General features: G+C 50.9%; 446 protein-coding genes and 6 pseudogenes (1 of these 452 running past the window's edge). 70 read left to right on the forward strand and 382 right to left on the reverse strand.

The genetic code is table 11. The features are described from left to right. The 15 genes from P40081_RS20570 to sleB form a co-directional block, all read right to left on the reverse strand. Positions 1–610, reverse strand: partial view of a TIGR00282 family metallophosphoesterase gene (locus P40081_RS20570; protein ID WP_039294761.1) — the 5' portion only. It extends 185 nt beyond the left edge of the window; the window shows 610 of its 795 coding nt (coding positions 1–610); the start codon lies at positions 608–610; the stop codon falls past the left edge of the window. Between the two features lie 261 nt (positions 611–871). Further along, the gene (gene rny / locus P40081_RS20575) at positions 872–2,413 is read right to left on the reverse strand and encodes a ribonuclease Y (protein WP_039294762.1); all 1,542 of its coding nucleotides are present in this window, start codon (positions 2,411–2,413) and stop codon (positions 872–874) included. Positions 2,414–2,721: 308 nt separating this feature from the next. Next, on the reverse strand, positions 2,722–3,456 hold the full coding sequence (locus tag P40081_RS20580; protein ID WP_042138074.1) for a regulatory protein RecX: 735 nt from the start codon (positions 3,454–3,456) through the stop codon (positions 2,722–2,724). Positions 3,457–3,590: 134 nt separating this feature from the next. Further along, positions 3,591–4,655, reverse strand: coding sequence for a recombinase RecA (recA, locus tag P40081_RS20585; protein WP_042138075.1), 1,065 nt, complete (start codon positions 4,653–4,655; stop codon positions 3,591–3,593). A gap of 285 nt (positions 4,656–4,940) precedes the next feature. Continuing rightward, complete coding sequence (locus P40081_RS20590; protein WP_042138077.1) at positions 4,941–6,230, reverse strand: competence/damage-inducible protein A; 1,290 nt, start codon at positions 6,228–6,230, stop codon at positions 4,941–4,943. 59 nt (positions 6,231–6,289) lie between these two features. Then, positions 6,290–6,877: a CDP-diacylglycerol--glycerol-3-phosphate 3-phosphatidyltransferase gene (gene pgsA / locus P40081_RS20595; protein ID WP_039294770.1), complete on the reverse strand. Its 588-nt coding sequence runs from the start codon at positions 6,875–6,877 to the stop codon at positions 6,290–6,292. Between the two features lie 150 nt (positions 6,878–7,027). Then, on the reverse strand, positions 7,028–7,519 hold the full coding sequence (locus P40081_RS20600; RefSeq protein WP_042138080.1) for a YajQ family cyclic di-GMP-binding protein: 492 nt from the start codon (positions 7,517–7,519) through the stop codon (positions 7,028–7,030). 235 nt (positions 7,520–7,754) lie between these two features. Further along, complete coding sequence (locus P40081_RS39060; protein ID WP_167347618.1) at positions 7,755–7,916, reverse strand: hypothetical protein; 162 nt, start codon at positions 7,914–7,916, stop codon at positions 7,755–7,757. An 83-nt stretch (positions 7,917–7,999) separates the two neighbouring features. Further along, positions 8,000–8,959, reverse strand: a complete 960-nt coding sequence (locus P40081_RS20605; protein ID WP_042138082.1) for a RodZ domain-containing protein — start codon at positions 8,957–8,959, stop codon at positions 8,000–8,002. Positions 8,960–8,988: 29 nt separating this feature from the next. Then, entirely contained in the window at positions 8,989–9,756 is a 768-nt protein-coding gene (locus P40081_RS20610) for a DUF3388 domain-containing protein (protein ID WP_042138084.1), read from the reverse strand. 147 nt (positions 9,757–9,903) lie between these two features. Then, the gene (locus tag P40081_RS20615; protein ID WP_036692667.1) at positions 9,904–10,164 is read right to left on the reverse strand and encodes a DUF3243 domain-containing protein; all 261 of its coding nucleotides are present in this window, start codon (positions 10,162–10,164) and stop codon (positions 9,904–9,906) included. Positions 10,165–10,279: 115 nt separating this feature from the next. Continuing rightward, entirely contained in the window at positions 10,280–11,047 is a 768-nt protein-coding gene (ymfI, locus tag P40081_RS20620) for an elongation factor P 5-aminopentanone reductase (protein WP_042138087.1), read from the reverse strand. After that, entirely contained in the window at positions 11,047–12,327 is a 1,281-nt protein-coding gene (gene yfmH / locus P40081_RS20625) for an EF-P 5-aminopentanol modification-associated protein YfmH (protein ID WP_042138089.1), read from the reverse strand. The genes ymfI and yfmH overlap by 1 nt, the downstream gene beginning before the upstream one ends. A gap of 2 nt (positions 12,328–12,329) precedes the next feature. Then, a complete protein-coding gene (yfmF, locus tag P40081_RS20630) occupies positions 12,330–13,610 on the reverse strand; it encodes an EF-P 5-aminopentanol modification-associated protein YfmF (RefSeq protein ID WP_042138090.1) in 1,281 nt (426 codons plus the stop codon). A gap of 184 nt (positions 13,611–13,794) precedes the next feature. Beyond that, positions 13,795–14,661 carry a spore cortex-lytic enzyme gene (gene sleB / locus P40081_RS20635; RefSeq protein WP_042138092.1) on the reverse strand — a complete coding sequence of 289 codons (867 nt, stop codon included), beginning with the start codon at positions 14,659–14,661 and terminating at the stop codon, positions 13,795–13,797. Between the two features lie 173 nt (positions 14,662–14,834). Here sleB and P40081_RS20640 point away from each other — a divergent pair, with 173 nt between their 5' ends. Next, positions 14,835–16,811 (forward strand): AraC family transcriptional regulator, encoded by a 1,977-nt coding sequence (locus P40081_RS20640; RefSeq protein ID WP_042138094.1) that lies wholly within the window; start codon positions 14,835–14,837, stop codon positions 16,809–16,811. Positions 16,812–16,885: 74 nt separating this feature from the next. Here the strand turns inward: P40081_RS20640 and P40081_RS20645 are convergent, their stop codons facing one another. The 80 genes from P40081_RS20645 to P40081_RS21040 form a co-directional block, all read right to left on the reverse strand. Beyond that, positions 16,886–19,564: an FtsK/SpoIIIE family DNA translocase gene (locus P40081_RS20645; protein WP_042138096.1), complete on the reverse strand. Its 2,679-nt coding sequence runs from the start codon at positions 19,562–19,564 to the stop codon at positions 16,886–16,888. A 94-nt stretch (positions 19,565–19,658) separates the two neighbouring features. Continuing rightward, positions 19,659–19,874 carry a YlzJ-like family protein gene (locus tag P40081_RS20650; protein ID WP_042138098.1) on the reverse strand — a complete coding sequence of 72 codons (216 nt, stop codon included), beginning with the start codon at positions 19,872–19,874 and terminating at the stop codon, positions 19,659–19,661. Beyond that, on the reverse strand, positions 19,871–20,605 hold the full coding sequence (locus P40081_RS20655; RefSeq protein ID WP_231575430.1) for a ClpP family protease: 735 nt from the start codon (positions 20,603–20,605) through the stop codon (positions 19,871–19,873). Before P40081_RS20655 ends, P40081_RS20650 begins: the two co-directional genes overlap by 4 nt. A 178-nt stretch (positions 20,606–20,783) precedes the next feature. After that, positions 20,784–21,803: an anti sigma factor C-terminal domain-containing protein gene (locus P40081_RS20660; protein WP_052421919.1), complete on the reverse strand. Its 1,020-nt coding sequence runs from the start codon at positions 21,801–21,803 to the stop codon at positions 20,784–20,786. After that, positions 21,800–22,297: an RNA polymerase sigma factor gene (locus P40081_RS20665; protein ID WP_231575157.1), complete on the reverse strand. Its 498-nt coding sequence runs from the start codon at positions 22,295–22,297 to the stop codon at positions 21,800–21,802. The genes P40081_RS20660 and P40081_RS20665 overlap by 4 nt, the downstream gene beginning before the upstream one ends. A gap of 165 nt (positions 22,298–22,462) precedes the next feature. Further along, positions 22,463–24,142, reverse strand: coding sequence for a ribonuclease J (locus tag P40081_RS20670; RefSeq protein ID WP_039294807.1), 1,680 nt, complete (start codon positions 24,140–24,142; stop codon positions 22,463–22,465). A gap of 576 nt (positions 24,143–24,718) precedes the next feature. Continuing rightward, positions 24,719–25,594, reverse strand: a complete 876-nt coding sequence (gene dapA, locus P40081_RS20675; protein WP_042138102.1) for a 4-hydroxy-tetrahydrodipicolinate synthase — start codon at positions 25,592–25,594, stop codon at positions 24,719–24,721. A gap of 16 nt (positions 25,595–25,610) precedes the next feature. Next, positions 25,611–26,831, reverse strand: a complete 1,221-nt coding sequence (gene dapG / locus P40081_RS20680; protein WP_039294812.1) for an aspartate kinase — start codon at positions 26,829–26,831, stop codon at positions 25,611–25,613. Between the two features lie 135 nt (positions 26,832–26,966). Continuing rightward, positions 26,967–27,866 (reverse strand): dipicolinate synthase subunit DpsA, encoded by a 900-nt coding sequence (dpsA, locus tag P40081_RS20685; protein ID WP_042138104.1) that lies wholly within the window; start codon positions 27,864–27,866, stop codon positions 26,967–26,969. Positions 27,867–28,000: 134 nt separating this feature from the next. Continuing rightward, positions 28,001–28,597: a dipicolinate synthase subunit B gene (locus P40081_RS20690; protein WP_039294817.1), complete on the reverse strand. Its 597-nt coding sequence runs from the start codon at positions 28,595–28,597 to the stop codon at positions 28,001–28,003. Beyond that, positions 28,598–29,494 (reverse strand): dipicolinate synthase subunit DpsA, encoded by an 897-nt coding sequence (dpsA, locus tag P40081_RS20695; protein WP_042138106.1) that lies wholly within the window; start codon positions 29,492–29,494, stop codon positions 28,598–28,600. Between the two features lie 426 nt (positions 29,495–29,920). Continuing rightward, positions 29,921–30,367: a dUTP diphosphatase gene (gene dut, locus P40081_RS20700; RefSeq protein ID WP_179093590.1), complete on the reverse strand. Its 447-nt coding sequence runs from the start codon at positions 30,365–30,367 to the stop codon at positions 29,921–29,923. Continuing rightward, positions 30,345–31,610 (reverse strand): M16 family metallopeptidase, encoded by a 1,266-nt coding sequence (locus P40081_RS20705; protein WP_042138111.1) that lies wholly within the window; start codon positions 31,608–31,610, stop codon positions 30,345–30,347. Before P40081_RS20705 ends, dut begins: the two co-directional genes overlap by 23 nt. Positions 31,611–31,689: 79 nt before the next feature. Then, complete coding sequence (locus P40081_RS20710) at positions 31,690–32,676, reverse strand: polysaccharide deacetylase family protein (protein ID WP_042138112.1); 987 nt, start codon at positions 32,674–32,676, stop codon at positions 31,690–31,692. A 257-nt stretch (positions 32,677–32,933) separates the two neighbouring features. Further along, positions 32,934–35,036, reverse strand: coding sequence for a polyribonucleotide nucleotidyltransferase (gene pnp, locus P40081_RS20715; RefSeq protein ID WP_039294832.1), 2,103 nt, complete (start codon positions 35,034–35,036; stop codon positions 32,934–32,936). Positions 35,037–35,258: 222 nt separating this feature from the next. After that, the gene (rpsO, locus tag P40081_RS20720; RefSeq protein ID WP_019910460.1) at positions 35,259–35,528 is read right to left on the reverse strand and encodes a 30S ribosomal protein S15; all 270 of its coding nucleotides are present in this window, start codon (positions 35,526–35,528) and stop codon (positions 35,259–35,261) included. Between the two features lie 150 nt (positions 35,529–35,678). Beyond that, complete coding sequence (locus P40081_RS20725) at positions 35,679–36,626, reverse strand: bifunctional riboflavin kinase/FAD synthetase (protein WP_042138114.1); 948 nt, start codon at positions 36,624–36,626, stop codon at positions 35,679–35,681. Positions 36,627–36,663: 37 nt separating this feature from the next. Beyond that, positions 36,664–37,578, reverse strand: a complete 915-nt coding sequence (gene truB, locus P40081_RS20730; protein WP_042138116.1) for a tRNA pseudouridine(55) synthase TruB — start codon at positions 37,576–37,578, stop codon at positions 36,664–36,666. Beyond that, positions 37,575–38,555, reverse strand: a complete 981-nt coding sequence (locus P40081_RS20735; protein WP_039294842.1) for a DHH family phosphoesterase — start codon at positions 38,553–38,555, stop codon at positions 37,575–37,577. The genes truB and P40081_RS20735 overlap by 4 nt, the downstream gene beginning before the upstream one ends. A gap of 27 nt (positions 38,556–38,582) precedes the next feature. Beyond that, positions 38,583–38,930, reverse strand: a complete 348-nt coding sequence (gene rbfA, locus P40081_RS20740) for a 30S ribosome-binding factor RbfA (protein WP_039294844.1) — start codon at positions 38,928–38,930, stop codon at positions 38,583–38,585. Positions 38,931–38,948: 18 nt separating this feature from the next. After that, positions 38,949–41,654: a translation initiation factor IF-2 gene (gene infB / locus P40081_RS20745; RefSeq protein ID WP_042138118.1), complete on the reverse strand. Its 2,706-nt coding sequence runs from the start codon at positions 41,652–41,654 to the stop codon at positions 38,949–38,951. Next, positions 41,647–41,970 (reverse strand): YlxQ family RNA-binding protein, encoded by a 324-nt coding sequence (locus P40081_RS39065; protein ID WP_039295273.1) that lies wholly within the window; start codon positions 41,968–41,970, stop codon positions 41,647–41,649. Before P40081_RS39065 ends, infB begins: the two co-directional genes overlap by 8 nt. After that, complete coding sequence (gene rnpM, locus P40081_RS20755) at positions 41,963–42,271, reverse strand: RNase P modulator RnpM (protein WP_036692616.1); 309 nt, start codon at positions 42,269–42,271, stop codon at positions 41,963–41,965. The genes P40081_RS39065 and rnpM overlap by 8 nt, the downstream gene beginning before the upstream one ends. 30 nt (positions 42,272–42,301) lie before the next feature. Then, entirely contained in the window at positions 42,302–43,399 is a 1,098-nt protein-coding gene (gene nusA, locus P40081_RS20760) for a transcription termination factor NusA (RefSeq protein ID WP_039295270.1), read from the reverse strand. A 26-nt stretch (positions 43,400–43,425) separates the two neighbouring features. Next, positions 43,426–43,893 (reverse strand): ribosome maturation factor RimP, encoded by a 468-nt coding sequence (gene rimP, locus P40081_RS20765; RefSeq protein ID WP_039295269.1) that lies wholly within the window; start codon positions 43,891–43,893, stop codon positions 43,426–43,428. A 180-nt stretch (positions 43,894–44,073) separates the two neighbouring features. Further along, entirely contained in the window at positions 44,074–48,399 is a 4,326-nt protein-coding gene (locus tag P40081_RS20770) for a PolC-type DNA polymerase III (protein WP_042138119.1), read from the reverse strand. A 160-nt stretch (positions 48,400–48,559) separates the two neighbouring features. Further along, entirely contained in the window at positions 48,560–50,008 is a 1,449-nt protein-coding gene (gene proS / locus P40081_RS20775; RefSeq protein ID WP_042138120.1) for a proline--tRNA ligase, read from the reverse strand. Positions 50,009–50,107: 99 nt separating this feature from the next. Continuing rightward, a complete protein-coding gene (gene rseP / locus P40081_RS20780; protein ID WP_042138122.1) occupies positions 50,108–51,382 on the reverse strand; it encodes an RIP metalloprotease RseP in 1,275 nt (424 codons plus the stop codon). A gap of 150 nt (positions 51,383–51,532) precedes the next feature. Further along, a complete protein-coding gene (locus P40081_RS20785) occupies positions 51,533–52,672 on the reverse strand; it encodes a 1-deoxy-D-xylulose-5-phosphate reductoisomerase (RefSeq protein ID WP_042138124.1) in 1,140 nt (379 codons plus the stop codon). Positions 52,673–52,694: 22 nt separating this feature from the next. Continuing rightward, entirely contained in the window at positions 52,695–53,498 is an 804-nt protein-coding gene (locus P40081_RS20790) for a phosphatidate cytidylyltransferase (RefSeq protein WP_042138125.1), read from the reverse strand. Positions 53,499–53,519: 21 nt separating this feature from the next. Beyond that, positions 53,520–54,287 carry an undecaprenyl pyrophosphate synthase gene (locus tag P40081_RS20795; protein ID WP_039295253.1) on the reverse strand — a complete coding sequence of 256 codons (768 nt, stop codon included), beginning with the start codon at positions 54,285–54,287 and terminating at the stop codon, positions 53,520–53,522. Between the two features lie 78 nt (positions 54,288–54,365). After that, a complete protein-coding gene (gene frr / locus P40081_RS20800; RefSeq protein WP_039295250.1) occupies positions 54,366–54,920 on the reverse strand; it encodes a ribosome recycling factor in 555 nt (184 codons plus the stop codon). Next, positions 54,920–55,648 carry a UMP kinase gene (pyrH, locus tag P40081_RS20805; RefSeq protein ID WP_039295247.1) on the reverse strand — a complete coding sequence of 243 codons (729 nt, stop codon included), beginning with the start codon at positions 55,646–55,648 and terminating at the stop codon, positions 54,920–54,922. Before pyrH ends, frr begins: the two co-directional genes overlap by 1 nt. 107 nt (positions 55,649–55,755) lie before the next feature. Continuing rightward, positions 55,756–56,406: a translation elongation factor Ts gene (gene tsf / locus P40081_RS20810; protein WP_039295244.1), complete on the reverse strand. Its 651-nt coding sequence runs from the start codon at positions 56,404–56,406 to the stop codon at positions 55,756–55,758. Positions 56,407–56,543: 137 nt separating this feature from the next. Then, positions 56,544–57,245 carry a 30S ribosomal protein S2 gene (gene rpsB / locus P40081_RS20815; protein WP_036692565.1) on the reverse strand — a complete coding sequence of 234 codons (702 nt, stop codon included), beginning with the start codon at positions 57,243–57,245 and terminating at the stop codon, positions 56,544–56,546. A gap of 197 nt (positions 57,246–57,442) precedes the next feature. Next, positions 57,443–58,078 (reverse strand): hypothetical protein, encoded by a 636-nt coding sequence (locus tag P40081_RS20820; RefSeq protein WP_042138128.1) that lies wholly within the window; start codon positions 58,076–58,078, stop codon positions 57,443–57,445. Continuing rightward, on the reverse strand, positions 58,075–58,653 hold the full coding sequence (locus P40081_RS20825) for a hypothetical protein (protein WP_042138129.1): 579 nt from the start codon (positions 58,651–58,653) through the stop codon (positions 58,075–58,077). The genes P40081_RS20820 and P40081_RS20825 overlap by 4 nt, the downstream gene beginning before the upstream one ends. A gap of 62 nt (positions 58,654–58,715) precedes the next feature. Then, positions 58,716–59,024, reverse strand: coding sequence for a hypothetical protein (locus tag P40081_RS20830; protein ID WP_042138131.1), 309 nt, complete (start codon positions 59,022–59,024; stop codon positions 58,716–58,718). 66 nt (positions 59,025–59,090) lie between these two features. Then, positions 59,091–60,494, reverse strand: coding sequence for a flagellar assembly protein A (locus P40081_RS20835; protein ID WP_042138132.1), 1,404 nt, complete (start codon positions 60,492–60,494; stop codon positions 59,091–59,093). A gap of 30 nt (positions 60,495–60,524) precedes the next feature. Next, positions 60,525–61,313 carry a FliA/WhiG family RNA polymerase sigma factor gene (locus tag P40081_RS20840; RefSeq protein WP_042138136.1) on the reverse strand — a complete coding sequence of 263 codons (789 nt, stop codon included), beginning with the start codon at positions 61,311–61,313 and terminating at the stop codon, positions 60,525–60,527. Positions 61,314–61,390: 77 nt separating this feature from the next. After that, positions 61,391–61,807: a hypothetical protein gene (locus P40081_RS20845; RefSeq protein ID WP_042138137.1), complete on the reverse strand. Its 417-nt coding sequence runs from the start codon at positions 61,805–61,807 to the stop codon at positions 61,391–61,393. 2 nt (positions 61,808–61,809) lie between these two features. After that, positions 61,810–62,307 carry a chemotaxis protein CheD gene (locus P40081_RS20850; protein ID WP_042138138.1) on the reverse strand — a complete coding sequence of 166 codons (498 nt, stop codon included), beginning with the start codon at positions 62,305–62,307 and terminating at the stop codon, positions 61,810–61,812. Further along, on the reverse strand, positions 62,300–62,893 hold the full coding sequence (locus tag P40081_RS20855) for a chemotaxis protein CheC (protein ID WP_216626453.1): 594 nt from the start codon (positions 62,891–62,893) through the stop codon (positions 62,300–62,302). The genes P40081_RS20850 and P40081_RS20855 overlap by 8 nt, the downstream gene beginning before the upstream one ends. 36 nt (positions 62,894–62,929) lie before the next feature. Next, positions 62,930–63,391 carry a chemotaxis protein CheW gene (locus P40081_RS20860; RefSeq protein ID WP_039295214.1) on the reverse strand — a complete coding sequence of 154 codons (462 nt, stop codon included), beginning with the start codon at positions 63,389–63,391 and terminating at the stop codon, positions 62,930–62,932. A 27-nt stretch (positions 63,392–63,418) separates the two neighbouring features. Beyond that, on the reverse strand, positions 63,419–65,503 hold the full coding sequence (locus P40081_RS20865; RefSeq protein ID WP_042138141.1) for a chemotaxis protein CheA: 2,085 nt from the start codon (positions 65,501–65,503) through the stop codon (positions 63,419–63,421). 34 nt (positions 65,504–65,537) lie between these two features. Continuing rightward, positions 65,538–66,953 carry a protein-glutamate methylesterase/protein-glutamine glutaminase gene (locus tag P40081_RS20870; RefSeq protein WP_042138143.1) on the reverse strand — a complete coding sequence of 472 codons (1,416 nt, stop codon included), beginning with the start codon at positions 66,951–66,953 and terminating at the stop codon, positions 65,538–65,540. A 35-nt stretch (positions 66,954–66,988) separates the two neighbouring features. After that, the gene (locus tag P40081_RS20875; protein ID WP_042138144.1) at positions 66,989–67,870 is read right to left on the reverse strand and encodes a MinD/ParA family protein; all 882 of its coding nucleotides are present in this window, start codon (positions 67,868–67,870) and stop codon (positions 66,989–66,991) included. After that, on the reverse strand, positions 67,867–69,279 hold the full coding sequence (flhF, locus tag P40081_RS20880) for a flagellar biosynthesis GTPase FlhF (protein WP_042138146.1): 1,413 nt from the start codon (positions 69,277–69,279) through the stop codon (positions 67,867–67,869). Before flhF ends, P40081_RS20875 begins: the two co-directional genes overlap by 4 nt. After that, entirely contained in the window at positions 69,276–71,258 is a 1,983-nt protein-coding gene (gene flhA, locus P40081_RS20885) for a flagellar biosynthesis protein FlhA (protein ID WP_371916295.1), read from the reverse strand. Before flhA ends, flhF begins: the two co-directional genes overlap by 4 nt. Before the next feature lie 71 nt (positions 71,259–71,329). After that, positions 71,330–72,424: a flagellar biosynthesis protein FlhB gene (flhB, locus tag P40081_RS20890; RefSeq protein ID WP_039295197.1), complete on the reverse strand. Its 1,095-nt coding sequence runs from the start codon at positions 72,422–72,424 to the stop codon at positions 71,330–71,332. A 22-nt stretch (positions 72,425–72,446) separates the two neighbouring features. Continuing rightward, the gene (fliR, locus tag P40081_RS20895) at positions 72,447–73,238 is read right to left on the reverse strand and encodes a flagellar biosynthetic protein FliR (RefSeq protein WP_039295194.1); all 792 of its coding nucleotides are present in this window, start codon (positions 73,236–73,238) and stop codon (positions 72,447–72,449) included. A gap of 4 nt (positions 73,239–73,242) precedes the next feature. Continuing rightward, positions 73,243–73,512, reverse strand: coding sequence for a flagellar biosynthesis protein FliQ (gene fliQ, locus P40081_RS20900; RefSeq protein WP_036692523.1), 270 nt, complete (start codon positions 73,510–73,512; stop codon positions 73,243–73,245). Between the two features lie 22 nt (positions 73,513–73,534). Beyond that, positions 73,535–74,299 carry a flagellar type III secretion system pore protein FliP gene (fliP, locus tag P40081_RS20905; protein ID WP_039295192.1) on the reverse strand — a complete coding sequence of 255 codons (765 nt, stop codon included), beginning with the start codon at positions 74,297–74,299 and terminating at the stop codon, positions 73,535–73,537. Beyond that, on the reverse strand, positions 74,296–74,826 hold the full coding sequence (locus P40081_RS20910; protein ID WP_039295189.1) for a flagellar biosynthetic protein FliO: 531 nt from the start codon (positions 74,824–74,826) through the stop codon (positions 74,296–74,298). The genes fliP and P40081_RS20910 overlap by 4 nt, the downstream gene beginning before the upstream one ends. A gap of 9 nt (positions 74,827–74,835) precedes the next feature. Continuing rightward, positions 74,836–75,201, reverse strand: coding sequence for a response regulator (locus tag P40081_RS20915; RefSeq protein WP_019910416.1), 366 nt, complete (start codon positions 75,199–75,201; stop codon positions 74,836–74,838). 26 nt (positions 75,202–75,227) lie between these two features. Beyond that, positions 75,228–76,538 carry a flagellar motor switch phosphatase FliY gene (gene fliY / locus P40081_RS20920; protein WP_042138148.1) on the reverse strand — a complete coding sequence of 437 codons (1,311 nt, stop codon included), beginning with the start codon at positions 76,536–76,538 and terminating at the stop codon, positions 75,228–75,230. Then, positions 76,528–77,526, reverse strand: a complete 999-nt coding sequence (fliM, locus tag P40081_RS20925; RefSeq protein ID WP_042138150.1) for a flagellar motor switch protein FliM — start codon at positions 77,524–77,526, stop codon at positions 76,528–76,530. Before fliM ends, fliY begins: the two co-directional genes overlap by 11 nt. A 40-nt stretch (positions 77,527–77,566) precedes the next feature. Continuing rightward, complete coding sequence (locus tag P40081_RS20930) at positions 77,567–78,034, reverse strand: flagellar basal body-associated FliL family protein (protein WP_039295180.1); 468 nt, start codon at positions 78,032–78,034, stop codon at positions 77,567–77,569. Further along, a complete protein-coding gene (locus tag P40081_RS20935; RefSeq protein WP_039295177.1) occupies positions 78,031–78,255 on the reverse strand; it encodes a flagellar FlbD family protein in 225 nt (74 codons plus the stop codon). Before P40081_RS20935 ends, P40081_RS20930 begins: the two co-directional genes overlap by 4 nt. Positions 78,256–78,377: 122 nt before the next feature. Next, positions 78,378–79,196 carry a flagellar basal body rod protein FlgG gene (gene flgG / locus P40081_RS20940; protein WP_039295174.1) on the reverse strand — a complete coding sequence of 273 codons (819 nt, stop codon included), beginning with the start codon at positions 79,194–79,196 and terminating at the stop codon, positions 78,378–78,380. A 124-nt stretch (positions 79,197–79,320) separates the two neighbouring features. Continuing rightward, a complete protein-coding gene (locus tag P40081_RS20945; RefSeq protein WP_042138152.1) occupies positions 79,321–79,704 on the reverse strand; it encodes a TIGR02530 family flagellar biosynthesis protein in 384 nt (127 codons plus the stop codon). Beyond that, entirely contained in the window at positions 79,701–80,186 is a 486-nt protein-coding gene (flgD, locus tag P40081_RS20950; RefSeq protein WP_042138154.1) for a flagellar hook assembly protein FlgD, read from the reverse strand. Before flgD ends, P40081_RS20945 begins: the two co-directional genes overlap by 4 nt. 26 nt (positions 80,187–80,212) lie before the next feature. Continuing rightward, a complete protein-coding gene (locus tag P40081_RS20955; RefSeq protein WP_052421920.1) occupies positions 80,213–81,673 on the reverse strand; it encodes a flagellar hook-length control protein FliK in 1,461 nt (486 codons plus the stop codon). A 22-nt stretch (positions 81,674–81,695) separates the two neighbouring features. Next, on the reverse strand, positions 81,696–82,652 hold the full coding sequence (locus P40081_RS20960; protein ID WP_231575158.1) for a magnesium transporter MgtE N-terminal domain-containing protein: 957 nt from the start codon (positions 82,650–82,652) through the stop codon (positions 81,696–81,698). 18 nt (positions 82,653–82,670) lie between these two features. Next, entirely contained in the window at positions 82,671–83,114 is a 444-nt protein-coding gene (fliJ, locus tag P40081_RS20965; RefSeq protein ID WP_042138156.1) for a flagellar export protein FliJ, read from the reverse strand. A 6-nt stretch (positions 83,115–83,120) separates the two neighbouring features. Continuing rightward, on the reverse strand, positions 83,121–84,434 hold the full coding sequence (gene fliI / locus P40081_RS20970) for a flagellar protein export ATPase FliI (protein WP_042141293.1): 1,314 nt from the start codon (positions 84,432–84,434) through the stop codon (positions 83,121–83,123). Then, the gene (locus P40081_RS20975) at positions 84,427–85,275 is read right to left on the reverse strand and encodes a FliH/SctL family protein (protein ID WP_042138157.1); all 849 of its coding nucleotides are present in this window, start codon (positions 85,273–85,275) and stop codon (positions 84,427–84,429) included. The genes fliI and P40081_RS20975 overlap by 8 nt, the downstream gene beginning before the upstream one ends. Further along, on the reverse strand, positions 85,268–86,284 hold the full coding sequence (gene fliG / locus P40081_RS20980) for a flagellar motor switch protein FliG (RefSeq protein ID WP_042138160.1): 1,017 nt from the start codon (positions 86,282–86,284) through the stop codon (positions 85,268–85,270). Before fliG ends, P40081_RS20975 begins: the two co-directional genes overlap by 8 nt. A 4-nt stretch (positions 86,285–86,288) precedes the next feature. Further along, positions 86,289–87,878 (reverse strand): flagellar basal-body MS-ring/collar protein FliF, encoded by a 1,590-nt coding sequence (gene fliF / locus P40081_RS20985; protein WP_042138161.1) that lies wholly within the window; start codon positions 87,876–87,878, stop codon positions 86,289–86,291. Positions 87,879–87,912: 34 nt separating this feature from the next. After that, complete coding sequence (gene fliE, locus P40081_RS20990) at positions 87,913–88,221, reverse strand: flagellar hook-basal body complex protein FliE (protein ID WP_039295158.1); 309 nt, start codon at positions 88,219–88,221, stop codon at positions 87,913–87,915. Between the two features lie 24 nt (positions 88,222–88,245). Next, complete coding sequence (gene flgC, locus P40081_RS20995; protein ID WP_042138162.1) at positions 88,246–88,692, reverse strand: flagellar basal body rod protein FlgC; 447 nt, start codon at positions 88,690–88,692, stop codon at positions 88,246–88,248. A gap of 6 nt (positions 88,693–88,698) precedes the next feature. Then, positions 88,699–89,106, reverse strand: coding sequence for a flagellar basal body rod protein FlgB (gene flgB / locus P40081_RS21000; RefSeq protein WP_042138163.1), 408 nt, complete (start codon positions 89,104–89,106; stop codon positions 88,699–88,701). Positions 89,107–89,481: 375 nt separating this feature from the next. Next, positions 89,482–90,882, reverse strand: a complete 1,401-nt coding sequence (gene hslU / locus P40081_RS21005) for an ATP-dependent protease ATPase subunit HslU (RefSeq protein WP_042138164.1) — start codon at positions 90,880–90,882, stop codon at positions 89,482–89,484. Positions 90,883–90,915: 33 nt separating this feature from the next. Continuing rightward, a complete protein-coding gene (hslV, locus tag P40081_RS21010) occupies positions 90,916–91,458 on the reverse strand; it encodes an ATP-dependent protease subunit HslV (protein ID WP_039295147.1) in 543 nt (180 codons plus the stop codon). 145 nt (positions 91,459–91,603) lie between these two features. Next, positions 91,604–92,983, reverse strand: a complete 1,380-nt coding sequence (gene trmFO / locus P40081_RS21015) for an FADH(2)-oxidizing methylenetetrahydrofolate--tRNA-(uracil(54)-C(5))-methyltransferase TrmFO (RefSeq protein WP_042138167.1) — start codon at positions 92,981–92,983, stop codon at positions 91,604–91,606. 23 nt (positions 92,984–93,006) lie between these two features. Continuing rightward, entirely contained in the window at positions 93,007–95,103 is a 2,097-nt protein-coding gene (gene topA, locus P40081_RS21020) for a type I DNA topoisomerase (protein WP_039295145.1), read from the reverse strand. Positions 95,104–95,202: 99 nt separating this feature from the next. Then, positions 95,203–96,321: a DNA-processing protein DprA gene (gene dprA, locus P40081_RS21025; RefSeq protein WP_197074253.1), complete on the reverse strand. Its 1,119-nt coding sequence runs from the start codon at positions 96,319–96,321 to the stop codon at positions 95,203–95,205. Positions 96,322–96,504: 183 nt separating this feature from the next. After that, positions 96,505–97,434: a succinate--CoA ligase subunit alpha gene (sucD, locus tag P40081_RS21030; protein ID WP_042138171.1), complete on the reverse strand. Its 930-nt coding sequence runs from the start codon at positions 97,432–97,434 to the stop codon at positions 96,505–96,507. Positions 97,435–97,469: 35 nt separating this feature from the next. Continuing rightward, the gene (gene sucC, locus P40081_RS21035; protein ID WP_039295138.1) at positions 97,470–98,627 is read right to left on the reverse strand and encodes an ADP-forming succinate--CoA ligase subunit beta; all 1,158 of its coding nucleotides are present in this window, start codon (positions 98,625–98,627) and stop codon (positions 97,470–97,472) included. Between the two features lie 358 nt (positions 98,628–98,985). After that, complete coding sequence (locus P40081_RS21040) at positions 98,986–99,453, reverse strand: MarR family winged helix-turn-helix transcriptional regulator (protein WP_042138172.1); 468 nt, start codon at positions 99,451–99,453, stop codon at positions 98,986–98,988. Positions 99,454–99,601: 148 nt separating this feature from the next. Between P40081_RS21040 and P40081_RS21045 the strand changes: the two genes are divergently transcribed. Continuing rightward, positions 99,602–100,030 carry an organic hydroperoxide resistance protein gene (locus tag P40081_RS21045; protein WP_042138174.1) on the forward strand — a complete coding sequence of 143 codons (429 nt, stop codon included), beginning with the start codon at positions 99,602–99,604 and terminating at the stop codon, positions 100,028–100,030. A 403-nt stretch (positions 100,031–100,433) separates the two neighbouring features. On the opposite strand, the gene P40081_RS21050 is transcribed toward P40081_RS21045, so the two are convergent. The 11 genes from P40081_RS21050 to P40081_RS21100 all read right to left on the reverse strand — a co-directional run bounded on the left by P40081_RS21050 (position 100,434) and on the right by P40081_RS21100 (position 110,281). Next, a complete protein-coding gene (locus P40081_RS21050; RefSeq protein WP_042138176.1) occupies positions 100,434–102,164 on the reverse strand; it encodes a YifB family Mg chelatase-like AAA ATPase in 1,731 nt (576 codons plus the stop codon). A gap of 213 nt (positions 102,165–102,377) precedes the next feature. Further along, positions 102,378–102,887, reverse strand: coding sequence for a metallophosphoesterase (locus P40081_RS21055; protein ID WP_042138178.1), 510 nt, complete (start codon positions 102,885–102,887; stop codon positions 102,378–102,380). Positions 102,888–102,922: 35 nt separating this feature from the next. Then, positions 102,923–103,336, reverse strand: a complete 414-nt coding sequence (locus P40081_RS39070) for a hypothetical protein (RefSeq protein ID WP_052421921.1) — start codon at positions 103,334–103,336, stop codon at positions 102,923–102,925. A 133-nt stretch (positions 103,337–103,469) separates the two neighbouring features. Further along, complete coding sequence (locus tag P40081_RS21065; protein WP_042138181.1) at positions 103,470–103,856, reverse strand: YraN family protein; 387 nt, start codon at positions 103,854–103,856, stop codon at positions 103,470–103,472. Further along, entirely contained in the window at positions 103,853–104,155 is a 303-nt protein-coding gene (locus tag P40081_RS21070) for an EscU/YscU/HrcU family type III secretion system export apparatus switch protein (RefSeq protein ID WP_042138182.1), read from the reverse strand. The genes P40081_RS21065 and P40081_RS21070 overlap by 4 nt, the downstream gene beginning before the upstream one ends. Beyond that, complete coding sequence (locus tag P40081_RS21075; RefSeq protein WP_042138183.1) at positions 104,152–106,359, reverse strand: hypothetical protein; 2,208 nt, start codon at positions 106,357–106,359, stop codon at positions 104,152–104,154. The genes P40081_RS21070 and P40081_RS21075 overlap by 4 nt, the downstream gene beginning before the upstream one ends. A gap of 68 nt (positions 106,360–106,427) precedes the next feature. Beyond that, on the reverse strand, positions 106,428–107,039 hold the full coding sequence (locus P40081_RS21080) for a ribonuclease HII (protein ID WP_231575431.1): 612 nt from the start codon (positions 107,037–107,039) through the stop codon (positions 106,428–106,430). A gap of 636 nt (positions 107,040–107,675) precedes the next feature. Continuing rightward, complete coding sequence (gene ylqF, locus P40081_RS21085; protein ID WP_039309356.1) at positions 107,676–108,536, reverse strand: ribosome biogenesis GTPase YlqF; 861 nt, start codon at positions 108,534–108,536, stop codon at positions 107,676–107,678. 29 nt (positions 108,537–108,565) lie between these two features. Next, positions 108,566–109,186, reverse strand: a complete 621-nt coding sequence (lepB, locus tag P40081_RS21090; protein ID WP_039309359.1) for a signal peptidase I — start codon at positions 109,184–109,186, stop codon at positions 108,566–108,568. Positions 109,187–109,391: 205 nt separating this feature from the next. After that, positions 109,392–109,736, reverse strand: coding sequence for a 50S ribosomal protein L19 (rplS, locus tag P40081_RS21095; RefSeq protein WP_039309361.1), 345 nt, complete (start codon positions 109,734–109,736; stop codon positions 109,392–109,394). A 242-nt stretch (positions 109,737–109,978) separates the two neighbouring features. Beyond that, a complete protein-coding gene (locus P40081_RS21100) occupies positions 109,979–110,281 on the reverse strand; it encodes a hypothetical protein (RefSeq protein WP_144026165.1) in 303 nt (100 codons plus the stop codon). A gap of 273 nt (positions 110,282–110,554) precedes the next feature. On the opposite strand from P40081_RS21100, the gene P40081_RS21105 reads away from it, so the two are divergent. Then, positions 110,555–111,505, forward strand: a complete 951-nt coding sequence (locus P40081_RS21105; protein WP_042138187.1) for a hypothetical protein — start codon at positions 110,555–110,557, stop codon at positions 111,503–111,505. A 52-nt stretch (positions 111,506–111,557) separates the two neighbouring features. On the opposite strand, the gene P40081_RS21110 is transcribed toward P40081_RS21105, so the two are convergent. Continuing rightward, positions 111,558–111,815, reverse strand: a complete 258-nt coding sequence (locus tag P40081_RS21110) for an LSm family protein (RefSeq protein ID WP_042138189.1) — start codon at positions 111,813–111,815, stop codon at positions 111,558–111,560. Between the two features lie 229 nt (positions 111,816–112,044). On the opposite strand from P40081_RS21110, the gene P40081_RS21115 reads away from it, so the two are divergent. After that, positions 112,045–112,239 (forward strand): hypothetical protein, encoded by a 195-nt coding sequence (locus P40081_RS21115; RefSeq protein WP_039309369.1) that lies wholly within the window; start codon positions 112,045–112,047, stop codon positions 112,237–112,239. Between the two features lie 921 nt (positions 112,240–113,160). Here P40081_RS21115 and trmD read toward each other — a convergent pair. The 8 genes and pseudogenes from trmD to P40081_RS21155 all read right to left on the reverse strand — a co-directional run bounded on the left by trmD (position 113,161) and on the right by P40081_RS21155 (position 119,674). Beyond that, positions 113,161–113,951 (reverse strand): annotated as a pseudogene (gene trmD, locus P40081_RS21120) (tRNA (guanosine(37)-N1)-methyltransferase TrmD). Then, positions 113,948–114,472: a ribosome maturation factor RimM gene (gene rimM / locus P40081_RS21125; protein ID WP_039309371.1), complete on the reverse strand. Its 525-nt coding sequence runs from the start codon at positions 114,470–114,472 to the stop codon at positions 113,948–113,950. Before rimM ends, trmD begins: the two are co-directional and overlap by 4 nt. A gap of 93 nt (positions 114,473–114,565) precedes the next feature. Further along, on the reverse strand, positions 114,566–114,796 hold the full coding sequence (locus tag P40081_RS21130; RefSeq protein ID WP_019910364.1) for a KH domain-containing protein: 231 nt from the start codon (positions 114,794–114,796) through the stop codon (positions 114,566–114,568). A gap of 22 nt (positions 114,797–114,818) precedes the next feature. Next, the gene (rpsP, locus tag P40081_RS21135; protein WP_019910363.1) at positions 114,819–115,091 is read right to left on the reverse strand and encodes a 30S ribosomal protein S16; all 273 of its coding nucleotides are present in this window, start codon (positions 115,089–115,091) and stop codon (positions 114,819–114,821) included. A gap of 409 nt (positions 115,092–115,500) precedes the next feature. Then, entirely contained in the window at positions 115,501–116,889 is a 1,389-nt protein-coding gene (gene ffh / locus P40081_RS21140) for a signal recognition particle protein (protein WP_042138192.1), read from the reverse strand. A gap of 21 nt (positions 116,890–116,910) precedes the next feature. Continuing rightward, positions 116,911–117,267, reverse strand: coding sequence for a putative DNA-binding protein (locus P40081_RS21145; protein WP_039309377.1), 357 nt, complete (start codon positions 117,265–117,267; stop codon positions 116,911–116,913). 148 nt (positions 117,268–117,415) lie between these two features. Next, the gene (gene trhA, locus P40081_RS21150) at positions 117,416–118,063 is read right to left on the reverse strand and encodes a PAQR family membrane homeostasis protein TrhA (RefSeq protein ID WP_039309379.1); all 648 of its coding nucleotides are present in this window, start codon (positions 118,061–118,063) and stop codon (positions 117,416–117,418) included. Between the two features lie 93 nt (positions 118,064–118,156). After that, positions 118,157–119,674: a carboxypeptidase M32 gene (locus P40081_RS21155; RefSeq protein ID WP_042138195.1), complete on the reverse strand. Its 1,518-nt coding sequence runs from the start codon at positions 119,672–119,674 to the stop codon at positions 118,157–118,159. A gap of 276 nt (positions 119,675–119,950) precedes the next feature. Here P40081_RS21155 and P40081_RS21160 point away from each other — a divergent pair, with 276 nt between their 5' ends. The 6 genes from P40081_RS21160 to P40081_RS21190 all read left to right on the forward strand — a co-directional run bounded on the left by P40081_RS21160 (position 119,951) and on the right by P40081_RS21190 (position 123,373). Next, positions 119,951–120,529: a beta-class carbonic anhydrase gene (locus tag P40081_RS21160; protein WP_039309384.1), complete on the forward strand. Its 579-nt coding sequence runs from the start codon at positions 119,951–119,953 to the stop codon at positions 120,527–120,529. A gap of 257 nt (positions 120,530–120,786) precedes the next feature. Continuing rightward, positions 120,787–121,212: a membrane protein gene (locus P40081_RS21165; RefSeq protein ID WP_039309423.1), complete on the forward strand. Its 426-nt coding sequence runs from the start codon at positions 120,787–120,789 to the stop codon at positions 121,210–121,212. After that, positions 121,212–121,499 carry a YxcD family protein gene (locus P40081_RS21170; RefSeq protein WP_042138197.1) on the forward strand — a complete coding sequence of 96 codons (288 nt, stop codon included), beginning with the start codon at positions 121,212–121,214 and terminating at the stop codon, positions 121,497–121,499. The genes P40081_RS21165 and P40081_RS21170 overlap by 1 nt, the downstream gene beginning before the upstream one ends. Before the next feature lie 502 nt (positions 121,500–122,001). Further along, positions 122,002–122,220 carry a hypothetical protein gene (locus P40081_RS21180; RefSeq protein WP_042138200.1) on the forward strand — a complete coding sequence of 73 codons (219 nt, stop codon included), beginning with the start codon at positions 122,002–122,004 and terminating at the stop codon, positions 122,218–122,220. Between the two features lie 219 nt (positions 122,221–122,439). Next, positions 122,440–123,081 carry a hypothetical protein gene (locus P40081_RS21185; RefSeq protein WP_042138201.1) on the forward strand — a complete coding sequence of 214 codons (642 nt, stop codon included), beginning with the start codon at positions 122,440–122,442 and terminating at the stop codon, positions 123,079–123,081. Further along, positions 123,071–123,373 carry a hypothetical protein gene (locus P40081_RS21190; protein ID WP_042138202.1) on the forward strand — a complete coding sequence of 101 codons (303 nt, stop codon included), beginning with the start codon at positions 123,071–123,073 and terminating at the stop codon, positions 123,371–123,373. Before P40081_RS21185 ends, P40081_RS21190 begins: the two co-directional genes overlap by 11 nt. A 278-nt stretch (positions 123,374–123,651) precedes the next feature. Here the strand turns inward: P40081_RS21190 and P40081_RS21195 are convergent, their stop codons facing one another. Further along, complete coding sequence (locus tag P40081_RS21195; RefSeq protein ID WP_042138203.1) at positions 123,652–124,005, reverse strand: hypothetical protein; 354 nt, start codon at positions 124,003–124,005, stop codon at positions 123,652–123,654. A 200-nt stretch (positions 124,006–124,205) separates the two neighbouring features. After that, entirely contained in the window at positions 124,206–125,045 is an 840-nt protein-coding gene (locus P40081_RS21200) for a DegV family protein (protein ID WP_042138205.1), read from the reverse strand. A 240-nt stretch (positions 125,046–125,285) separates the two neighbouring features. On the opposite strand from P40081_RS21200, the gene P40081_RS21205 reads away from it, so the two are divergent. Continuing rightward, on the forward strand, positions 125,286–125,516 hold the full coding sequence (locus tag P40081_RS21205; RefSeq protein WP_042138207.1) for a hypothetical protein: 231 nt from the start codon (positions 125,286–125,288) through the stop codon (positions 125,514–125,516). A gap of 121 nt (positions 125,517–125,637) precedes the next feature. Here P40081_RS21205 and P40081_RS21210 read toward each other — a convergent pair whose 3' ends face one another. Both P40081_RS21210 and P40081_RS21215 read right to left on the reverse strand, forming a co-directional pair. Further along, positions 125,638–126,621: an aldo/keto reductase gene (locus tag P40081_RS21210; RefSeq protein ID WP_042138209.1), complete on the reverse strand. Its 984-nt coding sequence runs from the start codon at positions 126,619–126,621 to the stop codon at positions 125,638–125,640. An 86-nt stretch (positions 126,622–126,707) separates the two neighbouring features. After that, the gene (locus P40081_RS21215; RefSeq protein ID WP_042138211.1) at positions 126,708–127,568 is read right to left on the reverse strand and encodes an aminoglycoside phosphotransferase family protein; all 861 of its coding nucleotides are present in this window, start codon (positions 127,566–127,568) and stop codon (positions 126,708–126,710) included. A gap of 153 nt (positions 127,569–127,721) precedes the next feature. On the opposite strand from P40081_RS21215, the gene P40081_RS21220 reads away from it, so the two are divergent. Then, the gene (locus P40081_RS21220) at positions 127,722–128,531 is read left to right on the forward strand and encodes an alpha/beta fold hydrolase (RefSeq protein WP_042138213.1); all 810 of its coding nucleotides are present in this window, start codon (positions 127,722–127,724) and stop codon (positions 128,529–128,531) included. Between the two features lie 120 nt (positions 128,532–128,651). Here P40081_RS21220 and P40081_RS21225 read toward each other — a convergent pair whose 3' ends face one another. Further along, a complete protein-coding gene (locus P40081_RS21225; protein WP_042138215.1) occupies positions 128,652–129,338 on the reverse strand; it encodes a metal-dependent hydrolase in 687 nt (228 codons plus the stop codon). 206 nt (positions 129,339–129,544) lie between these two features. On the opposite strand from P40081_RS21225, the gene P40081_RS21230 reads away from it, so the two are divergent. Continuing rightward, positions 129,545–130,333 carry a PaaX family transcriptional regulator C-terminal domain-containing protein gene (locus P40081_RS21230; RefSeq protein WP_042138217.1) on the forward strand — a complete coding sequence of 263 codons (789 nt, stop codon included), beginning with the start codon at positions 129,545–129,547 and terminating at the stop codon, positions 130,331–130,333. Between the two features lie 67 nt (positions 130,334–130,400). Here P40081_RS21230 and P40081_RS21235 read toward each other — a convergent pair whose 3' ends face one another. The 25 genes and pseudogenes from P40081_RS21235 to P40081_RS21340 form a co-directional block, all read right to left on the reverse strand. Beyond that, positions 130,401–132,506: a thioredoxin domain-containing protein gene (locus P40081_RS21235; RefSeq protein ID WP_042138219.1), complete on the reverse strand. Its 2,106-nt coding sequence runs from the start codon at positions 132,504–132,506 to the stop codon at positions 130,401–130,403. 200 nt (positions 132,507–132,706) lie between these two features. Then, a complete protein-coding gene (locus tag P40081_RS21240; protein ID WP_042138221.1) occupies positions 132,707–133,120 on the reverse strand; it encodes a hypothetical protein in 414 nt (137 codons plus the stop codon). Positions 133,121–133,178: 58 nt separating this feature from the next. After that, positions 133,179–133,586 (reverse strand): hypothetical protein, encoded by a 408-nt coding sequence (locus tag P40081_RS21245; RefSeq protein ID WP_042138223.1) that lies wholly within the window; start codon positions 133,584–133,586, stop codon positions 133,179–133,181. Between the two features lie 583 nt (positions 133,587–134,169). Next, positions 134,170–134,349 (reverse strand): annotated as a pseudogene (locus P40081_RS37675) (DUF255 domain-containing protein); the annotation flags it as partial. Between the two features lie 1,001 nt (positions 134,350–135,350). Then, positions 135,351–135,552 (reverse strand): annotated as a pseudogene (locus tag P40081_RS39805) (DUF255 domain-containing protein); the annotation flags it as partial. 530 nt (positions 135,553–136,082) lie between these two features. Next, on the reverse strand, positions 136,083–138,041 hold the full coding sequence (locus P40081_RS21250; protein ID WP_081970047.1) for a carbohydrate-binding protein: 1,959 nt from the start codon (positions 138,039–138,041) through the stop codon (positions 136,083–136,085). 36 nt (positions 138,042–138,077) lie between these two features. Then, the gene (locus P40081_RS21255) at positions 138,078–139,088 is read right to left on the reverse strand and encodes a glycoside hydrolase family 130 protein (RefSeq protein WP_042138224.1); all 1,011 of its coding nucleotides are present in this window, start codon (positions 139,086–139,088) and stop codon (positions 138,078–138,080) included. A 56-nt stretch (positions 139,089–139,144) separates the two neighbouring features. After that, positions 139,145–139,981 carry a carbohydrate ABC transporter permease gene (locus tag P40081_RS21260; RefSeq protein ID WP_052421923.1) on the reverse strand — a complete coding sequence of 279 codons (837 nt, stop codon included), beginning with the start codon at positions 139,979–139,981 and terminating at the stop codon, positions 139,145–139,147. Between the two features lie 13 nt (positions 139,982–139,994). Continuing rightward, positions 139,995–140,897 carry a carbohydrate ABC transporter permease gene (locus P40081_RS21265; RefSeq protein WP_042138227.1) on the reverse strand — a complete coding sequence of 301 codons (903 nt, stop codon included), beginning with the start codon at positions 140,895–140,897 and terminating at the stop codon, positions 139,995–139,997. A 105-nt stretch (positions 140,898–141,002) separates the two neighbouring features. Next, complete coding sequence (locus tag P40081_RS21270; protein ID WP_042138230.1) at positions 141,003–142,391, reverse strand: ABC transporter substrate-binding protein; 1,389 nt, start codon at positions 142,389–142,391, stop codon at positions 141,003–141,005. A gap of 201 nt (positions 142,392–142,592) precedes the next feature. Further along, positions 142,593–144,227 carry a response regulator gene (locus tag P40081_RS21275; protein ID WP_231575160.1) on the reverse strand — a complete coding sequence of 545 codons (1,635 nt, stop codon included), beginning with the start codon at positions 144,225–144,227 and terminating at the stop codon, positions 142,593–142,595. Further along, on the reverse strand, positions 144,228–146,036 hold the full coding sequence (locus P40081_RS21280; protein ID WP_042138233.1) for a cache domain-containing sensor histidine kinase: 1,809 nt from the start codon (positions 146,034–146,036) through the stop codon (positions 144,228–144,230). Positions 146,037–146,435: 399 nt separating this feature from the next. Then, positions 146,436–147,497, reverse strand: coding sequence for a DUF1648 domain-containing protein (locus P40081_RS21285; protein WP_042138234.1), 1,062 nt, complete (start codon positions 147,495–147,497; stop codon positions 146,436–146,438). A 26-nt stretch (positions 147,498–147,523) separates the two neighbouring features. Continuing rightward, positions 147,524–148,213: a hypothetical protein gene (locus P40081_RS21290; RefSeq protein WP_144026021.1), complete on the reverse strand. Its 690-nt coding sequence runs from the start codon at positions 148,211–148,213 to the stop codon at positions 147,524–147,526. Between the two features lie 29 nt (positions 148,214–148,242). After that, complete coding sequence (locus P40081_RS21295; RefSeq protein WP_042138238.1) at positions 148,243–148,503, reverse strand: helix-turn-helix domain-containing protein; 261 nt, start codon at positions 148,501–148,503, stop codon at positions 148,243–148,245. A 737-nt stretch (positions 148,504–149,240) separates the two neighbouring features. Beyond that, positions 149,241–149,978: a metallophosphoesterase family protein gene (locus P40081_RS21305; RefSeq protein ID WP_042138241.1), complete on the reverse strand. Its 738-nt coding sequence runs from the start codon at positions 149,976–149,978 to the stop codon at positions 149,241–149,243. Positions 149,979–150,395: 417 nt separating this feature from the next. Then, the gene (locus P40081_RS39080; RefSeq protein WP_042138243.1) at positions 150,396–150,686 is read right to left on the reverse strand and encodes a hypothetical protein; all 291 of its coding nucleotides are present in this window, start codon (positions 150,684–150,686) and stop codon (positions 150,396–150,398) included. After that, the gene (locus P40081_RS40095; RefSeq protein WP_442950216.1) at positions 150,611–150,934 is read right to left on the reverse strand and encodes a serine hydrolase domain-containing protein; all 324 of its coding nucleotides are present in this window, start codon (positions 150,932–150,934) and stop codon (positions 150,611–150,613) included. The genes P40081_RS39080 and P40081_RS40095 overlap by 76 nt, the downstream gene beginning before the upstream one ends. A gap of 85 nt (positions 150,935–151,019) precedes the next feature. Continuing rightward, a complete protein-coding gene (locus tag P40081_RS39810; protein ID WP_042138245.1) occupies positions 151,020–151,364 on the reverse strand; it encodes a serine hydrolase domain-containing protein in 345 nt (114 codons plus the stop codon). A gap of 972 nt (positions 151,365–152,336) precedes the next feature. Beyond that, the gene (locus tag P40081_RS38610) at positions 152,337–152,828 is read right to left on the reverse strand and encodes a hypothetical protein (RefSeq protein ID WP_144026022.1); all 492 of its coding nucleotides are present in this window, start codon (positions 152,826–152,828) and stop codon (positions 152,337–152,339) included. Between the two features lie 799 nt (positions 152,829–153,627). Next, positions 153,628–153,843 (reverse strand): annotated as a pseudogene (locus P40081_RS39425) (IS5/IS1182 family transposase); the annotation flags it as partial. Beyond that, a complete protein-coding gene (locus tag P40081_RS21325; RefSeq protein WP_081970050.1) occupies positions 153,825–154,184 on the reverse strand; it encodes an NUDIX domain-containing protein in 360 nt (119 codons plus the stop codon). The gene P40081_RS21325 and the pseudogene P40081_RS39425, both read right to left, overlap by 19 nt. A 68-nt stretch (positions 154,185–154,252) precedes the next feature. Further along, the gene (locus tag P40081_RS21330) at positions 154,253–154,780 is read right to left on the reverse strand and encodes a hypothetical protein (protein WP_042138253.1); all 528 of its coding nucleotides are present in this window, start codon (positions 154,778–154,780) and stop codon (positions 154,253–154,255) included. A 279-nt stretch (positions 154,781–155,059) separates the two neighbouring features. After that, the gene (locus P40081_RS21335) at positions 155,060–156,109 is read right to left on the reverse strand and encodes a MerR family transcriptional regulator (protein WP_231575161.1); all 1,050 of its coding nucleotides are present in this window, start codon (positions 156,107–156,109) and stop codon (positions 155,060–155,062) included. 631 nt (positions 156,110–156,740) lie between these two features. Then, positions 156,741–157,031, reverse strand: a complete 291-nt coding sequence (locus P40081_RS21340) for a DUF6809 family protein (protein ID WP_231575162.1) — start codon at positions 157,029–157,031, stop codon at positions 156,741–156,743. Between the two features lie 113 nt (positions 157,032–157,144). Here P40081_RS21340 and P40081_RS21345 point away from each other — a divergent pair, with 113 nt between their 5' ends. The 3 genes from P40081_RS21345 (at position 157,145) to P40081_RS40100 (ending at position 158,197) form a co-directional block, all read left to right on the forward strand. Then, the gene (locus P40081_RS21345) at positions 157,145–157,363 is read left to right on the forward strand and encodes a helix-turn-helix domain-containing protein (protein WP_042138254.1); all 219 of its coding nucleotides are present in this window, start codon (positions 157,145–157,147) and stop codon (positions 157,361–157,363) included. A 73-nt stretch (positions 157,364–157,436) separates the two neighbouring features. After that, entirely contained in the window at positions 157,437–157,949 is a 513-nt protein-coding gene (locus P40081_RS21350; RefSeq protein ID WP_042138256.1) for an AMP-binding protein, read from the forward strand. Positions 157,950–157,951: 2 nt separating this feature from the next. Then, complete coding sequence (locus P40081_RS40100) at positions 157,952–158,197, forward strand: hypothetical protein (RefSeq protein ID WP_042138257.1); 246 nt, start codon at positions 157,952–157,954, stop codon at positions 158,195–158,197. A 56-nt stretch (positions 158,198–158,253) separates the two neighbouring features. On the opposite strand, the gene P40081_RS21360 is transcribed toward P40081_RS40100, so the two are convergent. The 7 genes from P40081_RS21360 to P40081_RS21390 all read right to left on the reverse strand — a co-directional run bounded on the left by P40081_RS21360 (position 158,254) and on the right by P40081_RS21390 (position 168,121). Then, positions 158,254–160,827, reverse strand: coding sequence for a glycosyl hydrolase (locus P40081_RS21360; protein ID WP_042138258.1), 2,574 nt, complete (start codon positions 160,825–160,827; stop codon positions 158,254–158,256). A gap of 198 nt (positions 160,828–161,025) precedes the next feature. Continuing rightward, positions 161,026–161,877 carry a MurR/RpiR family transcriptional regulator gene (locus P40081_RS21365; RefSeq protein WP_156118660.1) on the reverse strand — a complete coding sequence of 284 codons (852 nt, stop codon included), beginning with the start codon at positions 161,875–161,877 and terminating at the stop codon, positions 161,026–161,028. Between the two features lie 61 nt (positions 161,878–161,938). Beyond that, positions 161,939–162,991 (reverse strand): DUF871 domain-containing protein, encoded by a 1,053-nt coding sequence (locus tag P40081_RS21370; RefSeq protein WP_042138259.1) that lies wholly within the window; start codon positions 162,989–162,991, stop codon positions 161,939–161,941. A 28-nt stretch (positions 162,992–163,019) separates the two neighbouring features. Further along, complete coding sequence (locus P40081_RS21375; RefSeq protein WP_042138260.1) at positions 163,020–164,438, reverse strand: PTS transporter subunit EIIC; 1,419 nt, start codon at positions 164,436–164,438, stop codon at positions 163,020–163,022. Positions 164,439–164,464: 26 nt separating this feature from the next. Beyond that, complete coding sequence (gene murQ / locus P40081_RS21380) at positions 164,465–165,352, reverse strand: N-acetylmuramic acid 6-phosphate etherase (RefSeq protein ID WP_042138263.1); 888 nt, start codon at positions 165,350–165,352, stop codon at positions 164,465–164,467. A gap of 374 nt (positions 165,353–165,726) precedes the next feature. Beyond that, on the reverse strand, positions 165,727–166,884 hold the full coding sequence (locus P40081_RS21385; protein WP_042138268.1) for a copper amine oxidase N-terminal domain-containing protein: 1,158 nt from the start codon (positions 166,882–166,884) through the stop codon (positions 165,727–165,729). 127 nt (positions 166,885–167,011) lie between these two features. Next, complete coding sequence (locus tag P40081_RS21390) at positions 167,012–168,121, reverse strand: Gfo/Idh/MocA family protein (protein ID WP_052421924.1); 1,110 nt, start codon at positions 168,119–168,121, stop codon at positions 167,012–167,014. Positions 168,122–168,249: 128 nt separating this feature from the next. Here P40081_RS21390 and P40081_RS21395 point away from each other — a divergent pair, with 128 nt between their 5' ends. Further along, a complete protein-coding gene (locus P40081_RS21395) occupies positions 168,250–168,636 on the forward strand; it encodes a winged helix-turn-helix transcriptional regulator (RefSeq protein ID WP_042138270.1) in 387 nt (128 codons plus the stop codon). An 87-nt stretch (positions 168,637–168,723) separates the two neighbouring features. Here P40081_RS21395 and P40081_RS21400 read toward each other — a convergent pair whose 3' ends face one another. The 4 genes from P40081_RS21400 to P40081_RS21415 all read right to left on the reverse strand — a co-directional run bounded on the left by P40081_RS21400 (position 168,724) and on the right by P40081_RS21415 (position 171,696). After that, complete coding sequence (locus tag P40081_RS21400; RefSeq protein ID WP_042138272.1) at positions 168,724–169,083, reverse strand: hypothetical protein; 360 nt, start codon at positions 169,081–169,083, stop codon at positions 168,724–168,726. A gap of 229 nt (positions 169,084–169,312) precedes the next feature. Then, entirely contained in the window at positions 169,313–170,230 is a 918-nt protein-coding gene (locus P40081_RS21405) for a hypothetical protein (RefSeq protein WP_042138275.1), read from the reverse strand. 41 nt (positions 170,231–170,271) lie between these two features. After that, positions 170,272–171,285: a phosphotransferase enzyme family protein gene (locus tag P40081_RS21410; protein ID WP_042138276.1), complete on the reverse strand. Its 1,014-nt coding sequence runs from the start codon at positions 171,283–171,285 to the stop codon at positions 170,272–170,274. A gap of 24 nt (positions 171,286–171,309) precedes the next feature. Beyond that, complete coding sequence (locus P40081_RS21415; protein ID WP_042138278.1) at positions 171,310–171,696, reverse strand: hypothetical protein; 387 nt, start codon at positions 171,694–171,696, stop codon at positions 171,310–171,312. Positions 171,697–171,860: 164 nt separating this feature from the next. Here P40081_RS21415 and P40081_RS21420 point away from each other — a divergent pair, with 164 nt between their 5' ends. Further along, positions 171,861–172,352 carry a GNAT family N-acetyltransferase gene (locus P40081_RS21420; RefSeq protein WP_076243220.1) on the forward strand — a complete coding sequence of 164 codons (492 nt, stop codon included), beginning with the start codon at positions 171,861–171,863 and terminating at the stop codon, positions 172,350–172,352. Between the two features lie 64 nt (positions 172,353–172,416). Here the strand turns inward: P40081_RS21420 and P40081_RS36530 are convergent, their stop codons facing one another. From P40081_RS36530 to P40081_RS21465, 8 genes are all read right to left on the reverse strand, one after another. Next, positions 172,417–172,785, reverse strand: a complete 369-nt coding sequence (locus tag P40081_RS36530; RefSeq protein ID WP_052421926.1) for a MerR family transcriptional regulator — start codon at positions 172,783–172,785, stop codon at positions 172,417–172,419. Between the two features lie 422 nt (positions 172,786–173,207). Further along, positions 173,208–174,041, reverse strand: a complete 834-nt coding sequence (locus P40081_RS21435; protein ID WP_231575163.1) for a hypothetical protein — start codon at positions 174,039–174,041, stop codon at positions 173,208–173,210. Positions 174,042–174,304: 263 nt separating this feature from the next. Continuing rightward, positions 174,305–174,928: an HAD family hydrolase gene (locus P40081_RS21440; RefSeq protein WP_042138283.1), complete on the reverse strand. Its 624-nt coding sequence runs from the start codon at positions 174,926–174,928 to the stop codon at positions 174,305–174,307. Positions 174,929–174,938: 10 nt separating this feature from the next. Next, positions 174,939–175,562: a class I SAM-dependent methyltransferase gene (locus P40081_RS21445; RefSeq protein WP_042138284.1), complete on the reverse strand. Its 624-nt coding sequence runs from the start codon at positions 175,560–175,562 to the stop codon at positions 174,939–174,941. Positions 175,563–175,583: 21 nt separating this feature from the next. Continuing rightward, on the reverse strand, positions 175,584–176,216 hold the full coding sequence (locus tag P40081_RS21450; protein WP_042138286.1) for a pyridoxamine 5'-phosphate oxidase family protein: 633 nt from the start codon (positions 176,214–176,216) through the stop codon (positions 175,584–175,586). Between the two features lie 66 nt (positions 176,217–176,282). Then, a complete protein-coding gene (locus P40081_RS21455; RefSeq protein WP_042138287.1) occupies positions 176,283–176,675 on the reverse strand; it encodes a VOC family protein in 393 nt (130 codons plus the stop codon). A gap of 46 nt (positions 176,676–176,721) precedes the next feature. Continuing rightward, positions 176,722–177,186, reverse strand: a complete 465-nt coding sequence (locus P40081_RS21460) for a GNAT family N-acetyltransferase (protein WP_042138290.1) — start codon at positions 177,184–177,186, stop codon at positions 176,722–176,724. Further along, positions 177,177–177,644 carry a hypothetical protein gene (locus tag P40081_RS21465; protein ID WP_042138291.1) on the reverse strand — a complete coding sequence of 156 codons (468 nt, stop codon included), beginning with the start codon at positions 177,642–177,644 and terminating at the stop codon, positions 177,177–177,179. Before P40081_RS21465 ends, P40081_RS21460 begins: the two co-directional genes overlap by 10 nt. Positions 177,645–177,846: 202 nt before the next feature. Here P40081_RS21465 and P40081_RS21470 point away from each other — a divergent pair. Continuing rightward, a pseudogene (locus tag P40081_RS21470) lies at positions 177,847–178,217 on the forward strand (iron chaperone). 80 nt (positions 178,218–178,297) lie between these two features. Here P40081_RS21470 and P40081_RS21475 read toward each other — a convergent pair. The 14 genes from P40081_RS21475 to P40081_RS21540 all read right to left on the reverse strand — a co-directional run bounded on the left by P40081_RS21475 (position 178,298) and on the right by P40081_RS21540 (position 190,493). After that, entirely contained in the window at positions 178,298–178,795 is a 498-nt protein-coding gene (locus P40081_RS21475) for a YcxB family protein (protein WP_042138293.1), read from the reverse strand. 98 nt (positions 178,796–178,893) lie between these two features. Next, positions 178,894–180,015, reverse strand: coding sequence for a PTS transporter subunit EIIC (locus P40081_RS21480; RefSeq protein WP_042138295.1), 1,122 nt, complete (start codon positions 180,013–180,015; stop codon positions 178,894–178,896). Between the two features lie 115 nt (positions 180,016–180,130). After that, the gene (locus P40081_RS21485; protein WP_042138297.1) at positions 180,131–181,687 is read right to left on the reverse strand and encodes an ABC-F family ATP-binding cassette domain-containing protein; all 1,557 of its coding nucleotides are present in this window, start codon (positions 181,685–181,687) and stop codon (positions 180,131–180,133) included. Positions 181,688–181,848: 161 nt separating this feature from the next. Continuing rightward, complete coding sequence (locus tag P40081_RS21490) at positions 181,849–182,760, reverse strand: aminoglycoside phosphotransferase family protein (RefSeq protein WP_042138299.1); 912 nt, start codon at positions 182,758–182,760, stop codon at positions 181,849–181,851. Positions 182,761–182,930: 170 nt separating this feature from the next. Beyond that, positions 182,931–183,173 (reverse strand): hypothetical protein, encoded by a 243-nt coding sequence (locus P40081_RS39430; protein WP_042138301.1) that lies wholly within the window; start codon positions 183,171–183,173, stop codon positions 182,931–182,933. Positions 183,174–183,316: 143 nt separating this feature from the next. After that, entirely contained in the window at positions 183,317–184,105 is a 789-nt protein-coding gene (locus tag P40081_RS21500; protein ID WP_042138303.1) for an energy-coupling factor transporter transmembrane component T family protein, read from the reverse strand. Further along, positions 184,095–184,955: an ATP-binding cassette domain-containing protein gene (locus tag P40081_RS21505; RefSeq protein ID WP_042138305.1), complete on the reverse strand. Its 861-nt coding sequence runs from the start codon at positions 184,953–184,955 to the stop codon at positions 184,095–184,097. The genes P40081_RS21500 and P40081_RS21505 overlap by 11 nt, the downstream gene beginning before the upstream one ends. Continuing rightward, complete coding sequence (locus tag P40081_RS21510; protein ID WP_042138307.1) at positions 184,940–185,740, reverse strand: ATP-binding cassette domain-containing protein; 801 nt, start codon at positions 185,738–185,740, stop codon at positions 184,940–184,942. Before P40081_RS21510 ends, P40081_RS21505 begins: the two co-directional genes overlap by 16 nt. Beyond that, positions 185,727–186,563 (reverse strand): SDR family NAD(P)-dependent oxidoreductase, encoded by an 837-nt coding sequence (locus P40081_RS21515; protein ID WP_052421927.1) that lies wholly within the window; start codon positions 186,561–186,563, stop codon positions 185,727–185,729. The genes P40081_RS21510 and P40081_RS21515 overlap by 14 nt, the downstream gene beginning before the upstream one ends. Continuing rightward, the gene (locus P40081_RS21520; RefSeq protein ID WP_042138309.1) at positions 186,560–186,913 is read right to left on the reverse strand and encodes a MaoC/PaaZ C-terminal domain-containing protein; all 354 of its coding nucleotides are present in this window, start codon (positions 186,911–186,913) and stop codon (positions 186,560–186,562) included. Before P40081_RS21520 ends, P40081_RS21515 begins: the two co-directional genes overlap by 4 nt. A gap of 1 nt (position 186,914) precedes the next feature. Next, on the reverse strand, positions 186,915–187,289 hold the full coding sequence (locus P40081_RS21525; protein ID WP_042138311.1) for an FAS1-like dehydratase domain-containing protein: 375 nt from the start codon (positions 187,287–187,289) through the stop codon (positions 186,915–186,917). Then, entirely contained in the window at positions 187,286–188,437 is a 1,152-nt protein-coding gene (locus tag P40081_RS21530) for a thiolase family protein (protein ID WP_197074400.1), read from the reverse strand. Before P40081_RS21530 ends, P40081_RS21525 begins: the two co-directional genes overlap by 4 nt. Before the next feature lie 5 nt (positions 188,438–188,442). Beyond that, a complete protein-coding gene (locus P40081_RS21535; RefSeq protein ID WP_042138314.1) occupies positions 188,443–189,933 on the reverse strand; it encodes a class I adenylate-forming enzyme family protein in 1,491 nt (496 codons plus the stop codon). Positions 189,934–189,941: 8 nt separating this feature from the next. Then, a complete protein-coding gene (locus P40081_RS21540) occupies positions 189,942–190,493 on the reverse strand; it encodes a biotin transporter BioY (protein WP_042138316.1) in 552 nt (183 codons plus the stop codon). Positions 190,494–190,714: 221 nt separating this feature from the next. On the opposite strand from P40081_RS21540, the gene P40081_RS21545 reads away from it, so the two are divergent. Then, entirely contained in the window at positions 190,715–191,692 is a 978-nt protein-coding gene (locus P40081_RS21545) for a biotin--[acetyl-CoA-carboxylase] ligase (protein ID WP_042138319.1), read from the forward strand. A 56-nt stretch (positions 191,693–191,748) separates the two neighbouring features. On the opposite strand, the gene P40081_RS21550 is transcribed toward P40081_RS21545, so the two are convergent. Further along, on the reverse strand, positions 191,749–192,273 hold the full coding sequence (locus P40081_RS21550) for a GNAT family N-acetyltransferase (protein ID WP_042138320.1): 525 nt from the start codon (positions 192,271–192,273) through the stop codon (positions 191,749–191,751). 132 nt (positions 192,274–192,405) lie between these two features. Next, positions 192,406–193,290, reverse strand: coding sequence for a LysR family transcriptional regulator (locus P40081_RS21555; protein ID WP_042138322.1), 885 nt, complete (start codon positions 193,288–193,290; stop codon positions 192,406–192,408). Positions 193,291–193,440: 150 nt separating this feature from the next. Here P40081_RS21555 and P40081_RS21560 point away from each other — a divergent pair, with 150 nt between their 5' ends. Continuing rightward, the gene (locus P40081_RS21560; RefSeq protein ID WP_042138323.1) at positions 193,441–194,028 is read left to right on the forward strand and encodes a LysE family translocator; all 588 of its coding nucleotides are present in this window, start codon (positions 193,441–193,443) and stop codon (positions 194,026–194,028) included. Here the strand turns inward: P40081_RS21560 and P40081_RS21565 are convergent. The 9 genes from P40081_RS21565 to P40081_RS21605 all read right to left on the reverse strand — a co-directional run bounded on the left by P40081_RS21565 (position 194,025) and on the right by P40081_RS21605 (position 201,388). Next, positions 194,025–194,561, reverse strand: a complete 537-nt coding sequence (locus P40081_RS21565; RefSeq protein WP_156118662.1) for a hypothetical protein — start codon at positions 194,559–194,561, stop codon at positions 194,025–194,027. The two genes, P40081_RS21560 and P40081_RS21565, sit on opposite strands and share 4 nt — an antisense overlap. Positions 194,562–194,590: 29 nt before the next feature. Then, positions 194,591–195,088 (reverse strand): hypothetical protein, encoded by a 498-nt coding sequence (locus P40081_RS21570; RefSeq protein ID WP_042138327.1) that lies wholly within the window; start codon positions 195,086–195,088, stop codon positions 194,591–194,593. Positions 195,089–195,597: 509 nt separating this feature from the next. Then, on the reverse strand, positions 195,598–196,410 hold the full coding sequence (locus P40081_RS21575; protein WP_042138329.1) for an ABC transporter permease: 813 nt from the start codon (positions 196,408–196,410) through the stop codon (positions 195,598–195,600). After that, on the reverse strand, positions 196,407–197,438 hold the full coding sequence (locus P40081_RS21580) for a daunorubicin resistance protein DrrA family ABC transporter ATP-binding protein (protein WP_042138331.1): 1,032 nt from the start codon (positions 197,436–197,438) through the stop codon (positions 196,407–196,409). Before P40081_RS21580 ends, P40081_RS21575 begins: the two co-directional genes overlap by 4 nt. Before the next feature lie 181 nt (positions 197,439–197,619). Next, positions 197,620–198,144 carry a hypothetical protein gene (locus P40081_RS21585; RefSeq protein WP_231575164.1) on the reverse strand — a complete coding sequence of 175 codons (525 nt, stop codon included), beginning with the start codon at positions 198,142–198,144 and terminating at the stop codon, positions 197,620–197,622. Between the two features lie 22 nt (positions 198,145–198,166). Then, positions 198,167–198,694, reverse strand: a complete 528-nt coding sequence (locus P40081_RS21590) for a hypothetical protein (protein ID WP_042138335.1) — start codon at positions 198,692–198,694, stop codon at positions 198,167–198,169. Between the two features lie 42 nt (positions 198,695–198,736). Then, positions 198,737–199,609: a hypothetical protein gene (locus tag P40081_RS21595; RefSeq protein ID WP_042138337.1), complete on the reverse strand. Its 873-nt coding sequence runs from the start codon at positions 199,607–199,609 to the stop codon at positions 198,737–198,739. Between the two features lie 167 nt (positions 199,610–199,776). Further along, the gene (locus P40081_RS21600) at positions 199,777–200,397 is read right to left on the reverse strand and encodes an immunity protein Imm33 domain-containing protein (RefSeq protein WP_052421928.1); all 621 of its coding nucleotides are present in this window, start codon (positions 200,395–200,397) and stop codon (positions 199,777–199,779) included. 109 nt (positions 200,398–200,506) lie between these two features. Then, positions 200,507–201,388, reverse strand: a complete 882-nt coding sequence (locus P40081_RS21605; protein ID WP_042138339.1) for an AraC family transcriptional regulator — start codon at positions 201,386–201,388, stop codon at positions 200,507–200,509. Positions 201,389–201,605: 217 nt separating this feature from the next. Here P40081_RS21605 and P40081_RS21610 point away from each other — a divergent pair, with 217 nt between their 5' ends. Further along, positions 201,606–202,139, forward strand: a complete 534-nt coding sequence (locus tag P40081_RS21610) for a CDP-alcohol phosphatidyltransferase family protein (protein WP_042138340.1) — start codon at positions 201,606–201,608, stop codon at positions 202,137–202,139. A gap of 91 nt (positions 202,140–202,230) precedes the next feature. Here P40081_RS21610 and P40081_RS21615 read toward each other — a convergent pair whose 3' ends face one another. The 7 genes from P40081_RS21615 to P40081_RS21645 all read right to left on the reverse strand — a co-directional run bounded on the left by P40081_RS21615 (position 202,231) and on the right by P40081_RS21645 (position 207,178). Then, positions 202,231–202,755 (reverse strand): DNA topology modulation protein, encoded by a 525-nt coding sequence (locus P40081_RS21615; protein ID WP_042138342.1) that lies wholly within the window; start codon positions 202,753–202,755, stop codon positions 202,231–202,233. A 38-nt stretch (positions 202,756–202,793) separates the two neighbouring features. Continuing rightward, complete coding sequence (locus P40081_RS21620; protein ID WP_042138343.1) at positions 202,794–203,537, reverse strand: N-acetylmuramoyl-L-alanine amidase family protein; 744 nt, start codon at positions 203,535–203,537, stop codon at positions 202,794–202,796. A gap of 178 nt (positions 203,538–203,715) precedes the next feature. After that, positions 203,716–204,069, reverse strand: a complete 354-nt coding sequence (locus P40081_RS21625; protein ID WP_042138345.1) for a DMT family transporter — start codon at positions 204,067–204,069, stop codon at positions 203,716–203,718. A 3-nt stretch (positions 204,070–204,072) separates the two neighbouring features. After that, a complete protein-coding gene (locus P40081_RS21630; protein WP_042138348.1) occupies positions 204,073–204,396 on the reverse strand; it encodes a DMT family transporter in 324 nt (107 codons plus the stop codon). Positions 204,397–204,408: 12 nt separating this feature from the next. Beyond that, on the reverse strand, positions 204,409–204,942 hold the full coding sequence (locus P40081_RS21635; protein ID WP_042138350.1) for a TetR/AcrR family transcriptional regulator: 534 nt from the start codon (positions 204,940–204,942) through the stop codon (positions 204,409–204,411). 854 nt (positions 204,943–205,796) lie between these two features. After that, complete coding sequence (locus P40081_RS21640) at positions 205,797–206,927, reverse strand: SGNH/GDSL hydrolase family protein (protein WP_042138352.1); 1,131 nt, start codon at positions 206,925–206,927, stop codon at positions 205,797–205,799. Then, the gene (locus P40081_RS21645; protein WP_039293813.1) at positions 206,924–207,178 is read right to left on the reverse strand and encodes a hypothetical protein; all 255 of its coding nucleotides are present in this window, start codon (positions 207,176–207,178) and stop codon (positions 206,924–206,926) included. The genes P40081_RS21640 and P40081_RS21645 overlap by 4 nt, the downstream gene beginning before the upstream one ends. A gap of 181 nt (positions 207,179–207,359) precedes the next feature. On the opposite strand from P40081_RS21645, the gene P40081_RS21650 reads away from it, so the two are divergent. Beyond that, positions 207,360–209,231, forward strand: coding sequence for an LTA synthase family protein (locus P40081_RS21650; protein ID WP_042138355.1), 1,872 nt, complete (start codon positions 207,360–207,362; stop codon positions 209,229–209,231). A gap of 75 nt (positions 209,232–209,306) precedes the next feature. Here P40081_RS21650 and P40081_RS36535 read toward each other — a convergent pair whose 3' ends face one another. After that, on the reverse strand, positions 209,307–210,182 hold the full coding sequence (locus tag P40081_RS36535) for an alpha/beta fold hydrolase (RefSeq protein ID WP_052421929.1): 876 nt from the start codon (positions 210,180–210,182) through the stop codon (positions 209,307–209,309). 119 nt (positions 210,183–210,301) lie between these two features. Further along, positions 210,302–210,676, reverse strand: coding sequence for a MerR family transcriptional regulator (locus P40081_RS21660; RefSeq protein WP_042138356.1), 375 nt, complete (start codon positions 210,674–210,676; stop codon positions 210,302–210,304). A 172-nt stretch (positions 210,677–210,848) separates the two neighbouring features. On the opposite strand from P40081_RS21660, the gene P40081_RS21665 reads away from it, so the two are divergent. Further along, complete coding sequence (locus P40081_RS21665) at positions 210,849–211,790, forward strand: SDR family oxidoreductase (protein ID WP_042138357.1); 942 nt, start codon at positions 210,849–210,851, stop codon at positions 211,788–211,790. A 65-nt stretch (positions 211,791–211,855) separates the two neighbouring features. After that, complete coding sequence (locus P40081_RS21670) at positions 211,856–212,653, forward strand: lipase family protein (protein WP_042138359.1); 798 nt, start codon at positions 211,856–211,858, stop codon at positions 212,651–212,653. 29 nt (positions 212,654–212,682) lie between these two features. Here P40081_RS21670 and P40081_RS21675 read toward each other — a convergent pair whose 3' ends face one another. The 16 genes from P40081_RS21675 to P40081_RS21750 all read right to left on the reverse strand — a co-directional run bounded on the left by P40081_RS21675 (position 212,683) and on the right by P40081_RS21750 (position 232,983). Beyond that, positions 212,683–213,954 carry an ABC transporter substrate-binding protein gene (locus P40081_RS21675; protein WP_042138363.1) on the reverse strand — a complete coding sequence of 424 codons (1,272 nt, stop codon included), beginning with the start codon at positions 213,952–213,954 and terminating at the stop codon, positions 212,683–212,685. 78 nt (positions 213,955–214,032) lie between these two features. Continuing rightward, entirely contained in the window at positions 214,033–215,634 is a 1,602-nt protein-coding gene (locus tag P40081_RS21680) for a response regulator (protein WP_042138365.1), read from the reverse strand. 1 nt (position 215,635) lies between these two features. Next, positions 215,636–217,435 carry a cache domain-containing sensor histidine kinase gene (locus tag P40081_RS36540; RefSeq protein WP_197074254.1) on the reverse strand — a complete coding sequence of 600 codons (1,800 nt, stop codon included), beginning with the start codon at positions 217,433–217,435 and terminating at the stop codon, positions 215,636–215,638. Between the two features lie 92 nt (positions 217,436–217,527). Further along, a complete protein-coding gene (locus P40081_RS21690) occupies positions 217,528–218,340 on the reverse strand; it encodes a carbohydrate ABC transporter permease (RefSeq protein WP_042138366.1) in 813 nt (270 codons plus the stop codon). A 13-nt stretch (positions 218,341–218,353) separates the two neighbouring features. Then, positions 218,354–219,277, reverse strand: a complete 924-nt coding sequence (locus P40081_RS21695; protein WP_052421931.1) for a carbohydrate ABC transporter permease — start codon at positions 219,275–219,277, stop codon at positions 218,354–218,356. 98 nt (positions 219,278–219,375) lie between these two features. Next, positions 219,376–220,689: an ABC transporter substrate-binding protein gene (locus tag P40081_RS21700; RefSeq protein ID WP_042138368.1), complete on the reverse strand. Its 1,314-nt coding sequence runs from the start codon at positions 220,687–220,689 to the stop codon at positions 219,376–219,378. Between the two features lie 624 nt (positions 220,690–221,313). Then, on the reverse strand, positions 221,314–222,957 hold the full coding sequence (locus tag P40081_RS21705) for a 3-keto-alpha-glucoside-1,2-lyase-like domain-containing protein (protein WP_042138370.1): 1,644 nt from the start codon (positions 222,955–222,957) through the stop codon (positions 221,314–221,316). A gap of 138 nt (positions 222,958–223,095) precedes the next feature. After that, complete coding sequence (locus tag P40081_RS21710) at positions 223,096–224,865, reverse strand: glycoside hydrolase family 2 protein (protein ID WP_042138373.1); 1,770 nt, start codon at positions 224,863–224,865, stop codon at positions 223,096–223,098. Positions 224,866–225,077: 212 nt separating this feature from the next. Then, positions 225,078–225,995, reverse strand: a complete 918-nt coding sequence (locus P40081_RS21715) for an ArsR/SmtB family transcription factor (RefSeq protein ID WP_331281674.1) — start codon at positions 225,993–225,995, stop codon at positions 225,078–225,080. Between the two features lie 261 nt (positions 225,996–226,256). Continuing rightward, positions 226,257–226,997 (reverse strand): MOSC domain-containing protein, encoded by a 741-nt coding sequence (locus P40081_RS21720; protein ID WP_156118663.1) that lies wholly within the window; start codon positions 226,995–226,997, stop codon positions 226,257–226,259. Positions 226,998–227,017: 20 nt separating this feature from the next. Continuing rightward, positions 227,018–227,653 carry a hypothetical protein gene (locus tag P40081_RS21725; RefSeq protein ID WP_042138375.1) on the reverse strand — a complete coding sequence of 212 codons (636 nt, stop codon included), beginning with the start codon at positions 227,651–227,653 and terminating at the stop codon, positions 227,018–227,020. Positions 227,654–227,786: 133 nt separating this feature from the next. Continuing rightward, positions 227,787–229,724 (reverse strand): FtsX-like permease family protein, encoded by a 1,938-nt coding sequence (locus P40081_RS21730; RefSeq protein WP_042138377.1) that lies wholly within the window; start codon positions 229,722–229,724, stop codon positions 227,787–227,789. Continuing rightward, the gene (locus P40081_RS21735) at positions 229,721–230,476 is read right to left on the reverse strand and encodes an ABC transporter ATP-binding protein (RefSeq protein ID WP_042138379.1); all 756 of its coding nucleotides are present in this window, start codon (positions 230,474–230,476) and stop codon (positions 229,721–229,723) included. The genes P40081_RS21730 and P40081_RS21735 overlap by 4 nt, the downstream gene beginning before the upstream one ends. Before the next feature lie 98 nt (positions 230,477–230,574). Beyond that, the gene (locus tag P40081_RS21740; protein WP_042138381.1) at positions 230,575–231,579 is read right to left on the reverse strand and encodes a sensor histidine kinase; all 1,005 of its coding nucleotides are present in this window, start codon (positions 231,577–231,579) and stop codon (positions 230,575–230,577) included. Next, a complete protein-coding gene (locus P40081_RS21745) occupies positions 231,576–232,265 on the reverse strand; it encodes a response regulator transcription factor (protein WP_042138382.1) in 690 nt (229 codons plus the stop codon). Before P40081_RS21745 ends, P40081_RS21740 begins: the two co-directional genes overlap by 4 nt. Before the next feature lie 28 nt (positions 232,266–232,293). After that, positions 232,294–232,983: a hypothetical protein gene (locus P40081_RS21750; protein ID WP_156118664.1), complete on the reverse strand. Its 690-nt coding sequence runs from the start codon at positions 232,981–232,983 to the stop codon at positions 232,294–232,296. A 156-nt stretch (positions 232,984–233,139) separates the two neighbouring features. Between P40081_RS21750 and P40081_RS21755 the strand changes: the two genes are divergently transcribed. Beyond that, the gene (locus tag P40081_RS21755; protein WP_042138384.1) at positions 233,140–233,571 is read left to right on the forward strand and encodes a flavodoxin domain-containing protein; all 432 of its coding nucleotides are present in this window, start codon (positions 233,140–233,142) and stop codon (positions 233,569–233,571) included. 17 nt (positions 233,572–233,588) lie between these two features. Here P40081_RS21755 and P40081_RS21760 read toward each other — a convergent pair whose 3' ends face one another. After that, positions 233,589–234,548 (reverse strand): LacI family DNA-binding transcriptional regulator, encoded by a 960-nt coding sequence (locus tag P40081_RS21760; protein WP_042138386.1) that lies wholly within the window; start codon positions 234,546–234,548, stop codon positions 233,589–233,591. A gap of 185 nt (positions 234,549–234,733) precedes the next feature. On the opposite strand from P40081_RS21760, the gene P40081_RS21765 reads away from it, so the two are divergent. Continuing rightward, positions 234,734–235,252, forward strand: a complete 519-nt coding sequence (locus P40081_RS21765; protein ID WP_042138388.1) for a hypothetical protein — start codon at positions 234,734–234,736, stop codon at positions 235,250–235,252. Positions 235,253–235,292: 40 nt separating this feature from the next. On the opposite strand, the gene P40081_RS21770 is transcribed toward P40081_RS21765, so the two are convergent. Both P40081_RS21770 and P40081_RS21775 read right to left on the reverse strand, forming a co-directional pair. Beyond that, a complete protein-coding gene (locus tag P40081_RS21770) occupies positions 235,293–235,739 on the reverse strand; it encodes a DUF1801 domain-containing protein (protein ID WP_042138390.1) in 447 nt (148 codons plus the stop codon). Positions 235,740–235,915: 176 nt separating this feature from the next. After that, positions 235,916–236,656, reverse strand: a complete 741-nt coding sequence (locus tag P40081_RS21775) for an SDR family oxidoreductase (protein WP_042138392.1) — start codon at positions 236,654–236,656, stop codon at positions 235,916–235,918. A 160-nt stretch (positions 236,657–236,816) separates the two neighbouring features. Between P40081_RS21775 and P40081_RS21780 the strand changes: the two genes are divergently transcribed. Beyond that, the gene (locus P40081_RS21780; protein ID WP_042138394.1) at positions 236,817–237,401 is read left to right on the forward strand and encodes a TetR/AcrR family transcriptional regulator; all 585 of its coding nucleotides are present in this window, start codon (positions 236,817–236,819) and stop codon (positions 237,399–237,401) included. Between the two features lie 185 nt (positions 237,402–237,586). On the opposite strand, the gene P40081_RS21785 is transcribed toward P40081_RS21780, so the two are convergent. Then, a complete protein-coding gene (locus P40081_RS21785) occupies positions 237,587–237,934 on the reverse strand; it encodes an HIT family protein (RefSeq protein WP_231575165.1) in 348 nt (115 codons plus the stop codon). Between the two features lie 307 nt (positions 237,935–238,241). Between P40081_RS21785 and P40081_RS36545 the strand changes: the two genes are divergently transcribed. Beyond that, a complete protein-coding gene (locus P40081_RS36545) occupies positions 238,242–239,120 on the forward strand; it encodes a stalk domain-containing protein (protein WP_052421933.1) in 879 nt (292 codons plus the stop codon). Positions 239,121–239,253: 133 nt separating this feature from the next. Here the strand turns inward: P40081_RS36545 and P40081_RS21795 are convergent, their stop codons facing one another. Next, positions 239,254–239,814, reverse strand: coding sequence for a hypothetical protein (locus tag P40081_RS21795; RefSeq protein ID WP_042138395.1), 561 nt, complete (start codon positions 239,812–239,814; stop codon positions 239,254–239,256). A 161-nt stretch (positions 239,815–239,975) separates the two neighbouring features. Between P40081_RS21795 and P40081_RS21800 the strand changes: the two genes are divergently transcribed. Together P40081_RS21800 and P40081_RS21805 are read left to right on the forward strand one after the other, a co-directional pair. Beyond that, positions 239,976–240,557, forward strand: coding sequence for a LysE family translocator (locus tag P40081_RS21800; RefSeq protein WP_042138397.1), 582 nt, complete (start codon positions 239,976–239,978; stop codon positions 240,555–240,557). 15 nt (positions 240,558–240,572) lie between these two features. Continuing rightward, on the forward strand, positions 240,573–241,346 hold the full coding sequence (locus P40081_RS21805; protein WP_042141316.1) for an AraC family transcriptional regulator: 774 nt from the start codon (positions 240,573–240,575) through the stop codon (positions 241,344–241,346). 68 nt (positions 241,347–241,414) lie between these two features. Here P40081_RS21805 and P40081_RS21810 read toward each other — a convergent pair whose 3' ends face one another. Then, on the reverse strand, positions 241,415–241,864 hold the full coding sequence (locus P40081_RS21810; RefSeq protein WP_042138398.1) for an SRPBCC family protein: 450 nt from the start codon (positions 241,862–241,864) through the stop codon (positions 241,415–241,417). 15 nt (positions 241,865–241,879) lie between these two features. Beyond that, positions 241,880–243,145, reverse strand: coding sequence for a DUF5050 domain-containing protein (locus P40081_RS21815; RefSeq protein ID WP_042138400.1), 1,266 nt, complete (start codon positions 243,143–243,145; stop codon positions 241,880–241,882). Between the two features lie 229 nt (positions 243,146–243,374). Here P40081_RS21815 and P40081_RS21820 point away from each other — a divergent pair, with 229 nt between their 5' ends. The 3 genes from P40081_RS21820 to P40081_RS21830 are packed head-to-tail and all read left to right on the forward strand — an operon-like array spanning position 243,375 to position 248,228. Then, a complete protein-coding gene (locus tag P40081_RS21820; protein WP_197074255.1) occupies positions 243,375–244,502 on the forward strand; it encodes an ArsR/SmtB family transcription factor in 1,128 nt (375 codons plus the stop codon). A 17-nt stretch (positions 244,503–244,519) separates the two neighbouring features. After that, positions 244,520–246,367: an ABC transporter ATP-binding protein gene (locus tag P40081_RS21825; protein ID WP_042138403.1), complete on the forward strand. Its 1,848-nt coding sequence runs from the start codon at positions 244,520–244,522 to the stop codon at positions 246,365–246,367. Beyond that, the gene (locus P40081_RS21830; protein ID WP_042138406.1) at positions 246,357–248,228 is read left to right on the forward strand and encodes an ABC transporter ATP-binding protein; all 1,872 of its coding nucleotides are present in this window, start codon (positions 246,357–246,359) and stop codon (positions 248,226–248,228) included. Before P40081_RS21825 ends, P40081_RS21830 begins: the two co-directional genes overlap by 11 nt. A gap of 317 nt (positions 248,229–248,545) precedes the next feature. Here P40081_RS21830 and P40081_RS21835 read toward each other — a convergent pair whose 3' ends face one another. The 3 genes from P40081_RS21835 to P40081_RS21845 all read right to left on the reverse strand — a co-directional run bounded on the left by P40081_RS21835 (position 248,546) and on the right by P40081_RS21845 (position 250,701). Further along, positions 248,546–249,232: a hypothetical protein gene (locus P40081_RS21835; protein ID WP_231575166.1), complete on the reverse strand. Its 687-nt coding sequence runs from the start codon at positions 249,230–249,232 to the stop codon at positions 248,546–248,548. A gap of 169 nt (positions 249,233–249,401) precedes the next feature. Continuing rightward, positions 249,402–249,962 carry a polymer-forming cytoskeletal protein gene (locus P40081_RS21840; protein WP_042138408.1) on the reverse strand — a complete coding sequence of 187 codons (561 nt, stop codon included), beginning with the start codon at positions 249,960–249,962 and terminating at the stop codon, positions 249,402–249,404. Between the two features lie 148 nt (positions 249,963–250,110). After that, positions 250,111–250,701, reverse strand: coding sequence for a GNAT family N-acetyltransferase (locus P40081_RS21845; RefSeq protein WP_042138409.1), 591 nt, complete (start codon positions 250,699–250,701; stop codon positions 250,111–250,113). Positions 250,702–250,865: 164 nt separating this feature from the next. On the opposite strand from P40081_RS21845, the gene P40081_RS21850 reads away from it, so the two are divergent. The 3 genes from P40081_RS21850 (at position 250,866) to P40081_RS21860 (ending at position 253,487) form a co-directional block, all read left to right on the forward strand. After that, positions 250,866–251,360, forward strand: coding sequence for an RNA polymerase sigma factor (locus P40081_RS21850; RefSeq protein ID WP_042138410.1), 495 nt, complete (start codon positions 250,866–250,868; stop codon positions 251,358–251,360). Then, positions 251,361–252,353 (forward strand): anti sigma factor C-terminal domain-containing protein, encoded by a 993-nt coding sequence (locus tag P40081_RS21855; RefSeq protein WP_042138411.1) that lies wholly within the window; start codon positions 251,361–251,363, stop codon positions 252,351–252,353. A gap of 153 nt (positions 252,354–252,506) precedes the next feature. Beyond that, positions 252,507–253,487, forward strand: coding sequence for a serine hydrolase domain-containing protein (locus tag P40081_RS21860; protein ID WP_331281675.1), 981 nt, complete (start codon positions 252,507–252,509; stop codon positions 253,485–253,487). Positions 253,488–254,394: 907 nt separating this feature from the next. On the opposite strand, the gene P40081_RS21865 is transcribed toward P40081_RS21860, so the two are convergent. Continuing rightward, on the reverse strand, positions 254,395–255,153 hold the full coding sequence (locus tag P40081_RS21865; protein ID WP_042138415.1) for a CPBP family intramembrane glutamic endopeptidase: 759 nt from the start codon (positions 255,151–255,153) through the stop codon (positions 254,395–254,397). 162 nt (positions 255,154–255,315) lie between these two features. Further along, on the reverse strand, positions 255,316–255,804 hold the full coding sequence (locus P40081_RS21870; protein WP_042138417.1) for an AAA family ATPase: 489 nt from the start codon (positions 255,802–255,804) through the stop codon (positions 255,316–255,318). Positions 255,805–255,987: 183 nt separating this feature from the next. Here P40081_RS21870 and P40081_RS21875 point away from each other — a divergent pair, with 183 nt between their 5' ends. Continuing rightward, complete coding sequence (locus P40081_RS21875; RefSeq protein WP_042138419.1) at positions 255,988–256,356, forward strand: hypothetical protein; 369 nt, start codon at positions 255,988–255,990, stop codon at positions 256,354–256,356. 84 nt (positions 256,357–256,440) lie between these two features. Here the strand turns inward: P40081_RS21875 and P40081_RS39085 are convergent, their stop codons facing one another. From P40081_RS39085 to P40081_RS21890, 4 genes are all read right to left on the reverse strand, one after another. After that, positions 256,441–256,614 (reverse strand): hypothetical protein, encoded by a 174-nt coding sequence (locus P40081_RS39085; protein ID WP_171716245.1) that lies wholly within the window; start codon positions 256,612–256,614, stop codon positions 256,441–256,443. A 79-nt stretch (positions 256,615–256,693) separates the two neighbouring features. Then, a complete protein-coding gene (locus P40081_RS21880; protein WP_231575167.1) occupies positions 256,694–258,688 on the reverse strand; it encodes a chemotaxis protein CheA in 1,995 nt (664 codons plus the stop codon). Between the two features lie 15 nt (positions 258,689–258,703). Next, positions 258,704–259,129, reverse strand: coding sequence for a chemotaxis protein CheW (locus tag P40081_RS21885; protein ID WP_042138421.1), 426 nt, complete (start codon positions 259,127–259,129; stop codon positions 258,704–258,706). Positions 259,130–259,152: 23 nt separating this feature from the next. Next, a complete protein-coding gene (locus P40081_RS21890) occupies positions 259,153–260,742 on the reverse strand; it encodes a methyl-accepting chemotaxis protein (protein WP_042138423.1) in 1,590 nt (529 codons plus the stop codon). A gap of 318 nt (positions 260,743–261,060) precedes the next feature. Between P40081_RS21890 and P40081_RS21895 the strand changes: the two genes are divergently transcribed. Next, complete coding sequence (locus P40081_RS21895) at positions 261,061–262,398, forward strand: MFS transporter (protein WP_042138425.1); 1,338 nt, start codon at positions 261,061–261,063, stop codon at positions 262,396–262,398. A 44-nt stretch (positions 262,399–262,442) separates the two neighbouring features. Beyond that, positions 262,443–263,198, forward strand: coding sequence for a PIG-L deacetylase family protein (locus P40081_RS21900; protein ID WP_042138426.1), 756 nt, complete (start codon positions 262,443–262,445; stop codon positions 263,196–263,198). A 100-nt stretch (positions 263,199–263,298) separates the two neighbouring features. On the opposite strand, the gene P40081_RS21905 is transcribed toward P40081_RS21900, so the two are convergent. The 4 genes from P40081_RS21905 to P40081_RS21920 form a co-directional block, all read right to left on the reverse strand. Continuing rightward, entirely contained in the window at positions 263,299–264,111 is an 813-nt protein-coding gene (locus P40081_RS21905) for an alpha/beta hydrolase (protein WP_042138428.1), read from the reverse strand. Then, a complete protein-coding gene (locus P40081_RS21910; RefSeq protein ID WP_042138430.1) occupies positions 264,108–265,160 on the reverse strand; it encodes an ABC transporter substrate-binding protein in 1,053 nt (350 codons plus the stop codon). Before P40081_RS21910 ends, P40081_RS21905 begins: the two co-directional genes overlap by 4 nt. Before the next feature lie 42 nt (positions 265,161–265,202). Next, positions 265,203–266,408 (reverse strand): helix-turn-helix domain-containing protein, encoded by a 1,206-nt coding sequence (locus tag P40081_RS21915; protein WP_042138432.1) that lies wholly within the window; start codon positions 266,406–266,408, stop codon positions 265,203–265,205. Between the two features lie 346 nt (positions 266,409–266,754). Further along, positions 266,755–267,963, reverse strand: a complete 1,209-nt coding sequence (locus P40081_RS21920; protein ID WP_042138433.1) for an IS110 family RNA-guided transposase — start codon at positions 267,961–267,963, stop codon at positions 266,755–266,757. A gap of 346 nt (positions 267,964–268,309) precedes the next feature. Here P40081_RS21920 and P40081_RS21925 point away from each other — a divergent pair, with 346 nt between their 5' ends. Together P40081_RS21925 and P40081_RS21930 are read left to right on the forward strand one after the other, a co-directional pair. After that, the gene (locus P40081_RS21925) at positions 268,310–268,714 is read left to right on the forward strand and encodes a YhfM domain-containing protein (RefSeq protein WP_042138435.1); all 405 of its coding nucleotides are present in this window, start codon (positions 268,310–268,312) and stop codon (positions 268,712–268,714) included. Positions 268,715–268,944: 230 nt separating this feature from the next. Then, on the forward strand, positions 268,945–269,370 hold the full coding sequence (locus tag P40081_RS21930; RefSeq protein WP_042138437.1) for a GNAT family N-acetyltransferase: 426 nt from the start codon (positions 268,945–268,947) through the stop codon (positions 269,368–269,370). Positions 269,371–269,563: 193 nt separating this feature from the next. Here the strand turns inward: P40081_RS21930 and P40081_RS21935 are convergent, their stop codons facing one another. Together P40081_RS21935 and P40081_RS21940 are read right to left on the reverse strand one after the other, a co-directional pair. After that, positions 269,564–270,406, reverse strand: coding sequence for a GNAT family N-acetyltransferase (locus P40081_RS21935; RefSeq protein ID WP_042138439.1), 843 nt, complete (start codon positions 270,404–270,406; stop codon positions 269,564–269,566). 17 nt (positions 270,407–270,423) lie between these two features. Further along, positions 270,424–271,347, reverse strand: coding sequence for an MBL fold metallo-hydrolase (locus tag P40081_RS21940; protein ID WP_052421934.1), 924 nt, complete (start codon positions 271,345–271,347; stop codon positions 270,424–270,426). A gap of 182 nt (positions 271,348–271,529) precedes the next feature. Here P40081_RS21940 and P40081_RS21945 point away from each other — a divergent pair, with 182 nt between their 5' ends. After that, complete coding sequence (locus P40081_RS21945; protein ID WP_042138440.1) at positions 271,530–272,567, forward strand: asparaginase; 1,038 nt, start codon at positions 271,530–271,532, stop codon at positions 272,565–272,567. Between the two features lie 307 nt (positions 272,568–272,874). Here the strand turns inward: P40081_RS21945 and P40081_RS21950 are convergent, their stop codons facing one another. Both P40081_RS21950 and P40081_RS21955 read right to left on the reverse strand, forming a co-directional pair. After that, on the reverse strand, positions 272,875–274,281 hold the full coding sequence (locus P40081_RS21950; RefSeq protein ID WP_231575168.1) for a sensor histidine kinase: 1,407 nt from the start codon (positions 274,279–274,281) through the stop codon (positions 272,875–272,877). Next, a complete protein-coding gene (locus P40081_RS21955) occupies positions 274,278–274,982 on the reverse strand; it encodes a response regulator transcription factor (RefSeq protein WP_042138442.1) in 705 nt (234 codons plus the stop codon). Before P40081_RS21955 ends, P40081_RS21950 begins: the two co-directional genes overlap by 4 nt. 157 nt (positions 274,983–275,139) lie before the next feature. Between P40081_RS21955 and P40081_RS21960 the strand changes: the two genes are divergently transcribed. Continuing rightward, positions 275,140–275,844 (forward strand): hypothetical protein, encoded by a 705-nt coding sequence (locus P40081_RS21960; protein ID WP_042138444.1) that lies wholly within the window; start codon positions 275,140–275,142, stop codon positions 275,842–275,844. A 92-nt stretch (positions 275,845–275,936) separates the two neighbouring features. Here P40081_RS21960 and P40081_RS21965 read toward each other — a convergent pair whose 3' ends face one another. Continuing rightward, on the reverse strand, positions 275,937–277,049 hold the full coding sequence (locus P40081_RS21965; RefSeq protein WP_042138445.1) for an NADH:flavin oxidoreductase: 1,113 nt from the start codon (positions 277,047–277,049) through the stop codon (positions 275,937–275,939). A gap of 218 nt (positions 277,050–277,267) precedes the next feature. On the opposite strand from P40081_RS21965, the gene P40081_RS21970 reads away from it, so the two are divergent. Continuing rightward, on the forward strand, positions 277,268–277,864 hold the full coding sequence (locus tag P40081_RS21970; RefSeq protein ID WP_042138447.1) for a TetR/AcrR family transcriptional regulator: 597 nt from the start codon (positions 277,268–277,270) through the stop codon (positions 277,862–277,864). 146 nt (positions 277,865–278,010) lie between these two features. Further along, the gene (locus tag P40081_RS38620; protein ID WP_156118666.1) at positions 278,011–278,550 is read left to right on the forward strand and encodes a hypothetical protein; all 540 of its coding nucleotides are present in this window, start codon (positions 278,011–278,013) and stop codon (positions 278,548–278,550) included. A gap of 53 nt (positions 278,551–278,603) precedes the next feature. On the opposite strand, the gene P40081_RS21975 is transcribed toward P40081_RS38620, so the two are convergent. The 7 genes from P40081_RS21975 to P40081_RS22005 all read right to left on the reverse strand — a co-directional run bounded on the left by P40081_RS21975 (position 278,604) and on the right by P40081_RS22005 (position 290,197). Further along, positions 278,604–280,235: an amino acid permease gene (locus tag P40081_RS21975; protein WP_081970059.1), complete on the reverse strand. Its 1,632-nt coding sequence runs from the start codon at positions 280,233–280,235 to the stop codon at positions 278,604–278,606. 52 nt (positions 280,236–280,287) lie between these two features. Then, a complete protein-coding gene (locus P40081_RS21980; protein ID WP_052421935.1) occupies positions 280,288–280,503 on the reverse strand; it encodes a cupin domain-containing protein in 216 nt (71 codons plus the stop codon). A 682-nt stretch (positions 280,504–281,185) separates the two neighbouring features. Beyond that, positions 281,186–286,609 (reverse strand): diguanylate cyclase, encoded by a 5,424-nt coding sequence (locus tag P40081_RS21985; protein ID WP_042138449.1) that lies wholly within the window; start codon positions 286,607–286,609, stop codon positions 281,186–281,188. 13 nt (positions 286,610–286,622) lie between these two features. Beyond that, complete coding sequence (locus P40081_RS21990; RefSeq protein WP_042138451.1) at positions 286,623–287,789, reverse strand: Asp23/Gls24 family envelope stress response protein; 1,167 nt, start codon at positions 287,787–287,789, stop codon at positions 286,623–286,625. A gap of 163 nt (positions 287,790–287,952) precedes the next feature. Continuing rightward, the gene (locus tag P40081_RS36550; RefSeq protein WP_052421936.1) at positions 287,953–288,420 is read right to left on the reverse strand and encodes a GNAT family N-acetyltransferase; all 468 of its coding nucleotides are present in this window, start codon (positions 288,418–288,420) and stop codon (positions 287,953–287,955) included. Between the two features lie 150 nt (positions 288,421–288,570). After that, positions 288,571–289,050 carry a heme-degrading domain-containing protein gene (locus tag P40081_RS22000; RefSeq protein WP_042138453.1) on the reverse strand — a complete coding sequence of 160 codons (480 nt, stop codon included), beginning with the start codon at positions 289,048–289,050 and terminating at the stop codon, positions 288,571–288,573. A gap of 61 nt (positions 289,051–289,111) precedes the next feature. Continuing rightward, positions 289,112–290,197: a winged helix DNA-binding domain-containing protein gene (locus P40081_RS22005; protein ID WP_231575169.1), complete on the reverse strand. Its 1,086-nt coding sequence runs from the start codon at positions 290,195–290,197 to the stop codon at positions 289,112–289,114. A 505-nt stretch (positions 290,198–290,702) separates the two neighbouring features. Between P40081_RS22005 and P40081_RS22010 the strand changes: the two genes are divergently transcribed. Next, on the forward strand, positions 290,703–291,506 hold the full coding sequence (locus P40081_RS22010; RefSeq protein WP_331281676.1) for a TIM barrel protein: 804 nt from the start codon (positions 290,703–290,705) through the stop codon (positions 291,504–291,506). Between the two features lie 99 nt (positions 291,507–291,605). Here the strand turns inward: P40081_RS22010 and P40081_RS22015 are convergent, their stop codons facing one another. After that, positions 291,606–292,412 carry a hypothetical protein gene (locus tag P40081_RS22015; RefSeq protein WP_042138457.1) on the reverse strand — a complete coding sequence of 269 codons (807 nt, stop codon included), beginning with the start codon at positions 292,410–292,412 and terminating at the stop codon, positions 291,606–291,608. A 140-nt stretch (positions 292,413–292,552) separates the two neighbouring features. On the opposite strand from P40081_RS22015, the gene P40081_RS22020 reads away from it, so the two are divergent. Together P40081_RS22020 and P40081_RS22025 are read left to right on the forward strand one after the other, a co-directional pair. Continuing rightward, the gene (locus tag P40081_RS22020; protein ID WP_042138458.1) at positions 292,553–292,978 is read left to right on the forward strand and encodes a VOC family protein; all 426 of its coding nucleotides are present in this window, start codon (positions 292,553–292,555) and stop codon (positions 292,976–292,978) included. Positions 292,979–293,191: 213 nt separating this feature from the next. After that, the gene (locus P40081_RS22025) at positions 293,192–293,596 is read left to right on the forward strand and encodes a CBS domain-containing protein (RefSeq protein WP_039293958.1); all 405 of its coding nucleotides are present in this window, start codon (positions 293,192–293,194) and stop codon (positions 293,594–293,596) included. A gap of 100 nt (positions 293,597–293,696) precedes the next feature. Here the strand turns inward: P40081_RS22025 and P40081_RS22030 are convergent, their stop codons facing one another. The 5 genes from P40081_RS22030 to map form a co-directional block, all read right to left on the reverse strand. Continuing rightward, complete coding sequence (locus P40081_RS22030; RefSeq protein ID WP_197074256.1) at positions 293,697–293,975, reverse strand: STAS domain-containing protein; 279 nt, start codon at positions 293,973–293,975, stop codon at positions 293,697–293,699. 1 nt (position 293,976) lies between these two features. Next, positions 293,977–295,986 (reverse strand): methyl-accepting chemotaxis protein, encoded by a 2,010-nt coding sequence (locus P40081_RS22035; protein ID WP_042138460.1) that lies wholly within the window; start codon positions 295,984–295,986, stop codon positions 293,977–293,979. A 21-nt stretch (positions 295,987–296,007) separates the two neighbouring features. Beyond that, positions 296,008–296,400: an ATP-binding protein gene (locus P40081_RS22040; RefSeq protein ID WP_042138462.1), complete on the reverse strand. Its 393-nt coding sequence runs from the start codon at positions 296,398–296,400 to the stop codon at positions 296,008–296,010. Between the two features lie 82 nt (positions 296,401–296,482). Then, a complete protein-coding gene (locus tag P40081_RS22045; protein ID WP_197074257.1) occupies positions 296,483–297,913 on the reverse strand; it encodes a SpoIIE family protein phosphatase in 1,431 nt (476 codons plus the stop codon). 179 nt (positions 297,914–298,092) lie between these two features. Further along, the gene (gene map / locus P40081_RS22050; RefSeq protein WP_042138464.1) at positions 298,093–298,839 is read right to left on the reverse strand and encodes a type I methionyl aminopeptidase; all 747 of its coding nucleotides are present in this window, start codon (positions 298,837–298,839) and stop codon (positions 298,093–298,095) included. Between the two features lie 191 nt (positions 298,840–299,030). On the opposite strand from map, the gene P40081_RS22055 reads away from it, so the two are divergent. Beyond that, positions 299,031–300,095, forward strand: a complete 1,065-nt coding sequence (locus P40081_RS22055; RefSeq protein WP_042138465.1) for a CgeB family protein — start codon at positions 299,031–299,033, stop codon at positions 300,093–300,095. Between the two features lie 59 nt (positions 300,096–300,154). Beyond that, positions 300,155–301,234: a glycosyltransferase WbsX family protein gene (locus P40081_RS22060; protein ID WP_042138467.1), complete on the forward strand. Its 1,080-nt coding sequence runs from the start codon at positions 300,155–300,157 to the stop codon at positions 301,232–301,234. Positions 301,235–301,249: 15 nt separating this feature from the next. Here P40081_RS22060 and P40081_RS22065 read toward each other — a convergent pair whose 3' ends face one another. The 4 genes from P40081_RS22065 to lspA all read right to left on the reverse strand — a co-directional run bounded on the left by P40081_RS22065 (position 301,250) and on the right by lspA (position 306,178). After that, positions 301,250–301,567, reverse strand: coding sequence for a hypothetical protein (locus tag P40081_RS22065; protein ID WP_231575170.1), 318 nt, complete (start codon positions 301,565–301,567; stop codon positions 301,250–301,252). Between the two features lie 224 nt (positions 301,568–301,791). Then, the gene (gene cysI, locus P40081_RS22070; RefSeq protein ID WP_042138471.1) at positions 301,792–303,507 is read right to left on the reverse strand and encodes an assimilatory sulfite reductase (NADPH) hemoprotein subunit; all 1,716 of its coding nucleotides are present in this window, start codon (positions 303,505–303,507) and stop codon (positions 301,792–301,794) included. An 84-nt stretch (positions 303,508–303,591) separates the two neighbouring features. Next, positions 303,592–305,463: an assimilatory sulfite reductase (NADPH) flavoprotein subunit gene (locus tag P40081_RS22075; protein WP_042141327.1), complete on the reverse strand. Its 1,872-nt coding sequence runs from the start codon at positions 305,461–305,463 to the stop codon at positions 303,592–303,594. 238 nt (positions 305,464–305,701) lie between these two features. Next, positions 305,702–306,178, reverse strand: a complete 477-nt coding sequence (gene lspA / locus P40081_RS22080; protein ID WP_042138472.1) for a signal peptidase II — start codon at positions 306,176–306,178, stop codon at positions 305,702–305,704. A 199-nt stretch (positions 306,179–306,377) separates the two neighbouring features. Here lspA and P40081_RS22085 point away from each other — a divergent pair, with 199 nt between their 5' ends. After that, on the forward strand, positions 306,378–307,082 hold the full coding sequence (locus P40081_RS22085; protein ID WP_042138473.1) for a DUF421 domain-containing protein: 705 nt from the start codon (positions 306,378–306,380) through the stop codon (positions 307,080–307,082). A 126-nt stretch (positions 307,083–307,208) separates the two neighbouring features. Here P40081_RS22085 and P40081_RS22090 read toward each other — a convergent pair whose 3' ends face one another. From P40081_RS22090 to P40081_RS22105, 4 genes are all read right to left on the reverse strand, one after another. Then, a complete protein-coding gene (locus tag P40081_RS22090) occupies positions 307,209–308,183 on the reverse strand; it encodes an aldo/keto reductase (protein ID WP_042138474.1) in 975 nt (324 codons plus the stop codon). Between the two features lie 222 nt (positions 308,184–308,405). Beyond that, positions 308,406–311,669, reverse strand: a complete 3,264-nt coding sequence (locus tag P40081_RS36555) for an ATP-binding protein (RefSeq protein WP_052421938.1) — start codon at positions 311,667–311,669, stop codon at positions 308,406–308,408. Next, the gene (locus P40081_RS22100) at positions 311,656–312,027 is read right to left on the reverse strand and encodes a response regulator (protein WP_042138476.1); all 372 of its coding nucleotides are present in this window, start codon (positions 312,025–312,027) and stop codon (positions 311,656–311,658) included. Before P40081_RS22100 ends, P40081_RS36555 begins: the two co-directional genes overlap by 14 nt. Positions 312,028–312,075: 48 nt before the next feature. Further along, positions 312,076–313,710 (reverse strand): GGDEF domain-containing response regulator, encoded by a 1,635-nt coding sequence (locus tag P40081_RS22105; protein ID WP_042138478.1) that lies wholly within the window; start codon positions 313,708–313,710, stop codon positions 312,076–312,078. A gap of 246 nt (positions 313,711–313,956) precedes the next feature. Between P40081_RS22105 and P40081_RS22110 the strand changes: the two genes are divergently transcribed. Next, the gene (locus P40081_RS22110; RefSeq protein WP_039293974.1) at positions 313,957–314,226 is read left to right on the forward strand and encodes an ACT domain-containing protein; all 270 of its coding nucleotides are present in this window, start codon (positions 313,957–313,959) and stop codon (positions 314,224–314,226) included. Between the two features lie 33 nt (positions 314,227–314,259). Next, complete coding sequence (locus tag P40081_RS22115) at positions 314,260–315,615, forward strand: PFL family protein (protein WP_269323278.1); 1,356 nt, start codon at positions 314,260–314,262, stop codon at positions 315,613–315,615. A gap of 119 nt (positions 315,616–315,734) precedes the next feature. On the opposite strand, the gene P40081_RS22120 is transcribed toward P40081_RS22115, so the two are convergent. From P40081_RS22120 to P40081_RS22130, 3 genes are all read right to left on the reverse strand, one after another. Continuing rightward, positions 315,735–316,697, reverse strand: coding sequence for a sigma-70 family RNA polymerase sigma factor (locus tag P40081_RS22120; RefSeq protein WP_418793920.1), 963 nt, complete (start codon positions 316,695–316,697; stop codon positions 315,735–315,737). 42 nt (positions 316,698–316,739) lie between these two features. Beyond that, positions 316,740–317,186 carry a carboxymuconolactone decarboxylase family protein gene (locus tag P40081_RS22125; RefSeq protein WP_042138482.1) on the reverse strand — a complete coding sequence of 149 codons (447 nt, stop codon included), beginning with the start codon at positions 317,184–317,186 and terminating at the stop codon, positions 316,740–316,742. A 316-nt stretch (positions 317,187–317,502) separates the two neighbouring features. Further along, complete coding sequence (locus P40081_RS22130) at positions 317,503–318,957, reverse strand: MFS transporter (protein WP_042138483.1); 1,455 nt, start codon at positions 318,955–318,957, stop codon at positions 317,503–317,505. Between the two features lie 174 nt (positions 318,958–319,131). Here P40081_RS22130 and P40081_RS22135 point away from each other — a divergent pair, with 174 nt between their 5' ends. Then, complete coding sequence (locus tag P40081_RS22135; RefSeq protein WP_042138485.1) at positions 319,132–319,575, forward strand: MarR family winged helix-turn-helix transcriptional regulator; 444 nt, start codon at positions 319,132–319,134, stop codon at positions 319,573–319,575. 148 nt (positions 319,576–319,723) lie between these two features. Here the strand turns inward: P40081_RS22135 and P40081_RS22140 are convergent, their stop codons facing one another. Next, positions 319,724–320,368, reverse strand: coding sequence for a DUF1796 family putative cysteine peptidase (locus P40081_RS22140; RefSeq protein ID WP_042138487.1), 645 nt, complete (start codon positions 320,366–320,368; stop codon positions 319,724–319,726). 155 nt (positions 320,369–320,523) lie between these two features. Here P40081_RS22140 and P40081_RS22145 point away from each other — a divergent pair, with 155 nt between their 5' ends. Both P40081_RS22145 and P40081_RS22150 read left to right on the forward strand, forming a co-directional pair. After that, positions 320,524–321,045, forward strand: a complete 522-nt coding sequence (locus P40081_RS22145; protein WP_042138489.1) for a YbaK/EbsC family protein — start codon at positions 320,524–320,526, stop codon at positions 321,043–321,045. 2 nt (positions 321,046–321,047) lie between these two features. After that, on the forward strand, positions 321,048–322,280 hold the full coding sequence (locus P40081_RS22150; protein WP_042138491.1) for an MFS transporter: 1,233 nt from the start codon (positions 321,048–321,050) through the stop codon (positions 322,278–322,280). A 754-nt stretch (positions 322,281–323,034) separates the two neighbouring features. Here P40081_RS22150 and P40081_RS22155 read toward each other — a convergent pair. The 8 genes from P40081_RS22155 to P40081_RS22185 all read right to left on the reverse strand — a co-directional run bounded on the left by P40081_RS22155 (position 323,035) and on the right by P40081_RS22185 (position 332,665). Beyond that, entirely contained in the window at positions 323,035–324,729 is a 1,695-nt protein-coding gene (locus P40081_RS22155; RefSeq protein WP_156118667.1) for a type 2 periplasmic-binding domain-containing protein, read from the reverse strand. 8 nt (positions 324,730–324,737) lie between these two features. Beyond that, entirely contained in the window at positions 324,738–326,150 is a 1,413-nt protein-coding gene (locus P40081_RS22160) for a response regulator transcription factor (RefSeq protein WP_042138493.1), read from the reverse strand. Further along, positions 326,143–327,888 carry a sensor histidine kinase gene (locus P40081_RS22165; RefSeq protein ID WP_042138495.1) on the reverse strand — a complete coding sequence of 582 codons (1,746 nt, stop codon included), beginning with the start codon at positions 327,886–327,888 and terminating at the stop codon, positions 326,143–326,145. Before P40081_RS22165 ends, P40081_RS22160 begins: the two co-directional genes overlap by 8 nt. Before the next feature lie 129 nt (positions 327,889–328,017). Further along, a complete protein-coding gene (locus P40081_RS22170) occupies positions 328,018–329,865 on the reverse strand; it encodes a type 2 periplasmic-binding domain-containing protein (protein ID WP_042138497.1) in 1,848 nt (615 codons plus the stop codon). 30 nt (positions 329,866–329,895) lie between these two features. Continuing rightward, complete coding sequence (locus P40081_RS22175) at positions 329,896–330,789, reverse strand: carbohydrate ABC transporter permease (RefSeq protein WP_042138499.1); 894 nt, start codon at positions 330,787–330,789, stop codon at positions 329,896–329,898. Positions 330,790–330,804: 15 nt separating this feature from the next. Then, positions 330,805–331,764, reverse strand: a complete 960-nt coding sequence (locus tag P40081_RS22180; RefSeq protein WP_042138501.1) for an ABC transporter permease — start codon at positions 331,762–331,764, stop codon at positions 330,805–330,807. 587 nt (positions 331,765–332,351) lie between these two features. Then, a complete protein-coding gene (locus tag P40081_RS39815; protein ID WP_269323104.1) occupies positions 332,352–332,474 on the reverse strand; it encodes a hypothetical protein in 123 nt (40 codons plus the stop codon). Next, positions 332,474–332,665 (reverse strand): SMP-30/gluconolactonase/LRE family protein, encoded by a 192-nt coding sequence (locus P40081_RS22185; protein ID WP_197074258.1) that lies wholly within the window; start codon positions 332,663–332,665, stop codon positions 332,474–332,476. The genes P40081_RS39815 and P40081_RS22185 overlap by 1 nt, the downstream gene beginning before the upstream one ends. 121 nt (positions 332,666–332,786) lie before the next feature. On the opposite strand from P40081_RS22185, the gene P40081_RS22190 reads away from it, so the two are divergent. After that, a complete protein-coding gene (locus tag P40081_RS22190) occupies positions 332,787–333,422 on the forward strand; it encodes a GyrI-like domain-containing protein (RefSeq protein WP_331281677.1) in 636 nt (211 codons plus the stop codon). Here the strand turns inward: P40081_RS22190 and P40081_RS22195 are convergent. The 12 genes from P40081_RS22195 to P40081_RS22255 form a co-directional block, all read right to left on the reverse strand. Beyond that, complete coding sequence (locus tag P40081_RS22195; RefSeq protein ID WP_042138507.1) at positions 333,419–334,099, reverse strand: hypothetical protein; 681 nt, start codon at positions 334,097–334,099, stop codon at positions 333,419–333,421. The genes P40081_RS22190 and P40081_RS22195 overlap by 4 nt on opposite strands. Beyond that, complete coding sequence (locus tag P40081_RS36560; RefSeq protein WP_052421940.1) at positions 334,089–334,775, reverse strand: hypothetical protein; 687 nt, start codon at positions 334,773–334,775, stop codon at positions 334,089–334,091. The genes P40081_RS22195 and P40081_RS36560 overlap by 11 nt, the downstream gene beginning before the upstream one ends. 14 nt (positions 334,776–334,789) lie before the next feature. After that, positions 334,790–335,419: a YhbD family protein gene (locus P40081_RS22205; RefSeq protein WP_042138509.1), complete on the reverse strand. Its 630-nt coding sequence runs from the start codon at positions 335,417–335,419 to the stop codon at positions 334,790–334,792. An 871-nt stretch (positions 335,420–336,290) separates the two neighbouring features. Continuing rightward, a complete protein-coding gene (locus tag P40081_RS22215) occupies positions 336,291–338,129 on the reverse strand; it encodes a fibronectin type III domain-containing protein (RefSeq protein ID WP_081970063.1) in 1,839 nt (612 codons plus the stop codon). Between the two features lie 306 nt (positions 338,130–338,435). Continuing rightward, entirely contained in the window at positions 338,436–339,767 is a 1,332-nt protein-coding gene (locus P40081_RS22220; protein ID WP_042138513.1) for a vWA domain-containing protein, read from the reverse strand. A gap of 196 nt (positions 339,768–339,963) precedes the next feature. Then, positions 339,964–340,578, reverse strand: coding sequence for a 50S ribosomal protein L25 (locus P40081_RS22225; protein ID WP_042138514.1), 615 nt, complete (start codon positions 340,576–340,578; stop codon positions 339,964–339,966). Between the two features lie 293 nt (positions 340,579–340,871). After that, positions 340,872–341,837 (reverse strand): ABC transporter ATP-binding protein, encoded by a 966-nt coding sequence (locus P40081_RS22230; RefSeq protein ID WP_042138515.1) that lies wholly within the window; start codon positions 341,835–341,837, stop codon positions 340,872–340,874. Next, a complete protein-coding gene (locus tag P40081_RS22235; protein WP_042138517.1) occupies positions 341,830–342,813 on the reverse strand; it encodes an ABC transporter ATP-binding protein in 984 nt (327 codons plus the stop codon). The genes P40081_RS22230 and P40081_RS22235 overlap by 8 nt, the downstream gene beginning before the upstream one ends. 12 nt (positions 342,814–342,825) lie before the next feature. Further along, positions 342,826–343,749 carry an oligopeptide ABC transporter permease gene (opp4C, locus tag P40081_RS22240; RefSeq protein WP_042138518.1) on the reverse strand — a complete coding sequence of 308 codons (924 nt, stop codon included), beginning with the start codon at positions 343,747–343,749 and terminating at the stop codon, positions 342,826–342,828. Positions 343,750–343,764: 15 nt separating this feature from the next. Beyond that, a complete protein-coding gene (locus P40081_RS22245; protein WP_042138520.1) occupies positions 343,765–344,718 on the reverse strand; it encodes an ABC transporter permease in 954 nt (317 codons plus the stop codon). A gap of 58 nt (positions 344,719–344,776) precedes the next feature. After that, positions 344,777–346,546, reverse strand: coding sequence for an ABC transporter substrate-binding protein (locus P40081_RS22250; protein ID WP_042138521.1), 1,770 nt, complete (start codon positions 346,544–346,546; stop codon positions 344,777–344,779). A 240-nt stretch (positions 346,547–346,786) separates the two neighbouring features. After that, a complete protein-coding gene (locus P40081_RS22255) occupies positions 346,787–347,689 on the reverse strand; it encodes an ArsR/SmtB family transcription factor (RefSeq protein WP_042138523.1) in 903 nt (300 codons plus the stop codon). 211 nt (positions 347,690–347,900) lie between these two features. On the opposite strand from P40081_RS22255, the gene P40081_RS22260 reads away from it, so the two are divergent. The 3 genes from P40081_RS22260 (at position 347,901) to P40081_RS22270 (ending at position 350,331) form a co-directional block, all read left to right on the forward strand. Then, entirely contained in the window at positions 347,901–348,176 is a 276-nt protein-coding gene (locus P40081_RS22260; RefSeq protein ID WP_042138525.1) for a GNAT family N-acetyltransferase, read from the forward strand. A 12-nt stretch (positions 348,177–348,188) separates the two neighbouring features. Next, a complete protein-coding gene (locus P40081_RS22265) occupies positions 348,189–349,040 on the forward strand; it encodes a GNAT family N-acetyltransferase (RefSeq protein ID WP_042138527.1) in 852 nt (283 codons plus the stop codon). Between the two features lie 220 nt (positions 349,041–349,260). Continuing rightward, positions 349,261–350,331, forward strand: a complete 1,071-nt coding sequence (locus P40081_RS22270) for an SDR family oxidoreductase (RefSeq protein ID WP_042138528.1) — start codon at positions 349,261–349,263, stop codon at positions 350,329–350,331. Positions 350,332–350,375: 44 nt separating this feature from the next. Here P40081_RS22270 and P40081_RS22275 read toward each other — a convergent pair whose 3' ends face one another. The 6 genes from P40081_RS22275 to P40081_RS22300 form a co-directional block, all read right to left on the reverse strand. Continuing rightward, the gene (locus P40081_RS22275; RefSeq protein WP_042138530.1) at positions 350,376–350,744 is read right to left on the reverse strand and encodes a winged helix-turn-helix transcriptional regulator; all 369 of its coding nucleotides are present in this window, start codon (positions 350,742–350,744) and stop codon (positions 350,376–350,378) included. 77 nt (positions 350,745–350,821) lie between these two features. Beyond that, positions 350,822–351,568, reverse strand: a complete 747-nt coding sequence (locus P40081_RS22280) for a hypothetical protein (RefSeq protein ID WP_156118668.1) — start codon at positions 351,566–351,568, stop codon at positions 350,822–350,824. Positions 351,569–351,603: 35 nt separating this feature from the next. Then, complete coding sequence (locus P40081_RS22285) at positions 351,604–352,056, reverse strand: flavodoxin (protein WP_039309205.1); 453 nt, start codon at positions 352,054–352,056, stop codon at positions 351,604–351,606. A 362-nt stretch (positions 352,057–352,418) separates the two neighbouring features. Continuing rightward, the gene (locus tag P40081_RS22290; protein ID WP_042138533.1) at positions 352,419–352,784 is read right to left on the reverse strand and encodes a VOC family protein; all 366 of its coding nucleotides are present in this window, start codon (positions 352,782–352,784) and stop codon (positions 352,419–352,421) included. 109 nt (positions 352,785–352,893) lie between these two features. Beyond that, positions 352,894–353,766, reverse strand: a complete 873-nt coding sequence (locus tag P40081_RS22295; RefSeq protein WP_042138535.1) for an AraC family transcriptional regulator — start codon at positions 353,764–353,766, stop codon at positions 352,894–352,896. Positions 353,767–353,820: 54 nt separating this feature from the next. Further along, positions 353,821–354,330, reverse strand: coding sequence for a hypothetical protein (locus tag P40081_RS22300; protein WP_042138536.1), 510 nt, complete (start codon positions 354,328–354,330; stop codon positions 353,821–353,823). Positions 354,331–354,491: 161 nt separating this feature from the next. Between P40081_RS22300 and P40081_RS22305 the strand changes: the two genes are divergently transcribed. Then, positions 354,492–355,355: a class I SAM-dependent methyltransferase gene (locus tag P40081_RS22305; protein WP_042138537.1), complete on the forward strand. Its 864-nt coding sequence runs from the start codon at positions 354,492–354,494 to the stop codon at positions 355,353–355,355. 3 nt (positions 355,356–355,358) lie between these two features. Then, positions 355,359–356,105 carry an RluA family pseudouridine synthase gene (locus P40081_RS22310; RefSeq protein ID WP_042138540.1) on the forward strand — a complete coding sequence of 249 codons (747 nt, stop codon included), beginning with the start codon at positions 355,359–355,361 and terminating at the stop codon, positions 356,103–356,105. 55 nt (positions 356,106–356,160) lie between these two features. Here the strand turns inward: P40081_RS22310 and P40081_RS22315 are convergent, their stop codons facing one another. The 17 genes from P40081_RS22315 to P40081_RS22400 form a co-directional block, all read right to left on the reverse strand. Then, a complete protein-coding gene (locus P40081_RS22315) occupies positions 356,161–356,598 on the reverse strand; it encodes a MarR family winged helix-turn-helix transcriptional regulator (RefSeq protein WP_039309191.1) in 438 nt (145 codons plus the stop codon). Positions 356,599–357,145: 547 nt separating this feature from the next. Continuing rightward, positions 357,146–359,587 (reverse strand): DNA gyrase subunit A, encoded by a 2,442-nt coding sequence (gene gyrA, locus P40081_RS22320; RefSeq protein ID WP_042138543.1) that lies wholly within the window; start codon positions 359,585–359,587, stop codon positions 357,146–357,148. A gap of 610 nt (positions 359,588–360,197) precedes the next feature. Beyond that, on the reverse strand, positions 360,198–362,180 hold the full coding sequence (parE, locus tag P40081_RS22325; RefSeq protein ID WP_042138544.1) for a DNA topoisomerase IV subunit B: 1,983 nt from the start codon (positions 362,178–362,180) through the stop codon (positions 360,198–360,200). A 72-nt stretch (positions 362,181–362,252) separates the two neighbouring features. Then, positions 362,253–363,242, reverse strand: a complete 990-nt coding sequence (locus tag P40081_RS22330) for an ABC transporter permease (RefSeq protein WP_039307732.1) — start codon at positions 363,240–363,242, stop codon at positions 362,253–362,255. Further along, positions 363,235–364,215, reverse strand: coding sequence for an ABC transporter ATP-binding protein (locus tag P40081_RS22335; protein WP_231575171.1), 981 nt, complete (start codon positions 364,213–364,215; stop codon positions 363,235–363,237). Before P40081_RS22335 ends, P40081_RS22330 begins: the two co-directional genes overlap by 8 nt. A 71-nt stretch (positions 364,216–364,286) precedes the next feature. After that, a complete protein-coding gene (locus P40081_RS22340; RefSeq protein ID WP_042138546.1) occupies positions 364,287–365,216 on the reverse strand; it encodes a GDSL-type esterase/lipase family protein in 930 nt (309 codons plus the stop codon). A gap of 537 nt (positions 365,217–365,753) precedes the next feature. Beyond that, positions 365,754–366,554: a CAP domain-containing protein gene (locus tag P40081_RS22345; RefSeq protein ID WP_042138548.1), complete on the reverse strand. Its 801-nt coding sequence runs from the start codon at positions 366,552–366,554 to the stop codon at positions 365,754–365,756. A gap of 341 nt (positions 366,555–366,895) precedes the next feature. Continuing rightward, on the reverse strand, positions 366,896–368,860 hold the full coding sequence (locus tag P40081_RS22350) for a WG repeat-containing protein (RefSeq protein ID WP_042138550.1): 1,965 nt from the start codon (positions 368,858–368,860) through the stop codon (positions 366,896–366,898). A gap of 1,350 nt (positions 368,861–370,210) precedes the next feature. Beyond that, a complete protein-coding gene (mglC, locus tag P40081_RS22360; protein WP_039307739.1) occupies positions 370,211–371,218 on the reverse strand; it encodes a galactose/methyl galactoside ABC transporter permease MglC in 1,008 nt (335 codons plus the stop codon). Positions 371,219–371,270: 52 nt separating this feature from the next. Continuing rightward, complete coding sequence (locus tag P40081_RS22365) at positions 371,271–372,782, reverse strand: sugar ABC transporter ATP-binding protein (RefSeq protein ID WP_042138554.1); 1,512 nt, start codon at positions 372,780–372,782, stop codon at positions 371,271–371,273. A 151-nt stretch (positions 372,783–372,933) separates the two neighbouring features. Next, positions 372,934–374,016: a galactose ABC transporter substrate-binding protein gene (locus P40081_RS22370; protein WP_099052481.1), complete on the reverse strand. Its 1,083-nt coding sequence runs from the start codon at positions 374,014–374,016 to the stop codon at positions 372,934–372,936. Between the two features lie 146 nt (positions 374,017–374,162). After that, on the reverse strand, positions 374,163–375,185 hold the full coding sequence (locus P40081_RS22375; RefSeq protein ID WP_042138556.1) for a substrate-binding domain-containing protein: 1,023 nt from the start codon (positions 375,183–375,185) through the stop codon (positions 374,163–374,165). Then, on the reverse strand, positions 375,182–377,008 hold the full coding sequence (locus P40081_RS22380) for a sensor histidine kinase (RefSeq protein ID WP_081970065.1): 1,827 nt from the start codon (positions 377,006–377,008) through the stop codon (positions 375,182–375,184). The genes P40081_RS22375 and P40081_RS22380 overlap by 4 nt, the downstream gene beginning before the upstream one ends. A 3-nt stretch (positions 377,009–377,011) precedes the next feature. Next, complete coding sequence (locus tag P40081_RS22385; RefSeq protein ID WP_042138557.1) at positions 377,012–378,661, reverse strand: response regulator; 1,650 nt, start codon at positions 378,659–378,661, stop codon at positions 377,012–377,014. A 539-nt stretch (positions 378,662–379,200) separates the two neighbouring features. Next, positions 379,201–379,665 (reverse strand): GNAT family N-acetyltransferase, encoded by a 465-nt coding sequence (locus P40081_RS22390; protein ID WP_042138559.1) that lies wholly within the window; start codon positions 379,663–379,665, stop codon positions 379,201–379,203. Then, positions 379,655–380,845: a formate-dependent phosphoribosylglycinamide formyltransferase gene (gene purT, locus P40081_RS22395; protein WP_042138561.1), complete on the reverse strand. Its 1,191-nt coding sequence runs from the start codon at positions 380,843–380,845 to the stop codon at positions 379,655–379,657. The genes P40081_RS22390 and purT overlap by 11 nt, the downstream gene beginning before the upstream one ends. Positions 380,846–380,993: 148 nt before the next feature. Then, positions 380,994–384,647: a dynamin family protein gene (locus P40081_RS22400; protein ID WP_042141339.1), complete on the reverse strand. Its 3,654-nt coding sequence runs from the start codon at positions 384,645–384,647 to the stop codon at positions 380,994–380,996. A gap of 369 nt (positions 384,648–385,016) precedes the next feature. Here P40081_RS22400 and P40081_RS22405 point away from each other — a divergent pair, with 369 nt between their 5' ends. Together P40081_RS22405 and P40081_RS36565 are read left to right on the forward strand one after the other, a co-directional pair. After that, complete coding sequence (locus P40081_RS22405; RefSeq protein WP_042138563.1) at positions 385,017–385,370, forward strand: PadR family transcriptional regulator; 354 nt, start codon at positions 385,017–385,019, stop codon at positions 385,368–385,370. Then, on the forward strand, positions 385,357–385,914 hold the full coding sequence (locus P40081_RS36565; protein WP_052421942.1) for a DUF2812 domain-containing protein: 558 nt from the start codon (positions 385,357–385,359) through the stop codon (positions 385,912–385,914). The genes P40081_RS22405 and P40081_RS36565 overlap by 14 nt, the downstream gene beginning before the upstream one ends. Positions 385,915–386,060: 146 nt before the next feature. Here the strand turns inward: P40081_RS36565 and P40081_RS22415 are convergent, their stop codons facing one another. The 9 genes from P40081_RS22415 to P40081_RS22455 form a co-directional block, all read right to left on the reverse strand. Further along, the gene (locus P40081_RS22415) at positions 386,061–386,327 is read right to left on the reverse strand and encodes a hypothetical protein (RefSeq protein WP_039308864.1); all 267 of its coding nucleotides are present in this window, start codon (positions 386,325–386,327) and stop codon (positions 386,061–386,063) included. A gap of 2 nt (positions 386,328–386,329) precedes the next feature. Next, positions 386,330–387,040: an endonuclease III gene (nth, locus tag P40081_RS22420; RefSeq protein WP_042138565.1), complete on the reverse strand. Its 711-nt coding sequence runs from the start codon at positions 387,038–387,040 to the stop codon at positions 386,330–386,332. Between the two features lie 215 nt (positions 387,041–387,255). Beyond that, complete coding sequence (locus P40081_RS22425; RefSeq protein WP_052421943.1) at positions 387,256–390,066, reverse strand: S-layer homology domain-containing protein; 2,811 nt, start codon at positions 390,064–390,066, stop codon at positions 387,256–387,258. A 22-nt stretch (positions 390,067–390,088) separates the two neighbouring features. Next, positions 390,089–390,745, reverse strand: a complete 657-nt coding sequence (locus P40081_RS22430; protein ID WP_042138566.1) for a GerMN domain-containing protein — start codon at positions 390,743–390,745, stop codon at positions 390,089–390,091. A gap of 108 nt (positions 390,746–390,853) precedes the next feature. Next, entirely contained in the window at positions 390,854–392,296 is a 1,443-nt protein-coding gene (locus P40081_RS22435; protein WP_042138568.1) for an N-acetylmuramoyl-L-alanine amidase family protein, read from the reverse strand. 163 nt (positions 392,297–392,459) lie between these two features. After that, positions 392,460–394,034, reverse strand: coding sequence for an N-acetylmuramoyl-L-alanine amidase family protein (locus P40081_RS22440; RefSeq protein ID WP_042138569.1), 1,575 nt, complete (start codon positions 394,032–394,034; stop codon positions 392,460–392,462). Between the two features lie 217 nt (positions 394,035–394,251). Then, the gene (gene leuD, locus P40081_RS22445; protein WP_039308853.1) at positions 394,252–394,854 is read right to left on the reverse strand and encodes a 3-isopropylmalate dehydratase small subunit; all 603 of its coding nucleotides are present in this window, start codon (positions 394,852–394,854) and stop codon (positions 394,252–394,254) included. 30 nt (positions 394,855–394,884) lie between these two features. Further along, the gene (gene leuC, locus P40081_RS22450) at positions 394,885–396,309 is read right to left on the reverse strand and encodes a 3-isopropylmalate dehydratase large subunit (RefSeq protein WP_042138572.1); all 1,425 of its coding nucleotides are present in this window, start codon (positions 396,307–396,309) and stop codon (positions 394,885–394,887) included. Positions 396,310–396,506: 197 nt separating this feature from the next. Then, a complete protein-coding gene (locus P40081_RS22455; protein ID WP_042138573.1) occupies positions 396,507–396,899 on the reverse strand; it encodes a hypothetical protein in 393 nt (130 codons plus the stop codon). Positions 396,900–397,145: 246 nt separating this feature from the next. On the opposite strand from P40081_RS22455, the gene P40081_RS22460 reads away from it, so the two are divergent. Next, on the forward strand, positions 397,146–398,057 hold the full coding sequence (locus P40081_RS22460) for a LysR family transcriptional regulator (protein ID WP_039308847.1): 912 nt from the start codon (positions 397,146–397,148) through the stop codon (positions 398,055–398,057). A gap of 83 nt (positions 398,058–398,140) precedes the next feature. On the opposite strand, the gene P40081_RS22465 is transcribed toward P40081_RS22460, so the two are convergent. Then, positions 398,141–398,338, reverse strand: a complete 198-nt coding sequence (locus P40081_RS22465; RefSeq protein ID WP_042138574.1) for a hypothetical protein — start codon at positions 398,336–398,338, stop codon at positions 398,141–398,143. Between the two features lie 440 nt (positions 398,339–398,778). On the opposite strand from P40081_RS22465, the gene proB reads away from it, so the two are divergent. The 3 genes from proB to proC are packed head-to-tail and all read left to right on the forward strand — an operon-like array spanning position 398,779 to position 402,078. Continuing rightward, positions 398,779–399,882 (forward strand): glutamate 5-kinase, encoded by a 1,104-nt coding sequence (gene proB, locus P40081_RS22470; RefSeq protein ID WP_042138575.1) that lies wholly within the window; start codon positions 398,779–398,781, stop codon positions 399,880–399,882. A 28-nt stretch (positions 399,883–399,910) separates the two neighbouring features. Continuing rightward, a complete protein-coding gene (locus P40081_RS22475) occupies positions 399,911–401,158 on the forward strand; it encodes a glutamate-5-semialdehyde dehydrogenase (protein WP_042138576.1) in 1,248 nt (415 codons plus the stop codon). A 53-nt stretch (positions 401,159–401,211) separates the two neighbouring features. After that, complete coding sequence (gene proC, locus P40081_RS22480; protein ID WP_042138578.1) at positions 401,212–402,078, forward strand: pyrroline-5-carboxylate reductase; 867 nt, start codon at positions 401,212–401,214, stop codon at positions 402,076–402,078. 102 nt (positions 402,079–402,180) lie between these two features. Here the strand turns inward: proC and P40081_RS22485 are convergent, their stop codons facing one another. From P40081_RS22485 to P40081_RS22600, 24 genes are all read right to left on the reverse strand, one after another. Next, a complete protein-coding gene (locus P40081_RS22485; protein WP_042138580.1) occupies positions 402,181–402,981 on the reverse strand; it encodes an AAC(3) family N-acetyltransferase in 801 nt (266 codons plus the stop codon). A gap of 143 nt (positions 402,982–403,124) precedes the next feature. Beyond that, positions 403,125–403,892 (reverse strand): DnaD domain-containing protein, encoded by a 768-nt coding sequence (locus tag P40081_RS22490; RefSeq protein ID WP_042138582.1) that lies wholly within the window; start codon positions 403,890–403,892, stop codon positions 403,125–403,127. A 23-nt stretch (positions 403,893–403,915) separates the two neighbouring features. Further along, positions 403,916–405,211 carry an asparagine--tRNA ligase gene (asnS, locus tag P40081_RS22495; RefSeq protein WP_042138584.1) on the reverse strand — a complete coding sequence of 432 codons (1,296 nt, stop codon included), beginning with the start codon at positions 405,209–405,211 and terminating at the stop codon, positions 403,916–403,918. Positions 405,212–405,232: 21 nt separating this feature from the next. Then, entirely contained in the window at positions 405,233–406,441 is a 1,209-nt protein-coding gene (locus P40081_RS22500; RefSeq protein ID WP_042138586.1) for an acetate/propionate family kinase, read from the reverse strand. Beyond that, positions 406,438–407,310: a 3-hydroxyacyl-CoA dehydrogenase family protein gene (locus P40081_RS22505; RefSeq protein WP_042138587.1), complete on the reverse strand. Its 873-nt coding sequence runs from the start codon at positions 407,308–407,310 to the stop codon at positions 406,438–406,440. The genes P40081_RS22500 and P40081_RS22505 overlap by 4 nt, the downstream gene beginning before the upstream one ends. Before the next feature lie 132 nt (positions 407,311–407,442). Further along, a complete protein-coding gene (locus P40081_RS22510) occupies positions 407,443–408,945 on the reverse strand; it encodes an AAA family ATPase (RefSeq protein WP_042138589.1) in 1,503 nt (500 codons plus the stop codon). Continuing rightward, positions 408,938–409,480, reverse strand: coding sequence for a hypothetical protein (locus P40081_RS22515; RefSeq protein ID WP_042138590.1), 543 nt, complete (start codon positions 409,478–409,480; stop codon positions 408,938–408,940). Before P40081_RS22515 ends, P40081_RS22510 begins: the two co-directional genes overlap by 8 nt. Before the next feature lie 525 nt (positions 409,481–410,005). Next, positions 410,006–410,773: an aminoglycoside adenylyltransferase domain-containing protein gene (locus tag P40081_RS22520; RefSeq protein WP_042138591.1), complete on the reverse strand. Its 768-nt coding sequence runs from the start codon at positions 410,771–410,773 to the stop codon at positions 410,006–410,008. A gap of 311 nt (positions 410,774–411,084) precedes the next feature. Beyond that, positions 411,085–411,606: a cell wall elongation regulator TseB-like domain-containing protein gene (locus P40081_RS22525; RefSeq protein ID WP_231575172.1), complete on the reverse strand. Its 522-nt coding sequence runs from the start codon at positions 411,604–411,606 to the stop codon at positions 411,085–411,087. Between the two features lie 27 nt (positions 411,607–411,633). After that, positions 411,634–412,935: an amidohydrolase gene (locus P40081_RS22530; protein ID WP_042138594.1), complete on the reverse strand. Its 1,302-nt coding sequence runs from the start codon at positions 412,933–412,935 to the stop codon at positions 411,634–411,636. After that, entirely contained in the window at positions 412,922–413,575 is a 654-nt protein-coding gene (locus P40081_RS22535) for a redox-sensing transcriptional repressor Rex (protein ID WP_039308806.1), read from the reverse strand. Before P40081_RS22535 ends, P40081_RS22530 begins: the two co-directional genes overlap by 14 nt. A gap of 219 nt (positions 413,576–413,794) precedes the next feature. Then, on the reverse strand, positions 413,795–416,653 hold the full coding sequence (gene dinG, locus P40081_RS22540; RefSeq protein WP_042138596.1) for an ATP-dependent DNA helicase DinG: 2,859 nt from the start codon (positions 416,651–416,653) through the stop codon (positions 413,795–413,797). A 116-nt stretch (positions 416,654–416,769) separates the two neighbouring features. After that, positions 416,770–417,411 (reverse strand): tetratricopeptide repeat protein, encoded by a 642-nt coding sequence (locus P40081_RS22545; RefSeq protein WP_042138598.1) that lies wholly within the window; start codon positions 417,409–417,411, stop codon positions 416,770–416,772. A gap of 114 nt (positions 417,412–417,525) precedes the next feature. Further along, complete coding sequence (panD, locus tag P40081_RS22550; protein WP_042138599.1) at positions 417,526–417,909, reverse strand: aspartate 1-decarboxylase; 384 nt, start codon at positions 417,907–417,909, stop codon at positions 417,526–417,528. Further along, a complete protein-coding gene (panC, locus tag P40081_RS22555; RefSeq protein WP_042138600.1) occupies positions 417,902–418,792 on the reverse strand; it encodes a pantoate--beta-alanine ligase in 891 nt (296 codons plus the stop codon). The genes panD and panC overlap by 8 nt, the downstream gene beginning before the upstream one ends. A 1-nt stretch (position 418,793) precedes the next feature. Beyond that, on the reverse strand, positions 418,794–419,660 hold the full coding sequence (gene panB, locus P40081_RS22560) for a 3-methyl-2-oxobutanoate hydroxymethyltransferase (RefSeq protein ID WP_039308791.1): 867 nt from the start codon (positions 419,658–419,660) through the stop codon (positions 418,794–418,796). Between the two features lie 319 nt (positions 419,661–419,979). Then, positions 419,980–420,780, reverse strand: a complete 801-nt coding sequence (locus P40081_RS22565) for a biotin--[acetyl-CoA-carboxylase] ligase (protein WP_052421944.1) — start codon at positions 420,778–420,780, stop codon at positions 419,980–419,982. Next, positions 420,770–422,113, reverse strand: coding sequence for a CCA tRNA nucleotidyltransferase (locus P40081_RS22570; RefSeq protein WP_052421945.1), 1,344 nt, complete (start codon positions 422,111–422,113; stop codon positions 420,770–420,772). The genes P40081_RS22565 and P40081_RS22570 overlap by 11 nt, the downstream gene beginning before the upstream one ends. Positions 422,114–422,123: 10 nt before the next feature. Next, a complete protein-coding gene (gene bshA, locus P40081_RS22575) occupies positions 422,124–423,281 on the reverse strand; it encodes an N-acetyl-alpha-D-glucosaminyl L-malate synthase BshA (RefSeq protein ID WP_042138601.1) in 1,158 nt (385 codons plus the stop codon). Between the two features lie 92 nt (positions 423,282–423,373). Then, positions 423,374–424,078: a bacillithiol biosynthesis deacetylase BshB1 gene (gene bshB1 / locus P40081_RS22580; protein WP_042138603.1), complete on the reverse strand. Its 705-nt coding sequence runs from the start codon at positions 424,076–424,078 to the stop codon at positions 423,374–423,376. Next, positions 424,078–424,500, reverse strand: coding sequence for a methylglyoxal synthase (gene mgsA, locus P40081_RS22585; RefSeq protein ID WP_039309895.1), 423 nt, complete (start codon positions 424,498–424,500; stop codon positions 424,078–424,080). Before mgsA ends, bshB1 begins: the two co-directional genes overlap by 1 nt. A gap of 15 nt (positions 424,501–424,515) precedes the next feature. Further along, positions 424,516–425,319, reverse strand: a complete 804-nt coding sequence (gene dapB / locus P40081_RS22590) for a 4-hydroxy-tetrahydrodipicolinate reductase (RefSeq protein ID WP_042138605.1) — start codon at positions 425,317–425,319, stop codon at positions 424,516–424,518. A gap of 33 nt (positions 425,320–425,352) precedes the next feature. After that, on the reverse strand, positions 425,353–425,874 hold the full coding sequence (locus P40081_RS22595; protein WP_042138606.1) for a tetratricopeptide repeat protein: 522 nt from the start codon (positions 425,872–425,874) through the stop codon (positions 425,353–425,355). 59 nt (positions 425,875–425,933) lie between these two features. Beyond that, positions 425,934–426,263, reverse strand: coding sequence for a nucleotide pyrophosphohydrolase (locus P40081_RS22600; protein WP_039309889.1), 330 nt, complete (start codon positions 426,261–426,263; stop codon positions 425,934–425,936). A gap of 167 nt (positions 426,264–426,430) precedes the next feature. Between P40081_RS22600 and P40081_RS22605 the strand changes: the two genes are divergently transcribed. After that, positions 426,431–427,303 carry a YitT family protein gene (locus P40081_RS22605; protein WP_042138607.1) on the forward strand — a complete coding sequence of 291 codons (873 nt, stop codon included), beginning with the start codon at positions 426,431–426,433 and terminating at the stop codon, positions 427,301–427,303. A 398-nt stretch (positions 427,304–427,701) separates the two neighbouring features. Here P40081_RS22605 and P40081_RS22610 read toward each other — a convergent pair whose 3' ends face one another. From P40081_RS22610 to P40081_RS22800, 41 genes and pseudogenes are all read right to left on the reverse strand, one after another. Then, a complete protein-coding gene (locus tag P40081_RS22610) occupies positions 427,702–428,607 on the reverse strand; it encodes a sporulation protein YpjB (protein WP_052421946.1) in 906 nt (301 codons plus the stop codon). Positions 428,608–428,662: 55 nt separating this feature from the next. Then, the gene (locus tag P40081_RS22615; protein WP_042138608.1) at positions 428,663–429,310 is read right to left on the reverse strand and encodes a DUF1405 domain-containing protein; all 648 of its coding nucleotides are present in this window, start codon (positions 429,308–429,310) and stop codon (positions 428,663–428,665) included. 189 nt (positions 429,311–429,499) lie between these two features. Then, positions 429,500–430,375: a menaquinol-cytochrome c reductase cytochrome b/c subunit gene (locus tag P40081_RS22620; RefSeq protein WP_042138609.1), complete on the reverse strand. Its 876-nt coding sequence runs from the start codon at positions 430,373–430,375 to the stop codon at positions 429,500–429,502. A 98-nt stretch (positions 430,376–430,473) separates the two neighbouring features. Beyond that, entirely contained in the window at positions 430,474–431,145 is a 672-nt protein-coding gene (qcrB, locus tag P40081_RS22625) for a menaquinol-cytochrome c reductase cytochrome b subunit (protein WP_020427667.1), read from the reverse strand. 5 nt (positions 431,146–431,150) lie between these two features. Further along, complete coding sequence (locus P40081_RS22630) at positions 431,151–431,705, reverse strand: Rieske (2Fe-2S) protein (RefSeq protein ID WP_042138610.1); 555 nt, start codon at positions 431,703–431,705, stop codon at positions 431,151–431,153. A 221-nt stretch (positions 431,706–431,926) separates the two neighbouring features. Next, complete coding sequence (locus tag P40081_RS22635; RefSeq protein ID WP_042138611.1) at positions 431,927–432,352, reverse strand: DUF2487 family protein; 426 nt, start codon at positions 432,350–432,352, stop codon at positions 431,927–431,929. Between the two features lie 80 nt (positions 432,353–432,432). After that, a complete protein-coding gene (locus P40081_RS22640; protein WP_039309877.1) occupies positions 432,433–432,612 on the reverse strand; it encodes an IDEAL domain-containing protein in 180 nt (59 codons plus the stop codon). Positions 432,613–432,630: 18 nt separating this feature from the next. Further along, positions 432,631–433,137 (reverse strand): gamma carbonic anhydrase family protein, encoded by a 507-nt coding sequence (locus P40081_RS22645; protein ID WP_042138612.1) that lies wholly within the window; start codon positions 433,135–433,137, stop codon positions 432,631–432,633. Positions 433,138–433,148: 11 nt separating this feature from the next. After that, on the reverse strand, positions 433,149–434,237 hold the full coding sequence (locus P40081_RS22650; RefSeq protein WP_042138613.1) for a hypothetical protein: 1,089 nt from the start codon (positions 434,235–434,237) through the stop codon (positions 433,149–433,151). A 90-nt stretch (positions 434,238–434,327) separates the two neighbouring features. Beyond that, the gene (locus P40081_RS22655) at positions 434,328–434,915 is read right to left on the reverse strand and encodes a histidine phosphatase family protein (RefSeq protein WP_042138614.1); all 588 of its coding nucleotides are present in this window, start codon (positions 434,913–434,915) and stop codon (positions 434,328–434,330) included. Between the two features lie 157 nt (positions 434,916–435,072). Then, positions 435,073–435,516 (reverse strand): hypothetical protein, encoded by a 444-nt coding sequence (locus P40081_RS22660; RefSeq protein WP_052421947.1) that lies wholly within the window; start codon positions 435,514–435,516, stop codon positions 435,073–435,075. A 51-nt stretch (positions 435,517–435,567) separates the two neighbouring features. Continuing rightward, positions 435,568–435,663, reverse strand: a pseudogene (locus tag P40081_RS40105) (anti-sigma factor family protein); the annotation flags it as partial. A 5-nt stretch (positions 435,664–435,668) separates the two neighbouring features. Continuing rightward, entirely contained in the window at positions 435,669–436,256 is a 588-nt protein-coding gene (locus P40081_RS22665) for an RNA polymerase sigma factor (protein WP_039309865.1), read from the reverse strand. 636 nt (positions 436,257–436,892) lie between these two features. Next, entirely contained in the window at positions 436,893–437,987 is a 1,095-nt protein-coding gene (locus P40081_RS22670; protein WP_039301851.1) for a prephenate dehydrogenase, read from the reverse strand. A 57-nt stretch (positions 437,988–438,044) separates the two neighbouring features. After that, positions 438,045–439,142 (reverse strand): histidinol-phosphate transaminase, encoded by a 1,098-nt coding sequence (gene hisC / locus P40081_RS22675; RefSeq protein ID WP_042138616.1) that lies wholly within the window; start codon positions 439,140–439,142, stop codon positions 438,045–438,047. A 56-nt stretch (positions 439,143–439,198) separates the two neighbouring features. Next, positions 439,199–440,020, reverse strand: a complete 822-nt coding sequence (gene trpA, locus P40081_RS22680; protein WP_039301845.1) for a tryptophan synthase subunit alpha — start codon at positions 440,018–440,020, stop codon at positions 439,199–439,201. Then, entirely contained in the window at positions 440,020–441,216 is a 1,197-nt protein-coding gene (gene trpB / locus P40081_RS22685; RefSeq protein WP_039301842.1) for a tryptophan synthase subunit beta, read from the reverse strand. The genes trpA and trpB overlap by 1 nt, the downstream gene beginning before the upstream one ends. Next, on the reverse strand, positions 441,213–441,893 hold the full coding sequence (locus tag P40081_RS22690; protein ID WP_042138617.1) for a phosphoribosylanthranilate isomerase: 681 nt from the start codon (positions 441,891–441,893) through the stop codon (positions 441,213–441,215). The genes trpB and P40081_RS22690 overlap by 4 nt, the downstream gene beginning before the upstream one ends. After that, positions 441,886–442,716: an indole-3-glycerol phosphate synthase TrpC gene (gene trpC / locus P40081_RS22695; protein ID WP_042138618.1), complete on the reverse strand. Its 831-nt coding sequence runs from the start codon at positions 442,714–442,716 to the stop codon at positions 441,886–441,888. The genes P40081_RS22690 and trpC overlap by 8 nt, the downstream gene beginning before the upstream one ends. Beyond that, positions 442,706–443,746 carry an anthranilate phosphoribosyltransferase gene (trpD, locus tag P40081_RS22700; protein ID WP_042138619.1) on the reverse strand — a complete coding sequence of 347 codons (1,041 nt, stop codon included), beginning with the start codon at positions 443,744–443,746 and terminating at the stop codon, positions 442,706–442,708. The genes trpC and trpD overlap by 11 nt, the downstream gene beginning before the upstream one ends. Positions 443,747–443,879: 133 nt before the next feature. Then, positions 443,880–445,436: an anthranilate synthase component I gene (trpE, locus tag P40081_RS22705; RefSeq protein ID WP_042138620.1), complete on the reverse strand. Its 1,557-nt coding sequence runs from the start codon at positions 445,434–445,436 to the stop codon at positions 443,880–443,882. A 351-nt stretch (positions 445,437–445,787) separates the two neighbouring features. After that, positions 445,788–446,159: a chorismate mutase gene (gene aroH, locus P40081_RS22710; protein WP_042138621.1), complete on the reverse strand. Its 372-nt coding sequence runs from the start codon at positions 446,157–446,159 to the stop codon at positions 445,788–445,790. After that, positions 446,153–447,256 carry a 3-dehydroquinate synthase gene (aroB, locus tag P40081_RS22715; RefSeq protein WP_042138622.1) on the reverse strand — a complete coding sequence of 368 codons (1,104 nt, stop codon included), beginning with the start codon at positions 447,254–447,256 and terminating at the stop codon, positions 446,153–446,155. The genes aroH and aroB overlap by 7 nt, the downstream gene beginning before the upstream one ends. A gap of 1 nt (position 447,257) precedes the next feature. Next, on the reverse strand, positions 447,258–448,427 hold the full coding sequence (gene aroC, locus P40081_RS22720; RefSeq protein ID WP_039301829.1) for a chorismate synthase: 1,170 nt from the start codon (positions 448,425–448,427) through the stop codon (positions 447,258–447,260). Positions 448,428–448,613: 186 nt separating this feature from the next. Then, complete coding sequence (locus P40081_RS39090) at positions 448,614–448,790, reverse strand: hypothetical protein (protein ID WP_171716680.1); 177 nt, start codon at positions 448,788–448,790, stop codon at positions 448,614–448,616. Positions 448,791–448,898: 108 nt separating this feature from the next. Beyond that, positions 448,899–449,702, reverse strand: coding sequence for a CheR family methyltransferase (locus P40081_RS22725; protein ID WP_039301821.1), 804 nt, complete (start codon positions 449,700–449,702; stop codon positions 448,899–448,901). A 27-nt stretch (positions 449,703–449,729) separates the two neighbouring features. Continuing rightward, positions 449,730–450,173, reverse strand: a complete 444-nt coding sequence (gene ndk, locus P40081_RS22730) for a nucleoside-diphosphate kinase (protein ID WP_039301819.1) — start codon at positions 450,171–450,173, stop codon at positions 449,730–449,732. A 137-nt stretch (positions 450,174–450,310) separates the two neighbouring features. After that, the gene (locus tag P40081_RS22735) at positions 450,311–451,279 is read right to left on the reverse strand and encodes a polyprenyl synthetase family protein (protein WP_039301818.1); all 969 of its coding nucleotides are present in this window, start codon (positions 451,277–451,279) and stop codon (positions 450,311–450,313) included. Beyond that, entirely contained in the window at positions 451,276–452,136 is an 861-nt protein-coding gene (locus tag P40081_RS22740; protein WP_042138623.1) for a menaquinone biosynthetic enzyme MqnA/MqnD family protein, read from the reverse strand. The genes P40081_RS22735 and P40081_RS22740 overlap by 4 nt, the downstream gene beginning before the upstream one ends. 3 nt (positions 452,137–452,139) lie before the next feature. Then, positions 452,140–452,742, reverse strand: coding sequence for a UbiX family flavin prenyltransferase (locus P40081_RS22745; RefSeq protein ID WP_042138624.1), 603 nt, complete (start codon positions 452,740–452,742; stop codon positions 452,140–452,142). After that, the gene (locus tag P40081_RS22750) at positions 452,739–453,614 is read right to left on the reverse strand and encodes a UbiA-like polyprenyltransferase (protein ID WP_039301813.1); all 876 of its coding nucleotides are present in this window, start codon (positions 453,612–453,614) and stop codon (positions 452,739–452,741) included. The genes P40081_RS22745 and P40081_RS22750 overlap by 4 nt, the downstream gene beginning before the upstream one ends. After that, the gene (locus P40081_RS22755) at positions 453,607–454,335 is read right to left on the reverse strand and encodes a demethylmenaquinone methyltransferase (RefSeq protein WP_039301884.1); all 729 of its coding nucleotides are present in this window, start codon (positions 454,333–454,335) and stop codon (positions 453,607–453,609) included. The genes P40081_RS22750 and P40081_RS22755 overlap by 8 nt, the downstream gene beginning before the upstream one ends. Before the next feature lie 27 nt (positions 454,336–454,362). Further along, positions 454,363–455,232, reverse strand: coding sequence for a heptaprenyl diphosphate synthase component 1 (locus P40081_RS22760; protein ID WP_042138625.1), 870 nt, complete (start codon positions 455,230–455,232; stop codon positions 454,363–454,365). A 113-nt stretch (positions 455,233–455,345) separates the two neighbouring features. Continuing rightward, positions 455,346–455,885 carry a hypothetical protein gene (locus P40081_RS22765; protein WP_042138626.1) on the reverse strand — a complete coding sequence of 180 codons (540 nt, stop codon included), beginning with the start codon at positions 455,883–455,885 and terminating at the stop codon, positions 455,346–455,348. 107 nt (positions 455,886–455,992) lie between these two features. Continuing rightward, a complete protein-coding gene (gene mtrB / locus P40081_RS22770) occupies positions 455,993–456,241 on the reverse strand; it encodes a trp RNA-binding attenuation protein MtrB (protein ID WP_042138627.1) in 249 nt (82 codons plus the stop codon). A gap of 110 nt (positions 456,242–456,351) precedes the next feature. After that, positions 456,352–456,624: an HU family DNA-binding protein gene (locus tag P40081_RS22775; RefSeq protein WP_019909963.1), complete on the reverse strand. Its 273-nt coding sequence runs from the start codon at positions 456,622–456,624 to the stop codon at positions 456,352–456,354. A 365-nt stretch (positions 456,625–456,989) separates the two neighbouring features. Next, a complete protein-coding gene (spoIVA, locus tag P40081_RS22780) occupies positions 456,990–458,468 on the reverse strand; it encodes a stage IV sporulation protein A (protein ID WP_039301803.1) in 1,479 nt (492 codons plus the stop codon). Positions 458,469–459,223: 755 nt separating this feature from the next. Then, positions 459,224–459,976, reverse strand: coding sequence for a YphF family lipoprotein (locus P40081_RS22785; protein ID WP_042138628.1), 753 nt, complete (start codon positions 459,974–459,976; stop codon positions 459,224–459,226). Between the two features lie 51 nt (positions 459,977–460,027). Further along, a complete protein-coding gene (locus tag P40081_RS22790) occupies positions 460,028–460,396 on the reverse strand; it encodes a 2Fe-2S iron-sulfur cluster-binding protein (RefSeq protein ID WP_042138629.1) in 369 nt (122 codons plus the stop codon). Positions 460,397–460,421: 25 nt separating this feature from the next. Beyond that, positions 460,422–461,039 carry a hypothetical protein gene (locus P40081_RS22795; protein ID WP_042138630.1) on the reverse strand — a complete coding sequence of 206 codons (618 nt, stop codon included), beginning with the start codon at positions 461,037–461,039 and terminating at the stop codon, positions 460,422–460,424. An 80-nt stretch (positions 461,040–461,119) separates the two neighbouring features. Further along, the gene (locus tag P40081_RS22800) at positions 461,120–461,299 is read right to left on the reverse strand and encodes a DUF2768 family protein (RefSeq protein ID WP_039301791.1); all 180 of its coding nucleotides are present in this window, start codon (positions 461,297–461,299) and stop codon (positions 461,120–461,122) included. Between the last annotated feature and the right edge of the window lie 74 nt (positions 461,300–461,373).

A 461,373-nucleotide genomic window follows, 5' to 3' on the forward strand; every position in this document is an offset into this window, starting at 1 on the left:
CTTCTCTTGAACCAACCATGCCCGCATCTGTCAAATAAGCCGTGCCTCCAGGCAGGATCACATCGTCATTGCTCTGTACATGAGTGTGCGTGCCTACAACGATCGAGGCGAGGCCATCCATGAAATAGCCCATTGCTATTTTTTCGGAGGTGGCTTCAGCATGGAAATCAACCAGAATACATTTATGCTCTCTGCGCAGCTCTTCCACAATCTCCTCGCCAATGCGGAAAGGATCATCAATCGCCGGAAGGAAGGTGCGGCCCTGCAGGTTCACAATTGCCAGCTGTTTGCCGTTGCCTTTAACCACAGTGTACCCTCTGCCCGGAGTCCCCGGAGGAAAATTAGCCGGACGGATGATCCGCGGCTCGTCATCAATGAACTCAAAGATATCCTTGTTGTCCCAGGTGTGATTGCCCATCGTAATCCCGTGCACACCCCAGTTGAAAAATTCATTGGCTATAGCCGCTGTGATCCCTCTTCCGGCTGCTGCATTCTCACCATTGGCAATAATAATATGCGGCTGATATTTACTTTTCAGAGATGGCAGCATTTCACGCAGTGCCTTTCTGCCCGTATTGCCAACGATGTCACCGATAAATAAAACTTTAATGATTTTCTCCTCCTAAAAGTTTTGTAAGCATCAGCTTCTTGGAATTTTACTTCGTACAAAACTCGCATCGAAAGCATACTCTTAAGTTTTGTAAGCATCAGCTTTTGGAATACTCCTCGTACAAAACTTATTTATAAGTTTAATTTCACCGATTCTGCATGGTTCCAAACTCAGGGCTTACCCGTCTGACTATGGTTCAGCTCATGCGGCCGCTAGCGGTATGCAAGAAAAAAGGCCCCGCAGGGGGGCCGATTTCCTTGCTTATTTAGCGTATTCTACAGCACGTGTCTCACGAATAACGGTAACCTTGATATGACCCGGATAATCCAGCTCACTCTCAATCATCTTCGTAATGTCACGGGCCAGACGGAAAGCTTCCGCATCATCAATCTTCTCAGGCTGTACCATTACGCGGACCTCGCGGCCTGCTTGTATAGCATAGGATTTCTCAACGCCTTCGAAGGACTCGGAGATCTCCTCCAGCTTCTCCAGACGTTTGATGTACGTTTCCAGGGTTTCGCGGCGTGCGCCGGGACGTGCAGCTGACAATGCATCAGCAGCTCCGACCAGCATAGCAATCACCGAGGTAGCTTCGACATCTCCATGATGGGATGCGATACTGTTGATAACCACCGGATGTTCTTTGTACTTCTTCGCCAGTTCGACGCCGATTTCAACATGCGAGCCTTCTACTTCATGATCAAGCGCTTTGCCGATATCATGCAGCAGTCCGGCACGTTTTGCAAGCACGATGTCTTCCCCAAGCTCACCGGCCATAAGTCCAGTCAAATAAGCAACCTCCATGGAGTGCTTAAGTACGTTTTGACCGTAGCTCGTACGGAATTTCAGACGGCCCAGAATTTTGATCAGATCCGGATGCAGACCATGAACGCCAACCTCGAAGGTAGCTTGTTCACCGTATTCACGAATCCGCTCATCCACTTCTTTACGGGATTTCTCCACCATTTCTTCAATCCGTGCCGGATGGATACGTCCATCAGCCACCAGTTTCTCAAGTGCTGTACGGGCCACCTCACGGCGGATCGGATCAAATCCTGACAGTATAACCGCTTCCGGCGTATCATCAATAATAAGATCAATCCCCGTAAGAGTTTCCAGGGCGCGGATGTTACGGCCTTCGCGGCCAATAATCCGGCCTTTCATCTCTTCATTCGGCAATGTAACAACAGAAACCGTGGTTTCTGCCACATGATCAGCTGCACAGCGTTGAATAGCCAGTGTAATAATCTCGCGGGCTTTCTTGTCCGCTTCTTCCTTGGCCTGCTGTTCTATTTCCTTAATCATCTGAGCAGTTTCATGGCGAACTTCCTGTTCTACATTGCTGAGAATGATACTTCTGGCATCATCGATGCTCAGATTGGAGATACGTTCCAGCTCAGTAACCTGATTCTTGTAAATAACATCAATCTGCTGTTGGGTTTCATCAATTCGTTTCTCTTTGTTAGCTACTTGTTCTTCTTTTCGTTCAAGCGATTCCATTTTTTTATCCAGCGATTCTTCCTTTTGCAGCAAACGTCTCTCTTGCCGTTGGATTTCATTCCGACGTTCACGAGTTTCTTTCTCAGCTTCGGTACGGATTCTATGAACTTCGTCCTTAGCCTCGAGTACCGTTTCCTTCTTCAGCGCCTCCGCCTCTTTCTTCGCGTTCTCCACGATGACTACGGCTTCTTTCTCTGCGCTTGAAATCTTAGCTTCTGCAAGGGATTTACGAATAAAATAACCGAATCCAAAGAATGCTGCAGCTACAACGAGAACGATAATGACCCAGATCACTGTTTCCATCTGTTCACCTCCTCGTTGATATCCTCCAAGGCTTACCCTTGGGTATTTGTGCAGTTGTTAAACTATCCGTTCATCACCATACAAAAAACCGGTAATACACCGATTGCCATACTGCACATGCTGCACATGCACACTGCCCGCCTTATCCGGCGATTACATTTCATATGAGTTGTACGCGAACCGGATCATAAGAGTCTGCTTTTTGGGAAGGAAAAAGGATTCTTAGTTTATGCCGATTCATGTTATATTTTATTATTTATAAAAAGACATTGTCAAGAGAGTCGATAAACGCATTAAAGTCAAGAGAATCAATCCAGATCGAAAATCTCCACTTCTTCCCCCGCAGAATCCTCTTCCGCACGTAGAATCTGGATCACCTGGCGTACCATTTCACCGGAGAATCCTCTGCGCATCAGAAAGGCTCCCGTCTTGCGCCGCTTCTCATTTATATCTCCCCGGAGCAAATTCCATTTCTTCCGCCCGGTCTGCAGTGCGCTCTCCATTTCCTGCTCAGGGGTGATCTGATCCAGTGCTTCAGAGATCAGCGATTTATCAATCCCCTTCTCGCGAAGCTCCTGGCGGATCCACATTTTGCCCTTACGCTGGTTCGTTATGCGCTGTTCCGCCCACTGCTTGGCATACAGGGGGTCATCCAGAAGCCGCTCCTCCTGCAGCCGCAGCAGAACTTCGGCAATAACAGTCTCCCCTATTTCCTTCTCCCGTAAACGGCGGGCCATTTCCTGTGCCGTTCTGGGCTTGCGTTCCAGGTATTTCAGACCTTCTACATAGGCCCGCTGGCGTTCATCGGCAGCAACAATTTCCTCCAGATCCGCCTTCACAAACGAGCTTCCGGAAATCATCCGGTATTTAATCATGACATCTTCATGAACAGTCACGTTATAGGCACCGAAATGAATCAAATAACGGTAGTTCGACTTCTTCAGACGCTCTACACGCGTAATTACCAGTTCCTCATCTTCGGGAAAATCGGCCAGAATCTGTACATCCTGTTCATCCGGCTCAGAATCCAATTGTATCACCATACTGTCACTCACCTCGTTAACATAGACATAATGCCTGTTTAATTTACGAAAAAGCGCCCTGCTCATTCATCACAGGGCGCCTTATATCTTATCTTCATTATTAAAATTAAATTGCTAAGGACCTGGAGCTTACATTATTCAATCTCAAGCAGCAATTTCTCTTCTTCCTCTTGCTCTGCAACCACATCAGCTTCTGTTGGTGCAGCTACCAGAGTAGATAAGTTACTTGCTTCGCGGATCTTATTCTCAATCAACAGAGCAATATCCTGATGTTCTTTCAGGAACTGCTTAGAGTTCTCACGGCCTTGGCCAAGACGCTCGCCCTCATAAGAATACCAGGCGCCGCTCTTGTTGACGATATCCATCTCAGTACCGATATCCACAAGGCTTCCCTCTCTGGAAATCCCTTCGCCGTACATGATATCCACATCCGCTTGCTTAAACGGAGGCGCTACCTTGTTCTTCACGACTTTGATCTTGGTGCGGTTACCCACAACATCGTTCCCCATCTTAATGCTCTCTACCCGGCGTACATCGAGACGAACGGAGGAGTAGAATTTCAGAGCGCGTCCACCCGGAGTGGTCTCAGGGTTACCGAACATAACTCCGATCTTCTCACGAAGCTGGTTAATGAAGATGGCAATCGTGTTGGATTTGTTAATGGCACCCGAAAGCTTACGCAATGCCTGGGACATCAGACGGGCCTGCAAACCTACGTGGGAATCTCCCATGTCGCCTTCAATTTCGGCCTTCGGTACCAATGCTGCAACGGAGTCCACAACGATGATGTCTACAGCTCCACTGCGAACGAGAGCTTCAGCAATTTCCAGTGCCTGTTCGCCCGTATCCGGCTGGGATAGCAGCAATTCATCAATGTTAACGCCAAGCGCATTCGCATACTTAGGGTCAAGAGCATGCTCCGCATCGATGAAAGCAGCTTGTCCGCCAAGCTTCTGTACTTCTGCGATAGCATGAAGTGCAACGGTCGTCTTACCGGATGATTCCGGTCCGTATACTTCAATAATGCGTCCTTTGGGAAGTCCGCCAATACCTAGTGCAATATCAAGTGCCAAAGATCCGCTAGGTACAACTTCCACTTTCATGTGAGTGGATTCTCCCAGTTTCATGATCGAACCTTTACCGAATTGTTTTTCTATTTGACGAAGCGCCATATCAAGCGCTGCACGACGATCTGACAATCAGACCACTTCCTTCACTGTTTATAGTATTATAATAACGTGTTTTGGAGGTCTTGCCAAGCTTTTTTTCGAACATACATTCGTTTTTTTTGTCTCCCGGGTTAATACTCCCTTTTATTGTAAGCCTCCTTCCGGATGATAGACACACAGGGCTTAATCCTCAAAAGGTCTCACGCGGTGGATCATAGAGGTCACGCCAGCGGGGAATATAAACAAAGAACCGCAGCAGAGAATTTCTATGCCACGGTTCTTCCGTATGAACAAATTATATACCGGCCCGGTTGATTATTGCAAGGCCGATCCTTCAAGCGGGGTAGCCACCTTGCGTTCCTCCAGCCGGCGCCAGAGGCGGTACAGCAAAGCCTTGACTGTACGCAGGCGGATATTCTCGCGGGTTCCCTTGAGATTCAGCTCGTATACCTCCGTCTTCCGGCCGCGTTCGGCCAGTCCGACGAATACCAGCCCCACAGGCTTCCGTTCAGAATATCCCGGCCCGGCTACACCCGTAACAGACAAGCCAAAGTCACTATCCCCGATCATCCGCACCTGCTCTGCCAGCACTTCGGCTACCTCACGGCTGACCGCACCGGGTGCGTCAGGCCCCTCCAGCATAGCTGCAGGCACATTCAGCAGCTTCTTCTTCAAATCGTTCGAATAACAGACGATTCCACCGGCGAACATGGATGCACTGCCCGGGATGTTCGTAATGCTCTCCATCAGCAGTCCGCCCGTGCAGCTCTCAGCAGCACTAAGCGTCAGGCCTGCATCCGCCATCCAGTCGACAATCAGCTGTTCAAGCGGCACATCAATATTGGCATACAGATTCTCCGGCAGAATATCGGCAATCTTCTTCTCCAGCACATCAAGCTTAACCATAGCCTCACGCTCAGACGGAGCTTTGGTGGAAATACGCACTGTCACTTCGCCTTCCTTGGCGTAAGGAGCAATCGTAGGATCGCTCTGGCCGCGGATCAGGTCAATCAGCTTGTCCTCCAGCAGTGATTCGCCAATGCCTGCAAACTTAAGCATCTTGGAGTAAATCGGCATTTCGCTGGTCAGTGCATGCTGCTGCAGCCAAGGCTTGGCTTTATCTGTGAACATCGGCTTCATCTCCCGGGGAGGACCCGGCAGTACGATGTAATACTTGTTATCTTCTGCAAAAGCAATACCTACCGCAAGTCCGATTTCATTAGACAACGGTGTCGTTCCTTCAATCACCAGCGCCTGCTTGCGGTTATTCTCGGTCATGACAATCTTGCGGTCATCGAAGAAGCGCTGCACATGATCCATAGCAAGCTGGTCGATATGAAGGGTACGGCCAAGCGCCGCAGCAAGTGCATCTTTGGTCAGATCATCCTCCGTCGGTCCGATTCCGCCGGTGAACAATATAATATCCGCACGGTTCCGTGCAATCTCAATTGCTTCCAGAAGACGGTTCTTGTTGTCCCCGACTACGGTCTGAAAATATACATCAATCCCTAACGCAGCCAGCTCTATTGAAAGAAACTGGGCATTGCTGTTTACTATCTGTCCAAGCAAAAGTTCTGTTCCAACGGCAATAATTTCCGCTTTCATAGCTGGCGTTCTCCTCCTGATTGTAGAAATGATGCAAAAATCAAGCAGCTTAGCAAACTTCAGGCATTATGAAGCTGCAGCAAGTCCTTGTTCTTCACGAAATAATCAATACCCGAATAGATGGTGATAATCGCTGCAGCCCAAATCGCAATATCATCCACCGGGATGCTGACGAACTGGAACGGGAAATTGTTAAGCAGAAGCAGCGAAATCGCGACAATCTGAGTGACTGTCTTTATCTTGCCCCATTTGCTCGCGGCCACTACCTTACCTTCAAGCAATGCCACCTGGCGCAGGCCGGTCACGGCAAATTCACGGCTGATGATGACAATGGCAATCCAGGAATCACATCTTCCCAGCTCAACCAGCGAGATCAATACTGCAGAGACCAGCAGCTTGTCTGCAAGCGGGTCCAGCAGTTTGCCGAGATTGGTGACCATGTTATACTTTCTGGCTATGTACCCGTCTATTCCATCTGTACTGGCGGCAAGCAGGAAAATAACAGCTGCAATCAAATGATTAATTGAAAGCTGAAATGAGCCCCAATGTATCGGTTCCGGATAGAAGCTGAAATCCACCAGCAGAAAAAACATCATAATCGGGATAAGACAAATACGTGCTAGCGTGATGCGGTTGGGCAAATTCACTGAAGTTCCTCCCCTGATCCATACGAATCCGATATTCCACAATTTTCTTCAAAACTGCTTTAGCAAGTATATTATAGCCATAAATAAGTGTCAAAAAAACATAAAATACCCCGCAAAGTAAGGTGCGTATACACTGCGGGGTACGTAAGCTTACTTTAAATTGTTAAACTGCAGATCGAGCGGCAAATCAGCTTTGCGCAGGAGCTGGATAATTTGCTGGAGGTCATCGCGGCTTTTACCGGTAACACGGATCTGATCCCCTTGAATGGTGCTCTTCACCTTTAGTTTGGAGTCACGGATCAAGATATTAATCTTCTTCGCGTTCTCCTGATCAATTCCCTGCTTCAGGCCCAGACGCTGGCGTACAGTGCCCAGTGAGGCGGGTTCTACTTTGCCAAAATCCATATTTTTCAGTGTAATTCCTCGCTTAACCATTTTCGACTGCAGGATATCAATAACCGCATTTAGCTTGTATTCATCCTCTGAAGCGATGATCAGCGCATCTTTTTCCAGCTTTAGACTGCTTTTGCTGTTCTTGAAATCGAAGCGGTTATCAATTTCCTTCTCCGTCTGATGGACCGCATTGGTCAATTCCTGCATATCCATTTTGGATACAATGTCGAATGAACTTTCCGAACTCATGATTCCACGTCCTTTGCTTACATTTAGTCTGTTCCTATTATATGAGAAAGGGACTCCTAAGTCTAATACTGGAAAGAAAAGCACCACAGGCATTACAAAACAACCCCACAAAGTGGGGCCCTGGCTTCCAGAGATAGAACGTAAAAGAGATAGAGCGTATAACTATGTATTAAGGATTACATTATAAAAAACACGTCTCCCGAAGCAAACTCCGGGAGACGCTCACATCCAGGTATTATCTGCTGCGTGCAGGAGCCCGGAACATATCCAGAATCCCGAGCACAATATGTGCCAGTCCGAAGCCCAGAATACCATAGCCCCAGGCACTCGGTGTCAGATAATAACCGAGGAGACTGACAATAATGCCAAGTCCTGTTACGATCCAGCTGACGGTCATGAGAGAATACACCTCACTTTGGAGTAAGAACTGTAAATCATTCCTAGGTTCTCCAATCCGCCGAAACCTATACATTGGATTTGCTATTCGGTTGTGGCACTCTCACCGTCAGAAGCAGCATTAGCTGCATCATCAGTGCCGGAGGCAGAAGTTCCGTCATCCAGCTCCAGGAGCAGCCGGGACGATGTTTTGCCATCGGTAATAACTTGTCCGTTTACTGAAATTGTGGTAGCCGGGGAGTAGCCGGATTTGATGTACATTCCTGCACTTCCGAGCGTAAAGCTCATATTATCGCCAGCCTTAGTGTTCCCGAAGCTTAGCTTCTCCCCCTTGGAGTTCTCGCCCTGGTAGACTTCAAGCCAGCTGACTCCCGTCGCGGCAATCTCTACCTGAACCGAGCTTCCCGCAGGTGCCGTAACCTTATAGATTGTCGTTTTGCCCGACTTGCGGTCCTCTGTAACCGTTATGGACTGCGTGGACGGAGTCGGGGAAGGCACCGGAGTAGCAGTTGGTGCAACAGTCGCAGTTGCTCCAGTATCCGTAGTAGCTGTAGCTGCTGCACCGCCGCCGGCCGCTGTGGCTGAAGGCTGAACCTTCGCCGGATCTTGCGTAGCGGCAGTCAAACTCCCCGAATCCGTTTTGTCCGCCTCTTCTTTATTCATCGTTGAAGATGCATACAGATAGATGACCACAAGGATTAAGACAGGAAAGGTCCACATCAGCAAGGTAGGCAGCCACTTGGCATTCCGTTCGGTTTCAGGCTTGCGGCTCCGCTTCTGGATCACTGTCTCCATGGTGGTATCGACCGGAGCCGCAGGCACATTGCCGTGCTCCTCCATCAGTTCATCCGGGTTTACCCCGACCGCTTCAGCATAGGTTTTGATAAAGGCCCGGACATAGAAACTTCCCGGAAGCACTTTATAATCACCTGCTTCGATGGCTTCCAAATATTTTTTGCGGATCTTTGTTACTTCCTGGACATCATCAAGACTCATCCCTTTTTGCAGACGCGCCTCCTTCAAATGCCGGCCCAGTTCCGACATACCATCACCTCCTAAAAATATTGTATATATTAAAGATCATCACTGTAGCTTGTCGTAAACGACTCGTACAATATCTCTTCGTTCGGCGTATTGCGCAGCTCGATAATGATATCGAAATCATCAAAGGTGTATTCGGATTCCCGCACAAAAATATCCGGATGCTCAATCACCTTGGTGCTCGGCATGCTCATGACATTCTGCAGCAGGTTGTAATGCTTCTCATTTGAACGGATGGTACTTACGATTCCGTCAATGATAAATACATTGTTCGGGTTCAGCTCATCATCCGCCAATTGGCTCCGTACCGTCTGTCGCAGCAGCGTAGACGAGACAAAAGTCCAGCGCTTCATGGCGCATACACTGCCGGCAATAATAGATTCTGTCTTGCCTACACGCGGCATGCCTCGTAGACCTATAACCTGATTCCCTTCCCGCTTAAACAATTCACCGAGGAAATCCACCAACAGTCCGAGCTCATCGCGGGTGAAGCGGAAGGTCTTGCGGTCATCCGAATCGCGGTCAATATATCGTCCATGACGGACGGCAAGCTTATCCACAAGGCGCGGAGAACGCAGTGCCGTTACCGTTATATTATCAACTTTTTTGAGCATTTCGCCCATCAGCATGATCTTCTCATCGTCACTTGTTTCCAGCAGCATCCCGCGGGTTTTGCCTTCAACACCGTTAATCGTCAGGATATTGACTTCCAGCATTCCCAGCATTGAAGCGATATCTCCAAGGAGACCGGGTCTGTTCTTATGTATCTTGTACTCCATATACCATTGTTTATATTCCACTTTTGCGCACCTCATAGATTCCTTTTCCCTGCATGTCACTTTCGCTACACGGGTCATGTTAATGATATATAAAAAAATTTTGAAAGGCAAGGACACTGTTGTAATAATTGCAGAAAAGCTCCCGCAAGGGGAGCTTCTTCCGCATGCTTATGCGTTTTTCTTTGCCAGTTTGACCATGAGTCCAGCAATGGTATGCTTCTCATCATCCGTTCCGACATCCCAGAGCTCTTTGATGGCCCGGTTGGAATAGTTGCCCGGATCGACCTTCTTATCGAGGAATTCCCCGATTTCAAAAGCCAGCTTGGTGATGGTCTCGTCGCTCATCCCCATTTTTTCGGCCTGAATGACCCGGTCTCCCAGAAAGCTTTTCCAAGTATCAAAGTTCTTCACTACGGAATCTGTTGACATCTTAAATCCTCCTCAAGTTGTAATGATATTGAGATTTAAAAGCAACAGTTATAATATGTCTCAAGCCGGAAGTTCTTATGCTGGAGCATTTCTCCAGAACTCATGCTGCCTGGCCTTAAGTAATCCAGCCGCCGTTCGGACTGATGATCTGGCCGGTAATATAGCCCGATTCAGGCAGCGCCAGAAAATAAACCAGCGATGAGATATCTTCAGGAGAAGCAAGCCTCCCCGCAGGGATCTCATCCTCCAGCATCTTCACCTCATCCGCCTGCAGATTGGCCAGCATGGCTGTTTGGACCGCTCCCGGTGCAACGGCATTGACTGTAACCTTGGAAGGTGCCAGCTCCTTCGCCAGTGCCTTGGTGAAAGCATTCACTCCGCCCTTGCTGGCCGAATACGCCACTTCACAGGAAGCGCCCGAAATCCCCCATACGGAAGAAACATTAATAATCCGCCCGTAACGCTGGGAGACCATATAAGGCATGAAAATCTGGCTGCACATAAAGGTGCCCTTCAGATTCACCGCCATAATATCGTCCCACTCTTCCTCCGTTACATCGGCCAGCATGCCATAATGCGCCTTCCCGGCATTGTTGACCAGGATATCCGGCATCATGCCGCTGGCCTCAAGCCGCTCGGCCATACGCACAAGCTGGCTGCGGTCCTTCATATCCGCAGCCACAGTCATCACCTTTGCCCCCAGCGCCATACACCGCCGGGCAACATCATTCGCCGCTTCATGCGAATTCATATAATGAATCACAATGTTCATGCCTACCGAAGCAAATCGCTCGGCGATGGCTCCGCCGATTCCCCCGCTGCCTCCGGTAATGAGCACTGTCATTTCGCCAATCGCTTTGCTGCCCTCTCCCGGTAATGCCATTAAGGACTCACCACAAGCGACACAGCCAGCTGCTCCCAGTCCACATGATTACGCAGCCGGTCATTCACTTCCTCCAGCGTGATCGATTCATAGAGGGGAAGCACTTCGAACAGATCTCCGCCGCGGAACTGGTAACGGGTGAACTCATGGGCAATGCTCTCCGGCGAATTCAGCATACGCAGATAGCCGCCGATTTTCTTTTTGCGGGCACGCTCGAAATCCTTCTCTGCGAAGCCCGTCTCCTGGATATGACCAACCTCTTCTTTGATCCGGTCAAGCAGCAGGCCCGGATCTTTGGTATCACCGCCGATTGCCGAGAACGCATATTGCGGGGAGCTGTTAAATTCATGGCCGAAGCTGTCCGAGATCAGTTCCTCATCATAGAGCTTCTGATACAGCGCCGTACTGCTGCCGAGCAGCAGATCCAACATCAGTCTGGTGGTCAGATCACGGCGAACTGCAGCCTCACCCGTGAGGCCATCCACCTTTTCCTTGAACCCGAACATCATTTTGGGAATGGAGACCGCGAGCCGGCTCTCCACATGCTTCGATGCCACCTCATGCGGCTCGTGCTCGAAGATACGGGTGATTTCACCCTGCTTCTCATAATTTTTACCCTTTTGATTGTTGCGGATCAGTTCAAATACCTTCTCAGGATCGACACCGCCGACAATGAACAGCAGCATATTGCTGGGATGGTAGAAGGAGTTGTAACAGGTATACAGCGTTTCTTTGGTGATGGTTGCGATTGACTCGATGGTTCCGGCAATGTCAATATGAACCGGATGTTTGGCATACATCGCTTCGATCAGCCCGAAATACACACGCCAGTCCGGGTTATCCGCATACATGTTAATCTCCTGGCCGATGATCCCTTTTTCCTTCTCCACATTCTCATCCGTGAAATAAGGACGCTGCACAAAATCAACGAGCGTACTGAGATTCTGCTCAATGTTCTCCGTCGCCGAGAAAAGGTATACCGTCTGGTCAAAGCTGGTGAATGCATTCGCAGATGCGCCGTTGGAAGCAAAGGTGGCAAAGATATCGCCTTCGGGCTCTTCGAACATTTTGTGCTCCAGGAAGTGGGCGATACCGTCAGGCACGGTGGTTTCTTCCCCGCCCGCTACCTTAAAGTGATTGTCTACAGAACCGTATTTGGTCGCAAAGGTAGCGTAGGTTTTGAGAAAAGACGGCTTCGGCAGCACATACACCTGCAGACCGTTATCCATAACCTCATGATAGAGTGTTTCTTGAAGTCTTTCGTAATGGAGCTTTTCCACCGCTATTCCTCCTTCCCTGTCAGGAAATAAATCGTATCAAGCTGGAAGGTGTCAGCCGCAGCCTTCACTTCTTCCGCCCCGATGTGGTCAACCTGGTCCATCAGTTCCTGTGCAGAACGGTCTTTGCCGGATATCTGGCGGTTGAAATCAAACGAGATCATCTCAAATGCGGAATCCTGAATTTCGGACAAAAGGTTGCGGATCATCGCTTTGGTCTGGCTCAGCTCCAGATCACTGATATTGCCGGCCTTCAGCTCATCAAGCTGCTTGCGGATGATATCAACGGCCTTGCCGTAATTCTGGGTCTCAATTCCCGATTGAATCGTCCCGATGCCCTTATGCCCGTCGTAGCGGGAGGAAGCATAATAGGCCAGGCTCTCTTTCTCGCGCACGTTGACGAACAGCTTTGAATGCGGATATCCGCCGAGGATGCCGTTGTACATGAGCGCAGAAGCGTATCTGTCATCCTTGTACGTGATTGAGGTACGCAGACCCATATTCAGCTTGCCTTGATTGACATCCAGCTTCTCCTCCACCGTCCGCACTTCCGTAACCGTTACCGGGGTGAAGTCTGAGGTGTACGGCGCAGATTCGGAATGATGCGCGCGGCTGAAATTGGCAATGACCAGCTTCTCCACTTCTTCCGGTGTAGTATCACCTACCACGTACAGATCAAGGGTCGCTCCATTCAGCCAGGAATTATAGGACTGGTACAGCGATTCAGGGGTAATGGCATCCAGATCGGCTCTTTGTCCGAGCGGATGCAGACGGTAGGGTTCAAGGCGGCACATTTCCTCAATGCAGCGTTCTGCCGCGTAACGGATTTTATCGTTCACAATCGCTTCCAGCTTCTTGCGGACGGTCTCGCGTTCAGTCGCCACATAGGACGCGCGGAAGCTTCCGTCCTCCAGCAAAGGCCGGGTCAATACTTCTCCCAGAAAAGCAAAAGATTCTCCAAGCAGGCTCTCCTTGCTCTGTACGAAGGAGTCATTGATCGTGTCCATCCGGAACTGCACGATCTGATAATCGCCGCGTTTGTAGATGTCGAAGCCGAAACCTGCACCATAAAGCTCCTCCAGACGTTCGCGGAACTGGGTGGTTTCAGGGTAGGAGGCTGTGCCCCGGCGGAGCACAAAAGGAACCAGCGCTGTAGGGGTGACGGTACTTTCGTCAAGCGGAACGCCGGCATAAAGTGAGATGGCGAACGTCTTGAACGCCTTGGTCGGCAGAACGTGTATGCGCATGCCTGCGGCGTTGCCATGTTGAAATCCATTATTTGTCAAGTCCAAAACTCCTTTGCGGCGTGGGTAGATGCTATACAACAAGTTTATGAAGTATTATCCATTCTAAACCATTCCAAAGTAAGGAAGCAACCGGAAGACAGCGTACCGGTTGCTCTCAGAAAGGATTTATACGGACGCTGTCATGCTGCCATTAATGCCTTGCTGTGCAAAAACATTCCTTCAGTTACATACAGAAAATATGCTCACCGATCGTCTTCACCTGCGGTCGGCTCCAGATCCATTTGGAAGTAGCTGTCTTGGGATTAAAATAATAGAGGCAGCCGCCGGAAGGGTCCCAGCCGTTAAGCGCCTGCTGCACTGCCTTGCGTGCCTGTTCATTAGGCTCCAGATAAATTTGTCCGTCAGCTACAGCCGTAAAGGCTCCGGGTTGAAAAATCACACCCGAAGGCGTGTTGGGAAAGCTCGGCGATTTAACCCGGTTTAGAATAACCGCCGCCACCGCTACCTGTCCTTCAAACGGCTCCCCGCGTGATTCACCGTAAACGGCATTAGCCATGATTTTCAGGTCATTTTCGGACAGCCCCATCGTATTGCCGGAAGACAGCTCAGCTGTATTCGTTTTGGCTGTATCATTCTTTTTTGCCGCCGTTCCGGATGATGTATCCTTATTGGCGGTCGATGTCTTGGGGGCTGTAGGTTTCCAGGCTGTTGTTGCATTGTACAGTTTGAGCTTTGTTTTGGCACCAACAACTCCGTCGGATTTCAAGCCGAATTTCCACTGGAACCAGGTGACGGCATTTTTGGTTTTGGCTCCGAACTGGCTGTCAATGGGACCGGCATAATAGCCAAGATGCTTAAGTCTCCCCTGCAGCTCATACACATCCTGTCCGGAAGATCCAAGCTTCAGCGGCGTTGTGCCAAAAGCGGGTAATGCTTCTTCCCCTTCGTCAGGAATTTCAGTTATAACCGGCTCTGCTGCATACGATTGGGCGTACGTCACGCCGCGTTCTTCAAAGAATACGCCGGCAAATGGTGCGGCGGCCAAGGCAAGGGTTAGTGCGGCAAAGATCCACTGCTTATGTTTTGTCATGGGGGTTCGCTCTACCTTTCTCTTGTAAGTTCTGCATGAATGGCTAAAGTTATTATGACGACTCACAAGACATCCTATGCATTACCGTAAGACTGGCAAGAGCAAATCCATTGCAACTGAGAACGATTATCAACTATACTTGGGTTATGAACCAACAGGAGTTGAGAAGAATCATGAATCTGAAGGACCATATCATACTGTGGAACCACGCTTTAATAGAAGTTATTGATATCCGCAAGGCCTCTTTCACTTCGGGAGAACCTCCGCTGCTGTACCGCCTTCCAGCCAGTACATATATGTATGTCGTACGCGGCAGTGCAACTGTGCTTATAGATGAGATTTCATTTGAAATCAGCGGCTCCAGTGTCATTCATGGCGGCAAAGGCATGATGATCAAAGTGCTCAAGACACAGGAAATCCTGGATTATTACTTAATTTTATACAGATCCACACTTACGCTCCCCGGACGGCGGAATCTTACAGCACTTATGGAGCGCAGCCGGCCTTTTAGCAAAATTTACAATTTCACTCCAGGCAATCCGCTTCCGCTGTACGAGATCCTGATCCAGATGTATGGCGAATGGCAGCAAGGCGGCGTACTCGAGCATCTGCATGCCAAAGCCTTGTTCTATCAATGGGTCCATGAGCTGCTCCGTCAGCTCCATGCGCAGGATATTCAGCCCCTCAAAGCGGATTCGCTGGACCAGGCAGTACGCTACATGCACGACAGTTACAGCAAACCATTCACGCTGGATGCACTCGCCGGCACACTCGGGATGAGCCCGAGAACCTTGTCGAGGCTTTTCCGGATGAGGCTTCAGACCAGCCCTGCCCAGTATATGATACAGATCCGTATGGACAAAGCCCGGGAGCTGCTACTGAATACAGAGTCCACGCTGCATGATATTGCGCTTGCCGTCGGCTACCCGGATGCATATCATTTCGGCAAAATGTTCAAAAAGCATTTCGGCACCTCGCCGGTAAGGTACAAAAATTCCCTGCTAACCGTGTCAAACTGGCCGGAAATACCATCCGCTGTGTCCGCTTATGACATTGCCTGGGAAGACACTCTCCGATATATTGATGATGATAATCATTATCAATATAACCCAAAAGGAGCGTCACCCATGTTCAGAACGGCTAAACCATCCCTAATGCTCACCTTGTTGTTATGCTTCACCATAGTGTTAAGCGCGTGTTCCGCAGGAGGTGCCAACAACACTACAGCGGGCAATGCCAGCAACTCAGGAGCCGCTTCGCCTGCTGCGACTGCAGCCGCTACAACATCCCCTGATAACACTGCAGCCGAGGCCCAGACCCGGACCATCTCCACCGTCAAAGGAGACGTAGAGGTTCCAGCCGATCCCCAGCGTGTGGTAGTACTGTATCTGCTGGGCGATGTCCTCGCACTTGGTATCAAACCCATAGGTGTATCTGATGTATCCGAAGGCGCAGCCTTTGAGAATGAATTGAAGGATGTACAGAAACTGGGCACCTGGTTTGAGGCTAGTCCTGAGGCTGTACTCTCGCTGGATCCCGATCTGATCATTGTTCCTTCTGAGGAGACCTATGCAGCACTGCATGACATCGCACCGACAGTGCTGGTCCCTTATGAGAAGATGACGACCGATGAGCGGGTAAGGTTCATTGGACATATTTTCGGCAAGGAAGAACAGGCTACCGGCCTTTTGAACAGCTTCAATGCCAAAGTGGAGGACAGTAAGCAGAAGCTGCAGGAAGCGGGAATTCTCGGTTCAACGGTCTCCATCATGGAAGGCGGCGCAGACCGCAGCATGGTAGTGGTCATGAGCAAACAATATGGCCGGGGTTCACAGGTCATTTATGAATATCTCGGAATGAAGGCGCCTGAGATTCTCCAGCAAAAAATTGATTCCAAGAGCGATATGGGCGGTGATTCCGTATCCTTTGAAGTTCTGGCCGATTACAGTGGAGATTATATCTTCCGTTCTTCCTACGATGGGATGGCTGATCTGACTGCCGATCCGCTCTGGAACAGCATTCCGGCAGTCAAAGAAGGCCGCCTGATGGAGATTGACTTCGGATTATCCTATTACAGCGATATCTATTCGCTGAACGCACAGCTTGATTTCATTGTGGACAAACTGCTTGCAGCACCCCGGGTGAAATAATTTTAGATTGACCACAAATTGCCTAACTTAAAAAAGATGACCCGTATCTCCTTCTACGGGTCATCTTTTTTGGGTTATGAACTGATTCTGTTATGCTGATACTGTTCAAGGGACATCAGCACCTCACGGGGCTTGCTGCCCTCGTAAGGCCCGATCACGCTTCTTGCCTCCATGGCATCAATTAACCGTGCAGCACGGGTGTAACCGACCCGCATGCGCCGCTGAAGCAGAGACACCGAGGCTTGCTTGGCTTCCAGCACAATCTGGACGGCTTGTTCATATAATTCATCCTGCGGATCCTGATCCTCCGATAGGGTATCATCCACTTCAGGAACAAGGGATTCATCATAATTCGCTTCACCCTGGCTGCTTACATACTGTACAATGGTTTCGACCTCCTGATCGCTCATGAAGGCCCCCTGGACACGAATCGGCTTGGAAGCTCCCATTGGCAGGAACAGCATATCCCCCCGTCCCAGCAGCTTCTCTGCACCCGGCATATCCAGAATGGTCCGTGAATCCACATTCGAAGATACTCCAAATGCAATCCGCGAAGGAATATTCGCCTTAATCAGTCCGGTAATGACGTCCACGGAAGGACGCTGTGTGGCGATGATCAGATGAATTCCCGCCGCCCGCGCCATCTGGGCAAGCCGGCAGATCGCATCTTCGACATCATTCGCCGCCACCATCATCAGATCGGCAAGCTCGTCCACAATTACTACAATGTAGGGCAATACCGCTGCCGGATTATCTTTCATTAATGTATTATAGCCTTCCATATTACGCGTGCCTGACTTGGAGAACAGCTCATACCGCTTCTCCATCTCCACCACTATCTTCTTCAAGGCAAGACTTGCCCGCTTGGGATCGGTAACCACCGGCGCAAGCAGATGCGGAATGCCGTTATATACATTCAGCTCAACCATCTTAGGGTCAACCATGAGGAACTTTACTTCATTAGGCTTCGCCTTATACAGGATACTGGTAATAATGCCGTTAATGCAGACGGATTTACCGGAACCGGTAGCCCCCGCTACCAGCAGATGGGGCATCTTGGCCAGATTGCCTATAATCGTCTGACCGGAGATATCCCGTCCGAACGCAATCGACAACCGTGACTCTGCCTCCTGAAAAATCTGCGTCTCCATTACTTCACGCATGGTTACAATTGAGACCTCGGAGTTCGGCACTTCAATACCGATGGCTGACTTGCCCGGAATCGGCGCTTCCATCCGGATATCCTTGGCTGCCAGCGCCAGCGCGATATCATCGGTAAGATTGACAATCCGGCTGACCTTCACGCCGATATCCGGTTGAATCTCATACCGGGTAACAGCCGGTCCCCGGACAACCTCAAGCACCTTCGCCCGGACACCGAAGCTCTCAAGTGTAGCTTCCAGCTTACGGGCCGTCTGCATGTAGTCATTCTGGTCTCCGGCCTTGGCTCCGTTATTAGGCTTGGCCAGCAGCCGGAAGGATGGAAGCTTGTACGGCTTGGGCGGAGGAGGTGGCGGAACTGCCGGAACCACTTCACCATTCTCTGCCGTTCCCAGCAGCCCTTCCAGCTCTACAGGAAGTCCGTCCTCTGCAGCTTCATCCGCAAGTGCAGGATGTCCGGCAGCAGCAGGGAGAGCCTCATCGCCCGCTCCTGTAACACCGCCGCCGCGTGCAGCCGGCGAGAACTCGCTCCACTCCTCCCGGTCCTCCGCATTCAGACCTTCCGAGCGGATGTGCTCGAAGAAGTCGCGGATGATCGGGGTAACCGGCTCCAGATCTTCTTCGGGGAATTCATCCTCGCCGAAATCTTCCGGCGGCATTCCCCTGCCGGCCGCAAGCCCGGATATTATCGGACCGTTCCGCGGTTCTGTCAGGATTACATCCGGCAGTTCCCCGTCATCATATTCTTCCGTCCCGGGCTGCTGCTGATTACGGGCGGAGCCGCTGAACCAGCCGGCCACTCTTCCCAGCAGGTTCGGCTGTGCACGTCTAGGCAGCTGATTATTGTTCTCTTCTTCATCGTCTTCGTAGTAGTCATCATCATCTGCCGGCTGCGGTGCAGCAGGTGTGCTGTTTCTTGCAGCTCTGGGCACTACCGGAACCGCTGCAGGGCGGTTGGCTGATCTGAGCTTTATTCCTTCCACCAGCTTAACCGCTCTTACCCGGAGCAGCGTAAACAGCTCCACATACGACAGATTGGTAATCAGCATGAAGCTGATCGCCAGCAGAACAATCATAAGCAGCTTGGCGCCCAGATTGCCGAACAGCCACAGTAGAGCTGCATACTCCAGCGCTCCGATGTACCCTCCGCTGATGTCCTTGCCGAGCATGTACACGCTGCTCTCACCAGCGCCCGGAGACAGTGAACCCGAGAGGTCATTATGTATTTGGGCCAGCACATTGCCCGGATGCAGCATTCCGATCGGTCCCAGCTTCTGCTGCATAGCCGAAATCGTACTCATCAGGCACATGGACAGCAGCAGCAACAGCCCGCCGGTATACCGGCTGTTCCAGGTGGACGGCCATTTACGGTGAATCATGACCATCAGTCCATAGAAAATGCCGGCCAGCGGCAGCACAAAATAGAATCTGCCGAGTAAGTATCCCGCCATACTTGAAAGAGAGCGCCCTACAGCCGCTTCACCTGACAAAGCAATGACGGAGATCGTAATAAGCAGAATTCCATAGATTTCATATTTTAAAACGCTGCCCAGCAGCGCTTTTTTCTTTTTCTTTTTTCTTTTTTTAGCCACGCCAGCCACCCCCACAACATTATACCATATAATGGCGTGGCGTACCTATGTTCTCTTTTGTCAGAAAATGCATCTATAGGCAGTATGTTCGCATTTATTTGTCTAATTGAATGACCGATCCGGGGGACAGGGCTGCCTCCAGATACCTGTGCAGCGGACACTGAAGCAGCCTGACAATCCGCGCCTGACCGCCTTCAAGCGGTTCGACCTGCATCAGCATCCCTTGATAGCTGACCTCCTGCACCGGCAGCGCATAATTAAGTGCACCCTCAAACACCTGCTCCATCGGCAGAATCGTATAAAAGGTCATTGAGTCAGTCCTCCCGGCGCCAGATGATCAGGCGAAAGCGAAACGTTTCCCGCAATCATTTGGTTCAGATGGGCCAGAGCAGCTCCTATACCGCCCACCTCATCCATAAGACCATATTTCACGGCATCCTGTCCGCCGACAGCGGTACCGATGTCACGGTTCAGCTCTCCGGTTTTGAACATCAGGTCTTTAAATTGCGACTCTGTAATACGGGAATGCGAAGTTACAAATTTAACCATCCGCTCCTGCATCCGCTCCATATATTCGAAGGTTTGCGGCACTCCAATCACGAGACCGTTCATCCTGATCGGATGAATCGTCATCGTTGCACTCTCGGCAATAATGGAATAGCTGGAGGATACCGCGATCGGGACGCCAATGCTATGGCCGCCGCCGATTACCACTGTCACAGTTGGCTTGGACAAGGAGGCAATCATCTCGGCAATGGCCAGCCCGGCCTCCACATCCCCTCCGACGGTGTTCAAGATAATCAGCAGCCCTTTAATATTCTTATTCTGCTCGGCGGCAACCAGCTGGGGAATGATGTGTTCATATTTCGTAGTTTTATTATGCGGCGGCAATACGAAATGTCCTTCGATCTGGCCGATAATCGTCATGCAGAAAATATCCGGCTCCCCTGTAGGAACCGCCGTTTGCCCCAGCTCCTTCAGCACCCCCACCGGTCCGGGCAGCACAGGTTCACTGACCCCGGGTTTGATCTCTCCAGGCATAATCTCTTCGTTCTTGCCGCTGTTCATGCTTGCTTCTGTGAAGTCCATTGTGCGCAGCTCTCCCTTTCTGCTTACAGCACCCATCCGCTGCAGCCATACTATCTCCTGGTAGTATGACATTCCGGGGGACTCCCTTATGCAAATCCGGTTATAAAATATCAGTCTGTGTTTGTTCAAGTTAATAGGGATCTGCTACGGCACCAAGCACTGCCCCCCGGATATAGGGTTGTCCATTCAAGCTCTTCAGACCTGCGGCAGAGCCGGTGACAACAACTCCCAGAATCCGGACATCTGCCGCGTCAGGCTCAGCCTTATCCTTTTTGAGGTACCGGCTGATCCGGCTGTATTCGCTATAATAATTGTCTTTATACTCCAGCCCGGATTGAAGCCATCCCAGAAAATCCACCGGCGATACCTCACCGCCATTATCATTGGGTCCGGTGCCGAACCCATAAATGCCTGAGGAAGATGATACAGGCTGCGGACTTATCATTACGCCATCCCAACCCTCGTGGGATTTCAGATAGAACCCGGAACTTTCGTCATACGTATCCACCCAATACCATACAGGTCTGGCCTCTTTAGGAAGCATTCTTTTCACCTCCTCGAAGGAATAGGGTTGATCAAAAGACAGCGCCATCTCAGCCAATTCATCCGGTCCCATCGCGGTAAGCAGGTTAAGGTCATTGAGGATTGAACTGTCGTATTCCACGCCCGGAATGTAATAGGCCATCTCCTTTTGCCCATTGTGCGGGTTATACTGCCGTCTGAACGCCTGGCTGTCCGGATTTCCCGGGGGCGCTGACTCCTGCAGATTGGTTGTTCCCCCATAAGCTCCGGTAGCAAACGGAAACCACCACTCGTTATAATTGAACCATTTCTCATTCCACGGAACAGGTACGCCTTCAATGATCTTATAAGTATTCATTTCCAGCACTCCAGATAGGAATCCGCGGTTGTCTCTATAGCTGGACGTATATTCATTGGGACTGCTAATCATCAGATATTTCCATTCACTCATCTTTGTCTCAGCGGAGCGGTGGGCCACCAGCTGTGCCGCACCGAAAAATATCGCGGTCAATGTAATAAGGGTAACGAGCAGTGAAATAACAATACTGCGGATTATGCTTTTACGTTTAGCTTTTTTTAGTGTCAGGGCCAGATTCTGATCCTCTTGTCCTTCCCATGGGGCTGTCATTCAGCCTCACCTCCGTAAATGTGTTGAAACTGCTGCCTGGCACGGTACAGAGAAGCCTTCACTGTACCTTCTGTGACTCCCAAGAGCGCAGCAATTTGTTTATAGGAGAACTCCATTTCATACTTCAGCAGAATCAGCTGGCGGTTCGCCGGGTTCATCCTGCCGAGGATCTTCTCAATAAGTATTTTTTGCTCCTGCTGCAGCAGCATGGACTCCGGGAGTTCGCTCTCCGGCGCTTCATAATCCTCCATTTCATCAGAATACCGGAACCGTGTCTGCCTCCGGCATAAATCATAGTAGCTGTTAATCGCTACCTTATAGAGCCAGGCACTGTACTTATGGCCGTCAATCCCGTCAATATACAGCAAGGCTTTGTAGACTGTATCCTGTACGATATCTTCCGCATCTGCACTTCCGGCACCCAGCCGGATTAAATATCTGCGTATTTCTGCCATTTTGGATTGGAGCAGCTGCTCTTTGTTTCCAGCCCCCACTTTCACACCCCCTTGGCAGTATAACGATTGAGCTCCTTAAATGTTGTGCCCGCCAGCAAAAAAATCTTATAGCTGCACAAAAATCCCCTCCTCCCCAGGAAACCGTCCAATATTTCCGGGGAGAAGGGGCTATTGCCCTGCATATATTCTAAATGAAGCTTTGAATTATACTTCCATGATGATCGGCAGGATCATCGGTCTGCGGCGTGTCTGCTCGTAGAGGAAACGGCCAAGCGAGTCTTTGACACTGGTCTTCAGAGAAGCCCACTCATTGACCTTCTCACTCATCAGACGCTGCAGCGTACCGGATACAATCCGGTTAGCTTCGTCCAGAAGACCTTCAGACTCCCGCACGTAGACAAATCCGCGGGAAATGATATCCGGTCCGGAGACAATAGCTCCATTCTGCTTGCTGAGTGTTACCACTACAACCAGAATTCCGTCCTGGGACAAGAGCTTACGGTCACGCAGTACGATATTGCCGACATCGCCGACACCAAGTCCGTCAATGAGCACGTTGCCTGCAGTAACCTTGCCGGCTCTGCGTGCTGCTCCTCCGGAAATTTCAATCACTTCGCCAAGCTCTGTGATGAAGATGTTGCTTGGTTCTACACCGACGGACTCTGCAAGAATTGCATGCCTGCGCTGCATACGGAACTCACCGTGAATCGGAATGAAGAATTTCGGCTTCATCAGGTTGAGCATCAGCTTCAGCTCTTCCTGGCTGCCGTGACCGGATACGTGAACACCGGAGTTGGAGCCGCTGTAAATTACATTGGCGCCAAGACGGAAGAGTTCATCAATGGTACGGCCTACATACTTCTCATTACCCGGTACTGGTGTAGCTGCAATAATAACAGTATCGCCCGGCATAATGTCTACCTTGCGGTGACTGGAGCGCGCCATACGGGTCAGCGCGGACATTGGTTCGCCCTGGCTGCCTGTGCAAAGCACAACTACACGGTTGCCGGCCATTCTGTTCATTTCTTCCGGTTCAATCAGCATACCGTCAGGAATGTACAGGTAACCGAGCTCGGAAGCAATGGAAACAACGTTTACCATACTGCGCCCGATGACAGTAATCTTGCGGCCTGTCGATTCTGCAGCATTCACCACCTGCTGGATACGGTGCACGTTGGAAGCAAAGGTTGCTACAACTACACGCTGTTCAGCTTTACGGAAAATATCTTCCAGAACAATACCGACATTCTTCTCCGAAGGTGTAAAGCCCGGCTTCTCGGCATTGGTACTGTCAGACAGCAGTGCAAGCACACCCTTCGATCCGATTTCGGCCATCCGGTGCAGGTTCGCAAATTGACCGTTAACTGGCGTGTGGTCGAATTTGAAGTCACCTGTGTGGACAACATTGCCTTCCGGCGTCTCGATGCATACACCGACGGAATCAGGAATACTATGGTTGGTTCTGAAGAATGTTACCTTAAGCGAGGTGCCAAGCTCAATTTCCGAATCTTCGTTGATCAGAATCCGTTTGGTTTCACCCAGCAGGTTCGCTTCCTTGAGCTTGTTATCCACAAGGCCAAGTGTAAGTCTTGTTCCATAGACTGGAACATTCAGGTTCTTGAGCACATAAGACAATCCGCCAATGTGATCTTCATGTCCGTGGGTAAGCACAATCCCTCTTACTTTGTCACGGTTCTCAGTCAGGTACGAGATGTCAGGTATTACAATATCAATACCGAGCATATCTTCTTCCGGGAATTTCAGACCGGCATCCACCACTACAATGTCGTTGCCGTACTGAATAACGTACATGTTTTTTCCGATCTCGCCGACTCCGCCTAATGCGAATATCGACAATTTATCGTTGTTGTTTTTTTTCGACAAATGAATCTAACCCTCCTATGATGTTGGACGTCATACTTTTATTTGTAAACAATGAGCTTCAATTATTTCAGCGGCGCTGTAGACTTTCTTCAATTTGCTGTTAACTTCCCTTATTCGACAAAGAAATTCCGATAAGTCTATATAATTGCGCAAGGCGAAACTCCCGAACCGGGCAGTAACATCGTCTTGAAGCGGGCAAACGCCGTCAAAATTTCATCACCGCGCCCCTCGCGCGAAAATCCGGCATGTTTAGCACAGACTTATCCAAGGACCTATCCTGTCTCACAATGTAAAATTACATTGACGGAAGATTACCGCATATTTTATTTTAACCGCACCGAATCACTTAAGGACATTATACATGATTTTTTTGGCAAAAGACAAGTCATCCTGATCCTAGTCCTATTCTTTCCTTAACAAACAGCCATTATTTGAGGAAAAGACAAGCAAAAAAGCGGTTTATGGCTTGCGTTTTTTTACATAGTCTTTATACGGATCTGACAAAATAAAAAACCGCCCGCTCTTTAGAGCGGACGGTTAGCGATATAAATCTGCTTAAGAATACTGGGTTGATACCTACTTAAGCAAAGCTGCAATAAAGGCCGCTTCCTCATCTGTCGGAGAAACCAGCGGCAGCCGGACTGAACCTACGTCGATCCCGCGCAGACCCAGCGCATATTTCACCGCCGAAGGATTCGGCAGCGGCTGCGGGCATTCGAACAACCCCTTGAACACAGGAAACAGCGTCCGGTGGAGCTCACCGGCACGGCGGACATTCCCGGAAGTGAAGGCTTCGATCATCTCCAGCATCTGCGCCCCGACAATGTGGCTGGCTACGCTGATAATACCGTGGCCGCCCACAGCAAGCGTGGCCAGACCCGCAGAATCATCCCCTGAGTAGACATGGAAATCATCCGGGCAGGCCGAGGCAATCAGGGTGATCTGATCCACCGAGACGCATTCCTTCGTAGCGACAATGTTCGGAATCTCGGCCAGACGCAGTGTGGTTGCGACACTTAGGCTCACCGTAGTGCGGCTTGGTACATTGTATAAGATGCAAGGCAGCGAAGTCTCGGCGGCAATGGACGAGAAATGCCGGTAGAGCCCTTCCTGATTAGGTTTGTTGTAATAAGGGACGACCAGAAGCACACCGTCCACGCCGATTTTCTCGGCTTCCTTCGTGAGCTCGATGGAATGTCTGGTACTGTTGCTGCCGGTTCCGGCGATGATTTTGCAGCGTCCGCCTGCCTGCTTTTTGACAAAAGAAAACAGCTTCAGCTTCTCATCATCGGTTAAGGTAGGCGATTCACCCGTTGTTCCGCAGACTACCAGCGCAGCGGACTTCTGTTCTTCTATCAGGTAATCGACAAGCCTTGAAGTTGCTTCCCAGTTGATTTCTCCGTCCCCGTCAAACGGGGTTACCATTGCGGTTATTAGTCTTCCGAAATCCACTTTGAATTCCTCCTTGTCAGCGGTGCAATTCAAACTTGGCATGCAGGGCGCGAACCGACTGCACCATATCTTCCTTCTTCACCAGAACCCAAATCGTTGTATTGGAGTCTGCGGATTGCAGAATCTGAATATTTTGCGAGCTGAGCGCTTCAACAATACGGGCCATGATTCCCGGCACCCCATTGATGCCTCCGCCGATAACGGATACCTTCGCACAGCCGGACAAGCTCCTAGGACGCAGCCCCAGCTCCTGCAGCACAGAGATTGCCTTCTCCGATTTGTCATCAAACACAGTGTACAGAGCCTCGGATGGAGTCACATTAATGAAGTCTACGCTGATCCCGTTATCCGCCATGCTTTTGAAAATCTGCAGCTGTACGCCTGTTCCGTTGCCGTCCGGACATTCCACGGAGATCTGTGTAATGTTGCTGACATACGCAACGCCCGTGACAAAACGGTCAACGACTCCGTGCGAAACATCGCTGAAGCCTTCAGGATGGGTAACAAGCGTCCCTTCTGCTTCGGAGAACGTTGACCGTACACGTACTGGAATCTGAGCCTGCATAGCGATTTCTACAGCCCGGGGATGAATTACCTTGGCTCCCTGATAGGCCATATTACAGATTTCCGTATAACTGACATAAGTAAGCTGCTTGGCATCTTCGACAATCCGCGGATCAGCGGTCAGAATGCCGTCGACATCGGTATATATATCGACCATGTCCGCACGCAGTGCGGCTCCGAGCGCTGTAGCCGAAGTATCGCTTCCTCCGCGGCCAAGGGTTGTGAAGTCACCAGCCTCAGTTTGGCCCTGGAACCCTGTTACTATTACTACTTTATGCTCACGCAGTTCGCGTAGAATGCGTTCTGTCCGCACATCCAGAATTCTTGCATTACCATAGCTGCTGTCTGTTACAAATCCCGCCTGCGCCCCCGTAAGCACGGTAGAACGGATCCCTTCCTGCTCCAGCAGTCCGCAGAGGTTGGCCGCCGAGATAATCTCCCCGCAGCACATCAGCAGATCACGTTCGCGGTCGGGCAGCGAGTTCCCGCTTTGAGCCGCCAGATCCAGCAGTGTATCTGTAGCATAAGGCTCACCTTTGCGGCCCATTGCCGAGACTACAACCACCAGGCTGAACCCGCTGGCCAGCTCCCGTTTGACATGACGGATTACATGTTCTCTGGCCACCGGTGTAGAGAGCGAGGTTCCGCCGAATTTTTGCACCAAAATACCCATTTATAATTCCTCCATTACTTCTCTAAGCAAGCGCTGATAAATACGCAGAATAGCTGTTACCTTCATAGAGAACGGCTCTTGCTGCGCTGGGTGCATACCTTGAAATACTGAATACAAGTGTTAATCTCTAACGGTTCATTCATTGCCTAGCGTATGCAGAACCTCGTCCGAAATCGACTGCAGCAATGCGCCAGCCATAATCTTCCCTGCACTTGCCGGTGCGACAATTCCTGGAAGGCCCGGAGCCAGGATTGCCTTAATCCCGCGCTTCTCCGCGTACCGGAAATCACAGCCGCCCGGAGCCGAAGCCAGATCAATAATTACACACTGCCTGGGCACACGCGAAAGAACCTCTGCCGTAAGAATCATGCCGGGAACGGTATTGAAGATAAGGTCAATATCATCCACATGAAGCTGCAGTGTCCCGGTCATAAAAGGCTTCCAGCCCATTTCTTCAGCACGGGCGTAATGCTCCGGCTTCCTGACCCCCACGGATACTCTGGCTCCAAGGCCTTGCAGGGTTCTAGCCATCGTGAAACCGGTTCTGCCCATGCCCAGCACCAATGAATTGGAGCCATGTATGGTGAAATCGGTATTCTGAATAGCTATTACCAGCGCGCCTTCCGCTGTAGGGATAGAATTGTATATCGCCACATCATCCCTGTCCAGCAGCTCCACTAGCTTCAGTGAATGCCTGGAACACAAGGCGCGCAAATAACTTTTGGCCATACCAGTATATACTATACAATCTGCCCGCAGCGCCGCGATATGTTCATCCAGCAGCTGCAGCGGACCGGAGGAATACAGCGCGTTAAGCTTTCCTTCCTCATCGCATCCTGCCACGGGCAGCACCAGTACATCGGCTGTGCCGAGCAGTTCTGCCGACATCGGTTCCAGACTCACCCCCGGAACCGGAGTCTCCCACTGGTCGAACCCCGCGGCACTTACCGCCGCATTCATCTCTACGCATCTGCGGATCACTTCGAGCTGTCTTGCGTCCCCGCCCAGGAATACGATCCTGATGCTAGTAAGCATAAGGAAGATGCCCCTTTCCTCAACCCTGATCAATGCTCCAGCCTTAACCTGCTGAATAAAGTGTTGAACCGCCCTCAAGATGAGGACGGCAGATATGTTACGTATGTGCTTGGCTGCTGTGAAGAGCCGTAATGCTATGCTGAATGAAACCGTTCGATAATCATAGGCTGCAGCTGGCTGCCTTGCAGGGCTGCATAACAAGCCTCAGGAATAAGGTCCATCCGGGCGACAAGCGAGTTAGGCTTTGCAACCGGATTATCCTGGCCGAATGGCACAAAATAAATATTCTTAGTTACCAGCAGCTTAGCTATATTCGCCGCATTCAGGCCCAGCCCATCGTTGGTGGAGATCGCCAGCACCAGCGGACGCCCGTTGCGCATCTGCGATTTGGCAGCCATCAGCACCGGACTGTCCGTCATGGCATTCGCCAGTTTGCTTGTTGTGTTCCCTGTGCAGGGAGCAATCGTAAGTACATCCAGCAGCTTCGAAGGACCCAGCGGTTCCGCTTCAACAATTGTAGAAATGATATCATTCCCCGTTATATCTTTCAACTGTTTTAACCAATTTTCCGATGTGCCAAAGCGCGTATCCGTGTTCAGCACAGATGCCGATACAATCGGCACCACGTTGGCGCCGCCATCCATGAACCGCTGAATCTGCGGCATTACCTCGGCAAAGGTGCAGTGAGAGCCGGTAATTGCATAACCAACTGTTTTTCCATGCCAATCCATTTATTCGTCCCCCCTGATTGAAGTCTCGCCTGATAACGACTGTACCAGTGCATTAGCCATAATGATTCCGGCGCTCTTGGGGGCCACAATACCGGGAAGTCCCGGTGCCAGCATCGCCTTGATCCCGCGCTTCTCGGCATAGCGGAAATCGCACCCGCCCGGTGCGGAAGCCAGATCGATGATCACGCAGTGCCGCTGAAGACGCGATAGAACCTGTGCGTTAATAATCATGCTCGGAATGGTATTGAAGATCAGATCCGCTTCCGGTACGTGAAGCAGCAGATCTCCGGTCATAAACGGCTTCCAGCCCATTTCCTCTGCCCTTGCGTAATGCTCCTGTTTCCTTACACCTACTTTTACACTTGCACCCATGCCTTGCAGTGCCCTGGCCATGGTGAATCCCGTCCTGCCCATTCCGAGCACCATGGAGGTAGAACCATGGATGGTGAAATCGGTATTCTGTATGGCCATAACCAGTGCACCCTCAGCTGTGGGGATTGAATTGTAAATAGCCACATCGTCCCGGTTCAGCAGCTCCACCAGCTTGAGTGAATGTCTGGCACACAGGCCGCGCAAATAGCTTTTGGCCATGCCGGTATACACGATAGCCCGGGACGGCAGCGCAGCAATATGCTCTTCCAGCAGCTGCAGGCGTTCTGAAGCGAATACCGCATTAATATAACCCTCATCATCGCAGCCGACAGCCGGCAGCACCAGCACATCTGCGCTGCTGAGTAATTCTGCCGACATTTGTTCCAGGTTAACCCCCGGGCTTGGGGCATCCCACTTGTCGAACCCGGCAGCGCTTACCGACCCATCCATTTCCACACATTTCCGAATCACTTCAATTTGTCTCGCGTCCCCGCCCAGGAACACGATCCTGATGCCAGTAAGCATAGGGATGACGCTCCTTTCCACATACACATTCGACTATAGAGCATCTTATGCCGTGTGGTGCGGATGGGTGAAGAGCGGAGATGAATTCCAGCCAGCGCCGAAATAAATCACTGGGTTTCTGCAATATTCAATCTGTAATCAACTAAAAATTTAAAATCCACCCTCCCCGACCCCAGCCGCGATCCGGCTAATGCAATTCCCCCTGATATCGAAGCCTATACAACGGTTCAGGATATTATCGATCACCGGGATAACCCGCGGGAGAAGCAGTATGAGATAGCTGTGCAAGACAGACTAACGGCTCAGCCAAATAGAAGCTAAATCATCTATGCATATGACAAAATATAAAAAAAGCTTGCGGTTACGCACCAGGAAAGTGCAGTTCCGCAAGCTTTTTAAATTAATCATAAATATTGATCCCGCTAATTATTTACCCGTATGTCCAAAGCCGCCGGCGCCGCGCTCCGTTTCAGAGAGCTCACTGACTTCCACCAGCGTTACAGATGGCACAGCCTGGAATACCATTTGGGCAATCCGCTCATTGCGGGCAATCGCAAACGGCTCCTGACCCAGGTTGATCAGCAGCACCTTAATCTCACCACGGTAATCCGCATCGATGGTACCCGGGGTATTCAGGCAGGTGATGCCGTGCTTCAGGGCCAGGCCGCTGCGCGGACGGATCTGCGCCTCCAGCCCGTCCGGCATGGCCAGGGAGATTCCAGTGGGGATTAATGCACGCTCGCCCGGAGCAAGCACCACAGCCTCTGCTACAGCGGCATACAGGTCATACCCTGAGGCCTGTTCGGACATTTTGCAGGGCAGCTGCACATCCTCATTCCCGGGAAGCTTGTTAATTTGAACGTAATAAGACAAGATCATCTCTCCTAACATTGGCTATCGCTTTATCTGTTGAGCCTACCATAGCCAGAGACAACGGCTGTGCGAACATAAAGTCCAGCAGCGCATTGATATCCTCCATGGTCACGGCCCCTATTTTGGCAATCATCTCATCGAGGGTATCCTGCCGTCCAAGCATCAGCTCGTTTTTGCCCATCCGGTTCATCCGGCTGCTGGTGCTTTCCAGACTCAGAATCAGACTGCCTTTCAGCTGCTCCTTGCCTTTGCGGAGTTCATCCTCACTCAGGCCGTTCACAGCAAGATCGTGCAGCATTTCTTTGATCAGCTCGGTAACCTCTTTGGTCTGCTTCGGCGCTGTGCCGGCATATACGGTGAACAAGCCGCTGTCGGCCTGGGCACTATGATACGAAAATACTGAGTACGCCAGACCGCGCTTCTCACGGATTTCCTGGAACAGCCGCGAGCTCATGCCGCCGCCGAAGGCATTGTTCAGCAGAGCCATGGGATACTGCAGAGGGCCGCCGCTCTTCACACCGGGCAAGGAGATGCAGATGTGATTCTGCTCTGTTTTCTTCTTGTGGAAGACCAGCTCCCCCTGATAATCCGGTTCAGTCAGCGAAGGCGATTCACCGTGGTTCGCGAATGAGCCAAAATGCTGCTCCAGCAACTCAATCAGCCCGTCATTAATATTTCCGGCTACGCTGATTACTGTATTCTCGATCGTATACTGCTCTTTCATGTATGCACGCAGGTCATCCGGCGTCATTTCCAGCAGACGTTCCTTGAGTCCGAGTATCGTGTAAGCCAGCGGGTGTTCGCCGTATGCAGCGGCACACATCAGCTCATGGACCAGATCATCCGGCGTGTCCTCGCACATGGAGATTTCCTCCAGAATGACATTCTTCTCCTTGGCCAGCTCTTCGGCATCCATCCGTGAACGGAAAAACATATCCGCAAGCACATCCACAGCAATCGGCAGATGCTCATCCAGCACTTTGGCATAATAGCATGTATATTCCTTCGAGGTAAACGCGTTAACGTTGCCGCCAATCGCATCAAACTGTTCGGCGATCTCCTTCGCGCTGTACCGGTCAGTTCCCTTGAAGAGCATATGCTCGATAAAATGGGAAATCCCGTTGTTCAGCGGGTTCTCATTGCGTGAGCCTGTCTTGACCCAGATTCCGAAGGATACGGATCTTCCGGTAGGGATTTTCTCGGTAACCACCCGAAGTCCGTTCGATAATAATATTTTGTCCAATGTAAAATCCTCCTGGCACAGCCCCTGTATCTGTCTGTATTTATTATTCGCGCCTCTTATCCTATCAGAAATAATCCGTTCACTCAACTTCCCGAGGTGTAATACGCTCTGTTGAGAGTGTCTGACTGACGGTTCCCAGCTGCAGACCCTTGGCTCTAATCCCCCGGATCATTCCCCTCAGCGCCTGGGAAGAGGAGTCTGTAGGGTGCATCAGTACCAGGGTTCCGGGCTCCGCTTTGCTGCTGATCTTGGCAATAACCGAATCCGGAGAAGGATGTCGCCAATCGACCGTATCAAGCGTCCATAAGACCGTTTTTAGTCCCAGCGAAGCTGCAATCTCCACCGTCTGCTGATTAAAATCACCTGAAGGCGGAGCAAACCATTTGTTGGTTACCCCCAGGCTATCCTTCAGCAGCTTCTGTGTCTTCTCAATCTCGGCCGTTGCCCGCGCGCGGCTGAGTGTACTCATGTTGGGATGGGTGTAGGCATGGTTCTCCACTTCATGTCCGCGCTTCAGCATTTCGGCTGCAAGCTCCTTGTTATGACTAAGCCAGCTTCCATCCAGAAAAAAGGTTACCTTGACCTTCTCCGCATCCAGAATATCCAGCATCGGCACAATATACTCGTTCCCCCACGCTACATTAATCATCAGCGACACCATCGGTTTGGCCGGATTGCCCCGGTAGATCGGCTGCGCTCCCAGATCACTCAGCGATACCTTCGGCTCTGTCTGGCGGTACACCAGTTTAAGGCTGTCCGCCGGCCCCCGCAAAAGCGCGTTCCGGTAGGTTGCCTCCACATCCACCTCAAGTCCGTTGTACCCCGGTATGGCTTTCCACACCCGGTCAACGACAGCATCAACAGGCTGCGCATTCAGCTCCGCTGCCTTTCCGGCAATCTGCGCGCGCAATTCATCGTTCGTTTCCTTTGGCGCATAGCTCAGCACAGCCTTATCGGCCTGCGGCTTAAGCCCGGCAATCATCTCTTTGACCGGTCCATTCGTGCTGCCGATCCCGATTACTACTGCAATGCAGGCCAGCACAAGCGCTGCTTTGTCCGTCTTCATTGACGTCTTTCCTCCCCGGCAGAAACGGTCTGATCCGTCCCGGCACAAGGGTAAAAGTGCAAGGACGCTTTGTCCCAGCCTATGTATGAAAAGCGCCGAATATGCATAAACGCATAGAGGCAGCCCACTGCCATATACAATCCGCACCTGAGTACTGCCGGTTAATTGCTAGAAAAAAAGAGCCAGAACGGTAATGCTTCTGTCTCTTCTTCATACATTTAATTAGATTACCGGAAAACCGCAGGCGATGCTATTTCTTACGCCTTCGCTCCACTTTCCGAAGTCAGCACAGCTTTGCGCGACAGATTGACGCGGCCCTGCTGGTCGATTTCGGTTACCTTAACGGTAATGGTATCGCCGATGGCAACAACATCTTCCACTTTAGCCACACGTTCTGTGGACAGCTGGGAAATATGCACGAGGCCGTCTTTACCAGGAATCAGTTCAACGAATGCGCCGAACTTCTCGATACGTCTAACAGTACCGACATAAATTTCGCCGACCTGTACTTCACGCACAATGCCTTCGATAATGCCGCGGGCCTTCTGGATCATCTCTTCGTTGGAGGAGCCGATGAAGACACGGCCATCCTGCTCGATGTCGATCTTTACGCCGGTTTCTTCAATGATTTTGTTAATGATCTTACCGCCAGCACCGATAACATCGCGGATTTTGTCCGGATTGATGTTGATGATAATGATTTTTGGAGCATATTTGGACAGGCTTGTTCTAGGCGCAGAGATTGCTTCATTCATTTTACCCAAGATGAACATACGTCCTTCTTTGGCCTGCTGAAGCGCATCCTGCAGAATTTTACGGTCGATGCCGTCGATTTTGATATCCATCTGAATCGCCGTTACGCCTTCCGCTGTTCCCGCTACCTTAAAGTCCATATCGCCGAGGTGATCTTCCATACCCTGAATATCTGTCAGGATGGAGACATGCTCTCCGTCTTTGATCAGACCCATTGCAACACCGGCTACCGGCGCCTTGATTGGCACCCCTGCATCCATCATCGCCAGGATACTGGCACAGATACTCGCCTGGGAAGTCGAACCATTGGATTCGATGGCTTCCGATACGAGACGGATGGTGTACGGGAATTCAGTTTCACTTGGGATCACTTTGGACAATGCGCGTTCACCCAGTGCGCCGTGGCCGATTTCGCGGCGTCCCGGTGCTCTCAGCGGACGGGCTTCCCCTACGCTGAACGGAGGGAAGTTGTAATGATGCATAAAACGTTTGGTTTCAGCCGGATCGATTCCGTCAAGAATCTGTACATCCCCCAGCGCGCCCAGTGTACAAACGCTAAGGATCTGTGTTTGTCCGCGTGTGAACAGACCGGAACCGTGTGTACGCGGCAGCAGCGCTGTATCGCATTCAATCGGACGAATCTCATCCAGCTTACGGCCATCCGGACGTACCTTATCATGGGTGATCAGACGTCTTACTTCGTCCTTCACGATATCATGCAGCACTTCCTTAACATCTTTAAGAAGTTCTGGTGTCTCTATGTATTTCTCTGCGAAATACTCCACCGTTTCATTATTAACCAGATCGATAGCATCCTGACGGGCATGCTTCTCGGCAATCTTCACGGCGTCAACCAGACGGCTCTCCGCATAGGCACGAACCTGCGCGTTTACATCAGCGTTAACCGCATGCAGCTTCACAGCCATCTTTTCTTTGCCGGCAACGGCTACGAGCTGTTCAATCACAGCTACGATCTTGCGGACTTCATCATGTCCGAACATGATCGCTTCTAGCATTACATCTTCAGTAACTTCATTGGCTTCAGCTTCAACCATCATGATAGCGTCCTTAGTACCGGCTACAACGACATAGATATCGCTGATTGCCTGCTGGGCTACATCAGGGTTGATGATGAATTCACCATTAATACGTCCTACAGCTACGCCCCCGATTGGACCGTTGAAAGGCACATCGGAAATACTCAGAGCAGCAGAAGTACCGATCATAGCTGCAATATCAGGCGCACAGTCCTGATCCACGCTCATAACCAGGTTCAATACTTGAACGTCATTGCGGAATCCTTCCGGGAACAATGGACGAATCGGACGGTCGGTCAGACGGCTCGACAGGATCGCCTTTTCACTTGGACGTCCTTCACGCTTGATGAATCCGCCCGGGATTTTACCCACCGCGTACAATCTTTCTTCATAGTTCACCGTAAGCGGGAAGAAATCCAGATCTTTAGGCTCACTGGATGCTGTAACCGTACACAATACTGAAGTATCTCCGTACCGTACCATAACGGCTGCGTTCGCTTGTTTGGCCAGACGGCCTGTTTCCAGCACAAGGCGTCTTCCGCCCAGCTGCATTTCCACACGTTGTTCCATAAAACCCCTCCTTGAATGATAGTAATTTGTTCTGTATGTTCTACAAGCAAAAACGGCTTGTCCTCCACGAGGTGATCTAGCCGTTTTTGCGAATAATATCCACTTATCTACTGTAAAAGTTTACCCTAAATTTTCAAAAAGCAACCCGGCTGTCCCGCTGTCGCTCGTAAGAAGGACACACGGTATACAACCAGGCTGCTTTAGGGCTCTACTTATGGAAAATTAACGACGCAATCCCAGTTTTTCGATCAGGGCGCTGTAACGTCTGATGTCTTTGTTCTTCAAATACGCCAGCAGTTTACGACGTTGTCCAACCATCTTCAGCAGTCCGCGACGGGAATGATGATCCTTCTTGTGCGTACGCAAGTGGTCAGTCAAATTAACGATGTTCTCCGTAAGGATAGCAACTTGCACCTCAGGGGATCCAGTATCGGATTCGTGAGTTTTGTGCTCGTCGATCAATTGGTGTTTACGTTCTTGAGTCAATGCCATCCTGTTCACCTCCTTCATTATAATCGCCAGTAGCCTCGTCACCGTCGGTGAGAACAAGCAACCAAGCTAAGGTTATGCTGCTGTCATTCCAGCAACGTTAATCAGTATAGCACCTTCATAGACAAAAGTAAACGGCATGTCCGGGAAAGATTAGGAATGATATCCCAGAAGCCCTTTGGCTGTCTCGGCATCTGCGCCGATCTGGGCGATCAAGGCCTGGATGGACTCAAACTTGCGTTCAGAACGGATAAAGGAGACCAGCTCTACCTTAAGCTCCTGCCCGTAAATATCTCCCGCAAAATCAAACAGATGCACTTCGAAGCTTGGAGCAATCATCCCGTCATGAAACGTAGGCTTCACGCCGACATTCATCACACCGTACAATACATCTTCCTTGTAAAATACCTTGACGGCATACACGCCTTTGGCCGGAATGACATAGCGGTCTTCGAGCTGCAGGTTCGCCGTTGGAAACCCGATGGTCCGGCCCCGCTTCTCTCCATGACCTACAATTCCGCGCAGGTGATAACAACGTCCAAACCAGGCATTGGCTTTATCCAGTTCCCCGGTCAGCAGGCACTTGCGGATGCCGGAGCTGCTGACCTTCTCCCCTTCGAGAAGAAACGGGGAGACCGTTTCTACATTCATAACACCCTGCCCCAGCTCCCGAAGCGTATCCGCATCACCTTCGCCCTTGTAGCCGAACCGGAAGTCGAAACCGACAACGGCGGTTACAATCTGCAGCGGCAGCAGCATTACAGAGACAAAGTCCACCGGGCTAACCCGGGAGAGTTCTTCATTAAATGCAATAATATATAAAATATCAACGCCCATCCCGGCAAGCAGCTCCTGCTTGTCCCTGGAAGGTGTCAAATATCCTTCATAGTCACCTTTACCCATAACATCCTTAGGATGGGGGTAAAAGGTCATGACAGCTGCAGGTACACCTGCCTGGCGGGCAAGAGCTACAGCAGATGTTATGACGCTGGCATGTCCGCGGTGCAGTCCGTCGAACTGCCCCAGGGCAACTACTTGAGGCTGCGCCCACTCTGCTGCCGTCTCCGGCAACATAGGATAGCTTAAGGTTACGGTTCTCACGCTGTTTCTCACCTACATTCACAAATAAATTAAAAGTTTAAGCCTGTGCAAACACTTTAACAGGAGCAATCGCACCGGTAGCTTCTAAAGCATAGATGCCCAGAAACTCCCCTTGCAGATCATAGAGCCGGAAATCTCCGCTGCCCTTCACTTCAGGTGCCACAAAGCGGGGCGACAGACGCTGCCCTTGCAGGGCGGCTTTCTTCTTCTCCTCGGCTACCATATGTTTGGGCAAATGCGAAATCGCCTCATCGGCGGCAATTAAATGCTCTTCCAGCGTACCTGCTTCCTTATGTTCAGCAATTTGCTCCAGGGTCAGGCAATGACTGGCAGATATCCCTGCCGACATGGTCCGCTCCAGCTTCACCATCACACCCGGCACTCCTAGCGCACGCCCGATATCCACGCATAGGGTACGGATGTACGTTCCTTTGGAGCATAATACCCGGAACGTGATATCGGGATAATTGCCGCTCCAGACCATATCCTGCATTTCAATCTCATAAATTTCCACTTCACGGCTCTTACGTTCCACCGTCTTGCCTTCTCTGGCTAACTCGTACAGACGCTTGCCATCCACCTTCACTGCGGAATACATCGGGGGAACCTGTGAAATCACACCTTTGAAGGAATTCAGGACAGCCAGCACTTCAGCTTCCGTAACCTGAACCTCTTCAACTGATTCCGTAATCGTCCCTGTTAAATCCTCTGTATCACTGGCAAGTCCCAGCCGCAGCGTAGCAACATACTCCTTGGGAAGCTCCTGGATGTACTCAACCACCCGCGTGGCCCGTCCCAGGCACAGCGGCAGCACTCCGGTCACCTGGGGATCAAGTGTACCGGTATGTCCTATCCGCTTCATGCCGAGAATCCGCCGCGCCTTGGCCACAACATCATGTGAAGTGAACCCTGCCGGCTTATATACGGCCAGAACACCTGTAAGTTCACTCATAGATGACGTTTAACCTCCTCAAGCACCTGCGCTACCGCCTCTTCAAGACTTCCGTTAATGCGGGCTCCCGCAGCACGCGTGTGCCCGCCGCCGCCGAAGACCTGCGCCAGCGCCGCGACATCGACCTTACCTGCTGAACGCAGGCTGGCCTTCACCGCATGCTCATCGATTACCTTGAACAGAATGCCTACTTCAACACCGCGGATATTACGCGGATAATTGACAATCCCTTCAAGATCCTCGTTGGCCGCATTACAATCCAGCATATCCTGCGGTGTGACGTACACCCAGGCAATATCCCCTTCAGGACTGAGCTGCAGTGTACTAAGTGCCCGGTTGAGCACCTTCACCTGCGGGAGAGTCATCTCTTCAAGCAGGGTCTCAGCCAGTTCAGGTCCATTCACGCCTAATGCCAGCAGTTCGGATACAGCTGCCATCACTTTAGGAGAAGTGTTGTTATAACGGAAACCGCCGGTATCTGTTAAGAGTCCGGTATAAATGGCCGTGGCAATATCGATATCCCATTCCACCTCAAACGTCTTCAGCAGGTCGAACAGAATCTCTGCTGTCGCAGCCGCATCCGGCTTGATGAGCGTTACGGCACCGTACCCATTATTGGTGGGATGATGATCTATATTTACGATAAGTGCATCACTGGTGAAATGACGCTGGGTAAGTCCTACACGCTGAAAATCCGCACAGTCGACACAAATGACATTGCTGTACTGGCGCGGCAGTTCGCCCGCAGCAGACAGATTGACAATTTGATCGGCATGCCATAAATATTCCATACGCTGCGGAATCTGGCCCTCGTTCAGCATACAATATTTTTTGCCCAGACATGAGAGAAGCCAGCCCACCGCGAGGGTGGAGCTGACTGCATCTCCGTCCGGCTGAACATGCGACACTACAAGATAATCGTCGTGTTCCAGCAGAAACTTACGGGTCTGCTGGAGACTTTGTTCATAGCTCTGCATTCGCCGTCTCCTTTATGTTCCGTAGCTCTATTCGGTTTTGCCGATTTCTCCGAGCAGCTTCTCAATATGACTTCCGTAAGCAACGGATTCGTCAATCTTGAAGATCAGCTCTGGAGTATGGCGCAGGCGGATTGCTTTGCCAAGCTCCGAGCGGAGAAAGCCGTTAGCTTTCTCAATCGCCTTGAGCGAGTCTGACTTCTGCTCCTCGTCCCCGAATACGCTCAGGTATACCTTGGCCTGTGACAAATCATTTGTCACATCTACGCCAGTTACAGTTACGAACCCGACGCGCGGGTCCTTTAGTCCGCTTTGGATGAGCTGGCTCAGTTCTTTCTTAATCTGTTCGCCAACCCGTCCGGCTCTGATTTTAGACATCTATATTCACCTCTTCGCTTAGCGCTCTACCGTTTCCATAATGAACGCTTCGATAATGTCGCCTTCAACGACATCATTATAGCGTTCCAAAGTTATGCCGCATTCATAACCCTGCGCCACTTCTTTAGCATCATCTTTGAAACGTTTCAAGGTGTCGATCTTGCCTGTGAAGACAACGATACCGCTGCGGATCAGGCGCATTTCAGCGTTGCGGGCAATTTTGCCGGAAGTAACCATACAACCTGCAATGGTACCCACTTTGCTGATTTTGAACACATTGCGCACTTCAGCATGGCCGATAACATTCTCTTTGTAGATGGGATCAAGCATCCCCTTCATGGCACTTTCAATTTCTTCGATTACATTGTAGATGATGTTATGCAGACGCACATCCACTTTCTCCTGCTCCGCTGCAGCTTTCGTCTGGGTATCCGGACGAACATTGAAGCCGATGACAATAGCGTTGGATGCTGCTGCCAAGGTAATGTCGGATTCCGTAATCGCTCCGGCACCGCTGTGAAGGATCTTCACGCGAACACCTTCAACTTCGATCTTGGCCAGGGAGCCTTTCAGCGCCTCTACCGAACCTTGTACGTCACCCTTGATAATCACGTTGAGATCTTTGATCTCTCCGTCCTTGATGTGCTTGAACAGATCATCCAATGTTACACGGGTGTTCGTGTTCAGCTCAGACTGGCGCTGCGTAGTCGAACGTCTGTCCGCAATCGCACGGGCCTTGCGCTCATCTTCAAAGGCCATAAACGGATCGCCCGCCTGCGGCACTTCAGTCAAACCGGTAATTTCCACTGGTGTGGAAGGTCCCGCTTCTTTGATTTTGCGTCCCTTGTCATTGACCATGGCACGTACGCGTCCGAAGCAGTTACCTGCTACAAAGGCGTCGCCGACTTTCAGCGTACCGTTCTGTACGAGAATACGGGCAACCGGTCCACGGTTTTTGTCAAGCTCAGCTTCTATAACAGTACCGCGTGCCCGTTTGTCCGGGTTCGCTTTGTACTCATTTACTTCAGCAACGAGCAGAATCATTTCCAGCAGCTCTTCCAGGTTGATGCGCTGTTTGGCCGACAGGTTGACGAAGATCGTATCGCCGCCCCACTCTTCCGGAACCAGCTCATAGCTTGTAAGCTCCTGCTTCACCTTATCAGGGTCCGCACCTGGCTTGTCGATCTTGTTAACTGCAACAATGATCGGAAGTCCGGCCGCCTTGGCATGGTTGATTGCTTCTACCGTCTGCGGCATAACACCGTCATCGGCAGCTACAACGATAATCGTCATATCCGTAACCTGGGCACCACGGGCACGCATAGCGGTGAACGCTTCATGGCCCGGTGTATCAAGGAACGTGATTTTCTTGTGGTTGATTTCGACTTGGTAAGCACCGATGTGCTGCGTAATTCCGCCTGCTTCTCCGCCAGTTACGTTCGTGGAACGGATGGCATCGAGCAAGGTTGTTTTACCATGGTCAACGTGACCCATGATCGTTACAACCGGAGGACGGGACTGCAGATCATCGTCGGAATCGTTCTCTTCCACGGTTTCGAAGCTGTCTTCATCTACCGGGATCTTCACTTCTACTTCTACACCGAACTCGCCGGCCAGAAGAAGGATCGTGTCGATGTCAAGCTCCTGATTGATCGTGGCCATAACGCCCATCGAGATCAGCTTCTTAATCACTTCCGAAGCATCCTTGTGAAGCAGCTTCGCGGTCTCACCAACCGTCATGCTGCCGCGGACAATAATCTTCTTCGGTGTGTTGTCAATCTTCTCACGGTGTACCATCGGCTGGTTTCTGCCGCGGTTGTTCTTGCCGCCACGGCCGCGGAAGTTGCCGCCTTTGCCGTCATCAAAACGTTTCTGGCCGCTGTTATTGTTCGGTCTGCCGCCAGTAGCATTCTTCTTCGGACCTCTGTCGCCGCCGCGGGAGAAATCTCCGCCTGCGTTGCCTTGACCCTGCGGGCGGTCGCCCGTGCGTGGTGCAGTACCTTGACCTTGTGGACGGTCACCTGTACGGGGTGCGCCGCCTTGACCTTGCGGACGGCTGCCAGTGGTGGAGCTGCCCTGCGGACGGCTGCCGCCGGTGGAGCTGCCCTGCGGACGGCTGCCAGTGGTGGAACTGCCCTGCGGACGGCTGCCGCCGGTGGAGCTGCCTTGTGGACGGCTACCGCCAGTCGAGCTGCCTTGCGGACGGCTGCCGCCGGTGGAGCTGCCTTGCGGGCGGCTGCCAGTGGTGGAGCTGCCTTGCGGGCGGCTGCCAGTGGAACTGCCTTGCGGGCGGCTACCAGTGGAACTGCCTTGCGGGCGTGAATTCTGAGCTGTACCTGTTGTTTGTGTTCTGCGGGAATCTTGTCCGCTTTGGGGCCTTGGGGACGTCGTCGATTGGTTGTTGTTTTGGTTACTGTTCATACCTACCTGCTTTTCCGGTTGATTTTTGTTGGCATTCTGAGCACTTTGGGGTTCGGCTGTTACCGCGCCGGTGGTTACCGGACGGCTGCTGGTGCCGGTGTCCCGCTTGGCTGCAGCGTTTGACTTGATGTCCTTGAAGAACTGTTCAACTTTGTTCACGGAGCCATTCTCCATGACACTCATATGATTATTCACAGGGACATTCAAACGCTTCAGAATTGTAATGATTTCTTTACTGCTCATGTTCAGAGACTTCGCGTATTCATACACGCGCAGTTTATCCTTATTGTCTTCTTTAGTCAATAACTCCACCTCCGACAGTATCTCCAAGCGTTCTGGAGATCATTTCCGCGAATCCTTTATCCGTAACGGCCAGCACTACGCGCTGGTCTTTACCAATACTTGCACCGAGTTCATCCCGGTGAAATGCGATTACTAGTGGAATATCGTAGGTCCCGCACTTATCGCGGAACTTCTTTTGGGTATTATCTGAAGCGTCACCTGCCAGGACGACCAGCCTCGCCTCTGAAGACCGCACTGCCTTAAGCACAGCCTCGTCGCCGGTGACAATCTTGCCTGCTCTCATCGCAAGCCCTAAATAAGAAAGAGTCTTACTCATTGTCCTCACTATCCTTCGCTGCCAAAAATTGCTCCTCCACGGATGCAAAATCCCGGGCAAGCTGGGCGTAGATTTCAGGACTCACTTGACATTTCAATGCTCGGTCAAGTGCTTTGGTCTTTTGTGCCAGCTTAAAGTATTCCAGTTTACCGCAGATATAAGCACCACGGCCCGACTTCTTGCCCGTCAGGTCAATGAGCACTTCACCCTCAGGCGTTCTCACCACGCGAATCAGCTCTTTTTTGGGCATCATCTCTTGGCTGGCAACGCATTTGCGCAGCGGCACCTTTCTTTGCTTCATAGTAGCGCCTCCCGTCAGTCAGCAGATTCATTAATCGATGGAGACGGAATCCTGATGCATTTCATCATTAGAAGTTCTGGGTCTGCCGTATTCCTGCTCTGCCTGAGTCTCACTCTTGATATCAATTTTCCAGCCGGTCAGCTTAGCAGCAAGACGGGCATTCTGCCCTTTGATGCCGATCGCCAGCGACAATTGATAATCAGGAACGATGACACGCGCCATTTTCTCAGCTTCAAAGACCTGAACTTCAAGCACTTTGGACGGGCTGAGCGCATTGGCCACATACTCCTGCACAAGCTCAGAATACCGTACGATATCAATCTTCTCGCCGCGAAGTTCGGTTACGATGGTCTGAACACGTGTACCTCTAGGGCCTACGCAGGAACCAACGGGATCGACTTCAGGGTTACGCGAGAACACGGCGATTTTGGAACGGAAGCCGGCTTCGCGGGCAACGGAACGAATCTCCACCACTCCGTCAAAAATCTCCGGCACTTCCAGCTCGAACAGACGCTTCAGCAGACCCGGATGACTGCGGGACAGCATGATCTGCGGTCCTTTGGTCGTATTCTCCACCTTGGTGATATAAGCCTTGATACGCTCGCTCTGCTTGAATTTCTCGCCCGGCATAAGCTCGCCCAGCGGCAGAACCGCCTCGATTTTACCAAGATCCACATAAATGTTGCGCATATCCTGACGCTGGACAAGGCCGGTAACAATATCATCTTCCTTGTCAATAAAAGCGTTATAGATAAGTCCGCGTTCCGCTTCGCGGATACGCTGTGTAACAACCTGCTTGGCAGTCTGGGCAGCTATGCGCCCGAAATCACGCGGTGTAACTTCGAGTTCGGCAATATCCTCCAGCTGGAAATGCGGGTTGATCTCCCGGGCTCCCGGCAGAGAAATCTCTGTCCGTGAGTCCAGAACCTCCTCCACAATCAGCTTGCGGGCAAAAACCTTGATTACACCTGTGTTGCGGTTCATATCCACACGCACATTCTGCGCCGCATTGAAATTGCGTTTATAGCTGGAGATCAGCGCAGCTTCGATGGCTTCAAACAGCACATCCTTGCTGATGCCTTTCTCCCTTTCCAGTTCATTCATAGCTTCGATAAACTCCATACTCATGAAATTCCGGTCCCCCTTTCAAGACGTTAAAAAATAATGGCCAATCTCGCACTGGCGACCTTGGCGTACGGTACTACATGTTCTTTTTTGCCCGCGGAGATGAGCAGTTCCTCGTTCTCGAACGAGAGCAAACGACCTTCGAATTCTTTGAGTCCTTGAATCGGCTCATACACCGTTACATATACATCCTTGCCAACCGCTTTGGCAACATCCGCAGCTTTCTTGAGCGGACGTTCAGCTCCGGGCGAGGAAACCTCAAGGAAATAAGCTTCGGGAAACGGATCATTCTCATCCAGCTTCTGGCTGATATATTCGCTGATGGTGCCGCAGTCATCGATATCGATGCCGCCTTCTTTATCTACGAATACGCGCAGGAACCAATTGGAGCCTTCTTTCACGTATTCAACGTCCACCAGTTCGAAACCATTGTCCTCGAGATAGGACCCAAGCAGTTGCTCTACCGTCTGTTTAATTTTGGATTTGGGTGTGCTCAAAAGAAGATTACCTCCACGAACTTGTCTTTTGCTATATACCAAAGATAAAGAGTGGGTTTCCCCACTCTTTACACAACGGACTTATCTCATTATTACCAAAAAAATTATACCATAGTGAGTCTGCACTGACAAGTACCAGCCCTTGACTCCCTTATTTCAAAGCATGATTTGCAGCGAAATTTAGAATAATGACAGCTGGTTGCTCTCCGGCAATCCGCGGAAGCAGCCCATTCCGTTAAGCAGCTCAATCACCGTTTTACTGGCTTTGGATTTCTGCTGGAAGTCCTCAATGGAGAGGAATTCGCCGGCATCCTTGGCTGCCGCAATATTGATCGCGGCATTGTCACCAATACCCGCAAGCGAAGAGAACGGCGGAATCAGGCTGGTGCCGTCAACGGTGAATTTGGTGGCATCGGAACGGTACAGATCGATATTTTTGAAGGTGAAGCCGCGGGCAGTCATCTCCAGTGCCATTTCCAGTACCGGAAGCATCGCTTTTTCCTTCGGCAGCGCCTGGAAGCCTTTTTGCTCGATCTCTACAATCTGGCGACCAATGGCCTCATATCCCTTGCAGCAGAGTTCAATATCGAAATCAGCGGCACGGACAGAGAAGTAAGTCGCATAATATTCAATCGGATAATACAGCTTGAAGAAGGCGGTCCGCACTGCAGAGATGACATACGCTGCCGCATGCGCCTTCGGGAACATGTATTGGATTTTGAGACAGGAATCAATGTACCACTGCGGCACCTTGCATTTCTTCATCTCTTCGATCCACTCGGGCGGAAGCCCCTTCCCTTTACGCACACTTTCCGTAATTTTGAAGGCCAGGCTGGCATCCATATCGGCCTTATAAATCAGGTAGAGCATGATATCATCACGGCAGCCGATAACCGTCTTGATGTTGCAGGTATTGTTCTTGATGAGCTCCTGGGCATTCCCCAGCCACACACCGGTCCCGTGGGACAAGCCTGAAATCTGCAGCAAGTCGGCAAAGCTGGAAGGCTTGGCTTCCACGAGCATCTGGCGGACGAATTTCGTCCCCATTTCCGGTACTCCGTAGGTAGCTACAGGGGTCCGGATCTGATCCGGTCTTACCCCGAGCGCATCTGTGGAGTTGAACATGCTCATCACCTTCGGATCATTCATCGGAATGGTGGTCGGGTCCACGCCGGTCAGATCCTGCAGCATGCGCATCATGGTCGGATCATCATGGCCCAGAATATCAAGCTTCAACAGGTTGGCATCGAAGGCATGATAGTCAAAATGGGTTGTTTTCCACTCAGCCGTAACATCATCCGCCGGGAACTGCACAGGGGTAATATCTTCAATCTCCATATAATCCGGCAAAACAACGATACCGCCGGGATGCTGCCCCGTACTGCGCTTCACACCCGTGCAGCCTGCCGCCAGACGGCCTATCTCGGCTCCGCGCCAGCGTTTCTGGTGATGCTCTTCATATTTCTTTGTGAACCCGAAGGCGGTCTTCTCAGCTACGGTACCGATGGTGCCTGCCCGGAATACATTGTCAGGTCCAAACATTGTTTTGGTAAAATTGTGGGCATTCGGCTGATACTCCCCGGAGAAGTTAAGGTCGATATCGGGAACCTTATCCCCCTTGAAGCCCAGGAACGTCTCAAACGGGATATCCTGGCCTTCACCCTTCAGATTCCCGCCGCAGTCCGGACAGGCCTTGTCCGGCAGGTCGAAACCGCTCGGCACGCTGCCGTCAAGGAACCATTCACTATGCCTGCACTCCGAATTCGTGCAGATATAGTGGGCCGGCAGCGGATTAACCTCAGAAATACCAAGGAACGTTGCAACAACGGACGACCCTACCGATCCACGCGAGCCGACGAGATATCCATCCTGGTTCGACTTTTTAACGAGCCGTTCCGAGATCAGATAGTTGGCAGAGAAACCGTATTTAATAATCGGGGCGAGTTCCTTCTCCAGACGGGCTACTACAACCTCCGGCAAATCCTCGCCGTAAATTGATTTGGCTGTCTCATAGCAGGTATTGCGGATCTCATCATCCGCTCCTTCAATAATCGGGGTGAACAGCTCGCTCGGGAACAGATCATATTCCTCGAAACGTTCGGCCAGCTCCACGGTATTGGTGACCACGACCTCCATCGCTTTTTCCGGGCCCAGGAACTCAAATTCCGTAAGCATTTCCTCGGTGGTCCTGAAATGGGCATCTGGTTTACGCTGGTCCTTCAGCGGACTGAAGCCGGTAATCCCGTGAATTGTAATATCACGGAACAGCTTGTCACGCGGCTCCAGGTAATGCACGTTGCCGGTGGCAATGACCGGCTTGTTCATCTGGTCGCCGATTTCACATATCTTGCGCACAACACCGCGTAAATCCTCGGCGCTGGCCACGAAGCCTTTATCCACCAGATGCATGTACATGGTCAGCGGCTGAATCTCCAGAACGTCATAGAACTGGGCGACCTCAATGGCCTCCTCCACCGTCTTGTTCAGCACCGCTTCAAAGAACTCACCGCGCTCACAGCCGGAGATGACAATCAGCCCGTCCCGGTGTTCCTCAAGCTTCGATTTGGGGATACAGGGTACCCGTTTATAATACTCCGTGTGCGACATGGAGATCAGCTTGTAGAGATTCTTTTTGCCGGTCGGATTCAATGCATAAATGCCGCAGTGAAACGGCCGTACATTCGAGAGGTCATTGCCTACATAATCATTCAGCCGGTCAAGCCGGGTTAACCCTTTCATCTTTTCCGCATCCGCGAGTAATCCATTAAGGATACCGCCCAGGGCAATCGTATCGTCCACCGCCCGGTGATGGCTCTCCAGCAGCACTTTGTACTTGTCAGCGAGTGTATTGAGCCGGTGGTTCTTCATCGTCGGGAAGAGCAAACGCGCAAGCTCCAGCGTATCCAGCGAAGGATTCGGCAGCTGCGGCTGTCCCAGCTTCTTCAGGGAAGCCTGAATGAACCCCATATCAAACCGTGCATTGTGGGCTACCAGAATGCTGTCGCCTATAAACTCAACGAACTCTTTGAGTACAGGTTCCAGATCAGGAGCGTCTTTGACCATTTCATCGGTAATGTTGGTCAGCTGCTGGATATGGTAAGGAATCTTTTCATGCGGATTAACGAAGGTTGTATAACGGTCCAGCTCTTTGCCTTCGCACATTTTAATTGCTGCAAGCTCTGTAATATTGTTGCGCGTGATCGACAGACCGGTGGTTTCGATGTCAAATACGACATAGGTTGCTGTTTTGAGCTCCAGGGGCTGTGCATTCTCCACGATGTTTACAGCATCATTTACGACGTTGGCTTCCACACCATAGAGCATTTTGAGCTTATGCTTATGTGCAGCATGGTTCGCATCCGGGAAGCTCTGGACATTACCGTGATCCGTAACAGCCAGTGCCGGGTGTCCCCATTTCGCAGCGGTTTTGACATAATCGGTGATGGTTGCCACTGCATCCATCGTACTCATTGTGGTATGCAGATGGAATTCCACCCGCTTCTGCTTGGCATTGTCCTTACGCGCCGGCGGTGCAGAGACTTCCGACAAATCCGACGGGATCATCACCAGTTCCGGAATTTGCATGAAGCGGTCGTATTCAACTTTGCCGCGTGCCCGCACCCACTTACCGTTGGCCAGCTGCCCCATCACTTTAAGGTCTTCCTTGGTCTTCGCAAACATCTTCATCTGCAGTGAGTCGGTGAAGTCGGTGATGCAGAAGGTATAGAGCGTGTTGCCGTTACGCAGCTCTTTGGTGTCGAGTCCAAAAATCGTACCTTGAATCGTGATCTTCTTCTCTTCATCCTGGATGTCCAGAATCGATACGGCCTGCTCTTTGATCTCATATCCGATCTGAAGCTTAATTACCTCATTCGGATCACCGGGTTCCTCAGGCTCGTCCGGTTCGCTGGCCATCATCATCATCTCTACCAGTTCACGCTGTTCCTGCTGGAGTTTCTGCTGGAATTCCTCGTAGGCATCCGCTTTGCTCTCGTTCTCGGCAATCTGCAGCTTCACCTTAAGGGAAAGTCCGAAATATTTATCATAATATTTAATAATGGCTGCTTCGATGCCTTTTTTACGGGCCAGTTCAAGAGACATGGAATCGCTCAGGCTAAGCAAAAGCGTGCCGTCCTGCAGGTCCTGACTGGAGCGCGTCAGCCATCCGTTAACGGATGGAATCTCACGCTGGACCCACTCGAGGAACATTCCCCAGTACTCCTGTACAATATCCGCTCTGTTGATTGTGTCATCATATAGGAACAAGAAGCTGACTTTGGCAATATGCTGCAGCTTCTCACGCATTCTAAGGACAAAGGTCCGGTAGGTCTGGGCCGGAACCAGGCTGTCTTTCGCAATTACAATATGCCAGTCACGGTTACCGCGGCTGATTTCCACACGCTCGATCTGCCCGTCCAAAAAGTAGGGATCAATAATGGCCGGTGGAATTTCCCCCTGCTTCATTAACAGCTCGAACCTTTTTCTTCTCTCCACGTTTAGCTCCATGGTTTCCCCACCTAACTCGGCAATAATTAGCTATACCCATAACATAATTCTAATATAGTAAGAAAAGCTTCCGGTTCAAAAAGCATTGGGTAATTGCGGCCCGCCGACTCCTCTCGCCAGAAGCTAATATAAAGGATCAAATAAAAATTGAAGTTGCCGCTTAATACGCTTTGGCGAATACAACTGTATGCAGGGCCGGCTCACCGCAGCAAATACAAGTCTCTTTCGTTTCGGACGGATTGAACGGAATATTACGGCTGCCTGCGCCTGTTTCTTCCTTCACCTTGGATTCACATTCCTCCGAGCCGCACCAGCCTGCAAGTGCAAAGCCGCGCTTCTCTTCCATGGATTCCTTCATTTGCTCTAAGGTATCTACAGAATAGAAATGATCCTCACGGAACTTCAGAGCCCGCTCGAACATTTCCTGGTGAACCTGCTTCAGCATAGCCTTCACTTCTTCAACCAGATTCTCCTGCTGGATAATCTTCTTCTCTCCGCTGATCCGGGATACGATTACGCAGACTCCGTTCTCCATATCACGCGGTCCAAGCTCCAGACGTACCGGTACACCGCGCATTTCGTATTCATTGAACTTCCAGCCCGGTGTAACATCAGCGCGGTCATCTACACGTACGCGGATTCCGGCACTCTTCAGCTCTTTGAACAGCTCATCTGTGCGCCCGATCACTGCTTCACGGGTCTTAGGCGGCCCGATCGGAATCATAATGACCTGAGTAGGCGCTACCTTCGGCGGCAAAGCCAGTCCGCGGTCATCCCCATGCACCATGATCAGTGATCCGATTAGACGTGTTGTAGAGCCCCATGAGGTTGTATGTGCATATTCCAGTACATTATCACGGCTTAAGTATTGGATATCAAAGGCAACTGCGAACTTGGTACCCAGATAATGCGAGGTAGCCGCCTGCACAGCCCGTCCATCTTTCATCATTGCTTCAATGGAATACGTATCTACCGCACCAGCGAACCGCTCGGATGGTGTCTTCTGTCCGGTAACCACCGGAATCGCCAGAAAAGTCTCTACGAAATCACGGTAGTTATCCAGCATCTTCATCGTTTCTTCACGCGCTTCCGTCTCATTCTCATGCGCGGTATGGCCTTCCTGCCAGAGGAATTCCGTAGTACGGATGAACGGCAGTGTACGTTTTTCCCAGCGGACTACATTAGCCCATTGGTTAATCAGCACCGGAAGGTCACGGTAGGACTGAATCCATTTGGAATACATGTGGCCGAACATGGTCTCGGAAGTAGGACGGATTGCCAGACGTTCTTCCAGCACATCGCCACCAGCTTCAGTCACCCAAGGCAGCTCCGGATTGAAGCCCTCAACATGTTCTTTCTCCTTCTGGAAAAAGCTCTCCGGAATAAACAGCGGGAAGTAGGCATTGCGGTGTCCGGTTTCCTTGAGGCGGCGGTTCATCTCCTCCTGGATATGTTCCCAGATCTCGTAGCCGTCCGGTTTGAACACAATACAGCCGCGGACCGGAGAATAATCCATCAGGTCCGCTTTTTTGATCACATCAATATACCAGCGTGAGAAATCTTCGCCCTGCGGCGTGATTTCCGTAACGAACTGCTTGTCTTTTGCCATGTAAAGAGATCCTCCTAAATTCGCCCCGCAAAGCGCCGGTTAACAAGTGAAGCTGTCAAGAGCTTTGCGGGGACCCCAAAAGAATGTAATGTGAACAAATCAGCCGCTTATGAGGCGTAATATATCATTATAAGTCACAGCAATCATCACCAGGAACAGCAGCGCAAAGCCTACGAAATGGACCATGCCTTCGCGGTTCGGGTCCACCGGCTTACCGCGCAGCGCCTCCACGCCGAGAAACACGAGCCGGCTTCCGTCAAGTGCAGGAATCGGCAGCAGGTTGAAGATCCCGAGATACAGGCTGAGAATAGCCGCCCAATAAGTCAAATACTGAATCCCCTGCTGGGCAATCTGTCCGGTCAGCTGGAAGGTTCCCACGGGTCCGGAGATATCATCCATATTGAACTTGTTGATCAGCTGCTTGAAGCCGATGAAGATCAGCTTCGTGGTATCCACCATGGCAGTTCCTGACTTGGTGATAGTCTCACCAACCCCGGCCTTGCGAGTAGGAAGTTCCGGAGTGATCCCGACTTTGCCGCCTTCCTCCCCTTCCATACTGCGGGGAATCATAGCTACATTAAGCGTTTCATCGCCGCGCTGCAGTGTCCACTTCATCTCTTTGCCCTTGGACGCAGAGGTGAGCGAGATCATTTTCTGGTAATCTCCACCGATAGTTTCGCCGTTAACGGCTACGACAATGTCGCCTTTCTGCAGACCGGCTTCCTGGGCCGGCATTCCTTCACTTACATCACCGATCTTCACATAGGTCGGATTCTCCACCTGGATACCGGCCATTTGCAGATGAAGTGCGAACAGCACAAAAGCCAGAATGAAGTTCATCACCGGACCGGCCAAGATCGCCACCGCGCGCTGGCCCACGCTTTTACTGCCGAACTGGCGGTCTTTGGGCGCGATCTGCGTCTGCTGGCTTCCCTTAATCATCATCGCCTGCGGATGTACGTCGTATGTGGTTACTTCACCATCCACATCGAGACGGATTTTCAGCTCATTCTCAAGATCCGTGAATTGTGCTTCACCGCGGATTACATTTCTGCGTGTATCCAGTGAATCCAGGTAAATATTCTTCACCTTATTATCCTGGCCCAGTCTGACCGCAATGGTCTGTCCGGGACCGATCTCAATCATTTCCGGATCCTCTCCGGCCATCCGGGCATATCCCCCAAACGGCAGCAGGCGAAGCGTGAACTGGGTTTCATTGCGTTTATAAGAAAACAGTTTCGGACCGAAACCGATAGCAAATTCCCTCACAAGAATTCCGGCGCGTTTGGCAAAATAATAATGTCCCCATTCATGGACGGTCACCAGAACAAAGAACATAAATACCGTCAAAAAAACGACTCTTACCATCTCCATTGCGAAACATTCCCCCCTTTAGGTGTAAGACCGAAGTATGTCCTCTTAATTTATCATTATTCCAAGGTAAGGCACAAGAGAATCAACAGTCCACCCCTATTTTTCAGGGCATAACAAATATTTCCGGAATACAAAATGCGCCTTGTCCTCTTACAGCACAGCCGCAAGTTCCCGGGTCACCGTATCACAGTGCTGAATCTGCTCCAGATTCGGATGAGCCGCATTCTCATGGCGCTGAAGGACTTCATCAATAATCTCGTCAATCCGCAGGAACGGAATCTCGCCGCGCAGGAAACGGGCAACGGCAATCTCATTCGCTGCATTGAAGGCGGTTGTAGCCGTACCTCCCATGGTGCCGCAGTCGATAGCCAGCTTCAGGGCGGGGAAGCGCTCATAGTCCATCTCACGGAAAGTGAGACTGGCTACTTTGGCCAGCGACAGCCGCTCAGCAGGCGACTGCCAGCGGTCCGGATAGGTGAGTGCATATTGAATCGGAACCCGCATATCCGGCGTTCCCAGCTGCGCTATGATACTGCTGTCACGGAATTCCACATAGGAGTGAATAATGCTCTCCGGATGCAGCAGCACATTAATCTGTTCATACGGGAGGGCAAACAGATGATGCGCTTCGATTACTTCCAGCCCTTTGTTAACCATGGTTGCCGAATCAATCGTAATCTTGGCCCCCATGCTCCAGTTCGGGTGGCGCAGCGCATCCTCTACAGTAACATTCTTAAGCTGTGCTCGCGTATAATCACGGAAAGATCCTCCGGATGCTGTGATGGTAATCGAGGCAACATCTTCGCGGTTCTCGCCGTTTAAGCATTGAAAAATGGCTGAATGCTCGCTGTCAACCGGCAGCAGCTTGACGCCTTTGCGGCCCGCCAGCTCCGTAACCAGGTGTCCGGCGGTAACCAGCGTTTCCTTGTTGGCCAGTCCAATATGTCTGCCGGCTTCAATAGCCGCCATTGTAGACTGCAGACCCACACTGCCCACGAGGGCAGTCACAACCGTCTCAGCGTCACCGCCGGCGGCAATCTCCACCAGACCTTCACGTCCGCTGTAGAGCTCTACGCCGGCAGGCAGACTGGATCTGATCTCCGCTGCAAGCTCCGGTGTAGATACAGAAACGCGGCGCGGATGGAAGCGGCGGACCTGCTCCAGCAGCAGCCGGGTATTCGTTCCCGCTGCCAGCCCGTCCACTACAAAGGCTTCCGGATGCATGGCTACGACATCGAGTGTCTGGGTGCCGACTGAACCCGTAGAGCCGAGAATACTGATTCTTTTCACAGTTGAAACCTTCTTCCTGTCGTTAATAGTAAGGCATCAGCATTACGATATGTACGAAAGGAAATACGATAATCCAGCTGTCACAGCGGTCCAGGATGCCTCCATGACCAGGCAGCAACGAGCCTGAATCCTTAATACCGTACACCCGTTTATAAGCAGACTGTACAAGATCTCCGAGCTGACCCAGAACGGCGCAGGAAACCCCGATAAGCAGTGCGCGTCCGATTGTCAGCAGATCAGGAACCAATAGGGCAAAAACAATTGAAATCACGGCAGAGATTAATACTCCGCCAAGGGCACCTTCGATAGTTTTGTTAGGACTAATCGCCGGCCAGAGCTTATTGCGTCCGAAGCTTCGGCCGACAAAATACGCTCCGGCATCACTTCCCCAGATGCAGCACAGCAGCAGAAACGTCCAGAGAAGCCCATGTCCATCTCCCGCACCGCGGGCGATAGCCATATAAGAGAAGCCCATCCCTATGTATACAATGCCGGTGAACATCAAAGCGGTGATCTTAATATCCAGCTTGTTCTTGCTGAAGACCGTAACCAGCAGGAATAACAGCATAAGCAGCCAGATTCCCTGCTCCCACGATAATAACTCGGAAGTCCCCAGCAGGTTCCAGGGGATCATGAAGCATACTACGGACGCATAACCAAGTACAGCAGTCCCTCCGAAGGTTGCTGTACCTGTCATTTTTACAAATTCATAATAGCCGATGAGGGCCATGGCAGTCAGCAACAGCTGATACGGCCAGCCTCCCAAAAGGCACAAGCCCAAAAACAAGGCTCCGGCAACAATTCCGGTAATCAATCGCTGCTTCAAAGATTCCCATCTCCCATCAGGCTACTTCAATCCACCATAACGGCGTGTGCGGCGTTGATATTCTGCCACAGCCTGCATCAGATGCGTCTTGTCAAACTCCGGCCAGTACACATCTGTAAACCATAATTCACTGTAGGCAATCTGCCAGAGCATAAAGTTACTGAGGCGCATTTCGCCGCTCGTACGGATCAGCAGATCAGGGTCAGGCAGTCCGCCGGATAAGAGTCTGCTGTCAATCAGTGCTGAAGTAATCTCATCAGGTGTCAGAATACCTGCCTGGATATCCTTGCCCAAGCCGCGCATACAGTCTTCAATCTCTTTACGGCCACCGTAGTTCAGTGCAAAATTAAGTATAAGTCCGGTATTCCCTTCGGTCCGGGCAACCGCTTCTTCCATCGCCCTGCGGGTATGGGAAGGCAAAGCCTCGGTATCCCCCATTACACGTACCTGTACATTCTTCTCAATCAGTTCATCCAGTTCAATGGCCAGAAATTCCACAGGCAAGCGCATCAGGAAATCAACCTCATCCTTCGGCCGCTTCCAGTTCTCCGTGGAGAAAGCGTACATGGTCAAGAACTCTACTCCCAGGTCATTCGCCGCGATTGTCGCACGTTTGACCGCCTTCATCCCGTTCTGATGACCCACAATACGGGGCAAGCCGCGCCGTTTCGCCCAGCGTCCGTTGCCATCCATAATTACAGCTACATGCCGGGGAATATTATCCGGTGAAATCTCGACTGGCTCCTGCCTGTCTTTACGGCTCAGCCATTCTTGAATCCGTTTGATCATTTCCGTTTCCTCCAAGCTCTTATCAGAAAGAGACAAACCCCACCATAGACGGAGGGGCCTGAAGTCTCTTGAATTTCATTATACTTCCATAATCTCTTTTTCTTTGGACAAGAGCACTTTATCGACTTCAGCTATGAACTTATCCGTTGATTTCTGGATATCTTCCTGATGTCCATGTGATTCGTCTTCCGAAATGCCGTTCTTCTCCATCTTCTTGATGTCATCGTTCGCATCGCGGCGGATGTTACGGATAGCTACCTTCGCTTCTTCTCCGAACTTCTTGGTGAACTTTACAAGCTCGCCGCGGCGTTCTTCAGTAAGCGGTGGAATGGACAAACGGATGATTGTACCGTCATTGGCTGGCGTAATCCCGATATCAGACTTCATAATCGCCCGCTCGATGTCAGACATCGATGTTTTGTCCCACGGCTGGATCAGCAGTGTCCGGGAATCCGGTGTGCTGATGTTAGCCAGCTGATTAAGAGGAGTCGGAGCACCGTAGTACTCCACTTGAATGCGATCCAGCAGTGACGTCGAAGCACGTCCTGCCCGCAGTGTAGCCAAATCGCGTTTTAGCGACAAAATCGCTTTTTCCATACGCTCTTCGGCATTTTTCTTCACCGATTGTGGCATTAATTTACACTCCCTTTAACAATCGTCCCGATCTTTTCGCCGAGAACGACACGTTTAATATTGCCTTGCTCTGTAATAGCAAACACAATGAGCGGTATATTATTATCCATGCAGAGAGAGGAAGCGGTGGAATCCATAACACCCAGGTTCTTGTTCAGAATATCCATGTAAGTAAGCTGCTCGTATTTCACGGCAGTGCTGTCCTTGAACGGATCCGCGGAATAGACACCATCCACCTTGTTCTTCGCCATCAGAATCACTTCGGCTTCAATCTCGGCCGCTCTGAGCGCTGCCGTTGTATCCGTCGAGAAGAACGGATTCCCTGTTCCTGCGGCAAAAATAACTACACGGCCCTTTTCCAGATGCCGGATTGCCCGGCGGCGGATATAAGGCTCAGCAATTTGCTGCATGGCAATGGAGGTCTGAACCCGTGTAGGGACATCAATCTGCTCCAGGGCATCCTGCAGTGCCAGCGAGTTCATGACGGTTGCCAGCATTCCCATATAATCCGCTGTCGCCCGGTCAATGCCGCTTGCACTTCCCGCGATTCCGCGCCAGATGTTACCTCCGCCGCACACAATGGCAACCTGAACTCCAAGCTCAACGACTTCCTTGACCTGCTCCGCGATGGAGATGATCGTTTCGGCATCGATGCCATAGCCATTCTGTCCGGCAAGTGATTCACCGCTAACCTTAAGGACTACTCTCTTAAATACCGGCTGTTCCAATTGTATACCCTCACTTTCTTACAAAAGACGGAACACTACGTGATATGTGTTCCGCTCTTTTGATGCTTGCCTTTATTCAGTTCTTATTACAAAATGCTTCTCAGCTATTATTGGTTCACTTGTGCCATTACTTCTTCAACAAAGTTATCGACTTTCTTCTCAAGACCTTCACCCAGCTCGTAACGAACGAAACGGCGGATGGAGATGTTTTCGCCAATAGTGCTGATTTTTTCGTTCAGCAATTGGGAAATAGTCTTGTCCGGGTCTTTAACGAAAGGCTGTTCAAGCAGGCAATATTCTTCATAGAACTTGCTGATGCGGCCTTCAACCATTTTTTCAACGATTTTTTCAGGCTTGCCTTCGTTCAGCGCCTGGTTCTTAAGAATTTCTTTTTCTTTCTCAACATCTGCAGCCGGCACTTCTTCACGGCGAACATACAGCGGGTTCGCTGCTGCGATTTGCATTGCGATATCGCGGGCGAAATCTTTGAAGGAATCTGTTTTACCAACGAAGTCAGTTTCGCAGTTGATTTCTACCAGAACGCCGATACGGCCGCCAGCGTGGATGTAAGATTCTACTGTACCTTCAGTAGCGATACGACCAGCTTTGTTAGCTGCTGCGGACAAACCTTTTTCACGAAGCAATTCAGCCGCTTTTGTGATATCGTTGTTTGCTTCTTCAAGGGCCTTTTTACAATCGAGCATTCCTGCTCCTGTTCTTTCACGAAGTTCCTTTACTGCCTTTGCATCTACTGCCATTGTTATTCCCTCCAGATAATTGTCGTTGTCATACGCGGGCTCAAGGCCCATTATCCTAAAAAAAGGGCAGTGAGAGGTTATCCACCTGCCAACCACCCTTTTCATTTAAGTTCTTGTTTATGTCCCCCGGATACTACTTAAGCAGTAGTTGTGTCTTCGCCCTGATGAGCTTCAACAACAGCGTCAGCCATTTTACCAGTCAAGAGCTTCACGGCGCGGATAGCGTCGTCATTGCCTGGAATTACGTAGTCGATTTCGTCCGGATCGCAGTTAGTATCAACGATAGCTACGATAGGAATACCCAATTTGCGAGCTTCTGCTACAGCAATACGCTCTTTACGCGGGTCAATGATGAACAGCGCGCTTGGAAGACCTTTCATGTTCTTGATACCGCCCAGGAATTTCTCAAGACGATCTTTCTCTTTGCGGAGAAGGATAACTTCTTTCTTAGGCAATACTGCGAAGGTACCGTCTTCTTCCCAAGCTTCCAATTTCTTCAGGCGGTCAATACGCTTCTGAATAGTCTGGAAGTTAGTCAGGGTACCACCGAGCCAACGTTGGTTAATGAAGAACATACCCGAACGTTCAGCTTCTTCTTTTACGGAATCCTGTGCTTGTTTCTTTGTTCCTACGAATAGGATTGTGCCGTTGTCGCCAGCGACGCTCTTTACAAAGTTGTAAGCTTCCTCTACCTTTTTGACTGTTTTCTGCAAGTCAATAATGTAAATTCCGTTTCTTTCAGTGAAGATATAACGATCCATCTTTGGATTCCAACGACGAGTCTGATGACCGAAGTGTACCCCAGCTTCGAGAAGCTGCTTCATGGAAATTACTGCCATCTTCACACACCTCCTAATTTTGGTTTATTGTGTGTCTCCTCCGCCGCGTGTCATCTTTCTACAAGACTTTCTTCAGAAGAAAGCACCTCTTGTCGAAATCAACCGGCGTGTGTTTTAACACCGTCAATTACTATACCATATTAAAACATTCTATGCAACGATTACTGTGAATTTATAAATTTCTTATCGTAAAACACTTATTTCTTCACAGTAATCAGCTTATCAATAATAGAGTCCACGCTCTCTCCCTTAGCAAAACTGTAGCTGCCGTATTGGATAATCTTGTTCACTTTACGGCTGTTCGCCTTCTTAAGAAACTCCGCTTTATCTTGAATAACTCCGGCACCGGCCAGCACATCCGCAGTTTGGGCGAGTGTAATTCCTGTAGGAATCCGCACAGAAATATCGCCGTTCACTGCAACCGCAGGCGCTTCCGGACTGGCTGGAGCTACAATGCCCGTGTCTGCAGCACTGCTCTCCGGCTGTACTGGCGCTGACGGCTTGCCGGGAGTCACAGCTGCACTCGGCTCCACTGCGGCTTTAGGTGTGGCCGCAGGAGCCGGAGAAGCAGTTGCCGCCTCCTCTGCTGGGACCTGGGAAGACTCGGGCGTTCCCGCAGAATTGCCTTCCTGTGCTTCCTCTTCCCCGCTGGCCGCCCCTTCATCTGGGGACTGCACATGATCCACCACGGTCAAATTCAGTCGCTCCGCTTCCTTGATCAGCTGTTCTTTGGTGAGCGGAGCAGCCTTCCCGGCAATCATCAGCTGCAGCAGCAGTGCGCCGGCAATCAGACCGATGCCTAACCCGAGCATGAAGAACCGGTTCTTGATCATACCGATTCCTCCTGATGGGCCAACTGCAGAATCAGCTGGACCTCGCCCCGCTGGAGACCTGCAGTCTTGGCGATAGAATCTATCGATTTTCCTTGTTCATGCAGTTCGAACAATCGCGGATATCTCAGCTTTATGGAGCTGACCGGCTTTTGCCTGGCAGGCTGAATTTCAGCTTCAGCAGTTGGGGCTGCAGAAGCATTCTCCGCAGACTGGGCAGCCGAAGGCTCCCTTGAGAAGGTTGCGGCAAGCTGAAGCAGGCCTTTCTCTTCAGCGGTCAGCCGGGCATCCAGAAGCAGCAGGCTCTTACTAAGCTCAGCCACCTGCTCACGCAGTGTGCCAATCTCTTCCTGCAGGGCTGTTTTGTTACTCTGCGACTGCGCTTTGATGCTGCCGACCAGCTGAAGCAGTTCTGTATTCTCATGTTCGATATCTGCCATATATAACTCCAGCGCGGCCTCCGTCTCCTTGAGGCTCTTCTTCTCATCCGAGTCTTCCTTGCTGGCCTTTGCCGGCAGTCTCAGGGCATAAACGATAGCGACAGCGCCTACCAGCACGATATATACCCATGGGTCCAAGTGTCTAATCTCCTTTTACATTCAATTCATAGAAGCTTACTCATTCAATAGTTTAACTGGACTCAAAGACTGAAATCTATCCGGTGTCCCTTATAAGGATGCTCGGCATCGTGGACGGTCTCCGGCTTCCTTGACTGACGCGGATCAGCGTGGCTGTCCGGCTGCTTCTCCTTACCCCCGTCCCGCAGTGCTGATTCCGAAGATTCGTCCACCTCACTGCTGCGCATGGCGATTTCCTGGCTATGCTTGACGTTCTGGCCTGCCAATTGCTGCTGGTCAAGCGCCGGACGCTGCTGCTGGCTGTTCTGAACTTTAGCTGCATCATGTGTCCGGGGCAGGGCGATTTGTAGTTCCACCGGTTTCAGACTCATCAGATCTCATCTCCCATAGTCCATATAGAATCAAGGAATAGCAGGCCGCTCCCGCTGCCTGCCTGCTTAAATGTACGGTATTATCGATATATCCCCTTCACTGTAAACAAAGGATACCCGTTCTGTAGGATCTTTAACGAATCTGGTATACCTGCCAATAACAATCTTTGATCCTCCATAGATTGTTTTGATCACATCCACCCGTGCCCTGCCTGTATCCTCAAGCATCCGCTCAATCTCGAGTACGCGTTCCTTAATTCTCTTTTCATCACGCATATGGGATTGCTTGGTCGCATTGAGCTTCACGCGGAGCGCCACCTTATCCGGGGAAAGCTGACCGTTGTTCGCCAACTGATTGAGAAGGTATAATGCCTTATTGGTCTTGTCTTCATTCTCAAGAAGGTGACGCAATTCCTGGCGCAGCTCATTAATCTCATTTCTCAGCTCGGGAACAACGCCCACCTCAACCGCTGTAGCCGTCGACATTGTATTGCCGATGGTTCGTGCGACAACTTTATCGCCTGCCTGTACTATCCCGCCTACAATCAAACCTTTGGCACCGTTACAGAGCACATCACGGCCTGCGCGAATGTTGGAATGCATAATGCTTTGCGAGACAATTACATCTTCTCCGGCCACCACATTGCCATCCTGGATAAATGAGACTTTGACATTTTTCCCGGCGCTTACGAGGCCTTTGTTATAGCCGATAATTCCGCCGGTAATTTCGATGGAGCCGCCGGATATCAGCTCGGCACCTTCCACCCCGCCAACCACTCGGATATCTCCGGCGGATTTGACGGTGAAGCCGGTAAGCACATTGCCGCGAATGACAACCGTCCCGACAAAATCAATATTCCCTGTACTGTAATCCACATCACCATTGACCTCATATACAGGAAATACATTGATCTTGCCCTTGTCTGTCAGCGTAACCAATCCATCTATCGCCGAATACATAGAGGTCTCTTCCTGATCCACCAGTACATTCTTGCCAACCTTGAAATGGGCTTGCTTCCCTGCTCTATACGGAAGCTCCTCCCCGGTCACTGTCTTTCCGCTTACACCATTCTCTGCCGGTATGATTCTGGCTATAAGCTGGCCCTTCCTCACATTGTGAAGCCGGACCAGATCCTTATAGTCAACCTTGCCATCTTCTTTCTCCAGCGGCTTACGGTCTTCCTCCAGATCCACGGTCAGTACCATCCGTCCATCCTTGCCGTTGACAGCAGGCTGGCCGATTGCGATCGGCACCCTGTTCCAGAAATATTCTTCCGGGTTGCTGCAGATCCGCTGAACAATATCCCGCTGGATGCCAAATCGAATGTTGTGACTGACCAGGAAGCTTTCAAGATCTTCTATTGTACAGGAGAAATTCTCATCCTTCTTGATGAACTGGAGGTAAGCAATCCCTTTATCATCCGAAAACGTAATACTCAGGTATTGGCCCAAAACATATTGACCGATCAAATTCTGCTCCCCCTTGTCACCGGCGCCCGGTTAATCATTTTGCATAAGAAGATCACGGTTCTTCTCAAGTGTTCCTCTTAGCCGCAAAATAGCCTTCGAATGAAGCTGTGAGATCCGCGAAGGAGAGAGTGACATCACTTCAGCGATCTCGCTCAAAGATAAATCCTCATAATATAAAAGGGACACGACGGTCCGTTCTTTCACTGTTAATTTCTCGATGCCTTTAGTCAGCGTATCACGCAGATAGAACTCATTTACTTTACGGTCCGGATTCTTAGCCTTATCATCCACCAGAATAGACATACGTGTCTCTGATTCTTCTTCACGAATAGGATCTTCTAATGAGCAGAGCGACATGACTGCAACATCCTGCAGCATAGTCTGAAACTCCGTTTCAGTAATGTTCAGATACTGGCTCATTTCATCGTCACTAACGGATCTCAAATACTTCTGTTCCAGCTGCTGGTAGGCATCCTCGATTTTTTTCGCTTTTTCTCGCACGGATCTGGGAACCCAGTCACTTTGCCGCAGAGAGTCAAGGATCGCTCCTCTTACCCGCCAGGAAGCATAGGTCTGAAATTGCAGTCCCCGCTTGTAGTCGAATTTCTCGATGGCATCAATCAGTCCCATCACACCATTGCTGGCCAAGTCATCTTTGGATACATTTTTGGGCAGTCCCACTGCCAGACGGCTGGATACGTAATCTACAATATGGAGATAACTCTCAATCAGCTTTTTTTTGGCCTCAGGATCACCTTGCTCTTTCCATTGTTCCCATAGTCCATCTGTTTCTGACTGAGCAGCTTTATGCTCGTTCAACGGCTTTCACCCTTCCCAAAGTTTAGTCAGCGGGTACCATGCGGCGCAAGATTACGGACTTTCGCCGCAGCACTCGCTTATTCTTCTTTCAGGTGACGAACGGCCTTGGCCAATTCTTCAGGATCTTTCATAGAGACCAGTTTTGGAGGCTGCAGAGGTGTGAAACCACTCAAGTCCACACTTCCCGCTTCCGGCTTCGGTGTCAGCAGGTCCTTCAATTCCTGATCCTCTTCCGGCGTCTGAATATCAAGCTTGGCACCAAGTGCCTCACCGTTATCTTCAAATCCGGCTTCAAGGTCTGAAGATTCAGAGGATTTCCCAATAATAACACCCAATACCCATCTTAGAAGGAAAGCAAGCACAAACCAGATAATAAATCCATATATTCCCCGGATCAGGCTGGTTCCAACTAAATTATGTCCGTAGTTTGTAAGAAACGTAAATAGAAATCCAATCAACCCGAGACCTGTGCTTAATAATATTTTCTTGCTCATGGCTATATTTCCTTCGGGCCTTTTTGAACGCTGCGGATAAAGAGCACCCCGGTATTGCAGGCGATTTCTATCGTACGTCCATAATTGCCACCCGTGTCCTCCGCGATCAGCGGAATGTTCAATGCGTCCAATGCTAGTTTGCAGGATTCCACATTACGAGGCCCGATCCTCATGGTGTCACTCCCCCCGGCAAATGCGAACATCTGCGAGCCTCCGGCCATCTTGGCCACAATCCGGCTCCGGACCGCCCCTAGCGCCAGCAGGCGGGATAAAAGCTCAGGCACAGCGGTATCGGCAAACTTGGCAATATTCAGCTGTCCTTCCCGGGCAATATCTGACGAGGGCAGCATGACATGTGCCATGCCTGCAAGTCTTTTGCCGGGATCAAACAGTGTCAGGCCAACACAGGAACCAAGACCGGTCGTACGGATAAGACTGTCCTGGCTGCCTATGTTAAGATCCGCCATGCCTACTTTAATAATGCTCTGTTCTTCAATCATTATCAAACGGTACTCCTAATGCCTTGAATATTTTGGGGAATGATTCGGGATCGGGAATAAGGAAAAATTGCCCTTCAATCTCATTTTGGCCTTCCAGGAACGTCGTATCGATCAGCAGCGCATCATCACCCATCTGACCGAACTGCAGCAGCCCGTATCCAAGAATTGCCCCGGCCATATCCATAGCAAGCGCCGGTACTGTCGGATACATGGAGAGTGAGGTAAAGTCAGCCAGTGATGAAAGGTAGGAGCCGGCAAGGATATTGCCGATTTCGCTCAGTGCGGATAACTCCATTTCACTGAGCTCTTCACCGCCTGAAATCTCAATTCCGGCAATCCGGCTGAGCAGGTTGGTCGCAGCTTCCGGAGAAAGAATGAAGAACAGGTTGCCCGGAGCTTCACCTTCTACACGGAGGAATACAGCATACACCAATTCTTCAGCTCCGCCGACCTTATCGGTAATCTCCTCAAAACTGAGAAGCTGCACCTTGGGTACAGCCATATCAATCGGCTTATTAAGCAGCTGAGACAACGCGGTGGCGGCGTTACCGGCTCCAATATTCCCGACTTCTTTCAGCACATCCATTTTGAAATCCTTGAAGTTTTTGAATAGCTCCACTGGCTAGCCCTCCAGGCTTTCCAGTTGCACGATTTCGCCCTTGTTCAGCACTTCGGACAAGTTAAGCATAATCAGCAGACGGTCTTCTCCAATTTTGGCCACCCCGTCCAGATACTTCGCTTTGATTCCGCCTACGACATCCGGTGGTGTATCAATAATGTCACGGTTCAAATCAATAACATCATTCGCAGAATCGACGATGAAGCCTACTTCCATCTCATTCACATTCACAATAATGATCCGGGTCTGGTCTGTATGCTCTGCTTCCTCAATACTGAAACGGCCGCGCAGATCAATAACGGGGATGACTACACCGCGCAGATTGATTACACCTTTGATAAAAGAATAGGTCTTGGGCACGCGGGTAATGGGCATCATACGCTCAATGGTCTGGACCTTCTCCACTTCAATGCCGTATTCTTCAGTGCCAAGCTTAAATACTATGACTTTGATATCTTCAGCCATGGAATGAACCTCCCTGTTCTATCCTGATTATTTAATAAAAGCATTCGGATCGATAATAAGTGCAACTTGTCCATCACCAAGAATAGTGGCTCCGGAAATGCCTTGAACATCCGGCAGATACTTGCCCAGATTCTTGATGACAATCTCATTCTGCCCGATAAAGTCTTGAACCGCCAAGGCAACAAGACGCTCTCCCTTGCGTACAACCACAATCTCTGTTTCCTCTTCGGTGCTTTCATCATAGTCCGGAATAGAGAAGATCTTGCTCAGTGAAACGAGCGGAATATGGCTGCCCCGGAATTCCAGCATTCTGTTACCGTGAATGGTACGGATCTGAGACTGTTTGACAATCCCTGTCTCTACTATGGAAGAGAGCGGAATTGCATATTTCTCTGAACCCAGACGAACCAGCATGGCTGCGATAATCGACAGGGTCAGCGGGAGCTGAACGGAGAAGTTCGTCCCTTTACCCGGTGTAGAGTAAATGGTGACGTTGCCGCCCAGGGAGGAGATCTTTGCTTTGACTACATCCAGACCGACGCCGCGGCCCGATACGTCAGAGATTACCTCTGCCGTACTGAAGCCCGGTGCAAACAGAAGCTGATACGCTTCATCATCAGACATCGCATTGGCCTGCTCCTGGGTAATGGCGCCTTTCTTAACTGCAGACCCCAGAATCTTCTTCGGATAGATGCCTCTGCCGTCCTCTTCAATCTCGATGAAGACATGGTTGCCGCTATGGAAAGCCCGGAGGTGGACGGTCCCTGTCTCCGGCTTGCCGGCAGCGACACGGTCTGCTATGGACTCAACACCGTGGTCTACTGCATTACGCAGCAAATGCACAAGCGGATCACCAATCTCATCAATTACGGTACGGTCCAGCTCTGTTTCAGCACCGGTAACGATCAGATCAACTTTCTTGTCAAGCGATTTGGCGAGATCGCGCACCATCCGCGGGAACCGGTTAAATACGGTATCCACCGGCACCATGCGCAGCTTCATCACTATGTTCTGCAGATCCCCGCTGACCCGGCCCATATGTTCAACCGTTTCGGTAAGATCCCCGTTCTGCACTTCGGAAGCCAGCTGTTCCAGCCGAACGCGGTCAATGAGCAGCTCACTGAACAGATTCATGAGTACATCCAGACGCTCGATGTCCACACGGATCGTGCGGGAAGGAGAAGGCGCTCCACCTGCTCTGGCCGGTGCTGCCTTACTCTCTTCCTTGCCATGTGCGGAAGCAGCCGGTGAAACATTAGAGGCAGCAGGAGCAACCTCCGGCGCCGGAGCAGAGGCAGGCGCTTCTGCGGTAGCTGCAACACTTTCCTGCCCCATCTGGCGCAGGGATTCCTGATCAAGTGCTACGGCTGTAACCGTATCGATCTCCGACAAATTCAGGATCATCTTCTGAATTTCACTGGCATCCTTTTGGGTTATGTAGTAGAGGGAGAATCCGTAATCGAATTTCTCCTGCTCTATGTCCTGAACCGAAGGGAAGGACTTAACAACTTCTCCTGAACGCTCCAGAAGGTCGAAGACCATATATGCACGCACTGCCTTGAGCTGACAGTCCTTGCGGATGGCAACATCAACATACAGCACCTGATGGCCTTCCTGCAGAGACTGCTCCAGCACAGAGTACTGGAATTCATCCAGAAACACCTGGGCATCCGTGGCATTGCCGGCAGCAGCCGCAGTGACTTCAGCAGCAGCTCCGCCGGCAGCGGGAACCTCTCCCCGGACGATAGCCTGGAGAGAGGATACAATTGCCGATACATCAGCCTTCCCCTCTCCTCCGCCTGTGATGTCCTCCACCATGGATTCCAGAGCATCAATACTCTTGAACAGGGTGTCAAAAATGAAATCCTGCATCCGCAGTTTATTGTTACGCACCAGATCAAGCACATTCTCCATTTGGTGCGTAAGCGAAGCCAAATCCTCAAAACCCATCGTAGCCGCCATACCTTTCAAGGTATGGGCAGAGCGGAAAATCACCTGGACAATACTCAGATCTTCAGGATTTGCTTCCAGCCCCATCATGCTTTCGTTCAATGACTGCAGATGATCATTTGACTCATCAATAAACATGGATAAATATTGGTTCATGTCCACTAACGAGCACCTCCCCTTCGAGTTCGCTTTTCCTTTATTTAACGGCTTGCACCAGCCTTGGAGCAATTTCTTGCAAAGGCAGGATATGTTTCACGCACTGTAGCTCCACTGCAGACCGCGGCATTCCGTAAACGACACAGGTCTCTTCACTCTCGGCAAAGGTTGACGTCACACCCGAGTCATAGAGTGCCTTCATCATACGGGCCCCGTCGCTGCCCATCCCGGTCATAATGACCGCATGACGTTCAAGCGAGGTAAGCCGCAGTACCGATTCGAACAGCGTATCTACAGAAGGCCGATGTCCGTTGCGCGCTTCTTCCTTGGTAAGCTCAATCACATATTGGCCGCCGGCTGCCGGAGCAACCTTCAGATGATAACCGCCGGGAGCAATATACGCAGCTCCCTGCCGCAGAATCATGCCATGCTCCGCTTCAGCAACCTCCAGTGCGCTGAAGGTATTCAGCCGCTGGGCCAGCGATTTGGTGAAATTAGGCGGCATATGCTGAACAATGACAATCGGTGCCGGAAAATCACCGGGAATGTTCTCCAGGAACGCCTTCAGCGCCCGGGGACCGCCGGTAGAGCATCCTACAGCAACCAGCTTGCGCAGACCCCTGTTTCCGTTCACAGGGCCTGCATGCGCTACAGGAGGATCAATGAAGCCTCCTGCGGCCGTCTCAGCGGCAGCAGCCCGCAGATCAGGCAATACTGCTCCCGCATCCCCTCGGGTCCGGCTTCTGAAGCGTTCGGAGGCAGGTGGTGGCACTGCCGGAGCCGGCTTGCCCAGCCGCTTCGTAACTTCACTGCCAGGGCCTTTCACTGGCGGATTCTTGTCTGCCGCCAGCTCCAGAGGTGCTTTCCCTTTTGGCTTCAGTGTACTCTGGACCGGCTTGCGCAGGGATTCCGTTTCTTTCTTCAGCGGCTCTGCCTTCCGTTTCACTGGTTCTATGACCGTTCGCGGAGCAGGAGGCGGCGCTGGCAGAACCGTCTGATCAACAGGCGGCAGTTCAGGAGCCTTGTGAGCAGAAGCGCGTGCTTCACGCTGTTCGCGCGCCAGCATGGCTTCCTTCATCTGCTCACGGAGTGACTCCCCGACTGCGATAATATCCTGGGAGTTTGAAATGGACGGCTTTCGGATGAAATCGAAAGCCCCCCATTCCAGCGCCAGAATTGTTTCCTTCATCCCCTCTTCATTAATGCCTGACAGCATAATGACTGGAAGCGGCCGCTGGGCCATAATTATTTTCAGCGCCTCCAAACCATTCATTTCCGGCATTTCCACATCCATGGTTACCAGATCCGGCCGGAGCTCATTCACTTTCTCGATAGCTTCACGGCCGTTGGACGCCGTTGCTGTTACCTGAAAGTCAGGATCATTTTCAATTAAATCGGAAATGATTTTACGCATAAAAGCGGAATCATCAACGACCAAAACCTTGTATGGCCTCATAGCATTTCCACCTCTGTCCCTCAAATTCAGAACAATTATTTGTTTCGTTTCAACCACTTGCTGATAAATCCCTTGATGCCCTGTACTTTAGCGGTTTCTACTGAATCAACAGCCAGATAGCTCAGCGCAAGCCGGTGCACATCTTTAGCTGCTATACTGTTCGGAAAAGCCACTGAGAATGGAATTTGTTTCTTCACTGCCTGAACTACATGGGGATCACTGCTTATATAGCCCAAAAACGGGAGTTCGAGCTGCAGAAACCGGCTGGCGGCCATGCGGATTTTATCACTGGTCACTCTTGCTTCCCGTTCATCCCCCGCCTGATTGACAATCAGCCGGAATGAAACCTCAGGATGCGAATTATGAACAACTTTCATCAGCGCGTATGCATCCGTAATGGCGGTTGGCTCAGGCGTCGTGACAACCAGGCAGTCATCTGCAGAAGTGATAAACTTCATCGTTTCCTTCGACAATCCAGCCCCTGTGTCAAAGAGTATAAAGTCCATCGTGTCGGCAATTTGCGCAATCTGAGCGGTAAAGTAGTCCAGATCAGCTTCTGAGAGTGAGAACAGCTCATCCATACCGGAACCGCCTGCGATAAAAGGTAAAGAATCCGGACCCAACTGAATGATCTGTCCGATATCGGCTTCCCGCTTAAGCAGATGGTACAGATTGTATTTCGCTGACACGCCCATTAGCACGTCAATGTTAGCCATGCCGATATCGGCATCGAACAATAGAACTCTCCGCCCCAGGGATTTCAGTGCAAGTGCAAAGTTAAGGGTGAAATTCGACTTTCCGACTCCCCCCTTTCCGCTGCATACGGTAATGATCCGGGCAGAGACTCCGCTGCCGGTGAGCTGCCTGGAATCCTGGCTGGATACTAACCGTCTTAAAGCTTGCGCCTGATCCATCACTCGCCCCCTGTTCCCAGCAGCATTCCGGTAATCTGCTCTCTGGTAGCCATCAGAAGATCATCAGGAACATTCTGGCCATTCGTAATATAAGAGAGCTTTAGCGGAAAATCATTCAGAACATTGAAGAGCGGGCCAAAGCTGCCTGTTTCATCCAGCTTCGTGAAAATAACCTTATCCAGCGGGTATCTGCCAAAGTGCTCAGCGATCTTTTTCATGTCGCGGCTTTTGGAGGTCAGGCTGAGCACCAGGAAGGTTTCGCTTTTGAGCTCCTTGGCAAGCAGACTCTGCAGTTCGGCCACCAGCATTTCATTGCGGTAGTTCCGGCCTGCAGTATCCATAAGTACCAGATCACAGCCCTCCAGGCGGAACATGGCTCTTTGCAGATCCCCGGGCGACTGGACAACCTCCAGCGGCATATTCAGAATGGATGCGTATGTTCTAAGCTGCTCGACTGCTGAAATCCGGTAGGTGTCCGAGGTAATCAGGCCCACTTTGCGGCCCTGCTTAAACAACTGCTCCGCCGCCAGTTTGGCAATGGTCGTTGTCTTGCCTACACCTGTAGGTCCGGCAATGTATACGATCTTTGTATCCGGAGCAATTCCTTTGCCGATGCGTCCGGCCAGGAATTCACCGATCTGCTCTTCCAGCGCCTCGCCAAAGCGATCAGCACTCCAGCCGCTGCCTTCTCCCCGGTAGCGCTCCAGAACATTTCCAATCCATTCATCCACAAGTACAGCATCTGTTTCCTGATCAATCAGACGGCCTTTGAGCACTTCCAGCGCATCCGGCAATTCAGCTGCCCCGGAGGAATAACGCGCGATACGTTCCATCCAGTGCTTCATATCCCTGATTTCACGAAGGACATCGCTCTCTTGTGCAGGAACACCGCCAGGGGCAGGCTCTTCAGCGGCAAGTGAATCATAGATTGCCGAGAGAGCTCTGCGGCTCTCCTCCGGAGTTGAAACCGGCTGAGGCACGTTGGCGGGTTCGACTGCCGTAATGTCCGGCTCATATGTCTTCGACAGTGCCGGGAGCACAGCAACCCCTCCGCCGCCCTGATCACCATGATCAGAAAGTGCAGCGGCAATCTCGGCAAATGATCGGGCTGATGTTGTTTCTTTCACCGGCCCAGCCTGAGGAGCAGATGCTGAAGCCGCCTTTTGGTAAGCTTGCGGAACAGCGCTTCGTGGTATATTCATCGGTTGAGCAGGTGCTTTCTCCGGCACGCCCGGCTTCTGCGTATTCTCAACGGCTGCCACGACTTCGATTTTCTTTTTGGTGAACATGCCCATAAATCCGCCGACTTTAACCTCTTTGGTGCTTAAAATGACGGCGTCGCTTCCAAGTTCGCTGCGGATGGAATGCATGGCGTCAGGCATCGTATCGACCACATAACGCTTCACTCTCATAAATTCACCACCCCAACGCTTTGAATTTCAATATTTGGCTCGAGCTCGCTGTAAGACAATACCGGGATATCCTGCATCGTCCGTTCAATCACCTGCCGCAAGTACATTCTAATGGTAGGAGATGTTAAGACGATCGGCTGCTGTCCGGATTGCAGGAGACGGTTGATCTGCTCCGTAAGCCGCTGATAGACGGTTTGAGTGGAAACAGGATCAAGTGCCAAATAGCTGCCTTGCTCTGTCTGCTGAACACTTTCGGTAATCTTCTTTTCAAGTGTGGGACCTACCGTAATTACACGCAATGTTTCACCCGATTGTGAGAATTGCTGTGTAATCTGCCTGGACAGGGACTGCCGGACATATTCCGTCAGAATATCAGGATCCTTGGTGTATGTGCCATAATCCGCCAGAGTCTCGAAGATCGTTACCAGATCCCGGATGGAAATCTTCTCACGGAGCAGCTTGCCAAGGACTTTCTGAATATCACCAACCGCCAGTATGGAAGGAATGAGTTCGTCCACCAGAACGGGATAGTTCTCTCTGAGATTATCGACCAGCTGTTTGGTCTCCTGGCGTCCCAGCAGCTCATGACCGTGACGTTTGATTAGCTCTGTCAAATGCGTGGCTACAACAGAAGGCGGATCCACTACGGTATAACCGGATAATTCCGCACGTTCTTTAACAGATTCATCAATCCATAATGCAGGTAATCCAAACGATGGTTCGATAGTCTCAATCCCGCTAATCGACTCGTCATCATAACCGGGACTCATGGCAAGATAGTGATTAAGTAATAATTCACCGCCGCCAACGTTATTTCCTTTAATTTTGATGACATATTCATTCGGTTTTAGTTGAATATTGTCGCGAATACGAATAACCGGCACGACTAGACCCATCTCAAGCGCACATTGCCGTCGAATCATGATGATACGGTCTAGCAGATCGCCGCCCTGTCCCGTATCCGCCAAAGGGATCAGGCCATAGCCAAATTCGAACTCGATCGGGTCAACCGTCAGCAGATTAATGACACTTTCGGGACTGCGCACTTCTTCAATCTGCTTCTCCTCTACCAGCTGTTCATCGGCAATCTGCTGCCTGCTGGCCTTCTGCCCCATGCTGTAGGCCGCATAAGCCATCAGACCCGCCAGAGGCAATGTAGACATCACCGTGATCGGGGTGAAGAAACCCAGAAAAGCAATGGTCACTGCTACAATATATAGAAGCTTCGGATAAGACAGCAATTGTCCAGTCAGATCCTCAGCCAGATTGCCTTCCGAAGCCGCCCGGGTTACGATCAGACCGGAAGCGGTGGAAATAAGCAGTGCCGGAATCTGGCTGACCAGGCCATCCCCGATCGTCAGTATGGAGTAGGTTGAAAGTGCATCCTGGAAGGACATTCCGTGAATTGTCATCCCGATAATAAAGCCGCCGATCAGATTGATCAGCAGGATGATAATACTGGCAATGGCGTCACCTTTAACGAATTTACTCGCACCATCCATGGCTCCGAAGAAATCCGCTTCGCGCTCAACATTACGCCGGCGTTCACGCGCCTGCTGCTCATTGATCATCCCTGCATTCAAATCCGCATCGATACTCATCTGTTTACCAGGCATCGCATCCAGTGTAAAGCGTGCCCCCACCTCTGCAACGCGCTCAGAGCCTTTGGTGATAACAATGAACTGCACAACAACCAGAATCAGGAAGACGATGAAACCTATAGCGATTTGTCCCCCTGCAATCCAGCTTCCGAATGTAGCTACCACCTCACCTGCATGACCATCACCAAGAATCAGTTTGGTGGTGGAGATATTCAAGGCTAACCGGAACAGTGTAGTGATCAAGAGTAATGAAGGGAAAATCGAGAACTGCAGCGGATCCTTCGTATTCATTGCGACCAATATAATGGTCAGGGCTATTGAGATATTGACAATTAACAGTACATCCAGAAGCCAGACAGGGATGGGCAGAATCATCATAAGCACAATGCCGATAACGCCCAGTAGAACTGTTAGATCTCTAGCTTTCAATGTCCTTAACCTCCCCCGGCTTATCTCCTCTTACCTTTAAGCTTGTATACATAGGCCAGCACTTCGGCAACAGCCTGGAACAAATCGGCCGGAACCACATCACCGATTTCCGCTCTCTGGAATAGCGCCCGTGCCAGCGGTTTATTCTCCATAGTCACAACACCATGCTCCTTGGCCAGCTCCCTGATACGGAGCGCCACATAATCCTGGCCCTTGGCTATAATCTGCGGAGCCTCCATTTTGGAACCGTCATACTTCAGGGCAACCGCAAAGTGGGTCGGGTTCGTGATGATAACATCGGCCTTAGGGACCTCCTGCATCATCCGCTGCATCGCCATTCTGCGCTGGCGTTCCCTGATTTTACCTTTAATGATGGGGTCGCCCTCCATCTTTTTGTACTCGTCCTTAATATCCTGCTTGGACATTTTCAGACTTTTCTCATGCTCGTATTTCTGATAGATATAGTCCAGAACGGCCATGATAAAAAGAGCCGCCGCAATCTTGATGCCCAGGCTCATGGTCAGCTTCGCAGCGAAGCCGAACACACTTTCAGCACTAACACGTGCGAGGGAAGCGAAGCTCTCCTTCTCCCCCCAGAGCGTGCTGTAGACCAGATAGGCTATCAGCACCAGCTTGAAGATCGACTTGAGGAACTCAACAAACGAACGCATGGAGAAAATATTCTTGAAGCCTTTGATCGGATTGATCTTCTCGAACTTAGGTGTAATCCCTGCACCGCTAGCCATAAAACCCACCTGCGCGAAGTTGGCCACAAGCGCCAGAAGGAAGGTGATGCCCAGCAGGGGAGCCAGCAGAATCAGAATCTGCAGCCCGTACTGGTTGAACAGCTTGGAGATATTCTCCGCTGTTACTTCCATCATCATCCGGTTCTGAAACACATCTGTGAACAGCTTGACAAAGCGTTCTTTCATGAAACCGCCGAAAATGCTCAGCGACAACAATGCCGAGAACAGCACCACTGCGCCAGACATCTCCGCGCTCTTGGCAACCTGCCCTTTCTTGCGGGCGTCCTGCCGTTTCTTCGGGGTGGCCTTCTCAGTCTTATCTCCCCCGAACAGCTGAAGATTTAATTTATATCGTTTTGGCTTAGCCATGACACTCTCTCCTTACCGTTACCTAAGGACTCTTCCCCACGAGGCCAAGTAAGTTATGCATGGACTCAAACATAATGTCGAAGAGATTCTGGAACAGCACAGCCAGCCCCGGCATCAGTATAAGAAGCAGCGCCAGACCTACAATGATTTTGAGCGGAACCCCGATGACGAACACATTATATTGCGGAGCGGTTCTCGCCAGAAAGGCCAGACCCACATCCGTTAAGAATAATGCGGTAACCAGCGGCGCCGACATTTGAAAGGCCAGCATGAAGGATTGTGCGAAGGTGCGTATCAGGAATTCCGACAAGCTTCCGTCGATCATTTTGAGGAACAGGTCATTGTCGATCGGCACCCATTTATAACTGTAAACAATGGCATCCAGCAAATAGTGATGTCCGTTCATCGCCAGAAACAGAAGCAGCGCAATCATATACTTGAAGTTACCGATGATAGGAGCAGATGCACCAGTCATCGGGTCAATTACATTGGCGATACCAAACCCGATCTGAATATCGATAAAAGAACCCGCCGTCTGAATCGTCATAAACATCAGATACGCGACAAATCCAAGCAGCAGTCCGATTAAAGCTTCTCTGACGATCAGCAGAATAAAATTGAGATCCTGCGGAACGGTGACGTTCATCCCGCCTGAACTGAAGATAACCATGGAAACAAAAAAAGACAAACCAATTTTGAATGTTGTCGGCACACTTTGCGAAGAAAAGACAGGGACGACAACAAAAAAGGCTGTAATTCGACAAAAAATCAGCAGAAAGACAGGAAAACTTTGCAGCAGGGTCTCTATATTCATAATCTCAACCGATATACATATAGAGGCTGCCCAAAATTTGACTGGTGAAATCCACCAGCTTCGTTATAATCCACGGACCGAATAGCAGTAATGCGAGCAGTACGGCAACGATTTTGGGAACAAACGCCAGGGTTTGCTCCTGAATCTGGGTTGTGGCTTGAAATATACTGACGATCAGTCCTACCACCAGACCAAGAATCAGCATGGGTGCGCTGGTTTCCAGCACCAAATATACGGCTTGGCCGGCTAGACCGATAATAAACTCCGCATTCATCCCTTACGCCTCCTCTTAAGGGTCAGGTGTTAAAACTTAGCAGCAGTGATTTGACTACTAGGTACCAGCCGTCCACTAGCACAAAGAGCATAATTTTGAAAGGCAAGGATATCATGACCGGCGGCAGCATCATCATCCCCATGGCCATTAGCGTACTGGATACTACGATATCAATAATGAGAAAGGGTATAAAAATCATAAAGCCCATCATAAATGCTTTTTTCATCTCACCAATCGCAAACGCCGGTACCATAACTGTCAAAGGGATATCATTGTAGCTGGCCGGTTTGACCGTTGCATTGTTGCCGGTATAGTTCATGAACAGCAGCAGGTCCTTGGTATTGGTCTGCTTGAACATAAATTCCTTCAGCGGTTCCTGCGCTTTATTGAGCGCCTCGCTCTGGGTCAGCGTGCCTTTCATATACGGCTGTAAGGCCGTTTCATTCACTGTTGCCAGTGTCGGTGACATAATGAACAGGGTCAGGAACAAAGCCAGTCCCACAAGCACCTGGTTTGGGGGCATTTGCTGCGTACCGAGCGAAGTTCTTACGAACCCCAGTACGATCACTATCCGGGTAAAGCTCGTCATTAACACCAGAAATGAAGGAGCTATGCTCAGAACCGTTACCAGCAGCAGTATGGAAATTGAACTCGTGCCACCGCTTGCAGTATCGTTATCACCGACCTGAATACTAATGTTGGGAATAGGATCCGCGTGAACCGGATGCAGAAGAACAATACTGAATATACCTAGAAGCAGTAACGAAAGAATCAGCTTTTTTTTCATAAATCCCTCGACTCATTCTTAAGGTCTTCATCCCGCAGCAGCTCTTCGAGCTTCTCTTTACGCTCAGGCGCAAGCGCAAGCTTGGACTGCAGCGTCTCATAGAAAGACGAAGTCTCATTAAGTTCAATTTCCTGGGACGGGACTTCACCGCGCAGCTTGGATTTGATTTTGGCGATAAGCGGTGTAATAAAATTGTCAGTTCCTGACGTTTGATCTTCGAATGCGGAAATGATTAAAGCAACTTCTGCCGGATCGGTAATTTTATCCATCATGGATATATTCTCACCCACTCCGATCAGATAGAGGCTGCCGCCGAGTTCGATGATCTGAATCGACTTATTCGGACCGAGCCCCATCGCACCAAGTGTACGGATGGAACGGCCGCTCATCATTGTCTGATTGCGGCGTCCCAGAAAACGGATCAGCAGCACGATAAGAATGACAATTACTGCAAGAACAAATACAACTTTGAGCAAATTCAGCAGGGCATTACTACCGTCTCCGAGCGTTCCGGAATTGGCTAACATACCTGATTCCTACACACCCAACGTTTTGTTGATAGCTTCAATTACACGGTCAGCCTGGAAAGGCTTAACGATAAAGTCCTTCGCTCCGGCTTGAATTGCATCAATGACCATAGCCTGCTGACCCATGGCTGAACACATGATGACTTTGGCATTGGCATCTACTTTTTTGATTTCTTTTAGGGCGGCGATTCCGTCCATTTCAGGCATGGTGATATCCATCGTGATCAGATCCGGACGCAGTTCCTTAAATTTCTCTATAGCCTGTGAACCGTCCTGGGCTTCACCCACTACCTCAAATCCGTTCTTCGACAAAATGTCCCGGATCATCATTCTCATAAATGCTGCATCGTCCACGATTAGAATTCGGTTAGCCATTTTTACAAAATCCTCCCTAAGTATGCTTATTGTAATTTTTGTATACGGTCCCACTGGCTGACGATATCCGTAACGCGGACACCGAAGTTTTCGTCTATAACTACGACTTCCCCTTTGGCAATGAGCTTGTTGTTAACCAGAATGTCAACAGGCTCGCCCGCCAGTTTGTCCAGTTCGATAATCGAACCTTGCGACATTTCCAGAATATCTTTGATCTGCTTCTGGGTCCTTCCTAATTCTACGGTCACTCTCAGTGGTATGTCCATCAATAAATTTAAATTATTTTCGTCAATATTGCCAAAAGCCCCTGCACTGAGGTTGGCAAATTGTACCGGCTGCACATTCACATTGCGATTAGGTGCAGAATTCTGCGGCGGCGCCTGCGGATATGGCATTCCTTGAGGCGGCATTCCGTAAGGCGGCATACCCGGCATTCCATAGGCTGGCATACCGGCCGGAGGATAATAATAGCCACCTTCAGGCATTCCCGGATATGGAGGCATCCCCTGCGGCGGATATTGAGGAGGGATCCCTCCAGGGTCAGGTGTCGGCATCTGCTGCTGTACCGGAGGTGCTGCCGGAGCAGGTTCTGGTGCGGCGGCGGGTTTGGGAGGTGTTGCGGTCGACGTAACGGCCGCTTCCTGGTCAGCCTGGCTGACATCGCCCAATAGCATGGTCACCATGTCTTTGGCGAACGGCACAGGCAGCAGCTGCATAATCGTGGAATCGATCAAATCGCCGATCTTCAGCCGGAACGAAATCTGGATTAATGTTTCATCATCCGGCAGGCTTCCAACCCCTTCTCCACTGGACATATTTAGAATATCGATGCCCGGAGGAGAAATATTGACGAATCTGTTAAATATAGTCGACATGGAAGTAGCGGATGAGCCCATCATCTGATTCATGGCTTCCTGCACGGCGCTGATATGAATTTCATTCAATTCTTCGTCTTTGGGTTCTCCTTCACCGCCAAGCATTAAATCGGCAATGACCTGTGCATCCCTGATCTTGATGACCAGTGAATTGATCCCCTGGAAACCGTCCACATACTGTACATGAACTGCGACATGAGGTTTAGGGAACGCTTCCTCGAACTCACTGCGGGTAATAATCGATACCTTAGGAGTCGTGATATCAACCTTTTTGCCGAGCAGAGTGGACAGCGCAGTCGCTGCACTGCCGAATGTAATATTTCCAATTTCTCCCAGTGCATCCTGTTCAAAAGGTGTTAAATAATCATCCACTGTCTTCGGCGAGGGAGCCAGGTTACCTTCCGCAGACTGTCTAAGAAGAGCATCTATCTCTTCTTGGGACAAATAATCTTTACTCGTCAAACTCTTCAACCCCTTCGCTGACAATCTCGTCTATTTGCACAGCCACACGTTCTTTGATTATCCCAGGACTTCCGATGAATTTCAGCTTGTCCCCTACCTTGATTGACAGTCCGGAATCCACAGTCTTGTTAAGAGAAATCACGTCGCCGACACTGAGCCCGAGAAATTCAGCAATAGATAACCTCGATTCACCCAGCTCTGCTACTATCGGAAGCTGAGCCCGGTGAACTCTTGCCCGGATGGCTTCAAGCTCTATCTCATCCCGCACCTTCTTCTCGGATACAAACCACTGGTGAACAGACAGCCTCGACATAATCGGCTCAAGAACAACGTGAGGGATACAGAGGTTGATCATCCCGGTGGTATCTCCAATTTTGGTGCTGAGGGAGATAAGGGCAATCGTTTCATTTGGCGATACAATTTGCATAAACTGCGGATTCGTTTCCAGTGCTTCCATCCGTGGATGGATGTCCAGAACTGTCTTCCAGGCTTCCTGCAGACTTTCGAAACATCTGCTGAAAATTCTCTCCATAATTGTCGTTTCGATTTCAGTCAGGGCGTTAATCTTCGAAGGTGCTGTACCAAATCCGCCAAGCAGTCTGTCCAGCATGGCAAAGGCAATATTCGGATGCACCTCCATAACCATTCGGCCCTCTAAAGGTTCGGCTTCAAAAATATTCAGTATCGTCATTTTGGGAATAGAGCGGATAAACTCATCATAAGGGAGCTGCTCTACTTGAACGACACTGATTTGTACAAAAGTGCGCAATTGGGCCGAAAAGTACGTTGTAAGGTAGCGGGCAAAGTTATCATGGATCCGGGTAAGACTGCGGATATGATCTTTGGAGAAGCGTACGGCCCGTTTGAAATCGTAAGAGCGGATTTTTTTCTGGGTTTCTTCTTTTTTTAGTTCATCGGCATCCATTTCACCGGATGAGAGTGCAGCGAGCAGAGCATCAATTTCATTTTGTGATAGTACATCAACCAATTTCAATCACCCCCCCATCAAAGAATTATCCCGCCAGCAGTTACATTGGTGCCAAGATGAATTTGGTGAATTCGATCTGGGTAATCGTGCCTTCAGTCAAATTCTTATTGATTATGTTCACCAGTTTGCTGCTGAATTGATCTTTGCCGCTGGCCCCGTTTAAATCCTCAGGCCGGGCATCGGCAATCGCTTTGATAATAAGCGGTGCAATTTTAATAGCTTTTATCTTTTCGAATTCTTCCTTGGACTTCGCTGAATCTAGCTGAAACGCGATGTCAACTGAAAGGATATAATCGGGATCGGCAAGATTAGTTTTGATATCAGTGATCTCCGCCGTCAAGGCGACGATTTCATCCGCGCTTAGTCTCTTGGCTTCCACGTTCTGGACAGCCTGATTTACATCATTCGCATCACTGGGGAAAAACCTGTCCATTAGTAAAAATGCGGCTACTACAATGAGCGTAATCGCCAGTAAAATCGTAATGAGCCATGGCATCATCTTCTTCATGAAAGCTCCTCCATCGATTGGACTTTAATGGTGGCAGCATGTGTGCCTATGTCCCTGTTGTATTCCTTGATCTTCTCAATGACTTCATCGGCCTTTTCAAGCACAATCAGCCTTTTGCCGGTTACGAGCGTGATATACGTATCCGGGGATTCTTCAACCATTTCAACCAGCAGGGCATTTAACCACATCGCCGCCCCATTCAATCTTGTTACCGAAATCATAACAGGCCTCCTAACAAAATAGGGGGAGGAGTCCCCCCCACGACTATAATAACAATACCGCCTCAGGCGGAAAGTTACTATTATACAGCAAGTTTATGACTAACCCTCATATTCTCAAAAACTTAACGCTTGAGGTTAACAACTTCCTGGAGTACTTCATCTGAAGTTGTAATAATACGTGAGTTCGCCTGGAAACCACGTTGTGACACGATCATCTCCGTGAACTCGTTCGTCAGATCGACGTTAGACATTTCCAGCTGGCCGGCAACAATTGAGCCTGTTCCTACTTCAGCATTGTTGGCAGTAGTCGGTTCCAGCGCTCCCTCTGCGTTGGCATTCAACGTCATCCGGTACAGATTGCCGCCGATTTTCTCAAGACCTTGCGGGTTGCTAACTTTGGCAACACCGATCACTAAATCTGAATTTATTGTTCCGTCCTCCAACGTTTGCAAAATCGTACCATCATTGGAGATGGAGAATGCGGTAGCACCTTCATCTAATTGAATAGCTTCTCCACCTGAACTAAGCACATGCATTCCATCCGAGGTCACAAGATTCCGGTTAGAATCCACATGAAAGTCGCCAGCACGTGTCAGAAATGGTGTCTCCTGATCATCAGTCAGACCCACTAGGAAGAATCCATCCCCATCAATCCGCAGATCCGTAGGGTTATTAGTAGTCATGGCACTGCCCGCCAAATGCATCGTGTCCACAGAACCAATGCTTACCCCTAGCCCGATCTGTTTGGCATTAACCCCGCCTTGTCCGCCTTCAACAGGTGCCGTAACACCGGATACCGTTTGGCTCATGATGTCCTTGAACATTACGCGGCCTGATTTGAAGCCGATGGTGTTGACGTTGGCAATATTGTTACCGATAACGTCCAGCTTAGTCTGGAACCCGCGCATACCTGATACTCCTGAATACATAGATCTTAACATTATTTGTCGTCCTCCCGGATTTAGAGTCTTTGCAGACTCTTAAAATTAGAATGATGGAAATTGGAGTGATGCCCGCGTCAGTCGGTCGGCGGACATTCCGGCTCTCCAGTTAGGACCAGCCGGTTCATGAAATAATTACTGCACTGTCAATCTGCGTAAATACATTATCTTTCATAGACTTCCCATCCATAGCTGTAACTACGGTACGGTTCGCAACACTTACGATTAACGCCATATCTTTCATCAGGATCAGCGATTCTTTGCTGCCCTTGGCTGCTGCCTTGTCTACCGCAGACGAGATTTGGTCCAATTGGCGGCTGCCAAGCTCAATCCCCCGCTGTTCAAGCCGCTTTGCCGCATGATTGCTGAACTTCAGTATATTCTTCTGCAGCACGCTCTCAAATGAAGCTTCAGAGCTTACAGAGCTCTTGGCTGACTGCTGACGTTGCAGCGTTGAAGGGTGTACACTCGCCGGATACAGCTGGCCTATTGTCAGTCTGTCGCTCATGTGGTCGCCCCGCTCTCCCCGCCGCCCGTTGAAGTATCACCGCCCGCTGCCGGTTCAGCAGAGGGATTCTGAATTTGTGTGATATCTGATAAGGCGATCCGCTCACTGCCTACAACCGCGTACTGTACACCGCTGCTCACAACAATGGATGCTACATTGCCTGATTTCGGTAATTTGGTTTGGGCATCCATCCAAGTGACATCTTTGCCGATCAGACCGGATACAGAACCTAGTGACTGATTCAGTGCCGTAAGCTGGGTGGAAATGTTCATTAGCTGTTCGACAGATGAGAACTGGGCCATCTGGGCGATAAATTCCTTATCCTCCATCGGCTGCATCGGGTCCTGATTCTGCAGCTGGGTAATCAATATTTTAAGAAATTGATCCTTGCCCAGTGTCGAGCTGCCTGTTGTCTTGGTAGTTGAATTATCCGAAACGTAATTCCATGAGTTACTGCCGGAAACGGGATTCGTTGTTGCCATTTCATTTCACCTCGCTTGTCCAGTTATTATACTTTGGCCGAAAAACTGCCGTTCTGATTATTATCTTGCTGCGTTGCCGAGACCCAATCTTTCCATTCTCCATTAAGCTCTGCGGCTAGTACCGCATCTGCTGATTCTTCCTGGCGCTCTCTAGAGCGTCTGCCCTGCTGTTGTCCGCCAGCTCCCGTCTGTTGACCCTGCTGTCCGGTCCATTGTGACTGAGCCGATGGGTTGTTCTGGGTTACCTCAAGCCTTTCTACCTGAAGGCCTTGGGACTGTAAAGCTAAACGAAGCTGGTTCATCTGCTGCTCAAGAATATCCTTCGTCCCGCTATGCTGGGTCAGGAATTGGGCAACCAGATTACCATTTTGCATCGATATTTTCACATCGACTTGTCCAAGATTCTCCGGGAATAAGGTGATTGTAGCCTCAGCAACTCCGCCCTTTTTGACGATCTCCAATTTACCGCTGATAAAAGTGTTCATTTCCTGAGCGAATTGCTGAACCGGCACTGGAGAGGATGGTGCTTTCAGTGGTGCGGAAATTCCGTTACTGATTGACAACTGGCCTGCTGTAACGATTTCAGGTTCGCCAGCTGATGTTTTGACGGCAGGCAAAGCTTCCTCGGCAGTTGCCGTCTCCTTCACTGGAGCTATACCAGTGGCAGGAACCTGAGGGCTCTCTTCTGCAGTTACGGTTGTACCGTTTACTGCTGCTGGTACTGGAGCAGATTCCGTCTTAACTGCGGCATCTAAAAATGTACGGATGTTTGAAACTACTCTTCTACTATCATCAACATTCTGTTTGGTTTCTGTTCCGGATGCCTGCTTAAGCGATGATGACGAAACCTCTGTTGTACTTACTGTCTTAAGCTTGGGTTTGTTATCGGCAGGCACGCTTTCAGCCAGAATAGCCGAGAATTGATTCAACAGTGCAGCACCTTTGGCTGCTGTTTCTTCACTTCCGCTTACAGCTGCATCCTGAACCAGTTGGACCAGGCTGTTCAGCTCATCCTGGACTGCAAAGCGCAGGGTTTCCGGGTTCTGGGCAAGAGGCGACAGACCTGTTGATGCTACTACTCCAGTGTCTGATGCATCTGTCTGTTCAGCCGGAGTATTACCGGATAAGAGCGCCGACACTTGAAGAATCCACCCTTGAAGAGCAGCAAGCAGTGCGGGATCAGCCTCCAGACTTGCATCCAGATTCTCCATGTCCTGAGTTAGACCTTCCAGAAGTTCTGATTTCTTGGCGTCCGTACTGGCGGACTCTTCACCCTTGGTCTGTACCGCGTTCAGAAGACCCTGCAGCAAGGAAGCCAGATTGCCTAATACAGGTGCTTCCGTCCCTTTAGCAGTAGTGCCTCCCATGCTTTGTACAAGCGTCTGGGCAAAAGGTGTAGCCGTACTGGCAGTTCCACTGGTACCCGTTGACGTTCCACCGGCAGCAGCCAGGTTACCTGCACTTAATGATTGTACGATTAAACTCATCTTTTTCACCTCCCTTCAAGTGTTATTTACCGCCCATCAGCCGGTTTACAATTTTGGCTGTCTGTGCGCTGTCATTCTTGGTCATCTCCCCCAGGATAGAGGAGCGGACAGTATCACTGACTGTATTCAGTATGGTGATGACCTTATCCGGGCTAATGCTGTACATTGAACCCAGCAGTGTAGCCGCGTCAGCAGCAGGCATTGAGGTAAAAGTCTGGCTGAGCTTCTCCTGATCAAGATTGGCCGAGGCTGCAGCCTTGGTTGTACCGGCTTCATCCTGTTTCAGTCTCGATTGAAGGGCTGCAATAGCCATATCGGTTGAATTCGTTGTTTCTTTTAGCTTTATAGATACATCCGCAGCTTTTTTCGGGTCCATTTTTTCCAGGATGGCCGTTTTGCTGGCATTGCTCATCACACTGAAGATTTGGACCATTTCATCTGTGGTCAAGTTCTCCATAATCGGTGCAGCTTTGGAGGCCTTCATTCCCGCATACAGCTTGGCCAGATCCGTAACCTGCTTGAGATATGGATCTTCCTCTTCCTCCGTTGCTGCAACTGCCGCCGCTTCTTCCTTCATCCCGTCAATCTGCTTCTGAAGCGCCTCAGCTTTGTTAGCCTCGGACGCCTTGTCTTCTTCTGCCTGTTTCAGCTGCGCTGCCTGCGCGTTAAGCTGAGACTTCAGCTCTTTAATTGTGCTCTCCGAACTCGCAGCCTGCTCTTTACTTTCAGCTTGCGGATCATCTGCGGTTTCTCCGGCGGTATCTGAATCCGGATCCGGGGCAGGTTCTGGCACCCATTTCTCCACCACAGGAATCTTGTTCGCAATCTCAAGGACATTATTCCGGATGTCCATATTAAATAGGGTCAACAGTACTCCAAGCAGTACAAGCGTGAAGATGATCGGAATCATCAAGAATAAAAAACGCTCGAATTTACCTGCCGACCCTTCATCTTCAAGTTCCATTTGATTATTTGCCACTAGCGGAAACCTCCCGGGTTAGAGGGATTTCATCGCGAAGCGGACGGTAGCCATCTCATCCAGTTCGTTTTGTTCCCGTAAACTCATATTCTGCAGAAATGCTGTTTGTGCTTTGTCTTTGGCCTTGAGCCATACCTTCTCATCCAGAACCTTGGTACTGAGATGATCCTGCTTGCTCTGAACCTCTATATGCGCCCGGCTGATATCGGAATGCTTGCGGGCAATGCACTTATCCAGATAATCCACATAATCCTGCATTTCGCGAAGCTTAGCCATAGGTGTCTTTTGCTCAACTGCACTCTGTAAAGACGACATTACCGCATTGCGCTGTATAATTAATTCATCAAGGCTTTTTTCCTGTGCCTGCAGTTCTCCGAGCGCGCTTGAGAGCATCCACTCTGCCTGTGTTTTTTCGTTACCCTTCAAGTCCACCACTTTTTGAAAAGTATAATGGAATCTCATGATCAATCAACTCCTCGAGAACTGTGAAATTAAAGACTGCTGCACATCGCTAAGGGTTACCTTCTCATTCACTTTTTGCTTGGTGAAATCCCAGATGCTGTCGATGTAATGCATCGATTCATCAATTTGGGCGTTCGAGCCTCTTTGGTAAGCTCCGATATTGATGAGATCCTCGGAATCCTTATAGACCGCCATAAGACGCTTTACATTCTCGGCTGCAGCAATCTGCTCTTCCGGTGCTATATCCTTCATCACACGGCTGATACTGGAGAGAACATCGATTGCCGGGAAATGTCCTTTATTCGCGATATTCCGGTTCAGGACAATATGTCCATCCAGGATACCGCGCACAGCATCGGCGATCGGCTCGTTCATATCGTCACCGTCAACCAGCACTGTATAAAATGCGGTGATTGACCCAGTAGGGCCAGTTCCGGCCCGCTCCAGCAGTTTAGGAAGACTGGCAAACACCGACGGGGTGTACCCTCTCATTGCAGGAGGTTCACCTACCGCCAGCCCAACCTCGCGCTGAGCCATGGCATAACGGGTAACCGAGTCCATCATCAGCATGACATTCAGTCCGCGGTCTCGGAAATATTCGGCGATTGTAGTGGCAATCAAGGCACCTTTGATCCGGATCAGCGCCGGCTGATCCGAAGTAGCCACGATAACCACCGAACGCTGCAGCCCTTCCGGCCCCAGGTCGCGCTCAATGAAATCAAGCACTTCTCTGCCCCGCTCACCGATAAGGGCAATAACATTCACATCTGCCGAAGTGTTACGGGCGATCATTCCCATCAGTGTACTTTTGCCGACACCAGAGCCTGCAAAAATGCCGACCCGCTGTCCTTTACCGATGGTGAGAAGTCCGTCAATCGCTCTGACCCCGATGCTGATAGGTTCAGCTACTCGCGGACGGTTAAGCGGGTTGGAAGGAATGTTGAAGGTCGAGCTGTGCGGCATTCGGGCAGGAATGAGTGAGCCGTCAAGCGGCTGGCCCAAACCGTCAAGCACCTTGCCCAGCAGCTCCGAGCCAACCTGTACACTCAGCGGCTTGCCTGTGCCGACAACATCACAGCCAGGCCCGATGGCCTGCAGTTCTCCAAGCGGCATCAGCAGCACCTTGTTGTCACGAAATCCGACGACCTCTGCCTGAAGCGGCTTAGTTCCTTTGGCGGGATAAATAAAGCACACATCACCGATGCTGGCATCCGGGCCTTCCGACTCCACCATCAGTCCGATGACCTGGGTAACCTTGCCGTTAATCCGGACCGGGTCAAAATTACGCAGCTGTTCTTTGTACCTTCCGCTGTCAAGCATCGTCTTCCCCATTTCTGTGTTCACCTACGTCCAGGGCGATTCGCAGCAGTTCTTTTTTGATCTCAGCCAACTGGGTATCCACACGTGCGTCGATGCTGCCAAAGGAGGAGCGGATGACACAGCCCTGATCCTTAACCGTTGAATCCGGAAGAATCTGCAGCTCAGCCTGTGAGTCCACGGCGAGTGAAAGCTCTTCTCGCGCTGCGTTGACAAACGCGAACTGTGCCGGAGAGACACATAAGGAAATCAACCCCTGCTCGCGCTTGCGGGCCAGATTCTTGCGGATCAGCTCCATTGCAAATTGCGGTTCCACGGTCAGCTGCTTGTCCACTATTTTCTCGGCAATATCGCAGCTCAGCTCTACCAGAAAAGGTTCAGCTTCCTGAATAATCACATCTCTTGCCCGGTACGCTTCCTGAAGTACAGTTCTTGCTTCCTCCATCATCTCGGCAAGCCGCTGGGACATCTCCTGCTCCGCATGGGCGAGACCTTCCTGGTAGCCTTGCTGAAACCCTTCGGACTTGACGGCTTCCACAAGATGCTCGTCCTGCTCCCTGCGCTGCCGCCACCATTCTTCAGCTTCATTCCGTGCTGATTCCATAATATTCTCAGCTTCCTGAGATGCACTGCGGACCTGCCCTTCAGCAAACTCCTGGGCATCTTTCAGCATTTGCTTGCGTGCCTGCTCTGCCGCTTCCCTGGCGGGATCCTGATAGTGGACTTCGCCAGGAGCCTCCTCGGCAACAGGATCTTCGGTAAGTCCTGCATGATGTCTGGCCTGCTCCAGCCGCTTCAGCACATCTACCGGAACATATTGAGAATGTTTGATCAGCTTAGACAATAATGTCATCTCCTCCGCCACGGGCGATGATAATTTCACCAGACTCTTCGAGTCTGCGGATCGTGCCTACGATGCGGGTCTGTGCTTCTTCCACATCACGCAGCCGCACAGGACCCATGTATTCCATTTCTTCGCGGAAGGTTTCGGCCATACGCTTGGACATATTGCGGAAAATAACATCCCGCACTTCCTCGCTGGCCACCTTGAGCGCGAGCTGCAAATCCGCATTGTCGATATCTTTGATGATGCGCTGGATTGAACGGTTGTCCACATTGACGATATCCTCGAAGACGAACATCCGCTTCTTGATTTCTTCCGCCAACTCCGGATCCTGTATTTCCAGCGAGTCGAGAATGGTACGTTCCGTACCACGGTCAACACCGTTCAGAATCTGTACAATCGATTCAATACCGCCCGCATTTGTGTAATCCTGGGTAACTGTAGCCGACAGCTTCTGTTCCAGAACCCGTTCAATCTGGGTGACCACCTCAGGAGAAGTGCTGTCCATAATGGCTATTCTCCGGGCAACCTCGGCCTGCTTCTCCTGAGGCAGGGAAGACAGGATAGAGGCAGCTTGTTCAAACTGCAAATAAGAGAGTACCAGTGCAATAGTCTGGACATTTTCGTTCTGGATAAAGTTGAGAATCTGGTTCGGGTCTGCTTTGCGCGCAAAATCGAACGGTCTTACCTGCAGCGTCGCCGTCAGTCGGTTAATAACTTCAAGCGCTTTGGCTGAACCCAGTGCTTTCTCGAGTATCTCCTTGGCATAGTTAATACCGCCTTGAGAGATATATTCTTGAGCAAGACAGATTTGATGGAATTCTGACATGATCGACTCTTTCTCCACGCTGTCCACCTTGCGGACATTCGCAATTTCCAGAGTCAGCTGCTCGATTTCCTCATCTCTTAAATGTTTAAAAATTTGTGCCGATACTTCAGGCCCTAGTGTGATAAGCAGGATCGCCGCCTTTTGACGGCCGCTAAGTCCCTGCTGGCTAGCTTTTGCCATTCCTTCACCTCTGTTCTTCAGCAAGCCATGTACGCAGCAGGTTTACGAATTCATCCGGCTTTTTCTTCGCCAGACTTTCCAGCTGCTTGCGGACCTGACTTTCATTCGTCACGCTCTCCATATTAATAGAAGGAAACTCGGTAGGAACCTGCAGCGGAATATCATCTTCCGCTTCTTCCTCCTGCTTATTCTTGCGGCTGCGGTAGATGAGGTAACCGCCGCCCGCACCGACCAGTAATGCGGCTCCGCCAATTGCCCAGATCATCCAGTTAGCCAGTCCGCCGGATGCTGCATCCGCCGCCGTACTGCCAAATTGTTGCGAGAACACCGAAACTTTTTTGGTTAAATCGGCGTCTGTATAAGTAATACCTGAATCTGCCAACGAAGCACGGACAATATTGACCAGAATATTCTGGATCGCCGCTGAAGTTGTATCATCCAAAGTTGTTTGCCCATTAGGTGGTTCAACTGCTACATTAATGGTTAAATCTTTAACAGTATATGGGCTTGCAATAATATCTTTGGTGATTCGATTCACTTCATAGTTCCTGGTCTCCGACGATTCCTCAGAAGAAGAAGTACCCGAGTCAGTCCCCGAAGGATATCCAGAGACATCTTCCGACCCTGTACCAGCAACCCCACCGGATGTATTCCCTTGACCCGAATAAGTATTGCTGATAATTTGCGAACTGATCTCAATCCCTTTCATATTCTCCGCATCTACCGGCAGTACGATTTCTTCCTGACGGTTTTCCTTATCGAAATTGAGCTTGGAGAACACCAGAACATCCACTTTATCGGGACCCGTGAGCGTACTCAGGAATTGCTTGACATCTTTCTTGACATCATCTTCGAATTTCTTCTGCAAAGCGAAGTTCTCTTCAACCTGGCTGGACACGCCAGCTTGTCCGCCTTTGGATGTCGGCATCAATTCGACTTCATTATTAGTAATCGTAATGTTGTCAACCGGCAAATTCGGCACAGCGGTCTTTACGAGATTGAAGTACCCGTCGATATTATCCTGTGTAGGCCTAAATCCGGGATTGAAGCTAAGCACCACGGAAGCCAACGCTTTCTCCTGATCCTCCTGAGAGGCAAACACAGTTTCCTTCGGCAGGGTAATCAGAACCTTGACATCTTTAATCCCCTGCATTCTTCTCATCAGCTGCTCAACTTCGCCGTTAAGGGCATTATTATACTTCACGTTGAATTCACTGTCTGTAGTCCCAATCATCGAAGAAGATTCATCAAATACTTTGTACCCGATCGAACCTTCCTGTACGATCCCCTGCGAGCCAATGGCTATCTTGATGCGCGCGGCGTCAGTACTGGGTACTGATATACTCTTTCCATCCGGACTTAAACGGTAAGGAATCCCCGAAGTATCCAAATAAGTCATAACTCCCGCGGAATCGGTACTGTCCAGATCCTGAAAAGCAACTTCATATTCTGTCTTTGATAATTGCATGGTCAAAACTACGATTATTATTATGATGATAAACAGAGTGGAGAAAAACAATATTTTCTGTTTACCGCTGAATCTGTTCCAATACAGGGTGATCTTCTCCCGGTACTGGGCCAATCTTTCATTCACAGTGTCACCCCATCCGAAACGTAGCTAGGATCATTTAGATTTGAGTTCTCATAATTTCCTGATAGGCTTCAATTACTTTGTTCCGGACTTGTGTAGTCAACTGCAAACTCAGCAATGCCTGTTGGGACGAAATCATAGCTTCATCAATGTTGACTTCTCCCAAAACAAATTTGTTACTCATGTCTTTAGCCTGCTGCTCCTGGTCCGCCACCTGATTAAGGGCATTCTCCAGGTATGAACCAAAGCTTTGTCCCGTTTCGGAGACGGCTGAAGCCTCTGATGCTACGGGTTTCATAGCCAGCGGCTGTACAGCCTGAGTTCCAATCAATAAGTTCTGTATCAATTATTCTCCTCCTAATCAATTCAATTAACGGCCGATTTCGAGCGCCTTACCCACCATCGCTTTGGACGCATTAAGCATCGTTACATTCGCTTCATAAGAACGTGAGGCAGACAGCATGTCCACCATTTCCTTCGTAAGATCCACATTCGGCATGTACACATATCCGTCAACATCAGCATCCGGATGACTTGGATTGTATACGGGCTTCAGCGGTGAAGTATCCTCAATAATCGACTTCACTTTAACACCTTCGCTGCCGCCGCTCATTTTTGAATCTAGTATGTTAGAGAAGCTATCAGCCTGGGCTGTTTCCAGCACTACAAGCTTACGGCGGTAAGGTACGGCTTTGCCGTCAACCACGGAAGCCCTGGTTGTCTCGGCATTTGCGATATTGGAGGAGATCACATCCATCCGCAGGCGCTGGGCAGTCAATGCCGAGGCGCTTATTCCAAAGCTGCTACCAAAGTTCATTATTTATTACCCTCCCTGCACAACTGTACGCATCATAGTAATCTGACTGTTCAACTGTTCAACGTAAGAGTTATACCTCAGCTGGTTCTCGGCGCTCAGTGCCTGTTCGCGGTCCATATCCACATTATTGCCGTTGTTGTTCATAGAAGTAGTCTCATCTGTGCTGACAACAGCAGTTGGCACGCCGGTTACTGTTCCAAATTGGAAATGCCGGGAGTCTGATACTTTCGCACTCAGCGTAGGTTTCACACCGCTCTCCTGTTGTCTCAGGAAACTTTCAAAACTGACATCAGAGCGTTTGAAATTCGGCGTATCAACATTTGCAACGTTATTAGCCAGAACACTTTGTCGTTTGGTGGCGGCATCTAGGCCTCCCTGTAATCTTTGAAAACTGACACTGTTCAGCAAACCCATGGTAATCCCCCTTCCAAACCTATCATAATGAAAAGAATTCCACAACTTCCCCCGAATTCCTGCTTACTTTCGACAAAAAAAGCTAAAATTTTCATTAATTTGTCGAGTGCAGGTCGAACGCTGTCGATGGATGATTCTTATGTCAATCTCACATACATTGATTCTCTTAGAATTTGTATATTATTACAATAAGAAATAAGCCCTATCTTTTCTGAAAAGAGAGGGCTTAAAGCATGTTTTTACAATTTTCTACCTTTTTTATTCCAAATAATTCTTTTAATTACTATTATTTAACTCTTCATGCACGTTTTTCGAATTAAATTTGCATAGCTATAATTCTTAATACCTAATTTAGCGGGATATCGCACTGTCGCTTTAAAGGATATATTGACTTAAATCGCGATCCTGGGCGATTCCTGCCAGTTTTTCGCGAACATACTCCGGAGTAATGACCATTGTCTCCAGTGTCAGCTCCGGCGCTTCGAAGGATAGGTCCTCCAACAGCTTCTCCAGAATCGTATGCAGGCGACGGGCCCCGATATTCTCCATATTCTGATTCACGGAAGCGGCGATTTTGGCAATTTCCTGAATCGCTTCCTTCTGGAACTGAATTTCGATGTTCTCGGTCTGCAGCAGATGAACATATTGCTTCGTCAGCGCGTTCTCCGGTTCGGTCAGAATAGAGACAAAATCCTCAAGAGTAAGACTACTCAGCTCCACACGGATCGGGAAACGTCCCTGAAGCTCAGGAATTAGGTCCGAAGGCTTGGCAATATGAAAAGCTCCGGCAGCGATGAATAATACGTAATCCGTCTTCACAGGCCCGTATTTGGTCATCACAGTGGAACCTTCAACGATAGGCAGGATATCGCGCTGCACCCCTTCACGGGATACATCCGGACCGGAGCCTTTACCCTGGCTGGCTACCTTATCAATCTCATCGATAAAAATAATACCGGACTGCTCTGCGCGGGCTACCGACTCCTGAATCATATCATCCGTATCAATCAGCTTGGCAGCCTCATCCTGAATCAGCACCTTACGGGCTTCACGGATTGGCAGCTTGCGCTTCTTCGTACGCTTAGGCAGCAGGCTGCCGAACATTTCCTGCATGTTCATGCCCATCTGGTCATTGCCTTGGCCGGCAAACATATCCATCATCGAAGGAGTGGTGTCTTCCACATCGATTTCAATGATATCGTCCTCGAGCTGACCCGCCAGCAGCTTGAACTTAATGCCTCTGCGCCGCTCGCTCAGACTACCGTCCTCCGGCTCTTCTTTGGCTTCCTCCCCACCGCCGTTATTGCCGCCAAAAATCATCTCGAACGGATTGCGCTGCGATTTGCCCTTCGAGGTCGAAGGAACCAGTATTGCTACAATGCGGTCGTTCGCCAGTTCTTCAGCACGGTCCTTGACCTTCTCGGTGCGTTCCAGCTTCACCATACGGATTGAGGTCTCTACCAGGTCACGGACCATCGATTCCACATCACGGCCTACGTAGCCGACTTCGGTAAATTTAGTGGCTTCCACTTTGATGAACGGTGCATTGACCAGCTTGGCCAGACGCCGTGCGATCTCCGTTTTGCCGACACCTGTAGGACCAATCATGAGAATATTCTTAGGAACAACCTCATCCCGGAGCTCTTCGGATAAAAGGCTGCGCCGATACCGGTTGCGGAGAGCAACGGCCACCGATTTCTTAGCCTGTTTCTGACCTACGATATATTTATCCAGCTCTGCTACGATCTGGCGGGGTGTAAGCGATTGATTCACCATTGTGACTTCCTCCCTCTTTCTATGGCACCATGCCTATAATTGTTCGACAATAATATTGGAGTTGGTATACACACAGATCTCGGAAGCGATCTGCAGAGCTTCTCTGGCAATATCCGCTGCGCCCAGGTGCGATGCATGACGTTTGAGCGCGCGACCGGAAGCCAGCGCAAAGTTACCGCCGGAGCCAATTGCCAGCACGTCATCATCGGGTTCAATAATTTCGCCGTTACCGGAAATAAGCAGCATGCCTTCCTTGTCCATCACGATCATGAGCGCTTCCAGCTTGCGCAGGATACGATCCTGGCGCCAGTCCTTGGCCAGTTCTACTGCAGCCCGCTGCAGATTGCCGTGATGCTCTTCCAGCTTACCCTCAAACTTCTCAAACAAAGTAATCGCATCCGCTACGGAGCCCGCAAAACCGGCAATTACTTGTCCTCTGTACAGGCGGCGGACCTTCTTGGCCGTCGTCTTCATAATGACACTCTCTCCGAATGTAACCTGACCATCGCCGGCAATCGCGGCATGGCCGTCATGTCTTACCGCACAAATCGTAGTCGCATGAAAGCTGGGTAACATAATGGGCACCCTCCTAAAGTTTTGTGAGCGTTAGCATCCCGAAACAGCTTGGAAGAAACCTGATCCGGAAGCATACACTTAGTGTTATGGCATAAGCTTCCGGACCAGCTTCGGACAAACCGTCCCGGAAGCTTGCGTTTAAGTTTTATTGTGCCGGACTTTCCGCTTCGGTAAGCTGAGGTTCTACGACCTCCGGCTCAGTATAGGCCAGGCCTTTGTCTGCAGCATAGGCAGCAAGAATGTCCAGCGCACGGTAAGCCAGGCGTTCGTTTTTCTCTTTTTTACTGCGGAATCTCGTTTCAAGCTTTGGCAGCAAGCCAAAGTTGGCGTTCATCGGCTGGAAATGCTCGGGATCTGCGGAAGTAATGTAGGCCGGCATGCTGCCCAGCACAGTATCCTGCGGGAAGACCAGACCGTCCTCACCGAGTGCCGCTCTGGCAGCATTCATACCGGCGATCATACCTGAAGCCGCAGACTCCACATAACCTTCAACCCCTGTCATCTGGCCGGCAAAGAACAGTCTTTCCCGTCCCTTCATTTGATAGGTAGGATGCAGAAGCTTGGGAGAATTGATAAATGTATTGCGGTGCATGACACCATAACGGACATACTCTGCGTTCTCAAGCCCGGGGATAAGTGAAAACACGCGTTTTTGTTCGCCCCACTTCAAATGGGTCTGGAAGCCAACCAGGTTATAAAGCGTTCCCGCTGCATTATCCTGACGAAGTTGCACAACCGCGTAAGGAAGCTTCCCTGTATGAGGATTCATCAGACCTACGGGCTTCATCGGCCCGAAGAGCGCTGTCTGCTTGCCGCGCTTCATCATAATCTCGATCGGCATACAGCCTTCGAAGTAAATCTCTTTCTCAAAATCTTTGAGTGCGGCAGTCTCAGCCGAGATCAGTGCATCATAAAAAACATCGAATTCCTCTTCCGTCATCGGACAGTTCAGGTATGCAGCTTCACCTTTGTCGTATCGGGAGGCCAAATACACCTTGCTCATATCAATGGTGTCCTTCTCGACAATCGGGGCAGCCGCATCATAGAAGTAGAAATACTCCTCGCCAAGCAGCCCTTTAATCTCAGCGGAGAGTGCCGGAGAGGTCAGCGGGCCTGTCGCAATGACAACAATCCCTTCCTCCGGTATATGCGCAAGTTCTTCATTTATGACTTCTACCAGAGGGTGATTATGCAGCATTGATGTAATCTCACCGGAGAATCCATCGCGGTCTACGGCAAGTGCGCCTCCGGCCGGAACCGCATGCCGGTCGGCTGCCCCTAGTACCAGCGAGTCCAAACGGCGCATTTCCTCCTTGAGCACACCTACCGCATTGCCAAGGCCGTTGGCCCGCAGAGAGTTACTGCAGACCAGTTCGGCGAACTGGTCCGTATGATGCGCCGGTGTCTTCACAACCGGACGCATCTCATATAATCTGACCGGAACCCCGCGCGAGGCAATCTGCCAGGCGGCTTCACTGCCGGCAAGTCCGGCTCCAATCACAGTTACTTTAGCTATATCAGTCAATTTCCTTTCCTCCTGTAACACAATTATTCTGCCAGCTCTTCGTTGTCCAGCACTGCCTCGGTATGATCACAAGATGTGCATTGCAGCTTAGTCCCCTGTTTGTTGCGCTTCTCTACCATCCAGGAGCCGCAGACAGGACATGGTTTAACCGACGGTCTATCCCAGGATACAAAGTCACAGCCCGGATACTGATCGCAGCCGTAGAAGACACGGCCTTTCTTGCTGCGGCGCTCCACAACCTTACCCTCATGACATTTCGGACAGCTTACTCCGATATCCTTGATGATCGGCTTCGTATTACGGCAGTCCGGGAATCCGGAGCAGGCCAGGAATTTACCGAAACGGCCCAGCTTGTAGACCATCGGCTTCCCGCATTTCTCGCATAGCTCGTCGGAAACTTCATCTTCAATCTCAATTTCCTTCATTTCTTCTTCGGCGTAGAGGAGACGTTTCTCAAAAGATTCATAGAACTGGGCCAGCACTTTCACCCAGTCCTCAGCACCTTCCTCCACATGGTCAAGATCCCCTTCCATATGGGCTGTGAATTCCACATCCAGAATTTCCGGGAAGAACTCTTCCATTTGCTCTATGATCAGCTCACCGAGTTCGGTCGGCATGAACTTCTTCTCTTCAATCGCTACATATCCGCGCTTCTGGATCGTCTCCAGTGTTGGCGCATACGTACTCGGACGGCCGATCCCCAGTTCTTCCAGCGTTTTGACCAGACGCGCTTCCGTATATCTTGGAGGCGGCTGAGTGAAATGCTGCTTCGGCTCGATATCATGCTTGGTTAAGTCATCGCCGGCCTTAAGCGGCGGCAGATACTTCTCCTCATCCGTTGTGCCGTCATCATTGCCTTCTACATATACCTTCATGAAGCCCGGGAAAGAAACCTTGGACCCGACGGCTCTGAAAATCGCAGTGCCTGCTGTAATATCCACAGACAGCGTATCAAGCAGGGCTGAAGACATTTGACTGGAAACAAAACGCTCCCAAACCAGTTTATACAGGCGGAACTGGTCACGGCTCAGGAATTCTTTGACCATGTCAGGCTCACGGAGCGCCGAGGTAGGACGGATCGCTTCATGCGCATCCTGGGCTCCCGCAGCTTTCTTGGAATACTGGCGCGGTGTCTCGGGAACGAACTTCTCACCATATTTGGAGAGGATCAGCTCCTTAGCTTCTTCCTGGGCCGTAGCAGACAGACGGGTGGAATCCGTACGCATATAGGTAATTAAACCGACAGTGCCTTCCTTGCCCAGCTCAACCCCCTCATAGAGCTGCTGAGCAACAGACATGGTCTTGGATGCGCGGAAGCCCAGCTTACGCGCAGCTTCCTGCTGCAGTGAGCTTGTTGTAAACGGAGCGGAAGGATGCCGTTGTCTTTCTTTCTCTTTTACCTCTTTAACCTGGAAGGCGGAATTCTTAATAGCATCCAATACTTCCTGTACATCGCTCTCCTGGCCCAGCTCTTTTTTGTCGCCATTGAGCTTGTGGAACTTGGCTTCGAACAGGGAATCGCGGATGCCCAGCTTCGCAGTAATACTCCAGTATTCTGTGGGAACAAAAGCAGAGATTTCGTTCTCGCGGTCCATAATAATCTTCACAGCTACCGATTGTACCCGTCCTGCGGACAGGCCTTTTTTGACTTTCTTCCATAATAGGGGGCTAATCTTGTATCCGACGAGCCGGTCCAGAATACGGCGGGCCTGCTGGGCATTCACAAGATCCATGTTAATTTTGCGCGGAGTCTTGAAAGCATCCTTCACTGCCTGCTTCGTAATCTCATTAAAGACAACCCGGCATTCCTGTGTGTTGTCCAAATCCAGCGCATGCGCCAAATGCCAGGCAATAGCTTCACCTTCGCGGTCCGGGTCAGCTGCGAGATAGACTTTTTTCACTTTTTTGCTGGCATCCTTGAGTTCCTTCAAGATAGAGCCTTTGCCGCGGATCGTTATATATTTGGGGTTGAAATCATTCTCCACTTCCACACCAATCTGACTTTTCGGCAAATCTCTGATATGTCCCATTGATGCCTTTACAATATATTTACTGCCCAGATATTTACCAATCGTTTTTGCTTTTGCCGGTGACTCTACAATAACCAACGCATCTGCCATAGGTTTTCCTCCCAAAAGTTTGTAAGCATATATCCTCCTGAACCTGCCCTCAGGCCCGGCGGAAATCAAGAGTCTATGCTTAACACGGTTACTTCTATATTAAATTACCTTATAAATTGCACCCGGCAATTGTGTTACCGCTTTTTTTATGATTAAAGATAACAGAACTGAATGCAAATGTCCAAAATCCCACCTCGTGGACGCCAGGAGCTCATCGAGTGTAAAGGGGCCTTGATGCAGTATATGGTAAAGGTGTAACTCCTCACTTGTCAATTTCTTTTCGATTAACCCGTCTCCGGCGGAAGGCCCGGAACCGCTTGCCGGAGTCCCTGAAGTACCCTTTCCAGGCAGATAAGCTATGTATTCTTCCACGATATCCGCGGAGCTTGTTACCACCTTCGCACCTTGTTTAATCAGCTCTAATGCGCCTCTGCTCTTGGGCGAGGTGAGCGGACCCGGGACAGCAAACACATCCCTTCCTGCTTCTAGCGCAGCGTCGGCGGTAATCAGGGAACCGCTTCGGCTATCTGCTTCGACCACCACCGTGCCGAGCGACAGTCCGGCGATAATCCGGTTGCGCTGCGGAAATAACCCGGGATGGCTCGGGGTGCCCAGCGGATATTCGCTAAGCACAAGCCCGACACGTGAAATCTGCTGCTCCAGCTCACGGTTCTCAGGCGGATAGACCTTATCCAGCCCCGTTGCGACCACCGCAATGGTACTTCCGGCTCCCGTCAATGCAGCTTCGTGACAGACACTGTCAATCCCTCTCGCCAGGCCGCTTATAACCGTGAGACCGGCCGCACTGAGCTGTTCAGCCAGCATTTCACCAATCTTGCGTCCATAGGCAGTAGGCACACGGGTACCAACCATAGCTACAGAAGGACGGGAAGCCAGCTCCAGACGGCCGCGATAATACAAAACCCAAGGCGGCTGAGGGGTTTCCTTTAACTGGTCAGGGTACCCTTCATCCAGCAAAGTCACCATCGAAACCCCGCTTGCTTCCATTAAAGAGCGGCGCTGCAGAATCCATTCTTCATTAAAGACAGCGTTAAGTCTGGCCGACATTTTGCCGCTGATTCCGGCCCGCTCCCAATCTGTAACGGAACAGGACAAAGCTTCATTCGTCAAAAGGCCCGTCTGGCGTATTCTGTCCATACTTTTCCATCCAATGCCTTCTACTTCATTTAAACCGAACAGCAGATCCCGCGTTTCCATATGCACTCTCTCCTATACGGAAGGGCCAGCCTTCCTTAATAATTACATAAACTGCCGAAAAAAGACAAAAAAAGCAACCCTTCACCCCGGTACTCCGGGACAAAAGGTTGCTTACCTTTAAAATGATTATACATGAATCAGCGGTAAAAGCAGTGATCTTTGTGTGATTCTGCAGGCTGAGCTCTAGTGGGTGGTGAAAGCATTCAGAATGCCGCGTTCCTCAAGCACACTGACGAGCGTAGAGCCCATCTCCGCAGGCGTTGGCGCGACCTTGATCCCGCAGGACTCCAGCACAGCGATCTTCTCGCTGGCCGTTCCTTTGCCGCCTGAAATAATCGCCCCGGCATGGCCCATCCGTTTGCCGGGAGGTGCAGTAACGCCCCCGATAAAGCCGACTACAGGCTTTGTCATATTCTCTTTAATCCACTGAGCCGCTTCTTCCTCTGCCGTCCCGCCGATCTCTCCGATCATGATGACTGCTTTGGTGCCCGGGTCATCATTAAACAGCTTCAGAATATCAATGAACTCCGATCCCTTGACCGGATCCCCGCCGATACCTACAGCCGAAGACTGGCCGATACCACGCTCCGTCAGCTGATGTACAGCTTCATAGGTTAATGTTCCGCTCCGCGAGACAACCCCTACATAACCAGGCATATGAATATAACCCGGCATAATCCCGATTTTACATTCTCCTGGCGTGATAACCCCCGGACAGTTGGGACCGATCAATACAGTAGAACGGCCCTCCATATATCTTGATACTTTAACCATATCCAGCACAGGAATTCCTTCTGTGATACAAATGACAAGTTCCATTTCAGCATCCACAGCTTCCATTATGGAATCAGCCGCGAAGGCAGGCGGTACATAGATCACACTGGCGGTTGCACCTGTAGCTGCTTTGGCGGCAACGACCGTATCAAATACCGGGAGACTGGCTTCCGTGCCATTGTCAAGCGTGATCTGAACAAAGGTTCCTCCCTTGCCCGGGGTTACCCCGCCTACCATCTGGGTGCCGTAATCCAGTGCCCCTTTAGTATGAAATAAGCCCGTAGCGCCCGTAATTCCCTGTGTGATGACTTTCGTATGTTTATCTACAAGAATGCTCATGCGTCAGGTCACATCCTCACTTTTATTGTCGAATATTACACCAGAGCAACAATTTTACGGGCACCGTCAGCCATGGAATCGGCAGCAACTATATTCAGTCCCGACCCGGCGAGAATTTCTTTGCCCAGTGCTACATTCGTGCCTTCAAGACGTACAACCAGCGGCTTCGTTAACCCGAGCTGTCTTGCTGCCTCAACTACACCGGTAGCAATGACATCACAGCGCATGATTCCGCCGAAAATATTAACGAAAATCCCGCTTACCTTATCATCCGAGAGGATGATCTTGAAAGCTTCGGTTACCTTCTCTGTGGTTGCGCCGCCCCCTACATCCAGGAAGTTGGCCGGTTCTCCGCCGTAATATTTAATAATATCCATGGTAGCCATCGCGAGCCCCGCACCATTCACCATACAGCCGATGTTGCCGTCAAGCGCAATATAGCTAAGATCGTATTTGGAAGCTTCAATCTCTTTGGCATCCTCTTCGTCCAGGTCACGGAGCTCCAGAATATCCTTATGCCGGAACAGCGCGTTGGAATCGAAATTCAGCTTGGCATCGAGCGCCATCACATTTCCGTCAGCCGTTACAACCAGCGGATTAATCTCCGCGATGGAGCAATCTTTATCCACAAAAGCCAGATATAGCGCTTGCATGAACTTGACAGCTTTATTTACCAGCTCTGAAGGTATGGCTATGCTGTAAGCCAGTTTACGCGCCTGGAAGGTCTGTAGTCCCACTGCCGGATCAATGATTTCCTTGAAAATCTTCTCCGGATGTGTGGCCGCCACCTCTTCGATCTCTGTACCGCCTTCCTCGGAAGCCATCATGACTACCCGGCCGGAACCACGGTCTACAACCAGTCCGATATAATACTCTTTAACAATCTGGCAGCCCTCTTCAATCAGCAGCCGCTTCACTACCTTGCCTTCGGGTCCCGTCTGGTGGGTGACCAGCGTCTTGCCGAGGATTTCAGCCGCATAGGCACGAACCTCATCACTGTTCTTCGCCACCTTGACGCCGCCGGCTTTACCGCGTCCGCCTGCATGAATCTGAGCTTTGACTACAACTACCGGTGTACTCAGCGCTGCGGCAGCTTCCACTGCTTCCTCCACTGTATAAGCTACTTTTCCGTTCGGTACGGCTACACCGTACTTCTTAAGTACTTCTTTTCCCTGATACTCGTGGATATTCATACCGGAAGCCTCCTAAAGTTTTGCGGTGGCCGTGTAGCAGGCAGCCTGCAGCCATTCCGCATTCCGTTTTGATTGTCCAAAGCCGGGTCCAGACCGGTGAAAACTGGCAATATCCCGGCACATGCAGAAAACCGCCGCCTGAATACTAAATCCGTAAACGGTACAGTTTTCTGCTAGTGGCATATAGAACATATTACAGAGTGATATCTATAATTACCTATATGCCAGAATGTGAAACCCAGAATATTGTAACATGTTTTATAAGCGCTTTCCTTAAAAACTTTCACTATTTATACATACATTTTCGCTCGGTTTCATGCCGGAATGCGAACGATTGCATTGACTTTGTGCTGATAGACTATTTCGAATTGCTAATATTGCTCTCATGAACACGGGCGAGCAGGTCTTTGAACTGGCCAAGCAGTCCAACAAACTCCTCGGGGGAGAGCATGGTGCCTTCGGCCATTTTACCGGGGATGCACATCGCATCCTGCTGTAGTGCCAATCCTTGTGCGGTTAATGAAATTAACACCTTCCGCTCGTCCTGCAAGGAACGTTCGCGCAGAATCAGGCCTGCAGCCTGCAGTCTCTTGAGCAGCGGAGTCAGCGTACCGGAGTCCAGGAACAGAGCTTCACCAAGCTCCTTAACCGTACATTGCCGTCTCTCCCAGAGGACAAGCATAACCAGGTACTGCGAATACGTTAATCCGATCTTGTCCAGGTGAGGCTGGTACAGCTTCGTAAATTCACGCGAACAGGCATAAATCGTAAAGCAGAGCTGATTCTCAAGCATTAGCTCCGGAGGGGTCATAGTTTCTTCTTGCATATCTTCTTCACCTGCCTTTGTGACATTAGTTTATCACAATTCATTCATAATATCATGTTAATAGCGGAAAATAGATTGACTTTTATTTTAATTGTGTTAAATTAAGTTGTGTACAATACATTATGAAAACGAACGGGAGCGATTTATAATGATGACTATTCAACAGAAAATGTATGAAACTACAGTAAAAGCGGTTGGCGGAAGACAAGGATTTATTGAATCTGAAAGTCCTAAGCTGAACCTTACCATCAGCACACCACGCGAAATGGGCGGTGCCGGCGGTGAAGGCACTAACCCTGAGCAGCTGTTCGCAGCAGGCTATTCCGCATGTTTCGACAGTGCACTGAATATGGTTGCCCGTATGGGTAAAATAAAGATTGAGGGCAGTGAAGTAACAGCAACCGTAAGCTTCGGTAAAGTTGAAGACGGCGGATTCGGCATTGCCGTGAAGATGGATGTTCTGGTCAAAGGCGTAGATCACGACACTGCAGTACAGCTGGTAGAAGCAGCTCACGGCGCATGCCCTTACTCCCGCGCTACCCGCGGCAATATAGAAGTTGAACTGAATGTGCTGTAAGACATACTGCTGCTCAGTATAATTACAAGACCGGGTATACATGTTCTATCCCCAGCCTGCCCTTTATATAGCCATACTTTCTTTAAAGTAAACGCCCTGTCCGGCGGCCCCGGGCAGGGTGTTTGCCGTTGATCGGCAAACTTTATGCTTTGGGTCCCGTGTTAATCTATCCATTTGTCTTCGAGTATTCTATCTAACCCGCACTACAATTAACTTTCAAAAGAGTTAATGATGTGCGTTTCCCGGCGGAAACTCAGCACGACTCTTGGGTGACTACCAGCTGATGGAGTGAAATTCCTTTATATATGCAGATACGGCAGATTTGTATGTCAAACAGACTCAGAATCCTTTAGATGACCAGTTCCCGATCATTTCAGGCTTGAATGAACAAGATAACGCTCACTTAGTATTCCTCCTCTGCCGTCACCTGGCGGTCCAGATTACGGTACTGGACAGCTTCGGCAAGATGCGCAGAACCAATCTCCTCTGCCCCTTCCAGATCGGCGATGGTGCGGGCCAGCTTAATGATCCGGTCATGCGCCCGCATGCTGAGGCCTAGACTCTCCAGAATATGGTTCAGCAGCATACTCTCTTCATGCCTTAGATCTGCGTAACGGCGTAACGCCGCTCCGGAAAGCTCACTGTTCCAGGAGATCGGCAGGTGCCGGTAACGCTTAGCTTGAATAGCCTGAGCCCGCAGAACGTCCTCACGCATCCGCGCTGTAGACAACGCCGGCACATTCCGGTCCCATTCTTTCGGGCGGGGGACATCAACCTGCATGTCCATCCGGTCCAGCAGCGGTCCTGAGATTTTGGCCCGGTACTGGGCGATTCGGGCCGGACTGCAGGTACACCGCTGCTGTGAGTTGCCGTTCCCGAGAAACCCGCACATGCAGGGGTTCATGGAGCAGGCGAGCAGAAACTGGGCGGGAAATGTGAACGACGCTCTGGCCCGGCTGATGGTCACTACCCCGTCCTCCAGCGGCTGGCGGAGCACCTCAAGCACCGTACGGGAGAATTCAGGCAGCTCGTCCAGAAACAGAATTCCGCGGTGTGCCAGACTGACTTCTCCCGGCTTCGGTATTCCCCCTCCGCCAATCAGTCCGGCAGCCGAAATCGTGTGATGCGGGGAACGAAAGGGGCGGAGGCGCATCAGGCCCCATTTGCTGTCCCTCAGCTTACCGGCGGCACTGAATATCTTCATCACCTCCAGCGATTCATCATCGCTCAGGTCAGGGAGAATGCCGGGAAGGCGTTTAATCAGCATCGTTTTGCCTGTCCCCGGAGGGCCGATCAAGATAATATTATGCATTCCGGCAGCGGCAATAGTGAGCGCGCGCTTCACGTGATTCTGTCCAATTACATCGCTGTAATCCTCCTTCATCAGATGATCCTCCCGGCTCGGCGCAAGAACCTTGTTCCCTACCGGCTGATATCTCAGATGGTCCAGCGTCAGCACCTGAACTGGCGGGCGGTTCCTCGGGGACGGCTCATTGCTAACCGATACCGGAAACGGCAGCTCTGTCTGCGGCATGGGTAGTTCCTGAACTTCCGAATCCGGCACTTCTGTAGGTAATCGCGGCTCCAGTCCTGGAGCTGGCTCTACCGCAAATGGAGAAGCCTGAACACCGGCAGCTGACGGTGACAACTCGCGCAAATGTCCGGCTGTATATACACGGATTCCCGTTATCAGCGCTGCTTCGGCCGCATTTCCCGGTGGTACGAGGACTGCCTGAAACCCTGCCCGGCGCGCTGCCTCTACCATAGATAACACCCCATTCACCGGACGCAGACTGCCGTCCAGCGCCAATTCTCCGATGAGCAGCATTTTCCCGGCATCCGGCATAATAAGCTGGCCGCTTGTTGTCAGAATCCCCAGGGCGATGGCCAGATCGAACGCCGATCCCTCCTTGCGCAGATCTGCAGGTGCCAGATTGATCGTAACGCGCTGCTGAGGATAGCTGTAGCCGCAGTTTTTAACCGCAGCCCGGACTCTCTCTACCGCTTCCCTCACAGCAGAATCCGGCAATCCGATGATTATCGTCTGCGGCAGCCCGTTCGCCAGATCAATTTCCACGCCGATCATTACGCCTTCAATACCGTACAAACATGCACTATGCATCTTTCCGTACACAAAAAAAACACCTCTCCTCCTGAAATACGCCCGGAACGGGCGTTTATTTCCAAGAAAAAGGGTGCTTCCTCTTTTTTCCGTTAGCTTTATTATGTTGAGTATACCTATTGCCCCTTCTATCATGCAAGGACTATTTCGCACAAGCCGCTGCACAAATCCCAATTCCCATCCGTCTTGCATAATTGTGCATCTATGACTAGAGAATCAATTTGTTCAGCCTTCCTCACTGGCCACAACGGCATCCCTGATCTGTTCAAAGGACAGCGGCGCATAATTCCAGTGCTCTACACAAATGTTAAAATGGCTGTTGCCTTCATATTTCTGTCCATGAATATGGCCATGCACATTTACGTAAGGCATATGCTTGTTCATATACATAGGTTCATGGGAGAGCATAAAAAACTCTTTATAAATGATCGGGTATTCACTGACCTCGTCAAATCCGGCTTCCAGCCACCAATTACGCCCGCGTCCGCGGTCATGATTACCGAGAATCAGGATTTTGTAGCCGTTCAGCGCAGAAACGATATTCCGGGTAGCCTCCTGATTCAAGAAGGAGAAATCCCCCAGATGAAATACCTTATCCCCTTTGCCCACCACAGCGTTCCAGCTGGCAATCATCGACTGGTCCATCTCCCCGGCACTGCCAAAGGGACGGGATTCGAAATCTATGATCAGCTTATGGCCAAAATGATGATCCGAGGTGAAAAAGACATTAGTCAAAACAGCTCCCCCATTTCAAGTACTTCAGGAATGGTTCATTTATTCCAGTTTCTCTTGGACGAACGCCGATTCACGTCAACCTGAATTAACTCGGCCAAAGGAGGGGTTTCCTCATGCTCGATCAGCCATTGACGCATTTCCTTAATGGCCTCTACCTGACCGTTCCCCTTATCCTTCCAGGTAAGCAGCTCGATGACATTGATGACAAGTGACAACAGGCTGCTGTTGCTGCTTTCCGTTTTTTCCGCACGCATTTTATGGAATAAAGCCTCATGCTCCCAGTCAATTAATATCTCTTCCGCTATTGCAGGCCGCATAACGGTAAATGTCTTATTACAATTGCTGCAGCAGACAACGGACAGAGGCTCTCCGCCCAATTCCGCTACGACTCTGTGCTCGCAATGCTGGCAAGTAAAACTTACCTGTATATCAATCGGTTGATTTCTCACTCGGACAGCCCTCCTCATGGTGACATTAAAAGTTACACTAATGTTTACCCATTTCTTTCAAGAAATGACCCATGGAGCCCATGATATGTCAAGGATAAATAAGCAGAATCGTTGAATACAGGCAAAAAAAGAGCTAAAAGGCCTCACGGATATGCCGTAGTGAAGCAATACTTAAATCTCTATTTAGCTGTACGGCGATTACATCAAAGGAAATCACCGGGTTATTCAGACCCCGCATATGTAAATACACCTGGGCTGTATTTCTCACCTGGCGGATTTTGCGTTCATCCACTGACTCCTCCGGGGTTCCCTGCACACCAGCCCCGCTCCGGCTGCGCACTTCAATGAAGACAATCCCATCTTCATATTCAGCAATAATATCAAGCTCTCCGCTGCGGCAGCGCCAGTTGCACTCCCTGATTATGTATCCCCGGGAGGACAGATACAGACTTGCCGCCTGCTCGGCAGCAGCCCCTTTTTGCCTGCGGGTATAATTCGTCCTGTCCGCCCCGTGACTCACTTCGGTCTCCGTTCCCCGGCAGAACGGTCACTCTGATATACATAACTCAGAATTTCCGCGACCAGCTGGTATAGCTGAGGCGGAATCTGCTGATCGAGATCCAGCTTAGAGAGGACCTCTACCAGCGCGGCATCCTCCTGTACAGCAACCCCGTTTTCTTTGGCTTTTTGCAGAATGATATCGGCTACCGCGCCTTGTCCTTTAGCCACAACAACCGGAGCTTCGCTTTGGCCGGGGATATATTTAAGGGCAACCGCCTTTTTGAGGTTCTGCGCAACCTTATGTTCAGACTCACTCATATGCGGTAATCGACTCCTTTGTAGGAATCTGGAACATAATCGGACTGTTTGGCGGGAGCTGCAGCCGTACTCAGCTCGGGTAACGGCTCCGTGCGCAGGCTGGACAGCTGATACCCTATAGATTCAACCGCTGTCTTAATGTCCGCACGGCGCCCTTCCAGCAGCTCCAGCACCCAGGGTTCATTATTATGCAGCTTAAGACTGACAATCCGGTCAACGACCTGCACGTCCACCATAGTCTGGCCGAGCTGCTTCATATCCAGATCGAACCACAAGCGGCAGTTCGCCGCATCCAGCTCGCCTTTGCGGCCGCGCCTGGACTGGATATGGACGGAAGCCGTCTCCTGGCCGTCCTGCCCCCGCAGCGGCAGGAACATCGTCACCTGCGCGAACGGCGCGGTGCGGTCTGAATTCAGCAGCAGCTGCTGGCCAGTCAGCTGCTGCACCAGCTGGCCCGCGGCTTCCTTGACCGCGGGCGGGACCTCGCTGCTGCCGAGAACCTGCAGCAGCACGCCCTTGAGCGTACCGGCGGCATCCTCCGCGCCGCCGGACGCCCCTTGCAGCGCCGCAGCTGGCAGCGCTGCCTCACGCCCCTGCGCGGCCGCGGCAACGCCGCCGCGCACGGCCTGCTGCTCGTGCTCCGCACCGAGCAGCTTCAGCACCCGCCCCACCCACGACTCCGTGTCGGGGGCGGGCGCCGTGCCCTGCTGCGGCTGCGCAGCCGCAGCAGAGGTGTCCCCGCGCGGCGCAGCGGGGACTTGCCCTTGCCCCGCCGGTGCTGGCGGGGCGGCATTGCCCTGCGGCGGCTGCGCGGCCGCAGGGCCTTCGCCCGCCGCGCCGGAGGCGGGCGGGGCTGTAGCGAGCTGCGGCAGCGTGCCGCGCAGCTCGGTGAGCACGCCCTGCAACTTCGCGAGCAGGGCAGTGCCCGATGATGTGCTCTGCGGCTGCGGAGCACTGCTTACCTGCGCAGCGGCTCCAGAGCCTTCCCGCACTCCTGCAGCTTCGTTCCGGCCAGCCACAGCCGCCCCCGCGCCTTCCCGCGGTCCTGCTGCTTCGTTCCGGCCAGCCGCAGCCGCCCCCGCACCTTCCCGCACTCCTGTGGCTTCGTTCCGCCCAGCCGCAGCAGCACCTGAGCCTGCCGGGTCAGTGCTGCCGTTTCCTTTGGCCGCTGCTGCTCCCGCAGGCTCTGCATCTCCTGCGGATACAGCCTTATTGGCGGACGCCGCCTCGGACAACGGCAGTTTCTGCGCCAGGCCTCCAGGCACTTCCCCCTCTGCTGCAGCATCTGCATTCAAAGCTGCAGCAGCCTGTCCAGCACTTCCTATTGCTTGAGTATTGCCAGCATTGACGTTACCATTATTACTCCCTGTGCTACTTACCATTCCTGATCCAGACTGGGTCTCTACAGAACCGGCTGCCGCCCCCGAAGGAGCACTATTACCTGTTGCGCCAGCTTTCGATGCCGGAAGGTCAGCATCTGTATTCGCTCCGGGCAGCACACCAGCCGTTACCGTATTTCCGGTTACAGGAGCTGTGGTGCCACCTGTGAGCACTCCTGCCGCAAATTTATTTCCTCCTGCCGACTCTGCACTCTTACCAGCATCACCCTGCTGGGCCCACACGTTCAGCTCCGATTCCAGCGTGGCCAGCAGCTGGTGCAGCTTCGGACCGAATACCGCCTGCTGCAGCCCCTTCACCGTCTCAGCCGTAACCGGCAATCCGCGCTTCACGGAGATGACGGCCGCTTCCAGCCATTCCGAGGCTGGCACACCAGGCGGCTTGGCATTCATGACCGCATCCAGCTTCGCCGCCGTCTCTTTGGTCAATGCCAACCCGCCGGACTGCATCGCCTGGACAATCTCCCGCCCTGCCTTCGAATTCGTAAGGTCAAGCGATTCAATAGCTTCGCCCATACTCTGCGGTGAGGCAAGGGCCGCTTCACCAAGAGAGACGGGCTTCAGCACCGGCAATCCGTTCTCACCAGGTGTACCCACTTGCAGGTTCAGGGTCTGTCCAGGTGTAAGCGGTGTTTCCAGTTCAGCACGGACAGGCGTCCCCTGAATCTGCACCATGGCTTCCTTGCCTGAATCAGACACGCTGAGTACAACGCCGCGAACAACCTGACCTTCCTTGAGCTCTACAGATTTAGGCTCTCCCGCCTTGCTGTCTCCGAGCAAGCCGCGAATGAGTGATCCGATATTCATGTTGTCCGCCTCCTGTCTCTTCTATATAATATCGGAATTATCTGTCGTTTTGATAACTGCGTATCCCCTTAGAACAATGTCTGCTGCTCGGCAAGAATATTACCGATGAAGCTGCGCCGGTGCATAGGCGTTACACCCAGCGTCTTGATCTGTTCCCGGTGCAGCTTGGTTGCATATCCTTTATGTAATTTAATCCCGTAATCCGGGTATAATTCCTCCCACAAGCCTTCACAGAGCCGGTCGCGTGTAACCTTAGCTACAATCGAGGCGGCAGCAATCGACTGGCTGCTGGCATCCCCCTTGATGATCGAACGCTGCGGCAAAGGCAAGTCCACTTTCTCTGCATCTATCAGCATATAATCAGGCTGCTGGATTAATCCTTCAACCGCCTTGCGCATAGCCAGACGCGAAGCCTGCTTAATATTTATTTCATCAATCACCGTCGATTCTACATGCCCTACACTTACCGCCAGTGCCTGATCCATAATAATCTCATACAAGGCATCACGCTTCTTGGCCGTCAGCTTCTTGGAATCATCCACACCCTCAATAATCAGCCCGGCCGGCAAAATTACCGCAGCAGCCACCACATCCCCGAACAAGCAGCCCCGGCCCACTTCATCGACACCGGCAATGTGCTGGTAAGACAATTCCCAGCCTTCTTTTTCATACAAAAGCATATCTATCGTGCTCACTTCTATCCACCTGCCAATCAACAATTTATCCGGTTCCTCTACTAGCCAGTTTAACATAAGCGGCCATTATGGTCATCCGTCATTATAATGATTTTTTGACTTGAAGCTCAGCTCTCCCTGCGTTGAATATTTCGATTTCCGGCCGCTTGGTAACACAGGATTACTTGATCTAATCCTCTATCCGCAGTTGAAACTGATTAACACAATTGCTCGCTGTCGCTCCTTCAAGTCCAAAACACTTCTTTTCGCTTTCGTTATTCTTTTGCGTTTCTATCTAGCCTTGCTTGCCATTAAAAAGCCGGGTTAGCCGCTGCATCGTAACAGTCTCCCAATTAACATTCCTGCAGCAAATACAACTTTTCCTTCATTAGTTCCGCTCCAATCCCATAAATGTTGTATAGATTGCAGCATTCCCCCTCCTCCAAGCGGCTTAACGGGATTATTATTGTATTTCATACAACAATCCAGCGGAACACCCAGTTATCCATAACCCATAGTTGCATTAAGTACAACAGTTCTCCGCATTCACCCGTTCTCATCGCCAACTCCCCGTGCTGCCACGCAAAAAAGAGCCAGTCCACAAACACGGATGGCTCTTCCATTCCACAATTCATTCTTTAGTTAAGGCGTCTCCAGCGTAAATCGTCCAAGCTTGCCGGCGCGCAGCTCATGCAGAAGTGCGCGTGAAGCCTTCTCCAGATCTACGCGTCCGCCGCTGAGCAGACAGCCCCGTTTACGTCCTACCGCTTCCATCACGGCAACGATTTCGTCCGGGTTCTCCAGATCCTCAGGCAGCTTGTCGATACCGAAGCGCTCCTGGAACCGGCTGCCGTAATCCTTCACCAGATATTTTACTGCATAGAAAGCGATATCCTCAATGTTCAGGATTTCTTCCTTGATCGCTCCGGTTACCGCCAGCTTATAGCCTACCACCTGGTCCTCGAACTTCGGCCAGAGGATACCCGGGGTATCCAGAAGCTCCAGATTCCCGCCTGTCTTAATCCATTGCTGGCCCTTGGTGACCCCTGGACGGTCTCCGGTAATCGCGATACTTCTGCCCGCCATCCGGTTAATGAGTGTCGATTTGCCTACGTTGGGAATACCGACGATCAATGCGCGCATTGCCCGCGGGTTAATTCCCCTGGAAATCTGCCGGTCAATCTTTTCCTTCAGCAGCAGCTTGACCTGCTCAGGAATCTCCTTAATGCCTGTCCCGGTAGAAGCATCCACAGGATAGGCAACATGGCCCTGTTCCTTGAAGTAAGCAAGCCACTTGCGCGTTGCTTCCGGATCGGCCAGATCCGCTTTATTCAGAATAATCAGCCTTGGCTTATCCCGCAAAATATCGTCAATCATCGGATTGCGGCTGGAAAGCGGCAGACGGGAATCAAGCAGTTCTATTGCAATATCAATCAGCTTCAGCTTATCCTCAATTTGCCGTCTAGCCTTCGTCATATGACCAGGAAACCATTGAATGGCCATTGCCGTCACCTCCTTTGACTTCTGTCAGCTTAATGGTTAATTACTGTAATATCTTTGACCGGCCAGAAAATAAGGTCCGCACGGCCGACAATATCACCCAGCGGCACATAACCGATCATCCGGCTGTCTGTACTGTCTGAGCGGTTGTCCCCCATCACAAACACATGTCCTTCCGGCACTGTGCCATCCGTAAAGTCTTCATTCGGGAAGTTCTTATTGTTGTACAAAGAGTTGTTATTATGCGCATCATCAATTGCGCCCTGGATATACGTTTCATTTACCGGTTCGCCGTTCACAGTTACGACATCCCCTTCAACTTTCACCGTATCGCCCGCTACACCGATGACACGCTTAATGAAGTCTCTGCCTTCAGACGGCACATGGAATACGATGACTTCACCACGCTGAGGTGTACGAATATCATAGAGAATTTCATTAACAATAACCCGTTCGCCAGTATGGAAGTTAGGCTGCATGGAAGGTCCGTCCACGATAAACGGTTTGAACAAAAGCCAGCGTATTAGAATAACCAGAACCAATGCAATCGCAATCGCTTTAATCCATTCCAGGACTTCATTCTTAGGCTTCTGGGGGCTCTGGCTGTTAGATTCTGTAATCTCGCCTTGCCCTGGCTGCAAATCCTGCTGCATAGTTCACCGTCCTCTCCATATGTTGTTATCTCCACTATACAATACAAAAAAACTCCTGCCAAAAACTCCCCCGCGATTACTCCTTCAGGAGGCCTTTTCGGAGAAGCTGTTCCTAAGGCACATATTTCTTAGTTCAAGGTTTTGATTACATAGCAAGAATAAACGAAAGGGGCTTGAATTCAAGCCCCTTTCACTTGCCGCTATTCTAGCGACGGATTTCTTTAATTCTTGCAGCTTTACCGCGCAGTTCACGAAGATAGTACAGCTTCGCACGACGAACTTTACCACGGCGAGCCACTTCGATTTTTTCGAGCTTAGGGGAGTTGATTGGGAATGTTCTTTCCACACCAACACCATAAGAGATTTTACGAACTGTAAAAGTCTCACCGATACCACCGCCGCGACGTTTGATTACAACGCCTTCGAACAACTGGATCCGTTCACGAGTTCCTTCGATAACTTTTACATGCACCTTCAAAGTGTCACCCGGGCGAAAACTCGGGATATCTTTGCGAAGTTGCTCTTGCGTAATTGCTTGTAGGATATTCATTTAGGACTTCCTCCTTCCGTACAGGTGTTCTTGCCTCTTCCGGAGAGCCATTGCTCTCCCTCATTATCCGCAGAGGACCACCGTATTCCACACAACAGAAATAATATTACCACACGGCAGAAATAAAGACAAGTATAAAATTCAATATAGAAGAATATATATGCTTCGCACTATAAATTCCCCTTCTATTTCTCGCTGAAACGGTACCGTCCTGTTAAGGACGGCATAGCGTTGCTACTTGTTTAGAGTGGCAGCATATCCCGTTTCTTCGCTTTGACCTTGCAATCCTTGCAGAGTCCGACCACACTTCCGTTATCCTGGGCATAAAAAACCAGCTTGCCGTTTCTCTTCTTACAGGAAGAGCAAAGCTGATCTGCAGCGTTCTGCTTAGCCTTGCGGTGCCCTTCCATAGATATTACGTTGCTGGCTTTAACCGTTATTGGTGCTTGAGGCTGCTCCCTGTTCATCCGGTTGCGGGAAATTACATAAACAACTGCACCAACCAACAAAATAATGAAGACCGCCGCATATTGCATTTGGCTCATCCGCTCCTCTGACTTCATCAGTCAAAATAGTAAACAGACCTGGTTCCGCCTTACCTTCTGTGCCGGTCTGTTCCAGCTGCCAGGAATGATTATTCCGGTCTTTAGATCTAACGCTAGTTTAACATATTGCATCATCAAAATGTAGTCAACATGCTGTACTGGACTATGGTCCAGTACAGCAACCCGCCGCCAGCCCGTTATCCATATATTTTCCATAATATATAATAATAAATATACATAAGCAAATTACTAACCTTCAGGAGGGTATATATATTGAAGAAAAATCACAACACCGCAATTGTTGCAGCAGTAGCCGTCTTTTCCATCGCTTTACTGGCCGGATGCAGGGAGCTTCCCGGTAAAGAGGCAGCAGATCATCAGCTGGAGCAGCGTCTGTCCGGAAACTTCCAGCAGGAAGCCGCAGAGGCGGTTAAGCAGAGCATCGGAAAGGCAACCGTCTCGCTAGGAGATGCAGTCCAGACGACAACAGACAGGATTGAACAAAAGATTAATGATGAGGGTATCAGCAGAGAATTCTCCACCTCCCTGCCGGCGGGTTCAGCCTCTGTATTTAAGCTTGATAATGTTCTGGGTGAAATCAGCTTAGTTCCCGCTTCCGGGGACAAGATTGTTGTCAAAGCCACCGTTGTTGTCCACGAACGTTCGTCTAACGACGCCGCTTCCGAGGTACTTGACCACGCTGAAGTATCGATTGAACATAAAGGTGGCGTGCTGACCGTCTCCGCTCACGGAGAGGATAGCCCGAAGAAGAATCTCTGGGACTGGTCACAGAAGGAATACGGGCATTCAGACTTCAGTATTAATTATGTAGTTGAGCTTCCGGATACAGTGAACCATGTTGAGATCAATAATAATGTAGGCTCCACACAGCTCCGCGGTCTGCAGGGTACCTTTGATATCGTCAGCAATGTCGGAAGCATCATTCTTCAGGATACTGTTTTCACAGGCAAATCTTCAATTAAGTCTAATACAGGAAGTATCGAGCTTGGTATTTCCAGTATGGATAGCGGCAGTAGTCTTAAAGCTGAAAGCGATATAGGTAAAATATCCGCCGATCTTGCCAGTTCAGTACAATGTACTGTGGAAGCAGAGAGTGAGCTGGGCCATATAGCCGGCGCTGCAGGCGGCAAGCAGGATTATAACGGCGGCGGTCCGCTGGTAACGCTAACTACCCAGATTGGAGCAATATCCGTTAATAATTAGAAAAGTGGGCGTTCCTGTTTTCCAGGAGCCCACTTTTTAATTTGTGCTCTTATCAGATCAGCGCAATGGCCAGCAAAGTAAACAGGCTGAGTGTAAGGATTTCGCTACCATAGCCGAAGTACCCCCCATAATAATTCCCTGCGCCCCCCGGATAGAATGCCGAGGTTTTCATTTTGCCGTTGCCTTTTGTTTTCAGATACACATTGTTCTGGTCCACATCCACAATAACCCCTTCATGACGTTTGCCGTCAGTGGTCATAATGCGCACCCGCTTATTTTTACAATGGAGACAATTATAATAAGCTTCCATCTGCTGATTCCTCCTCAATCGTGTTTCTGTATCTTATGAGGGGAGGGATAAGCCGGTAACGGCAATAGCCATGAGGCAAATGTCTATAATTATTGCAGCTGTGAATTCAAGAACTTGTGAACATTGTGTATCATTTTTCGAAGAAAAGGGGTATTATTAAGATAATAATACGAATTGAAGCGCTTACGATTGTGAACAATAATCTACAATTCATAAGGAGGCAGGAATCATGAGCACAGCAGGCAGACGTTTCATTAATGAAGGAGTACTTCGTATCGCCTGGTTCATCATATTCACATCGCTCACCTACACGGTGCGCAATTATACTTGGGCTATTGTACTGCTTATGGTTGTTGCTGTATATTCACTGGTCACCGGGATCATCATGCTTACCCGCCAGGATAGGGACAGGGGCAGAGCTTAACCGGCGTTATTCGCATAAAAGTTAAAAACACTTCCACAGAGCTAACGGCCCTGACGGAAGTGTTTTTTGGATCGGAGTAACAGGATTCGAACCTAAATTATTTTACTTTCAAGTACATTTTATATTTATTTTTTTAAAACTATTATTCAAATTTTATGGATTTTTCATATAAGCTATGCTATACTCTTGGCACAAGGAAAGGAGGTGCGTTCACATCAAGCATGACATGCTGAACGTATCCCTTACCCGGACCAACGGCTGAATCACTGGCCCTGGTGGCGCGGGATACGGATCAAAGGTACAAACTAGCGCCTCGGGTAGAAAGACCGTCTACGGACGGTCTTTTTTTATGGGATCAGAATGTAGACGGGTTGTTTTGTGTCTATAGATCTGTTTCTCTACACTCCATCACGAAATAAATAACCGCTAAAGCCAGCGAACTTAGGGTCCGTCTGTCTTTAGCGGTTATTTGTGTGCTCTGCTACAGTATCACCGAGCCTATGGAACCTGCTTCCAGGGTCTTGTTCATTCCTTGAGTTAGAGGGTTACGATTTACGATTCTTATAGAAATCAATAATATCGCTTACTGTGCGGAGCGGCTCCGCCTCCTTGTGGACAGTGTCCACGGCTGGCTTGAAGGGTTCATGCGTATTCGTAGTCACTTTCAGTCATTCCTTTCGATAATTAAGCTAGCTGCGTCTAAAGCTGCATGTATGATCGCGGCACCTCTATTCATTACCCTAAAAAAAGGGCATTAACGCACATCCGCTCTTATTTTTTGTGTGAATCTTCTGTGTCTGCTAATTTGTTCTATGGATTTGATCAGTCTCCACTTCTCAGCACATAGCAAAAAACGCCTCCCTAACGTAATATACGTTAAAAAGACGCTATCTATGACTCTTCTCCGGGCCCAATTTTCATTTATTTGTTATTCAGGCTTGCCTGCTCCTGCAGCCGCTTCAGTGTCAGCTTGTCTTTCGCCGAAAGCTCTGCTGTCTCCAGCAGGTCCGGTCTGCGCTCAAGTGTGCGCTGCAGCGCCTGCTCGCGCCGCCATACCTCAATGTTGGCATGATGTCCGCTCAGAAGCATATCAGGCACCTTCCAGCCGCGGAATTCTGCAGGACGGGTATAATGCGGATATTCCAGCAGCCCCGTGCTGAAGGAGTCGGTTACTGCAGAGGTCTCGTTACCCAGCGCCCCCGGCTGCAGCCGCACTACCGAGTCAATGACAGTCAGGGCAGGCAATTCACCGCCGGTCAGTACATAGTCGCCAATCGATAGCTCGTCCGTCACCAGATGCTCGCGGATCCGCTCATCATAGCCTTCATAATGGCCGCAGATGAAGATCAGATGCTGCTCCTGCGCCAGCTCCTCTGCGATCTGCTGATTATACGTCTGGCCCTGCGGACACATGAGAATTATCCGCGGCTTCGCCGCCGGTTCTATAGCGGATTCAGCCGCACCTGCTTCAGTGCTGGTCTCAGCCAGCACATGCTCTACCGCCGCAAAGATCGGGTCTGGCTTAAGCACCATCCCCCGCCTCCGCCATACGGCGTATCATCCACGCTGTTATGCTTGTTTCCTGAGAAATCACGGAAGTTCACCGCATTCAGCGATACGATGCCTTTGTCACGGGCTTTGCCGAGTATGCTTGTGCCGAATACACCTTCACACATCTCTGGAAAGAGTGTCAGCACATCAATCCGGATCATGGAAGCAGCCCTTCCATAATGTGCACCGTGATTTTTTTGGCCTCGATATCCACGTCAAGCACTACATCATTGATGACCGGAATCAGGATATCCTGGCCTTTGGCCGGCTTCACCACCCAGACGTCATTGGCACCAGGCTGCAGAATCTCCGTGATTGTACCCAGCGGCTGGCTGGCGTCTTCATCGGTGTACACTTCACAGCCAACGATTTGGTGGAAATAATATTCATTCTCCGGCAGTTCCACCAGGTCATCGCTTGGCACTTTAAGCATACTGCCCTTATATTTCTCAACCTCATTAATATTGGTATAGCCCTTCAGCTTGGCTATATACATACCTTTGTGTTCTTTCGCGGATTCTACCGTCACCTCGAATTTCGGGCTTCCGTCCGCCGGAATCAGCAGCAGCTTTTTGCCGGGTGCAAAGCGCACTTCCGGGAAATCGGTATGCGACAGGATTTTGACCTCTCCGCGGATACCGTGGGTATTCACCAGTCTGCCTACTGTTAACTCTTCCGTCATGTGATCCTCTCCTTTGACAAGTTTCGACTATCTATATATTTCAACAAAAAGGAGCCGGGATATACTATCCCTAGCCCCTCATTGTACGCACACTTAAGATAAAATATCTACGGTAACGCGTTTATCGCTCTTGACTGCTGCAGATGTAACTACGGTACGAAGCGCTTTGGCGATCCGCCCCTGCTTGCCGATGACCTTACCGACATCATCAGGATGTACGGAGAGCTCATAGACAATCAGGTGATCCTTCTCCACGGTCCGTACGGTCACATCCTCTGGATGATCCACTAAAGCCTTAGCAATAACACCAACTAATTCTTCCATAGAGGACCCTCGCAATCAGTCATTATTTCTGTTGCTTCAGCTCATGGAACTTCTTCATCACGCCAGCCTTAGAAAGCAGGTTGCGGACGGTATCAGATGCTTGTGCACCTGTTTGAAGCCATTTAAGAGCTTTTTCCTCATCAATCTTAACGACTGCCGGTACTTCAATCGGATTATAATAACCGATTTCCTCGATAAAACGACCGTCACGAGGGGACCGGGAATCGGAAACCACTACACGGTAGAAAGGCGCTTTATGTGCTCCCATTCTTTTCAAACGAATACGTACTGCCACGAAATTCACCTCCTTATAAGAATATCGGAATTATTATTAACCTTTGGGACAAACCTTTATCAAGGCTTTTCGATCCCTCCCAAACCCTCCCTTCCAAGGGAGGGCCCCAAGGGCTCTGCCCTCTGGACACCCGGCTAAGTGCAACTGGCGTAGGCGTTCAGACTGGCGGGACCTTGAGATGTTGGAGCAGGATCGCTTTTCTTCCCTGCGGGATACGCTTAACTGCGGCGTTACCTTGATACAGGAAAGAGATTAAAAGATTAAAAGATCAAGAGACTGAGATCAAGAGACTAGGATCAAAACCACTCTCGATCATCTGATGTTGTACTATGTCTGATCTATAAAGATCAAAACTCTTGCAATCATCTGATGTTGTACTATATCTGATCTATGGTAAACCTTATAGAGATCAACGGAAAGGGAACTTCATACCGCCCTTGCCGCCAAGGCCTTTAAGCTGCTTCATGGCGTTCTTCTTGCCGCCCTTGCCTCCGCCGCCCATCATGCCGGAGAACTGCTTCATCATCTTGCGCATTTCATCGAACTGCTTGATGAGCCGGTTAACCTCGGCGACGTTGGTACCGCTGCCGGCAGCAATACGCTTGCGGCGGTTGTGGTTGATGATCTCAGGCTGGGCCTTCTCGGCCTTGGTCATGGAATGAACAATGGCTTCGACGCGTCCCATCTGCTTATCGTCAACTTTCAGATCCTTCATGCCTTTGGCTTTGTTCATGCCAGGCAGCATATCAAGAATCTGGTCGATCGGGCCAAGCTTCTTGACCTGATCCATCTGCTCCAGGAAATCGTCGAACGTAAATTCCGCATTACGCATCTTACGTTCCATTTCCTTCGCTTTCTCGGTATCGATATTGGCCTGAGCCTTCTCGATCAGCGACAGCATATCGCCCATACCGAGTATCCGTGATGCCATACGTTCTGGATGGAACGGCTCCAGCGCGTCGATCTTCTCGCCAAGAGCAGCGAATTTGATCGGGCAGCCGGTTACGGCCTTGACTGACAACGCAGCACCACCACGGGTGTCACCATCAAGCTTCGTCAGTACTACGCCGGTAAGCTCCAGCTGTTTGTTGAAGCTGTCCGCCACATTCACGGCATCCTGACCGGTCATGGCATCGACTACAAGCAGCACTTCGTCCGGAGTTACGACGTTATGTATCTGCTTCAGCTCTTCCATCAGCTCTTCATCAATATGCAGGCGGCCTGCAGTATCGATAATGACATAATCTAGGTTATTGTCCTTCGCATGCTGAACACCTTGTCTGGCGATTTCCACCGGACTTGTCTGATCACCCAGCGAGAAGACCGGAACCTTGATTTGCTCTCCCAGCACCTGCAGCTGCTTGATCGCCGCAGGACGGTAGATGTCAGCCGCTACGAGCAGCGGGCGGTGATTGCCCTTCTGCAGTAGCTTCGCCAGCTTGCCCGAAGTAGTTGTCTTACCCGCACCTTGCAGACCCGTCATCATAATGACAGTCGGCGGCTTGTTCGACTTCGCCAGCTTCGCCTGGCTTCCGCCCATCAGCTCAGTCAGTTCCTTGTTAACGATGTCGATAATGACCATGCCTGGCGTGAAGCTGTCCATCACTTCCTTGCCGACGGACTTCTCTTTCACCTTGGACACGAAGTCCTTGACGACTTTGAAGTTAACATCGGCTTCCAGAAGGGCCAGCCGCACTTCGCGCATGGCTTCGTTTACGTCTTCTTCGGATACTTTCCCTTTGCCGCGCAGTTTGCTGAACACATTCTGCAATCTTCCGGTTAAACCTTCAAATGCCATATGCGGCTTGCTCCCTTCATGCTACTCTAACCTCTGCAAACGATCCACGATGTCCGTGAACCGCAGTTTATATTGCTCAGGCAGCATCCCATTGTCCGGCAGTCTGCGCAGTTCTTCTAAATATCTGTTGCGGTCTTCATGTTTGGACAGCAGTCCAAGCTTCTCTTCATAATTCTCAAGAACTTGCTCCGCCCGCTTAATATGCTCATACACAGCTTGACGGCTGATTTCAAATTCCGCAGCAATCTCTCCCAGGGAGAAATCATCGTGGAAATAATATTTGAGAAACGTTTGCTGCTTGTCAGTAAGCAGCCGTTCGTAGAAAGCAAATAGCAGGTTGATCCGGTTGGTTTTCTCGAGCCTATTCTCCTGACTCATTAAGGGCACTCCCTTCGTCAAGGAAAAACACTTTACAGCTTCACAACGTCCCTTATGATACCGAAAACAAAGAAAGATGTCAAGCCTTTTTGCTTGTCATCTTTTTCTTTGCCTGAAACCGGCATTTCGGAGGTAAATTCCGGCCTGCTTAGTGAATCGGCAGGATGTATAAGAATACAACGAAGAAGTGAAGAATCGTCCCTGCAAGCACGAACAAATGCCAGATGGCATGATGGTACGGGAAGCCGCGCCACACATAAAAAACTGTGCCAAGCGTGTACAGCAGACCGCCTACCATCAACAGAGTCATGCCGCCGCTGGCCACAACCTCAGACAGAGGGCTCCAGGCGATCACGATCATCCAGCCCATGGCGATGTAGAATATGGTCGACATGAACAGGAACTTTTTGACGAAAAACGCTTTGAAAAAGACGCCGAATACCGCTACTCCCCAGGCGATTCCGAATAAAGTCCAGCCCAGCGGCCCCCGGATCGCCACCAGCATAAAGGGTGTATACGTTCCAGCGATAAATAAATAAATTGAAGAGTGGTCGAGGAATTCAAAGAAGTCCTTCGCCTTGCCGTCCCTGAGACTATGCACCATTGTTGAATTAAAATACAGCAGCAGCATAGTTACCCCATATATGGAGAAACTGACAACATGCCAGGCCGTACCATTCTGGACAGCATATACGACCAGCAGAACCAGCGCAGCAATACTTAATACTGCACCAATCCCGTGTGTAATCGCGTTCGCAACCTCTTCCTTGCGGCTGTAAGTGTGAGTATTAGCCATCCCACTATTCCTTCCATTTGCGGTTTCCTTCTATTATAGCTCTTTCCCTGAGGTCCTTCCAGCTTACGGCAGCCGCAAGGAATACTTCTCCGGTTACAGCTTGTACAGGTCAGTGTACTTTGCTTCCAGATAATCCGCCAGATAATCCGGGTTCAGCGGTTCCCCTGTTACCTGCTCGATAATCTGCGAGGGTGTCAGGCTCTGACCGTAGCGGTAGATTTTGTCGGTGAGCCATTCTTTGATCGGCAGCAGGTTTCCGGCAGCAATCAGCTCCTCGAACTCCGGAAGCTCCTTGCGCAGCGTATTGAGCATTTGGGCTGCGTACATGTTGCCCAGTGAATAAGAAGCGAAATATCCGAAGTCTCCTCCCGACCAGTGAACATCCTGCAGCACGCCAAGCGCATCCGTAGGAGGGGTTATACCGAGATATTCCTGATACTTCGCGTTCCAGGTCTTCGGCAGATCCTTCACTTCAAGCCCTTCATTGAAAATAAGCTTCTCGATTTCGTAGCGTACAATAATATGCAGGTTGTAAGTCAGCTCATCGGCTTCGATGCGGATGAAGGAATTGCCTACACTGTTGATGGCGCGGTAGAAATCCTCCATTTCCACATTTGCAAGCTGTTCCGGGAAATGCTGCTGCAGATCGCCGTAGTAACGCTGCCAGAAGGCCCGGCTGCGGCCGATCATATTCTCCCATAGTCTGGACTGGGACTCGTGAATCCCCATGGATGCGCCTTGAGCCAGCGGTGTACCAATAATCTCTTCACCGAAATTCTGCTCGTACAGGGCATGTCCGCCTTCATGCAATGAGCTGAAGATCGAACTGGTCACATTATCCAGCAGATAGTTTGTTGTGATGCGCACATCGCCGGGATTCAGGCCCGTAGCGAACGGATGCACACTTTCATCCAGACGTCCTGCCTCAAAGTCGTAGCCCATCTGCTCAAGCAGGAAGAGACCGAACTTCTCCTGCTGCTCTTTGGGGAAAATTTGACTCAGGAATTCCGTATCCGGCTTGTTCGGCGACGCGCTGATCGCTTCGGCAAGAGGAACAAGACGGCTGCGCAGACGGCTGAAGATGTCGTCCACTTTGGCCACCGTCAGATCCGGTTCATACATATCCAGCAGCGTATCATAACGGGATCCTTCTACTCCCCAATAATCGATAAACTCCTGTTTGAACTCAACAATCTTGGTCAGGTAAGGCTCGAAGGAGGCAAAATCATTGTTATCCTTGGCTTCTTCCCAGATGGTCTGGGCATGGGCGGTCAGGACAGAGTACTCCTCGAATTTTTTGGAAGGAATGCTCTTGCTGCGGCTGTACTCTTTGCGGGTATCCTTCACGATCTTGTTCTCATTATCGCTTAACTGGCTCATCACTTCCGGACGGCTGAAGTATTCGGTAAAAGCACCGATCTCCTCCGATACCTGCAGTTTGAACGCTTCTGCACTCAGCATGCCAAGCGTGGCTGATCGCATCTCCACACCTTTACGCGGCGCACCTGTACGCAAATCCCAGCCCAGGAGCCCAATAGCTTCATAATAGCCTCTGATTTTGGATAATAGCTCTTTAAATTTATCCCACTCTTCTTTGACCAGTTGTTCCATTGGTTGAGCACCTGCCCTTGTCTAATTTATCCACTCCTCTTGATGATACTTTTATTAATGGCTATAATCAAATTCAGAATAGACATCTTCAATTTAAAATACTTATATTCTAATGAATACCGTGAACCCGGGGAATTCTGATTACTGACTTTAAGTTCGCGGCAAGAAGATGTAGAATGAATAACAACTTATTGCGTAAGCTTCCCAAGGGGGGGCTGTACGAAGGGATTTCAGAAGAAGTCTATTATCATTTAACTTTGAGGAGGCAGCATGCTCATGAGTCAGGTCACAGAAATTATGAAATTTAACAAGCATTTTGTTGAGGAAAAAGAATACGAAGCCTATCTGACCAGCCGCTTTCCGGATAAAAAAATGCTGATCATCACCTGCATGGATACCCGGTTAGTTGAGCTTCTGCCCAAAGCGATGAATTTCAAGAACGGCGATGTCAAAATCATCAAAAATGCCGGAGCCGTCATCTCCCAGCCGTTCGGAAGCGTAATGCGCAGCGTAATGGTTGCGCTGTATGAGCTGGATGCGGATGAAGTTATCGTCGTCGGGCATTATGAATGCGGCATGGCCTCCCTGAATGCGGACCGGATGATCAATTCTATTAAGGAACGCGGCGTTTCGGAGCAGGTGCTCGACACTTTGGAGAATTCGGGAATTAAGCTGACCAAATGGCTGCGCGGGTTTGACAATGTGGAGGAAGGGGTAATTCAGACTGTGGAGCTGATCAAGCGCCATCCCTTACTCCCCCCAAACGTACCTATTCACGGCATGATCATCGATCCGGCAACCGGAGCGCTTGAGCTTGTCTCGGATGGATACGCGGAGCATAAGGCAACTCTCTGAAACTGCTGTTTGCGTGGATCCTGGATCCACGCACTTTTTTTGGCCTGCCGGAACCTTGAAGCCAGTTAACATTTCTATTTGTGATTATTAAAAATTGAAACCTCCTGAGGGTAACCTGCGTATTACCGGGCAGACACACAGAAACTAATGTGAACAAGACGGATGCTAATCGTTAAAAGAATGGTTTTGTCCGCTGCAGATTCTGGAATGTCTGTATTTACCACACTTCTGGGAGGTTCTCGTACTAAATGAAATCAATGAAACGTGTAATGATGATCGTCATGGCCTTCACTCTATTCTTTGCCGTAACTGCTCCTGACTTTGCAGATGCCCGCCGTGGCGGCGGCTTCAAATCGGGAAGCCGGGGATTCACCACTACCCCGAAGAAATCAACAACAAATAATGTGAAACAAAGTGATAGCACCAAAGGCACCACAGCCGGAAGCACAACGAATGCAAACCGCGGATTCTTCAGCGGCGGCAGTCTGATGAAAGGCCTGATGATCGGCGGGATCGCCGGCTTCCTCTTCGGCGGAATGTTCTCCGGCATGGGCGCTTTCGGCAATATCATCGGCCTCTTCATTAACATGCTGGCCATTTATCTGGTCGTTATGATGATCATGTCCTTCTTCCGGCGCAGACAGGAACGGCGCAGAATGCAGGAAAGAGACGGGCGTTACTAATGAGTGTTACCGTACTCAGTATGGACGAGATTATCAATGCAATCTGCCTGCATATGGCTGAACGCAAAGCTGTACGGGTGGAGGAAGTCCGGGTGGAGCTTAGCTGGGACGAAGATACCGGTTACACCGCAGAGGTCTGGGTTCAGGGCCGCAGCCAGTTCCTGGTCGAATCCAATTTGATTGAATCGATTCTGCGTTATCTGCACAGCGAATACGGCATACGCGCTTACCGTGAAAATGTACGCCTGGAGCTGGACGAAGAAATCACCGCTGTTGTCACTTTGTAAAACTCATACGCCGTCCGCTGATGCATTAAGCGGGCGGTTTTTTTTGTGCTTGCGGATTGGGGTTGGGGTTGGGGTTGGGGTTGGGGTTGGGGTTGGGGTCCGACTAAGTGGAAAAACAGCATCTATTACTGGCGAAGTCATTATTATCGCCGGAATAGTTGGAGAAACAACACTTAATGATATGCAAAATCGTAATTATCGGAATATGTGTTGAATTAAGTGCCTTATTTCCAACTATCATTGCTCTGGAGAGAAATCCCGAGACCTCTGTTATCAGCGAATCAGCGAGCATGCACCTTTCATTTTTCTTTCAGGAACAGCTGGTATATTATCTCAGAACATTTGCTTGCCGGGGAAGTCACAGCTGATGATACGGGGTATGAGCGAAGCTTGACGGCACTGCAGAAGCTCACAAACTGAGAGTCTATAGCCCTGATGCAACTTTGTACGAATACATATGTTCAGGCTTGGGCTCACATTATGTCTAGGAGGACCAGAGATCATGTCGAGATTAACAAAATGCCTGTGCACAGGCACGCTGCTGTCTGCACTGCTCTTGTCAGGCTGCGGCAACAAGGCACAGGAAGAGACTATTCCGGTAGCCAGTCCAGATAGCACAGAAGCCACTGCTGCCCAGAGCTTCACCGGAAAAATCATCAGCATCAGCGGAAACGAAATTACGCTCTATAAGGCTCAATCAGGCGGTATCCAAGAGCCCTGAGTTGCTGAATTTGATCTGGCCGGGGATGATGCAGCGGGTACTTCTGGTATTGCAGCGGGCGATGGCGCGACAGGAAGCAACGCCAGTGGCGCCCCCTCCACATCCGCTCTTCAGTTTACAGACGAGACAGTAGTCATTACCGTTGATGAGAATACGAAGTTTGTAATTCCATCCGTCACCACAGAAACCGGCTCCTCTTCTGATGGAGCCGCCGGTGCTTTGACTCTGGCAGATCTGCAGACAGGCGATATCCTTACAGTTACGCTGACCGAAGGTACGCTAACTGCGTCAAGGATTGAGCTGAAGAGCGGACTTGTTGCAGGTGGGGGCGGGCTGACGGCGGCACCGGAGGCCAGCGCCAGCCCTCTCCCGCTGCCCGGCCCGGGAGAGGACGTGAAGCCGCAGCAGACTCCGGGTGCCCAGCCGGACGGTCAGGCTGCCCCGCCGCAGGACGGCAAGGCGGGCGAACGGCCCGCCGGAAGCCAAGACGGCGGGCCTGCAGGCGGAGCACCCGGGGGCGACGCGCCTGCGGATGCCGGAGGCGGAGCAGCGGGCGGCGCTGCTCCGGGCAGTACTGGCGGCGCTCCCTCAGGCGCGCCGGACAAGCCAGGGGCTGCCGCTGGCGCGAAGCCGGCAGCAACCCCGGCCGCGGGCGCGAAGCCAGCTGCCGCAGATGGTGGCGGCAGCGGCGGGAAGACTCCCGGCGCCGCCATGAGCTTCGGCAAGATCAAGAGTATCAGCGGCAGCAAGATTACTCTGTATACAGCCGAAGCGCCATCCGCTGCTCCGCAGGATGGAGCAGCACCAGCGGGAGCCCCGCAAGGCGCGGAGCCTTCGGGCAGCCCGGGCAGTGAGCGGTGAGCCGGGAGCCGGAGGCGGCGGCCAGGGCAGTGGCCAGTACGGTGGCGGCCAAGGCGGCAGACCGCAGGGACAGGGCGGTGCGCAGATGAGCTTCTCTGAAGAGACCACCGTTGTTACGGTGACATCGGATACGAAGCTTATCTCTATTACTTTTACCGATGGCAAGCGTACAGAGGCTACGATCGCCTTGTCCACACTAAAGGCAGGCGACATCATACAGTACACACTGAAATCAGGCACAGCTCAAGCCGATAGCATCAGCCTCAGCAGCGGTGATTCAGGCGGCAAATAAGAAGCACAGTCACTGGAACTTGACCGCATTTCATCCTGCGGGTTCTAGTACACCCTCACATCAGATTCTGCACAGAAGCCGATCAGCATCAATTCAACTGCCAGATGATTCATCCGGCAGCTTGTTACATGCAGAAACCGCATCACAATAACCGGATCGGCAAGATGCTGATCCGGTTATTTTTGCATGAGCAGGTTATCCCCTCTACTCACTGTACTTATTACAATAGCCGCAGCGGTCAAGCGCGCATCCGGGCAACTCGCCGGCCCGTACCCGCTTCAGATTAGCGAAATAGCCAGCAGTTCGAATAATACCAGCGGCAGGATGACGTTATTATTCACCGGCCCCGGATACGGATAACCTGGACCTGGATAAGGCTTGTAATACGGGTTGTAGTATCCGCGTCCCGTTTCTGTAGTTATAGTCACCGTGAGGTACAGATGTTTGCTGTCCATGCCGGCAATGGTGCCTTCATGCATCTGTCCATCGATGGTCTGTACCTTCACATTATGGTTCAAATAAGGCTTGCAGGACTGGTGCAGAGAATCGCGGACACCGTGCAGATGCTGGACCACCGCAGGGTCAGCCTGATAGATAACCGCTGTTTGCGGGCCACTATGATATGTCGACATGAATGTTTAACCTCCGTATAAATGGATTTGCTACATTCTATGCACATGCCCAGCCCAGGGTGCCTAGCCCGCTGCCGTCCCTCCCCCCGCTTGCTGTAATTCCTCCGCCTCTATACCAAAGCAAACTAAAAAGCCGTACACCAGAAAGTCCTTGTATACGGCTTAGCTATTCACTTATTCTCCATTAAATCTGCAGCAGCCTAAAAAGCAACGCCGATTCCGCCCTGTCCTGCATATGTACCCATCACAGGTCCCATGGTGGACAGCAAAATTTCTTTGAAGGGATGCTTCTCCAGAATACGCTCCTTGATTTCCAGCGCCAGCATCTCGCAATTGCTATGGACTATGGCGATTACCGCCTGTTCATAATCATGCTGCTTCTGATCAAGCTTGGCCAGCAGATGACTCAGCGCCTTAGGAAGTCCACGGGTCTTCTCGACCACTTCAACGGTTCCCTCTTCGCTGATCTTCAGCAGCAGCTTAATGTTCAGTACAGAAGCCACGGCACCGGAGATCCGGCTCAGCCGCCCGCCTTTGATCACATTCTCCAGAGTATCCAGTGTGAAATAAGCGGTGGTCTCTTCAACCTTGTGCATCACTTTATCTTTCAATTCAGCCAGACTTGCTGCCGTCAGCGACCATTTCGCTGCCATAGCCACAATCAGTGTCAGTCCGCCTGAAAAAAGTTTGGAATCTATAATTTCAATCGCATTCGGATGTCCTTCTTCCTCGTACATCTCCTTGGCGATCATTGCGGTCTGATAAGTACTGCTGATATTGGAGGACATGCAGATGACCATAATATCAGTGCCTGCTTCCACTTGTTTGAAATTGTCCAGGAATACCTGTGGACTTGGGCTCGCCGTAGTCGGCAATTCCTTCGCTTCATGCATCTTCGCATAAAAAGTCTTCGCGTCCGTATCATAAGGCATGAGTTCATGTCCGAAATGAACCGGCAAATGGACAATAGAAATGTCGTACTGCTCTACGTAATCTGGGGGTAAATCGGAACCGCTATCCGTTATAATCTTGATGGGCATCAGGGTGCTCTCCTTTCAATTCTATACTAGTATAGTCACCTTTTATGTAAACCAATAGTACAATTTATAACTTGTCAAAAGCGTTTTTTTGTGCTCAGTGCTATTTTTCACAGCTCAGCAGACTATTCTGCCTGAAGGATTGTTACTCTCTGCGACTATTATTAGCTGCATCAGGTTCTTTCTTAACTTCCCGTCTTATGATATGGTTTATGCATAAGTGAATAGAAATGGAGTGTAACGATGAGCAAGAACAAAGTGTGGAACAGAGGCAAACATAATGGTGCCGGCCTGTCCAAAAAGACCCCCGCTAACGTAGAATCCGAAGGTACAGCAGAGACGGCTGCGGCAGAGAACATCAGCGCTGAGGAAACTCCGAATCCGCGGATTGATACAGTGAAGCCGATGAACCGCAGCAATTGGGTATCCAGACCCGCCCGCGTGAAGCCGCAGAACCCTGAACGGAATAAGTAGCTTGCCCTTTATAGGGAGCAGCTGAACATTACCGCATCCAAAAAAGAGGAGCCGCATACCTTACGCGGCTCCTCTTTTATCATACAACGCACACTCTTAGCTGGTTCCCTAAGTGCAACTGCTACAGATTCAAGCTTCGCATACTCTGCTCCGGATAACGCATGCCCGAGGCAGCCCCTTGAGGCGCAGCCTCATCAATCTGCTGCAGCTCCTCAGAGGTCAGCTCTATTTCCAGTGCACCTACGTTCTCTTCCAGATACTTCGTCCGTTTCGTTCCCGGGATCGGCACGATGTCCTCCCCTTGCTTCAGCAGCCAGGCCAGCGCAAGCTGAGAGGGCTCGCAGCCCTTCCCGGCAGCAATCTGCTTGATGCGTTCCACCAGATCCAGATTCTTCTTGAAATTATCCCCCTGGAAACGGGGGGAGTTGCGGCGGTAATCATCCTCAGCCAGATCCTCGAAGCTCTGAATCTGCCCGGTCAGGAAACCGCGCCCCAGCGGACTGTACGGAACGAAGCCAATACCCAGCTCGCGGACAAGCGGCAGAATTTCGTCCTCCACCTCACGGCTCCACAGGGAATATTCGGTCTGCAGCGCCGTTACCGGATGAATGGCATGAGCGCGGCGGATGGTAGCCGTCCCTGCCTCAGACAGCCCTATGTAGCGGATTTTGCCTGCTGCAACGAGATCGGCCATCGCACCAACGGTTTCTTCAATTGGCGTGTTCGGATCTACCCTGTGCTGATAGTATAGATCAATATGATCTACGCCAAGCCGCAGGAGACTGGCATCGCAAGCTGACTTCACATAGTCCGGACGGCCATTTATGCCGAGCATCTGCCCTTCCGGACTGCGCACATTGCCGAATTTGGTCGCCAGCACAACATCGTTCCGTTTGCCTTTAACGGCTTTGCCGACCAGATCCTCATTCCTTCCCACACCATACATATCTGCCGTATCCAGAAAAGTAACTCCCAGATCAATGGCCCGGTGAATCGTGCGGATGGACTCCGCTTCATCCCGGCCGCTGTAGAAATCGGACATCCCCATACAGCCGAGTCCAAGTGCAGACACCTGCAGCTTACCGCCTAACATTCTAGTATTCATTCCCTGCTTCCGCCTCCCGATTTGAAATTGAAGCCTTGTCTTCCCTGATCATACCACAGTCAAATTCCAATATCATTTATGGCACCTTAGAGCAGACCTTCCGGCAAATACCCGTTGCGCTCCAGAATAGCCTGCATCATCGCAAGCGTATCCGGCTGCAGCGGAATACCTGTAGTTCTATACAGCTGGAGCCAGCGCAGACAAGCCAGCGCCTCGAATAGCTCAAGCTCAGCTGCAGTGTAACTGCTCTTTGCAAGAAATGCTGAACGGTAGACTTCTGCGTAATGCTCCCCCGCATAGACCCGGATAATTAGAATAGACCACGCTATATCATATCTCGGATCGCCCAGCTGGACATTTGTCCAGTCAATAATGGTGTAGGCTCCGGCAGCCTCCAGGATATTGCCCGCATGATAGTCTCCATGGATCAGATGATGCGAGGTTATTCCCGCCTTGTCCGCCAGCCCCAGCGCCAGCATTCTGATCTCCGGCTGACCTCCCCACTCCGGGAAGAAGTAATCTGCGAAATCATATGCGGGTACTTCTATACCGCTTAAGGAATCGAGTGGAAGCCTATGTATATCCAGCAGATTTTCTGCTATTGCTGTAAGAACGGTGGTATTCGCTTCCGTGAGAGGCACACCGTCAAAGCTGGTTAACAGCACCTGATTGTCCCCGGGGTCCAAACCCCAGGCATACGGCTGTGACACCGCACGGCCCTGCCGGTACATCTGCTCCAGCACTTTATATTGGATAGAGATATCCGGCCGTGAATCCCGGTTCCATATTTTGAACACAAGCTCTGTATCAGGCAGTGTAACTCTGTACACCTCGGCTTCCAGACCACCCTCGAGCGGGGTAATGACCGCCTCATCTGCCCTTTGCAGAATCGCCTCATATTCCGCACTTTGCTCTTTCCAGCGGATATTGCTTAGAACATTATTCATGGTTATGAATCTTCCTTTCCGTTGACTGATTCTTGTTCGCTTGTCATTATGCAGCTGCTGTCAATCCAATTGCTTGTATTCTAGGCACTTTCCTCAGATACCTGAATAATATAAACCAATTAAACCATACAACGGATAAATGAGGGAAGCTATATGGAACATTGGATCAGAGTCGAACCGAACGTGAAGATTTATGTTAATGATATCAATCCGCTGGGCAGCCGAACGATTCTCTTCGTCCATGGCTGGCCTGCTAACCACCAGATGTTCGAATATCAGTACAATCAGCTGGTGCCTATGGGCTACCGTTGCATCGGGATGGACATGCGGGGATTCGGCAATTCGGATAAACCGCTGGGCCGGTACGATTATAACCGCTTAGCTGATGATATCCGCTGCGTGATCGGGGCACTTGGGCTGCAGGATATTACACTCGGCGGACATTCAACCGGCGGAGCCGTAGCCATCCGGTATATGGCCCGGCACCAGGGATATGGTGTCTCCAAGCTTGCGCTATTCGCTTCGGCAGCCCCCAGTCTGATTCAGCGGCCGGGCTTCCCTTACGGAACGACCAGAGAAGCTATCGAGCAGATCATTCAGTCTACCTACGATGACCGGCCCAAGATGCTGTATGATTTCGGCGAAATCTTCTTCTATCAAAAAGTATCCCAGCCGTTCTCAGACTGGTTCTTCCAATTAGGGCTTGAGGCCGCAAGCTGGTCGACCATCGCTGTCTCTAAGGCTTGGCTCGAGGAAGAGTTGTTTAATGACCTCCCACGGATACAGGTGCCTACGCTGATTCTGCACGGTGTTCATGATCAGGTGTGCTTCTTCCCGCTGGCTGAGGCACAGCATCAAGGAATCCGTAATTCGGTACTGATCCCCTTCGAGAATAGCGGACACGGATTATTCTATGACGAACGCGATAAATTCAACCTGGAGCTGTCCCGGTTCGCCAAGTAGAAATCATCCGCCATATAACAACAGCCGTTTCTTTGCGGAAGCAAAAAAACGGCTGTTTAGTCATTTTACATTTTAAATCACGTATCAGTTAGTTCATCCTTAATCCTTCTGTATACAACCTTACAGCTCCAGCGTCTCACCATAGGCAAGCGCCGAGCCTCTGATTCCCGCTTCTTCCAGCGCCTGAACGAAAGCACCCGCATCCTGACGGATCGGCGGGAAGGTATTGTAGTGTACCGGAAGTACATGTCTCGCTCCCAGCCACTTAGCGGCGATGAGTGCATGCTCAGGCCCCATCGTGAAATGTCCGCCGATCGGCAGAATGGCCAGATCAATCTCGTACAGCTCCCCGAACATCTTCAGGTCTCCGAACAGCCCGGTGTCCCCTGCATGCAGAATGGTGCGGCCCTCAGCTTCAATAATGAAGCCCGCAGGCGTCCCCCCGTAGATCCTCTGTCCATCTTCGAGTGTAATGCTGGAGGTGTGGAAGGCATGGATCATCGTCGCTTTGGCAAAACCAAGATCCACCGTCCCCCCGATGTTCATGCCAATCGTCTGGGCGCCCTTCCCCTCCAGGTAAGAGGCTAACTCCACATTAGCTACAATCGGAACATTATTACTTTTGGCAATCGGCGCGGCATCCAGAATGTGATCCATATGGGCATGAGTCAGCAGCACCGCATCCGTCTTAATATCTTCAACCTTTGTCACTGCTGCAGCATTGCCGCTAATGAAAGGATCGATAATCAGCGATTTGCCGTTTACCTCGATTTGAACACAGGAATGGCCATGGTACATAATTTTCATTGATTTTCTCTCCTCTTCGCTGTTAATTTCAATGGGTCTTCAGGGATTGAATCGTGCAAAAACCCAAAGTTTACGTTACAATGACACCAAGCTGCTCTGAAGCCAGATATGCTACTGAATTTTTACAATATAACAAATTATAATACGTTCGTTAGTTTTTATGATATATTCATTTCTGCCAGCTGTCAAGAGAGGTGTGAAGAACATTGCTGTCCGTTGAGAAAACCATGCTGTTCCTGTTGTCCAAGGTGGAGCAGATGGGCGCCCAGCAGTTTGTTGAGATTTACGAGCAAAGGGGGTACACCTCCACCTATATCCGCAATGCCCTGTCCCGTCTGAAAAAAGAGGGCTATATCGCTTCCCCGTCACGCTCCTGGTACAGCGTCACCGCCGAGGGCCTCGCCTACATTAAGGCGATTAACAGCAAGCCCGCCCGGTATCAGGAAAAGTGGGATCACACCTGGGATGTGGTCATGCTGGAGGTTCCTGAGTCTGAACGCAAGAAGCGCGACCAGTTCCGTACGGCGCTCGGCCAGCTGGGCTATGGTCTTCTATATAACAGTGTGTACATTTCACCATGGAACTATCGCGATGAAGTCGCAGCATATATCCAAAAGCTGGAGCTGGAAGGCAAGGTGTCCATCCTGCAAGGCCAATTCCAGGAAGGCTCCATTACGCCACAGAAAGCACAAGCGATCTGGCAGCTGGATGAAATCGAAGCCTTATATCAGAAGAAATCGGACTGGCTGCAGGAAGAATTCGTTCCATCTTTGCACGAGGCACTTCAGGCGGGGCAGCCTCTACAGCTATTCCTGCTATATTTGCAGATGGGTGAGGAATTAAGCGGGCTGTTTATGGCCGACCCGTATCTCCCGGATGAGCTGCTGCCGGACCATTGGCCGGGTAAAGTGATTATCGCCGCAATGAACAAGCATATGCGTAGAGCCGCACAGGCAATTCCTGCGGATTCTTTCTATGCCCCTTTCGTCAGATAAGATGATCTTGGAAGGATACTTAACACAAAGAGCAGCCCAAACCGCAGGCTGCTCTTTGTGTTATATACTAACCCTCGCGATTGCCGGAGGCCAAAAGCTCCCGGACCGCCTCCATATTCGTAACCGGCGCACGGCAGGCAAAATTCCGGCACACATAGGCCGTCGCATCGCCGCGGACCGCCGGTTTGTCCGCCAGATGCGGCAGGAGGCGGAGAATGCCTTCGCTATCCCCTTCCCAGTTAACGATCAGCGCAGCGTCAGGCAGATAGGCCTGCTGAACCTGAGCCAGCATGCCGTGCAGCGCCGGGTCCTCTTTTTTGCCGGAGAGCACCCATTCCCTGCCGCCCGAGGTCATCGCCAGATGGGCCTGCAAATACATCGCATAACCCGGCGGATACTCCGCTGCTGCAGAGGAGAGCACCGCAGCGGTACGCTCGGCGATGCCTTTGAGCTCCACGTCCTGGGCAATCACCGACAGCTTCCAGAGCAGCTTCGCCGCTACCGAATTCCCGGATGGAATAGCCCCGTCATACAATTCCTTCGAGCGGATAGGCAGTTCTTCCCCGTCATGGCCGGTGAAGAAGAAGCCGCCGCCTTCGGAATCGTAGAACAGCTCCAGCAGTCCATCCTTAAGAATCAGAGCGCGTTCCAGATAGACCGCCTGACCCGTAGCTTCATATAGTTCGCTGAGTCCCCAGATCAGGAAGGCATAATCATCCACATAAGCGGGAATCGCTGACTCCCCGTCACGGTAACGTGCCAGCAGCCTGCCATCCTCGCGCCGCAGCTTGTCCCAGATGAAGTTTGCTGCCGCTTCGGCGGCCTTGGCATATTCAGGCTTTTGCAGCGCTTTGGCTCCTTGAGCCAGCGCCGCGATCATCAGCCCGTTCCACGAAGTAAGCACCTTGTCATCCTTGAGCGGATGAATGCGCTGCTCCCGGTACTCATACAGCTTCCCGCGCCATTCCTCCATCCGGGTCCGCAGGCCCAGCGGGTTCATGCCCAGGCGTTCCGCCATTTCTTCCGGCAGTCCCTGAAGCAGATTCGGAATATTGGCACCCTCGAAGTTGCCTTCCGGGGTAATCCCGTAGACATGGCAATATGAATGCATGTCTTCCAGTCCCAGGGCTTCCTCGATCTCATCACGGGAGAAGACGTAGAACTTCCCCTCCACGCCTTCCGAATCCGCATCCTCCGCAGAGTAGAAAGCGCCTTCGGGAGAAGTCATATCGCGCAGGACATAGGTGAAGATCTGCTCGGCAATCTCCGCATACAGCGGTTTCCCGGTAATCTGGAAGGCCTCCAGATAGACGTTCGCCAGAAGTGCGTTATCATAGAGCATTTTCTCAAAATGCGGAACCAGCCATTCCCGGTCCGTAGAATACCGCGAGAACCCGAAGCCCACATGGTCGTACATGCCGCCCCGGTACATCGACTCCAGCGTCTTCTCCACCATGCGGAGCGCTTCCGGCTGATTGTGCAGCTGGCTGTACGCCAGCAGGAAGGACAAATTATGCGGCGAAGGGAACTTCGGCGCATTGCCGAACCCGCCATATTCCTCGTCGAACTGGCGCCGGTACAGCTCATACGCCTCATGCAGCAGCTCATCGCCCGGGATACCGCCGTCTACATCAGCCGAGTTATATGCATTCTTACGGTCAAGTGTATGCAGCTCTTCAAGCAGGTCATCGCCCAGCTTATTGAGCGCCTCCCCGTCCTGCTCCCACTTCGTGTGGATCTGCTCCAGCACATCCATCAATCCGATCCGGCCAAACATCTGCCGCTTCGGGAAATACGTCCCGGCATAGAACGGCTTCTTTTCCGGCGTCAGCAGCACCGTCAGCGGCCATCCCCCGCTCCCCGTCAGCGCCTGACAGACCGACATATACAGCGCATCAATATCCGGCCGCTCCTCGCGGTCGACTTTGATGGCTACGTAGTTATCGTTAAGGAGCTGCGCGACTTCTGAATCCTCGAAGGATTCGCGTTCCATTACGTGACACCAATGACAGGTGGAGTAGCCGACTGAAAGGAAGACAGGCTTATTGTCGCGCTTGGCGACTTCAAACGCCTCTTCAGACCAAGGGAACCAATTCACTGGGTTAAGTGCGTGTTGGAGCAGATATGGCGACTTCTCCTTGGCTAATCTATTGGGTACTTTATGAGTAGTCATGGGACATCACCTCGTTTCGTTGTAGGATTGTTTGTAAAATAAAGCTTAGGGGTATTTTACCCAAATGGGTGGGGAAAGTCGCAAGGGAGAGAAAAAATGTAACTTCTTAAGAAGAGGGTTCTTTAAATTGGTTTGAACAGAAGGCGTTGTTCTCAAGTGGTGATTGATTAATTCAGCGACTTAACACTCTTTATGATTTTTTAACTTATTCCATAGTATCCTTTGTAAAAATTTATTAGGTTATCTCTACTGAATTCAACAAAATCCCTTGTTAGTTCTGCCTTTTTCAAATATGCAATTTCATCCAGGGCATCAATAGTTATTGTATTTTCCAGAAAGATTTTGGTTTGCTCTAGTCCTGCCCCACAAAGCAATTGAACATCAATATAAATAAATGAATCGAAGTTTTTCTTTTTCGCCTTCCAAATTAACAAACTATCCTCTACTTGACCAAGAATAAACAATTGAATACATAACGTCTTTATATACTCATTGTCTTCGGACTCCTGATTGTCCAGTTCAATAAGCAACAACTTGCGAATATCATCTATATCACTTTGCTTTGGGATTAATCCGTGTATACGCAATAATTCATCAGTTCTATCTACGGTCATTGTTCATGCTCCATTCTTCAATCGGTGAATGAAATTGCTCTCTTATCTGTTCTTTGGCTTAGTCCCACCAAGCATATAAATCCCCTTCCATTTCACACTCATCAGTTTTAGTACAGAACGCAACAAAATCGTGTTTCAATGTCCTTGTTACATGTTCTTTGGGTACAAAAAGCGTATCTAATGTCACTCTATAATCTTTACGCAATGGGCTGGTGGCATAGCCTTTAGTCAATACATTGGGGTATGTAGCCATGAAGTTAAACATTTTTTCTACACTAGGAGAACTATTATGGGCTTCAAGTGGGTCAATATAGTTGTTTTCAATTAGTTGCTTTAAGACTCTTACGTCAATAAACTCAAAGCGTCGGACACTTCCTGTGCCCCTTTTTGCAATCCACTCTCCAGTGATTCCTAGTAACCTGTCCCTCCTTTCATAATCCATATTGAAAATGAAGTCGCCATTCATTATATGTCCTCCATTCAATGAGATCTTGCTTTCATTTATGTAATAATGTTTAGTAAAGTTTTACGATTTCATGAATGATAACTGTTATCCCTTGATTCAAGACTAAAAATTGGGCATACCCAAATATCATCTTTAATAAGTACCAACAAGTAGTTCTCTTCGATTCTACACTCTTGATACCATCCCAAGTCTACAGAAGTTCTACCCATATGAAGTTGCAATAAGTCCCTCTGTGAAGTTCTAACGAAATGGTGTATCTTCTTCGACAAATTGAACAGGGTCGGTTTCATCAAACTAAATAATACCATATACTGGGACAAACTTTTTATTCGTATCGCTTCAAATTTCACTTTATCGAGCGATATAAGTGCTATAGGAGTTTCACCATTCAAACAACTGAAATACGAATTCAGCAAGTCAACTTGATAGACTGAGAGATAATTTATAGTGGTGCATATCCAGTTTAAAACTATATGAATTCAAGTACAGCAAGAGATTAGTGAAAACAGACCTAATGAGAACAAAACAGGAAGCAACTTCGGGGTGGGACGAAAACGTAGAGATTAAACTAGTGGAATTCACCGACATGACACCAATGACATGTGCTGTATCCAACTGAAAGGAAAATCGGCTTGTTCTCGGCTTGCGCCTTAGCAAAAGCCTCTTCTCCCCAAGAGAACCAGTCCACGGGGTTGTGGGCGTGTTGCAGTAGATAGGGTGATTTTTCGTTTATTAGTCGATTTGGCTTTTGGCCTTCTTTTATCTCTATTCATGTAGCCTCCTTGAGCACGTATGTTGCCATTTTCATTATTACCCATTGGTGAACAAAAAGACACTAACCTCGTTAGTGTCTTTTTTATAAAGTATTGCTTGACTCAACTACCGAAACTTAATCAGGACCTATGACAACCCTTGCTCTTTGAATTGACTTTAAAATACATAATCTTTCAGTGAGGTTAATTCGTTAGCTGTAATTCTAGCATTAAGAGATAGGTTTACTCCACCTCGATCAGGTTCCGTTACAGAAATTAACGTGCTCCCTACTTTGGGACAGCCTCTTTAAAACCATAACATTTTCGGAATGGATTGTTGCGTTTAAGCAATAGAAAAAGGAGCCCTTTTACAGGCTCCCTTCGACGGTGTTTGATCGTTCGAGTATCTTTAAAAGGCACACTTCACATCATTAGAAATACTTGGGCACCGCTTGTTCACTTTCCGTTTTAAAGGAATGCTACTAGGCGTGTGTGTTCAGAGATGCTCTGCGACACAACCCCTCGCTTTCAGTTGACTTAGTGATTAGTTAAATTCCTCTTGTAGCCCTAGCACCGAATGGTCCAACGGAACCACACCTCTCTTCACACCGTCAAAAATATCTTACACAGACTTCAAGCTTCTTATACATCGTACACTCAAACAATTTTAAATCGGGATCGAACCGACGGCCTCATGCATGCCATGCAAACGTTCTACCAGCCGAGCAAGTGTGTTCTCATCATCCCGATATGTAAATAAACATCATCTTCAAATACTCCATATCTATGGAATTTATCATATTTTGAAGTATATTAAAGCCCCATTTGCCACTATGAAAATATATCCTTCATCGTTTTGTTATACGCTTTCCTATCAAAAACGCTTAGAAAACCTATAGCATAGTTTATCAACAAATGAAATGCGAATTCAGCAAGTTAATTCGATAGACTTGGAATTTAACAGGAATCTGACTCAGGGGTGTGACAAAAACGTTGAGATTAAACAAGTGGAATTCACCGACCTGACACCAATGACAGGTCGAATAGCCGACAGATAAGAAGATCGGCTTTTTCTCGCCCTGCGCCTTGACAAAGGCCTCGTCTCCCCATGGATACCAGTCCACGGGATTGTGGGCGTGCTGTAGGAGATAGGGTGATTTTTCGTTGGCTAATCTATTGGAAGATTTGTGAGTTGTCACGGGGCGTCCCCTCATTTCGGATAATTTAGGTAAAGTGTTGTCTACGGTTAGTTTACCCAAAAAAGTGAGGGAAGGCGCAGGTAAAGGAAAAAAGGTACTTCGTAATAAACACCTAATTTATATCTACACACATGCTCAGGAAGACTTGTCCCATCAAATGACCAAACTTTTCGAATGTATCTTTAGTTAGAGCAATTAAACGGTTCTTAACCTTTATCTTTTCGGAATTTCTATTTGTAGATTTTTTCATTTCTATTGCAATAAATCTCTAATCTCATCAAACCACTTTGCCAAATCATAATTGTGAAAAACATTTATCTGTCCCAACTGAACTGCTAAATGGTATCTTGAACGTATGGCTCTAAGCATATCGACTATGCTGTCTATTTATTCTCTGCAGTAAACGGCTTCAACTGCGCGAACTTCGTTAATCGTGCGGACGAAACCCAGCTCCAATTCATAGCTTTAAGAATTAATTGAAACCTCAAACAGCAAGTCCCTATTTCACTTCACTTAGGAGACTTGCTGTTTTTTGTGTTAGTTGGCTATTTGAACTGGAACCAAGTTAAATTTGCAACTGTGGTTGAATCTGACTTAACAAAAGTAACATATACCGTATGAGTTCCTACCGCTGTCCCGGCATTAAGCGGGATATTCTTGAGGGACCATGTCTGCCATCCGCCTGTGGTTTCTGCCGTCCAATAACCCAGCATAGGGCCTGTAGGGCTATCCAGGTGGAATTCTACCCTTCCGCCGGAGTTAGCGGATGCAACCTTCATATCAATACTTGTTTTAGCTGTACTGCCAAAGTCTACATTTTTAAATGCTATATAGTCGCCATTACTGCCTCCACCCACATCCAGCCCGCCGTCCGTGCTTGACTCATAGGACATAACACCTGAACTAAGGTTATAGCCTTCCGCTTCAAATTTCAATGTGTTGAATTTTGGCTCTGCAGCATAGCTGTTCGTATCTGTTATTTTCAAATCTGCCAAATTATTTACCGCAACTCCACCGACGCGAACATTGTTTAATGTAACTCCGGAGACAGTAGATGTATCACTCCAACCCTTCATTATTGAAACTTCACCTAAAGCGCGTAAATTGATATTATTATAGACCACATTTTTTATCGGACCGGTTTTTGCAGAAAGATCAAACCATCTGGAGTGAACACCGGATCTTGGCCAGAAGCCTTCTACGTCTATATTATCAAATATGATGTTTTGTGCTGCTGGAGTCCCATAAAGATGACCTACCGCTAAAGCGCGCCAGCACCGGTATACATAAGAGTTTTTAACAACGATGCCATCCTGAAGCTGTTTCACTCCATCGCCGACCTTGAATGCTCCACATCTGCTCCAGGCCAAAGCATCATCCACCACTACATTTGACTGGTTTTCAGGAGTTCCAGGCCAGTTTGCAGCTATATCGGTAGTTGCTACATCCCAGGTCTTAAATGAGTAGGTGTCATCCTCCGATACTGCTACAGTGTGCTTAATGAGTACATTCTGGCTCTCTTGAATGTCTATTGCATCATTCTCATAATCAAGTTCATTGTTGTTGAAGTGCTTGGTATTCTGGAAGGTTACGTTATTAGATCTTGTAACGATTGTAGCCCAGCCACCACTGTCTCTGATGGTTATGCCGTCAACCGTGAAGTTGCTGCACTGCAAGGGTACAAGAATATTGTTCAAATAATTGTTTGTATTTCTCATATAATGGCCATTGCCGTCAATCGTTCCCCTGCCGTATATCTTAATATTGTTTGCATTGGTTTCGGTATAAATAAACCAGGTTCCATCCTTATTCAGAGAATTCTTATGGAAATGGGTAGTGTAATCGCTTGGATTTCCTGAACCCCTTATCACAGAACCACCCTCCAGATAAACCGAAACGTTGCTTTTTAGAACAATGTTACCGCTCTTGTACACGCCGGCTGGAACGTATACTATACCGCCGCCTGCTGCGTTAGCCGCATTAATGGCGTTTTGTATGGCAGTTGTAGCCAAAGTGGCACCGGTACTGTCGGCACCGTACCCGGTTTTAACATTGTATATCCCTGTACCGGATGAAGCCGGAACATTGGTTTCAAGAGCATCTGCCGCAATCACCAGATCTTTCAGGTTATTGATTTTAACGATAAGATAGGTTGGTGATGAAAGTGTAAAGGTAAGTGTATTTCCGCTCTTGGCTGCAGTGATTCCCAAAGCTTTGGGAGAAATATTATAGGTATTGATTGGCTCGCTTGCTGTAATTGTGATTGTAGTCGTACCTGAAAAAGAGAGATTACAATAATTATAGTTTACAAATACCTCCGAAGTGTCGATTACCGGTATATTGGTAGAGTCTGCTGTTACCGTGTATTGATTGGTCGTGGTATAGATCGACGGTAACGGATAACTTACAATTGTACCCGCTGCACTTGCTGTCAAAGGAACGACAGCTAAAAGACTGGCGAGCATACAAACAATTAAACTTAATAAGTTTAACTTTTTTAGCATAAATAAACACCCCTTTCATATTTTCAGAAAATACTCTTATCTCTGCTCCGGCTCCAGACAGAGCCGGAGCAGATCGTCCACATGGGCCGTTGCCAGACATTCCACCGTATCCGCAGAGCCGTAATAGATCTTGACCTCGCCGTCATCCTCCAGAATCATTCCTCCCGGAAAAATCACATGATTGCGGAAGCCCCCGCCAATCTCATAGTCTGTCTCCGGTGCCAGCAGCGGCTGCTTGCTCATGCCGATCACCTTGCGGGGGTCCTCCAGATCCAGCAGCATAATTCCGGCGGTATAGCGTTTCTTCCATGTGTCCTCCCAACCTTGCTTGCCTCTGGCCGGGTCCACATCCACCGCATGGAAGGTGGTCAGCCAGCCCTTATCCGTCCGGACCGGAGGTGCGGCCGGGCCAACCTTGTCATTGGCAAACGGCACCTGCTCGACGGCGAGCAGCAGGCTGGAGTTGCCCCAATGCTTCAGGTCCGGCGACTCGGAGATCCAGGCATCGAAGCGGTCCCGGCCGCCGCGGCTGTATACCGTGAAGGGACGCTCCAGCCGGACATACTTGCCGCCGATGGGCTCGGGAAACAGTACCATATTGCGCAGGTCCGGTGTAGACAGGCTGAGCACCTCGAAGTGTTCCAGATCATCGGTAACGGCAATTCCGCCGCGAATGCCATGGTGCGTATCCACGGCAAAACACATATAACAACGGCCGCCGATCACGGTCAGGCGCGGGTCGTAGGCGCGGATAATTTCCTCGTCATGCATTTTGAACACTGGCTTCGGGCCGGCGGTCCAGCTCAGCCCGTCGTCACTGTAAGCAATGCCGAGATCCGTGGTGTGGTGCGGCTCAAGCGTCTGATCGACCAGTGAGCCGTAATCATTACGGAAGATCATCACATACTTGCCGTTAAATTTCGTTACACCGGCATTGAAAACCAGTGCGGTGGGGTAAGGAACCTTCGTTGCATCCAGCACAGGATTGCCCGGATACCGCCGGATGAACGGGGCAGATTGCAGAATTGCCGGAGCGTGTTGAGTCATGGGGTGTACCTCCTTGAATGTTAAATATGGAATATGGGTTGCGCAGGGCCGGACCGTTACCCTTTGAGTGAACCGGCCGTCATCTGCATGAAGGATTTGTTGGCGAACAGATAGGCCACGAGAATCGGCAGAATGGACAAGCAGGCGCCCGCCATCATATAGTGGGTCTGGGAAGCGGCCGAAATCCCGTATTTCAGGTTCGCCAGCCCGACAGTCAGCGTCTGCAGCTCCGGCTTCGTCATCGTGAACACGAGCGGCAACAGATATTCATTCCACGCACCGCGGAAGGTGAACAGCGCACCTACGCCGAGTCCGGGTCCGAGCAGCGGCAGAATAATCCGCCAGAAGGTCCGGCCGAGCGAACTGCCGTCGATCAGCGCCGCCTCGTCCAGCTCCCGGGGAATTCCCTTCATGAAGCTGAACAGAATGAAGAATATCGACGCGTGTGCGGAGATCAGGATCAGAATTACGCCCCAGAGGCTGCTGTGCAGATGAAGCTTAACCATCAGATCGAATTGCGGACGCAGCACCACCGCCCCCACGGCCACGAACATGGTGAAGGATTGCAGGCCGATATATATTTTTTTGCCGAAAAAGTCCATCCGGTCCACCACATAAGCTGCCATGGAAGAAACCAGTAAAGTGCCTACTACCGCTGACAGTGAAATAATCAGGCTGTTCAGCGTATATTTGGAGAAATTCGCCTGTGTCCAGGCTTCAGCATAGTTAGAGAAGTGCCAGCTGCTTGGCAGGAAGGTCGCTCCGGTGGTCAGCTCGGCATTCGTTTTGAAGGAGCCCAGCACGGTGATGACGACCGGAATCAGGGTGATAAAAGCAAAGGCCAGCAGAAAAATCCACAGTACAGTGTTGCCCAGTATGGTTCTTATTCTCATCTCGCGTCTCTCCTCAATCGGTCTGATTCATCCGCCGGGAGGCGTAGAAATAAATGAGTGATATGATCCCGACGATTATCGCGGACACAAAGGCGACCGCACTTCCATATCCGAACTCCTGTACCTGAACTCCTGCACTCCCCCCGCCTACAGGAAAGAATAATTTGTATAAATACAGGAACATTACTTCCGTCTTGCCTACCGGACCGCCTTCGGTCAGAACCATAATGCTCTCGTAGCCCTTCAGGGCTGTAATGATCGCCAGCATAATAACCATCTGCATGACAGGTCCGAGCATCGGCAGCGTCACGTAGCGGAACTGCTGGATTTTGCTTGCCCCGTCCAGGGCAGAGGCTTCATACACATCCTCAGGAATATTCTGCAGACCGGCGAGGAAGAGCAGCATATAGTTCCCGACCGCGCCCCAGGCCGCAACCAGAATGACGGTGAGCATGGCATACTTCGGACCCAGCCAGTCAATCCCGGAATTGCTTAGACCGAGTTTGATCAGGAACTGATTGAGAATCCCGTTATACGAGTTGAAAATGGTAAAAAAAACAACAGCCATAACGGCTGTACTGATGACGGTCGGCATGAAAAAAATCCCCCGCAGCAGCTGTCTGCCCCGCAGCCCCCGGTTCAGGATTGCGGCCAGCAGCAGAGCCAGCGGAATCGTGATCAACAGCTTGCCGCCTGCATAGACAAAGGTATTCACCACCGAATCCCAGAATTGGGTATCCTTCAGAATGCGGCTGAAATTGTCCAGACCGGTAAACCGGGCCGTTCCATAACCCTTATAGTCATAGAACATGTAGCGGAACGCCCAGGCAATCGGGTAGATTCCGAGCACAATGGTCAGAAGGGCACTTGGAAAGATAAAGCTGTATGAGAATAAGGAATTTTTTGTTTTATTCATCTGATTTCTTCCGGCTCCTTTCCCTTACGGTCAGAGCAGAGGGGTGGAGAACGCAGCTTCCCCATCCCCGTCATCTGACCTGTTTCTCTATGTTTCGCCTTCCGGTTACTTGGCGAACTTGCCGCCCAGGCCGGCCGGATCAAAGCCTGCATCCGGCTCAGCCTTGATTCCGTCATTGGCAATAGCGCTGTCCAGCGCAGCATTATAACGCTTGTTCAAATCCGCGATGACCGCCTTCAGATCGCCGCCATTGAGCATATATTTGAAGAAGGCGTCATCCGACTTCATGCCCTCCGGTGCAACCGCCGGATAGATCGGCCATACCCCGTCATTTTTATTGGGAAGGAAGCCTTCGATGCCGTTGACATCCGGTGTTGCGGCAACCGCACTGATGGATGGAACCATGGAGATGCCGAAGCCTTTCTCCTGATAATCCGTCAGCACCTGATCCCCGTACATGAACTGCATGAACTTCCAGGCCGCTTCCTTATTCTCCGATTTCGAGCTGAGACTCAGCCATTGGCCGCCGAGGAAGCCGGAAGCGCCCTTCACCATGCCGTCAATTGTAGGTGCCGGAGCCGCAGCCCAGTCGATCTTGGCCGGGAACTGGTTCTTATACACACCAGGCTCAGAGGAGTAGGAGATATACATTCCGATCTTGCCTTCGGCAAATTGGGCCCGCAGCGGATCGATATCCAACGATTCCACACCCGGAAGCATGCTGCCGTCATCCTTGATCTGCTTGAAGGCATTAATAATCGGCTCGAGGCCGCTGAAATCGTAGCGGGCAGTCTTGAAGTCATACCCGAAGCCGCCATAACCGCTCATTTCCGCAATGACCCGTGCCGAACGTGCGAATGCACTGGAGGGACTCTTGAAATTCAGTGCAAAGCCGTAAGCGCCGTCAGCTTTACCCGCTTCGGTCAGCTTTTTGGCTGTATCCACCAGCTCCTGCAACGTGGTTGGCGGATTCTCGACGCCCGCTTTGGCGAACAGGTCCTTGTTGTACACCAGGCGCATCGTCGTTCCGTAGTTCGGCAGGCTGTAACGTTTGCCGTCAAATTCATTCAGATCCGGCATGGCCGGGAACTTCGCCTTCAGCTCATCGGTGAGGAATTCATCAATGGGCGCGAGAAAGCCCTTCTTGTAGAACGTCTGGATGGTGTTCTCCTTCACCCGGATCACATCCGGGGCATCCGAGGTCTGGAAGGACAGATCCAGTGCGGTATCGAAGTCATCGCCCTTGACGACCAGCTCCACCTCAATACCGTCCGTATTGGCCCTGTTGAACTCGGCCACCTTCTCTTTCACGAAATCGGCGTCATGGCGGTCGCCCGTCCAGTAGCTGATTTTGGTTTTTTCCCCTGAACCGCCTGTCGCTGCATCTCCTGAGCCTTCTGCTGCATTGCCGCCGCCACTGTTACCGTTGCCGCAGGCTGCCAGGCCAAGTGCCAGAACCAGGCTCATTGATGTCATTAGCGTACGCTTCATCATTGGTAGTGCCCCCTTATTTATCGCTGCTGAATTTAACTTACAACCTGATTATAGAATGGGTAACGCTTTCACATAAGGCGGGTAAGCCCACATTGAGGGCAGGTTTCTGCGGGAGTTGCCGGCACACTGCCGGGCGGAAGCTGCCCATCATACAAAAGGGAGTGACTCTCCGCTTGGCGGAAGCCCCTCCCTTGTCCTTCTTTATTCTTTTCCAAGGTAATGCAGCTTAAACTCCGACGGGGTCATTCCTGTATACTTCTTGAACACCTCGCTGAAATAGCGCCTGTGCTCGTAGCCGAGATCCTGGGCAATCTCCTGTACCTGCAGGCCGCCGATCAGCATCGCCTTGGCCTTCTCCATCTTCTCATGCATCACGTATTGCTGAAAGGAACCCCCTTGCACCTTCTTAAACAGGTTGGAGAAATATCCTGGGCTGAGGTTAATCTGCTTCGCGACCTGCTCCAGTGACAGCCCCGTATCCAGATGACTCCGGATATAAGCGATCGCCTGATGGATAATCCGCGTGGATTCCAGGGAACGGGCTTCCTCCACCAGCGCGCAGGCCTCCCGGCACAGCCCGGACAGCAGGCTCCGGATATCCAGAAGGGAAGGATGCACCCGGTTCTTCATTGCCTCAATTCCGCGCTCCAGCGGCTCCACCTGCTCATAGGGAAACTGCTCAAGCAGAACCCGGCAGATCTTGGAGCTCAGCTCATAGCCGACGCTTTCGACATACCTTGGCTCAGGCAAAAGCTCGCTGTCCAGCAGCTCCGAGAACAGCTGGTCCAGCACCTGCAGGCTTTTGCCGGAATTGCCGGAACGCAGGGCAAACAGCAGCTCCTGCTCGGCGGCGGCGGAATAGCTGTGAAGCGAGAGCGGCTTATTCTCGATATTGCCGTAATGATATACACCGTTGCCTCCGGTATAGAAATGATAACCCAGAGCGCTCAGCGCCTGCCTGTAGGCGGTAGCCAGCTCATGAATCGCTGATACACCAGGCCCCACGCCAATAGAGAGTGTATTACGGGAGAATTGGCTTACATTCGTGCAGCAGGCTTCCGTAATCAGCGCAGCGGTATCCGGGGCCGAGCCGTTCATGATGCAGACATACCGGTCTGTAGCCTCACGGATAATCACACCGCGGGTCCAGGCGGAAATCGTCTCTTCGAGAATATTGTGCAGGCTGAACCGCAGCAGCTCCACCTCCTGCACAGGCTGGCCCTGAAGCTTCTCGGCGAAATGATCGATCTCTGCGACAAACACGAAGAAGTCATGCTGCGCAAGCGGGATATCGAGATATGCCCACCTGGACCGGGCATCCGCCTCTGTCGTCTGGTGATGCAGCAGGAAGGTCAGATACTCCTGGCGGAGGATGGGCAGGCTCTCCCTGATTTTGGACTCCATCACCGCCAGTCTCGCAGTCTCCTGCCGTTCTTCCCGGCACAGCTCCTTGGCCTTCAGCACCACATTCACAATCTCATCCAGCGAAAAAGGCTTCTTCACGAAATCGAGCGCCCCCAGCCGGATGGCTTCCTGAGCGTAAGCGAATTCCGAGTAAGCGCTAAGGATAATAATCTTGCAGTCCGGCAGATCTTCCAGTATCGCCCGGGTCATCTTCAGCCCGTCCATTCTCGGCATCCGGATATCGGTCAGCACAATATCGGGCCGGGTCTCGCGGATGATCCGCAGCCCCTCTTCACCGTCGAGCGCCGTGCCGGCGACCTCAATACCGTGCTCCTGCCACGCCGGCTTGCGAGAGATCATCTCCACCACACTTTTAATATCGTCGATGATACATAACTTGAACCTTCCCGGCTCCAGCTTCTGGTCCATCATCTATCGCTCCTCTCTTAACGGAATCCACAGCTCCGTCTGCGACCCCTTGCCCGGTTCTCCGTCCACTTCCATGAGGGCTTCCTCTCCGTAGTAGAGCGCCAGGCGATGTCTGATGTTGAACAGGGCGTAGCCCTTCTTGGACTGCGGGGCGCTGCTCATTCCCTGCCTAACCTTCCCGGCATCGAGCCCCCGCCCGTTGTCGGTAATAGTAATATGCAGCATCTCCAGCTCACGGCTGACCGTGATGTCAATCCGGCCTCCCCCGGACCGGTCACTGAACCCGTGCTGGATGCTGTTCTCCACAACCGGCTGCAGGATGATTTTGGGAAGCGGGCAGGACAGCAGCTCTTCATCCTCAACCGTAATGCTGTATTCAAACAGTCCTTCATAGCATTTCTGCTGAATGGAGAAATACTGCCGCACATGGGACAGCTCATCCTCGAGGGTAATCAGATCCTTCCCTCCGCTAAGCCCGATCTGGAACATCTGCGATAATGACAGGATCATCTCATTCACATCCTCATTCACGCCCAATACCGATTTGCAATAAATCGTATTCAGCGTATTGTACAGGAAGTGCGGCTCCATCTGCGCGGTAAGGGCCCGGATCTCCGCATGCCGCTTGTCCTCCTCCTTCGACTTCACATCCTCAATCAGTGCCTTAATCTCCGACATCATCCGGTTGAACTGAAAGCCGACCTGGGCGACCTCATCCTCATAGCGGCTCTCATAAACTACACTAAGCTGGTTCTCTTCGACCCTGCGCATCAGCCGCCGCAGCTTGAACAGCGGCCTCAGCAGCACAGACGTCAGCTGATTGGAGATCAGCCAGGTAGTCAGCAGAAAGACACCGATTACATACAGGGTGATGCGCTGCACCCTCTCCAGCTTGCCCAGCAGCTGGTCGCGCGACTGCATGCCGGAGATGATCCAGTCAGGAGATGCTGCAGAGCTTTTATAATTGACCAGATACTCCTTGCCGCCATAGCTGTAGGTATGCTCCTGCGGTTCGGCTGCTACGCCGCCTTCCGCAAGCACCGGCTTCCAGGGAAATCTGCCGCGGAACGGCCAGCGCGACTCCACCACTGCATCCCCCTCCCCGCTCATCAGGTAATAATTCCGGCCGGGCTGCTGCCCGCCCTGATTCAGCAGTTCGTCAATCCGGCTCTCCCGGATATTGACGACGATAAACACATTGCTGACCGGAGTATACGGGTATTCATAGATTCCCCGGACCACGAAGGAGACGACCCGCTGGCTGCCCGTGAACAGCCGGTCATAATGCCCCTTGGCCCAGTAGCCGCCCGGCTGCTCCTTGCTGAGATCATATAATTCCGAGCCGTAAAACGAGTTATCCTGCGCGCGGATTTGCGTGGTGGAGTAGAAGTCGCCTATCGGCGTGACGATCAGCACATTCTCGATAATTGGTTGATTAAACGTCGCCTGTGAGAGCACATATTGCAGATCCGACAGATGCACATAATAATTCGACACATCATGGCTGAGCACATCCATCATCATCTTCCGGTACGCATCGCTCAGCATCAGGGACTGCACGGACAGTGCCACATCATTCAGGCGGGAATCCAGCAGCTGGGTAGTTTTGCTGACCGTTTCCTGGCTGCTGGCGTAAGCATTATCCTCAATCTCCTGCGCGGCGATCCAATACGAGAAGCTGCCCATCGCACTGATGGACAGCGTGATCAGCATGATGAACGAGAACAGAATCCGCTGCTTGATGGATATCCGGTAATACCTGCTGGCGATCTGCCGCCGGATCTGCCTTGCATAGGCTGTGAATGTATTCATAGTTCCCCCTTCTTGAGCATGTACCTCCCTATGTTTGTATGTTCTTGTCACTTGTACCTTACGGCTGCTCCAGCCCGGCGTCAAGACAGGGCATGATTATTTAGCGGATTCTATCCCTTATTATCAATAGGCAGGGGGCCTTCCACATAACATGGTGATGACGATATTCCCACCACGATTCTGATTAAACTGGCAGATTTTCATATGACGAGTACGGACTATTTACTTAACCGAACGAACCAAAAGAAACCTTACTCCAAAAGTTAAATTAGAATAATGATCATTGCATACAAAAATCCGCAGTTTAGACGGAGACAAAGATCTTAAGCAGCACAAAAACAAGCCCGGTGACGAACCACATGAGCTTGTTTTACGCTAGTCCCATCACTTAAAGCTTTCTTACCGCACCACAACTAACACTACAATAACTCCGAGCAAAATCAGCCAGACAACCGGGTGACCGAAATTTAATCCCCAGCCGACTCCGAACCTTTTCTCGACAATTAGGTTTGGATCTTTGCGATTGAAATAAATCATACCTAATTTCCATTTATCTTCATCATGGACAGGTCTGACATTGGCGCTATCGGCAGATCGCTCCAAGCGGCTTTCGACCTGACCCGCCCAGAACGATAAGGCGAGAGCGTATAGGATGATAAAGGCTATTATGATTAGGATAACGGGGATAGCGAAATTGATGTTAAGCAGAGATATCATATTGAGCTGCCCGACGGCTAACAGGATCACTATTAGGAAGCTGGCTGTAATCATAAAACACGACCAAGCCCGGCGGTAAGTTACGTCTTCTCTAACCTGCTGTTTCTCTCTGCGAATACTCCAATTCTCAAATAGGAACAACAGTATTACGAGCCCTTGAATTAGCGTAGTCATAAACACAGAGGTATACGATTTAGCTGCATAGCGGTCTATGCTCAAACTGCTGTTATAATGAATTGGAAGCTGATCAGGAATCAGATCGTAGTTGCAGAGCACAAATACAATATTAACAACCATAATGACAACATGAATGAAGAACCAATAATTAGATAAGCCCCTGTTTCTGTTTGGCAATTCAGTGTCCACGGTCATGATCGATGGTTCAGGAGCAATAGTCAGCGTGGGCAGTACACTTTTCATTTTCAAATGATAGCTAATATTAATGACAAGGGAGATTACGAGCATGGCGAGTGCATAGGTAATAATAATCCAACTGACTTGCTTCGAATGTTCATCACTGTAGATTAGGTATAGGATGCCAACAATGAATAGGATGGTATGTAGAATAGCACTAATCCTGGCATATGACCTCCGCATCTGGCGCAGCGGCTCACTGAGGAATTGTACAGCGCTGACGGTGACTCCGAAACTAATCGTCTCTTTTGTTAAATACGGCATACTCACGATGAGTACAATGGAAGGTACAAATACTAGGATAAATATTATAACAGGCAGTATCGTCATATCATTCACCTCATTCTACATGGATATTATTTCACATAATCCTCGAAAGCGATCTTATACTCTGCATATTTTTCAGGATTACTTTTTTCAAATATTTTCAAAGAAGCAGGTTCCCGAAAATCTATATCATTGACTGAAAAATTGACACTCTTCATATCTCCATTCGCATTATTTTCAGTCTTGTATGGTTGTATTATTCTACCTTCCTGTATCATTTCAATGGCTAACATCTTAGCCCATCCACGCATCACATAAGCAGAGAATGAAATATGATCATAGCTGATAAATTTCCACACTTCTTCTATAGATGACGTCCTATCATATTTTGCGTATTGATTACTTGAATGTATTGCCACAAATCTGTAAGGTGTATTAATAAATACGTCCCTGTATTCAAATGTACTATCGTTGCTGGTCGATGATAATAAAGGTAATTTGAAGTCTTCACCAAAATATGCACCATCTTTTTTTCCTTCATTGATCGCTTTCATGATTTGATCATCCGTTAAACTATAGATATATCCGTAACCAGATTTTACTTTTTCTTCTATGTCAACTTTATTTTCTGTTAATTTCAATGAATCTGCTGCCATACTTGTTTTAGGTAATTGAGTACTTCCTTTCTCAACTAAATCATATTTAGTTAATCCATAAAATATCACAGCATTTATTGCTAATGAAATTGTCAATAATACAAATAGAATCTTAACCTTCATTATATAAGCCACCTTCAACTTTCTTATCATTATAAAGCATCTATAGCTTCTTTAATTTGCGGGATAGATAAACCGTTCGCTTTCAGCTCTTTTATCCAAATAATGCGTGCGACGGTTTCCTCTCTTTTATACCTGCGTGTTAAATTCTCTTCAGCCTGTTCAAAGGGCAGCATACCTTCTTCGGTGTAATGTTTCAGCGTGCTATAACGGGAACCTGTGATTCTTACCAATTCACCTATTGACACATGCTCTGAGGCCAGAATCGCCTCCATGGAACGTTGCCTGGACATGGATACAACTCCTTTACAGCGGGCGCTTCGGAACAAGACGCACACCTTGAATCGGTACTCTCATCATCACATAATGCGGCATCGCATCGTATAACAAATTATCTATTTTGACAGTCGCAAATGAACCTCTCTCAATCACCTTACCTCATGTCCATAGGATTTTAGCCTTGTAAGGACGGAGTTTAGCCTTTTATTAGAATTATCGAACCAAGCCTCTGTCTCTACAAAGACAGCTTGTGACCGCTCAAGGAAAGGGAAGAAAAAATTGATACTGCTGCCCGCATCTGTCTTCATAAACGACGACTTCATTTGCAGGAACTGTTTGACCCCTAACTCTATTCCATGGCGATCAGTGCAAAACTTTGTGCTAATTTTAAATCCATCATAGCCATCCACCCCTACTCATGATTTAGATAAGCCGGTTCGTGATTCGTGTGTATGAAGAACCTTTTGAAATCGTTTTACTTACTACTTACTACTTATCACTTACCGCATACAGTACGCCATTTGCAAAATATTGTCAAGGATGACTCCGTGCCTCGTTCAACCGAAAAAGTATGTAAATACAACAAATGGCTGAGCTTTTACATAACAAGCCACCTACTCCCGCTATGAGAGCGGTAATTTGGATGTTCCGATTGCAAGCGCAAACAAGCTCGTGTGATAATCACAGGAGCTTGTTCTCATTCCGCTTTACCAGGTTCAACACCAGCTTTTTCACTCCTTCTTTTCTGTTTTTACTGATTGCTGTGAAATACTTTGATAAGAAAGTCACGTTCTGGAACCTGCAATAATTCATATGACTCTAAAAATTTTGTGTTATCATAGGAGACTTCCTCTAAACTGACTGTAATTTTGTCCTTTGCTATATCTACTACTGAATATCGGGCAGTTGGTTGTGAATTGCATCCTAAAGAACCGGGATTTAAAAAGATAGTATCTTTACCCTCAAAAAAATGAATTGGATGATGATGCCCAAAACATATTAATTTGTCTTCGCTTCCTTTGAATAGAGAGAGTAAATTATCTAAACTCGGCTCAACAATTTCACTAAAAGGATCTTTGCTTATATGTTCATTTAATTGGGTCTGCTCAATATGATAATGGATAAACAATATAGACTTGCCTTCGATTGTTAAAGTGATTGTCCGAGGCAACTGTTCTAATCTGGTGATGAAGCCTTTGTCCATAAGATCTGCTATCCATTGGTGATGCTCTTTAGCGTGAGAGTGGCTTAATGGATAATCTTCCCCTTTTTGAAGTGCTAAAACTGCTTCATCGTGATTCCCGGTAATCATTGAGACATCACTTCTGGCAAATAAGATTGTCAGAACTTCATTTGTATCTGGTCCAATCCCTATCATATCTCCTAAGCAATAAATATGTTCAATGTCCCGCCTCAGGTCAAACTCATTAAGAACTGCCTTTAAGGCAGGAGCATTACCGTGGATATCAGCAATTACTCCAATCTTCATAATCTATCGACACTTCCTTTGTCTATTTTATAATGATTCAAAGAGCGGACAGCCAATAAAATGGATAACACGCAGTTAATAGCAGTAAGCCCCATCCACAACAATACCGAATAGGACATCCATACGGTAAGCATAGGGTAACTATAGTTCAACAGATAAGGCCAGATCAGTGTCAAAACTAACAGCAGCATTCTAAAGAGTAGAGTAATACGAACCCTGGTCTTTTTCCTGCGTCTATCTTGCTCATCTATTATGTGTCGGGGTGTCCTACGGCTAGTATCATTACCTTAAGAATGATGCCAATAGCGGCTAACAGAACTAACAACGATGATACCAGATCAGTTATGATGTAGATATCGTCATATTTATAGGTGTTCATAGGGCTCTAATTCATTTGCCCATACCTGTTCTGCGCAATCAACGAGGGTGCCGTTGAGGAAGGAATAGTTGGTTTACAGACTCATATCCGGCTGCCCGGATGTCAACCTCATGTGTTTGATAAATTGCGTTCTTCAGATTATCCGGTAGATCGCCTATTTCCATCTGGGCAGTGATCCAGTGCTCCAAATCCTTGAAATTCGTTACCAAATATCCCGCTGCAATATCTCCATAATATCTGGGGGCGTTGTATGCTAAGCTTTTCCCGAAAAACGCGCGATAACCTTGAGTAAGCTGCTCCAGCTTCTTTTCCTGTCCTGTTGAAAACAACTGTCAGTCATCCCCAGCGGAATCAGTATGTGCCCAGTTACATAATCCTGATAATTCATACCTGTAACTTGTTCGATAATCATTGCTAAAATATCATAATTAACAGTTGCATACTGATATTCAGTCCCCGGATTTGTATCTAGCGCAATATTAGAAATCTTATGTATGGTTGTTCCAAGCATTTCTTCCGTTGTACCTTCAGGAATTAACCTGATGCTCCATGACGGTATACCGCTTGTATGAGCCAATAGTTGTCTAATAGAAATCTCAGTTTTCTCCCCCTTGTAATCTGGAGCAACCAGAGAAGATAATCTGAAATATAATCGGAATAAGCTAAGCTCCCTCTTCTTGTAGCAAAATAACAGCTAGAGCCGTAAACGCTTTGGTGGTCGAGCCCAATTCGAAAAGTGTTTCCTCAGTGACCGGCTTTTCTTGTTCCACATCGGCGTAGCCGTACACCCTAAATTCTGTCTCGCCCTGTTTGGATGATACGATGGCAACGCCTGGAGTCGCTGTTTTGCTCATAATGGTTTTCACCATGTTTTGCTCAATAGCATAATTTCCCGATCCAAATAAATTTCCAATCGAATGCCAACATGCAGTAGTAGCGATGAGCACGATCAGCAGGACTGCACTTACTGTTACAATAGTTTCCTTTCTCCTAGTACTCTTCTGCATTGTCGTTCTCCTTTGAATTCGTATATCAAATTCAAAATCCCTAAGTCACTATGCTGTTCTTAATTTAGACGTTCATTCCATCCCGTTCCCTGCGAATATATACCTTGCTTCCAAATAAAAAACTCCTGCCAAATTATTAGCAGAAGTTTCATTAAAAGATTGATTCACACGGACATCTCATCAATGGCTAGAAGTTACTGCCTTTTTATCTTCTTTCTCGACAAAGTTTCCATGTTAATCTTGCACTTAATAGCCCATTATCAGGTAGCTGTTTAATTATCATCGTGTCTTGCACATTTAAAGAAACAACAAAAGTATATGTCTTTGAAGGTGCAAAAACTACAATGAAACTCTGGGGATGATTATTCATATGACTCGACGGATAATTCTTAGATAAAGACTCTCCAGTCGATAAGGGAATAGCACTATTAAAGGATATTCTAGAGAAAGATGATCACGACTGTAGCGGATTGCGGAGTTTTGTTAAAGATGTTCATTTATAAACGTTAATTAAGTCTGAGTTCTTAATGAAATATATTTTTATCAAAATATGATAAACAAGCGGCAGAAATGACAACCACCGCTTGTTTGTGTGTTAGATATTAGTGAACCTTGGCAGCAATATAAACCGTAGAACTGTTATAAAAATTATAGTAGATACCATTGCTCCAGATAAAATTACTTGGATCAGTAATTCCAGTATTTTGTGATGGATTTGGACCGTGTTTTTCAGACCAGGTTCCTGTGCTATTTTGAAGCATAAAATGATAATCAACATTATCTCCACCAAAACCATACTGGTCAGGAAGTCAACTTTACCATTACCATTGGTATCAATCCAACCTATTCTTAAAGCTATTCGATGTTCATCGGCGTTAACGGCCGCAGTTCTGCTACTTAGTATTCGCCAGCCAGGTATAAAATATAATGAATTTGTATTTCCATCTTGGACTACCAGGTTAGCAACATAATTCACATTCGTAAAATATTGTGAATCTGCTTTGAAACGCCATCTCCATCGCCAGGATTCATTTTCCATGGGGCTTTGGTAGCATAACCATAGCAGTTAACTGCAGAACTATTAACAGCCGAATAGGGCCATGCATGACCATAATCGGATGCCAAGGTGGCAAAAGATTCGTTTGGGAGTTCAAAAGTGGGAGTTAGTAAGTCCGGTTGAATTAATACGTCTCGGATAGTTGTGGATTCTGTTGGAAATACTAAACTTGATGTTTTTTTGAGTTCACCAGAGGTAGTAACATTGCCAAGGGAGTCAACGATAATTGTATCCTCTCCCTGCCATTCACCGACCCAAGTCTTATCTGCCCCAGATGTTTGCACCTGTCTCAATGTACTATTATCAATTGGAGCTGCCAAAACTACCGAAGAGAGAGAAAGACTCACAATTAATGCAAATGAAAATGCATACAAGGATAATTTTTTTATTAATACCAATCCCTTCATTTTTGATATAAGAACTTTACCATAAATTACTAATATAATTCATGAAAAATGTCACTATATAAGCTGAACTTAACAATGATGGCGAGCTCGTGAGCGAACCTCTTACGGAGCTTTACTGATGCAGTAAGTAAGATTTAAAGCCGCTTTGAAACTAAGTTAGACCAAACTAAACCAGTAAGCGTAATTGAAAATTAAATCAACTATTAAAATATTTTTAGGTTGATTAATATAAAATGTGCAATTGCACATAAATCTGCCCCAGTTATCATTAATGGTGATACGGTGTTATTGATCTGGGATTATATTAAATGAAGAAATTACGGAGGTAAGGAGAATGAGTAACATGAAAAGGTATGTACTATTATTATTTATGATATGTCTAGTTTGATCCGACGCCTATCTTTGCATCCACGTCCAGTCCAAAGTTTGTGAAAGTATCGTTTCTATCGAATCATGGTCTTATATTAAAGGATGACGAAAGCTTCGGACCCTTGGGGGATGAATGACATAGGACAACTAGGCGACGACGTTTCGCTCTTCGCCTGTACAAGTGCAAGGGCTTTCGAGAAGTAAATGAATTTTAACAGGATATGATTTTTCTGCAGTACTTGCCGAAGACGGGGATGTGTATACATGTGCAACGAACGATCAGGGCCAATTGGGGACATCCAGAAATACTAAGTTTGAAAAAACTGCTCTCGCCATCTGAGGCCACTGAAAAATGTATCAAAAAAAACGACGCCTATTCGGTCCCTCCGAATGGTCGTCGTTTTTTCTCACCTAATTCTTCGACTTTTATCTACCCCATAAGTTTCAATATTCGTTTTAAACTAACAGTGAATATCGCCATAGCTCCCTGAATTCCCATGCCAACTGAACCCGAGGAGATGCAACATCGTACCCGTGTCTGTGATTGATTCGCTATTTTCGGCTCCAATTTTGTAGCATTCTTTAATTTTGGCTTTAAAGGTTCTCTTTCCTGAAACGCAGCTTGCTTTACATGTTCGTTGCTCTTTCACCCTTTGCCTTACATCTAAAATAATACCCGATGGAATCGACCGGACCTTTAACCGTTTGATAGGCTGCGAATGGTTGAAGGCATTCCACATCAAATTCCGGATTAATCCCCAGGGTATCAATTCTTGTCTCATTTCCTTCTATTTCGTATACATCTAATCCAGTCTCTTCTTTAACCTCTCTGATCAGGGCTTGGATCAACGACTCAAAGGGTCCAATTCTCCCCCCGGGAAGTTCGAACTTAAAGGAGGAATCTGTTTTCATTCTTCTTTGTATGACGATCTCAGGTTCTCCATCATTGAATCGTTCAATGAATGCTCTTGAATTAACGTAGAACATCGAACCCACCCTTTCTTAGATATGTGACACCCACGGCATAACGAATCTTTGCGATTCTTAATATTTCATTAGCTGCCAAACTTTGCTTCCCATTGCTCTAACCAAGCTTTATAACTCATAGAATGCACTTCTTCTAATGTTCTTCCATCTAATGACCATACGCCGCCATCCATGGCCTGATCGATTACTGGATAAGAATGTCCGCCTACTGCCTGGTTATCCACGACATAGATCCAAATTGCGGTTTTCCCTTTAGATTTAACAATATTCTCCGGTTTGGCGCTTGTGGATTTCCAGTTATCCAATGGATGGTTTGTTACTATGAACTTCTGTACGTTAACCTCTTTGTCCAGATAAACACCGGGATCTTCGGTTTGCAGCCCCCAGTAATTGGAATATGGTAAATTCATTAACTTTTCTTTTGTTAAGGTGTAGACTTCACTGGAGCCTTCATACGAAGAGACCTTGTAACCCTTAGATTCCAAATAATCTTTTGCCGCAGTAGCATTGTGGTCTAATGTTGTGGCATTATGCGAAGCGGAACAGCCCGTTAAACTGAATAGAAGCGTCATTAATGTTAAGACAATTCTGACCAAACCGTCCCCTCCTCCATTGTTTTCTCGCTCTTATTGGGAACCATTACTCATTGACTATAACGAAATGAATTCAGCTTTTGTTACACGTACGCAGATATATATGGAGTAGTTGTTCATGGTTTGGGAGGATTATCGTATGTAAGAGGAAATACCGATTGGAATTCACTGGCGCATTGTTCTATAATATCTGCGGTTATAATCACAGCTGTGTAATTTTGTATGTCGGGACACCCAATTATAACCGCCGATTTTAATCTGCCTTACCCGGCGATCTTACTCTTATACCTTCTCCTTAATCGGAAACAATAAATCAAGCTGTAAATCGTCCATTTTACCGCCATTTTGTACGTAATTATAAAAATTCAATGTTTCCTCAAATCCTTGCCCTGCAACCGTTTCAAGCGATGCCCAGCGCGGAGAATCCCAATCATTATCATATTTATTGCTTGCGTTAACCCATTCTTTTAATAAACGCCAGTCCTCGAAGTCCCATGCCCTGAGCACATGTGCGGCATATAACCCGCCGTCAAACGTACGTTTGACTAAAGGCGCGGGAACCTCTGTGTCGCCCGGAATGGATACCCACACCTCATATACATGGGAGGGTTCTCCGATTCCTGCTGCCCCTTTAGAGCAGTCAAAACCAAAACTCCGGGCGTCGGGTTTAATTGTTAGCAATCCGCTTTCTGTTACAAATTGCGTGATTATATCCAGCGCTTTGCCTTCGCAGCCTTCTCCCGTTGCATAAGCAGCAGCCACAGTCATGGGCGGCAGATAGACAATCCGCACATCTTTGTCCGCCAGCTTGTTTAAATTTTCATTTGCCTTGTTTAATTCTTCCATTGACTTTTCCTCCTTGAAGTTGATTTTCGAGACAGTCAAGGAATCCACAACCTCCAGTAAACTTGCGTCGTCAGGCAGTGCGAATTTCGCACCTCTGAGATTCAGATATTCGACAAAGGCTTTGATAACACTGCGAATGGTGGAGAGCGCGGTGATCTCGTCCTCAATATCCGCAAGGTTACGCTCAAAAGCTTCGATTGCAACACGCGCTTCCGCGCTTTGCAGAATTTCGGCAATCTGTCTGAGCGGAATCCGCAGTTTACGCAGAACGATAATCTGACGCAGACGTGTGATGGCTTCGGCATCATAAGCGCGGTAAGCGGAATCTTCCTTTTTCGCAGGCGTAATCAGCCCGATTTGCTCGTAATACCTAAGGGTACGGGTGGAGACTGAAAAGTGCTTTGACACCTGACTGATGGTTTGCAGTTCGATGACTATCCCTCCTTCTGAGAGTAAATATACAGGTTTACGCGACGTTAGAGTCAAGAGACCTGGTACCGGAAGCTTATGTAATTATCCTTAAGTATTACGATGTTACTCTACCTTCATCCATAGAGCATTCTGCCGGTCATCTGGACTTGATAAAACCATCATCCCAGATGGATGACCTTCAGGAATTAAGGTTTTTCAAAACATCCTTTCCCGTATTCGCTTCTTCAATAGAGACTGAACCAATGAATTTATCAAAATTTTCATTCATTTCGAAATATGCTTTTGAACCAAAAATTAATGGATTGGACTCATTGTATTCGACTCAGGCATGACATGATATGACCCTCCCATCCCTTCAATAACTGTACGCAAAGGTACATAGGTCACTCCATCAATGACTTTAGCTTCCCTTTAATGGCAGCCCCGTTTACCCTTAAAGAGTATGCTGCAGTGGCTGCATAGACCGTAATGGATAGACATACCACTGACAACATAATAAGAAAACTTGATGCGATTAACTTTTTGTTCACTATTGGCACACTCCCTGACCGATTTGCTTCCCATTAATCTTTTTAATATTCGACAATATCCCCCTCTGCCCTTTCAAAAGAACTTCCCCCATGTGATTTTTTTCCAACAAAAAAACCGAAGCTTTATTTTCACCCCGGTTTCCATTACTAACGTATTATATTCCTTCGTAAACAGAATCTTTGTCACTAAAGACATCGATCATCATTAAAGCTCCTATTTTATAGCCTTGGATAAAAGATAACGCTGAATGCAACGAGCTTGAGTCACTCTGTAAATCATATAGCATTTCGACTTGGTCAAAATCTTCTTCGGATAACCTCGCTTTTAGCATTTGTAATAAATCAATGGTTTTCTGATTAATCTTCTGCAATTCCGGATCATTTGGCTTAATCAACTCATTCGGGTGCAATCTTCCATAATAGAAATCCTCCAAAATGATTACCACCAGGCCTCCTTTCACAAACTAATACTTCAATCATGTATAAATTTTATGCGAAAACTGCATAAATAACAATATGCATTTTTCGCATAAAGTAAACTTGGCTTGGGTGATGAGCATTGTACACAAGAATCCGCGATTTACGCGAAGACAAAGATCTGACGCAGCAACAAATGGCTGAGCTTTTACATATCACACAAGCCACCTACTCCCGCTACGAGAATGGGAATTTGGATGTTCCGAGTGCCGTTTTAATTACGCTGGCGAATTTCCATAAAGTAAGCATCGACTACATTTTAGGGCAGACCAATAATCCCAAGCGCTATCCGCAAAAATAAAATAGTATTCAATAAAAAGAAGCTCTTGTGATTATCACAGGAGCTTCTTTCATTTGTAGCCCACTCTCGCCCGTTGAATACTATCCAAGCTTTCTGCCTGAAGGAATTCTTCTATCAGCATAGGCTGTTTGGAACACATTTAATCGCCATTCCGGCTCACCTTCAAGCGGATTACATTATATTTGCCGGGCATTTCATATCCAGCGCCGGGGATGCTTCAGCTGTAGGGTTACCGCCCGCCGGAACGGAAGCTGCTTATTGCTCGCGGAGATGGAGATTCACCGTTATCTCTCCTTCGGGGAGCTTAGCGCAAAAAAGCTGCGGTCTCCTGCGGACTCATGAGATTGCGGCGGGTGAGCTGCTTATCGCCTCTGCCTATGTAGCTGATGGATACTTCAATGCCGCAGATTCATCGGAGGAAGTATTTATTACCTCCCCTACATTCGGTACCATCTATCGGACCGGTGATATGGCCGAGATGGACGATACCGGCAGGATCATGTTCAAAGGAAGAAGAGACGCGCAGATCAAAATCCGGGGATACCGCATTGAACCGAACCGGGAGAGATCGAATCGCATATTTTAACCATGGCAGGAGTTAAGGAATGCGCAGTGCTCTCCGTAGTGCGAAACGGGCAGACCACATTGACAGGATTCATTCAGGCCGACCGCGCCCTGTCACTTGCCGCGGTTAATCTTTGGTTGTCCCAACGGCTGCCTGATTATATGCTGCTCACCGAAGTTATAATGAAAGAACAATTTCCTCATACCTTAACTGGCAAGATTGACCGGAGAGGTCTTGCAGACAATTGTGGCCAGATGATTATTAGCTAGAACATAAAGGGCTGAAACAGGGTATCCCCCAATCCAGCCCTTTATCCTACCCTGTGTTAAGGCTCAATCCCCCACACCAGCTGGCCATTCATATATCCGGTCACCTGCTCATTGTTAACAAATTGACTAGCTGATGCCTTGAACGAATAATCGTTAGCCTGGTTGTAATTGGACCAGTCGGTTTTGGAGAAGCGGGTCTGGATCTCCGCGCTCTGGCCGGGGTTTAGCGTTCCAGCCGAACTGGTGAAGCCAATTTCCAGCGCATAATCGGCACCGGTAACCGGGGTTGCCAGCTTCACGAACTTGCTGGTTACGTTCGCGCTACCGACACTGGACCAGTCGATCCAGAAGCTCTGATCTTTCTCGCCGTCAATCGTGTAGTAATACCGGAGCTTCACATCACTGAGCTGAACTGCCGAATTACCGCTATTGACGACTTTGAATTTGGCCGAAATCCCGTTAGTAGAGGCACTTGTGTTGCCATTAAAAGCCTGGATCGTCAAGCCGCCCGCTGGTAGCGGAACGCTGCTATCCGCAACATTCACTGTAAGTACAGCGTTATTTCCTCCGTTAAAATGGAAGGTGATCGAATTCTGGCCGAGCGGCAGCGTAGAGAGATAGGATTTCTTCAAGACAATCGTTGCGCCTGATGCCGTATAATCCTGGCCCGATACAAGCGTGTAGCTTCCATTCGTCAGGTTTGTAAGCTGATGTCCATTTAAGGTTAGAGCTGCGGAAATATCCTGCGCTTGAGCCGGCGCTTTATCAAAGGCCGCGCTCACCGGTGCAATAGATGCACTTGGTGTTGTATCGACAATTGTAACTTTCAATACGGGATCTTGTCCCTGATTGAAATCAAAGACAATCGAATGCTCGCCAACCGGGAGCGTTGCCAGGAATGACTTTTTCAGCAGCAGCGTATTTCCGCTTACATAATCCTGCGTCGCGGTCAAGGCATTGCCCCCAGTCCGGAGGGCAGTTAACGTATTGCCGTTAGCATTCACGGTTATGGCTTTGTCACTCTGAGCCGCTGCATACTTGTTAAATTCGATACTTGCAGGTGTAATGGATGCACTTGGGTTTGGATTATTGACACTCAAATCGGGCAGCTCATCCAGTGTAATGACATAATTGCTCTGATATAGCGTGGTCAGTGTGGCCGGATAATTAAAGGCAGAACTCATGAGATGCTCGCCATACCACGGCAGGAAATAGAGCCAGCCCGACTTCTCCTCGGTCAGATTCTGTACGCTCGGGACAGTATCGTTCTCGGTCATGGCTACCATTTTGGTGCCGCCGGTTAGATCCACCAGCTGATAGAAAATCGAGGTAATCGCATCCTCATTGGGCACGCCGGACAAACCGTCATAGCGGTTGTAGACGGTATTGTATTTATCGTAGCCGACAATATCCACCTGATCGTCACCGGGATACCAGGCGGGAGAAGTGCTGTACACATAGCTGTTATACGTCCAGATCAGGTTGTGCAGGTCATAAGTTTCTGTAAGCTCGGTATAGAGCTGATCCCACAGCTGCTTATATACCTCTGCGCCTGCCGAGGCCCACCAGAACCACGCGCCTTGCCCGTTCAATCCGCCGTTACCCTCTGCTTCATGATAGGGTCTGAAAATAACCGGCACGTTGTTATCCTGCAGAATCTGCAGCTGCTCCGCCAAATCCGCTATGGCCAGCATTACGTACTGGTACTCTTTCGTCCCGGGAATTACCGCATTGGCTGTATTAAAATTAGTTTCCGTCGGCTTGTAGGTCGCTTCCTTCCAATCCACAAATTCCCCCAGCTGATAGGCAGTGAAATCCCGGGGAACTGTGAGATGCCAGCTGTTGGTCGCGATCCCGCCCCGGTTGTTCACCCAGTCGATCATCCGGGCAGTTGTGCCGTCCTCCCAGCCGTACAGCGGATTGTAGTTCATCAGATCGAACCCGCGGATGGCCGGATACTTGCCGGTTAAATTGTGAATCCAGTCGAACTCCAGCTCGGAATTCCCGTCATTGCCTCCCCCGTAAATCTCCTGCTGGCCGGAGATCATGTGATTGCCGTACACTTCTGTCAAATAATTCATCAGCAGCTGAGTTTCCGGGGTAGCTTGAGTATCACTGAGGACAGGCTGCACATCCAGGGGGTCCAGATCGGCAACATCCACAGTGAAGCTGTCAAAATAAGCGAAGCCCCAGCCCGCCTTCAACTGAATGGTGTTACTGCCCTGATTCAGCTTGTGATAGCCAAAATCGAAATCCGACCACGTGGTCGTGTAAGGCAGCATATACGAACCTTTCGTAACGCCGTTAACGTTCAACGATTGAAGCCGGCCGTCTGCGCTAAGCTCCTGCATATAACGGGTAGAGATCGTGTACATGCCAGTTTCCGGGACCGTCACATTGAAGGTAATGGTGCCTGAATTCTGCATCCAGACAAAACCGCTCCCGGTGTAGCCGGGCTTAGGTTGTCCGTAAATTTGGGTCGTCACTTGAAGATCGGAGGTGAGCTGAGCATTTTCGCTTTCAATTGTGAAAAGTGCGTTGTCTGCATGAACGGGCGGCGCTGTCATCACTCCAAGCAGCAGAGTAAATGCCAGCAGAATTGCGCTAGCCTTCTTGAGCAAATTTTTCATTTCCACCTTTCCTCCCCATGATAAAATGGTAAATACTTGATCAATCTATCAAGTCTTGGATGCGCTTTCATAGCAAAGATAACATACATTCCATATTTTGTAAATCGTTGAATATTGAAAATAATGTACCCTGATGCAGGCGCACTAAAAAACTCCCGCTAATCCGATTAGCAGGAGTTTCTATCGAGAGGTTCAACATTAATCATATAAGACTTCAATCATTTGCCTTGTCTTTGCCAGCTGCTCCACAGTTAAATCATGCTGGGCAGAGGCATATACGCTAAAGACAATATCGAGCACAAATAACTGGGCGAATCTCGAGCTTGTTGCTGCACTGCGAAGCTTTGCTTCCGGCGCACGTGATGTAAATAGAGAAACATCCGCGAGCTGGGCAAGCTTGTTATTTCCGGGACGGGTAAGGCTGATCGTTTTGATCCCCTGCTCCTTGGCCCGTTTCGTTAATTGAATGACCTCTCTCGTTTCACCGCTATACGAAATCCCCCAGAAGACGGCGTTTTCTGATTTCGTAGCCATGGCTGCTGCCAATAAATGACGGTCTGAAATCGCATATACATTTTTGCCGAGCCGAAGCCATTTCTGTGCTGCATCCTCTGCAATGATAAAAGAGGCGCCTATCCCATAAACATAAATAACCTCAGCCTGTTGTAACAGACTCACGGCCTGCTCGATCGATTGCGCGTCCAGTTGACTGGCCGTATTCTGAAAGGTCAATATGGTATTGGACAGCATTTTATCAATGATAGAATGCACCGTTTCATTGGATTCAACATCAAAGTAGCCCACATAATTCGTGTTCTCTACTTCAGCGGATAAACGGATCTTCAGAGCGGGGAAACCCTCGATGCCCAAAGACCGGCAAAAACGGACAACCGCCGCACTGCTTGCCTCCGCTTTGGCTGCTAACTCATGTATGGTCATATGCATCACTTCTTTAGCATTGGCAAGAATGTACTCAGCTACTTTTTTTTCTGATTCCGGCAGTTCATTCAATACCAGTTCAATTTGGGAAATCATACTTCCTGCTACCAAGTTCCAAGCTCCTCTCCTCAGTCTATTCTCCTTATTGTAACAAAATAGAGGGGAGTAATCATTAAGTAGCAGCTGTGAAGCTAAAGCGCCTTCCGCCTTGTCTGACGTAGTCCAATAGAGGAAGGTCCTCTTCTATCACACGACCAATCACATTAACAGCTTCATGTGCCGGCAGATCTCTTAATGTGATCTGTAACTCATGTTCATAGCGGCCATACAAATAATTATCGACGGTAATCGTTCCTCTAGGCCGCTTGTTCGTATGCATAGGCGCAATACTTCGGGTCATTACAAAACGTTCCTGATCTGTCCGGGCAGTTTCTGAGCGAACTACATCACGGGCAGCGTCCAGGCGGTTCAGGTGGACCTTATCCCATAGGGCATAAGGCAATTCTTTGATTACCCGCAAAGGAATAATCCCTTCTTCATACCGCTGAAATTGAACCTGAGACCCTTCTGAAAGGGTTAAATCGCCAACGAAAATTTTGTCCACCGCACAATCCTTCTCTAATTCCAGATAAGCTAGAAAAGAAGATTGATTCCTGTGCTTCTCTAAGGTAGGCAAGCTTTGAAATAACGGTTTTCGCTTCAGCCCGTCTCCCGGAATAAAGGCCATTGTCGTAATGCCTTCCGCCTGCAGCCATCTGTTCTTCGCTATAAATGCTTCTTTATCCAGACCTGTCTCCGGGCGGGGATAATAATTATGCCAGGCCTGGGTATTCTCAAGACAAATAGGATGCTCTTGTAAGGCAGTTAAAAATTCTGGTGTTAAGGTGCTGGCGTTTAAGGCGATTTTCAGATGTTGTGAGTAGGCTGCAATTTCATCGGCGCTAAAACCAAAATCCGTCCGCAAACCTGTAACACCAGCATCCAATAGAAAGGGAAATGAAAATTTCTCCAATGCTTTTCCGGAAATATCCGCCATCAGGTCCATTCCTAACCGCCGGGCAGCGTTGGCGATCTCCAGCAATTTCTCCTTCAATTGTCCGATGTCATCCTCCGGCATATGAAGGGATGTGAATATTTCCGTACAGCCTGCAGCCTTCATTTGTTCCATATACTTGACATTATCTTCTAACGTGCGGTCCGCCACAAAAATTGAAATTCCGAGCACTGGAATCACCTCATTATTTCAGTTCAAGTTAATCCTGTTCTGCCATAGCCTCTTTGGGTGTGCCGAAGAGATAAGTGGCAATAAATCCGCCAGCGTAAGCTGCAATTAAGCCTATGACGTATTTCAGCCATAATCCATTGGCAATCAAGGGAATTAACGCAACCCCGGAAGGCCCAATGGCAATCGCTCCAACGTTGCCGAATAAGCCAATGACCGCACCGCCAATCCCTCCGCCAATACAAGCTGTAATAAACGGCCGGCCCAGTGGTAAGGTAACCCCGTAAATTAAGGGCTCGCCGATTCCCAGAATACCTACCGGAAGTGCGCCTTTAATCATGTTCGTTAATGATTTATTCTTCTTGCAGCGAATCCATAATGCAATGGAAGCCCCAACCTGACCCGCACCAGCCATAGCCAGCATCGGAAGCAACAGCGTCATCCCTGAATCATTGATCATCTCAATGTGAATCGGCGTCAATACCTGATGCAGTCCTAACATAACAAGCGGAAGGAACGCTGCTCCTAATACGAAGCCTGAGAATGCACCGCCAACCTCTAGCGTCCAGTTGATAGCTCCGATTAAATTGGTGGAAATAAATCCGGCGAATGGCATAATGAAAAATATCGTAATCAGACCCACGACTAGTAAAGCTATTGTAGGCGTAACAATAATATCAACGGCATCCGGAATCACTTTACGCAAATATTTCTCCACGATGGATAGAATCCATACGGCGATTAGAACGCCGATAACCCCACCTTGCCCTGCCGTTAAGGGTGCACCCGTAAATATATTAAAAATGGGCAGGTCAGCTGTAACCCCTGTTAAGAGCGTCACCCCGCCGATCACGCCACCAAGCGCAGGAGTAGCTCCAAATTCTTTAGCTGCATTAATACCGACATAAATCACCAGGTAACTGAAAATTGCGTTTTTGATAACATTTAAGATCGTTACATACTGCTGCCAGGTTGCAGTGTCTAAGTTGCCCGCTGTAATATTGTTAGCTAGAATTGAGCCAATACCCGCAATTAATCCGGCTCCAACGAACGCAGGGATAAGCGGAATGAAAATATTCCCGATCTTCCGTAAAAAGTTTTTGAATGGAGTATCATTCTTCTTTTTAAGCTGCGCCTTCATTTGTGCGCCTTTGGCCTGTAATTGTTCAGCCGAAATTGTACTTTCGCCCGCTGAAGCACTTTCTTCAAGCACGATACCGAACTCTTCTGCTACCTTGGTCACGACCCCAGGTCCGAGAATGACTTGATACGTATCATCATCCACTACACCCAGAACCCCGTCGATTTGCTTCAACTCTGCTTCAGCGATCCGGCTGCGGTCCACAACAGTTACACGAAGACGGGTCATGCAATGGGTATATGAGGATACATTGGAACGGCCACCGATCGCCCCTAGTATTTTGACCGCTAAATCATGATATTTACTCATGTTTGTGCCCCTTTCTTCTTATCGTATTATTGAATCGCCTGACGGACGAAGCCTTGTGATTCTTCGAGCCGTTGCACAGCTTCCTCTTTAGTTAGCCCCGCAAGAATCATCACAATAGCAATTTTCGGTTTCTGATCTGCCTGCTTCAAATAACTCTCTGCTGTTTCAGCATCACAATCTGTCGCATCCATAACAATCCGTTTAGCACGTTCTACAAGCTTTTCATTGGTTAGCTGTACATCCACCATAAGATTTCCATACACTTTGCCCGTACCGATCATCGAAGCTGTAGACAGCATATTGCAGATTAATTTCTGCGAACTACCGGCCTTTAAACGTGTTGACCCGGTCAAAACTTCCGGCCCGTTTACGACTTCTATCGCAATCCTGGCTATTTTACCAATCGCTGAATCCTTGTTGCAGCTTACGGCTACAGTTGGTGTACCTATAGAATTGGCATATTCTAATCCGCCGATAACATATGGAGTGCGTCCGCTGGCGGCAATTCCGACGACAACATCTTTGGCTGTCAGCTTAATATCCTGTAAATCCTGCACCCCTAATTGTTCGTTGTCCTCTGCACCTTCGACCGCCTTGATAAACGCCCTCTCTCCCCCGGCAATTAGCCCGATGACCTCCTCTGGCGTTGTTCCAAAGGTTGGCGGACATTCAACAGCATCCAGTAAGCCGATACGTCCGCTTGTTCCAGCCCCCATATAAATTAAGCGTCCGCCTTGTTTGATCGCCATGGTAATCACTTCTACTGCTTTGGCAATTTGCGGAATCTCTTGTTTAACCGCTTGTGCGACCTTGTGATCTTCTTCATTCATCACCTCCAGAAGTTCAAGAGGAGTTAATTCATCCAGGTTCATTGTTTTCTTATTGCGGGTCTCTGTTGTCAAATGCTCTAACATGATTTCCTCATCATCCTTTTCTGTTTATGAAATCGCTCTCTAAGTGAAGAATAGCATTACTGAAATATTATTTCAACATTAATTTTGTTTAATTGAAATTAAATATCAAAAAGAGATTGGGTACGCAAAAAAGAGCCTGCCCCAAAAGCTACTATTGGCATCAGGGAGGCCTTCATTTTTTGAGTAAGATCAACGTGTGCACTTGAGTGGACGCTCCGCGAACGGACTGTTTAAGCGGAAAGCGAATCTTCAATCTTTTAAAAGCACAAAAAAAGAAACCGCTCCTGTGTAAAATGGAGGCACTACCCAACCATTTCAAATCAAAGGAGAAGTTTCTTACTTTTATACATTCAACAAACCATGGACCAACCCAATTACAAACCACCCAACCGGTACGTATAAGTCTTGCTGTCTTTCTTGCTGCTCGTAAATTCAAATCGCAATTCTGATTTATCATCGCCACTGTCAATGAATTTAATCCCATCATATTTGAATCCCGGCATATCCATAGGGTTAATTCCGAACTCTTTGTAGAGAAGGATCGCCCGGTTAGCTCCGGTATCAATTAACGTCAGCAGGCCTTCTTGTGAAGAGCGGGCAACCAGATAATTCTCGCCTATGGCTTCAATGGCGTAGGTTTGATCCGGGGTACCTGCCAGCTTCGAAACGTTCCAGGTTTGCAGGACCGTTGCATCCGGGGCAATTAACCGGACAATATGACCGTCATTCATAACGGCGTTCCCGGCATACGTCTTCAAGTCCTCAGGAGAGAACTGCCAATAATGCGCTGTAGACTGGCGCAGGATGGCCCCTTTTTTGACAAACAGATTGTATACCGTCAGGTTGACCGAAGGTTCACCGCTGGAATTCTGAATGGTCACCAAATCCGCATCTTCTGAAATCTTCACCGATGTCAGCTGTGTTCCCGCAATATAATAAGGTTCAAGCTTGGCTGTAGAGGCGCCCATAGAGTGAACCACTCCGGCTGCATCCCGCTTATATAAAGTGCCGTCCACCCCGTTTAAGAAATACGCGTCTTTACTGGCCTGGCCGTCGCCGACAAATTCAGGATAGCTAATGAGCGCTTCACGGCTGTCCGCATTCCATTTCAGCGAGCCGCCAATAGCATCATTCACGAACCGCAGAGGGATGTAGAGCTGCTTATTCACCTGCTGGAAGGCTGCGGAATACGTGTTTTGCTTCCCGTTCACCGTTGCAATACGGCTCCCGATCTTCATACTGCCCTTCGTGAACAGATTCCCGATGGTGATCATTTTGGAATGTTCATCATAACTGACCGTTGCCCCCCTGACATAGAGCATGTCCAGCGAGAGCATTACCGTTCCATTCATTAGGGTGGCTCCTCCTGCTGAAGAGGTGATCTGCGAGTTGTTCAAATAGATACGGATAGCCGGTAATTTCGCGGTCTGTGCTGTACTAGTAGCTGCTGCTTCCATAACGGGGGGATGAACAACACCTGTTACAAGAACACTAAGACCAATGATCTGCAGAATTTTTTTGAAAGTAATCATAAAGAGCCCGCCCCTTCCTTTCTCAGAAAATACCATATCTCAAATCATAGCATATAGCGGATAGAATACAAAAATTAAATGGTGAATTGAGAAAAGTCAGGAAAGCGGGACGGGCAGTAAGTATTAGTTATCTCACTTCTTGACGGACACCCGAAGCGCTTGCCTTACGGATCGCATCCATCAGACGATGCACGCGGACCGCCTGGGTGAAATCGGGCAATTCCACCTCTTCCCCGTCAAGCCGCTGCGCCAGTCGGGCATAGAGATGAGCCACATTGTACCCGGGACCGGGAGGCAGATGCCGTACCAGTGAGGTATACATTTCTGGTGTTTCCAGTATCTCTGTCTCACCGGAAGTTCGGACGAGCTGAAGCTTCAGCCGGTCCATCTGAAACATCAGCTGATCCCGTGGGGTGATGACCAGTTCACCCCCGGTTCCGATGATCCGCAGCGTAAATCCGGGGGCACCGCCATTAACGACTTGGGCCGAAATTAGTGCATTCTGTGCCAGCTTGCCGTTAACAAGCACGTGATCCGGTGCAGTTGCGGCCACTGATGCACCAGTCTCCACTACGTGAACTTCAGGGTATTGCGTATCCAGCCTACCGGACACCTCTACAAACGGTGCGACCATATATTCAATCGCATCAAGCACATGCGCTGCCCCGATCGTCAGTTGATCTGCCCCGTTAGCTTCATCCAGCAGATAGACATGCGCCTGGTCCACTGTTCCGTTCGAGGTTGGAAATACAGGCAGGGTAACTATTGTATTCACAGCCAATATTCGGCCAACAGCACCTTCAGCGAGCAAGTCCCTGATATAGCAGACAGTTGGATTGGCCCGGGCCTGTAGGCCCGTCACATGCTTCACTCCCCGTTCTTCCGCAAGTTCCAGCAGCGCTTCCGCCTCCGCAGTAGTCCGGGCCAGCGGCCACTCACTGTATACATGCTTACCGGCATCCAAGGCTTCGCGGAGCAGCAAATCATGTTCGGGCACTTTCACAGCTACCACTACAACATCAATTCCAGGCTGCCCTGCCATCTCTGATGTACTTGTATAATAAGAGCCAATGCCGTGGAGCTCAGCTGCCGCCTGTGCGCTTTCTGCACGCGTGCCGGTCACTGCCTTCACCTCATAATTCTCAAGCGCTGCAAGTGCGGGAATGTGAGCCAATCCACCCCATCCGCCTGCTCCGACGATTCCTGCTCCCCATGATTCTCTTGTCCCCATAGCCATATATTGTTACCTCCACATTTAGCGTTGTACTGACACGATTGAATATAACCGTTATAATCAAAACAAAAAAGTACGCACTTATTCGTAATATAGTTACCAATCGGGTACGTTGAAGGAGATCGATGATTATGACATATGAGCCGAACGAGGGGAATGCTAACGCTATACCCGGCAATACAAAGTACCAGAACCCTACCGAAGCCACCCTGGAGCGGATCGGCGGCAAGTGGAAGACAGCGATTCTCTGCCTGCTGGCCGAGCAAGGAAGCATGCGCAATGGAGAGATGCTTCGCACGCTGTCACCCGTCACCCAAAAAATGCTTACCCAGCAGTTAAAGGAGCTTGAAGCAGACGGGCTTATTCTCCGGACCGTATTCTCGGAAGTGCCTCCTAAAGTGGTGTATGAGCTGACGGATAGCGGACGGTCAATTAGGATGGTTCTTGATCCGCTTTGTGAATGGGGCAAACGGTTTGTTAATACAGTAAACCGGGACACCCGCACGGGGATTGAATAAATCAAAAAAAGCCTCTGTCATCTAAAATGACAGAAGCTCCTTCATCCGGCAGACCGCACTGCTCCAGTACAAATAACTTTATGTATCTCAAGCCTTAAATAAGATAACAATTTCGGTAATCAGAATTAGCCCGGCAGCAGACACGCCCAGTGAATTAATGATTGTCAGTGCGTCCGGGTAGTTCTCTTTCCGGAACTGAGAACAGAGCGAAACGGTCCATAACACGCTGAAAAAAAGTCCGGCAGACCCGCAGCCATGCTCGTTCAGCACCTGTCTTCTGCGTTGAAAGAACCGGCCCAGCCCGGCAAAAGTGAACACCATATAAATAATAAGCTCAGCCGATGATATCGCAATGACCTCGCCTGCAGAAAAAAGATGCATTAATGCGTACTGAATGCTAAAACCCATAATTACAAGCATGTTAAAGGAAACCTTGTGCAAACTCAAGTCTTCTTCCTCCCTTTGCGTAATAATGTAAACAGCATTTAGATAACGCTTACATTATAATTGTAATCGTTTTCCTTTTCTGTGATTAATGACGCTTCCGGCCTATTGGATACTATGCATTGTGGGTCTTATCAGCCAAAAATACATACAAAAAAACCGGAGCTGCGACGGTAACAGCCCGGTTTTTCTATAAATCCGTAAATTGATCATGATTATTTTACCGCTCACTTCACATAGCTTCCAGAAAATCAATCACCGCCTGCGTTTTCTTATCGCCGTTCTTCTCAAGTAGCAACAGGAAATCACCAAGCTGTGTCAGCAGCCTGCTGCCATCGGTCTGCTCTGGACCGGCTTCGGAAAGTGTATTCTCATAAGCGATAACTGCTTCTTCCTTGATGACCTGTGTCTTCTGGTCGAACAACGGGGTATTGGGGGTTCCGTAGAACACATACCTTTTGGATACTTCAAAAGCTTTTTTCATCGCCGCATTACGGTTAGAGTTCTTGTAAGTCTGTACAAAGGCTTCATATTGCACTGCCCGTTCCACGACTTGGTACCAGTCCACCTGTAAAGTCCCGTTAATCACAGACGGCTGCTCCGACTCTGCTGCCATCAGATCAATGTAAGCCTGCAGATCTTTGCTGATGTACGGCTTGAATACTTTGAAGCTCTTGTACTGAATGAGCGGAATAAACCGGCCGCCGTCCGTTCCCAGCTTATAGTCCATGGCCGTCAAGTCCTGCAGTACCACGCGGGAATCGTACTGCTTCACCTTGGAGCGCGCCAGCACCATGGTCATGCCGTAGGTGTATATGCTTTTGATATCTTTTTGAATGGCAGGTGTATTCATGCGTTTGGTGGCTGTGGGCAGATAAGCTTTCAAAGCATTTTCCAGATACAAAACGGCCAGATTGGCCTCTGCCTGCGTCATTTGACTAATACGGTTAACTAAGGTCGCCTGGGCCAGACTGAGCGTGGAAGGATTCTTCACTCTTTGCTCAAATAAGCTGAAGGCTTCCGTAGGCTTCACCGCCGCTGCCTCTGTATATTGAGGGAAGGCACCAAAGACGGTAATACCGGCACCCGTCAATAGCATTGCTGAGCCGAGTGCGGCTGCTATGCTTTTCGTAAATATAGTTTGTCTCATGAACACACACCTTTCAGAGATCCTGAGATATAACTATCATTTTACCACACATTAACAATAGGTTCGTTATGCTCAAGCCTCTCTCTGCTTTCGCTGATCCAGTCCTTGAACCATTCATTATCTGATGAACTGAATGTTTCGTCACCGTCGAAATTCCGGTATGCCCCGATGTAAACAATCAGCTCTCTAAGCTTGAGGAATACAGGGATTTGCTCCAGCCAATACTGCTCCAAGGTGTTCTCCCGGCTGTACCCCTTCATGAAATGATCCATAAACCGAAGTGCCTGTTCCTCACGGTTGTCCCGGCCCTCTTCTCCGCCGTATACATAGACCAGATAATATAGCTGAATGGCGATATCCTCTACAAACCAGCTGTACTGCGCCTCATCGAAATCGAATAACGTGATCTTGCCTTGATCACTCACATGGAAATTCCCGAAACCCATATCCCCATGGATAAGTCCGTAAACCTCTCTGTCCTTGGGTAACTCTTGGAGAGTATCGATGATGCTGTAATACGTCTCTCTTACGCGATGGTGCGAGGGGGGCAGGATATCTATATTTTGCAGATAATAATTAAGATTCCAGTCATGCCGCCGCACAGTAGCATCCTGATTGTCATACCGCTTGGCAAGCGCATGCATCTTCCCTGTAATCCGGCCCAGCTCCTCATAGGTTGCGTTATCGTTCAGGCATTCGGGATAACCGATCCTGTTGCCATTGGCTTTGTCAAAGCAGACAGCTGTAAAACACATCTCCACCGTCTCAATAGCTTCAGTCAAGTTACCATTAGTAGAAAGAATCGGGCCCGATGCCGAAATTCCGTTGCGGGTCAAATACATAATCCAGTCCAGCTCTGCCCTAACCTGCTCTGCAGTACGATGGATTCCTGGAGTAATTCTTAGAATATACATTCCACCGCTCCGCTGGTATTCGTACACGAAGTTCTGAAACCCGCCTATGTAAGTTAACTCATCAGGGTTGATTCCATAGCGGTTTGCGGCAATACGCATAATATCTTTCTGTTCAAATATGTCCTTAATAGCATTTTCCATTTGTGTAACCCTCCGGTGACTTAGTTAGACTGCAGTAGCAACTATTAAACTAGTAATAAGCATCATCACACTGACCGGTGCCCAAATTCTTCTCTCCCACATACTCCGTGTAATGATATTCAGGATCGAAGCAAGCACTGAAAAACCAACAACAAACCAAATGGCCGCAGCTGCAAATCCAAGCCACCCAGGAAGTATAATCTCCGACTTGCTCAGCACAATCAGCGCCAGGAATGCCAAAACCGTAATCTGGACCAGGCAAGCGGCACGCATTGGCGCTGGAAGCTTCCCTGGGAACTTTCCACCCATCGCGAATTCTCCCCACGGCATACCAAGAGCCAACGCAGCCTGAAAAAGAATGATGATACAAATCAACGCGGAAAATACTATTGCTGAGCTGAATAAGAGCATGCCTCTTTCCTCGCTTCCGATGAGTAATGTCCGGTCCATATAATAGCCAAGATTATCATAGACAACTTTAATGCCACAAAACATAATAATAAATGTATGTATATAGTTATTTTTGAAGAGGGGCGAAAATTCTGAAATTATCAGAACCTTTTAATACAAAACGTTTGCACTTCCGCTTGCTGAAGGTAGAGGACATTGAGGTAGTGTATAGACAATTCTCAGACCCGGAGATGTGCAAACTTTTCAGCGAACCGCCCTGTAGCTATGAAGAAGCCTTAGAAATCATTGAACATTATGCCAACCCAGAGGGAAAAGGCCATCACCGTTACGGCATGTTCGATATTGAAACGGATGCATTCATCGGGACCTGCGGCTATCATTACTGGGATCGTGAGCTTCAACAAGTCGAGATCGGCTATGATATCTGGAAAGAGTATTGGAGACAGGGGTATATGTCCGAAGCCTTGCCTGTACTCATCAAGCTCTGCTTCGAGCATCTTAACGTGGATTGCATTTATATCCTGACCCATCCACACAATGCTGCATCAATAGCCAGTGTGCACAAGTTTGGATTTGAGGTGTGTGAACCCTGCAGAAGCGTTGATGAGGAATCCCAGGTGTGTATGAGTTTGATGCGGGGGAAGTGGAGTGATTAATGAGGAGCGGATATCTTCTAAATCTCTCCCGGCAATCCGCAAGCTATGAGCATGAGTTGCACTATTATTCCACCCGCCCCAGCACCGCCTCCACCTCAGCCAGATTCACCAGAACCCCTTCCCGCTGCCTGCCCAGCTCCGTAATACTGCTGTCAATGGCATGCACACGTTCCTGCAGCATGTCACGGGCGAAGCGGAGCACCTCTGCTGTCCCGCAGCCGGATTGCGCCTTATGTCCGAACAGACATTGAATCTCCTTCACCGCAAAGCCCCACTGCTTCAGCTGTGCGATGGCCTGGAAATCCCGGACTTCCTTCTCTCCAAAAGAATAACGCTTCCCCTTCAGCTCCGGTGCCAGCAAAGACAGCTCCATGTAGTAGCGCACGGTATCTGCCGTTGTCCCCATCTCTCTGACAAACGCTCCAATCTGCATTTTCCTCCGCCCCCTTGCCATGGGGTTAACCCCATGTGATTAACTCGTATTATATCCCACTGCAAGGAGGAACAAGAATGATCTATCTCCTAATTGTATTGTACGCACTACTCATGGGTGCCGCCGCTATCATCAACCGCCGGAACCTTCAACTATCACTGACAGCGGCTAACCTTCTTGGTTCATTAGCGCTGCTCTGTACACCGTTTCTTTCGCTTTTTCTACCGTTTGGGCTAATCGTGTTACTTTGCTGCGCACTTCGCAACGGATACGTGCTTCAGGGGCATATCCATCTGCTTCATGTGCTTGTCCGCTGTGTACTCTCGCTATGTTTATATTTCAGTTATACCCTCCTATAAAAAAGCAAGCGCCGGTACCTGCGGATACTCCCGCTTCCCGGCGCTTGCTATGTTACACTCCTCTTACTCTTCACGCTCTTTTCGCTTCCGTATTTGCTGTGACCAGAAATCCGGCTGTGCGTAGCCGATGTATGAATAATCCAATTCATCACCTTGCCGAGTGGATAACTGAATGAGCAATGCCTTCTTGAGATCAGAGGGATGCAGATCACCTGTTTTGATAGTTGCGACTTGAACGCCACCATGTTTGGGGGTACCTGTGACAACTACCTGATTGCCTTTGGTATACACAGCTGTAATCTCCGTTTGAAAAGCAATGATATACAGATCCAGATCCGTTTTGTTCTGGAACAGCGGGAATTGAATGCCTACATTTTGCTGGAAATCGTATTGGCTGGATAGACCAATGTCGTAGGTTGTAAATAACCGGTGGAGTGCGTATTGTATCCGCGTAGGCATATAACTCCATCTTCCTCCACTATAGGTGCTATGCCAGTGCTTTTCGTACACAGGTCTCTGATAGAGAGGGTCATTCTTTATAATAAAGAAAGGAATCCTCGTGCCTTCATGTATTACTCTGGAAATGGATATTGTATCTGTAGGCTGGTGAGCCGCAGCCGCTGCTTCCTCTGGCGAGTTCATAATGGTAACGGGTTCGCGCGGCTCCAGCTGCTTCAGGCGAAATTTCAGCTGTTCCATTTGTTTAGCGGTCTCTTCGGGATTGCTGACCCCAGACGTTGGTAAATTTTGAGCATTAATAGTTATGGGGGATGTAGCAAGCGCGAGTAACAGGGATAAGATTATTGCTGAGCCTTTGCTTAATAATGGCATATGGACCACCTCATCCATAGCTTGTTCATCATCCCATGGATTTATGTAGGCTGAACGTAAGATCACCTATTGAAATCCTGCTCATAATACAACATTATCCTGATTTAATCGGCCCAAAATCAAAATTGTTGTACAAAAGGCAGGATTTCTCTTCTTCCAAGCAGCTTAGCAGAATTATTGTTGTATTTCATACAACAATCTTCCCTAGTACCCGGGTATCTAAGCATCAAAGTTGCAAAACGTACAACAATTTTGTTTATAGCGCTTAATTTGTCTATAGTGCTTAATAAAATGTATCCTACTGCCGATGTGTTTTCGCCCAGCCTATACTATTCATCAAACAACCCCAAGAACCCATCCAGACGATCAATCACATAATCATAGCTGCTCACTTCGCCAAATCCGTAACTTGCGTACACAAAAGGAATCCCGGTAATCCCCGCCGCCCTCCTATCTCCCTCCGTATCGCCCACATAGACAGGACTGCTTAAGTGATTCCGCTCCATCACCAGCTTGATGTTCTCAACCTTGGATAGTCCCGTTCTCCCCGGATTCTCGTAGTCTATGAAATACTTCTGCAGCTGATGGTATTCATAAAAAGCTTCAATATACCCCGCCTGGCAGTTGCTCACGATGAACAGCTTATATTTTGCCGATAACGCCCTGAGTACTTCTTCCAGCCCTTCATACAGCCTTCCGCCTTGCTTCGCCAGACTAAGACACTCTACTTCACAGCATTCTCTGAGAATTCTCTGCCGGGTGTCCTCATCGATATTCGGGAACAGCTTCCGGCCAGCCTCATCTACCTGCAGACCCATGATTCCCTGTAAATCTTCCTTGGTTACTCCGTTCACAACGCCTTGGTAATTACTGAGCACACTATTCCATCCCGCCACTACTACATCTGATGAATCCCATAACGTGCCATCCAGATCAAAAATAATGCTGTCCATTCCACTTCTCCTAACGTTCAGTTCGTAGTTGCGGCTGCGGCCGGGCCCAGATCAGATGAATCATATTCAGCGAGTAGCTCTCAACCCTGCTGATCTGCATCCCGGACTCCCGGACCAGTCCAATAATATCCCGGGTGTGATGGCATCCATAGACCCGGTACAGCAGCGGATTCAGTGCCCGTTGCAGCGTTGACACCACGAAGTTAGAACTGATCCCATGCTCCATCAGCAGGATGGTTCCGTCCGGCTTACACCAGCGGTTCATCTTCTTCAGCATCTCCAGGGGATTCTGATAGCTGCAACAGGATAACGTAGAAACAATAGTATCGAAGGATTGCCCGGGGAAGCTCATTTCTTCCATATCTGCACATACAAAATTGGCGTTCACGTGGTAATGCTGTGCTGCCTGCCGCGCTTTCTCAAGCATTGCACTACTGAAATCCGCTGCAGTAATCTTGACCTCCCGGGAATAGTAAGGGAAGTTAGCCCCCGCCCCCACTGCCAGCTCAAGCACATCCCCCTCGGCATGACCTATAAGATTCCGGCGCCAGCGTTGCTGTTTGGGATCTTCTCTTTTGAGGGCATAGTCTGTGGCCTGTTTATCAAAAATACGGATCAGCTTCTGCTTATCCATCTGCGCCGGTCACCCCATTCATTAATAGAGTCGTTTCTCGTAGCTCTCCTGTATGCCTTGCCGGACTACTTCCACAGTAAACTCGGCAGAATTCACATGATCCGCGATAATCGCCGGAGCAGACGGAAGCGAGTTTTCGGCAGGCCAGGATCCGCTGTCCCATAGCTGCGATCTTTTAAAAGCCTTGGCACAATGCATATAGCACTCCTCCACCTTCACACCAATTCCCAAGGTTGGCCGTTTATCCCGGGCCTTCATCCTATCCAGAATATGCTCATCTCTGATCACGTAAGCTTGCCCGTTAATCCGCAGGGTCTCTTCAAGCCCCGGGATGATAAAGATTAGTCCTACATTGGGATTAGCGATGATATTTAGCAAGGAATCAAATCTGCGGTTGCCCGGCCGCTCCGGAATCACCAAATGACCGTCATCCAGCACCACTACCGATCCGGGTGCATCCCCGCGTGGAGAGACATCGCAAGAGCCGTGTTCATCTGCGGTGGACAGGAATAAGAGCGGTGACATAGCGATTAAATTGCGGCAATTATGATCCAGATGATGGATCGATTTACGCTTCACCACCTCACTGGGATAGCCCAGGAGTTCTCTAAGCTCAGCTTCTGAAGTCAGAATTTCTGTAAAAGGATTATTCATCTAGCGTCCTCGATTCTGGTTTGGCTTCTATAAATATATTCTATAATCATATACCCGAAACGTTTCTCAGCGCCAGATCTTCATCCGCTCATCGAGGGTAGAAGTATGCAGTTCTAGCTGGATTCCATCCGGATCCAAGAAATTAACGGACCAGCCTACTCCACGCTGTATCGGGCCTCTTACAATGGTTACATTACTTTGCTTCAGGATGCCCACAGCTTCATTGAAATCGTTCTCTGCGATATAAAAAGCCACATGATCCATCCCGGCAAATCCTTCTGCGTGGTCCTCAGTACCCGCACGTTCAACAAGGCAGACCCAGGCACTTCCCCACTCCAGATAAGCATCCGTTCTGCCTCGGTGTCTTAAGGTCATACCGAGAATGCCATGATAGAAATCAAGGGACGTCTGCAGGTCGCGAACATTGAGTGTCATATGGCTAAATCCGGTTACTTTCATTGCGGTGCCTCCTTTATGTTTTAAAGAGTTACCTCTTCAGATGATTTTAGCACTTGTATACCATGCTCATAAACTCGTAAGTGCTTCCGTTTGTATTCTGCATGTAGGTATCTGCTGCGGTAAATCCGGCTTTTAAATACACTTTGATAGCCCTCGCATTAAAGGTTGCTACAGCCAGCGTTATCCGTTCAGGATGGAAATTCACAGTAACATAATGCAGCACCGACTTCAGGAAAGCTTGCCCTGCGCCACGCCCGGTTAGATCGGGTCTCATGCCTAAACCTATATCACAAATGTTACCCTCAACCGGCTGAACAGTAAAATACCCTATAAACTCATCGTCTTGCGATACAGCGTATGTATGATCCCCACGTCCGGCCGGGTCCAGGAATTCGATTAAATCATCCTCGTCTGCATCCATATCATAAAAAGAATATTCACCTGCATAATGCCAATGGTATGCAATATCTTCAGCTTGAAGCTGTGTTAATGGTCTAATAACTACAGCCATCGCGTAAACCGTTTGTGCAACACTTCAATCTGATGCTGATCTGCCCATTCCTTCAGGTCCTTTATCCCTTGATCCTCTTTGGCTGAGAAACAGAAGCAGTACTTGTACGGCACCAGCAAATTAGCTTTGGGCTTAACCGCGATTACGGGCTTAAAGTATCCTTTGATAAAAATCTTCTTAACCTTGCCCGCTTCTATCTCAATATTCTTGATCTGAAGGGCTTCAGGTTTAATCTCAATGACGAACACTCTGCGACATGTCAACAAGCGATAAATTAATATCCCCATGATAATTCCACCTGATATTATGATGAGTAAATAAAACAAGAAAAGATCAAATCGGTTAGTTCTATTATATATTATTAATAAGTATAGCCAGGATAATATCAGTAAAGTAAAGCTTATCGTCACCCCAATTTCAGCAGGACGTTTGCCTTGATGTGTGATCAACTTTTCCATTCACTTCCCCCACTACGTTCATAATAAAAATCTATTGGATTCTTATTATAATACAGGTAAAAGATGGTATGCAGCACTCTGTCGTAACATTCTTTGACGGATAGGCGAATCCCTTAATTTGTGTATTCATTTTTTTGACTAACCGGGTACGAAACTATAAGATAGATGGCATGAGAGTGATTACAGATCAGGAGGGACAGCCGTGGAAGAGTTTGCAGAGTATTTAGCTAAAATCGATAATCCGGTACACCGCGCTGCGACGGAAGAGGTACTGGCTTGGGTGATCCAGGAATTTCCCCAATTAACGCCGAAAATCGCCTGGAATCAGCCGATGTTCACCGATCACGGAACCTATATTATCGGCTTCAGTGTATCCAAAGCGCATATAGCGGTTGCCCCGAGAAGGCGGGAATGGATCATTTTGCCGATGCCATTAAGCAGGCTGGCTTAGATCATACCAAGCTGCTGGTGCGTATGAAATGGACGAGCCCGGTTGATTACACCATACTCAGACAAATGATCGAGTACAACATTGCGGATAAGGCTGACTGTACAACTTTTTGGCGGGCATAGAAGCCAGGGATGAAACACCGGGATCAGCCAAGAAAAAAGGACGTGCAGGATAGCACGTCCATCGTATGACATATCATTTTTTACAGGATAACCCCAGTGACAATCTTGCGGTGATCCGATACATAAGCTCTGAATTTATTCTCTTGTGCTGCATCCTCGAACGATTGCTTAGCAATGAACCAGTATTCCTGCTGACCATGGAACAATAAGTAATAGCCTTTATTCTCCCACACCCGGGTGAAGGAGCCCCATTTCATGATGGACTGATCTACTTCCGGGCTGAAGTTGATCCCTTCTGCATCGAACAAATATTCGAATTCCTTGTTGTACCTTGTATCTGCCGACAGGATCTTTGGCAGCAGCAAGGTACGCATAACCATCGACATAGCGATCGTAAGCACAAGTGTTATCGATATCCCGAGGAGTATGATCGATTCGTTCTTAACATATAGAATCATACAAACGGCTACAAACACCGCTTGAACCCCAATGGAGAGAATAGATTTCCACGAATGGAAATATAGTGCCCGCGCAACCTTTTGAATATGTTTTCCGTAATGAAAGCTGATTTTCTCCATCTTGTCACCCTTTATCTGTTCACTTAATAACCTCTAGTAGTATAGCATTCATTACACGAAACCCATAGCGGATAAAATAGCTTGGTGCCTTCTTCAATCTACTTGGAGCTAGGCTCCACCGCCGGCACCGGTCCCAGCTTCACGAACAGCGTAGCAGCCAGCGCGATCAGAAATCCAGTCATGCAGGCGAGCAGGAAGCCGACGAATCCGTCCCCCAGATAAGCGGGTAAAGTCGCTAAGCCCGGAAAAGCGAAAGAAATCGCCGACGAGCCGGATAGGCCGACCATTCCGCCCCCGATCGCTCCCGCGCAGCAGACAATGACCATCGGCTTGCGCAAGGGCAGGTTCACACCGAACATCGCGGGCTCGGTCACTCCGAACAAGGCCGAAATGGACGCGGACAAGCATAAGGTTTTGAACTTCTTGTCCTTGGCTTTGATGAACACGGCGAGCGCCGCTCCTGCCTGCGCGAAGGCGGCTGGTCCCATCAGCGCGAGGATGGTATCCGAGCCATGTACGCTGATATTGTTGATTGCCAGCGGTACCAGACTCCAGTGCAATCCGAAGATAACCATCGGTTGAATAATCGCGCCAAGCACCATTCCCGCCCCTACCGAACTGAGGTTGTATACAGAGCGGTATCCTTCAGCAAGCATGTCTCCGGCAAGTGAGCCAATTGGACCGAACACCAGCAGTGTCACGGCGGACACCGTCACAATCGAGATCAACGGTGTGAAAAACTCCCGGATGACCTCAGGCAATATTTTAACGCAAAATCGTTCTACATACACTAAGAGGCCTACCGCAAGGATGATCGGAATGGCGCTCGAAGGATAGTTAACGGGAGTAATACTCATCCCGAGAAAATGTATGATTTCCTGGTTGTCAAACAGCGTGGTCAGGCTCGGGTACAACAGCACCCCGGCAATCACAACGGCAGTAAAGGGGTTAGCCCCGAATTTGCGGGCGGCTGTAAAGGCAAGCAGCAGCGGAAGGTAGTAGAACAGACTGTCCGCCATCGCATTGAGCACCGTATACGTGCCTTCTGTCTTGCTGATGATCTCCAGTGCAGCGGCGCCGGCGAGTAAACCCTTCATAATGCCTGCCGCACTCAGAATATTAACGATTGGAAGAAAGATTCCGGAAATGCCGTCAATGATGATATTGACTATACTTCCCCTGACTTGCTTCACAGGTATTTCCTCATGTTTCTCTTCCATATGTTCCTCCTGAACCTATACTAACATCTTGACATAAATGACCCGTAAGAAGGGGCACTTTGTTCAAAGCTGTCCTCTTACGGGTCACCGTTAAACCGGAATTATTGCCGGCTTTTTAGAATACTTTTGTCGTCCACGATTCGCAGTTCCAGATATCCGTTACGATATCGCGGTAAAATTCAGGTTCATGGGAAATCAGCAGGATGCTGCCTTTATAAGCTTTGAGCGCACGCTGCAGCTCTTCCTTGGCATCTACATCGAGATGATTGGTCGGCTCGTCCAGTACAAGCAGGTTGCTATCACGGTTGATCAGCTTGCACAAACGTACTTTGGCTTTCTCGCCGCCGCTTAAGACCGCAATCTTGCTCTCGATATGCTTGGTCGTCAGGCCGCATTTGGCCAGTGCCGCCCGGATTTCAAATTGGGAGTAGGACGGGAACTCGTTCCAGATCTCTTCAATACAGGTGTTGTAATTCGATTCCTTCATTTCCTGTTCGAAATAACCGATCTCCAGCAGATCCCCGAGTCTCACCGAGCCTGAAATGGCTTGAATCTGGCCGAGAATGCTGCGCAGCAGCGTCGTTTTACCGATCCCGTTCGCACCTACAAGGGCAATCTTCTGTCCCCGCTCCATGCTCAGATCAAGAGGTCTGGACAATGGGGAATCGTAGCCGATCACCAGATCCTTCGCTTCAAAAATCACCTTGCCGGAGGTCCGGCCCTGCTTGAAGTTAAATTGCGGCTTCGGCTTCTCCTTGGCAATCTCGATGACATCCATCTTATCCAGCTTCTTCTGCCGGGACATTGCCATATTCCGGGTAGCTACGCTGGCCTTATTGCGCGCAACGAAGTCCTTCAGATCGGCGATTTCCTGCTGCTGGCGTTTGAAGGCCGATTCCAGCTGCGATTTCTTCGCTTCATACACCTGCTGGAAATACTCATAATCGCCCACATAACGCGACAGCGACTGATTCTCCATATGATAGATCAGGTTAATTACGCTGTTCAGGAACGGAATGTCATGCGATATCAGAATGAAGGCATTCTCGTAATCCAGCAAATAACGCTTCAGCCAGTTGATATGCTGTTCATCCAGATAGTTCGTAGGCTCATCGAGCAGCAGGATGTCCGGCTTCTCCAGCAGCAGCTTAGCCAGCAGAACCTTGGTCCGTTGACCGCCGCTGAGATCGTTAACGTCTTTATCCAGACCGATGTCGGTAAGACCCAACCCGCGGGCCGTTTCATCGATTTTGGCATCGATCATATAGAAATCCTGGCTGGTCAGCATGTCCTGAATCGTTCCAACGTCCTCCAGCAGCTGCTCCAGCTCCTCCGGGGTGACCTCGCCCATCTTGCCGTACATATCGTTCATCTCTTGTTCCATATCGAACAGATATTGGAAGGCTCCGCGCAGAACATCACGGATGGATTGTCCCTGCTGAAGTACAGCATGCTGATCCAGATAACCGGCGCGCATGCGTTTCGCCCATTCCACCTTGCCTTCGTCCGGCTGCAGCTTGCCGGTAATGATATTCATGAAGGTCGATTTACCTTCACCATTGGCACCAATCAGACCGATATGCTCGCCCTTCAGCAGGCGGAAGGATACATCGGTGAATATGGCCCGGTCTCCGAACCCGTGACTCAGCTTTTCTACATTTAATATGCTCATGAAATTAACACCTTTTCCTTTATTCTATATTCTCGTCATATTATAAAGGCTAAAGCGCCACAACTCCAGACGGTTTGCAAAAAAAGGCGAAAAAACACTAACATGAGGTTAGTGTCTGCTTACGCTTTGACTTCACTTGGAACATAAGTATAGTTCTTGGCTCAATCCAGGCATTTGGCGAAAAGCTCTGTTAACTGGATACCTCTGTGCCAATCTGTCCGTCCGCCTTCAATCGTCCAGCATGCCTCAAGCACGCCTCGTACCACGCCCCACATCGCGATTCGGCGGGGGTCCAGGCCAAGGCGTTCGGCCATAATGGCAATCCGGCCCCGTAGTACCTGCTCGCAATCACCACCCCGATCCATATAGTTAAGCAGATACTGGACAGTATCAAAATGAATGTCACCGATGATGCCCTTAGGATCAATAACAACCCATTGCTCTTCTCCTTGGCGGAGGATGTTGTCATGATGCAGATCACCGTGCAGCAGAAAATTCTCTTCCGTGGTGTTAATGAGATACACCAGACATTCTTCGGCATTCTCCACCCAGCTCTCAGGCAGCGGCGCTGCAGTTTCTCCATCGCCGAACCGCTCACGGTATCGCTCTATGGCCGCGAAGTGCTGCTTCATAGACGGGTACCGGCTGCCGGCTGGTGCAGGAAGCTGAAGGCGCTGAAATACCTCACAAAAGATATTCGTCGCCTTCGCATCATCCTCAATGGCCGACAACGGTGTGCCGGGGTCGGCTCCTTCCAGCAGGGCCACACCCCAGTCCTCATCTGCATCCAGTACATGAATCGCCCCCCTGCCCTCATAGGCTCGAAGCACACTAACTTCCTTAGAAAGCTCCTCCTTCATGAAGGATAATTTTAGGACTGCCGGCTTCCCGTTACTGAGCTTTGCCCGGAGTACAAAGTTATAGGATAAATTGGAAAAGGGAGCTTCCGGACTAAAGCCGAAGCGGTCTGCACAGTCGGTAATCAGATCAGGCAGCGCCTCCGCCCATGCTACGCCCTGCTTACCATAGAGTTCGTGCATTCTTTTGGTAAAAGGTTCAGGTATTACAATCATGCCGCAACGGCTCCTTTCAGCAATGTAGCCAGTCTGCTCTCCATTCCGCTTGGGTCAACTCATAATCGATAAAACTCTGCCTTTCTCCAAGCTGATCTGTACACGCATCCGTTCGCACCGCAATTTTCCGGAAGCCGAGTTTCTCATATACATGCTGTGCTCTGATGTTCTTAAGATTGGTATCGAGGATGATTATGTGATATAACACCGCTGATCTCCAGGATCAATCGGCCTCGCCGTTCCGTGTCCGCCCCGCTCTGCAGTTTGCTTCGTACCTCTTGTTCAGTAGTGCCTATCCCGTTAGGAAACCCGGCATGCGCCATAATCTCCCCGTCGTTCCACCAGCCGCATAACAGCTTTGCATCGCCTATAGCCGCATCCCGGATGAACAGGTTCCCTTTGTGCAGATACATTTCTTCCCCCTCTGTTCCTTCGGTCTGAATAATCGCAAGCTCATTATATCATGCAACCATTGCCAGATTAAGGGAGGGATTCGTTATACATAAACTATACGGAATTGAAGTTAATTAAGCTCTAATCAAGTTCTCTGGTCATGCTACAGGTACAGAAGCAGCAGCACGTAAGCAAGCGTGACTCCCCCGGCGGTATAATCGATTCGCGATAATCTTAGCTCTCTATAAGAAGTACGGCCCTTCCCGTTCCCATAGGCTCTTGCATCGATCGTCATTGCCAGCTGCTCTGCCCGTTGAACCGTTGTTATTAGCAGGGGAACCACCAATGACAAATATGCAAACACCCGCTTATGGCCTTTGAACGCTATAATGTCATACCCTCTGGCTCTTTGCGCCAGCATAATGCGGTCCAGCTCTTGAATAATTGTCGGGATAAAGCGGACTGCAATCACGAGCATCAATGCAGTAGCCTCAACCGGAACGCCCCGGCGGGATAGCGGCTTGCACAGTTGCTCCAGGCCTTTTGCCAGATCCAGCGGCTTGGTCGTCAAGGTCAGCAGCGAAGCAAGCGACACGAGCAAGAGAATACGCCAGACAACAAAGAGGCCCTTCTCTATTCCTTCTTCTGTCACTTGAACGGCCGAACCCGGCCAGAGCGGTACCCCGCTGGTATTGAAGAGATGGTAGGCAAAAGTAAAGGACAAGAGGAGCGCAACCGGCTTTAATCCTCTAAGAAACATCCGTACCGGAACCCGGGACAACAGCATCTGGCTTCCCGCAAAGACAGTTGCTATAGCAAATCCGCCATAATTATTGAGTAAAAGAGAGCAAATTGTAAAGGTTAGCATGCTTAACAGCTTGGTACGGGGGTCTAGCCGGTGGAGTACTGAATCTGAAGGGATATACTGGCCCAGCAGGATGTTATCCTTCATGATGAAGACCTCTTGACTTCCAGACGTTCCTCACCTGCTGCATAATATCTTCTTCCCTGCAACTCGCCGGTTTAAGAGTCCGTCCGGAAATCCCCTCAATGAATCTTAAGAGCTGTATAGGCTCCGGCAGAGGCAACCCGGCATGCTCCAACAAAGCTGCACGCTTCAGAAATAACTCATCCGCCTCCAAATGGGCTAATAAACGTCCCTTCTGGAAGACCATCACCTCGTCCGAATAGTCGGCAACCTCCTCAAGCTGATGAGAGATGAGCAGTACTGTCCGGTTCTTCTCCCTCTGCCATGCCTTGAGCTGTCTCAGCAGCGCTGTCCTGTGCACGGAATCAAGTCCGGCGGTGGGCTCATCCAGAATAAGGAGCTCCGGCTCCGTAATCAGCACGGAAGCGACAGCGACAAGCCGCTTAAGCCCCCCGCTAAGCTGGAACGGCTTCTCCTGGAGAAGATCCGCCGGGAGTCCCAGCTGCTCCATAACCGTCTTGACTGCTGCTTCCACTTTCCCTGGTGATTCCCCCTTCACAGTAAGAGCAAAGGCCAGCTCCCTATAAACCGTCGTTGCGAAAAGCTGCTGCTCCGGATATTGAAATACATAACCGATCTGTGGGACGGCCTTCGTATTCCCTTTACTGTCCCTGGGCAGAGGTTGGCGGTCATGCGTATATTCGCCTCTGTAGAAAGGAACCAGCCCCTTTATTACTTTGGCAAAGGTGGATTTCCCTGCTCCGGTATGGCCAGTCACCGAAATCCATTTCCCCTCCTGAAGCGTGCAGCTTACGGATTGAAGAATCTCTACCCCGTTCAACTTTACACTTACGTCATTTAACTCGAAGGCCATAAGGCAGACACTGTCTCCTTCCAGTCCGCACGCAGGGGGGCATTTAATCCGAGCGCTTGATGCAGTCTTACCGCAAAAGGGGGAGAGATCTGATGCTCTGTAATGGATACGCTGCTAAACAAGGCGGAGGGTGATCCGTCAAAAGCAATTTCTCCTCTGCTCAGAAGCAGAACACGGTCAGAGGAAAGAATCTCATCCATATGATGCGTGATCTGAATAATGGTCTTACCCTGCCGGTGAAGGGAGTTCATCAGCTCGAGGATGTCTCTTCTTCCCTGCGGATCGAGCATGGAGGTCGCTTCATCAAAGATGATTATCGAAGGTTCCATTGCCACAACAGCAGCAACCGCAACCCGCTGTTTCTGGCCGCCTGACAGTTGATGCGGCATGGCTTCCGCATAATCTTCCATGTGAACTGCTTGCAGAGCCATATTCGCCCGCCCGGCCATATCAGCTCTCGGCACGCGCAGATTCTCCAGTCCGAATATCACTTCATCCAGAACAGAGGTTGTGATGAACTGATCGTCGGGATTTTGAAATACCAGTCCGGCCTGCTCCCGAATCTTCCCAAGGTCATCAGGAGTCCGTGTATTCAAACGGTCCAGCATTACTTGTCCTTCTCTTGGCTGCAGTAGCCCGTTCATTAACTTGGCGAGCGTGGACTTTCCGCTTCCGTTCCCTCCAATGATGGAGAGAAATTCACCTTGGCGGATTCCAAAGCTTAGCTGGCGAAGAACCGGATTCCCGCTCCGGTAATAATAATCGACCTGATCAAAAGTAAGCATCTGCCCCACGCTCCCTCCGCTGTTTCCTTAATTCAAAAAAATCTTCCGGCGCAGAAGTGACTGTAGCAAGCGGCCGTGGCTTCTCCCAAGGTGTAATCTGCTGTCCGTTAATGCCGAACACTTGCCCCGTCAGCTCCGGGTCCTTGTGATCCAGAAGCGCACGCACGAACCGGGCCACATCGTCCGCTTCACCCAAGCTCCATGCCTCAGGAAGCGGCTCATTAAGCTGTGCATATTTTTCTGTCAAATGTTGAACAACCGGCAGGGTCATATCGGTTAAGGCAGCAGGAGCAATGCCGTTAACCCTGATCCGCTTGGTCTTCAGTTCATCGGCAAGCGTCCACAGCATCCCGAGAAGTCCGGCCTTGGCCGCACTGTAATTGACCTGCCCCGCCGAACCGGTGAGTCCCGCGGTTGAGGTCATCAGCAGAATATCGCCTCCGTGCCGGCTCAGATGGGCAATTGCACGCCGGATGCAGTAGAATGCCCCATTCAAATGAACGCCGAGGACAGCCTGCCACTCCAGATCCGTCATGAACTCACATCTGCCGTCATGAAGAATGCCGGCGTTATGAATTAAAATATCCAGGGAACCCATCTTCCCGGCCACTTCGTCCATCATTGCCGTAACGGCAGCGGGATCGGCAACATTGGCACAGAATCCCTCCGCGAAGCCGCCTGTCCCCCGGATGTCCTCAACTACTTGCTTAACACTCTTGCCATTTAAACCATTAACGGCGATCTGATATCCGCAGCGCCCCAGTTCTATAGCTGTACTGCGCCCAATCCCCCGGGTTGCCCCGGTTATTAATGCCGTCTTCATATATCCATGATCCCCTTTACAACGCCAAAAGAGCCTTTAGCGATGATATCCCCGTGATCTGTCACTACCGTTACCTGGATCTGATCATGCTTCAAATCGTTATACCGGAAGCATACGGCTGAGCCTTGAACACACGGCTTCTCAAACCGCATAGTAATGGACTGAATCCAATGGGAGAGGTGTTCTTTCATATATAAAGACTGCGCCAGCCCCATGATGTACATTCCATGGGCAATGGGAGCTTCGTAACCCGCTTCTCTTGCGGCTGCGGCATTCAGATGAATCGCTGCCTCATCCTTGGTGACAGCAGCATATTGCCGGATATCCGCCTCAGAAATCCTGATTCTCATATCATTCACCTCTCCCGATCAAGACGGTTTCTGCTACAGCGATGGGGCTGCCCCGGTGACAGCAGAATAGAGAATGGGTATAGAAAGTCAGCACGCCGCTCCGGCCGTTTTTGTGCTCTACAGCAAGTAAGGTTAGTTCGCACTCCAAATTCATACCCGCCATCAGCGGAGCATGATAAGTAAACTGCTGTGTTCCGTGAATCATTGCCGCTTTCAGGGGAAGCCAGGGGACATCTGCTGTCTTCCAGAATGTGACCGGCATAGTCGAAGGAGCAACGGCTGCTCCTCCTATTCTCTGTAGGGGCGAAGCTATGCTGTGTGCATACTGCACGATATTTCCCGTCGTGAGCTGAACCTGAAAGCGGATCTTGTTCATATAACCGCCTCCATCAGAACGGCCAGCCCCATCCCGCCGCCAATGCCAAGTGTAGCTATCCCCCGTTTGTAGGGGGTTTGCAGCATCTCCGAATATAGACGCGTCATAAGGATCGCACCGGATGCTCCGTAAGGATGACCCAGAGCTAACGCGCCTCCGCCGGGATTAACCTTATCCGCTGGAAGCTGAAGCTCCTGCAGTGATGCCAATACCTGAGCGGCAAAGGCTTCATTAAATTCAACGATATCCACATCCCCGATGGTCAGACCCTGGCGGCATAACAGTTTCCGGACCGCCGGAACCGGTCCGATACCCGGATAACAGGGGTCCACTCCGGCAGCCTGAGAGTCAACAAAACGGAGGATGGGCGTCAGGTTAAGCTGTTCACACTTGTCACGCGACATCATGAGCACCAGAGCGGCACCATCATTAATAGGACAGGCATTCCCGGCAGTCACAGTGCCATTCTCCGCAAATACAGGTGGCAGGCTGCGCAGCTTCCCCAGGCTTGTATCCGGTCTCGGACATTCATCCTCTGCAATCCGTAATCCGTTGACTTGCAGCGGTACAAGCTCCGGTACATATCTGCCTGTACTTTGAGCCCGGACTGCTTTCAGGTGGCTCTCCAGCGCATACAGATCCTGCGCTTCACGGGTAATCCCGTATTTGGCCGCCACATTCTCTGCAGCAAGCCCCATGTCAGGATCTCCATAAGCAATGGGTGTGAACGGTGCGCGTGTATATAGGGTTGGCGTCCCCGCCAGCGTACCGGGCCTGAACATTCGCCAAGGCGCCCGGCTTACACTTTCGGCTCCGCCTGCCAGGAATATCTCTCCGGCACCGCTCTGAATGAGGCGGGCCGCCATGATGATGGCTTCAAGCCCTGAACCGCATTGACGGTCGACTGTGACTCCCGGAACCGTAACCGGCAATCCGGCTTCAAGCACAGACTTACGGGCAATATTCCCGCCAGGTCCCACTACATTGCCGATGATAACATCATCAATCCATTCCGGCGGCAGCTGTGCTTCAGTAACGAGGAGGCGAATCAGCGGGGCAAGCAGCTGCTCCGGTTCAAGCGTGCTTAGCTGTCCACCGATTTTGCCGACAGGTGTACGCCTGGCCATAACCAGCACGGCCTCTTTGATTTCTCTCATCTCAACCCTTCTCTCACATTGTCCATCATCCGCTGGCGTGCGATTTTTCCGCTGCTGGTATAGATGAACTGTTCCACAGTAACGAGCTGCCTGGGCAACTTATGGCCTGCAAGATATGGATGGCAACAATCCCTGATCTGCTCCAGACTGAGCTGCTGTTCTCCGTTCCACTCAATCAATGCCGTTACCTGCTCTCCCCACCGCTCATCCGGCTTGCCGAATACCATAACCTCGCGGACCGCCGGAATACGTCGCAGCACAGTCTCCACTTCTTCGGGAAACACCTTGAGCCCCCCGCTCTTGATCATGCTGCCGGCACGGCCGGCCAGGTGCAGATCCCCTTCATGATCCAGGAGCACGTAGTCCCCCGTGCGCAGCCAGCCCCCGCGAAACACGCCTGCCGTCTCTTCCGGCAGCAGGTGATACCCGGTGAACATCATTTCACTCCGGATATACAGCTCACCAACCGCACCCGGAGGCAGCTCACGAAATTGTGCATCGCGGATGGAAATCTGCACGCCGTCGAACGGTTTACCTAAGGAATCTGCCTCCTCCTCGCCGGTTATTTCAAGATAGCTGATGTAACTGGCCTCCGAGGAGCCGTAATACTCATAGAGCTTCGTCTCCTTGAACAGCTCACGACATCTTTGTTTCAACGTCACTGGCCACTTGCCCCCAGAGCTGATTATGGCCTGTATCGATACCGGGGCCGTAGTTGCAGCGGCCTGCCGGACCAATGCGTCAATCATCGCAGGCACAACGAACAGGACCATATCAGGTTCATGGGAGCAGAGATTCAATACGCTCACAGCATCGAATGCGGGCAGCAGATGAAAAGTCGCCAGACTATACAGGGCTTGCATCATGGCAAACAGCGACAGGGAATGCACGAACGGCCCGGGTGCAAGTACGTGCTTCATACTATTCAGCCTGAATGCTTTCTCCGTCGCCTCAAAGCTTGTTAACCAGGACCCGTGAGTCCGCATGTACCCTTTGGGGAGACCGGTTGTGCCTGATGTATACCCGATGAACAGCAGCCCGGGGTTCTCCTCTGCAACAGCATCAGGCCCGAAGGCAGACAGCCAGGAGCTATAGCTGCCGGTGCTCTGCTCCCCGCCAAAGTATAGCTGCGGAATTTCTTTATAACGTTCTGTGAAATCAGCCGCAAAACGCGCTTCACCAACTATCAGTCCGGGCTCACACTGCCGGATAACCTTATCCATCTCCTCCGGATGCCATTTGGGGTCCAGCAGCACGGGGACGCATCCCGCATAGATGGCGCCGAGAACAAACTCGGCGAACTCCATACGGTTACCGGATACAACAGCAATATTCCGCTTTATGTGTCCGCCATGCCGCAAACCGTTTGCAACCTGTTGTACCAGCCTCATCAGCTGGGCGTAGGAGCGTTCTTCCCGGCCGTCTGAGATCGCAATGCGGGAAGGGGCAGCCTGGCCACGTTCTAAAATGCGCTGTACAAGGTTCATGGGTATGCTCACACCCCCGCTTGATCTTCAATGGGGCTGATTTCTTTCAGCTGCATCGTTATGACAGCCGCAATAACCGCTTTGATCATGTCTCCGGGAAGAAAGGCCAAAGCCCCAATCAGTCCGGTCCAGACCGGCGTATCTGTAATTAAGGCCATGACAGGTGCGCCAATCAGATTCACCAGCAATACGCCAAAGATCAGGTTGACGGCTATCAGTTTCCAGATGCGGACCCTGCGCCAGATTTTCTCGGAACACCAGCCAATGAAGCCTGCCGCGACCAGCCAGCTGAATATGTATCCGGCAGACGGTCCAACGAGCAACGCCAGTCCGCCGCGCCCGCCGGTCAGTACCGGCAATCCGAGGGCTATGAGAATGATAAAAACAACCAGGCTGAGGGTACCCATCCGCCTGCCCAGAAAACATCCGGCCAGCATGACCCCAAGCGTCTGGGCAGTGACCGGAACAGGAATGAAGCCAAGGGGCAAGGGCGGAATCATGCCGAGCACCGCGATGAGTGCAGCGAATAATGCGGCATATACAAGTTCTTTTGTCTTCAAGATATTGACCTCCATTGGATAAAATAAAGGTTGTGCTCTGGTTAAAGAATACAGCCAGTACGCTGAATTATAATGGAGACCTTCTCTATTGTAAACCAATTTAATTTTTAGAGTTCACAATAGATCGAAAATAACACCTTCGTTTTCCTATTGTTATCTAAGCATGTTAATATAATCGAATAGGATTGATCTGAACGTAATATTTCTGGAGGGTTATTTCCATGACAGTTAAAGAACAAATTCTAACCTTGCTGGGCAGCAACAAAGGCAGGTATATATCCGGCGAGGAGATCGCAGGGCAGTTATCCGTAACACGCAGCGCAGTCTGGAAAGCCATCAAGTCGCTGCAGACAGACGGTTACTCCATACAGGCTGTAACCAATAAAGGGTATTCCTTATCCCCACTAACGGATATTTTATCTGCCGGTGCCATTTCGAAACACCTGAATCTCCAGGGTCAAAAGCTGCGCCTTGAGGTTTACAAGACTATACCTTCAACGAACGAAGCAGTAAAAATCCTGGCCGCAAATGGAGAGGCTGAAGGGAAAGTGATCCTCTCGGAAGAGCAGACTGCCGGCCGCGGAAGAAATGGCCGGCCCTTCTTTTCCCCGCGGGGAACAGGCATCTACATGAGCATCCTGCTGCGCCCCAAGCTATCTGCGGCAGAATCCATTCTTCTGACGACCTCCGCTGCAGCCGCCGTTGCCCTGGCCATCGAGAGCGTATCCGGTAAAGACACGCAGATTAAGTGGGTCAATGACGTATTCATGGACGGCAAAAAGGTGTGCGGAATTCTCACCGAAGCTTCCTTATCATTGGAGAATGGCTTGCTGGATTATGCCGTTCTCGGCATTGGCATCAATGTAACCCTACCGGCGGCCGGCTTTCCTGACGGGCTTGGCGGGATTGCAACGTCTGTATTTTCCGAAAGCAATCATTATGATGATCTCCGCTGCCGGCTCGCGGCAGAAGTGCTGAATCATTTCATGGAATACTATGCGCATTTAACGGACAGACCGTTTCTCTCCGAATATAGACAACGAATCCTTTCCCTTGGTAAGCCTGTAACGGTGATGAAGGATAACAAACAACGCGGGGCGACAGCCATTGACATTGATAACGACTGCCGTCTGAAGGTCAGATATGAGAATGGTGACGAGGAGTATCTTTCAAGCGGAGAAGTCAGCATTAAAATCTAGGTCACGGCTGTAATCACACGTTATAGTGAACCTTCAACCTTCAACCTTCAACCTGTTCATTCTCTCCATTCCGCTTCTATTAGCTCATAATCGATGAAAGTTTGCCATTCTCCTAGCGGATCTGTCCAAGCATCCTTACGCACCGCAATTTTCCGGAAGCCGAGTTTCTCATAGACATGCTGTGCCCGGGTATTCTTAAGATTAGTATCGAGTATGATCTTGTGATATCCCAGCTCCTCAAATAAATAATTAATCAGCATCACCAAAAATTGCGTGCCTGTCCCTCTATTCTGCTGGTTGAAGTCACAGATTTTGATACCAATCTCTGCTACAGCATCTGCAACTGCACTGTAACTCATTTCCCCTGCAGGAATAGCATCGATCTCCAGAATCAAACGCCCTTTCCGCTCAGGGGTTGCCGTGGCCTGCAGCATGTTTCGTACCTCTTGTTCAGTAGTGCCTACGCCTTCAGGAAAGCCGGCATGTGCCATAATTGCCCCATCGTTCCACCAGCTGCATAGCAGCTGGGCATCGGCCGCAGCCGCATCCCGGATAACCAGGTTCTCTTTTTGCAGAAACATTCCGTTAACCTCCACATCTATCCTGGGTAAGATAATCGCAACTTCATCTTAGCATGCAATGATTTCCAGATTAATGGAGAGTTTCATTATATACAAACTGTACGTCTTGCCATTCACATCCCAAGTTAAACTTTAAGCCTCCGCCTTCCATATTTTCTCCACAATTGACCCGATCTCAACGAGAGCGCGACTGCTCTTCTTCACTTCGGGAACTCCAAAATGCAAATCAATCTGAAGCTCAATCTCATCCCAAATCTGTAGCCTGCCCGCTTCTGCAAACCGCCTGGCAATGGGTTCTGCCAGTAATGAACATCCGGCTTCGCCTTGAACCAGATTCCCGATTAGAGATTCGTCATCGGCATATATGATGGTCTGCGGGACGATACCCTTCTTCAGGAAGTAATCTATGGATTGTTTATAGAAAGGACAGCCTTGTGTAGTCCAGATCCATGGCTTCGCGGCAAAATACTCCAGTGTAAGTCCGTTCTCAGGCACAGCCCAGCTGCCGGGATAGACCACAACCATTCTGACGGAATCGAGTCTGATGGAGTGCACGGACTGATGCGGAACTTCCCCGTAGTAGAACCCCGCATGTATCTTTGAGCTGTTCAGTTCCTGGATGAAATCCTCACTTCTTATGTCGATAAAATGCAGTTCTATCTGCGGCAAGCCCTCCGAAATCCCCTGGATCAATTGCTCTATACGAAGAAGCTGTCCGTCAGTGTTCAATCCGATGCGGATATTCTCCGTAGGATTTGCCTGCAGTTCAAGCACTTTATTATGAAAATCTGCTGCGGAGGCGAGTATTTTCTGTGCTTCCACAAGCAGCTCCACTCCTTTGTCCGTAAGGGTCATTCCTCTGGATGTCCGGTGGAAGAGAAGAAATCCGACCTCTGTCTCCAGGGCTTTGAGATGAGCGCTTGCTGATGGTTGACTCGTGTTAAGCAGCCCTGCCGCCTCCGTTAAATTGCCTGTCCGGGCAATTTGGACAAAGGTGGTCAATTGATACAGTTCCAATGTTTCTCCCCTCCTTAATATGTCTCCTGATTTGTCTCCAGAGTAATCATCCGTTTTTCAGATGGAGCCGATCAGAACTTCAAATTGGACCGGTTAATGTTCCATAAATTATGATAACGGCAGAACGAAGCTATAGGGAGTGTTGTATTTATGTCTATTTTTATTGCCATGTTCTTCTTTTCGTTATCTATGTCGATTTCACCCGGACCCGTGAACCTGACGATTCTCTCTGCTGGAGTCAACTATGGTTTTAAACGCTCATTTTCTTTGGTATCCGGTGCAACGGCCGGGTTTACGATTCTACTGATTGCCGTTGGACTAGGGCTATCCAATCTCGTAGCGCAGATGCCGCTATTTTACGACATACTCAGGTATGCAGGGACAGGATATATGTGTTATATCGGTTACAAAATTATTGTCTCACGCCCGGAGATCACCTTCAAGGAGGAGCAGCTGCCGCGTTATCGTCACGGGTTTCTAATGCAATGGCTTAATCCGAAAGCTTGGATTGCCTGTCTCTCCGGTGTTTCCGCCTTTAGTCTGAATAATTCTCCTAATTTGCTGCTTAGCTTTGTGTGTATTTATTTTCTTATTTGCTATCTTTCATTGGCTGCCTGGGCTCTGTTAGGCTCGAAACTGCAATTCCTCACGCAAAGAAGGAAAGGGATTAAGGCTTTTAACATTGCGATGGGAGGGACGTTAATGATTGTTGCTGTCTACCTCTTATGCTCACACTAATAGAGCCAGCTAACCCATTCCTTGAATACAAGGAAATGCAGTACTAACACGGACAGATTAAGCAGCAGTCCAAGTATAGCCCATTTATTTCTCGAAATAATTCCCAGCACACTAATGCAAATGGCGAAAAACAGGAAGAAGTATACCAGATAGATTAAAAAGTCTGCGTTAAGCGCCAAGACTTCCGAACCTGAGTAATTTAACCAGATATCGTCATACAGGCTCTTGTTCTTGCTGATTGTATATATCAAGAGACCACTGATACAAACCGAAGACAACAACACAGGGATAGCAGTCAAGCCTCTGATGCTCTTCTTGTGTCTTCCCGAAGTGACCGACCATATACCATATACAACGAACACTACAACAAGACAGACCAAGTACAGCCGATAGAAATATAACCCTTCTTCCCGGTCCCCGGTTCCGCCGCCATCCGGACCTGAAGCATATAAGAGCAGATTAGTAATGAATAGAATGAAATTCAGGATTGCGTATTTGATTGTGCTGCTTCCGATGCCTTCATACTTTTTCATGATTACGTCCTTTCTTAAGTACGTAATTTTCATTTCACCAATAGAACTCTCGGATTTCCTAAAACAATCCAATAATTCACTTCATCATACCCTATAATATTAGCTGTTACATTTAGACCTTTATGTATGTTACGGTTCTTATAGTTTGCAGCACATTCTTCATAATCAGCTATAGCCAAAGCATCATATACAGCAATACTGACAATTACTCCTTGAGGATAGAGGACCTCTATAGGGCCAGTAATTTTGGACCCCAATGGAAGTTTGCTTTTCAATTCAACCCAACGCTCCGTTTGATCTCTATTTATCCTGCTCCATACTTCTTCAAATTCTACTTGAGTAATTCTTAATAATGTCCCGTCATCTAAGGGTAATTCTGTCTCAGATAAGAAAAAATCATATTTCTTTTGATTAGATATCTTACTCTCTTTACCTTCCTCCAACAAAATCTGTCTGAACGCCCAGCCGTCCTCATCTACTTCGAAATACCATATTTCCCTTCCGTTATCATTAAGCAAATATATCATTAGAACTCCTTCTCCTTATATAGATTGAACTAAAAATGTACGTGGCCTGCAGCAGATAAGACGCTTGCGCAGCATTAATCTTTAGGAGCAGCGTGGAGCGAGTAGCGGATAATAATTGTATTTCGTACAATTAAAAGGCGGCAAAAAACCGGAGGTCTAGGGATAACTGTATTCTATACAATTAAAAATAAGGAAAGTGTTCTTTTACAGCAAAGAAGCCATTTATAAGTGTACAAAGTGCAATTAAAACTGTTCCTGCGCTGAAATGTAGCATTATAGTTGTACAAATTACAGTTATAACATGAGCGGTAGTCTCATAGCAGACCACCCGTAACTTGCAATTCGGGCAAGACGTGCTGCGAATCAGAAAGTTCTCCAGTTCAAGCTAAATAGTTAAATAGTTAAATATAGAATAAACTTCAACATTTGATCTAGGATTTCCTGCCAAAAACACAAAAGACGTTAACGGATGTATTACTACATCCGTTAACGTCTTTCAGTAAAGCGGATTACGTACGGCGCATATACGCACGCACCGTGATCGGAGCGAAGATGGCGACAATGACTGCCGCTCCGACGAGGGAGTAGACCAGATCGCTGCCTACCGTTCCGTTGTTGACCAGATTGCGGACGGCGGTGACCAGATGTGAGATCGGATTGATATTTACAAACCACTGCAGCCATTTCGGCATTGTATCAACCGGCACGAACGCATTCGAGAGGAAGGTTAGCGGGAACAGCACGATCATGGAAATCCCCTGTACACTGGAAGCCGTCCGGGCGATAACCCCGAAGAAGGCGAAGATCCAGCTGATCGCCCATGAGCATCCGATTACAAGTACAGCTGCAAGCGCAACATTTCCGATGCCGCCTTCTGGACGCAAGCCCATGATGTAACCCATAACAAAGGTGAGCACAGTAGCAATGGTATAACGGATAGTATCTGCGAGCAGCGCGCCCGCCAGAGGGGCAATCCGCGCAATCGGCAGGGACTTGAAGCGGTCAAACACGCCCTTCTCCATATCCTCCCGCAGTTGGACTCCCGTGACGACAGACGTCGTAATTACGGTCTGCACTAAGATACCGGGGATAATCACCGGCAAATAGCTTGCTACATCACCGGCAATTGCCCCTCCAAAGATATAGGTGAACATCAGCGTGAAAATGATCGGCTGGAACGTGACGTCAAACAATTGCTCCGGTGTCCGCCGGATCTTGAGCAGCCCTCTATAGGCCATCGTTAATGAATTGCGCACCGCCTGGCCGAAGCTGGTATGATTCTTCAGACGGCGTTCTGTACCCGGCTTGATTACAGTACTCATGCCAATACCCCCTCTTTATTCTTGGCTGATCCGGATGCATATCCGGCCTCTTCCTTCACGCCATCACCGGTTAAGGTCAGGAACACTTCATCCAGTGTCGGCTTCTGCACACTCATCTCCAGCAGCGGAATTCCCGCCCCGCGAAGCGCGATCAGCAGGTCGGTTACCCGGTCAACATCGCCCATCGGCGCCATGATTTTTGCGGATTCTGACGATACATTGGACCGCACCTGAAGCACCCGCTCGACGATTAGACGGGCATTCCCCATATCCTGCGGGTTCAAGACCTTCAGATGCAGCGAGGAGTTGCCGACGGAAGCCTTCAATTCATCTACGGTGCCCTCTGCAACCACCTTTCCGGTGTCGATCACGGCAATCCGGTCAGCCAGCTGATCCGCTTCTTCCAGATACTGCGTGGTTAACAATACGGTTGACCCGGTCGATACAAGCCGCCGGATGGTGTCCCACATTTGATTGCGCGTCCGCGGATCAAGTCCGGTCGTTGGTTCATCCAGGAAAATGAGCGGCGGCTGCGCAATCAGACTGGCAGCCAGATCCAGCCGCCGGCGCATCCCGCCGGAGAAATTCTTCAGCGGACGCTTGGCCGCTTCCGTCAGGCCGAACTCTTCCAGCAGCTCTTCAGCCTTATTTCTCGATTCGGCGCGTCCCAGTCCGAGCAGTCTGGAGAAGATAATCAGATTCTCTGTTGCACTGAGTGACTCATCCACTGATGCATATTGACCCGTTACTCCGATTAACTGACGCACGGTCTGCGGTTCTTTAACCACATCATGTCCGAAGATACGCGCCGAACCTGCGTCAGGCCGCAGTAATGTGGCCAGCATGCGGATTACGGTTGTCTTGCCGGCCCCGTTCGGACCCAGCACACCGTAGATCATGCCCGTGCCCACTTTGAGGTCCACACCATCGACCGCGCGGTTGCTGCCGTACGTTTTGACAAGCCCCTGCGCTTCGATGGCATAGCTGCCAGTCTCCTGCGCTCTTCCTGATTGTTGTACTTGTTTCATCCCTTATTCCTCCTAGACGACTGAATGTATTAGGATGGTACCCGACTTTTTTAAACTGAATATAAACTTGCCTCTCATCCGCCAGGTTGCTTTTCCCACGTCTTATTAAAACAAAAATCCGATCCCTTGGGATCGGACTGAAGAAGTACGCTTGCAGACGTACACCTTAAATACAATATTCTTAATCATAACCGCCCTCGGCTTCCGGCAATGCCTGGTACGCATCCTTACCGGCTACGATGTCCGCGATGAAGGTCCGCAGCTCCAGCAGCCGCCCGGCATCTTCTGTAAGCTCACAATTCTCACCGGACCAGCTCAAATCACGGGTAACTCCGTCTACAGTAATCTGCCAGCTGTCTTCCTGATAGGGGGTGACGGCACAACTCTGCCTGGCGGGTTCAAGCTCCATCGTCCCCATAATGTTGATTTCCTTCATCTGGTCATAGATGCTGCGCATCTCATCCCCGGTCAGAGTAACATTTGCCGTCGCTGTCCCATTCATGATCAGATCCTTTACCACTATATCCTGATACGTATTGATCTCATTCTTGGTAGCTTCTCCATAGCCGTACCGGACCAGAAAGTCGAAATCTCCGGGCATTTCTTGCGGCATAACGTTCTGCCCAGCAGCGCGGTCTGCCTCCTTATCCGTACTACAGCCATTTAGGAGCAGTACTGCGAGCAGCAATAAGCATAATTTATTCACTGTATCCGCCTCCAGCATGTTCTTAGGTATTATTACACAATATACAGCCGTGGCAAGACAAGTAAATATCATGAATACCGCATTTCGGGTACCCGATAGGGATCGTAGGATTATTATCATCTTCTTCAATTTTTGACCATTCTAAATAACTTTCCATCTTAATGCTGTCTTTATCAAAAGCAAAAATCATCCGCTGAAACTTTAATAAGCATTCTATGATCCAATCTTCCCGGGGTTTATAATTCAGCCGCTCCCAACCATGACGTTCCATTGCTCCTGAAATCGTGCGTAAGATAAAATTCCTTTCCCGTTCAAACGATTCTATAGTCCACGGCATATCATCGATATCAAAACCGACAGTTCCTATGCCTACCACTGACTGGTCCTGCTGAGCTAACCAGATCACCATTTCTTTCTCGCGGTTGTTTTCTGCAAACATAGACCCGCTGAGCGCCAGCACCTCAATAAAAAAGGAGGTCAGACTATTCGACATTTTTAACGACTCAATGCTTTCGCCAAAGTGCTCTGGCATAGATATCCGGTTGCCCATATGTATGTTCCCTTTCCGCTTCCCTAAACTTCCGGTACAGAATTATATCGGACTCAAAGCATCCCAGAGCTGCGTAGCGAATTCGTTATCGATTTGGAAATACATTCTGGCAAATCCGTAATCAATGTAGCCGCCTTTGATTATTATCAAAGTAACCTCAGTGCCATCTTTTAAATGAATTGTAATTCGTCTGTACCGTTCATCATTGTCATAGTCGCCCAATTGTCCATCCATGCCCTCATGTACAGATAATCTGGCATCATACAGCTGATCAACCAGGGTATTGATCAGTTCCAAATCAGGAACCGGGTGTAACTGATCTATACCTGTTCTCCACTCTGAGTAGCTTTGATATTGGGCACTAACCACATTTCCGGCCATTTTAAAGGGTTTGAAAAAATCTCTGCCCTCACTTAACGGCAACCCGCCCGTACACTCATAAAATGCAGTTTGAACATACGAATGCTCTTCAGAATATGTCATTATTCGGAAATTCTTATTATAGCCTTTCACAGCATAGACATCTGCCTTGTCAACTGTTGAAGCTAGATTAGTGTCCTTCTTCCCCTGCTGCTTCCAACCGTTAAGATTGCCTTTAGCCGTTCCGAGCTTCTTCCCTCTCAAATTTATTGCTTGTTCGGGCGGGATTTCCGTATACGTTTGAGTGTACACTTTGCCGTTATAATATATCATTCCTAACATCGTTGCATTGAGAATCCCCTCCGTATGTGACGGCAAGTTAAAGACTGGCGATATTATTCCTCCCTTTGGGGCTACGGGTTCCTGATCTTTAACAGGGCGCAGAAAGAGTGCACCGCCAATAAGGATCACCAGCACTGCTGCTGCGATCCCGGCTTTTAACCAGCCGTGTCTGGTGCGGAGAAAGGATACTATCATGGTTTGGAATCTCAACAAAATATTGCACTCCCTCATTTTACATTATTTAACTAAACAGCAACAAAGGCGCGGTAGAGAACTGTTGTCCCCTCCGCACCTTTGCCCATGCTTATGCACAGCCTATACCTGATTCCAGCATCTGCCGGTTACAGATTTCTGTGAACCGCCAGCCCCGCATATTTTGCTTATCGCCAATTCTTCACTTCTACCCATGCTGCATCCGGGCCGCTCCGTTCAAATGCCGTACCTACAGCTCCTCTAAAAGGCTCCAGTAAGCCCGGGTCGCGGTCAATCAGATCGTACACATTCATGATCGCGGTATTCTTGGGATCACTCAGGTATGCTCCATCCTCATCCCCGGTGAATAGCCTCCATCCGCTGTCCTGCTCCCGTGTGGCTGCTTCACGGTACATCCAGCGAACCCCGCTGCCGGGCAGCATGCATTTCATGGTTACCAGCGCCGCCTTCTCGCCTGCCTCGACCCACGCCGGGTCTCCTTCTCGCAGAATTGTCCGGGCAATATGTCTGGGCTCGAATTCCACGGTATCTCCAGGTTGCAGTGTCTGTATCACTCCGGGCACATTGGTCAGCAGCCCCGTATAACGTCCGGTAACCGGATCTTGCCTGGTAATCTCCACCCACATCCGTTCAGCGCGGGGTTCTCCTTCTTTCGGGTTCGTCAGGATGAAATGCAGCCTAACCATTCTTCCTGGGTTCTGGGTCATCCGTTCTTGCCGGGAGGGAATAAAGAAAGAATTAGGATGCTGCCGGCTCACTTCTTCCACATCTTCCAAAGTCCATTCCATAACGTGTGCCTCCTAGTCTGTAGTGCTAGACTACCATTACCCCATTGCGGGAGACACGATTCATTTGGATGGGAAAATCCACCCATCTTAAGCTCAGGCACAGGGACAATTAAAGGAGTTTCGATTCCTGTACAGGTATCCATATTTCACTTCTGTACGCTGGCGAAGTTGTATCCTTGCTCTCATTCCAGAGGATCTCCGGCCCTTCGACCTGCTCGTAATTGGAGGAGGGGAACCATTCGGAATAAATCCGGCCCCAGATATTCTGGAGCGTATCCGGAAACGGCCCCACCGCTTCAAATACAGCCCATGTAGACGCAGGGACTTCAAGCTTGGCATAGGAGGGAGGACAGTCCAGTGTGGTAGCTACACCAATATAATGATCGAGCTCCCCCCGTTCCTCCATCCGCCCTTCGGAGAAATTCACCGATGCGCTGATCATCCCTGCAGGAACGATGTTGGACAGCTGCTTCAGTTCAGTAATGATCTCCATATTGAGACTCTGCCACATCGCTGCGATTTCCGGATTCACTCCGTTGAACTGGATAGGCACCCTTTTCTTCAGTCCGACGATGCTAAAAGCCGCTTTCTCTTCCATACGGTAATTCATTTCACTGCCTCCTCTGATCGTTAATTGAAAAGTCATCCGGGGAAAGGCCTTCAGCGGTGTCCCTGCACTTCTTGCTTCCGACGGCGTCACGCCGTGAACCAGCTGGAAGGCCTTGGTGAAGGCATCCGGTGAACTATAACCAAATTCCAGGGCCAGATCAATAATCCGCTGCTGGCTGCCCTGCAGCTTGAATGCGGCCAATGTGAGACGTCTGCGGCGGATATATTCCGACAGCGGAATACCTGCCAGAAAGGAGAACATCCGCGTGAAATGATACTCCGAGCATAACGCCCGCCTCGCTGCCTCCCTGACATCCACCTCACCCTCCAGCTGCTCTTCAATATAGGAGAGTGCCGCGTTCATATTTTCGAGCAGGTTCATCGTTTATCACCCTTTCCTCACCATCAGATTAACAGCTATCCCAAGACCGGGTCCGACAGTTCCTGCACCAGATTGACGGGTACTGCCCCTGGCGCAGCAATAATTCTGCCATAATATAGTTGATATATATGAAGACAATCGGCTCTATTTTAATGATAATGAAGCATAGATACTATATAAAAAGCAATTTCCCCCGGCGGGAAGACGGAGGCTTGAAATGAAGCTTATACCCAACTGCATAACGCTCAGCCGGACCTTGCTGGCACTCCTGCTGTTAGGGCTTGAGCCGCTGGGCGCGGGCTTCACCGCTGTCTATATCCTCTGCGGAATCACAGATATGCTGGACGGGCCGATTGCCAGAAAAACCGGAACAATCAGCAGTCTCGGCGCCAAGCTTGACTCCCTGGCCGACATGACGCTGGTAGGCGCCGCATTATATACATTGTATCCGTTCCTTGGACTTACACCCGGGGTTCTCCTCTGGATCATGCTGATCGCCTTAATCCGGGGTGCCTCCATGCTGACCGCACTGCGCAGATTCCGGACCTACGGCAGCATTCATACCTATGGCAACAAGCTCGCCGGACTCCTGTTATTTATCACACCTCTGCTCCTTCCTTATATTCATCAAGGTGTCTGGACTGCTGTTGTATGCACCGTAGCTACTATATCCGCTGTGGAGGAATTCATCATCCTTCTGAGCTCAAGCCAGCTGCAGCTGGACCGGAAGGGGCTGCATCGGCGGCGCTAATCTTCTGTTCACATACCCCAAAGAACCCATAACACACAACGGGTTCTCCGGTAACCTCCTATTCTTCTATAGTCCCGCACACCACGAATACTTAGCCAACAGGTCCGGCATCCGCAAAGCTCCTGATTAACGCCTTGACCTGTCGTCTGGAGGTAACGGTGATGACTTGCTGATGAGCGCCGGCCTGCCGGAGTCTTGCAATGGTGTTGTCGCGGCTCCGTGTCTTGTAGCTCCAGACCCAATTCACGAACGCCCAGTCGAGCTTCTCCGGACAGCCTTCGTTCATATCGGGTCTGGTTTGGTTATGGTACATTAGACGCCGCTTCACAATCCGGTACATACATAAGAGCCTCGGCAGATCCAGAAAAATGATGACATCCGCCCGCTTGATCCTGATATCCATCGTCCTTGAGTAGTTGCCATCCATAATCCACTGCTCTTGATCCGTATATTGCCGGACCAGCCCGTCCCATTCCTCATCCGGCTTGGGAATCCAGCCCGGGCTCCAGAAATGGGAATCCAGATGCACAACCGGAAGATGGAGCAGACCGCCGAGCTGCCGTGCCAAGGTGGATTTGCCTGAGCCTCCCGATCCGAGAATTAGAATCCGGTTCATAAGTTCTCCCTGTCCAATATGACGTAACTACTTTCCCTTCAATCCAGCTGCAAGTATTCCTTGATTCCATCCGCTATGGATGAGGCAACTGCTTCCTGAAACTCATTGGTCCACATCTTCGCCTCATCGCCCGGGTTGGTCAAATACCCCAGTTCCAGCAGCACGGACGGCATCTCCGTCTCCCGCAGCACAAAGAAGTTCGCAACCTTAACTCCGCGGTCTTTAAGCCCGGTAGCTTGAATGACATGCTTATGTATAGTCTCGGCAAAAGCCAGTGATTCGTCATGATAATAAAAGGACTCCGTGCCCGATGCAGACGAATCCTCATAGGTATTACCATGGATGGAGATAAATAAATCTGCCGGGAGGTTATTCGCGAACTCCGGCCGGTACAGCTCATGCGTGGAAATGAAAGCATCCCCGGTCCGGGTAAGCTCAATCTGAAGCTGCGGATCATCCGCCAGCTCCGCAGCTACCGCCTGTGACACGCTGAGGTTGAACTCCTTCTCAAACCGTCCGCTCACAGAAGTCGCGCCCGGGTCTTCACCGCCATGCCCCGGATCGATTACGACCTTGTATACAGGTCCGGAATACACCGGATCACTGCTTCCAGGCCCGCTTGTACGATCTGGTTCATGAATTGCCCGATTACCCGCCGCCGGAGCCGCAGCCAGACTTGAATCTGCGCTGTTCCCGCCTGAACCGTTACTGACGCCATCACTGCATGCCGCAAGCAGTAGCAGACTGAGCCATGCGGCAGCTATAATGTACATCTTCCTCATTCCGGTCTCTCCTTATCGCTACTTCATTTCGTATCCCCTTACATTTCAGCATACTGGAGGCTGGATAGGCAAGACCTAATTCTGTAACGATACACGGACACCTATAGATTCTTATCCTTGCAAAAAAACTGATGGAGGCCTTTGTCATGGCTCCAATCAGTCTTTTATTATTTCCATGCTATTTGGCGGGTGTATGCTCTGCTGCCTGCCCGGCATGACTAGAGGAATTCAGCAAGACAAGCCCCCCGATAATGATAAGCAGACTGATACCGGTAAGCAGGTTGAAGGGATCATTCCAGATCAGGATGCCGATGAGTGCAGTCAGCGCCGTCCCTGCCCCGGACCAGATGGCATAAGCCAGGCTTAACGGTATGGTTCTGAGACTAATGGACAAGCTGTAAAAAGCCACACCCATTCCAATCACTACCCCGATAGACGGCAGCACACTGCTGAATCCGTCGGAGAGCTTGAGCATCGTCGTGCCAAAAATTTCCGAGATGATGGCAATACTTAGTGCAAGATAACTTTTCACAGTTCAACCCTCCGTTGAAAGCTTCAGGAGCACCACACCGCCAATGATGAGGAGCAGTCCTGCTACTTTTTTGACATTCAGACTTTCTTTATAGACCAGTACGCCAACCAATGCGGTTAACGCCGTTCCCACACCTGACCAGATGGCATAAGCCGTCCCGAGGGGGATCTCTTTCAGCGCGAGTGACAGATTAAAGAATGCCAGTCCCATGCCGGCGACCACCGCAATGGATGGAAGCAGTCTTTTGAACCCGTTCGACGCCTTAAGCATGGAGCTGCCGAAGACCTCACTCACAATAGCTAACGACAATAATACATAAGAATTCACTTGGGTTGCCTCCTAATTAATCATCTCCAGCAATTTGCTGACGACCTTGTCCCGCATTTCACCGCTGATTTCACCGATTCCAAATACCTCCGATAACCACAGGCCGTCTACAGCCAGCCGGACAATTGAGGAGATCACCGGATCAAGTCCATCGTTCTCAATGTTCTCCTGCCAGACGGAGTACTGTTTCCGAAGGTCCTCCAGCAGATCCCCGTTGCTAAAAAGCGCTGCGTTAAGCGCTACGTTCATGCCCTGCGCTTCCTTATCTGCTTCGACGGTGGACTGCAAATAGGCCCGGCTCCATTTCCCTTGATCCCGTGTATCCCGGGCCGCCCTATTCTGAACATCTGTTATGAATTCATTGGTTATTCCTGACACCATGCTTTGAATTAAGGCGTCCTTATTCGGAAAATGATGCAGCAGACCGCCTTTGCTCACCCCTGCTTCGGCGGCCACCGCTTCAAGCGTAAGCTTCTCAATTCCTTGATGCTTCACGACGTTTGAAGCGGCTGCCAGAATCAAATTGCGTTTGGAATTGCTGTTCATGTGAATCACCTCTGTATTTACTATACCGTCTGGACGGTTCGTATGTCAAATGAAGAACAGGAACAAAGTCGCCCTGCAGAAAAATCCAACAGGAGTTTATGCATTATGCGGCTTATCCGGCCTTTAGCAACTTTGGAGATTGTAGGCCACCACATTGCTCCCTTCAGACTTCTTCTGGGGCAGCTCCCTCTGTACAGTTTCCCGGGGAAATCAAGCGCAATACTGATCCTAATCTATGCCTCCCGCCCACTTTCAGCGCATTCAGGGGCACTTTTTCCCCTCATTCGCATTCAGCTCATTTCCCCATCGCTGGCATATTGTATTCGGTTTTTCGCATACAATCGGCTCATTTACCTTATCGTTGGCACATTGTACTCGGTTTTTCGCATACATTCGCCTCATCTACCCTATCATGGGCACATTGTATTCGGTTTTACGCATACATTCGGCTCATTTACCTTATCATTGGCACATTGTATTCGGTTTTTCGCATACATTCGATCAGTCTCTCTCGTTCTCTAAAGTCCATAATCAAGACATACGAATCAACAGATTGCATCCAGGGCCGGCGGCTCAGATACGCTTCTAAAAACTAGCGTGCCCAAATTCAGTTTTTGGGTATACCAGTCGCCGAATAACAACCTGACTTTCGCTTCTAAACATGGGATCATTTGACCTAACACAAAATCAAATTCATCCTTCAGACGGAGAAGGCTCTGCTCCAAATTCCACTGAAACTTATCCCCAACAGACGAATATAATAATTACAGGTACGCCCTACACAGCAAAAAACGCCCATCCGCTGATGAGCGTCACGCAACCCTTTTGAACATGGAATTAGTCTATCGACGTTCCTATAATCCTGATAACACTCCCTTAATATAGCCGCTTAACTCCTTCGCAGTCTGCTGATGGGCCAGTAACCCCGGATGGGTTCTTGCTCCCGCCGTTTCGTCCGTCATATCCGGCAATTGAAACACTGACACTTTCTTATCGCCAGTGGACTGGATATAAGCATCCACAGCACGATAAATCGCCGGCATCAGCGGAATGCCCAGCATGCCATACGCCCAGAGAATATGGGCAGTGTTGTTATACCGTCTCAGCTTGCCCAGGAATTTCACCACTGCCGTCTCAAACGCTGACAGATCGTCTTCATGATAACTGCCGTCTTCCTTCAGCCGCTGCTTATATCTCTGCCCGGTACCTTCATCCACCCATTCCGGGGAATGAAATGCACCGTTATCATTGGTGCCAAGATTAACGACCACGACATCCGGCTGCCAGGATTCGAAATCATTCACCTTATGCGCTCCGAGCGCTTCATTACGCTCTCCGGTGAGCAGGCCGCAGACCTGTTCGTAGATATCTGGAATATTACCATTTGGATTGTTATCCCAGCTGGTGAGCACGCCCCAGCCGCTCTGCGAAATCACCCGGTAGTCTGCATTTACGGCTTCTGCGGTCAGGGCCGTGTAATTATGTACACCGCTGAACCAGGCCGGTATCCAGTCCAGCTCCTCCCGGGCTCCGATAACGCCTTCACCTGAAGTGATGCTGTCGCCGATGAACTCAAGCCGGTAGGGCTTCGCTTCAACCGGCAGGAACGCTCCGTCTGTCCGGACCGCATGGAACTGCAGATAGCAGCCCGGGTCGCCGCTCATGGCCTGGACCTCTTTTACAATCCGGATATTCTTCACGGTGTCAGGGTTCATTCCGCGGAATACACAGATCCAGTACCTTCCGGCATTCAGCATCTGTCTGCTGACCGGAACGGAGTTAATCAAGATACTGATCCAGGATTCGTATTGGTCATAACCGGATTCCACCTCAATCCATAGCCCGGAAGCCTGGACATTCAGCTCGATGGCACTGCCCGTCCAGAATAACGTAACCGGGTCCAAGCCGCCGGTCGTTCTGCCATGAATCTTCAAATGCTCGATCTCTGCCAGCCGCTGTACCTGTAAATGGGCATTCCCGCTCATTCTGATCCCTCCCGCCCTGTGGCAATCGTGAAGCTGCGGACCTTCATCCATTTACCGCCGACCCACTCGTCGATGGTTCCCTTCTTCGTCCGGACACAGAATTTATGCGCCGTCCCGCGGTCAAAGCCCGTTGCTTCATACAGCAGATCGTCGCCTTGCTGCCCTTTGAAGTACACCTGCTTCAGTCCGAGTCTGTTCAATAATTCCAGCTTCACACTTTCGGTATATTGCCGTGAGAATTCTTTTGACATCTATGTTCCTCCTGCGCTAATTAAGTTCTTTAGTGTTTTTTCGGATCGCTTATATGAGGATAACGTAAAAGCTGCGGATTTACATCTTTATTTTAAATCCCGCTGCCTTAAATCTAGTTGATTTTGAACTCTCCCATGTAATAAAATGAAAAGATTAAATAGAAAAGGATGCGCATACGCAATGCCGTTTAAGGAATCACGCTCGCTCAGTAAAAGATCGATTCTATTCTTCTCCCTAATTATGCTAGTTAAAAGCTATTTCGCCTGGTATTACCTGTTCGAGGACGGTCCAACCTGGACCACATGGCTGAAAGAGATTCCTTTTGTGCTGCTGCTGTTCTGCCTCATCGAATGGTTCGCCACGAAGCGGAAAATTGCCATCTATATGCTCGTCAATCTGCTTATTACCGTTTTATTCTTCTCTCTGATTGTCTATCATAATCATTTTGGCATTATTGCTACTTCTCAGGTCTTCGGCCAGGTCAAGCAGGTGGGAGCCGTCAAGAAAAGTATATTCGCCGTCGTTCACCCTCAATATATGCTTATATTCGTAGACATTATTATTATCAGCCTGGTTATGCTCAGACGCAAGAAGGCGCTGGCTTGGAAGCACTCGATGTCCCGCCCCAGTAACCGCAAGGCGGTCGCTGCCCTGTTCTGTGTCTCACTCGTCATGTGTATGATGAATATTTTTCCGAATAAGGCCAGTATGAACGAGAATGTCAAAGCCGAACAAATGGGGATCCTCAATTATGAAGCTTATGCCCTGCTGGGTGAGCCGGAGGAAGAGCCGATTAATCAAGCGGAAATCTCACAGGCAGGCATTGATAAGACCAAAGGCATTCAGACCCTAGCCAATCCGGTCATGTACGGGGCCGCCAAGGGTAAGAATCTGATCATCCTGCAAATGGAGTCTTTCCAGAACTTCCTGATCAATCTGTCGGTTGACGGAACAGAAATTACACCTAACCTGAATAAGCTTGCCGCCGAGAGTTATTACTTCCCCCGGTTCTTTCAGCAGGTGGGTCAAGGTAACACATCGGATGCCGAGTTTATCGTAAATACTTCCTTCTATGTTCCGCCGGATGGTCCGGCTACAGAAATGTATGCACCGAAAGATCTGCCCAGCTTGCCGAAGCTGCTGCAGGCCCAAGGTTACGATACCGCAACCTTCCATACGAATGAAGTCGATTTCTGGAACCGCGGCGAGCTGTACGATGCGCTTGGCTTTAACCGTTATTATGACAAAGCCTACTTCGGTGAAGAGGATACTGTCTTCTATGGTTCATCGGATGAGGTCCTGTACAACAAAACATCGGCAGAGCTGGCCCGGATGGACCAGAACGAACAGCCCTTCTATTCACATGTGATCTCGATGTCATCGCATAACCCGTTCACCATTCCAGAGAGCAAATACAAGATGACCTTGCCGGAACGTTATGAAGGTACACTCGTTGGAAACTATATCCGGGCCGAGAACTATGCGGATTACGCACTGGGTCAATTTATGGATGAACTCAAAAGCAGCGGGGTATGGGATAACAGTGTGGTTGTGCTTTATGGCGATCACCGGGGACTTCCTATTTTCTCGCTCAAGGATGATGATAAGGTCTTAATGGAGGAAATTCTGGGGCATGAATATAATGAACGCGATCTGATTAATATCCCGCTCATCATATCAGCTACCGGCATTACGTCTCCAAGTGTGAAGGAGCAGCTAGGCGGACAGGTTGACATTCTTCCTACCGTAGCGAATCTGCTCGGTGTGCCGCTGGACTATCATATTCATTTTGGACAGGATTTATTGAATCAGACCCATTATAACCTGCTGCCGCAGCGCTATTATCTGCCTACGGGCTCCTTCGTTAATAACGAAGAGCTCTTCTTATCCGGCAGCGGGTTCGAAGACGGACAGCATTATACGTTATCCGGTGACGGGGCGGAGCTCCTGCAATCGACAGAGGATGAGTTCACCCGCGCACTTGAGCTTCTGCGGATGTCGGACAGTTATGTTACACAGCTGCCGGACAGGATAGTAGTTGAGGAAGAATAGGTCAGAACCAGAATAGGCAAGAATATTAGAGCCCGGCCCAGGAGAATCCTCCAGGACCGGGCTCTTTATCTGTGATCACAGCTGCTTGTTCAGGAAGTCCTTCACAGCCTGGCCTGCCGGAAGCGGCAGCTGCATCCAGACATAAGCATGGAGAGAGTCAGGAATCCGCGTAATTTCATAGCTGTCCAGCAGCCCTGCGAAGGCCTCCAGACTGCGGCGGATGGACTCGTCAGCCCACTCTTCTTCGCTGGGGAGGAATAGTACCGGACACTCTATTTTCTGATAATACTGCTCAAATGACAGATCCCAGAACTTCACGATATATTCGGTCCTTACACGGTTCAGATAACAGTAGGTGTACTTGCCGTCCGGCAGCTGCTGCAGACTATGCTCATAGAAGGCCGAGAAATATTCATTCCACAGCCCCTCCGCTGTCAGCTCCGCCCGTTGTTCGGCAACATACTCCTCTATACTGCTAAAGATTCGTTCTTCCCGTTCACCCAATTCTGCACGCAGCTGTTCTTTTCTCTGCACAATTTCTTCTGCTGTACCTTGGAATATTCCGTATTTGCCGAATTCATTATTAAGTGCGCCTTCGCAGACCAGGGATAACACTTTCTCCGGATGCGCCGCCGCCAGACTCAGGCCAACCTCTGCTCCCATCGAGCTGCCGACGATATGGCACTTGTCTACCTGCAAATGCTGCAGCAGCCGATACATATCCTCTGCCATCTCATCGATATGATAGCCGGTTTCCGGTTTGTCCGATTGACCATGTCCCCGGATATCGGGAGCAATGATGCTGTAGTCCTGTGCAAACTGCGGGAGAACCCCCTCCCACATGTTGAGGTTCCCGCCGCTGAAATGAAGAAACAGAATAGCAGGCTTGACGTTTAATGAATGCCTCACGTTTATCGCTAACTGCCCCAATGAAATACGTTCCTCGATCAAAATTCAAACCTCCATGTTATGTATGATCGAACTGTTAGCGGCTGAATCTTCTTATGTTCATCTTATTTATGTATTTTTTTGGTTATAACCACTTAGAGATGACTCTAACTAGTAAGCGGTTAAAGCTCACGAAGCAGGTCCATATTATTGGTTTCGTATAAGGCAACCTTCAAATCAATAATGTTCAGATTTTTCTTCAATTCATCCATCTGCCGCACCACTTCCTTACGGTGCTCGATCATAATGCTGCGCCGTGTTTCCTTGGTCGAATCACCTTCCATAATCAATTCGATATATTTTTTGATATCTTTAATCGGCATTCCGGTGTTTTTCAGGCAGCAAATCACTTTGACTAGTGATAAATCACCATCAGAGAAAATGCGGTTTCCCGCTCCATTGCGTCCCACAAAGGGCAATAATCCCTCCTTATCGTAAAAGCGGAGTGTATGCGCCGTCACCTCGCAAATCGCAGCTACTTCATTGATACTGTACATCCTCTTTCACCTCGAAATGGTATTTTAAAGACTGCTTGACTTCGATAAGCCTCTAAGTATTAGCATTAAGTATATCGAACGGCTGGTCAACTTACAATTCAGGCGCCGGAGGTTAAGTATTTCGGTATGGGCCATAGATACAGTCAAACAGGGCAAAGGAGAGAAAGAAAAGATGGACAAATTCCCTATATGGACAGCTTCAAATATTCCTTCACAGCGGGGCCGCTCAGCCATCGTTACCGGTACAGGAGGCATCGGCTACGAAACGGCGCTGGAGCTGGCGAAACATGGAGCAGAAGTCATACTCGCGGGCCGCAATGCCTCAAAGGGAGCAGAGTCGGTGAAAAAAATCCGCAGCAGTGTTACCTCTGCTAATATCCGTTTTGAAGAGCTGGATCTTGCCAGCCTAGAGTCGGTACAGGCATTCGGCGCAAGGATGAATAAGGAGCGGCACAGTCTTGATCTGCTGATCAATAATGCAGGGGTAATGACACCGCCTACCCGCAAAGTCACGAAAGATGGCTTTGAGCTTCAATTCGGTACGAATTACCTTGGACATTTCGCGTTGACTGCGCATCTGATGCCTTTACTGCGCAAAGGAAATAAACCGCGTTTGGTAAGCCTGGGCAGTGTTGCCCACCGGAGCGGCTCAATACATTTTGACGACCTGCAATTTGAACGCCGTTATCATGCCATGGAATCTTATGCGCAATCGAAAATTGCCATGATCATGTTCGCACTAGAACTGCAGCGGCGCAGTGACGCATCGGGCTGGGGCCTATTGAGCCTTCCGGTTCATCCGGGCGTTTCACGCACGGACCTGCTTCTTAATGGGGCCGGGCCGAACAGCACAGCGGGGATTCTACGCAGGTTCCTGGGGCCGATCTTGTTCCAGCCGGCCGCGCAAGGCGCGCTTCCGACTCTGTTCGCCGCGACATCGCCGGACGCGAAGTCCGGAACTTATTACGGACCCGGCAGACTCTCAGAAACGAGAGGCTTGCCAAAGCCCGGCAAGATCGCTCCGCAGGGGCTGGATGCCGCTGTGGCAGCCAGACTGTGGGAAGTATCCAAACAATTGGCACAAGTGGATTTCGACGCAATCGCAAATTCATAAAGGTTCCATAGGCACCAATCCTGCCTGCTGATCATACACAGATAGAAAGAAGGGCGGGATGCGGGATGGGTAACATGCGGAATGAACAGGACTGGGCCATCTTTCTGGCTGCCGTCTGCGGGCAGACCTATGTACAATTTGAACATGCGGACGGTTCGTTCGTGGTTCCGGCGGACTTCTCGGTCGTGCATAATTTCCGGGCGAAATCCATGGGCGGTATCTCCGAGCCGTTTGGTTTCATTCTGGAATCACCACAGGAGATCATTATTGCCTGGCGCGGAAGCAGCTCAACCACCAATTGGCTCTCCAACATGAATGCTGCGCAAAAAAAGTTCAAATATATCAAGGAAGATTGCCTGACGCACAGAGGCTTCACAGACATTTATTCGTCAGCAAGAGAGGAAATCCTCTCCATACTCAGCACCTTGTCACCGGAGAAAACGCTATACGTTACAGGCCACAGCCTCGGCGGGGCACTAGCAACCTTATGTGCTATAGATCTTGCCGCTAATTCAGCCTACAGGTCTCCCCGCCTGTATACGTACGGATCTCCGCGTGCGGGTGATCCTGCATTTGCCAAAGCATTCAGCAGCTATGTCCGCAGCAGCTTCCGTTATGCCAATCTCTTTGATGTCGCCACCTACGTTCCGCCTACCATCTACAAGCTGCCCCGGCATGAGAAAAAATATTATTACACCCATGTGCAGACGCTGTACTCATTATCCTTCCAGAACGGGACGGTTGAGCTCAATCATGTGCTTAGAAGCTACTTCGCAGTACTGTCGAAGCAACGGCCAGAATTCACAGCAATGTTATGTTCCACGAATCCCGGCTTCTGTCCGGTGCTTGAATTGATTACCTGATCACCGGGGGAGCCCCTGCATATTGTTAATTAATTCGCCAAAATTTGATTCAGGCTCTTCTCCAGCACTTTCAATCCTGCTTCCGGCTGAATCCGGTTACGGATAATATTCTGCAGCTCCTCCGACATTGCAGTGAATAGTGCCGCATATTTATCGGTTTGCGGGGCGAACTTCACCTGATCCCTCGACTGGATAAACAGCTCGCGGTAAGGCAGCTCCCGGTAAGCCCGGCTCTCTGCGATATCAAGATTGGCCGGGACATGACCCGCCTCCCCCCAGATATGTCCGCCCACCTCTGAGAAATACTTCATGAAGTCCATCGCGCCCTCCTGCTCCTCCAAGCTTACGTAAGCCGGAATTACAAGCGTATGTGAGCTTCCCCAGTGGGCGGCGCTGCCGAAGATCGGCGGGAGAGGCATAATACCGATTTCGGTATCCTCATTGCCCAGATGATGCCCCGCTTCCCATACTCCGCCGAACCACAGTCCAGCCTGGCCGTTATAGAAGGAGTCCCAAGGTGTATTATCATTCAGATCACTTAATCCCTCTTCGAACAGCTGCTGGTAGAAGGTCAGGACTTTCACCGACTTCTCATTATCGACCGCTGCATGCTTCATATCGGGACTGAACAGCTCTCCGCCTCCCTCATAATACAGATCCAGGAACGATTCCTGAAAATAAGGGGTGTTGACCGCCATCGGCTGTACCCCCGGAACCCGCTCAGCGATCTGCCGCAGCATACGGATGAACCCTGCGGGAGAATTCTCTTCGAGCTTCGGTGTTCCATCTGGAGTAAGCAATCCGGCCTTGGCCAATATTTCCTTGTTGTAATAGAGCATGTGAAAATGGGTATCGAGCGGGACTGCATAATATTGTCCGCTGTAGCTGATGCTCTGCAGGTTCTGTTCACCGATTTGACTCCACTGGAATCCGTCCTGCTCAGCCAGAGCATTCAGCGGAACAATTTGTCCCGCTTTAATGAACGGCGACAACCGGTCCGCATGGACAACGGCTACATCAGGCCCTTTGCCGAAGGACAGAGCAGTGCTCAGCCTGGCGTAATATTCGTTAGATTCAAGTCTGAGCTGCTTCACAAACACTTCACTCTGGGAAGCATTATAATCTTTGATAATTCTCTCTACGAATTCGCCTTCGCCGCCTCCGAACGGATTCCAGAAGGATACCTCGACAGGCACTGTACTCTCCTGGGGACTCTGATTCCCGGAAGAGAGCTCTGCACAGCCCGGCAGCAGGAACAGATACAGCAGCAGAACGGGCAGCATACGGCCCATGGTTTTCATCTCACTCCCCCTTTCCGGAACAGGTTCACTCCAGTCATATTTTGTAAGCGTTTGCACATAATTCCACCCTCACAGCCCTCATTGTCCGCTCTTACGAACCAGCCCGCGATATTCCGAAGGAGACACGCCAGTGATTTTCTTGAACACCTTGGAGAAATATTTCGGGTCCTGAATCCCGACCAGGGTACCGACATCTCCAGCCTTCAGTTCTCCGGTTAGCAGGGTCTTGGCCTTCTCAATTCTGATCCGGGTCAGATACTCCAGGAAGCTCTCGCCTACTTCCTTTCTGAACAGGTTGGCGAAATAATTCTTGCTTAAATGTACAAGCCGGCTAATCGACTGCAGTGTGATTTCCTGATCATAGTACTGCTGAATATACTGGGTTGCCTTGATAATGCTGTTCCGGTCGCTGTTATACATCTCTATCATATGCTCTACCAGCGCTTCGAAGGCCTGCATGAACCATAGCCGGCTCTGTTCAAGCGTTTCCAGCATCGACAGCTCGTCGAAGTACTGCTTCTTGAGCTCCAGAACCTGTTCAGCATCCCTGGATACATCGGGCCACAAGGTTGTTAGGATCATCAGCAGCTCAAGTGAGATAATCTGCACGAGATCCGCATCCCGGCGTACAGCCAGCTGCCCGAACAGCTGATTCAGATACTCCTCCAGCTCTCTGGACTGGAAGGCGTACACCATAGACTGGATCTGGCGGCTGCTGATCTGAAGTGCCTCAAGCGGAGGTACTTGCGCCTTCAATTCTTCGCTGCCGTGAACCAGAACACGACCGCTCCCCATAAACAGCTTCTGCCTGGCAGCTTCCACGGCCTGGACATAAGCATTCTTCAGCTCTGCCCACTGCCCGTTCACTCCGCTTAGACCAATCGTTGCAGTCCAGCCGTATTGGGCCGATAAGCTGCCGATAAGCTCTTCACTACAGCTGTGCACGAAGTCTAACCAGGCTAATCCTGCGGGCTCTGCGTTTACGTCTGTGGTCACTACAATATTAAGCTCCCCCTGTCTATCCGGGAACATCTCATAGCCGAGGGTTCGCTCATCCCAAATCTGCTCCAGCAGCCTGCGGATCACGCTCTGTCCTTGCCCATACCCCGGCTCAGCACTGCTGCCCAGGCTAATATGCAGCAAATACAGCGGCCGTGAATCCGCAAGTCCCGCCTGTGCGAGTCTACTTCTGTCTATCTGCCCCTGAGCCGCCCCCCGCTCCATGAGCTCCAGCAGGAAATTCTCCTTATGCACCGGCTCCGGGGGAGCAGCCTGGGAAGAGACGGGCATATTCTTCTGCACCGCCTCCAGGCTTTCCTTCAATTTAAGCAGCACCAGCTCAAAGTCACGCGGCATCATATCCGATTTGATCATATACTCGGATACACTATGTCTGATCGCCTCCTTGGCATACTGGAAATCTTCGAGGTTGCTGAGGATAATAATCCTGATATCCGGTGAGAGCTTCCGTACCTCGGCAATGAGCTCGATGCCGTCCATCACGGGCATTTTGATATCGGTAATCAGGATATCAGGCAGCCCGGATTCCATCACCTCCAATGCCTCCCTGCCGTTCGACGCTTCGCCTATGACCTCCATCCCGATGGACTCCCAATTAATCATCGACCGGATTCCATATCTTACGATAAATTCATCTTCTACGATAATGACCCGGTGCATCTCAGCGGTTCCCCCTTATATCCTCTGTCATGAGTGGCAGCTTGATTCGTATGGACGTTCCTGTACCCGGCTCACTGTGAATCTCGATGCCGTACATTTTCCCGCAAATCAGCTTAATCCGTTCATCCACATTGGCCAGTCCAATGCCTCCCGGCTTCTCCTCTTCCGCCGCTTGCCCGGCCAGCAGACTGCGCGCAAGCGCCGGGTCTATCCCCTTCCCGTTGTCCGCCACTTCGAACCATACCAGATTGCCCGGCGCTTTGCTGCACGATATGCGGATGCAGCCGCCGGACTCCATATCTCCAAAAGCATGGATAATCGCGTTCTCCACAATCGGCTGCAGAATCAGCTTGGGCGTCCGCAGGTGACGGACTTCATCGTCCATCTCAACAACGGTCTCAATATTGAAGTTGAAACGGAACTTCTGAATGCCCAGATAACACTGCACATGCTCGATTTCCTCCTCCACCGTAACGGTCTCTTCCCCTTTGCCCAGACTGATCCGCAGCAGCCGCGACAATAAGCTGACCATCTCTGCCGCGTTGTTGGCTTTCTGAATCAAGGCCGTCCATTTAATAATATCCAGGGTGTTGTAGAGAAAATGCGGGTTAATCTGCGCCTGCAGCGCCTTGAGCTCTGCCATCCGTTTCTGATCCTGCTCCAGATATACCGCTTTCAAAAGCTCGTCGATCCGCACAACCATGTAGTTGAAATTATCGCCGAGAATATCGATTTCGTCATGCCGGCTTTTGGCTTTGTAGCGGACGCTGAGCTCGCCGGACATCACCTGCCGCATCAGACGGATCATCTTCAGAATCGGATTCGTAATAGAATTCGCCAGCACCAGTGCAGCAATGACCGAGAAGACAATGCAGAGCAGCCCGACGAAGATGAAAATCTGCAGCAGACGGTTCGAATCCTGGTACAGCGCCGCCTTGGAAATGACATTCACCACCACCCAGTCATTGGTGTGCAGCTTCTTGGCATTCACAATCAGGCTATCGCCCTTGTACGTGAGCGGAAATCTCGTCTCCTCCGGGCCGGAGCCTATGAGCTTCTCGTAACCCGCCTCACCCAGCACCTCAGTCACACTTCTGCCGATTAGTTCACTGTCCGGATACGACACCAGCATGCCGCGGCCGTCCATCACGAAGCTTTGCAGATCCCGGTTGTTGCTCACCGCCTTCGAGACCAGCTCCTTAATGACATCCTCCCGGATATCCAGAACTGCCACAATCCCCAGCGGACTGTCATCGGATATTTTGTACAACTGCTTGGCTACCGAGAAGACGTGGGTGCTCTGCGAATTCAGACTGTCTACATAGGTCCCGTAGCGGGTCGGATACCAGCGGAAGTTGCTGCCGCCCTCAAGCGTCTGCAGGAACGGCTCTACCTCGGCGGGCGTGCGCTTGTTCCAGCGGTAGATTCCTTTGATATAGTGCTTATCCGACACAAAAGAAATCGACTGCACATCCTGATTGATCGCCACAATCGTGGACAGCTTCGTCGTTAGCGACAGACTATCCACATCATAGCTGGCCGTGTCTGTCCGATCAAGGGTCCGCAGCATGCCCACGATCTCGTTATTGTTCAGCACCTGCATCATCATGTCCTTGTACACACCCAGCCGCGTATCCAGATTATCAGCGGTCTGGTACAGCAGATGCTCGGAATATTCGGTTACTTTGTGGTTAATCGTTGATTTGGAGATCGAAAATGAAATAATCCCCATGACCACCAGCGGTGTCAAGGAGAAGAGAACAAGAAGCAGCATCCACTTATAGCGCATGCTGCTCTTCATAATTTTGATCCAGGATATCAGGCGGAGCCGCATGGGCCTGGCAGAACTCTCAGGAGATGTAAGCATGCCCACTATCCTTTCGCGTATAAGAATTAACCTTTGACACCGGACATCGCCACACCCTGGACAATATGCCGCTGAAGAAGAATGAACACCAGAATCGTCGGTATCGCCGCAATGGCACTTGCCGTCATAATCAGATTGAGCGACATGTTATTATTCGACAAAAAGGTGGGCAGCCCTGCCGAAAGAATCATATTCTCTTCTGAGGTAATCGCCAGATAAGGCCACAGGAAGTTATTCCAGGAGAGGATAAAGAAGAAGATCCCTACAGAGACCATGGCTGAGCGCGTAAGCGGCAGACAGATACTCCACCATAACCGGAAGCTGCGGCTGCCGTCAATCTGCGCGGCTTCAATATAATCCCTGGGTACCCCGTCCATGAATTGCTTCAGCAGCAGAATGCCGATCGGGTTGGTCAGCCCGGGCAGGATAATCGCCCAGATGTTATCAATCAGCTGCAGATGCAGCGCAGTTTCATAGAGCGGAATCAGTATAGCTTCTGTCGGAATCAGCAGACCTGAAACGATCAGCACATAGAATATCCCCCGCGTCCGGAAAGGCAGCTTGGAGAAGGAGAATGCCGCCAGCGAGCTGAGCAGAATGGATATGACGGTGGTGAGGACACCAATGACCAGACTGTTCCAGGTCCAGTGCAGAATTTGCGAATCCCGGATGACTTTGACATAGTTATCGGTATTCAGATCGGACCAATTCACCCAATCGGCCAGCGTATATACGTTCACACCGTCAGGCTTCAGGGAGGTGAGGAACATCCAGATCAGCGGAAAAACAAACAGCAGCGCAAGCAGAACAGCAGCAATATTTAAAGCAAGCTTCTTCATGAACGTCTCCCTCCTATCCGTCTTTGCGGTCTGTGATTTTGAATTGAACCACGGCGATCAGCAGCATGATGAAGCAGAAGATCATTGATTGCGCTGCGGCCAGGCCGAACATATCCTTCTTGAACCCCGTGACATAGATATAGCGGATCATGGTATTGGTGGAATCTCCCGGCCCGCCGCCGGTCATAATCTGCACCTGTCCGAACAGCTTGAGGCAATTGATAATCTGATAAAAGATCTGGATCTTCATCACACTGGACAGCCCGGGCAGTGTAATGCTCCAGAATCGCTGCCAGGCATTCGCGCCGTCGATCTTCGCGGCTTCATAATGATCTGTAGGGATTTCCTGCAGTCCGGCCAGAAACAGCACCATCACAAACCCTACGCTCCACCAGTCTGTCGCTATCGTAATCGCCCACCACACGAACCTGTGATCCGTGAGCCAGTTGATATCCGCATTCATGCCAAGCGCATGCAGTACAGCGTTCACCGGACCGTTCTTTGCGTCGAACAGCTTCAGCCAGATGAAGCTGACCACTGAGACGGACAGGACATACGGCAGGAAGAACACGGAGCGGATCAGGGTCCGTACCCAAATTCTCTGATTGATGATCAGCGCGAGTACAAGTCCAAGCACCAATACGGTTGGCGCGCACAGCAGTACGAAATAAAAGGAGTTCCACAAATACGAATAGAAATCCGGATTCTCTAAGATTTTCTTATAGTTGGCCAATGCAACATACTTCTGCATCCCCTGAATACCCCAGACATGCAGGCTCATCCAGGCTCCGTTGATTACTGGCCACAGGTAGAACACCGTAAACGGTACCAGAAAGGGGACCAGATAAAAAATAGCTTTCAGTTCCTTCAGTAGGTGTATGGGCTCTCTCCTGCGAAGAGGCGTTGCCGCTTTATTCTCTATTACACTCCGCTCCATCGGTCATTCTCTCCTTCAATTAAGTTTGCGCATGGGCTGGAAGGACAGGCCACCCGCTCTTATCGGCGGCGGGGGCCGTACCTTTCCTGCAGAGGGAGCTAGTTCTCCAGCACTTCGTTAATCTGTTTCTCCAGCTTCGCCAGCCCGTCTTCCGGACTCTCGCTGCCGAAGATGATGTTCTGCAGCTCTTCGGAGATAGTGGTAATGATGGTTGTATACTTATCTGTCGGTGGAGCAAATTTCACGGTCTTCTGGGCCTCGATGAATTCGCTGCGGTAAGGCAGACTCTTGTAGGCATCGCTGGTGGTTACTTTGCTGTTCGCAGGCACATGACCCGCCTGTCCCCAGGTTTCTCCGCCTATTTCAGAGAAATACTTCATGAACTTGGCTGCCGCCTCCTGCTTCTCAGGAGTGACGTAGGACGGAATTACAAGCGTATGGGAGCTGGCCCAGTGCGTCTGGCTGCCAAAGATCGGAGGAAGCGGCATCGCGCCGATATGCAGGGATTCATCTCCGAGGAGCAGCCCCGCTTCCCATACACCGCCGAACCAGAAAGCAGCTTTGCCGTTATGGAAGGTATCCCAAGGTGTTTTATCATTGAGATCGGCATACTTATTGTTGAAGACGTCCAGATAGAATTTCAGGACATCCAGCGCCTGCGGATTGTTGATACTGGCTTTGGTCATATCGGAATTCAGGATATCCCCGCCGGCTTCATAATAGAGATTAAGGAACGGCTCCTGGAAGTAGGGGGTGTTCACAGCCATCGCCTGCACATCCGGCACTTTGGCCTGAATATCCGCCAGTGTCTGCTCGAAGCCCGCCGGTGTCAGGTCTCCAAGCTTAGGGGTGCCGTCTTCATTCAGCAGACCAGCCTTCTGTAGGATGTCCTTGTTGTAGTAGAACATATGGAAGTGGGTATCCAGCGGAACAGCGTAAGGCTTACCCTCGTAGGACACGCTCTGCATGTTGGAATCAGAGATTTCCTTAAGGTCAAATCCGACCTTGGAGGCCAGCTCATCTACAGGTACAATCTGCTGCGCCTTCACGAACGGGGAGATCCGGTCCACATGGGCAATGGCAATATCCGGTCCTTTGGAGGAAGACAGCGCCGTACTGAGCTTCGCGTAATATTCATTGGATTCGAGGCGGAGCTGCTTCACAGTTACCTCTTTCTGCGAGTCATTGAAGTCCTTGATAATCTGGTCTACGAATTCCCCTTCCCCGCCGCCGAACATGTTCCAGAACGAGATCTCTACCGGACTGCCGCCTGCACTCTCTGTCTTTGCCGGTTCATCCGATGCCTTGACGGCTTCTCCTTTCTCTTGGTTTCCGGATGAGCATCCCGGCAGAATCAGGGCTAACGCCAGCCCGGCCGATACCAAACCTGTGTACTTCTTATTCATCCTCATTTGAACAACCCTCTCGTCAAAAAAGTTTGTGTGCGAGAGCCCTCTCAACCATTCATGTAAGGGCTTTCTTATCACTTACTCTACAGGGGATGCGGCAACTGTTGAACCGACAAACCGCCGCTCATTGGTGAACAAATGACAGGTGTTAATGGCGCGGAGCCGCCGTGAGGGTAGACGATCTTAAGGAGGGTGGAGAATCGAAAGGTGCGGAAACGGGGCTTCCAGTTCCCCATTAAAATTAGCTACTGCTCGAATGGCGGTCATTCTCGCATCTGCCGCATCTCTCTGGCTCTGGCTCTGGTTCTAGCTCAGCAAATATTAGTTGGATAAATGTATCTTAATTTGGAGGTTTTGGAGGTTTTGGAGGTTTTGGAGGTTTTGGAGGTTTTGGAGGTTTTGGAGGTTTTGGAGGTTTTGAGGTGATTAGATGGATAAACGTCATTTAATTTCATGCATTCCCCCTACTGTGGACTAATACCGCCATATTAAGTGCTGTTTTTCCAACTGTTGCCCGGCAAGGGCGCCTCCGTTCATAAGCAAGTGGAGAAAATCCAACTGCTATATAGATTGGTACTTGTACCAATAAAAAAGAAGCCCCGAAGGGCTCCAGAAAGGAATTGCAGATTAGTTCACTGTTATATTATCGAAGGCTACGCTGTTATTGAAGCCGCCGCGTACTCCGATGGTGCCCGAGGTAAACACCGCGTCATTCAGGTTAATCTTAGGCACAGCCATATCACCAGCATATACCTTGATGTTACCGCTGTTCACGACAATCTTCATATGATACCAGGTATTTACCGCAATGGGTGTGGCCACGGTCTGGAGCGGGGTCCAGTTATTGTTGAAACGTCCCAGCCATACCTCACCGGCAGAGTCAATGCCTGCGGCGTAGCCCTTCTGAGAATCGGCACCGGTACCCGGACCCGTCAGATTGAAGACCAGACTGCCCTGGCCGGCATTATTCAGCCTGATGTCTCCTTCGAGCGTATAGTTCATTTTAGATGGGTACGGGGTAAGCACGGATTTGTCCGCATTGACCGAACTGAGGTTATAGGTTCCGCCGCTCACGGACCAGGTTCCCCCATAACGGGCCCATCCGTTGTCATTCGCCGCAAAATCGTTGCTATACGAGCCGCTGAGCGTGCCGAACCGGACCTGGACATTATGCCCGCCAACACTCCGCTCGACCGAATCCACAAAAGCAATCTCATTCGCCCCGGTCTGGTACATCGCTGTCCACCACGAATTCCCGAACGCCGGAACATCATTATCCACCCATGTGGTCCCGTAATCATTACTTAACGAGAGCACATTGGAGTTGGAGCTGAGCAGCAGACGCCCGTCGGTTAAGGAGAGGAGATATGGCCCGCCCTGCTGATTGGTCGATACCTGGGTGCCGATGCCGCTGGACCATGTCTTGCCATCCGTACTTTTTTTGGTGAAAATCCGGCAGTTCTGCGTTCCGCACACCTCAAAGGCGACAATATGCTGTCCGTTCGCCATCTTGCTCCAGACCGGCATGCCTGGACGAGCCCCGGCGTTGGACGGGTCCCAGGCCACATAAATCTCATTTCCCCAGCTGGCTCCGCCGTTGGTAGAAATTTTCTCGGAGATGATCTGGCTGTAGGAAGGGTTCTCGGTCACATGCTTCTCACTCGCATACATGACAGCTACCGAGCCGTCATTCAGCAGCTGCATATGCGGCTCATATACCCCTTTATCCGGGTTCCCCAGGGAACCGGCGGTGCCGTTGTTCTCATCGATTGTGCTCAGGAAGCTCCAATTCGCGCCGCCATTCACACTCTTATACACTCTCAGCTTGTACGACTCCTGCCAGCGGACCGAGCGCATGGCCAGCAGAATATCGCCATTGGCCAGCTGCACGAACTGCCCGTTGTCCAGGTCACGCCCGTCTTCCCACAGGGTGGACACCAGCGACCAGGTGCGGCAGTTGTCGGTGCTGCGGAAGACCTGCAGCCGGGTGCCGCCCCAGGAGACCTTGGTATAGCCGTTGTTGTCGTAAATAGCAGTGACGGCCAGCCAGTCCCCGTTCGCCAGCTTGATCATCCGGGCATATTCCGCCCCGAACGTTCCGGGTCTGAGCCCGCGGGCATCAGTCCCCGCATCTGTGAAGGTGTTAATATCGGTAATCGTGGATGAGGTACCCCACACCACCGGGCCATTCGCGGCAAATGCCGGAATGGCGGTCAGGACCAGAAGCAGACACAGGGAAGCCGACAGCGAGGTGAATAGTTTTTTTAACAAATAAGCCCCTCCTCTTCATCTTCAATTATGAAACCTGTTGACCGCACCTACATGTAAGTGCTTTCACTGAAGATTCTAAAGGGCTTCTTCTTGTCATTGAACCGATAATTCACCGCTTTTTGGGTACCAATGTTACGATTATTCCGTCAACTGCAAATTGGCCTTCCGGATCACTTCCAGCGGAATCTTCGGCGTCCGGTCCGCAGTGAGCAGCCCGTTCACTTCCTGCTGGACATCCGTAATCTGCGTATAGCAGTAGCCGCAAATATAAGGAGTGTCCTTGATAGCCTGCGTAATCTTGCGGAACCGTTCAATGAAGGCATCGGTGCTGCTTACCTGCTCTCCATACCCCCAGCCGTCACCGGAATCAAAGGCAATGCCGCCGAACTCACTGACGATCACCGGCTGGCCGCGGTATTCATAGCCCTGAGCCATGGCATATTTCCAGTTGTTGAATGAGGCTGCCCTGCCAAGTACGCTGCCGGAGTCTGCATAACGTTCAAGCAAGGCATCTCCGCTCTCTTCATAATCATGCAGGGTGATGATATCGCTGATGGTGTGCTCCCAGCCGTCATTCACAATGACCGGACGGTTCGGGTCGATGGATTTGGTCAGGTGATAAATCCCCTCGGTGAATTTCTGCTGCAGCTTGCTCATGTAGACCTGCGGAATCCCCCAGGATTCGTTAAAAGGCACCCAGGTGATAATCGAAGGATGATTATACTGCTGCCGGACAATCTCCGTCCATTCGTTCGTGAAGATCTCCACAGCCTCATCATTGAACTCAAAGGTCGCCGCCATCTCCGACCAGACCAGCAGGCCCTTTACATCGCACCAGTACAGGAACCTGGCATCCTCGATCTTCATATGCTTACGCACACCGTTGTAGCCCATCGCCAGAATCGCGTCGATATCGGCAATCAGTGCTTCTTCGGACGGCGGGGTCAGATGGCTCTCCGGCCAGTAGCCCTGATCCAGAATGAGGCGCTGATACACCGGTGTATTGTTAAGCAGCACTTTGCCTTGTTCGACCGAAATTTTGCGCAGTCCGAAATAGGAATATACCCGGTCAATGACCAGATTATCTTTATAGAGAATAAATTCCACTTCGTACAATGTCGGCGCAGCAGGTGACCATGACTGCAGCTTCCACGGGCCGTTTGCTTCGTGAGTCAGCTCCACATCCAGCTGCAGCCAGGCCCGGTCTACATGGAGCGAGACCTGCTTGAACGTCTTCTGCCCCGTGCTGATCTTAGTCTCCAGGCGGAGATTGTCGTCCGCTGCCTGTGTCTGATATTCGAAACGGACAGAGCGGTTATCGAGATCCGGAGTGATTTTGACAGCTTTGAGATAGGAGGGCGACACATACTCTACCCACACACTTTGCCAGATTCCCGTTGTCTGCACATAGAAGCATTCGAAATTCTCATCCACCCAGCGCTGCTTGCCCCTCGGCTGAGTACAGCTCTGGCTGTCTTCCGCTTTGACCACCAGCCGGTTGGCCGCTCCCGCATCCGTGTTCACATAATCTGTGATGTCCAGCGAAAAGGCCGCATAACCTCCTTGATGCCCTCCGGCATAGCACCCGTTGACCCATACCTTCGCGGTATAATCCACCGCCTGGAAGTTCAGCATCACCCGCTTACCGTTCAAGTCCGCAGGTAGCTGCAGTTCCCGCTCATACCATACATAAGGATGGAAGGTCGTCTCACCGATCCCGCTGGCCTCCGTCTCATAAGTAAAGGGAACCTGTATCTTCAGATCCCCGTGGAGCTGCTCATTCCACCGCTCCCGTTCACCAACGTTGCCATCGTCAAACCGGAAACTCCATTCCCCGTTTAAGCTCTGCCATTCCTTACGGACGAACTGCGGACGCGGATAATCCTTAATATAATGCTCGGTTGCCATAGTATTGCACACGCTCCTTAAGAACAATATTTTTGTTTTATTACAATAATTATGTATTAATTATTGCAGAATCTGCTGAAATGTCAATCACCGATTGTACAGCATGAAGAACCTGCGCCTAAGGCGTCAGGTTCTCTGCATAAATATCGTAGGTTCATCGCAAATGCTACTCCGTCTATCGCTTGTCGTTGAAATTCCGTGACTCAGGTTTCTTATACTGTATAGAAGATCTTCATCACCAGATCCTGCTCATAATCGCCGAACTTCCGCCCGAACAGATTCATTCCGCCCTTGAAGACCGCATTCTCCTTCACACCCAGCCGCAGATCCACATGGTTCTGCTCTGTAAGCTTCAGCTGGCTCAGATTGACGGCGGATATCTCTTTGTGGTCGATCGTGCTGCGGGTATTGTCTACACTCCAGGTCTTGAGCGAGCCGAACTGGGTACCCGTATCGATCCACCAGGAAGGATTCAGCTTCCCGCGTCTGCCGCCGAAGTCGCCGGGCGAGGTCCAGGTGCCAACCTCCACATTGTTGATCCACAAGGTAATATCCGAAGGCCAGTCGTTCTCATAATTCGGCGCCTCGGAGCAGATCTCCATCGAGAACTGGATCAGGCGGACCGCTGCCCCCTGCGGGATTTCCAGCGGATAGCGGTATTCGAGATACCCCTTTCGCAGCCAGAGCAGCTGGGCATGAACACGGTCCGGATGGAAAAAACCCGCCGGTGAGTCCTCCACAATAATCGGCCCAGCCTCACTGACCATGCCGCAGGTGGGCGCCACTTCACAGGCCGTGAAATTGCCGATCGGCATTGCAATCTCGTAGCAATAGTCCCCTTGCTCCGCCTTCGCGCGGCGTTCCGGCACATTAATGATGATCTTGATATCATCATAGATGCGGCTGCAGACCTTCATGGAGCCGCGCGAAGCCGGCAGCAGCTCGGTCTCAATCAGCCCCGCCTGCTCCAGTACCTTCACATTCGAGGCGGAGGTGGATACCGGTATCTCCAGCGCCTCCGCCAGCTCAACTACATTCATTCTCCGGCTGTTGAGCAACTCCAGCATTCTTAGTCTAAGCTCCGTAGACAGCGCATGCGTCACTTTCACCAGTTCCTCAGGATGTTCCATGGATAATTCCAGAATATCGATCACCGCTTTACTGTCTATTTAAGATCTATTCCTATTCCTGCACAAAATACAACATTCTCCTCATTAAATCAGCCCAAATTGAAAATTGTTGTATAAAAGGCAGCATTCCCCCGCCTTCAAGCGGCTTAGCGGGAAAATTCCTGTATTTCGTACAACAATACTCCCGAATGCCCGGGTATTCAACAGTCAGTGTTGTATTATCTACAACATTCATGCCTAGTCAGCGTCAACTTAAGAAACTCACTCCGCTACGGACCCTTCCGGCAGCAGAACCACCTGATCCCCCAGCCGGACCTCCCCGGTCCGGATCACAGAAGCATATACGCCAAAGTTCAGATTGAACTCCTTATTCACTTGTTTGAGCAGCGAGCTGTCCCGCTCCAGGGTATCCGGGTTCATCGTAATCATAACGCAGCGGTCACAATAGCTGTCCACCTGCAGCTCTGCACCGCCTATCGATAAACGCCGGCCGAGCCATTCCTCTTCCCCAAGGGAATCCTCACTCACTTCCACGACAAAGTTCCCCCGGAAGCGGCGCTGATCAACAGGCTTGCCCCATAACGCCTCCAGCTTCTTCAGGCTCTTATCGGTCACAAGCAGGATACTGGCCCCGTCCACAGATAACAGCTGCGGGTGTTTCGCTTCCGGGTGAGGCGCTTTGAACTCGGACATCGTAATTTGCGTAGAGGTCAGACTCTGGATTTCATTAAGCAGCTCCGCATCCCAGCCGAAGACTCTGCCGTCTGCCGCCGTTACCCGGATATCCCCCTCGATATATTCTGCTTGATAACTAAGCATATTGGGGATCTTTCTGGCCGTAACATACTGCCACCAATCCTTCTTTGTCATGTCATAGAAAGAGCAGTACCGGTCCCCCTGCACCCCGTATGATTCTATCTGACAAGCTTCCAGCTCTTCTCCCGCAAAGGATTTCACCGGATAGCGGTTAATCGCCATAATTTCACCAACTGTAATGGACACTAATTCCGCACCTCTTCTGTCTATAATGTAATGTTCCATCCATTCTCCGAATCTTCAATTATCCTTCTGCTCTTATCCGATAATGCCTTCTGCAGTAAGGTTTCATTGTAGCCCTGATCCTTAAACACACGGAGTATGGCTTCTGCCCGGTCCATCCTGTTTCTCCGGATATTCGACTCCAGCTGAATCTCCAGCGGGACTACAGGAACGGTATATCCGGCAAAAGGCAGCAGCTTAGCATAGCTCCAGATCGCCTGCCCGCCTTCCCAGATTCCCTCACCGTCTTCGGAATCAGGAATGCCCGCTGAATCAGAAATATGTACCACTTCCACATCAAAATCCTCAATGATCCATTTTCCTTTGGTCCAGGTGAACCCTGAAGCAAACGACTGCGTGAACAACGGTTCCTCGATTGACGATAACCAGCCCGGTTGTTCCCAGGACAAGAGAGGTTTAACCTTTAAGCTAAAGGGTTCAAGGACAGAAGCGATAACCGCCGCATCCCCTGCGTTCTGTGCATACAAATCGAGATCCCCCGGGGTCATCTCCGCTCCTTGCAGTACCGAAGCGACTGAGCCTACGATGATCCATTTACAGTCTGCGCCTGATTTGGCGTAACGCTCACATACTGCTGTTAATGCTTCACTATAACTCATAGATGCCTCCTGCAATATAAACAGTATAGACCATACACTTTACCGTTTCGGCAAACACCTGTCCAGTTCCTTCCACTACAAAAAGTTTCGCAAAATAGCCCCACAAAGTGGGGCCTTGGCTTCGGGTGATGACTTATAGTGATTCCCGGATCACACGCTTGTAATACAGTACGGACAGCAGGCCGAAGATCGAATACAGCACAGTGTAAACCGCCATTACCACGAACATCGGAGTAAGCATTTCGGTGCCGAAGAAGAACCAGCCGGACTTCACCGCGAAGTAGCTGTGGCACAGGCCGATGACCAGCGGAATGCCGAAATTGAACAGCTGCTTGAACTGGATACCGCGCAGCAGGTCTCCCTGAGTGAAGCCCAGCTTGCGCAGAATCGTGTATCCGTCCTTCTCCTCCTCGCCTTCATCCATCTGCTTGAAGTAGAGAATGCAGCCGGAGGTGATGAGGAAGGTCAAACCCAGGAAACCGACGATGAACATAATGAGGCCCATATTCGTACGCTGGTTCAATTCATATTCATATTGGGCGAAGCTTGGTGCTTCCGGCTGCTGGTCCACATAGATTTGATATGCTTTCTCTTTCTGCGAGCGGTCAAGCAGTTCAATGCCGTAATAGTTGTCCGCTTCTTTCTTCATCTGCAGCTTCGGGTCCAGCGACTTAGCCAATTCCTGATACACGGACTCATCGACTACAAACACACCGGCGCCGCCGCTATAATAAAAGGGAAGGATCGCATCCGCAGATAAGCTGATTAACTGCTGCTTAATGCTGCCGTTAGCAGTTATTAGCCCGACTTCTCCGGGATCAAGGCCCATGAATTTGTCCAGCGTGCTGTCATAACCCATAATCCGGACTTCCCCGGGTAATACGTCGATACCTTCCACACTGCTGTCGCTGACAACAGAGGTGCTGAGGATGCGGTCATCGGGATTGTCGAAATTATTTTTGCTCATGATATGCTGTGCGTCCACTTCGATCTGAAGCGGATGCATTTCAATCTCTGTGTACTTAATGTGCTGCTCATCCAGGGCCTGGACAAACCGCTCCTTCACGGCCGCTCTGGCGAAGCCAAAATCATCCGGGGAGCTCTGCTTGGCTGTGGCCTCCGCCGAATAGTACGAAATATAGCTGAGGGACAGCAAACCGATGGCAAGCGCAGAGACCGTTGTGATGATTGTCAGCAGCAGCGAATTCGACTTCATCCGGAACATAATGGACGAGAGCGACAAGACCTCGTTGATGGATAAGTAGCCTTTTTTGCTATTGCGGATCGTATTAAATATGAAGCTGACTGAGCCCTTATAGAACAGATAAGTGCCGGCAATCACCAGAGCGAGGATGACAATCATAGCGGCCATCAGACCAGTCATAGTGACAAATTTGCCGCTGAACAGCTGTGTGGATACATAATAACCGCCAGTAATGAATCCGATGCCGAGCAGTCCGAGAATAATCTCCCACACCGGCATTTTACGGATACGCTGCTGGGTGGTGGATGTCGCCTTGAAGAGGGACAGGATGCTTTGCGCTTTAATGAAGGTGTAGTTCATGATCATAATCAGCACGTACACGGCAGCAAAGACCAGAATCGTCCGCACAAGCGCCTCCGGAGAGAAGCGGAGCTTCGCCTGGGCTTCTACGGCAAGAATTTTGTACAGGATCATCAGAATCAGCCGTGACATCACAAAGCCCGCACCCATGCCTAGAATCATAGACCCGAAATACAGAATCAGGTTCTCCGCACTCAGCAGCCGGAAGATCTTCCCCTTCGTCAGCCCGATCAGCTGGAACAGCCCGATCTCCTTGCTGCGCCGCTTGATGAAGATCGTATTGGCATACAGCAGGAAGATCGCGACAATGGCAATTAGCAGTATGGAGGAAGCGCCAATGGCTGCACCGCCTTTGATTGAACCGCTGACGGCATCCATAGCCGGATCGAATTGCAGCGTCACGAACGAGAAATACAGGGCAACACTGAACACAAGTGCGAAGACATACAGATAATAGTTTTTGATATTCTTCTTCAAATTACGGAAGATAATATAGTTCAGACTCATTGCGCAGCACCGCCAAGCACGCCCTGGGTATTGATAATATCGTTGAAGAAGGACTGCCGCGATTCATCGCCTTTGTTCAGCTGCGTGTAGATTTGCCCGTCGCGGATGAATACTACCCGGCTGCAATAGCTCGCGGCAACGGCATCATGGGTGACCATGACAATAGTAGCCTGGCGTTTCAGGTTCATATCGGCGAGCTTGTTCAGCAGATCGGAAGCCGACTTGGAATCCAGAGCCCCTGTAGGCTCATCGGCAAAAATAATACTCGGATCATGCACAAACGCCCGCGCCGCCGAGGTACGCTGCTTCTGCCCGCCCGAGATTTCGGCCGGATATTTGTCCTTCAGCTCATATATTCCCAGTTCGCCCGCCACCTGCTCGAACTTCTGGTGAGCCTCCTTCTTCGGGATCCCGGTGATTGAGAGCGGCAGCAGCACATTTTCTTTAACAGTCAGCGTATCCAGCAGATTATAATCCTGAAAAATAAATCCGAGATGTTGCTTGCGGAACTCCGCCAGCTGCTTCTCCTTCATCCCTGTGAATTCCTTGCCCTCTATTTCAATGGTCCCCTGGCTCACCCGGTCGATGGAGGACAGGACATTCAGCAGAGTCGTTTTGCCGGAACCGGAAGGACCCATGATTCCTACGAACTCCCCTTTATTCACCTGAAGATCGATCCCCTTCAAGACCTCCTGCTTGTTAAATTTATTGCCATAGGTTTTATAGATTTTGTTAGCCTGCATAATAACCATTATTCACCCACTCCTTTTCTATAGATCTATCATAAGCGGGCTGATATATATTATCCTGCGCTTCGCCGAACAAAGTGAAGAAGCATGTGACATTATTGTCACACGCCTGTAATTCTCTGAAAGTCGTTCTCCCGGGGAAAAGTAAGCGTAAATATACTCCCTTCTCCGGGTACAGATACCGCATGAATGCTGATCAGCAACGGCTCTGCCACCTGCCGGGTCAGATAGAGTCCCATTCCGGTGGCTGCACCATCCTGGCGCCCGCGCGATGACGTGAAGCCTTTGTCATAGATCCGCGGCAGATCCCTAGGGTCAATCCCCTGCCCGCTGTCTTCTATAGTAAGCACGGCATGGCCGTCCTTTTCACCACTCCTGATGAGGATATCCGAGGCTTCGCTGTACTTCACCGCATTCGTGAGCAGCTGTCTGAGCATGAAGGCCAGCCATTTGCCGTCAGTCAGCACCTCTTCCACCTCAAGCTCCACATCAAAACCGATTCCCTTGGAGATACACCATGACTTCAGCGCCCGGATTTCCTTATTAAGAACCGGCTCCAGACTGATATTCTCTATGAACAGATCATTGCGCATAAAAGGAATCCGTTTCTGATGAAGCTGCTGGTCAAGCAGATGATGAATCCGCAGCCATTCGTACATGAGCTGTCTTTGCAGGGTTTCATCCGGCAGCCGCTCTATCATTAGCTGCATCGCAGTGAGCGGCGTCTTAACCTCATGAATCCAGGACAGCAGGTCATCCTTCTCAGACTCCAGCAGCTGGTAATTGACGGAGGATTCCCGCTTGTACCTGTCGGTCTGGGCGATAACCGCCTCATGGACGATCCGCTCCAGCGGACTGCCGGGCTCAATTACAGCATGAAGGTCATAGATCTGATCCCAGGCTTCCAGGCTCCTGTAGAATCTGGTTTCTTTGGAATATCTCAGGAATACGAACGCGAGACATAGCAGCACATTCAGCAGCACAATGTACAGTACCGGCAGCAACGGGATAGCAGCATCAACATAAGCCACGAATATAATAATGAGCTGCAGGACGGCAAGCAGCAGCAGCCAGCTCCGCTTCTCGGTTATGTATTTCCTTATCATTCTGCCGCCTCTTCGGTCGCCATATACCCCTGCCCGACCTTGGTCTCAATGAAAGAATCCAGTCCCAGCGGTTCAAGCTTTTTGCGCAGCCGGTTTACATTTACGGTCAGGGTATTGTCACTCACGAAATGCTCATTGTCCCATAAGCTCTTAATCATCTCTTCACGGTCAACGATGCTGTCCTTGCGCTCCACTAATATTTTGAGGATCAGCATCTCATTCTTCGTCAGCAGAGCTGCCCCCTTATTGTTAGTGACCGTATTCTTCACGAATTCAATCGCTGCCCCGCGCCAGGTCTTCAGCTCTGTACGTTCGGTGCTATAATTGTAGACCCGGCGGAGCGTGGCCTGAATTTTGGCAATCAGCACTTCGAAGTGAAACGGCTTCTGGATGAAGTCATCCGCTCCCAGCTGCATGGACATCACCATATCACTCGGGTGATCGCGGGAGGAGAGGAAGATAATCGGCACGTTGGAGTGAGCCCGCAGAATCCGGCACCAGTGGAATCCGTCGAATTGCGGCAGCTGAATATCAATCACCACCAGATCCGGCTTCACCTCCGTAAATTCCTGCAGGACCTTGCCGAAATTCGTGATCCCGTATACCTCATACGACCACTGGGACAGTCTTTCCTTGATCTCCCCGAACAGGGTGATGTCGTCTTCAATAAGCATGATTTTGAACAAAATGGACTCTCCTTCTGCAGATATTTCGTTATTCAAAGATCATTCTGACAACCCGGTGTGGAGCAATACTGTTAATTACTGCGGTATCGCTCGAAATCATTGACTTCCAAATATCCTCAAACGTCAGATTGCTGTCATCCGTCAGCACAATAAACCTGCTGTCCTTCAGCGGGTTTCCCACCTGACCGGTAAGGCTCAACAAATGAGCGAAGGGCTCTTGCTTCTGAGACTCTGCGGTATTATCAAACAAATAATACTTCTTATCCTGAACGAACAGATCACAATAAAAAGGGCTCTCCGTTTCATCATCAAAAAAATTGGCAATGCGAATCCCGTTATTACTGCCTTGAACTGCCGAATTCATAAACTTATCCCATACTTCCTGGCCTTCAGCCAGCTCACTGTTATGCAGTACTACATATCCAGCCGCAGCTGCCTCTTCCATTGTATAATCCCCGGGCAGTCCGGTGAACCCTGTATAGAAACCTCTCATGTCCAGCGTCAGGGCAACTGTATGACCGGCAGCTTCTCCCGCGGTATTATTTGTAAAATCATCTATTGCTTTACCCGTTGTATTCCCCGCTGCAGTAACCGCAGTAATATCAGCAGTCACACCAGCAGCATTATTAACGGTATTCCCCTCATTCTTGCAGCCTGCCAGCAAACCCGCAGTACATATAACCGCCAGTACACCTGTCATCATCTTAAGCCTCTTCATCCCCATTACTCCCCGCTGGAAATTGTAATTATTGGATAATTATACTTCACATTGATGAATTGACAAAGGCTTGGGCAAGTTTTAGAATACTAAATATATCTTGATGATCAAGATAATTGAATTCGAAGATATTTTTCGGACCGGGAGGGCTCATGAATGGCATTACTAATCTTATACGCTACCAAATCTGGAGCTTCAGAGCAATGTGCGTTCCTTCTGGCAGAATATATTCCCGGTAGCACGTTATGCAATCTGGAGTCAGAGAAGCCGGACATTGAGAACTATGACCACATCATTCTGGGGGCTGGTGTACGCGACGGCAAGCTCTACAAGCCAGTCCGCGATTTCATCAAAAAAAACAAACCCGCCCTGCTGGACAAGCAGATGGGCTACTATATCTGCAATGAGAAGCCCAAGAAAACCGAAGAGATTATCACGGATAATATTCCTGAGGATCTAAGGCAGGCCTCTCTCTGTATTGAGTCTTTTGGCGGATATAAAGCCTATGCCGCTCCCGCAAAGGATGCGGATCAGCTCAAAGGAATTTTCGTGGAGAGAATCCGCACTTTTTCAGAACATTTCAAATAACCCGCTATGTCCCTCACTTATACTGTCTGCCGCTCAATCATGTTCAAATGAATCTCTTCATGGGCCCGGCCCCCGTCCACCGCCTGCAGAAAAGCCCTCCGGCCGATCTCCACCAGCGGTATCTCGAAGGTTGTGATGTGCATCATTCTGGCGATCGGCTGATTGTCGAACCCTACAATGGCAAGCTGACCCGGCACCTCTATCCCATTCTCCCGGCAAAAGGACAGAATACCCGCAGCCACCTGATCACTGGTAACCAGCAGTGCAGTTGGCGGGTCGTCCATCTTCAGAATCCGCTGCATAATCCATTCCCCGTCTTCCAGCTGTACACAATCATAGAACATATAGTCATGGTTATAGGCTTCATTCCTGTTCATATAGAAGTCCCGGTAGGCTGCCTCCCTTAAATTGCTGTTAGGACTGGACTGTCTAGCCAGGCAATAGCCGATCTTGTAATGGCCTTTGCTCCTCAGATAGGTAAGCGCACGGGTAAAGCTCTGATAGTGATCCATAAATATGGATGACACATGATGTCCCCTGCCATCCTCCAGCACAATAATAGGCCCGTACTGCGTATACTCGTCAACAATCTCCCAGCTGCAGGTCCGCGAACAGATAATCAGCGCATCAATCTGCTTCAGCTTCAGCATCATCAGTGCATCCAGCTCCCGCTCCGCTTCATAGTTGGACTGAATCAGCACCAGCTTATAATTATCCTTGATAGCCTCATCCGCTATTCCTTCAACGACCATCCCGAAATACGGCCGCGTGATATAGGGAACGACCACCCCAATCAGATTCGTCCTTCCCCTGCTTAGATGTACTGCATTTATATTACGTTCATAATCGGCCGTCTCCATGGCCTGCAGAACGGCTTCCCTCTTTGCCTGGCTTACATAAGGATGACCGTTAAGAACTCGGGATACGGTTGTGACCGAGACTCCGGCCAGCTTCGCAATATCTTTGATATTCGCCATAAATTCCACCTTCCCATGCTTGCTGCATATAGCCTGTACTCCTCTTAATCTTACCTCAAACCGCCGGAATGCGTTACATTCAGACCACAAATAAAGCATTTGACATGGAAGGCGTTTCATAGATTACAGTGGTTCTGTAATAGGGCGGAATCAGGGCTAAGTATTGTAAAAGAGGTGAGTAGAAGATGTACAACGAGGATGCCGGGGCTGATCCAAAGAATCACCACCGGGAATTATGGGATACGTATGAGGCTCTGGCCGGATTCATGGGTGCGCAGCTGATCGAGCACCCTTTTCCGCAGACTATGGGGTCTCTTGTTTCGTTTGAGCTGATGACCAAATTCCATACGTCATTGCTGGCAGAACGCCTGCTGCTGAATTCAGGCTTCTGCCATGAGGCTTATTGTATACTGCGCCTGATGCTTGAATACACGATTACTTTGAAATTCATTCTGCTCCTGCCTGAAGAAAGGGCCATGCGCTATTTGGATGACAACTCCGCAGCTTCCCGGCCGTTTGATTTCGACATTCCGCTGATGGCAGACGAAACCCATATGCAGGAGTGGCTACGAATCATTGAACACCCTCTTTCCGGCTGCTCCAGCCCGCTTGAAGCTGGAGATCTGCTGGTGAAATCCTGTGAGCTGACATCTCTTATGCTGGAAACCTGCCGGAATAAAGAAGATGAAAAAATAGATTGTTGATGTTCACATTCCCCTTCGTATGTCCGTACAAGAAGGGTAGTCAGCTTTGAACAGTCTCTTTCATCCATCTGGCGACCAGAGCGGCCAATTTCGCCCGCTTGAGCTCCAGATCCGTATTATCCGTAATCTTCACAACGGCCCTATCCCCCGTGATCCACTCCAGCAGTCCGGAAGTATCCGTGAACAAGGGTTCCGTGGCAGCTGCTTCCTTCACTTTCACACCGGTATGGAAGATCAGCCGGAAGCAGCCTTTCCCCTGCAAGTTCATGGTTACACGGTCTTGTCGGTTGTAGCAAAAACTCGGCGCATTCCACTTTATCTGCTCCGTGATGTCATCAGCTGCACTCAGGATTATCTTCCGTACTTCTTCAATCTCATCTTTAAGCGGATGCTCCAGCTCCTTCAGAAATAGGGCTACCTGTTCCGGTCCGGTCAGTTTCACAGTCTTGCTGCGACCAGCTGCGGGTTCTTTAGAGCTTGAGGCCATGGTTAGGCTCACCCTTTCATTATGGTTATCCTGAAACCATTCGCTTCACACCCTATAATTCCTTTATAGAACTCACCCTGCAAATATAGCAAAAAGCAGCGCCTCCCCCTAACAGGAGCTGCGCTGCTTGTCTCATTCCTTCGCTGGCCGGCTTCTACTGATGGTTCAGCACAGGCTTATGGCAGGATCGTCGGTCTAATCACAATCTCATTCACACTGGTATCCTCAGGTTCATTAATCGCATATACGATCGCTCTGGCAATACTGTAAGGAGATATTGCCATGCTGTTCATCTGGCCTGCCATCGCCCGGATCTCCGGACTGCTGATCGTGTGGGTCAGCTCTGTGTCCGTCATCCCCGGCGAGATAATGGTCGAACGGATATGGGAGGCGGCTGATTCTTCCTGGCGCAGCCCTTCAGAGATGGCCCGGACAGCATATTTGGTCGCGCTGTAGACTGCAGATGAAGGACTCACGCTATAACCTGCTACCGAGGACAGGTTGATGATATGCCCCGACTGCTGCTCCCTCATAACTGGCAGAACGGCAGCGATGCCATACAGCACGCCTTTGATATTGACATCGATCATCTGATCCCATTCATGTACCTTCAGCTCCTGCAGCATGGATGCGGGCATTACCCCGGCGTTATTCACCAGTACATCAATACGTCCGAATTGCTGCAGGGCGAATCTTGCCAGCTTCTCCATCTCCTCTGCAGAAGTTACATCGGTCTGCAGATACACGGCATCACCGCCTTCCTGCACAATTTCACTGACAATGGTCTGCAGGCGCTCTGTTCTTCTGGCTGCCAAGACGAGCTTTGCGCCTGTTTGAGCCAGCAGCCGGGCTGCAGCTTCGCCTATACCGCTTGAAGCTCCCGTAATGATGATGACTTTGGATTGTTTATTTTCCACTTGTGACCTCTCCTTTATTCAACTTGTGTTGATTATCTGACTGGTGTTGATTATTATTATATAGAGAAGAGATGGTAATTCAATCGCTAATGTAAGCGGAAATGTCCTATATGCAACAAGTGCAGGCTATGTGTTCATTAACTGAAGGAGGTTCATCATCATGGGTACCGGAATCAAGACAGACAGACGGATTCTGAGAACAAGAGAAGCGATTAACAGAGCTTTTCTGGAGCTTTTTGGGGAGAAGGAGCTGGAACAAATCACGATCAACGATATCGCGGAACGGGCAAATGTAAACCGGGGAACCGTCTATCTGCACTACACCGACAAATATGATCTGCTCAACAGATGCATTGAGGACCATCTGGGCAGAATGTTCCTATCCTGCAATATGACCCGCACTCCGGACGGAGATGTTGGACTCATCAGCGAAATGAAGCCGGTATTTCTCTATTTCGAACAGAACTTCCTGTTCTTCTCGGCTATGCTTGCCAACCAGAGAACCACAATCTTCCGTGAACGCCTGCTGGAGATTGTCTCGGCGAATGTAATTCATAAGCTGGAGATGGAGAAGTCTGTTCCTGAAGGAATGGATAAACAGCTCATTGCCCATTTCATGGCCTCGGCCTTCGTGGGCACTGTCGAGTGGTGGATTCAGAACCGGATGCCGCATGCTCCGGAAGAGATGGCGCAGCAGGTTCGGAGCTTGTTTGAGGGTAATACCATGTATAGGGGGCATCAATAATCCCGCACCTCTTCCACTTGGGAAAGATGCGGGATCCGCAGCCGGGGACCAGGGCCTCCGGGTTAATCAATATGTACGCTGAATTAGACTAACTTATTCAGTTCAGTCAATAATGCCTGTTTCAGTTCTGCCAGCCTTTCCTCACTTGGTTTGCAGCTGTCTGCGTACATCGTTTCTCTGGGTGTCTACCAGACGGGATGTGCCGGATTCGGTTCCGTTAGCTGTCTCGGGAAAATATGCCAGTGCATATGCGAATCGCCGTTTCCCAGCAGCTCATAATTTAATTTGTGCGGCTTGAATGCCTTATACACCGCTTCTGCTGCGATGCTCATTTCGAGCAGAAATTTCTGTTTGTAGCCGCTGTCCAGTTCATGCAGCTCGCGTTTATGTTCCTTACCCAGAAATAAAGTGTAGCCTTCGAAATATTGATGGTCTCCAAGCACCACATACCCTGTCTCGAGCTCGGCTACAAAGTACTTATTTGTGCCTTCTTTGATCATATTAATGCGGCTGCAAATCAAACATTCTTCCATAGTGTGAAACCTCCTATTAGATAAGTAAAACTGTCCATTATCACCACTTGTGTAAGCTGAACTTAAAAATGATGGCCAGCCGATAGACACACCTCTTCCTGAGCCGGGTTTCGTCCATGCAACAAGTCAGATTCTTAAGTTGACTCTATATAGCAATAACTATTTATAAAATACCCCTAAATAATAACATTACAGATGTCGATAATATTAAAGCAATATAAATTCCTTAGAAAGGAAAATAAATATATTATTGAGATTTTAATACATAGGGCAAATATCATATAGTGAGTAGGAGGAATTATTTAGTATGAATATTACAAAAAAAGTATTTATCTCTTCCATTTTGGCTACCGGATTGTTATGCGGGGCTGTAGGGGTTTACGCTGCAGACGGGGTTTCGTTAGTACAAGCTTACCTTAATAGTACTATTAAGTTTACTGTGAATGGCGTTTCGTGGACTCCTAAAGATGCTAGTGGAAATAAACTCTCCCCTCTAGTATACAATGGTTCAACCTACCTTCCCGCCAAGGCAGTCGGTGAAGCAATGAATGCATCCGTTCTTTGGAATGCTGGTACTAAAACCGTTGCCATTACAACTACAGGAAGTGCCAGCGCCGGAGAACCTTATAATGATTCATCATCAGCTACGACTACACCAGTCACTAACGTACCAGTAACAACTGCTCCAGCAGCTACCGCCCCTGCCTCTCAGTCAAGCAGCCTTCCAAGTGGACTGCTCACCCTGCCTTATAATCATGATCTCACTGCAGTAGGCGAAAATAACAAATCGGTAGCATTAGCTTTTATCCAAGCTTACGGAATTGCCTTAACTTCCGGATCCAACTCAAGCTATAATGCTTTAATCGATAAATATGTGATTGACGATTTAAATGACTACGACATGGGCTACAAAAAAACATCGAAGGACAATGCAGCTAAATCGATTTCCGGGGTAGTAAAATTGAATGATAGTGGAGTTATCACGAAATATGCGGGTATTTTAAAGAGTGCCACACTTAGTGATGTGAAATTAGACACAACCTGGTCTGAAAAATATTCAACCTCTACTACATTGTGCTACAAAGTAGAATTACCCGGCTTCTTCATATCTTCATTCAGTGTATTTTTTGAATTTGATATGGATAAAGAAACGAACACTTATTATCTTGTAGCAGTCAATATCTAAACTTCCAAATGAATAGAAGGTGTGCGGGCCCATGATGGCTTGCACACCTTTTTTGGATATACCCAAAAGAAATAGATGCTTCTCAAAAGTTTGGAAGGATGCCGCACCAAATGAATGTCTAAATAGCTCGCTCTTATTCGCTGACAACGATGAACTGGCGATTCTTCCATTCGAAATCCGGCTCCGCCTGGAACCCGGAGAGGCTGATCTGCCGGTTAAGCTCCTTGCGGGGCAGCTCCCCGAATCGTCCTGTATCATCTGCAAAGCAGGAATACAGCTCGAATTGCTCACCAGGAAGCAGGTTATCCTGCAGATAACGGAATAACTCCGCAACGCATTTCCTGCCTGTTACAGCAGCACCGGGATAGGGCTCAGCCACTTCGGAGATCATTTGGAAGCTTCCCCCTTCAGGATTCACCTGATAAACCAGAGGTTTCTTGAACAGATGCGACGAATCCTCCTGTGTCAGCGGTCCGGAAACATACAGGCCGGCAGCATCCTCCGCCGTCTCAAAGACCTCAATCATTTTCCCTTCCAGCGTACCGCTCTCCCTCATACCCTTCACTGGAAATTTGTCCAGGGCAGCAGGATCATTCTGCATCAAGTAATCCTTGAGCTTCATCATGGTCCCCCGCTGTCCGAAGGAGCCGGCAGGAAGCTCACGGTCAGCGGCGATATAATAAAACAAGGTCAACAGTGTTCTCTCCCCTCTTCCCGCAAGCAGCCAGGTTCACATTGACTAGTATACCGGAGCTCCGGACTATAGTGCCTCTCAGGCGGGCACCTGCAATAATGTACTATAGCCATTTCCCTGCCGGGTGTATATTCATGTGACTACTTCACCTGGAGGTCATCATGAATATCGTTTCTTTTATCATCTATTGTATTGTGGTAACCTTCACACCCGGCCCTACCAATATAGTGATTCTATCTTCCGTACAGCATCACGGGGCCAGAAAAACAATGGGATACGTTGGCGGAGCAACTCTGGCGTTTGGACTGCTGCTTGCCGCCTCTGCCCTGCTGAACCGCATGCTTGCGGACATCCTTCCGCATATTCTTGGCGTTATGCAGATCATCGGCAGCCTGTACATGCTCTACCTGGCTTACCAGGTCTACACTATGGGCCGTACCGAGGAGAATCCCCGGCAATCCTCCGGATTTGTCTCCGGGCTGCTGATGCAATTCGCCAATCCGAAGGTGCTGCTGTTCACGCTGACCGTTATCCCGGGTTACGTTATGCCTTATTATAGTTCACCCGCAGCAGCCTTCATCTTCGTTATGGTAATTACTGTAATAGGTTTTCTCGCATTCACTACCTGGGTCGTATTCGGCTCCATATTCAAGAGCTTTCTGCAGCGGCATCAGCAGGTGATGAATAGTATCATGGCACTTTTTCTAGTATACTCTGCTGTAATGGTATCCGGAATTTTATAGAGGACGGTGATTAAGGTGGAACAATTCAATTATAGAAAGTCTGCAGAGATTCTCGCCTTATCGGCCAGCATGACGGATTTCACTTACAAAAAGCATTGTCACGAAGAATATGCCCTGGGCGTAACACTGCGCGGTATCCAGCAATACCATCTGGCCGGCAGCCTGCACTCCTCCCATCCGGGCGGTGTCATGTTGTTTAACCCCGAGCAGTATCACGACGGCAATTCCTATGATAGAGAAGGTATTGATTATGTCATGCTCTATATCAAGCCGGCCATGTTTGCAGAGATTCTGGGCAAGCAGGAACTGCGGTTCACCTCGCCTATCGTCTATGACAAGGAGCTGGCGCAATCCATCTGTTCCTTGAATCAAGCGGTCCAGAATGGTGCTGACAGCGCACTTTGCAGTGAACTGCTGCTTCAGCTGGCCCATCTGGCCGCCCACACCGAAATCGAAGCGGCCATGCGGACCGATAGTGCCTTTGTTCAGCAGGCCAAGGAAATGATGTACTACAGCCTCGGCCAAGTGCTTAAGCTTGATCACATCTCACAGGAGTTAGGCCTGTCCAAATACCAGTTCATCCGCGAGTTCAAATCACATACAGGCATTTCGCCTTACCAATTCTTCCTGAACTGCAAGGTTGAGCATGCGAGACAATCGATCGAAAAGACCAAAGATGTCTATTTCGCAGTAGCGGAATGCGGCTTCACAGACCTGACTCACCTGAACCGGCATTTCAAAAGTGTCTTCGGCCTTACAGCCTATGAATACATGTCCCAGCTGGCTTAATCCATATTCTTCTGCGCCCGCATAGCACTGTACCCTTGTCCACTTCTTATGTTACGGAATCCGCTCTGTTACTCTGCCGCCAGCACCTTCTCAAGCTGCTCCAGCACCATCGGCCACGCCTGCTCATGCTGGTCCCTGGACTCCTCATCCGGGAAACCGGCATGCGTCAAGCGAAGCAGGGTATCAGTACCCCGAGTCTCTAATTCAACCCGTACCACGGTTTCCGCCCCCTTCGTCCCTCCTGCACCGGTAACCCAGGTCATTTCCACCAGGTGGTCCTGCTCCAGACTCAGGAATCGCCCGTAATGCGGATAACGCTGGCCTTCATGGCGTGTTTCGAAGAAGAACGGAGTATTCACGCTTCCCTCCATGGACACCGTGCCCGGCGCTGCAAACCAGCGGTCAAACTGCTTCGTCCAAGCCTTGTACAGGTCTTCTGGTGAGGCTGACAACAGGCGTTCCACACTCAGGTTATACGGCCTGGATGAAAGATCAGGTGCATTTACGGCCATAGCCATTGTAATCATCCCTCCCTATTCGATGTCTAGTTCTACAAAACGGTTTGTTACAGCATTCAAATAATACAGCTTGTTATCCACGATGTGGATATATAAAGTCTTGTCATCACCCAGCTTCTCACTGGTATAATCGGTTAGATTGAGCCGGTACAGCTTCTTGCTGTACTCTGAGTAATTGCTGAAGTACAGATGGTTTCCGCTCAGATTCATCTCTTTGCCATTCAGACCGGAAATTCGGGTTAATCCGGTTCCATCCAAGTTCATAATATATAAATTCTCTTTGAAATTGAAGTACATAATATCGTCTTTCATCACTATATTAGTGATGTATCCGCCATCCAGCAGCTTCTTTTTGTGGCTGCCGTTCAGATCCATAACAAACAGCTTACTGAAGTCAATCGTGTAGTAGATCTTTCCGCCATACACCGCCAGGCTGGATACCCCGTACTGTTCAAGCACCGTTCTGGAGCTGCCGTCGGTCTTCATCCGGTAGAGCGGCTTGTTCATCGAAGAATTTCCCTGCGTGAAGTAGATCCAATTATCAGCAACCGTCACCAGGTTCTTCCCGATGGCAAAATCTCTAAGCATCGTCCGGTCCGAGCCGTCCGTATTCATGCTGAACAGCTTGTTGTTGTCGCCCGTATAATACAGCTTTCCGTCTACAAGATTAATATAAGCCGCATATTCGTCATCGCTGAGCTTCTGAAGTTCAGTACCCTCCTTCTTCTGTTTATAGAGCCTCCCCGAGTCTTGCGGATTATTGAAATATACCCATTCATTGTCTGTAGCGTACAAGCCCCCATTGTTCAGATTGCCCACCGAATTCCCGGTTATACCAGAACCGACGGGTTGTACGGCTTCTTCCTGCTTGATTGCTACCTGACCGTTGGCATAGGTGACCGTTGCATCAAAAACCTCAGAAAGCACCCGGAGCGGCACCAGCATTCTTCCATTCACCAGTCTCGGAGCCGCGGCCAGCGTGAACGGCTGCTGATTCTTATAGGCTGCGGTCGAGCCCGCCGTTAGACTCAGCGTAATGGTTCCTTTGGAGATTATGATTGCTTTATTATTCCCCGGAACAATCATCCCGCCCAGCTCATCCGCCACGAAGCGGAGGGGAACATACACCGTACCCTGATCATTCACTGGCTGCACATCAAAATTCACCAGCTTCCCATTGACTGTAACCGTAACCGCCGGCTGATCCGCCGGAGCTGCGTAGCCTGTCCCCGCCCCCGTTAAACTCAGCAGCAAAGGGGCAATAATGAACCATTTTCTCAATGAACACACCTCTTTGAACTCAATTTCTGAACAAACAACTCTTATGTATTCTACACCCTTCTTCTTCATTCTTCCATAATATCAAAGGATCACCATCCTGAAGATCAGCTTCCGCACACAATGTTCACTTTACAATTTCTTGTATATGGTTTATTTTAACATTAAGTATTCACTGAATGTTGTTGTATGTTAGTCAACATTCAGTATTCAAAATAATTAACTGGAGGACATGATGAACCATTCTTTGCAGGAGACATTACTGAAGAATATCCGCTTTGCTTACAACGAAGCAATCGAGCTTGTGATTTCCATGGGAATGCTTGCTTGTGAGGACCAGATCTCAGATTTGGCAGAGGATTATAAAATCGAAGCAGATGAGCTGCTTGGAGCCTATCTTGATGATGCGCGCAAGCGGTTATCCCCCTTCTTTACCCGTGAGCTGCTGTTTTTTTTCCGTTATGACCTGCTTCATCATGCACTTGATTTCCCGTTGTATGAATCCATCTTCACTCATCGGGAAGTGCTAACTGCAGAGGCGTTGATTAACCGGCTGGATAACAGCCCTGCGGAGCATATCGTTGCAGAGATGGCCTACGGCGTCTACAACGATAACCTGGAAGCGCTGCTCCAGGGCAACGACTGGGAGCTGGTCAAGAAGGATCTGAAGAAGCTCTCTGAACTGGTGACTGCAACAAAACCGCAGCCCGAGGTTGCTGAAGCCCATGCGCCGCTGCTTGAATGTCTCGCTAATCCGCAAGAGACCAAGCTGCGCTTCCTGCAGCTATTGCGTCAGTTCAATCAGGATGTCTTCATTCACTGGAAAGACCGGATCCGTGAGCTTTCTGAGCAGGCTTCCCGCAGGTATGAGGCTCAATTCCGCAGCAACCCTGAGGTTTTCATTCGTGAAATCCACAATAATGAACCTTCGCTGTTTGACTTCCCCGTCACCTTCCATGTCAGCTTTGTTTTCCAGGTGGCAAATGGCTTTTACAATTTCCACACCGATGCCGGGCAGGTCGGCTGGGTCATCTTCGGCATTAATAATGAACGGGTGCACGGACCCGCCGCTGACCGGGAGAAAACCGAACTGTTTCTCAAAGCCTTCTCGGATAAGCGGCGGCTGGACTTCCTGCTGTTACTCAAGCAGCGTCCGCATTACGGCCAAGAGATTGCTGCAGCGCTAGGCATTACACCGGCTGCTGTGAAGTATCATTCCAACTTCCTGTTCTTTCTGGATCTGCTCGATGTCGAGCGGGTGGATCACCGGCTGTATTACGTGCTTAGAACCGATACTTTGCGCAGTCTGCTGGCCTTGATGGCTAAAGTTATGCTGGACAAAGATCAATTCATGAGTTGATAACTGGAGGGGTCCACTTGAACAGGATCACGAATACCGCGGCAACGCCGCTGGATGAACCGCCCGCCGCTGCCCAGAGTACATTTATACGTTTGCTGCAGCTAGGCAAACCTTATACAGGCTGGTATATCATTCTGTGTGTTCTGGCAGCGGTCAGCTCACTCACAACTGTAGGTTTGGCTGAGTCCCTGCGGCGGATTATCAATGCGGCCACCAACCACAACACCTCCGGTCTGACAGCCGGAATGACCTTTGCTGCTGTCATCGTAGTTACGGATGCCGGAGTCCACTTTCTGAATACATATCTCTCAGGTCTGCTTGAGATCAAATCTACCTCGAAACTCCAGATGTCCATGCTGACAAGAATGCTGAATGTCCGGATGAAGGATCTGGACCGCTATCATTCCGCCGATCTAATCAGCCGGATGAATGACTCGGCTCCAGCCGCACAGCAGGGAATAAACCGGAAGACGATTGAACTGATAAGCAATCTGCTGCAAATCAGTTTTCTGCTCACTTATCTGCTGTCTCTGCAATTTGCTCTGACACTGGGGACAGTCATCATCTGTGCACTGGTTCCGCTGGTTATGCTCCCCTTCACCTCACGGCTCCGCACCATGAATGAGCAGCGTCAGAGCATTGAGAGCGCCCAGCAGGCATTCATCCAGGATTCGATGCAGGGCGCTGAGGTGGTGCGTGCCTTCTCCCTTGCTACCCGTCTGCTCGGGCAATTCACCAGCAGAGTCCGGCAATACAACACAGTCCACCTGCCGCTCTCTCGGGTAGAAGCTGTAGGTTACAATATGCCTCTGGCTGTTATCCTGGGCGGATTACTGTATGTACTCTCCTATGGCGGCTATCTTGTAATTGGAGGGCGGATTGATGTAGGCGCCGTTGCTGCTTTTCTCATTTGCTTTGAACAAATTTCGAATCCGGTATCGCGGCTTGCCAACCTGTGGACAGAACTGCAGGCTTCGCTGGCACAGGGGAAGCGTTTATTTGAGATCATGGATTTAACCGAAGAAGGCATCAGCCCTGCTAATTCGGGTACCGCAGGGCATCTGGCTGAAGCACGGGATACCGTTAATCTGCCCGTTGCCGGACAGCTGCCGCTCATATTCAACAATGTCAGCTTCGGGTACGGACAAACGAAGGTATTAACTGAAACTCAGCTGCGGATTGAACCAGGTAAGGTTACCGCTTTCGCCGGAGCCAGCGGGAGCGGCAAGAGCACGATTCTTCAGCTAATGCTTGCAGCTTATGTACCTGACGGAGGAAGCATTTATCACGGCAGCACGCCCCTACATACGATTCCTCCGCGCAGCTGGCGCAGCCGTATCGCCTATGTATCCCAGGAGCCTTATCTGTTCTCCGGAACTCTATACGAGAATATTGCCTGGGGACGGCCGGAAGCCTCCCGGGAAGAGGTGATAGCCGCCGCACAGAATGCAGGTATCCACGAGTTCATTATGCGGATGCCGCAGGAATACAATACTCTCATCGGTGAGCGAGGGCTTACCTTATCTGGAGGTGAACGCCAGCGTCTATCGATTGCTCGCGCCTTCGTCCGTGAACCGGGGCTGCTGCTGCTTGATGAACCTACTGCTGCCTTTGACAGCCATAATGAAGAGATTGTCCAGCAGGCATTGAAGGCCCTGATGACGAACCGGACAACGGTCGTAGTCGCCCACCGGCTCTCAACTATTAAGTACGCTGATCATATCTACTTCATGGAGGCCGGAACAATTGTTGAACAAGGGACCCATATGGAGCTGATGGCGCTGCAAGGTAAATATCACGCAATGGCCCAGGCGGGCGTTCAGACAGAGGTTGCTGCCGGAGGAGGACTGCAAAATGAATACTAAATCATCATCATCCGGCCGAATCCGGCTCGGGGAAGCCCTCCAGCGGCTGCTTCCTTATGTCAAGCCATACCGGCTCGGCTTTCTGGCAGCAATAGTGCTGCTAATGGCCAGGCTTGCACTGGATATCGGATTTGCTACAATTCAGCAGGTTTTCATTGATACGATCAACAGCACGAACATGCAGTCACTGACACGGATAACCTTAATTTGTTCACTGGCCTGCTTCCTGATTATTCTCTGTCTTATGCTGCAGCATTACTTCCGCTTCACCGTGCACAGCCGGATGGCCTGGGATTTCCGGGCGAAGCTGTTTGACGCGAGCCACCGGCTGCCTTACCGCCAGCTGGAAGCCATGCACTCCGGGGATCTGACCTCCCGGAATACCAAGGATGCCGGAGCGGCCATGGGGATGATTAGCAGTCTGGTCTACGATCTGGGTTATAATCTTCTGCTCTGCCTGGTTGCATTTCTGTATTTGGCCAGCATGGATGTCTGGCTTGCACTACTTGCACTTGGAACGGGCCCCGTTGTCTTTCTGTCCGGCCGTTTCTTTGACCGCAGACTGCGTAAGCTGTTCACGGAAATCTATGCCCAGGAAGCCTTGCTGCGGGGAATCCTGCAGGAGACCCTCCAGGGGATGAAGGTTATCCGTTCATTTTCACTGGAGAGTACGCTGCTGGGCAGGTATGCAGCTGAACGCGAGCAGTTGAACCGGCTCCAGAAGCAAAAAACTCTGTTAAACGCACTGCTCTGGCATTCTTCAGCCTTCATCAACAATGCAGTAATGATCAGCTGTGCGGTACTAATTGCCCGGTCAGCGCTCCGTGGGGAGACTTCGGCAGGGGAAGTGCTTGCCTTCATCATCCTGATGGGACGTGTTCAGTGGCCATTCGTCCATATGTCGCAGACATGGGGCGGAGTACAGGAATCTCTCGGGGCAGCTGACCGTGTATTTGAGATTCTTGATGCTCCCCGGGAAGGGGCAGCATCTGGCGATGAACAGGATTCTGCTACCGCATCCGCTGCGGTAGCCGCCGCTGAAGCAACCGCCTTGGCGGAAGCTGCTGCACTAAGCATACAGGGGCTGCACTACAGCTTCGCGGGACCCCAGTCCAGGGAGGGAACCTGTCTGAGCGGGATCCACCTTGAGCTGAAGTATGGCGAGACGGTTGCCGTTGTGGGCCCCAGCGGCTCGGGCAAGACGACACTTGTACGGTTGTGCTGCGGACTCTATGAACCGGAGGCCGGCAGTATTACCGTGTGCGGTTATGGTGTGCATGATCACCTGGAGGCGGCGCGCCTGAGGATCTCCTATGTGCCGCAGAATCCTTACCTGTTCTCCGGCAGCATCCGGGATAATCTCGCGTTCAGCGATGAACATGCCAGCGATGAAGAAATCCGGGAAGCTGCCCGCCTGGCAGGTGCAGATGAATTTATTATGCGGCTGCCTGAAGGATACGACACGCTGATCGGTGAACACGGCTCTACTTTATCAGGCGGTCAACGGCAGCGCCTCGCCATCGCCAGAGCTTTTCTGCGTAATGCCCCGCTCCTGCTGCTGGATGAAGCTACTTCAGCACTCGACAACGAGTCCGAACGGCTGGTTCAGCAATCGCTTGATCTGTTGATGAAAGACCGGACCACCCTCGTGATTGCCCACAGGCTCTCAACGGTAAGGGAGGCTTCGCGGATCATTGTTCTGGATCATGGAAGAATTGTTGAAGAAGGCACACATGATGCGCTCATTGAACAGGATGGGCTCTATGCGGAGCTGTATCATTTACAGTTTAGAACAGCACCGGTTGAAGAATTGGAATCCGCATCCTATGCGAAATCCCTTACTTCAGTATTACCGGCATAACATCAGTTCTCCCGGGAAAACAAATCACAATTACAGACGAAGACCCCGAAGGTCCGTGTCACCACGGCGGCCGGAGTCTTCGTCTCTTTTCAGACTCAAATAGAAATGTTGTACGTTTTGCAACTTTGATACTTAGATACCCGGATACTCGGGAAGATTGTTGTATGAAATGCAGGAATTCTCCCAATTAACGGCTTGTTCACGGAGGAATGCTGCATTGTGTACAACAATTTGCGATTAGGGCTGATATTACAAGGGAATTGTTGTATTTCGTGCAACACTCCCGCCATTGAAGGTTATGCGAAGCCCCTGCACTTTTATTTTGAAGCACCAAGCGGAATCGCCCCGCTGTCTCTGGCGTCTGTTATGATTTTGGAAGCGGCCACTTCCCCGTCCTCATCAAACCCTTCAATCTCAAACGGGACACCCGCCGTAACCGGCTGAAAAGCGAACCAAATCGTCCGGTCTGATCCGACTTTAATCAGCTTCGCTTCGGATGTATCCGTTCCTGCCTCCTTCTGCTCGACTGTAATATGCTGAATGGACGGGTTCAGAACATCTCCGATCACCATGGGAAATGGAGTCGAAATATGCTCCAGTTCAGGAAAACACATATAATTTATTGCAGAGCTCTCCGGACCTCCGCCCATTCCGTAGCCGCCTCCCCATACCCACTTCCATCCGAGCCAGGTTTTGCGGACATACTCTACTTGAAGATTACTGCTGCCTTGCTGCCCCGGCCGGGTAAGAAATACCAGCTCCCCTCTGGCTGCAGGCTCCTGATGAATTACAGTCATCGTGTCAGAGGCGCGGAACAGCCGGACAGCTTCTTCCGGACTTTTGCCAAGTGGAATCTGGAGGGTCTGGTCCATTCCGAGTGAGCGGGACATCCGCTGGTCAGACCATCCGCCCGGTCTTTCATACATATACAAAAGTAAATAGAGTACGGCTACGGAAGCTAGAATCACTCCGGCAGCCATTCCCAATCTCCGGCTATTCTTCATGAATAATTGCATCCCCTGTCCCATGTGTTTGCGCTTACAATACCTTCCATAATACTATAGAATATTTCAGCGCAGAATACAAAAAAGCCCGTAGAGCAAGCCCCAAAGGGCCTGTCTACAGGCTGTTTGCAATCCATTCTAATATTGTAACTGCTATATTAGGTTTGAATTATTTAACTTCATTTGCTCCGGTTACTTTGCCTTCGATCACAGCAGTAGCCTTCACATCTTCACTTGCATAGTACAGGTTACCGTCGATAGTAGCATCTTTGTACAGGTTGAATCCGTTAGCTTCTACATATACGTCACCTTTGATTGTACCGCCTTGAACGCGGAAGTTCTCGCTCTGTACAGTTACTTTAGGTGCTGTCAGTGTGTAGGTAGCTGTAACCTTGTGATCTGCATCTTGTGCATACAGGGCAAGCTTACGGTAGATCGCTGCAGATGCATCGCCTTTGTCATGGAATTCACCGGCTACAACAACATCTTTGTCAACGGTCAGATCGTTCAGGATTGCTACAATCCAGTTGCCGCTTTCGCTTACAGCAGCAGTGAAGGCATCTGCCTGGTTAACAATCGAAGCTGTGCTTTTTGCATCAGTCTGCTCTGTGGCTGGAGCTGTTGTTGCTGCTGCACCTGCATTATTAGCTGCGTTATTATTATTCGATCCACAACCCGACAACAATGCTGCTGATACCCCTGCTACTACTAGAACTTTGAATAATTTCATTTTTAATTCCCCCTGTTTCTTTTAATTAACTTTATTATATATTAAAATTTTTATGATAACAACGTGATAGTTTTCACAATATTGTGTCTTTTTTCACAAAGAAACATTTTAATTGTTTCATATCGTGCAAAATGCAGGTATTTCATGCTTATTTGTCTAATTTTGTTCGCGAACCCTCAGCGGCTCCAGCGGCTGATCCTTTCAATTCTAAAGCCTCCCACTCCTCTCTAAGCAGCCCCATTCGAATAGAATCGTAGAACTGCCCATCGTAGTAACGGCATTTCCGGAGTCTTGCTTCCATCGTCATGCCTAATTTCACCCCGGTCCTGATCATCCGCTCATTCCCGGACCATGTGGTATAGCCTACACGGACCAGCGGATACGCATTGAACAGATGACCGATCCACAGTCTGAGAGCTTTAGTCCCGTAACCGCTGCTCCAATATGCCGGATCATAGATGATAATACCCATTTCCAGCCAAAGGGATGGCTCATGCTCCCAATAGTAACTGACGTCGCCAATAACCCCGCCCTCTACTTCTATTACCCAATTTTTTCCGCATCCAACAATCTCCGCTCTGTTCCCATAATACTCTTCCCACGGAATCCGCTTGTGTTCGTAGTAAGGTGCATCCCATTTCTTCCACTCCGGTGCTTCCTCTTTGTGTGAGAGCTCCCACAGTCTGAATAGATCCCCTTCAGCTATCGGCCGAATCTGCAATTCATTTTCCTGATACATAGATTTCCTCCGTTGCCGCTAATATTTTACATACTGATATTATATTAACTGAACTGCTGAAGCTGTTGCTGGTAGTGAACATTTATAATTAAGGAATACTGAATGTAACGGCTGCTGTAAACTTTTCACGGAGCTTAGCGTTGTATAGGGGAAGGGGGCAGGACATGGCCAAAGAAACCATTCATCACTTTCTGCAGCAAGCCGGAACTTTGCTATACCGGTATTTGAGGAAACGCGGACTCGCCCGCGAGGATGCTGAAGATATCGTTCAGGACACCTGTTATAAATACTTAACCTATCAGGATGGTATCGGCCCGAAACAAGTCATGGGCTGGATGTTCCGTGTCGCCACCAATCAGTTCTATGATCTCAAGCGAAAAGACAAACGTCATCCGGCGGTCGATGTTGACGATATCCAGCTTCTTTCTTTAACCCATCTGCCGGAGATCCAGCTGCTGAGGCGGGAAACCGCACAGAATATCCGCGACACGCTGTCTATGCTCTCTGAGCAGCATCAGGAGCTGCTGATTCTCAAATATGAGCTGAACCTTACTTACAAGGAGCTCTCGTCCCTGTACGGTATGAATGAGAACACGCTCAAGACTCATGTTACACGCGCCAAAAACCAATTCATCAAACATTATGGGGAGGACTATTAAATGGAACAGAATCATGAACAGGACCCGTTTATTTTCGGAGGGAAAGGGGCTCAGCAGATAATCAAAAAAGCCAGACTCCGCTCCACCCTGAAGACCATTGGCATCATTGTTATCGTAACCCCGGTTATTCTCGCCGTTATCTGGTATGGCCTCTACCACTTGAGACTGAACCAGGGAGACAAGGTGCAGTCTGAGATTCTCTGGAAAAATGAGATCAGTGCACCCAATGTGCACATCAGCAACCAGTCGGTGAAATTAGACAGCTTTGGAGGCGAGACCTACAATCAGACTTACAAATGGCTGGGAAATAAACCTTATATCTGGCAGCCCATCGAGGAATCCTATAATCTGCTGGGCCACTCGACCGGCAGGTATGGCGCATTTGGAGCGATTTCTCTCCCGGAACAGCTGAGCGCAGCGTCCACACACCGTTACAACTCTGCCACCGGGGACCGGGAAATGATCTTTTATCATCCGGAGATTGATTATGATTCCTATGAGGACAGCATCAGCCAGCTGAAGCAGCTGGGAGACGATACACTTGTGGAGATGGCGTTGTCTTTTGACCAGGCCTATACGCTGGATAAGACGCAGAAGCTTCTGCCTGCCGGGATGCAGCCTGTCTGGTTATGGACGGATGCATATACTCCCTCTTATAAAAAATACCTGAAGGAAACGCGCCAGACCATCGCAGCTGATTCGATGATCATCTACGGATTTCATGGAGAGCAGTTTGCCCCCTACGGCGGTGTAAACTCCTTCATTAATAGTGTCGAACAGCTGCGGAAGCACGGCAAAAACTTCACCTGGGAAGCAGATCAGGTTCATCAGAGCCTGGCCGGGGATAATAATATTCTGGAACCGGATGATATCACAATTATTGGTGTAGTCGTAACCGGCACCGCTAAACAGCTGGAAGCTCTGCAGAAACAGGCTTATATCAAAGCCTCTACCTTCGGCGTGGTCTCTGATTCCATTACACTTCCTAATTAAGCTGTCATTCCAAGGAAGCTTCCCAGCCGGACGGTTGAATTGGACTTCTTCACTACAGCTTGAGATAATTAAGCCAATCCATCCAAAGATTACTGCAAATCCATAAAGCAAGGAAGCCAGCAGTATGGGCAGCATGATATAAGAGCTGCCCGGATGACATACCGAAAGGACACAACTATGAACCTGTCAGCACTTTCCGACTCCCTAAAGCCGCTGAATCTGCGGAGCTGTCTGATCCAGCAGCAGGGCAGTCTGATCTTTGAACATTATAGAGATCAGCGCACTTCTTCCGAGATTGCCAAGATCAACTCCTGCACCAAAAGCATACTCTCCGCGCTGGTCTGCATCGCGATGGACCAAGGCCAGCTTTCCGGTCCTTCGGCTCCTATCAGCGAATACTTCCCGCAGCTCAGCCGTGACGCTGATACACGCAAGCAGCAAATTACAATCGGACAGCTGTTAACCATGTCGGCCGGCTTTCGCTGGACCGAATTCGGCGGAGCGAATTCCTTCCCCAAGATGACCCGTTCCTCCCATTGGGTGAACTATGTACTGGAGCAGCCGCTCGCGGATGAACCGGGAACCCGGATGGAGTATAACTCAGGGATCTCGCAACTGCTGTCGTCTATTGTGGTGCAGGCTTCAGGAATGAGCACAGCAAGATTCGCCGAGCAATATCTCTTCGGACCTCTCGGAATTACGGAGTATGAGTGGGAGACAGATCCCCAAGGCATCCATACGGGCGGCTACGGGCTGAAGCTGAGGCCCGCCGACCTGCTGAAATTCGGACAGCTCTATCTGCAGCAGGGTGTATGGGAGAATTCGCAGATTATATCCGGCGAACGGGTCGCATGTTCGGCGCAGCCGGCTCTGCCGGCTGAACCGCCCCGCCATGGCGGATACGGCTGGCACTGGTGGACAGATTCAATAACGGGTGATACCAGAACCGGGGGGTCTGCTGCTGTGGATTATTATTATGCACGCGGGTACGCCGGGCAATTTGTGTATGTACTTCCGGAGCTTAAGACGGTGGTCGTGCTGACCCGGGACAACATGCGGGGCCGTAACAACCCTCCGCCTGATGCATTCGGCGAGTATATTGTACCGCAGCTTATGAATCCAAGCGGACTTTAGCAGCCTCCAAATAAGCTGCCTCTCCGGTGAAACCAAGCAGCTTCCCGCCTTCTTTCTGTACGCTGAAAAGATTCAAAAAACTCCATTTCAGCCGCACTGGCGAAATGGAGTACCTTATGTATATACGCATAAATCCCCGCTGCCTGATTACTTGAGGCACGGGGATTTATGTGTTTATTCCTGTATTCAATTCAATCATTTCCTCCTGCTAACAAAGCCATATCCCTGACATGGTGATTGTTCAAATTTCATGTTACCGTGTTGCCCGTTCGCTCCTCTTCGGAGTGTTGCTCCATGTCCTGCATATGGGGTGAATTCCCGCGTACACGATTTCACGAAAAACGTTTTCACGGACGTTTTCCCTGCTGTGAAGAATCGTTTTAGTACGCTTCGCTAACCTTTTTCAACGGAATCACGCTCTTTCTTCCGCAAGATTACTCTTGCTTGAATGAATAGCTTTGGTTCATCTTCAAAGATTTGCTCTTGGGTTCCCGCATACCCACGATCTGCCAGAAGATGTTATCATCCACCTTCCTCATCAGCAGCCGATTCCGGCACGCTTCGCTAACGCTAGTACATCGGGATTCTCTCCTTTCCTTCATTCATTGCTAAATTTAGGAATGAGGCAATCACCTGTAGTTACCACCTGTGGACTGTTGCTGTGGCTCCTTTGGTGATGTCTATATTATATCCCAGAAACAATAAAATTTAAAACTTCAAAAACCTGCATATCCCGGCATAATCCCTGAAATTCCCTGCTATTTATAAGCAGAATGCCCATGCCTAACGATTACTCTTTTTAGGGATAATTTGCTCCGGCTTGCTGGTTTCATGTTATGTATGCGTTATCATTAATCGGATTTCCGGCCGGCATCCGGGATAACTTCCTGAATGCCGGCCGGTTAATTTACATTGACAGGCTATGATTTTTATTCCGCCGGGTTAATTCAATAACTAAATAAATGCCATACAGCAGATACATGATATTCAGAATACCCACTATCAAAACCTCATGCTCCAAGTTCTCATTGCTGACCAAAGCCAGAGCATCATAAATGAAATGAAAGGCGATCAGCGGGATGATATTGTTGCCTGCCTCAATCAGCAGGGCGAGTACGCAGCCCAGCAGCATTGCATTGGCAACCTGGAGAAGTGTGCTTATGATATCATTTCCGCCAAACGCGTTGGCCATATGTAGAGCACCAAAGATTACGGACGAGAATACAATATAAAATACAGACCCCTTATGCTTCAGCTTATCTCTGATGATTCCTCTGAAAATGGATTCCTCAGTATACCCCACAATCATAGTCATGATCACGATACTGATCACTTCAGCCGCCGTCGTCTCCACATTGATTCCAGATATAACCGGCTGGGCTACCGCAAGAATCAACAGGGGGATGTAGAACAGCACAGGCTTGGCCTGCTTGGCGTCAAGCTTGCGGAAGCCGAATCTCTCAAGCGAGGAATCCTTTCGCTTCATATATACAGTAACGATGATGGCCATAACCAGAAAGGCGCAGGCCTGGGCATTTCTTACCCCCATGTCCCCAAACTCCTGAATAGATGCTACTGCAGATGCTACTGAAACTAGAAGGGTCAGGACGACTCCCAGCATCAGCGAGAAAATAACCGGATGTCCTTTTGCAACGGTGTTCTTCATCTCTTATCTCCTTTTATGTAGGTGGTTTCATCATTGCCATCCAAGGACAATAATGGATTTATTGTAAACGATCGCTTGGAAATATACTACAGTTTTCACTGCGGTTACTACCCCTTCCATTCAGGAGCACAGAGACAGATTCATCCGCTGACTTGCCGTCCTCTACAACAGTCTGTCTTTAATCTGCAGAACAACTTCATCCAGTCCGATCTCACTTGTATCCACTGAATGTGAAGGCATTCCTGCATAAGTGCTTATCCGTTCCAGACTCCGATTGATCTGCTCCTCCGTTCTATGATCTTCCTGCATCCGCTGCCTGAGTGCTGATTCCGAACAGGTCAGTGTAATTACCTGATGTTCAAATTCCAGATCTGACAGCCTAGCTAGCAAACGGTCAATCATCTCTTTACGGTGAAGAACCCAACTGAAGATTACGTAATCGAACGACGTATTCGTTAAGAAGCTGTGCAGCAAGTAGTTTATGTTATTCTCAACCATAATGATATTCTCGTCATTCACAGTCCAAGGCTGCATCATCCAGCACCAGTCCCCATCCAACCATACGGAGCGGTCCAGCGACTTGAATAGCTGTTTACATACTGAACTCTTGCCAACGCCCATTGTACCGTTTACGATGATGAGCTTTTTCATTACAATCTCTCCCTCCTTAAAATAACCGTATTGTCATATCCTACATTGTAATAGCTACTGCAATATATCACATCACTTTACCTAATATTCCAGTGGGAAATACAGCTGACGCATGCTATAATCTCTGAGTCCTATAGTGAGAATTGAACATAAGTATGGGGGTTGCAGGAGGTTTTGCTCAACATGAACAGTCCTATTAAAATTTTTAAAGTGACCGTACAGCTGGAGAAGGATGAATACGATGTCGAGGCCAGTCATTGGAGACTGCTGACGGAAACGAACCGCTACTATGAGATCAAACCCGAAAGCGGCCCTGTAAAGCGGATTTACAAAGAGAAATTGAATACGGTAGTGGATGATACCAAATCCTATACAGATGGATATCTGGCTTGTTCGGCATTCTGTATCGAAGACCGTATTCATGATATGCATATCGAAATGCTGCACAAGCTGCGGATGAAGGTCAATGCTTATATGGATGAGCTGCAGCTGAACCAGCAGGCCATCGAGCTGCAGATCAAGAGCCCCAAGGCTGTTCCGCACAAGAAGTAACCCTATTTCTGCTGGCGGCACGCAAAAAACCGGAAGAATCGCAGTGTGCTGCGGATCTTCCGGTTTTTTGTGTATCTGATTCAATTACAGCAATCCGGCGTTCTTCACGGCATGTTCCCAGCTCGGAAAATAATGCAGCGCACTGCGCATTAACTCCGGATCCTGCTGCTTAACCTGCTTCTTGTTTACGGTACCTCCACCAGACTGAAGCTGCTTGATCCGACTGATTACTTCATCTGAAGCCAGCGTAATATCCAACTCTCCACCCCTTTCTGGTACGTCTTTCCATATTTTTCACAACTCCTGCGTGTTCTATACAAAACCTGCAGCAATGAAATTAATGGCTGACCAGATAGGAGGCATTCAGAATCAGTGCAACCCGCCCGTTCCCCAGAATTGTTGCCCCGGAGAGATGGTTCATCGTCCCCAAATACGCACCCAGCGACTTAATGACCACCTCCTGATTACCAATGATCTCATCAACGGCAAAGGCGGCGATCCGGTCCACAGACCGGACAATCACCAGCGGGATAGTCTTGGAGCTGCGCTCGGTCCGCGGGTAATGCAGCTTGTCTCTAAGCCAGGAGAGCGGCACAATCCGCCCGTGGTTAATAATCGCCTGTTCGCCTTGAACGATCTGAATGTCTTCGGGGGAGATCCGCACTATTTCCGCTACATTATACATAGGAAGGATCAGCACCCGGCCGGATACATTCACCAGCAGCCCCTTAATGATGGCGAGTGTAAGCGGCAGACGGATAATGAACACAGTCCCTTGGCCTGGTACCGTTTCAATATCAATGATACCGTTAAGCCGTCCAATCTGGCTGCGTACGATATCCATCCCCACCCCCCGGCCCGATACCTCACTTACTTCGGCAGCCGTTGAGAAGCCGGGCTCAAAGATCAGGTGGATGGCTTCTTGAGCGGTTAAGAACCCGGCCTGTTCTTCAGTGATGATGCCTTTGCTAAGTGCAGAAGCTTTGATTCTGGCAGCATCTATGCCCTGCCCGTCGTCCTCCAGGCGGATAACCACCTGATTCTCCTCGTGGAAGGAGGTGAGCGTAATCATACCCTTGGGAGATTTCCCGCGCTCTGCCCGGACCTCCGGGCTTTCAATCCCGTGATCGGTGCTGTTGCGGATCAAATGGATCAACGGATCACTCAGCTCTTCGATAATCATCCGGTCGAGCTCGGTCTCGCCGCCCTGGATCACGAGTTCAATCTCCTTCCCCAGCTTGTGGGCGAGATCCCGCACCAGGCGCGGAAAACGGTTGAACAATTGATCCATCGGCAGCATCCGGGTCTTCATTACACCTTCCTGCAGCTCTTTAATAATAGTCCCCATATGATCCGACACTCCGCCTATACCCGGCAATACCTTAGCCGGATCATTCCGCTGGCCGGCTGCGCTCAGATCGGCCAGGGAGGTCTGCTCGATCAGCAGCTCGCCTACCAGATTCATCAGATGATCCAGGCGTTCCACGCTGACCCGGACTGTCGGCTGGGCGCTGTTCCCCCGTTGTTCCTTGTTCGGAGATGACGGAGGCCCCGCCAGTAACGGTTCAACCGCCGCTGCTGCGCCAATAACGCTTGAAGGACCAGGCACAAATGGAGTGATGACAATACCCTGGACATCTGAATCACCTGCCAGCTGTTCTGATATCTGCTGAATTTCTTTGCCGGCAGCAGCCACTACAGCAAACCGGATATAACGCGAGTCTTCGTCTGCTCCGGCGGCCGCAGCTGCCGGCAGCGCGACAGCAATGACCTTTCCGCATACATCTTCCATGCGCTGCAGCAGCATATAATACCGTGCCGCCTTCATCAGGCACTCCTCTTTGAGCGTTACCGCGAGGGACAGCAGCGAGTACCCGGCAGCCACGGCTTCTTCGGCCAGGAGCATCTCCGCCGGACTTAAGACGGGCAACCGGACCGGCTGTGGTTCAGCCGGCTGATTAATCAATGCCTTGATCTCTGCAACGACGGCGCTGCAGTCGGCGTAATCCCCGCCGCTGATATATTGCGTGCGCAGCAGCTTCATGGCGTCAAGCGCCCGGAAGAGCGTATCAATCAGCTTTCCGGTAATCTCCGGTTTCTTCTCCCGGACCCATTCAATGGCATATTCAACCTCATGCGTCAGATCGCTCATTTCACGGAAGCCCATGGTTGAGGCTGAGCCCTTGATCGTATGGGCTGCGCGGAATATCGTCTGGACCAGCTCTGGTGCCGGAGCATGCTCCAGCGTGAGCAGGGATTGGTCGATCCGCTCCAATTGCTCATTCAGCTCTTCTATGAAAATATCGCGGTAGGCAGACAGTTCCATCATCATTACTTGTTCCCCTTCCTAACCGCCCAATATTTCCTCGAGCTTCAGAATGCCAATCAGCTGATCATCCCGTTGGCCAATCCCGTGGAAGACCGCTTCGCGGCTGCGGTTATGTCCGCCCGCCGGAGGGTGGATCTCGGCATACGTAGTCACTTTATTGACCTTATCCACAATGAGGCCCACGAATTCCTCCCGGTAGTTGACCACAATAATTCTTGTATTCCGGGTGTACGGCTCATCCGCCATCCCCAGCAAATTGCGCAGGCTCATCACGCAGACCACTTTACCGCGCAGATTGACCACACCCTTCACTTCATTCCGGGTGAACGGGATGTCTGTAATGCTGAGCATTTTGATAATTTCATGAATTTCTTCGATACGGATCGCACAGGTTTCGGCTCCTACAGCAAGCTCGATATACTGTTCCTTCTGTAAGGATGACATGGCTTCACCTTCAGTCTGTAGAATTAATGAGTCTTGAACGCGGCAGCGGACTGGGCTAGATCCTCGGATAACAGGGCCAGGGCCTGGCAGGTAGCTGCCGTTTCCTCTGAAGCCGCTGCGGATTCCTCGCTGAAGGCGGCAATGGACTGGACCGAGCTCATCACTTCGGCTGCCTGGGCGGATTCCTCTTCACAGGCGGCAGCAATTTCATTAACTTTGAGTGAAGAATTATTAACCATACTGATAATCTGTTCAAAAGCCTGGCTGGTCATCGAAGACTGCTCAACGCTTTCCGCTACTGCCCGGACGCTTTGCTTCGTATTCTCCTGCATGGCCTTGATGATCTTCGTGATTTCCTTCGTGGCATCACTGCTGCGCTCGGCAAGCTTGCGGACCTCATCCGCCACCACTGCGAAGCCGCGGCCCTGCTCTCCGGCACGAGCAGCTTCAATCGCCGCATTCAAGGCCAGCAGATTGGTCTGCTCGGCAATATCATCAATTACTTCGATGATATCTCCGATTTTGCCGGAATCCTCTTCGAGCTGTTTCATCTGGTGATTGACAGTCTGCATTCCCTGCAGCGAGGTCTCAACCACATATCCGCCTTCCCGGGCCGTGCGCACCGTCTCATTCGACAGCTCCGCCGCTTCCTCTGCACTGGAGGCTACGGAATCAATAGCCAGCGACAGCTCCTTGAACAGTTCGGTAATGTTCGTTGCCGCCGCAGACTGGTTCGTGCTGGTCCCGGCGATTTCCTGGGTACTTGCCGAGATTTGCTCGGAAGACGCAGCCACACTCTGTGAATTCATAACAATCCCGTTGATCAGATCCTTCAGGTTATGAACCATCCGGTTCAGGGCAGCAGCCAGCTGGCCTACTTCATCCTTGGTGGAAATATCGGATTGCTGGGTCAGATCACCGTTCGCCACCTCTGAGGCCAGCCGCAGCATCTGCATAAGCGGTTTGGAGATGGATCTGGCGATCATGTAACCAATAAGAATGCTGATGATAACAGCAGCCGAGACAACTGAGATGGTGAGCACCAGCGAGGAGGAATATGCTGATTGGGAGTGGCGGTTCGCTTCCTCGGCCAGCTCCACGTTAAATTCGATCAGACCATCCAGGTTCGCAAGCACTTTCTCTCCCTGCGCAGTCAATTGGGTGGTCAGGAATGTATTAAATTGAGCCGGATCATCCAGTTCAGCCAGAACAAGCGCTTCCTCAAACAGCTTCAGATAAAGCTCATACTCTTTGTCAAAATCGTTCAGCAGCTCTTTCTCCGTGCCGGTCGTGGCCAGCGGACGGTAATTGTCCACCTTCTGGATCAGATCCTGCCGGGTGGATGCAATCTTGTCCTGATAACCGGCAATTTGGGTTGCATCCGTGGTGTTGCTCATATCGCGCATATATACCCGGATGACCTGATAATTGATTTTGGCAGCAGACAGATCTCTGACCGAAATCAGATTGTTGTTATACATGCCTTTCATATTCTGATTACTGCTGCTCAGCGAGAAAATGGAATACACCCCGAGTCCCGCCAGAATTAATGAGACCACCATAAAAGCTGAGATAATTTTTGTTGCTGTCTTCATGTTTCCGAACCATTTCATGTGATTTCCCCCTGTGGTTAACTTCTTAGTGTCCATCCTGCCGTAATCCTGTTGTATTCTCCCATAACACTCTCCCATCAGCCGGACACATCAGCTATATTTCGACATTTTTCGTTAAATAGTTAATATAATTATTTTGCATTAATAAATTTTTAATTTATTTTCTGTAATGCGCTTCCACATTGTCTATATGTAACGGTTATCCAGCCGGCTGCGTTAGCCATATTCAGCTTGACAGAACATCAAAAAAAGTTATAAATAAACATAATTAGCAAATGGTACAACCCTACATATACACAACGAAAAGAGGACTGCCCATTGACAACAAAAGTACCTTTGGCTGAGAAAATGGTGTTCTCCGGCGGCTTGCTGGGCCAGAATATGCTGTACAGCTTCATGTCGATGTATATTCTGTTCTTCTACACGGATCTGCTGGGCATTCCGGCGACTACCGCCAGTGTCATACTGGTAGCAGCGAGCATCTTCGATGCTTGCCTTGATCCGCTGATGGGCATGATTACCGACAAAACACGCTCCAGGTGGGGCAAATTCAGGCCTTATCTGCTGTTTGCCCCCTTCCTGATTGCACTGGCAACCATCGTCTGCTTCTGGGACTTCGGCGGCTCCTCTAGGACGACGCTGGTGATCGCCACCGTATCGTATCTGCTCTGGGGTATGCTGTATACGGTCTGTGATACGCCGCTTTGGGCCTTGTCGTCCGTTATCTCTACAGATCCGGGTGAACGGACATTGTTCGTCACTTTAGGCAAAATCGGCGGGACCCTCGGTGCGGTCGTGATCACAGTCGGCGGCATCCAGCTGCTGCTGGCCTTCGGCGGTGAACGGAGCACGCAAGCTTATCTGTATTCTGCAATTATTATAGGAATCATTGCTGCGTTATCTATTTTGCTGACCGGAATTCTTACCAGGGAAAGAGTCGCCCCTTCACCCGTGAAGATCTCCTTCCGGCAAAATCTGCAAACGGTGTATAAAAACAAACCGCTGCTCACCCTGCTTGCCTCGCTGCTGATTATCAACCTGGTCAACGGCATCCGGCAGAGCATCCAGCTGTATTATGTGGTCTATGTCTGGGGAGATGCCGGTTATGCAACCCAGGTCGGGATTAGCCTTGTTGTAGGCATGCTGCTGGGCATGACGGCTACGCCGCCGCTTTTGCGCCGCTTCTCCAAGAAGAAGGTATTCATCCTATCCTGCATTCTGGGGAGCTTGTCCTGCATCCTGCCTTACCTTCTCGGTGACCACAATGTTATGACCACACTGGTGTTCTTCGCGGTCAGCTTCTTCTTCTCGGGCATGACAACCATTGTGAGCACGTCCATGCTGCTGGATACCATTGATTATTCGGAGTGGAAGCTGGGCTTCCGGGGCGAGGGGATTGTGTTCTCCACGAACACCTTTGTCACTAAATTCAGCGGGGCATTGTCACGGCTCATTATCGGTGCAAGTCTGGGCCTCCTCAGCTATGTTGAGAATCAGCCGTCGACTCCAACGCTCAAGCATGGGCTCAGCTTCGTGATGTTTCTCCTGCCTGCCCTCTGTTTCCTGGCCGCAATCCTGCCGATTCTGTTCTACAATATCAGTGATAAGCAGCGGCTGCAGACGCTGAGTGATTTGGAGAATACCCGGTCCGTATAGAAAGGAACTCAAGCATTTATCTGATATAAGGAGTGATCATGAACATGGATATATCCACAATGGCAGCACTGATGTCCCCTCCCGATCTGACAGGCTGCCGCAGAATATTATGTGTACAGCCGCATCCGGATGATAATGAGGTGGGCATCGGCGGGACAATCGCCTCTTTGGCGGAGCAGGGCTGCGAGATTCATTATTTGACTGTGACGAACGGGGATCTTGGTGCGTTGGACGAGCATTTGTCTTCTGCCGAGATTGCAGCCGTCCGCGCACGTGAGCTGGAGGCCGCAGGGCGGTCGCTGGGTGCTACGGTGTTCCATCAGCTGGCCCACGGCGACGGCACCCTGGAGCATATTCCGGCGCTGGCAGAAGAGATTGCCGGGATCATCCGCACCGTGCAGCCGGATGTTATCCTCTGTCCTGATCCGTGGCTGAGCTATGAGGCACATTATGATCATATCGTTACCGGCAGAGCCGCAGCCCAGGCCTTCCTGTCGTCCGGACTTCCGCTGTATCCCCGAGGGACAAGCACCCGCCCCTGGCAGCCGAAGGCGATTGGTTTCTATTTCACCTCGGAGCCTAATACGGTGATCGACATTACAGACCACTTCGAGCGGAAGTTCGCAGCCTTAGCCCTGCACAGCAGCCAATTCAGTGAGGAGACTCTGGCGATGTACCGGATCTATTTCCGTGAAAAAGGCCGCCAGCTCGCTGAAGGCAAAGACTTCGAGCTTGGTGAAGGCCTGAAGTTGCTGTCCCCGCTGCATCTGCACTGCTTCGTGGATGCCCGGCTGATCTAAAGTGTATTAACATATAGAAGAGCAGCACTTCTCACCTAAACGGGAGATTTGCTGCTCTTCTTTACGTGGAATCTATGAACTTTAGGCTTGTTCCAGGATCTCATTCCTTCTCCAAGGCGAATCTCAGCAGACGGCTCAGCGCCGCAGGCAGTACGCTAACATGGCTCTCACCGGCGAATTCATTAAGACTCGTCTGCAGGCCATGCTCTGCCAGAGATGCCAGCCGTCCGGGAAGCTTCCCGGCATCCTCGACCATATGCTCCAGTTCGTCGGCACCGATCGTAATCAGCAGCTTACGCTGCAGAGCCTTAGCAGGATATGCTGCCAAGAACTGCTCCAGTTCAGCCAGCAGGGCATAATCATTCCACCATACTGAAGGACTGCCAGCCGTATAACGGGTTACCAGCTCCGGACGCGTGAACAGTGCGTGCAGTACAAGTAAACCGCCGAGGGAGTGGCCGAACAGCGCCTGACGCTTTGTGTCTACCCGGAACAGGCTGGCGATCATCGGCATAATCTCCAGCTGCAGCAGATCGAGGAATTCGTCTGCCCCGCCGCTCTCCGGCCACTGGCTGCCATCCGGCCGCTTGGGCAGCTGCTGCTCCTCAGCCGGCATGGTGAAATCATAGCAGCGGCGCTTCATATCGAAGGGCTCACCGGAAGGATAGCCGATCCCCACCACTACCACCGGATCATAACCATGCGGTTTGCTGGTCTGCAGACGTGCAGATTCGGCCAGGGTATGGAATACGGCATGGCCATCCAGTGCGTAAATGACCGGATACCCCTCCGGCGGGGCTTCTCCGGTTGGATGCGAGATCAGAATCCGGTACTCCTGGCGTTTTGCCCCGGCATAAATGACATGTTCCTCGCAGCCAAGATGCGGGTAGCTCCGTTCATTCGTCATAGTCATGGCGCGAGGATCTCCAGAACATCGTCAATGACATTGCTGTAGGCAACGATACCGCCGCCCAGCCAGTAACGGTCGTCCACATCATAGACCTTACCGGCCTGGACGGCAGGGATGCTTTTCCAGAGCGCGCTCTCTGTCAGTTCCTTATAGAAGGACTCACCGGTGTTGGCTGTATCGTTGGCCAGGAAGATGTGATCGGCATCGATCTGCGGCAAAACCTCAAGCGACAGCTCTACACTGTTCTCTGTAGCGACAAGATCGCTCTTGGTAATTCCCAGCTCTTCCGCCAGTACAAACCCGCCGTAAACACCGCCCATCAGGAACATCCCCCGCGAATTGAACCGGATAATCAACGCCTTTTTGTCTTGGATATGCGGAGCCAGGGTTGTCTTGGCCTCCTCTACCTTTTTGCGGTAATCTGCAAGGCCTTTAGCCGCTTCCTCCTGCTTGCCGAGGAGATCACCCAGTATCGTTACGGAGCTGTCCAGGTCACCTGCCGCCTGCTGGAAGACATAGGTCGGGGCAATTTTGGAGTATTGCTCATAGACACCATTCTCCGCATAGTAGGAGTTATGCAGCACAATGAGATCAGGCTGCATCGCCATGACAACCTCCGGCGAAGGCAAGCCGCTGGTGAAATCAACAAGCGGAACCCCGGCAAGCTGATCCTGAAGATACTGCTGTCCCTGGCCTTTATTGGACCACTGTCCCACCGGCTTGACGCCGAGCACTACCAGAGAGTCTTCCATATATGGAGCAAATACTTTCGTTGGAGCAGTATTTAATGTAACCTCATGTCCCAGTTCGTCCTGAACCACTAGCGGATAGCCGGTTGCCTCTGCAGCTTCAGCCACTGCCGGCTCCACTTCAGGAGACGTTGACGGTGTCGCTTCTGCGGTGTTTGTCTGAGCGGCTTCATTCCCGGCCCCGCTGTCAGCCGCCGAATTGTTGCCGCAGCCCGCCAGCAGCATAATCACGAAGATTAGCGCTAACAGGGCCAGGATTCCTGACTTCTTTCTCTTGGCTGAATTGACCTTATGATCTTGCATGTTTTATCTCCCCCTAGTGATAATCATTCTCATTACTAGGGATTATAGAGGATAAACAGAAGGGTAACCATGGACAGTTTCCTGTTCCTGGCTTGGACTATTTCCTGTAAACATCAGAACGGCCTCCTCCAGCATCCGGTCCAGTGCTACCGCCGAGTACTCGAACCAGGGATCAGAGGGGAGCAGGTCCAGTTTGCCTGACTGTACTGCCGGCAGATTACGCCAGCTCTCACTGTGCTGCAGGGACAACCAATGCCGCCTCGTGGCAAAATCAGGACAGATGATCAGCATTAGCCGCTGCGGATTCAGCAATCTGACTTCCGCAAGCGAAATCGGCTCATTATACAGCGTACCGGAGCCGGTATATGCCGGCTTCAAGGCAAGTTCGCCATAGATCACATCACGGATTCCCCTGTTGCAGTAAGCATGCAATTGATCTTCGTATAGGCGGAGCACCATACAGCTCTCTTCACCCGCGGCGGCGGCCACCTGCTCTCTGGCATGGCGGGCTTTGTGTTCAAACCGCTGCAGCCACTGGCTGCACTGCTGTTCCCTGCCCAGAAAAGCAGCGATCTCCCGGAGCTGGACATCCCAGCGGTCCTGTTCGCGGGGGATGAAGAGGTTCTGGCTATTGCGCTGCAGATGCTCCTCCCATGCCGAATCCCAGGCATCGTGGCCGATAATTGCCTCCGTCCGGGCATTGATCAGCTTAGCCCGCTCAAGCTCCTGGTCCATCAGGTCTACCCTAAGATGTGTTTCAATCCGGTCGTAATACTTGTTAAAATAATAGGAAGTCCATTTGGAATCCAGCGGAGCGGCCACCGGGATAATATCCAGAGCCAGCAGTTGCCCGACCGCAGCTGCAGAGCAGGCGGCAACCCTCCGTTTATGTTGCTGGATGAACGACGAAGGAGGGACTCCGGTTTCCTTTTTGAATTTGCGGCTGAAATAGAATTCATCGCTGTAGCCGACTTTATGAGCGATCTCACGGAGCAGATATTCCGATTCCTGCAAGTATTGCTTGGCCCGGCTGATTCTCAGCTCTGTCAGATAGTCCATCGTGCTCTGTCCGAACGTTTTTTTGAACAATTCGCCAAAATACTTCGGCCGCAATCCTGTCATGCCTGCCAGTTGATCAATGGACAGCGGTTCATGATAATGCTCCGCTATATATTCCCGGACGGCTGCCAGGTTAAACCGCCCGCCTTCCGGATGAAGACTGCCCTCCAGCAGCTGTTCCCGCTCCATACGTATTCCTCCGTTCTTATTTAGTATTGTAATGCAGACCGCAGCAAATGCGGCTGACTGCAGAATATCAGCTCTACAGCGATAATGATAATCATTATCTGTGTAAAACTCAATAAAAAAGAACGCCACCGGGCACTCTTCTCTGGATTGATGTTAAAAATCAATAAAGTTCTAGACTGAAAAATAAAGTGTTAGATTCACAAGGCTTCATTAAACTATACCAGCTAATAGCTTGTCAACATTACCAGTAAAGTGATTCTAAATCATGTGGTATAGTTAAAATGAGGCATGCCAAAAAACCCTCCAATTTTCTTTGTGTCTTGGAAGGTTATGCCAATAATATTTTTTAAATTGGACGAAATTCCTTTTTATTTTTTAAGATCGCATAGAGCCAATGGACGAGTTTATTTGCACATGCGATTAGAGCTACTTTATGTGGTTTTCCTTCAGCTCTCTTACGTTCATAGAACGCTTTGATTCGCATATTTCGGGAGCGTATAAGTCCACACTGAACAGCCATCACCAGTGCGTAACGCAGCTGCCTGGAACCACGTTTCGTGATTCGGTTTCGAGTCGCTGTAAACTTACCGGAAGCAAAGACACTCGGGTCAATGCCTGCGAAGGCGACTAACTTCTTAGGATGATCAAATCGTTCGACTTCTCCTATTTCGGATAAAATTGTTGCAGCAATTTTATGCCCAATCCCGGGAATCGACTGAATTAATTCATACTCTTCAATTTCTTCAGCCAGAGCATCTATGTTCTGTTCCAGTTCAGCAAGATGCTCTTGGTATTGAAGAATAAGGGTAATAAGAACTCTCATATTGATTAAATGACTTGCATACATGGTTTGCTGAAATGGATTTTGTTTTGCCGCATCTACTAATCGTTGAACCCGTTGGTTAATCCAGTCCTCTGAACGCCCCCGTTTCGAAGAAAGCAGTTCTTTCATCTTAGCTCTAAGTGTATCTTCATCCGTCTGTAAAACTAAATATGAGGTTGGGAATTCACTTAAAAACCGCAGTGAAACACCGGAATACATAGCTCCAAACACGCCTTTATAACCCGGGAAAACCTGATCTAAAACAGCTTGGAATTGCAGTTTAGTCGATACACACATCTTTGAAAGAGTCTCATATTGCCTTGTAAGATAGCGCAGATTGAGAAGTTGCACACCTCTTTTCTTAAAAGGTTCAAACTCTTCCCTGTAGTACAACTCACCCAATAGGTAAGCGTCAGCAGCATCCGTCTTTACTTTACGAAGCTGAGACTTTCTAAGCCGATTGGAGATTAGCGGGTTAATGACAATGTAAATATAGTGATGTTCCTCTAAGAACTGAACAACAGGGCTTTGGTAATGTCCTGTTGCTTCTAGAATAAGTAAAGGACGTTGTTTGGATACCGATTCAACGTCCTTTAAAACTTGATGTAGATTTGCTAGGCCATCACGAGTGTGCTCGAAGTGGAATGTCCCTCTGAAGAGCTTTCCGCGCGCTAAAAAGGCTTGTCCATGACTTTCTTCTTTTGAAATATCTAGACCGACAACTGGATTCATTTCATCTCATCTCTCCCTGTAAGTTTAAATTCACCGGCATCCCTACGGTTCTTCTTGTCGCTCCATAGCATCGCTTGTTATACGGGATCTTACGTCCCAACCAGCCTCAATCATGGTCATGACAAGTAGGGTGAACATTATAGCACTCGGGATCAAGTCCCACGGGCAGGTACGTTCGACCAGGCTACTTTAATCCTCTATGCAAATGAAAAAAGGATCAACCAGAAAGAACTGGTTGATCTCATAATACGAACGGGCAGGATAGTTGACCAACTCAAAAAACTATTAGCAACCTTTTAATTCCATTTACCGTCTAAAGATTAGAGGTTTTAAGGAGGTGATTATTGTGAAAAAGTATTTACTTATCTTTTTATTGCTAACTCTTATTATGATCCTTGGATGTAGCGAGAAGAACCAGAACTCTATCCAGGAAAACGGTGGAGTTTCAGTTAATCTGATATGTAGTAACAATAAAAATGAATGCACAGATCGGAAATTCAATGATCTCCAATCATTCCAAGTATTCAAAACTACTATAGATAGTGCAGAGAAAATGCCGGGTAATCTTAATTATATAGCAGAATACAATTTGAAGATTAAATTTCAGGGTCAAACAACAAAAACTTTCCATCTCTCATTAGGTACAGACAGGGATATGAAAGGGCTATTGGTAGACCTTGAAAATACTAATCAAGGTTATGAAATTCCTGTAATACATGCGAACAAATTAAGGGAATTGATAGAGGGTTAGTAAATTTCGCATTACGCTAACGGGACACGTTAGCTCAATAACAACCAGAAGGCAGCCGATCAACATGCTCAGCTGCCATTGTTCAACGAATGGGCAGTTTAACTCTGGTCTAGTAACAATAAACCACACCTGTATTGAAATAGTCATACCGTGGTTCTAGTAAATCCGCTAATATAATGCCAAGATTATGGTGCACCCTATAAAATGGGAAATGAGTGGAGATGAAATTTATGATTAGAGTTGCAAAACTGGAGGATAGGAAAGATATATCCAAACTTTTGACGCAATTAGGCTACCCGGATACCGAATTTTTTATTAAAGAGAACATGGAAAGACTTCTAGCTGACCCCAACGAAGAATTAATGGTATATGAAAATGAAGGACGTGTTATTGCCTGTATTTCCATTCATTATATCCCTCAGTTGGGAATTAGAGGTGATATCGCTTCTATTAGTTACCTTGTTGTAGACTCCTCAATAAGAAGTAAAGGAATTGGAAAGGAATTAGAGGAATTTGCCTCTGCCTCTGCCAGAAAAAGGGGATGTGACCGTATCCAAGTTCATTGTCATTCCAGAAGAATAGATGCTCATAAATTTTATGAGAGACAAGGCTTTAAGGAGGCTCCTAAGTACTTTTCAAAAATGTTAAACAAATGACGGACTAAACTCTCACTAGCCTTTATTGAAACGAAAGCAAGCATATTAATATTTAACTAACGGGAAATGTTTATTTAACAACAACAGCGGCAGTCTAAGACTTTATTTATCAAGTCTTAGACTGCCGCTGCTTCTTTTGATTGATCGGTTAAAAACTTAAACAATTGATATGTTATTCTGCTGAATCTGTTATTCACTCGGCCAACCGGTAATAGGGGATGTACAGCGACGGCTTGAAGCCCAGCTTCTGAGCCAGTCTGTAAGAACCCTCATTCTCCCGGCGGCAGCCCCACACCGGCTCCAGCCCTTGCTCCAGGCAGTAATCAATCAGCGCAGAACATACGGAGAAGGCAAAATGCTTCCCCCGGTGGCCCGCTGCCGATTCAATCCCAATCTCCAGCTGATCTGCTGTACGGTACGCCGAGAACGCACTCGAGGCGCTCTCCCCCTCCCTGAGCAGGGTGTATCCTATGCCTGTACTTAGGAAATGCTCTGCATCTCTCCAGAAATAGCGCGGAATCACAGCACCTGATTGCCCGTCAAACAGCCCGGCAGTCATCTGAACAATTACTGCATCCCGCCGGAACCATTGCTCCTTCGCACTGTGGTAGACTTCCGGGTCAAAGGTGAAATTCACTCTGGTATGGGTGTGTATCTTCCGTGTATCAGCCGTTTCAGGACCGGGCTCGACCGCATTTAACAGTGCGTTATGCTCAGTAATTATGGACTCCACCAGCGGAGACCAGCCTCCTGCCGGGTCACCCTGCAGCCATTCCGGAGACTGCCTGTCCCCTGTCTTGTTGGTAATATAATCATATAAGCTCCGGTTAAACGCCTCATTGCCCGAATCCCCATAGACCAGCGACATCCCGTAATCATGGGCCACATAAAAGGTATGGGGGTTCTGCACATTATCCACATAAACAATGCCGGTAGTCTGGCCCTTGAGTACAGCTTCGGCGAACAGGGTGTTGATCTTCACTTGACTTAACAGCGGCAGAGCCAGGGCATAGTCCCGGCCATCCAGCTTCAGCATAATGTTCTCCTCTTTTCTCAGGAATGAGTATATGTATCGTACAGCCAGCGGAAATTCCACTCAAAGATATGGGAGCCCTCCCATGTATCGAATGGTGCCGGAATTCCCTTAGCTAACCAGAAATCCGCGTTCTCCCCGCTCCGGGCAGCCGCTGCGGCATACGCCTGGATCTCTTGAAGATAACTTAACATTTCAGCGATGCTCTCACGTCCGGCAACCCCTCCATGACCGGGGATCAGCCGGGTGAAGTCAATCTCGCGGCCAATCCGTTCCACGATTAAAGCCCATGCTTCAGGGAAACCGTGCAGCATAGCCGGATGGGATTGGTTCAGCACCAGATCCCCGGCAATCAGCACCTTAACGTCAGCAATATATACCATGGCATCGCTGCAGGTATGGCCGCCGCCGTATGTAAACAGCTGTATGGACCGCTCTGACCCGTGGATATCAAGCGTATCCTTGAATGTCACAGCAGCTGTTACTCTGCGGATCGCAGGCGTTGCCTCCAGCAGGGCCTGCTTTTCCGATATTTCATATCCCAGCGCTGCCTGCAGGCGGGTGTCCACAGCAGTACTGTGAGCCTCCTGAAGTGCTTCAATCTGCTTCTGCAGCCCTTCCTGCCATTCCCCAAGCTCAGGCGGACCATTCGTTGTCAGCACTTCACGGGTAAGCTCCGTGGAAATGATGACACAGTCGGCAAACTCCATATTCCCGTAATGATGATCCCCGTGATAGTGGGTATTCACTATGTATTTGACCGGCTTCCCCGTCAGCTGCTCAGCCGTTTCCCGCAGAAGCTTCGCTGCCCCGGGCAGGCTGAAGGTATCCACCACGACTGTGGTATCCCCAAGATCTATAATGGACGCATTGCCTACCGCGCCCCGGCCCGGAATAACAATCGCTGCCCACACTCCCTGTGCTACTTCCTCTACCGTGAACATACATATCCTCCCATTTATATTTTTACTTATTATACCTTAATATGGCATGCACTTATTGACTAATTATTTGCAGGGAAAAACAGGAGTAAAAACAGATCATTGTCCCCTGAAATCGTATGTTATAATACATTCAATGTAATTCCATAGCCTTCATTCTGATTCGACCTGAAAGGAAACGATCTATGATTATTCCAGCACCTGAAGTGAACTTCACAGCATCCCCATTTTATAATCCCAGCCTCAAAAATGTAGTTATTCTGGCTACCGGCGGCACCATTGCCGGCAGCGGCGAAGCGCATAAAACCTTGAACTACGAACCCGGTGCCCTGCCCGTGCAGGATCTGCTGGATAGTGTGCCCCACCTGGAACGGCTTGCCAATTGTGCCGGCGTTCAGGTCAGCAATCTCTGCAGTGCAGATATCACCAGCGAACACTGGCTTACACTGGCTGCGTACATCAACACGCTCGCCCTCCGGGAGGATGTGCACGGCTTCGTAATTACCCACGGCACCGACACCCTGGATGAGACCTCCTATTTCCTGAACCTGGTGATCAAGACCGACAAACCGGTGATCATTACCGGCTCCATGCGCCCCGCAACGGCAATCAGTGCCGACGGTCCGCTCAATCTGTATCAGTCCGTTGCACTGGCAGCCAATCCGGATGCATCCGGACAGGGCGTGATGGTTGTCTTCGCCGAGGGCATCTACAGCGGACGGGATGTGCAGAAGGTGAACACCTTCAAGGCTAATGCCTTCGATGAGCGTGATTTCGGCTGCCTGGGCTACATGCGCGACAGTCATGCCTTTTTCTATACCCGGACGCTCAAAAGACATACGACTGCTTCACAATTCGATGTATCGGCCATGACCGGACTGCCGGAAGTATCCGTAGCCTACTTCCATGTCGACGCCGATCCCGGCATCCTGGATTATCTCGCCACGATCTCCAAGGGCATTGTGATTGCCGGAGCAGGCGGAGGCATCTACAGCAAGCCGTGGATAGATAAAGTCGGCGAGCTTAAGAACAATAACATCCCTGTGGTCCGCTGCTCGCGGATCTCAAGCGGAATTACGCTCAAGGACTCCTACATTGACCTGTCCGCCAATTCCATTCCCTGCAACAGTCTGGTGCCGCAAAAAGCACGGATTCTGCTCTCCCTGGCGCTGACTCAAACGACCGGCTACGACGAAATCGCTGCAATGTTCAACGAATATTAAAACATTAGACATCACTCTAAGGGGGTGTCCCGTAAGCCTTATAGTGGCTTCCGGGACACCCCCTTTTTTTGAGTAAGAACAATGTATGCACTTGAGAGGACGCTGCGTGAACGGACCGTTGTTCCAATCGCTTTGCTCTCCAGCTTAGAAAATCAGTAGACTAAGGCGAGTATTAAAACAAGCTGCAAATGACTAAAAGCGCAAAGCGGCGATCTTCCAATAACAAGAGATATGCTCTGACTCTACTTATAGAATCTATTTATAGACTCTACTTATAAAACGCCACTTTTTTGTCTGCCGGCAGCTATTACCCGGCTGCGGATGGAAATTCAAACGTGAGGACGGCCCCGCCTTCCGGGCAGTTCCGGGCGGTAATCTTACCGCCGCAGCGCTCCACGATGGCGCGCGAGATGGCCAGACCCAGCCCGGAATCACCATTTTTCCCTTTGACGAACCTGTGAAACAGACTGGGCAGCAGCTCCTGCGGAATGCCGGGGCCGTCATCCGAAACTGTTAATGTGATCAACCCCTTGCTTACATAGCCATGGACATCAATCTTCCTGTCTGCATAACGCGCAGCATTGGATAATACGTTCAGCAGTGCCTGCAGCAGCTTATCACGGTCAGCCCTCAGCATCAGCCCGCGGTCTCCGGAGATTACAGTCTTGAGCGACAGCTTTCTTGCAGCCAGCTGCGGATTGATCCGTTCTACCGCCTCTGAGAGCAGCTCTTCCAGATCGCATTCTACCGCCCGGAATATATCCTCTTCGCTGTCCAGCTTGGCCAGTAGCGTCATTTCGCCCACCAGGTCCCGCAGGCGTCCACTCTCGCCCAGGATAATATCCAGCCCTCTACGGACATCCTCACCTTCAAATATCCCGTCCCTGATGCCCTCCGCATAACCGGATATCGACATCAGCGGTGATTTCAGCTCATGCGAGGCATTCTGGAAGAATTGCTTCTGTACCCGGTTGAACCTGTGCAATTCTCCGGCCATTTCGTATACGGTCCGGGCCACAGAACCGATCTCCCCACCCGCCCGGATCAGATTCACGTCGGCAAACCGGCGGTTTTTCACTTTTTTGAGTTCCTCGCGCAGGCTGATCAGCGGATCAATCAGCTTCCTTGTGATAAACAGGCTGAACAGGAACATCACGGCTGCACCGGCGGCAAAGACAAGAATCAGACGTTTGAGCAGTGCCTGCTCAATCGCTTTGATTCTGCTGACAGGGGTCAGCAGGGTGAGCTTGCCTTGGGGAAGCGCATTTACCTGCACCAGATAACGCGGGTCGTTGCCGTCCCATAAGCTCTGCAGGCTGCCTGTCTCTACTGCAGCTATGCCGGTAACTGCCTGTGCCTGTCCGGGTATCGCCGGGAGGGTGCCCGACACCACCTTCCCCTGCTGATCCGTCACAATGGCCTGTACTCCGCTGGAAAGCGTAGCATATTGAACCGGAAACAACTTATTTTCTTCAATTGGGACTGCACTTATTGCTGCGGCGGGCAGCTGCTGCATGCTGGCGGTCAGTGTTGCGCCTAGCGTCCGCAATCCCTCCTGTTCCTTACCGATGAAATGATCCATCAGTACGAAATGTATCATCACTCCCGTGATGGACAGGACAAGCAGCAGAGACAATCCGAAGGCGAAGTTGATCTGATGCACCAGCTTCAGCTTCTTCATCTGCCCGTTTAGCTTCATCCGCATATTCATCATTCCTGCCCTTCTCTCATCCGGTAGCCGTGTCCCCAGACCGATTCCAGCGGCAAGCCGTCTATTTTTTTGCGGATGCGTTTGATCAGATGGTCCACTGCGCGGTCACTGCCGAAATAATCATCCCCCCAGACATAACCCAGTAGCTCTTCCCGCGTAAATGCCCGGTTCGGATGTCCGGCAAACACCTTCAGCATCAGGAACTCCTTACTCGTCAGCTCCACCTCTGATCCGTGCCAGAAGGACCTCCTTTCTTCCGGAAGCAGCAGCAGTCCGCCCAGCTCTATGCCTGAAGGGGAAGGCAACGCAGCTGCGGGCTGAGGCTGCTGGAGCCGTTCCCACCTTTCCAGCTGCCGTTTGATCCGGGCCACCAGCTCACGGGGACTGAACGGCTTGACCAGATAATCGTCGCTGCCCAGCTCAATACCCAGTATTTTATCGACTTCATTATCTTTGGCAGAGATCATAATGATCGGCACCTCTGCTTCATCACGGATGCGCCTGCATAGTTCATACCCGTCCATCCCCGGAAGCATGATATCGAGCACCCACATGCCGGGAGGATCGCTTGTCCACAGGGCCCAGGCTTCTTCGGCACTTCCCAGGCCAATCGTGCGGAAATTCTCCTTATGTAAATAAGCCTCGACCAGCTTGCGTATATTCTCATCATCGTCCACAACGGCAATGACCGTTTGATTGTTCATCGTAGCCCTCCACAGTTTTGTCTGCTCCATTATAACAAGCTGCCGGAGGCGGTAGGGCCCTGCCATTGTTTTTCCACAAAGCCACCAATTTCCTGCCACAGTAGAACGCTATATTGGGAGCTGTAAGACAAACCTCACCCATAAGGAGTGTTAGTTCATGAACCGTTTAATCTTGAGAAGAATGGCCCTCTCCACCCTGCTGCTGTCCTCCATCGCAACCCCGGTGTTCGCCGATGCAGACCGCACGCCGCCACAGGCCGGGAACGCCGCCGTTACCTTAAGTGCAGCCTCAGCCCCGTTGCAGGGAAGTATCCTGATTACTGCACGTATTCCAGACTTGCTGGACCTTGCAGAACGCTACGCGCCGGAAACCGTTCAGGACTGGACCGACACGCTCAGCAGATACAATAAGGCCATCCGCCTTAATGTACAGGTGCTTACCCTGGATGCAACAGGAGAAGTTACCGCTCCAGCCGTGCAACTGGCCACACCTGTAGCCTTGACAGCAGCAGCAACACCTTCCCTTGCCGTTTCAGCGCCGTCAGCCGATCTTCAGCTTGTCGTAACAGACGGAACCCTCAGTGCCTTCGCTACAGGAACAACGGCTTCATCCACTGCAGATTTCGCCGTGTTTGCAGCACCTGACAGCCTCTCGTCCGCCGAACTCACAGGCTCTGGCTCCATAACAGCTGCTGCAGCCCCGGCTCTGCTCCCAATGACAGAAGATAACGGATTCTTCAAGGCACAGGCTGCACTGGCTGAAGCCGTAGAATCCAAAGATGCCGCAGCGGTCAAGCACGCATTGGGCGGGCTGCTGGAACAGTACAAGGACCTTACCAAAAAGCTTGAAGAAGCGAAGTAAGCACGGAATAACGCCTCTATAGCAGCAGTAGATACAAAAAGCAGGCCAAGGGCGGGTACCTTTGGCCTGCTTTTCGTTTAGACAAGCTATCGTCAGGAGAGCGAGGCCACCGATTCAGGGGTAAATGCCTGAAGCTCACTCAGCCGTCCCTCACGGATTTTGACCGCCCAGGCTGGATCTCCGAGCAGCGCCCGGCCCACGGCCACCAGATCAAACTCATTGTTGCTAAGCCGCTCCACAAGTCCGTCCAGTCCGGGATGAGCCTGTCCTTCCCCTTCGGCGGGATCACTGTCCATGCCAACCGCCCCGACCGTAATGGTCGTCTTGCCTGTCAGCTTCTTCACCCAGCCGGCAAAGCTTAGATCCGAGCCGGCAAATTCGGGCTCCCAGAAACGGCGTACTGAGCAGTGGAAGATATCTACCCCGGCGTCCACCAGAACGCCCAGCAGGTCCTTCAGCTGTTCCGGTGTGTCCGCCAGTCTGGCAGCGTAATCGCCCATTTTCCATTGGGACAGACGCATGGCTACCGGATAATCCGGACCTACCGCAGCACGTACAGCTTCGACTATCTGAGCAGCAAACCGGGCGCGCTTCACCAGATCGCCGCCGTAACGGTCTGTCCGCTGATTGGTCTTCGCCCACAAGAACTGATCGATCAGAAAGCCATGGGCTCCGTGAAGCTCTATGCCATCGAACCCGGCTTCTTTGGCATGAAGCGCTGCAGCCGCGTAAGCATGAATTACATCCGCTATTTCGTCCTCTGACATCGGCTCGCCTGCCTTGTTCCCCTCCAGATCCAGTCCGGACGGACCGATGGACAGGGCTTCCGGGTTAGGCTGGGAACCATTCGGCCGGATCATGCCCATATGCACGATTTGCGGGAAAATTTTGCCCCCTGCTTCATGCACCTGTCTGACCACTTCCGCCCAGCCGTTCAATGCTGCTTCCCCATAAAGCCTAGGCAATCTGGACTCACTGGTTGCTGAAGGATGGTCAATTAGGGCTCCTTCGGTTATCACAAGACCGACACCGTTCTCGGCACGGCGGCGGTAATAAGCGGCTACGTCGGGTCCCGGCACACCCTCAGGCGAGAAGGCACGGGCCATCGGCGACATGACAATTCGTGTCGGCAAGGTCAGTTGATGGATCGTATAAGGCTGAAACAAGGCTTGGATGGAATGATTATTGTTCTGCGGATGACTCATGAACCGCACCTCCAATATTATTTTGGCACCCGCAGTTAAGGGGTACGAATGCAATATTAGCAATGCCACCTGCCCCATTCAACCAACAATCCGCACCATCTGTTGCTTAAGCGAAATGAAAAATATATTGTTGGTTATCCAGGGATACCTTGGTTGGCGCAGCCGCAGATGTTTATAATAGATAAAGCATTAGTTACTGAAGGGAGCATGGATAGAGAATGCCCAGTATACTTTCACCGAACCCGAACGACCCGCGCGTCATCCGGACACGCCAGTTAATTCTGGACTCATTTGCCGAGCAGTTAAATACCATGGACTTCAATGCAATTACCGTACAGGATATCACGCGAAAAGCCACGATTAACCGGGCCACATTCTATGCTCATTTCCCTGATAAATACGCACTGCTTGAATCGTTCTTATCAGATGCCTTCACGGAGCTTGTTCTCCGCAAAATCGATGACCAGGCAGCCTTGACCGAGGAAACGCTCTATACACTGGTTGCCGCTCTTTGCGATTATCACGAATCCAGCCATCACTGCCTGAAGAAATATGATTCCCTGGCGCTGATTATTGAAGAGAATATTAAGCTGCAGCTGGAACAGCTGCTGCAAAGACTGCTGTCCGGAGTAGACAGCACAGCGGATAGCCGCACACTGCAAACGGCTGCAACCCTGCTCAGCTGGTCAATCTACGGGGTGACCTATCGCTGGAATAACGAGGGCCGTCATGAATCCGCTGCTGCGCTGGCCGGCAGATTAGTGCCATTGATGAACAACGGAGTATCGTTGCTGACTCCCGCTGGCGGAGAGTGAGAAGCACGGTTCCGCTAAACACCTTCGGATGATTGTCCTCCGTCCGGCAGGCAGCATATTCTTTCCGGCCCCAGGCAGTCCCGGTGAAATCAAGTGCACTAATTTTGCTCTTCATTTCCTCCTTTTGACGGCATTTGGCGGCATTTTTGGCGGAATTAGAGGGATTTATCCCTTTGATTTCCGCGTACCGCTCACTTTCAGCGGAATTAGAGGGATTTATCCCTTTGATTTCCGCATACTGCCCACTTTCGGCGGAATTAGAGGGATTTATCCCTTTGATTTCCGCATACAGCCTACTTTCGGCGGAATTAGTGGGATTTATCCCTTTGATTTCCGCATACAGCCCACTTTCGGCGGAATTAGAGGGATTTATCCCTTTGATTTCCGGATACAGCCTACTTTCGGCGGAATTAGAGGGATTTATCCCTTTGATTTCCGGATACAGCCTACTTTCGGCGGAATTAGTGGGATTTATCCCTTTGATTTCCGCATACAGCCCACTTTCGGCGGAATTAGAGGGATTTATCCCTTTGAATTCACCATGCTGCCGACTTCTGGAGGATGCAGTGGGACCCCTGATACAAGGACAAGTTCTTCCTTCAGTAGGAAACGGATCTGCTCCAATTTCCAAAGAAAAGTATCCGGGGCATTATGCACGTTATATCCACAGCAGACGAATATCATAATTTCCTGCATAACCAAAAGGAGCGCAGCCGTTCTGAGCTCCGTACCTCCACCGCTACTTCCGCTTCCGCTTCTTCCGCTTGCCGCCGCCTTTTGTCCCGCCCTGGCCCGAATGCCTGCCGCTCTGATCCGGGCGGTTATGACGTTCCTCCAACCGTCCCTGATGACGATCCGTCCATTCCTCCGCAGCCTCCATCTGCGCTCTGCCTCCAGGCACCTTAACCTGCAGGGAGGGCTGCCGCCTGCGCCCGGATTCTCTCCCCTTACGCAGTGCCCCCACCGCATAAATGCCTGAGAAGACCAGAACAAACATAATTCCCGCGGCCAGACCTCCCCCTTGTCCCGGAATCAGCGGCATGCTGGCGAGTATGGTGACCAGACTTCCCATTGCAATCCATGAGCTGTACGGATAGCCGCGTAACCCGCGCTGGCCCTTGAAGGGTCCTCCGTGGCGCCGGCGCAGCCGGTAGTGGCTGGCCATGATGATGAAGTAGGAGAACAGCAGCGCGAAGCCGCCGGAGCTGACCAGAAATAGGTAGACTCCCTGCGGCAAAAGCATACCCAGTCCAAGCCCGGCCAGCATTGCACCGCCGGAAATGAGGATGCCCCGGTACGGGATATCTGCACGGTCCCGCATCCAGGCCGGAGTATGCCCTTCTTCCGCCAATGAGCGGAGCATCCGGCCCAGGCCGAATACGGAGGCCAGCATCGTTGACAAAATAGCGGACACCAGGACGATATTCATCACCGTCCCGGTCCAGCCGAGGCCATACAGGCTGAGGGCAGACACAAACGGACTGATCTGTTCAAAGACCAGAGCCTGGGGCAGCAGCAGAAACAATGCGATCATGGCAGCCAGATAGAGGCTGACCAGCAGCAGGATCGTCCGCCGGATCGCTCTGGGGATGGTGACTCCGGGATTGACTGTCTCCGAGGCTGCCAGTCCCAGCACTTCAAATCCCGCATAGGTAAACATCACCATGAGCATGCTGCCCGCAATACCGGCAATTCCCCCGGGGAACAGGCTCTGGCCTCGCACAACTTGAATACCAGCCGCGCCTTCGCCCCTGGTTCCAAATCCGGCTACTATAGCCACCGCGATCACGATGAATGCAACAATGGCCAGCAGCTTGAAGGCAGCCAGTCCGCTCTCCAGCTTGCCCAGCCGTTCTGCTCCGAGCAGATTGAGCAGTGTTACCAGAACAATGATCCCCGAGCCCGCCAGCGCCAGCGGAAGCGCAGGAAACCAGCCCCTCAGCAGGATGGATACTGCCGTCGCTTCACTGGACATCGCGAGTACAAGGCCTGTCCAGTATACCCAGCCGACCGTGAATCCCGCCCCCCGGCCGAACGCCTGCTCGGTGTACGTGCGGAATGAGCCGGGTGCCGGATTCGCCACCGTCATTTCCGACAGCGCGGAGAGGATGAGATAGACCAGAACCCCTCCGATTACATAAGCCAGCAGCACAGACGGGCCAGCCGCCCGGATCGCCACGGAAGACCCCAGGAAGAAAGAGCCGCCGACCACGGTCCCCAGTGCAAGCATCGTCAGCTGCCATACTGATAATCCTTTTTTGCCCGGGTTCCCGGACTTCCGCGGCTTCTCCAGCTTCTGCAGCTTATCCAGCCTCGCCAGCTTCTCCACCTTCTCACGCTTCACCTGACTACCTTGTTTTTCTTCCTCCATAATCCTGCCTCCCGGTTTGAGATAACAGAAGTATCTGCATATTCCGGGGAAATTAGCCAAACCAGCCTTTGGGTAAGATGGAGACCTGTCCGGGCTTCAGATGATAGGTCATCAGCTTCTGGGTAAACGGATCGAACAAGGAGGTAATCAGCTCGCCGCTGATGACGAACACCATCTCCGTGACGTTCGTGTGCCAATGCGGCTGTACAATAAACCCTTTGCTCATATGTGCATTGAAGAACCCGTTCCGGATCGCCGGAAGCTGCATAAGCTCAAGTTTTGTGAACCTGTAATTCAGCTGGGCAATCGCCCAGATACTTTATGCCGGGGAGGAATCTTTTGACACAGCGGCTTCTATGGCCCAGCAGCATAATCACTCTGACAGGTGAATCAAACGGGGGCATTGCCTCATTTAGCTCGTCTACTCTATCACTTGCACATTCTATTCAGTTTATCGCATACATTTAGCTCGTCTACCCTATCACTTGCACATTGTATTCGGTTTTTCGCATACATTTGGCTCATCGTCCCTATCATTGGCACATTGTATTCGGTTTTTCGCATACATTTGGCTCATCTACCCTATCGTTCTCTTAAGCCCCCAAGCAAGACGTACGAATCAGATCGCACACTGGGCAAGCGGCTCAGAACCGCTTTTTAAAGAATGTAGAGCGCCCCAATTCAGTTTTTGGACATACCGGTCACCGAGTGACATCAAGCCTTTCGCGTCTAAAACATGTTCCTTGTAAGAATTGGATTATTAAATCATATTCATCCTTTGGACAGATCTGCTCCAAATTTCAATGTATCTTATCCATCACAGATGAATAATATCATTTCCCACTTTAGATAAAACAAGAAACCATGCCGAAACCCTCAATCCGAACACAACAAAGGCTGACCCAGGCAGCCATATCATAGCCTACCAGGTCAGCCCACACTTCATTGCATTACCGCTCGAACAGCGTGACGCAGTTGCGGCCTTCCGCTTTGGATTGATAGAGCGCATCATCGCCCAGCTTGTAGATATCCTCCTCGCGGAGTCCGTCGACAAGAACGGCCGCTACGCCGATGGATACGGTAATTCTTCCGTATTCCGGGCTAAGCTCATGCAGAATCCGCAGCTCCGCGATGCTTCTTCTGATCGCTTCGGCATATTCCCGCGACTGCTGAGGGGTGAACCCGGCCACCACAATGCCGAACTCTTCTCCGCCCAGACGGAACGCAACACCGTCCGCCCGTTCAGCCAGCTCATTCAGCAGCTGGCCGACTCTCCGCAGTACGGTATCGCCCTCGTAATGGCCGTAGGTATCATTGTATTTTTTGAAATAGTCTATGTCGAGCATCAGGTAGGTCAAATGCCGTTTGTCTGCAGCTGCCTTCTCTACCTCGTCCAGGAACAGCTTATTGAAGTATCTGCGGTTATACAGCCCGGTCAGCTCGTCGGTAATTGAGATTTGCTCGATCAGTCCGATATATTTGTTCAATTCCTCGTTGTTGAACTCCAATTCCTTGGTCCGTTCCGCCACGAGCTCCTCCAGATGCTCCTTATGCCGCCGCAGCTCCTCTTCCGCCTTCTTGCGCTCGGTAATATCCTTCACGGTCCCCTGAATGGCCGGTTTGTCCATATACATGATCCGGATGACCTTGTGGATCACGATGACTTCACGGGTCTTGTCCTTGTGAACTAGCCGGGTCTCATATTCATCAGGCACCTGCTTGCCTTCAACCCTTCTTGCATAATAGTGCGATACTTTCTCCTTCTCGGAGGGGCTGAGGAAGTTCTCGAAGGGCTGATCCAGCATCTCATCCATCTCATACCCCAGCATCTGCGCCAGGGCTTCGTTGACATATTTACACCGCTTGTCCTGAGTAATGAATACCCCGTCCTGCAGATTGTTCACCAGTTCACGGTATTTCTCTTCCGACCGCTCCAGCTCTGTATAGAGGCTGGCATTTTCCAGCGAGAATACCATTTCTCTGGATAACAGATTAATGATCTTCATCCGTTCCTTGGTGAACACGCCGGTAACCAGGTTATTCTCCAGATAGATAATCGCAATCGTCTTATTCTGGTTGATCAGCGGCATACATACCATGGATTTCGGCTGGTGCTTCACAATATACGGATCGTTCACAAACGGTGTCTCCGAAAAAGCATCATTGTAAATCAGGCTCTCCCGGCTCTCCTCCACCTGTCTAATAATCGAGACCGGCAGGTTATCCAGCCTTGACGATTCATGAACAGCCACTGAGATTCTATTAGCATCGGCTTTATATTCACCCTCCACCAGAAGATTCGCCTGGGAGGTCATCAGAATGCAGCCCCGCTGGGCACCGGCATTCTTGATGACAATCTCCATGAGCGCTTCCAGCAGATTGTTCAGCTCAATCTCCTTGGAGATTGCCTGGGAAGCGAGAATCATTGAATTCAGATCAATGCTCTCGGTGTAGTCCGTAACCGTCTGGCCATGGAGGAATTCCTTCGTATTAATTTTTTTGACAATGGAAGAGTAACGCTCGTTAATGAACCTGATCTTCTCCTTGGCGCCCCAGACCGAATAATAGTATACGGATTGTCTGAGCAAATAAGCGGCGAACTCATTGAACTCCTTATGATAATAGAACCGGGCTGCCAGCTCATTGCTGAGCGCTTTATAGCGTACAAAGCTTCCTTGCTCACTGGTCTCAATCGCCAAATCATAATAGCGGCTTGCCTGATTATCGTTCCCGCTGATTCTGGCCCATTCGGCCTTCATCAGATATTCATGCTGGCGGAAGGTTCCCGGCGCATTCCTGGCCCATTTACGGACTCGCCCGTACTCTTTGCGCATTCTGGATTTGGCTTTGCGTTTGCCGTTCACACTTAAATCCTTATAGGCGTAAGCCAGATTCAGGAAAGTATACAGGGCGAACTCCTCCATAAAAGCAGAACCGGCCAGCGTTCCGATGATCGGGTAGGCTTTATCGATATACTCCAGCGCTTCATGATGCTTCTCATATGTGAACAGCAGCTTCATTTTATATATATAATAGATGGCAATTCCCGAATAATACCTCGCTTCTTCCAGCTGGCTCAAATAGGCCTCTTCACTAAATGACTCACTGTTGAAGGAAGTCCGGTCCGGCAGCTCGCCTGCGAGACTGCGGAAATACTGGCGGGCCAGCTGTGCTGTGGCAAGTGATTCCTTATATTTCGTATTCTCGATCATAGAAATTGTACGCGTACTCTCCTGAAGCGTAGTCGCGATGTCCATCGACGGGTTCCAGAGATTCACATAGAATGCGGAATGGGCGAGATAGAGCAGATCCCCTGTCCGCAGACTGGCTTCAATCGAGGTGCCGAACCAGTCCTGCAGCGTATCCCAGGGCTCGGTCCAGGAATGGCTGAACAGCGTATACAATACATGTGCCGCACCTTTCCACTGCAAATCATTGAACTTGTCATTAATCCTGATCCCGAGCCGCCCGAATTCAAAGGCCCCTCTGGTATCTCCGAAGCCGGATAATAGCATGGCGTATCCGATAAAAGCAAGCGCCGACTCGGGGGAGTTGCCGTATTTCAGGGTCAGGCCGACCTTTTTGAGGACAACAAGACCAAACAGCGAAGTCTCACCTGAAATAAAAGATGGCGGGATAAAATTAATCAGCAGCCGCATGACCAGCTTCATCTCCGGATCTTTCATTTCCGGCGATGTAAAAATCCCTTCTGGTGTTCTTCCCCGCAGCGCAGCCTTGATCACCAGCAGCTCCTTCAGTACGGAGGCCATTCCTACCTTGGCGGGAATCCGGATTCCCAGCGCTTGTAACCCTTGTCTGCCTGAAGCGATCGATTCCGGCATCATACCCAGATACATATAATGATTGGCCTGCATTTCGTAAATTTCCGCGAGTGTTATTCTGTCTGTAGTATGTATCTGTAAAAGGCTGCAGGCCTGATCCGCCTGTTCTACATGGTGGGTGAGATAACCGCATTCCGCATACAATCTGTAGATCTCCGCAGTCTGCTCCCTGTCCGCCAGCCAAGAATTCTCCGGCAGCAGCGTAATTGCCGCTTCCAGCAGGATGAATGCCGAATCATACCCGTAGCCTGCCTTGGCTTTCTGCGCTGCACGAAGATTAAGAGCAATCACATCCTCAACCTCAGAGCGCTCGCTGATAAATTCCAGGCCTTTGTTCATGTGTGCTGCAATATCTACGATCTTGTCCTCGGCATCCCCGTTGCCATAATTCTTCAGCAGAAGACGTCCGATGCTAAGATGCAGCCTTTTCCCCCGCTCAGCGTCAAGCATCTGGTAGAAGGCCTGCTGAATCCGGTCATGGGCAAATTTCAGCCGGATTTCCGTCTGCAGCGGTGCCGTCCCTGCCTCACTCAGCGTCCCGGAGAATATGGCATAGCGGTGGTCCGCAGGAAGAATATACTCCTCGTGTACGGCCCGGCTGATGGCAGCTGCAATTACCTCCGGCGGTTCTTCACCGATCAGGGTAAGCATGCCGTAATCGAATACATTGCCGACGGCCGAGCTTAACATTAAGATCCTGCGGACATCCGCAGGCAGATTCTGCAGCTGACCCACAAGGAAATCAACGACATTCTCATTGACCGGCAGCGCCTCAATCCGCTCCAGATCCCAGTTCCATTCCCCGCTCAGCTTATCAAAAACAAAAAATCCGCGTTTATGCAGATCCTTCAGAATTTCCGTCAGGAAAAAGGAATTGCCTTTGGACCGCTTGAAGATCAGTCCGGTAAGCTTCTGCACTCTCTCCTTACTGCTGTACAATGTGTCAGCGATAAGACTCTGCACATCCTCCTCGTTCAGAGGCTTCAGGTGGATGCGTGAAACCTCACGGCTCTTCTCTATTCTGGCGATGGAGGCAAACAGGGGATGCCCTTCGTGAATTTCATTCTGCCGGTAGGAACAGATTACAAACAGCCTCTGCAGATGGTTATCCAGCACCAGCTTCTCCACCAGCTGCAGGCTGGAGTAATCCGCCCACTGGACATCGTCCAGGAACAGGACGAGCGGTTTGTCATTATGGGTGATCCCTTCCACGAACTTGGCAAAGGTCAGGAAGAAGCGGTTCGTCTCCTCGGCTGGATTCAGGGGCTCAACCTCCGGCTGAACGCCGATCCAGGCGGCAAGCTCAGGGATTAACCCGGTAATTACACTGCCGTTTCCGCCCAGCGCTTTGTTCAGCGAACGGCCGATATAACCCTTGTAATCCTCATCCGGGCTCTCCAGCAGCTGGCTGATCAATCGCCGGAAGGCCTGGATAAGCGCGCTGTACGGAATGTTCTTGTTATACTGGTCGAATTTTCCTTCCGCGAACAGCCCTTTCTCCTGGCTGATGGTCTGATGGAGCTCATGGACCAGTGCCGTTTTGCCGACACCGGCATCGCCGGATACCAGCATCAGCTGCGAGCTTGTTTTGAGGCTGCTGCGGAAAGCATCCCCCAGGCGGGACAGCTCCTGCTGCCTGCCTACAATTTTTTGCGGAATGCGGAAGGTATTCAAGAGGTCCTCCGTACCTATCACGAAATCCTCATGCCCGGCCAGACATTTCTTCAAATCCGCCTTGATTCCGTGAGCGCTGCGGTACCGGTCTTCCGAGGACTTCTCCATAAGCTTCATAATTATAGCCGACAAGCCGCTGGATACATGGCCCCCGCTTGCCTTATAGGGAGGAATAGCCTCTTTGGCAATTATGGAATAGATCTGCTCAAGCATTTCCTGTGAATTAAAGGGCTTAATGCCGGTCATCATCTCATAGAGTACGACGCCCAGCGAATAATAATCGCTCCGGTAATCAATATTGCGGTTCATCCGTCCCGTCTGTTCAGGAGAGATGTACAGCAGGCTGCCTTCAAGCACTCCGCTGTTCTGGAATTCCCGTTTCTCCTTGGACAGCTTCACCGCAAGATCGAAATCAATCACCTGCACAATATCCTGTTCCCGGTTCCAGATAATATTGGACGGCTTGATATCCTTATGGATCACATTCTGCTCATGAATGGAAGCCAGTATATCCACAACCTTGACGGCGAGCTTCAGCAGCGCCTCCTGCCCGGGCTTCTCCTCCGCCAGAACCTTCTTGAGCGAACGCCCGTGGATATCCTCCAGCACCATGACATACAAGCCGTTCCGCTCTTCCAGCTTAAGAGGCCGGATGACCCCCTGTACGGTGTGGCTAAGCTCTGTAAGCAGCTTATATTCCTGCTTGAAGCGCATGACCGCCTCGGCTCCGGTAAATTCCGATTTTAATACTTTTAGAATGACTGTTGCTCCGGTTGTAGCTTCGCTGCATCTGTAAACCGCTTTTATACTATTATCTGAAATGGTTTCCAGTATCTGATAGTTGTCGTTAACAATCATTCCTACTCCACCTTTAGCTCTGTTCTCCCGTGACTTCGATATCGGCGTCGAATTTAAACACGTACGCGGCAATCAGCCAAATAATCCAGCAATTCAGCCCAAAGAATAAATAACCGAAGTATCCGAGAAGCGGCATCTCGGAGAAAATATGAAACTTGTCCAGATAAGGCACGGAATATTTCCAATAATTCGGATTGGTAGGGGCATCGTCATGGAACCACTCACTGCCAAAGTTCCAGAACTCCCAGAAGAAGCCGTTGAATACGGTAGCCAGACCAACCAGCATGACCTTGGACCAGTCCCCGTTCTTAATCGGTGTAAAAGGCGTCCAATAGTCGGCAAGCGCCATTGCTGCAGACAGCATGGGAACAAGCGCGACCCATAGCACCCAGAACAGCAGGTATGGATAATAACCCATCCCAAATGCCAGGATCAGTCCGAGGATATAATAAATGATCAGGAAGACTCCGGATACCTTCAGTTTAGGGCCGTTATTATACCGGGTACGGAAAAAGCGGAAGGTCTTCAGGAGCAGATACCATTCGAAGATGGCCGGAAGAACAGTCGTATAGGATAAGGAGAACCAGAACACATTGCCGAAATTGGAGAACACTTCATTATTGGGATAATACCAGTTCTCGAGTACGAAGAAATTGAGATATTCGAAGGCAAACCAGCTGAAGCAGGAGACCACAGCCAGCAGCTGCATTACCTTGGGCTTGCGCGAGATAATCGAGGCCCCGTTATTTCTTTTATACACCAGTCCGTCCAGAATCAGAATGAATGACCACCAAAGCGGAACAAACGTGTAATACTCCAAGGAAACATGCAGCTTAAGCCGTGCCCACATCAGAAACCAGCTGACCGCGAGGACCGGCAGACTCCACCAGAACCAGACTGGAAAAGGTGTAGCTGCTCCCTTCTGCCGTGGGGCCTCCGGGGTTTTCTTGAAGCCAAACAGCCGGGGGAATACAAAAACCAGCGTAATGATCAGCGCAACAACACAGGCCAGGGAGAAATAAAGCAGACTGAATCCGGGGTCAGCTTCCACCTTTTGGGCAGGAAAGTCGCCGTAGCCGGGGGGCAATCCGTGCCATTTCGCCAGACTCCCGAATAACGGAAGCAAGAAGATCAATCCAAAAGTAACGATCAGAAACAATGTTTTTTTCCATGTTTTCATTGTGCAATACCCCGCTTATGTATGTAGTTGAAAAGTCGAAATTTGTTGATATTCGCTACTATTCGATAACCCTCCAGATTATTCCTGCTGACGGCACACAAAAAGATGCCCCAACGTCCACTTCCATGACGTATGGAGCATCCCGTGTGAGGTTTCTATACAATTACCCCTCCAGATCGAGCTTCATGCTTAGCGAACGTATCCCGCGCTCCTCTTCCTCTTCCCCAACCGGCACAAAGCCTTGGGAAGCATAGAAACCAATTGAATTCGGGGATGAATTCACGGTAATTTGCCGGACCCCGTCTGCCTTCATCTTGTCAACCGCATGCTGCAGCAGGATTCGGCCGATCCCGGTTCCTTTGTACACATTCTTCACGAACAGCAGCGAGATGTGATTGTTGTTGCGCAGTTCTATAATTCCTGTAACTCCCTGATCGGAGGTGGTGATGAATATCTCGTGATCCTGCTGCATGCGCTTCCGGATGGCGGCAAGTTCAATATACCTGTAGAATTCAATAACCCCCTGCGCCGAATAGTTAACGGAAATATGTATATCAAACGCCTCGCGGATTAAGGGAGTGATCAGCTTCTCCTCACCGGGCATCAACTGTCTGATTGCTATAGCTGTCATACGGCAAGTCTCCTTTAATCTGACTGGTTGCTGGGAAATTCGCCCAGTAATTAAGAAATAGAAAAGACAGTCCGCTTCTTCCTGCGGAAACTGCCCATCATACACCATTTCCGTCATGATCTAAGCAATAATTCAAAATTGTTGTGCGGGTTAGCTGGCTTGCGGCTTAATGATCTGCTCCAGCACGGCAACGATCATCTCATGATCCTCCTCACCGGAAAGCCCGGACACGGATATGGTTCCGGCCGCTCCGGCATCCCGGATCAGAAGCGGGAAGCACCCGCCTTCGGCGGCGTATTCCATCGGGTCGACAAAAGCATTCTCCTGAATTGTGGTATTCCATGATTTATACAGCACATTCATATAATAGGAGCTGTGTCCGAAATGGTTCACTACATTGATTTTGCGGGCGATCCAGCGGTCATTGCCGGGGCCGTTCTCATCCATTTTGGCGTGAAACAGCACGGTTCCGTTCTTCCGGATATCCACCGTAATCTGCTTGTCCATGCTCTGCGCTCTGGCCAGAATTGCGCTGCCCACCTGGATGGCTGTCTGATTGCTGAACGCGCTGAACTGCAGCTCCTGTTCCTGCTTAAGTATCTGCTCCAATAATGGGGTGTAGTCTTCCATAATCAACACTTCCTTAGTCCGGTTATAGTTGTAGTAGATGGATCTAATGCAGTTAATCGGGTCATTTGAGATATTCAAGTTTGGTTAAAGGCAGACCCAGGAACAGCGCATAACGCTCAGCGGCCTGCTGTACTCCTTCTATTCCCTTGTGATCCAAGGGGGCGAAAGGGGTTATGAACAGCTCGACACCTTTTTTCTTAATCGTCCGCTTCCAGGTTCCGGCTACCCGCCCGTCAGCTACCACCGTCGCCAGGAAGATGCCGTTATTGCCCGGCACGATCAGCGGGAACGACTCCGGCTCCAGCACGGCACTCCGGTCTTTATAGCCGAGAATATATTCATCGAACCCGGCCAGCAGATGAACACCGGCAGGCTCTGCTGCCGTTACTGCCGCAGGATCAGGCCTCCAGTATTCACTGCCGTCAATCACTTCCGGTTGCAGACTGCTCCGCACTGCCTCAAGACCTGCTCTTGCATCCGTTAACGTCAGCCCTGCCCACCAGGCAAAGTCCTGCACAGTTGCAGGCCCATGCGCTGTGAAATACAGCGAGGCCAGTTCATTCAATGACTCCTCAAAAGAAAGCTCACGCGAGTATTCCACCCATTCATCCAGCAGGACGAATGTCTGCTGCTTGCCGCTACGCGGACCAAAGCAGATCAGACCGTTATACGCACTATGCCATAGAATGTGATAGCCGCGCTGGCCGGAGATGCTGATGCCCTGATCCTCCAGCAGCTTCAGCAGCTCGGGACGCGGGAGCTGGCGTCCGCCCTTCAGTGCATTATAGATGATCTTCCGGCAGCGCTCCAGGATCTTGTCGTCAAGTTCAAGCTGGGTCAGTCTGGCTGCCGCCTGACGCAGAATGCGCGGGGCACAGAGCTGAAGCATCCACTTCGCATTCTCCGGCGGCACGAAGTGAAGCGTCCCGCGCAGCGTCCAGGTCAGCAGCAGCTTCCTGTCCGCGATGGCCTGCTCAACCTCTATTAATCCTGCTGATGGTGTTCGCAGCCCTATAGCCCAGACGGCCTGCATATAATCCTGAGCCTGCATCGCACCGAACGCACGCACCACTTCTCCGGGCTGAAGGGATGGAGGCTGCTGAATCCGCTGATGCATCAGCCGCTGATCGGCAATACGCTTGCTCATCACAATCATTCTCCTCTGCTGTCCCTGGCACTTTCCTCCAGTATAGGTATCTGCCTATCTGCTGTCCATCTCCAATAAGTAAGCTGCTGGTAGAGCGGCCGGCAATTTGCATCCGCAAGTATAACTCTTTTGCAGGTAAAAACTGTATTATGGCGAATTATACATTCTAAATAAACCTCACTGTAGACAACAATGTTGTACGTTTTACAACTTTGAATCACTGATAGCCGGGTGTTCGGGAAGATTGTTGTATGAAATACAAGAATAATCCTGCTAAGCCGCTTGGAGACGGTGAAATCCTGCATTTTATACAACAATTTTGAATTTCGGCCGATAGGATGAGGAAAATGTTGTATTATGTGCAGGATTCTATAAATAACCTCCTGATCTCTGCCTCAGAAAGTCAATGAATCTAGGAGTTCCTGCGGCCTCAGCAGCCGCCCGGAAGTCCGGATATTTCGCTAGGTGAAGGTTAATAATCACGAAGACATACGGGGTGAATCATTTGCAGCAATTTATGATTGGTCAATACGGAGGATTCGATTACAGCAAATTCCGCAAGGATTTCAAAGCCGGATTCTATGGCATCGAGGCCTGCTCCTTTAAGGCAGAGGAAGATTGCCGGAACCTGATTGCGGCAGCGCAGCAACACCAGTTTCACACCGGTGTCCATTTCCCGCTTCGCGCCGATCCTGCGCGGCTGCGGGACGCCTCGTTCCTCTCGCCGGATGAGTATGAGCGTGCGGAAGCGTTCCGGCACATCCAAGAAGAGCTGGATTATATGGTCACCCTGCGTCCCGGATATGTATTGTTTCATTATCCGAAGCCGGTCATTCTGGATGACCGCGTGGACTGGCAGCAATGGCGATTCAGTGACCGCCGGGAGTACATCTATGAGAGTGAAACCTCTCTGGAAGAGCTGATCCGGCACAGTGAGTATCTGTTCGACTGGCTCAGCCGGAAAGGACGAGAGTATCATTTCCAGCCTATTTTGGAATTCGACGGACTGAACAGCTATGTCTATAATCAGGATTTTCTGGAACGTCTATTAGTGAGGTATCCTGATATTAAGCTGTGTCTGGATACAGCCCGGCTGTATCAGCAGGATAGGTTTGACCCCAATTTCGATGCCGGGACGCTCCTGAGAAGATACACCAAATACGCAGCACTAATCCATCTGTCGAGTGTTCAGGTCAAGGACACTGTCCGGCACAGCCATTACCCGGCACTGCCGGAACTGAGTCCCGCAGACGGCTGGCACCCATTGAAGACTATCTCCGCATCATCCGTGAGGAGAACAGCGGGGTGAAAATCATGTTCGAGCACCGCTCAGATCTCATCACAACAGAGCAGCTGGAGCGTTGTTATGCATGGGTGGATGGGATTCTATCCGGAGTTTGATTTTGATTTAAAAGAGTCTGACTGCTAGTCCCTCCCGCTCCCTGCTCGCCCATTCCCCTTCCGTGGCGAATGGCGGCCGGACAGGCCAGTGTTTCTCCAGATTGTATTTGTAGATACAATACGCGAGCGGTATGCAGGCCATCATAGAATCTCTGGCATGCGGATTGGCCTTCCCTGCCGCATCCAGTGTTCCAAGCGCAGCCTGCGCCGTGACCGTTATCGAGAATGTTTCATCCACCAGCGCTTTGAAGCGGAGGCCGATCTCCGCGGGCGCTGCCGGATCACTGCTTTTCAGCTGCAGGGTCTTCCAGCCATGACTCGGGTATACCTCATACAGCCGCGAAGCAAGATCCCGTACTTCATCGAAGGGGTACACAGATACGGCCTCCCGCAGATTATACAGCAGCTTCCGTCCGCCATACAGCATTCCGTGCATGGCAATCGGTGTCGAAGAGACCGGGCTTTTGGCCTGCAGCGCAATGTCAGTCACCCGCATATCCCGGCTGTTCCTGCCGCTGTGAATGACGCCAAACCGCTGCCTGAAAGACTCCCGGGTATCGTCATAGGCTCCCTCCAGGAAGCTGATCCATGACGAATGATATTGTTCCTGCAAGTAATAGTCCGGTATGGAAAATGGAAAGTCGAGGCCCCAGGGGGCCTGGCTTGAGCGGATATAATACGCCAGATCCAGCCTGTCCTCACAGCTGAACACCCGCTCTACCGTTAATCCCCCCGCCTCCAGGTTCCCTTCAGTCACGTAAATTTTGCCCTCCGGATTCTTCGCTCCGCTGAAATCACAGCCATATATTTTCACAGCATAGTCCTCCTGTAATTCTTGTCTCCACTTGTTTCCCTATCTTAGAGTCTGCCAAGTATATTTGTAAATAGACAGGCACATGATACAATATGACAGAACCGTGCCTGCCTTAATTTAACACTAGAGGAGTGACGCATGTGGCAATTGATATTTACTTGAATTTCAACGGAAATACCCGGGAAGCTGTTGAATATTATGCTGAAGTATTCGGGACCGAACCTCCGCATATTATGACTTTCGGCGAAGCTCCTCCCGATCCTTCCCACCCTCTGCCGGAAGAGGCCAAGCACCTGGTGATGCATGCCAATCTGAGAATTGCCGGCAGCACGGTAATGTTCTCGGATGTATTTCCCGGAATGCCTTTTGTGGAAGGCAATAATATTAACCTGACGCTGATGGATACGGATGAAGATAAGATCAAAGACTGGTTCCATAAGCTCAAGGAAGGCGGCACGGTCAGCATGGAGCTGCAGGAGACGTTCTGGAGCAAATGTTACGGCAGCCTGAAGGACAAATTCGGCATCTACTGGCAGCTCAGCCACGATAACGGTCAGAACGGCTAACAAGTACAGCATTAACATATCTTTTATATACAACAAAACCGGTAAGGATATGTTGAATCTTCCCCTTGGGAGGGCGGCATATCCTTTTATTATTTGCTCTTAGCCCTCTCCCTTACGAAGTTGTAACCCAATTGTTAATGCGCTTACATCATGTTATGTGTTTTAATTGAACTAACGTTTATGTACACATCCTACTGTAAAGGAGACTAACCTATGGAAATATCCTCTTTTTTGCTGCCCAAAGATCAGGTGGCGTTTATCACTTCCTCGATCTCAATGCGGGAAGCGCTGGAGCAGCTGGAGAATCATTATTACTCGGCCATTCCGATTATTGACGAAGAAGGCAAATATGTTGGGACCTTGTCGGAGGGCGATCTGCTATGGAAACTGAAGAACACCGAGGGTCTTAGCTTTGAGAATATGACCGGGGTGACTGTGGGCACCATTCAGCGTCATGTGCATAACGAGAGTGTAGAGATTCACGCACAGATGGAGGATATGCTGACATTGGCCGCAGACCAGAATTTCGTTCCTGTGGTGGACGGAAGCGGGATCTTCCTCGGCATCATCCGCCGCAAGGATATCATCGAGTATTACACCCGGAATATTACCGATTAACCTCATAATGCCGCATTAAGTGATCCGTTTCATCCGCAGCAAAGGCAAAGGCAGGACTGTCCTCCGAAGGACGGCCCTGCCTTTGTTCAAGTCAGCAAGTCTATATAATCTCAAACACATGAGTCAGCCGGGTTAGCTCAAAAATCTTCCGGACATTGTCATTCATCCCCGTCAGCCTAATGGTACCGCCTGTCTCTACACATTTCTTGTAGGAGCTGACAATCACGCCAAGTCCGGTGCTGTCAATGAAACGGCAGGTCCCGAAATCAAGCAGGAAGCTTGAATGGCCGCCAAGAATATAATTCCGTACTTCTTCTCTGAAATGTCCGGCTTCCTCAACCGAGAACAGCTCCGGCATCTCAATAATAATCTCGCTCAAGCTACTCACCCCTGATTATAAATTTCTCAACAAGAATCTCCAGTTCATTAGCCATAGCACTGATCTCTTGCGCGGAAGCCGCGAAATTATTGACCGTTGCCGCCTGCTCCTCCGTTGCACTGGATACATTCTCTGTATTCGCTGCCGCAAGCTCCGAGATCGTGCCCATGGAATCAATCAGCTTAATAATCTGATCGGAGGTTGCTACTTCATCTCTGGTAATATCCAGAATCTCCTGCACATTCTCTGTAATCCTCTCAACAGATTGAATGATATGCACGAACGCGCGGTCCGTCTCATTCACAATGCTTACGCCGCTCTCTACCGCCTCTGCAGCGCCTCTCATGGAATCTACAGCCTGGGTAATCCGCGTGACCATCTCACTGACCAGACCTGTAATCTCGCCGGCCTGGGTATGCGTCTCATCCGACAGCTTCCGTACTTCACCGGCCACTACACTGAAGCCGCGGCCATGCTCACCGGCACGCGCTGCTTCGATGGCAGCATTCAGGGCCAGCAGATTGGTCTGCTGGGCGATCTTGTTAATTGTTCCGATCATTGTGGATACCTTCTCTGACAACCCGCTGACCGTCAGCAATAGCTCTTCCGTCTCTTTGGTGCTGCTGTGAATCGTATCCATCGCCTGTACTGTACTGATAACTCTGGCTCTGCCTTCCTGCGCTGCCTGATTCGTGTTATCGGCATTACCGGAGGTAGCCGACGCTTTACTCTGCGCCAGCTGCACCAGACTGGATAGCTGCACAAGCACCTGGGAAGCATTGATTACCGACTGGTTGTTGTTCTCGGCTCCGGAAGCAATCTCCTGGGTACTGGAGCTGATCTCTTGAATCGATGCGCTGATCTCCTCTGAAGAGGCTGCCATTTCCTCGGACATGGAGGTTAAGGATACCGAGCCTGCTCTTACCTTCTCGATAATGGCCTCCTGCTTGTCAATCATGGTGTTGAATGATTCACTCAGCGTCTGCAGCTCATCTCCGGAGCGGATTGAGGTATGAACGGTCAGATCCCCGTCACCAGCCCGGCCCATGGCTCTCTCCAGCTTCTTGATCGGATTCACAATATTGCGGGTGGTAAAGAAATATGCGGCCAGCATGGCAACGACGATAAAGCCCAGAATAATGATTATCGTAGTATTACGGATTTCGTCCGCCGGAGCCATATAATCCTCTACATTGGCCGTTGTAGCTACTACCCAATTGCCTGCGGGCTGAAAGGAAACATATTTACGCACGCCTTCATAGGTGTAGAAGCCGTGTGCGGTTTCTCCGGCCTTCATCAGCCGGACTAGCTCATTCAGTTCAGCATTGCTGTTGCCGTCCAGATTCTCCTTCAGCACCTTGTCCTGCTCAGGATGCGAGACGATCAGGCCGGTGCGGTCAATCATATATCCGTATCCGTGCTCTCCAATCTTCACCCCGGTTACCGGGGAAGTGATATTCTCAAACAAGGCGGTACCGATTAACACGCCTGTAATCTGATCATTTACCCGCAGCGGTCTCGCGATCGCTACGATGTATTGGTTCGTCTCCCGCGACAGAATAACTTCACTGACGGCGTCTTTGCCTTGCAGCGCTTCCTGGAAGTATGCACGGTCCGACACATCAAGCCCGGGCGATTCGGAGCTGCTGGTAATCAGCGCCTTACCGTGTGTATCGGCGATGATCAGCGATTCCAATAGCTTGGCATTGTCTTTCTGCACACCGGATATGTAATTAAATGCTGTGTTTCTTAAGGATGCAGCAGAAGGATTCCCGGCGAAATCGGCCAGCGTGCTGTTCCTGCTGGCGATGCCCAGATCATTGCCTACCGCTTCCAGCTCGGCATCCACCGCTCTGGCTGTAGAATTAGTAGTCCCCCTTAATTCCTCTTCAATCGTCTTCTGCAAGGCTCCCGAAGCCAGCTGATAGGATACAGCCCCGGATATGCCCAGCGGTACGCTGATAATCAGAAATAACAGGATACTCATTTTGACTTTCAAACTTAATTTCACCGAATTCTCCCCTTTGTAATTCTATGAGGGACAGATACTCTTGCTGATGTACATCGTATTATGTATCATCTCTGCACTGTCCGAGAAACAGCGGATCAGGTATAATCCCCTTCCCCCTTCTTCCAGTAACTCATCGCTCCCGATAGCCTCCGGGAACACCAATCCGCTGTCCCCGGCCCCCGAATCCTCTATCTGCAGCTTAAGCAGCTGATCCATCAGCAGATAACGGATGGTAATCGGTTTGCTGCAATCGCTGAGGTTCCCGTGGTAATAAGCATTGGTTACCGCTTCGATCAGAATCAGGCGGATATCAAACGCATAGGCTTCTAAGTCAAGCTCCTGAATGATTCCGTCAATGATCATCTGATGACGCTCCAGACCGTGAAGCATCACTTCCTTATGAATAGCTCCCATGACTCACTCCTTATAAGTTCTGAAATCATCGTCCTGCGCATGTACACGCCATGAATCCGCCCTGCAGGCAGCACCCCGTCCGTTACTGGATGTTCAGGCCGAGCCAGGTGCAGTCATCCTGCAGCGCTGCTCCGGCAAATCTCTCGAGCAGATACCCGTACTCCCGCCCCAGCTCATCACTGTTAAACAGCAGCTCCATCCCGTCGCTATAAAAACAAAACCGGTCCCCGGATTCAAACGGGATGGTCTTCTCCTCAAATTCACTGCTCTCAAACATGCCGAGCGGTGCACCCTTAACGGTAATTCTCTGGCAGTCCCTGCCGCGGGGAACATAGAGAAACTCATTAATTCCGGCTCCTGCTGCCTTGAGCAGTCCTGTCCCGAAGTCGAGTAGGAAGCAGCAGCCCGCGATATAATCCTCACCCAGATGCTGCAGCGCTTTGTAATTCAGATCGCGCAGTACCTGTACGGGGTCCTGTGTACATGACAGGCTGTCCATGAACAGCACCCGTAGGGCCGAGATATTCAGCGCTGCAGTAATCCCCTTACCGGTCACATCACCGATAATGCCAATGACCTGTTCTTCGTTGACCTTATGGAAGATGAAGAAATCGCCGCTTAAGGTTCGGGCCGGGATGTAGAGCTTCTCCAGAACCGCCTTGCTGTCCAGCGGGAAGGACACCGCATGCCGGTGCTCCTGAAGCCGGACCGCCCGCTCCACTTCCCTTTTACTCTCGGTAATATCCCTGAACACCAGCTGCAGCGCCTTCGCTTCTTCATATATGACCGGCACCCCGGAAATTTCAAGATCAAAGCTACGGTTGTCCTGCCGCCTGATCAGCCGCTGTTCAATGCGGAAGCGTTCTTTCAGCAGACCTGTTGTCTTGAGCTTGTTATGCTCTGCACTCTGGAAGTACACCTCATTGAAGAAATCCTCAATTCTTTTGCCGGTCAGCTCCTGCTTCTTGGCGCCGAACATCCGCTCTGTCTGCTTATTGGCGAACAGGATAGTGCCGCTGCTATAGACCAGAATAGCCTCGGGGCACAGCTCGACCAGATCTCTGTACCGTTCTTCACTTTCTCGAAGCCGCTGCTCGGAACGGACCCGTTCGCTGATGTCGTGAATTACGGTGTATACACAGTTTTTGCCCAGCATCGTCATCATGCCGGTATGAACCTCCACATCAATGGGCTCCCCGCTGGCCAGAACATGCCGGTCAATGAACACACGGTTCTTCTGGTCACCGCCCTCAGGCAGCGCCTTCTCTACAAATTCCTGAACCCCTGATTTCGGGTCAGCCGCCAGATCGCAGATCAGAAGCTGCCTGAATTGCCGGATGCTGTAGCCGTAGAACTCGCATGCTGCCCGGTTGGCATCAGCAATTCCGCCGTTCTCCGGGTCCACCAGCAATGTAATGAGATGATTATTCTCATAGATGCAGCCATAATGCTCCATGCACTGCGCCGGACTGGGGGAGCGATGCAGATTCTTACACGGTTTATCTGTTGCCATTTCACAAGCCTCTATTCTATTCAGCTTTAAAGTCTCCCCATTATATTCAATAAAATGGAGATAAGCCGTGAATTCCGACACAGTTAGACAGAAAAACCCGGCCTGCGGCATGAAAACATGACCACAGTCCGGGTTCTAACCTAACATCCTTTATTAAAATAGCAGGCAGCAGCTGATTCTTACAGCTCTGTCAAAATAATGGTGCCCTGCGGAGTTACCGCCAGCGTATGCTCATATTGTGCCGACAATCCGCCGTCAAAGGTACGCGCTGTCCACCCGTCCGCATCAACCTTGGTCCGGTAGCTGCCGGTGTTCAGCATGGGTTCAATGGTGAACACCATACCTTCCTTGATGCGCGGGCCTTTGCCTGCCGGGCCATAGTGAGGCACATCAGGCTTTTCATGCATTTCAGAGCCGATGCCATGCCCGATGAAATCACGGACTACGGAGAAGCCGTTAGCTTCCGCGTATACCTGGATGGCATGAGCGACATCACCAATCCGGTTGCCGGCCACAGCCTGCTCAATGCCTTTGAACATAGCCTCTTTGGTGGTAGCCAGCAATTTGTCCGCCTGCTCGCTAATGGTGCCAATGCCATAGGACCAGGCTGAATCTGCCAGCCACCCGTTCAAGTTGACTACCATATCAATTGTTACAATATCTCCATCCTTCAGCTCCTCGTGCTTGGGGAAGCCGTGGCAGATGACATCATTCACAGATGCGCAGGTCGCATATGGATAACCATGATAGCCTTTTTGTTCAGGGGTAGCCCCCTGGGAGAGAATGAACTTCTCAGCAAACTGGTCAATCTCCCAGGTCGTAATTCCGGGCTTCAGCATCTGAGCGATTTGCCGGTGGCATTCGGCCAATATTTTGCCGGCCGCACGCATTTTTTCGATCTCTTCCATCGTTTTCATGATGATCATTAAATTCGCCTCTTCTGTACAGAAGCCACTACTCACAGCAATGGCTCTTGGTTATGATTTTGTAGTGCTACTCTATATTATGTAAGAAAACCGCCGGAAATCCAAATTCATTCTGTGAATTGTAGCAAATTCACTGCTTTCTCATAAAATAAAACAGTGCAGGGTTGTGTAGGGAGGGATTTCGGCAGCGCATGAACAAGAAAACGAAACACCGTATCAGAACCACCGGCAAAACCATTCGGCTGCATCCCAGATCCAGAAAGCTTATTGCTCATACGGTAATCCGGGCACTCAAAAATATAAATATAAATCAACAGAATGTATCCGCTAATCTTCCGCAGCCTGCCAAGGCTGTTGAGTTCAAAAAACTGCGGGTTCTACTCGTATCCGCCATGCCGGAAGAGGAGCTGTGGCAGACCGAACAGCTGATTGCCGACCAGTTCAGGCTGCTTACCAAAGAAGTTGTAGCCATTAAGGCATTCCAGAGCTTCTCTACAGCGCTGGTCCAGCTCAATCCGGATCTGCTGCTGGTCGTCGGAGGCGATACAGACTTCTCGGACAATGATCTGGAGGTGATCCGCAGAGCCACTCTCCAAAAGGCAATCTGGCTCACCGACAGCTCCGGCACGAGCAGCTCAACCGGGCGTCTGGCAGCTCTGTTTAACTATGTCTTTACGCAAAATATGTACCATATCCCATTTTATCAGCACTCCGGCAGCAGTTCTGTTATGTATCTGCCTTTTGCTGCAGACCGGAACCTGTTCAGTCCAAAATATGTGGATGAAGCCTGCCGCTGCGATGTGCTGTTGCTTGGCGACGCACTTCCAGCCGGTATAGCCTACCTTCACGAGCTCTCTCCGCTGCTCAGCGGCTGTAAGGTATATGCAGCCGGCAAAGGCTGGGAGGAATATCCCGGAATTACCCCGGTGTCTCCTGGTATAGAGCTGCAGGATTATTACAATGGCGCCGAGATTATTATCCACTGGGGGCAGCCGCCGCTTCGGGCTTTTCAAATCGCTTCCTGCGGGGCTGTCCAGCTGGCAGAGGATCATTCCAATCTGTATGCATATATGAATCCCGGTGAAGACATCATCACATTTCACACCGGCCAGGAATTGAATGAGAAGGTCAGCTACTACCGAAATCACCCGGAGTCCGCAAGGGCGTTAGCTACCCGTGCCTTATGGAGGAGCACCTACGATTACTCATTTATGCAAATGGCGGCGAAGCTGCTGCATACTGTTTTTAACAGCTAAACGGGGAGCCTGCAACAATAACCAGTGATTACCTGCAGCAGAATTGGGAGGTAGGTGGATTGAAGCTCATCGCTTTTTTATTGCCGCAATTTCATGTGATTCCCGAGAACAGCCTGTGGTGGGGGGAAGGCTTCACAGAATGGACCAACACCAGGAAAGCTGTTCCGCTCTACTCAGGACATCAGCAGCCCAAGGAACCGCTTGAACAGTATTATTATGACCTGACGGACGCTGCAGCGAGAAACTGGCAGGCAGAAGTAGCCAAATCCTACGGCATCTATGGGTTCTGCTACTACCATTACTGGTTCAGAGGCAAGCCGCTTCTGGAGCAGCCCTTGAAGCAGATTATGAAGTCCGGCGAGCCGGACTTTCCGTTCTGCCTCTCCTGGGCTAATGAATCCTGGACCCGCAAATGGGACGGCGGAGAGCATGAGGTGCTGATCCGCCAGGATTATGGAGATGAACAGGATTGGGAGAATCACTTTCATGAGCTGCTGGGCGCCTTTAGGGATAAGCGTTATATCCGCATCGGCAACAAACCGTTATTCATCATATACAGACCGGGAAATATTCCCCGCTGCGAAGAGATGCTGCATTTCTGGAATACACTCGCGTTGCAGAATGGCCTGGACGGCATTTATTTTGTCCGCACATTGGGCGGCTTCGAAATTCCGGGCCAGGGCGGCTTCGATGCCAATGTGGAATTCGAGCCGCATTACACCTTTGCCCACGGCAATACAGAACGTCTGTGGAATTACATGATTATCGACGGTCAGGAGCATCTCGTCTTCGACTATGACCAGGTCTGGCTGTCAATCCTAAGCCGGTCACCCCACCGGAACGGAGGTAAAATATTTCCGGGAGCCTACGTGAACTGGGATAACACCCCGCGGCTTGGCAAAAGGGGACAGAGCTGTATAGGGGCTTCGCCGCACAAGTTCGGATGGTATCTAGCGAAGCAGATCGAGAGAGCCAGAACCCTGTATCAGAGTGAATTCCTCTTCATTAATGCATGGAATGAATGGGCTGAAGGCGCGTTTCTGGAACCGGACCAGCAGCATCGCTTCCGCTATCTAGAAGAGGTCAAGAAAGCGCTGGAGCAGACGGGGAGCCTTCCTTCTATAAATTCCCGCAGCTAGGCAGCCTGCATTACACTACGCCAGATGAATAGCCAGGCTCGGTGTCCCGCTGCTGACATCGATAAAAACAACATAATCCAGACCATCTGTGCCCTTTAGCACCAGACCCGGCTGATTCGGCACTGGCAGGAAATAATGTCTGACCTGCTGGATTACTGCCACGCCTGCTGGTAAGGAGGGCTGGTTACTGGCTGACAGCCGGCCTACCGCCAGCACATTTCCGCCTGCATCGACATCTCCGCCGGTTGCCAGGCTGTTGACAATGGACTGGTTGCCGTTGATCTGCATATCTCCCGAAACTGTTTCATTGCCTACAATGTTTAAGGCTCCCATTATTGTTTGATTTCCATTGACCTGCAGGTCCTGCTGAATTGTCTGATTCCCTGTGACAAGTATGCTGTCGAAGGTTGGCAAGGCTATCATCCCTTTCAATTGGTGATACTATACTATATGTGATAATCAGTAGATGGGTATGGTACAACCATACATTTCATAGAAATAATAAAAGAACCTGTCCCTATGTCATTAGGGAACAGGTTCTTTTATTATATGGAAAATTAGTCGTGGAAGTTAAGTCCCGAAGTAACGGCTTTGACATATCCGCTGCGGATCACAAAGTCTCCGAAATGCTCACCGGTACTGCGTTCTTTGGCATAACGGTGAATGATCGGACCGAGAGTGTCCAGAATCTCCTTCTCGTCAATGTTCTCCTTGTACAGCTTGTTCAGCCGGTCTCCGGTAAAGCCGGCACCCAGATACAGATTGTATCTGCCCGGGCCTTTGCCGATGAACGAAATCTCGCCAAGCGCAGGACGGGCGCAGCCATTCGGGCAGCCGGTCATGCGGATGATGATCTCTTCATTACGCAGGCCGGCTTCATCAATGATGACTTCCAGCTTATCGAGCAGAAGCGGCAGATATCGCTCAGCCTCCGCCATCGCAAGACCGCAGGTCGGCAGCGCCACGCAGGACATAGCGCTTCTGCGCAGCGCGGAATGATGAGCTCCGTCGGTCAGCCCGTATTGCTTGGCAAGCTCGGCTACCTTGCGTTTCTTCGCATGGCTGACACCGGCAATGATCAGATTCTGATTCGGCGTCAGGCGGAAATCCCCGCCGTGAATCTTGGCGATCTCCCGCAGGCCGGTCATCAGCGGATACCCCGGGACATCCTGAATCCGTCCGCTCTGGATATACAGCGTCAAATTCCATTTGCCGTCGAAGCCTTTCACCCAGCCGTAGCGGTCGCCGTTGTGGTCGAAATGATATTCACGTGCCGGCTCAAGCGTCCAGCCCAGCCGCTCATGCAGCTCGCCCGTGAACCAGTCCAGACCGTGGCGGTCGATCGTGTACTTGAAGCGGGCGTTCTTGCGGATCGAACGGTTGCCGTAGTCGCGCTGAATGGTGACGGTCTTCTCCGCCAGATCAATCATCTGCTCCGGACGGCAGAAGCCGATAATCCGTCCCAGCTGCGGATATGTGCTGGTATCACCATGCGTCATCCCCATACCGCCGCCGACCGAGACATTGAAGCCGGCCAGCTTCCCGTCTTCCAGAATGGCAATGAAGCCCAGGTCCTGGGAGAATACATCTACATCGTTGGAGGGCGGCACCGCCAGGCCGATCTTGAACTTGCGGGGCAGGTACACAGGCCCGTAAATCGGTTCAACGACCTTGCTGTCCACTACCTTCTCGCCATCCAGCCAGATTTCATGGTAAGCCGCGGTGCGCGGGGCTAAGTGGTCACTGATTTTTCTGGCCCACTCGTTTACCTCGGCATGAACCTCCGACTGATACGGATTGGGGCCGCTCATGACATTGCGGTTGACGTCACCGCAGGCTGCGAGCGTAGTCATCAGCGTATCATTAATTCCCTTGATCGTCTTTTTCAGATTCCACTTGAGTACACCGTGCATTTGAAAAGCCTGTCTTGTTGTAATTCGCAGTGTGCCGTTGCCGTATTTCTGGGCCAGATCGTCCATTACGAGCCATTGCGCCGGTGTCGCCACTCCGCCTGGCGCTACAACACGCAGCATGAACTGGTAAGCAGGCTCCAGCTTGGAGCGTTCACGCTCACTGCGCAAATCCCGGTCATCCTGCATATAACTGCCGTGGAATTTCAGCAGGCGGTTGTCATCCTCCGGCAGCCCTCCGGTGATCGGGTTGCTGAGGGTTTCGACAAGCGCACCCCGCAGATAATTGCTCTCCAGCTTAATATGTTCTACATCACTCGGGGGTCCGCCAATCGGCTTCACCGCTGGTTCATTGTTTGCCACTATTGATCCTCTCCTTCCGCATTGCCTCGCGCTCTTCAAGAATTGTATCGTAAGCCCAGCGGAGATCCCTCCACTGAATATCGTTTAATAGACATCACGCTGATAACGCTGCTCCTGCTGCAGAGTCTCCAGATAAGCGGCTGCCCCTTCCGGGCTCAGTCCGCCTTCCTGCTGGATTACTGTAACCAGCGCAGCGTGTACATCATGGGCCATATGCTTCTCGTCTCCGCATACATAGACATGTGCACCCTCCTGCAGCCAGGTGTACAGCTCCCGGCTCTTCTCCAGAATGCGGTGCTGTACGTAAACTTTCTCGTCCGTATCGCGTGAGAAGGCAACGTCCAGCCTGCTAAGCACACCGTCCTTCAGCATTCTCTGCCAATCCGTCTGGTAGAGGAAGTCTGTGACGAAATGCCGGTCGCCGTAGAACAGCCATGACTTGCCCTGTGCCCCCTGCTCTTCCCGTTCCTCCAGGAAGGAGCGGAACGGGGCGACTCCAGTGCCTGGTCCGATCATGATCACTGGCGTATCCGGATTTGCCGGAAGCTTGAAGTTCGGATTGCTCTGGATGTAGACCGGCAGTGTAGCTCCCGGCTCTGCACGTTCCGCACAATGTACGGAGCAGACCCCGTAGCGTTCACGTCCATGCGACTCATAGCGCACAGCCCGTACCGTGAAGTGCACTTCATCCGGGTTGGCATTGTAGCTGCTGGCAATGGAATACAATCTTGCCGGCAGCTTGCGCAGAATCGTCACGAAGCTGCGGGCCGGAACTTCCCATGGTGCGAAATCCTGAATCAAGTCCAGCAGATCACGCCCATGGATGTAATTCTTCAGCTCCTGCTGCCGGTCCGGGGACAGCAGCTCCTGCAGGGCAGGCGCAGAGTTCAGCTTGGCTGCCTGCTCCAGCAGCGGTTTCGTCAGTACGGTAATTTCATAATGCCGCAGCAATGCTTCATGCAGCGTGCCCTCTTCCCCCTTCTTGTTCAGGGGAACGGTTTCACCCGCCTCCCAGCCCATGGCAGCAATGATCTCCTGCACAAGCTGCGGGTGGTTCTCCGGATAGACTCCGAGCGAATCACCCGGCTCAAATGTAATATTCGAACCGGCCAGCGACAGCTCGAGATGGCGGGTCTCACGGTCTGAGCCGCGTCCGTTCAGATTCAGATTCTCCAGCACCTCGGCATGGAACGGATGATTCCGTGAATATGCCGATTCCAGCGATTCTGCGCTCTCGGCTGCCAGTACAGCATCATCCGCGATCGCCGCAGCCTGCTGCGAACCGGAACCGCTTAGCGAGCGGATAACATGCCCGAACCATTCGGCCACAGGCTCATCATAATCGAGATCGCAGTCCGCACGCGGCGTTAAGCGCTGTGCGCCCAGCTCTTCCAGCTTCTGATCGAAATCTTTCCCGGTCTGGCAGAAGAATTCATAGGAAGTGTCGCCGAGTGCAAGTACCGAGTAACGCAGCTGCGGAAGCTGCGGGGCTCTTTTACTGTAGAGAAATTCATGGAAGGCGCGGGCATTATCCGGCGGTTCGCCTTCACCATGGGTGCTGACCAGCAGCAGCAGATTCTCAATCTTCTTCAGTCCATTCGGCTTGAAGCTGTTCATTGCGGCAACCGTAACCTTGAAGCCCTGCTCTTCCAGCTTGCGCGAGAGGCTCGCCGCCAGCCGCTGGCAGTTTCCGGTCTGGGAGCCGAACAATACGGTCACCTCACGGGATACCTCCGGCTGTGGTATTGTGGCTGTGGACATTAACACTCCTGCTGCCGCTTCAGCAGCAAGGGGGAGCACCGCCGGGCCTGCTTGACCGGTGTCTCCCAGCAGAGACAACGCGGATAAATAACCGCTTAACCATACCTGCTGCGAATGGGTCAGCGTCGGCAGCAGCCGGTTCAGAAGCTCAGCCTGGCTCTCATTAAAGGGACTGTTCGTAACTTGTAATTGCAACAATATCGACCTCTCCTTAACGTGCAATCTTCTATCCTCTTAACATCATGAATTCAGGCTAACACATTAATAAGAAACGATCAACGAAGCAGATAACAGGCATTTTATGGTCACGAAGCATATTAATGGTATAAAACACACAAAACCCGCCTAAATCATAGTAAAAAGCTCTGATTTAGGCGGGTTCATTACAAATAATGATAACTTGTATTAGATAAAATGATAAACCGGAATAGCCTTAGGACCGCTTTTCTTCCCCTGACCGGGCAGCTTTGTGTCCAAAGTGGTCGACCAGCAGGTAGACTGCAATCAGAATTGCCCCGGCATTAATCGCCAGATCCGCCAGATTGAGAATCCCCCCGCGGTTACCGAATACTAGAAAGTCCGTTACCTGATGGTAGATCACACGGTCAATCGCATTGCCGAGCGCTCCGCCGACCAGAAAACCGCTGGCTGCCTCAAGCAAAGGCCCGCGAATCTTGCCCTGCCGCCGGTAATAGAACACTGCCGCTACAAAAACAACAGCGATTATGGAGAAATACCTTCCGTAGCCCTGAAAGGAGCTGAAGGCTGCCCCGCTATTCTCATAATAGACGAACTGCAGGTGCGGACTCCAGAAGGGAATCCTCTCCCCAAGCTCCATATGAGTGCGGACCAGCCATTTGGCGGCTTGGTCAACCAGCACTACCAATATGGAAATCAGATAAAAAAGCATTTGCCGCCACCTCATCCCCCTGTGATATCATCAGAATGATTTCACTTCTCACCTTCTAGTCTATCACAGGTCGGAGCCGGGAATCATCCTGCCAGCTCCAGCGGACAGGCCGCTGTCCCGGCCAGAAGTTGCTTGTTACACGATATGGTGCATTGGTTAAACACTCTTAGATTCATTCATATCTGGAGGGTGGTAGCCAATGGAGTACGGATCGATATTGGTTAAGCTGATTGCCGGTTTTATCGGACTATGGGCAATGACCCGATTGCTGGGCAAGAAAGAGATTTCCGCCCTGACGCCTTTTGACTTCATTTCTGCAGTTATTCTAGGCGATCTGGTCGGTGACACGATTTACGAGAAGGATCATTCGGTACTGAAGCTGCTGTTTGCGCTAGCCGTCTGGTCGGTACTGTCCATCACCTTCGAGAAGATTACCCAACATGTCAGCAAGCTGCGCAAGCCGCTGGAGGGGGAGCCGGAGATTCTCATCCGGGATGGTGCCATTGATCTCCATAAGCTGCGCAAGAACAATCTGGACTTCGAGCAGCTCCGGATGATGCTGCGGGCGAAGGACACCTTTTCTATCAATGAGGTCGCTTATGCGATCTATGAAACGAACGGCTCGCTCAGCATTCTGAAGAAGCCGCAATATGAACCGGTAACCCGGGAAGATCTGGATATTGACGCGAAGGGAGTTTGTCTTCCACAATGCCTCGTTGAATCCGGCAGCATTCAGCGTCCGGCGCTTGAGAGTCTCGGGAAACACGAAAGCTGGCTGCTGCAGGAGCTGCGGAAGAAGGGTTATCCTGAGCTTACGTCAGTGGCTTATGCCGAACTGAATGAAGAAGGGGAGCTGTGCGTCATCGAAGCCGCCACGCATCAGGCAAAACCCGGTGAATTCTGAACAGCTTCTTAGACCCAAACAGTGAAAAGACTTTAACAAAAAAGGGCCGGACTACCTCCCAAAGGATAGTCCGGCCCTTTTTACTTTAATAACTTGAATTTGTATTGAATTATGGCAATTACAATCTTACCAGGCATAAGCTTCCGGTGCCGGCTTGCCCGGTCCGGGGAAAATCTCGTCCAGCTTCTTCAGCACAGCTTCTTCCAGTACTATCTCCGTAACACGCAGCGAATCCTCGAACTGCTCTATCGTACGCGGCCCGATAATCGGCGCTGTTACAGCCGGATTGGCGAGTACCCAGGCCAGAGCAACCTGATCCTCATGCTCGCCAAGCTCCTTGCAGAGCGCGGAGAATTGCTCCAGCTGGCTGCGGTGCTGCTCCAGCTTGGCCGAGCGGGCGCTGCGCACACCCGTCTTGGACAAGGCGTTGCGGCCGAGCAAGCCTCCGGCCAGCGGACTCCATGGAATGACGCCCAGCCCCAGCTCCTTGGATGCCGGCAGCACTTCAAGCTCCGGTGTCCGTTCCAGCAGGTTATACAAATGCTGCTCGGACACAAGGCCGAGGAAATGGCGTTCTTTGGCCTTAGCCTGCGCAGCGGCGATATGCCAGCCGGCGAAATTGCTGGAGCCGATATAATCAGCTTTGCCCTGGGAGACAAGAATTTCAAATGCGCCCCACAGCTCTTCCCAGGATACATTCCGGTCAATATGATGCATCTGGTAAAGCTCAATATGATCCGTCTGCAGACGTTTCAATGAGCCTTCGAAATGCCGTCTGATCTTATAAGCGGACAAGCCGGAGCCGGAATTGGGTCCGTCCTGCTCGTCGAACATGTCATTGTACACCTTGGTGGCCAGCACAACCTTCTCGCGCCGTCCGTCCCCCTGCTGAAACCAGCGGCCGATAATTTCCTCGGTCCAGCCGCGGCGGTCCTGGCCGCCGTACACATTGGCCGTATCGAAGAAATTGATTCCCGCATCCAATGCGGCATCCATAATCCTGAACGCTTCCTTCTCCTCGGTTTCCGGCCCGAAATTCATCGTGCCCAGACATAATTGACTGACCTTCAAACCGGATTTACCCAAATAGCTGTACTTCATCGCATTTCCTCCCATTCATTTCGGTTAGGTTGTCTGCATCGGGTCTAATATAATCCTTAGAGTAGGCTCTAAGGCAAGCTTTTTGTTGAACAAACTTCAAAATGCAGTATGACTGGGCCGGACAAAAAATAAGCCCTCCGCGAAGAAGGACTTGTTCAATGAATATATATAATCAGCTTAAGATTGCATTCACTCTATATAACTATGTTCTCTATTATACGCCTACTGCTCAGTTCCCCCGCTGTCCGGGAAAAGAACCTCACCCGTCTTCAGCTCGATTTGCACAATATCCTGCAAGGTATTCGACAGCTCGCCCGGCGGATACGGTTTGGTCAGATATTTCTGCACTTTATCCATCATGCTCTTATCTTCCTTATCCAGCGCCGAGGAGATGACAATCGGCACATTCTCCGTGCGGGGATCATTCTTCAGCATACGGATCAGATCCCAGCCGTCCAGCTCTTCGCCGAGCATCAGATCCACGACGATAGCTACAAAAGGCGTCTTCACCGCCTGATCAAATGCTTTTTGCGGATGATAGTGGTGAGTCACTCTGAAGCCTTTGCCCTTAAGCTCCTCAGAGAGCAGCAGGGACAGGCTGTAATCGTCCTCGACGATCATCACATTCGGCTTCTGCTCCTTGTCGGCACTCCATTTATGCGGCTCCTCTTCATGACGGCTGCTCTCCGCATGGAGGACCGGCAGGCTGAACCACACCGTGGTGCCTTCCCCTTCAACCGAATCAATTCCGATCATACCCTTCTGCTTCTCAATGATCTCCTTGCAGATCGCAAGTCCGAGACCCGTTCCGCCAATCCGCTTGGATGCACTGTTATCCACCCGGCGGAATTTCTGGAACAGCTGTCCGATCTGATTCTTCGGAATCCCGAGTCCATGGTCCTGAATCCGGACCATAACCGAATCCCGCTCATTATGCAGCGTTACCTTAATCTCATTGCTGCCTGGAGAGAACTTGATGGCGTTGCTCAGCAGGTTGGTCAGCACCTGGATAATCTTGTCTTTATCCACCTCGACCTCGGCGTTCAGCGCCTCATCCTCCAGAAGGATATGGTGGGTACCGCTAAGCTTGTACTGGTCAATTACACTTAGAACGGTCTCGCTGAGATTGACCGGCTCTGCATTGTACAGCTGTGTGCCGGATTCCATACGCTGCAGGTCAAGGAAATCATTGATCAGCTCGGTCAGACGTTTGGCTTCCTTATGAATCGTTTCCAGATATTTCAGCTGCTTCTCCGGCTTCATTGTCTTGGATAACAGCAGCTCGGTGAAGCCCAGAACACTGGACAGCGGTGTCCGCAGCTCATGGCTGACGGTACTGACCAGCTCCGACTTCATCAGATCCAGCTCGTATTCACGGGTGATATCCCGGTGTACAAACAGAGTTCCCACCCGCGCTTCGCGGCGGAACACGGGAATCGCATAGACGTCGACATGCTTCATCGCTTCCTTGCCCAGGGAATACTTCATCGTGCTGGAATCCACGGAGTGCAAGGACATCGCTTTCTGATAGAACTGCCCCATCTCTTCCGATTCATTAACGCGCTCTATGAAGTGGTCCATCCAGCGCTCTTTGGGAATCAGCATCCCCTCGGTCCATTCATCATAGTCGAACAATTGGCTGAGAGCCTTGTTGATGTGCTGGATGACGCCTTCCGTGTTGACGAACTGGATGCCTTCATTGACATTGTTGACAATATCCCGGTTCAGCTTGCGGCCATTCTCGATTTCCTCATACATGAACAAACGCTCGATGGCCAGCGCCACCCGGTTCATCATCCCTTGAATTTCGCTGATTTCCTCTTCGGTGAAGGAATGCCCGATTCGTGTACCGCAGAAGATCGCCAGGATCTCATCCTCGGCATTGACTACAGTTGTATAGAAATCATAGCAGTAAACTTCTTTGGCGGAGATCCCCTGCTCTCTCGGGACTCCGGTCCGTTTCACAATATAGGACTTCTCCGTGCTCATCCGGTATAACATATCTTTGTTGTTTGCATCAATATAGCGCTCCACATTCTCCTGCGGAACCCCTTTGACCACCGATATCTTATCTTTGACCAGCAGAAAAAGACTGCTGTCGAACGAGTACAGCCGGTTCATGAACCTGCTGAATTTCTCGGCAAATTCCTGCTTGTCCAGCGTGTAGGTAATTTCATGATTGAGCTGGTTGTTAAGCTCCAGCATGATGGTGGTCTGCTCCGTGCTTTTCAGCGTCTCGGCCAGCTCCTGCTGGACACTCTTCATGGAGGTAATGTTGTTGGCAATCAGAATGTACTGGTAAATCTGACCCTCATCATTCAGATACGGCATGACCGTCAGCTGGAGCCAGACAGCAGAACCATCTTTTGCCACAATCTGCGACTCATCGCTCCATACACCGCCAGTCGACAGCTTGCGTATAATCTGCTCCATCGAAGTATCCGAAATATTATGCAGCTCAAACAAACGGAAGGTGTATCCGACAATCTCGGCGTTCTTGTAGCCGGTGTAGACGCTAATGTTATCATTGGCATACGTGAATACGCCCTTGCTGGACAGAATGGCTACGGCGGAGGTCTGGTTCAGCGCCTTCATCATACTTTCGATTTCGCTGAGTGAACGCTCCAGCTTGAACTGCTGATCCTGCAGCTCATCCTGCTGGGCATGCAGCTCTTCATTCTGCATCATCAGCTCTTCTTCTTTATCCTGGATACTCCGGGCCATATTAAGGAAGGCCTCATAAAGGCGGCCGATCTCATCCTGCTTATGCAGCTTACCGAGCAGAACAGCCTCGCCTGCCGCCAGCGAATTCGTTGCTTCTTCCAGCTTAACAATCGGATCAAGCACCACTCTAAGCATCCGCCAGATCATCAGGGTGAAGAATAACACCAGTACAGCGCTGAGCCCGAAGGCGATAAATGTGAAGGTATCCGCCTGCCTGATGGACTGAGAAGCCATGGCGTTCAGCTTGCTGTCCGAGCTTGTTTTGAACTCTTGGGTATAGGCCAGAAATTCATTCAGAGCCTGGGTGCTGCCGCCTTGAGAGAGATTGCGGATACCGGTATAATCATCGTTCTCCACCAGCCGGATCGCTTCAGGAAGGGTCTTGGTTTTGTACTGCTCATAGAATAACTTCAGATCATCCCGGTATTGAGCTTCTTCAAGCGACAGATTCAGAGCCGAATATTGCTCCAGAATTCCGTCAAGGCCCGTGAGTGCAGCATTCAGCAGCTTAAGCTCACCGTCGCTTTTGAGGGCAACATAACCTCTGGCCCGGAAAAAGACATCATTCAGCGTCGCCGCCAGCTCATTGATGGTCTCAGTCTTATGCTGCAATACACCGCGGTCATGCTTCAGCTTGTCCTGCTGGTTATTGATGTAGAAGAACAGGCCGATACCAGATAACATAATTGCAATAAACAGGATAAAGATAATCCGGAAATACTTGGTTTTGATGCTCACATCCGCAAGCTTATGGTTTCTCACTAAGAATGCCCTCCACGATCTGCAGCAGCTCCATCGGGCTGAACGGTTTAGGCATGAAATAACGCGCTCCGGCTTCCCTCGCCCGGTTACGGTCCATTTCCTGTGCTTTGGCTGTCAGCATCATAATAGGGGTCTTGTTCTTCAGCTCTTCATTCAGCTCACCGAGCACTTCAATTCCGGTCATTTCCGGCATCATATAGTCCAGAATCACGAGATCATAGGGGTCTGAAGTAAGCCGCGTTAGCGCCTCAACCCCATTCTCGGCGGTATGAATCTCTACGTCCTCCAGATCCTCCAGCGTATCTTCAATCAGCATGCGCAGTACATCTTCGTCGTCCACAATCAGTATTTTTTGCATAAACACTCACTCTCACTTTCAGTTCATCCACGGCTGGATACATTGCTATTAGAACAAGAATCTGTGGGCCAGGCGCTCAATCCGGGACAGCAGCTCCGGCACATGAAACGGCTTAATCACATAATCGTCCGCCCCCAGCTGCAGGGCATGGATAATATCGCGCTGATTATTGCGGCCTGTCAGCATAATCACCAGGATGTTCACTTCAGGATAGCCGCTGCGGATCTTCTCCAGAACCTCAAGCCCGTCGAGGCCGGGCATCACCCCGTCCAGCAGAATAATGTACTTCTCCTCCGGAACATACCAGTCCGATTTCAGAAAAAGCTCGCCGTCGGCATAACTGTTCACTTTCATTCCGGCGATATTCCCCGGCTCCCAGGAGGCGAAATTGCCGGTAATAATTCTGCGGATCAGCGGATCATCATCAACAATAATTACATTGAGTACCGTTTCCCTCTGGCCCGTTAACATTCCCTCGCTGTACAAGGTTGTCTGGTTTCGTCCGCTATACTTGCTGGAATACAAAGCCTGGTCTGCCTCGTCAATTAGTTTATCGGTATCCTGCTGCCGTTCGCTTATCTCTGTAATGCCGCAGGAGAAGGTAACATGGAAGTTTTCCCGTTTGGCACAGAATTCCCTGGAAGCGAATTTCTCCTGAATCCGTTCAATGACAAGCAGCGCTGAGTCCGCAGAGGTATTTGGCATGAACAGGGCGAATTCCTCTCCCCCGTAGCGGCACAGCGTATCTTCCGTACGAATTGAATCTCTGACCAGCTCCGAAAAAGTCTGCAGGACCTCGTCCCCCACAAGATGACCATACGTATCGTTGACATGCTTAAAGTAATCCAGATCCAGCAGCGCGAGCGAGAACGTCCGGCCCGTCCGTCTGAAGTCAGATGAGAGCATCTTCAGGGTCTGATTGAAATATTTCCGGTTAAAAGCACCCGTCAGCTCATCTACAATGATGGACTCCTGCCATTCTTTTTTCAGTTCAAACCGGTTCTTGATCAGCACCAGGAACAGGTCGATATCCACCGGCTTCCGGATGTAATCCATCACACCGAGCGAATAGGCATATTTCTGGACTTCCTTGGAGTGTTCACCGCTGATGATAATGATCGGAATCCGCTCTTTTTTGGCTTTGCCGATAATCTGGTTGAGCACATCAATCCCGCTGCGGTCCGGCAGCAGAATATCCAGCAGAATTAAATCCGGCTTGGTCTCATAAAAAATCTTAAGTCCGCGTTCAGCGGACAGGGCAATGCTTACATAGTATGACTGCTTCTCCAGCGACTCGCGCAAAAAAGCCACCAGCTCCACATCATCGTCAATGACCAGAATTTCGTACTGCTGGTGGGTGCTGCCATGGGACAAAGCAATTCCCGGAATCTGGGGAGGCACTGCACCTGTAATTTCAGGCTCATCAAACAGCTCCAGCAGCGGATATAAATAATCCCCCCACTCGGCTTCCGTCCAGCTTCTATGGTTATCATCCGAGAAATAGAGCAGAGAATTGCCGGAGAACGCCTCCACCGCGTCAAGGCCCACTGTCCCGGAAGTGCCTTTTAAATTATGCAGAAAGCGATAGATATCCCTTTCCTCAACTGCCGGCTGCTGCGACCACTTCTGCAAGGTTTGTCTGGTTCGCTGTTCAACCAGCTCTTTATATTTTCTCGTTGTCATAATAGCTCCTTCAGTTCGTTCCTTCATATCAATAGTTCATTCAAACCTTCAATTAATCATATTTTTAAGGCGGTGTCAATTTTAATCTGTTTTTGTCGAATTGCAAGCTCAAATCTCTGATCAGCCCTACAAAAAAGCTTTGGTTGATAACCTTCTATTCATTTGACATAATAATTGAAACCGTTCATTCCGTTAAAGCGGCAGCGGGCGGAGAAAACAGAGTAATCTATAATAGGAGGCTTTCAATTGAAGGGGATTATTACGGTACTGGGAAAAGACAAAGTCGGAATTATTGCCAAAGTATGTACATACCTCGCAGAACACAATCTGAATATTCTGGATATTTCCCAGACGATTGTGCAGGACTATTTCAATATGATGATGATTGTGGACATTTCCGCACCCTCTAAGTCCTTCGAGGAAATCGCACGGGATCTGCAGCATGTCGGTGAGGACATCGGTGTGGAAATCAAGCTTCAGCATGAAGATATCTTCAATATTATGCACCGGATCTAGCCGGGCGGCAAAGAGAGGAACAACCATACTATGATCTCAATTGGAGAAGTACAGGAAACCAATAAAATGATCCGGGAAATGAACCTGGACGTGCGTACGATTACCATGGGCATCAGTCTGATGGACTGCGCGCATACGGATATGAAGATCTTTAACCGCAATGTGTATGACAAAATTACCCGTTCCGCCGAAAAGCTCGTGAAGACGGGTGAAGATCTGGAGCGTCAATTCGGCGTGCCGATTGTGAACAAGCGTATTTCCGTAACTCCGATCTCAATTGCTGCCGGCGCCGTACATACCGATACTTATGTTCCTGTAGCACAGATTCTCGACAAGGCGGCCAAGGAGGTTGGCGTCAACTTTATCGGCGGTTACTCCGCACTGGTTCAGAAAGGCTGTACCAAAGGCGACCGGATTCTGATCGACAGCATCCCGGAAGCGCTGGCAGTGACGGAACGTGTCTGCTCCTCCGTGAATGTCGGCTCCTCGCGCAGCGGCATCAACATGGACGCCGTGAAGCTGATGGGCGATATTATCATCCAGACTGCACAGCGCACCAAAGACCGCGATTCCATCGGCTGCGCCAAGCTGGTCGTCTTCTGTAACGCCGTTGAGGATAACCCGTTCATGGCCGGAGCCTTCCACGGTGTCGGCGAACGGGAATGTGTCATTAATGTAGGCGTCAGCGGTCCCGGCGTAATCAAGCGGGCGCTGGAAGAGGTGAAGGGACAGGACTTCGAGACGCTGTGCGAGACCATTAAGCGTACCGCCTTCAAGGTTACCCGCGTCGGGCAGCTCGTTGCCCAGGAAGCCTCCAAACGGCTGAATGTGCCCTTCGGCATCATCGATCTGTCGCTGGCTCCTACACCTGAAATCGGCGACTCCATCGCCGAGATCTTTCAGGTCATGGGTCTTGAAGAAGCTGGAGCTCCCGGCACCACGGCTGCGCTGGCCATTCTTAACGACAATGTCAAAAAAGGCGGGGTCATGGCCTCCTCCTATGTCGGCGGCTTAAGCGGCGCGTTCATCCCGGTCAGTGAAGACCACGGCATGATCCAGGCTGTTCAGCGCGGTGCACTGACGCTGGAGAAGCTCGAAGCAATGACTTGCGTGTGCTCCGTCGGCCTCGACATGATTGCCATTCCGGGCAGCACCAGCAAGGAGACCATCTCGGGTATCATCGCCGATGAAGCGGCGATCGGCATGGTCAATAACAAGACAACCGCGGTCCGCGTCATTCCGGTTATCGGCAAGGAAGTCGGCGAAATGGTTGAGTTCGGCGGCCTGCTGGGTTATGCACCGGTCATGGCGGTCAACCCGTTCAATTGTGCAGGCTTCGTTAACCGCGGCGGACGTATTCCGGCGCCGATCCACAGCTTCAAGAACTAGTACACCCTAATAGAGACAGGACGGCTGATTGAGCACCGCCCTTAAGAACTTAAGAACATAAAGACCCGTTACCTCTCCCGGCAGGGATGGATAACGGGTCTTTATGTTATGCCCCCGGATTAACTCCGCGGCGTCTCCGGATGAACTGTAATACGGCTCATTTTGGCCGGGTCCATCATTAGGTAGATGTTCTGGATCTGCTCGCCGCTCCGGTCCGGAATCAGACAGATCACTCCTTTGATCTCCCCCTGATGGGTGAAGATCAGGCCTGGCTCGCCATTGACTATTCCATAATGCTGTTCCCATTCCCGCAGATAATGCATCACCCTGCGTGAGGTCAGAAGCGCCAGCACGCCTTTGCGGCCGGTCATCGGCCGGAGAATCGTATGCACTTCCTGTCCGCCGCCGTCAGCAACCAGCACAGGATGTTCCCCCAGCAGCTTCAGCATGCCGCCGACATCATAAGAGGTGAATGCGGCAGTGAAGCTCCGCAGCAGATTCTCTTTGACAGCTCCGTAACCGGGAGAAGGGGAAGGCGATGTAGCCGCACGCTCCGCCTGCAGTGTGCGCTTCGCCCGGCTGAAGATCTGCCGGCAGTTGCTCTCCGTCTTGCCCACCATCCCGGCAATTTCCTCGTAGTCGTACTGGAATGCCTCACGCAGCACAAATACGGCCCGCTCCGTTGGCGCCAGACGTTCCAGCAGCACCAGAAAAGCATACGATAGGCTATCCTTCCGCTCCGCCTCCGCTTCCGGACCATCATACCCTGTGCTGACCGGCTCCGGCAGCCACTCTCCGATATAGGTCTCTCTCCGGCTCCGCGCAGAATTCAGCATATTCAGGCAGCGGTTGGTTACGCCCTTGGCCACATAGGCTTTGATATTCTGGATACCGCTCCGGTCCCGGCGCTGGAGCTCAGCAAACGTATCCTGAACAGCATCCTCCGCATCCGCAACCACACCTAACATCCGGTAGGCAATGGAGAATGCATAACCTTTATAATTCTGATACAGCTCCTCCATACCTAAACTCTCTGCAGACGGACTCTCAGCCTCTAAGCCTTCTTTATCCCGGACCTCCACGCGCTGCCCCTCCTTCACCCTTACGGCTATCCTAACTCAAGCTCAGCTGAAACATCCGGGGAACATTCCCGTGGTAATGGCAATCCGGTTCCAGCTATTGATCGTATTGATCGCCATAATCCAGTCTACCATTTCCTCTTCGCTGAAATGCTCCAGCACCTTGTGATACAGCTCCTGCGGAACACCTGCCTGGCTGATCAGGGTAACATGCTCGGCGAATTCCAGCAGCACCCGTTCTTTATCAGTGAATATCTGCGCTTCACGCCAGACACTCAGCAGCAGAATATGATCGGCATAGTTGCCCAGCTTCATCAGATCCTTGGCATGCATATCCAGACAGAACGCACAGCCGTTAATTTGGGAGACCCGTATTTTGACCAGTTCATACAGTACTTTATCCTTGCTGCGGCTTCCTGCATGCTGCTCCAGTGTCATCATTGCCCGGAAAGCCGGCGCGTTAACCTCACGATAATTCATTCTCAGACTCATGTCCAATCGCCTCCATTAATGTTCTACATACCTGTAGACAAGACGGGGCTGTGGTTTGTGACAGATATCTAAATGTTATTTTGGATTACACCCGGTCAAGTTCAATCAAAATAGCATTAATGTTGTACGTACTGCAACTTAGACACATAGAAATCTGTGTGTTTGGTAGGATTGTTGCAGAAAATACAGGAATTTTCGCACTAAGCAGCTTGGAAGATAAAAATTGCTGCCATTTGTACAACAATTATGGATTATGGCCGAGATTATGAGGGAAATGTTGTATTTTGTGCAGGATTCTAAAAAGGAGTAGTCAGCTTCACGCGTTCAACCTCTTAGCCCTGCGGGACGAGAACAGCCGCCAGCCGGTCAGCAGCGCCGATAACAGACAGATGGAAGACGAGGTCATGAAGACAACATGCATCCCCGAGAGGAAAATGTCCGGTCGTCCTTCGATCAGTCCGGTCACCCGGTAGCCTGCCCTGCTGCTCATCACGTTGAACAGGATGGACGTAGCAACAGTGATTCCCACGACCATCCCTACATTGCGGACCAGCGAATTCACACTGCCTGCGGAGCCAAGCTGGGTACGCGGCACGGTCGACATCACAAGTGAATTGTTCGGCGAGCCGAACAAACCGCTGCCGATTCCGAGCATGGCAATCCATACGCCGACCAGCAGAACCGGACTGCCTTCATGCAGCCGGGCCAGCCCGAACTGGGCAATGACCATAACAATCAGCCCGGCAAAGGTCAGCAGCTCTGAACCAATCTTATCGGACAACGCCCCGCTAAGCGGCGCGACAATGACCATCGAGATCGGAAAGAGCATCAGCAGGAAGCCTGCACTGAAGGGTGACATATTCAGCATATTCTGTGCATAGAACGGCGCAATAATGTTGAAGCAGAAGTTGGAGACAAATACCAGAAAAGCACAGAAAATACTCAGTGAGAACAGCGGATTCTTAAACAGCGACAGCTGGAGCAGCGGCTGCTTGCGGCGCAGCTCCACCATCACAAAAGCAATAAAGGTTATAGCAGCCGCGATCAGGGAGGCCAGAATCCGGTTATCCCTGTATCCAAGCTGCTGGCCAAGCAGCAGACCGGCGAATAAAGTAACAATAAAGACAGCAAATAGCATGCTGCCGGGAAGATCGATTCTGGACTTCACCCGGACGAGATCCTTCGGCAGCACCTTCCAGCCGAGCACAATCGCAATCAGTCCAATCGGAACATTTACCCAGAAAATATATTCCCAGCCCATAGTGGATACAATGATCCCCCCGAGACTTGGCCCGGCTATACTGCCCAGTGATACGAAGGTTCCGATCAGTCCCAATGCCTTGCCCCGTTCGGTGGACGGGAAAATATCCGTAACAATCCCCTGGCTGTTCGCCATAGTCATCGAAGCGCCGACCGCCTGAACCACGCGCGCCGCAATCAGCAGCGGCAGACTGTGGCTTAGACCGCAGAGCAGGGAGCCGGCGGTGAATATAATCATGCCTAATTTAAAAATCCTGATCTTCCCGGCAATATCGCCCAGCTTCCCGAAGAACAGGATGACAGTGCAGATGGCCATCAAATATCCGGTAGTCACCCATTCTACTTGAGCAACCGGCAGCTGCAGCTCCTTCACCAGCACCGGCAGCGCAATATTCACAATACTTCCGTCCAGTGTTGACATAAATGTAAATAAATTCAGGACGATCAGAATAATCCAGCGTTTCCTCTGAATCACTGCATCCTCCTGGTATGTAGCACCTATACTGCTCATCTGCAAACACCCTCTTGCGTCATATTTCAAAACTAGTTGCATGCGCAACAAAACAGCCAATCCCAGTGTACTGCAAATTAGTTGCGCACGCAACCATATTGTTGTAGTATTTGAGGCAGACGATATTCCAGGTTATCTGGAAGACGTCATTATCCCCTGAAGAGGTGTCCGCCTGTGACTTCAAACAAAGAACCGATCGGCAAGCTGATCTCCCATCTGCACCGCCAGAATCAAAAAATCCTAGCCAAAGAGCTGTTGCCCTATGGTATCGGCAGCGGAGGGCAGCATAGCTTTCTTAAGCTGATTCTGAGCCACCCGGGGATCACACAGGATCAGATGACCAGTGAAATAAAATGTGATAAAGCCACCACCGCCCGCTCCGTGAAACATCTGGAGGCCTCGGGATATATCGAACGCCGGACCGATCCCAGGGACCGCCGCTCCTCCCTGCTCTACCCGACGGCCAAAGCGCTCGAATTCGCCCCGGTATTCCAGTCACTGTTAAATGATTTCAACCGCAAGCTGTCTGCGGATTTAACCGGGGAAGAAATCGACACTCTGATTACTTTGCTCCATAAGGTCACGCGGAATTCAGAGCTGCTGAACGGGCAGAGTTGACAGCAGCTTCTCCAGCGGCTGTGCAAGTTATCCAGCTCAGGTTAAATAGGATGTTATTATCCGTAAAACACAGCAGAGCAGCGGCTCTCCCGTCTTCCAGGGAGCCGCTGCTCTGCTGTTCGCTTATATTATAGTCTGCTTATAATCCCTACAGCAGATATATACCGTCCAGAATATAATCCCAGCTCTCCGCATCCCCCGCACGGTTCGGAATTCCCAGAGACGCAATACCGGGCAGCGGCCAGTCACGGTCGAGCACGGACTCCAGTCCATCGGCACCGTTTACAATCAGAATATGGAAATCCCCGCCGGTTAAGGTGCGCAGCACTGTCTGAAGCTCACAGGCTTCCTCATACGTGCTCCCCCAGCGGATAAACAGCGCCTTCCGGCTCATCAGCAGGGTGTCCAGCAGGCGCTGGGAACGCATATTAATTTTTTGCTTGAAATCCGGGTAGACGTGGCTCCACTCCAGCCCCTCCAGCACCGGAAAGTCATGCACTGAAATTACATTATAATGAAAGTCCTTCACAAAATAGGATTTGACCGGCTGGACGACTTCATTGTCCACAAACACATCATTGCCATCGATCACACCCATATTCGGAAGCTCCATATACCCCGAGAAACGCTGGCCCAGCAGCCGGTTCACATCCGTAAGCGATAACGACACCACCCAGTCCAGCGGCGAAGAAAATACCCGGAGGCCTCTGCGGCGCAAATGGGCTGCAGGCTCGCATGAGCTTCCCAGACTGACAATGCAATCATATCCTCCCCTGATTTCCTCAAATTTCATCCGCGCTCACCTCTCACCCTTATTTCTATATTAAATGCCGCCGGTAATTGAAATGTTTGGATCATAGATGAGGAATGTTTTGCAGAGTCTGGTGAAACAGGTTAGAATGTAACCCAATATGAAAACCATGTAATTTCAGAAAGGATGCCAAGATCATGTCGATTGCCACTGTTAAAGAACATTTTCGTAAATTCTCCCGCGAGCAGGATGTACAGGAGTTTGCTGCCTCCAGCGCTACTGTAGAAATGGCAGCCGCTGTGATTGGCGTCATTCCGGCCAGAATTGCCAAAACCCTCTCCTTCCGCGGTGCACAGGAAGATGCCATACTCATCGTTGCGGCTGGAGATGCCAAGATTGACAACAGGAAATTCCGCGAGACCTTCGGGTTCAAGGCACGGATGCTAAGTCCGGATGAAGTCTTCGAACAGACCGGACATGAGATCGGCGGGGTTTGTCCCTTCGGGCTGGCCCGTCCGCTGGCCCGTCCGCTGGATGTATATCTGGATGAATCCATGAAGCGGTTCAGCACGCTTTTCCCGGCCTGCGGCAGCACCAATTCCGCCATTGAACTAACCTGCGCTGAACTTGCCGAATACTCCGGAAGCCGGGCATGGGTCGATGTCTGCAAAGGCTGGAAGGAAGAACCTACACCATCTCAGATCGGAGACAACACCTGATTATGAAACACGCTGCAACTAAATCTGTACCTTCACCCGGCAAGGAACGTTTCCCGTTATCCCTGCTGGTCCTTACACTTGGCGCCTTCGCCATCGGCATGACCGAATTCATCATCATGGGGCTGCTGCCCAATGTCGCCAGTGATCTCGGCGTAACCATCTCCCAGGCCGGCCAGCTGATTACAAGCTATGCGCTGGGCGTAGCCATCGGAGCGCCTGTGCTGACTGTCTTCACCCACCGGCTGCCGCAGAAAAAGCTGCTCGTCATCCTCATGGGTATTTTCATCTTCGGCAATGCCGTATCCGTTATAGCGCCTACCTATCCGCTGCTGATTATTGCCCGGGTATTGACCGCCTTCGCTCACGGAACCTTCCTCGGAGTCGGGACGATTATCGCTTCCCGGCTGGTCCGGCCGGAGAAACGGGCAGGCGCCGTGTCTATTGTACTGGCCGGGCTTACCGTCGCCAATATCATTGGTGTACCGTTCGGAACCTTCATCGGGCAGCAGCTCGGCTGGAGGGCTTCCTTCGGCGCCATCACCGTGCTGGGCATTATCTCCCTCTTTGGGATTATCCACTTCATTCCTGTTATTGTTCAGGAGCAGACAGCCAATCTTGCCGAGGAGGTGCGCGGGCTGATGAATCCCAAGGTACTGCTGATTCTGCTTACGGGAGCGCTGGGCTGCGGAAGCCTGTTCGCTTTGTTCACCTATATCACGCCAATTCTTGAAGACATCACCGGCTTCGCCGAGCATAGTGTCACCTGGATTCTGGTATTGTTCGGAGTTGGCGTTACCCTTGGCAATATCGCCGGCGGCAAGCTGGCCGACTGGAAGCTGATGCCTTCCCTGATCGTCAACTTCGCCGTGCTGGCCGGCATTATCGCATTATTCCCGCTGACGCTGCATCATCCGGTCCTTGCCGTTGCCAACGTCTTTCTCTGGGGGATCGCCGCATTCGGAATAATGCCCGGCATTCAGCTGCGGATCATGAATCTGGCACATAAAGCACCGCTGCTGGCCACCACCTCCAGCCACTCGGCGCTGAATCTGGGCAATGCCGCCGGTGCTTATCTCGGCGGGGTGACCATCAACACACTGGGAATCGCCTCGATTCCGTGGCTGGCCTCGGGCCTTGCCGTTCTGGCCCTGTGCGGAGCATGGCTCAGCTATCGCTCCACCCGGGCGAATCGGGCGGAGCATGGACTCGCTGCTGAGATCGGCAAATCTGCCTGAGGAAGCCACAGGCTTATCCTTGGACAGCTATTTATTTTGGAGTAAGATCAACGTGAGCACTTGGGTGGACGCTGCGCGAACGGACCGTTGTTCCAATCGCTGTGCTCTCCAGATTTTTTTCATTCCCCTTAACGGTGAAAATCCGGAGACCAAGGCGACCGCATTCGCTTTTCCACAATCGTTCCGTCCGCTCCGCTGTTTAAGCGGGAATTGTATTTTTAACCTTAAAAACAAACAAAGAAATTGCTCGTTTTGGTAAAATGGAGGTACCCCCAACCATTTTCAGAGGAGCGATTCCTTTGTACATTCAATAATCCCTGGGCCAACTTTGCTTGCCAATGGATCCCGATGAAGATATCCCGGAAGATCACCTCGTTCGTATTGTAAATACCTTCGTCAACCGGCTGGACAACTCTATCTTTAACGCGGTTTTCCCTGGGGGTGGCCGTGACAGACGAAAAATACGTTTCCTTTGAGTATTACTTTGTAAACGGCACCAAAATTGAGGTGAACTCCAATCGTTACACATTGTTTTGGGGAAAGCGGTCAGTACACACAAAGCCAAACTGGAGGATAAGGTACGTTCCCTGTTCGCTGAAATTGAAGCAGCCGAAAAGCAGGAATAGCAAGAGAAATTCGAGAATCTGACTCGTCAGTATAATATCTACTTTTGGGACAGCCTCTAATTTATGTTACCTGCATCTTTTGCGGATATGCTGATCCCTGTTCACCGTTTCCTCTTTACGATTCCTGTTCACTGGCTGTTGCTGTCATCCTGCTTACTCTCTGCCTCCCGGATGTTCACAATTTGCGTGACCTCCCGCGTGATTTGTCCGCCGCCCATGTTCATCCATTTCACGGTGAATTGATCAAAAGAGCTCAGCGGCGCATCGCCAACGATAATGTTAAGGAACGTCTCACTCTCCAGCTTCTGCAGCGCCGGCCACTTCGCCGCCATATGCAGCGTACTTCCGTAATACACGCTGCGCACTCCCTCAACGGCTGTTGTGGACAATACGGCTACCCCGTATTTGTAGGCGTTGGCCGCCTTCCAGCCCTCCAGATTCTTCTTCGGCTGCTCTTCCTCCGCCTGCCAGCGGTCATAGATCAGCCGGGTATCGGGGTCGAGCGCATCCGGGTCGATCTTGCCGTGCAGCGCCTGCTGAATATCCGCATAATGCTTCTCGATGGCATCGCTATAATCAATCAGCAGATCGAACGGGTAATAGGCCCGCGGCTGAATACCGGTCTGCGCTGCGAAATCATCCAGCTTCCCGACCTCCTCCACGTTCGGATCACGTCTTCTTTCCAGCCGGGTGAACACATTCAGCAGCTTCACTACAGCCTCGGGATGCTCGTATCCTTTGCGGACAACCAGATACCGGTCCGTGACCGGGGCTATATGGGCTACGAATTTGCCGGACTCATCCAGCGGTGCGGCGTAGGCCCGCCATTCGGCTTTGGTATCCTGGGCAACCGCTTCCGACAACGGATAGAAGGGCATCCACCAGGGCCCGAAGAAAATTCCGGCTTTGCCGGCAATAATCGGCTCCTGGGTTTCTTTGTACAGCGCAAACTCAGGATCAATTAATCCCTGTTTGTACCATGCGGCGAGCTGGCCCAGCGCTTTGCGTGTCTCCGGGGTAACCGAACCATAGACTACGTTACCGCTGCTGTCCTTAATCCAGTTGGTCGGGAAGGAATGAAAGGCGCTGAACACGGCGTCCAGACCGTTCACATACGGCTTGGTCCCGTACACAATATTCTTGTACGCGCTAATGCCCACGGTATCACGCTTGCCGTTGCCGTCCGGGTCCTTGTCGATAAAAGTTCTGGCGATCGCCTCAATATCCCCAAGCGTTCGCGGAGCCGGCAGCTCCAGCCGGTCCAGCCAGTCCTGGCGGACCCACAGCAGGGAGGTCGAATCTGCATGAATGGCTACATTCGGCAGTCCGTACAATCTTCCGCCCCGCTGCGCATCGGCTAGAGCTTCGCCATGAGTCGAATCGTACATATCCTTGATCAGTCCGGAGCCGTACTGCTCATACGTATCGGTAAGATCCTCAATCATATCGCTTGCGATCAGCTTGCTGAGCTGATCCCGGTCCACCACCATCGCATCCGGCAGATCATTGCTGTCTATGGCCAGCTGCGCTTTTTGAGTAAACGGCTCTTCGCCTTTCGCTTCCCAGGAATGAATGACTCTGATGTTCGTCAGGCTCTCCAGATAGCGGGAGATCGGATTATTATCATTGCTGTCGCCTGTAGTCAGCCGGGAATCCGGCACCTTGAAGCCGATCCGCATCACGACCGGCTCCTCATACCGGCCGTAAGCAGCGGCATCGGCAGCATTAGCGGCCGGCGCTGTCCGTTCCGCAGGCCCCCCTGCACCGCTGCTGCGGCAGGCGGACAGACTGAGCAGCAGCAATAGAGGCAAGGAATATCTCATGACCCGGTTCACCGCTCCCCCATCCCTTCTGCACGGTATTCACTGGGCAGCTTGCCTACATGCTCACGGAACAGCCTGCTGAAATAGCGGTCATCCTCAAAGCCGGACCGGCAGGCAATTTCGCAGACCGGCGCATGGGTATCGCGCAGCAGGGATTTGGCCAGTTCCAGCCGCATGCTCCGCAGACTGTCCCCGAAGGTCTCCCCGGCAAAGCGGGCAAAGCACTGGCTGAAATAGCCGCGGCTCATATTAATGGCGGCGGCTACATCGCCCTGATTGATTTTATCCCCGGCATGGCTCTTCATATAGTTCACAGCGCTGATCAGGCAGAACATCACTTCTTTGCTCATGCCCAGCTCAATCATCCGCTGCTGAACCTGAGCGGAGAACTGGCGCAGCCAGCTTTTCCACTGGCACCAGTTCCGGTTGCGGTGTGCCGATAGTGCAAGCTCCGCCGCCTCCTCCGGCTTCATCAGCAGCCCGCTCCAGTTGCGCAGCAGCTCCCTTCCAAACTCAGCAACCGCCTCCTGGCGCGGCTGCCGGAACAGAACGGCTGCGTTGAAGTCTTCCCAGGCTCCCCGCTCAAGCGTCCACCGGAGATTCACTGCACGCACCAGCGGCTCCGGTTCCTCTGCAGCGGTAGCGGGACGATGCCTTCCGGCAACCGTTTTGAGTTCATCATAGCTCAGCTTGGGCAACTCAGATTCACCGGTATAATAGAACAGTGCCTGCGGAACCGTCCGTTCCAGAACCTCCTCCAGCTCCTTCAGCGGCTGATCACGCACCCCTTCTACAAGTACAGCTGCCCAGCCTGCTCCAAGCACGGCCTCCAGCTCACGGCGGATTTCTTCCACGGCCACACGGCAGGGAAGCGGGGTCATCCACAGGTTCTGGAATGAGATCAGCGGATGGTTCTTGACCAGTGACAGTTCAAAGAGCTCCGCTTCCTTCCCTTCAGGCTCCAGGGGCAGATAGAGCAGAGCCTTGTCTGCAGACATAACCTTCAGTTCGCCGGATACCAGGGCGCCCCGGTTGCCGTCCTCCCACCTGATCCGCTCCACCAGCCTGCGGATGGTTTCGTCGGCATTCTCCACCTCCAGCAGCGTTTTAACAATATAGTCGACCGCTCCCAGCCGCAGTGCCTCCTGCACATAATCGAATTCATGGTGGCAGGTGAGCACCACACAGCGGACAGCCGGAAACCGCAGCCTGACCTGGCGGATCAGCTCGAACCCGGTCATGCCCGGCATTGTAAGATCCACGAACAGCAGATCCGTCTCCTGCTGGCGGAGCAGCTCCAGTGCAGCATTGCCGTCCCCCGCTTCACCGGTAATCACCACCCCGAAGGACGGCCAGTCAATCAGCGAGATGAAGCCTTTGCGCACCAGCCGCTCGTCATCCACGACCACAGCTTTAATCATTGAAGTCCTCCTTGCTCATAATGGGTATGATGATAGATACCGTTGTACCGCCGCTCTCCCCGCTGAGAATCTCCAGACTCATCTGCTCCCCGTAATACATGCGCAGCATCCGCATCACATAAGCGAAGCCGATGCCAAGCCCCCGTCTCCGTACGGTCTCCTCCGCAAGCAGCTCCTCAATCTTCGCCTGATCCATTCCCGCACCGTTGTCCTGCACAATGAGCTGCACTTCATTCGTACCCTGCGCGGTAATGATTACATCGACCTTACCGTTGTCACTCAGTCCGTGATAGATGGAGTTCTCGACCAGCGGCTGCAGCAGGAATCGGGGAACCGCAGCGGACAACACCTCCGGATCGGCCTCTACATTGAACTCGAATTCATAATCGTAACGGATGCGCTGCAGCTCCATGTAATTACGGATCGCTTCAATCTCCTCCCCGATGGTCACGATGATGCTCTGCTTGCCGAGGTTATAATGCAGCACCTTCACCAGCAGGGTAACCAGCTTGTCAATCTCCTTCTGTCCGTTCAGCCTGGCGAGCCACTGCACCGTATTGAGCGTATTATGCAGGAAATGCGGATTGATCTGGCTGAGCAGCTTCTCAATCTCGAACTGGCTTTTCTGCTTCTCATTGCGGGCCACCGCCAGAATCAGCTCATTCACCTGATCCTTCATCTGCTGGAAGTTGCTCAGGACAGAATCGAATTCCTCCACATTCGTGAATGCTACCGGCGTGGTGACATTCTCCGCCATGCGGATAATTTCGAGATTGACCTTGCGCAGCGGACCATAGACCCTTCTCCAGATCAGCCAGGCCAGAAATCCCGCGAACAGGAGGGTGAGCAGCGCCAGCAGAATCATTTTGTAGATCCAGGTGTAAATCTCGCTGTTGAACACCGACCGTTTGACCACGGCTACAAGCTTCCAGCCCTGCGGACTCTCATAGCGGAACAAATGATAGCCATTCAGCACCTGATGGGCGGAACCCCCGTTTTGCCCGGCCTGCTTGACGATTCTTTCCGGTAATTCACCGTCAATGACATGAGTAAGGGTACCGCTCTGATTCACCAGGAGATGATTAACCTTCATCCCGTAGGCTTCCTGATTGAAAATTTTGCGCAGCAGACTGTAATTCGTCTCCAGATAGATATACAGCTCATGCTGCCCGCTCACCCGTACGATCCGCCGCTCCGAGAAGACGACATTATCACCGACAGCATACATCGTGCCATGCGGACCATAATAATCAGCCCCGTTATAGCGCATGAACGAAGGCAGGCTGCTGAGATCGAAGCCCCTTCGCGTACTCATGTTGGTGAACAGCACCGGATCATCACTGTCAGGCATGATATAGGCGGTCAGCCCGATATAGGGATTAGTGAAGTTGACCAGGTTGATCTTCTGATTGATCGAATTCATCATTTGCGACTTGCGGTAGATCTGCTTCTCCTGCAGAAAAGAAGACATCTCCTCCACAATCTGTCCGTCCAGCGCAAACTGCTTGGAGGCGAAATCCAGATTGTCGATGGCATTCTCCAGGCTCAGCGCTTCCTGGCGCAGACTGGCACTGATGCCGCTGCCGATTTTGCCGGACAGAATGGAATAGATGGAAGTGTAGGATATGAAGCCGACAATCAGCAGCGGCAGCAGCGTACCGATCAGCAAATAAATCACCAAAGTAGTCCGCAGGGACTTCCCCTTCGGCGGATGGCCTGCTTGCTTCTTTCCAGGCATGGGCCGGACCTCATCTCTTAATGAAAGCGTTTCAATATATAGAATCAGAATACCAGATTTTTCTTGTTCTGAAAATAAGAAGGCAGAACAGCGCGGTCGCTGCCCTGCCTATTCCCTATCCGCTTCCGCTTACTTCACACTTTTGCGGGCTTCGAACAGCTCCTCCGCTTTCTTAACGGAGAAGTCCATCACGTCCTGATAGCCGAGACCGTTAACTTTGTCATGCATTTCTTTGTTCAGCTTATCGAATTCCGCCTGGTTTTTGGCGAAGACCATCTTCCAGGAGATCTGCTGGATCACGGTACCGATCTGCTTGTTCTTCTGCTCCAGCGTTTTGTCCATCGTCAGCGGCTCTTTGCCGGTGAAGCCCTGCGGCGCTACGGCGAGCAGATTATTTTTCTCAAAATATTCCTTGGCCGTAAGCACGCCCATCTTCGCTCTCCAGTCACTGTCGAGCTTCGACGGATTGCGTTCCAGTGTGGTCTGCCACAGATTGTGGTCATACGGCTCATTCGTAGCCGGATTCACCATCGCTGGAACCACGAAGGAGAAGTTCATCTGATTCGAGCCGTAATAGTAGTCACCGCCGCCGTATTCTTCGGGAACCTGCGTGTTCTGCTGATCGGCATAAGCCTTCCAGCCGAAGTCGGTCACGACCGGCTTGCCGCTGCTGTCAATATCCCAGGCCAGTCCCTGCGGTCCATTGGAGACTGCCGTTCCGCTGCCTGCCGAGATCATTGCGCCTTCCGGTGTGTACATCCAGTTGATGAACTCCATGATACGTGCCGGCTCTTTGGCCTTGGCACCGATGGCGATAATTCCGTTGCCGCCGTATACGTTGAAGCCTGTGGAGTACATCAGCTCATCCTTGAACGGTACAAGCGCGAACCCTTTGCCTTCTGCGGTTCTCTCCGGTGTATTGTAGTTGGCTGCGCCCAGCCACGGGAACCAGGAGAAGAGCAGGCGGCCGTCCTTGTATTTCGCCACCACATCATCGAATTTCTGGGTAAGCGAGTCCGGGTCAAGCAGGCCCATCTGATTCGCTTCGAAGTAGAGCTTGAGCGATTTCATATACCAGCTGTCCTCGGAGAGGAAGTCATAGTACTTCTCTTCATCAGCCTTGACATACAGCGCGGTATCCGCTATTTCGTCATAGCCCATCATGTTGGCGAACTGCTTCGCCAGCGTCATTTTATAGTTGCCGTCCCAGTCGGACCATAAGGAGAAAGCATAGGTTTTCTTCCCCTGCTCATTCTTCGGCTCCAGCTCCTGCATCTGCTTCAGCACCGGGAGATAATCCTCGATCTTGCTGATTTCAGGTGCACCTAGCTGCTGATACAGGTCCCAGCGCAAGTCGGGTCCCCAGGTCATGTCCTTGCCCTCGGAAGGTCCCGACGGGTTGGTTGCCACGTTATTGCCGATACCGAAGACGGAGCTTCCGCCGCCAAAGGCCACTTTAGCCTTCTCTACCGCTTTGGGGAACTGCTTCACAATATCCGCGCCGTATTTGTCCAGCAGGCCGTCCTGTGTCCAGTCCAGCAGCAGCTTGCCTTTGATCGCGTTCGGATAATGGTTCTTGTCATCCCCGAAGATGATGACATCGCCGAGGTCACCCGAGGCCATCATGGCTGAGATTTTGGTATCCCCGCCGGTCAGGTTGGAGGCAACAATATCCAGCTCAATGTTGAATTTGTCCTTGATGACTTTGGCGAACCAGCCGATTTGCGGGCCGGCGTAATTGGCCGTTGTCGAGAATACGGTCAGCTTGAGCGGCTTGGAATGGTCCAGCGCCCCGTCTGCCGGAGCCGCTGTGGCCTCTGTGCCGGCGGCTGGCGTGGCTTCGGCCGCCGGCTTATCCGTGCTGGCCTCAGTGCCCGAATTGCCTGAATTTCCGTTGCCTCCGCCGCAGGCTGCCAGAACCAGCACCATTATCGTGCTTAGCAGAAGTAGCGATACTTGTCTAAATCTGAATCTCATTGCTTCATACCCCCTGATATATTAGTTCGGTCAGCCTTTGACGGCCCCGATCATGATGCCTTTGACGAAGAAACGCTGAAAGAACGGATACACAATCAGAATCGGCATCACTACGATCATGGTGACCGTCATCCGTACCGACGTCGGAGTCTGCATATTCTGAATGCTGGCCGCCATATCCGGTGAATTGCGGATCAGCGCGGCGAGCGAGCTGGATTCGTTCAAATACCGCCAGAGCAGGAACTGCAGCGTGTAATATTTCGTGTCGGTCATCAGGAACGCTGTATCAATGAAGGAGTTCCACTGGTTGACCGCCGAGAAAATCGTAATTGTCGCCAGAATCGGCGTGGTCAGCGGCACAATGATGCTCCAGAATACCCGCAGGTATCCAGCGCCGTCCATCGCTGCCGATTCCTCCAGGGAAGGCGGAATTGCCTCCACGAAGGTTTTGACCAGAATAATGTTGAACGGGGTAATAATCGTCGGCAGAATATAGGCCAGATAATTGTTGGTCAGATGCAGATTGTGCATCGTGATGTACCAGGGGATCAGCCCCGCGCTGAAATACATCGTGACCACAATGCTGCGGTACCAGATCTGCCGGCCCCACATTTCTTTCTTGGTAAACAGATAGCCGAGAAAAGCCGATGCCCCAACCGTCAGGAACGTGCCGACTACTGTTCTGTAGACCGAGACCAGTGCCGCGTGGCTTAGCCCGCTGATCCGCAGGACCTTGAAGTAGTTGTCGAAATGAATCTGCCGCGGATAGAACTTGATATACCCTCCGGCGCTTAGATCATTGGAGCTAATCGTGTTAATGAACAGATAATAGAACGGATAAATACAGCTCAGGGTGAATAATCCGAAGAGCAGATAGATGATTCCCTGAAAGAGGGCATTGCCCTGTTTACGCTTGTTCCGCATGTGGAATCACCGCCCTTAAATAATGGATTCGTCACGCACAATCTTCGAGAGGGTATTAGCCGCGAACAGCAGGATAACACTGACCACCGACTTCAGCATGCTGACCGCCGTTGCAAACGGGAAGTTGTTGGCAAAAGCGATATTATACACGTAGAGGTCCAGTACCTCGATCGTGTCCTTATTCATCGCATTCTGGAAGGCGAAATACTGCTCCATGCCGTTATTCACAAAGTTACCGATGGAGAGCAGCAGCAGGACGAAGAAGGTAGGAATGATTCCGGGCACCGTGATATGCCAGATCTTGCGGAACCGGCTCGCTCCATCCACTTCCGCCGCTTCATACAGCTCCTGGTCAATTCCGGCAATGGCCGCAAGGTACAGGATCGCTCCCCAGCCCAGCGACTTCCACCAGTACCAGGCGATCATCGTAATCCAGACATGAGAGCTGGAGGCCAGGAAGTTGAAGCCTTCATCTGCGAAGCCGAACTGGACCAGCAGGTGATTCACCACGCCGCTGTCTACGGAGAACAGTGAGAAGGCCAGCGCATAGACAAGAATCCAGCTGATGAAATTCGGAATCGTGGTCAGCGTCTGCACCAGCTTGCGGTACCAGCCTGACCGGACCTCGGTCAGCAGAATGGCAAAGATCACGGGAAACACTGAGGTCACCAGCCCGAGTGAGCTCATCGCGACCGTATTCTTCAGCACCCGCAGCACCTCAGCCGTCTGAGTCGGATTAGCGACAATGGTCCTGAACCACTTCAGGCCGACAAAGGGCGTGTCCGACAGGGGAATGCCGGGAATGAAATCATAGAAGGCGTAAATCCATCCGCTTATCGGCAAATAGTAGAAAATAAAAGTTACCGCCAGAAACGGAAGCGCCATGAAAAAGAGCTTGTATTTGTTCTGCAGCTTCCTGCGGGGCGGCGGGGCCGGCTCCACACCATGCAGCAGTTCACCAGAGGGTACTCCCATATCGAAATCTCCTATATCCAGATTTTGTTTGCGCTTTCAGTCTAGCAGAAAGCAACCTGCTATCAGGAGAGAGGAACGGCGCCCGACGCGTGACAGCGGTAGGAGGCTATAGGACCATTTTCACAGCGCAGCGGACCATTTTCACAAACCAGCAGCCAAAAAAGATGTTGTCCATCAGCAGCACTCCTGCCGATAGACAACACCTGACCTTACCTGAATTGATGGAGATATTCATGGTATCCATATACTACTAGCACAACATCAGAACCAGAGATGTACGTTGATGTTGATCCACTATCGCAGCATGTAATAGTTGTAAAATGTGCAATTAAAAACAGCGAAAAAGCTTGCTGGCATCCTTTAACTGTATTCTGTACAACTAAATCTCCCGAATGGGTGAGAACCGCTCTATATATGGCAGTTTAATTGCACGAAATACAACTAAACCGATAATCGGTTGTTAATCAGATGTTTTAGTTGTACAAAGTACAGTTAAGCCTACCGGAGGAACTACCGTTACAGGGTCCCTGCAAACCTCAGCAAGCGATTTACCAAAGTGTTCTCACAAGTTTAAATCTGATGTTATACTATCCGGCCAGCCTTCCCCTTCGGCGAACCGGATCACCGGTCTGCGGCAGCTTATCCGAGCCATCCTGAAGCGAATAGTCCATCGCATCGACCGTGAAGGTCAGTGTATCTATGTAAAACATTAATCCGGTACTGCTGCCCCTACTCTTTGATCAAAGTAATGGATGTCTTCCGTACCCGCAGCGGGGTCATATGCCCGCAATTCCCTGCCGTCAATATCCACCCAATACAGCCTGCCCTCTACCTGATCCCAATGCGGTCCTTCACCAAGCGCAGCCTTGGCATTGGTAACTAATTCAATTTGTCCGTTCAACGGAAACCCTCCCAGCTCTTGCATTCGCAGCACTATTTGTACTGCCGGCTGCCTGCCAACATGATATACACCTGTCCAGTTCAGCATGGTATTCTTCATATAGCAGAATAATAATGATGAGGTGATCCGGTTGAAAGTTGAATGGAGAAAACAAGACAAGTCTCTTTACCTGCCCGCTGCCGAACCCGCGCTGATTCAAGTGCCCGCCTTTAATTATTTCATACTGCGGGGTGAAGGCAATCCGAATGCTGCGCCTTTCGCTGAAGCCGTCGGCGTATTGTACTCCCTCTCTTATGCCATTAAGATGCTGCCCAAAAAAGGGCCGGAACCGGATGGGTATTACGACTATACGGTCTTCCCGCTGGAAGGTGTGTGGGATCTCAGCGAAGCCGGCCGTAAGAAAACGGTTCTTGATAAAGACGAATTGGTGTACACCCTGATGATCCGTCAGCCGGATTTTGTAACCCCGGAGCTTGCCGCTGAAGTGCTGGAGAAGGTCAAGCACAGCAAGCCGCATCCGCTGTTGCACAAAGCCGCCTTCGATAGCTTCGAAGACGGCCTCAGTGTACAAATGATGCATACCGGCCCCTACGATGATGAACCGCACAGCTTCGCAAGGATGGAACAATATTGTGCGGAACAGGGGCTGCAGCGGATTTCTCATCTTCACCGGGAAATCTATATTTCGGATGCCCGCCGGGTCCAGCCGGAGAAGCTGAGAACAGTGCTGAGGTTCAAGGTATCACGCCAGAATTAACGCAGTAATTTCACCGGATTCCGTACCGTTGCGCTCTTATGAATCTCTAGGGTATCACGGTATTCCACTGTATCGATCTCGCAGCCTGTGCCGATGATAACCCTTCCGCCCCGCACAGTCTGCGCCTGCGTACTCTGCAGCTCAATCTGGTCCCCTTCAATCAGCCGGGCCTGAAAGCTCATTTTCTTGCCTTGTCCGGGCCTCAGCAAGGCTCCGGTCCGGTTGCGTTTGATAGAAATGCTGCTGCCGCCGACCGCATCCGCTCTGCAGGGGCCAAACAATCCCAATTCGAGTTTCCCCGCATTAAGCAGTCCGCTTACCTCAATGATTCCGGTAAGCTGCAGTTCCTCTGCCTCGCAATCTCCGGTAACCATAATCCCGCCGGTTAGTTTGATTTCTTCTATACGCAGCCCGGTGCCTGCCGTGAGCTGACCTTGTCCGCGCAGACTGGCTCCGTCGATCCGCCCCTTAACCTCACACTCTCCGGTAATCTTCATATGCTGCAGCCGCAGATTGCCGTCCACTTTGATCTCTCCGGTCTGGCTGAACTTCAGGCAATCCACATCCCCGGTAAATTTACATTCTCCGGTCACTTTGACATCCTTGAAATGCCCGCCAACAGAACTGGAGGTCCCCAATATCTTCAGATCATTGCGCGTTACGGAATCATGCACCATTCTTCTCCTCCTTCTCCACACGGGCTCCGGGATGTACTGTCAGTCCCGTTCTATATTCGACCCGGCCGATGCTGCAGCCTTCCCCGATAATGACGGTGCCACCCCGGACCACATCCGCCGTTGTATATTCCAGATCTATATAATCGCCTTCAATGAGCTTGGCCCGCAGCTCCAGTTTGAACTTGGGAATGATCCCTCCTAACAGCCTGCCCCATGCTGCAGAGCCGGTTTTGCGGATAATCAGGCTCTCCACCCCAATTTCGCCCGCCTCTGCCAAACCATGAAGCCCGAATTCTATCCGCCCTGCACTGAGCAGCCCGCCTACAGTAAATACCCCTTCACCGATCAGCTCCTCAACCTCACAATTGCCCATTAGCTTCAGCATGCCGTCCAGCTCACAGCGCTCTCCCCGCAGATTGCCGTCTCCGGTCAGCACACCGTTCAGCTTCATTACACCAGCCTGGAGGTTGCCCTTCAGTCTGAAGTTACCGTTAATCTCCATCTCTTCCGCAGTAAGATCACCGTTCATCTTCATTACGCCGTCACATTTATAGGTATGCGCGCTCAGCGCTCCGTTAATCTTGCTTACGCCGTTGATATTCACCTTGTTATATTTGCCTCCGGCGGCTGTATTGACCCCATCCATCTGCAAATCCGGCAGCTCATTCTTCTCCATTGCCAGTCCTCCCATTAGCTTAATCTAACTTTCAATTGTTCTGTCAGGTCGGCAAGACTAAGCCTGCTGACTACCCGGACTCCTTCATCGAAGGCCAGCTCTGCCCCGGACAGCGCCATCAGATAGAAGCTGACCCCCATCTTCCGTACAAAAAACAGCTCCCAGTTCTTTCCCGCAAATCCCGGGGTATGCACTCCAAGTGTCAGATAGAGCCGGTCTGCTTCCTCCAGATTCAGCTCCCCCTTGCTAAGCAGCAGATCTACAGTGAACAGATTCAGAATCTGCTCAAAGGTTAGCTGCATCCCTTCACTGTCCGGCCTGCCGAACCGCTCCAGGCTACTGTTCGAAACAATGTTACGTTCCCTTAGCTGTGCTACTGTTAATATGAGCTGGTGCTGAGACAACGGCTCTGACAGCTTTCCGGCAAGTTCATCAAGAGAAAGATCATCTTTCTTCTGCAAAATATGCTGCACCCGGCCCAGTATTCGTTCCCGCGGGAAAAAAGTCTCTTGTCCGGTAAACGTGGACTTGCGGATGAACCATTCCTCAGGAATCAATTGTTTCCTCTTCCAGCGGTATAACTGGCCGTATGAGATGCCGGTTTCATCCAGCAGGTCCTTCTTGGATATTAGCTCCTCTTCCATACGATCACTCCTTGCGATCATCGTAACATAACACTGTTACGTTGTAAATAAACAAGCATCACTTTCGCTTTATATACTTTCTTGAATTCATACTGGGGTTCACAGTGGAATTCAGCAGACAAGGACTGACACCTCACTCCTCCAGTTCCATAATTCTCCACCGCTTTTCCCTGTCAATACAAGTTGCCGGTTAGCCGCTGCTGGACTGACGGAATACGTCAATTTCAATTTCTTACACTTGATTCGTTACCGGTTGACTTGGGACTTCTTAGAGTCAGGAAGCACTGTAGACGTGTAGACATAAATGTTGTACGTTTTGCAACATTGATTCCTGGATAGCCGGGTGTTCGGGAGGATTGTTGTATGGAATACAACAATCCTCCCGCCAAGCCGCTTGAATCAGGTGAAATCCTGTAGTTTATACAACAATGTTGGATTTGGGCCGGCATATGGAGGGAAATGTTGTATTATGTGCAGGATTCTAGGAAGCCAACTGGGAAAAGCCGGCTAGGAGAAGCTGCCAGCTCCCTGCCCCGGAAAGCGGATAAACGGGGAAATTCCCGCGACAAAAGCAGCCGCCCGGAAGTGCAACTATCTACAGACATTAAGGATTGGTATTATGTTAAAACCCTTAAGTTTAGCCCATATAGTGAAGACGCACTTAAGATTTGAGCTTGAAGCTTAGTCGTCACTGCGGTGAACATTTGAACATCCGACCTCTGCCCGCCCCCGGATTTCTTGATGATTACCGCTGTTCGCGGTGGAAATCCGGTGACAAAGGCATCAAAAAAACCAGGCAACCCATTGGCTGCCTGGCTCCTCCTGCTTATTTCATGACAATAGCTCTATTCCGCACCGCCGCTAATGCTGCTTACTGCACATAAGTGTAATGCGGCGAATCATACTGCGGGCCGGATTTCTCGTAGGTGAACCAATATTCAATGCTGCTGCCTGTGCTGAGGCCGCTTACGGTCTGGCGCCAGGTTCCCGAGGCAAGCGTCATGCGGTAATTCAGCTGTGCGCCGCCGTTCACCTTATAGTGGACATCCACATACAGCGCGGACGTTACCGGTGTGATGAAGATGCTGGCCTCAGCAGCCGACACCTTCGTTACGCCTGCCGTATAATCCGCTGTCACGTGATTCCCGCTGCCGCCGGAAGCGTTCGTGGTTACGGTCACGGCATTACTAGCAGCGGAGAGGTTGCCTGCGGCATCGGCCGCTTTTACCGTGAAGGTGTATGCCGTTGAAGCCGTCAGTCCGCTGACGGTTGCTGTAGTTCCGGTAACAGAAGCCGCCTGGGTGCCGCCGCGGTACACGTAATATCCGGTGACTCCGGTGTTATCGGTGGATGGCGACCAGCTTAGGCTGACCGTAGTGTCCGTTTTACCTGTTGAGGCCAGATTCCCTGGTACCGTAGGTGCTGTAGTATCTCCAGGAGTGCTGCCCCCGGTCAGATACTGGCCGGTGAACGGGTTGAAACGGTGCAGCGAGAGGATCAGCCACCCGGTGCTTGATACACAGTTCTGCTGGGCCATCACCCAGTAGCTGTTGCTTGTACCCTTGAGGGAATAAGGGATTCCGCCGAGCGACGGGCCGCTGGTTCCCTGTTTTTTGATAATCTCCGTGTTGATGGCATTCGCCTTCGTTGTATTTCCCTGCATGTAGTAGGCAAGCGACATAAAAGCCGTTCCCTCCAGCCACACATCCGCCCCCGTATTGCCAATCTGATTGCCGTTGTCGTCATACGCCGGGAGCACTTCATCCGTCCAGTCAAAATCATACCCGGAAAGTGTATTTCCGGCATCGTTATAGGTCAGGGTCTGCTTATAGCGCGGATTAGCCAGTGTTCCCGGTGTACCGGCCGCGTTCTCCACATAGGTCAGGCTTGCCCCGTAGTTGCGCGTTCCGTTCAGCCCGAGGGCGAGCACTCCCCAGGGATTTACATCCAGCGGGATTTTGGGATCGATCAGATTCGTATCATTCTTCCAGCCGCCCTTGAAGCGCTTAGCCGCATCATCCCAGACCACATTGTCCAGGAAGCTCTTCACACCTGTTGCCGCTGCTGTATAGGATGCCGTTTTGCTGGAATCAACAGAAGCATAGTACTGCAGCACGCGGTACAGATCGATATTATGCTCCGTCGAGCTCCAGGGCTCATCCGAATTGCTCCATGCGCTCCAGCCACCGGCGATCCCGCCGTTTGCTTTGGAGTATGTCAGGCACCAGTCCAGCGCCTTGAGCGCCATCGGACGATAGCGGGTATCATTATACTGCTTCTCATAAGCCATAGCCGCCATGGCCATCCAGGATACAGGTCCGACATGCTTGCGGATTTCTTCGCCATAGCCATTGTTATACCAGTAGGAGTTCAGCCAATAGCCGGACGGGTCCTGGATGTCACGCATTTTGTTCAGCACCTTCTCGGCCCGGGTCCGTTCCCCTTTGACGATGAAAGCGATGGCTGCGACGGCCTGATCATACGTATAGACAATTTGCTTGGGATTGTTCGGACTCCAGAAATCCTCGAAGCTGTCAACCAATCCGTCAAAAGCATATCCGGCCGTTGCATCCTGCTGCACCTGCAGCCAGGTCAGCGCCCGGTTTGAAGCATCACTTACCGCATCCGCGCGGGCAATACCGGCAGCGGGTAGTGAAGCGCCCAGAATCAGCACGGCGGTCATCAGGAAGAGAATCAGCTTTTTTTTCATCCATATTCCTCCTTGGTCGATCTATTACTAAAGCGTTTTCAAAGGGCGGAAAAGCGGGTGAAGCTATGCCATACCATGGTATTTATCCTCATTCTCAGCTCTGATAGCGCTTTCGTCAATCTAAAACTGGGACATTTTTACTAAATGAGGCGAAACACCCGTTCGCCCCTTTTTTCGACAAAGCGAAAGTCCTGAATAGGTTTCTGCGGAATTCGTTAATATGCATTTTTTGACAGCAAGGCATGCAAAAAAAGCTCCGGAATGTTGATTAACGCTCCGGAGCCTTACTCTTATTTCAGCTGAGCTCTATGAGCGCAGGACACCCTTCTCCCGGGCTTCACGCAGCCACTTGGGATACTCATTAAACAGGCGGTCATACAAATCCTCATCACTGACCTCATCCAGATCGTCCAGCGCAAAGAAATCGGCATTATCGACATAACGGCCCTGCAGATCATCGAGCTCACGCAGCACACCATAGTCCGCATTGCCGAGCCCGACAAACTGCCAGAAGATGTTATGCTTCGAGCTTTGGATCAGCAGCTTCGAGATCTTCGGTGTCTCATAAATTCCGCCGTCACTGAAGAACACAATGTAAGCAGGCAGAGCGCCCGGCTCTTCCTTCGTATACTTCTTGATAATATCAGCCATAACCACCGGCTCATTATTGCCGATGCCCAGCCCGCCGAACATCTTCGGCCCCGGATATGTTCTCTTCACATAATCCTCGTACCCGTGCTCATCTACACTCGGCATCCGCTTGCTCTTAGTCGCGAAGAACCATACATCCAGCCTGCCGTCGTCATCCATGCTTGCTGCCACGGCCAGAATCCGCTCAAATGCCCGCTGAACAACGCCCCTCGAATACAACCCGGACATGGAACCTGATGCATCGAACACAACGGCCACCCTGGCCTTCTCCTGCTCCAGATTCTTCTTGCGCAGCGAGATTCCGACCTTCTGCTTCAGCAGGTCAATCTTCGTTAAGTTCAGCGTGGGCCGGGAAGCCGTCTCCTCCGCCACACTTCCCTCGGTTCCGCTATATGTAGCAGCAGCTTCCGTGTGACCCTGCATCACTTCAGCCTCCGTCTTGCTGCTGTTCTCCGGCTCTTCATCCTCCACCTCGACTCCGTGCGCTTCAGCCAGCGGCTTCAGGCCGCCGTGAAATCCCCGGCCGACGGCTCTAAGCTTGAAGCCTTCGCCGTGACGGTATAACTCTGCCAGCACCAGCGAGGTCTCGGCATTACTCTGATTTATTTCATACACCAGCTCTGTGTTGGCCGCAGCCGCACTGATTCTGCAGCCCCTGACATCGGCAAAAGTCCCCGGGCCGTCCAGCGTGGCTGCGAAAACGCATTTGGCAACCGCAGATTGCCGCAGCGCATGCAGATCGATGGCAAACTCGCCGCTGTACTTGTCGATGGCATTGAACTCTACAATCCGCTTGGGATCGGCGGGCTGGTTGTAGAAGATGAAATAATCATCGGACGTAACCTTGCCGTTCTCCCCGACCATGAAACAGCTGATATCCAGCTCCGCCGGCGAACTGCTGCAGGAAATCTTCACCGTCGCCTGCGGCGAGGCTTCATCCAGCTTGGCATTGGAGCCGGTGACCAGCTTAACGATATTCAGATTCATGAATGCACTCTCCCTTACTTTCACAATGTATAATAGATGATTGCAGGATTCCGCTATTTAGCAAAAAGGAGCAGACAACTCCCTGATGAGGATATGTCTGCTCCCGGTTGATCAAGCTTATGATCCGCATATCAGCCGGTCTTAACGGGCTGTGGTGCGGCTTGTCCAATGAACTGGACTATAAATACATGATAAGTTACTCTTCTGTCTTGCCTTCATCAGCTGCTTCTGCCGCTGCTGGTTCAGCAGCATCTGTATCAGCAGGCTCTTCAAGAACAAGCGGAGGTGAGATCCGCACGATCAGCGTATCTTCAGGGGTAAGGATCTCCCAGCCATCATGCTTCGGCAGATCGGAGACCAGCAATTGATCACCGATGTCGAGTCCGCTGATATCCACCTCGAAGGAAGCGGTCAGCTTGTCCGGCAAGGTACGGATATCCAGCTCGTAGAGCTCTACCTGCTGGACGCCGCCGCTCTTGACACCGACAGGATCGCCGGTGAAGTGGAACGCAACCTTGGTGTCGAGTTCTGCCTTCATATCAATCTGCTGTAAGTCTACATGGAGCAAGGAACGTGACAGCGGCTGGCGCTGCACTTCCTGAATGACCGCATTTTTGGAGCCTGAACCGGGGAATTCCACTTTCAGGATCGCCCGCGGGTTTTTGCCGAGAATCTCATTGAGTGTTTTGGCTTCTGCTGTAAAGGACTGGGTATCTGAACCTGCACCGTAGACGACGACCGGTACAAGGCCTTTGCTGCGCTGGGAAGAGGTAGAGCCGGATCTTTCTGTCAAGCGTACTGTGGTATTCATGATATTCCTCCTAAAGGTTTTTTAGCGGTGCATACTTTCAGGGGCTGCTTCTGATGCTGAACAAAGCTGGCCCTGCAAGCATCCGCCAAGTGGTGTCAGCATAGCTGCAAGTGATGGTTCTTCGTACAAAACTGGCTTATTGCTCAGGTAATAAAAAACAAGACCAATTAGATGTCTTAAGTCTAATCAGTCTCTTATTAACCATATTTGCCTGCTGTGGAATCAGTATAGCACTGGGAAGTAGGCAAGTCAAAATAGGTTGATATTCAATTTAAATCCATATTTAATATTTATTATACTAAATGACAGGCTACAAAATGTCCTGCGCCAGCGTCCCGGAACAGCGGAATCTCCGCCTTGCAGACCTCTACGGCAAAAGGGCAGCGCGTATGAAATTTGCAGCCTGAAGGCGGATTCGCCGGGCTTGGAATATCGCCTTTCAGCACGATCCGCTCCCGCTTCAGCCGGGGGACCGGCACGGGTACGGCAGACAGCAGCGCCTTCGTATAGGGATGCAGCGGATGCTGGAACAGCTCGTCCCTGGAGGCGGTCTCCACCATCGATCCCAGATACATCACGCCGATCCTGGAGCATAGATGCTCCACTACGCTAAGATCATGGGAAATGAACAGATAGGCAAGGCCTTTGCTCTGCTGCAGCTTGCTGAACAGATTGATAATCTGCGCCTGAATAGACACATCGAGCGCCGACACCGGCTCATCCGCAATAATCAGATCCGGGTTCAGGATCAGCGCCCGGGCAATGCCGATCCGCTGGCGCTGTCCGCCGGAGAATTCATGCGGGAAGCGGTCGATATGATAAGAAGATAAGCCGCAGGCCTCCATGGCCTCCAGCACCAGATCCCGCACCTCCCCCCTCGTGCATAATCCATGGTCCAGCAGCGCTTCGCCTATCGCATCGCCAACCCTCACTCTCGGATTAAGCGCACTGTAAGGGTCCTGGAAGATCAGCTGCATCTGCGGCCGGATCAGGCGCATGTCCGCAGCGGACAGGCTGTGGATGTCCACTCCCTTGAACTTTACCTCACCGTCCGTTTTATCCGTCAGCCGCAGCACTGTCCGTCCCACCGTGCTTTTGCCGCTGCCGGATTCGCCGACAAGGCCGAAGGTCTCGCCCGGCTGAAGCGTAATGCTGATGTCGTCCACAGCCTTCACATGCCCCACTGTGCGGCCCAGCAGCCCTTGTTTTACCGGGAAGTACTTCTTCAGAGATTTAACTTCCAGCAGCGCTTCAGACATACACTTCCGCCTCCTCATACAGCCAGCAGGCTACCTTCTGCCCGCTTCCGGTTTCCTGCAGCTGCGGCTGGCGGGTGCGGCAGACGTCCATGCAATGTCCGCACCGGTCATGGAAGTAGCATGAAGGCTCAAGCGCAAGCGGACTGGGCACCTGGCCGGGAATGGAATAGAGCTCCTCCAGGCGCTGGCCCATAACGGGCTTGGACTTCAGCAGTCCCCGCGTATACGGATGCTTGGGATTCCGGAACAGCTCTACCACACCGCCCTCCTCAACGATCTGGCCGGAGTACATGACAATGACATAATCGGCCATCTCGGCCACTACGCCAAGATCATGGGTAATCAGCAGGATTGACATGCCCGAGTGCTCCTTGAACCCGCGCAGCAGATCAAGGATTTGCGCCTGAATCGTCACATCCAGTGCGGTCGTCGGCTCGTCCGCAATCAGCAGCTTGGGCCCGCAGGAGATTGCGATTGCAATCATAATCCGCTGCAGCATGCCTCCGCTCAGCTCGTGGGGATAGCTGCCCATAATCTGTTCCGGACGGGATATCCCCACCTGGGTGATCAGTTCAATGGCCCGGGCCCGGGCTTGCTTCTTGTTCATTCTGAGATGAACCAGGAGCGGCTCCATAATCTGCTCGCCAATTCTCATGACCGGATTCAGTGACGACATCGGCTCCTGAAAAATCATAGCGATCTCATTGCCGCGGATGCTGCGCAGTGTATTTTTGTCCAGCCGGAGTAAATCTTCTCCCCGGAAATCAATGCTTCCCCCGGCAATCTTACCGCCCGGCTCTTCCACCAGCCCCATAATCGACATGGCGGTGACACTTTTGCCGCAGCCGGATTCACCGACAATGCAGACCGTCTCGCCTTCCCGGATACTGAAGCTTACCTCATCAACTGCGGTCACCTTCCCGTCCTCTGTGAAGAACACGGTGCTTAGACGGTCTATATTCATTAAAGGCTTCATCGTTATGGCCACCTACCTCTTCTGTTTAGGATCAAGCACGTCTCTGAGGCCGTCACCAAAGATATTAATCGCAATAACCGTGGCAAAAATCGATAACCCCGGCGGAATCCACAGCCATGGCCGGTCCTGGAAATCGAGGATATTATTCGCCGCATCAATCATGTTCCCCCAGGTCGGCGTAGGCGGCATAACCCCCAGCCCGAAGAAGCTGAGCACCGATTCGCTGAGAATCGCACCGCCAATATTCAGCGTAGCCATAACGATCAGCAGCGGAACAATATTCGGCAGCAGATGGCCAAACAGCTTCCTGCGGTCGCGCAGGCCCAGCACCACGGCGGCCTGCATGAATTCGCGTTCCCGCAGGCTGAGCATCTGTCCCCGTACCATCCGCGCCAGCCCCGGCCAGTTCACCATGCTCAGCATGAGCATGACAATGTACATCCGGTAATCCGTTGGAATCTTCCATTCCGAGAGCAGCGCACCGAAGATGAACAGCAGCGGAAGGCCGGGAATGGTCATCAGCAGATCGGCGATCCGCATAATGATCTGGTCCAGCAGACCGCCGTAATATCCGGCAACCGCACCGAGCAGCGCTCCCAGGAACACAGACAGCACCATGGAAGCCAGACCCACCGTAAGAGAGATACGCCCGGCTTGCATGACCCGGGTTAAGATATCCCGTCCCAGCGCGTCTGTCCCCAGCCAATGCTGTAAATTCGGGGCCTTGTTCATCATCGCCATATTGATTTTGTTATCCGTATACGGCGAGAAGAACGGTCCGATGAAACATAACACAAACATAAATAAGACCACCGCGAAGCCCGCCACCGCCAGCTTGTTGTGCAGAAGCCTCAGCAGGGATTGCCGGAACAGGGAAGATTTCCTCAGGTTAGCCTGTGGTCCCGTTATTTCGCTTACTCTGCTGTCAGCTGCCATAAGATCCTCCCCCTCCTATAACCGGACACGCGGATCAGCCACCCTGTACAGAATATCCGAGAGCAGTGTTCCGATTACGGTCAGAATAGCCAGAAACATCGTGAAGCCCATCAGCAGCGGGTAATCCCTCAGTCCGAAGGACTTCATATACAATTGGCCGATGCCCGGCCAGTTAAAGATTTGCTCAATAATAATGGAACCCCCGAACAGCGCGGGCAGCTCGAAGCCGACCAGGGTGATCGCAGGCAGCAGCGCATTGCGCAGTGCATGGGTGAACAGCACCTTCCGCTCCTTCAGCCCTTTGGCTCTGGCCGTACGGATATAGTCCTGCTTGAGCACATCGATCATATTGCTGCGGAAATAACGGGTTAATGAACCCAGACCCAGCAGCGTCATGACGATGACCGGCAGGGTCATATGATGCACCACTTCTTTGAAGTAGGCGAACCCGGTGGCATTGCTGCCTGTAGTCATCATTCCCCCCGGCGGCAGCCATTTCAGGTCAACGGCCAGAATCTTGATCAGGAACAGGCCGATGAAGAACGACGGGAGCGACATCGCCGCGAAGATCGCAATCATTACCAGCGTGTCGAACCAGGAGTATTGCTTATAGGCAGAAATGACACCGATGATCACAGCAATCAGCCAGGTGAGGAACGTAGAGACAGCGGCCAGCAAAAAAGAATTCCAGATATAATCACCGAACAGCTGAAGCACCGGCTTCTGCTGGGCAAGTGAATATCCGAAATCCCCGTGAAAAGCATTGTTCATCCAAGTCCCGTAACGTTCCAGCACCGGCTTGTTCAGGCCGTAAATCTCCCGCAGCTCCGCTTTGCGCTCTGCAGTCAGCTTAATATTTCCGGTAATGAAATCACCCGGGGTAAGTGCATACAGGCAGAAGATCAGCAGCGATGCGGCAAACAGGATGATCAGCATATACAGCATTCTTTTGGTCAGATAAGTGCTCATGATCGGCTCCTTAGGATTCATCCCCTGCCCATGACGCAGGCAGGGGATGAACAATTCTTTATTTCAGAGTCCAGTTTGGCAGGCTGCCGGCAAGACCGATGAACGGACTGACCGATAGATTCTGGATGCGGCCGTTATAGGCATATACTGTTTTCTTGTAATTGGTGAAAATAATCGGCAGTTCATCGTTGAACAGCTGATACAGCTCTTTATAGACTGCTTTGCGCTGTTCAATATCTGTAGTTGCCAGCGCTTTGTTGTACAGCTCCACGAATTTCGGATTCTCATAATCGGTGATTTCGCCGTCGAAGAACTGCATGAAGCCGTCCGCCGGATCCGTCAGCATGCTGGTGGAGTACGATACGAGATCATAATCCCCGCTTTCCGTCTTGGAGACCAGCGAGTTGAAGTCAGCGAAGATCTCCGGCTGGAAGTCGATGCCGAGCGCAGCGAAGTTCTCTTTGGCCACCGCGATGAAAATATCCGAGTTCTTGCTCTTGCTCGCCAGATAATGAATGCTCAGCGGCTTCCCGTCCTTCTCGCGGATACCGCCTGCCCCTACGGTCCAGCCTGCCTCATCCAGCAGCTTATTTGCTTGGTCCGGATCATATTTATAAGGATTGATCCCTTCTTCTGTATAGGACCAGGAGATCGGCGAAGCCGGAATGTTGGCCACAGCACCCGCGCCTTCAGCAGCATCTACATAGATGCTCTGCCGGTCCAGTCCATAGGCAATCGCCTGTCTGACCCGCTTATCCTTCAGCTGCTCATGCTTCAGGTTGACCTGCATGTAGCCGTAAGTGCTCGGGGTATAAGGAAGAATGTTTACATAACCCAGTTCCTTCAGCTTCCCGATATTTTCTTCCGTAGCCGGGAAGGACGCGTAGTCCACCTCACCCGTCTCAAGGAACTGCCAGGCATCGCCGGTCGTTGTTTTGTAGATAAAATGCTCTGTCTTTGGCTTGCCTTTGAAGTAGTTCTCATTGGCTACAAGACGGACCTCTTGTCCGGGAATGAATTTCTCCAGCTTATAAGGGCCGTCGCCCAGCGGCTTCTCATGCAGCTTCTTGATGTACTCCAGCTGGCCGAACTTATAGTCCTTGCCATAATAAGCCTTCGACAGCACATTGGAGCCGAGAGTCACCAGCGCCGTAGCATTAGGCTGTTCCAGCGTAACCGATATTGTCTGCGGATCAATGACTTTAATGCCTTCTATAGTCTGGGCAGTTCCCGCTTTGTAAGCTTCGCCGCCCTTCACCTTCAGCGATGGAAGTGATGAGCCTCCGTCATAGGCTTTGTCGTACTGGATCGTCCAGGTGAACGCCACATCATCCGCAGTGAGCGGTGAGCCGTCGCTGAACTTCAGGTCTTTGTGCAGGTGGAACGTATATGTAAGCTGATCCGCCGCCACCTCCCAGCTCCCGGCAAGCTCCGGGGTTGGCACACCCTTGTCATCTACCGTCACGAGAGACGCATAGAGCAGTGAGGATACATTGCCGTCATAGCCGCTCTCCTGGAAATAAGGGGTGAACGCACCGCTCGGATCGGTAAGACCGACGATGATTGTATCGGTGCGCTTCTGGGCGACTGCGGGCAGCTTCGTAAGATCGGTTGCTGTAAAAGGCTCGCTGAGCGCACCGGCAGGTACAACCGCCGGGGATACCGCTGCTTCCGTACCGCCAGCCGCTGCACCCGGATCAGCTGTTGCTGCCGTGTTTGCCGGGGTGCCCGTGGATGCTGCATCCGTGTTGCCGTTCTCCGAGCAGGAGGACAGCAGCAGTGAACCGGCGATTAACAATGAGGATAATACAAGCGTACTTTTTCTCATGACATCATCTCTTTTCTCTCCATTTTATAAATACTAACAATTCCTACCCACTAAGTATGATTAAAGACCGATAGTTCACATTATAGAAATTAAAAGTTGTTCTGTAAAGAGAGAACTTTAAATTAATTCTTCCCAAACAGAATAAAATTGGATGATCGCAGCAAAAAAGCCAAAATCTTCTCCATAACAGAAGTAGACTTTGGCTTTGGCGAGGCACAGGAATATTAGGCAACGCTATATTTACTTCAAATAAGCAAACAGCTGTTCATTCATCTGCTGAATCCCCTCAAGCCGCAGACTGTAAGAGGTGACGTTCTCTCCTTCGATATAAGCATTGAGCAGACCGGCGCTCCTGAGACTGGAGATATGATCATGGACAATGCCCTTGGACAGGCCGGCCTGTCTGGCAATTTCCGTGAACGATTTGCGTTCTCCGCCCAGTGACTTCAGGATCTTCAGCCGGCTCTTCTCGCCCAGACTGCGGAGCGTCCGGTGCATGGACGGCGGGATTTCCTCTTCGGCAATTTGAATTTTCCCGGCATAGTGACATATCGTCAGCGGACCAAAATTATAGATAATATTGATCGGCTGGAAGTGAAACTGCGGGATCAGCACAAGCCTGCGCAGACCGTCACCCGGCATGAAATAGAATCCGTTTGTAGTCTTATTCACAAAATCGGCTACCGGGCTGCCGGCCAGCGCCTGTCTCCGTTCCTCCGCATGCTGCTGCAGCTTCTTAATGATATCCGGACTACAGCTGCTGAAGTATTGCCGGTTCCACTCCGACAGCAGGAAGACCATGCGGCTGCGGTACTGCTCCATTTGTACCGGGAATACACTGACATAACCTGCGAGAGCCTCGTACATCTCTCCTACGGACAGGCCTTCCAGCCACTCCAGCACACGCTCCACGCTGTCTTTGTCCGGACACAGATAGATCAGCAGATTAAGCAGCTTCCAGTCATTGTCGAGATCTGTCTCTTCCAGTGCTTCCAGCAGTTCGGGGCTTAAGCCGCGTGATACTTCTGCCGCCCAGGGTGTACCCAGATCTATCTTTTTACTTCCCTTCTTGCATATAAACGTATGTATGCTGCTGATTAATTCATATACCGGCTGAAAATGAACCTCAACCTCGTAATCCATGGCTATTCCTCCTGATGCAACTTCTATTCGTTACAGCGTTAGTGCCTTAATCTTAGGGCATCGGGAAGCCAATGTGCAAGTCATTCCGCTTTTACTGACCTTGTATGGAATACGTATGTTATATTGCTGGCATTCCTGCCATGCCTTTTCTCGCTTTTTGCCGGGCAGGGTAGTAAAATATAGGCAATACACCGGAATGGAGTGAAGAAACATGGAACAGATTGCTAAGGGAGAAGGACGTTTCTATATAGCTGGTGACGGTAAGGACCTTGCCGAGATTACATACAGAACGGAAGAGACTACAGGTAACCTCGTGATTGATCATACCTATGTCTCCGAAGAGCTGCGCGGTCAGGGTGCCGGGGAGAAGCTTGTGCGGGCGGTCGTTGACCTGGCCCGGGAAGAGAAAGTTAAAATTGTGCCTGAGTGCCCGTATGCGGCCCATCAATTCGAGAAGCACACGGAGTACCGGGATCTGCTGACATAGGGGGAAGATAGATTGACTACGGCTGATACACTGAAAGAAATAGAAGAACTGCAGCAGCGCTGCGAGCAATACGAAGGCATCACACTCAAGCTGAATTGGGACATGCTGCGGCTGCCGGCCGGAACAGGCGGAGTGGAATGGCTGGTGACCTATGAAGAGGAGCTGCTGGTCGGCTTCATCGGGTTATACAATATCGGCGGAGACATGGAAGTCTGCGGCATGGTACGGCCGGGATACCGCCGCCGGGGCATCTTCAGCTCGCTCTGGCAACGGGCGCAGACCCTCATCTCACGAAGTAAGATTAAGACGCTGCTGTTGAATACGCCCGCGGCCTCAGCCTCAGGTACTGCTTATCTGAAGACACTGCCGCTGGAATTCAGCCACGCGGAATTTCAGATGAAATGGGATGGCGCAGCCAAGAATCATGGGGCCTCTGAAGCAAGTTCAGCCGCCGGTAACGTTATGCTCCGGCCTGCACGTGCCGACGAGACTCCGGTGCTAATCGCCTTCGATTGCGACGGATTCAACATGACGGAGGAAGACGCCGCCGAAACGTACACGCAGCTTGAGCTCGAAGGCTCCCAGGAGCATATCATCATCGAGATGAACGGCCAGCCTGCCGGCAAAATGCGGCTGTGGTCCGAAGACAACGAAACCTGGATCTATGGCCTTACCGTAGACAAGAATCTGCGCGGCCTCGGCATCGGCCGGAGTGCCCTGATGCAGACTATTGAACGGGAACAGCGGAATTACAACGGTGTGAACCTTGAGGTTGCCCTGGATAATCCGAATGCGCTGAAGCTCTACGAGAGCTGCGGGTTCGTTATTCTGAACCAGCAGGATTACTACCGTGCTGCACTCTGAACCTTGAAGCATCATTGTTAGCCGGCTGAATAACTGTTCCGAATTACAGTAATCTGACTGTCAAGCATCCTTTCCTCCGGGCCGACCTGCCCTCAGGAAAGGATGCTTTTTGTTGTCCTTATGTTACCTCAAGGTACCTATATGACCTCAAAGTGCGTACTGTTCAGCACTCCTGAGGCAATACATAATGATGGCATACTATGGCGAAGGAGAGCTGCACATGAACCCTATGGATTCAGACTTACGTAAAACAGCACTTGTAATCGGCGCGAACGGCGTCATTGGGCGCAACCTGCTCGATCATCTGGCTGCGCTTCCCGATTGGGATATCATCGGCGTGTCACGCCGCGGAGGGCTGGACACCAGCCGTGTGCGTTATATAGCTGCGGATTTACTTGACCCGTCGGAGAGCCGGCGGAAGCTTGGCGGTTTGGCGGAGGTGACGCATATTTTCTATGCCGCCTATCAGGACCGGCCTACCTGGGCAGAGCTGGTCGCTCCTAATCTGGCTATGCTTGTTCACGCGGTTGAAGCTGTTGAACCTGCGGCGCAACGGCTCCGGCACATCAGCCTCATGCAGGGATATAAGGTATATGGCGCGCATCTCGGCCCGTTCAAAACACCGGCACGCGAAACTGATGCCAATCATATGCCGCCGGAATTCAATATTGCGCAGCAGGATTATCTGGAAGAGAAGCAGTCTGGCAAAAGCTGGACCTGGTCGGCGCTGCGGCCTTCCGTCGTCTGCGGATATGCTCTCGGCAATCCCATGAACCTGGCGATGGTAATCGCTATTTATGCCTCCATGTCGAAGGAGCTGGGAATTCCGCTGCGCTTCCCCGGCAAGCCGGGCGCCTATCACAGCCTGCTTGAGATGACAGATGCCGGTCTGCTGGCCAGAGCAACGGTGTGGGCAGCAACGGAACCGCGCTGTGCCAATCAGGCCTTCAATATCACCAACGGTGATCTGTTCCGCTGGAACGAGCTGTGGCCTAAGATTGCCTCCAGCTTCGGGCTGGACACGGCCCCCCCGCTCCAGATGTCCCTGTCTGATGCCATGCAGGACAAAGAGCCGCTCTGGAACCGGATGGTCGGGAAATACGGGCTGGAGCCGAACAGCTATGCTAGTGTCTCCTCGTGGGCATTCGGTGATTTCGTATTCTCCTGGGACTATGATTTCTTTGCCGACAGCACCAAATCCCGCCGCGCAGGGTTCCTTGAGTTTATGGATACGGAAGCCATGTTTATGGACATCTTCGCGGATCTCCGCAGCCGCCGGATCATTCCCTGATCCGCGCAGAACAGCCGGTCTCTGAAATTCAGAGACCGGCTGTTCTATTCTTCCTTCTGCGGTTGAGAGAGCACGACTGCCGTGTCTCCGTACACTCTATCGACATGGGTATCGCCCCATCTGCACATCAGATGCAGAATCTCCTTGAGGCTCCAGCCGTAGTCGGTCAGCTCATACTCCACTCTGGGAGGCACCACATTATACGAGGTTCTTGTGATCACTCCGTCCGCTTCCAGCTCCCGCAATTGCTGCGTCAGCACCTTCTGTGTAATGAACGGCATTTGGCTGATGAACTCCCCGTTGCGCTTCTTCCCAAAGGTGAGCAAGAACAAAATGACCGGCTTCCACTTGCCCCCAATCACTTCGAGTGTCGCTTCCACTCCGGTGTTGTAGGTTCTAATTCCTTCAGACATAAGCCAAGGACACCTCCTGTGGCTTAACCATATCTTCTTTGAACGCCCCCTGCAAGGATTACGCCGAAGTTCCCGTTCTACATCAGCCCGTATCCGCGAAGGATAGGCTCATCCCGGTCATTGCGGCGGCTGCCGTATTTCATGCAGCCTTCCGCATGCTCTTCCCGTTCCAGGAACACAGACAGCAGGCGCACATAGTCGAGCGACTCCTGAAGCGGGATACCTGCTCCGTCAAAGATGTGCCGCCGTCCATCCAGAAGCGAATAGATTCCGATCGTTTCTGCCGGTTTCCCGTAGGCCTGATGACAGAAGACGCTGGCCATATGCAGAAATCCGGTGATGACATCTTCATTCCCGCTCACCATGAATTTCTGGATATTCAGACAACGCCCCTCCTGCCACGAGCTCCAGGCGAGCTGAAAAATCATCGCCAGTTCAATTTCAAGCTCCGGCACAGGAACATGCCACTGTTCATACAGCATCACCGGAATCTCTCCGGTGTGATTGCCGGCAACAATCCGCATCAGCTCATCGGCAACCGCTTGCTTGATATCCCAATAATGCATCAGGGAAGGAAAAGCATGACCCTTCGGCGGCCAGCGGCGCTCCAGCAGAAATTGCACAGGCGTCTCCCGGCGCACCTCAGGCTGCAGACTGTAGAAGTCATTAAGCGTATGTCCGACCGCGTACTGGACCTGCTGTCTCCAGCGGGGAACTCCCTTGGCCGGAGCTCCGCTGCCGTTCATCTCCGCTCCGCCCAGCATGATATGCTCCATCCGGAAATCATTCAGCCGGCTGTAGCGGACAGTCCCTGCATCCTGCATCTTTCCTGCGAAGCATCCTGCCCCGGCGCCCATCCTTAAGAAACCGCCGCGCAGGTCTCGATGAACTGGCGTCCGAAGCTGCGGCAGGCGTCTTTCTCTGCTGCGTTCGGCCCGTACTCAATCTTCAGGCTGGCCTGTACGATCTCGGCACCGCGTTCCTTCAGCTTCTCTTCAATCTGATCAACCGCTCCGCAGTAGATTTCATAACCAGTATCTCCGCTTCCGAAGGCGGCAGCCTTGCAGGAGCTGAGGTCGAGCTCATCCATCTCTTCATAGAAGTCAAGGAATTCATCCGGCAGCTCGCCGTCCCCCCATGTATACGCACCCAGCAGTACAGCCTCGTAAGCCTTTATCTCATCCGCATTGCAGTCAGTGACCGATTTCAGTACGGCCTCTCCGCCTGCCTGGCGTATTCCTTCCACAATCAATTCAGCGATTTCCTCCGTATTGCCTGTCAGGCTGGCATATGCCACTAGCACCTTAGCCATCACTCTGTCCTCCCAAGGTAAATATGAAATGTATTCTGTATAGTTCATCTCAAAAGGCAACCATGTTTTACTAATCTCATTCTATTTGATAATGATTATCATTGTCAATATTTTAAAAGCTGGCCGCTCCGGGAAATTAGGCATACTTGTCCCCGATAACAGAAGCAGCGGCAATGCCGGACTTGAACTGCTGTCCGGCATTGCCGCTGATCTTTATCCATATTTTCAGATGAAATGCATAGAAGAACGCCAAACCTATTCACCTTTGCCGTCCGAACAAATTTCGATAAGATTCCCCTCCGGATCAGCGATAAAACAGATTCGCAGTCCATACGGTTCAGTTGTACTCCACCGCAAATGGATTAATATCCACCTTCCAGCAGGGTAATGCCGTTGCCGTCCGGATCACGGAAATTCATTTCTTTCCCGCCGTATTCCATCGTTACCGGAGGCTGACAATCCAGTCCTTTCCCCTTCAGCTGCTCATAAGTTTCGTCCAGGCTGCTGCAGGAGAACACCAGATTCACGGCTCCCGTCGTGAGCTTCTCCCACTTGCTCTCATCCCATATAATGATCCCCGGCTGGCTGCGGTCGAAACCAATCTTCGCCCCGTCATACTGGCCATAGCCTTCAAACGGAATAGGGACTCCCAGTACCTCGGAATAGAATGCCGCGAGCGCCGCCGGGTCCTTGCTGTACAGATTGATACCGTCAAAACTTGTAATCATAACTTAAATCTCCTTCCGCTCAATAGCTGTAGTATGATCCGCTGTGGTTAGCCTGTCTGACCTCATTGTACTTCTGCCCTGCCGGGATTGTATTGCAAAAAAACGACATTCAGTTCCGAGCATAGCTCAGCGCATCCAGCGGTGTTCTGCCGGCAAATTTCCGGAAATTGTTGATGAAATGCGATTGGTGGCTGTAGCCGTAAGCAAATACAATATCCTGCAGCCCGCCTCTGTGCAGCGGTGTCCGGTACAGATCCAGCCAGACATTCTGGAAGCGGACAAGATCTGCCACTTTTTTGGGCGGAAGTCCGATATGCTGGCGGAACAGGCGTTCAAGCTGGCGGCTGCTGAAGCCTGAGCTAAGCTCCAGCTCCCCTGCACTCACCACCCCGCGGGACTTAAGCATCCTGTGGACAGCGTTCATCATCCCGTCACTGCTGCGGCCGGCATTCTCCAGCCTGCGCAGGAGGAACAATTCTGCCATGGCAATGCGTTCCGACATCGTTTGTGTCCCCCGCAGCTTGTCTCCCAGCTCCCTGCGGAAGGAACGGAAATATTGCTCCACCGGAACGTGGACATTCAGCACATCCTGCAGCTGCTCATCTGCAAACAGATGAACCGCCCAGAAATGAAAACGGATAGCGAAACGCTGTCTCCCCGCAGGCTGCCGGGCTTGTCCCGCCTCAAACGGGGTGTCATTAATGCCGCAAAATATTCCGTCAGCCTCCCCTGTACGCTCATCCCATTCCCATATGATATCCATACAACTGTCCGGTATGATCGTTTCCGTCCGCTTACTTATAACTGCTCCGTTATGCCCTTGTGCAATTTCAACGGATTGCGCTTCCTGCTGCTCACCCGGCGGCGGTACAGTCCCCCAGAAACAGCGGATGTACGGCTCCAGCAGCCTGCCGGGCAGATACTCGCCGCCCCCGGCCGGGTTCGCGGTGATCGGGTAATACAGCTCCGAGAGGTTGAACATAACATCCGGCCTCACCTTCGTAATGCTTAGGCAGCAGAGGACGGAATTAGCCGTTCATCTGCGCCTAAGCTCATATATTTTATAACCGCCTGTAGTAACTTCATTATTTGGTTTGAACTTGTCATGAAGCCTGATATCTTCAGAGAACTGTTTACTAATTCCGCTGGCCGTATAAGATATGTTCATATGCAGCACCGACCGTCCGGTAAGTCTCAGATCTTCAATAACGCCTCCGCCTTCTATAGGCATTACATCACTTACAATGAATGGCTTGCTTGAAGCTAAATCGATAACTTCGACCCCGTCAATGGCTCCATTAAGTATCACATTATCAACCATAGTATCACCGCCGGTCAGCTCCAGAAACCAGCCTCCGGCCAAATAGACAGCATGAGGCGCTGCGGCCAGATTTATATTTTGTACGGAGAAATCCTCTGTAACGACATCTATCCGGTATTCTTCAAGCCCGCTGTGCAGTGTAATCTGATCATACACAATCAGTGCAAGAAGTGCCAGCAGTACTACCAGCCCGATCACCCTGTACTTTACCTTAGTAATTTTCATGGTTCAGCCTGCTCTCCTATACTTTTTTTGGTAATATTATACACCGGCGAACTCTTGGCTAAAATGAGAATAGTCGCAGCTTTGCAACCATTATGTTTGTAGCAGCGTGCTTATATGTTGTACAATAAAGGCTAAATGACTTTTTGAAGGATGGATTAATAATGTATTTAGCAAGTGACTGGAAGGACTATGAAGTGATTGATACCGGAGGCGGAGAGAAGCTAGAACGCTGGGGCGATATTATGCTGCGCCGCCCGGACCCGCAGATCATCTGGCCGCTGGCCAGCGAGAGTGCCAAATGGCGTGATGTTCACGGACACTATCACCGCAGTTCCGCCGGGGGCGGACAATGGGAAATGAAGAAAAGCATTCCGGATGACTGGAAAATCGCCTACGGCAAGCTGAAGTTCCATCTCCGTCCAACGAACTTTAAGCACACGGGTCTCTTCCCTGAGCAGGCAGCCAACTGGCGCTGGATGATGGACAAGATCGCTGCGGCTAACCGCCCGATTTCCGTGCTTAACCTGTTCGCATATACCGGCGGAGCAACCGTTGCAGCGGCAAGTGCCGGAGCTTCCGTAGTTCATGTCGATGCCGCTAAGGGCATGGTTCAGTGGGCGAAGGAGAATGTAGCCTTGTCCGGGCTTGCCGACAAGCCGGTCCGCTACATTACAGATGATGTGTTCAAGTTCGTGCAGCGTGAACAGCGCCGCGGCAGCAAATATGATGCAATTATCATGGACCCGCCTTCCTATGGAAGAGGCCCGGGCGGTGAAATGTGGAAGCTCGAAGCCAGTCTCTATCCGTTCCTGGAGAGCTGCATGGAGATTATGAGCGACCGGCCTTTGTTCATGCTGATTAACTCTTACACAACGGGCATTTCGCCTACCGTACTGCGCAATATGCTGTCAATGACCATGGGCAAGCGCTACGGCGGCAAGCTTACCTCCGGTGAGATCGGACTGCCGATTACATCCTCCGGCATGAATCTGCCTTGCGGAATTCTGGGCCGCTGGGAGGCGTAAGCCATGACCGCGCAGAACAACGAAACAACCGGGAAGTCCGGCAGCGGACAGTCCCGGTTCGAGATTTTATATGAGGACAACCATCTTCTGGGCATCGTGAAGCCCGTTAACATTCCGGTGCAGGAGGATGCTACAGGCGATGCGGATCTGCTGACCCTGCTGAAGGAAGATGTTAAGGAACGTTACGCCAAGCCAGGGAATGTCTTCATGGGCCTCGTTCACCGGCTGGACCGGCCTGTAGGCGGCGCGATGATCTTCGCCAAGACCTCGAAGGCAGCCTCGCGGCTGTCTGAGAGCGTCCGCACCCACGCCTTCCACAAGGTGTACCTGACCGTCGTTCATGGCAAACCCCCTGCATCCCAGGGACGGCTGATTAATACGCTGCTGAAGGATGAGCGGAGCAACACGGTCAGTATTGTCCGCAAAGGAACACCGGGCGGCAAGGAAGCGATTCTCGATTATACGGTACTCGGCAGCGCTGATGGCTACACCCTGCTCAAGATCGATCTGCTTACCGGACGCTCCCACCAGATCCGCGTACAGCTGAGCGGCATCGGCTGCCCGCTGTACGGAGATCAGAAGTATGGTGCCGCAGTGAACAGACCCGGACAGCAGATTGCGCTGTGGTCAGCACTGGTCGGGTTCCCGCATCCGGTGACCAAAGAGGAAGTTGAATTAATCTCCCTGCCTCCACAGACCCATCCCTGGAATCTGTGGACCCCGCAGAACCAAAAGCAGGCTATCCGGTAACGGACAGCCTGCTTTTGTGTGTATGCATATATATGAGGTCAACACTGGACATCTATTAAGGAGTCGAACCTTCCGGTGCCGGAGCGGGAGCTACCGCCATCTTCCCCATCAGATAGAGCAGCAGCTGCTGGTTATGAGATGAAATGGGATCAAGCGCTTCGGCAAAAAAATCACTGCGGATCTTCAGTCCGCGCGAGGTCTCGTTCTTGCCTGTCTCGGTGATGCTCACCCAGACGATCCGCCTGTCGGAGGCATCTCGTTCACGGATAATGAGATTATGCTTCTCCATCCGATCAAGCAGCATAGTTACAGCCGCCGGGCTGGTGGCCAGATGCGGAGCCAAATCAGAAGGTTTCATCGCGTCACGTTCCTGCAGCAATTCCAGTACGGTAAGCTGGGCATCGGTCAGTGTAGGGGCAAGCTTGCTATCCATATGTAGCTTATAGTCCTTTAATATCTTATGCCAGATTTTACTGAATTCAGTGGAGTGCACACTTATTCCTTCCTTTCCCTGCGGATCTCTATCCGGTATACCTAAACATTTTCGCGAAAAAAATTCCATTTCCTGCAAAAGAAAAAAATAAAATCACGGGCGTTAGTGAATTTGAGGTATGTACTTACAGATTTCTTAATGAACCCGCTGTTTGTGGTGGAGATGGAGTGACTGCTGGTTTAACGAAAACTCCGCACCAATTCCTGCATGAAATACAACATTCCCCTTATGATTTCGGCCTTAAATCTAGAATTGTTGTATAAAAGGCAGCATTCCCCATCTATAAAGAACCTTAGCGGGGGTTATTCTTGTATTTCATACAACAATACCTATGCATACACTGGTATCCATGAATCAAAGTTGTAATACCTGCAACATTAGGCATTCTATACACTACTTGACGTGACTCGGAGCGAACCGTGTAATTCTCCGCTGCCTGACCATACTTGTAAATCCCGCTAATACAAATAAACGGCGTTCGGAGCTCTGTAGACCAGAGCAGCCGAACGCCGTTTGAATTATTTAATATTCTAAGCTTCTGCCCCGGCTATTTAACTGCGGGGTACAGGCTGATGATCTCATCCTTCTTCTCGACAGCAACCAGCTGCTTGCCGATGGAACGGCGCTCACCAAGCGGTGCCGATTCGGAGGAGAATGCATGAACCGCACCGCTCTGGGTGATGGCGGTCAGCTCCAGGGGCTCCTTGCAGTAGAAGGCCCCCACAAGCCTGCTGCCATTCGGGCGAACCCGTTTGCCTTCTTTGAACTCGAATGTCGGCATCCCTTTGCCTCCGCGGCTCTGGGAAGGGTAATCCAGCAGCAGAGAGCGTTTGGCGTAGCCAATCTCGGTAACCGCAAGAATCTCCCCTTCGTCCTCACTGACCCAGAAGCTGGAGACGACCTCGTCGCCTTCTCGCAGCTGAATCCCTCTTACCCCTGTGGCCACACGGCCCATAGGGTTGACTTCACTCTCCCGGAAGCGGATGCTCATCCCTTCACGGGTCACAAGCACGATGTCCTTGTCTCCGCTGCTCAGCGCCACTGTAATGATCTCATCACCGTCAGCTACCTTACAGGCGGCCACGGCTCCGGAACGGCTTGTAGAGTACTCCTTGAGCTCTGTACGCTTCACCTGTCCCTTACGGGTGACAAAGACCAGACTTGCCAGCGGGTCCTCCAGGTTGCCTACCGGCAGCACACTGACAATGCCATCGCCCTTGGCGAGGCCGATCACGTTCACGATCGCGGTACCAGGCTCCTTCCATTTAAATTCCGGTATCTGATGAACCGGAAGCAGGAAGTATTGGCCCTTTCGGGTGAACACAAGCAGGCTGTCCCGGGTATTCAGGTCCAGCAGCCTGACGATATGGTCGCCGTCCTTGACACCCGATGAGTGGCGCTCTCCGCCTGAACGGGTGAAGGATGGCATGCCTGTCCGCTTGATATAACCACCCTCTGAAATGGCGACCAGCACATCCTCCGCATTCACGAGAACCTCCATGCTGACCTTCAATTCCTCCACTTCACCCTGAATCAGTGAACGGCGGTCGATCCCGTATTTATCACGGATCTCCAGCAGCTCTTTGCGGATGACCGCAATCAGCTTCTTGTCACTGTCCAGAATGCCCTGCAGGACAGCAATCTTGGCATGCATCTCATCAAGCTCCTTCTGGAGCGAATGAATCTCCAGATTGGTTAACCGGTACAGCTGCAAGGTAAGGATGGAATCGGCCTGGCGTTCGCTGAAGCCGAACATCCACACGAGATTATTCTGGGCATCCTGGCGGTTCTTCGACGCCTTGATTGCGGCGATCACTTCATCCAGAATGTTCAGAGCCTTAACCAGCCCTTCCAGGACATGGGCCCGGTCCTCTGCCCGCTCTAGATCAAACTGGGTGCGGTGGGTAACCACTTCACGCTGATGGGCGATATAGGCTTCAAGGATCGACTTCAGGCCGAGCTGCTGTGGAGCCTTGTTAACGATGGCCACCATGTTGAAGTTGTAGGTGATCTGCAGATCGGTTTTTTTGAGCAGGTAGGCCAGAATACCATTCGCATCGGCTTCCTTCTTCAGCTCAACCACAATCCGCAGACCCTCACGGCCGCTCTCGTCGCGGACTTCGGCGATGCCTTCGATCTTCTTCTCCAGGCGGATATTCTCCATGGAGGTCACGAGCCGCGACTTCACAATCTGGAAGGGAACCTCGGTAATAACGATCTGCTGCTTGCCGCCGCGCAGGTTCTCAATCTCCGTCTTCGAGCGCAGATAGATGCGGCCTTTACCTGTACGGTACGCGTCCATAATGCCTTCGCCGCCCATAATCGTTCCGCCTGTAGGGAAGTCGGGACCTTTGATGAAGGTCATGATGTCCTCCAGTGCGATGTCCGGCTTCTGCATGACAGCGATACAGGCATCGATGACTTCACGCAGGTTATGCGGCGGAATTTCCGTGGCGAACCCGGCAGAGATCCCGCTTGTCCCGTTGACAAGCAGATTCGGATAACGGGATGGAACCACGACCGGCTCCTTTGCCGTATTATCGAAATTGTCCTTGAAAAGTACGGTGCGTTTCTCAATATCACGCATCATCTCCAAAGCGATTGGAGACAGGCGCGCTTCTGTATAACGCATAGCTGCTGCAGGGTCATCATCCATCGAACCCCAGTTGCCGTGCCCGTCGACAAGCACATGTCCCATCTTCCAGGGCTGAGCCATCCGGACCATCCCGTCGTAGATCGAGGAGTCTCCATGAGGATGGTAGTTACCCATGACGTCACCGACTGTTTTGGCCGACTTGCGGTATGGCTTATCCGGCGTGTTGCCAGAGTCGTACATCGCATACAGAATCCGGCGCTGCACGGGCTTCAGCCCGTCGCGGACGTCCGGAATCGCCCGGTCCTGAATGATATATTTGGAATACCGGCCAAATCGGTCACCAACGACCTCTTCCAGAAAAGCCGGCAAAAATTGCTCTGATAAACTGCTCATTCACTTTTCACCTTCTGTTCCTCAATCTGTCCACGTTTGTAATGATTGATGATCTGACTGCTGCGCGCCTGGGATATTCGATTCGTATTGCCTCAAGGCTCTTAAGAATAAAACTAAACAAATCAGTGTTAAGCCGTAACTGCGGTGAGTTTTGGACTTCCGGCCGCTATTGTATTTAGATTTCTGATTCATACGCTTAATATAGATTGAACTTAAAATAATTCCAATGGGGATGTTGTTCATAACTGCGGTGGATATTTGGACTTTCGGCCGCTGTTGTCACCAGATTTCTTGATTGTTACCGCCTTTAGCGGTAGAAATCCGGTGACAAAGGCGGTCGCTGTCGCTCCTACAGTTCCAAAATCCCCCTCCGTTATTCTCATCTGTTATTCTCTTATTCAGTTCAAGCTATAGCGGATGAAATCTAAATACCAAAGCGGACGCTGTCGCTCCTACAGTTCCAAACTCACACTCCGTTACTAACCACCTTATTTAGCTTCGCTTTATTCTAAAGTTCTGGCGGCAATCCGCGAATATCCCATTCGCTGCGCTTAAAGCAATCATCAAAAAATTAAAAACAGCGGAAGTAATCGTCACTGCCAGCTAACCTCTACTCTACTATTTCTGTAAAGTCGACGTTCTCGACAATCCAGCGCTTACGCGGATCAACCTTGTCGCCCATCAGTGTGGAGACGCGGCGTTCCGCCTTGGCGGCATCCTCGATCTGCACCTGCAGCAGCGTGCGCGAATCCGGATTCATCGTTGTTTCCCACAGCTGATCAGGGTTCATCTCACCGAGTCCCTTGTACCGCTGCAGCTCGAAATTCTTACCGAATTCCTTCAGGTAATTCTGCAGCTCCTCATCGCTCCAGGCGTAGCGGACTGTTTCCAGCTTACCCGATTTACGCGTCAGCTTATACAGCGGCGGCTGGGCAATGAAGACCTTGCCGGCATCGATCAGAGGCTTCATATAGCGGTAGAAGAAGGTCAGCAGCAGCACCTGAATATGCGCACCGTCCGTATCGGCATCGGTCATAATGATAATTTTGGAATAATTGCTGTCTTCCACGGCAAAATCAGGACCAATGCCCGCACCAATCGCCGATATAATCGCCTTGTATTCATCGTTCTTCAAGATATCCAGCAGCTTGGCCTTCTCCGGATTCATCGGCTTCCCCTTCAGAGGAAGAATGGCCTGAATCTTCGAATCACGGCCCTGCTTGGCTGAGCCTCCGGCGGAGTCGCCTTCTACGATGAAGATTTCGGTACGCGTAACATCCTTGGATTGTGCAGGCGACAGCTTACCGCCAAGATTCGAGCTCTCGCTGCGTTTCTTGCCGCTGCGGATTTCATCGCGGGCTTTGCGGGCCGCTTCGCGCGCCTTGGACGCCTGGATCGATTTCTTCAGCAGGCTCTGCGCGACCTGGGGATTCTCCTCGAGGAAGCGCGCCATTTTCTCCGAGACAATAAAGTCCACGGCACTGCGTGCAGAAGCACTACCCAGCTGATCCTTCGTCTGTCCGACAAATTCCACATCCGACATCTTAATGCTGATAACCGCCATCATTCCCTCACGGAGATCATTACCCTCCAGATTCTTATCCTTCTCCTTAAGCAGCTGCGTCCGCCGGGCGTAGTCATTCAGCACACGGGTATAGGCTGTCTTGAAGCCGGTCTCATGCGTCCCGCCGCTGCGCGTAGGAATCGAGTTGACGAAAGAAGCAATGGTCTCCGTGTACCCCGCATTGTATTGCAGCGCAATTTCCACTTCAATCTCATCCTTCTCGGAGCTGAAATGAACCACATCATGCAAGACATCCTTGCCCTCATTGAGGAACTGTACAAACTGGCTCGCGCCGCCCTCATAAAAGAACTCATCCTGCCGTCCGCTCCGCTCATCGCTGAGGTTGATCCGCAGGCCCGAGTTCAGGAAGGCAATCTCCTGCACCCGTTCCGCGAGTGTGTCGTAATTCAGTGAAATGCCAGTCGGGAAGACGCGAATATCCGGCTTGAAGGTGATCTTCGAACCGGTCTTATTCGTATTCCCCAGTACCTCAAGGCCAGTCACAGGCTCGCCGACATGTTCTTTCCCGCTTTTGTCGACCCAATATTCGAAGCGTTGCCGGTGGATCTTGCCTTCACGGTAAATCTCCACTTCCAGCCACTCGGACAAAGCATTGGTTACTGATGCCCCTACGCCATGCAGACCGCCCGATTTCTTGTAGCCGGAGCCTCCGAATTTACCACCCGCATGCAGAATGGTGAAAACAACCTGCGGAGTCGGCACTCCCGTCTTGTGCATTCCGGTCGGAATTCCCCGTCCGTTGTCAATTACGGTGACCGATCCGTCCTTGCGGAGTGTAATATCAATCTTCGAGCAAAACTTGGCCAAATGCTCATCTACGGCATTGTCCACTATTTCCCATACTAAATGGTGCAGTCCCGAGGAACTCGTACTGCCAATATACATGCCGGGCCGTTTGCGGACCGCAACCAGACCTTCGAGCACCTGAATGTCGTCAGCATCGTATCCAGTCCGGCCCACTTCGGCGTTCTTAGAGACTTTTGCAAACATATCGATCTGTTCGAGCATTCATGCTCCTCCTTCTTGTGTCTTACTATCTCTATAAAATGCAAACAAACGTTTTCGTTCACTTTGTACATTCTAATTCAAAATATCCCGTTTCGTAAAGACGGCGAATGAAATGATTACTGCAGCCAGTCCCCAAATTGCCAATACCGCCATCGAAAATGCCAGTGTCATGCCCTCAATCGGGGCGGGAGTACCTGCTAAATACCCGGTAAGCTCCATATTAACCATAAATAAATATTTGGCCGCAGTCCAGGCAGAAGCCATATTCGTCAGGATCGTGCCTGCAATCAGCGCCGCCATCATCACCACTATACTGGCTGCCGTACTGCGTACCAGAACCGACACCATGAAAGCCAGCAGAGCAACAACTACGCTGACGAACCAGATCAAACCGCCCTGCATCAGCAGGTATTTCCATTGCGGCACAGCGTGAACCGTGGTCATATCGACCGTATCCCCGCTCAGCTGGAAGCCTGTGAACACCGGAACATTGAATCCTTTATATCCAAAGGCCAACCCCGACACCAGATAGCTGATGATAAAAGCAGACAGGACGATTAAGGAGACAAACATCATGAGGGCCGTCATTTTACTGAACAGCACCTTCCAGCGTTTAACCGGACGCGTCAGCAGCATCTTGATCGTTCCTGTCGTTCTCTCCCCGGAGACCAGATCCGAGGCCACCGCCATAATCAGCAGCGGAATGAACAGGGACACGGAATTGTCCAGAAATTCACGGGTAAAGGTAACGCCGCTCGGCTCGTTCGGATTCACATCGTGATCCAGATAATACTGCAGCTGCTGGACAAAAATCCGCCGGTACGACTTCCATTCTTCCGGAATCCGGTCGCTGCCGAGGGAGTTCTGGTTATCGGTAATCTGCTGCTGGACCTCCAGCCTCCAGTCAGAGTTAAACTTATCCCGGCTGCGTTCCGCTATACGCATCTGTGCATAGGTAAACATAGGCACAAGCACAAGCAGAATGAGCAGGATGACATAAAACCGTTTCTTTTTTATGATTTTGAGGCACTCATTGCGGATGAGCGGCAGCAGGTTAGTCAATAGTTTCACCTTCCGTTAGCTTCAAGAATAGCTGTTCCAGTGTAGGGTTGATTTTATGCACAGCCCGGACCTCAACCTCTCTAGTAACCAGTACGGCGACAATTTCCGGGATTAAATCCTCCTCCATAACCGTGATCAGGGAATTCACTCCCATGCCTGCGATAATGGAGTCGTCCAGTGTTACCTCATCCAGCTCCAGCAGATGGATATCCGGCCGGCCGTTTAATAGTTCTCTAGCCCGATTCAGCGGCTCCAGCTCCCACAGGACGTATGGAGAATTGCGGGCAACCAGCTCGTCCACACCGCCTACGGCGAGTACCCGCCCTTTACTGATGATCGCCACACGGTCGCACAGCAGCTGAATCTCGCTCAGCAGATGGCTGGAGACGAACACGGCAAGCCCTTCATCCGCCAGCTTGCGGATGAATTCGCGCAGCTCCTTGATGCCCTTCGGGTCCAGGCCGTTCGTCGGCTCATCCAGAATCAGCAGCCGTGGCCGGCCCAAAAGTGCCTGGGCAATGCCCAGCCGCTGCCGCATCCCCAGTGAATACGTACTTACCTTGTCATGAATACGCTGATCCAGCCGTACAATATCCACCACTTCGGCAATCCTCGCCTTGTCCACACCGGGCTGCATGCGGGCGAAATGCTGCAGGTTCTCCCAGCCTGTCAGATACGTATACACCTCGGGATTTTCGACGATGGAGCCGACGTATTGCAATGCTTTTTCCGGGTCACGGTTCACATTGTAGCCGCAGACGGTAATTGTTCCTTCACTTGGCCGGATCAGGTCAACCAGCATGCGGATTGTTGTGGTTTTGCCGGCCCCATTGGGACCGAGGAAGCCGAAAATCTCGCCTTTCCGGACGTCAAACGTAACATCATCTATGATCCATTTGCGGCCGATTTTTTTGCGGACCCCTTGTACGGACAGGACTACCTCGCCGGAGGCTTCGTGCATTTGTTTAGCCATCTCTATACAACTCCTTGCTGCGGTCATTTCTGTTCAGAATGTTCTCTGCCCTGCTCCATTCCTGTCCCAGGTTAATGTACAGCCTGTACAATCCGCTCACTCATCCGCTGATAACCGTCCCCGTTCGGGTGGAAGTGGTCATTCGAGAGATACTTGTCCAGATGCCGGTTGAACAAATCAAAGGTCGGAACGAGCGTCATATTGCTGTGGGTGTTGATGATATCCATCGCTGCATTGTTCCAGGCGGTTACAGCCTGATTGCCCGGAACCAGCAGGTCCGCGATATCTCCGAAGGGATTATACAATCCCACGTAATAAATCTGTGCCTGCGGATTAATCCCGGCAATGGTGTCAAGAATACTGCCCAGCCGTTTGGATGCATCAGGCAGAGCTGCGAGCAGAGACTCGGGGGTCAATTCATCGGTGGAGGCTGTAGGCACGGGTGCTGAACCTTCTACCGTGTTATTCGCAGCGGATTCAGTCCCCAGCGGTGCTATTCCGTCCGCAGGATTCTCCGTATCTGCTGACGATGCTGCCTCTCCGCTGCTGCTGCCTGTCCCCAGAATATCCGAGCCGCGGAACAGGTCATTGCCGCCTATAGAGATCAGGATTACATTCGCCTGGCGGAGCGCGTACTGCACACCCTCCTCCTGAAGCTTGCTCTGCAGTCCGGCTGTGGTTAAGCCGTTAATGCCCATGTTGCCGAGCAGCTCCGCCTTGCCTCCGTCCGCCGATAACGCCTCCAGCGTACGCTTCACAAACCCCTGTCCGGAATTGTCGCCGGTCCCTTTGGCCAGAGAATCCCCCAGCGCCAGTATCTTCAATTCATCCGTTGCCGCGGCTGTCGGTGCAGCTGTTTCCTGCGGGAGAGAAGACAGGAGTGTCTCCCCTTTGGGATTGATAATATCGCTTACCGCATACACAAACCCTGTAATTAAAAGTAAAGTTGCCAGGATGGATACCAGGCCCACTGCCCTCCAGGTCCATTTGGAATCGTTCAATGCTATCCCTCCGTATGCCGATCTATTCTCTATTGTTCCACATTTTACAAACTTCTTAACTATGTAGATAAACATAATTCTTCTTTGCTTAATTTGCAAATAAAGCGGGGGTTTTGGTGAAAGGCGCGGCTGCGGTGATTTTGGACTTCCGGCCGCTGTTTTCCCCAGCTTTTTTTGATCTGTACCGCTCTTCGCGGTGATAATCTGGTGACAAAGGCGGTCGCTCCCGCTCCTACAGTTCCATAATCCCCTCCGCCGCTTTCACCTAAACAGTGTGGAGCAGCCAGGGCGGCACTATAGCACTGCTCTGATCATGCGAAACTGCGAAACTGCAAAGTCCAAAAAGCGAAACTACAGTGCAGAACTTCGAAACTGCAAATTGATTTATCTTCGTCTGACAAAAACCTTCAATTCCCGATCCAGAATAAAAACAACAACTATTAGTGGTGTTTCTCGTAGATTATCTTCATTTACTAAACCTCAAAAAAGCCCCCCGGCAATGCCGGAGGACGAGTGAAGCTTAAGAGCTGCGTTATATTATTTGCCGATGAATTCCTGAACCCAGTAATTATTGTCGAAGCCTACGCCGATGTAGTTGAAATTCGTGCTCAGAATGTTAGCCTTATGGCCCGGGCTGTTCATCCAGGCAGTCATGACTTCCTGCGGCGTTTTCTGGCCCATCGCGATATTCTCTCCGGCTGCCTGATAAGTAATGCCGAACGCGGACATCATATCAAAAGGCGATCCATAGGTTGGGGAAGTATGGGAGAAATAGTTGTTCGTACGCATGTCAGTAGCCTTAGCCGCTGCCACTTTGTTCAGGCTGTCCAGTGCGGAGACAGGAGCCAGTCCTGCTGCTGCGCGTTCTTTGTTCACCAGGGCTACAACCTGCTGAATGTAGCTTGAAGCGCTGTCTGCGACAGCTGGAGCTGCAGTTGCAGCTGGTGTAGCTACCGGCTTAGCCGTTGTTACTGGCGCAGCCGTCGGTGCTGGTGTAACAACAGGCTTAGCCGTTGCTACTGGCGCGGCTGTGACTACTGGTCTAGCTGTCGCTACTGGTACAGCGGTAGCCACCGGCTTAGCTGTTGCTGCCGGAACTGTTGCTACAGGATTCTTATAGATAACGGTCTTGGATACGGTGAACGTATTCCCGTCAAATACAAATGACTTCGAATTGTACTGTGTGAAATATTCCATGAATTTTGCGAAATTCGTATCTGAAGCGGTTGCCGTAGTGGCTCCAGCTGCTGCGCTTGCCTGTAATGGAAGTGAAATGCTAAGTGCCATAACAGCGGCTACACTTCCACCTATCATTGCTCTTAAAGTCTTGCTTTTCATTCTGCCATCTCCTTATTCTTGTTGTAGAATTACCTGGCTGCCGAGAGTTGCGGACATCAATTGTTACAAAGTTGTAATTTGTTCCTCAGTCATTGTAACATAAAAAACCAGGCTGTGCGCTTCTAAATTATGACATTTTTCTTCACGGCTGAGGCTTGTCCGCTTCTGTTCAAAAAGTGGAAACGGCTTTGCCGTCCTGTAATAAGGACGGTACCGTTTCAACGAGATATAGAAGGATAATTCATAACGCGAAGCATATATATTCTTATATTTAAGAAACCGTCCTCTTCAGAACGGTCACATGTTCTTACAGTTAATATCGGCATTCACCGGCCCCCCGCTTAATGAAAGGACTGCCAGAAATCCCCTTCTGTCGAGATCAGGCCCATAATTTCGGCATACGGAATCCGGAACGTAGGAAAGCCCGCAGCATACGGAGCAATTTCATAAGGGGCAAAATAGAGATACAGCGCTTCGCCATCTACATAAAAAGGCTGGTCAGCCGTAATGCCTTTGTACGTATCGGGAAAAACATAGGAATACTGCGGATCATTCGCAATCTGTTTTCCGACAATATCACTGAGTTTCTGCACATATTTGCTGCCAGGCTTAAACAGATCACTCAGCGTGTAAAATTTGCCGGTGCGCAAATTGATATGCTCATAGATCATAGTCGGCATTCCATGCGCCGCTCCAAACGGAAAGCGGTATCCGCTGAGCTCAAGTACCAGCAGGTTCTTGCGGAAGAAGGATACGGCAAAATCCCCCGTATAGCTAAAATCCTGCCCCGCTCCCCCAGTCCCCGCACCTTCTGCGAGTGAGAGACTGCGCAGCTTATCATTGACTGATTTGGATATCTCAGCGACAGCAATCCCTTCTACTACCGGATAGTAGACCAGATAATCCCTGTTCGGTTTATATTTCTTCTCCAGCACGGAGTACGGCGGTCTGAGCGGAATGACCCCATTTTGCCGCCATACCTGCTTGCCTTTGCGGTCATAGTAGGCAGTACGCTGGTCAACATCCGCACGGATCAGGTTGCCGCTGAAGGATAGAGATCCTGAGCCGGCAATGACCGGCGGCTGGGCGGCTTTTTTACCGCTTTTATCAATAAAATACGTGTCCTTGGCATCATACACCGACGCAAGCCCGTTCTGATAATTGTTCACCCCGAGCAGCGGATGGGTGCTGAGAATTCTGCCTGTAAGCGCATCGGCAATCACATAACGTGAACCCCGGTACGGCTGATCGGCATAAAGCGGGGTTCCCAGCGCAACCCGGTTCTCACCCAGCTGCTGGACTTCATAGTAAGTCGCCGGAATAATGGCTTTGCCCTGCTTGTCAATCAGACCGTATGCATTACCGTAATCCTCAGCTGTGTTGATTACCGCACGCCCTTCCGAGAAAGGCAAGGCTGCCGTAAACTGCGGCTGAATGGCAATGCTGCCGTCTGTATGGAGGTAACCGTATTTCCCGTTCTCCGTAGCTTGAAAAGCAAGCAGACCTTCCCCCGGATACCCCACGAATGGATACTTATACGTATGCAGCACCGTTCCCTGGGGATCAATCAGCGCGTACTCCCCCTCAGCGACTTTGACCAGCGCCGTTCCTTCATTGAAATCCCCGGCATCCAGATACACCGCTGGCAGCACCTCTTTGCCTTGGGCATCCAGATATCCGTAGTATGAGTTCCCCCCGGTTGTATTCTGCTTGGAGAACAGCGCGCGGCCTTCATGCAGCGAATTCAGATAGTCATACCGCGCGGACGTGACCTCTTTGCCTTTCTCATCAATAAAAGTATAGCCCTTGGCATCCGAAACCACAGCCCGCCCTTCGGCAAACGGAGCAATAAAGGAATATAGCGGTTTGACCTTCTCACGCCCGGAGCTGTCAATCAGGCCGCTGTAATTCTTGCGCTGCACTACCGCTAGGCCATTCTCCTGGAAATCCTCCGCATAGTCATATCTGGGCTCGATCACAGTCCGTCCGTCGTTATTAATGTAACCCCACAGTGTTCCGTCTTTAAGCTTAAAAGGAGCCGGATGCAGCATCTCCGCCCGCAGCCCGCTGGCATCTACCTCCGGAAGCACGATAAGCGCCTCCAGCGGCTTTTTGGAGTAGTCTACGCGGTATAATCCCGCCTCTGCCGGGATCGTCACGAACAGATCATCATCCGCACGGATGAAATCCTCCTCCTGCTGCGGAATAACCTCATTCCAGCCGATTCCGTCCCACCGCCATACCTCCGTCTGAATCAGACCATTGTCATTCTCTTTTCCCAGCTCGTTCAGCTTAATCCTCAGCATTCAGTCGCTCTCCCTTACAAAGGCATTTGCCTATAGAATATGAGAGTGAGGGGGAAAGGGTGTTTATGTGCCCAGAGCTGCCGATACGCGTGAGTATGAGCGTCAGCGTGAGCGTGGAATGCGTTGAGAGCGTGGAATGCGTTAGGAGCGTGGAATGCGTTAGGAGCGTGGAATGCGTTAGGAGCGTGGAATGCGTTAGGAGCGTGAGGGCTTAAAAGCAAACTAGGAAAGGTGAGGCTGTAACTGCGGTGAATGTTTGGACTTCCGGCCGCTGTTGTCTCCAGATTTCTTGATTTGAACCGCTATAACGCGGTGGAAATCCGGAGACAAAGGCGGACGCTCCCGCTCCTCCAGTTCAAACTTCCCCTCCGTTACTCTCCACCTTTCTTCAGCATAACCAAGGTCACAGACACAAACTACATCAAAGGCATAAACTGCAACCTAAAAGCAGCACAAAAACACCCTTTCAGAGTGTGTTAGCAGGATGTTCAAGGGCTGCTTCGCCTGCCCTGTCACTTGTTATTGGGGTTCTGCAGCTACATGCGCTGGAATTGGAGGGCAATAAGAGAAACCTCACTACTTCAACCTAAAATATTGCACTAAATACAACATTTCGCTCATCATAACACCCCTAAATCCAAAATTGTTGTACGAAATACATCATTCCGCCTTCTCCAAGGCAAAATGCAAGGAAATTCTTGCATTTCGTACAACAATCCGCCCGAACACTTATATATTTAAGCCTGCGAGTTGCACTACGTACAACATTTATACACCTGGTTACTTTGGGGTTTGCTGCGTTTGCTGCTCACTTAAGGGTTAAGATATTGGGCATGGTTTTGGAGAAAAGTTGCGACAAAATCAACAAGCCCCAAGCAAAAGACGTTTGCGAAATACCGCAAACGCTTAATTTGCACCACCCCCACCTGGGTGAGGTGATGGGAGTAACGAAGGTAAAGTTTGGAACTGGAGGAGCGGCAGCACCCGGAGGGTTCTTGCTTTCAATCGAAATGTAAGATGAACTATAAACCCCATATAAGGTGAGAGTAACGGAGGGGATTTTGGAACTGGAGGAGCGATAGCGACCGCCTAAAAGCTTTCCGTAGGAAAGCTCACTTCGTAAGCATACGCTTGTTTGGATTTCTACCGCAGACAGCGGATAAAAATCAGGAAATCCAAACCTAACAGCGGCCGGAAGTCCAAAACTCACCGCAGTTACGATCATACCTGATATCAAAGTTTCTCAGTTCATTTTACCTCTTACATCGGTACATTGAACGCAAAAACTCCGGGTGCACCAGCACCCGGAAGTCCAAACATTCGCAGTTACGGCTAATCACCGAACCACAATTATTTCTTCGAAGAATATTTACGCATATCGAACGATACAGCGGCGATGATGATAAGGCCTTTGATGATCAGCTGGTAGTAAGGGCTGATGCCGATGAAGGTCAGACCGTAGTTGATCAGGGTGAAGATGATAACACCGACCAGAACACCTGGAACTGTACCGATACCGCCGGTAGTGGATACGCCGCCGACTACGCAAGCCGCGATGGCGTCAAGCTCGTACATGTTACCATAGTTGTTGGTAGCGCCGCCTGTTCTTGCAGCTTCAAGCACACCCGCCAGACCGTAAAGGGCACCAGCGATAGCGTAGATGTAGATCAGGTTCTTGGACACGTTGATACCGGAAACCTTGGCAGCCTGCATGTTGCCACCGATAGCGTACATGTTTTTGCCCAGCTTAGTTTTGTTAAAGAGTACCCACACGACGGCCGCGACCGCCAGGGCTATGAGAACGATGTAAGGTATTGAATATTGGCCGCTGCCGATAAAGCCGGAGCCGATTTTGGTGAAGTCAGGACGCAGACCGCCGATAGGCTGCGATTGGTTAGGGTCCATATCGAAGTACAGGGAGTTCAAGCCGTACACGATGAGCATGGTACCCAGGGTTGCGATAAATGGCGGAACATTAAGCTTGGAGACAATGACCCCGTTGATGAGACCGCAGAGCAGACCGGCAACAATGGCAATCAGGATGGGCAGCCATACTTGCACTTGCGGCAGATCAGGGAAGAAGCGGCGAGAGTAATCCGGTATCTGCAGCATCGAAGCTGAGATAACCGCTGTAAACCCTACCACGCGGCCTGCCGACAAGTCGGTACCGGCTGTGATGAGGATAAAGGCAACCCCAAGCGCGATGATAACGCGTGTAGACGACTGAATCAGTACGTCACGCAGGGTGTTGATGGACATGAAGCTTGGTTCATATATGATGATCCCCATAATCAGCAGTACCAGCACGATGTAAATTGCGTTTTGAGTCACAAAGGACTGAGCTTTTTTAACGTTCATTAGTAGTGATCCCCCTTAAAATTACGCGAGCATATTCTCCTATCCGTACTCCTTAATGCTGTGCAGCGAGACGCATAACTTCGGTTTCCGTAGCTTGCTCGCCTTCTAGTATTCCTGTAAGCCGTCCTTCCGACATGACCATTACGCGGTCAGACATCCCCAGCAGCTCAGGCATTTCCGAAGAAATCATGATAATGCTCTTCCCCTGCTTGGCCAGGTCGGCAATGATGGTATAGATTTCGAATTTGGCACCCACGTCAATTCCGCGTGTCGGCTCATCCAGCAGCAGGACTTCAGGCTCTGTAAGCAACCATCTGGCCAGCAGCACCTTCTGCTGGTTACCGCCGGAGAGATTCATAATCTGCGTTTTGGTGGTTGGTGTCTTGGTGCGCAGCTTCTCAATCATTTTATCGACTTCAGCTTTCTTCTTTCTGCCGTTCAGCAGGAAGTAAGGCGTCTTATAATGGTCAAGGTTGGCGATTGCACCGTTCTCATGAACGGACAGTACCGGGAAGATACCGGTTACACGGCGTTCCTCGGTTAACAGCGCCAGGCCATGTTTCTTGGCATCCTGCGGCGAATTGATCTTCACCTTCTTGCCTTCAATTGAGATGGAGCCGGATTTAATGGCGCGGAGTCCGAATAATGCTTCAATAACCTCTGTTCTCTGCGCACCCACGAGACCGCCGACACCAAGAATTTCACCGCGTCTCAGCTCAAAGGATACATCCTTAAAGGATCTTGGCTCCGGTGAGGTCAAGCCTTCCACCTTCATATAGACTTCGCCTGGAACATTAGTGCGCTCAGGGAAGCGGTTAGTAAGGTCACGGCCGACCATTTTGGAGATAATCAGGTCCGTGGTAAGCTCGGCCGACGGCCAGGTACCGATCTTTTTGCCGTCACGCATGATGGTTACTTCATCAGAGATTTCAAGAATTTCTTCCATCTTGTGAGATATATAGATAATAGCTACGCCTCTTTTTTGCAGATCCCGGATAATCCGGAACAAATGCTCAACTTCTACGCTGGTTAAGGAAGAGGTTGGTTCATCCATGACAATGACGCGTGAATGAAAAGAGACAGCCTTCGCGATTTCAATGGATTGGACCTTGGATACGGACAGCTTGCCCACCAAAGTTTCGGGATTCAGATCGATATCCAGATCTTTAAATAAATTTTCCGTGTCCGTGAACATTTTTTTGTGGTCAATGAACTGAATCGGCCCGATGCCCTTGGTCGGAAAACGTCCTAGCCAGATGTTCTCCATGACACTGCGGAAAGGTACCGGGTGCAGCTCCTGGTGAATCATCGAAATTCCGTGCTTAAGTGCATCGTTGGAGTTAGAGATGGTGGCCTTTTGGCCATCCAGGAAGATCTCACCGGCATCCGGTGAATAGATCCCAAAGAGACATTTCATCAGTGTCGACTTGCCTGCACCGTTCTCGCCCATAAGTGCATGAACCGAACCCGGTCTAACCTTTATGCTGACTCCGTCCAGCGCCTTAACGCCGGGAAATTCTTTAGTAATGCCGTTCATTTCCAGCAAAAACTCAGCATTTGCCATGTTGTTACGCCCCCTACGCTTTTTTTCTTTTTCCATGAGAGGCACAGCGGTTCCATCCTGTTCCCTACCCGAAAGGAATTCCGGAGAGCGGGTGACCGCCCTCCGGGATTTTTGTTTATGAAGCTTATCTGTATCTGAAGCAATCTAACTATTATTGAGCGTCAGCTACGTTGTCTTTAGTGATCTTTTTGTAGGAGATCCATACGTATTGGTTGTCAGTGATGTCGAAGCCTACGTTTTCTTTGGTAGGTGTTTCGCCTTTAGCCAGCAGGGAAGCCAGGACGATTGCCGCTTTACCCTGGTTGTTGGCATCGTTCAGCACTGTACCGAGCATAGTTCCGTCTTGCAGCGCTTGAACCGCTGGAGCAGTTGCATCAACGCCTACTACCGGCATGTATTTGTCGCCAGTGAAGTATCCTTGGGCTTTCAGAGCTTCAATTGCACCGAGAGCCATGTCATCGTTGTTGGCAAGAACGGCTTCAATCTTGTCGCCGTGGGAGCCGAGGAAGGCTGCCATTTTTTCCTGTCCTTTTACGCGATCCCACATTGCAGTATCTTCAGCCAATTTCTCAACCTTGATACCTGCATCTTCGATAGCCTGGATGGAGTAAGTGGTCCGCAGCTCAGCATCCTGGTGTCCCGGTTCGCCTTTGAGCATTACGTATTGCAGCACGCCGTCGCCGTTCTTGTCAGCTTCAGGGTGAGCCTTCCAGTAGTCAACAATCAGCTGGCCGGACATTGTGCCGGACTCTTCTGCTTTGGCGCCTACATAGTAAACTTTATCCCATTTCTTCATATCTTCTGGAAGCGGTTCGCGGTTCAGGAACACAACCGGAATGTCAGCTGTTTTTGCTTTGTCGATGATAACGCCTGCAGCTGTGCGGTCAACCGGGTTGATCAGCATGCCGTCATATTTTTTGGTGACGAACAAATCCACCTTATCATTTTGTGTAGGCTGGGAGTTCTGGCTGTCTACGATATCTACAGTAGCGATGCCTTTGGCAGCAGTATCGATGGCGTTACGGACACCCGTCATGAAAGTATCGTCGAATTTGTAGATCGCTACGCCAACCTTTGGAGTTTCAGCAGCGGAACCGGAGTTTGCAGTTGCAGCAGCGTTGCCTGTGTTAGCTTTGTTACCAGTGTCAGCAGCGTTGTTGTTGTTGCCGCCGCAGCCTGCAAGAGCAGCACCCAGCAATGCACTAGCAAGTAAAACGGAAGTGATTTTTTTCATAATCAATTGACCTCCTGAGGATATTTCTTTTTGTTATCCCGGTGTGTCCCGGGTACATCCTTATTATGCCCTACATGAAAACGGTTGCGAATATAAAATACTACTCATTTTCATGAAAATTCTAATGTTTAAAATCTGATTTTCTCCTATCTGACAAACGGGAACAGCAGCTTCTGGTTCTCGGGCCACAGCATATTCTCCAAATCAATCAGCTTGGTGCCTGTGTCCACCCGCTCCGGAATAGTCACACCTTCAAGCGCTTCTACGGCGTATTTCACGGCTAAATACCCGTTGCTGAAAGGGTTCTGGATCACGGTCGCCTGCACCGTGCCATCCTGCAGCGATTCCATCATGGAGGGTGAACTGTCAAACGCAACCATCTTTATGTTGTCCAATCTTAAGCTTTGTATGACTTTGGCTGCTCCCTGGGAAGCAATTTCATTCAACGTGGCAATCCCGCGCAGATTAGGATGCTTCTCCAGCATCTCCCGGGTCAGGGTTTCGGCCTCCACCGTGCTTGAGGAAGTGTAGGAGATCTGCACCACTTTGACATTCGGATAACGGGCTGCGTAATTGAGAAATCCTTTTTCGCGCTCATCCGCATCCCTGGCCCCGTAATCAATGCTGCCTGTAGACCCCGGGTCCACATTCAAAGAGGAATTGGTGAAGTTAATAATTCCGATCTCGCCATATCCCTGCAAAAGCTGAATCAGCCGCTCCGCGGACTTCTGTCCGGCTTCATAACCATTCGAACCTACATAGGCTTGAACCCTGGCCGATCCGACTTCCGCATCGACTGAGATCACCGGGATTTTGTAATATGCAGCCTGGTCTACGACCTGGGCCAGTCCCATATAGCTGCTGGCAGCGAGAATAATCACATCCGCTTTCTCCTTAATGGAGTCCTCCACCATCCCCACCTGCTCATCGATATCACTTTCCGAGTCCGGCGCTTTGAACGTCAGCTTGACATTGAATTCCTTCGCTGCCGCTTCCGCACCCAGCTTCACTGTATTCCAGTAATCCCCCTTGTTCATCTTGACAATCAGGTGGATATTACGTGTCTTGCTCGTATTGATATAAGCAGGCGACGAATTAAAGCAGGAGGACACGGAGATCCAGAGCACCCCGCATAGCAGCAAGGTCAGCCAAAAACGTATGCTTCTCACCGGTTTGTCTCCTCCTTCTGCTCATCCATGTCTTCTCCGGCCAGCCGGGCCGGGAACACAATGGTCACGATAGTACCTTCTTCAATTTCACTCTGAAAGGTTAGTCCATATTCGCGGCCATAATATAACCCGATCCGTTCATGAACATTCCGTACGCCGACTCCTGAGCCGCTTCCGCTTTTGACGCCTCCGCTCAGAATCACGTTCATCGTTTCTACAGACATCCCGAGACCGTTGTCACTGACCCTGATAATAATGAGCCCATCCTGAAGCTCAGCGCTGATCGAGATCAGCCCTTCATCCGGCATCATTTCGATCCCATGGTAAAGTGCATTCTCAACGATTGGCTGCAGGATCAGCTTAACCGTCTGGTACTGCAATACTTCATCTTGTGCCGTTATTTCGTAACGGAACTTATTTTTGAAACGGAAGCTCTGAATCACCAGATAATGGCGGATATGATCCAGCTCCTCCTGGATAGTAATAATATTCTTGCCCTTGCTCAGACTGATCCGGAAAAATTTCGAAAGCGACTGAATCATCGTGACGACCTCATCCGTTTTGCCGCGCTCTGCCAGCCGGATGACCGAGTTCAGTGTGTTGTATAGAAAATGAGGGTTGATCTGCGACTGCAGGACTTCAAGCTCGCCCTTGCGCTTCGTCTCCTGCTCATAGATGATCTGATCCATCAGCTGCCGGATACGCTGGAGCATCATATTGAAGCGTTTGGACAGCTGTTCCACCTCATAGGCGCCGCTGACATTGATCGGGGTATTGAGGTCTCCCTCGCCCACCTGCTTGACCGTGCGCTCCAGCTTGCGGATCGGACTGGCAATCAGCCAGGACAGGAACACAGATACGGCAACCACACACACCAGGACAACTGCGAGGAACCAGGACAGAAATTGGTTCAGGTCGCGTTTGGTCGTTACAATCTCATCGTAGTAAGCGACCCCGACGATCTTCCAGCCGGTCTGGGCCAGCGTGCGCACGGTAATAAACCGCTTCTCTCCGGTGGACTCATCCAGATAGCTGCGGAAGGCATATTCCAGCACCGGTTCCACATTCTCATATTTGAGGCCGGCATAGATCAGCTGCTGCTGCGGATGGTAGACGATATTCCCGAGCGGATCGAGAATGTAAGCGTATCCTCTTTTACCGAGCTTCACTTGCCGGCTTAGCTCATCAATCGTCCTGAAATTGAAATCCAGCAGCAGGACACCGGTTTTCAGCTCGCCCTTCTCCCTGTACTGAATCATTTTGCTGATCGATACGACCCAGGTATACCGTCCTTTGAACAAATTCTGAATATGCGGGGCTGAATAGGATATTTCCGAGGTCCGCTTGGCCGTGGTGAACCAGCTCTGGCTCTCCAGTTGAGTGTTCAGACGCATGCTTTGACCAGGCGTACCCACCACATATTTGCCCTGCGGTGTAAAAACAGCCATGGATACCAGGTCCTCACGGCTGCTCATTAGTGTGTCCATGCGTTCATAGAGCAGCGGAGAGTCAATGGATTGACTCGTGGTGATCTGCTTCTCCGCCGTCTCAAAAATGCTGCCCATCCCTTTAACATACAGCTCCAGATTATAATTCACCTGCTCAATAATCTGCTGCATGTTGAGATTGGCATTCTCCTCCGCCGTGTTGGCAAACTTGCCGTACAGCATAATGCTGACGATCACTGCAACGGCTACCGTCACCGCTGTGAAGGTCAGGGTAATAATGAGCTGGATGCTCCGCAGCTTGGAAGACAGGCGGATTTTGCCTCTCTTGCGGGGCTGCGGGCGAAGCGGAAAGAAAGTAGCCTTCGGCTTGGTCATGAGTTATCCTCCCCGCGAGCTGTTCTTATACTCTTTGGGTGACTGTCCGTATTTCTTGCGGAAGCAGAAGCTGAAATAGTTCGGATCGGCAAAACCGATCCGCTCGGCGATTTCAAATGCCTTCAGCTCGGTCGAGCGCAGCATTTCCTTCGCCGCCTCCAGCCGGATCTGCAGCAGATAGCTGACAAAGGTCATCTTCATTTCTTTCTTGAAAATACTGCTGAAATAGCCTGTGCTGATATGCAGATGCTGGCATACCTTACCGATGGAAATATCGGACTCCTCATAATGGGCCCGGATATAATCCTTGGCCTGGTCAATCAGCTGCTTATAGCTCGACTGCCGCTCGGAGGCGATGGTATCCATCAGCCGGCTGCACACCGTGATAATCCACTGCTTGGCTTCCCCCATATTATTGAACTTATTAAGCTCGGTCAGCGATGAAATGCCGGAGCCGATAAAGTCATTCGTTTCACTGCCGGATTCCTTGGCCACCCGCAGAATCGATGTAATGATCTCCAGCAGAAAAATCTGATAATCCTGTGTCGAGACCTGCGCCGTATCCAGTCCCCCGAACAGCTCGTCCACCACTTCCCGCAGCTCCTGGACTGTACCCAGCTTGATCGTGCGGATCAGCGACTGCTGGGTCAGCTCATCATAGGCCAGCATCTGGCTGGGTCTCGACTCCACATCCTCAATCCAGATCACGCGGTTGTTGCCGAGAATCAGCCGGTAATCCAGTGCCTGCAGTGCATCTCCGAAGGAATTGAACAGCATGGACGGCATCCGGCATACCGTTCCTGCACCAGCAGTCACTGTAAGCTTCAGGAAACGCTGTACATTCTGGCGGATTTCTTCAAGGATAGCGAAGGTTCTGCCTGTGATTTCGCTCTCATCGGTTTCCTGGCTGACAGAGAGCAGCACCACATCATCGCGGTGGATGAACACCTTGCCGAAGCTGTGCTTCTGGCAGATTTCCTCGGCAATGTTCAGCACGGCAAAGAGCTGCAGATTACGGTCCCCGGTGTCACGCAGGGATACCGGCCCCGCCTCAGGCACGCCGGAGCTTCTGTCCGGACGGATATAATCAATACTGATAACAGAGGATTGGAATAGCTCCCCGCTCAGGTTAATGCCGTATTCTGCACTTTTCTCGGCAATTTCCGCGGAGCGCAGACGGCGTGACACCAGGGAGGACAGGAACTGCTCACGCAGCACCGGCAGGCTCTTACGGTAATGCTCGCTGAGCACGAATACATTTTCCTTCTCGGCAATCTCGGTCTCAATCGCAGCTCTAACCTTCAGCAGGACATCAATCAGCTCCTGGGAAGAGAAGGGCTTAAGAATATATTCATCAATCTGCAGCTTAATCGCCTTCTGGGCATATTCGAATTCATCATAGCCGGTCAGAATGATTATCTTCGTGTTAGGGTGACGGCTGCGGATCCATTCCGCCAGCTGCAGTCCGTTCATGAACGGCATCTGGATATCGGTAACCACCACATCCGGCAGCAGCCGGTCTATCGCATCGGCTGCTTCACGGCCGTTCTCTGCCTGCTCCACCACTTCGAATCCGTATTTCTCCCAGTCGATCTGGGCGATAATGCCTTCTCTTACATCTTCCTCGTCTTCGGCGAGAATTAATTTATACATGCTTCATCCCTCTTCGGATATGGTTTGGAGTTTTACAGCATTATAATAGCTGATTCAGTAAGCTCAATCTATGTTTAAATAATGAAAGCTGTAGCAGCGGATCAAGTCAAATACGGGGAGCAATTCACTATATAGGCTGAATGCATTTATTGCAAGTAAATATTATGTATTTACATAGGCTGAACTTAACAACTTAACATACAACCCATTCTTCACCCTGTGCATTTTTGAATTTCCGGGTGGCTGCTGTCGTTTACAGGGAAATCCTGCCCATAATACAACATTTTGCTCAAGATTTCGTCCCTAATCCAAAATTGTTGTACGAAATGCAGCATTTCTCCTCCTTCGGACGGGTTAGTACGATAATTCTTGTATTTCGTACAACAATCTGTCCAAACACCCCGGTATCCGGGAATCAATGTTGTACAACGTACAACATTGATGTCTACAGTGCTTACTAAGTAGTCTCTATTCTGGCGGAAATAAAAAAAAGCCATCCCGCTTATGCCGGGATGGGGATGTTCGGTTACGTATAGGAATTATAGCAATGCTTTGTTAAAGCGGTAGCCTGCTGTCTTTTCGAATCCGATATGGCGGTAAAAAGCATGCGCCGGTGCACGTTCGACGCGGTTGCCGCTTCGCAGGAACAGCTGGCAGCAGCCTTGATGGCGTGCCCATTCTTCCGCTGCGGATACGAGTCTTTTGCCAAGGCCCTGTCCTCTAAGTTCCTCTGATACGATCAGCGCGGTAATTTCCGTAATACAATCTGCATGTTTGTAATAGGACTTCACCTGCCGGAGTCCGATCATTCCCACAACTTCGTTATTGAGTTCTGCGACCATTGTGCAGTGGAGCGGATCATGCTCCATGCCTTCCATTCTCTCTTTCATCACGCTAAGCGTCGTCGGATAGCCGAATTCCCGCAGAAGGGCTGTAACTCTCTCCAGATCATTCATGCCACATTTGCGAATTTGCAGTACCTGCTCCTGAGTACTACTGTTCATCCTCGTATACCTCCACTTTTAGCATAGACGCCGCCTGCTTGGCCGTCGTCCGCGCGATTTCCACATCTTCCGCTGAACTGAGTGTTACTGCCATCCGCCGTCCAGGGCGGATCTCCGGTTTGCCGAATACACGGACTTGCGTTCGGGGAAAAGTAAGTGCCTTATCTATCCCGGTTACCGCAAAAGCTTGTCCAGTTCCTTCGGCCTTCAGGGTAGCTGAAGCACCCGGTGTCAACAAACGTACCGATTCCAGCGGAAATCCAAGAATGGCTCTGACATGCAGAGCAAATTCCGACAAATCCTGCGTAATCATTGTAACCATACCTGTGTCATGCGGTCTGGGTGATACTTCGCTGAACAGTACCCCGTCCGTGGTCAGAAACAGCTCCACTCCAAAAATCCCATATCCGCCAAGCTCATCCGTAACGGCCCGGGCCATCGACTGTGCTTCGGCAAGCAGCGCTTCACTCATCTGATGCGGCTGCCAGGATTCCACATAATCGCCATCCTTCTGGATGTGGCCGATCGGCGGACAAAATACGGTTCCGCTAACCGAGCGGACGGTAAGTAATGTAATCTCACTCTCGAAAGTGACAAAAGCCTCTACAATGACGCGTGTACCTTTGGCACGTGCTCCTTCCAGAGCCGTATTCCAGCATTCTGCGGCATCCTCAGGTGTCCTGCAAATACTCTGTCCCTTGCCGGAAGAGCTCATAATCGGCTTGATCACACACGGTGTTCCAAGCTCACCTACGGCCTGGCGAAGTTCGTCCAGACTGTCAGCGAACCGGTATCCGGCGGTCGGCAGACCCAGCTCTTCAGCCGCAAGGCGGCGGATGCCTTCCCGGTCCATCGTCAGTCTGGCGCTACGTGCGGTCGGGACCACGAGGAAACCTTCTTCCTCCAGTTCCACCAGCGCTCCGGTAGCAATAGCTTCGATCTCGGGGACAATCAAATCCGGTTTCTCTGAACGGATTATTTGCTTCAGTGCCTCTGCATCCAGCATATCCAGTACATAAGAGCGGTGGGCTACACCCATCGCCGGTGCAGCTTCATAACGATCCACAGCTACGGTCTCTACGCCAAGGCGCTGAGCTTCGATAATGACTTCCTTACCCAGTTCACCGCTGCCGAGCAGCAGCAGCTTCTTGCTCCGGGCTGAAAAAGGAGCTCCCCACATTGTCGACTCCAACCTCTTTTCGCAAATTTGACTGCCGACTTCTCTATTTCTGTAAATTGTCGCAGTTTCATTGTAAATTTTCAGGCTTCTTTATTTTCATCCATCAACCAGCAGATTGCAAGCGTTCTTCGACATTTTCCTACAAACTTCACAGATGACTGTCCACCATATTGACGAAAGATTGCTCCATGAGCGATAATTCGCCGGCAATTTGGCCCCAGTGCTGCGCTGAATCACCCCCTTTCAGGAGTTCCGACATGGCCGCTTCCTGCTCGGCCAGACCTTCACGCAGCTGCTCTGCGGCAAGGGAAAGTGCCGCCGCTGCCGCACCGGTATAGAAAGACAGCAGCCGTTCTTCCTGGCTTACAGCCGCAGCAGCAATAGCTTCTTTGAACCAGTGCTCGGCAGCTGTGCGGATGTCTGCCCGTCCAGGGCCTTCAAAGAAATAACGCGGTGATCTGAAGCGGCTCCACAGTGCTGCCCAATCCAGCGGGGCAAGGGAGCAATCGAGCTTTGCCGGGGCGGGCCAGCGCTCGTCTGGATTCTCCAGTAGCTGAAGCTCCTGTCCCGGGATGGAAAGTTCTGCGGCTGCAGCTGCAGCCGCCTGAGTTACCAGCCTGCGCCCTGCCGCCTCCAGCCGCAGGGTGGTCGCCCACAGCTCCTGCTCCAGTTCACGCAGGATACTGCGCTCCAGCTCCCGGCCGCAGGCAATGAAGATGTCTTTCAGATGACCGCCCTCTTCCCGCAGGATAGAGGGATGGAACGATTCCTGAAAGGAACGGCCGAAGGAGAAGGACAGGCGCTGCCGGACATGATAGAGAAGCTCCTCACCCTCGCGGCGCAGATCCCGGATGGGCCGCTCTTCCCGCTCAAGCTGTGCCAGCCGGAGGCCTGCGTCATCCCGGCGCTTCCGGAACCGCCGGAGCCCTTCTTCCCGCTGGTCCGCTGCCATAAGCGCCATATGCTGCCATTCCTCCGCGCGGAGCCGGACCGAGCTAAGGCTATCCCTCGCCGCCGCCAGTGACAGGCGCGGCAGCTCCTCACCCGCAAATTCAGACAGCGCTTCTTCGAAGCTGCTGAATCCGGAAGCCTCGTAGGACTCCCGTACCCCGCGCGACTTGCCCTCCAGCGCGAGCAGACTGGACAAGGCATAGATCCGCGGGGAGGTCAGGCCGCCGGCACGCAGATTCTGCGTCACATGCTGCTTCACATCTTCCAGCTCTGCCTCGTCTGAAGCGAGGTCGGACGCATTGATGATGAAGAACATTTTATCCAGGGCAAAGCTGTCCTTGATTCTTCCCAGCTGGGCCAGGAGACTGCGGTCGGCTTTGGAGAAGGCATGATTATAGTAGGTCACGAAGCAGATCGCATCCGCATTCTTCATGTAGCCAAAGGTTACACCGGTATGCCGGGCATGTAAGGAATCCGCTCCGGGGGTGTCAACCAATACGATGCCGCTCCGTGTCAGAGGGCTGTCATAATAGAGGTCGGTACTCTGCACGAAGCAGGCCCGTTTCTCATCGGCTACCAGGCTGCGGTATTCCTGCAGGCTGACCGTACGCTCTGTTCCGAGCAGCGGGCCGGATTCCTCCCAGCCCGCTGCCGCTGCGCGTAAGAATCCGGCATGCGGCAGCGAGGACGGATGAAGCCCGCCGGTCTGCAGGCGGGCCACCGCCGCAGTCCAGGTTGAGTGCTGCGGCGGTGCCAGCTGAAGCACACTGAAGGAATGGAGGATATCGTCCCAGAAATCCTCCGCAGACTTCATGGTCACGGCCGCAGTCGCGTGGGCGAATCCGCCCTCCGGGGCCAGAATGCGGCCGACGGCAGCCGTGGCGGGATGCGGAGACACGGGCAGCACCTCTTCACCCAGCAGGGCGTTGGCGAAGGAGGATTTGCCGGCGCTGAACGCTCCGAACAGCGCCATCGTGAAGCGGCCGCCGGCGAGGTCCTCCGCCCGCGCCGCCAGGCTGCGCGCAGCCGAGGCCATGGCCGGCTCGCGGCGCAGCAGCCCGGCCGCAGCGTGCAGCGCCGCTGCGGCCTGCGTCAGCCGGCGGCGTCCGCCCGCCGGCTGTGCCGTACCCGCCGCCCACGTTGCGGCGGCGGGGTGTGAAGCCGCTGCGCTGCGCGGCGGCTTCACGGGGCTGGCGGTGCTAGGCGCGCCAGCCGTAAGGGCCCTCACCTCCGGCAGGACGCCGGGGGTGAGGGTACGGCGCGGCGGCAGCAGCGCCGCGAGTTCGTCCGCGCGGGCGGCAGCCGCGCGGTCCAGGGCGGCCAGCGCGACGTGCGCGTGCGCCTGCCGCTGCAGGGCCGCTTCGCGGCGCGCGAGCTCCGCGCGCCGCTCGTCCAGCAGCGGCGGCAGCTGGGCCAGCAGCTGCTCGCCGAAGGCCAGGGCCGCGCGGCGGAACTGTGCCTTAATCTCTGCCGCAAGCGCGCGGCAGAAATTAAGCAGCGCCTCGCCTGACGACCCGGTTCCCGGCTTCACCTGATCCGCCAGCCACTGCTGGCTCACCGCCGGGAACGCCTGCTTCAGCAGCGGCTCTGCCCCTTCCTGCCACAGCCCTGCGCCTTCAGCCCAGTCACGCACAAGCTGGAGTATATGCCACTCCAGCTGGGCAGTGATCTCTCTCTGCTGAAGCCCGTGCCAGTGGAGAAGCCGCGTTGCCTGCTCCTTCTCCCGTTTCGCCGCGGTGAACAATAACCCGCGCCGGAAACCCGGGCTGCTGCTCTCGATATAGGCTCCAGCAGCATCCCTTACATCGGCTGGCATCAGATTGCTGTTGCCAAGCAGGGCATCCAGCTTACTCCGCAGCTCCAGCCGCATCTGCTCCGGCAGCTGCACGAGCAGCTCCTCAGCCTGCGAAATTGCCCGGATCTCTGCCTCCACTTCTTCCTTACCGGCACCCCCGGCCGCTTCCAGTAACTGAGAGCGCTCCTCCTGCTGCTCCTCGCGGTAAGCTGCAAGCACCGCAGCTGCCGTATGGTGCATGGAACGGGACAGACTGTAGCCGAGCAGTTCTCCGCGCTGCTCCAGCAGAGCTGCAATTACCGCGAGCAGATCATCCCATTGGTTCAGAGGATGATCCTTAACTTTGAGTGAAGTGAACAACAGACCCGCGGAATGAATTCCCCATTCACGGAAAGCGCTTTCTACTTGCTGCCGGTATTCCACTATGGAGATTTCCAGTTCTCTGTGCTTGTCGATCTGATTGATGATAAGGTACAGCGGCTTGCCCCAGTCGCTGAGACTTTTGGCAAACGCCAGATTATTCTCCGACTGCACATGGTTGTAATCCATGACGTAGAACACGGCATCAGCTAAATGCAGCGCCGAGTGGGTCGCTGCCTGATGCCCCTCATCGGTTGAATCCACCCCGGGAGTATCCATTAGAACGCCGTGCTTCCCCAGCAGCGGGACTTCCTCCCAGACCTCAATCGCTGAATATTCAGCGCCCTGGCGGCAGTACTCCTGCAGCCGGTCTGGTGTAGTCTCTATTGCCGGTGCAGAACTCCCAGGTGCCTCCGGCTCTGCATGAAGCACTACCCGCGGAGCCCCGCTGCGGATCGATACGATATTGGCGCTGGTCGGAACCGGACCTGAAGGCAGCACTGCTTTTGCGCATAGGGCATTGATCATACTAGATTTACCCGCGGAGAAATGTCCGCAGAAGGCAAGGGTCAGCTCCCCCGCCTGCTCTTTGAGCATCAGATCTGCTGCTATCTGCGCACTATTCTGTTCGCCCCAGCTCTCCAGCTGCTGCTTCAGCAGCATAAGCGTTGATGTACCGGATATTACTTCTCTCATCCTGCTCCGTTCTGCTCCCACGACAACCCCACCTTCTGCAATCTACAACATGTGCATCCAATTTTATTTATAGATAAGAATTTATAGGCTTCGGGCTTCCACTTATGAGAAGCTATAACATTAGTATGTTTATCTGATCAGCAAGAATAGAATAATTACATTTTATCATCAGATTGTCACAAATCAACTAGCCGCTTTTACAAAATCAGCTATAATCCTTCACGAAAAACAAGACTTCGCTGGACTAATCCCCCCCTTGACAGATGATTCCAGATTTATTACTATATCCATATCGGATATATCACAAGTGGATATAACCAACTTGGATATATAACTAAGGATCTTCTATTATCGGACAGGAGGTGTGTAATGACCAAGAATAACCCATTGCAAATGGAGCAATTATCTGACTCAGCTTATTATATTCTGCTCGCGTTGCTCACTCCGAAGCACGGCTATGCAATCATGAAGTACATCGAAGAGCTAACCGAAGGCGAGGTCAGGATGGGACCCGCTACACTCTATACACTAATTAAGAAACTGCAGAAATCCGGCTACATTCTATTGAACGAGGATGAGGATGAGCGGCGCAAGACCTATCAGATTACTTCAAGCGGAACGGCTCTGGTGGAGGCTGAGATTGAACGGAGACTGCGCATGTCGAGGCACGGGAACATAGCACAGCTAAATGCTAAGGAGGCGTTGACTCATGAAAACGAATAAGCAGACACGGTACATTCCGTCTAAAGGACTGGCTTTTGCCGAGCAGAATGAAATGAATAAATTAAGCAGGTTGTCGGAGAAAGGCTGGCTGCTGGAGCGGTTCTCCCTGTTTGGTTCTGGCTTCATTGTCCGCAGAGGTCCAGCGCATAAGCAAATTTATTGTCTGGACATCCAGCATGTGCCGCAGAAGGACGAGAATGAGTACCGTGAAATGTTCGCTGACAGCGGCTGGGGTTATGTGTGTTCCGCCGGGGATATGCATATCTTCGTTGCTGAACCAGGAACCGTTCCCATTCATACAGACCGCTCAACACTCTATGAGAAATACCGCAAAATCACCCGTACCAGCAAAATTTTCGCTATTGTAGTCATGCTGCTGACGTTCATCACTTGTGTGCTGCTATATCTTTCCCGGCAGGTGTGGGACCATCAGCTGCTTCAAAACATCTCGCATGTTTCCCTGCTGCTGTGTGCCGTGTTCTTCCTGCCTTCTCTTATGGTTTACATTGCCTATTCTCTAAGGCTTAGAGCGTTCTCAGATTAGCCAAACACGCATATAACACCTCACACACTAAGGCCTAATCTTCGATGATTATTCAGGAATTTGCCAGGGCCCCAAACCTATATATTCTTATCGTTTAACGCAAAGAGCCGGCCCAAGGGCCGGCTCTTTGTACATATGAATTGCTATTAAGCTGTTTCCAGGACTGGAAGCAGGATTTCGAACACTTTACCGTGCTGCAGAATGGTAAGGCCGCGGGCTTTGTCCTTCATTACAACCACTTCAGGTTTCACGGACATACGCTCCAGGTAGAACTCAGGCACATCGCCGGAATGGCTGATTGTGATGCCCTCTACTTCCTGCTCTTCATTTTCTTCCATAGGGCTGTCCACCACACGGTCAAAAATATCGGAGAACGCTTCAAAATTATCGGTGTATACAGAAATGCACTTCATCTCTATCCCATCCTCTTCTTCATCTCTAAATCTTTGTTTGATTTCGTATGAACCTTATCTTTCCTGATTACAGCGGTTTTCATACGTTTTTTGCCTTCCCGGCATACATCCAGCAGCGGGCAGACCTGACATTGCGGATTCTGCGACTTACAGTGATAACGCCCGAAAAAGATCAGCCGGTGGTGCGTTAACGTCCATTCGTCACGCGGCACCGCCTTCATCAGCTTTTTCTCCACTTCCAGCACCGAATCTTTCCAGCCCGCAAGCGCGAGCCGTTTGGCTACCCGTTCCACATGAGTATCCACGGCAATGGCCGGTACGCCGAAAGCATTGGATATGACCACATTCGCAGTCTTGCGGCCGACACCCGGTAAGGTTACCAGCAAATCATGGGCCTGAGGCACTTCTCCGCCATACTGCTCAATCAGAATGGAGCAGAGGTTCTGAATATGCTTGGCCTTGTTGCGAAATAAGCCAATCCGCCGGATATCCCGCTCGAGCTCTTCAAGCGGCACTGAAATGTAGTCGATTGGAGCTTTGTACTTCTGAAACAGGTCCTCGGTCACCTTGTTCACCGTTGCGTCCGTACATTGGGCCGAGAGCAGCACCGCTATAGTTAGCTCAAAAGCGTTACTATGGTTCAGCTCGCAATGCGCATCAGGGAACATGCCTCCGATGGTATCCAGGATGTGGCGGACTTCTGCAACTTTCATAGCGTCCCCTCCACGGAGTACTTACACCCGAAGTTGATCACTCGGGCATAACATCTCTAAATAAAAAGAAATATAAGCAAAGAATACATTATATCGTATACTTCCTTAGCGTTCAAGTGAACACAGCGCTGTCCTTATATTTCAAAAAAAACGTCTTGATTCAGGGCAAAAGCCTGAATCAAGACGGTGTTTCACACGGAAAATCACCAAAACGATTATTGTTTCACTATTTCCACGATCTTGTCGTTGTTGAAATACATTATAATATTATCATTTTCTTTGAGAGATTGCACGGGTAAAGTCGTGTCACCTTGATGAATATATGCGTTTGGCGCAAGCACAAACTTATAATTTTCATTCAGAGTAGCGCGTTTGGTCATGACTTCATTGGTCGCAGTCTCATAACGCGAGAAGGTACGGGCAAGCTGACTGAATACCGAGATTATGATTACCCCGCTGGCATCCTTACGCGCTAATACCCGGTCCGCTGTAGTAAGGCCGCTCAGATCAGTAGTGGTTACACCGTCCCGGGTAATTCTCACCCCTGCGCTGGCGGTGAAATTCTGAGACACTCCGGAATAATCCTTCACGGTCAAGGTTTTTGCTGCAGCGTCCACTGCTGAGATTTGTCCGGAATACTGCTTAACCGACTGCAGCGATAATGGCGTGGAGCCTTCAAAGCTTACGTTTACGTATTCCCCTGCTTTTACCTCGCTAAGCGATATCTTCTGTCCTGCCTCATTGGTGAGCGGAACTGCGGCAAGATAGAGCTCGCTGCTGCCGCCGGCCCATTTTACAGTCATCTTGTTAGTGTTGGCATTAACGGTTGCAATTTCAAGCTGGCTGGCCGAAGTCACCCGGAGAACCGAGATAATATCCTGGTTGGTGGAGAGCACCGCCGTTACCGGAACATTCAGTGCTACGTCGGTAATGGCCGCGCTATTTTTACCGAACATATCTACGGATAGCGGATAAGCCATAGTCAGCAATTGACCATTGCTCAGCTTAATCACAATTGTACGTGTAGTAGCATTGATTGAAGTCAATGTTCCTGTATATTTCGTTGACAGTTCTACAGACATCGCGCGTTCATTAATGGAAGTCACGTCGATCTTACGGTTTTCAACCAGTTTGGCTCCCATCGTAGTCAGTGAGGTCGTAATTAATCCGCCATAGGCAAGCTTTGTTTTTTCATCCAATTTGATGACATGTGCTTTGCCGTTGTTGTCTGTAAAGGTGAGAAACTGTGTTTTGGAATTATAATCTACTACTGTGGCTGCAGTATATTGTTCAATTTGCCGGCTGATCACTTCAATCTTAGTCACCTGGTCGCTGCTGTTCAGCGTAAGCTGAACATTGTCCCCGGCTGTCTTATCTGCAATCAGATCTCCAATAACCGGACTGGAGGCATTAGGAATAACAATAGCAGGTGTTGTTGCAAGCAGCTTCACTTCACGGCTGCCGTCAGTCTTCTGATAGACGATTGTAGTATCTGTCAGTTCGTAGATAAAGCCCTTGACTGTACGTTCTACGCCCGAGGTTACTTCGACTGTACGGATCACATTATCCTTAATCGTATACGAGACTGCAGCTCCGGTTTTCAGCTCCGCCGGGAGAAGAATAGAGTTCTGGGAGCTGAATAGTGAAGTACCATCCTCCCATTTGAAGCTTTCTGTAGTCCCGTCTGCATTTTTGAACGTTATGCTCTTGGAAGCCGTATCCACACTTTGGATCGTACCGGTTGCTGTTTTATTGACAACACCAGAAGTGACTTGAACTTTAACAACCCTGTGCGCACCGCTATAGGTTTCGCGCAGCAGCGATATTTTGCTTCCTGCTGTAATTGAAGAAGGTTGAATCACCGCTCCGTTAACATCATGGAAGGTAGTAGCAGCGTCATAGGCGTACTGGTCATACCCGTTAGCAGAATCAACCCAAATTATACCTGTAGACAGCTTCGCAAACGTCCCCTCCGCCTGATCAAGGTGTTGTGTAGGGTCAGTCAGTTCTACATATGCTGCGTTATAGGTTGCTCCGATAACAGTCACCTTGGTGTAGGGCTGTATCTCGTTCAGAGAGATGCGGGTCTCCGAGGTACTTGTGAAATATGCAGTGTTCGCATTCAGTGTGAAGTCCGTAGTGCTGCCGTTACTAAATAGCGTCAGCTTGCCGTCTTTCAGTGAACTTACCGTTCCTTTGAAAGTATTATCGTAGTCAAGCGTGTTGTGTGCCTCAGCACGGCTGAAGAAGGTGGCTAGCTGGGCGCGGGTAACTGCTCCCTGCGGGTCGAAGCGGTTGCCGTCCAGTCCGTTGGCCAGGCCCAAATCAACTGCGGTGTTAATATAGCCGCGCTTATTCGCAGATACCTTGGAATCGTCGGCAAAACCGGTCGGTTCACCCGCTGCCGCTGCTGCAGATGCACTCTTACCCAGTGACCGGACCAGTAATTCTGCGACCCACTCGCGGCTGGCCTTGCGCTCTCCCCAGGAGGTCTTCAGGTTATCTGCAGCCATTTCTACCGTCTTATCCAGCAGTCCCTGCTGAAAAGCCAGCACAACATAAGGCTTGTAATAGTTAGTTACAATGAAATCAGCAGGAAGAACCACATCTGTGCTTGTGTTCACGTTACCCTGCAGCTTCATAAAGCGCAGCGCCATCAGAACAGCTTCTTGCTGGGTAACGGAGTCACCCGGACGGAATAAACCGTTATTCCCCACAACGATGCCTTGGCTTGCCAGCTTGTAGATATGTTTCTCGGCCCAGAAGGCTGTTTTGACATCACTGAATATCCCTGCAGCTGTTGCTGCTGACTGGGGAGTTACGGCAGCTGCCGGCGTTCCGGTTGATGTGGTTTCGGCAAAAGCCGCTCCCGTGCCGCCAAGCACCATAGTGCCGGCCAGAACGGCGGACACCGCTTTAGCAGAATAAGATTGAACCTTACGCTTTAATTTTTTGTGACCGGACAATTCGATATTCCCCTCTCTATGGCTCATCTGAATTTCTATGTTGCCTACTTCGTCAGCCATTGGCCTATTTCCTGCGCAATGCTTACAATCCGTTGTTCTCACGCGTTATTGGATGCACGAGATCCACATGCCCCATCAGGCTCTCCACTTGTTCTCCGTCTACCAGCACATCGATATTCTTCACTTCTTCAAACTGGAAGAAGGTCTGGGACAATGCGCTGATTGCCAGGGCCTCACCCCCTGCACCAAGCTGTGCCTCATCCGGCTTATGAATATCCAGGACAATCTGTCCATTCGTAAATTCCAGTGATTTCAGCTCGATTTTGCTCCACAGCGGAATCTGGTCGGCATTCTTGCTGCTCTGGAGAGCCTTAAAGGCCTCTGTATATTTGTCTTTGGCATCTGTGAAGCTGACAGAGACTTCGGCCGCCACCAGATCTGTCTGCTGCGGATCTGTATAATAGACCTTGATAGTCTGGCTCTGCTTCTCTGGCGCTGCCGGCTGTTCAGTAGCTACAGGAGCTTCCGTGGCTGCCGGCTCCGGCGTACTTGTAGCCTGAGGTGCACTAGTGCTATTAGCGCTGCTGTCGTTCCCTGCGTTTCCTTCAGCTCCGCTCGATACGGAGGATGAATCCTGTCCCGCTGCATCTGCCGGTGAGGCGGCTGGTTTGTCACCGCATCCCGAAATTACTGCGAGCAGTAATACTGCTATACCTGCATATGTCAATTTCTTGTTCATCACTAAATAACCCCCTCCATATGAATACGGGCAGGACAGGGCCGCAAAGTCCTCTGACCCCAATCTATGGCCGAAATCCGACTTTGCGGCCCTGGCTGCCGCCCGCTGTTATTGAACCCCGAGATATTCCTTAATCCCGCTGACCATTGATGCAGCAACTTTGTTCTGAAGTGATTCCGTGAACAGAAGTGCCTCATCATTCTTGTTGCTGAGGTAGCCAACTTCAAGCAGTACCGCAGGCATCGTTGTCTCGCGTATAACGTGGAAGTTGCCGTAACGTACGCCCCGGTCACTAAGTCCGGTAGCCTGTACAAGATACTTGTGCATCACCTTTGCCAGAGCCTTGCTGGCTTCGCGCTGATAGTAGGTCTCTGTTCCGCTTGCTGCGGACGAGCCGCTGCTGTTGGCATGGACAGAGATGAATAAATCGGCTTTGAGGTTGTTGGCAATTGCCGCCCTGTCCTTCAGTTCAAGGAAGGTATCATCACTGCGGGTCAGAACCACGTCAATTTTGTTCTCCTGCTTCAGCAGCTCCGCCGCCTTCAGAATAACAGCCAGATTGAAATTCTTCTCGTATTTACCGGTAACCCCAACGGCCCCGGAATCCTTGGCGCCATGCCCGGCATCGAGCACCACCAGTTTACGCCCGCTGTTGCCGGGCTGTGTAGAAGTATCTCCAGTGCTCTGCGCATTCAAATCAATGACAATCAGCTTGGAGACATCGCCCGAAACTTCAACGCTATAATTTCTCGAGGTAGTAAGGTCAATTACAAAACGTACAGTGTACGGGGCGGTACTATACAGCGAGTAACGCACACCGGTTACATCCGGATAATCCGTAACCGTAAGCATACCGTTCAGGTTGGGATCCAGCTGTTGTCCTGTACCGAATACATCCGAGAAAGTGGCATTCGGCAGGTCAATTATAATCCGGTCCGGTCCGCTCACTTTGGAAACCTTCGGCTGGGTGTTGCCCTCAAGTGCAATGCTTAGCCTGTTCTCGTTGAAGCTGATTCCGTTAATCATGCTCAGGCCGCTTGCCGCATCATCCGGCGGTACTACAACGGTTCCCCCGTCTCCGTTACTTCCACCTGTTTCCGTGTTAGTATCCGGGATTTCCGGGGTAATAAGATCTACAATCTTCTTCGTATTGTCCCATTTGACTGTAAGGCCAAACTGCTCTCCGATGAATCTGATCGGCACGAGAGTTGTACCGTTCCGCAGAAGCGGTGACGTGGTCAAGACCACGGTCTTGCCGTCTACGGAGGCTGCAGTCTGATTCACGATCAGCTGCATAGTCTTACCTTGCTGTTCAATCGTAACGGTCTTGCTTGTCTGATTCCAGTCCACCTTGTATCCAAGGTTCTCAGCGATCATTCTTAGCGGCACCATAATGGAGTTGTTTACATTTTCCACCGGAACATCCTGCCCTGCGGTCAGTTCCTGTCCATCCAGGAAAATCTTGTTGGTAGCCGCAGCAGCTTGTCCATGCCCCGGCAGAATCACAACAAAGAACAACAGCAGCAACAGCATACAAGCAAATTTCTTCATTCTTCACCTCTAAGACTCTAGTATTCCGCCCCCAAACGAGCGTTCTTGGTGCAATCCTACTGACAACCTTCGACATAGTTTAGACGCCTGATGAACTTAAAAGTTGCGAATAAATACCATTAAAAATCAGGACTGTTCACACGCAGCTCCCTTGCCGCGTTACTTAAAGCCCAAGATATTCCTTAATTCCTGCTACAATTTCCCGTGCCAGATTATTTTGCATCTGCTCGCTGTACATAGCCGCTTCATTTCCCGGATTCGTCAGATAACCTGCCTCCAGCAGAACAGCTGGCATGCTTGTTTCTCTGGTGACATGCAGACTCTTCGATCTGACGCCGTTATCTTTGAACCCTGTACCGGCTACCAGATGCTTTTGCATGATTTGGGCAAGCGGAAGACTTTCGCTGCGGCTGTAATAGGTTTCACTGCCATTGACTTTGTCACGGTTCGGATACCCTACATCCAACGAATTCCCATGCAGCGAAACAAACAGCGTAGCCTTTGCAGCTTCAGCAATTCTTACACGGTCCTGCAGACCGAGAGTAACATCCGACGTTCGTGTGTATACAACATCTGCCCAGCCCTCTTGTGTGAGAATCGCTCCAACTTTAAGGATAACTGCAAGATTGAAGTCTTTTTCCGCTTTGCCAGTGAGACTGATTGCTCCCGGCTGCGTGCCTCCATGACCTGCATCAAGCGCTACAATAGGCTTGCCGGTAAGTCCTGTATTCACCGGTGTGCCAGTTCCGCTATTCACCGTGTTGAGATCTACCGTCACCAGCCCTGTGCTGTCATCCGTACTCAGCTGGTAATTCTGGCTGCCTGCGGTTTGGATTACGAACCGGACCGTAGAAGGACTGGTGCTGAACAGTGCATAGCGTATTTCAGATACCAGCGGGTAGCCGCTTACGTCCAGCCTTCCCTGCGGACTGCCGCTGGCAGATACCCCCGGAAAGCTGCCGCTGAAATCAGAGGCAAACGCTGCTCCCTGAAAATCAACTACAATCCGGTCTGGCCCGGTAATCTTGGTCACCGTAGGCTTGGCACCTCCGGCAACCGCTACAATAAGACGGTTCTCGCTGAATACAGCCCCCTTCACTGTCGGGGACGTAACTGCAGGAGTCGGAGAGGCCGTAATACTGCCCTCGACCTCTTCAGTATTCTCTGTATTGGTCTGAGGCAGCTGTGTCGGAGCAGGGGATTGCAATGCCACCACAGGGCCTGCAGAGGCTGCAGGTGCCACGGTAGCTGAAGGCAGCGGATCTGCAGATACAGGGGATTCAAGCGGAATTCCGCCGCTTAAGTAGACTGTTTTGTCGGAATTATCCCAGCCGACACTGAGTCCGAACTGTTCACTCACGAAACGGATAGGAACCAGTACAGTACCGCCATTCTGCTTGGGTGCGGCATTCAGCAGCAGACTTACGCCATCGGCTTCAGCCGTCTTGCTTCCTACTGCGAGCTGTACTGTCTTGCCGTCCTGCTGGACGGTTACTTTGCGGGTGGTCTGCTCCCAGAGCACTTCAAAACCAAGGTTCTCCACCACCACCCGGATCGGAATCATAACGCTTCCATTCACGTTCTCAAGGATGACTCCTTTGGGCAGCGCAAGCTCCTTACTGTCCATCACAATCCTTCCCTGGCTGCTTGCGGCAGCGGCAGCTTCATGGCCGGCGAATGACAGTAACAAGAGCGGCAGCAGCAGTAGGAATAACATCCGTTGTCCGGCTTTCTTCATCCTTTCCTCTCCCTTTTGTCAATTGATAGAACCATAGATAAGATTAAGACGACAGAAATCCCCAAAAGTTGCCTTCACAGGCAATGAATATATCGATTATAGCAAAAAAACTTCTATTTCCGACACCCGGAAATAGAAGTTTTGTGTAAAATTTGTAAAGTTTACGAATTTCTTCGCCAGATGTTCACTCACTTCCCTGCAAACATCCCCGCATTGCTTAGCCGAAAAGCTTGGCCGCATGACGTTCTTCGTACGCGGCAATCTCATCTGCGTGCTGAAGCGTCAGACCGATATCATCCAATCCCTGCAGCAGAAACTGGCGGCGGTGCTCATCCAACTCAAACGTAATGGCAAGGCCGTATTCATCGCTCAATCTGTTGTTCTCCAGATCTACAGTCAGTGTATAGCCTTCATGCTCTGCGGTACGGCTGAACAGGTCATCCACCTGCGTTTCCGACAGCTTGATCGGCAGAATGCCGTTCTTGAAGCAGTTGTTATAGAAGATGTCGGCATAGGACGGTGCGATTACCACTCTGAAGCCGTAATCCATGATAGCCCAAGGTGCATGCTCCCGGGAGGAGCCGCAGCCGAAGTTCGCACGCGAGATCAGCACGGATGCTCCCTGATAACGCGGCTTGTTCATCTCAAACGCTGCATTATCATTTCCTGCTTCATCAAAACGCCATTCGTAAAAAAGAAATTGTCCAAACCCGGTACGCTCGATCCGTTTCAGGAATTGCTTCGGAATGATTGCATCCGTATCTACATTAACCCGGTCTACCGGGGCTACGATACCTGTTAATTTCTTAAATTCTTCCATTTGCTGTGTCCTCCTGCTCTCTCAATTATTCTATGAGTTGACGGCTTCCGTCTTGTAATTCCAGTCGCGGACATCGGTGAACCGTCCTTTAATTGCAGCCGCAGCCGCCATGGCAGGAGAGACCAGATGCGTGCGTCCGCCGCGTCCCTGGCGTCCTTCAAAGTTACGGTTGGAGGTCGATGCGCAGCGTTGTCCAGGCTGCAGAACATCCGGATTCATGGCCAGGCACATACTGCAGCCTGCTTCACGCCATTCAAAACCGGCTTCTGTGAAGACCTTGTCCAGACCTTCCTTCTCAGCCTGCAGCTTAACGCGTCCGGAGCCCGGTACAACAATTGCCGTCACCTTATCGGATACCTTATGGCCTTTGGCTACTTGAGCCGCAGCCCGCAAATCCTCAATCCGGCCGTTGGTGCAGGAGCCGATAAAGACATAATCAATACCGATTTCAGAGATAGGCGTACCTGGTGCCAGATCCATATATTCAAGCGCTTTTTCAGCGGCTTTACGTTCGTTCTCAGTGGTGAAGTCTGCAGGATTCGGCACACTTGAGTTGATGTCCGTACCCATTCCCGGGCTGGTGCCCCAGGTAACCTGCGGAATCAGCGTTTCTACATCGAATTCTACGACAGTGTCATACTGTGCGCCCTCATCGCTTACAAGACCCTTCCAGGTCTCAACAGCAGCGTCATAGGCTTCGCCTTGCGGCACATATTGACGTCCGCGCAGATAGTTGAACGTAGTCTCGTCCGGTGCGATCAGGCCGGCTCTCGCTCCGCCTTCAATCGACATATTGCAGACTGTCATGCGTTCTTCCATCGACAGCTCACGGATTGCTTCGCCCGTATATTCGATAACATAACCAGTCGCAAAATCCGTACCGTATTTGGCGATGACGCCGAGAATCATATCCTTGGCGGTCACTCCCGGATTACGGTTACCCGTGAAGCGCACTTCCATCGTCTTCGCCTTGGACTGCTGCAGACACTGGGTCGCAAGCACATGTTCAACTTCGCTGGTGCCGATCCCGAAGGCAAGCGCACCGAACGCTCCGTGAGTGGAGGTGTGGCTGTCTCCGCAGACAATGGTCTTACCGGGATGTGTCAGGCCAATTTCCGGCCCCATAACGTGTACGACACCCTGGTCAATATCATTCAGATCGAACAGTCTCACACCGAAATCACGGCAGTTCTGTGAAAGGGTATCTATCTGCTGCTTGGAGATCGGATCTGTAATATTGTAACGGTCCTTGGTAGGCACGTTATGATCCATAGTCGCGAAAGTAAGTCCCGGACGGCGGACCGGACGGCCGCTCAAGCGCAATCCTTCAAAGGCCTGCGGAGAAGTAACCTCATGAACCAGATGCAGATCGATATAGATGATACTTGGCTTGCCTTCCTCTTGATGAATAACGTGATTATCCCAAATCTTTTCAAACATTGTCTTGTTGCCCATGAATTTCACCTCATATAGTAGAATCGTTCCATTTGGATGAGAGCGTGGAGTCTCTCTTGAATGTTCTAAATATAACATCAGTACGTTTATAATTCCAAGATATGATTTCTATAGCACTTATAGGTTCATCCTATAGCGCGCGCCTGCAGTACAACCGCCGAAAGTAGTTCCTTACTCTTTAAGCTTCTGCTGTTTCCTTATTGATACGTACCCGCAATGATTCCACGCTGAATGTCCATTTCCAGCTTAATCTCATTAAAAACATCTTCCAGTGTCCTGCTCGGAAGCAGTGTGTTCTGCCTGATATGACTGAGTACGACAGCGGTGCTCCGCTCGAACTTGTGATAATGTTCGCTTTTGACATTGACGAGAACCTGGCTGCAGAGAGCGGTTAATTGCAGGTAATCCGCCAGCACATGCTTCTGCATATAGGCCTGATGAGGCTGTGGCTTAGACCAGAAGCCGGTCTCCCCGTATAGATAGTCATGATTCTCATCCAATGGCTCGATGGCCGAATTATTATGAATAAAATACCCCAGCTGTTCTTCGAGCTCGTCAAATGATTGTATTAATCTTGCCAGAACACCCATAATACACCCCCGTTTATTTCGAAGAACGTATGCCTAGAGCATGCATAAGGGCTCCTGAAGAATAATTTAAGTATATCCTTATGTTCAAAATAAAGATATTTAATATGCAGATTATGTAAGAAGACTATCAACCTGCTGAAGCACACCACTCTTTTCGCTGTCAAACAACCACCTATACTAAATCGGATATCTATAGGTTATACTTATAAATAGATTATCCATTCTTTATATTAAAGGAGCCTGTCCGTGGAACTCAGACAATTGCAATACACACTTCAGATCGCTGCAGAAAGAAACTTCTCACGTGCAGCAGACAAGCTGCATATCGCCCAGCCCTCACTGAGCCAGCAGCTCTCCAAACTGGAGAAAGAGCTGGGTGTTCTTCTCTTCCAGCGTAATACCAGCTCCGTTGAGCTGACCCATGCCGGGGAGAAATTCGTTGAGCAGGCCCAGGCGATCATTGATGCCGTGGAGCTGCTGCGCCAGGAAATGTCCGATATCTCCCAGCTGCGGACCGGACGGGTCGTGGTTGGCAGCATGCCGATCACCGGTGCGCATCTGCTGCCGCATGTACTGCCGGTATTCAAAAGCAAATATGCCGAGGTTGAAATCACCCTTCTGGAGGACTCCTCAATGAATCTGGAGAAGCTGACCGCCAGCGGCCAGACGGATCTAAGCCTGCTCTCCCTGCCGCTGGAGATTCCGACTCTGGCCTATGAGGTGCTTGGCGAGGAACGGATTGATCTGGCAGTCCCGCCTGAGCATCCGTTGGCAGCGCGGAGTGCTCTGGGTATCCGTACCTCACTGCATGAGCTTAAGAATGAACCGTTTATCGTGCTCAAAGAAGGTCAGGGCTTCCGTAAAATGACCGTTGAACTCTGCCGTGAAGCCGGTTTTGAGCCGCAGATTGTTTTTGAAAGCAATAATATGGAGACCGTTCAGTCGCTTGTAGCCACCGGGATGGGTGTAACGCTGGTGCCCCATTTCATCGCACGTGCTCCGCGGAGTGAATTCGTACCTGTCTACCTGCCTTTGGCTGATCCGGTTCCCAGCCGTACCCTGGTGGTCGCTTACCGGCGCGGACGCTACTTATCCCGGGCCGCCGAAGCTTTCATTGAAACCTTCAAAGCAACGGTTGCCGGACTGGCGGACGAATAAACAGCAGAAAAATGCAAATGCCCATCCGGCTCCTGTCTTGAAGCCGGATGGGCATTTGCTGTATTTTCCCGGAAAACAATTATTTATTTGCGCAAATTATGCTGCGTGATCAGACGGTTCTGATCATCCGGCAGACGGGCTGTACTCTCATCAACCGGTCCCTTAGTACGGGAATCTCCGGCTTTTTCCTCGACAAACTCTCTGATCGCCTTGTTTTGAATTTCGGCGGCTTCTTTGGCATTTTGATTCTGTTCCTGCTGGACATTAGTGCTCTTACTCAAATCAATCCACCTCCTGGTAACAGATTATAAATACTTTACCCGTCCCCCTGAAGGTCAAACATTAAATTTGCTTCCCTCCATCCCAAAAAATTCGCCGGACGGCTCTTTGCAAACCCTGCTTTCCCATGGTATTCTAAATGACAAATAGTGAAACGTGCAGACGGGACCAGTAAGAATTGACAATGATTCGCGTGCAGAGAGTAAATTCCGGAAGGCTGGGAGAATTTACCGCGGATGTCCATTCCGAATCCTACCCCCGAGCGGCCTGCCCTGCAGGACGGATACTCCCGTTACGAGAATGAAGTCGGATGAACCCTCATCAATGAAGGTGGTACCGCGGAAGTTAACCAAGCTTTCGTCCTTTGCTAAGTCTAAGGATGGGGGCTTTTTGTCATTTTCGGGCTGACAGCGATTGAAATTGGAGAGGAAAGTGAAAGACAATGACGACAAGAATCGTGGTCAAAATCGGCAGCAGCTCACTGAGCGGCCCTGAGGGCGGATTGAACCGGTCTGCGGTCGCCTTCTTCGCCGCCGAGATTGCCGCACTCCGCAAGCAAGGCTGTGAAGTCCTGCTGGTTACCTCAGGAGCGGTGGCGGCAGGATTCCGTGCTATCGGCTACCCGTCCCGCCCCAAGCTGCTGCACGAGAAGCAGGCCGCAGCAGCGGTAGGACAGGTTATGCTCATGCAGGCTTACCAGGAGGCCTTTGCCCGGCACGGTATTCCTACCGCACAGATCCTTCTGACCCGCACGGACTTCTGCAGCCGCCGCGCCATGAACAACGCCATGATGACTGTGGAGGAGCTGCTCCGGCTGGGCGCTGTACCCGTGTTCAACGAGAATGACACTGTATCGGTGGACGAATTGAAATTCGGTGATAATGATACCCTGTCGGCGCTGGTCGCCAATCTTCTGAAGGCCTCGCGGCTACTGGTCCTGACGGATATGGACGGCGTCTACAGCGGGGACCCGCGCAAGCATCCGGATGCGGTCCGGTATCAGCATATAGAAGAGATTACACCGGAAATCTATGCTATCGCAGGCGGCGCAGGCTCAAGCGTAGGTACTGGCGGCATGCGTTCGAAGATCGATGCTGCCAAGATTGCCACACGGGGAGGCGTTCCTGTCTTTGTGGGCAGAGTTACCGAGCCTGGTGATCTTTCACTGGCAGCTGAAGGTACTGGCAAAGGCACATATTTTGCCACGACCCTCTCCTCCCTGCCCGTCAAGAAACAATGGCTTGGATTCATGTCCACCCCGCTGGGCTCCCTGTATGTTGACGACGGCGCGGTAGAAGCTTTGCTGCATGGAGGGCATAGCCTGCTGCCGGTCGGGGTCAGACGAATCGAGGGCAGCTTCCATTCCGGAGATGTTGTAGAAGTACTTGGCCCGGATGCCAAACTGCTTGGACGGGGCATCGTCAATTATGATGATACCCAGCTCCGCAGCATCCAGGGCCTTCCCAGCCGCGAGGTTGTCCCAAGGCTCGGTGAAGTGCACCGGCTCGAGGTTATCCACCGCGACGAATGGATTACACTGCGTTAAGCCAACAAAACTTTTAGGGGGAATCGTCATGAGTGAAGTGGTAAACAAAACGACGCTGGCCAAAGCGACCACAGGGGTACTCGCCAGCTTGACTACCGGCCAGAAGAATGAAGCTCTGCTTGTCATGGCCGCAGCCTTGCGCGCCGAAGCGGATTACCTTATTGCCGCCAACGCCGAGGACTTGGAGCGCGGGCGGCTAAACGGCACTCCGGAGTCTATGCTCGACCGGCTGGCACTGGATGCAGGCCGGATTGACAGCATAGCCGAGGGCTTGCAGCAGATTGCCGTGCTGCCTGATCCGATTGGTGACAATCTGGAAACCATCGAACGCCCGAACGGCCTGTTTATTGAGAAGGTCCGCGTTCCGCTTGGCGTTATCGGCATTATCTATGAAGCCCGTCCGAACGTAACCGTTGATGCTGCCGGCCTGTGTCTCAAAACCGGCAATGCCGTGGTCCTGCGCGGCGGCTCATCCGCCCTGTCCTCGAACCGTGCGATTGCAGAGGTTCTGCACCGCGCACTGGCGGGTACAGCAGTGCCGCCTGATGCCCTGCAGCTGATCGAAGATCCCAACCGCTCCTCCGTAGATGAAATGCTGAAGCTGAACGGCCTGCTGGATGTCATCATTCCGCGCGGCGGAAGCTCACTAATACAGAATGTGGTGCTTAATGCCACTGTACCGGTAATTGAAACAGGTGCAGGCATATGCCATACTTATCTGGATGCAAGTGCCGAACCCGGTATGGCTCAGCGGATCAGTCTGAATGCAAAAGCGCAGCGGCCTTCTGTCTGCAACTCCATGGAGACTTTGCTTGTCCACCGTGAATTCGCAGCTAGTCATCTGCCGGCTTTGGCAGAGGCCTTCCGCGGTGTCCATGTGGAATTGCGCGGGTGTCCGGATACGGTCGCTCTTGTCCCTTGGGCTCTGCCGGTTACTCCGCAGGATTTCGCCACAGAATACAATGACTATATTCTCAACGTCAAAATCGTGGACACTCTTGAAGCGGCTCTCGGGCATATCGCCGAGTTCAGTACCAAACATTCCGAGTGTATTGTGACAGAGGATGCCGATAATGCTGCCCGCTTCCTGCAGGAAGTGGATGCCGCCGCTGTATATCATAATGCGTCCACCCGGTTCACTGACGGCTTTGAATTCGGCTTTGGTGCTGAAATCGGGATCAGCACCCAGAAGCTGCACGCCCGCGGCCCGATGGGGTTGCCTGCGCTGACTTCAAGCAAGTATATTATCCATGGCTCCGGCCAAATTAGGGGATAATCAAGTATTCATGCTTCATATGTTAACATAACTTTTTAGGGGGACTACCAGCCATGTGTCAGCAACCATCCATACCACTTATTAATCATAATATCGTTTTTTATGGCGCAGGCTCGATGGCTGAGGCAATTGTGCGCGGAATGATCGCCCGGAACGTAGTGGAATCCGGCAAAATCATCATGCTAAACCGCAGCAGCAGCGAACGTCTGGCCGAGCTGCGCAGCCGTTATGGCGTTCTGGGCTACAATGATCCCGAACAAAAAACAGATGCTCTGCGTACAGCACCCGTAATTGTGCTTGCGATGAAACCCAAGGATGCCGCAGAAGCATTACGTAATCTGGGTCCGCTGCTGTCGCCGGATCAGCTCGTAATTTCAGTGATTGCCGGACTGACAATCCGTACTATGCAGGGTCTGCTGGGTACACAACAGCCTGTAGTCCGCTCGATGCCTAACACCTCCAGCTCCATCGGCCTGGGTGCAACCGGCATAGCCTTCTCCAAGGAGGTTGACGAACCGGGCCGCCGCACAGCCCTTAATATCTTCGAAGCTGTCGGGTTAACGGCCGTTATTGATGAGGAGCGGATGGAAACCTTAACAGGAATTTCCGGCAGCGGACCGGCTTATATCTACTACATGATGGAGGCCATGATTGCCGCCGGCATCCGCGGCGGACTGCCGGTTGAACAGAGCCGCGAGCTTACGGTTCAGACCGTGCTGGGAGCTGCCCGGATGGTGCAGCAGACGGGTGAAGAACCTGCCGCGCTCCGCAAGAAGGTCACCTCGCCGAACGGCTCTACCCAAGCCGCGATTGAAGTGCTGGAACGCGGAGATTTCTTCGAAACGGTCATCGCTGCAGTTAACCGCTGTGCCGAGCGTTCCCGTGAAATGGGATCGGCTTTGGAGAAAGAGCTGCAATAATTCTTTAGCATTTGTTCATGTTACATTAGCCCTATCTCCACAAAATAGCCCGCAGACCGCTTCCCCGAAGCAGCTGCGGGCTATTTGTTGTCTGCCTTCCCCCTACCTATGCTGCTCCATCCAAACCGTTGCCCAATCTACCAATGACCTGAGTTCCATTAATCTTACCTCTGCATTCCCGGCCCGGTGAATCTGCAGATTCACCGCCTGCTCATACTCCTGCCCCAATGGGACAAAGTCACTGTCATCCACTGCCTGTGTCGGGTAAGTTAACCACTTGCGGACACCCTCCACCAGAACAGCACTGCTCTCATTAACCATCTGCTTCCCCGGATAGTCAGCACGGGTCTCGGCCAGATGCAACGATGTATTCTTGTCGTAGCCTACGCCAATCAGAAGAATATGCCCGTTCAGCTGATACAATTTGTCCAGGGGTGAACCGGCGCCAAAGATATTGCTCAGATCATGGTCTTTTACCAGATACTCCGCATGTTTGCCGAGCGCGGCAAAAGAACGGGCCGGATGATCCGACCTGGTGGCTCCCGGCCATTTCCGGAACATTTCAGCCACTACTCCCATCCCGATCGCCGGAGTAACCTCCTTGTCGTACGCAGGCCAATATTTACGGATAAGCGGCCACCACTCCGCAGGCTCTTCCCAGTGCACTCCCGTCTGGGGGTCGAGATTCTTCCAGGTCTGCGAAGGCATCATCAGGGTGCCGTCCACACCGACAAGCTCCAGCAGCGCACGAATTAACGTCTCCGCCCCGCCAATCACGAAACCCAGACGGCTGAGGGATACATGTACTATCAAGTTCTGCCCTTCCTTGATCCCGCAAGCCCTTAATTGTTCCACCAGCTCTTCCTTCGTAAGAATCTGCCTGGGTTCTTTACGTTCGGTCATACGCTCCACTCCCTTTTCTGAACTCAATATATAATACAAAAAGACAACCCCGCAGTAAGCTGCGGGGTTGTCTCCGGTGTACCCTGGAAAGCATTGCCCTTGAATTTAATTCATTCTATGACAGGCATCGTAACGTTATGATTTCATCTTCCGCCGCTGCGGAACTTCTGGGAATAGGCTTTGACATCCTGGGCATTCTTCACCCTGTTGCGGGCCCATTCCAGCAGAATGCGGTCAATATAGCGGAAATGAACTTTCCCGGCGAAGACAGATTCCTTCAGTGCAAGCAGAATCAGCTCTTCGGGATACCGGTCCTCATCGACCCAGCCGGAAATGGACTCACATTCCATCGGAGACAGCGGACGGCCGAATTCCTTCTCGAAAATACTGAACAGGCTGCGGCTCTCCTCGGCTTCCGTGCCCCCCGGCGCGGCCGGCCGGCCATAACCGCCCTCCGGAGCAGGTGATCCGGAATAATGGGCGGCAGCCCGGGAACCCGGCTCACTCTCAGCACGGCTGCGCTTCTCCTGCGAATGCTCTTGCGAGACTTCGGCCAGATAAGCACCGAGCTTGCCATACAGTCCGGAGAAGTTGTAGCGCTCATAATGGATATCGCGCAGCTCGTCGTTGTCTCCGTCGATGCTGATGAATCCTTCCTTCATGAGCTTCTGCAGCTCTCCGGCAATAACCGAGATACTGCGTCCGGTTACGGCCTGCAGCTCCTCAAGCGAAGGGAAATCAATTCCCTCCACTTGCCGGAACGAGAGCAGATGAATCAGCAGCATTGCCTCACTGCCAGTCAGATTCAGCTTCCGGTAATATTTCAAGAGTGCATAAGGAATGACGGCCATTCCGTTCTCCAGGCCGAAGGCTACGCCTTCGCCCCAGGTATTCCATCCTTTTCCGTCCATACTTAAGCCCCCTTTGCCCATCCTTACGGGTAAAGACGGTACAGCGTACGAGGGAAGGCAATCGTTTCACGCACATGGTCCAGACCGCAAATCCAGGCCACGGTACGCTCCAGCCCCAGACCGAATCCGGAGTGAGGAACAGAACCGTAAGTGCGGAGATCCATGTACCATTTGTAAGTATCCATCGAAAGATTATGTTCCTTGAAACGGGCTTCCAGCAGCGCCGGATCGTCGATACGCTGTGATCCGCCGATAATCTCTCCATACCCTTCAGGAGCGATCATATCCGCGCACAGCACCACTTCCGGACGCTCAGGATGCGGCTTCATGTAGAAGGCTTTGAACGAAGCCGGATAGTGGGTAATGAAGACCGGCTTGTCGCTCATTTCGGCAATAGCCGTTTCATGAGGTGCACCGAAATCATCGCCCCAGGCGATTTCATAGCCTTTTTCATTCAGGAACTTGATTGCATCATCGTAGGAAATACGCGGGAACGGCGCTTTGATGTTCTCCAGCTTCGAGACATCGCGGCCAACCGCCTCAAGCTCGGCACGGCAGTTCGTAAGTACGGACTGCACCACAAAGCTGATGAAATCTTCCTGCACACGCAAGCTTTCTTCATGATCTGTGAACGCCATTTCCGGTTCAATCATCCAGAACTCGATTAAGTGGCGGCGGGTTTTGGATTTCTCCGCACGGAAGGTAGGTCCGAAGGAATATACGCGTCCAAGAGCCATTGCTGCAGCTTCCATGTACAGCTGTCCGCTCTGGGTCAGATACGCATCCTCTTCGAAATACTTCGTATGGAACAGGTTGGTCGTGCCTTCAGCTGACGTTGGAGTCAGAATTGGCGGGTCAACCTTCGTGAATCCACTCTCATTGAAGAATTGCTGAACCGCACGGATAATCTCTGCACGGATCACCATTACTGCCCGCTGCTTGGAAGAACGCAGCCAGAGATGACGGTGGTCCATCAGGAAGTCAACACCATGCTCCTTGGGCGTAATCGGATAATTCTCAGTAAGATGCAATACCTCTATACCTGTAACCGTCATTTCATAACCTGACTGGCTGCGGGGCTCTTCACGGATAATTCCGGTAACATACAGCGAGCTTTCCTGGGTAAGGCTCTTGGCATCATCCCAGACCTGCTCAGGTACTTCCGATTTCACCACAACGCCCTGGATATAGCCTGTACCATCCCGCAGCTGCAGGAACTGAATTTTACCGCTGGAGCGCTTGTTGTTAACCCAACATCCGATAACAACACTCTCTCCAACATGCTCATTCACATTCTTGATTACACTCTTGTTAGCCATGCCTAAGATCTCTCCTCTAATTTAGCCGTTAATTCCTTGCACAATACTGTAAGTATCACGTGCAATGACAAGCTCTTCGTTTGTCGGAACCACAAGCACCTGAACCTTGGAACCAGGCGTAGAGATGCGGCGCGGATCGCCGGAGCGGACCTTGTTAGCTTCTGCATCCAGTTCGATTCCGAGGAACGTAAGATTGTTCAGTACTTTTTCACGCAGCAGGGAAGCATTCTCGCCCACACCGGCAGTAAACACGATTACATCTACGCCGTTCATTGCAGCTGCGTAAGAACCGATGTATTTACGCAAACGGTACTCGTACATTTCAAAAGCAAGCGTAGAATTAGCCTCGCCTTTCTCCGCACCGTCAATAATATCACGCATGTCACTGCTAACGCCAGAAATAGCCAGCAGTCCGCTGTGCTTGTTCAGCATGGAGTTCACTTCACCGACAGACAGCTCTTCCTTGTTCATCACATAAGGAACAATTGCCGGGTCAAGGTCACCGCTGCGTGTACCCATCATCAGGCCTTCCAGCGGAGTCATACCCATGGAAGTATCCACCGACACGCCGCCATCAACTGCAGTCACGCTGGCTCCGTTACCGATGTGGCAAGTGATAATCTTCAGTTCGCCCAGCGGACGGTCCAGATAATCTGCAGCAGCTTTGCTGACGAAATCATGGGAGGTACCATGCGCGCCGTAGCGGCGGACTTTGTATTTGTTGTACAGCACTCTCGGAATGGCATACATATAAGCCTTCTCAGGCATCGTCTGGTGGAAGGCAGTATCGAATACAACAACCTGAGGCACACCTGGCATATTAATTTCAGTCGCTGTAATCCCCATCATAGCAGCCGGGTTATGCAGCGGCGCAAGGTCAAACAGCTGGCGGATCTTCGTCTTCGCATCTGCATCTACAAGTGCGGAAGCCTTGAAGAATTCTCCCCCGTGTACTACGCGGTGCCCAACGGCATTGATCTCGTCGGTGGAAGCAATTACGCCATGTTCCTTGTCAGTCAGACAAGCAAGCACTTTGCGGATTGCCGTGTTGTGTTCAAGAATTTCGCTTACTTCAGTTACTTCCTGTTTGCCGGTTGGCTTGTGGTTCAGAATGGAGGAATCCATCCCGATACGTTCTACCAGACCTTTGGCCAGTACAGATTCATCTGTCATATTATACAGCTGGTATTTCAATGAAGAACTGCCGGAGTTAATAACTAAGATATTCATACACGGTCACCATCCTTGTCATACTTGAAGAAGCCTTCGCCCGATTTCGCACCCAGTTGTCCTGCACGTACCATCTTCTTAAGAATCGTGGAAGGACGGTACTTGAGTTCGCCGTATTCACGGAACATGTTCTCAAGTGCAGCAAGAACAGAATCCAGACCGAAACGGTCTGCCATTTCAAGCGGTCCGTTCTGGAACTGGTAGCCAATGCGCATAGCATCATCAATATCTTCAGGAGAAGCGACACCTTCCTGCAGCACATGCATAGCCTCGTTAATGAACAGGCAAATGAGGCGTGAGGTTACAAATCCCGGGGATTCATAGATCATTACGCCTTTTTTCTCAACGATCTCATCAACAAAGGTTTTGGTATCTTCAAAGGTGCTGTCGGAAGTTTTCAATCCGCGCACGATTTCAACCAGATCAACCTTCGCTACAGGATGTATGAAGTGCATGCCGATTACGCGTTCCGGATACATTGTCGAGCTTGCAAGCTCAGTCAAGCTTAAAGTTGACGTGTTGCTGGCAAGGATAATGTGGCTCGGACACACCTGATCGAGCTGATTGAATACCTTCTGCTTCGCTTCCAGATCTTCAACGATGGTCTCAATGACCATATCGCAGGAGCTCAGTTCAGCAAAATGTGTCACTTTTTGGATACGGCTAAGAATCAGTTTCTTCTCCGCTTGGGTAATGGCCCATTTCTCCAGCTGTTTGTCGAGACTGGTCTCGATCATTTCGTAGGAGTAGTTCAGTCTGTCTGCAGTTTTCTCCACCAGCATTACATCCAGGCCCTTGGCTGCCAGCATTTCAGCAATCCCTTGTCCCATTGTGCCACCGCCGATGACACCGATCTTTTTAAAATTCATTTAAAAGTCTCCATCCTTTCAGGTATCTATACTTTTGTATTGTACCTTGTCTGTCGAAAAAAATATGTAGCCCGACATATAATGATATCTTAGCATGTCTGAAAAGTAAAAAAAAATAACCGGCATAAAGAATTATGCCGGTAAAAGGACACTGTCACGAAATTGACAACGAAATTGCTCCCCGGAGAGAACTTCTTCCTTCATTAAAATGTCAAGAGAGTAATCAAATACATTTCTTTGCTTATTCAGCAGGTCATTCGTGCGGACCATTAGCTCATCCAGTATTTTACTATTCTCTTTCATCAGCTCTTCAGTGGTTACCATTTGCAGATTAGCAATCCCGAGTGAGGTAAGTCCCGATTTCATCATTGTTTCGACAATATTCAGCGCCTGGTCAAAGTCTCCGCGTGAACCGGTACTGCGTCCGCCGTAATACATCTCTTCGGCAGCTGCTCCGCCCAGGGCAATCATAATCTGATTCTCCAGATAATCCTTCGTGTACAGATACTGTTCGGTCTGCGGATTATGTCTTACATACCCGAGAGCTTGTCCGCGCGGAGTCAGGGTAACCTGGCTAACGCTTCCCGGACGCAGCAGCTCAGCCATAATAGCATGTCCCAGCTCATGAATCGCTACCCGCTGTTTCTCCTCATGATTCGTTTCCCGGTCGGTCTTCTCACCCATCATGACTTTATCAATCGCCATCGAGAGATGACGCTGCTCTACCTGGGTCAGATTCTCACGCATCATGTAAATCGCTGCTTCATTCATCACGCTTTCCAGCTGTGCACCCGAGAAGCCATAAGCTTCCTCGGCGATTTTATCCAAGCTTACCGTTTCATGCAGCGGTTTGTTCTTGGCATGCAGATCGAGAATCGACTTGCGGCCTTTCTTGTCCGGCATGTCCACCTGGATGTGGCGGTCGAACCGGCCCGGACGCAGCAGTGCGGAGTCCAGCATCTCCTTGCGGTTCGTTGCTGCTACCAGCAGAATGCGCGGGGCTTCATTGTTATAGATCCCGTCCATCTCGGTCAGCAGCTGATTAAGCGTCTGGTCGTATTCACGCTGCTGCCCGCCTTCACGCTTGCCGCCGATGACATCAATCTCATCAATAAATATAATGGCACTTTGCTTATTTTCCTTAAGCGCACGGGTACGGGCATCCTTGAACAAATCGCGGACACGTCCTGCACCGACACCGACATACATTTCCACAAACTCACTGCCTGATGCAGCCACAAATACTGAGTTGGTATAATGTGCCGCAGCCTTGGCCATCAGCGTCTTACCGGTTCCCGGAGGCCCTGTCAGCAGAATCCCCTTCAGCGGGCGAATCCCGAATTTGCTGATTTCTTCATGCCGGATCAGAAAGTCCAGTGCTTCCCGCAGCTCCTGCTTGGCGTTGTCCTGGCCGCCGATTTCCTCAAAAGTCAGCTTGGACGGCCCATTCTTCTTACGTTTCTTATCTGCACCTGCATTTACCGCCAGACCGCCGCGTGCGTGGGCAATAAACAGGAGGGCAGCGACCATGCCGAAGGCAATAATTACAGGGAAAATGTTAATCCCGACAAAAACCATAAAAATCAGCATGACCGGAACAAATCCGGCCAGGACCTCTTTCCAATACTTAGGCATTGTTCCACACTCCCATCGTAGCCGCCGCACGCGGCAGAATGATGAACTTACTCTCTTTACCGTTGCTCAGACTCACATACACATTCTTGTCATCAATTTCCGTTGTTGCTATAACCCCGCTGTACTTGCTGTCTTGCGTCTTCAGACCATCCAGCTTGGCAGGGATTAATGTATACTTCCGGCTCTCCATCGCCTCTGCAACCGAGAACATGGCTTTATCCCAATACTCATCCAGCAAAGCGCTGGAGTTCTGTTCGACATCCAATTTGAGCGTGCGGCCGTTGATAGCTGAGCTGCCCTCTTTGGATACATACTGCACGAGCTCACGTAATTTCGTGCCCGGCTGCAAATCAAGTTTCAAAGTGACCTCATTGCGTTTAATACTAATATGGGAATCCTTCACTCCCTCATAGGATGATACAAGTTTTTGCAGCGGCTCCTGCACAGCGAACTGGCGGTACGAATACCAGCCACCGAATAACAATGCAGCGGACAGCAGAGACGTTAGCAGTACAGGCATAAGACGCAGTTTCAAGAAACGTCCTCCTCTCAAAAATGACCGAACATAAATCTATAATAATGACCAATCTAGCGTGTCTAGCGCCCTTCCGAGACTGACATGCTCTTAAGCATGTCCTGATACAAGTAGTAGTATATCACAGGTGTATATACGATTTTACATAAAAGTGTGAATATATTTAAAATTTTTGATACTAATTTCTGGATGTTTCAGTAGATTATCTTTCTTATCGGCAATAAATGTGTACAGAATTAGCTTTGCCGGTAAGGATATCGAAAAAGAGCACCCTGTAGGCAAATAAATGCCTGCGGCGCTCTCTTTTGTAGGACATGGACTTAGGAGTCGCATTAATTCCTCCAGTTCCAAAGCTGAAGGGGCTTTGCCTCTTTATTAAGGTCGACCCTTCAATATAATCCGCCTTTTGCTGGTCTGCCGCTGGCGCGGACTCAGATTCCGTTAATTAACAAATACACCCCATTTCGGGCTTAAATGAACAAGATAACGGAATCTCAGTCCGCTTCACTCATTGTTAGTTTGAATTTACACCTTGGCTTGGTGCTGTCTGATTTCGCCGGCCATGTATTCTGCAAAATCAATTAATAACTCCGGGTCGTAACTGCTGTCACTCGCCACACCGCTATATTCTTCAAGGCAGTGCTTCAGCAGCCCGTGATAGCTGGACGGCAAATGCTGCAGGCCCCACTCCCCGCCTTCCTTTTTGGAAGACACAACTTCTTCCCGCACAAAATACAGCACACGGCACAAATTCAATGTGTAGTACACTGGAGAATCTATGATTTGCTGAGCAGCATCTCCGATATCACCAAGGATAGAATCGAGGTAGTATTGGCGGTCTACCGGCAGAAACGCTTCGCGGATAGGCTCGCCGTACAGAATAAATCCCCGCTGATAGACTACGGCAAATTGAGCCGCAAGATCCCTGTCCTCAAACCCGCCACACAGATAATGCTCATCATTTCTGTACCGGTCCAGATGAAAGTCCGAGAAGTGAAACTCAAAGGGCGTCGGATGCACAAAGTTCTTCAAATATTTCTTCAATACAATAGTTAGCTCAACCCCGCGCCGGTTCGGCAGACTGTCGTGATAAGCTATCACTTTCTTGGCCAGTTTCCGGCTGACCTCTACAGGCAGCTTGTCGTGTACGACAATCAGCAGATCAATATCACTTTTATCCGGATGAAAACAGCCCATGGCCAGCGAACCGTGCAGATAAATCCCGGACAAATTTGCCCCCAGCTCCTCTTTGAACAACGTTACCGCCTGATCTAAATAGGCTAGAATTTCCAAATTTATGATCCTCCTGAATTTCAATTATGTATGAAGCAGATGCCGGGAATGAATACTTCCGATATGACAATCCGGTATGCATCATCGTATATACTGATTTATGCTATCCAGCTGTCATGCCATCGAAATGGATTCATCTATTCCTCCCCTATTATTAAGCCATAGCTCCAAGTAGGCCACAAGTCCAAGAATAGTTATTGATTGTTCTCTCCCTTGAAGAACCTTTTAAATTACGGCTTATATTAATATAAAAAGCGGGAGAACAGTTCAACTGTCCTCCCGCTCCTTCTGTAGACCATTCTTGCTGCCGCTTACCGGTTGGGCAGGCTGTACCCTTCACCGATGGCACTGCCGTCTGTGAAGCGATAGAAGCTGTAATAGAACCTGCCGTCCTTTTTGTAGAACAGCTGCCAGGCATATTCTCCGTTATACACTCCCGGCAGCAGCCGCTTAATCGTAATACCCGGAAGCTGGGCAGCTATAATATCACGGATTTGCGCCTCAGAAGTCCCTTTGCTGAGCTCCTCCGCATATAAATCGTTGTCGCCTCCGGCTGGCTGGCCTTCCTTGGTAAAACGGACCCAAACCATCAGCTCGGTTCCTGCATCATTTTTTCCGGTAAGCACCCAGTATATCGCATTTTCATCCCAGACGGATTTCTGTGCTTTGGTTACCTCAGTTAAGCCGGCCCGCGCTCTGGCAATCTCTTTGGCTTCACTCCGCTCGTTCCACTGATCCTTCATAATGTAGGCATAAAACTGGCTTAGTCCGAACAGAAGGAGCAGAACCAGGGAAATCCCCAGCGGAAGCCATTTTCTCCTCTTCTTCAACATGCAGCTTCCTTTCCCTTTAAACCTGTATTACCGTTTAAGCAGTCCCTCGAACGTTTCCTGCGCTTTGCGGCGGATAGCTTCTTCATCTAGTGTCAGACATTGTCCGTGCTTCACAACCTGTTTGCCGTTCACCCAGACATTCTCCACATCCTTGGCACTGGCTGAATATACCGCATGGGACAAAAGATCGGTATGCGGCAGCAAGTGCGGCTGATCAATATCAATCGCAATGAAGTCGGCTTTCATCCCTGCTGCAAGCCGGCCTACCTGGTTCAGGAAAATAGACTGTGCACCATATTCGGTCGCCATCAGCAGCGCCTCTGGAGCCGGTACTGCTGTAGGATCACCGCTTACACCTTTGTGGATCAGCGCGGCCAGCCGCATTTCTTCGAACATATCCAGGTTGTTGTTGCTTGCCGCACCGTCCGTACCCAGGGAGACCTTAACTCCTGCTCTAAGAAGCTCAGGAACACGGGCTACTCCGCTGGCCAGCTTCAGATTGCTGCCGGGATTGTGGGATACACCAACATTGTGGCGGGCCAGAATCTCAATCTCTTCATCGTTCAGATGAACACCATGGGCGATCAGGGACGGCCGGGTGAACATTCCCAGCTTCTCCAGATGAGCGACCGGACGCAGGCCGTAATCGGCCACATTCTGCTCCACTTCATGACGCGTTTCGGACATATGCGTGTGCATCGGCAGATCAAGATCATGAGCCGCCTGGACAAACTTCATGAAAAACTCCGGAGGACAGGTGTAAGGCGCATGCGGCGAGAGCATTGCAGTAATTCTGCCGTCAGCCTTGCCATGCCAGTTCCGGGCAAAAGCAATCGCCTCCGCGAGCTTATGATTCTGCACCTCTTCCGGACAAAGGCCAATAACACCGCGCATAAGTACAGCACGGATGCCTGACTGCTCGGTAACCTCAGCAACCCGGTCCATATGGTCATACATATCGAGGAAGGTCGTAGTGCCGCCCTTCAGCATCTCAAGAACGGACAAAGAGGTTCCCCAGTACACATCATCACCGGTGAATTTCTCTTCCATCGGCCACATTTTTTCCTGCAGCCAAGCCTGCAGTACCATATCATCGCCGTAGCCGCGCAGCAGTGACATCGCCGCATGGCCGTGGGTGTTGACGAGACCCGGCATGAACAGCAGCCGGCTGCCGTCAATAACCTCGGCATCCTCTTCAATTACAGGCTTATCTTCACCTATGTAAGTAATCAGATCATTTTCGATGGTCATATAACCGCTCAGCACCGGCTTATCGCTGCCAGGCACCAGAAAACGCCCGTTTTTAATAATGGTTTTATTGCTGCTCATCTTCAGCTTCGTCCTTTCCGTCATGCAAATAATAAGCCAGACTCTGCAGATCCGTAGTGAAATCGGCGGCATGAATCCGGATATTGGCCGGAGTCTTCAGAATTACAGGCGCAAAATTCAGGATCGCCTCAATGCCCGAATCCACCAGAATGTCAGCAACGTTCTGTGCTTCACTGTCCGGAACGGTAATAATCCCGATGCGGATGCCCTGTGCACGGATGGTATCCCCCAGCTCACTCATCGGCTGAACAGTCAACGAGTTGATCTGCTGGCCTACCTTAGGCTCATAAGCATCAAATACAGCTGTAATCTTCATCGTATCCTTCAAGTAAGCATTGTAATTCGACAAGGCGTGGCCAAGATTACCTGCACCTACCAGAGCTACATTAATCTGCTGGTCCAGCTTGAGAATATGCCTGATCTTCTCAATCAGATAAGAGACATCATAACCAATGCCTTTTCTGCCGAAATCACCAAAATAAGCCAGGTCCTTGCGGATCTGGGCGGGGTTGAGATCAAGCTTCTGTCCCAGCTCCTGAGAAGAAACTGTTGAGATTTCACGTTTTTGGAGATCGTTCAGGAAACGCAGGTACACTGGGAGTCTGCGAACGACGGCCTCCGATATTTTATCCGATTTCATGTTTTCTCCTCCTAAAAGTTTTGATAGCATATGCTGCTTGATTCAACTTCGCAAAACTCGCTTCGTAAGCATTCACTTAGGTTTTATAGCATATGCTGCTTGATAAGCCGGTTATAGGAACCGTGCTCCGGGTACTACTGCCCGTTTGGGCAGCAGCAGTGGAGCACGGGACTTCAGAACAATAATTACTTATACATAATATCAACCGGAGACGGATTATTAAACCCCGCCTTCTTCAAGCCATTCTGCAATCCGCGGAACGATCTGATCCGTCAGCATATGCTCCATCTTGGGACCGGGCAGCGAATACAGGAAATACTTCCCATAATAAGATTCGATTACCCTGGTATCATATACAATAACGATTCCGCGGTCCTGCGCGGTGCGGACCAGCCGCCCGAAGCCTTGCTTGAAGCGGATTACAGCCTGCGGGACGGACAGCTTCATGAACGGATTCTTCTTCTGTGCCTGGAGCAGCTCCGACTTCGCTTCAGCCAGCGGATGATTAGGCGGCTGGAACGGAAGTCTGACAATGGCCAGACAGGTCAAAGCTTCACCGGGAATGTCTACACCTTCCCAGAAGCTGCTCGTACCCAGCAAGACTGACGCTGTACTGTCCTGGAACCGCCGGATCAGCTTGCTCCGGCTGCCGCCTTCTACGCCTTGTCCAAGCACCGCGATATCCTGCGAAGCCAGGGCCTCCTTCAGCGGATCATAGACCTGGCGCAGCATCTTGTAGGAGGTGAAGAGCACCAGCATCCGCCCGCGGGTAGCCACGGCAGTTTCTGCCAGAGAATGGACCAGTGTATCCACAAAGCGGGCATCCCCTATGCTTCCCTTGACACTCGGGAAATCACGGGGAATGACAAGCAGTGCCTGCTCACGGTATTTGAACGGCGACGGAAGCAGGGCTGTCATCAGACGGCCCTGCTCTGCAGCCTCACCAAGACCGAGATTATCTATCATGAACTGGAATGACTTATCCACAGACAAGGTGGCCGAGGTCAGGATGATACTCTTCTTCTTGTCGAAGAACAGCTCCCTGAGCTGGGTGCTCACATCCACCGGAACGGCATACATCTGCAGCGATTTGCCGCGGTAATTGCCGCTCCCCTCCAGCCAGTAGACGATATTCTCGTCATTCAGTCCCATAAAGAAACGGATCTGCTCCCGGATGGAGGCCAGGTCCTTGAACAACCCGCCGATATCCGTCACAAGACTGTCCGAAGAGGACTGGCTGTCCGTATCACGCATCTCACTGAGCATTTTATCACCCTTGCGGATGATATCACTCAAGCTGAGATGGAGTGTATTCTCCAGAGCAGCCAGCTCCTCCCACTCTTTGGGCTTCTTGCCCGGCTGCAGGCGTGCGACAAGCTGGCCGGCTTCACCGGCTCCGGCATCGCTGCGTTCAGGCAGCAGGCCGAAGAGCTTGTCGCTAAGTGTATCCCAGGACTCCTTGACGGTAAGCAGATCCGGATAGATCCGGTCGATAACACCGCTCCATTCCGAAGCCTGCTCACTGCCGGACGACTGCAGGGTCTGGCGCAGGGCAGGCAGCTGTCCGCTCCGGCTGTCCTTGTACAGACGGGTGAGCGTATGCGCCACGGTGAAATATTTCATCTGCATTCCGAGATGTTTGCCGGCAATGTCCTCCAGATGATGCGCCTCATCAATGATGAGATGCTCGTAAGCCGGAAGCAGCTGATGCCCGGCCTTAACATCTGCGAATAACTTGGAGTGGTTAGTCACCACCACATCGGAAATCCCGGCTTCATGCTTGGCCCGGTGATAATAACATTTCCTGAACCAAGGGCATGAGCGTCCCAGACAAGAGTCGGTATCACTGGCTACGGTCTCCCAGAAATCACCGCCGCGCCCGCTTAAGTTCAGCTCTTCATCATCGCCGGTCTCCGTCTGGGTCAGCCAGACCATCATCTGCGCGGCCGTAAGCGCTTCTTCCCTGGGACTTGTGAAGTCCCTTTTATTAATTCTATGTTCAAACTTACGGAGACACAAATAGTGTCCTCTCCCCTTAAAGATCGCTGCCTTGAACGGAAAGGGCACAACACTCGTCAAAAGAGGGATGTCGCGCTCACGCAGCTGATCCTGGAGGTTGATCGTATGCGTGCTGACCATGACCTTCTGATTACTGCGGACACTGTGATAAATGGCCGGAAGCAGATAGCCCAGCGATTTGCCGGTGCCGGTTCCTGCTTCAATCAGCAGATGCTTATCCTGATCAAGCGCCGTCATGACCTCCTGGATCATCAGTTCCTGGGCTTCACGGCTCTCATATTGCGGAAGGGTGTCCTTCAGACGTTTGGTTACCTCTTCCATATACTCCCCGAAGGTAATATTCTGCAGCGGGTTGTCAGATCCTTCCTCCCGAGGCGGAGCCAGCTCTGCCCAGTCGCCTACAGCAAGGGCCAGCTGCCGGTAGAAGGTCAGGTCTCCTTCCGGCTGGAAGGTCTCCATTTCGCGCTCACGCTGCAGACCATCGAAATACCAGGCCAGGTCACTGTCTTCATCGGCGAACAGCTCATTGAGCCGCTGGATGGTCAGGAGAGGCAGGCTGTCCAGCTCCTCCAGACATTTTAGCAGCACAAGCGCAGTTGCGAGGGCATCACTGTCCGCTTGATGGGGACGCTCATGCGTAAGGCCGAAATGGCTGCTCACGGACCCAAGCTGATACGTGGTCAGCGAGGGAAAGCATATTTTGAGAAAATCGATAGTATCCAGAATCCGGCCCTGAAACGGCAAATAACCGCAGCGGTCCAGCGCATTCTGCAAGAAATGAAAATCAAACGCTACATTATGTCCAACCAGCACAACATCATCGAGCAGCGGCACCAGTTCCATCATCATCTCATCAAGTTCCGGCGCATCCTGCACATCACTGTCTGTAATTCCGGTCAAGCCCGTAATAAAAGGAGGAATGGGTGCTCCGGGCTTGACATAGGAACCATACACCCGGGAGATGGACCTGTCTTCCTCTATAATGGCAAGGCCAACCTGGATGATCTCTCCCACAGATTGGGTTCCCGTAGTTTCAAAATCAAGCACGGCAAATTTCATTATAAGTTCTATTCCCTTTCACTTGAGACTCTTTATCAGCATAACAGAAGTTACGAAAAAAGGCGATGCACACCCCTGGTGAAGTAGGTTGCATCGCTTAAACGGATGAAAATTAATTATAAAAGCGAGACCAGCTGTTGTCCGAACTGAAGCTTCCCGCCCCGCTTGCGGCAAACCTCCAGGTTAATGTTCGGCTCAGGAAGAGCGGGATCATGCAGCAGAGAAAGGCTGAACAGCTCACTTGCTTCATTAAAACGTTCCTGAGAAGCTCTGATGCAGCCAAGCGCATTATAAATCATCGCCTTCAGCTTCGTTTCACGGATGAGGCCGAGCATATGATTCAGATGCCCCCAAGCCGTCTCCCCTTCACCCTCCTGCAGATAAGCCATAGCCAGATACAGCCGGGCAGCCAGACTGTCCGGGTGCCGGGCAGTGACTTCCTTGAACTGTTCGATACATTTGCGGTACATAAGCAGCTTATAATAACCCTGTCCCCTGACAAAAGCATCCATAGCAAGCTCTGGCGCTTCCTCCTCAGGTATTTCCTGCTCCGGCTGCGGCTGAAAATCTGCCTGATTGCGGAACTGGCTAAGCTTCTCGGCAAAGGCCAGCCATTCATCCATTACATCATCGCTGATCCTGTGGAGCATATTATATTTGGATAAAAGGTCGTTGCGGCGGGCACCCTCCGCAGTAGGATAGTCAGCACTGATCTCCTGCAGCATCTTGTTCATCTCAGCAAATAAATGTTGAAACACCGGACATCCCACCCTTACTGATAATGAATTCAGCTTAAGCTTGCCTGACTTCATTTTTCACAAGTCGGGGTGTCTTCATCCCTGCCATTGATTACATGGCTCAAACAGCGGGTTTTAGGCAATCGTCGCGTGAATCTCATGATCCGCCAGCTTCACCGGCTGATTGCCGGCATCTACAAATACAACGGTCGGCTTATGGTCCGCCAGCTCTTCGGATGACAGCATGGCGTAAGAAATAATGATAACGGTATCCCCCGGCTGCACGAGGCGAGCGGCTGCACCGTTCAGACAGATAACGCCGCTGCCGCGCGGGCCCGGGATTACATAGGTTTCCAGCCGGGAACCATTGTTGTTATCCACGATCTGCACTTTCTCGTTCTCCAGCAAATCCGCGGCTTCCATCAGATTCTCATCTATGGTAATGCTGCCGACATAATTCAAATTGGCTTCGGTGACGGTAGCACGGTGAATTTTGGATTTCATCATATGTCTAAACAAGAGCGTGAGCCTCCTTGGGAATAAATACATTATTGTCGATCAGGCGGGTTCTGCCGAATTTCACGGCAAGTGCCATAATCACCTCTCCGCCGGCAGCACTCAGCTTACCGCCGCCTTCCAGGCTCTCCAGATCCGGGAAAGTCAGGATTTCCGCGTAATCGATGACCGCAAGCGGGGATTCAGCAATAACTGAAACCAGCAGCGCCCGGGCCTCCTCCACCGTTCTCACCTTGCCGTTCTCCAGTGCCTGGCGGACTTCGCGCAGGGAACGGGACAACACCAGTGCCTGTCTGCGCTCTTCAGCGCTCAGATAGACATTGCGTGAGCTGAGGGCCAGTCCGTCTTCTTCCCGCACGATCGGGCAGGCGATAATTTCAACATTCATATTCAGGTCCGCCACCATCCGGCGGAGAACAGCTACCTGCTGGGCATCCTTCAATCCGAAGAAGGCATAATCCGGCTGTACAATATTGAACAGCTTGCTGACCACCGTAGTCACTCCGTCGAAGTGACCCGGACGCGAAGCTCCGCAGAGCTGTGTTGTAAGGGAAGACACCGAAACTCCCGTGCGGATCGGCTGAGGGTACATTTCCTCGACACTAGGGATAAACACAATATCCGCACCCTCGCGTTCAGCAAGCGCCAGATCACGCTGCTCATCGCGGGGATAGGAAGCATAATCTTCATTAGGACCAAACTGCAGCGGATTGACAAATATACTCATCACCACTGTGCCGCTCTTCTCACCTGCTGCGCGCAGCAGGCTGGCATGGCCTTCATGCAGATAACCCATGGTAGGTACAAAACCGACCGGCCCATGGCCGCCTTGACGCATATATTCCAGCGCTTCACGCAGCTGTGCAATTGTTCTGATTACTCTCATCTTATTTCGCTCCTTTGCCGGCACCGCCGTATAGGGATTCCAGTACCGTTTCATCCGCGTTAAACACATGTTCCTCCGCCGGGAAGGAGCGGTCTTTCACTTCCCGCACATAGCTGCTGATGCCTTCACGGATCAGACTGCCGACATCGGCATAGGTTTTGACAAACCGTTTCTCCCGGTAAGGGGAGGCATAGCGCAGCACATCATGGAACACCAGCACCTGTCCGTCACAATAGCGGCCCGCACCAATGCCGATGGTCGGAATACTGATTGCCTTGGAGATGGCTGCGGCCACTTCTTCCGTCACCAGTTCAAGCACGATGCCGAAGGCTCCGGCAGCTTCAAGCGCCTTCGCTTCATCGATCAGCCGCTGTGCATCCTTGGCATCCTTGCCCTGGATCCGGTAGCCGCCGATCATATTCACCGATTGCGGAGTCAAGCCGATATGTCCGAGAACAGGCACTCCGGCGGCAACTACAGCGGATACCGCATTGCAGATTTCAAGGCCGCCTTCCATTTTAACGGCATGGGCCTGACCTTCCTGCATCAGCCTGCGCACTCCGCGCAAGGTCTCATCCACACTTCCGTGATAGGTCATAAAAGGCATATCCGCGATGATAAATGTGTTCTGCGCCCCGCGCTTCACCGAACGGGTATGGTAGACCATATCGTCTATGGTAACCGGCAGAGTGGTATCGTAACCAAGCACGACATTCCCGAGCGAGTCGCCTACCAGAATCAGGTCGACGCCTGCCTCCTCAGCCAGGAGGGCCGAAGGATAATCATAAGCGGTCAGCATGCTCAGCGGCACACCTTCCGTTTTCATTTTTTTCATTTTGATAATATTCAGCGGATGTTTCTCAGCCATTAGCTCTCATTCCCCTTTTCCATAAAATACGCGTTACCGCGCAAACAAAAAAACCTTTTAGCATGGTCCGCTAAAAAGGTCCGAAGGGCAAAAAAGAGTCACTCGCGATCGTCCCTTCTGTCTCGGTCCTTACGGCTCAGAGCAGAATCCAACGTAACCGTTACATACAGTTATGAAGGTAAATCCGGTAAAACAACTCTATAAAAGTTCAGTTGCTTAAGTACAGCTCGCCATAGCGATGCCGCCTCTGAAGCTATTATAACAAAATCTGCAGACAATTACACCTAAAAATATGACATAAGGCGGCATGTCTTGACGCTCAGATCATTTCGATTTCCCCTGACAGCACGCTGGTAATCTCACCGGCGCTATTGCGCAGCCGCAGTCCTCCGTTGTCATCCAGACCTACTGCCATGGCTTCGGTGCGGCCTTGCGGCGTATTCACACACACCTGGCGGCCCAGCGTTACCGACATCGACTCCCAGAGCTCCCGAATAGGCCGGAAGCCCTGCTCTATGTATTGAAGGTACAGATATTCGAGCTCAGCCAGCACCGCTTCCGCAAGCCCGGTACGGTCAACGGGAATGCCGCCCCCTTCAATCAGCAGGGAGGTTCCCACCTCCTGCAGTTCAGCCGGGTAATCTTCACGGGTCAGATTAACGGCAATGCCGATTCCGGCTATACAGTAATGAAGGCCGCCTTCCCTAAGGGAGGATTCAAGCAGAATGCCGCAAATTTTGCGTCCGCCGGCCAGCAGATCATTAGGCCACTTGATGCCGGCGGGAACCCCGGTAACCTCACGGATCGCCGTGCAGACAGCTACACCTGCCAGCAGAGTCAGCTGCGGGGTCAGGGACAGCGGGAGATTCGGACGCAGCACCAGGCTCATCCAGATTCCCTTGCCGCGCGGGGAATGCCACTTGCGGCCCATTCTGCCCCGGCCGCCGGTCTGCTCCTCGGCCATGATCGCGGTGCCCTCAGGGGCACCGTTCTCGGCCAGCTTCTTGGCTTCCTCTTGTGTAGACGCCACCGAATCCATCCGTACGATTTCGCCAGGCCAGCTTGAAACGAAGTCCTCCCGCTTCATACGGCCGGACGGCAGCGTATCATCACTCTTCATCTCTATCCATCCTTTGTGCTTCCTGCAGCAATAATTGTTTGTCATTTGCAATGCCGCCGGCTGCGGCAGCCAGCAGCAGCTTGTTCAGCAGCACGCCAAGCCATGGCCCGGGCCGCTTCTGCAGCAATTCTGCCAGCTCGTTGCCCGTCACCGCCAGCTCCGCAAGACTGCGGAGCGGCATAGCTGCGGTCCAGGAGCGCAGGATCCGGGCTTGGACCGTGGCGTAAACGGGCTGCTGCCCGGCGGCGGGGCTGAGGACTGGAGGCACAGTGGCGGCAGGACCGAGGGCATCCTCCGCCGCCGCAAGCAGCGTCAGCCACCCTTCGGCGGCTGACTGGCCATGGGCCAGCACGGCGGCGATCCACCGCCGCCGCAGGCCCTCCGTGGCGCCTGGAGCATCCGGCGCCACCGAAGACAGCGCCGCGTCCCAGGCTTCGCGGACGCGCAGTACGGCGACGACGCTGCTGCGCGTCGCCCCCGGGAACGTCCATGCCCGCAGGAGCTCATCCGCCGCAGCGGCGGACGATCCCAGGGCATGCAGCAGGAGCGCCCACCGCAGGCGGGCGTCCTGCAGGTTCCCCAGACCGGCTGTACGGGCGGCGGCTGCCGCCAGGTCACTGCCGGTCCAGGGGAACGGCGCCTTGCCGCGCGGCAGCAGGCCGCTGCGCAGCAAGAGTGCCAGCCCGCGCTGCGGATGCGGGCCCTCTACGATGCGCTCGACCTCCGCGCGCACCCGCTCCACAGCAATATGCGCCAGCTTATCCCGCTGGCGCATCAGGCCGCGCCACGTATTCTTGGCGATGGCGAAATCCAGCACGGAGGCGAAGCGCACACAGCGCAGCATCCGCAGCGCATCCTCGCCGAAGCGTTCCTCCGCCTGGCCCACACAGCGGATACGGCGGAGCTGAAGATCCCGCTCACCGCCAAAGGGATCAATCAGCGCACCATTAAGCCCGGAGCACATGGCGTTGATCGTGAAATCGCGGCGGCGGAGGTCCTCCTTCACATCGCTCACAAAAAAGACGTGCTCCGGACGGCGGTGATCGGCATAGCCGCTCTCCGTCCGGTACGTCGTAACTTCAAAGCTATAACCATTCTGCAGCACAGTAACCGTGCCATGAGCCAGCCCGGTAGGAACACAGCGCGGAAACAGGGCCATAACCTCCTCCGGCAGTGCAGAGGTGGTAATGTCCATGTCATGCACCGGTCTGCCCAGCAGTTCATCGCGCAGGCAGCCGCCCACGAAATAAGCTTCATGCCCACCCGCCAGCAGACCGGTAATGACGGTGCCGGCGGCTTCCGCCATGCCGGATGATGCCATTGTCCATTCCATGCCTTACTCCTTACCCCCGGATAGGATCCAGTCCGAGTACCTTGCGTCCAAGCACGCGGTAATATATATCTTCGTATTGATTCGTAATCATATCTCTGCTGAAATCATGACAGGCCCGTTCCAGACAGGCGCGTCTGAAGCTCTCTGCCATCGCGTCGTCCGAGAGCAGCTGAACCGCATAATCAGCCATAGTCTGAGTATCGCCTACCGGCGCGAGGAATCCGGTTTTGCCATGCTGAATCAGCTCTGGAATCCCGCCGGTCTGGGACCCGATGGTCGGAACGCCGCAAGCCATCGCCTCCAGGGCAACGAGCCCGAAGCTCTCCTTCTCCGAAGGGAGCAGCAGCAGATCAGCCAGTGAAATCACCTGGGCAATTTCATCCTGCTTACCCAGAAACCGCACTTTGTCCTCCAGGCCCATCTCGCTGATTTTGGCCTGAATCTTCGGCAGATCAGGCCCTTCCCCCACCAGAAGCAGACGTGAAGGCAGATGTTTATTCACCTTCGCGAATACATCCACCACATCACTTACCCTTTTAACCGGACGGAAGTTGCTGATATGCATCAGGATTTTTTCATCCGGAGCAGCGTAGTCACCGCGCAGGTCCGTTACATCGCGTGGATAATACACCCGTTTGTCCACGAAATTATAGGTCAGATCAATTTCCCGTGTAATATCAAGCGCCTTACGTGTTTCCTTGATGAGATCCTGGGAGACGGCAGTCACCGCATCACTCTCGTTAATGCCCAGGCGGATCAGATCCTTCAGGGATTCATCCTGGCCCAGTACAGTAATATCTGTGCCATGCAGGGTCGTAACCACTTTAATGTCGTTGCCAAGGATCTGCTTGGCCAGAAAAGCACAGACCGCATGCGGCACCGCATAATGGACGTGGAACAAGTCCAGCTTCTGCATCTTGGCTACCTGGGCCATCTTGGTCGCCAGTGCCAGATCATAAGGCGGATAACGGAACACATAATAATCGTTAACCTCTACCTCATGATAAAATATATTTTTTTGAAACGTTCCCAGCCGGAACGGGATGCTGTGTGTAATAAAGTGGACCTCGTGGCCCTTCTCGGCCAAAAGCTTGCCCAGTTCAGTCGCCACTACGCCCGAGCCGCCAAGAGACGGATAACAAGTGATGCCTATCTTCAGCCGGTCCATAGCTCCGCCCCTTCATTTTACATAAATCTATTACTTCAAGTAATGACATGAATTTATTATAGTTGTTTTTCGGGCTTTTTCAAATCTGAGCCTTATTTACCAGCAGCACCGAAGTAATCCACCGTATGCGGCACCTTGCCGGCGAACCCTTCTGCATAAGGAATGAGCCTCCGCTGTCCGAGCAGCATATCTCTCGAACGGACGCGCTCGATATACCCTTCTGTTAAAGGAGTCTTCACAGCATCCTCACCAGGGAGTATGCCAAATTGCGACCGGTAGCAGGATAACGCCTGCTCTTTGAGCGGATATTGTTCCGTTACATCGACAATCAGATCGGTACGGCCCAGATCGTTAATGAAATAGAAATATAATTGCGGTTCAGGGATAGAAGGCATGTCCGGCATATACTTACGCAGCTTGGCGTTAAATACGGCCTCTTCCACCAGCTTGCTGCACGCAATATGATCCGGGTGCCTGTCCTCCCAGTAAGGGGCGAACACGATGGAAGGGGCATAGCGGCGGATTTCTGCAGTTACTGCCGCCAGATGGTGCTCTGTCATATAGAGCCCCCGGTCAGGAAGTCCCAGATTCGTACGTACCGCAGCCCCCAACATGTCTGCAGCCTGCTGAGCCTCAAGTTTACGAAGCTCCACCGTTCCGTTCGAAGACATTTCCGCCTGTGTCAGATCACACATCCCCACTTTGAAGCCGGCAGCAGTGTGCTTGGCGATGGTTCCCGCCATGCCGATCTCCGCATCATCGGCATGAGCGCCGAATACCAGAATGTCGAGTTTCATTATTCATCCACACCCGGTTTGTATTTATGTACCAGCTCGCGCCAGCCGAAATCTCCGCGGTCGATTGCCTTTACCAGAATTTCAGCTGTGGCAATATTGGTAGCCACCGGGATTCCATATACATCACACAGACGGAGCAGTGCCGTGATATCCGGTTCATGCGGCTGTGCCATAAGCGGATCGCGCAGGAAAATAATCAAATCAAGCTCATCCGTTGCCACCATGGAGCCAATCTGCTGATCTCCGCCCAGCGGGCCGGACATATAGCGGTGAATGACGAGTTTGGTTGCTTCCATGATCCGTTGTCCTGTCGTTCCGGTGGAATATAATTGATGCCCTTCAAAAACATGCTCATAGGCGGTTACGAAATTCACCATCTCATCTTTTTTGCGGTCATGTGCGATAAATGCGATTTTTAACATGTTGCTCTCCCCCGTCTATTCTATAAAATGCTCAAATCCGTAAATCAAACCGGTATACCCCATCACCTTCTGGATTCCCATCTTGACTCCCGGCATATACCCGGCACGCTCGTATGAATCATGGCGGATCTTAAGCGACTGTCCAAACCCGCCGAATACCACTTCCTCCTGGGCAAAAACCCCGGGAAGACGTACGCTATGAATCCGGAACCCGTTGTAGTAACCGCCGCGCGATCCCTCAATAATCTCTTCTTCCCCCGGGTGTCCCTGGCGAAGCTCCTGCCGTGCCTCAGAGATCATCTCTGCCGTTTTAATGGCTGTTCCTGATGGCGCATCCAGCTTCTGGTCTCCATGATACTCGATTATCTCCAGGTGCGGGAAATATTTGGCAGCCTGGGCCGCAAATTTCATTAGAAGAATGGCTCCGATGGAGAAGTTCGGTGCAATGAGTCCGCCGATCTCCTGATCCTGGCATTGCTTGTCCAGCTCGGCGATCTGTTCAGGCGTAAATCCGGTAGTCCCGATCACCGGACGAACGCCATATTTGATGGCCAGGGCAGTATTGCTGTAGGCTGACTGCGGAATGGTAAAGTCCACCAGCACATCTGCAGCAGCTCCTGCAAGAGCTGCCTCCAGGTCCGAAGTAACCCGAACACCACTATCCTCAAGGCCAACCATCCGGCCGGCATCGCTGTCGCCCGCAGAGCGGTCGACAGCGGCTGCCAGCTCCAGTTCATCATCCTGCAGTACCAGCTTCACAACTTCTTTGCCCATTCTTCCTCCGGCTCCGGAGACAATAACCCTGATCTTGTCGCTCAAATTAATTCCTCCCCGCTTTCCCTGGCTCTGATATTATTGTATATATTTTTGCAGCGATTTCTGCAGATCCTTCATCAGCTGACGCAGACCGGTATCATCCGGGTGCAGCGACATCACTTCTTTCAGTACAGCTATCGCCTGCAGATGCTCGTTCATCCGGCTGTGTGCAATAGCCAGCCATACATAAGCATCCCCATATAAGGGGTCCAGCGATACCGCTTCTTTCAGCAAGGTAACCGGATGGTATGGATTCACCGGCACCGCCGCCTCATCCTCCAGCAGCCGTTTCGCTTCCTGCACGAGCTGCAGCGCCTGCAAATGCTGAAGGTGCAGATCATATTCCGGTTTGGAACCATCCAGTTTGCGTGCGGCTACAGCGTGTTCAAGCGCCTTCTCCAGCATTCCGCTGCGGGCATAGGTGATGGAGCAGCGGTACCTTACCTCAGCATCATCCGGACTTGCCGCAATGGCCGCTTCGAACAGAGTGATGGCCTCAGCGAAGTCACTGCGCAGAATAGAGCGGTATGCCGCTTTTACATAGTCGTTATGATTCATATCCTCACCATCCTCACGGCTAAATCCCGTTCGTTTGGTACAGCATATGTAGTAAAGGCCTAATCGGTGTTTTTGAGTGTCCAGCGCCCGGCATCGCGGGTATTGAACTTGTGCATAACCTTGTTATGGGCTTCAGTAAGGTCTATGCCCAGTGAATTGGCGAAACAAACGGTAATGAAGAGAATGTCGCCCAGCTCCAGCTCGATCGAGTTATCGGCTTCATCCGCTTTTTTCGGTTTCTCGCCAAACTGATGGTTTACCTCCCGCGCCAGCTCTCCGACTTCCTCGGACATCCGGGCCAGCATGGACAGCGGGCTGAAATAGCCTTCTTTAAACTGTGAGATATACTGATCAACCTCACGCTGAATGTCACTAAGACTTTTATCCATAAATTGTTGTTTCACCCCCCGTATGTTCTTGCCTTCTGTTTGCCCCTATGTTATCGTAAAGACGTTTTGAAGACAAATCTTTTTTAAAAGTCTTTGTGGATTTGCGGCTGTATCCGTGAGAATAACTACCTATAAACTGCCCATTAGAGGCATACGCGAGGGATTATATGAAATCGTCAATTAAATTCAGCACCATCAGCAAAACCATTGCCCCCATCATGCTGGGAGCTGCAATCTACGCCTTCGGACTTCTGTACTTCATTGTACCCAATCAGCTGATGGAAGGCGGAGTCACCGGGATTACCATCCTGCTCAACTACGCCTTTAGCATACCGATCTTTTTGACCACACTGCTGCTGAATCTCCCGCTCTTCCTGCTTGGCTGGAAGGTGCTGGGGGCGAATCAGATCGTCTACACAGGCGTCGGTATCGGCGCCCTGTCGTTTTTCCTCTGGCTGTTCGAACGAATGATTAATGCAGGCTGGATTGTAACGTTCAGTACGGAGCATGATTTTATTCTTGCTTCATTATATGCCGGGGTAACACTGGGGCTGGGACTGGGGATCGTCTTCCGTTTCGGCGGCACCACCGGCGGGGTAGATATTGTAGCGCGGATTCTCGGACGCAAGTTCGGCTGGAGTATGGGACAGATTATCCTGGCAGTTGATGTGATCATTATTGGCGCTTCCCTGCTCTATATCCCCCGTGAAAAAATATTGTACACCCTGGTCGCCGTCTTCATTGCTTCACGTGTCATTGATTTCATTCAAGAGGGGGCTTATGCCGCCAAAGCGTTCACCATCATCAGTGATGATGCTCCGCAGATTGCCGAGCTGATTACCGCAGAGATGGAACGCGGCGTCACATTGATCCCGGCGATCGGAGCCTATTCCAAACAGGCCAAACATATGGTGTACTGCGTTGTTTCCAGACAGGAAATCCGCCGGCTCAGCCTGCTGGTCAAGTCTGTTGACCCTAAGGCCTTCGTCATTATCAGCGACGTTCATGATGTGCACGGTGAGGGCTTCCGGGAGACCTGATTAGCTGAGGGGAAGCTGTTAACATGAAATCCTGTACATAGTACAACATTCCCCTTATAATCTTGACCATAATCCGAAATTGTTGTATAAAAGGCAACAATCCGCCTTCTCCAGGCGGATAAGCAGTGGAATTCTTGTATTCCATACAACAATCTTCCCGAATACACTGGTATATTGATATTCAAGTTGTAATATGTACAACATTTTTGTTTACACTGTGCAAACCTGAGGAATTCAGGTTCCGTCAGCAACATTGTACTTACTTCGTTAGTTGCAGTTTCAAATGTACTCAAAAAGCTCCCTTCATCCGCCTCAGCGGGAAGGGAGCTTTTGTGAGTATTGAGGATTCATACACCTGAGGGAAAGAACACCAGCTTCAGCGAATGCCACCCTCCCGGCTATACAGCCTTCCAATCGCCGTTCTGGCCCCGGTACTTGCGGTAAGCGGCGTAGGCCAGCACGGTAAGGATGAACGCGCCTGCCAGCAGCCCCCAGGCCCCGTACTGCTGCGGGGCGAGCGGCAGCGACAAGGCCGGCTCATCGCGCTCTTTGCCGAACATGACCCGGGCTGCATCCTGCCCGTAAGACACAATCTCCAGCAGCCGGGCCCGTTCCACCGGCTGCGCTGAGGTGGCGATCCCCTGGGCATACGAGATCCAGGAATCAAACGTATTGACAGCCTCGGGCGGCCGGGAGATGATCACCGCAGGCCGGATATTATCGTACCGGCTCTGCAGTCTGGCCAGAGCGGCCTTCCAGCTCTTCAGATCATTAGCGGCAGCGCCTTGCTCCATATTATTCAGATCCTCGCGGACCAGCTTGTAATACTGTAGCCACATGGGCTGTCGGGGGTGATTCAGACTGTTCGCGGCGAGCCGGAGCCTGGCTGCGGCAGCTTCCCACCGCTGGGGAGAAGCCTCTACAGCAGCCACTGCAGACTTCATGTCCATAATCACTGTAGAGAGCGCATGGATTCCCTCTACCGATGTCAACCCTTCGAAGGAAGAGGAGATAAAAATCTGCGAGATTTCCTCACTCTCCTGCCTAGCCTTGACCACATCACCTTCAAGCACATAAGCATATAGGGCTTCGGCTGCCTGCTCCAGCCGCTGCGCCCCGCTTCTGCCGGTGAGGGCAGCGGGATCACTGACGGTGAATCCTGTTGCCTCTATGTATGCTTCAGTTCCAGAATTGGCACCAGCCGCCGCCGCTTCCGCTCCGGCCAGAACCCTACCTCCATTCATGCCAGCCAGCAGCCAGCACAACACAATCCCTGACAGTATGAACCTTCTCCTGCGCGGCATGAGACATCCCTCCCACCTTAATGTATGGCGGAAGGACAAGAGTTAGAACAGCCTGTCAGTGCCTCTCAGCAGGTTTGCCCGGAAGTGCAGTACGCCTTGTCCTGCCGCCGAATAACCACGCGGCAGCTGTGCTGAACAAGGTAAGGCCCATGGTGAAATACTGTACGGCACTGACATCATCATCCAGCACTGATGGCAGCCACGGAAATACGCCTTCAGAATAATCCACCATATCATTCGCGAAAGTCCATAACAGCGCAACGGGCAGCATTCTGCGGAAGGAGAAGTAGCGGGCATAGATCAGTGCTTCAACCGCCATTCCGGTATGAGAAATCATCAGCATCCAGTCTTTCCAGTTGACCGTATCGCCCTGATAACCGCCGGCCACAATCATGCTGACCGCCCAGATGCCGTATTTCACCGATGTGACTACGGCCAGCGCCTCGATCAGCTGACGAACCAAGGTTCCCGTAAGCCCCTTCGGCGGGTAGAGCAGCAGCAATAATGCAATTGTAAAGAACAGGCTGGCCGTAGGACTGTCCGGAACAAAGGGCAAGAGCCAGACAGGATAATTCTCAGCCGTGAACGCAAGCTGATTGCCATACCACATGTATCCGTAAACCGTACCCAGAAGATTCACGATGAACAACAGCCAGATGATCCTTCTGTCCCTGAATAATCTGTCAAACCAATGAACCGGCATATAGACAACTTCCTCCCGACTGTAGCAGCTTCAATGCTAAAACAAGTAGATACGGCCCTGCTGTCCTTTATAGGACGGACTCCGTATCGGCGAGGAATATAAGGATAAAGTATACCGTAAAACATATACTTTCTTATATTCAAGCAAAAACCTGACCGCATGCACGATCAGGTTTGCGTTAATTTTATTTTACTGTTCGCTTTTTTGTTTGGCAAGCCAGCCGGCCAGATCATCAATATCCTGTTCGGACAGCCCCGCTCCCATAGCGGTCTCGTACATCGGAGGCATTTGTCCTTTGCCTTCTTTAATAATAGTAAGAATCGCTGCCTTATCATGCTTATCCCCGACCCCGCGCAGGGAAGGCGGCCCTCCGGTGCCCTTCATATCTACCGCATGGCAGGATACACAGCTGGCTTGCTTATAGAGTGCCATCGCCGGATCATCCTTGTCCACAATGGCAATGTCCTTCGTTTGAACGACAGTTGTGGTAGGCAAGCCAGCCGCCCTGTTCTCGGCCGCTTTCTCCTCACGCTGCACATCCTCCGGAATCTGTCCCGTCTCCGCCATTTCGTGCTTGTATTCCGTCCAGGCGGTATTGGTCAGGTACACAATGGCCGCCAGGGACAGGAACATAAGTGAGGAAGCAATCGGTCTGCGGTAGAACCGGCGCTCACGGCCCGTATCCAGAAAAGGGGCCAGAAGCAGAGATCCAAACGCCACACCGGTCACGCCAAGCGTTCCCAGCACGATATAATCTCCCGATGCATAGGGCAGCTTGAGATACTGATAGAGAAACAGAAAGTACCAGTCCGGGATAGGAATTACCGTCGCTGTGGCATTCGCGGGAAATCCGAGCGGAGCCGGCTCCGATATCGTCAGAACCAGAATACCCACCAGCACCACTACGCCAACCATCCATTCCTTAAGCAGAAAGTTAGGTATAAAAGCTTCAGACTTGCCCGGATAGGCCGAATAGTCAGGCGGAGTAATGAACCCGTTGCCCCTGCGGACCCGGGAATCCCCTACGAATACCACCTTCTCTTTGGAGTCGTCTTTATGCGCCATGACCGTTCCTCCTAAAAGTTTTGTGAGTCTTTGCTTCTCGAACCGCTTCTTACAAAACCCGCTTCGGAAGCATACTCTTAAGTTTTGGTGAGCCTCAATTACAATGGGCCGGAAATTCCTTGTCTGCGGATCATAATGAAGTGTCCGACAAGCAGTATAAGCAGGACCGCCGGGAGGAAGAATACATGGAGGGCGAAGAAGCGGGTCAGCGTCTCGGCGCCAACAATCGTACCGCCCTGCATCAGTTCCTTCAGCACCGGCCCCATAACCGGAACAGAGTTCGCGATCTCCAGGGTAACCTTGGTTGCGAAGTACGCCTTGTTATCCCAAGGGAGCAGGTAGCCGGTTAATCCCAGCCCCAGCATAACGAAGAAGATCAGCATCCCGACGACCCAGTTCATCTCGCGCGGAGCTTTATAGGAGCCGGTGAAGAACACACGCATCGTATGAAGGAACATCATGACAATGACCAGACTCGCTCCCCAGTGATGCATCCCGCGGACAATCTGGCCGAAGGCGACTTTGGTCTGAAGGTACTCCACGCTGGCATAGGCATTTATGATATCGGGTACATAATACATCGTCAGGAACATGCCTGACAGAATCTGAATGACGGTTATGAAAAAGGTAAGTCCGCCGAAGCAATAGACAAAGGCTGAGAAGTGATGGGCCGGATTGACATGCTCGGGAACCTCGTGGTCGGCAACATCTCTCCAGATCGGCGTAATATCCAGACGTTCGTCAATCCAGTTATAGACATTTTTAAACATTGGATTCACGCCTCCTTCTTAGCTTCAGTATTTGGAACGATGTCGCCCAGATACACCCAGCCGCCGTCAATCTTGGTGGTGTACTGGTCAAGCGGCTTCGGGGCTACCGCCAGATTCTTGCCCAGTTTCGTATAACGCGCTCCGTGGCAAGGACAGTGGTATTCATCCGGAAAAGCCTTATCATTGTTCCAGCCTACCGTACAGCCAAGGTGCTTGCAGACCGGTGAAAGCGCATAAATTTCTCCGCTCTCATCTTTACGGATCCACGCCGTCAGCATTGCTGTACTGGCATACCATCCGTCCTGCTGCGGCAGTTCAAAGGTGAACTCCTGGGGCACATCGGTAATCTTGGACGTTTCCGCTACCTTGATAAAGTCTCCTTCGCCTTTTTTATGTAATATCGGGTCTACGGCAAAACGAATCATCGGCAGAATGGCTCCGGCTCCCATAAAAGCGGTGGCACCGCCTAGTGTATAGGCCAAAAACTGTCTACGCGATATATCCTTCCGTTGGGGCTGTTCTTGCGGAAGCGGTTCCTGTTCTTCATTAAGGCTGCTCATACTGTGTGTAACCCCCTTTTCAAAATTTGAGAAGGCACCTGCAGAGTCCGTTCAAAGACAATTCTGGTAATTAATTCGTTTTCAATGAAAAAAATCACATGACATATAAGTTCACCCTAATCATAGCTTAGGCTCCAAAACCCGTCAAGAATATTGTCTAAATTGTGACAGGCATTTGTGGCTGATTTCAGAATAATTGTTGATTTTTCGTCACATTTAACTCATTTTCCATTTAACCATAATCTCTGGATTTCATCCCGTATACGGGAGCTCACCGGAGTATCGGAATTCCTCTTCATTTCAGGCTGGCAAAGGAGTAAATCGCTTTCATAAACCTCTTCTGTTAAAAGCACTTCATTCGCGGATGACACGATGACATACTGGAAACCAATGGATTTGACTTTTTGGCAAAGGGCATTAAGTAAAGCTATACTTTCTGCTCCTGCATATTGTACCGCCGGATAAGTCACCACACGCCCTTGAAAAGGCTTCTCGACTAACTCGAGAAAATCACGCTGACGCTCCAGCGCTGCAACGGTCTCGGGAGGTGTCTCCGTCCCTTGAAGTCCTGTATACGGGATTACACAGGTATCGTAGAAATGTCCATCCGCTTCCCAAGTCTCGCGGTCAAAATCACTGAATTTCATCGGTTGGCCCCCTTCTTGCCGCTCATGCAGCATTTAGAACATCATAATTGTAAAAAAAGAAATGCGCCAGGCGCATTTCCCTATGCCAAACTTTTCAGTTCTTCAGTCAGATTCCGGAAAGCCGCCTCATCTCCGGCAGCCAGCGCCGTGTCAATCTTCCGGTACAAGATGTCGGTACGACGCTTTCTTAACGCTTCATCCCAAACCATTTCTGCAGCAAGCCCCAGCATCACTTCATAAGTAGCCTTCATTTTGTCCATTCGATACACCTCCGCTGTTTAAGAGTTTCCGTATTCCAATGCCTTCTTCACATAGCTTTCACTGGTGCGTGCCATCCTCAGCAGATCCTGTTCGGTCAACTCACGGATCACTTTGGCCGGGGTGCCTAAGGAGAGCGTGTACGGGGGAATGATTTTCTTTTCGGTTACAATGGAGCCGGCTCCTATTAAAGCATATTCACCAATCTCTGCTCCGTTCAATACAATTGCTCCCATTCCGATTAATGTGCCTTTGCCTATCCGGCAGCCGTGGATAATCGCGGAATGGCCAACCGATATATCATCACCCAGAATTAGCGGTACACCCTCAGCCACATGACCCACCGTACCATCTTGGATATTGCAGCGCTCTCCGATTATCACCGGAGCCAAATCTCCTCTAAGCACGGCATTGAACCAGATACTGGATTGTTTCCCCATCCTTACATCGCCAACGAGCTTAGCGCCTTCCGCCACATAGACTGATTCATCAAGCTGCGGTATGTAACTCCCATAAGCAATCCGCATCTCTCTCCCCCTTACTTGAGCAGCAGCTTCGGTACGGCCGCTTCACTTCCCCAGGGCGTCATCATGACCACCGGTCCTTCGGCACCTTCTCCGAGTCTGATCATGCCCAGATGCAGCATCATCCGCAGAATACGCTGTTCGAGTATGGCGCCGGCGTCATCATAATAGAACGGCTTAATCAGCCAGCCCAGCCCTTCGGATAGCGAAGCCACTGTAACCCATCTGCCTGCACTAAGACTAATCCAATAGACTAGCGACGGCAGGTTTGGAATTGCGCCTTTATACAGTCTTAACCAAAAGGAGAATAACTGCATCAGCTTTTCCGATTTCCCTTCCTCCAGGAATTGCTCCCCTAAGGCTGTGAGCTTCAGACGGTAGCCCTCCTCCGAGATCCAGCGGCGGTGGCGGGCATAATCATACAGCAGGGCAAATCTCGGCGGATAATGCTCACAGGCCCTGCCGTAGCCGAATCTCCACCCGCCTTTGCCCAGCAGGGGCTCAGCAATTTGCAAGGCATTCATCACTCCCTGCTGATTGCGTTTATACAGTGCCCCCTCCTGGCCAAGTTCAGGCTCGTTCTCCTTCACATAGCGCAGGAAGAGCAGCAGATCGCCCGCCAGCAGATCACCCTCGCCCCGGTACATTGCCGGTTCAGGACTTGGAGTAATCCCTTCCTTCAGGTGCTCCCCCATCCTGTCGCGGAAGCGGTTCTTCAGATCCAGCGGGACCTGAAACAGATACCTGCTCTGCTGCGATGCACCGGTAAAGAGCCAGCCGCCGTTTTTGAACCTGCTGACCATATCGCGGTAGCTGCCGCTTTTACCGGAGGGTGTGTCAAAACATGCCTGCCTTGCGGCGGCAAGAAGATCTTCCAGACTGAAATGGCTGCGCTCATCAAAAAGCAAAGTGTTCAGGAACCGCAGTTCCTCCGGGGTACACCCCCGGATATGAGACTCCATAAACTCACGGCTGCCCAAGGTAATGAGAATACTCTGAATCAAATCATGTTTGGAATTCCGTTTGCACTCACATTCATAGCGTCCCGCAATGGCGGTAAGCTGACCAATGTCTGCGTAAGTGAGCATATCCGCCAGATTCATCTTTTATCGCCTCACCGTTTTACTACCATTATGGGAAATACAGCCCTTTTTATTCCTTATTACGCAAAAAAAATAACCCGAAGGGTCGGGTTAACGCTGATTCTGCAAGATATGAAGGGTACAGTTGTACAATAACGGATTCCATTCCTGCTCATTTTTCTCCAAAATCGTCAGGGAGAGGTTGCCGAGCCGTTCTGAATACTTGTCTTTGTATAGCGCGGTATACAGCTGTGCAAGAAACCCTCCATGGGAGATGACCAGTACATTCTGATCCGGATAACGGGCTGAGAGATCCTCAAGAAAAGCAAGCCCGCGGACCTGAAGCGCCGCATCGCTCTCCTGCCCCAGTGTTAACTGATTCCAATCCTTGCCCCATTTAGCTTCGCGGGCTGCAGCCGTCATGCCTTCTACCTGGCCATAAGCGCGCTCGCGGATTCGATGATCCGGTTCCAGTAAAGGAATTCCAAGCTTAGCGGCAACGATCCTTCCTGTCTCAGCTGCGCGGGAAAGACTGCTCGTAATGCAATAGTCCCAGTGGTAGGGCTCCTGCAGAAGCCGGTCACCCAGCATCTCAGCCTGCCTGCGGCCTTCGTCGTTAAGCGGAATGTCACTTTGTCCCTGAATCTTACCTTCCGCGTTCCAATCCGTCAGCCCATGGCGTATTAAGCCGATCAGCATTGCCTATCACCTTTCCCTTCCATTTATGTTTGCTTAATAATGTAACACGAATGAAAACAAATGTCTTCTTTTTTAACAAAATTACAGGTCTATTCCTCACTTAAAGCTCATATCCGGATACGAAAAAGCCCTCTTCACTATTTAAGTAAAGGGGCTTTCATTGTCTGCGGTAACGGTTCAGGCGTACCAACAGGAATATAGACAACCCGACGCCAAGCGTCGACAACACCATCCAGTATTGCGGGTGGGAAGGGCCCATATTGGCTACAAGCGGTTCAATAATACCGCCCTCTGACTCGACCGGATAAGAAGATGACCAATCCAGTGTCAGTCCTGCCACACCTGTTTCTACAATCCCGCTCTGGGCCGCAGTAGTATTCGAGGGTGTTTTGAACATGGTGAAATATAAAAAGCTGGAGATGAACACAGCCAGAAAACAGGCGATCCATAGGCTCAGACGGCGGCGGAAAACAGCGGAGCTGCCCGCAGATTTACCGTCTCCGGGCATAAGCCAGGGGCTTTCCAGATAGATCCGCTCCATAACCTTGAGGTTAATCGCATCTGCGCGTTCATCACTGACTTCAAATCTTGAGTCCTGCATAAGCTCACTTGTCTCCTGCCACAACGCCCATTCGGCACTGCAATAGGAACAAGTCGCGATATGTTTCTCCAGCCTTATCCGTCTGGGATCCGTGGGGGGAGCGTCCCACAAGAGCGGAATGGAATCCTGCGCTTCCCTGCAATTCATTGGCCTTACACCCTCTCAGCCTGCTCATCAAATTCAGGCTCATAGAAATAGGATTCGAGCTGAAGCTTCACACTGCTCCTGGCGCGGAACAATAGTGATTTCACGGAGCTGACACTCTGATCCAGAATCACTGCAATTTCCTGATAATCCATCTGATCATATTCACGCAGAATGAGCGCAGAACGCTGCTTCTCCGGGAGATTGTTAATTGCTTCACGGACCAGATTCATCCGTTCCTTACGTAATGCCGCCTGTTCCGGGGCAACGTCAAGCGGTGCCACAGGAGTATAACCGCTCTCTTCAAGCGATACATTTCCGGCACGGTTCTTGCGCAGCTCACTAAGCACCGTATTACGGGCGATAGTGTACAGCCATGTAGAAAAAGAAGCATCCACTTCACGGAACGAATGAAGACTCCGGAAAGCCTTGTAGAAGGTCTCAGAACAGAGGTCTTCTGCAATCAGCTCCATATGGGAATTCTTAAGCATGTGATACACGAACGCCAGTATCTTGCGTTGATAACGTCGCATCAATTCCGAGTATAATTCTGTATCTCCTTGCTTAATAAGCTGGATCAACTGGGAATCCGTCATGGTGAGTTCGGCCCTCCTCGCCCTTGCACGTGTAATCCCGTCCGGTCCGTATCTATTTATACCGGTCAGGTAAGAAAAAGTTGCGGCATTGCTACAAATTTGCACGATTAAATGAAATACTTCCTATGTATATTCAACCAGCCGTTAATTAAGGCATACTGTATGTAAATACAGAAAGAAATTCGCATCTTTACAAATTTCTATTACTGTTCAGATAGGCATATGGCTCCCTATACTTGGAAGAAATCTATAAACATACTTAACCCAGTATAGCATACATTCTAACAGGATGACATTAATAGACTTTTAGATTCAGCGGGAAGTCGAATATTGAAAGCGGTATTATTTAAGTTTGATAAAGGGGTTGACAGAATGTAACCGTATACATATAATAAAAGTACAGTATGGTTTCTCTCCACTCCTATCCAAACACTGCACGGTTCCAATTCATTGTGAACTGTAACCGCTTATTATGTAAGCGGTCTTTTTTTTGTCCATTTTTACGAACAATTGGGTATTTTACAGGCTGATGGCTGCACAGTGCGTTTCAGCGAAAAATAGAAGGACTAGTAATCATGCAGAGCAAATAAATTCTTAGATAAAGAAAAAGCCGGGGCATCATGCCCCGGCTCTTCGCTATACATATACCGTATAATCATTCTGCTGCAATACAACCTTAGCCCGCTCCATATCATGCTCCTGGCGGAACGACAGGCGCATGATCCCGGGTACATCCTCCCGGCTCTCAATAATCTGCACGTTGCTAAGGTTGATGCCCTGGTCGCCAAGCTCTGTGGTGATGCGTCCGATAATCCCGGGATGATCGGGAACATCAATATGAAGGTCGAACAACGGGACAATCATTCCTTTGCGGCGTTCAGGCAGCTGGCTGCGGAATTCATTCGCCTCATGGAAGGCCGACTCGATCCCCGCACCATCGCCCTGCTCCAGCAAATGAATGAATGAAGAAACCTCGTCATTCCAGTCTTTGAGCAGACGCAGCATAACCGAGCGGTTATTCAGCAGGATATCGCGCCAGATGATCGGATCACTTGAGGCAATCCGCGTAATATCCCGGAAGCCGCCTGCCGCAAGTGTGCTGTACAAAGAGTCTGAATCATGGTAAGCATGAATCTGATTGACCAGCGCCACCGCAATAATATGCGGCAGGTGGCTGATCGCTCCGACAATCTCATCATGGCGCTCCGGGTCAAGCCGGACAATATGCGCTCTGGTATGTAGAAGCAAGGATTCCAGTGCATGATAAGCTTCCTCCGGAACTCCGGGCGGAGGCGTCAGCACGTAATAGGCATTCTCGAACAGCAAGGAGGAGGCTGCCTCTACACCCGAGCGTTCCGAGCCGGCCATGGGATGGCCGCCGATGAAATGCACACCGGGAAGGTCAAGGGAAACTGCGCAGGCGGCTATGCTGGCCTTGGTGCTGCCGACGTCGGTGATAATACAGCCCGGCTTCAGCGGCAGGCGGCTTAGCTGCTGAAGATAATCCTCTATCATGCCAACAGGCACACACAGAAAAATATAATCGGCGCCAAGCGCCGCTTCTTCAAGCGATAGGGTAGCCTCGTCGACTACACCTCTGCTGACATATTTGATTGCTGATTCAGGACGGTGGGCATGCCCTACTACGGTCAGGCCCTCCTTGCCTTTGAAGCAAAGGGCCAGTGAGCCGCCGATCAGACCGACACCGAAAATTGCTATTTTTGTCGTCATGTTCTTAGAACTACCTGCCTTCTGTGATATCGTCAATCCTGCTTCTTCTGATATAGGTTATGCGCGTACTCCCTGTTCTTCAAGCGCCTTCTCCAAAGCAGCGATGAAGGCCGTATTCTGCTCGGCAGAGCCGACAGTAACCCGGATGTAGGTAGGGTAGCGGTGGTGGCCTGCTCTCACGATAATACCTTGCCGCAGCAGGGCATCGAAGACCTCAAAGGCCGGCTTGCGCACATCCACCATGATGAAATTGCCGTGTGCCGGGAAGGACTCAAGGCCTAGGCGCTGGAATTCAGCCTGCAGCTGGACAATACCCGCACTGTTAAGCGACCGGCACTGCTGGACATATTGCTGATCAGCCAATGCAGCCAGCGCCCCTACCTGGGCTAAGCGGGTGGTATTGAACGGTTCCCGCACTTTATTGATCAAGGAGATAATCTGCGGGCTGGCCACGCCGTAACCGATGCGGAGTGCTGCAAGACCGTAGATCTTGGAGAACGTGCGGAGTACAACGAGATTGGGATAAGTATCCAGAAGTTTAATCCCGTCAGAGTAACTCAGATCGGTCACGTATTCGAAATATGCCTCATCCAGTATAACCATAACTCCAGCCGGAACTGCATCCAGGAAAGTAATCAGGGCATCCTCCGGCACAATGGTTCCGGTCGGATTGTTCGGATTGCAGATCCAGATTGCCTTGGTACGGTCCGTAATCTTCGCCAGCATGGCATCCAGATCATGGGTACCATTCTTCAAGGGCACTTCAATAGATACAGCACCTTCTATATCAGCGTTGCTCTTATAGACGGAGAAGGTCTGGTCCGCCATTATGGTCTCGTCACCGGGCAGGAAAAATGCACGCGCGATCAGAGCAATAATCTCGTCAGACCCGCAGCCGAAAATAATGTTGTCACTTGCTACTCCCAGATGCCTGGCCAATGCTGCAGTCAGCTCGGCAGCGGAACCGTCCGGGTATAAATACAGATTATCCAGTTCCGCTACAATAGCGGCTTTTGCGCTTGGTGCTGCCCCGTAAGGGTTCTCGTTGGATGCCAGCTTAATAACATCGCTTAAGCCCAGTTCCTTCTTGACTTCTTCGATCGGTTTCCCCGGCTTGTAGACAGGGAGGTCGACGATATTAGGTTTCGGGTTCATGGCCCATCCTCGCTCTCTAGAAGTAATTGGCTAGTATCAGGTCAGTATGCAGACCGTTATGGTCTTAATTGTGCCACAAATTCACGAATTTGCAACAGTCCGGCACTTCTTGTCTCCGGCTGGGCCAGCAGAGGAATAACATCCTCCACCTTGCGGACAATGGCACTGCCGACGACTACACCATCGCAAATCTTCGCAAACCGGGACACCTGTTCTCCAGTGGAAATCCCGAATCCTACAGCGATCGGCAGGTCTGTAGAGCGGCGGACGGACTGAATGAAGTCATCCACCCCGGTATGAAAGGTAGAACGTTCTCCGGTTACACCAAGCGAAGATACGCAGTAGACGAACCCGCTGGCGCCGGAAACAATCCGTGCAATCCGCTCACTGGAAGTCGGGGCTACCAGCGGAATCAGATTCACTCCGGCTGCACGGCTGCGCTCACGCATGTCCTCCGACTCTTCAACAGGCAGATCGGGAATAATCAGCCCGCTGATTTCATGGGCATCCAGCTCGGCGAAGAAGGTATCCAGTCCCATCTGCATCACCGGATTATAGTAGGTGAACAGGATGAAGGGCAGCTGGCTGCCGGCCTGACGTGCCTTAAGGGCTGTCTCCATGCAGGTGCGGAGATGAATGTTGCTGCGCAGGGCTCTGGAGGAAGCCCGCTGAATGACCGGACCGTCGGCTAACGGGTCGGAATAGGGAACTCCGAGCTCCAGAATGTCCGCACCGGCCGCCTCCAGCTCAGCGATAATATCCAGCGTAGTCTCAAGATCAGGATCGCCTACGGTAAGAAAAGGAATCAGGGCTGCCCGGCCCTCTGCCCGCAGCTTTTTGAAGGTCAGATCCATCCGGTTTGTAGTTTCGGTAGTCATTATTTCCCCGCCCCTTCCGTATACGCCATGATCGATTCCACGTCTTTGTCGCCGCGTCCGGACAGGCAGATGACTACAATATCATCCTTGGTCAGTGTCTTGCCGAGCTTCACCACATGGGCAATCGCATGGGCAGATTCGAGGGCAGGGATGATGCCTTCTGTCTGACAGAGCAGCTTCAGCGCATCCAGCGCCTCGTCATCCGTAACCGGCACATACTGTGCGCGGTGAATATCCTTGAGATAGGAGTGCTCGGGGCCGACACCTGGATAATCCAGTCCGGCCGATATGGAATGGGCTTCGGTCACCTGTCCGTGCTCATCCTGCAGCAGGTAGCTGAGCGATCCCTGGAAGACGCCATGACTCCCCTTACTCATAGTTGCTGCATGGAACGGAGTATCAATTCCCTTACCGGCAGCTTCAACACCAATCATACCAACCTGCTCATCCTCCATAAAAGGATAGAACATGCCGATGGCATTACTGCCTCCGCCTACCGCGGCAACCAGCAGATCCGGCAAGCGTCCTTCAGCCTCCAGAATCTGGCGGCGGGTCTCATCCCCGATAATCCGCTGGAAATTACGGACCATCATCGGATAGGGATGCGGGCCTACCGCAGAGCCAAGAATATAGAAGGTATCCTCAACGTTGCTCACCCAGTAGCGCAGTGCCTCATTACCGGCGTCCTTCAGGGTTCTTGACCCGGAGGTTACAGGAATCACCTCTGCACCAAGCAGCTTCATACGGAAGACGTTCAGTGCCTGGCGGCGGGTATCCTCTTCGCCCATGAATACCTTGCATTCCATACCAAGCAAGGCTGCAACTGTAGCGGTAGCCACGCCGTGCTGGCCGGCTCCTGTTTCGGCAATCACCTTGGTTTTACCCATCATTTTGGCCAGAATGCCTTGTCCGATAGCGTTGTTGATCTTGTGCGCACCTGTATGATTCAGGTCCTCACGCTTCAGATAGATCTTGGCTTCTCCCAGATGCTTGCTTAGCCGCTCCGCATAATACAGCGGGGTCTCGCGTCCGGAATATTGCTTAAGCAGGTAATCTATTTCCTCCTGAAAAGCCGGGTCTGCCGAGAATTTACGGTAGGCCTCCTCCAGCTCAATCAGTGCATTCATCAAGGTTTCAGGAACGAAGCGGCCTCCAAAAGAACCAAAACGTCCGTTCTTGTCCGGTACTTGTATCATGATTGCTTCACCCTTTCCACGAAAGCTGTCATTTTTGCGATATCCTTAAGGCCGTTACTCTCCACTCCGCTGGATACATCCACGCCATATGGAGCGTAGCCGTCCAGCAGCTCATTCACGTTGTCCGGATTCAGTCCTCCGGCTATAAATAAAGGCAGCGCATAGTCCGCAGCCGCTTGCTGGTAGAGCGGAATCTGTTCCCAGTCAAACGTACGTCCGGAGCCTCCGCTGCCCTGCGGATCATAGGTATCCAGGAGCAGCGCATCGATTGTGCCGGCGTAGCTCTCCAGGAGAGCACGAATGTCTATTCCTGCTTCAGGGTCATGGCCTGCTACAGAAAGTGCCTTCCATACTTGAATCTGCGGAAAAGCCTGCTTGACCCCGCTGCAGAACAGCGGGCTCTCTTGCCCATGCAGCTGCACGACGTCCAGCGGTACTGTTCTGAGCAGCTCTGTCAGCTCTGTAAGCTGCGGATCGACGAAGACTCCCGCAACGCGGGGTGCTGTCCCAGTCTCCCACTCCTTCAGCTCTGCAACAAGCTCGGCAGCAGCTTCAGCAGTCACTCTGCGGCGGCTCGGGGCAAATACCAATCCGATATAATCCAGAGGCAAACTCTTCATAGATTTTAGCACTTCAACGTCCTGAAGTCCACAGATTTTTACGAGTGTATCAGCCATGCAGCGCACGGTCCTTCCCTGCAGGAAGCGGTCCGAGCAACTGATTCACTGCCTGCTCTACATCCGGCTGGCGCATCAGATATTCTCCTACCAGCACGCCGGTAGCCCGGGTCTTGCTTAAGAATGCGATGTCCTCCGGACCGGTAATCCCGCTCTCACTGATGACCGGCAGTCCCTCCGGAAGCAGTGCCGCAAGCTCAGCTGTGGCAGAAAGCGCGGTCTCAAAGGTCTTCAGATTCCGGTTGTTGATGCCAAGCAGCACGCCGGGATGAACAGCCTTGCCTGTGGCCAGCACCATTTCCAGTTCAGCACGGTCATGCACTTCAATCAGGATATCCAGGCCAAGCGCTGCAGCGGTATCGGTGAATGCGCTCAGCTGTTCAGATGTCAGAATAGCGGCAATGAGCAGAATAGCATCTGCTCCCAGCAGGCGCGCTTCGTAGATCTGCTTCTCATCAATGATGAAGTCTTTGCGCAGCAGAGGAAGCTCCACCGCTTCCCTTACCTGCTGCAGATACGATCCGCTGCCCTGAAAATATTCCCGGTCCGTAAGCACAGACAGGCAGTCCGCGCCTCCTGCTGCATAGCCTTTAGCAATCGCAACCGGATCAAAATCGGCACGGATCAGGCCTTTGGAAGGCGAAGCCTTCTTCACCTCGGCGATCAGCCCCATGTCCCGGTTCCGCCGTCCGGTCAGCGCAGCGCGGAACCCTCTCGTTGCAGGCAGAGCAGCGATAGCCCGTTCAGCCTCTTCCAATGAAAATGTCTTATTTAACGCCTCAACCTCTTTCACTTTGGTGGCAACAATACGGTCAAGATACATAATCAAGCTCCTTCGTCATGGCTTTTAACTGTTCCAGCTTGCGCAGTGCTGCTCCTGAATCCACTACCTCTCTTGCCCGGTCTACGCCTTCCCGCAGTGTATCTGCAAGACCGGCAACATAGATGCATGCCCCTGCATTCGCTAATACGATATCACGGTATGGATTGATTTGTCCTTCCAGCACTGTAGTGATAATTGCCGCATTCTCGGCCGCATCACCTCCGAGCACATCCTCCAGCGGATGCTGGCTCAGCCCGAGCTCCTGCGGTGTAACCTCGTAGGTTGTGACCACACCATTTCTCAGCTCGGAGACCTGGGTCGGAGCCGAAATGCTGATTTCATCCAGACCGTCCAGACTGCTGACAATCATTGCCCGCTTGGAGCCCAGCTCGCCCAGTACTTTGGCCACAGTCTCCGTTTTGTTGCGGTCATAGATGCCCATGAGCTGCCGGTCAGCTCCTGCCGGATTCGTCAGCGGGCCAAGCATATTGAATACAGTACGCACACCCAGCTCACGGCGGGGAGCAGCAGCATGCTTCATTGACGGATGGTAGATTTGTGCGAACAGGAAGCAGATCCCTATGCTGTCCAGACATTGCCGGGCCTGCTCCGCATTCAGATGAATATTGACGCCGAGAGCCTCCAGTACATCGGCGCTGCCCGCTCTGCCGGAAGCCGAACGGTTGCCGTGCTTCGCAACTCTTACAGAGGCGGCTGAGGAGATGATTGCCGAGGCGGTGGAGATATTAAATTTATGGATACCGGAGCCTCCGGTGCCGCAGGTATCGAGCAGCTGGCTACGTTCCGTAAGTACCGGAGTCCCGAAACCGCGCATCGCTTCCGCGAACCCGGTGATTTCCTCTACTGTTTCACCCTTGATACGCAGCGCCGTGAGCAGTGCTCCGATCTGCGCATGTGTTGCCGCCCCCTCCATAATAATCCCCATTACCTCCCGTGCCTGGGTGCGGGTAAGATCCTTTCCTTCGATTAATCCGGCAATTCCTGATTGTATTAACTGGCTTGCTTCCATATTGATTCCCTCCTAAGAGTTTTGTAGGCGGACTTCCTGAATCAGCTTCTTACAAACCGGCTCCGGAAGCATACGCCAAAAATAGTATGGAGCATTCTCTGCTCGTCTTAGCTCATCTCTGCTTATCCCCGGCTCACGGGGTATATTCGTACATATAGTCCTGATTGATAACCTGCTTCTCCTTAACCTCCGCGGGGAACATGGCTTCGGCCATCCGGATCGCCTTCAGCATGCCCTTGGCCTTGTTGAGAGTCTCTTCATATTCCTTCTCCGGAACCGAGTCCCAGACAATTCCCGCTCCAGCCTGCACATAAGCCCGGCCTTTGCGAAAAATAATTGTGCGAATGGTTATGCAGGAATCCATATTCCCGGAGAAGCCGAGATAACCGATGGCGCCGGCATAAGCACCGCGTGCTTCCTTTTCCAGTTCGGCAATGATCTCCATCGCCCGCAGCTTCGGTGCCCCCGATACAGTCCCTGCCGGGAGGCAGGAGAGGAAGGCATCGAAGAAATCTTTATCGTCGGCCAGCGTCCCGGACACGTTCGAGACGATATGCATCACATGCGAGTATTTCTCGATCTCCATGAACGAGTCGCATTTCACCGTGCCGAACTTCGACACACGGCCCAGGTCATTACGGCCCAGATCCACTAGCATCAGATGCTCTGCGCGTTCCTTCTCATCCTCCAGCAGTTCAGCGGCGAGCTGGCGGTCCTGCGCCTCGGTCTCCCCGCGCGGCCGGGTTCCGGCAATCGGGCGGGTCTCAACCCTTCCGCTGCTATCCACCTTAACCAGCGCTTCCGGTGAAGTGCCTACAATGATCTCTTCGTCCATTTTCAGATAATACATATAAGGTGAAGGGTTCAGCGTCCGCAGCATCCGGTACACATGCAGTGGAGACACCTCGGTTTCTATATGCAGCCGCTGGGACAGCACCACCTGGAAGATATCACCGGCGCGGATGTACTCTTTGGCCTGCTCCACGTTGCTGATGTATTGTTCCTTGGTCAGGTTGGAGTGAATCTCACCCAGCTCAATGTCCTGAGGGATGCTGCGGCGGTTGACGTTCTCCTTCGGTCCTTCCTTTTGCAGCTCTTCAGCCATATTCTCCAGGCGGCGGCTTAGTTCCTCGTAACCTGCGCGAATCTCGGAATCGGTATTGCCATCCTTGATGTGCAGATTGCCTACCAGCAGAATCTGCTGCTTCACATGATCGAAGACGATGATGCGGTCACAGAACATGAAGCGGATATCATCCATATTCAGATCATCTACGGCATGCGCGGACAGCTTCTCGTAATACTGCAGCAGATCATACCCGAAGAATCCGATAGCACCGCCCGTAAACGGCGGCATCCCGTCCAGCTTGGGACTGCGGTAGGAGCGCAGCAGCGCCTTAAGCTCCTCGACAGGTTTGCCGGGCAGCTGTTTTTTTTCACCGCCCACTTCAACGTGAATCAGGCCTTTTTTGCCTGAAATCATCAGGAACGGATCACTGCCGATAAAGGAATAACGTGCCCATTGACTGCCGCCCTCTACACTCTCCAGCAGGAATGCACGATCCTGCTCCGCAAAACGCTGGAACAAGCGGATGGGTGTTTCCATATCGGCCAGCAGCCTTTTCACTACCGGGATCAGATTATACTTCCGCGACAGCGACACTACTTCTTCAATGCTCGGATTCGTCACTTGGCTAACCTCCTGGGATTCTATAGGTAATGTCCGAAATACAGAAAAACCTCTACCGGAGTAGAGGTTTGTGTTAGCAAGTATGTGAATAAGCGCCTGGGACCGGCAAAAACCAAATCGAGTACAGATCATCCCCTCAGAGGATACACTTATAGCGTATGGGCAGCTGCTGCACAAACTCTATACGGTATGCCAAAAAAAGAATGCTGATAATCAATGGTCTGCTCTTCAAAAAAAGTCCTGCACTCTGCTCAACTATACTCATCTAAACTAAACTATACTCTGCTTCACTCGGCTAACTACACTATACATGATGACGGCAGTTCATGACAACCCCGCATATGTAATTTATTACTTACCCTGTGAGAGATCCGGACGAAGCCGCTGGGCTTCATTCAGATACACATGGCGGATGTCCCGCTGTGATTTATCCGTATTAACCTGAACCATCAGGCGGATGCACTGCGGCAGGCTGCCTTTGACCGGAATCTCCACCGAACACATCAGCGGCACCATTTCCCAGCCTTCAATCTCACGGATGGCACGCGCCGGAAAAGTGGCGTCCAGGTCTGCGGTCATTGTGATCCAGACACTGCAGATATCCTCGGCGATAACATCGTTGCGCTCAACAATTTCCCTCAGCAGCACAACAGTCTCGCGTAAAATTTCGGTTTCCTCATTCTTCGTTACGGTTGTTGCACCGCGTATCCCCCGGTTCACCATGGGCTTTCCTCCTTCTTGAGCTGGGCGATAACCCCGCGCACATCACTTGCCTGCACATCGCCCACAATACTGACAGCGCCGATGTCGTCCGGCACGATAAAGGTCATTCTGCCTTCCTTGAACTTCTTGTCATGCATCATGGCTTCCATCAGCTCATCCTCACCGTAGTCCGCCGGAAGTCTGACCGGCAGAGACAACGCGGTGAGCATAGATACCGTATCTTCATAGATCGCTCTGTCCCGGCCCAGCTTCGCGGCCAGCAGTGCTGATCCGGCCATTCCAATAGCAATAGCCTCACCATGAAGAAATACGCCGTAGCCGCCTACTGCTTCAATGGCATGTCCAATGGTATGTCCCAGGTTCAGAATCGCACGCTGCCCCTGCTCCGTCTCATCATTGCAAACAACGTCAGCCTTGATCGCACAGCCGCGTTCCAGCGCGTAACCCAGAGCCTCCGGGTCCAGGGCAAGCAGCTCTCCGGCATGCTCACGGCACCAGTACGCGAACTCTTTGTCAAGGATCAGACCATGCTTCACAACCTCAGCCAGTCCCGAAGCAACCTGGCGTGGAGGAAGTGTAGCAAGGGTGTCCAGATCGTACAGCACCATGGACGGCTGGTAGAAGGCGCCAAGCATATTCTTGGCCAGCGGATGGTTGACCGCAACCTTGCCGCCTACACTGCTGTCGTGGGCGAGAATCGTGGTGGGAATCTGCATGAATCCGATTCCCCGCATATAAGAGGCGGCGACGAATCCGGCCAGATCCCCTACAACCCCCCCGCCAAGCGCCAGCACTGCAGAGCTGCGGTCCAGCCCGCCCTGAATGGCTGTCGTAATGACCTCTTCATAGACGGCCAGAGATTTGGAAGCTTCACCAGCCTGAATCACATGGCTGACCACCGTATATCCGCTGCCGCGCAGGGATGCCTCTACCTGATCCAGATAACGCGGAGCCACTTCACTGTCCGTGACAACCAGCAGCGGACTGCGCTGCGGGAAACCGGCTTCTATGCAGCATTCACCAATATTCTGCAGCAGTCCGCTGCCGATATAAATAGGATAAGAGCGTTCACCCAGAGCTACCGTAATGCTGCGCATCTTAATAGCTCTCCAGCTGCGCCAGGTAATTATTATAGTTGGCTTGGATCTCTTCCATTGAATCGCCGCCGAATTTATCCAGGAAAGCCTTGGCAATCTCCCAGGCCACCACATTCTCCAGTACAACACAGGCTGCCGGAACCGCACAGGCATCCGAACGCTCCACCTGGGCAGTGAATGGTTCTTTCGTATCGATATCCACGCTTTGCAGCGGCTTGTACAGGGTCGGTATCGGCTTCATCACTCCACGGACCACCACCGGCATTCCGTTGGTCATACCGCCTTCAAATCCGCCCAGCCGGTTGCTCGCCCGGTAGTATCCCTGTGAGGCTTCATACATAATCTCGTCATGAACCTGAGAGCCGCGCAGCTTACCGGCCTCGAAGCCGATGCCGATCTCCACGCCTTTGAAGGCATTAATCGACATAACAGCTCCGGCGATGGCTCCATCGAGCTTGCGGTCAGACTGCACATGACTGCCAAGGCCGACCGGCAGACCCTCGACAATACATTCCACAATCCCGCCGATGGAGTCGCCTTCTTCCTTGATCTTGTCTATGTAAGCCTCCATCTTCTGTTCCGTCTCTTTGTCGACGACTCTCACAGAGGACTCTTCGGTCTGCACGATCAACTCATCTACCGTGAGCTGGTTGGCAGGTGCTTCGATTTCACCGATGCGGATCACTTGTCCGGCAATCTTCACCCCGAATGCCGCCAGCAGCTGGCGGGCTACTGCGCCTACTGCAACCCGGGCAGCCGTTTCACGGGCGCTGGAGCGCTCAAGTACATTGCGCAGATCCGTAAGGTTATACTTCAAGCCGCCGTTCAGGTCGGCATGTCCGGGACGCGGACGGTTGACCCGGCGCTTCTCCTCATCACTGCCTGGAATCGGCTCGATGTTCATAATGTTCTTCCAGTGCGTCCAGTCCTTGTTCTCCACCACCAGGGCTACAGGGGCACCCGTTGTGGAACCGTGGCGCACGCCGCCTACAATCTCGGCGGTATCCTTCTCAATCTGCATCCGGCGTCCGCGGCCGTAGCCCTTCTGTCTCCGGTGCAGCTGGAAATTAAGCTCTTCGAAATCAAGTGTCAAATTGCTGGGCAATCCCTCAATAATGGCTGTAAGCTGGGGGCCGTGCGTTTCCCCCGCTGTTAAATAGCGTAAACTCATGCTGCGTTCCCCCTTCATACTTTTAGACTGTAAACCGCTAAAATGTTAAATGTCTTTGCTTATTATAGTATAGGCCATCGGCTTTGACAAGAAAGTGATCACCTTAAAGAGCCACTCTATTCCTAAACAAGAACAGCGCCGCTTCTGCTCTTTCGAGCAGAAACGGCGCTGCTGTGCATCCCCGCCCTAAGAGCCTGTCTCCAGCTGCCGGTCACCCGGTGCGGGAGGCAGGCTGCCGGTTCTGCCCTCCTCCGCTGCAAGCAGGCTCTGCAGCTGCAGCTCCTCAATCCCGAGAACCTGTCCGCATTCGCGGACTGTGAGGAAGCCGCGTCGATACGCGGCTATAACCTTGCTTTTGTCCATCTAATATAACGACCTTTCACTTGGCATACGGTTTCTACTCTTCAGTATCACTGAAAAGAAGTTAAAGTATACCTGTAGTGACAGGCCCTGCGGATAAGCAGCAGCTGCCTACTTCTTGCGGTAGAAGAAGGTTTCTGTAGATTCGAAGCCATACTGCGCAGGCGTGAAAATCTGTTCCGTGCTGCCCACGAACAGATAGCCGCCGGGACGCAGGCTGGCCGAGAATTTGTGATACAGCTTATTCTTGGCTTCTTCTGTGAAATAGATCATTACATTCCGGCAGATGATCAGGTCGAAGCCTTCATCAAACTTATCGAGCAGCAGATTCTGCTTGCGGAAATCGATACTCTTCTTCAGTCCTTCACTGACCTTGAACACGGGTCCCTCCGGAGTAAAATACCGGTCAGCCACATCTTTAGGGACATCTTTCAAGGATCGCTCCAGATATAACCCCTGCTTCGCTTTGGCCAAGGCCCCGTCATCAATATCCGTAGCCAGAATACCAGTCTGGGCCAGAATATTCTTGTCTGACAGGATCATCGCCAGTGTATACGGTTCTTCTCCGGTAGAACAGGCGGCACTCCACAGCTTCAGTCTGCGGCCGGAACGCTGAAGATCAGGCAGAATAACATCCCTTAATACTTCCCAGCGGTTCGGATTACGCCAGAATTCGGAGACATTAATGGTCATCCGGTCGAGAAATTCATAGAATAAAGCCTTGTCCTTCATCATTGCTGCATAAAAATCACTAAAAGAATTGTAACCGTTCTTCATGCGGAGCGTCGTAAGACGCCGCTTCATCTGCGCTTCCTTGTACTGGGCGAGATCAATTCCGGTGCTCTGTTTGACATTATGAATAAATCCGGTGTAATCCGGGTCTGGGGTTAATGCGGGTTCTTCACGTTCTGCCATAAATATTCTCCTGTCTTCCGCCGGACCTTACATCCAGACTGAGATGTCTTTGTTATACTGGGCCAGTTCAGACGGAGCAAAGAAATTGGCAATTTCACGTGCTGCGCTTTCCGGCGAGTCTGATCCGTGGATCAAATTAAGCGGGGTGTGGCTGGCATAGTCACCGCGGATCGTTCCCGGCAATGCCTCGCCCACTTTGGTTTTGCCGATCAGCAGACGCGACAACGTTACCACATCATCGCCTTCCCATACCATGGCAAACACAGGACCGGAGGTGATAAAGCCTACCAGTTCCGGGAAGAAATCTTTACCTTCATGCTCTGCGTAGTGCTTCTTGGCTTGTGCTTCCGTAATGGTAATCAGCTTCGCCGCAACCAGCTTGAATCCCTTATCCTCCAGGCGGGCGACAATACGCCCGATCAATCCGCGTTGTACACCGTCCGGTTTGATCATCAGATACGTTTGTTCCATAGAGTCACTCTCCATTTCCCCAATTCTTAATGAATGCTAGGTTTGTCTATACGGGATTGCATAATCAGGTTGTTCATTTTCTGATATTATCAGAAACCTCGTCATCTGTGAACGCTTAATCTGCGGAAGCTGCCAGATTAATAAGCGCGTCCTGTGACAAAAAAGGCGATGTCGCGCAGATTACGTTTGGTCCGGTTGCCCGGGAGCTGCTCCAGCGCCTCAAGCGCCTTGGCGATGTAGCGGGAAGCCAGCTCCTCCGCACGGGCAATTCCGTCCCCGGAAAGGATCAGGTCGATTGCACGGCCAACCCCGCCATTCCCCCCGCGGATCAGTTCCAGCTCTTCCATCAGTCCTTCGCGCAGCCTTGAGTCCTGCAGGCTGTAAATCACCGGCAATGTAATGTTGCCCTGGCGCATATCGCTGCCCGGCGGCTTGCCGATTTGCTTCTCCGTTCCGGAAAGATCGAGCAGATCATCACGGATCTGAAACGCCATCCCCACGTTGTATCCGTAATTATAGAGCAGCCTTGCTGTCTCCGGCTCTGCTTCTGCAGCCAGGGCGCCGAGCTGACAGCTGACGGCTATCAGCAGTGCTGTCTTGCGGCGGATTCTCCGCAGGTAATGACGCACGCTCTGCCCGCTGTTGAAGAAATCACGAATCTGCTCCATCTCTCCGATCGACATCTCCACCATAGCTTTGGAGAGAATCTGATGAATCCGGGGATTCTTCAGCTCCGAAGTCATGACCAGTGCCTTGGCATAGATATAGTCGCCGGTATACATGGCGATCTTGTCGCCCCACTTCGCCTTGACGGTGGGCTCTCCACGCCGGAGTTCAGCATCGTCGATGACATCATCGTGGACAAGTGAAGCGCTATGTATCAGCTCCAGCGGAATCGCTACACGCTTCAGCTTGTCGAGGTCATACTGTCCGAATTTGCCGCCCATGAGGACAAATACCGGACGAAGGCGCTTGCCTCCCGCCTTGAGCAGGTGCAGCGAGGTTTCTGTCAGCAGGTCATCATCACCCTGGACACTGCGGTACAGTTCCTTTTCAATCTGATCCATATCTTTGTTCAGCAAGCCGAATATTTGCATTCGCTTCATTCTTTCACCCGTGTCAGCAGATTGTGGCTCCAAAGCTCCATCTTCACTTCCTGCGGCAGCAGGCCCATTTCATAGGCATAGCGGAAATAGAGGTTCAGACCTTCCTGCTGCCTTTCCCCAAAGTCGTAACATAAATTACGGAAGTAATCATTCCAATAGGATGCAGTACCTCCGATGGTGCAGCGGGCTTCATGTGTAATTGGCGCCAGCTCACGCAGGCCTCGTCTTTTGCTGACCGCAAAGGCTTCCGCTATCTCGGCAATCGCTTCCGGATTACGCAAAGCAGCCCTGCGGTTAACTGCCCAGACGGCAAAAGTCATGCTGAGTCCGGTCCATTCCTTCCATAGCTCACCCAGATCCGTTACGTAATATCCCTGATCCTGCCAGGATGCCCGGATGGCATGATCCCCGATCAGCAGACAGGCATCTGCCTGATCCATCATTTCGTTCAGATCAGGAGGGACACTGATGTATTCAGGGGTGGCACCTATAGCTTTGTCCATCAGAATTTTCAGCAGATTGACAGAAGTGGCCGATGTATTCGTTACGGCGATCCTGCCGCTGCCGATAGACTGCACCGGCATTCTTGAGAAGAGCAGGATCGATTTGACCGGCCCGTCAGCACTGACGGACAAATCCGGAAGCAGCAGAAGCCGGTCGCTGGCCGCTGCGTACGCGAAGGAGGATAATGCGCCTACATGTATGCTCCCGTCGGCCATGCCTTGATTGAGAATGGCGGGTACTTCACTCACCATCTCTGCCGGGAAGCTGAGAGAAGAAGGATGGAAATTATGAAATACCGGCCATGAGTTGGTGTAACTGATTTTACCGATAACGGTGTGCTCTGGATGTGTCATCCTTCATCCCCCCCATCTGCGAAATAAAGTATGTTCAATATTAAAGCTGTCCAGCACTTTGCCTACCATGAAATTAATCAGATCATCGATTGTTGCGGGTCCAAAATAAAACGCCGGCATCGCCGGGATAAGCTTGACTCCCATCCGGGACAGCTTCAGCATATTCTCCAGGTGAATCGCGTGCAGCGGTGTCTCCCGGGGAACAAGCACCAAGGGGCGCCCTTCCTTCAGCATGACATCTGCAGCCCGCGTCATCAGATTGTCAGAACTGCCCTGCGCTACAGCAGACAGTGTTCCCATCGAGCAAGGCATAATGATCATCCCTTCCGTCCGGAAGGAGCCGCTGGCAATCGAAGCACCAATATCTGCGATAGGGTGATACAGAAGAGAACCGGGATAGCTGCTGAACCGCCCGTCCAGAAACCCTTCCCGGTCTGAGGCCGTGAAGCCTAATTCTTCTTTGAAGACGCGCCAGCCAGCATTGCTAACCACCAGATGTACCGTGTAACCGAGCGAGAGCAGGGTTTCTGTCAGCCGGATGCCGTAGATCCCTCCGCTCGCGCCGGTAATGCCAACCACGAAATTTTTAGGCTTAAGCTCGGTCATTTGTAGAACTGCACCACCAGGTCAATCAGAGTAAAGGAAAAGACTACAATACTAAGCACCCCGTTCATTGTGAAAAACGCCGTCTGCAGTTTACTGAGGTCGCTCGGGGATACGATATAATGCTCATAAAATAAAATAATGTAGGCAATCAGCATACCTGCCACATACCACCAGCTCAATTCGGTAATAAAGAGCAGCGATACAAATCCGATTCCCGTAAGCAGATGAAACACCTTGGCAATAAGAAGCGCACGGGCAACTCCAAAGCGGACAGGAATAGAGTAAAGACCTTCCTTAAGATCGAATTCCACATCCTGGCAGGAATAAATAATATCAAAACCCGCTGTCCAGAAGACGATAGTGAAATAGAATACCATGGAGGTCCAGTCTACAGTGCCCGTAACGGCAACCCAGCCTCCGAGCGGCGCAAGCGCGATCGTAAGACCGAGAATCAGGTGGCAAGCCCAGGTGAAGCGTTTCGTGAACGAATAGAACACCAGCAGGAAAACAGCAATCGGGAGCAGCTTCGCTGACAGCGGATTCAGCTTAAAAGCAGCCCAGAACAGCAAAAAGAACGAGAAGGCGATAAATAGCGATACTTCTCCAACCTTCAGCAGTCCTGCAGGAATCGCTCTCCCGGCTGTCCGGGGATTCTTCGCATCGCTGATCCGGTCGATCAGCCGGTTAAGCCCCATAGCCGCGCTGCGTGCACCGAACATGGCAATCACAACCCAGCCGATCTGGCTCCAGGAAGGCAGTTCACCAAACATTACGACCGATCCGAGCAAAGCGCCCATAAAAGCAAAGGGTAATGCAAAAACCGTATGTTCAAATTTAATCATTTGTAGAAAGATGCCGATTTTCTTAAACATTGCTGTTCTCCTTGAGCCCAATATGTAATGCCGCGATGCCGCCGGTCAAGGGGAAGGATTCCACTTTTTGCAAGCCGGTTTCACGGAAGATCACTGCCAGCTGCTCTCTGTCCGGGAACAGGGCGAGTGACTCGGGAAGCCACTTATATTGCTCATACCGCTTGGCAAAAAGCTTGCCGAGCAACGGAAGCACACGCTGGAAATAGAAAAAATAAATCCCCTTGAACGGCTGCTTCATCGGCTTCGAAAGCTCCAGGCATACCACCATACCGCCCGGCTTCACCACACGCTTCATTTCGTTCAGCACTTGAACGGGATCAGGCACATTGCGGAGTCCGAAGCCAATCGTCGCATAATCGAAGGAATTATCACCGAAGGGCAGATCCATCGCATTACCCTGAATCAGGGATATCCGGTCCTGGAGTCCGCGCCCCTCTACCTTGCGCTTGCCGACCTCCAGCATGCCTGCACTGAAATCCAGTCCCATGACACAGCCGGTCTCACTGGCCTCAGCCAGGGCGATGCTCCAGTCGCAGGTCCCGCAGCACAGATCCACTGCCGAATCCCCGCGCTTCATGTTCATCTTGCGCATTGTAAACTTGCGCCACGCTTTGTGGCGGCGGAAGCTTAAGATATCATTCATCAAATCGTATTTGCCGGCAATGCTCTCAAATACGGAATGTACGAATTGTTCTTTCGGCTTGATGCCTTGGTCACCCATAACGGAAGTTTTATCTACAGTCATCCTCTAACCCTCCACGGCAGCTTGTCCGGAAATTTTCATTTGCAGAAGAAGGCGGTCCAGCGCAGCACTCAGCTCACTGATCAGTTCCTCGTCCTTGATACTCTGCAGCAAGCCCTGAATGGACTCAAGCGATGCATGCAGCTTGTCTGTCAGCAGGGCATCACATTTGCTTCTTAGCTTAAGCTTCTTCCAGTCCCTGATGTCCAGCTCCTGCTCTCCCAGCAGCTGGAGCTCCTCTTCCGTCGCCGACTCCAGCACCTTCCAGTAACAGTAGCCTTCCAGAGCACTTACTGGGTCTGCGCCGCGGCGCAGCTCCTGCGTTACGGTTTCGCACTGGCTGAACTCCACCAGCAGCTTCTCCCAGCTATCCCGGAGCGGCTCCTCAATCATCGGTGTAAAAGAAAGAAACAGCCTCATATTGAGCTGTACCGTGTGCTTCAAATATTGTTCGGCTGTGAAAAGCAGCCCTTTCATCTTGCCGTAAAGATTAGCCTTCATCACATTAAAATCAGCGATAGCCGTACTTAGAATACCCACCATCTCAATTTGTTCGTGTTTGGCGAGCAGGTGATAGAACCAGCTGCTGAAGTAATCGCCGGCCAGCACCTTAAGCTGGCGGGAACGCATCATATCACCGCCGGGCTCATCATGATAACGGTCGATGCTCTCATGTGTGTCCAGCCCGAGCTGCACAAGCCCGGTCACCAGAGTGAACAGCTCTCCACTCTGGAATCCGGCACTCCGGCCGTGACCCAGAAAAATATATAACAAATGACCCCGCCCGTCTGAGAACGGCGGCAATTCCGTATGCCGCTGAATCATGTCGTAGTCGGTGTAGGGTTTAGCCAGTTGCGGTATGCGGTACGGTTTCATTTCAGCCTCCGAAGCCATTGACGTTTGACTATATCTTTGTTCACAATCTTGTCTATTATATCACATGTTTTTTGGTCACGCACGGTCGTGCATTCTAGTTTCTTTTACCCACTTCAGGGATAAATGAACTGTTTTTTCCACAGCTCGCTTTCACTAATGCGGAAGCCGTTCTTCAGCGAATCGGGCAGCGGGGAATTGCCGGCATTCTGCAGCTCATCCTGCAGCCGGGGAGACCATTCCTCCCGGCGGATGTCACCAGCCAGCAGCAGGCGGCGGGTATCCAGCCATTTATCCTCAGCCACCACTCGGAGCAGCAGCTGATTGACATTACCGGTCTCCTGAAAGGCAAAAGCAATCGCCAGCGCCATGTTCTGATACAGCTCCTGCGGTTCGTGGTCATTGCCGGTCACCTTAAGATCCAGGGTTAACACCAGGTCCTTCCAGCCTGCCTTGTCTATAACCAGGCTAAAGGGAATCTCCCCGAGCCTATCTACCAGATTGTCATCGCCCAGAACGGTGCTATCCCGGCTTATAGTCTCCACTGTACCATAGGCGCCCTGGGGGACTGCCCCGAGACTGGCGAGCTGAGGCAGCAGCATGGTAGATGCCGCGGTCAGCAGCAAGACAGTTCCAATCAGCCAGCTACGGTTCATGACAAGCCCCCTTACTCAGAATTTCCGCTGCGCAGCAGGATTATACTGAACCGCAGACAGCCCTATATCTAGTTATATTTTGAAAAAAAGCAGGCTATGCCTGCTTCTCAGCTTTCACTCTCTAATTGTCCGTGTTTGCTCCAGATTTCAGCTTTCCCGCGGATTTTCATTGCTGATGTATGATCTGTGAATTGGGCAATGAGGACTTCGCCTTTATCAAGCTTCTCCGTATGGTGAAAGCGGGTATCCAGGCCCCTTGTCAGTCCGATGACCTGAACTCCGTTTTCTTTGGCTTTGATTACGATATAATCGCTGCCTGATGGTGCAGGATTCACTTCATTGTGCTTCTCAGTCATTTGTGATCCTCCTTAAAGTATGGTAAGCCTAAGCTTCTAAAAAACAAATGCCGCCTTGGAGGGCGGCATAGTTGTTATTCAAAGACTATGGGATAGATATGTAGAAATCTCTATTTGATTCCGTCTTTCAGCGCTTTACCGGGTTTGAATGCCGGTACCTTGCTCGAAGGAATTTCGATTTCTTCACCAGTCTGTGGGTTACGGCCTTTACGTGCGGAACGTTCGCGCACTTCAAAGTTTCCGAATCCAACCAGCTGTACTTTATCTCCGCTTTGCAGTGCACCTGTGATAGCTTCGAAAACGGCATCTACCGCTTTAGTAGCATCTTTCTTGGGAAGTTCAGTTGCTTCTGTAACTACGTTGATCAAATCTGATTTGTTCATGTTTTCTCACCTCCCTGGGCAAATTTCCGGTATCATACACTGTTTCCGTTTCAACGCAAAATATACGTGATAATCCCGTTTATTACTGGATACTGGCGCCTCTCTTCTAGAAGCGCAACAAACTTATAGTAATACAGCCCACCCATAATTTCAAGGCGTTACTCAAAAAAGGAGCAGAAAGTAGCATTTTTCCACATGTTTTCGGGGTTTCGCGCAGTCTATTACTACCAATTATTCCGTAAAATCGGAGTCTTCCCTGGGAGATTCCCCCTTTTGCCCGCCGGTAAGCTATCTTCGAAATCTTAAAAATCAGCAGCAAAAAAGAGCGGAAATTCTTCCGCTCTTATCGCTAGGCCTGCTTACATTTAGAGAATTATGGCAATCAGTCCGCCTGAACCTTCGTTAATAATCCGGCCCAGCGTTTCCTGCAGCTTATAGCGGGCATTATCCGGCATCATGGCAATCTTGCCCTGGATGCCCTCACGGACGATGGAATGCAGGGAACGGCCGAAGATATCCGATTCCCAGATCTTGATCGGGTCATTCTCAAAGTCCTGCATCAGGTAACGCACCAGCTCTTCACTCTGCTTCTCTGTGCCGATAATCGGCGAGAATTCAGATTCGACATCTACCCGGATCATATGGATCGAAGGTGCTGTAGCCTTCAACCGGACCCCGAAGCGGGAGCCCTGACGGATCAGCTCTGGCTCATCCAGAGCCATCTCAGCCAGGGATGGGGCTGCGATACCATAACCTGTAGTTTTGACCATCTCCAGAGCTTCCGAGAAGCGGTCATACTCACGTTTGGCATGGGAGAAGTCCTGCATCAGCTGGAGCAGATGGTCTTTGCCGCGGATCTCCACGCCGACCACCTCCATGAGAACCTGATCATACAGCTCTTCAGGAGCGTATAGATCGATCTCCGCTACCCCCTGGCCCATGTTCATGCCGCTGAGGCCAGCCCTGTCGATGAAATCATATTCTGTAAACTGGGAGACGAGCCGGTCCACATCCCGCAGGCGGCGGATATCCTTCACCGTATCGCGGACAGAATTCTCATAGCTGCTGCGCAGCCAGTGATTCTCGCCCAGCACCATAACCCAGCTTGGCAGATTGACATTAACTTCATGTACCGGGAATTCATACAGCACTTCACGGAGTACCCCGGTCACATCATCTTCCGTCATATTGGCGGCGCTGAGTGTCATTACCGGAATATCATATTTGAGTGCGAGCTCATTGCGCAGCTGCTGTGCTTCCTCACTGCGCGGCCGGGTGGAGTTGATTACAAGCACAAACGGCTTGCCAACCTCCTTCAGCTCAGCGATGACGCGCTCTTCAGAATCCACATATGAGTTCCGGGGAATTTCAGCAATCGTACCGTCCGTTGTCACTACCACACCAAGTGTGGAATGCTCCTGAATCACTTTGCGTGTGCCGATCTCAGCCGCTTCCTGGAACGGAATCGGTTCCTCAAACCACGGTGTTGAGATCATACGCGGACCATTCTCATCCTCGTAGCCTTTGGCACCTTCTACCGCATAACCCACACAATCGACCAGCCGGACATTGACTTCCAGACCCTCCGCCACCTTGATCTGCACCGCGTTATTCGGTACAAATTTGGGCTCAGTGGTCATAATTGTTTTGCCCGCCGCACTTTGCGGCAGTTCATCCACTGCTCTTACCCGGTCCGCTTCACTTGTGATGTTCGGAAGAACAATCGTTTCCATGAACCGTTTGATGAATGTCGATTTCCCCGTGCGAACCGCGCCGACGACGCCGAGATAAATGTCTCCGCCGGTACGCTCGGCAATGTCCTTGAAAATATCCACTTTTTCCAAAAGAGATCCCCTCCTCATATTACTCCGAAGAAAAAATGCCTGAAGAGCATCGACTTCGCGTTCCGCCGGCAAACTGACCCTTGCAGGACAACCACCGGACTAAGCTTTGCCCGCCCGAAGCCTAGCTACTGCCTGAGGCGGAACATGTTGCCCCGCGCTAAACTCCGAATGCTCGGACATGCATTTGGACTAGTATCATCATATGTATCCAGAACGGATTTATGACCCTCGTCCGTGCATTTTGCAGTTGAAATTTTGTATGCCCGCTCTAGCACGCCAATGCGTCACGACGCCCGGAAGTCTTCTCATCAATCCTATGAAGCCGGGTTTTCGCCTAGAACCACTATATGGTTTGACTCAGGTATTTTGTTTTGAGTGCACGCTCTAACTGTATTTTGTGCAACTAAAGCGGTCGATTAGCATGCCACTAGAGCTTTAATTGTATTTTCTACATCTAAAAATCCCCATAACGCGATAAAAGGGCTTTCCGCTAATTTTAGTTGTACAGAATACAGTTAATCTGAAAAATCCGTTTTTTCACCGTCTTTTAACTGCACGAAATACAACTAAACATCGTGCACTCCAAACTATTTACGCCTTGATCCACCAGGTTGCCGCTGCGGACTGCCAAAATAATCAGGAAATCCGTGGACAACTGCCGGGGGAGCGAATCTAAATGCGGTACTTACACTGAATAAATTCTGTACAAATACAAAAAAGCACCGAAATTATAATCCGGTGCTGATCTAAAGCTTCTATTCCGTCGGAGCCTGCGGAACCGGCTGGCCGTCAACCCACAAATAAGGCAATGACTTAACGGGCACGTAATACGACGCCTGCTCCAGCTCCAGACGCAAGTCGCGGTCTGCCTCAGGCGCCCCGCCATTTTTATCTATAGCTGAGCTGATATCCGCACCGTAATCGGCATATACCGTACCGTCCTTGTCCATAAGGAACTGCAGGGCCTGGCCGGAATACACACTGTTCAGCTTAATAGACGCTGTTCCCGCCTTCTTGGCATCAATTGCAGAGAGGCCCGGATACACTTCTTTTTCCGCCGGCAGTTCTCCACCATGTGCGGACTTGTAGAGGTTAACCTTGCGCTGTACATCGTTAACCTTCTGCACGGTCACCAGGTCCATCAGCTTCACCTGAGGATCACTTTCTTCGTCCAGAATCAGAAAATACGCGCTGCCGCCCTTCTCAAAAGCCGCTGCCGGTATTTCATCCAGGTACCCTGCCTGCTGCAGTTTATTCAGATCGACCACGAATTTCTCATATCTTGGCGTTGCTTCATCGCTGGTCTTAATCGGAAGCAGGCCTTCCTGCTCCTGATAGTCATCTACCGCTGCCTGCACCCGCTTCACACTCTCGCGGTACCCGCTGCCGGGCTGCCGCTGCTCAGAATCCCCGGGATACATGCAGCCGCCAAGTGACCATAGCAGCAGGGCAACCCAAGGCAGCAGGGCTGCTCTTCTCAGTGATTGCCGGCGTTTCACCTGATACATGGAGTTGATAAATACGCCCCCTTTCTCTGGTTATCTGCTAAGCCTTCCCAGTCACCATAAGTCCTCTGCTTCTCCACGGCGCGCAGCTTCCAGTCTGCGGCGTACGGCCGCCTTAAGCGGGTCCTCGGGAATGTGCACGCTCACATCCTCCCAGACAGCGGCCTGGCAGGCCAGACGGACGCCTTGATCCAGCAGGCTGCCCAGCTTGCGTCTCTCGGCATCAGAAGGAGGTCTCAGCGCTGCTGACTCTCCGGGATCTACTGACACCTTGCACATCAGGCATCCGGCTTTACCGCCGCAGCGGGTGGGCAGAACGATTCCGGCTCTGTGTACCGCCTCAAGCAGCGATACTCCATGTGGCACGGAGACACGCCGGGTGTCGGGCAGGAAAGTGACATTTATTTTTTTATGAGATGCCATGATGTTGTTCCTTCCTTGGTTCATCTTAAATCTCTATGGATGTGGATATCTCCAGCAATGCCTCCAGCTTCGCCTGCAGGTGATCTTCCAGATGGTTCTCTTGAATTAACTGATACAGCAACGGCAGATGGGCGGCCATATCCTGTTTGATCAGCCCCGCAATTGCCTGGCAGCGCCCGTCCCTGCCCCGCAGCAGATTAAATATCAGCTCATGAACCACCGGCATCAGACGCACAAGGCCAATCCCTTCGTAATTGCGTACCGGGGCATACTGCTGCAGCATGCCTGCATCCACTGAATATTGCCATTCGCCGCTGCCCATTCTGAACCCGCCCACCAGTTCAACCTTGGCCTCCCCCATGAAATAGAGAGCGCGCAGTGAATAACAGCTTCCGCTGAAATCCTCTTCCGGCGGACTGACTGCATACCGGAGAAGGGATTGATGAAGCTGCCAGGTATCCTTCAGGTCGCAATAGACATCAATATCACGCGGCGGGACAGCCAGCTGGGCCCCGTGCAGCAGCAGCCCGCAGCTCCCTCCCAGAAGCCAAACAGGGGGCTTGCCCAGCCCGTAGTATTCTAAATCTTCTACTATGCTGCCCAGCGCTGTCTCAAGTGCATAGGGGATTCCTGAACCGGTCATAGATCAACACACGCTCCATTCCTGTAAAATCATCAATCGATTCTGTCAGAAATACGTCTGTCTGAGTGTATTGTAAATGCTTACATAATTGAAGCGGCTCCGCCTAATATCCCGATCAGCATAATCACAAATGCAAGTACGGATAGTACGCCTCTAAGCCAGCCCTTGGTCCTGCTGCGTGCAAATGTAATCAAAAAAACGGATAAACCCATAATCAGTACCGCAATCAGAGACAGCCACATTTTCGTCATTGGATCCATAGTCCATGCGCCCCCATTTCACTATACCCGGATTGCGACTATTATAGCGTGAAACCTTAGATATTATAAGTCTT

Origin of the sequence: Paenibacillus sp. FSL P4-0081 (genome assembly GCF_000758565.1) — a bacterium.
Classification (GTDB): Bacteria; Bacillota; Bacilli; order Paenibacillales; family Paenibacillaceae; genus Paenibacillus_AQ; species Paenibacillus_AQ phytohabitans.

Bases quoted from the DNA above. Each gene is read 5' to 3' on its own strand.
- rny (WP_039294762.1), bottom strand. From the start codon at position 2,413: ATGGAAACAGTGATCTGGGTCATTATCGTTCTCGTTGTAGCTGCAGCA.
- P40081_RS20580 (WP_042138074.1), bottom strand. From the start codon at position 3,456: ATGGTGATACAATTGGATTCTGAGCCGGATGAACAGGATGTACAGATT.
- P40081_RS20590 (WP_042138077.1), bottom strand. From the start codon at position 6,230: ATGAAAGCGGAAATTATTGCCGTTGGAACAGAACTTTTGCTTGGACAG.
- P40081_RS20600 (WP_042138080.1), bottom strand. From the start codon at position 7,519: ATGAGTTCGGAAAGTTCATTCGACATTGTATCCAAAATGGATATGCAG.
- P40081_RS39060 (WP_167347618.1), bottom strand. From the start codon at position 7,916: ATGACCGTCAGCTGGATCGTAACAGGACTTGGCATTATTGTCAGTCTC.
- P40081_RS20605 (WP_042138082.1), bottom strand. From the start codon at position 8,959: ATGTCGGAACTGGGCCGGCATTTGAAGGAGGCGCGTCTGCAAAAAGGG.
- P40081_RS20615 (WP_036692667.1), bottom strand. From the start codon at position 10,164: ATGTCAACAGATTCCGTAGTGAAGAACTTTGATACTTGGAAAAGCTTT.
- ymfI (WP_042138087.1), bottom strand. From the start codon at position 11,047: ATGGCATTACCGGGAGAGGGCAGCAAAGCGATTGGCGAAATGACAGTG.
- sleB (WP_042138092.1), bottom strand. From the start codon at position 14,661: ATGACAAAACATAAGCAGTGGATCTTTGCCGCACTAACCCTTGCCTTG.
- P40081_RS20640 (WP_042138094.1), top strand. From the start codon at position 14,835: ATGAATCTGAAGGACCATATCATACTGTGGAACCACGCTTTAATAGAA.
- P40081_RS20650 (WP_042138098.1), bottom strand. From the start codon at position 19,874: ATGACCTTTTATACGATTCTGCCGATGGAGCAGGTGTTTGAGGGTGCA.
- P40081_RS20655 (WP_231575430.1), bottom strand. From the start codon at position 20,605: ATGCCTGGAGAGATCAAACCCGGGGTCAGTGAACCTGTGCTGCCCGGA.
- P40081_RS20660 (WP_052421919.1), bottom strand. From the start codon at position 21,803: ATGACAGCCCCATGGGAAGGACAAGAGGATCAGAATCTGGCCCTGACA.
- dapG (WP_039294812.1), bottom strand. From the start codon at position 26,831: ATGGGTATTTTGGTGCAAAAATTCGGCGGAACCTCGCTCTCTACACCG.
- dpsA (WP_042138104.1), bottom strand. From the start codon at position 27,866: ATGCTTACTAGCATCAGGATCGTATTCCTGGGCGGGGACGCAAGACAG.
- P40081_RS20690 (WP_039294817.1), bottom strand. From the start codon at position 28,597: ATGGATTGGCATGGAAAAACAGTTGGTTATGCAATTACCGGCTCTCAC.
- dpsA (WP_042138106.1), bottom strand. From the start codon at position 29,494: ATGCTTACTGGCATCAGGATCGTGTTCCTGGGCGGGGACGCGAGACAA.
- P40081_RS20710 (WP_042138112.1), bottom strand. From the start codon at position 32,676: ATGAAGACGGACAAAGCAGCGCTTGTGCTGGCCTGCATTGCAGTAGTA.
- pnp (WP_039294832.1), bottom strand. From the start codon at position 35,036: ATGGAACAACGTGTGGAAATGCAGCTGGGCGGAAGACGCCTTGTGCTG.
- rpsO (WP_019910460.1), bottom strand. From the start codon at position 35,528: ATGGCATTGACTCAAGAACGTAAACACCAATTGATCGACGAGCACAAA.
- truB (WP_042138116.1), bottom strand. From the start codon at position 37,578: ATGAGTGAACTTACAGGTGTTCTGGCCGTATATAAGCCGGCAGGGTTC.
- P40081_RS20735 (WP_039294842.1), bottom strand. From the start codon at position 38,555: ATGCAGAGCTATGAACAAAGTCTCCAGCAGACCCGTAAGTTTCTGCTG.
- rbfA (WP_039294844.1), bottom strand. From the start codon at position 38,930: ATGTCTAAAATCAGAGCCGGACGGGTTGGCGAACAGATTAAGAAAGAA.
- P40081_RS39065 (WP_039295273.1), bottom strand. From the start codon at position 41,970: ATGAGTAAGACTCTTTCTTATTTAGGGCTTGCGATGAGAGCAGGCAAG.
- rnpM (WP_036692616.1), bottom strand. From the start codon at position 42,271: ATGAAGCAAAGAAAGGTGCCGCTGCGCAAATGCGTTGCCAGCCAAGAG.
- nusA (WP_039295270.1), bottom strand. From the start codon at position 43,399: ATGAGTATGGAGTTTATCGAAGCTATGAATGAACTGGAAAGGGAGAAA.
- P40081_RS20770 (WP_042138119.1), bottom strand. From the start codon at position 48,399: ATGGAGCTAAACGTGGAGAGAAGAAAAAGGTTCGAGCTGTTAATGAAG.
- proS (WP_042138120.1), bottom strand. From the start codon at position 50,008: ATGGCAAAAGACAAGCAGTTCGTTACGGAAATCACGCCGCAGGGCGAA.
- rseP (WP_042138122.1), bottom strand. From the start codon at position 51,382: ATGGAGATGGTAAGAGTCGTTTTTTTGACGGTATTTATGTTCTTTGTT.
- P40081_RS20795 (WP_039295253.1), bottom strand. From the start codon at position 54,287: ATGATCAAACGGATTCAAGAATGGCTGAGCCGTAAAGACAGGCAGGAG.
- frr (WP_039295250.1), bottom strand. From the start codon at position 54,920: ATGCCACAATCGGTGAAGAAAAATGCCGAAGAGCGTATGGAAAAAGCG.
- tsf (WP_039295244.1), bottom strand. From the start codon at position 56,406: ATGGCAGTAGATGCAAAGGCAGTAAAGGAACTTCGTGAAAGAACAGGA.
- rpsB (WP_036692565.1), bottom strand. From the start codon at position 57,245: ATGGCAGTAATTTCCATGAAGCAGCTTCTCGAAGCTGGGGTACACTTC.
- P40081_RS20820 (WP_042138128.1), bottom strand. From the start codon at position 58,078: ATGATCAAGAACCGGTTCTTCATGCTCGGGTTAGGCATCGGTCTGATT.
- P40081_RS20830 (WP_042138131.1), bottom strand. From the start codon at position 59,024: ATGAGTCTGAAACCGGTGGAACTACAAATCGCCCTGCCCCGGACACAT.
- P40081_RS20845 (WP_042138137.1), bottom strand. From the start codon at position 61,807: ATGAGCAAGAAAATATTATTAAGCACAGGTCTCGGGTTGATTGGATTT.
- P40081_RS20850 (WP_042138138.1), bottom strand. From the start codon at position 62,307: ATGATTGAAGAACAGAGCATTATTAAAGTAGGCATGGCGGATCTTAAC.
- P40081_RS20855 (WP_216626453.1), bottom strand. From the start codon at position 62,893: ATGGATGTGCTGAAAGAAGTCGGGAATATTGGAGCCGGTAACGCCGCC.
- P40081_RS20860 (WP_039295214.1), bottom strand. From the start codon at position 63,391: ATGGCTGAAGATATCAAAGTCATAGTATTTAAGCTTGGCACTGAAGAA.
- P40081_RS20870 (WP_042138143.1), bottom strand. From the start codon at position 66,953: ATGAGGCCATACAAGGTTTTGGTCGTTGATGATTCCGCTTTTATGCGT.
- flhF (WP_042138146.1), bottom strand. From the start codon at position 69,279: ATGAGAGTGAAGCGTTATGTGGTCGATACGATGCCTGACGCCATGCAT.
- flhA (WP_371916295.1), bottom strand. From the start codon at position 71,258: ATGATGATTCTGCCCATCCCTGTCTGGCTTCTGGATGTACTGTTAATT.
- flhB (WP_039295197.1), bottom strand. From the start codon at position 72,424: ATGGCTAAGCCAAAACGATATAAATTAAATCTTCAGCTGTTCGGGGGA.
- fliR (WP_039295194.1), bottom strand. From the start codon at position 73,238: ATGAATATAGAGACCCTGCTGCAAAGTTTTCCTGTCTTTCTGCTGATT.
- fliQ (WP_036692523.1), bottom strand. From the start codon at position 73,512: ATGAATGCGGAGTTTATTATCGGTCTAGCCGGCCAAGCCGTATATTTG.
- fliP (WP_039295192.1), bottom strand. From the start codon at position 74,299: ATGAAAAAAAAGCTGATTCTTTCGTTACTGCTTCTAGGTATATTCAGT.
- P40081_RS20910 (WP_039295189.1), bottom strand. From the start codon at position 74,826: ATGTTAGCCAATTCCGGAACGCTCGGAGACGGTAGTAATGCCCTGCTG.
- P40081_RS20915 (WP_019910416.1), bottom strand. From the start codon at position 75,201: ATGGCTAACCGAATTCTAATCGTGGACGATGCAGCATTTATGAGAATG.
- P40081_RS20930 (WP_039295180.1), bottom strand. From the start codon at position 78,034: ATGAAGAAGATGATGCCATGGCTCATTACGATTTTACTGGCGATTACG.
- P40081_RS20935 (WP_039295177.1), bottom strand. From the start codon at position 78,255: ATGATTTCGGTAACAAGATTGAATGGGGCGGCGATGTGGTTAAATGCC.
- flgG (WP_039295174.1), bottom strand. From the start codon at position 79,196: ATGTTAAGATCTATGTATTCAGGAGTATCAGGTATGCGCGGGTTCCAG.
- P40081_RS20945 (WP_042138152.1), bottom strand. From the start codon at position 79,704: ATGAGCGACAGACTGACAATAGGCCAGCTGTATCCGGCGAGTGTACAC.
- flgD (WP_042138154.1), bottom strand. From the start codon at position 80,186: ATGGCAACAACGAATCCCGTTTCCGGCAGTAACTCATGGAATTACGTT.
- P40081_RS20955 (WP_052421920.1), bottom strand. From the start codon at position 81,673: ATGAGTTTAATCGTACAATCATTAAGTGCAGGTAACCTGGCTGCTGCC.
- fliJ (WP_042138156.1), bottom strand. From the start codon at position 83,114: ATGAGATTCCATTATACTTTTCAAAAAGTGGTGGACTTGAAGGGTAAC.
- fliI (WP_042141293.1), bottom strand. From the start codon at position 84,434: ATGCTTGACAGCGGAAGGTACAAAGAACAGCTGCGTAATTTTGACCCG.
- fliG (WP_042138160.1), bottom strand. From the start codon at position 86,284: ATGGCAAAAGCTAGCCAGCAGGGACTTAGCGGCCGTCAAAAGGCGGCG.
- flgC (WP_042138162.1), bottom strand. From the start codon at position 88,692: ATGAACTTTGGTAGCAGCTTTGGAATAAGCGCCTCGGCATTGACTGCC.
- flgB (WP_042138163.1), bottom strand. From the start codon at position 89,106: ATGGGTTTGCTGAACAGTGTCAGTTTTCAAAGATTACAGGGAGGCCTA.
- hslU (WP_042138164.1), bottom strand. From the start codon at position 90,882: ATGGTGAATCAATCGCTTACACCCCGCCAGATCGTAGCAGAGCTGGAT.
- hslV (WP_039295147.1), bottom strand. From the start codon at position 91,458: ATGTTACCCAGCTTTCATGCGACTACGATTTGTGCGGTAAGACATGAC.
- topA (WP_039295145.1), bottom strand. From the start codon at position 95,103: ATGGCAGATGCGTTGGTTATTGTAGAGTCACCGGCAAAAGCAAAAACG.
- dprA (WP_197074253.1), bottom strand. From the start codon at position 96,321: ATGGAAACGCGGGATCTGCTGTTCGGTTTAAATGAAGTAGAAGGCATT.
- sucD (WP_042138171.1), bottom strand. From the start codon at position 97,434: ATGAGCATTCTTGTAGATAAACATACGAAAGTCATCACACAGGGAATT.
- sucC (WP_039295138.1), bottom strand. From the start codon at position 98,627: ATGAATATCCACGAGTATCAGGGAAAAGAAGTACTTAAGAAGTACGGT.
- P40081_RS21040 (WP_042138172.1), bottom strand. From the start codon at position 99,453: ATGCAAGAAGAAACTATGACCCCTCCGGAGCTAATGCTTGAGAATCAG.
- P40081_RS21045 (WP_042138174.1), top strand. From the start codon at position 99,602: ATGATGACTATTCAACAGAAAATGTATGAAACTACAGTAAAAGCGGTT.
- P40081_RS21070 (WP_042138182.1), bottom strand. From the start codon at position 104,155: ATGAGTGAGTCTGAACATAAGGTTGCGCAGAACCTCAAAAAGGCGGTT.
- P40081_RS21075 (WP_042138183.1), bottom strand. From the start codon at position 106,359: ATGAATATCGGATCACTCATTCGCGGCTTGCTCGGAGACAGCAAGGCG.
- P40081_RS21080 (WP_231575431.1), bottom strand. From the start codon at position 107,039: ATGCTTTTGTATGAAAAAGAAGGCTGGGAATTGTCTTACCAGCACATT.
- ylqF (WP_039309356.1), bottom strand. From the start codon at position 108,536: ATGGCCATTCAATGGTTTCCTGGTCATATGACGAAGGCTAGACGGCAA.
- lepB (WP_039309359.1), bottom strand. From the start codon at position 109,186: ATGCAGCAGGATTTGCAGCCAGGGCAAGGCGAGATTACAGAATCTAAC.
- rplS (WP_039309361.1), bottom strand. From the start codon at position 109,736: ATGAATATCCTACAAGCAATTACGCAAGAGCAACTTCGCAAAGATATC.
- P40081_RS21100 (WP_144026165.1), bottom strand. From the start codon at position 110,281: ATGAGCCAAATGCAATATGCGGCGGTCTTCATTATTTTGTTGGTTGGT.
- P40081_RS21110 (WP_042138189.1), bottom strand. From the start codon at position 111,815: ATGGAAGCTTATTATAATTGTCTCCATTGTAAAAATAAGCGGGTGCGC.
- P40081_RS21115 (WP_039309369.1), top strand. From the start codon at position 112,045: ATGAGCACAGCAGGCAGACGTTTCATTAATGAAGGAGTACTTCGTATC.
- rimM (WP_039309371.1), bottom strand. From the start codon at position 114,472: ATGACGGAAGAGTTAACAGTAGGCAGACTGGTGAATACCCACGGTATC.
- P40081_RS21130 (WP_019910364.1), bottom strand. From the start codon at position 114,796: ATGGAAGAATTAGTTGGTGTTATTGCTAAGGCTTTAGTGGATCATCCA.
- ffh (WP_042138192.1), bottom strand. From the start codon at position 116,889: ATGGCATTTGAAGGTTTAACCGGAAGATTGCAGAATGTGTTCAGCAAA.
- P40081_RS21145 (WP_039309377.1), bottom strand. From the start codon at position 117,267: ATGAGTCAGGAGAATAGGCTCGAGAAAACCAACCGGATCAACCTGCTA.
- trhA (WP_039309379.1), bottom strand. From the start codon at position 118,063: ATGGCTAATACTCACACTTACAGCCGCAAGGAAGAGGTTGCGAACGCG.
- P40081_RS21155 (WP_042138195.1), bottom strand. From the start codon at position 119,674: ATGGAACAACTGGTCAAAGAAGAGTGGGATAAATTTAAAGAGCTATTA.
- P40081_RS21160 (WP_039309384.1), top strand. From the start codon at position 119,951: ATGAGTCAGGTCACAGAAATTATGAAATTTAACAAGCATTTTGTTGAG.
- P40081_RS21165 (WP_039309423.1), top strand. From the start codon at position 120,787: ATGAAACGTGTAATGATGATCGTCATGGCCTTCACTCTATTCTTTGCC.
- P40081_RS21170 (WP_042138197.1), top strand. From the start codon at position 121,212: ATGAGTGTTACCGTACTCAGTATGGACGAGATTATCAATGCAATCTGC.
- P40081_RS21180 (WP_042138200.1), top strand. From the start codon at position 122,002: ATGTCGAGATTAACAAAATGCCTGTGCACAGGCACGCTGCTGTCTGCA.
- P40081_RS21195 (WP_042138203.1), bottom strand. From the start codon at position 124,005: ATGTCGACATATCATAGTGGCCCGCAAACAGCGGTTATCTATCAGGCT.
- P40081_RS21200 (WP_042138205.1), bottom strand. From the start codon at position 125,045: ATGCCCATCAAGATTATAACGGATAGCGGTTCCGATTTACCCCCAGAT.
- P40081_RS21205 (WP_042138207.1), top strand. From the start codon at position 125,286: ATGAGCAAGAACAAAGTGTGGAACAGAGGCAAACATAATGGTGCCGGC.
- P40081_RS21210 (WP_042138209.1), bottom strand. From the start codon at position 126,621: ATGAATACTAGAATGTTAGGCGGTAAGCTGCAGGTGTCTGCACTTGGA.
- P40081_RS21215 (WP_042138211.1), bottom strand. From the start codon at position 127,568: ATGAATAATGTTCTAAGCAATATCCGCTGGAAAGAGCAAAGTGCGGAA.
- P40081_RS21220 (WP_042138213.1), top strand. From the start codon at position 127,722: ATGGAACATTGGATCAGAGTCGAACCGAACGTGAAGATTTATGTTAAT.
- P40081_RS21225 (WP_042138215.1), bottom strand. From the start codon at position 129,338: ATGAAAATTATGTACCATGGCCATTCCTGTGTTCAAATCGAGGTAAAC.
- P40081_RS21235 (WP_042138219.1), bottom strand. From the start codon at position 132,506: ATGACTACTCATAAAGTACCCAATAGATTAGCCAAGGAGAAGTCGCCA.
- P40081_RS21240 (WP_042138221.1), bottom strand. From the start codon at position 133,120: ATGACCGTAGATAGAACTGATGAATTATTGCGTATACACGGATTAATC.
- P40081_RS21245 (WP_042138223.1), bottom strand. From the start codon at position 133,586: ATGAATGGCGACTTCATTTTCAATATGGATTATGAAAGGAGGGACAGG.
- P40081_RS21250 (WP_081970047.1), bottom strand. From the start codon at position 138,041: ATGCTAAAAAAGTTAAACTTATTAAGTTTAATTGTTTGTATGCTCGCC.
- P40081_RS21255 (WP_042138224.1), bottom strand. From the start codon at position 139,088: ATGACTCAACACGCTCCGGCAATTCTGCAATCTGCCCCGTTCATCCGG.
- P40081_RS21260 (WP_052421923.1), bottom strand. From the start codon at position 139,981: ATGAGAATAAGAACCATACTGGGCAACACTGTACTGTGGATTTTTCTG.
- P40081_RS21265 (WP_042138227.1), bottom strand. From the start codon at position 140,897: ATGAATAAAACAAAAAATTCCTTATTCTCATACAGCTTTATCTTTCCA.
- P40081_RS21270 (WP_042138230.1), bottom strand. From the start codon at position 142,391: ATGATGAAGCGTACGCTAATGACATCAATGAGCCTGGTTCTGGCACTT.
- P40081_RS21275 (WP_231575160.1), bottom strand. From the start codon at position 144,227: ATGATGGACCAGAAGCTGGAGCCGGGAAGGTTCAAGTTATGTATCATC.
- P40081_RS21280 (WP_042138233.1), bottom strand. From the start codon at position 146,036: ATGAATACATTCACAGCCTATGCAAGGCAGATCCGGCGGCAGATCGCC.
- P40081_RS21285 (WP_042138234.1), bottom strand. From the start codon at position 147,497: ATGACGATACTGCCTGTTATAATATTTATCCTAGTATTTGTACCTTCC.
- P40081_RS21290 (WP_144026021.1), bottom strand. From the start codon at position 148,213: ATGAAGGTTAAGATTCTATTTGTATTATTGACAATTTCATTAGCAATA.
- P40081_RS21295 (WP_042138238.1), bottom strand. From the start codon at position 148,503: ATGTCCAGGCAACGTTCCATGGAGGCGATTCTGGCCTCAGAGCATGTG.
- P40081_RS21305 (WP_042138241.1), bottom strand. From the start codon at position 149,978: ATGAAGATTGGAGTAATTGCTGATATCCACGGTAATGCTCCTGCCTTA.
- P40081_RS39810 (WP_042138245.1), bottom strand. From the start codon at position 151,364: ATGCAGAAGAGTACTAGGAGAAAGGAAACTATTGTAACAGTAAGTGCA.
- P40081_RS38610 (WP_144026022.1), bottom strand. From the start codon at position 152,828: ATGAAGGGATTGGTATTAATAAAAAAATTATCCTTGTATGCATTTTCA.
- P40081_RS21325 (WP_081970050.1), bottom strand. From the start codon at position 154,184: ATGTTCTACGTTAATTCAAGAGCATTCATTGAACGATTCAATGATGGA.
- P40081_RS40100 (WP_042138257.1), top strand. From the start codon at position 157,952: ATGGCAGGAGTTAAGGAATGCGCAGTGCTCTCCGTAGTGCGAAACGGG.
- P40081_RS21360 (WP_042138258.1), bottom strand. From the start codon at position 160,827: ATGAAAAATTTGCTCAAGAAGGCTAGCGCAATTCTGCTGGCATTTACT.
- P40081_RS21375 (WP_042138260.1), bottom strand. From the start codon at position 164,438: ATGAGTAAATATCATGATTTAGCGGTCAAAATACTAGGGGCGATCGGT.
- murQ (WP_042138263.1), bottom strand. From the start codon at position 165,352: ATGTTAGAGCATTTGACAACAGAGACCCGCAATAAGAAAACAATGAAC.
- P40081_RS21385 (WP_042138268.1), bottom strand. From the start codon at position 166,884: ATGATTACTTTCAAAAAAATTCTGCAGATCATTGGTCTTAGTGTTCTT.
- P40081_RS21390 (WP_052421924.1), bottom strand. From the start codon at position 168,121: ATGGCTATGGGGACAAGAGAATCATGGGGAGCAGGAATCGTCGGAGCA.
- P40081_RS21395 (WP_042138270.1), top strand. From the start codon at position 168,250: ATGACATATGAGCCGAACGAGGGGAATGCTAACGCTATACCCGGCAAT.
- P40081_RS21405 (WP_042138275.1), bottom strand. From the start codon at position 170,230: ATGAGACAAACTATATTTACGAAAAGCATAGCAGCCGCACTCGGCTCA.
- P40081_RS21410 (WP_042138276.1), bottom strand. From the start codon at position 171,285: ATGGAAAATGCTATTAAGGACATATTTGAACAGAAAGATATTATGCGT.
- P40081_RS21415 (WP_042138278.1), bottom strand. From the start codon at position 171,696: ATGCTCTTATTCAGCTCAGCAATAGTATTTTCCGCGTTGATTTGTATC.
- P40081_RS36530 (WP_052421926.1), bottom strand. From the start codon at position 172,785: ATGCAGATTGGAGCGTTTGTCAGAGAGATGGGGACAACGGCAGATACC.
- P40081_RS21440 (WP_042138283.1), bottom strand. From the start codon at position 174,928: ATGGACAGCATTATTTTTGATCTGGATGGCACGTTATGGGATTCATCA.
- P40081_RS21445 (WP_042138284.1), bottom strand. From the start codon at position 175,562: ATGGATAAGCAGAAGCTGATCCGTATTTTTGATAAACAGGCCACAGAC.
- P40081_RS21450 (WP_042138286.1), bottom strand. From the start codon at position 176,216: ATGAATAATCCTTTTACAGAAATTCTGACTTCAGAAGCTGAGCTTAGA.
- P40081_RS21455 (WP_042138287.1), bottom strand. From the start codon at position 176,675: ATGAAAGTAACCGGATTTAGCCATATGACACTCAATGTTCGCGACCTG.
- P40081_RS21460 (WP_042138290.1), bottom strand. From the start codon at position 177,186: ATGGCTGTAGTTATTAGACCATTAACACAGCTTCAAGCTGAAGATATT.
- P40081_RS21465 (WP_042138291.1), bottom strand. From the start codon at position 177,644: ATGGAAAAGTTGATCACACATCAAGGCAAACGTCCTGCTGAAATTGGG.
- P40081_RS21475 (WP_042138293.1), bottom strand. From the start codon at position 178,795: ATGGAGAAAATCAGCTTTCATTACGGAAAACATATTCAAAAGGTTGCG.
- P40081_RS21480 (WP_042138295.1), bottom strand. From the start codon at position 180,015: ATGGAAGAGAAACATGAGGAAATACCTGTGAAGCAAGTCAGGGGAAGT.
- P40081_RS21485 (WP_042138297.1), bottom strand. From the start codon at position 181,687: ATGAGCATATTAAATGTAGAAAAGCTGAGTCACGGGTTCGGAGACCGG.
- P40081_RS21490 (WP_042138299.1), bottom strand. From the start codon at position 182,760: ATGATTGTAATACCTGAACCTTTTACCAAAAGAATGCACGAACTCTAT.
- P40081_RS39430 (WP_042138301.1), bottom strand. From the start codon at position 183,173: ATGTATCTGCACAAAGGGAACCTGTTCATCCGGGATGCGGCTATAGGC.
- P40081_RS21500 (WP_042138303.1), bottom strand. From the start codon at position 184,105: ATGAAGGATAACATCCTGCTGGGCCAGTATATCCCTTCAGATTCAGTA.
- P40081_RS21505 (WP_042138305.1), bottom strand. From the start codon at position 184,955: ATGGCCTTCGAGTTAAATGACGTAAGTGTAAAGTTGAACGGGGTAGAG.
- P40081_RS21510 (WP_042138307.1), bottom strand. From the start codon at position 185,740: ATGCTTACTTTTGATCAGGTCGATTATTATTACCGGAGCGGGAATCCG.
- P40081_RS21515 (WP_052421927.1), bottom strand. From the start codon at position 186,563: ATGAAGACGGCATTAATAACCGGGGCAACCCGGGGGATTGGGCGCAGT.
- P40081_RS21520 (WP_042138309.1), bottom strand. From the start codon at position 186,913: ATGAGAATCAGGATTTCTGAGGCGGATATCCGGCAATATGCTGCTGTC.
- P40081_RS21525 (WP_042138311.1), bottom strand. From the start codon at position 187,289: ATGAACAAGATCCGCTTTCAGGTTCAGCTCACGACGGGAAATATCGTG.
- P40081_RS21535 (WP_042138314.1), bottom strand. From the start codon at position 189,933: ATGAACCTTGTACAGCGCATTTTAGAACGTGGCCAGGCTGCCCCTTCC.
- P40081_RS21545 (WP_042138319.1), top strand. From the start codon at position 190,715: ATGACAGTTAAAGAACAAATTCTAACCTTGCTGGGCAGCAACAAAGGC.
- P40081_RS21550 (WP_042138320.1), bottom strand. From the start codon at position 192,273: ATGTTTCTGCAAAAAGAGAACCTGGTTATCCGGGATGCGGCTGCGGCC.
- P40081_RS21560 (WP_042138323.1), top strand. From the start codon at position 193,441: ATGTCTATTTTTATTGCCATGTTCTTCTTTTCGTTATCTATGTCGATT.
- P40081_RS21565 (WP_156118662.1), bottom strand. From the start codon at position 194,561: ATGAAAAAGTATGAAGGCATCGGAAGCAGCACAATCAAATACGCAATC.
- P40081_RS21570 (WP_042138327.1), bottom strand. From the start codon at position 195,088: ATGATATATTTGCTTAATGATAACGGAAGGGAAATATGGTATTTCGAA.
- P40081_RS21575 (WP_042138329.1), bottom strand. From the start codon at position 196,410: ATGAGTACTGTAATCAAGCCGGGTACAGAACGCCGTCTGAAGAATCAT.
- P40081_RS21580 (WP_042138331.1), bottom strand. From the start codon at position 197,438: ATGAAACAAGTACAACAATCAGGAAGAGCGCAGGAGACTGGCAGCTAT.
- P40081_RS21590 (WP_042138335.1), bottom strand. From the start codon at position 198,694: ATGGGCAACCGGATATCTATGCCAGAGCACTTTGGCGAAAGCATTGAG.
- P40081_RS21600 (WP_052421928.1), bottom strand. From the start codon at position 200,397: ATGGAATGGACTTTGGAAGATGTGGAAGAAGTGAGCCGGCAGCATCCT.
- P40081_RS21605 (WP_042138339.1), bottom strand. From the start codon at position 201,388: ATGAACCTGCTCGAAAATATGAACGCGGCACTCTCCTATATTGAAGAG.
- P40081_RS21610 (WP_042138340.1), top strand. From the start codon at position 201,606: ATGAAGCTTATACCCAACTGCATAACGCTCAGCCGGACCTTGCTGGCA.
- P40081_RS21615 (WP_042138342.1), bottom strand. From the start codon at position 202,755: ATGAACCGGATTCTAATTCTCGGATCGGGAGGCTCAGGCAAATCCACC.
- P40081_RS21620 (WP_042138343.1), bottom strand. From the start codon at position 203,537: ATGAGGAAGATGTACATTATAGCTGCCGCATGGCTCAGTCTGCTACTG.
- P40081_RS21635 (WP_042138350.1), bottom strand. From the start codon at position 204,942: ATGAACAGCAATTCCAAACGCAATTTGATTCTGGCAGCCGCTTCAAAC.
- P40081_RS21640 (WP_042138352.1), bottom strand. From the start codon at position 206,927: ATGAGCGGGAATGCCCATTTACAGGTACAGCGGCTGGCAGAGATCGAG.
- P40081_RS21645 (WP_039293813.1), bottom strand. From the start codon at position 207,178: ATGTCAAAAGAATTCTCACGGCAATATACCGAAAGTGTGAAGCTGGAA.
- P40081_RS21650 (WP_042138355.1), top strand. From the start codon at position 207,360: ATGCCGTTTAAGGAATCACGCTCGCTCAGTAAAAGATCGATTCTATTC.
- P40081_RS21660 (WP_042138356.1), bottom strand. From the start codon at position 210,676: ATGTACAGTATCAATGAAGTAGCTGCGATTTGCGAGGTGACGGCGCAT.
- P40081_RS21665 (WP_042138357.1), top strand. From the start codon at position 210,849: ATGGACAAATTCCCTATATGGACAGCTTCAAATATTCCTTCACAGCGG.
- P40081_RS21670 (WP_042138359.1), top strand. From the start codon at position 211,856: ATGGGTAACATGCGGAATGAACAGGACTGGGCCATCTTTCTGGCTGCC.
- P40081_RS21675 (WP_042138363.1), bottom strand. From the start codon at position 213,954: ATGAAAACCATGGGCCGTATGCTGCCCGTTCTGCTGCTGTATCTGTTC.
- P40081_RS21680 (WP_042138365.1), bottom strand. From the start codon at position 215,634: ATGCACCGGGTCATTATCGTAGAAGATGAATTTATCGTAAGATATGGA.
- P40081_RS36540 (WP_197074254.1), bottom strand. From the start codon at position 217,435: ATGAAGAGCAGCATGCGCTATAAGTGGATGCTGCTTCTTGTTCTCTTC.
- P40081_RS21690 (WP_042138366.1), bottom strand. From the start codon at position 218,340: ATGAAGAAGCTTGCTTTAAATATTGCTGCTGTTCTGCTTGCGCTGCTG.
- P40081_RS21695 (WP_052421931.1), bottom strand. From the start codon at position 219,277: ATGGAGCGGAGTGTAATAGAGAATAAAGCGGCAACGCCTCTTCGCAGG.
- P40081_RS21700 (WP_042138368.1), bottom strand. From the start codon at position 220,689: ATGAGGATGAATAAGAAGTACACAGGTTTGGTATCGGCCGGGCTGGCG.
- P40081_RS21710 (WP_042138373.1), bottom strand. From the start codon at position 224,865: ATGGCAACCGAGCATTATATTAAGGATTATCCGCGTCCGCAGTTCGTC.
- P40081_RS21715 (WP_331281674.1), bottom strand. From the start codon at position 225,995: ATGGAACATCCTGAGGAACTGGTGAAAGTGACGCATGCGCTGTCTACG.
- P40081_RS21725 (WP_042138375.1), bottom strand. From the start codon at position 227,653: ATGAGTTATAGTGAAGCATTAACAGCAGTATGTGAGCGTTACGCCAAA.
- P40081_RS21730 (WP_042138377.1), bottom strand. From the start codon at position 229,724: ATGAGTCTGAACTATATTATCTTCCGTAATTTGAAGAAGAATATCAAA.
- P40081_RS21735 (WP_042138379.1), bottom strand. From the start codon at position 230,476: ATGGTTATTATGCAGGCTAACAAAATCTATAAAACCTATGGCAATAAA.
- P40081_RS21740 (WP_042138381.1), bottom strand. From the start codon at position 231,579: ATGATAAGGAAATACATAACCGAGAAGCGGAGCTGGCTGCTGCTGCTT.
- P40081_RS21750 (WP_156118664.1), bottom strand. From the start codon at position 232,983: ATGAAGAGGCTTAAGATGATGACAGGTGTACTGGCGGTTATATGTACT.
- P40081_RS21755 (WP_042138384.1), top strand. From the start codon at position 233,140: ATGGCATTACTAATCTTATACGCTACCAAATCTGGAGCTTCAGAGCAA.
- P40081_RS21760 (WP_042138386.1), bottom strand. From the start codon at position 234,548: ATGGCGAATATCAAAGATATTGCGAAGCTGGCCGGAGTCTCGGTCACA.
- P40081_RS21765 (WP_042138388.1), top strand. From the start codon at position 234,734: ATGTACAACGAGGATGCCGGGGCTGATCCAAAGAATCACCACCGGGAA.
- P40081_RS21770 (WP_042138390.1), bottom strand. From the start codon at position 235,739: ATGGCCTCAAGCTCTAAAGAACCCGCAGCTGGTCGCAGCAAGACTGTG.
- P40081_RS21780 (WP_042138394.1), top strand. From the start codon at position 236,817: ATGGGTACCGGAATCAAGACAGACAGACGGATTCTGAGAACAAGAGAA.
- P40081_RS21785 (WP_231575165.1), bottom strand. From the start codon at position 237,934: ATGGAAGAATGTTTGATTTGCAGCCGCATTAATATGATCAAAGAAGGC.
- P40081_RS36545 (WP_052421933.1), top strand. From the start codon at position 238,242: ATGAATATTACAAAAAAAGTATTTATCTCTTCCATTTTGGCTACCGGA.
- P40081_RS21800 (WP_042138397.1), top strand. From the start codon at position 239,976: ATGAATATCGTTTCTTTTATCATCTATTGTATTGTGGTAACCTTCACA.
- P40081_RS21810 (WP_042138398.1), bottom strand. From the start codon at position 241,864: ATGGCTATGGCCGTAAATGCACCTGATCTTTCATCCAGGCCGTATAAC.
- P40081_RS21820 (WP_197074255.1), top strand. From the start codon at position 243,375: ATGATGAACCATTCTTTGCAGGAGACATTACTGAAGAATATCCGCTTT.
- P40081_RS21830 (WP_042138406.1), top strand. From the start codon at position 246,357: ATGAATACTAAATCATCATCATCCGGCCGAATCCGGCTCGGGGAAGCC.
- P40081_RS21835 (WP_231575166.1), bottom strand. From the start codon at position 249,232: ATGAAGAATAGCCGGAGATTGGGAATGGCTGCCGGAGTGATTCTAGCT.
- P40081_RS21840 (WP_042138408.1), bottom strand. From the start codon at position 249,962: ATGAAATTATTCAAAGTTCTAGTAGTAGCAGGGGTATCAGCAGCATTG.
- P40081_RS21845 (WP_042138409.1), bottom strand. From the start codon at position 250,701: ATGTATCAGGAAAATGAATTGCAGATTCGGCCGATAGCTGAAGGGGAT.
- P40081_RS21850 (WP_042138410.1), top strand. From the start codon at position 250,866: ATGGCCAAAGAAACCATTCATCACTTTCTGCAGCAAGCCGGAACTTTG.
- P40081_RS21855 (WP_042138411.1), top strand. From the start codon at position 251,361: ATGGAACAGAATCATGAACAGGACCCGTTTATTTTCGGAGGGAAAGGG.
- P40081_RS21860 (WP_331281675.1), top strand. From the start codon at position 252,507: ATGACATACCGAAAGGACACAACTATGAACCTGTCAGCACTTTCCGAC.
- P40081_RS21865 (WP_042138415.1), bottom strand. From the start codon at position 255,153: ATGAAGAACACCGTTGCAAAAGGACATCCGGTTATTTTCTCGCTGATG.
- P40081_RS21870 (WP_042138417.1), bottom strand. From the start codon at position 255,804: ATGAAAAAGCTCATCATCGTAAACGGTACAATGGGCGTTGGCAAGAGT.
- P40081_RS21875 (WP_042138419.1), top strand. From the start codon at position 255,988: ATGAACAGTCCTATTAAAATTTTTAAAGTGACCGTACAGCTGGAGAAG.
- P40081_RS21880 (WP_231575167.1), bottom strand. From the start codon at position 258,688: ATGATGATGGAACTGTCTGCCTACCGCGATATTTTCATAGAAGAGCTG.
- P40081_RS21885 (WP_042138421.1), bottom strand. From the start codon at position 259,129: ATGTCATCCTTACAGAAGGAACAGTATATCGAGCTTGCTGTAGGAGCC.
- P40081_RS21890 (WP_042138423.1), bottom strand. From the start codon at position 260,742: ATGAAATGGTTCGGAAACATGAAGACAGCAACAAAAATTATCTCAGCT.
- P40081_RS21900 (WP_042138426.1), top strand. From the start codon at position 262,443: ATGGATATATCCACAATGGCAGCACTGATGTCCCCTCCCGATCTGACA.
- P40081_RS21905 (WP_042138428.1), bottom strand. From the start codon at position 264,111: ATGACTATGACGAATGAACGGAGCTACCCGCATCTTGGCTGCGAGGAA.
- P40081_RS21910 (WP_042138430.1), bottom strand. From the start codon at position 265,160: ATGCAAGATCATAAGGTCAATTCAGCCAAGAGAAAGAAGTCAGGAATC.
- P40081_RS21915 (WP_042138432.1), bottom strand. From the start codon at position 266,408: ATGGAGCGGGAACAGCTGCTGGAGGGCAGTCTTCATCCGGAAGGCGGG.
- P40081_RS21920 (WP_042138433.1), bottom strand. From the start codon at position 267,963: ATGAATCCAGTTGTCGGTCTAGATATTTCAAAAGAAGAAAGTCATGGA.
- P40081_RS21930 (WP_042138437.1), top strand. From the start codon at position 268,945: ATGATTAGAGTTGCAAAACTGGAGGATAGGAAAGATATATCCAAACTT.
- P40081_RS21935 (WP_042138439.1), bottom strand. From the start codon at position 270,406: ATGCTGAAGCTGGATGGCCGGGACTATGCCCTGGCTCTGCCGCTGTTA.
- P40081_RS21940 (WP_052421934.1), bottom strand. From the start codon at position 271,347: ATGTTCACGGTAGAGGAAGTAGCACAGGGAGTGTGGGCAGCGATTGTT.
- P40081_RS21945 (WP_042138440.1), top strand. From the start codon at position 271,530: ATGATTATTCCAGCACCTGAAGTGAACTTCACAGCATCCCCATTTTAT.
- P40081_RS21950 (WP_231575168.1), bottom strand. From the start codon at position 274,281: ATGATGAATATGCGGATGAAGCTAAACGGGCAGATGAAGAAGCTGAAG.
- P40081_RS21955 (WP_042138442.1), bottom strand. From the start codon at position 274,982: ATGAACAATCAAACGGTCATTGCCGTTGTGGACGATGATGAGAATATA.
- P40081_RS21960 (WP_042138444.1), top strand. From the start codon at position 275,140: ATGAACCGTTTAATCTTGAGAAGAATGGCCCTCTCCACCCTGCTGCTG.
- P40081_RS21965 (WP_042138445.1), bottom strand. From the start codon at position 277,049: ATGAGTCATCCGCAGAACAATAATCATTCCATCCAAGCCTTGTTTCAG.
- P40081_RS21970 (WP_042138447.1), top strand. From the start codon at position 277,268: ATGCCCAGTATACTTTCACCGAACCCGAACGACCCGCGCGTCATCCGG.
- P40081_RS21975 (WP_081970059.1), bottom strand. From the start codon at position 280,235: ATGGAGGAAGAAAAACAAGGTAGTCAGGTGAAGCGTGAGAAGGTGGAG.
- P40081_RS21980 (WP_052421935.1), bottom strand. From the start codon at position 280,503: ATGCAGCTTCCGGCGATCCGGAACGGGTTCTTCAATGCACATATGAGC.
- P40081_RS21985 (WP_042138449.1), bottom strand. From the start codon at position 286,609: ATGATTGTTAACGACAACTATCAGATACTGGAAACCATTTCAGATAAT.
- P40081_RS21990 (WP_042138451.1), bottom strand. From the start codon at position 287,789: ATGAAAACATGGAAAAAAACATTGTTTCTGATCGTTACTTTTGGATTG.
- P40081_RS36550 (WP_052421936.1), bottom strand. From the start codon at position 288,420: ATGACAGCTATAGCAATCAGACAGTTGATGCCCGGTGAGGAGAAGCTG.
- P40081_RS22000 (WP_042138453.1), bottom strand. From the start codon at position 289,050: ATGGAAGACTACACCCCATTATTGGAGCAGATACTTAAGCAGGAACAG.
- P40081_RS22005 (WP_231575169.1), bottom strand. From the start codon at position 290,197: ATGAGCAAGCGTATTGCCGATCAGCGGCTGATGCATCAGCGGATTCAG.
- P40081_RS22025 (WP_039293958.1), top strand. From the start codon at position 293,192: ATGGAAATATCCTCTTTTTTGCTGCCCAAAGATCAGGTGGCGTTTATC.
- P40081_RS22040 (WP_042138462.1), bottom strand. From the start codon at position 296,400: ATGGGAGCTATTCATAAGGAAGTGATGCTTCACGGTCTGGAGCGTCAT.
- P40081_RS22045 (WP_197074257.1), bottom strand. From the start codon at position 297,913: ATGGCAACAGATAAACCGTGTAAGAATCTGCATCGCTCCCCCAGTCCG.
- map (WP_042138464.1), bottom strand. From the start codon at position 298,839: ATGATCATCATGAAAACGATGGAAGAGATCGAAAAAATGCGTGCGGCC.
- P40081_RS22055 (WP_042138465.1), top strand. From the start codon at position 299,031: ATGAACAAGAAAACGAAACACCGTATCAGAACCACCGGCAAAACCATT.
- P40081_RS22065 (WP_231575170.1), bottom strand. From the start codon at position 301,567: ATGGGAGCCTTAAACATTGTAGGCAATGAAACAGTTTCGGGAGATATG.
- lspA (WP_042138472.1), bottom strand. From the start codon at position 306,178: ATGCTTTTTTATCTGATTTCCATATTGGTAGTGCTGGTTGACCAAGCC.
- P40081_RS22085 (WP_042138473.1), top strand. From the start codon at position 306,378: ATGGAGTACGGATCGATATTGGTTAAGCTGATTGCCGGTTTTATCGGA.
- P40081_RS22090 (WP_042138474.1), bottom strand. From the start codon at position 308,183: ATGAAGTACAGCTATTTGGGTAAATCCGGTTTGAAGGTCAGTCAATTA.
- P40081_RS22100 (WP_042138476.1), bottom strand. From the start codon at position 312,027: ATGCAAAAAATACTGATTGTGGACGACGAAGATGTACTGCGCATGCTG.
- P40081_RS22105 (WP_042138478.1), bottom strand. From the start codon at position 313,710: ATGACAACGAGAAAATATAAAGAGCTGGTTGAACAGCGAACCAGACAA.
- P40081_RS22125 (WP_042138482.1), bottom strand. From the start codon at position 317,186: ATGAGTCTGAGAATGAATTATCGTGAGGTTAACGCGCCGGCTTTCCGG.
- P40081_RS22130 (WP_042138483.1), bottom strand. From the start codon at position 318,957: ATGAGCAGTATAGGTGCTACATACCAGGAGGATGCAGTGATTCAGAGG.
- P40081_RS22140 (WP_042138487.1), bottom strand. From the start codon at position 320,368: ATGAAATTTGAGGAAATCAGGGGAGGATATGATTGCATTGTCAGTCTG.
- P40081_RS22145 (WP_042138489.1), top strand. From the start codon at position 320,524: ATGTCGATTGCCACTGTTAAAGAACATTTTCGTAAATTCTCCCGCGAG.
- P40081_RS22150 (WP_042138491.1), top strand. From the start codon at position 321,048: ATGAAACACGCTGCAACTAAATCTGTACCTTCACCCGGCAAGGAACGT.
- P40081_RS22155 (WP_156118667.1), bottom strand. From the start codon at position 324,729: ATGAGATATTCCTTGCCTCTATTGCTGCTGCTCAGTCTGTCCGCCTGC.
- P40081_RS22160 (WP_042138493.1), bottom strand. From the start codon at position 326,150: ATGATTAAAGCTGTGGTCGTGGATGACGAGCGGCTGGTGCGCAAAGGC.
- P40081_RS22165 (WP_042138495.1), bottom strand. From the start codon at position 327,888: ATGCCTGGAAAGAAGCAAGCAGGCCATCCGCCGAAGGGGAAGTCCCTG.
- P40081_RS22170 (WP_042138497.1), bottom strand. From the start codon at position 329,865: ATGAGATTCAGATTTAGACAAGTATCGCTACTTCTGCTAAGCACGATA.
- P40081_RS22175 (WP_042138499.1), bottom strand. From the start codon at position 330,789: ATGCGGAACAAGCGTAAACAGGGCAATGCCCTCTTTCAGGGAATCATC.
- P40081_RS22180 (WP_042138501.1), bottom strand. From the start codon at position 331,764: ATGGGAGTACCCTCTGGTGAACTGCTGCATGGTGTGGAGCCGGCCCCG.
- P40081_RS39815 (WP_269323104.1), bottom strand. From the start codon at position 332,474: ATGTTTTACATAGATACACTGACCTTCACGGTCGATGCGATGGACTAT.
- P40081_RS22195 (WP_042138507.1), bottom strand. From the start codon at position 334,099: ATGGTGCATGATTCCGTAACGCGCAATGATCTGAAGATATTGGGGACC.
- P40081_RS36560 (WP_052421940.1), bottom strand. From the start codon at position 334,775: ATGGAGAAGAATGAGCTGCCGGATTTGCAGATGGATGGGGTCAATACA.
- P40081_RS22205 (WP_042138509.1), bottom strand. From the start codon at position 335,419: ATGGAAGAGGAGCTAATATCCAAGAAGGACCTGCTGGATGAAACCGGC.
- P40081_RS22215 (WP_081970063.1), bottom strand. From the start codon at position 338,129: ATGAAAAAAAAGCTGATTCTCTTCCTGATGACCGCCGTGCTGATTCTG.
- P40081_RS22220 (WP_042138513.1), bottom strand. From the start codon at position 339,767: ATGAATCTGAATATCGTTAAGCTGGTCACCGGCTCCAATGCCAAGCTG.
- P40081_RS22225 (WP_042138514.1), bottom strand. From the start codon at position 340,578: ATGAATACCACAGTACGCTTGACAGAAAGATCCGGCTCTACCTCTTCC.
- P40081_RS22230 (WP_042138515.1), bottom strand. From the start codon at position 341,837: ATGTCTGAAGCGCTGCTGGAAGTTAAATCTCTGAAGAAGTACTTCCCG.
- P40081_RS22235 (WP_042138517.1), bottom strand. From the start codon at position 342,813: ATGAAGCCTTTAATGAATATAGACCGTCTAAGCACCGTGTTCTTCACA.
- opp4C (WP_042138518.1), bottom strand. From the start codon at position 343,749: ATGGCAGCTGACAGCAGAGTAAGCGAAATAACGGGACCACAGGCTAAC.
- P40081_RS22245 (WP_042138520.1), bottom strand. From the start codon at position 344,718: ATGAGCACTTATCTGACCAAAAGAATGCTGTATATGCTGATCATCCTG.
- P40081_RS22250 (WP_042138521.1), bottom strand. From the start codon at position 346,546: ATGAGAAAAAGTACGCTTGTATTATCCTCATTGTTAATCGCCGGTTCA.
- P40081_RS22255 (WP_042138523.1), bottom strand. From the start codon at position 347,689: ATGGATTACGAGGTTGAGGTTCATTTTCAGCCGGTATATGAATTAATC.
- P40081_RS22260 (WP_042138525.1), top strand. From the start codon at position 347,901: ATGGAACAGATTGCTAAGGGAGAAGGACGTTTCTATATAGCTGGTGAC.
- P40081_RS22270 (WP_042138528.1), top strand. From the start codon at position 349,261: ATGAACCCTATGGATTCAGACTTACGTAAAACAGCACTTGTAATCGGC.
- P40081_RS22275 (WP_042138530.1), bottom strand. From the start codon at position 350,744: ATGTCTGAAGGAATTAGAACCTACAACACCGGAGTGGAAGCGACACTC.
- P40081_RS22280 (WP_156118668.1), bottom strand. From the start codon at position 351,568: ATGCAGGATGCAGGGACTGTCCGCTACAGCCGGCTGAATGATTTCCGG.
- P40081_RS22285 (WP_039309205.1), bottom strand. From the start codon at position 352,056: ATGGCTAAGGTGCTAGTGGCATATGCCAGCCTGACAGGCAATACGGAG.
- P40081_RS22290 (WP_042138533.1), bottom strand. From the start codon at position 352,784: ATGATTACAAGTTTTGACGGTATCAATCTGTACAGCAAGGACCCGGCG.
- P40081_RS22295 (WP_042138535.1), bottom strand. From the start codon at position 353,766: ATGTTCAACCTCTCGGAGCTGTATTACCCGATCACCGCGAACCCGGCC.
- P40081_RS22300 (WP_042138536.1), bottom strand. From the start codon at position 354,330: ATGAAAATTACTAAGGTAAAGTACAGGGTGATCGGGCTGGTAGTACTG.
- P40081_RS22305 (WP_042138537.1), top strand. From the start codon at position 354,492: ATGTATTTAGCAAGTGACTGGAAGGACTATGAAGTGATTGATACCGGA.
- P40081_RS22310 (WP_042138540.1), top strand. From the start codon at position 355,359: ATGACCGCGCAGAACAACGAAACAACCGGGAAGTCCGGCAGCGGACAG.
- gyrA (WP_042138543.1), bottom strand. From the start codon at position 359,587: ATGAGCAGTTTATCAGAGCAATTTTTGCCGGCTTTTCTGGAAGAGGTC.
- parE (WP_042138544.1), bottom strand. From the start codon at position 362,180: ATGCTCGAACAGATCGATATGTTTGCAAAAGTCTCTAAGAACGCCGAA.
- P40081_RS22335 (WP_231575171.1), bottom strand. From the start codon at position 364,215: ATGGCTAAACAAATGCACGAAGCCTCCGGCGAGGTAGTCCTGTCCGTA.
- P40081_RS22345 (WP_042138548.1), bottom strand. From the start codon at position 366,554: ATGAAAAGCAAGACTTTAAGAGCAATGATAGGTGGAAGTGTAGCCGCT.
- P40081_RS22350 (WP_042138550.1), bottom strand. From the start codon at position 368,860: ATGCTGAGGATTAAGCTGAACGAGCTGGGAAAAGAGAATGACAATGGT.
- mglC (WP_039307739.1), bottom strand. From the start codon at position 371,218: ATGAACGTTAAAAAAGCTCAGTCCTTTGTGACTCAAAACGCAATTTAC.
- P40081_RS22365 (WP_042138554.1), bottom strand. From the start codon at position 372,782: ATGGCAAATGCTGAGTTTTTGCTGGAAATGAACGGCATTACTAAAGAA.
- P40081_RS22370 (WP_099052481.1), bottom strand. From the start codon at position 374,016: ATGAAAAAAATCACTTCCGTTTTACTTGCTAGTGCATTGCTGGGTGCT.
- P40081_RS22380 (WP_081970065.1), bottom strand. From the start codon at position 377,008: ATGACCAAGCCGAAGGCTACTTTCTTTCCGCTTCGCCCGCAGCCCCGC.
- P40081_RS22385 (WP_042138557.1), bottom strand. From the start codon at position 378,661: ATGTATAAATTAATTCTCGCCGAAGACGAGGAAGATGTAAGAGAAGGC.
- P40081_RS22390 (WP_042138559.1), bottom strand. From the start codon at position 379,665: ATGAACAGTAGTACTCAGGAGCAGGTACTGCAAATTCGCAAATGTGGC.
- purT (WP_042138561.1), bottom strand. From the start codon at position 380,845: ATGTGGGGAGCTCCTTTTTCAGCCCGGAGCAAGAAGCTGCTGCTGCTC.
- P40081_RS22400 (WP_042141339.1), bottom strand. From the start codon at position 384,647: ATGAGAGAAGTAATATCCGGTACATCAACGCTTATGCTGCTGAAGCAG.
- P40081_RS22405 (WP_042138563.1), top strand. From the start codon at position 385,017: ATGACCAAGAATAACCCATTGCAAATGGAGCAATTATCTGACTCAGCT.
- P40081_RS36565 (WP_052421942.1), top strand. From the start codon at position 385,357: ATGAAAACGAATAAGCAGACACGGTACATTCCGTCTAAAGGACTGGCT.
- P40081_RS22415 (WP_039308864.1), bottom strand. From the start codon at position 386,327: ATGAAGTGCATTTCTGTATACACCGATAATTTTGAAGCGTTCTCCGAT.
- nth (WP_042138565.1), bottom strand. From the start codon at position 387,040: ATGAAAGTTGCAGAAGTCCGCCACATCCTGGATACCATCGGAGGCATG.
- P40081_RS22425 (WP_052421943.1), bottom strand. From the start codon at position 390,066: ATGGCTGACGAAGTAGGCAACATAGAAATTCAGATGAGCCATAGAGAG.
- P40081_RS22430 (WP_042138566.1), bottom strand. From the start codon at position 390,745: ATGAACAAGAAATTGACATATGCAGGTATAGCAGTATTACTGCTCGCA.
- P40081_RS22435 (WP_042138568.1), bottom strand. From the start codon at position 392,296: ATGAAGAAATTTGCTTGTATGCTGTTGCTGCTGTTGTTCTTTGTTGTG.
- P40081_RS22440 (WP_042138569.1), bottom strand. From the start codon at position 394,034: ATGAAGAAAGCCGGACAACGGATGTTATTCCTACTGCTGCTGCCGCTC.
- leuD (WP_039308853.1), bottom strand. From the start codon at position 394,854: ATGGAAGAATTTAAGAAATTAACAGGTATCGTAGCCCCGGTAGACCGG.
- leuC (WP_042138572.1), bottom strand. From the start codon at position 396,309: ATGGGCAACAAGACAATGTTTGAAAAGATTTGGGATAATCACGTTATT.
- P40081_RS22455 (WP_042138573.1), bottom strand. From the start codon at position 396,899: ATGGGTGTTCTGGCAAGATTAATACAATCATTTGACGAGCTCGAAGAA.
- proB (WP_042138575.1), top strand. From the start codon at position 398,779: ATGACGACAAGAATCGTGGTCAAAATCGGCAGCAGCTCACTGAGCGGC.
- P40081_RS22475 (WP_042138576.1), top strand. From the start codon at position 399,911: ATGAGTGAAGTGGTAAACAAAACGACGCTGGCCAAAGCGACCACAGGG.
- proC (WP_042138578.1), top strand. From the start codon at position 401,212: ATGTGTCAGCAACCATCCATACCACTTATTAATCATAATATCGTTTTT.
- P40081_RS22485 (WP_042138580.1), bottom strand. From the start codon at position 402,981: ATGACCGAACGTAAAGAACCCAGGCAGATTCTTACGAAGGAAGAGCTG.
- P40081_RS22490 (WP_042138582.1), bottom strand. From the start codon at position 403,892: ATGGACGGAAAAGGATGGAATACCTGGGGCGAAGGCGTAGCCTTCGGC.
- asnS (WP_042138584.1), bottom strand. From the start codon at position 405,211: ATGGCTAACAAGAGTGTAATCAAGAATGTGAATGAGCATGTTGGAGAG.
- P40081_RS22500 (WP_042138586.1), bottom strand. From the start codon at position 406,441: ATGAATATCTTAGTTATTAACTCCGGCAGTTCTTCATTGAAATACCAG.
- P40081_RS22505 (WP_042138587.1), bottom strand. From the start codon at position 407,310: ATGAATTTTAAAAAGATCGGTGTCATCGGCGGTGGCACAATGGGACAA.
- P40081_RS22510 (WP_042138589.1), bottom strand. From the start codon at position 408,945: ATGCCTAAGTATTGGAAAGAGGTCCTGGCCGGATTTGTTCCGGTCATG.
- P40081_RS22525 (WP_231575172.1), bottom strand. From the start codon at position 411,606: ATGTTGAAGAAGAGGAGAAAATGGCTTCCGCTGGGGATTTCCCTGGTT.
- P40081_RS22530 (WP_042138594.1), bottom strand. From the start codon at position 412,935: ATGAGCAGCAATAAAACCATTATTAAAAACGGGCGTTTTCTGGTGCCT.
- P40081_RS22535 (WP_039308806.1), bottom strand. From the start codon at position 413,575: ATGAAATCGGATAAAATATCGGAGGCCGTCGTTCGCAGACTCCCAGTG.
- dinG (WP_042138596.1), bottom strand. From the start codon at position 416,653: ATGAAATTTGCCGTGCTTGATTTTGAAACTACGGGAACCCAATCTGTG.
- panC (WP_042138600.1), bottom strand. From the start codon at position 418,792: ATGAGAGTAATCAGAACAATTGCACAGCTGCGTGAAGCGCTGGAATAT.
- panB (WP_039308791.1), bottom strand. From the start codon at position 419,660: ATGGCTGAGAAACATCCGCTGAATATTATCAAAATGAAAAAAATGAAA.
- P40081_RS22565 (WP_052421944.1), bottom strand. From the start codon at position 420,780: ATGAAGAGTGATGATACGCTGCCGTCCGGCCGTATGAAGCGGGAGGAC.
- P40081_RS22570 (WP_052421945.1), bottom strand. From the start codon at position 422,113: ATGGAATGGACAATGGCATCATCCGGCATGGCGGAAGCCGCCGGCACC.
- bshA (WP_042138601.1), bottom strand. From the start codon at position 423,281: ATGGACCGGCTGAAGATAGGCATCACTTGTTATCCGTCTCTTGGCGGC.
- bshB1 (WP_042138603.1), bottom strand. From the start codon at position 424,078: ATGAAACTCGACATTCTGGTATTCGGCGCTCATGCCGATGATGCGGAG.
- mgsA (WP_039309895.1), bottom strand. From the start codon at position 424,500: ATGTTAAAAATCGCATTTATCGCACATGACCGCAAAAAAGATGAGATG.
- P40081_RS22595 (WP_042138606.1), bottom strand. From the start codon at position 425,874: ATGAATCATAACGACTATGTAAAAGCGGCATACCGCTCTATTCTGCGC.
- P40081_RS22600 (WP_039309889.1), bottom strand. From the start codon at position 426,263: ATGGATAAAAGTCTTAGTGACATTCAGCGTGAGGTTGATCAGTATATC.
- P40081_RS22605 (WP_042138607.1), top strand. From the start codon at position 426,431: ATGAAATCGTCAATTAAATTCAGCACCATCAGCAAAACCATTGCCCCC.
- P40081_RS22610 (WP_052421946.1), bottom strand. From the start codon at position 428,607: ATGCCGCGCAGGAGAAGGTTCATACTGTCAGGGATTGTGTTGTGCTGG.
- P40081_RS22615 (WP_042138608.1), bottom strand. From the start codon at position 429,310: ATGCCGGTTCATTGGTTTGACAGATTATTCAGGGACAGAAGGATCATC.
- P40081_RS22620 (WP_042138609.1), bottom strand. From the start codon at position 430,375: ATGGCGCATAAAGACGACTCCAAAGAGAAGGTGGTATTCGTAGGGGAT.
- qcrB (WP_020427667.1), bottom strand. From the start codon at position 431,145: ATGTTTAAAAATGTCTATAACTGGATTGACGAACGTCTGGATATTACG.
- P40081_RS22630 (WP_042138610.1), bottom strand. From the start codon at position 431,705: ATGAGCAGCCTTAATGAAGAACAGGAACCGCTTCCGCAAGAACAGCCC.
- P40081_RS22635 (WP_042138611.1), bottom strand. From the start codon at position 432,352: ATGAAATTCAGTGATTTTGACCGCGAGACTTGGGAAGCGGATGGACAT.
- P40081_RS22640 (WP_039309877.1), bottom strand. From the start codon at position 432,612: ATGGACAAAATGAAGGCTACTTATGAAGTGATGCTGGGGCTTGCTGCA.
- P40081_RS22645 (WP_042138612.1), bottom strand. From the start codon at position 433,137: ATGCGGATTGCTTATGGGAGTTACATACCGCAGCTTGATGAATCAGTC.
- P40081_RS22650 (WP_042138613.1), bottom strand. From the start codon at position 434,237: ATGAATCTGGCGGATATGCTCACTTACGCAGACATTGGTCAGCTTACC.
- P40081_RS22655 (WP_042138614.1), bottom strand. From the start codon at position 434,915: ATGCTGATCGGCTTAATACGCCATGGGCTGACGGATTGGAACGCGGAA.
- P40081_RS22660 (WP_052421947.1), bottom strand. From the start codon at position 435,516: ATGCAGGACTCAAGATTTGAAGTCAGTGATGAACGCGCAGATGCGATT.
- P40081_RS22665 (WP_039309865.1), bottom strand. From the start codon at position 436,256: ATGACGGATTCCCAGTTGATCCAGCTTATTAAGCAAGGAGATACAGAA.
- P40081_RS22670 (WP_039301851.1), bottom strand. From the start codon at position 437,987: ATGACGACAAAAATAGCAATTTTCGGTGTCGGTCTGATCGGCGGCTCA.
- hisC (WP_042138616.1), bottom strand. From the start codon at position 439,142: ATGAACCCGAAACCTAATATCGTCGACCTCCCTGTCTACAAGCCGGGG.
- trpA (WP_039301845.1), bottom strand. From the start codon at position 440,020: ATGACTACCGAAACTACAAACCGGATGGATCTGACCTTCAAAAAGCTG.
- trpB (WP_039301842.1), bottom strand. From the start codon at position 441,216: ATGATACAAGTACCGGACAAGAACGGACGTTTTGGTTCTTTTGGAGGC.
- P40081_RS22690 (WP_042138617.1), bottom strand. From the start codon at position 441,893: ATGGCTGATACACTCGTAAAAATCTGTGGACTTCAGGACGTTGAAGTG.
- trpC (WP_042138618.1), bottom strand. From the start codon at position 442,716: ATGTATCTTGACCGTATTGTTGCCACCAAAGTGAAAGAGGTTGAGGCG.
- trpD (WP_042138619.1), bottom strand. From the start codon at position 443,746: ATGGAAGCAAGCCAGTTAATACAATCAGGAATTGCCGGATTAATCGAA.
- aroH (WP_042138621.1), bottom strand. From the start codon at position 446,159: ATGGTGAACCGGGGGATACGCGGTGCAACAACCGTAACGAAGAATGAG.
- aroB (WP_042138622.1), bottom strand. From the start codon at position 447,256: ATGCGCAGCATTACGGTAGCTCTGGGTGAACGCTCTTATCCTATTTAT.
- aroC (WP_039301829.1), bottom strand. From the start codon at position 448,427: ATGAGTTTACGCTATTTAACAGCGGGGGAAACGCACGGCCCCCAGCTT.
- P40081_RS39090 (WP_171716680.1), bottom strand. From the start codon at position 448,790: ATGGACAAAAGCAAGGTTATAGCCGCGTATCGACGCGGCTTCCTCACA.
- P40081_RS22725 (WP_039301821.1), bottom strand. From the start codon at position 449,702: ATGGCAGAACGTGAAGAACCCGCATTAACCCCAGACCCGGATTACACC.
- ndk (WP_039301819.1), bottom strand. From the start codon at position 450,173: ATGGAACAAACGTATCTGATGATCAAACCGGACGGTGTACAACGCGGA.
- P40081_RS22735 (WP_039301818.1), bottom strand. From the start codon at position 451,279: ATGAAGCGAATGCAAATATTCGGCTTGCTGAACAAAGATATGGATCAG.
- P40081_RS22740 (WP_042138623.1), bottom strand. From the start codon at position 452,136: ATGACACATCCAGAGCACACCGTTATCGGTAAAATCAGTTACACCAAC.
- P40081_RS22745 (WP_042138624.1), bottom strand. From the start codon at position 452,742: ATGACCGAGCTTAAGCCTAAAAATTTCGTGGTTGGCATTACCGGCGCG.
- P40081_RS22750 (WP_039301813.1), bottom strand. From the start codon at position 453,614: ATGTTTAAGAAAATCGGCATCTTTCTACAAATGATTAAATTTGAACAT.
- P40081_RS22755 (WP_039301884.1), bottom strand. From the start codon at position 454,335: ATGGGTGACCAAGGCATCAAGCCGAAAGAACAATTCGTACATTCCGTA.
- P40081_RS22760 (WP_042138625.1), bottom strand. From the start codon at position 455,232: ATGAAACCGTACCGCATACCGCAACTGGCTAAACCCTACACCGACTAC.
- P40081_RS22765 (WP_042138626.1), bottom strand. From the start codon at position 455,885: ATGAACCGTAGCTGGCTGATTGGAACTGTCTTGCTGCTGACCGCGGCA.
- mtrB (WP_042138627.1), bottom strand. From the start codon at position 456,241: ATGACTGAGAAGCACAATGAAGTGAATCCTGCACCATCAGGCAGCGAT.
- P40081_RS22775 (WP_019909963.1), bottom strand. From the start codon at position 456,624: ATGAACAAATCAGATTTGATCAACGTAGTTACAGAAGCAACTGAACTT.
- P40081_RS22785 (WP_042138628.1), bottom strand. From the start codon at position 459,976: ATGTATCAGGTGAAACGCCGGCAATCACTGAGAAGAGCAGCCCTGCTG.
- P40081_RS22790 (WP_042138629.1), bottom strand. From the start codon at position 460,396: ATGGCATCTCATAAAAAAATAAATGTCACTTTCCTGCCCGACACCCGG.
- P40081_RS22795 (WP_042138630.1), bottom strand. From the start codon at position 461,039: ATGACCGGTTCAGGAATCCCCTATGCACTTGAGACAGCGCTGGGCAGC.
- P40081_RS22800 (WP_039301791.1), bottom strand. From the start codon at position 461,299: ATGGATCCAATGACGAAAATGTGGCTGTCTCTGATTGCGGTACTGATT.